Raw genomic sequence first — 461373 nt, forward strand, 5'->3', positions numbered from 1 at the left:
CCTGTTTATTAAAATGTTGTCTCTTGGCCCGTATAAATTTGTTCCAACAAGTTTAAAGTATAATAGAGAAAATCGTTGGAGCACAATTGAGTGTATTGAAAATATGCCACTATTACAAAATATCGGTCAAGGTATAGAAGATATAGATTTAGAAGGAACGATTTATCTACATAATCTCAATGGGCTAAATCAATTAAAGAATATGAAAGAAGCTGAAAAACCACATGTTTTAGTAGATAGTTTAGGTAATATTTTAGGACAGTTCGTAATTACCAGGTTAGAAGAAAAGCAGATGTATTTTTTACCTAGTGGACTACCAAGAAAAGTTGAATTTAGTTTGAGTTTGAAAAGCTATAGATGATTATATATTACTTAGCCAAAGAAGGAGAAATGCTAGATCTGATTTGCTGGAAACATTACGGATTTACGGATGGAGTAGTGGAATTAGTACTAGCAGAGAACTTAGGTTTGGCAGAATACGGAAGCTTTTTGCCTGCAGGATTAAAGATAAAGCTTCCTACTATTCAGAAACCAGTACAAAAGTCAAAATTAAAGGTCTGGGAATAAATGCAGCCAGATTTTATAATAGATAAATGTGAATCAATTAAAGATAGAGTCATATCATTGCGCCTTACCGATGAATCTGGGACAATAGACGATGTAGTTGAAGTACATGTTGATTATAGGGACGAAGACATAGATATTCCAAATGAATTAAACATTGCTCTAGGTTATAGAGAAACAGATGTGTTGCCAATGGGTGTATATACAGTTAATGAAATTACAGTGCAAAGTCCACCTAAAACCTTACTAATAAAGGCTCATGCAACAAATTTAAGACTCTCATTAAAAGAAAAAGTATCTAAAGAATGGCATCAAATTACTCTAGGTAACTTGGTTAAGGAAATAGCAGAAAAACACGGATATGGGTGCAAAGTTGCAGAAGAATTTGAAAATGTGTTGATTCTACATATTAACCAAATAGAAGAAAGTGATATAAGTTTACTAACAAAAATAGCAATAGAACGCGAAGCAATGGCAAAGCTAGCTGGAAGATACATACTCTTTATTCCAAAAGGCAAAGCAAAGTCGGCAACTGGAAAAGCTTTAGGAACAACAGCTATTAGACCTCAAGACACGATAAATTGGAAAGTGCATTTTACTGTGAGTAGGTACAACTCAGTGGTTGCAAAATGGCATAGCTATGAAAGGGGTGAAACTATATCAGAAACAGTTGGCTCTGGTAGTCCAAGTTATACTATACAAACACTTTACTCTAATGTAGAATCAGCACTAAGTGCAGCAAATACTAAGTTAAAACAACTAAAGCGAAATAATGCAGTGTTAGACATCACTATGCCTGGTAATCCAGAACTATTTGCAGAGGCGAAACTTAGCTTGTTAGGGTTTCATCAAGATATAGACGGTGAATGGGTAATTGACAGAGCAGAACATGTGTTAGATAGTTCAGGTTATCGCACTGTGTTATCAGCATCAACGTTAAGAAAAAATCAGTAAACCAAATGTTTAATGTTGAAAAAAGTATTGAATATGAACAGAGACTCAAGAAATAAGCTACATTTTTGGTGGTTTATAGTAACAGTAGTATGTGTTATTATTACCTGTTGCTATATGAAAGCAAAAGCTATAGACAATTATAAAACAATATTACAAATTGCTTCTAAGAACTGCAGTTTAGCAGTCACAGAATTTTCAGTAAAAAACCTATTAGATATTAACACACAAATTCCTATGATGAGAGCTTTGCATTATTCATCTGGTTCAGGGTGTCTGCAAGTTGTAAAGTTTCTTGTAGAGGAAGGAGCTGATATAAGTGTCACAGGTGGATATATGGGATGGACAGCCTTGCACCATGCTGCAGATAAAGGCCATTTAGAGGTTGTTAAGCTTTTATTAGACAAGGGTGCAGATCCCACTGCTACAGCTAAAGATGGAAGAAGACCTAGAAATATGGCTGTAGTAGAGTCACGACACGATAAAAATAACAAAGATTACGATAAAATCATAAAGCTACTTGCAAATGCTGAAGAACAGTATAAGTCAGAGAAGTAGTTTGCTACAAGCAATTATTCATAATAAATTTATATCCATGCAAAATCAAAAAATCCCAATTACAGTAATTGTAACGATGTTAATACAGACCGTAGCAACAATTTGGTGGCTTGCCAAGCTAGATTTACGGGTTCACATGCATGATAAATTTATAGAGCAGAACAACGGATTGACCGTTACGGTATATCGTCTGGAAGAGCGGGTAAAAAATCTTTCTGAGGAATTGGACGAATTTAAAGCTGATTTAAAGTAATTATTCTTCTACTTTTGGTGTGTAAGCATCAGATTGGGATTGACGATCTCTCTAATTTTCAACGTATTGCTCAACTAATGAAGGATCGCCTGTTATAATTAGTAGATTCTCAGCGTTTCTTTTCTGCGCAGCGTCAGAGAAATTGAAAGATCCTGTTATGATTTTTTGCTCATCAATAATCATAATTTTGCTGTGTGAAATTGCAGGTCTATAGTCTATGTATATCGGTATTTTTTGCCTAAATAATTCATTGATGACACTGTATTTTGAGCTGACCTGTGATTCATCTAGGATAACCCTAATATCAACACCACGTTTTTTTGCTCTAATTAAAGATTGTGCAATAGGCTTTGAAGTAAATTGATATGCCTGAACCAACACGGATTTTTTAGCATGACCCACAGAATCAATTATTAGATTGGTGCAATTTTCTCTAGGAGTGAAACATACAGTAGTACTTGAACAAGAAACACAACCTGATAAAAGCAAACAAGTTAAAAAAATCAATAAATATCTAAACATGGCCAAATATATTCTTTCAGTCGACGGTGGAGGTATAAGAGGTATTATACCTGCTATTGTTTTAGCTGAAATAGAGTATAGAACAAAAAAGCCAATCTCTCAAATGTTTGACTTAATGGTCGGAACTTCTACAGGTGGTATTATCGTTGCCGGATTATGTAATAAACAATACTCTGCTCTCGACTTAGTTGATCTATATCAGAAAGACGGGCCACATATCTTTAAGTCTTCATTTTTCAGAAGATCAATATTTTCCTGGCTAAATTGTGCACAGTATTCATGCAAAAATATTGAATGCGTTCTGAATAGATATTTTGGTGATTCTACTCTTGCAGATGCAACAAATAATTTAATGCTTACAAGCTATGATATTAAGAACAATTATCCCTTCTTCTTTAAAAGCTGGAAAGAAGATAGAAATTTTATCAAATTGAAAGATGCATTACGAGCTACAACTGCAGCACCTACTTACTTTATACCTAAATATCTTAAAATCAACCAAAAGGAAATGGTACTAGTGGATGGCGGGGTATTTGCCAATAATCCAGCGGCTTGTGCATATGCAAGTGGTAAGAGATTATTTCCTAATGATGATATTCTACTGTTATCGATAGGTACTGGCAGAACAGATAGAAGTATAGGGTATTCTAACTCAAGGAGATTTGGAAAGATAGGTTGGATAAAACCGCTGTTGAACGTAATGTTTGCCTCAAGTTTAGATGCAGTAAATTACCAACTTGATCAAGTTATAGCTGATAAATATATACGAATACAATCGCAATTAAAAGTAGCATCACCTGAGATGGATAATATAACACCTAAAAATATTAAATATCTGCAGCAAGAGGCGAATGCAATGATAAAGGACAATCAGGAATTAATAGATAAATTTTGTGATTTTAAAAGTGCCAAATAAAATAAAGAAGTTATACAAAAAAGCTAAAAAAGGCCTACAGAATATAGTCTCGCCAAAAAAACAACGCTCTGAAGTTCCGGTAAAAATTCAAAATCCTACAGCTAAAGTTGAAAAGCCCACTGAAGAAAAACAAAAGGATTTAGAAGGAAAAGGCTTAAAGAGAGGCATCAGCTTCAGAGGTAGCTTTCAAAAGGCAAAAGAGAAAATCAGAAGCTTAAGAACTGAACCTAAAGAAAAAACAATCAAAAAGGGCGGCATGTTCAAGAAGTTCAAGAAAAAAATCAAGAGCCTAAATCCAATCAAGGTTAAAAAAAATAAGATCATTGGAAGCAAAAAGTTAGCATTTTTACTGACATCTGGCACGATTGTAGCAATTTTACCAATGTTCAATTTGAACCCCTTTCCAGCATTAGCAGTAACTTCTGCATGTGTTTTCAGTATAAACTTTATCGCAGTCAAAACATTGAAGAAGTTTATCAAACAACGCAAATTAGCAGCAGAATCTAAAGAAGTAGCCGAACCAAACAAGCCGGAAGAGGAAATTCAAGATGTATCGGTTGAACCGGTAAAAGAAAAAGCCGCAAGCAAAACTTCAGAGAAATCTTAAATAGATTAACTATCTTCATCTATATCATAATATATTATGTAAATTATCATAGTTTTAATTCCGTTGGGAGCGTAAGTTGCGCAATTTCCTCAACAGTCAAGCTAGTTATTGAAGAAATAGCATCAGCAGAAACACCTAGTATAAGTAGATTATTTGCTACTTTGATTCCCTCTATTTTATCAATCTTTTCTTTGTAAATTCGCTTTCTTTGCAATAAAAATTCTACCCATATATCCAGTTCATCTTGTGATTCTTGATTGTTAATTTTTTTTAACTCTCTCGCCCAGCTTAATAGCTCTTTTTCTCCTTCACTATCTGTATCTTCGTCTTCACAACAGTTTTCTTCCGCTACCAGATCTTCAGCATTCACTGATAATTTTCTTGCTATTTCCCATAACCTCTCACCGAACATGGTGCTTCCTTGTTCATAGTAATGTATCTGTGGACCTCCTATACCAAGCTCCTTCGCTAATTCCTCTTGAGTATATCCCCGTATTATCCTCCACTTTTTCATTCCATCCCTCTTGTTGGAACGCTTAGAACTTTTTTCTTCTTTATTTTCATATTCATCAACTGATAAGCCTGTTGCTCGGTAGATAATATCAGCATCAAATTCTAACTTGAGCATATTTTTTGCCATTCTTATTCTTGCTGCTTTTATAGCACTTTCTTCCTCAGCTCGGATAGATTTGGTTAATGCGTAGATTGCCTTGCGTCCCCTTGTTTTTTCTATAAAATTGGACATCCATTGAGTCTTATCACAACAACGATTTTCTTTGAGTACTTTTTGTCTAGGAAGTAGATCACTAAAACTAACTGATAATGCGTCTGCTATTGTTTGTAACTCTTCATCTGGAATGCCACATACCCCTAGTTCATATCTTCGCAGCGTATGATAGTTTATACCTGTTTTGCTTGCTAAGTCTTTTACGGTATATTTTCTTTTTAACCTCCAGCTTCTTACTTTTTGCGCTATTTTGTATCTTATAGAGATATTTGCCATGCTGCAACGGTTTTACGGAAATAAACATGTATACCCTGTTAATAGGCTTTTTGCTATAACCTACTTTGTCAAAAGATTAAATTTAGCTTATGTTTATTGGAAGAGCTCGGCTTGGACTGCGATTTATATAAAGCTTTTACGCAGTCCAATTTGAGAAGGAAGTCCTTTGTTTAACGTTTCCTAAATGCTTCTTGGCTACCTCCACATGCCCTATTTACCCACAACAGTGTTTCACTTGAGTGATCCGCCCTTATCTCCTCTTTGGCCTGCTCTTTACTCCACATGCCACTTCTTGTGAAACTTCCTCTTTCTACAGCTTCTTTGACTGTCGTTCCCCCAAAGAGGCAACCTTTTCCTATTATTTCACCTCTTTTTTGTAGTTCAGACCACATTTCTGTATCTGCTACTCTTACCTGTACTTGGTCTGCTTTGTGGTACAGTATAACTCTTAGTCCACCAATGCTTGTTGGAAATGTTACCTCAAAAACGCTATTGTCCGATATATCAGTGTAATTTCTCTCACCTCCTTTCTCGTTTTTGACTTCAAATTCTCTATTGCCTATTTTTATGATGTTACATCTGTTTAGACCTAAGCCTTCTATTACTTTTGCAGGCTCTACTGTGCTACCCTCAGAAAATTCCGTATACGATGTTGTATTGTCTATTTCCACATCTATTACAGCTCCTTTTTGAACAGCACTTTCACCGACTTTCCTCAGTTCTTCAAGTTGCTTGTCTAGCTGTGGCTGCACCTCTTTTTGCAGTTCGTTATAAGTTTCACCTACCAGCTCATTCTGCAATAGCCTGTCATGAAACTCTGCACCCTTCAGCATTAATTCACGCATTATTTTTTTTAGTTCACCTTTTTTGACTTTGTGAAAATGTGTGCCTAATATCACATACTCGGAAAAACTCCATTCTCCTTCATGACATGCATTTATCCTTATTCCAGCAGATAGAGCTTGATCCACAACCTTATGCATCTCTTTTGGGCTGCCTGCTTTTACCACTGCACTTTTAAACCAGCTCAACTTTTTATTTTCCCTTGCACTTAGCTTTATTTTTTGCAGGCCTGAGGCAAATGGATTTAACCCCTCTGGATAATCTTCTTGATTACTTGCTGGTTTTGTGCCATAAATACGGTCAAGTCCTTCTTCGAAGTTTATTTGGTTTTCGCGACCATCTCTACTAGGGGAAGGCATTGTACCTCCAGGATTCTGGTTATTAATTTTGCTCACAAAGTTAGACGGTTGTATATCAATGCCCTCAAGAGCACTAAATATTTTACCCAATAACTTGCGGTTAATATTGAACTTGTGATTCTTTTTACTTGGGTCTTTTCGAACCATTGTAATTTTTTTACTAGCCATATAAGCCTCCTATATTAAGCATATTATCTAAGTCTATAGCGCAATTTATTGCTTTACTATTAACTTAATATACAAATATTAGAAAGATCTTGTATGGTTTGCAACTATTTATAACAAAAGAATAGAGCTTTTTGGGCTTTTATTCGTTTATTATAACTTAACATGCAAGTTATACAAAGATCTTGTATGTTTTACAACTTTTGTTATGTCTTTTTCCAAATCTCAGCTATAGAAATACGCTTTTCTTAAAGCACTTATATTCATATTTCGTATTGTTTCCACTAGCAGTGGTAGCCAAACTTCCCAAACCTGAAAAATTTGGCATCCATCTTTATAGCAGCTCTCTTTCCTTAAAGCTGCAATATCCTTTGTCCGTCACAATAATGTGATCCTCTAGCTCAATTCCCACCCCTTGACATGCTGACACTAATTCTCTAGTCATAACTTTATCATCTTCTGATGGTTCTAAACTCCCTCCTGGATGGTTGTGAGCTAATATTATCGATGCTGCCTCCATTGATAATGCCTTTTTTACCACTTTCCTTTCAGATAGGTGCACCTCATCTATTGTACCAAAATACACTTCATCTCTTATCAGACGGTGCTGTTTATCCAAGTATATTATCAGGACAGCTTCTTTTGCTGAAAAGCCTATGTTTACCCTTACATACTCTATCAGCTTCTCTTGGCTATCCATTACTGGGCCTCTCTTTAATCCTTCTCTGAGTGCTCTTTTATAAGCTTCTTTTACACATTCAATTGCTGCAGCTGCATGTTCGGTCATTCCTTCTATCATTTTCAGATCATCGATTTCTCGTCCCAAAATTTCTCCTATTCCTGGGCAGTTATCCATTAGAGTTTGAGTAACATCTTGTGCTTGCTTTCTGTCGTGAACTGCTCCTAGAAGCACTGACACTATCTCACGATCAAATAAAGCACTTCCTCCTCCGCTTTGTAGTACTCTCTCTATTTCTTCTGTAAGTTTTTCACTATTATTCATAAAATATACTCCTCGTTAATAACAAATTGTTTTTAATTATTTACTGCTGTTTTTTATCAGCATTGGCATAAAGCCATAGCTTTCGAGTGAAGTCAAATCAATTTTTCAATCTTTTTTACTTGTTTTTTCATCAAGAAGTAAAGATATTAATAGATATTTTAATCAGACTGATTTTTTATGTAAAAAGTTTTTACTATTTTGAAAAATAGAATTGTATCGAGAGAGCGTATCTCTATAGCATCTAGGCTTTTAAGGTGCTTTATAGAAGAGTTGGTAAAAAAAACGTTAAAGTACAAAATGCTATTCTATGGTTATCTATGAAGGCTGTTTTTTTACCAACATATTCAGAACTTAGAAAAACAAAAGAGTTGAATATTTCTTCAGGATTGTGTATAACTGTTAACGTCCTATAGGTTTACTTATTATGGCTCTTTCTAAGTTTCTCGATCCAAAAAATGATATATCGTTCAAGCGCATCTTTGGTACTGAAAAGAATAAAGACATCCTCATTCACTTCATTAATGATATTCTTGGCTTCACTGGCAAAAGTACAATAAAGGATATAGAGTTCTTAAGTACTATTCAAGACCCTGATATTGCTTCTAAAAAGCAGAGCATTGTTGATGTTCTTTGTAGAGATGAAAATGGGCTGCAGGTGATAGTTGAAATGCAGGTCGCTAAAACCAAAGGCTTCGAAAAACGTGCCCAATACTATGCTGCTAAAGCTTACTCAAGACAAGCTGATAAAGGTGATCAATACCAAGACCTTAAGGAAATTATCTTTATTGCTATAGCAGATTGTATACTGTTTCCGGATAAGGCTGAGTATAAATCAAAGCATACTATTCGGGATGAAGAGACTAATGAGCATGATCTAAAAGATTTTTATTTTATATTTATTGAATTGCCAAAATTTCCAAAAACCAAAGAGGATCAGCTTTCAAGTATAGTCGAGAAATGGGTTTACTTCTTCAAATATGCAGATGAGACTAGTGAAGAAGAGCTGGAAAAAATAATAGGTAGTGATCTAATAATTAAAAAGGCCTATGAAGAGCTAAATAGATTCAACTGGTCAGAAAAAGAATTTATTGCTTATGAACAAGAAATAAAGCGTATTCTTGATGAACAGGCTGTCCTTGCTCAAAAACTTGATGATGCTAAACAAGAAGGCATCCAAATCGGCCATGAAAAAGGCAGAGTGGAAGGTCGCAAAGAAAGGGATATTGAAGTAGCCAAAAACTCACTCAAGGCCAGTGTCCCTATAGATGTTATAGCTCAAATTACCGGTCTCTCTCATTCTGAAATTTTACAACTCAGGGAAAAAACATAAATACTACAACTTATTCACTTCAACATTTATGAAAATCTTTCCTCAGTTAAACATATCCTATAATTAAGAGTCTAATGAACTGTCTAAAACAGCTATAAAGATTGCACATAGAATTATATAAATTACTATCATAACGTTACCCAAACTTCTATATCAAAGCTATGTGCTATAAGTTCAATATGGAAAACACATTAACCACTTAGCATTTAATGTCTACTTCATCCATTTTAGTATTAGGACCATCAAACTTGGTCTGGTATCCCTAATTATTTTGGCTACCTTCACTTTAAATTTTCCACTACTTGGCATTTTATAGCTGCACCTCTTATATTATAACCTACCTATTGATATTACCTCCAAGCTTGGTTACTCCTATCTCAGAAAGACAAGTTGATACTTCTGAATGGCTGTGAACTGAAGCATTACTTAAATAACTTTGAGGCTCTAAACTTATCTGCTGTTTTTTTGTACCATCAACTTCTAATCTACCACCTCTGTTGTGTAATATCTGCTCTATTGATTGATTTAGCAGACCCTTATTAAATTGAGCTATAAACTTTTCAAATTTCTTCGGACTTAATTTACCAGATTCTTCACCAGGACATGCTTTCTCTATATACGATTTTGAAATCCCTGAAATTTCATTAAATTTACCACTCATGACTTTTTTAGTAATCTCTTTCTGCATTCCCATATAATCAATATTTAACCGATGCATTGATATGCCACTTTTTAATGCAGCTTGCTCTACTACTTTCTCAAATTTCTCTGTAATATTCAATGCATAGCCCTGCGCTTCCAGTAATGATACGTTCTGATCTGATGTAAAAATGTATTTTTGACCCGTAACCTTTCTAACAAGCACATCAAGTAACATTATCGTACCATTTACATCTATTGGCGCATCAACTTGTAAAATTGAACTTGTAGTACTTGATGTTTCCTCAGGTAAAACAGCTCTAAACCCACCTACAGAACTTTTCACCCAACTAAACAAATCATTTATCCATGAAGATGGTCTTGTACTACCACTTGCTGCTATCTCAGGTTGATTACTTGAACCTAGCAACTCATTCAGTAAATGACGGCGTTTACGTTGTACAGCTTCTCCTCTTTTCTGATTGAGTTTTTCTAAGCACTGCACAACATCACTACATTCTTCATTTTTACTATGTTCTCTAAGTTTTTCTTTAGCAACATCTAGTGGTGTTTTACCATCCCTTTCAGTATCGATATTAGCCCCTCGACTGATAAGCTCTCTAACTTTAGGGAGATTTTCTTCTCTTACAGCAGTAAATAACTTCCTGTTTAATTGTTCATGTTCTAAAATTCTCACTATACGACCTTGTTGGCCAAGCGATAATGCATTATTGAGAGATCCTTGATTCTCTTCAAGAGCGTTCTTTGTATTAATAGCAATATCTAGCGGCGTCTTACCATTCTTGTTTTTAGTATCAATATTAGCTCCTCGACTGATAAGCTTTTCAACTCTAGAAAAATCATATTCTCTTACAGCAGTAAACAACTCTTTGCCTAATTGTTCTTGTTCTAAAATCTTGACTATATCTGTATAACCTGCTCGAGTAGCTATGACCAAAGGTGTTTCACCGAAAATATCCTGAACTTCAATGTCAGCACCTACACCAAGAAGAAGTTTAACTGTACTTGGCTTATTTCCTTGTAAAGCTACATGTAAAGGTGTCCAACCATTATTAGTTCTATCGTTAATGTTATTAGCATCACTATCTAAAAAAGACTCAACTATTTCAGATTTATCATTATTTTGGGCAGCCAAATGTAAAGGTGTATCACCATATCTATCTTTAGCTCTAATGTTAATATTGCTATCAAGAAAAAATTTAACTACATCAAACTTACCGTAAGCAGAAGCAAAGTGTAAAGGGGTCCAACCATACATGTCTTCAGCCTTAGTGTTAGCACCTCTATTAAGAAAAAACTGGACCATGTCCAGATTACCTTCTTGAGCAGCAAAATGCAAAGGTATTTTACCTTCCTTATCTTTAGCATCTAAGCTAGCACCTCGGCTTACAAGGTCTTTAACTTTCTTAAAATCTCCACCTTGTACTGCAGCTAATAATTGTTCATTTAGGTCTAATTGTGTTCGCTGTAAATACTCTACAACATTATTATATTTCAGATCAATAGCAACATCTAGCGGTGTTTTACTATCATTGCATTCAGCATTAATGTTGGCCCCTTTATCTATAAAATACTTTACCAAATCTAAATGGCCGCTCCAAGAAGCCCAGTGTAGTGGTGTCCTGCTATCTTTGTCAGTATCATTAACACTCACTCCCTTGCTCAGAAAAAACTCTATAATATCCTTATTATTCTCCTCAGTGGCAACATGTATGGGTCTTTTACCAGCAATAGAAGCATCTGCAACATTGATATCAGCTCCTTTTTCTATCAGAAATTTTGCAACCTCTGGTTGGCCGAACCTAGCAGCATAGTGTAGTGGTGTCCAACCATTTTTATCAGCCTCATCAACGCTCACTCCCTTTTCAAGAAGAAACTCTATAACACTTTCACTATTATTTTCAGCAGCAACATGTATAGGTTTTTTACCAGCAGTAGAAGTGTCTGCAGCATTGATATCAGCTCCTTTTTCTATCAAGAACCTTGCAACCTCTAAACGGCCTCTCCATGCTGCATAGTGCAGTGGCGTATAACCTTGCTTGTCAGTATCATTAACACCTACTTCTTTGCTGAGAAGAAACTCTATAATATTTTTATTATTGTTCTCAATAGCAATATGTATAGGTCTGCTGCCATAAAGATTTTCACTTGCAGCATTAACATCAGCACCTTTCTTTACTAAAAACTCTGCAACTTCTAAATGACCTTTATACGCAGCCCAATGTAGTGGTGTCCAACTGTACTTATCTCTAGTATTAACATTAGCATTCCGACTAACAAGACCTTCAGCTTCATTGAGATTACCATCTTGTACTGCGGTCAACAATCCTTCATCTAAATCTGATTGTACTTCTTCTATCATTTCTACTATATTTGTGTAATCTTCTTGTTTGGCCAGATCTAGAGATGTTTTACCATTTTTATCTTTAACTGCAATATTTGCACCTTTTCTGAGAAGGAGTTGAACCGTATTTGGCTTATCTTCTCGTATAGCTAAATGTAAAGGCGTTTTACCGTTATTAGTTATATCATTAATACCACTAAGATCTCTGCTCAAAATAAACTCAATTACTTCAAGTGTGCCATCATGTTGGACAGCTACGTGTAAAGGTGCTTCACCATCTTTGTTTTTAGCCTTTAAGCTATCTCCCTCTTGGATAAGATATTCTACTACTTTTACATGACCATTATTACAAGCATTATGTAAAGGAGTATTATTACTGTTATCTTTCGCCTCTAAACTAGCACCTTGGCTAACAAGAGCTTTGACTCTATTAAGATCGTCACCTTTTACTGTAGCTAACAATTCTTCATCTAAATCTAATTGTGTTTTTTTCAAAAATTCTATTATACTTATATAATTCTTTTGAAGAGCCAAATCTAAAGGTGTTTTACCATCTTTATTTTTAGCTTTTAAGCTAGCTCCCTTTTTGATAAGATATTCTACTACTTCCAAATGATCATTCTGAGAAGCATAATGTAAAAGAGTGTTACCATTGCTATCTTTCACCTCTAAGCTAGTACCTTGGCTAATAAAATCCTCAACTTTATTAAGATCACCATTTTTTACTGCAGATAACAGTTTTTTATCCAACTCTAACTGCATCTGCTTTATCACTTTTGCTATATCTGTGTGACCCTTCTGCTCAGCTAAATCTAAAGGTGTTTTACCATCTCTGTCTTTAACCTTTAAGCTGACTCTCTTCCCGATAAAATATTCTACTACTTTATCAAGATTACCATCTTGTGCACTAATTAACAATCCTTGATCCAATTGTGCTCTCTTCAAAAGCTCTTTCACATCTTCTTTAGTGGCTAAGTCTAAAGGTGTTTTATTATTCTCATCTTTAGCATTGACACTAGCACCTCTATCAAGAAGAAGTTCTACTATGTTCAACCTGTCTGCTTCAACAGCAAGATGTAAAGGCTTTTTATTATCTTTGTCTTGAGATTCAGTGTCAGCACCTTCATCAAGAAGAAATCTAATTATATCCAAGTTACCCTCTTGCACAGCAAAATGTAAAGGCGTTCCTTGAATCGTTATTTCATTATTAAATTTAGCACCGTTACTAATAAGAAGTTTTACCACATTCCATTTACCTGACTGAGCAGCATAAAGTATTGGTGTCCAAGCAAGCTTGTCTTGAATTTCAATATTAGCGCCTCTGTCAAGAAGGAATTGAACCATATCTAAATTATTCCCTGACGCAGCAAAGTGTAAAAGTGTTTGACCTTTCTCATCTTGAGCATCAATATTAGCTCCTCTATCAAGGAGTAGTTTTACTATACTCCATTTACCTGACTGAGTAGCAAGAAATATTGGTGTGTACCCAAATTTATCTTGAACTTCAATATTAGCACCTCTATCAAGAAGAAGTTTCACCTTATCAAATTCACCAGCCTCGGAAGCAAGATGCAACAGTGTTCTGTCAAGTTTACCTTGAGCATTTATGTCTCCACTGTTTGAAACCTCTGAATGTATAAAACTCTCTTGTGAATTAACAATAGAACTCACATTATTTAATTTATCAATACTATCTGAATTATGTATTTTATCTATTTCATTACTTAATAATATTTCTTTGTCAATAAACCTTATAGATAATGTTTCCATTTTAGGTTCTTTATAGAAATCTCTAAAATATATAATACACAACTCGCTTGCTTCTATATTAGCATTAAAAGCATTGGTAACTATCAAGTCGTATTTATCATGAAGATAGGTATACTGTCCTGCTTTTTTAGATATTACTAATTTATTCTTTTCTTCTATGTCTTGAGGTGTTACTACAATAATTTTTTCATCAGAAATAAAGAACGAAGACTTTAAACCTAAACTATCATCGATTTCCATCGGTGCATTATCAAAAATAATTTGTAATTTTTTATACCACTTATTTACAAGTGCATCTTTCAGCCTGACTGTTATTACATCTTGCTGTAAGCCAGTAGCTGATATAGATAACTTAATTAATAAATCACTTTTGCCTTTAATAACTGTTGGTATCGGTTTTATACTCAAATCCCTATTTATCTGCTGCACCAAATGATGTAGGTCTAATGTACTTCTTAAACTTTTCTTCCCATCAGCATCATCATTAATCACTACTTCTTGAATATGGAAGTTTTCAACATCAAGTGTTTCATAACCTGAGGTAATTGAGCATACATCGTTTCCGCTTAGAACAATATTTCTTTTCCTACTTGCATTGAGTTCACTACATACATCTCTCTTCATAGAATCCGCAGCATTGCTTCTCCCTCTATTATTTAAATAACTATCTAAATCTAACTTATTTTTTGACTGATTTACAAAGGTGTGCCTTTCAATATCTTCAACTATAGCAGATATTCTACTTGCTATTTGCTGACTATTTTCTTCAGTCAATATTGACTGATAGTCTACTACAGTTTGATTATAACCATTTAATTCTTGTATGCTACGTCTCTTGCGAGTAGATCCACAATTTTCAATTTTCCACTTAAATTGACCACCCTCTTCATTTGAAGGCCAGGTAAACACATACCGCCTGTTATTGTCAACTTGGAAAGTAGAAGCACTATTAGGTGAATATAAGTACCTTCCATACTCAACATTCTTGAGATACACATTATCACCATTAGGCTCAACCTTCCACTTAAATTGATCACTATTGCTATTTGAAGGCCAGGTAAACGCATACCGCCTACCCCTGTCACAATCGTTTAAGTGGTATGTACAATCATCATTAGGCGAATACAAATACCTTCCATACTCAACATTCTTTAAATACACATTATCGCCATTGAGCTCAACCTTCCACTTAAATTGATCACTATTTCCATTTGAAGGCCAAGTGAACACATACCGCCTATCCCTGTCACAATTGTTTAAGTGGTACATGCAATCATTATTAGGTGAGTACAAGTACCTTCCATACTCAACATTTTTAATACATACCTCTGAAGAAAATACTGCATTGCTCACTGATTCTGGTAATTTGTTTTTTAGCTTTTCAAGATCAGATTTCTCTTCTGAATTGACCCTAGGCATTTTCATGGTCTCTCTAATAGAGTAAGCTAATTTAAACATTGCACCATCATCCTCTGGTATTTTGTCAAACACAGCTATGTAACCTGAAATAAACTGACCAATATAATTGTGACTGGCTATAAACTTTAATATTCCTTCTATACCTACACTTGAATATGTGTCATTTACAGCTTCCTTAATTGCTCTATCAAACAACTTTTCATCAAAATTATAAACCTCATCCAAAAGTTCAATAGTTGAAGCACTACGACCATTCAGCATACCGTCCTTTAGCACCCTTTTTGCTTCACTTTTTATCGAACCTCTTAAACTGCTTATACAAGACTCTACCAATCTTTTTGTATCGGATGGAATATTCGCTTGGTTAACAACTTCCTCCTTTAAAAATTTAATCTGCTCTATTTTAAATAAGTTGTTACTTTCAGCTTTAATCCTATCACAAAAAAATGTGATTATATCTAAATTACCATTGTAAGCAGCTAAGTACAGAGGTGTTCTACCATTGTACTTAATCTTGATATCCGCACCTCTATCAAGGAGAAGCTTAACTATATCCAACTGCTTGGCTTCCTCAATAGCCAAATATAGAGGCGTCTTACCCTTTTTACTTTGAATGTCAACCTTAGCACCTTTATCTATAAGAAAGCTAACCATATCAAGATTATCGTAGTGAACAGCATAATGTAAAAGCGCCCAATTATCATCGTTGCAACTAGTTAAGGCATTAATGTCACCTTTCTTTTTTAAAAATGGTTTAAGTATACTTTGGCTTAATTCCACATTACCGTTATAAACAGCATAATTCAAAGCCGTCCAGTTTTGTGAACACTGATTCTTATGTTCAACATTGACATTACTTCTGTTAGCAGTTCTATCAAGAAGAGTTTTAACTTCATCACTTTTACCTTCACCATCTGCTCTGCTTACCAATGGTTTTAATACTCCCAATCCAGAAGTTGTCATCCACTTATTACACCGATCTATTATGTTCCTATCATAACCATTCAGCAAAAGGTTGTTTTCTAACTTTTCAAGCAATGATAAAATCTGACTGCTACTTGGTATTTTACTTTTAAGTTCCTTAATTTGCTCTAAACTACAGGAATTTTCTGTAAACCCGACCCGTTCCTGGAGTGAAGAAAAACCAAGACATTGATGTGTTGGCTCTTTGTTTTCTCTTTCAAAATCATCAACTGACATCAAACATTTAAAGTCATTTTCTACTTTAGGAGTATATTTACTTCTATTTTGGTAATTTTCTGAAGCTTTATCAATTAAAGCTTGTATTTTTCTTACCTCAGATAAACTAAACCTATCTAATCTACGGAGCGTTATTGGTTCTAAACCTAGATCAAACTCCAACGTAGAAATTCTATGAAATTCATTATTATCCCAATCTTTTATATTGATCGTATGATTAGACATCTTATCGCGAAATATCAGATCTGCACCATTGCTGAAAATTTCAACTTGACCAGGAGTAATATTCTTTAATATCATTACTCCTATGCGTTCCTCATCTTGTCCTACAGAAGTAGAAATATTTTTTTCTAATTTTTGATTGTGTTGAGTGATACTAGTAGAGTTACTAAAGTCTTCAATATATTCTTTTACAACTCTTTCATAGTCACTTCTAAGTTTATCCTTATGCTCCATTACATTATCAACGTTCTCTAATAACTCAGGAGATGGAGAAAAATGATCATTATTCCATAGAGAATAAGAAATATTTTCCCATTTGCTTTGTTCAGTATAAAAACCTTCTATTCTAATCATAAAAGGAATTTCACTTTCTCTTATTAATAAGAGATCATCTTTATCTTTATACTTTTTAATATCTTTAAGACGAGAATCTATCACTACATGATCACCTTGAAAATCCTTAGATAACAAAAACATATTCTGAGTTTGTGTAGCCTGTAAAAAAGGAACTAATTTACCCTTTCCCGAAGAAGAGGGAGAACAGGACATTGATTGTATATTGGGGATAAAAGTTTCTCCTTTTTTGTTCATAATTATAAGATGCCTATAATTAGGATCTTGAAAGTAGTTTTTCACTCGAATGTTACTATTATTGTATTTTAAATACAGATCACATTGCTGGATTGAAAAATCTTTCTCAACTGCCGACATAAATAGTGTATCTAGTTTTTTATCACTTGAGTTATTATCAATTTTAACTTCTCCACTATTTATATCATTGCTAATAAAATACACATCACTTCCTCCTCCTCCCCTAGCAAAAATAGTTCCTTGATCGAAGTTTATTACATCATCTTCCAGAGAACCAAAAACCATATGTGGAACTGCACTATTACCCTGATTCTGTACTCTATCTCTGATAACACTAAAGACTTTGTAATCCTTGTTATTGTTTGGAATTTTCTTATAATGACTTGCAACATCGTCAAAATTATCTAAGGAATGTTCTGAATGTAATTCAAATGAAGTAATTTTTATAGTTGATAAGTCTGATCTTTCAATCTTAGGAACAATATTACTACCATTTTTGTCTATTAGTGCAAAGTGAGGTTTATTACTGCTTTGCTCGACATAATTTTTTACATCAAGAGTAAATTGATTGTTTTGACCAAAATTTATTTTTAAAGATAAAGTATTACTATTTGTAGAGTAAGTTATTTGATCACAATCACCTAATAAATCAATTTCCGGAAAAATTACAGTTCCTGTTCCATCTACATCAATTTCTGAATATAAACCATTACCTTTGTAGTCTGCAGCTTTTACGTAAAAAGTATAATTGCTCTTTCCACCCTTAACTGTAGTATACGGCGAAATAATTACTTTTTTACAATTTTCAACTACATCTTTCTCATTTTTATTAGAACCACCACTACTATCTATGATAACGTCACGATCATCGATTCCTGTAAAGTGTTCAGAGTAACCCATGCACGAAATCTCATCCACCTTGTTCTTTCTTCCAACATAGTAGTAACTAAAGATGCCATTATTATCAATTTGATCATTGATTAGCCAACGACCATTTACTCTTGCCTTTAATGATCCAGAGGCACTAGGCTTAAAACGATAATTAACATTCACTCCTATAACTTTATCTTTCAATTGGCTTAAATCAAGTATATTAACAGAATTACCTCCACCAATAATTTTACCTGAGAAGTCAATGCTGTTTACAATAAACCTATTTACTACCTTATTGCCACCAGTTATTTCTGCTGTACCTGAGTTAATTAAAAAATTATTGCTCCATTCGTTATTTCCAACGATGGCACCTTTGTTTACATTGCTTAAATCATAAACAATTGTTTTATCCTTTTGTTTCCCCTTTACCCTATTATCGTGACTAATAACCATTGAATTTTCACAATAATACGAAGCAAAGTCGAGTGAATTTGTTGTACCTTCTTTTTCATAATCTTGATCAGTAACCTGTGGTAAACAAATCCTGCTAGCATCTTCAATACGATGAGGTATAACACGTGAAAGACTTCTTGTATTAGCCCTTTCTTCTTTATTCATAAGAATCTTTGCATAATCTGGACGAAGCGTATTACCACTTACTTTTCCAAAACCAATACCATAAGCAACAGTACTATTAAGGCTATTATTTAAAGTTTGCCACGCTCCTTTAGTGAGACTATTAACCATTTCCTTTCTTGCTGCAAGATGTTGTACATCTTGTGGTATAGGTTGAAAAGCAAATGTATGCCAAAAAATACGCCAATTTTCATCATGGGTTGTATCATACTTTTTCTCGTATTCCACGATATTGCTAACACCGCTATAAACCCCAGAAGCTACCATCAATGCAACTCCAGCTGCAATACCAATTCCAGGCATACTAAGTGCTGTAAGCGCAACACCAGATACAAACGATATAGTGGAAAAAGATATAGTTGCTATATTATCTCTTATTTCTTTCTCTCCACATGGATTATCACTATTCTCCCTTTTTTTACAATCCACAAGATTACTTGCTGACATGCCTATATCAACAATATCAAAGACACCGGTTATAGCTCCTGCTGTACCTCTTGCTATCGTGCTTCCAAATTTTACTCCCATAACTCGAACAGCAAATTTTGTCTGTTTACCTAAAGTACTTGGTATAATTTTTCCCACAACCTTTTCAGCTGATGCTACAATTTTTGGAGTAATTTGAACCATTACATTCTCAATTGGTTGAGATGCAAAAGACCATGCTATCCCACCTAAATTTAATCCACAATCTATTGCTGTTCCATCTTTACAAGATACGATAGCTCCATGAATTCCTCTTATTAATTGTATTCCACCTGCAGCGTTCATTAACCTGCTTTTCAACTTTGAGCTTTTTGTTGTACTACCAGTTTGCTGTGAAATGTCACCGTGCAAATTCTTAATACGTTCATTTTCAATATAACGTCCGTACCCTTTATCTTCAACTACCTTATCAAATAAGTACTTATGATTACCTTCGATATTTTTATCTCCAACGAACTCTATTAGCTGAGCATTTTTCCCTTTATTTTGACTACTTTTAACATAAGTTAGGAACTTTTCACTATCAACTATAACCTTATCTATATTATTTTCATCTATCCTTCCCTTAATAAACTTTTTTACATCATCCAATGAAAATAAACAAGGATTAATACTTCTTCTTTTTCTACTACCTTGTTTTACACAATTATTTAGGTCAAATTTCTTTCTAGGTGCTTGTGTTTCAGCAAGTACAGCCTCTAAGTTAGCTATGCGTTGTGGATCTATACTTAACTCGTTTGAAATGCCTTCTCTCATGTGTATAAAATGATCTTCATTTCTTCCTTGAATCTGCAACCGGTTACGTATTTCATCAGGAATATTACGTAATCTATCTTCTTGCAACACAGTATTAATATCTTTAGCATTCTCCAACGCCCATAAGCCGCAATTATAACCATCTCTTTGTTGAGCAATAGAAACATCATTAACGGTAATTCGAGCCTGTTGTAAAACTTGACGAATGTTATCTGGAACATTATTACCCAACGAGTCTACATAGTATCCATTATACTGCCCATTTTGATGGGAAATGACTAACGTAACCCAGTGATTATTATCTAAATTAACAATCAAAGTTAATGGTCTTTTTTCACCTCTTGTTGCTACGCTATTCTGAAACTGTTGTAATTGATTAGCTATATGCTTCGGTGATCCCACTACTTCAAATAATGTGTCAGCTCCATCAATTCCATAACCATATTTTATTCTTGCAATATCAGCTATATCATGTTGCTGCAGCCAATAATGATAATCTTGTTCTGCTGTTGCAGATTCTAATGTACGTAGATTCTCCTCTTGTATACCAAGATTTTTCAACTTCTGGATTACTTCTTGTCCTCCTCTTAAATGTTCTCCCTTAGATATATCAATAGATTGTGCTACTTGATCAGTAGGAATCACATGTACAGAACTGTGCACTACTATAACAGGAGTGAACTCATCTTTGCTTCCCAGAATAAGAGAATTTGCACTATTTGCTCCTTTATCGAATACAACACCCATAAAATCCACTTCATTCCCATCTGTAAGCGTTTTATAAGTAACACCCTTCGTATACTCATCAGCGATTTGTCTATTTGCCTCATCTTTTAACGCATCAGCTGTCTTGCCTTCCCTTGGTCCTTTAAGCTCTAACCCTACAGGAGTATATTCCTTAGCATTGCTATCATCACCTGCGAACTTAATACCATGAACTAGCATATCAATACGTTTTCCCCTTCCAGTTTGAAACTCTGTTAATACTAACGCCCTGTTTTCTTGTGATCCTCCTAGATTTATATCACTATAGTGGCTAAATGCTCCATGAAACACAGCTTGAGTATGTGCTTCTTTTTTTATTAAATCTTTAAAAGGTAATATTGCCTCGCCTACTTTGCCAAATAACTTCTTGTACTTACCTATTGATGAAGATTGATCTTGTAAAGAAGCAAGCTGAGATACTAGTACTTCATCAAATGTTTTCTTAAAATCCTTAGGGTAAGGAACATTCTTAAAATCACCTTTAAACTTATCAGATTTTTTACCATTATACTCTCCTAGAGAAATAGGCTCATTAACTTCAACACTAAAATATTTTTTAAAATCTGATTTTTGTTCTTTTATATTAAAATTAAGATTTAATTCTACTACCTTTCTATTTCCTATCTTTTGTTCAAGTTTATTAAGAGGAATGCCTTTTTTTAATATTTCAGCTCTTCCATCTGATTCAACAATATTCATTACATAAACTAATCTCTCATCATTTTCCGGAACAAATACCATTGTTACAACTGCATGGCTTTCATCAAGCTTGTTCGACTCAGCTAATTTTTTACCGGCTTCCTTAGCTGCTTGACGTTGAGGAACACCCCTTCCACTACCTTCAGAACGAGTTTCGGTAGGTATATTTTCACCATAAATAAAAACATGCTTTTCGAAATCGCTTTCCAAAGCTTTAACTTCGTTTAACAGTAATGATTGGCCTAATAAAAACCTACTGAAATAATGATTATCTCCCTTCTCTCCCGTACCAGGAAATGTATGATAGATACGCTCTATATTTTCTTGAATTCGTGTTTCTAATTGTTCTTGTGTAATCTCACCATTATTTCGTCCATCAATAGATATCAATATTTGGTTAAAAAGAGGAATTATTTTTTGATTGCGTGACTTATCCAAAATATCTGAAATAGGAGATGGATGGTCAAGATTTACACCAACACACAGAATATCATTTGCAGTAGTTAAAACTCTCATTACATTCGGTTGAAAACCTTTTGTATAATCCTCAGCTTGCTTTAAAGCAGCAGTTGGTGTAGTTCTACTCTTTTCTCCTATTTTACCTTCTTTTAACTCTGCTTTAGTAGCAGCCTTCATCTCTATAATAATAGGAACGGCATTCAATGACCTATCCTTACCACGAGGCACTAGAACAATATCAGCGTAACCTCTTCCTGCAAATTGCTCTAAGTAAACCCTAAGATTGTGTCTATAGCGGAAATTCACAAGAGCTCCTGCTATAAACCCATGATGTGCTGCTTCTCTTGTTTCTTGAGCACAGGTAAGTGAATTCTTATATTCAGAGTGAATTTTACTAACTTTTTTTAGAATATTTTCAACAGGCTTTTTCACTTTTTCCACATCAGGATTAGTCAGCTTAGCTATATCACTTTCTGGATTATTCCATAACCCCTTTTTTATTTCCTTAAACTCATGTGTTGCAGAAGTATTCTTATCCAACTTGTCATCTTTTACTTCAACAGGTATTTCCCCTGTGGCTTTAACAATTTTTACTAATTTAACTTTAAGATCATCTTTAGCACTTCTCACATGTTCATTCTGTGCAGGTAAATTTGATTGACCCAGTATCTCTTCTAGCTCACCATAGGTAAATTTTTTACTCTTACTATCATTCTTACCAAACTCTGAAATCACAAAAAGATTTACCTTCTCAATCGCGCTTTTCTGATTTGTAATACCACCTTTTCTTATAACAGCCACTTTCAGAGTTTTCGAACCATCAAAACTAAAATATATTTTTTCAATATCTAGCTTTTTCGCAATCTCTGTATCTATCAAAGTAGAAAAGCTTCCTAAAAAGAAATGCGGAAAAAACCCTGCTTTACCTACTGAATGTAAATATGATGGAATTTGATCGATATATGACTGAAACCTTGCTTTGAAAGATTCAAAATCACTTCCTTGTTGAGTTGAAGTACTTGGGCTAGCTCCTGCATTTGAACCTGCTTCTCGAATCAACAACTCTATTAATTCAAAACCTTGTGGTTTCTCTTGATTTGGCACAAAATCCTCCAACAATATATAATGTTTTTTACTTGCCTAGTCTTACATTGGACTTACCATACGTTTTTCTAACTTCTACTTCAACTAAATCACCACTTGGACCAGGTTTGTTCTTTTTATCAAGCCCTTTATCAGCAGACTTACCATAGGCTAAAAACTTACTTAATGATTCATTATCTCCTTGCTCTAATATAGAACGTATATCATTTGCTTTTTCGGAAGACATGAACTCCTTGATTTGTCTAGAACTAGCCTTATCTAACATTGCCCATACTGGCTCCATAAAACCTTTTTCAACCAAATGCACTGAAAATTTTCCTTGAAAAGAAGAATCTTCCATCATTTCCTCGTCCAATGTGAAAGTACGATGATTATCAAATCCTTCTTTTTTCCACATATGCATAAAAACTTCCACACCAGCACCTAAATAATGCTCTGGACAGTCCTTTATCATGAATTTCAACCAAAGAGAGTAATCATCTTCTGAAATTTCACTTGATTTTAAACAATCAAACAATTCCTGAAATTTACCAAAATTGTGCATGTCTTTCATTTTATTCAAAGATCCATAATGATCATTTTTCTCTAAATCTCTTCTTAAAAGTTCTGGATATCTATTAGGACTTACCTGACTCAGGAAAAACTCAAATATATCAGGATAAATGCGAAAACTAGGTCTTGCCGTATAAGCTGCATTTTTCATCAAGATCTCATCCTTCTTTTGTGCACTTATTTCATCTTCAGGCAAAGATTTTATCTTATTCCAAAAGAATTCCACTGCTTCTACTCTTTGCCAATCTACTGCACAATCAAGCCCATACTCATATGGATGACGGTCCCTCAAATCCAGTTTATCAAGATACCCACTAATGAAATGTGACCAAAATTGAGCTAAAGGACCTTCTCCATAGCACTTAACTAAGCGGCGATACTCAAGCAAACTGCCACCACCTTTAGCAGACAATTTCTCTTTTCTTTCCTCAAATATAGCTCGTATTTCATCTTCCAAACAACACTCACATGCAATTTGGTATCTAACAGTACCAAAAGGATTTGGATTACTATCTGAACTGGGTGCAATTAATTTTCTGCCTACCACTTGTCTATTAAGCTTCACTCCATGCAAATTATTGACTTCTTCCCAGCAATCTTTACTAGATAACACTCGTGCAAGAAAATTATTTCTTATTTCACCATACCCCTCATGTATCATCCAATGTGCATAGCACCAACGCTCAATCTGAAGGAGCTTAGATGCCCTATAAGGATCATCTTCCTTAATAGATGAAAACAAAACTTCTGAAATATCCCGACGGTCCATAATTACCTCCTTTTGAACAATGAAAGAATGTTGTACTCTTCACGTACCATAATGAATAAGTCCAATATATTTTAGGTATATTATCCCACCTTTAAAACTTGTCAATTACTATTTTAGAAAAATTTTCTAACCTAAAGTGGTTTTTAGTAAAAGGCTCTTAATAGGCTTATATAAGGTCTTTTGTTCACTTTTAAATTCTGTTTTTTATAAGTCTACCTTAATTATTATTCTAAAATAAACTGGTATTAATTTAACAATATATGTCATTAATAACTTAAATAATATAACCATTTCCAGCACTCAAAACCAGCTAGTGAGAGAAGAGTTCGTTTTGGAATGGATTGGACTACCGCTTGTTCTGTGCGAACTTTTCTTTATAGTAATTTTATTATAACGCAAAACTAGCTATATTAGCCTACTTTCGCCACATTTAGGTACGAACTAATACACCTAGCTTTGGTACAACAATTTTACGTTTTTATTTTCACAACGCCGCTTTTATTTAAATTGTTCTCACAAAGGTAGGTACTTTTTTGCGATTTTGGAGGAAGTAAACAATTAAACCTTTTGTGATGCTAATCAACTTGTGTTTTTATAAAAATAATTTTTTTAATATTCTTTATGATAGGCAAACCATATAAAAACAATATCTATAAACCCAAGCTTCTCATAAACTTTAAGACTCTTATTTTTTCCAAGAAGATCCTGCAACTAGCTCATGACTTACACTACTAAATGTAGAATTTGGTGATTGCATTTGTAGTCGTTTTACTATCTCTTCTACCTCCGTTTTTCCTTTTTCTGCCGTTCTTTTTTCTCTCTCTGCTACGTCCCTTGCTTGTACTACCCTCGTTACTATACTGAGCTTTAGCCTATCAATGTTCTGTTCATTACATTCTGGTACATTCTCCCTTGATTCCTCTTCTTCTTTTTCTCCTTCAGTAAACCTGAAGCTCAGTCTCTCAAATTCATTTGCAAGTTCTGATAATCTTTCAAAGTCAGGCTCCTTTACTTCTCTTCTTAAGTTTTTGTACTCTCTACAGAGACTCTTAAATTTTGTTGTATAACCTTCGTTTAAAACCAGAAAAGTATACTGGCATTCTAAAAACTTTTGTATATCCTTATTTTGTTTTATTCTTTTTCTTGATATGTCTTGATCATCTGCTTCATCATATAGTAAATCGAGAGCTTTTTTCCCTGCTCTTTCCATTTCAACTTTTGCTTCTGCTTTTTCTCTAGCTCTTCTTTCTTCCTCTTTGGCTCTTCTTTCTTCTTCAGCTCTTGCTTCTGCTTCCTCTGCTTTTTTCTCTAATATTTCATTATTTGCTGCCATAGCATGAAGTTCTTCTTGATTACTTATGTCTTTTCCAGCAAGTTCCACATTGACTTGACGCTGTTCTGCAGTTGCTTTTCTTATCTTATACTCATCTTGTTGATCAGCTATGTGCTTTTTACAATTGCCAATAAAATTCTCCGCAAGTTCTCTAAATGATAGCATTCTCTTTTGCGAATCGTGTTTAGTTTTGTACACACTGTTAAACAATGCTCCATTTACCTGAAATATCCACATATACTTAGAGTTTTTCTTAATATCTTCTATTGCTTTATAGAACAACTCATCATCCCCTGTGGCAACACTTTTTTGTAAAGCTTTTTTACATATTTCAAAGCTTTTTACTTCTAGACTATCACGATAAAACCACGGATGAAATAACTTTTGCCAGAAGTTAAATTCTTCCAATGGTTCTTTCTCATTAATCACTTTACCAAACACTCTTTTTCCTACTTCCTTTTTCTTACTTATTACTTTTTTTTGATGATCCAATAAATAATCTGCAGCCACTTTAAACTCATCATTAACTAATGACGTCATCAGTTGTTTTAATTCTTCACACTTTGCTTTATCTAATTTGCACAGATATTCTTCAACTCTATCATGGAATGACTTATCTCGTTCACTTCCTATGCTTTTATGAATAAACTCTTTACACTTCACAAAATTTTCTATCCTTTTGTACTCTCTATAAAAAAGTGGATGTGCTACTACTTGTAAAAAGCTGAATTCTAGATCCCTCTCTAATTCACTTAATTTTTCCAAATCTGACCCTTCTTTCTGACTAAAGACTCCATCTACTATTTGCTTCTTCTTCTTTTTTATTGGTTCTAAATATTTGTCCAGACTTTTTTCCATTTCTTTTAAAATATCATCAGTAATAGAAGCAGGAAAGGTTTCTTTTATCTCTTCTAACTCTAACAATGGTAACCTCTCGTATAGTGTGTGTAATTCAAATTCCCCTTGTCCTCTGAACGCTATTGATAGCATGTCTTTATATAAACGCTCAATTTCTGAAAAACTCAGGTCCGTTGGTAAAGAAAGTCTATCTTGAAATTCCCCTCCGTTAGATATAGCTAGCAACTCTAAATCTTTCTTCTTACTGTCTCTTTCCCTATGATTTGCTGCTCTTTCTGCTATTTCATTCAACATTTCTTGCTCTACTTCAGCAAGAAGAGATACATGCATATTGTCCACTATGTACTGCAAACCTCTTTCTACATCATCACTCAGATTATTTTGTACAGCTGACTCCTTTATGATCACCTCATCGGCTCTACTAATAATCCTATGATTTACTGTCTCATAATTCATTCTTCCTCTATAATCATCAATATCAACACATTTCATGTAGGACAACAATGATTCTTTTACTCCAAAACTAGTAGGTAAAATTTTAAGATAATCTTCCACTAACTTATTTTTTACCCTTCTAACTGCTTCTTTGTTAAAGGAAGTACCTAGCTTGCTTGCTTCTTGCACTTCTGGTTTTCTCTTTCGTATAGGGAGAACTGCGATCTACTATTTCTTCATGTAGTATATGTTTCTTATCCCTTTCTGCTTCGCAAAGAACTTCATACAATAACTGTTCATACCAATTATCAAAAAAAGTCTTGTCCTTTATTTTGAGTAACAGAGGTTTATTATCTTTAACCGTATTACATGCCTTTGTTTTCTTACTATTATACTGTAAGTTTGTTTTTTGCGTTTCTAAGTATGAGTACTTATCTTCCACTTCTTTAGCTTTTAATAGTACGTCCTCTAAATTTTTTACTTCCTCACGAGAAATGTAGTTATGATAAATTTCAACTATTTTGCGTACGCTAAAAGTACATAAACTTGATATATCTGTTTCTTGAACATAACTCTCTAAGTCAGAACAGCTATGACTAGTCAGAGATTTTAAGTTACTGCTTGATGATGGTAAAAAGACATTTTGACGCAACCTATCCTCATTTCCGCTTATTTGTTCACCTATATCCTTTTTTATGCTGTCTACAAAAATCTCTTTTTCTGGTTTTTGATATTCGGTTAGAACGTTAAGCAAAGCACTATATGCTTGAAACTTTGCTTGCGCAATAACTGTCCTAGTAAGAAAAAAACTAGAACAGTATAATGATAACCCAATTGGTGCCCTTGTACCAATAAGTGCCTGCAGTAGTTTTAGATCCACCGTTTTCATCTTCATTATTTCTTCCACTTGTTCTTCAAACGGCTTATCAAAAAAACTTGGCATATTACTCCCATTATCAATTAAGCATACCTTAATTATCATTAAATTACAAGTCAACACTTTTTTTTTGCTTAGTTTTTTAATATTTTGAGTTAAAACTTGACCATTTGTTGAAGGCATTCACCATTGTGGTTCCGTATAGAAGAAATTATCTTGTTTATATTGCCTTCAAAGGAGGATGAGCAGTGATCGATTGTTCCTCTACTTTCTCGAGCTTGGTGTTGGGATTTATGATATTATACAGCGCAAGACCTATACAAGCTAATCCAACTATTCCCACAACCGCTGCTACTACAGGCATTTTCATGATATACAATGCAGCACTGCTTGCCAATAATATTGCACCAACAACACTACCAATTACGATTGCTTGCCTTTGTTGCGTTAACGGCTTGTCTTTTTCGTCTGTAGCATCAAAACATGGTTCAGTGGGAGATGGGCTGTCAGGAGTTTGCTCATTAGTTTCTCTATCAAAACACGGTTCGGAGGTTGGTTCTACAGTAGTTGAATCATTTTGCGCTTCTTCGTTGCTTTCACATATAGGTTGAAGATCTTCACTATTTATATTACATAATTTGGTGTCAGTTTCTGTAGCTTTATCAACTGTATTGGTTTGCTTTTTTATTTCAACTTTAACTTCCTCAACATCTGCCAGCGTATCAGAGGTTCTTGACTTCTCCATATCAGTTACTTTTGCGGTAGTGGTACCTTTTTTATTTCTAAGTTTTTCAGTAATACTTTCCCATATTTTTTTCAGTATTTTCATGATGTTCTCTCCTTTTTATTAAAATTTGTTGTATTTAATGTGCGTAATTTAAGACGCTAACTTGTAAAACTTTTCAAACTGCTCACTCCACAGCATCGGTATTTCCCTTAAATCAGCTAGCCTCAAACTACTTGGTTGTCTCCCATTTACTATGTCTTCTTTAATCTTTGGAGCTAAATAATTTAACCTTAAAATTTGTTGTATACGTCTTGTACCTATATTAATTTTAACGCTCAGCTCTTTCACACTTCTATATTTCCCTTCCTCTAGTTGACGTTTCCATAGGTAGGCTCTCACCACTGCTTTCAGTAGCGCATTATTTGTTTTCCCCTCTGGTTCTACTATAGTGCATTTATTTCCTTTCTTTTTTAAACTCATTGGTATAAATTTTTCCTCTGATTCAGAACAGACATCTATTCCATCCCCTCTCATCCATACTGTCTTTATTAATTTTTTCACCGCTTCTTTCTGTTTTCCAAAACTTAAATTTTTCCATTTTTCTTCCCCTCTTTCCCAATTTTCATATAGGCGTTCAGCTCTCTTCATTACTTCTTTTTCCACTTCTCCTGCTACTACTGTTCGGTTTTCTGATTCACAATTTTTTCCCCTTAAGTGATTATTACATATGTAGTATCGGTACCTTTTATTTTCTTTTTTTGAGTATGTCAGCGTCATATTTACACCACAACTCTTGCACTTTATTATCCCCTTTAGCAGCGCTTCCTCATATTTTACTTTTCGATATGGTTGATTCTTTATCAATTCTTGCGCTTTTTGCCATTTTTCTTCTTCTATTATTGCTTCATGTTTTCCCTCATATTGCTTCTCATAATGCCTGATTTTTCCCATGTATACTGGATTTGTTATTATTCTCCTTACTGTCGCTTTCTTAAATATCTCTCCTCCATACACTTTTCCCGATTTTGCTTCAAATCTCTTTGTTCTGTGCCCTTTTCTGTTTAACTCCCTTGCCAATTCTGCCATTGACTTCAGCTCCATATACCTCTCAAATATATGTTTCACCGTCTTTGCTTCTTTCTCATTTATTATTAATTCTTTATCTTTTACATCATACCCTAGCGGTAAAGTTCCACCCATCCACAATCCCTGCTCCTTTGATGTTGCTATTTTATTTTTTACTCTCTCTACTATCATTTCTCTTTCTAGCTGTGCCGCTCCTGATAACACTGTTTGTACAAATTTTCCCATTGGTGTGTTGTTATCAAATATTTGCGTCACTGCTACAAAACTTATCCGGTGCCTTCTAAAAAATGACGTTACTTCTATGCAGTCCTTTGTTTCTCTTGATAACCTATCTAGCGTATACACTACCACACAGTCCACTTCTCCGGCTTTTACATCTTCAAACAATCCCTTTATCGCTGGTCTTTCTAAATTTTTTCCTGAATAGCCTCCATCATCATACCTTTTGGCTAATGCTACCCACCCTTCTCGGCTTTTTATGTATTTTTCACATGCTACCCTTTGTGCGTCCAAGCTATTAAACTTTTGTTCTAGTCCATCCTCATTTGATTTTCTCGTATATATCGCACACCTTACCTCTTTTAGCATTTTCTCCCCCTCAACTTACCTTTTTATCACGCATCCCAAATAATAAAGGACCGTTGTAGCTCATTCCCATTATTTTTCCGGCTACCGCTGATAATGACGTAAAAAATTCTTCTCTGTAGATTAAACCCTTATCTGTTACCATCACTGCATGCGTTTCTTCACCTCTTTCTAATATCAACTCCGTTCCTACTGCTGGCAGTTTATCGCTACTTATCCTTTTTCCCTGTTCTAGCCGATCTGCCAGGTATTCTAGTCTTTTTGCTCCTTTTCTTGATATTTCTCCATACGCTTTCTCCTGCAACCTATACGCCAATCTTGGTATCAAATATTTCTTTGAGTTTCTAGGCGCTTCTTCCACAAAGACCTTCCTCCATATTTTTCTCAGCTCTTCCAACGCTTTTTTCTCTAAATTCAATACTTTCTTTTCTATTCCTTCCATCCTAGCTTCTGAATTTAAAAAAAAGTTGCGGCTCATAGCACTTTTTCATCCATAGTTTCTAGCTCTTTCACCTCTTCTTTTGCTACTATCACACCTGCTGCCGTACTTTCCGATACGGTTTTTATTTTTTCTATGAACTCTCTCTGTTTATTTGCCATTTTTACGTTCTCTAACACTTCTTTTATCTCTTTATTATTTCTCGCATAATCAATTGGGGTTTTGCCAAATTTATCCTTTTGCTCTACATTCCCTCCCGCTTTTACTAGCTCTTCTACTATTTTTATCTCTGCTACCATGCACGCAAGGTGTAACGCGGCAAATTTGCTACTTCGTTCCACTGCGTTTACATCGACTCCTGCCTTTATCAGCTCCTTTGTATTTTCTACACGTTGCCCCATCACTGCTAGGTGTAGTGGTCTATATTTCCCGGCATCTGCTGCATCTACATCTACTCCCTTTTTGATTAATAACCTCACTTTTTTCGGATCTGGCATTCCCACCGCGTAATGTAGTATCGTCCTTCCTTTTGTGTCTTTTTTATTAATATTTTCTATTGAGTTATCTAATACTTCTTTCCACGACTTATTAAATTCTTCTCTTTCTTTCTTACTAAATTTTACCATAAGTTCCTCAGCTATTAATACAATATAAAGTGGCTCCAATTTGGCTCACTTTAGTGCTTAGCAAACTTTGTTTGTTTACCAGCTACTTTTTCACTTAGGGCTGTTTTAGCATAAAAAGCAAGTTTTTTTTTACAAAATATACAAATTTTTTCCACATATTATATTAAGATATAAATCTATATACTTAATCTATTAAATCTACCTCCTGCTGTTGTCAGCTTTTCTCTATCATTTAGCTTCTTTCCACCATTTACCACCTGCTTTTCCGATACCTTACTTATTTTTTCCATTAACTCCCTCTGTTTATTCACTATTTTTCCTCCTTTTTTCTTTAACACCTTGCTTATCTCTTCATCACTTGCGTAATACATTGGGCTAAATCCTGATATACTTACCCGGTTTATTTCTGCCCCTGCTTTTATTAACTCTTCTACTATCTTTTTTCCACCTACCATACACGCTAGATGTAGTGCCGTATTTCCATCTTCTTCGGTTGCGTTTATCTCTGCTCTGGCTTCTATTAATTCTTTTACGTTTTCCAGACGCATTCCAAGCGCTGCTGAGTGCAGTGGTGTATAACCTTCGTTATCTCTTGCATCTACATCTGCTCCTTCCCATATCAGCCAGTTTACTTTTTTTCTCGTCGACATTTTTGCTGCTCGATGCAACATTGTTTCACCGTTTTCATTTTTTCTATTTATATGCTTTTTAGACAATTTGCCTGCAAGCAACTCTTGAAATAATTCATTAAAATCATCCCTTTCTTCTTGACTAATCCACATGATGTACCTCACTATAAAACTTCCTAACTTCTAGCGTTTGGTAAATCTTTATTTGTTTACCTACACCTACCTAATTTATAGCTGTTTTGGCATGGAAAAGCAACTTCTTTTTTTCAAAAAACACACATTTTTACCGAATGTTAATGTAATATATGAAGATATAAATATAAGTATTTAGCGTATTAAACATATGACCTGTTTTTCTTCCCAAGACCTGTTCAAATGACGATGTTCGTGCCATGTTAGTACACCTGGGTAAAACACTAAAATGTACCTTTCTAACTCATGTATTGAATCCTTTTGCTCTGAATCTAAATCGCTTTCAAAATGAACATTGTGTTCTGCTAAACCAAATCTTATAACTTTTTGATCGGTAGAGTTTTCTACTTTGTAATGATAGGTAACACTGAATCTTTCTAAAATTGGCTTGTATTTAAAATTCCACAGTTGTTCAGATAGTTTATCACTTCCTAGTAAAAACTTGCTCCCTTCCTCTTCTATACTAGTAACCGGAAAACACGCGTTTATTTCTCCTAAACTCCAACTGTCCGATAATACTATCTGCGCTTTAGCAAACTTAATTGCCGGTAATAAGCTCTGTGGTAGCGGATATAGCGCTTTGAAGTTATACCACACATGATTTCTTTCATAGATGCCTCTGTAATTCTTCATGTGGGGCTCGGTTTCTCCAAGTATTGCTACATCTAGGCGATATATATCATTGCTCAAAGCTCGTTCATAATGATCGCGTAGATAGTTTTCTACAATCCTAATAATTGGACCATTAGACCTGAAAAAATTTACTCTTCCAAATGATAATACTGGTCCATCTTTTTCTATTTTTACCCCTGAATAATCCGATAACAAACTGCCAAAAAAGCTTTCATCTAAAATAAATCTTCCAATATTATAGTGGTCATTGAAAAGCCTCATTAGCCTCGATCTTGCTGGCAATGATAGTTTTGCTAGTTCTACTACTGCATCCACGAAGAAGTCATTCGGTACATCTCTTATCCCTACCTGCAACTCAAAAAAGTGTTTACCGGGTGGCTCTTCAATGATCGTAATATCTTCTATATTTGCCCATTTTAATGCTATTTTAAGTGATTCTGGTGTGCCACGCAGTCTTTGAAATTTTATCCCTTCTTTTATCGCTTTTCTTTTGTCTGTTACCCAATGCAGGATTTCTCCCAGCCCGTACTCTTCAATTATCCATGGTAATACTTTTTCCCCTGGGCTAAATTTAAACCCTCTGATACAACCAGGATCTACTTTGTAATCTACTGCATCAACCAGCGCTTTTTCTTGTTTTGTTGCATTTGGTGGTAATAGCATTAATTCAACTCAACATTTAAACTTCTTAAGGCAGCACACTCATTCCCCAATACCACAACATCCTCTCTTGGCTCTATTAATTCCACGTTTTCCACTCCTTCTATAAATAGATTTGCTATAATCCACGCCCTTGTTACACTCCATCCCAATCTTTTCGTTGTTTCAAATTTTTCGATAAATTTCTTCTTCACTGTTTCAACAATATCTGGTCTGTTAATGCTAATTTTGCTGTGGATATCTATTTCAATAATATTGCAACCAACTACTGTTATCGTATCTGTCAATACCCTTATATCATCCCTGGTGACTCGCTTTCTTACAATATCAAGTAGTTCTTCAGATGCTATGCCATTTGTGGATAACTCCGTGGATAAAATCGAGATCTCTACACTCCCTGGCACTTTTGATTCAACCAGCGCATCCTTTACTCTTCTATCTGCTGAGAGTGCATGAAACCTATAATGCTCTTTACTTCCTCCAGTACTCCAGCCAACTATTTTTGCTTTAATTTTTTTTCTAAATCGTTCGTCATCTTCCCCTTTTTCCCTTTCTACACTATAAAACTCAGCTAAACGATCTAAGTCTTCTCCTCCTGCGAACTTAAGTAAATTACTTTTTACTGCCTCATTTATTCTTTCTCTGAGCAAAAGTTCTCGCCATGCTGCTACTTCTAATACCTTCATCGATGGGTCACTTTCTACCAATGCTGTAAAACTTGCATCACGCTTCACTAACTCTTCTTTCATCCGAGAAAAAATCTCTTCAAAGTTCAGTGGTTCGATAATGTTTGGCTGCTCCATCTTTATACTACAATTCCTTCAAAATGAATATTTTTCCCATTTGGTAGATAAATACCATCTAATGAAATATTGACCTTTCCTTCTTTCACTTCTGTTATTTTTACTTTTTCTAGCTTAAATCTTTTTTCCCATTTTTCTAATGCTCCTGCTACTGCTGCATAAATTTCTAGCGTAAAATCCCTATTGATTGGCTTGTCAACTAATTCAAATACTCTAGAACCATACTCCCGTTTCATAATCCTTGATCCTATAGGAGTGGTTAAAATATTAACTATTGATTGCTTTAAATGTTCTATTCCTTCAAGCTCTTTTCCAGTTTTATTGCTCATCCCACGCATTTTTAGCTCGCAAACACGTTTTCACTTCCACTTATTACCTTAAACCCACAAGATACTGAATCCCCAACTCTTCCTATACCATGACCATTAGCAAACACTGTTTTTGACCCTTGTGCCATTACCTTACCTTCTGTAAAACTATCTCCTTGCCGACAAACAGGTTTATCGTTTATAAATACATCTCTACTTCCTCCTATGCAAAAATGCGGCAATGCTTCTCCACAGTAATCACCCAAACGTACAACTGCTTTAGCCATATCAATTAAGATTAATCCTTTTTGCCTTAAGTTTTATTCCGTCTTTTGTCATCTCTATGCTTGATTCTCCTACTTTCAACATTAGTTTATCTACTACATCAATCTCAAGATGATGCTTCTCCTTGTCGTATGATAATTTTGTTCCATCTTGAAATACTAAATTACTTACTTCTTTTTTGCTTTCTGGAGTAGGGTATTTTTCCTGATATATTGCCGGTAACACCACCCCTAATGACAACTCTCCATATGGCGATAATACTATTACTTGCTCATCAATATTCGGCGCAAACCAACTTCTATCTTCTCCTGCTCTTGCCGTTACCCATGGAAGCCAATCTGTTAAAAATTCTCCTACTTTGACCCTTACTCTTGCTTTTTCATAGTCTACTTCTTTAACTAGACCTATACGAATAATATTCGCTAACTTCCTATTCAGCTCTGAAATTGCAAAATTATGCTCTAACATTTTCGCCAACACTTATTGTATGTGCCAGTTTCTGACCACACTGACTTCCCTACATGGATTTCATGCACCCATTCAACCATCCACACTAGATATGCATCCAACTCTGGCCTAAAATCATCTCCTCCTGCTGATAAAAACTCTCCAGGTGCAATATTTTTCACGTTCCAAGTATTTTTACTTACAACCCTTGCAACTTCCGCTGCCAGTAACCTTACAACTACCGAGGAATCCTCGACTGTTCCATCAACTACAATCCTCGCCTCAAATCTTGCTTTCAGGGCTAATTCTTCTGTTCCCGGATCTTTTCCTTGCTCTAAACTTGACAATTCTACAAATACCGCTGGTGCTACCAATTCTTTTCTTATTGCTGGGTAAACTTCGCACGTCTGTATCGCTGGTATTTCTTCCTTTAACGTAATACAAATTGCGTTGTGCAAATCCTTCCAATTCATACTTTTAGTTCTAATTCACGGTAAAAAAACTTTTCAAATACCTTTTCAACTTCATAATTAACAAGGTCTTTTATTATCCTCGATCCTTCTGGTTCTAGCGGTAATTTGATTTCTTGTATCGGCAATGCTGTTCTTCCTTCACGTTTAAAAACTCCTTTATAACCTCTTGGCATCGTTGCTATAAATGCTCCTGTAATTTGATATTTTCCAATTTCTGCCCCTTTTTTTCTTTCCTTCATTCTTCCAATTGACGACGCTCTTACATCATAGAGGTTCGCTTTTACTAAAGCTGTCAGTGTATTTCTACTAGCCTTAATAATCTTTAATCTTTTTCTTGTCAGCTTTAGTGCTTTCAATAACCTTTTAATATTTTCTTGCATTCTTCCTTTATACTTACTAAACTTCTAAAACTTGTGTAGGTGGAGTAATCCTTTTTCGTACCTCTTTTCTTGTAGTTGCTCTGCCTACAAAAACCATTTTACCTTTATGCAATAAACTTAAAAGGCACACAAAGTGGCTATATTGGTAGGGGGAAAGTCATTCTCTCCTTTTTGGCTCCTCTATGCTGCAACGATTTTTACTGATGTCTCCGGACGGTGGCACATCGGCAAAGGGTTTGATTGGGTATGAAGGTCAGTTCCTCTATCAAATCTTCTTGGCTTGTATCTTGTAAAAAGCATTTAATGTTTTAAGCTTAAGCATTAGATGGAGAAGGGAAAAACTCTGGCATTTGGCTTAGATATAAAATCTGTGCAAGAGATAAGAGTTCCCTTCTCAAAAGTATAGGCTGGACGGTATCGTAGAAAAACCTAAATGGTTCTAATTCTGTATTCACAAGGTAAGCCTTACTTTTCATTTTTAATGGTAACGTATGGGGTTATATATGATCAACAACTTTTTAGGAATAGACATATCAAAAGATCGCTTTGATGTTTTTCTTTCATTCATAAGCAAAAAAGGAAAACGTGAAACTAGGAAAAGGAATTTTAAAAACGAGGATTCTGGGTTTCAAGGTTTGCAGGACTTTCTACAAAAACATAATGTAGAAGAAGTAAAAGCCTGTATGGAAGCTACTGGTTGTTATGGTGAAGCTTTGGCTGAATTTCTTCACAATGCTGGATATTTTGTTAGTGTTGTAAATCCTTATTGCATAAAATCTTATGCAAGGAGTAAGCTTGTACGACAAAAGAATGATCAGACCGATGCGGAAATTATTGCTGATTACTGCCAAAGACAGGAACCAACTCGTTGCTTCTCCTGAGTTAAAAAAATTAAAACATCTTTATCGTTGCTCGGCTGCGTTAAAAGATGAATTGACATTAGTAAATAACCACTTAGAAAAAAAAGAGAGACTGCCTAAAGAAGTTGCAAATGCTTGGGAAGACCTTGCAATGAACATAGAACAAAAAATAGAAACAATAAAAAACTCCATACGTGAATTATTAAAGCAACACAAAGAGTTGTTGGAAAATTTTCAACTTCTACTGACTATTTCAGGTATAGGAGAAGAATCAGCAATAGCTATTTTAGCTGAGGTTCCTGACATAAAAGCTTTTAGAGATGCCAGGCAATTAGCAGCATATGCAGGAGTTATACCGAGAAATATAACATCAGGTTCCTCTGTATATGCCAAACCCAGATTAAGTAAATCAGGTTCACGAACACTACGTAAGGCAATGTATTTTCCTGCTATAGTAGCTAAAGATCACAATCCTATTATTATGACTTTTTGCAAGAGATTAAAAGAAAAAGGCAAGCATAATATGGCCATTGTGGGAGCTGCGATGCGTAAGTTACTCCATATTGTTTTTGGTGTTCTAAGTTCAAAGAAGGCTTTTGATCCAGACCATATCAAAAACTATAGGGCTAAAAGGTTGGCTGAAGGTTTAGTGCTTTAAAATCAAAAAATGCTTTCTATCACATCTTATGTGAAATAGTATCTTACACAAATTTATTGAATGTAGTTGGTTAGTGGATATGTTGATAAGTAAATTTCTGCTGTCTTATATGTAACTAATTTACTTATCAACATATCCACTAACTATAATCTGTGTACTGCTACACAGGATGTAAATTGAAAGTATTTTTTGATTTTATGATGTATAGCATTTCTCATAATAGTCCGAACAGGTCATAGGAAGGCAGAATCAACAGCACGACGAAAGGATTCGAATAGAGGAATGTTTTTCCTGGCTCTGTTTTTTATAGCAAACCAATAATGCTCAATTTTGTTGAAATCTGGAGAATATGGAGGCAGATACAAAATTTCTGCACCAACTCCTTTAGCAAGCTCGATAATCTTATCAGACTTATGAAAAGTAGCATTGTCAAGAATGACAGTTTGTCCAGGTTCCAAGATTGGTGTCAAAAATTGCTCAAACCATCCATTAAAAACATCCATATTACAGTGGCCTTCAAAGGTTAATGGAGCAACTATCTTTCTTCTACTTAAGGCTGCAACCATACTGATTCGTTGAGTTTTCTTTCCAGATTTTAGGGCATAAAACCGCTGTCCTTTCTGGCAATACCCATAGGGGTAGTCTTCAGTGTTATCAATGCCAGACTCATCTATATACACTAAGTTTTTAGGTTCTTTTGTCGCTATAACCCTTGCAAATTGAGCTCGCTTTTCCTCATTTCTTTCTTTATACCCGTAGGTCTTTTTTTTCTTGTGAATCCTATATTTTTAAGTGCTCGATGAATCGTTTGTCTACTAATATTGCCCCAAAGCTTAGCCATCTCTGACTGAGTTTTACCACCTTGCTCATTTGCAAATTCGGTAAATGCATTCCAGTCGGTAATTTTATGGTTATAGCCCACGCTTCCAGGCTTTTTTGACTGAAAATCTCCCGTTTTCTCACGTCTTTTCTTCCACTCATATAAAGTTGTTTTTCCAATCTTAAATCTCTTGGCAACAGTTTCTCCACTCTCTCCTTCATCCAATGCTTCCATTACCTTTTTCCTTAAGTCATAACTATATGCTGCTGGCATGCTTACCATCACTACTATAAATCCATATCTTACCTTTTTTGGACTATTATGAGAAGTGCTATAACTTGAGCAATTTTTATAATTTTTTTGTTGACTGGTGAGACGGTATCTCTTGCTGTAGACATTTAATATTTTTTGATGTAATATTATCCATCTCAGCCGACGCTATTGTCAGTTGTGATTGTATCCTGATGTATCTGTCGTCCATTACGTTACCTAGCTGGTAATTTACCACATCAAGGCTCGATGCAAACATCACATTTAATAGAGCAGGCTATCTTTCCTAATTTTCTGTACTTGATTCGATTAGATAGCCGACCTGTGCCAATTGATACCAGAACGATTTCTTCATTAGGGAAAAGTTTTTTGCTATTTGCATATGCACAAGCCGCTGGGTTATTGGCAAATACCCCTCCATCGACTAATACTCTTTTTTCTTGGCTAACTTCAAAATACTTAGGTGCAAAGTATGTTGGTGCTGCTGTTGTGGCTCTGAGTGCATCTTTTAACTTGATGAAATTCCCGTTTTCTCTCCAACCTTTAAGGAAAAATGGACAGTTGTTGTGTATATCATAACTGGTAAGCAGTAGATTACTTGAAACATCAGCAATAGTACTTTCGCCGAAGTATTTATCGAGCACGCATTTTAAATCAGGCTTTGGTTCTTATTTTACAATAATTAACATAATGATAATAAATTATTAAATGGTAAACTACTATATTTACTCTTCAACTTATTGTGCAATGGGTGCACTAGCACTAATAGCTGGAGATTCAACATTACTACCCTCAAGTAAATTTGAAGGCTTATTACAATAGTATATGATCGCAGCAGCAACTAGACAACAAGCTCCAACTGCTATTCCTACCATTAGCATTTCCAAGTAAACTGCAATAGCTATCCCTGTAGCAACTCCGGTTATTGCTAACATAGAAGCAGCTATCACAGGCAACTTACTTTTTGCATTTTGTAGAGCAGGGTTGTTTTTGCCTGGATAACTAGGTTGTTTGCTGTTACCTTGAACATTATTTACTCGGTTAGAGTCTTTACTAGCTACTAAAGGTACCCCTGTTGGTATTAGTTTTGGTTGTGTATCTTTTTTACCACTATTCTTATCTACACTTTTAGGTGCAGCTAGTTGAACAGATGGTGCAGTAACACCTCCATTGTTTGGATTAGTAGACTGCTTGCCGTTGGTTTTGGTATCACTTTTTTGTTCTAAAATTGGCATTTTAATATTCCCATTTGTAACAGCTATATTATTGGGATTGCCATTGAGTACTATAGGTAAAACTTCTGGTTGTAGATCTCGTTGATTACTTTCAAGCTTAGAATTACCCTCACTTAGAGGAGCTCGCTCATCATCCATTTGTGTTATATGTCCGGTAGATTGATTGGATATTTGATCACTGCCAGTTCGTGATTCACCTAACTGAATTTCACTTGAATTACTATGATTATCATCACTACTAACAGAAGTTGCTACATCATCATTTTTAGTAACATCACCTTCAACTGATGTACCTTGAGGAATTTCTGCAGCAAGCTCTCCTGATTCCTTTGGAACTAGGGAGGCTTGTTGAACAGGAGGTTGTTTATCCTCACCATTGCTACTGATAATAGAGGTTAATTGATCATTCGTAGTAGTGCTAACACTTTCATCGTTAGTATTAGCTGTAATATTAGAATGATGTTCGTTTCCGCCTTGAGTATTATTAACTTGTGTTCCCTCTGAGTTTGTACCTTGACTTTCTACTGCATCATAAAAATGTTCATCATCCTCTAAGTAATCCATAAGGGCAATACCATTACCTTCCTGAATTGGTTGATCGCTTTCGTCTACAAGTTGAACATTATTATCCCTAATATTTACTAAACTTTTCGGCTGTAATATTTGTATGGAATCCTCTTGTATTACATGTCCAGCAAATTGAATAGAAGCTTGTTCATTAATTAGATTTTCTTTATTAAATAGCACTTTTAGACTTTCTTCATTAATCAAATGCAAATCAAGTTCATAGGGATCACTACCAGGGAAAAAAAGCTCAATCTTTCTATCAGATTTTTTAAAAATTTGAGCAACACTCTGACCATTAAGGAGAAAAATTTTAATTGTTCTGTTGTTAGGCAAATTCTTTAATGCCTCAATAGTACTAACAGTCCCTCCACGAGGAACAACCTGTTGAGTACCCAAAGTTGCAACATGCAAATCTCTTGCATTTCCTGTTTTGGTAATGACATCTCCCATACCGTAACCTGTACTTGCTACAAGCTCTTTTTCATTACTTGGTACAAGTATTTGCTCAGGAATTCCTGGAGTGTTACTGCTACCAGCTTTTTCAGCATTCATTTGCTGATTCTCATCACTCTGCACTGCGATTTGTACATTATTATTGCTATGATCACCTAAAGATGAATTTGTTGAAGAAACTTCAGCTATTGTTAACGTTGAGATAGCTGCGGTAGAAGAAGAACCTCGATTAAGTTTATTACTCTTTTTCTTCATAAGTGCCAAGCTTCCTGGATAGTTATCAACTAAGGTTTTCAATAGCCTCAGACTAATAGTGTCTCCACTGAGATAATAATTATTGTTAACAAAAAAAGCAATATCAGGAAGGTTAACTTTTAACCCTTTACTTCTTCCATGTCTATGTAAAGATGGCATCACAAAGGTTATAAACCCGTCTTCACCAGGTTCAGAATCCTCATAAATTACTACTTCCTGTTCATTACTAAATTCAGAATATTTCATCATTTCAGAAAGTGAAGCATCTTTATGTTTGTTCTTTACTTGTTTAAAATATTGTTTATCACCATTTGAATGGGTATTTGGAATGAGGTAACTTGGTGAAGTGAATAAATTATACAATGCTGCAACAAAGTAAGAAGTATAATAGTATATAGATACGCTATTATCAGACTTAAATTTGTCAGGTTCAATATTTATAATAAGATTGCGATATATGTCTAATAAATGGGCACGCTGTAAAGAACAACGACTAGTTATTACTAATCGTTCACCCACATGTTTATAACCCATAGAACCAAGTGGTAATGAAGGTATGAAATCTGATTGATTAACTACTCTAATAGTTTTCTTTCCAAGGCGTTCTTTATAAACCTTAGCAGCATAAGGGTCAAAAGCCCTTGGAGAAGCAAGAGTTGCAACATGCAAATCTTCTGCACCCTCTTCTACACTCAAATGTAGAGCAGCTATGGTGGCAATAGCACCTCCCATACTATGACCTGTAAGGTTAATTTTAAAATCTTTAATTTCTAACTTTTGATCATTAGCATGTCCTTTTAATATCTCATAAACACTGTTCCAAGAATCCTTAAATAAAGAATAAAAACCTGAGTGGATTTTTCCACCTCCAGGTAAAAGCCCATCTGAACTAGTCAAAATCATTTCAAAATCTTTCATGTAGTCAAACACATTACGACTACCGCGGTAAACTATAGTTATTTCGTTATCTTTTATAAAATGTAACCAGCATGTCGATATTGTTTACCATCATTCACGTTATAAAACTGAACAATTTTATATCCTTCTTCCTTAAGTTTAGCTGGAACTTTATAAGATCTTTTCTCTAACTCAGAAAATTTTTTATTATTAAGGTTACAATCACTAACATAATAGCCTATCTTAACAAAATTGATGATTTCTAATAACTTCTCTTGGCTAAATCCTGCAATTTCAGTTTTATTTGGTCCTAAAATACCTGGCCTTTGCTCTTCTTGAATATCAGTTATTTCAAATTCATTTTGTTCTAGACTTGAATTATCTCCATTAGGTTCCTCATTAAACTGACCGGCAACATTATTATCTACACTTATAGAAGTATGACAAGCGTTTTGATATCTTTGTTGGATGGTTAAAAACTCCACCCCTGAATTTTCAGCGAGTTTCAATATAAAATTTGTATACACATTTTGAATAATTGAGGAATGTTTTTCACGTATAACATTATCTAAAATAGTAACTAGACTATTTTGCAAGAAGGTCCGCCTATCTGTATCGCCTAAAAATTTGGGATCATTTTTAATTAAATCTAGTACTTTTATTATAAAATCTGTACTGCCAGTACATGAGGCGGCTTGCAAAACTAGGTCATAAATCTTTTGTTTTTTTTCCTTACGTCCATTACCTGCACTATCAATATTTTTTAGAACCTGGTTTTTAATTTGTTCAATAATTTTCTCATCTGCAAATGCTTCTTTATAGATTTCTTGAATTATTGGATCTTTCTTTTCAATACGTTCTCTGCACAAGTACTCAACAATTGAAACATGCTCCTGACTTATTGCAGTTTCTAAAAAAGTAACAATACACTTTTTTAATAGATCTTTTTTAGCCTGATCATCAATATATCTTTCAAGTGAATCCAGTACTATCTTCATAAAGTCTTTATTTTTAGCGAGAGATGCTGTTTCAAGCACACCATATAAAGGGTCAAAGCTACTTGTTTGCAACACTTGTTCAAGATCTTTTAAGACATACTCAATAAGAACTGTATTTAGTAATTCTCGCTCTTGTCTTAGTGCTATAACTGAGAAAAATCCTATTTGACCATTTTCAAGTTGGATCGTCTGGTCTTTTAAGTTTACATAAAGTTCATAGGGTTTTTCCGTATCACAAAATTTCTCCATAAAAGCTTTAACATATCGTTCACCACCAACAAGTAGAGGCAAAAGGCTTAAGTTTTTTTTGTTGAAAAGTAGATCTTGACATATCCCTGTAAGCTTGTCATTAGCTGCAATTGCTAAAAGTACCAGCTCTTTTACTGGATAACTATAATTGCATTCTGCTTGATCAAAACTATATTGTGACAGTATATTTGAATATATATGTTGGTGATCGCTTCTGTTTTGTAAGCCTAAACCAAGTTGCTTTGAACAAAGATCTTTGAGGCTTTCGATATCTAGTGTAACAGATTGGCCTTCATAATCTTTTACGATTTTATCTAATTCTTTTTCACGATTATTATACTCTATGGCATTATTTAGAATATCTATTATTTCAGCAAAAGTTAAATTTTCAGGAATTACAACAAATGGATCTTCGACTTCAATACCCGAATCCCCAGAATTTTTCCTACTTTTAACTTTATTTTCTTCTGTAGCATCTGCTGGTGGCATGAGCCCACCAAATAAACTCCAAGCCATGTTTCCCTCCTACCAAAACAATTTAACTAAGTATAACACTAAACAGTAATTTTGCCAAGCAAACCTTTTAACCCCAATTTTGTATGGTCCCAGAGAGTGGTGAATTGTAAATAAATTAGGAGCACTGGTTACATATAAATTCATAAGGTTTTGAGAGTTTTAAGTCTTTTTGTATAGTCTTGGTTGCACTTTTATGCAGCTCAACATAAGTAAATTTGATCTATAGCAACAAACAAATGCTTATTTTAACTTATTTCTGTTGGCGTTTTATAGTAGTAATTGATATTAAACCGTTCTAAAATTGGTAGCTTGCTCTGAAGAAACACTATAGTTGTTTCTAAGGTGGGTTTGATATATTTAGAAAAATTATCTATAAGATTAATATTCAATTTATTTATATTGAAATATACGATTTTAAAAAATGACTATCTATGGAAGAACATGGTGGGGAGAGAAATGGCTTCAGTGCTTCAATAGAATTGATTATGATAACCGTCTTCCACGTGGCAGAACTTGTGCTAATACTGGTCGAGCTTTTGGTATTAAAATTAATGGTCACATAGTTACAGCTAAAGTTCATAGCTCAGGATCTTACCCATATCGTGGTTCAAAACCTCAACCATATAAAGTCAAAATTATACTCAATGAATTAAGCTCATCAGAACAACAGACCATTCGTCAAATTATTGAAACTTCACCAGCTATATTAGCTAAATTGATAAATAGACAATTATCAGCCAGCTTGTTTGATAAGCTTAATGATCTTGGGATTAAATTGTTTCCTTCAAATTGGGAAGAGATGAATGCAAATTGCAACTGTCCTGATTGGGCTATGCCTTGTAAACACATTGCTGCTGTAGTTTATCTTATTGCTGCAGAAATTGATAAAAACCCCTTCATGATTTTTAATATTCATAATTGTAATTTATTGTAATTTGTCAGCACTTATCGATGATTTTGGGAATGGAAAATTAGAAAATGCTCAAAACATCTTAAAGATAGATGATATATTTAAGGCATGTTCTAAAATTAGAATACATAACCAAGCAATTTTAAATGATATTGATTTATCAACTATTCCTAACCTTTTTGATTGTATCAGTAGTATTTTAACAGATAATCCACTTTTTTTTGAAAAAAACTTCCATAATATTTTACAGATAGCTTATAAGCACTGGCAAAAGTATCCTGCAGGAAAGTTAGTGTACTATCCAGCTTCTAAGAAGGAACTATCAGAAGAGGAGCTATTTATTAAAAGATGGGGAAATATTGAGAATTGGCAAACATTTCAACTATTCATTGATGATCAGCATTACCTTACTCAAGTGAGCAATGGTACAACCAATTTGTTTACGCTAAGTAGAAATGTATTGAAAGATATAGCGCGATTTTTAAACGACATTCCTAATTCGTTACTTCACAGGCTTAATCCTGAACTTCGCTTCATGCATATGATTTCACAGTTTGCACATATGCTGATGGAAAAGTCAGCGCTAATACCACAAGTATTACAAAACAAAAGAGGAGAAGTAATAATTAGGTGGATTCCGGCGTTGTTTAATGAGTCAGTTAAGGAAATTCATAGCAAGATATCATCTATTTGTCCGCCTCTATTGATTAAATATCAAGAAATCGCTATGGAACCAGAGGAACAAGTAAATGTTGCTATCTCTTTCATCCTTTTAGGGTATATAGAAGATAACTTTCCTGCATCTCTGGATAAGTATGGAGATAAAGACATCTTTGGATTATTCTTTACTGGAAGACCATACAAGTTTACTGAGTTTAGCAACAAGGAAATACCGCAAGCGATTAATCTCTGGCTTTCACGTCTTTATTTAGCAGATAAACCTTACAAACTCTATTTAATGATAAAAGATCACCATGAAAAATTTGAACTTGAGGTACAGTTATCACTAGATGATGAGAAGTCATTCATAAAGCTGGAAAAAGCACTTTCTAACCAAAACGTAAAGCTTAGTATTTTATCTGATCTTGCACTCTTATCTGAATACATACCTGAATTAGAAAGATCGATTGATAGCAAGTTATCATTTAATTTAGATGATTTTGCACCTTTATTCCTGGGTATTGTACCAGTACTAAGAGCAATAGGTATAACGGTTATCTTGCCGAAATCTTTGCAAAAAATCTTCAAACCACAATTAAGTCTTAGTTTGTCTGCCAAGGATAAAATAAAAGAAGATCGCGAAAGCTTTTTAACGCTGGAAAATTTATTGAAATTTGATTGGAAAGTAGCAATAGGAGATAAAAAATTAAGCGTTACAGAATTTAAAAAATTGCTAAAAGATTCCCGAGGGCTTGTGCGAATAGTCGATCAGTATGTGCTTTTGGATGATAAGGAGGTAGAAGCTTTATTAAAAAAACTTGATAAATTGCCTGATTATTTAAGTCAAGCAGAGCTTATGCAAGCTGCTCTAACAGGAGAAGTAAATGAAACTAAAGTAGTATTTGACCAGCAGCTTACAAGCTTATTTAATAAACTTAATACTTACACACCTGTTACTACACCAAATAATCTAATAGCACAACTACGCCTATATCAAGAACGCGGATTTAGTTGGCTTATACAGAACATAGAAAACGGGTTTGGTAGCATAATTGCTGATGATATGGGTCTTGGTAAGACTATACAGGTTATTGCAGCCATTCTATACTGTAAAAATGCAGGGTTTTTAGATCAAGGTAGAGTCTTGGTAGTAGCTCCCACAAGCATATTAAGTAATTGGCAACGAGAGATGGAACGTTTTGCACCAGAATTAAAGCTTTTCGTCTATCACGGACAAAATCGAGAATTGGCAAGTGATTATGATATAGCTCTAACATCCTATGGTCTTGCACGTCGTGATAAAAAAGAACTTAATAAAATTCGCTGGTTTTTGCTCGTGATTGATGAAGCACAAAATATAAAAAATCCTAATACCGAACAAACCAAGGCAATTAAAACTATTGCAGCAAAACATAAGATAGCTATGAGTGGTACGCCTGTTGAGAATAGGTTGCTTGAGTATTGGAGCATTTTTGACTTTATCAACAAATCTTATCTTGGTACTCCTAAGCAGTTTAAAAGCAGCTTTGCAACACCGATTGAAAAAGCAAGAGATAAAACTTGTCTAGAAAGGTTTATGAAAATCACTAGCCCTTTTATGTTACGTAGGCTTAAGAGTGATAAAAGCATTATTCAGGATTTACCAGATAAAATTGAGAACAATCGTTATTGTTCCCTCACTTCAGAGCAAACAGCGCTTTATCAAAAGGTTGTTGATACAACTATGGAGAAGATAGAAAAAAGTGAAGGGATTGAACGTAAGGGACTAATCTTTAAACTTATCAATGCTTTAAAGCAAATTTGTAACCATCCATCACAGTTTGGCAAGAAAAAGCGTGCGAGTATTGAACAATCCGGTAAAATGCAGATGCTTGAGGAAATATTGATTAGTATTGGTGAAGTTGCAGAAAAATCATTGATATTTACTCAATACACTGAAATGGGTGAGATTATAGCTAGGCTACTTGAAGAAAGGTTTGAATCAGAAGTGCCATTTTTACATGGAGGACTTTCTAGAAAAGCACGTGATACAATGATTAATGACTTTCAAAACTTATTCCAGTCCAACATTCTTATAGTGTCTTTAAAAGCTGGTGGAACAGGGCTTAATTTAACAGCGGCAAACCATGTAATACATTATGACTTATGGTGGAACCCAGCAGTGGAAGCACAAGCAACAGATCGGGCCTATCGTATCGGGCAAGAACGTAATGTCATGGTGTACAGGCTACTTTCAACAGGTACATTTGAAGAGCGTATTGATGAGATGATTCAAAGCAAGAAGGAATTAGCAAACCTAACTATAAGTAGTGGCGAGAGTTGGATTACAGAATTTAACAACGATCAATTAAGAGATTTAGTTAATATAAAAAATGCACTATAGAACTTATAAAGTTTATATGTTGCTGTATTCAAAAAAAAATCAAAAATTTTCTGTTTTTTCTACTTACAACAGGTTATACAAAACTTAAGTAGAGAAATTTTTTTATGATGTACGAGATGATTTTTTGACTGATTTCAATACTGTAAAACCATAGCAGTTAGATGTATACACCCTATTATTGCGGCCTGTTTGTATGAGCTTATACCATATGTTTATGCCTTTTCCTCTATCAAAGCGGTCTTGAATAGCAATGATTAGGATATTCTGTAGTATTAATTGACTCTTTATACTATTTGCATATAATTATACATAAATAATGTTGTCAATTATATAAAATCTATTATGAGTATTGAAAAGCAGAAGCTAGACATCGAAAATATTGTTAAAGCGGGAAAAAAAGTATATCTAGGATACCTTTTGCTAGATATAATTAATGATAAAAAAAACAGTTATTTTACTATAAATAACAAGAGGGGCTTATCATTAAATGAATACGTAACAGAGTCAATTAAGGAAGAAAAGGCAGATAAGTTTTCTAAGCAAGTAAAGATAGGAAAAAAGAATTGCAAAATTCATATAGAAAAAAACTCTGATGATAAATATGATGTAAAGATTACTGGTACTACAGTATCTGACTGTGAAGATTCAGGTTATGAAAGTGACAACAGTCAAGGAACTCAGACTCAAAACATTGAATTTAAACCGAAAAATAAGTATAATGACGATGATTTTCTTGATTTATGTAGTTCACATGAATTGACGTTTAGTTGTGATAATAACGATCATTATGCTTTTAGTACCAAAATAGATGAGCATATTATCGGTGGATTAGACAAAATTGATCTCTACCCAATACATATATCCAACCTTTATCAAATGATAAATTATGTAAATGGCGATACAAAAAATCCTAATGTATTAATTGCTATGGCAACAGGATCTGGAAAATCATTCACACAAGCACTGTGGACTTTTGTATTAGATTTAGCAGATTATCATGGAATCTGTGCAGTTCATCAGGATACTTTAGCAAGCCAACTAAAAGAAGATTTTTGTAGGCTATTACCAAAAAGTATCACTGATAAAGTCAAATTATGTGATAAAGGTGCAATTGGTAAGATAGATCCTAATTCACATATCATCACTACTCATGATATTCTATTCAAAGAAAAATCAAGTGAGTGTGAAACTATATTCGTTAAAAATAATAAATGGTGGATTAGTGTTGATGAAGCACATAAGGCAACTGAGGTAGAACTATATAAGAGAAATATTGAAAATTTAAAAAATCCTATTGCATTTTTAACTGCTACACCTTCAGAAGTCATTGCTAAACGAGTTGGTTGTATTATAAATCTTTCTCTTAAAGAAAAAGAAAAGCAGGGTGTTTCTAAATCACCTGCTGTAAAAACTAGAACAGCAAAAAGCCGTATCCAGGCAGCTAAGAAGAAATCCAAATTTAATTTTGGAGAAAGGATAGCACTATGGTTTGCTAGTATTATCGAGAAAGAAAGATTGAGCTCAGCACATGAATGCATTGGTAGCATTGAGGAATGTGTAATCTATAGAAAAACTACTGATCCTTTTTATGTATCAGATGGTAATGAAAGTGATATCAGAAAAAGCATAAGATGGAATGTTCATCTTTCAATAGGGGAAAAGTTTCTAGGTTTGGTCGGACGCGGTAGTCATGACTCAGTAGTAAATTTTCATCTTATGCTAAATGGTAATGAGGTTGGTAGTGCATACGAAAGCGGAAATAAAGTTTCTCGTGAAAATGTATATGATTTTTTCGGATTAAGTCTTTTATCTTCTCATGGAGCAGAGTTAGATGAAGCTATATTTAAAAAATATGAAGAATCAAAACAAGAATTGAGAAAAGCAGGCTTACGTAATTATTTGATTGATTATCATGGGTATGATTCAAATAAAGCAGAAAATTTTATAGAAAGTAACGTAGATTATTCCAGTAATGCTGCAAAATATCAAGAATTTCATGTTCTACATGGTATCATTGAAAATACTATCTCATATCTCACTGGTTATGATAGTATTACTTTAGATTACAAAAGACGCCACGATTTAGACTCATTAGTTAAAGAAGTTAAGGCAAAATTATCATCCAAAAATATCGGAGATACTGAAGAGCACATGGATCAAATATCAAAAGATCTGATTAGTGAAGGTATTCCACAAGATATAGCTGAGAGTATAGCAACTCAAGAAATAAGAGTTTTACAGGCTTTATTACAAACCAGGAATGATGACGATGAATTCTTTAAAATGATTGTTGATAATTGGGCACTTGATAAAAGAATTCATAACCAATATTTAGGGACAGATAACTGCTCCTATAGTCCTCTTTTAGCATTACAAGAATTTTGTCAAAAGCATAAAACTATCTTTTTAGTTAATGGTTTACAAAAGAGTGCTACAAAAGTTGAGGATAATAAGCCATTTTTTAACTTAAAAGAAAAAAGCTTTAAACTATCTGATGATAATCATGATAAAGAGAAGAATCTTACAAAACATAAATTAAGTACTATAGAGGCGTTAGATGATACAACGAAACAATATTATTATGAACCTAATTATTGTTCTGCAGAATACACTGAAAAAGTAGTTGATAAGCTATGTAAGAAGGGGCTTATAGGCTCTTATATTACTAGCGAAAAGACTACTGGATTTAATGATCTAAATTTATGTAGTGTTGGCCTTATCACAGACAAAACAGATGACAATATTAACGATCCTGCTGAAATTATACAGGCTTTTGGTAGAAATAGAGGGTTAAATTGGGCAAAACAGCCAATTTTTTATCTTGTTACAAAATCAGGAGTAAAAGTAAGTTTTGATGTTAATGAGCTAACAAGAAATGGCTACATTAAAGCTCTAAATAAAGCTGATAAGAAACATCATAAAGAATTAGTGAAAAGACTTGGATCTAAGATTGCAAAACAAATACAAGATTATATTGATATAAATACTGAGCCATCAGGAGAAATTCATTCTAATCATTTAGAAAATAAATTAATTGAAATTATCTGGAATGAGTATGAGGATTTATACAATCAAAATAATCACGATAATCAAAAGACAAAAAACGATTTTATTGATGTTCTAAATGATACATATAAGATACTTTATTCTTATAGAGATAATATAAAAAAGAATTATCATCTGCCTACTTCAGCTCACGTGATAACTTTCATTTTAGAATTTATCACAAAAATTGTCTACTGGTTCAAAACGCATTCTTCATACAAAGAGTTTAAACAAGAAGTAAAAAAACTAGAAAATAACGAAAAAAAAGATGAATTGATAAATGAAAGAACGTACGCACATATAATTCAAAATTATAAATATAAAGATATTATTAGCAATGGATTGGCATTGAAGAAAATCCTTTCTTTAACAGGAGATAAGGTTAAAAGTAGCACAGATTTTATAATGGAAAATCTACATGAATTCGTAAAAGAAGAAAGAAAAGAAGAATTGAACCAACTAAACCAGACTATAAAAACTTTATTAAATAAATTAGTTGTAACTACTGGTCTAAGTAAAGAGCAGAAAGAACAAATAACTCAGTACATTAATGAGAAAAATTCATGGGCTAAAGAAGTATATGATCACGCACAGTCATTATTTTCGAATGATCAAAAGATTGGTTCAAATGATATATCTAGTATAATATTTAATCTGATTTCAAGTGACTCTACAATTAAGCAGTATTTAGAGAAGGAAAAAATTACAAAAGAGAAATTTTATGTTAATGTTCTTAATGACCTATCTATTTTTACAGAATTGCAAAATTCTCCTCTAATAAAAGAGTTAACTAGTTGTAATTATGAAAATGTTATAGATAAAGATAAGGCAGAACAATACACTGTAAATAGTATAGCTCATTATTTTCAGTCTAAAGTTTACCAAAAATTACTTAATGATTTCATATCACCGCTTAAAGAAGAGCACTTACTTGCTATTTTAAATACAGTTTATCCAGAAGATAATGCTAATAAAACAGAACTAAATAGTGAAAAATTGAAAAAAATCTTGGAGTTTAAGAAAGGTATAGATGATGAAGAACGATTTAGAGAAGTAGTTAAAAAATGTGGAGATATAGAAAAAATACAGGATATTCAAGAGAGTATATATAAAGTATGCTTTGAAATTCTACACTGTTATTGTTACTATCAAAACATGTCTGAAAAGGGTGATCTGTATTGCAGTGATAAAAATGATATTATTCCTAGAGACAAGAATCTGGCAACACCGGAGTTATATAAAAGAACAAATAATAAGAAAAATTCAATATGGAGTTATAGCAGTAGAGGCTCTGATTTTGATATAGGCATGATGTGCAATAAGATTCAATTTATCAGTGGTAGTCTTAAGTCATTTGATGATACTAGTGAAATAGATCTTTTAGATCAAATACAGAAGGTTCAGCATGGACAAGAGGCTGCAGATAATCTTCAACTATTTAATAGAGCTCTTAAGTATCCTAAAAACAATACGACTAGTACAAATAGAGAAATAGAAAAAGTAGCATCAAAACTAGGTGATTTGAAGCCATTAACAAGTAAGGATTATGACAATGCTGTGCAACAGGTACGTTCAGCTTTTTCTCCCCCAGCTACTTAACTTGATCACGAAGAGTGTTCAATAAACCGTACGCGGCCAAGTTAAGGAAAAGTGTGACTTAAGGCTGAAAAACCAACCTTTGTACTCTTGCCGCGCTCTGCAATACCGGAAAAACTTTGTTTCTTATGATCTTTTTGGCTGGCAAACTGCAATAAAAGTTGAATCTATTGCATTTTTAGTATTCGAATAAACAGCATTAATTTTGATGAAGTAGATCTAATTTTAAAAATAAACGTTTTCGACCGGTAATTGCGTTTCTAAGACTATTCTGTGATTTTATGTACTCCCTTATTTAATGAACGGATGTGGCATACCTTAAACCCTAGCAAAAGGCGCTTCCAATTATAGCTCTTCTCATAATAATCCAAATAAGGTAAGATATGGATTTATGGTAGTGGGGTTTGTATGCCAGCAGCGTATAGTTATGACTTAAGGAAAAAAGCAATGGAAGCATTGGATGAGGGAGAAAGTAGAGCAACTGTTGCCAAGAGATTTAAAATTGGAAAAACGACTTTATATGAGTGGCAGAAAAGGCGTGAGGAAACAGGAGATTTTCAGTCAAAAAAGCCTGGAAGCGTAGGATATATAGCTCTTCTCATAATAGTCAGAACAAATCATAAAAAAGCAGAATCAACAGCTTGACGGAAAGACTGAAAAATAGGGATATTTTTTCTAGCTCTGTTCTTTATAGCAAACCAATGATGCTCAATTTCGTTAAAGTCTGGAGAATATGGAGGAAGATAAAGAATTTCAGCACCTACTCCTTTAGCAAGATCATCGATTTTTTTAGATTTATGGAAAGCAGCGTTATCAAGAATTACAGTTTGGCCAGACCTTAAAATTGGAGTCAAAAACTGCTCAAACCAAGCCTCAAAAACATCCTTGTTGCAGTATCCCTCAAAGGTCAATGGAGCAATGATTTTCTTTTTATTTAGAGCTGCAATCATACTGACACGCTGAGTTTTTTTACCTGATTTTAGTGAATGAAACCTCTCTCCTTTTCTGCAATATCCGTATGGGTAGTCTTCTGTATTGTCTATCCCAGATTCGTCAATATATACAAGATTTTCAGGATATTTTGTTGCTATAACCTTTGCAAATTGAGCTCGCTTTTCTTCATTTCTTTCTTTATATCCGTAGGTCTTTTTTTCTTGTAAAGCCAATATTTTTAAGTGCGCGGTGAATCGTTTGTCGACTGATATTGCCCCAGAGTTTAGCCATCTCTGACTGAGTTTTGCCGCCATGGTTTTTTGCAAATTCGGTGAAGACATTCCAGTCGGTAATTTTATGGTTATATCCTACGCTTCCAGGCTTTTTTGACTGAAAATCTCCTGTTTCCTCACGCCTTTTCTGCCACTCATATAAAGTCGTTTTTCCAATTTTAAATCTCTTGGCAACAGTTGCTCTACTTTCTCCCTCATCCAATGCTTCCATTGCTTTTTTCCTTAAGTCATAACTATACGCTGCTGGCATACAAACCCCACTACCATAAATCCATATCTTACCTTATTTGGATTATTATGAGAAGAGCTATAACCATAAAATTACCGACTGGAATGTCTTCACCGAATTTGCAAAAAACCATGGCGGCAAAACTCAGTCAGAGATGGCTAAACTCTGGGGCAATATCAGTCGACAAACGATTCACCGCGCACTTAAAAATATTGGCTTTACAAGAAAAAAAGACCTACGGATATAAAGAAAGAAATGAAGAAAAGCGAGCTCAATTTGCAAAGGTTATAGCAACAAAATATCCTGAAAATCTTGTATATATTGACGAATCTGGGATAGACAATACAGAAGACTACCCATACGGATATTGCAGAAAAGGAGAGAGGTTTCATTCACTAAAATCAGGTAAAAAAACTCAGCGTGTCAGTATGATTGCAGCTCTAAATAAAAAGAAAATCATTGCTCCATTGACCTTTGAGGGATACTGCAACAAGGATGTTTTTGAGGCTTGGTTTGAGCAGTTTTTGACTCCAATTTTAAGGTCTGGCCAAACTGTAATTCTTGATAACGCTGCTTTCCATAAATCTAAAAAAATCGATGATCTTGCTAAAGGAGTAGGTGCTGAAATTCTTTATCTTCCTCCATATTCTCCAGACTTTAACGAAATTGAGCATCATTGGTTTGCTATAAAGAACAGAGCTAGAAAAAATATCCCTATTTTTCAGTCTTTCCGTCAAGCTGTTGATTCTGCTTTTTTATGATTTGTTCTGACTATTATGAGAAGAGCTATACTTGTTAAGTACTTTTCCAACAACCCCTCTCCGAACCACGCATGATCGTTTCCGTATCACGGGGAGTGTTAAATAAACCATACGCGTCAAGTTAAGAGATTGTGAGCAAATTTAGAGAGGTTAAAGTGGATACTCTAGCCCTTCTACGTTTGTCTTTTAATGAAAATCGCGACCAAGTTATAGTGAGTTTTTTAAGAAATGCTTTTAAACTATTAATTTTGGTTAATACTAAAAATAACTCTCTAACCCGCCTTTTTAGCTCAATAAATGCCTTTGTTAAGCTAAGTTCTGTATTCTTTTTCACTTCTGTGCAACCAACTATGCCGTGAAATATAAGAATTGCGCACAATTTAGCATATAGTTCACATAATACTCTGCATGGCTTTCCTTTTAGCTTATCAAGCCTGATATGGCTTTTATACAATTTAAATAATAACTCAATTTGCCACCTTACTCTGTAAATCGTTAATACTTGCTCAGCACTAATTTTATTTTCTGGAACATTAGTTATAAATATTGACCAGTTCAACAATTTTTGATTTCTTTTAGAGGATGTATATCCCTGCGATCTTGCTAATCTATTAGCTTTCCTTCTTCTGGCCATAGACTGTTCTTCAGTTAGTTTCTGACATATAATTCTTACTCTAATTTTTGCTTCTTTTCCTAACAATACCTCGTTTTCTAAAAATCTCTAAACATTCTAATAATTCCATTTTTTGATTTGTTTCTACATCATATACGTTGGTATCGACGACTTATGAAATAAGCTCCTATTTCATTGATTTGTTTAAAAGAACTTGGCACAAAATAACCGAGATCAGATATTAGCAAATCATTGCTTGATATATTACTTAAATGTTTCCTATATCCCTGGTCTGATCTTATTCCCTCCGTTAAATTAAGTTGGTCTATTATCTGATTCATGTAATCGAAAACTAATTGTAACTTTATTCCAGACTTAGTATTGCTTTCATAGCCACTGTAGCTAGTACCATAACCTTTATACATCTCTTCCATACTGTTAGGTAGAGTAATATAGCTACTGTCCAATAATTTAACACTATTAAATTGCTGTAAGATTTTGCAATCAACTTGCAAGATATTTTTAAAGAGAATCACAGATTCATTATACATCCTTTTCATAAATTCCACTGCTTCTTCAGTAAATCTAAAATCCAAACCTTGTTTTGTTATATCTATCGAGTCCTCGTTTAGTAATTGACACATTGTTTCTACGCTACAATTATCAACTCCTATATTACCCAAGACCATGGCTTTTACGAATGATGAACCTTTTAGCTTTCTCTTTCTTTTTATAAACCTTGTTGTAATTGAGATTTTCTCTGCTTTTTCATTAAAAAATTCTTTGAGCTTTTTTGATAAGCAAGTTATTTTATTCATTGGTTCTCTCACTAAAAGTATATCTGGGAGAACTTATACCTTATTATTTTCCTTCACTCTATCAACTTTACTTACACTTTTCCTTAACTTGACGCGTATGCTTTTTTGAACATTCCCTGTTAAGATGCCTAATCTACTTTCAGCTCCTCAGTATGTAAACTGCGTGGTAAAGACTCTAATTCCTTTGCAGCACTTAAACTTTTATTTTTTGCATGTATACCAAGCTTATTGAATTCTCGAGCAGCAGGAAACACCCTTGCTTCAAGAGAGCCAGCAGTTTTATTATAATGATCAACAGCACTTTTTAAGCTCCTGCGCAAATTATCAAAGTTTTCACCCATTGTGCAAATGCGCTCATATAAAATATGACCTAGTTCACTGATTTTCTTTGCGTTTTCAGCTATCATCTCTTGCTTCCATCCATACGCTATTGCTCTCAGCAACGCAATTAGAGTGATCGGTGTTGCAATGATCACTTTTTTTTCCACTCCAATCTCTATCAAAGCAGGCTCATATTCCAGTGCTGCGCTAAAAACCCCCTCCCCTGTTAAGAAAAGCACCACAAGTTCTGGCGTATTTTCAAATTGATTCCAATACTCTTTTTTACCCAAGTCATTTATGTGTTTTTTTATTGCCAGGGAATGGTTCTTTAATTTCTCCTTTTGTATTTGCAAATCATTTTGTGATATAGCATCCATGTAAGAATCAAGCGGCACTTTAGCATCTATTATTATTTGCTTTCCAGATGGCATTTTGATTATTAAATCAGGACGCAATAAATTATCCTCGTTTTTATCAATCACTGACGGCTGAGTAAAAAAATCGCAATACTCAATCATTCCTGCCATTTCTACCACTCTTTTGAGTTGCATTTCACCCCATTTGCCCCTAATGTGAGGTTTCCTCAGGGCATTAGCAAGGTTGGAAGTTTGGTTCATCAGCGCTCCAATTTGCTCCTTTAAACCTTCATAGGCCCCTACCCTCTCCTTTTCTAGCTCACGTATTTCATTATCGAATTTTTCTAATTTTTCTTTTATTGGAGTTACAACTTCGTTGATCGTTGCTTGTCTTTTTTTGAAATCGCTTTCCGTTTCTTTTAATTTACTATCGATTACTTCCTTTGCTAAGTTCAGAAAATTATTGTTATTTGTTTGCAAAGCATCAAGAGAGAGCGCTTTAAAAGTGTTTGTTAATCTCTCCTCTGCTTTTGTTAGTAATTCTATTTCCTTTTTCTTTTCCTCACGTTCTTTTTGCAGAGTTACTTCAAGTTCTGCTCTTTTGACCCTTAAATCAACTATTTCTTCATTCTTCGTAAGCAAAGTTTGCTTTGTTTCTTGAAGTTCTTGCTCTAATTTACATAAATTACCCTCAAGGTTTGCTTTCTTTTCGCTCAGTTTTTTTACGATAATGTAGAAAAATAGTAATAGAGAGACAACCAGAGCTATAGAATTGAAAAGCATCAGAATAAAAAAGCTGTATTTACAATTCTATATGATTTTTGTGTGTATAAGAAAGAAAAAAGGAGCACCTAAAGAGGTGACCTTACCCAGAAAAAGCAGAGAGAAAGTTAAGACGTTTTTATCATGAGAATAAATTGTGCAGGAATGCAATAGTTAATAGTAGAATGTCTACGTTATTTGTTATAAAAGATTTCTATGTATTCAAATATGGCAGTTCTGGTTTGTTGAGCGAGAAGTATCAATAAGCAGCTCCCTTTTAAGTGAACTTTTCTGCAACAGAGTTATCGTAACAACAGCCCTTATGGCTCATGCTGGAAATGATGTTTTTTGTATTCAATAGAAATTGGTAATTTTGAGAGGTATACTGTGACCCTTGATCGCTATGTAACAGCAGATTTTTATCGGGTTTGCGTTTATCAACGGCCATCAATAAAGAATCTATAACTAATTATCATGTTACTCATTAACCACCATGCGTGAATATAGGTCAATTATTGCCGCCAACAACCTTCTTTAGTTTTTATGTAGGTAATCCCAAACTTTATTTGGCTGATCAGTAGTAAAATTTTGATCCAATGTGTTCGGAGCCACAACTCGGTTGCTTATTTGCTGTTTTTTATTTTTGAACCTTCGTCTAAGCTTGGTTTTAATGCCATTTTCTTGCATAACACTTTGTACTGTTTTAATTTTTGCCTAAAGCTTTTAATTCAGCGTGAATTTTAGGGGCTCCATATCTGCATTTAGAATGCTTGATGTATTTTTTGAATATCTGCTAGAAGCCCTTCTTTTGCTAATTCTTTACTGCTTTTTTCCTTAGCAACCCATACCACCAGTACAAAACCCTACATAGTTCCTGTGTTTTATAGCAATTTCTATATAAAAGAATACTTTACTCTTTTTCTTTGCCCAGGGCTTTTTTTAAGATGTCTCTTTCTCTTGTTAGTTCTTTTTTTAGATCAAATCTTTCTTTGTCATAAGGAGCCTTTGCCTGGAAATGCGTATGCTCCAGACATTTTTCCATCATATTTTCTTACTTAACATACTGCCATCTATACCTAGATCTTTTGCTATTTTTGTACTTGCTTGACCTGTTTCTTTAACCAGCTTAACAGCTTCTAATTTGAATTCTGCTGTATATTCTCTTCTATTTGTCATATTTTGAAAAAACGTTTTATTTTACTCCAAAAACGTCTTAACTTTCTCTCTACTTTTTCTGGGTAAGGTCAATTTACCGCCGCGGCGCTAACTAGTAGCGGGATTACGGGTTACCAAATTGTAGAAGTTGCTTTAGCTATAAATTCAAGTTTTATCAATGTCTTGTGTTGTTACCCAAATAATGGTTGTGCAAGCGCTTAATTTTTTGATCAAAAAGGAACAAGTTTAGTAAAAAATAATGATATTATTAGTGGAACATAAAACAGTCCCACTGCAGTACTGATTAGAAGCAACAGAGTAGCTTTATCTGGTTGATAATTCAAAATATTAGCAAGTATTATACTGGACCCAGAAACTGGAATAATAGCCAGCAACATCAGTGCTTTATATATGCTCTCATCGTATATACCTATAACATGCTTGTCTAAAAGGACAATTCCTAAAACAAACAGTGGCCAGAATACGTACTTTGCTGTAATAGTGATCAAAGCAAGCTTCCAATCTATTTTAAAGCTTGCAATATTCGCAATGCTCACTCCAAGTAGCACCATTCCTAATGTGACAAATGTACTTCTAATATTCATCATAACATCTGTTAAAAAAGTAGGTATTTGTATATCGTATATACTTAAAAAGAAGCCCAGAACCATCGCATAAAGCGAAGGAAGTTTGAACAACTTTAATATGCATTCTTTTGCGGTATAAATACCATTTGCAGCTATGTAAAATCCTAAGCTGTTTTCAAATAGCGCCATTCCTATATAACAAACAACATATACAGATACTGAATCTTCATCAAATAAAGCCATGGCAATCGGCAGGCCAAAATAACCCATACTTGTGCTGCCCGAGCTAAATGCTAATATGTTTCTTGTGTTATCCTTAAATAAAAAAGAAGAAAGATAATACACTGATAAGGACATAGTGCTACCTATAAACCATATCAAAATCGGCAGAGAAATTACTTTTAAGTTAACTTCTGTATGAGAGACTCCATATAAAATCACTATTGGATTAGCTATATAAAAAAGTATTTGAGATATAGTGTTTCTATCAATTTTAAGATATTTTCCTGCTAAGTAACCAATAAATATTGTAATATAAATAGGTAATATTTTGAGAAAAAGAGTAAGGAACATACTAGCCTATTGTAATATTTTTGATTGATAAAGTGACATTAGATCTTAAGGTGTTGTAAAAGTAAACAAAATTTATTTTCCAATTTATCCAGCTCATAGTTAATTAAATTAGTGCCAAAATTTGTTTTTACATAGGACTTAAGAATGACATTTGTATGATAAAATTATGTTAAGTTTCTGTAAAGCTTCTTGCATATTTTTGAATAATGACATATTTACTAAAAATTAAACTGCTTGTAGTAATTTAGACGGACTGTTGAAAAAGTAAGAGGAAATAAGTAAAGTTAGGACAGAGAGTAAGAGCTTTAACATAGTTGTCATATTTTTCTTTAATTAACCCTAGTGTCCAATTTATCCACCATTCCTTCACATGAGGTGTTTCTAACCATTTTAATAACAGTAAAAAATGTTTTCTTTCAACGCTTTAAATGTGATATTTTTATTCATTAATTAAAAATCTCAAATGTTACTACCATTTCTGTTAATCCTGTCTCTCATTGCCAAGTTCATTGAAATTGACATTTCCGTACCTAGTTTTCCTTATATGGTGCACTATTTTAACGTACCGGAAGGCATAATTCAATTAACTATTGCTTATAATTTCCTAGGCTTTTGCATAGGAGGGTTGTTTTTTGGTCCATTGTCTGAATGCTATGGCAGAAGGAGAATTATGATCATAGGTAACACTTTGTTATTAATCGGCGCTGTTGGTTGTGTTTTTGCACCGTCGATTTTTTGGCTTTTAATCTCTCGCTTTGTTCAGGGCATTGGTGTTAGCACATCTGTAGTTGTGTTTGCAATCGTTGCAGACAGCTACAAAGGCGACGAAGCGGTGAAATTTATTGGAATCATGAATTCTGTTCTTACAGTTGTCATGGCAATTGCGCCAGTGTTAGGCAGTTTCATCAATGAAATTGTAGGATGGCGTGGTAATTATGCAACTGTTGCAATACTTTGTTTAATCTCTTGGGTTTTGCTGCTTTTAGCGTTACCAGAAACAAAAAAGGACCGCGATATTTTCAGTTTGAAAAAAATGATGAAAGATTACAGAAAACTACTATCTAGTCCGAGGTTTGTTACGTTGTCTTTGATGTCAAGCCTCTTTTCTGCTGCGTATATGTCATTCATTACTTGTGGACCTTTTCTGTATATGAAGACTTTTGGTTTATCTAGCACTATTTATGCACTACATCAAGGTGCAATAGTTGGGTGCTTCTCACTCATCAGTCTATTTGCTGGCAAAATCTTGCAGAAACTTGGAGCAATAAAGTGTGTAATTTCTGGTACGAGCGTGGGTGCTATTGGGTCTCTATTGCTTGTAATATTCAGTATAATTGTACCCCACTCTTTCTACTTAGTAACACTGTCTATGATTATTTTTTCTATCGGTTGTGCAATTTTCCAGCCAGTGATTTTTAATGCATCAATAAATGTTTTCCCTGAAATTAAAGGCACAGCTTCTTCTGCAGTCTCGTTCATTAGAGCTTTTATCATGGCTATTTTTATCGGCTTAACAAGCTACATTTACAATGGTCAAACAATTAGTGTAGCTGTTCTTGTTTTATCCGCGATAGTACTAGAACTTGTTTTTACTGTCTATCTATTGCGTTTAAAAGATCCTATGTAATTAATAAAGATATTCCATTGTAGGCTGCTAACTTTCCCCTGCCAATCTTTCTGCTTCATTACGTGAGATTAATGCCTCAATAAATTCATCTAGTTCGCCTTCTTTTATAATCTGCTCTAGCCGATGTGAAGTTAGATTAATTCTGTGGTCTGTTATTCTTGATTGTGGGAAATTATATGTTCTTATGCGCTCGGAACGATCACCAGAGCCAATCTGACTTTTCCTCATTGTTGACCTTTCCATTTCTTTTTTTTGTCTTTCAATTTCGTATAGCCTTGCCCTCAATACTTTGAGCGCTTTAGCTTTATTTTTATGCTGCGATTTTTCATCTTGCTGTATCACAACTATCCCTGTTGGCAAGTGGGTGACCCTTACTGCGCTGTCAGTTGTATTCACTGATTGCCCTCCAGGACCACTGGATCTATAAACATCTATTCGTAAGTCTTTTTCTTCTATTTTAAAGTCAACTTCTTCTACTTCAGGTAATATCGCAACAGTAGCGGCAGAGGTATGCAACCTTCCTGAGGATTCAGTTTCTGGCACTCTCTGTACTCTGTGCACCCCTGATTCAAATTTCAACCTTGCAAAAACTTCTGTTCCATTAATGAGTGCAGAAGCTTCCTTATAGCCACCTATACCTGTATTAGAAATGCTTATTGGCTCGAACTTCCAATTTCTTCTTTCTGCATATTTTTGATACATACGAAATAACATTGCTGCAAATAATGCTGCTTCTTCTCCGCCTGTACCTGCTCTAATTTCTAATATTGCATTTCTTGAGTCATCTTCATCTTTGGGCAATAATGCTAACTTTAATTTTGCTTTTATTTTTGGTAATAATACCTTGTGCTTTTCGAAAAATTCTTCTTTTGCTAACTCTTTTATATCACCTTCGCTGTTTTCATCTTTCATTATTTCTTCTAAGTCTGAAATTTCCTCTTTCAGCGTGTTATATTCATCAATTATCTTGATTATTGGCCTGAGCTCAGAGTATTCCTTTGAAAGGGTAATGAATTCTTTTTGACTTAAATTGGTAGGATTTTCCAAATTCCTCTCTATATCATTAAATTTTTTCTTTAAGTCTTGTAAATTATTTTCCATATCCATATAGCACAGATCTAGCTAAGTAATATATACTGAAATAAAAAATTTCTTATATCAAGCAATAACACTATAATATACCTACTACCTTCTAGTTGAATATAATGGCAAAACAGATAACATCAAACTGCAATTTCATATTTGGAGCTTCGGACATAAAATCATTACCAAATGAGTCGGCTCCAGAGATTGCGTTTGCTGGTAGATCAAATGTAGGAAAATCCAGTCTGATCAACTTACTGATAAACAGCAAAAAAGCTGCCAGAGTTTCCTCTAAACCTGGATGCACTAGACAAATAAATTTTTACTCTATGTACAATGATAAGTTCAGACTTGTTGACCTACCAGGGTATGGCTACTCTCATGCAGGCAAGGAGGAAATTATACAATATTTAAACTTAATTGAGTATTATCTAATTCAAAGAAGAAATCTAAGAAGAGTGTTTGTGTTGATAGATAGCAAGGTAGGATTAAAAGAAATAGACAAAGACTTCATTTATTGGTTAATATATAATAACATTAACTTTAACATTGTGCTAACAAAAATAGATAAAGTAAGTCAAAAAAGCTTAGGTGCTGTTATAGAAGATATTCAAAAATGGATTAATAATGAGAATGTGTCAATTCATCAAATGAGCATCCGTGTTAAGCATAAAATAACCAAGGTAAGAGATGAGTTTTTCAAGTTTACAAGATAAAAAAATGAAGAGTAGTGAATTTTTAAAGGGTGAGGTATCATTTGAACAAAAAGCAGAAATATTACTTGAAGTGCTATCTAACATACCTAGCTTTGTAGGCGAGACTTTTGTCATTAAATGCGGTGGTACAATAATCTTAGATGAAACACTATTTAATACTTTTGTGCATAATGTTGTCTTGTTGAAGCAGCTTGGTATAAATCCGGTAATAATTCATGACGGAGAATATGAAATTAACTCAGTGTTAAAAATGCTGGATATGAACAGTAAGTTTGTGAATGGTATCAGACTTACAGACAAAGACACTATGAAAATCATTGAAATGGCACTGTGTGGTTCAGTTAATAAAAAAATTGTTCAGTATATAAATTCTGCTGGTGGTTCAGCTATTGGATTATGTGGAAAAGATGGTCACTTAATTAAAGCCGAAAAAATAACCGCTACGCTTAGAGAAGATAGATCAAATAATATCGAAAAGATATTAGACATGGGGTTCATCGGTAGACCCACTGAAATCAATCCTGATGTATTATTTTTTATTGAAGAATCAGATTTTATACCAGTTATTGCACCAATTGGTCATGGAAAAGATGGGGAAACGTATCATATTGATGCCGATAGCACTGCAAGCGCAATTGCAATTGCAGTTTCTGCATCTAAAATGATAATCTTGAGTGACACAGATGAAGAAATAGATAAAATTGGTGGCAGGAAGATATCTGTTAAAAATTTAAATGCATCGATTGATTGTGGGAAAATTAAAGGGGAAAAATTTATTGAAAGGCTTATGGCATACGTTAAAATGGCGGAGGAATGTGCTGGAGTTGTTCACATAGTTGATGGTAGAATACCTAACATTATGCTTGATTTATTTACTGAGAATAATTCAAGCATATCGATTGTGAGTGATTTATAGCTATACTGCTTACAACTACACGAATACCAAGAGGGTGTCATTCAAGTAGCTGACACTGGAATGACAGCAATCTACGTCATACCGCGATTCATTCGCGGTATCTCTAGATCCCGCTAACAAGTAGCGGGATGACGGTTGTCAGGGTGTCATCCCAGCGCCCTTATGATGTCATCCCAGTGCCCAGACACTGGGATCCAGAAGACTTAATTTCAACCAAGTGGCTGCATAATAAGGACTAGATTCCAGACTGGAATAACATCATAGGGGCACTGGGATGACAAAAAAAGGAGCACTGAACTTGTCAAGGAATTTTATGGCCTAGCGTCACGCGCTGGAATGACATCATTTACGATGTAACATTTATCACTTTTGCAGATACAATTTACATGCTATAATTGAGTCTTCATAGATGGTAAATTGGAGTGCAAAGAAGTAAAATTAAAGTAGAAATAAAAAGATTATCACACGGAGAAGACTTGTCTCTTCCATGTTATGCAACTACGCAGAGTGCTGGCATGGATCTTTATGCTGCATTGAATGATTCTGCTGTTTTAAATCCACTTGAAAGATTACTTGTTCCAACTGGAATTGTGATTGCAATACCAAACGGTTTTGAGGGGCAAATCCGCCCACGTTCTGGTCTTGCTGCAAAACATGGAATCACTGTCTTAAATTCTCCGGGCACTATAGACTCTGATTATCGAGGTGAAGTTAAAATTTGTCTAATTAATCTAAGTAATCAGCCATACGAAATAAAAAGAGGAGATAGAATCGCACAAATCCTTATTTCTCCTGTATCTCAGGTAATTTGGGATGACAGAGAAGAATTCTGCGCAGAAGAAACCGGTCGCAATGCAGGGGGCTTTGGCTCAAGCGGCAGGTAGCTTACGAAAAAGCTTGACTATGACAGTTCTTTTATACACAATTTAAGCATATTAATATTTTATTAAATGAAGTCGTTTATGCTAACTTTCAAAAATCATTGTGGCCAGCTCCACAAAGCAAACATTGTATTTGTTGCATTTACTGCTATATACGTTATAGGTGGATTAGCAATACTTTCAACACCGCTTTGGAGGCCTTCAACTTGCAAGCTAGCAGCTTTTGCAGCTACACCACTTGGAATGGGCGTTTTAGCATTTGTTGCTGCTGCGCTGACTTATTGAGCAATATATGCTATCAGCAAAAATAACGAAATATCTGAATTGAAAGCTCTGAAGGTTATTAAGGATGGGTTGCTAGTAACAAAAGACGCATTTAGGGAAATTGCAAGGAATAACCAAGTTAAAGATGAAGAAGGTAAGGTAGAAAAGGATAAATATTATATAGACTTCAGCTTAGAAGGCAAGAACTACCGTATTATTGTTGATATTGATCAGCTTACCAAGACGCTAGGCAATACTTTACTCTTCAAGATAGATTCACTAAAAGAGAAAAACGATGAAGGTAAGTTCGAGGCAGTAAATGAAACAAAGTGGAGTAAAACATTAGGTTTAGACAAAGATGGTGCTAAAGAGGTTAACACTTATTTAGGCCAACTTATTTCTGTTGAACAAGTTGCTTCTCAACAACAGACAGTATAGCCAAGTGAAATAAAAGAGGTAGATTAAGTCTGCCTCTTTGTTTTTTTAGTGTCGGTTACTCAAATTCATTATGGGAATGTATCCGTTCAGCCAATGGCGTCAACTTAAGGAAAAATATCAGCGATAGTGTATAAAATTTCTCTCTAAAACTTTTACCATTAAATTATCCAGAAGCCGCAGGAAACAGCACTTTTGTTTCTATTTTATTTCAACAAAGAAGTTTAAAATGTGTCCTTTTTAGGTGAAACATGCAAAAAGGAAAAAATTTTATTCTACAAATTAAAAATATAATATACTCGAAAGCTTTTCAGAGAATCCATTGTGTTGAGTTTTACACGAACAAGAAAACTTCCTTTTTCGACAGTATTTTCTATGATTTTAAAGTTAGTTAAAAAAAGTTTGGGAATAGAATGTGAACTTATGGAGCCATTGACATGTACCCTCAAAGCAAGCTTTTTCTAAAGCAAGGTATAAGATTTGCCATACAGGCTTTCAAGAATTTAAGCATCCAAACAGCCTATCAGGATGAACCTGAGTTGGAGAGGCTATAGACTTATTGCAGCAGATGGTTCTGGTATGAGATTACCCAGCTCTGAGGAAATTGTATCCGAGTTTGGCCGCTTTAAACCAAATGGAACAACAGGCACCATTGGCAATTTGTTTGTTGATTTGTGTACTTCGCTGATTTGTAGTGCTCGTCTTGCGGCTTGGAATATAGGTGAACAAACGTTGGCGGAAGAGCAATTACCCGAAGTTATAGCTCTTTTCATAAAAGTCCGGATGTGATAGGATAAGGGTAGATGATGATAAGGAGGTTGAATGCCAGCAGCATATAGTTATGATTTAAGAAAAAAAGCAATGGAAGCACTAGACGAAGGAGAAAGCAGAGAAACAGTGGCAGCAAGATTTAAGATTGGACGAACTACTTTATGGGAGTGGCAGCAAAGAAGAAAAGAAACAGGAGACTTTCAATCAAAAAAACTTGGAAATGGGGGTTACAATCACAAAATTACCGACTGGGATACCTTTGCCAAATTTGCCAGAGAACACGGAGGAAAGACTCTATCGGAAATGGCTAAACTTTGGAACAACGTTAGTATCCAAACGATCTATCGAGCCCTTAAAAAAATTGGATTTACGCGCAAAAAAAGACATATGGATACAAGGAAAGAAACGAAGAAAAACGTGCTGAATTTTTGAAAATTATAGCGACAAAAGAACCTAAAAACTTAGTGTATATAGATGAGTCTGGCATTGATAACACCGAAGACTACCCCTACGGATATTGCCAGAAAGGACAGCGGTTTTATGCCTTAAAATCTGGAAAGAAAACTCAACGAATCAGTATGGTTGCAGCCTTAAGTGGAAGAAAGATAGTTGTTCCGTTAACCTTTGAAGGCCACTGTAATATGGATGTTTTTAATGGATGGTTTGAGCAATTTTTGACACCGATCTTGGAACCTGGACAGACTGTCATTCTTGACAATGCTACTTTTCATAAGTCTGATAAGATTATCGAGCTTGCTAAAGGGGTTGGTGCAGAAATTTTGTATCTGCCGCCTTATTCTCCAGATTTCAACAAAATTGAGCATCATTGGTTTGCTATAAAAAACAGAGCCAGGAAAAACATTCCTCTATTCGAATCCTTTCGTCGTGCTGTTGATTCTGCCTTCCTATGACCTGTTTGGACTATTATGAGAAATGCTATATCACTCAAATGCGTTCATTAAATCAAAAGAAATTATTATTTATCTATGATCGTGGTTATCCTTCAGTAAAATTCATTCAGCAGCATTATGATTTGGAAGTAGATTTTATTTTTCGCTTGCAAAAAAGAAATTATAGCAAGCTATGGGAACGCTGGAGAATTAGATTTCGATTTTATATTAGAAAATGAAAAGCTAAAAAATAAAATGAAAGGACAGAAAGTAAGAGTTATAGTGCTGACATTAGCCAACGGAGAAACAGAGGTATTGATTACTTCACTTTTTGACCGAGTAAAATTTACTTTGGAAGATATCAGCAAAGCTTATGTGTTAAGGTGGCATATAGAGGAGTGCTATAAACGACTCAAAATAGGTGCAGAATTAGAGAATTTTTCTGGCGTAAATTTAGAGGCTGTATTACAAGAATTTTGGGCAAACTTAGTCATGTGTAATATATTGTCGCTTCATATGTGTGATGCACAAGGGCCTTGGAATCCAGATCAAATTGCTGAGTATCGTTTAAATTTTTCAGTTTTATTTGGTGTAATGAGGCAGAAACTCTATCAGGTACTTATTGCGCCAAAAAACTTTCAAGCCCTTTTTAAGTATACGCGCTAAAGTTAAAATCCGACCAGGACGATTGTATAGCCGCGATAAGGTAGATAAGCCCAAACGCCATCATGTCTTTAGGAGAGTTTGCTAATGGAGGCTCTTAAGTTGACGCCATTGTCCGTTTAGCAGAGTGGCAAAGTAGGTAGGCAAGATAAACTAAAAAATCAAGAAAAAGTGAGTGTACAACAAATGGTGTCATGCAAGTAGCTGACACTGGTTCACTTTATGATGGTGTCATCCCAGTGCTTGACACTGGGATGGCTTTGTTGCATCGCTAGCTATGATGGATTAAAGATAAAAAAAATAGGGAATATCAGTAGCTTATTATTCTGGTATTTATAACAAGAACGGTCAGTGAATACCTAAATTTGAGTAAAAGAAATTTCACTACCACTCACCAATCTGGCTAAAATTCAAGAATTTCAATGCTTTAGCTATTTTCAATAGAATTAAATTTATTAATATAAATAACAAATTACTATTCTTAAATTTGATCAGATTGATTGCAAAAAAACAAGATTTTCAATAGGTTGCTTATAATCCTAACTATAGTTAGCCTTTCATAAGTAGCGATGCAACAAAGCCCACTGGGATCCAGAAAAATTGACTGTGCACTATACAACATTTTCGATCAAAAGCTGGATCCCAGTGTCTGGGCACTGGGATGACACCCTCCTGGTAGACAACGTTCATACAGCAGCTACTCGGATGACACCTTGTGCTTGCTGGTTATAACTGCTAAGGATTTTTATTTAATTTAACTGCATCTTTTGCCTTATCCAATAACCCATTAATAAAGCCAATTTCGCTTGGTTTATCAAGTAAATCAGATGCAATGTTAGTATATTCATTAATGACAACTGGAACTGGCGTATCGCAATTAATCAACTCACATATTGCAACACGCAAAATAGATAAGCTTATAAGATTTAACCGTGAAAGGGACCAGCTTGGATGTAAGTAAGACTCTATTATTTTATCATATTCTTCACTGTTTTTTATAACCTTATATAACAAGTTTTCTAAGAACTGATGTTCAAATTCTTCACATTCAAATATATCTCTCAACTTACTTATGTAGTCCTTAAGCTCACAATTTTCCAGTTTAAAAGTGCTTTTGTTGTAACCTACGAAAATATTTGAATAAGCAATTTGTACAGCAAGAAATCTTGCCGTGCTTCTTTTTATGCGCCACTTTTTATCTACTGGTTTTTCCTCCATTATTTTAATTTATTGTGTAAATCTATCATACGCAAAACAGTTGAGGCTGCATGGCCACCAACGTTCTTTTTGTTTTTGTCAGCTCTAACTAGTGCTTTATCTTTGCTGTTAGCGGTAATTACACCCATACCAAGGGGCATTGCATAATGCATAATAACTTCATTTAAGCCTTCGATTACTCCTTTACAAACATATTGATAGTGATCGGTTTCACCGCGAATCACGCACCCAAGAGCTAAATAACCGTCATAATTAGCATTCTTGCTTTTGACTGCAAAAAGAATTGTAGCTGGTATCTCAAATGCACCAGGAACTTCAATTATCTCATAATCAACATTATTTCCTTTGAATTTATCAATTGCACCCTCAAGCAAAAGGTTCGCTATTTCAGTATAATAAATTGAATTAACTATTAGTATTTTCGACATTCACTACCACTTTTTTCGTTAAAAACAACTTTATTAATGATTGTTGAATTAGAGTTATAATATTACTAAATATCCAATATATTACCAAACCGGCAGGAAAAGAAGAAAAAATAAAGACAGAAATGTAAGGTAAAAACTTCATAACATTTACTTGAATATCATCTTTACTGGTTTGATCTTTCTCACTTAGCTTCTGCTGGATTATCATAGTAATACCAAAAACTATAGGCAAAATGCCTATAGAAATAGGGAAATTGTAATTAAACAATCCAAATAATGTAAAAATGTTCGTTGGATCAGGAGCTGAAAGATCTTTAATCCATAAATAAAAAGGGGCGTGTCTCATCTCTATAGTAACAAATAACACTTTATATAGAGCAAAAAATACCGGCATTTGTATTAGCGCAGGAAAGATGTTTGACATTAGACTTACATTATTTTTCTTGTATAATGCAGTTATTTCCTTACTCTGCTTTAAACTATCACTTTTATACAGCTCCTTTATACGAGCTGCTTCAGGATGCAGGCTTTTCATCTTAAGTGTCGAAATATAGAATCTAGTAGATAAGGAAAGCATCAAAAGTTTGATAACCAAAGTCAGCAATAATATTGCTAAGCCAAAATTCTTTAAAACGAAGTTAAAGTATTCAAGCAGTAAAAACACTGGTTTAGTTATAAAGTAAAGAACACCAAAATCTACAGCTTTATCAAATAAAGGTATATTGAGAGTATCCTTATAAGAATCCAGTAAATTCAACTTTTTTGCTCCAGCAAAAAAATAATTCACATTAGAAACGCTTGCACCAGGAAGTATGCTCTTGTAAGGTTTGACAAAATCTACTTGGAATTTATCAGTATTATTAACGTTTGTGTGTTTAATGCTTACATTTATTTTATCGGATTTCTCAGGTATGATGGCTGTAAGCCAGTATTTATCAGCAAAACCAAACCAATTTTTTTCACTCGTGCTTGCTTTTACTAAATGTTTTTTGGAAATATCCTTATATGTCCACTCCTCTAGTTTATTATCAAATGCACCCAGTACTCCTTCATGGGATATCCAATAAGATTCGTTGATATTGTCACGTTTACGGTTAATTTTACCATAAGGAACCAAAACTACATTATCTTTTGTGTTATTTTCAACAATCTGCTCAATTTTAAACATGTAGTTATCGTCAAGGCTAATTTTCATTTTAAACACAATGCCACTTTCATTATCCCAAAATAAATTAACTACTTTTTGATTGAGTTTATCTGCTTGCCAGACTGTCTTAGAATCTGGAACTTTAATCTTTTTATTCGGATCGAGCCACCCAAATTCTGCGAAATATACATCTTTTGATTCTGCAGGTGACAGTAACACCACTTGTGGAGAAGAAGAACTCGGTTCTAAGTGGTAATTAGTTAAAATTAAGTCATCAAACCTTGCACCTTTCAGAGAAATTGATCCTTTAATCATGTTATTGATTAAACTAACCCTCTGTTCTCGAGTAGAATTAATAATTTCAGAACGATTTTGGTGTATTATAGGAGCAAGGTCGTTAAAAGATTCGATATGTTCAATATTTTCAATCAATGGCTGATTTTGGTTTGCACTAAAAAAATTATCATAAATAATACGCCAAGATACCATGATCAACATGGAAAGGATAGCTGCTAAAATTAAACTTTTTGCTTCTGACATGAAATTAAATCAAACATATCTTCTTAAAGTGTATACTAAATATTGTACTAAAACAATGAAATTTACTTATTTTTAATAATAACTTTTAACGCTGATCTTTAAAATTTATTTTAATAGCTTCAAATTTTAACAATATGAACGCGGTGAAAAATCTAGTTATTTGGTTGCTAATAATAGCCACTACTGCAATGCTTATTGATTCACAAAGGGACAAACTAAGCGACAGATTTCTCAGTACTTTTTTACCATATAAAGGAAGAATTCAAAATAGCGGTCAGAATAGTGGAAGTATTGAATTTACGAAGTCATATGATGGACACTTTTATATTCAGGCTCAAGTCAATGATCGCAATATAACGTTTTTGCTTGATACTGGAGCAACCGATATTGTTCTATCACAAAAAGACGCATTACATGTTGGTATTAACTTACAAAATGTTCAGGATTTTAAAATATATGAAACTGCGAAAGGTCAAATAAAAGCTGGAGTGGTTCAAATACCTCAAGTTAAAATAGGAAATTTTTTGATTAATGATGTACAGGCAAGCGTTAACACTCATTCTATGTCTCATTCACTACTTGGAATGAGCTTTTTAAGGTATTTTCATTTCACTATAAGAGATAATAAGTTGATATTATACCGCGACTAAACACTTCTACAATCTACTTATCAAAGCTCTGTAGGTTAATATAGGAGCAGAAATAAATATTGCAGAACAAGTGCCAATCAAAATACCAAAAAAAATGATCAAGCTGAAGTCTTTCACTGCATCTGTGCAGATTAATGCCAAAGGAAGAGCAGCAAGAAGGGTTGTGCCCGAGGTTAATATAGTGCGAAATAATGTAGCGTTGATACTTGCATCTACTATCTCACTCATCCGCCCACTTTTACCACTCTTGCAATACTCTCGAATCCGATCGTATATAATTACTGAGTTATTGATTGAATAACCAATGACAGTGAGAAGAGCTGCAACTGATGAAATATTAAACTCAATGCCAGTTAGGCTAATAAAACCAACAGTTAAAATCACGTCATGAATCAGTGCTGTTATTCCACTGAATCCACATTGCCAATTAAATCTAAACCAAACGTAAAAAAATATTCCAACAATTGCGATCAACATGGATAACATTCCTTCAAATATTTGTGTTGAGCTTATTTGTGGGCCAACATAGTCTATTTTACGATAGCTTATTGAGCTCCCCAGCTTTTCTTCTAGTATGCTTTTTATCTTTTTGATTTTATCTTCATCTCCTTCATCTTTAAAACGCATGACTAAATTATCACCCGCTTTTGAACTCTGCACTGTAAAACCATTTTCTTTTAATGCATCGAGAATAGAGTGATTCTCATCTGAAGATTTTATCTCTATCAAAATTCCGCCTGCAAAGTCTATGCCTAAGTTCACTCCACGCAGCACAACAGTGAATATTGAAAAGATGATAAGAATAATGCTAATTAATGCAGTCAAATCCCTATATTTACTAAACTTGATATCGAGGTTGTCTGGAATGAGTCTAAGTGCCATGCTATTTACTTAAACTTGAATTTTATATACTTTTCAAAAAATTCACTAGTTTATTCTGTGATTGTTTGATTATGTCAATTTTTCCATCAGTTAATTCTTGTCTGTCAATTAAGTTCTATCTAGCTTGCATACTACCATTTTGAAGTACATTACAAAAGCGAAATACTGCCAATTTGGCCCATCATTTTATCTCTGCAAGCTTATCCCCCCCTTGCTATGTTAGCAACGCAACCTAAGCTAGGTTCCTTCATAGCAGTGTTAGGTACACTGCCATATCTTTCAAAACTTTCATGCTCTATAGCTTCCTCAACACTTTTTCCTCCTAAAAGACAGTTTTCCCCTAAACTTTTTCCCCTATTTTTTAACTCATTAAGCCTTGCTCTGTTTTCCCCATCAATCTCCACTTTTATTTTATTGCTGCCTTTCTCACTAGGACTTAGATAAATACTTATCTCTCCTACCTCAGTAGTAAAAGACATTTCAATACCACCTTTTGAGACATCCATGTAATTTCTTTTTCCCCCTATTTCTTCTACATTTTCAACTCTTACTATACTTTCTCCAATTTTGAGTATGCCAACTCTTAAATTTAAGTCTTTGGCTTTTTCATTGTTTAGGATTTCTGCAACTTCAACAATACTATCTTGCGAGTACTCTATACAAAAATATCTATTATCCTTGTCTACTCCTAATACATTTTGAGTCTGCTTGCTTTTGTTTACAATACTTTCATATGCTAAACCTTTTAGCTTGCTTTCAATTTCCTTACATTTCTCAGAAAGACCATCATCAAATCCATTACAAGTAACTATCTGCTCAAACTCATTCCCATCGAAAAAATTATGGCGTTTTACTTTCCCACCTTCTAACAATAAATTACTAACAATGCTTTTGATAATGTCCTCTTCGGACACTTCATTTTTTTTGTTACAGTTTTGATCTTCACTTTCTTTGTTACAGTTTTGACCTTTACTTTCTTTGTTACAGTTTTTATCTTTACTTTGATAGGGAAAGTTATCAAATACAAAAGTGTTACTTCTGTTACTTATATGACTACCACTAGTAAGATCTTTTATTTCTTCAAATACTGTATTTGTTACAGTTTTGTTACAACAACTACATTTTAAATTTAACATTACTTCTTTTTCTAAGTATTTAGCTACTATGCACTTAATACTTTCTGGAGTATTTTTTATATCTTTTTGTTCATTTTGTTCTGTTATACCTCTCACCTCCCCACAGCATTTATCAATCAGATCCTGTTTACTTTGAGTTAACGACATTTTTAGTTTCATAAAAAGTGAGTCTTTTAGAAAAGGATTATCATCTTCTAGGTCCCGATCATTTTCTGAATCCAAATCATCTGTTAACTCCATTGAATCAAGATTACCTGAACTATAGTACGAACCCTTTTTTGAGTCCGAACTATCTTCTGAGTTCCCATCACTATCTGACCAATTGTCAACTTTCGGAAATTCTGAGCTTTTCTGTTCACCTTCAAAAGTCTGATTACTACCACCAGCGCCCTTTGTCAAATTTTCTTTATTTTCACAAGAACCACCTAAAGAATAGCCTTGACCCTCTTCTTGATCTGAAGCACTTAATTTACTATAAGTTGCTTGACTATAACCATTGAAGTTATAACCTAAACCATTACTACCATGCTGTAAAGGATCGCTTTCAAAAGTTTGTGGATTATCACTTTCACCTAACAAACCACCATTTGTTGGATTACATACATTTTCTGTATATTTTTGATTATTTTGTGCTTCTATTTTCCTCTTCTTGTACAACGGTTCAAACTGATCAATTTCAATCGATCGTACTCGTTTCCTTGAAGGAAAGTCCTCTGGAATCTGATCCTCATCGTCAGAATTGTGACCTGAATCACAAATTACATGATCATTGCAGGTAGAATTATGCTCTTGACTAATCAAGGAAAGCTGAATTAGATTGCTAAAAACAATATTATCTAGCTGTACTGAATCAGTACTTTCAAAAATTTGTGGATTATTACTCACGTCTGGCAAATCACCTGATAAACCAGTCTGATGATTATTTTCACCTACCCAACCATCAGTTGGTGTTGGAATGCATATTCCTGTATATCTTTGGCTATCAAGAGAATCATTAGTTAATTGTACTGCTGTATAAGTTGTCCGGTCATCCTCATCATCGGAACTAATACCTGAATCATGGCCATCACCTTCTTCAATCTTTTGAGTTTCTATATCGTGTTCATTTATTTCGCTCGACGAATCATAGTTGGAAGGGTTATACTGTTGATTAGGACGTTTAAAAATTTGACGCCAATCGCTGTAAGGCTCCTTAAAATCGAAAGGAGTGCGTATAACTTTTTCCTTGCCTGATACCCCACCATTCATATTGTATAACCATTACTCACTAATCCCTTAGTGAATATCGTAATATATAGGTCTGTCAATAAAAAAATATAACTTTCTTTGGTTCTAACCTTTGCAAATCAGTATCTATAGCTCGGTAATTTCTCATACGTTGCACTCTGGACCTAGGAGCGTTGTTAATAAAATCCACGACAGCTAGACAATCCTTGCTCGTCCACTAAAAGGAAAAGCAGCAAGGAGCGAACCAAAAGCGATAAGAAAGGATCCAAGCCAGATTATAGACATTCCAGGTTTATAGTGCACTTTGGCTGCGATTTTGCTCTTACTCTTATCAATCTCTCCAATTACAACATAAATATCAGAAAGCAAATTGTGGTAGATACTGCTTTCAACATTTTTCTGACCTTCCGCAAGGTAAAATCTATATTCAGGAGTTACTTCACCTAATATCTTATTATTCAGCAAATTCCTGATATCCATTGTACCCCTCACTGCATGGAAATTTTTTTCTTTTATTAGCTCAATATTTCGTAAAGTAACTTTAAATTTATTGACTGTTATGCTATCCCCTATTTTTAAGTAATTTTCTTTTTTCTCCTGCCAACCAACTGAATAAGCTATACCAAGCACTAGAATTGCCACTCCAGCATGAGCAAGCATCATTGCATAGTAGGACTTAGAAACTCTTCTTGCTAATAAAATTGATTCACCAAATGCTACCTTAAATAAACGAATTCTTTTACTGTATGCTTCTAAAACAAAGATTAATAATGCTATGGAGATAGTAATTGATAGCACAATTATTAGCTCCATGTGAAAGATAAACGGCAAAATAGCTGCAGCACTGCAGAATGAAAATCTATATTCACGGAATATTGGCAATAGACTATTTCCCTGCCAACGGCAGTATTGCCCGATCATGGTGAGCACTAGAATAGTAAGTGCAATAGGGCTAAATAAAGAATTGTAATATGGTGCTCCAACTGAAATTAATTCACCGGTTAAATATTCGAGCATTGTAGGGTATAAAGTGCCAACGAACACAATGAAAAAGGCAGTGATAAATAATAGATTGTTCATTAACATCATTGTAAAGCGGGAGAAAACAGGGAAGTTTTGCTTTGGTGTGTAATTAGGTCCCTCTATATTTTTTTCCTGGATCCCAGTGTCAGCTACTTGGATGACAGGTGGTGGTGTAAGAGATCTATTCTTTTTTGCAAAGGCGATAAATACTACAAGGCTACTGACTGTAATTACACCAAGTAGAGCTAATATATACAGTCCATACCTTGGATCATCTGCAAACGTGTGCACTGAGGTAAGTATTCCTGAGCGGACTAGAAATGTTCCAGTCACACTCAATATAAAAGTTGTAAGCGTAAGTAAAATAGCAAAATTCCTTAAAGTATTGAAATTTCGTACAACGAGCAACAAATGTGTCAGCGCTACTGCAATTAGCCACGGCATCAAAGAAACGTTTTCCACTGGATCCCAAAACCAAAATCCACCCCACCCAAGTTCGCGATATGCCCACCAGCTACCCAAGCTGATGCCCAAAGTGAGCAGCGACCAAGAAATAAGTACCCAAGGCCTGACAATTTTAGCCCAAACATTTCCTTCAGTATTTAAAATTAATCCAGCTATAGAGAGCGAAAAAGGAACGCTAAATCCAAGGTACCCCAAATATAATATCGGTGGATGAATAGCAAGGCCTATATCCTGCAATATCGGATTAAAACCCAATCCATCTGTTTCAATGCCTGGCATTTTAGTGAAGGGGCTGGATTCAATTAAAGTGAACAGCAAAAAACAAAAGCAAATCAGCCCATGAGTGATAAGAGATATTTTTTTTAATTTACTACCATTAGTTCGTTCTGGTGTCATTCCAGTGCTTGACACTGGAATCCAGTTTTTATTACACTGCCATTTGATGTACTCATTTGCAATTAAATTGTCTGGATCCCAGTGTCTGGGCACTGGGATGACAGAAGAAGAGACTGGGATGACAGAGGGGGAAACTGGGATGACAGAAGGTATATAAATATCCATTAGTAATAAATACATGACAAGCACTAAGGTCCAAAGCAACATGGACCCTTCTTTGTTTCCCCAAACACCACAAATCTTGTAGATCAAAGGTTTTGTTGTGTGTGAGTGGTAGTATACGTTTTCAAGTGAAAAATCATTTGTAATGTGGCAGTAGATCAAAATAGCCATTGACGCTGATACACAAAAAAATATGGCAGTGGTAATAAACCGACAAGAACTAAGCGGTAAAAACAAATATGTCAAAGACAATAAGCAGGCTAGCAATAGCAATATATTCCCAAGTTCAGGCATAAAAAATTATAGTTTTTATATAAACAATATTACTGATGACAAGTTAGAAGTTAAAGTGTTAATTGATGCTAGCATAATGCTCCCGTAGTTAGCTGTGCTAGTATTAATTAAAAATTAAATATTAAATCTTTATACTTTTATAGATAGCGTTAATATTGAGGTAACATTGTGGGTACAACTAAGATTAGTAAATTTCCATTCAATATAAAAGGTAAAGTGGCAAAACAACATGCCGAACCAATAATCGAAAAAAATCTCTATACTATTTTAGGATTCAAAGATATAGAAGATTTTGAAAATAAGACAAGTAAACTTGTTAATAAAAAAGTTTGGCAATCATTTGTTGACTGCTTTGCAAAAGAAATAGATTATGCAGCAACCGAAGAAGTTGTAAAAAACATCGTTTGTAACATTGCAAAGAGTGATCAAGGTAATGCTTTTACCAAAACTGAACATCTCATATTAAATGAAAAGCAAGATAATAAAAAGAGAGAAAAAGCGATTAGAAAAGCTATTAGTATTTTGAGAAAAATCAATCCAGAAAAAGCCTTTAATGAACTTTCAGTAATAAAAAAACAAGCTGAAGATTTTTTACAAACCGATTTTTGTAAAGCACAGAGTAAATCACTTCAAGGATTTGCTCCCTCTGGTGGACAGCTCTTTGCGGAAACTCTGAAATATATAGAAACACTAGAAAGATTATCCGAAGTAAAAAAAGAAGGGCTAGTTAGAGATTTCTTGTTAAATCATGTTAGTTTATTGAATAAAAAGTATCCTAAATCACAAGGTAAAAGGGAAGATGCTATAACAATACTATCAAGTGATGAGTTGAAGAATTTTTACAATAAAGGTGTAAAAGAAGGAATGTTACAACCAATGGCATCTTACAAAGGATGCAGAAACCTGTATGACAAAATGAACCAGATAAAAAATGAATCCAAAAGTATAATTAAAAGAGAAGAACGGGAAGAAAATTTAAAGAAAATAGATAAGTCGATAATCAGCGCAATTAATGACATAAAAAAACATAGAGAAGCAATCCTTAACTGTAAAGACTTTCAAAATTCTTACATAAAAGAGAAAAAAGAACATCCATTTAGAGGCAACGCATGTCAAAAAATGATTGATATATATCAAGAGAGAATTGTTGGATATCAGGAGAAAATTCGTCAAAACTTAAACCAAATAAAAGCGATATTAAAAAGTGCGCCGCAAGAAATGGATGATGTGGAAGAATTCGAGGAAATAATTGATGATATACATGAAGCAAAGCAGTGTGATGAAATTTTTGATTCAGCTTTAATTTGTTTATCGAACATACAGAATGAGCTAGATATTCAGCTGGAAAATCCTTCAACAGAACTCAGAGTTTCACACATTAACGTTAAAACTGAGCTAACTAGGTTATAAGAACCAAATCTTTAGGGTAATGAAAGCACTTTAATTCAAGACAGCTCTTAGTCTGTGTTTTAATTTGGTTGTGTTTTATTAAAAAAACTTTAAATTTATTTTATAATCGATACTCAAATATAATGACTCAAACTTGGGATTTGTTGCAAACAGGGCAAAAGGAAGGCTATAAAATTGCGTATACTAATGCTCGTATTATCGACCCGGAAACTAAACTTGATATAAAAGGTTCATTATTGACTGAAGGGGATAAAATTGTTGACTTTGGTGAATCATTATTTTCAACAAGTGGAGTTGATAAAACAATAGACTGTAAAGGGCTTGTTCTAATGCCAGGCCTTATTGACATTCACGTACATTTTCGTGAACCAGGCCAGGAACATAAAGAAACTATATATACAGGCAGCAAATCTGCAGCTGCGGGGGGAGTTACAACTGTAGTTTGTCAGCCAAACACTGTTCCAGCAATTGATAGCGTTATTTTGGCTAAATATTTGAAATATAGAGCACTTGAAACTTCACATGTAAACGTTGAATTTTACGCTAAAATCACCACTTCGGAAGAACACCTGACTGAAATGGCACTTTTAAAGGAAGCAGGTGCGGTTGGGTTCACCGATGATGGCATGCCAGTTATGAACCCAATGATTATGAGACAGGCGCTGCTTTATTCAAGTATGCTGAATGTTCCTGTTGCTCAACATGCAGAAGATTTAAATTTATCTGCTGGTGGCGCAATCAACGAAGGTAAAATTTCTGAAGAATTGGGAGTAAAGGGGATCTTGAGTGCGTCAGAATCGGTTATGGTAAATCGTGATATACTGCTAATGAAGGATATGGAAAATGTGCACTACCATATTCTACATGTCTCTTCAAAAGATTCACTTGATGCTATTAAACGTGCAAAAGATTTGGGATTAAATGTTACGTGCGAAGTAACCCCTCATCACTTCACTTTGACTGAAGATATAGTAAAACAACATGGAGCAATTGCAAAAATGAATCCGCCGCTTCGCACTGAAGAAGATCGTTTAGCTATGGTTGAAGGTTTAAAGACAGGTGTGATTGATTGCATTGCAACTGATCACGCTCCGCATGATCGTAGTTCTAAAGATCTACCACTTGAAAATGCTGCATTTGGTATTGTTGGTCTTGAAACAATGCTGCCCCTTTCACTTGAACTCTATCACAGTGGGCAAATGGGTCTACTTGATGTGCTTGCAAAATTGACATATAAGCCTGCAGATATAATACACATACCACGTGGTCGTATACAAAAAAACCTTGCTGCAGACTTAATTTTAGTTGACCTCAATCATGAATGGGAAATTAAAACTGACAACTTTGCTAGTAAATCAAAGAATTCTCCTTTCGATGGTCGCAAAGTAAAAGGACACGTAGTACGTACTGTTGTGTCCGGCAAAACTATATACTCGCAGAAGAGTTAGTTATCATATCTTATCTATTCCAATTTGTTATCACCAGAATGGGCTAAGTGCACCTAAATTTAAATTAAGAAATCTTACACTGTCTCCGAATAAACACATCCTCTTATCTTTCCCTAATCTGTAAAGTTATTTTGTCTATCAATCTGATTCCAAAACAGCAAAATTATTGTATAATGTTACTTTGAAGTTTTATTTTCAATGCACAAGTTTGCAATACTTTTTTCTATACTGCTTGCAATAGTTGCTTACTACCTAAACAATGAAATCATATTTGAAATAGCAAAGCTATTTAGTGATATCTTTATCAGCTTGCTCAAATTAATAAGCTTACCTCTGGTTTTTTTATCCATAGTTTCCACAATTTCCGGGCTCAAAGACTCAATTGAAATCAAAGTCTTAGTTAAGAAAACACTATTTTATACTCTGCTTACAACTATTATAGCTGCGTTTGTTGCATTATCGTTTTATTTGTTAATAGATCCAGCAAGAAAAAATTTCATAAGTAATACAATGGGGAGTATTAACAGCAATAACCACAGTTATTTTTCATATTTAAAATCACTCATTCCTTCTAATTTTGTGCAAGTTTTTCTTGAAAATAATATGATTGGTAGCATATTAATCGCTTTTTTGATGGGTGGAGCTATTGTTTCACTTTCAAAAGAAAAGCAGGATATATTATATCAAGTATTCTCTGCACTTTTTGATACGCTACTTAAAATTGCTCAAGGGTTATTAAAATTTATTCCGCTTGCTGTTTGGTCTTTTATTACTTGTTTTTTGCATGAATTAAAAGGCGGTAGTGAGTTCTACAATCTTTTATGGTATTTTGTTTGCATAATGTCTGCAAATTTTGTGCAGGCATTTCTGATTTTACCGCTATTTATGTGGTATAAAGGCATATCACCAATTCAAACGCTGAAAGGGGTTATGCCAGCACTCACACTTGCGTTTTTTTCTAAATCATCCAGTGCAACATTGCCAACAACTATAGAATGTGTGCAGAACAAGCTAAAGGTGCCAAAGAAATTATCGTCTTTTATTTTACCAATATGCACAACAATTAACATGAATGCATGTGCTGCATTTATACTAATCACTGTAATATTTGTTGCAGAAATGAACGGATACGCATTTTCCTTGAGCGAAATGTTGATATGGATTTTTTTAGCTACAGGGGCTGCAATTGGTAACGCTGGAGTGCCTATGGGATGCTATTTTATGGCAACCAGTTATCTCGTATCGATGAATGTTCCTCTGCATATTATGGGACTGATTTTGCCTATTTACACGATCATTGATATGTTTGAAACTGCAATAAATGTGTGGTCTGATATTTGTATCACTCAGATAATTAATAAAGAATGTAATAGTGAAACTTAAAAAATGATATTAGACGAAAATAACCTAATAATAAAAGAATTTAAAGAAGCAGAGGCAATTTTGCATGGGCATTTTGTTTTATCATCCGGACTGCATAGTGACACATACATACAGTGTGCGAAGATTTTTGAAAATCCAAGCAGAGCCATGAAAGTTTGCGCATTATTAGCAGATAAAATAAAAAAAGAATTAAATAGCTCCATAGATTTAATATTATCTCCTGCAATTGGTGGAATAATCGTGGGTTATGAGATTGGTAGGCAGCTTGGAATAAAGACAATGTTTTGCGAGCGCGTTAATGGCAAGTTTGAATTACGCCGTGGATTTAAGATCAAAAAGGGTGAGAAAATATTACTTATCGAGGATGTAATAACCACAGGCAAATCTTCACTTGAAGCAGTGGAATGTGCAGAAGGGAAAGGAGGTAAAGTTGTTGCTGAAGCTTCTTTGATAAAGAGAAATAGTGAAACAAAACTGCCTTTTCCCGTCATATCTTTGATTGAACTGAACATCAAAAATTACAGCGAGGAAGAACTTCCAAGTGAATTAAAACAACTACCCATAACAAAACCTGGGAGTAGGGAATATTTAACAAAGTAATCCTATAATATCTTGGAAACACAGCATTTATACACAGCTTTAGTTATTTACTCCAAGTGTATTTTATGTATACTTATTACTAAATTAATTTTGAAATGATAGAAAATGAACGAATTTAAATCGATCCGAAATATAGCAATAATCGCACACGTTGACCACGGTAAAACTACTTTACTTGATAACATGTTAAAACAAAGTGGCACATTCCGCGAGAATCAAGAAGTTCAAGAACGAGTGATGGATAGTGGCGACCAAGAACGTGAGCGCGGGATTACAATACTTGCAAAATGCACATCAATAATGTGGGGTGATGAAAAAATCAATATTATTGATACGCCAGGGCACGCAGACTTTGGTGGAGAAGTAGAAAGGGTATTGTGCATGGCAGACGGCGTGTTGCTGCTGGTTGATGCTGCAGAAGGTCCCATGCCACAAACAAAATTTGTGCTCTCAAAAGCACTAAAAGCAAATTTGAAGCCAATTGTGATAATCAATAAGGTCGATCGACCAGACAGCAGAATTGATGAAGTATTAAATGAAATATATGAGTTATTTTTTAACCTTGATGCAACCAACGAGCAGCTAGATTTTCCAGTGTTGTATGCTTCAGGTAGAAATGGCTGGTGTGCTAAGGAGCTTTCTGATGAAAGAAAAGATTTAAGCCCATTATTTTCAACGGTTATAGATTATATAAAACCTTCTGTTTATAATCAAAATGCACCTTTTGCTATGTTGGTCACTCTACTTGAGTCTGATAAGTTTCTTGGCAGAATATTGACAGGAAAGGTTTATCAGGGCATTGCAAAAGTCAATTCAGATCTTAAGGTGCTTGACCTCGATGGCAAAGTAATTGAACGAGGAAGATTAACTAAGTTGCTCTCATTTTCTGGCTTGAAACGCATTCCAGTAGAACAAGCTGTGGCAGGAGACATAATTGCAATTGCAGGGCTTGAGGAAGCTTCAGTTTCAGACACTATAGCAGCACCAGAGGTTACAACTGCAGTAAGCTCAACTCCAGTTGATCCGCCGACAATGGCGATTACTCTGAGTGTTAATGATTCACCTTTTGCTGGGCAAGAAGGTACAAAGCTTACCTCAACTGCTATAAAGGATCGCTTATACGCGGAGGCAGAAACAAATGTTGCAATTACTGTGACTTTAGCACCAAGCGGTGAAGCGTTTGAAGTAGGTGGACGTGGTGAGCTACAGCTTGGGGTGTTAATTGAAAATATGAGGAGAGAAGGTTTTGAGCTTTCGGTATCACGCCCTCGAGTGCTATTTAAGGAAGAAGATGGCAAAAAACTTGAACCTATAGAGGAAGTAGTAATTGATGTAGATGATGAATATAGTGGAATCATCATGGAAAAACTCAGCTTCCGTAAAGGTGAAGTAACTGACATGAGACCTTCTGGTAATGGCAGGACAAGATTAACGTTTTTAGTGCCATCAAGAGGACTAATCGGTTATCAAGGAGAGTTTTTAACTGATTCTCGTGGCACAGGCATAATTAACCGTTTATTTCACAGTTATGCTCCACATAGAGGTCCAATTTCTGGAAGGCGCAATGGAGTTTTAATTTCTACAGATAAGGGTGAGGCTGTGGCATATGCAATTTTCAATTTGCAAGACAGGGGAATTATGTTTATTAAGCCACAGGATAAGGTATATTGTGGCATGGTTGTCGGCCAGCATAGCCGTGACAATGATTTGGAGATAAATGTGTTAAAGGGTAAGCAATTAACAAACGTAAGAGCTTCAGGTAGTGATGAAGCTATAAAGCTCACTCCACCAAAGATAATGACACTGGAGGATATGATAGCGTATATAGATGATGATGAATTGGTGGAAGTAACTCCAAAATCTATACGTTTACGCAAGAAATTCCTTGATCCAAATGAACGTAAGCGTGCAGGAAGGGCAAAGAATAAGGAGTAATCAGAGGTTGAACATTTGCGAAAAATAGTGTATAATTATTCGTCTCCTAATTGTATTTAATTATGGCCTTTTCGAAATTTCTCGATCCAAAAAACAATTTCGCGTTCAAGAGAATATTTGGCACTGAGAAAAATAAAGATATTCTCATTCACTTTCTCAATGATATATTGGGCTTCGCTGGCAAAGATGAAATAGAAGAAATAGAATTTCTCAGCACTATCATGGATGCTGAGATTGCCTCTAAAAAACAAAGTATTGTTGATGTTTTCTGTACTGATTCTGCTGGAACCCAGCTAATTATTGAAATGGTGCGACCTGAAAGTCTTCGGTCATATTGTTTAAAAGGAGAGGAATTCCTTCAAAAAGAAACTAAAAGAGTTCTAAAACTTATTAAACCAGATGTTTTGCCATCTGAGTCTACGCATCAGTGCGAATCGGGTAACCGGTTGGTGCCAAGCGATGCGGACAATGAACCTCCTCTTGAAAAAGAAGATGCTCAATCGTGAAAGGAGCATAAACTACAAGCATCATGTGGTTGGAGAGCTAGGCTTAGTGGTATGGTGAACGTAAGTGAAGCTTCATAAGTATCGTAACGATTAAAGAGCTAAAGATGCTGATAAGCTCCGACCAAAAGGTAATGTGACATTTTTCATTTCTGGATGTACGCAAATCACCGGTATAGAGAAGTCACCTAACCCACTGTTGTATGACAGAAGGAACAGGGTAAGACTGTATTTCCGCCTATATGGCAAGCAAACCGCAAGGAACGCTGATGAAAATGCAGGTAAAGGATAATGGAGAAAGCGAATGCCATTTTGTAACGAAATGTATAGAATTTGTAACATTAATTCGCGTGAAAACGAGCAGATTTCCATTTGGTCCCTCGTGACAAGAAACTTTGTTAACCACTTGAGGTAGAGAAGCAGATGACCTTACCCACAGAAATGATGAAGAAATTAGGAATATTTTTTACAAAAAGGACAATACTAACAAAAGAACTTTATTCTATTTAGAATATAAAGTTACAATAAATTTTCCTGTCATCTCCAAATAAATTACATTAACTTAGTATTGTATATTGTTAATAACTTAAATAATACAACCATTTTCAGCAACAAAAACCAAAGGTCTTGAGATACAAGATATTTGTATGGTTACTATGATAGTTCCTTTTTTAAGAAAGTTTTAAATTTCATACCTAACAATAAACAACTTTAGGTTTAAATTTATGAAATCAGTTGTTATATACATCAGCAAATACGAATTTAACTGGTGTTATGGACTTAAATAAATTTACCGAAAAAGCAAAAAGTCTAATTCAAAGTGCTCAAATGAAAGCGTTGGGAGCTGGGCATCAGATTTTTATGCCTGAGCATTTACTAAAAGTGATGCTTGAAGATGAATCAGGTTTAGTTCAGGATTTGATAAACGCTTGTGGTGGAAGTGTGCAAAGTATTTCTGATGCTGTGGATAGCGCAATAAAAAAGTTGCCAGTAATTGAAGGTCCAGGAAGTGGTGGCCTTCAACTTTCAAGAGAAATAGCAAAAGTTTTTGAAGATTCAATTGGTATTGCAAGAAGAAATAAAGATTCATTTGTTGCTGTTGAGCGTTTACTACAGGGCCTCACTGCACAAAAAGATGATACTGTAGGCAAAATTCTGGCAGAGAATGGTGTGACTCTACAAAAACTGAACTCAGTTATTGCAGAAATGAGAAAGGGCAGCAGTGCGGACTCGCCAAACAGTGAGGAAAAATTAAACGCGGCAAAGAAATATACAAAAGATGTTACAGAGCTTGCTATGCAAGGAAAGCTTGATCCTGTAATTGGTCGTGATGAAGAGATCAGAAGAACTATGCAGGTATCACTGAGGCGGACAAAAAATAATCCAGTGCTGATCGGTGAACCTGGTGTTGGAAAAACTGCAATAGTTGAGGGGCTTGCAAATAGAATTGTTGCAAACGATGTGCCACTTGGTTTGCATGATGCAAAGGTCTTAGCTTTGGATCTTGGAGCACTAATTGCTGGCACTAAGTTTAGAGGAGAGTTTGAGGAAAGGTTAAAAGCAGTGATTAATGAGATTTCGAGAGCGGAGGGAAAAATTATATTATTCATCGATGAATTGCACACTTTAGTTGGAGCAGGAGCAACAAGTGGTGCAATGGATGCCTCGAATCTGCTGAAGCCTGCTCTTGCGCGTGGAGAAATTCGCTGTATAGGAGCCACAACTTTAGATGAATATCGTCAGCATATAGAAAAAGATCCTGCACTTGCAAGGCGTTTTCAGCCTGTGTTTATCTCTCAACCAACTGAAACTGATACCATTTCAATACTCAGGGGTTTGAAGGAAAGATATGAGGTGCATCATGGTATAAGAATTACAGATGGTGCAATAATTGCTGCTGCAACGTTGTCCAATAGATATATAACAGATAGGTTTTTACCTGATAAAGCAATTGATTTGATTGATGAAGCAGCAAGCAGGGTGAGAATTGAAATGGATAGCAAGCCTGAAGTTATTGATGAACTTGAGAGAAAGGTTATACAGCTAAAGATTGAAGCAGAGGCTTTAAAAAAAGAAAGTGATGAAAATTCTAAACAGCGTTTAAAAAAGATAAATGAAGAGATCGAAAATCTAAACAGTAAATTTGCTGACTTGAACAGCAAATGGCAGATGGAAAAGAATAAAATAGCTAGAATACAAGAAACAGCCGAAAAATTAGATAACGCTAGAAAAGAGTTGGAATTAGTTCAGCGTAGTGGGAATTTGGGAAGAGCAGGAGAGCTGATGTATGGTGTGATTCCTCAGCTTGAGAATGAATTAAAAAATCAGGAAAAGGTTACTGATAGTTTCTTAAAGAAAGAAGTGACTGGAGATGATATTGCAAACATTGTTTCAAAGTGGACAGGAATTCCAGTTGATAACATGATGCACAGCGAAAAGGAAAAACTTCTCAACATGGAGAATGAAATAGGAAGAAGAGTAATAGGGCAGAAAGATGCAATAGAAGCGATAAGTAATGCAGTTAGGCGCTCTCGCTCTGGTGTGCAAGATACTAATCGACCTTTTGGTTCATTCTTATTCTTGGGTCCAACCGGAGTTGGAAAAACAGAATTGGCAAAAGCCCTTGCTGAATTTCTGTTTGACGATCAATCAGCGCTTTTGCGTTTTGATATGTCAGAATATATGGAAAAACATTCTGTTTCAAAGTTAATTGGCGCGCCTCCAGGGTATGTTGGCTATGAACAAGGTGGCAGATTAACTGAAGCAGTGAGGAGAAGACCATATCAGGTAATCTTATTTGATGAGATAGAAAAGGCAAATCCTGATATATTTAACCTATTGCTACAGATCTTGGATGAGGGTAGACTCACTGATAGTCATGGCAAATTAATTGATTTTCGCAATACCATACTGATTTTAACTTCTAACCTTGGTGCTGAGATAATGCTTAAAGGAGCAAAAGAAAATAGCCCTCTTGAAAAGCCCTCTGTCATCCAAGTAGCTGACACTGGGATCCAGGAAAAAAAGTGGATTCCAGCGTCACGCGCTGGAATGACATCGGAAGGAGGAGTTGCTAACTCTGTAAAAAGCGAAGTGATGCAAATAGTTAAATCAACATTTCGTCCAGAATTTTTAAACAGACTGGATGAAATTATTATATTTCACAGTTTAACCAGAAATGACATCTATAAAATTATAGATGTTCAATTTTCTTATTTACAAAAAACACTTGCTAAGCGTAAACTGAGTATAAGTTTGTCGCAGGAAGCTAAAGAACTAATAGCACAAACTGGCTATGACCCTGAATATGGAGCAAGGCCCCTAAAAAGGGTGATACAAGAGTGTATTCAAAATAATTTAGCTAAATTAGTTTTATCAGGGGAAGTAGTAGAAAATGATGAACTAATAGTGTACGCTCTTGATAATGAAATCTTAGTTAAAAAGGTTTAAGTTCACTGTGTATTTTTGTTAAAAAAAATGTGTATAGATCATAATGTTGACACTGAGTCTTTATTTAAGTTAGCTGATCAAGAAAATCAGCAAGATAAAGAAAAAATTAAAAAATTTATTAAGTATTTTTATAGTTTTGTTTATAAAAGCGACCTAAAAGCCAATGATAAGTTTTTGCTATATATTGTAAACGATGCTTACAATTTTGTTTCTCAAAAAGAGAAAGATGAAAGTAAGTTAGTAGTAAGTAATATAGATGATATACCAGGAATAGAAGGCGATTTTACCACGATTAAGATAACAAACGATGATATGCCATTTTTGGTTGACTCCGTTATTGCAACTATTAAGTCGCACGATTTAACCATATGCTATTACAGCAACAGCATAATTAACATTAAAAGAAAAGATGGCCTAATAGATGAGATTTACCCTTTGGAAGAAAGTAATGGAATAAAAGAGTCAGTTATATATGTAATTATCAAAGGTATAAGTGACAGTTTTGTTGATACATTAAAAGAATCTCTACAAAAAACGCTGAAAGCAGTTAATTGTGTTGTGAAAGATTGGCACTTAATGCTTAAGAAACTTGATGAGGCAAGTCTTTCTGTCATCCCAGTACTTGATACTGGGATCCAGGAAAAGGACACGTGGATTCCAGTGTCACGCACTGGAATGACACCAGACCGAAATCAAGAGCAAAAAGATTTTCTAGTTTGGTTAAAGAATAATAATTTTGTATTTCTAGGTTATCAAGAATATATTGCTGGTAAAGATGAAAAACTCGTCTGTGATGGCAAAAAGGACCTTGGCCTGATGAGAGTAGGTCAAAGTACGTTGATTCCTTCTGCAAACCTTGATTCCCTATACATATTGAGATCAGATCTAATCTCAATAGTCCATCGGCGTACATACATGAATTGTATAGGAGTAAAAGAATTTGATGACCAGGGTAATGTGGTAAAGGAACGGCGTTTTTTCGGGCTATTTACTTCTGTAGCGGAGGTCCAAGATATTCGAACTATTCCAATAATAAGAGATAAAGTTAAAGTTATAGAAAAAAGTGCAGGGTTTGTAACCGGGGGCCACAATAACAAAGCTCTAATTTATATTTTACAAGTATTCTCATGTGATGAATTGTTCCAGTCTAATGAGAAAGAATTATTTCAAATTTGTACTTCTATTATGTCCCTTGCAATAAGACCAAGAGTCAAGTTATGCTTAAGAAGTAAGGGAGCGTTTACTAGTTGTATAGTGCTGATACCGATGCGTTATGCTAGCTCCAGGCTAATGCTCAAGATAAGCAATATATTGAAGGATGAGATAAATGCAGAAAGTTCAGATATTTATAACCACCACATTATAAACGAATATGACTTAATGAAATTGCACGTGGTGCTAAAGGCTAAAAACGCTAGTGTTCCTGATGATGAAGTTTTGCGTATCGAAAACAAATTAAGGAACATTACGGAAAAATGGGAAGATCGTTTTATAGACAATTTATATAATACTTTTAGCACTGTTGAGGATATATTCATCCGTTATTGCAAGGCATTTCCAATAAGCTATCAAGAGAGTTTCGAACCTCATGACGCATATTACGATATGAAAAAATTGGAGATAGTGAGGAAAAAAAGAGTTAGCGAGGTCGATTTAAGACTTACTCGTGATAATCTTAATTATCAATTAAAGGTTTATACTCCAAGCAATGGAGGCCTTGAATTATCGAAGATATTAAGGATCACTAAGAATTTGGGAGCTAAGATTCTATCTCATAATGGCTATTACATAGAAATTAACGGCGGAATATGGATACACCATTTTGTGTTGTCAAGAGTCGATGAATTAATAGACAACATTACTCTAAAAGAGCAATTTGAAATAACGCTTGCAAAAGTATTTAGCAAGGAAATTAAAAATGACTATTTCAATAGTTTGATCATTATTGCTGGGCTCAAGTGGAAAGAAGTGCTTCTGGTTAGAGCGTTAAGTGCTTACCTAAAGCAGACGTCATTTAACTACAATCCAGAATATATCCAAAAGGTAGTCTCAGAGCATCCAAAAATAGTAAAGTATTTGATACAACTATTTCATGCAAGATTTGATCCTAACATAGACATTGATAGAGCAGAAACTACGGACATTGTCAGAGAAAAAATTGAGGAACTTCTAAAAGAGATCAGCAATGTTTCACATGATTACGTTTTGCGCTCGATATTTAACTTGATAATGGCTATTTTAAGGACCAGTTATTATCAAGACGATAAACCATATTTATCTACAAAATTTGACTCAAGTAAAATAAATGGTTTACCTGATCCTCGTCCGTATCGTGAATTGTATATTTATTCAAACCTTTTTGAGGGAATACATCTAAGAGGAGGGAAATTAGCCCGTGGTGGCTTAAGGTGGTCGGATAGGACGGAAGATTTTCGCACTGAAGTTTTGGGGCTCATGAAAGCTCAGATGACAAAAAATGCGGTTATTGTCCCTGTTGGTGCAAAGGGTGGATTTGTAATAAAGCAAGCTTATAAAGATAAGAATATTTTAAGAGAGAAAAGTGTTGAGTGCTATAAGAGTTTTATTAGAGGAATGCTTGATATTACTGATAACGTGGTTGATGGTGAAATAATTCCACCAGAGAATGTGATTAGGTATGATGAAGACGATCCATACTTGGTAGTTGCAGCAGATAAAGGCACTGCTTCATTTTCTGATTATGCCAACCAGATAGCCTCTGAATACAATTTTTGGCTTGGAGATGCATTTGCATCTGGTGGATCAGCAGGTTATGATCACAAAAAAATGGGTATTACAGCCAGAGGTGCATGGATTGCAGCACAGAGGCATTTTTGGAAAATGAATAAGGATATTTACCAGGATGCAACTGTTATTGGAATTGGGGATATGGCTGGCGACTTATTTGGAAATGGTATGCTGCTTTCAAAAAATATACATTTAATCGGCGCATTTAACCATATGCATATTTTTGTTGACCCAAACCCTGATGCAGAAAAGAGTTTCACAGAGCGTAAACGTCTCTTTGAGTTACCATTTTCAACTTGGATGGATTATAATAAAGATTTGATTTCTAAGGGTGGAGGAGTATTTGAGCGTAGCAGCAAGCAAGTAAACATTTCTCAAGAAATGAAAAAATGCTTTGATATAACGGAAGATACGTTATTTCCAAGTGATTTGATTAGATATCTACTCAAAGCAGAAGTGGACTTCATATGGAACGGAGGAATCGGCACGTTTGTTAAGGCAAAGAGTGAAAATCATAGCATGGTCGGTGACAAAGCAAACGATGAATTAAGAGTAAACGGTAAGGATATTAGAGCTTCTATGTTTATAGAAGGCGGAAATTTGGGATGCACACAGCTTGGAAGAATAGAATATGCTGAAAGAGGTGGATATATCAATGCAGATTTTGTTGATAATTCAGCCGGAGTGATATGTTCGGACCTTGAAGTTAACATTAAGATTGCATTTGTTTCAGCTATGAAAGCAGGGGGTATTTCTTTAGAAAAAAGGAATGAAATACTGGCAAGTATGGTGGATGAAGTTGCATCCAAGGTGCTTGAGAACCACAACAGAATTGAAACAAAAGCATTACTTCTTGAGTGTTTGCAAGCTAAAGAGAGATTGGAGCAGGACCACAGGTTACTGCTCAGTTTAGAAAAATCTGGGCTGTTAAACCGAAGCGTAGAATTTCTTCCAGCTGACGAAGAGGTAGCAAGGATGTTAACCGGTGCAGAAGGTTTCAGTTCTCCTCAGCTTTCTATTCTAATATCTTATGCTAGAACAGCAATAAAAAATAAAATTATACATTCCGATCTGCCTGAAAAAGATCTTATATCTAATGACTACTTGCTAGGTTATTTTCCTAAAAAGATGTTAACAGAGTTTAAGGATTTCATATTAAAACACCAACTTCGTAGAGAAATTATCTCCACTTGCATTGCAAATGATGTTGTAAATAGGATGGGCTGTATATTTATTAATAATTTAGTTGAGAATACTGGAATTAAGGTACACGAAGCAGTTAACATATATATCGTTGTTAACCACCTATATGATTTAAATAACCTGTGGCAGAAAATTGATGAATTGGATGGAAAAATTGATATTAACTCATACTTGCAAATAGTGAGAAATGTGCAGAAATTTATTGGCAGAGTATCGTTTTGGTTAGTAAAAAATCTTAGCTTTGTAGAATTGGATGATGTTACAAAATTTAAAGATGCAATTGAAACTTTAGGCCATGATGTTTTAGATGAACACCTGTTAAAGGTCTATAATCATGGATACACTTCTTTAGTGGAACTTAATATAGATAAAGATCTAGCAAAAAAAATTGCTGACCTGTGCGTTCTTACTTATGCACTGGATATTATATCTGTTGCTGAACAGACATCTTTGTCCATTCTTGATGCTGGTAAAATATACTTTGAGTTAAAGTCGCTGTTAAGATTCGATCTGATTAGAACAATTGCCATCAAGATGAAAAGCCGCTCTTCTTATTGGGATCGCAGCTTAGTTAATGATTTATTGGACGATTTAAGCAATTACCATCACAAGCTAGCTGTTAAAGTCATAAAAGCTACTGATAACCCCGAAGATAAGGTTCAAACCTGGGCTTGTAATGATAAGGACTACATAGAACGTTATAATAGTTTTTTAGATGAGATGGTTGCTTCTAAACTTGATTTAAGCAAATTAATATTTATAATCAGAAGGATTAAAGTACTTGCTTCATAGGAAAATGTTCAATATAGGTCTTTCAGAAATTTTAGTTGTAGCTTTAGTGAGCATAATTGTTCTTGATAAAAATAAGGTACCTGTATTTATTGATTTTATTAAGACTATATATAGGTATTTTACAATTGTAAAGTCAAAAGCCAAAAGGTTATTGAAGGATGCCGGAATTGAAGACTTATATAAAGAGTGTAATACTGAGAAAGTAAATTACATAGTTGGTAAAAATGGTAAGCTTTATCCTACTTATGATATAGATAATACATCTAAAGATAATGACAGCGAAGATTCTGGTAGTAGATGATGTACTATCTAATGTCAAGCTTTTAGAAGCTCGACTAAAAGCAGAGTACTATACGGTTATCGTAGCTCATGATGGTGAAGAAGCTATAGATTTAGTAGCAAAGCAACAGCCTGATATTATATTACTTGATATCATGATGCCAAAGATGAATGGCTTTCAAGTTTGTAAGGAGCTAAAGAGTGATCCCTTGACAACCCATATTCCAATAATTATGGTAACTGCACTGCATGACACTCATGATAGAGTGCAAGGTATTAATGCTGGCGCGGATGATTTTCTGACTAAACCAATAAACGAAACTGCTTTATCTGCACGAATTAAGTCTCTCACGCGCTTAAAAATGATTATAGATGAATTGCGTTTAAGAGGAGAAACCAACGCTGAGATTGGCGGAGTAGCAGGAAACAGTATTATGGATTATTCCAATCAGATTTTTGATGCTAACATACTTGTTGTAGATGAGGACGTCTTTCAGGCAGAGCAAATATATAATGTACTAAAGCAACGCTTTAGGTCAATTAAAATACTGAGTGATCCAATAGAGGCATTAAAGGTTGGTATTAAGGATAATTACGACTTGATCATTTCTGATATGCAGTTTTCCAAAACTGACGGCTTGCGTTTGTGTTCTGGGTTTCGTAGTAAGGTGGAAACACGTTATACACCAATTCTAATTCTTTCTGAGGATTATGATAAAAACAATTTAGTAAAAGCACTTGATGTAGGTGCTAATGATTATTTAACAGTACCTTTGGATGAGGGTGAGCTAATAGCAAGGGTTAATTCGCAAGTAAAACGCAAAAGATATCAAGATGCCTTGAGAATGAATTTATTTAATAATGCGGAAATGTCTATAAAGGACCCATTAACTAACTGTTATAATAGAAGATATTTTGATGCACACTTAAGAAACATTGTTAAGGACTCTGTGGAAAAGGATAGAAGGTTGTCTCTTATGATACTTGATATAGACTATTTTAAGATAGTGAATGACAGTTTTGGGCATAGTGCTGGAGATGAACTTTTAAAGCAAATACAGAAAAGAATTTCTGAAAATATCAGAGTGACAGATTTACTAGCTAGGTTTGGTGGTGAGGAGTTTGTTGTTGTAATGCCAGATACCAATGTATCAGATGCGTATACTATTGCGGAGAGAATACGAAAAATTATTGCTAAAGAACCTTTTGTACTTGCGGATAAAAATACAACCCATAATGTAACTGTGAGCATTGGAATTGCAGAAATGCAAGGATCTGACTTTGATGATATTAAAAAATTTATAGTACGTGCTGACAGATATTTATATAAAGCAAAAAACAGTGGTAGAAATAGAGTGGTTACTGGCTATAGCTAAAGTGGCTTAAGTTTACCGACAACCGTCATTCCACTACTCGTGAGCGGAATCTATGCTGAGATACCGCGAATGAATCGCGGTATGACGTGTTGCTTGGGTTAGCTATAGATTTCTGAAATGATTTCAAAAAAATGATAACTAAGATTAAAGCGACAACATGAGGTTTCTCAGCTCTGGAAATTTCACGTTTAACTGCAAAAATAGATACTTATTTAAAAAATATCCTGTGACTTTCAGTCCTAACTGAAATTCTTGGAATGAGTAGCTGTTTTGTAGGGTATTATTGTATACATCATGCAACATTTGTGGAAAAGGTAGGAGTTTATCTGCATAATAATCTCCTACTTTTTTTGACACTGCTCTACCAGTTTTTGGAGAAATAAATTGCAGATTTTCCTTAACACCTGTTACAGCGCATTTGGATAAGTCTAACTTGAATCCCAATTGCGTAAGAAGCAGAAGCTCTAAGTTAAGATAATGGCTTTGCCAAGACTGATTGTTGTGTTTAATTACATCGATGAAATATCGAAAATTGTCATACAGCATGGCACAGGGTTCACTTTCTGGAAGCACTTTTTCTAAAATAGAGGAGAAAGAAACAATAGTAATGCTTTTTAACCTATCTTGAAAGAAATGATGGAATGAAGATTCGATTAATTCGCACTTAAAAAAACCTAGATTTTCAGGTAACTTAGCACTCCATTCTGCATGTAATAGATTACTTATCTGAAACTTATAATTGCTATTGTTTGTTAGCTTAGTTAATCCCCTGCGCTTTCCATGACTTTTTGTAAACAGAGAAAGAATTAAGTTTTTATCGCCGTATTTTTTAGCAGCTATAATGATGCCTTCATCTTTCCATCTCATTTAGAGTGTATTGACCGTATGATATTATAGGATAGTACACCTAGAGCTTGTAATCCATAAAAATCACTTACTCCGTTACTATTCCAAAGTTTCAAGGCTATGAGAGAGTAAGTTATTGGCTGCCACTCTTCTTCCTGAGCCTCCATGCTGAGCTTTTGGTTTGCTAAATAATTGTTTGAATGATTTTAGTAACCATTACTTTTCCTTATCTGAAATTTTGGATAATTCAGCTTCTAATTCTTCTATCGTCGGTAAAGCTGTTTTTATGTTCTCTGGTAGATTTTCAGTTATTCGATATTCCGCTAATCCTATTGGTTTATTTATGTCTTTGAGTGTATATTTAGCAAGTACATCGTCTTTAGATTTACATAAGATTAACCCTATAGAAGGTTGATCTGTCGAGTGCTTCAGTAAATCATCAACTGCAGAAAGATAAAAATTCATTTTACCAGCATATTCCGGCTTAAAATCCTTATCTTTTAGTTCAATCACTACGAAGCAACGTAACTTTAAATGATAGAATAATAAATCAATATAAAAGTCTTTATTACCAACATCTAAATGAAATTGTCTACCAACAAATGCAAATCCTTCACCGAGTTCTAACAGAAATTTTTCCATATGCCCTACGAGTCCTTTTTCTACTTCTCTTTCATGAGCATCCTTACCTATACTTAAAAAATCAAAAATATACGGATCTTTTAATGTGTAATGTGCTAGATCGGATTGTGGAGATGGTAATTTTTCTTTAAAATTAGTTATTGCTTTTCCTTGACGTTTATGTAGTCCAAGTTCTATCTGCATCACCATAATGTTACGTGACCAGCCATGTTCAATAGCTTTTTTTACATAAAATAATCTTATTTCATGACTTTCTATTTTTTCCAAAAGAGTGATATTGTGATACCAAGTTAATTGTGCAAGAGGCTCCTGCACAAATTCAACATCAGGATATTCTTCGGCAAACTTACGCATATACTTCAGATTTCTCGTGCTAAAGCCTTTCATTTCTGGAAATGTACTTCTCAAATCCTTACTTAATTGATCAATTACCTTAGCTCCCCAGGTATGTTCTTTTTGGCGTTTTAGGATCTCTGTACCAATATGGTGGTAAAGCAAAATAAGCTTACTATTTACTGCAAGTGCTGCCTTATAACGGTTTGTTGCAATACGATCTTTCAACTGCTCTAAAAGTTCTGTATATTCTTTTCCTATAATTTTTGTCATACGGTCCCTTTTAATCCATTATACAATTCTTTGTCTGTCGAGAAGACAATCTTTCGCTTGCCTGCAACTTTGAAGGGATTCCTTATTGACTTCAAAGTTGTCCATCAACTAAAATATATTGACTTTATGTGCAATATTAGCTTTAAACCAGTAAAACAAGCTGCTTAACATATGCGTTTTTTCTATTCTAATTATATTCTTTTTTTGTCTTTATGTTGTTTTCTGCTTTTTTCGTTACCTTCAACAAAAGCCCAAACGAATGATACGTCAGTTGTTCCTATACCACAAAGGAAAAAAGAATTGGTTGAGCACACTGTTGTAGCACAACCGAGGCAAATTATCGAAATGCAAGAAGAAGTCATTATTAACGAGGGTAAAGAATTCATTCCAATTCCAAAAAGAAAAAAAAGTGTAGAGAAAAAACTAAGAAGGGATGTTAGAGGGGCAAAAAATGAAATAGGAAACGAAAAAAGCGTTGAGAGCAAAAAGGATGAATTAGTTGTAACAGAAATTATTAACTCTATAAGAGACAAGCTCACAAAATGCTGGAGCATTCCTGAAAGCATAGCTTACAAAGAAAATTTTAATATAAAAATTAACTTATTGTTATCCAGTCAAGGCGAGATAATTATGGCGGATGTAGCAGATAGTGATTCCTATCGAAATAATCCACTTTTCAGGTCGATAGCAGATAACGCAATGCGTGCAGTATATAAATGTAGCCCATTAACCGGCTTGCCTACTCAGCACCACCACATTTGGCGTGAAGTAACACTAGACTTTATTCTATAGCTAAAGTAATTCTATAATTTAATAAGCCCACTGTATCCGTTCAGGATAGCAGCAAGGTAGTATAACCATAGAGTAAAAGTGAGTTTACAACAAATGGTGTCATCCCAGTGCTTGACACTGGGATGACGTTATACGGTTCTTGGATGCAAAGAAGAGTGAGAAAAACTCTATAGTTAGCAAACTTTCAATCAGAAACAGCCAAAGATCTCTCTAAGATGTCAGTTTCTTTTGTATCTTCAACTTTACCGTCCTGGTCGAATGAAATTTGCAGAGACTTACTACTATACTTCCTTTTTCCTAAAAAATTGGCTTGTTTAATTTTATATGAGACATAGTACCAAACATTGTCATCGAACTTTGATACTAATGTTGGTGATCCTAAAGTGTGAACCACTTTTTCTTTATCGTCACCTACTTTTATCTTGCTCCACAATTCAACACTAATGCCAGGAGCTCCGTGATTGTGAATAGTGTGAGTGCAGCTCACTGTAAATAATAAAATAAAAGATATTAATACTCGCATTTCTGTTGATAAATTACTTGAAGCTATAATACACTAATAAATTATCTGCCGTCAAATTTCAAAAAAGTTAAATTGACTGATTCTCAATATCACTTAATATAATATTTACTTTAGAAAATAATAGGTGTCTTATGTCATTGTTAAAAGCAGATCCAATATACAAACCTTTTAATTACCCTTGGGCGTATGATGCGTGGCTGCAGCAACAAAGAATCCATTGGATACCTGAGGAAGTTCCGCTTGCTGATGACGTAAAGGATTGGAAAACTAAACTTTCAAACGTAGAGAAAAATCTACTAACTCAGATTTTTAGATTCTTTACTCAGGCAGACATTGAAGTAAATAACTGCTACATGAGGCATTATTCAAATATATTTAAGCCAACAGAAATATGCATGATGCTTGCAAGCTTTTCCAATATGGAAACTATACACATTGCAGCTTATTCTTATCTTTTAGACACAATTGGCATGCCAGAAAGCGAGTATCAAGCATTCTTAAAGTATGATGCTATGAGAAAGAAGTATGAATACATGTTAGAATTCGAGGAAAGCAAAAAACACGATAAAAAACATGTAGCTAAAACTCTAGCGGTGTTTGGTGCATTTACCGAGGGGTTGCAGTTATTCGCATCATTTGCAATTTTGCTCAATTTTCAACGCTTTGGAAAAATGAAAGGCATGGGACAAATAATTGCCTGGTCAGCCCGTGATGAAACTTTGCACACCAATTCAATTATTATGTTATTTAATACATTTATTAAAGAGAATAATGAAATTTGGAACGATGAGTTTAAAGAGGAATTATATTCTGCATGCCGCACTATTGTTGAGCTTGAGGATGAGTTTATAAAGCTTGCTTTTAATTTCGGAGACGTTGAAGGACTATCTGCAGAAGAAGTGCGCAATTACATACGCTACGTAGCAAACAGACGGTTAATGCAATTAGGTCTTGAGTCCATATATGATGTTAATGATAATCCTATTCCGTGGCTTGATGAAATACTAAATGGCGTGGAACATACGAATTTCTTTGAAAATAGAGTAACAGAGTATAGCCGTGCAGCAACTCAAGGCACATGGGAGGAGGCTTTTACTGAAAACGACACGAATAATAAGTGAGTGCTAATTTCACTCTTCTTTGTCATTCCAGTGTCAGCTACTTTCATTACACCATTTGCTGTGCAGTTTAGACAGTTTTGCTTTACTTAACAACTAACTTACCATATATATGTCCATAGGACATTGGTATATAAGAACGTGCTACAACTATTAATCTTACTCACGGTCATCACTTCAGTTGCATTCTTTGGTCATTTAGTTCCAATGGAAGCAAAAACCTTCTTGTACTCAACGAGCCTGAGTATAAAAGAGGTTTTGCTATTTATAATGCCTTTTATTATTTTTGCGTTAATCTTTAGCAGTGTTAACAATCTTAAGCAGTCAGCTATAAAGTTCATATTGTTACTTATTATAATGATCTTCTTGTCAAATCTGGCTTCAAGTTTAATAGCTTATTCTGTTGGGCATTTCATCATACAAAACACTCATTCAATACAAGATATAACGTATGAAGAAACAATTGTTCCCTTATGGTCGTTTAGGCTGCCTGCATTGCTTTCTAATTTTTATGCCCTTGCCTGTGGATTTGTGTCCAGCATAGTAGTGTCCACACTGCTACCCAAGAAAAGCAAAGAGCTTTCGAACAAAATGTTAGATTTAACTCTCTTTATTTTGAAGACGTTTTTGACGCCGATTATTCCAATATTTGTACTTGGGCTTGCTTTAAAAATGCAGCATGATCAAGTTTTATCTATAATATTTAAGGATTACTCAATAATTTTCATTATTATAGCATCTGCAACCTACCTTTATGTTTTCCTCTTATATGGAGCAGCAAATTCATTCAAGATCACAAGCTGGATAGCTAGTATAGGCAATATGATACCGGCATTTATTACTGCGATGAGCACAATGTCTAGTAATGCAACTATGACTCTTAGTCTTGAAGGAAGCAAAAAAAATGTAAAGCAACCTGACATAGCATCGTCTGTTGTGCCAATAACTGCTAGCTTTCATTTAGTAGGTGATTGCTTTTTTATCATAATATTATCAATGATAATTGCCTCCGGTTATTCATTGTGCACAACAGACTATGTAACTTTCCTTCTCTATTTTTTGTTATTTAAGTTTGCTATCGTTGCAGTGCCGGCAGGAGGAATTATGGTAATGCTACCTATTCTTGAGAAATACCTCAAATTTTCTCCAGAAATGCTTTCGTTAATCACAGCATTGTATATAGTGTTTGATCCAATAATCACTTCAGCAAATGTTATGGGTAATGGTGCCTTTACTATGATATTTTCAAAACTCTATGATAAGCTTAAGTAATGTCTATTTTAGCGATTGATACTGTAGGTATTGGTAGTTCAATAGCAATAGTTGATTATGATGGTAACTGTTTTGTAGAGCACAATTCCACCAGCAATAGTCATGCAGAATCATTTTTTCAAATACTAAGTACTTTATTTGATAAGCACAACTATAATTATGATAAAATAGATCATTTGGCGGTAGTAGTTGGACCAGGAAGTTTCACTGGAATTAGAGTTGGCATATCAGCTGCACAAGGTATAAATCTTGCTACAAATAAGCCGTTATACGGGGTTAGTGCGCTGGAAGTTCAAGCCTACGCAATATCTTTGCTTTGTGCAAATAGCAAAAAAAATATCAGAGCTATAATCAAAAATGCTCAAGGGTTTTATACACAGTTATTTGATTTCAATTTATTGCCGCTGTCTGGTCCAACTGCAGCATGTGACCCTGGTCACGCTACAAGCAGTACACATATGGATTGCAATTTAAATGCTAGCCATGCAGGGCTATTAGTTCATTATAGACTAAAGAACAAGCAAAAATTAAATGAAGTTGAAGCTCTATATTTAAATGAGCCTCAGTATATGAAATTGCTATAGACTATTTTTTTGCATACACGCAATTTGGCTAAGCTTGTGCATCTGGTTTACTATCTCTTGAGCTACTTCTTTTATACTCATATTTGAATTTTCTATCTCTATAGCACTCGGTGGTGTAAATAAATTGTTAATCCTACATTGCTCTATCATGCTATTTAGATTAATCACCTTCCTATTTTTTCTTTGCCTTTTTAATGCAATACGCTTTTGTAATGTCGGTAGATCACACCTAAGTACCACAGGAAGGATTTCTGTGTTCATTTTTTTACTAAGCCTTACTATTGAATCATACATCCTCATGTTCTGGTCATTATTTTCCATCAACTCATCAATAAATATGTAATTTTTTGAGTGAATCGGATAATTTTCTATTACCTGAAGCATAATTTGCATAATGCCATATATTCTATCTTGAACTTCTTTAGGTATTTGATCACGTTCAAAGACACCATCGTATATAGAGCAAGCTTGAACATTGTTATAGAACTTACTATTTACAATTAATGCGTTTATCATATTAGATAATTCTATTGCTGTGGAAAGTTTACCACTTCCCGAAAGACCAGAGAGATATATGAAAAATCCTGCTGGCTGTTTTTTTGTGTTAATATTTACCATATTATTTTCAATCTTGAAACTTACATTTATAATAACATAAAAATGAAGCTTTAAAACATATGAAATATTATATAGAAAATTATTTTTGTAGTTAAGATATTATGTAATTTAAAAACATAAATTCTGTATATAAACTCTATAATAACGATAACTATTTTTAAGCAAGCTACAACACAAAAGTGTTTGGTATTCAGAAAGCAAGACAGAGTGGCATAGACTTATTAGTTTACTACAAGTCTCTTTTCGCGTATAAACCTTCAGAAGATTCTAACAGAGGATTGTGTTGTTAACAAAGAGCAGAGTAAAAAGGGATCTAGTCTATGCCTATCAGATTTTGTCCTACCTTAAGTTCGATGATCATACATATACTCACCTTTCAGTGCGTTCTGAAGATCAAAAGTCGTTTTATATTTATCCGTTTGGTATGCGTTTTGATGAAGTAGATGAACGTTCGTTAATGAAAGTATCATTTGATGGAGATGTAATTGAAGGCAAAGAATATCAATATAATAGAACTGGCTATATAATTCATGGTTTTGTTTATCAAGCAAGGAAAGATATTCAAGCAATTTTTCACTTGCATACACCTTCTATTGTAGCGGTTTCTTCTCTCAAAGATGGGCTGCTTCCTATAAGTCAATGGGCACTGCACTTTTACAATAAAATCTCTTACCATAATTATAATTCCCTAGCACTTAGCGATACAGAAGGAAAGAGGTTAATAGCTGATCTGAAAGAAAATTTTGTCATGTTAATGCGTAATCATGGATCTATAACGTGTGGTCGGACTATACAAGAAGCAATGTTTTACACGTATCATTTAGAACAAGCGTGCAAAACTCAATGTTTAACGTTAGCAATGAATAAGGAGTTATCAATTCCAAGTGAAGAAATTTGCTCAAAAGCTGTAAAGGATCTCCTATCTTTTGAAAGCAATCTTGGTGAGAGGGATTGGCACGCATGGGTTAGACTAATTAAAAGTAAGTTGTAAGAGACTTTCGCACTACTATCTGTCATCCAAGTAGTGACCTTACCCAGAAAAAGTAGAGAGAAAGTTAAGACGTTTTTGGAGTAAAATAAAACGTTTTTTCAAAATATGACAAATAGAAGAGAATATACAGCAGAATTCAAATTAGAAGCTGTTAAGCTGGTTAAAGAAACAGGTCAAGCAAGTACAAAAATAGCAAAAGATCTAGGTATAGATGGCAGTATGTTAAGTAAGAAAATATGATGGAAAAATGTCTGGAGCATACGCATTTCCAGGCAAAGGCTCCTTATGACAAAGAAAGATTTGATCTAAAAAAAGAACTAACAAGAGAAAGAGACATTTTAAAAAAAGCCCTGGGCAAAGAAAAAGAGTAAAGTATTCTTTTATATAGAAATTGCTATAAAACACAGGAACTATGTAGGGTTTTGTACTGGTGGTATTGGTTGCTAAGGAAAAAAGCAGTAAAGAATTAGCAAAAGAAGGGCTTCTAGCAGATATTCAAAAAATACATCAAGCTTCTAAATGCAGATATGGAGCTCCTAAAATTCACGCTGAATTAAAAGCTTTAGGCAAAAATTAAAACAGTACAAAGTGTTATGCAAGAAAATGGCATTAAAGCCAAGCTTAGACGAAGGTTCAAAAATAAAAAACAGCAAATAAGCAACCGAGTTGTGGCTCCGAACACATTGGATCAAAATTTTACTACTGATCAGCCAAATAAAGTTTGGGATTACCTACATAAAAACTAAAGAAGGTTGTTGGCGGCAATAATTGACCTATATTCACGCATGGTGGTTAATGAGTAACATGATAATTAGTTATAGATTCTTTATTGATGGCCGTTGATAAACGCAAACCCGATAAAAATCTGCTGTTATAGCTCTTCTCATAATAGTCAGAACAAATCATAAAAAAGCAGAATCAACAGCTTGACGGAAAGACTGAAAAATAGGGATATTTTTTCTAGCTCTGTTCTTTATAGCAAACCAATGATGCTCAATTTCGTTAAAGTCTGGAGAATATGGAGGAAGATAAAGAATTTCAGCACCTACTCCTTTAGCAAGATCATCGATTTTTTTAGATTTATGGAAAGCAGCGTTATCAAGAATTACAGTTTGGCCAGACCTTAAAATTGGAGTCAAAAACTGCTCAAACCAAGCCTCAAAAACATCCTTGTTGCAGTATCCCTCAAAGGTCAATGGAGCAATGATTTTCTTTTTATTTAGAGCTGCAATCATACTGACACGCTGAGTTTTTTTACCTGATTTTAGTGAATGAAACCTCTCTCCTTTTCTGCAATATCCGTATGGGTAGTCTTCTGTATTGTCTATCCCAGATTCGTCAATATATACAAGATTTTCAGGATATTTTGTTGCTATAACCTTTGCAAATTGAGCTCGCTTTTCTTCATTTCTTTCTTTATATCCGTAGGTCTTTTTTTCTTGTAAAGCCAATATTTTTAAGTGCGCGGTGAATCGTTTGTCGACTGATATTGCCCCAGAGTTTAGCCATCTCTGACTGAGTTTTGCCGCCATGGTTTTTTGCAAATTCGGTGAAGACATTCCAGTCGGTAATTTTATGGTTATATCCTACGCTTCCAGGCTTTTTTGACTGAAAATCTCCTGTTTCCTCACGCCTTTTCTGCCACTCATATAAAGTCGTTTTTCCAATTTTAAATCTCTTGGCAACAGTTGCTCTACTTTCTCCCTCATCCAATGCTTCCATTGCTTTTTTCCTTAAGTCATAACTATACGCTGCTGGCATACAAACCCCACTACCATAAATCCATATCTTACCTTATTTGGATTATTATGAGAAGAGCTATACATAGCGATCAAGGGTCACAGTATACCTCTCAAAATTACCAATTTCTATTGAATACAAAAAACATCATTTCCAGCATGAGCCATAAGGGCTGTTGTTACGATAACTCTGTTGCAGAAAAGTTCACTTAAAAGGGAGCTGCTTATTGATACTTCTCGCTCAACAAACCAGAACTGCCATATTTGAATACATAGAAATCTTTTATAACAAATAACGTAGACATTCTACTATTAACTATTGCATTCCTGCACAATTTATTCTCATGATAAAAACGTCTTAACTTTCTCTCTACTTTTTCTGGGTAAGGTCAAACATGCAATACCAATAATGCTAATATATTTTATAATTTTTCTCATAAGATATTTTACAATGCTTCTAATAATATTAGATATCATCTATAAAATTAAAAAATCCATGAAAGGGGATGAAAATATGTAAAAAAGTATTATTGATTAATTAAAAACAGATTTTGATTTGATAATACTAATAAAATCGATTTATCTTAAATTTACGTTGATTTTTACCTGTTATTTTTTGTAGTTTATCCAACGTAAATTCCAGGTAAAACAAAGTCGTTATCTCCAACCGTTACAACCAACTCTCCTTCTTTAATTTTTATTTGATTAGGTGTATGGTCCCATACCATCACACTCTGGGATCATACACCTAAAGTACTCCGACACTGGGATGACACCCCGGGGTTTCTGGGATGACAAAAAAGAGCCCCCTGAGCAAAAATCTTATAGCCACTTGAATGATAATTGACTTTTTGCCTAAAATAACTAAGAAAGAAACTTCTCATCAAGATAACTTAAGTATATACTAATTCTCTTATTTTTAAACGATTTCTCATCATGAATTGCACGATCAAAAACCTGAATTTGACTTGTTATAATGCTACAATTATTACTTGCAACTTCTAATACGCCACTATCAATTACAACCTTCTTTTCTGTTTGGTTACTCATTTTAACAGTAATCATACCAGGCAATAAATAAATTAAGTAAGGAGCATGGTGAGCTAAAATCATAAGCTCCCCTTCGAGCCCAGTTACTGAAAGAGAAACCACTCCACTGAATGAAATTTGATCATCAGGAGAGAAAAATTGCACTTTAAAAGTATTCATAATCTTTAACTTTTATTTAGCTTCAGCTTGTATTAATTCAGCCTTTTTTATTGCTTCATCTATATTCCCCACCATATAAAAAGCAGCCTCTGGTAAGTGATCATATTTGCCTTCAACAATCCCTTTAAAACTGGAAACAGTATCAGAAAGTGAAACAAATTTACCAGGCATGCCAGTAAATACTTCTGCAACGTGAAAAGGTTGAGAAAGAAATTTCTGAATCTTACGAGCCCTATCAACAATAATTTTATCTTCATCAGATAGCTCATCCATACCAAGTATTGCGATAATATCTTGCAGTGATTTATAAGTTTGCAATATACGTTTCACCTCAGAAGCTACCTTATAATGTTCTTCACCAATGATTTCAGCAGATAAAGACTGAGAAGTTGAATCAAGTGGATCAACAGCAGGGTATATTCCCATTTCAGCTATTTGCCTTGACAACACTGTGGTGGCATCAAGGTGAGAGAACGTAGTTGCTGGAGCTGGATCAGTTAAATCGTCCGCAGGAACATATATAGCTTGCACAGAAGTAATAGAGCCAGAAGTTGTTGAAGCTATTCTTTCTTGCATTGCACCCATATCAGTTGCAAGGGTTGGCTGATAACCAACAGCTGACGGTATTCTTCCAAGTAAAGCAGAAATTTCAGAACCAGCTTGTGTAAATCTAAAGATATTATCCACAAAAAATAGAACATCTTGGTTTTCACGGTCACGAAAATACTCTGCCATAGTAAGTGCTGTTAAAGCAACTCTAGCCCTTGCTCCAGGAGGCTCATTCATCTGACCATAAACCAAAACAGCTTGAGATTTTTCATGCTCATTTATATTTATTACATTTGAAGTGATCATCTCGTGATAAAGATCGTTACCTTCACGCGTTCTCTCCCCTACCCCGGCAAACACAGAAAATCCTTTATGAGCTTTTGCTATATTATTAATTAATTCCATTATTAGGACTGTTTTACCAACACCGGCTCCACCAAATAAGCCAATTTTTCCTCCTTTAAGATAAGGTGCAAGAAGATCTATAACTTTTATTCCCGTAACTAAAACTTCTTCCTGTATTCTCTGTTCAGTAAAACTTGGAGGTGCTCTGTGTATAGGCTCTAAGTTATATTTTCCCTTCAGTGGACCACACTCATCTATAAGCTCTCCAACAACATTAAAAATCCTTCCTAAAGTTGAACGCCCAATTGGCACCGATATTGGTGCACCTGTATCAACAAATTCATCCCCCCTTGACATGCCATCTGTGCTATCCATAGCAATACAACGAACTATATTGTCACCTATATGCTGCGAAACTTCTAAAACCAGCTCCTTATCCTTATATTTTAGTTTGCTTTTTAAAGCATTAAATATTTTAGGCAATTCACCTTCAAATTTTATATCAACAACTGCTTGAGTTACCTTAATCGCTCTACCTATATTCATCTCTTTATTTTTATCACCTAACACTATAATTCCATAAAAGAACTTCTAAAGAAAATAAATTTTATATTATTAATAGAAATTTTGCAACATTAAAACGCTTACTAGTTACGCTTCATTACAAACAATGCAAACGCATTTAATAGCCAAGTAATAATAAACAATACTAAACTAAGCGCATAAGCAGCAAGAGTTTGTACACTATTGAAATCCTGATCTCCGGTAAGTAATGTAGCGATCTGCACGGTAATGGTAGTAACTGAATTAAGAGGGTTAAAAGTCAAATTTGCGTTGATTCCCACAGCCATTAGCACAATCATTGTTTCACCTATCACTCTTGAAATTGACAATAAAATTGCACTTAAAATTGTAGGCATTGCATAAGGTATTGTTATATGCCATATAGTTTCCGCTGGAGTTGCACCAAGTGCCATGAAGCCATAACGCAAGCTTTTTGGAACAGATCTTATGGCATCTTCGAGTAAAGAAATAATAAAAGGAAGAATCATTATCCCAATCGATAAACCGGCAACTAAGGCACTTTCTGAGTGTATACTTAAACCAAAAAAATTTGCTACCTGCTTTATAAAGAAAGACAAAAACACAACCGCGAAATATCCATATACAACCGTAGGAATAGCAGACAAAACTTGCAAAGTTGTATTAACAATATAACGCACTTTCTCACTCGCATATTCACTAATATATATTGCAGAAAATAAACCAAGCGGAACGACAACTAACATTGCTATAATAGTTATAAGTAATGTACCAACTAAAAGCGGCGCTATACCAAAACATCCTATCTTCTCTTCATTGATAGTGACTACATTGTGGCCCCATTTCAAGCAAAACAAGAATTCTGAAATAGCTACTTTATTAAAAAAACTAATGGATTGAATAAAAATAGACAGCATTATAAATAAAGTGATAAAAAATGATATGGCCAAAGCCACAAATAACGAAAGTTTTATTATCTTATTTCTTTTATTTTTAAAGATAAAAGCAAGCATGAAAAAAAGTAACGCTATAGAAATAAAAGTTACAAAACAATTATTATAGAATACTAACAACCAAGTTAGCATCCATACACAACTAAGATATAGATAAGATTTAACCTTATTTACTTCTTGAAACCTACTAAAACAAAATAAAAGGATTAGTAAGACAGGTATGACTATCACCGAATTCATTCTTCCATGCATCAAATTTTATTCTACGAAAATGTCATACAAGTTCACCATTATTTGACAATAAAGTAAAACAATTTAAAATAAATAATTATATTAATATAAAAACAATGAAGAGAACATTTCAACCAAAAAATTTGATAAGAAAGCGCAGACACGGATTTCGTTCACGTATGGCAACAAGAGCTGGAAGAAAAATCCTTAATAGGCGCCGTTCATTAGGGTGTAACAAATTATGCGCATAGTAAGTATAAAAAAAAAGATTTTTCTTCTGCTTTCAAAAATAAGTTAGCACTCAACAGTCTTTTTTATCGTGGGCTTTATATATCACTGTACGCTATAAAAGAAAGAGAACCTGAAAAGTACATTCATACTATTAGAGTAGGTCTGGCTATCAGTAAAAAAACCGGAAAAGCAGCAAAAAGAAATAAAATAAAAAGGCAACTACGAATGCTTGCTAAAATTAGCATTTTAAATATAAGTAATATAGGGCACTACTACATAATACTAACTCATAGAAACATTATGCAAGCAAGTTATAAAAATTTACAAAAAGATCTAACTATTTGCTTAAAAAAGATAAAATAAAAAAAAATCTCAATTAAGGTATTTACAACTATATTTTTTATGATAATATAGGTAAAATTTTTAAAAATAGTTAATGAGTGTGGTGAATGGTAGAGCATATAAAAGAGGTAAATAACACAGGCTTTGGTCAGATGTATCAATTCTTATTTCTTCCTAAAGGAACAGGAACAGATTGGAGGTCAGCATTTCGCCAACAAGAAGAATTATTTAAAAAAGTGGGAGGTAATGTAATATTACCAGAAATCAGTAATTCTCCTTCAAAAGGGAATCAATTAGGGAAAGTAGGAACAATGCTAAATAATGTAGAAAATGACCAAGAACATATAAGAAAAAAAAGATATCGTGGTTAAAGTAAAAACTTAAAGAATAGTAACAAAACAAGAAAGTTAAAATATAAGTATACCTACTGTCTAATTAACAAAGAAATTTTTATAAACTTGGCGGCGACCTACTCTCCCTTTTCAAGTACCATCAGCGCTAAAAAGTTTCACTTCCGAGTTCGAGATGAGATCGGGTGGTTCATTTTTGCTATAGCCACCAAGTCAATAAAAATTTCTAACTTAACAATTTTAACTTAATATTTAACACTGCATACACACATATAGAAAGCAAATAAATCAATCAGGCTATTAGTACTAGTTAGCTTCACATGTTACCATGCTTCCACACCTAGCCTATCAACGTGGTAGTCTTCCACGGCCTTAATTGGGAAATCTTTTTGAAGAGGGTTTCTTGCTTATATGCTTTCAGCAATTATCCCATCTATACATAGCCACCCAGCGATGCTATTGGCATAACAGCTGGTACACCAGAGGTATATCCATCTCGGTCCTCTCGTACTAGAGTCAGACCTTCTCAAATTTCCTTCACCCACGGCAGATAGAAACCGAACTGTCTCACGACGTTCTAAACCCAACTCACGTATCACTTTAATCGGCGAACAGCCGAACCCTTGGGACCTTCTTCAGCCCCAGGATGTGATGAGTCGACATCGAGGTGCCAAACGGTGTCGTCGCTATGAACGCTCGAACACCATCAGCCTGTTATCCCCGGCGTACCTTTTATCCGTTGAGCGATGACCCTTCCATACAGAATCACCGGATCACTATGACCGACTTTCGTCTCTGCTTGGCTTGTCAGCCTCGCAGTCAGGCAAGCTTATGCCATTATACTATCAAGCTGATTTCCGACCAGCTCTAGCTTACCTTCGCACGCCTCCGTTACTTTTTAGGAGGCGACCGCCCCAGTCAAACTACCCACCATACAATGTCCTAGTTCCAGATAATGAAACATAGTTAGATATCAAAAGTGTAAAGGGTGGTATCTCAAGGTTGACTCCATTATAGCTAGCGCCATAACTTCAAAGTCTCCCACCTATCCTGCACATCACACTTTTAATAGCAATGTAAAGCTATAGTAAAGGTGCACGGGGTCTCTTCGTCTAACCGCGGGTACCCCGCATCTGCACGGGGAATTCAATTTCGCTGAAGTGATGTTGGAGACAGTGGAGAAATCGTTACGCCATTCGTGCGGGTCGGAACTTACCCGACAAGGAATTTCGCTACCTTAGGACCGTCAGTGTTACGGCCGCCGTTTACTGGGGCTTCAATTCGGAGCTTGCACCCTTCCTATTAACCTTCCAGCACCGGGCAGGCGTCAGACCCTATACTTCCACTTACGTGTTTGCAGAGTCCTGTGTTTTTAGTAAACAGTCGCTACTCCCTATTTTGTGCCACCTACTCATAGTTGCCTAAAAGCAGGTTACCCTTCTTCCGAAGTTACAGGTATAATTTGCCGAGTTCCTTCAACATCATTCTTTCAACACCTTAGTATACTCTACTCATCCACCAGTGTCGGTTTGCGGTACGGCCTCATAAATATAAGTGCTATTTCCTGGAGCTTCTTTTAAGCATAGATCAATCCAATAAGATCTATACAAATACGAAACCCGTCACACTTAAGAGGTTTAGGAATATTAACCTAATTGCCATCGACTACTCCTTTACGGACTCGCCTTAGGAACCGACTAACCCTACGCAGATTAACTTAACGTAGGAACCCTTAGATTTTTGGTGAGAGTGTTTTTCACACTCTTTTACGCTACTTATGTCAGCATTCTCACTTCCGATATCTCCAGCAGTTTTCACAAACCACCTTCACAGACTTACGGAACGCTCCGCTACCGCGCCTATTGATCGAAATCAATAAGCACTCACATCTTCGGTATACAGCTTTAGCCCCGGTACATTTTCGGCGCAGAAAAACTTATTTAGACAAGTGAGCTGTTACGCTTTCTTTAAAGGATGGCTGCTTCCAAGCCAACCTCCTAGCTGTAATGGTTTTTCTACTTCCTTCCCCACTTAGCTGTAATTTTGGGACCTTAGATAGTGATCTGGGTTGTTTCCCTCTTCACCACGGACTTAGCACCCGTAGTGTGCCTGCTGTATAATTAATTGTTGGTATTCGGAGTTTAGTTAGATTTGGTAAGACGGTGAATCCCCCTAGTCTATCCAGTGCTCTACCCCCAACAACATACATACAACGCTCTACCTAAATAGATTTCGCGGAGAACCAGCTATTTCCAAGTTTGATTGGCCTTTCACCCCTAATCACAACTCATCCAATAATGTTGCAACATTAACTGGTTCGATCCTCCAGTGTGTTTTACCACACCTTCAATCTGGTCATGACTAGATCACTTGGTTTCGGGTCTAATCCATAAAACTAAAATGCCCTATTCAGACTTGCTTTCGCTACGCCTACACCTAACGGCTTAAGCTTGCTTCATAGATTAACTCGCTGACCCATTATGCAAAAGGTACGCTGTCACTCTAAATATCAATAAATTGATATAGAGCTCCAACTGTTTGTAAGCACTTGATTTCAGATTCTATTTCACTCCCCTCCCGGGGTTCTTTTCACCTTTCCCTCACGGTACTTGTTCACTATCGGTCGTTAAGGAGTATTTAGGCTTGGAGGATGGTCCCCCCATATTCAAACAGGATTTCACGTGCCCCGCTCTACTCAAGGATTTAAAAACTTTCTACTTATACAGGACTATCACCTTCTATGGTTACTATTTCCAGAGTATTCTAATTCTTATTCTTAAATCACTAGCCTTTTCCGCTTTCGCTCGTCACTACTAACAGAATCTCGGTTGATTTCTTTTCCTTTGGCTACTTAGATATTTCAGTTCACCAAGTTTGCTTTACATACTTAGTACGTAATAACTAGCTAAACTAGTTGGGTTTCCCCATTCGGAAATCTGCGGATCAAAATTTGTTGACAATTCCCCACAGCTTATCGCAGCCTGCCACGTCCTTCATCGCCTCTTAACGCCAAGGCATCCATCAAGTGCTCTTAATAATTTATTTATCCGACTATATGCAGAATATGCAGAGTTAAATATTATTAAAATTGAATTGAGATTAAATTAATCTCTACCATAAAACTTGTCAAACATCTAAAAACTAAATTAATCTTTTATATATTATAACCTAATAAATAATATGTCAACGCCTTTTTGCACAAAACATTTACTTATATTATCAACAACAATATACTAGCAATCCTAAACAGTATAATCTGAGAAATATGTGGTAAACTTATATATACAGTAAAAATTAATAAAAAAGATATTTTGTAAGATAAAATGTGTTAAAATCAATTGCCTAAAAATGATAATAAACATTCGGAGTATTTCTAACGTATGAAAAGTAATCTCTCTTTTATAAAAAACGTTGCTTTAAATTGTATGTCTAAGCTCATTGGCGTATTAAATATTAAGAAAGTAAAACACTTCATTGTGAATAAATATAATACTCTTCATAAAGAAATGACAGTGCTTCTTAAAAAATCTAAGAACCTGTTAAACACCAACATTGAAATCGGTTTATATCACTTTTATAAAGGTAGCATATCAGATGCAAAGTTACGATTTTGGTTAATTAGCATATTTTACCCCCATTTACCTATAGTCTGGTATAACATCGGAAGGTGTCATTTTGCGGTAGGGAATACTAACAAAGCTTATAATTATTTAACAAGGACACTAAAATTAGATAATGACCACGAGGAGGCGTCTTACTATATAAAAAAAATGACAAACTCAGCGCTTATTACAGAATTGCCAAAAAACCTCATAAGACAATATTTTGATTACACAGGTGAATATTTTGTTGAGCATTGGTTGATTGCCAAACAATATAGAGGGCATGAACTTGTACACATGATAATTACAAAAATCTTCAACAACTCCACTTCTGAGCTCAATATACTTGACCTTGGTTGTGGGACTGGAATATGTGGTCATTTCTTAAAAATAAATAATATTGGAAACCACATAACAGGAATTGACATTTCAAGTAGAATGCTAAATATCGCAAGAGGATGCTTTATAAAAGGTAAGCCTGTTTACAATGAATTAATACATATGGAAATGAAAGAGTTTCTTAAACAAGAGAAAAACCAGCAGTATGATGTAATTATCTTTGCTGAAGTGCTACATTATCTACATGACTTTCAAGAAGAATTGAAATTAGCAAAAAGATCTACGAGCAAAAAAGGAGTTATTGTATGTTTAATAAGAAGAAAGGAAGGTGAAGGTATTGACTTTGTAAATAAAGGAGACTATTTTCGTCACTCAGAAAGTTATGTTCAACATGTTGCAAAAGAAATAAATATGCAAATAAGTTATATGAGTTACTGTAAAATATATGGCAGTCAGGTTGACGGTATCTTGTTTGCATTACAGCATCAACAAGAAAATCCGAAAAACCTAACTTAAAAATTACTCAAAGTGGCTTTTAAGTATCTATATATAATAAAAGAATAAAAGGATAAAAGGAATTTTATGAATAACATTACTATTGATTACGCAAAGGACAGTAAATTAACCGACTTTGGAAAAGCAGTTCTATCAGACAGGTATTTAATAGAAAATGAAAGTTATCAAGACCTCTTTGCACGTATTGCTAATTACTATTCTGATAATAAAGAACATGCGCAGCGTCTTTATGACTACATGAGCAACTTGTGGTTCATGCCTTCAACACCAATACTCAGCAATGGTGGCACTAAGAGAGGGTTACCTATCTCTTGCTTTCTTAATGAAACCGAAGACAGCTTGCAGGGAATAGTTGATCTATGGAATGAAAATGTTTGGCTTGCTGCACGTGGTGGTGGAATAGGTAGTTATTGGGGAAATTTACGCTCAATAGGCGAAAGCGTAAAGGGTAGCGGCAAAACATCAGGAATTGTTCCATTTATTGTAGTGCAAAATGCTCTAACACTTGCAATTAGTCAGGGATCCTTAAGGCGAGGAAGTTCAGCAGTTTATCTTCCTGTATCTCATCCGGAGATAGAAGAGTTTCTGGATTTACGCAAGCCAACAGGCGGTGACCCAAATCGCAAAGCGTTAAATATACATCATGCTGTAATAGTAACAGATAAATTTATGCAGGCTGTTGAGAATGATCAAGAATGGAATTTAATAAGCCCTCACAACAATAAGGTTATTTCAACTGTAAAAGCGCGGGATATATGGATCAAAATATTAACAGCAAGAGTTGAAACTGGAGAACCTTACATTATTTTCCTTGATGCAACAAATAACAATAAGCCAGAATCTTACAAAAAGCTTAACTTAGACATCAAGATGTCAAATCTATGCAGTGAAATAATTTTAACCACAGGTTATGATCACCTGAATAAGTCACGCACTGCTGTGTGTTGTCTATCATCCGTAAACCTTGAGTACTACGAAGAATGGAAAGACAATAAACTCTTCATAGAAGATATAATGCGCTTTCTTGATAATGTATTGGAAGATTTCATAAATAAAGCACCGAATGAAATGCAGCGAGCAAAATATTCTGCAGCCAGAGAACGCAGTATTGGTCTTGGTGTGATGGGCTTTCATTCATTTTTACAAAGCAAAATGGTTCCTTTTGAATCAGTAACAGCACAACAATGGAATAAAAAAATATTTAAGTATTTACGCGAGCAAGCAGATATAGTTTCTAAAAAATTAGCAGAAGAAAAGGGAGCATGTTCTGATGCCAAAGAAGTTGATCTAATGGAAAGGTTTACACACAAACTCGCTATTGCTCCTACTGCCTCGATCTCCATTATTGCAGGTAATACCTCCCCTGGAATAGAACCATACGCAGCAAACGTATTCATACAAAAGACACTTACAGGTTCATTTGTAGTGCGAAATAAATTCTTGCAAAAACTATTAGCAGAAAAAAATCAAGACAATGATAAAATATGGTCTTCAATTTCAACAAACGAGGGTTCCGTTCAGCATTTAGATTTTCTTAGTGAGCATGAAAAATTGACATTTAAAACAGCGTACGAGCTTGACCAAAGATGGATTATAGAACATGCAAGTGATAGAACTTCGTATATTTGTCAATCTCAATCAGTAAATCTGTTCTTACCTGCCAACGTACATAAACGTTACTTGCACAAAATACACATGCTTGCTTGGAAAAAAGGATTGAAGAGCTTATATTACTGCAGATCACAATCAATGCAGAGAGCCGATAAGGTCTCGCATGACATATTCAAAAAAAGTGAAATATTGCAGCAAAAAACAGATATTGACTACGATGAATGTCTGTCATGCCAATAGCGGCCTTACTCAAAAAAAGTAGAGAGAAAGTTAAGCAAATGGGTAAATAGACTTCTTGCATAACCATATAACGCACTTTTATTGGGAATAGAAACGAAAAAACTTTCTTGACAAACTCCGCCAGCCCTCTTATCATAAAATTGAAGCTATTTATTTATCTTCTCTGTACAGATTAAATGACAAAAAAACTCACGTATCTGGCGTCTCATGTTTAATTTTTTGCACTATGTGCACCTTATGTCTTTATCAAACTTCTACCTACATAAGCTGAAACGCGCTTATAAAGCGTTTAAAACATAAAAAAACGCCAACTTAAAAAATGGATAGTGAATAACTAGCTACCCTAGGGTTTCTTTTGCCTTTTTTTCTGTTTAGTAAATTTCTTAAACATTTATAGCTAAGGTTAGTTGCATTTAAAAGCAGCTGAGTCGCGGTTATTAAGCGTTTAGAATAAAAAAACGCCATACTTGAAAGTATAATGTAAGTAATTAGCCAACTACGGGGCTTCTTTTGCCTTTTTTTTCATTTGGTAAATTTTTTAATATTTATACGGAAGGTGTCATTCCAGCGCGTGACGCTGGAATCCAGCCTTTCTGCAATCTCATCGAAAACGTTTTTCTATGCTAATTTGCTTGCTCACAAGCAAACTTTCCTGGATCCCAGTGGGCTTTGTTGCATCGCTACTTATGAAAGGCTAACTATAGTTAGGATTATAAGCAACCTATTGAAAATCTTGTTTTTTTGCAATCAATCTGATCAAATTTAAGAATAGTAATTTGTTATTTATATTAATAAATTTAATTCTATTGAAAATAGCTAAAGCATTGAAATTCTTGAATTTTAGCCGGATTGGTAAATGGTAGTGAAATTTCTTTTACTCAAATTTAGGTATTCATTGACCGTTCTTGTTATAAATACCAGAATAATAAGCTACTGATATTCCCTATCTTTTTTATCTTTAATCCATCATAGCTAGCGATGCAACAAAGCCATCCCAGTGTCAAGCACTGGGATGACAGCTAGCCTGACAACCGTCATCCCGCTACTTGTTAGCGGCTGAGATACTGCGGCGGTATGACGTAGATTGCTGTCATTCCGCTACTAGTTAGCGCCGCAGCGGTATGGTGTAGGAAAATTAGCTATATAGCTAACTTGCACCACACGTTAAAGCTTTTAAAGAGGTCTTGGTTTACTTACTCCATTATTTTCTTTATTATCAGATATCATTTTAAATAATATGGAGGAGCAAATTGTCAGCAATTGCCATTATTGATTTTGGTTCACAGTTTACACAGCTTATCGCAAGACAAGTAAGAGGAATGGGCGTTTATTGTGAGATATTTCCAAGCAACATCAGTTTTGAAACAATATCAAAATTCAATGGGTTTATTCTCTCTGGAGGACCACAATCTGTAAATGATGATTGTTCTGAAACAAGTAGAGTAGTACATGAAATTATAAAACTTAATGAGGCAACAAACGTTCCTATACTTGGAATATGCTATGGACAGCAACTCATTTGTCATTATTTTGGAGCAAAAGTAAAAGAGAGTTTCAAACAGGAGTTTGGTAGAACTAAAATCAAGATACTAAAAGAATCCCCCATTGTAAAGGATACCTGGGATGTTAATTCTGAAGTGGATGTATTAATGAACCATGCGGACAGTGTTGATACTATACCACATGGATTTACTGTTATCGCATCAGGTGTGATAAATCAAACAATTGCAATGATTGTCAACGAACAGCGGAAGATTTACTGTACTCAGTTCCATCCTGAGGTTAAGCCCACAACAAATGGCAGTAAATTGCTCTCTAACTTCTTGGATATTGCAAATTGCAAAAGAGACTGGACAATGAAGTCGTTTATTGAGGAGCAAAAGGAAAAAATCAAAAATGTAGTAGGAGAGAAAAAAGTAATCGCTGCAGTAAGTGGTGGGGTTGATTCAAGCGTTGCAGCGGCTCTCACATATAAAGCTATAGGAAAACAATTGAACTGTATTTTTATCGATACTGGGTTGTTACGCAAGAACCAAACCATCGCTATGTTGAAAGAGATTCCGATAAATTACGTTGATAAATCAAATTTATTTTTGAGTAGGTTGAAGGGAATAACTGATCCAGAAGAAAAGCGAAAAATTATCGGTAACACTTTTATTGAAGTGTTTGAAGAAGAAGCAAAAAAAATAGGTGATGTGGATTTTTTGATGCAAGGTACCATCTACTCTGATGTAGTTGAGTCAGGGCATGCCTCAAACAACACTAGTACAATTAAGTCTCACCATAATGTTGGTGGGTTGCCAGAAAAGATGAACCTGAAGCTAGTGGAGCCTTTACGCTACCTCTTTAAAGATGAGGTAAGGCTACTTGGAAAAGAAATTGGGCTTTCAGATGAGATAATATTTCAACATCCATTTCCTGGACCTGGACTTGCAGTGAGGATTATAAGTGAAGTCGATGAAGAAAAGGTGCGAATATTGCAAGAAGTAGATGAAATATATATTAATACGATGAAAAATTACGATCTATACGATAAGATATGGCAAGCTTTTGCTGTATTATTACCAATAAAAACTGTAGGCGTTATGGGAGATGGTCGTACGTATGGATATGTTTGTGCTTTAAGGGCTGTAACATCATCTGATGGTATGACAGCCGATGCATTTCCATTTGAAGATAAGGATCAACACTTGCTAGTATTTTGGGATTTTTTACGCAATGTCGGCAGTATAATTGTTAATAATGTTCCCGGAGTAAATAGAGTTGTTTATGATATCACTTCTAAACCACCCGCAACTATTGAGTGGGAGTAAATCAAAAAGATCCCGCTGCTTGTTAGCTGGATCTAGAGATACCGCGAATGAATCGCGGTATGACGGTTAATTTTCTTTATTTTGCTTATAATTTCCACAAGCAGTGCAAACATAAATGAAGAATACAAATATCCTTTTGGTAATTCTATATGAAATCCATGAAGTATGAGGTACACACCGACAAGTAAAATAAATAAAATGGCGATTATTTTTAACCCTGGGTTAGATTTGATTAACTGGGCGGTATAACTTGATAAAAACAGCATTGCTAGCATGGAAAATGTAAATGCTGTAGCAATTATTACCATGTTATAAGTTAGTGCTATAGCAGTTAATATCGAATCAACCGAAAAAACTAAATCTATTAATATAATTTGTAGCACAACTAAAAAAAATTTTGATTTAACGTTTGCTTTCTTTTTATTTTTCTTACATACAAAGATGTCATCCCGTAACTCCATAGAGCTCTTAACAATAAGGAATAATCCCCCTGCGATCATAAGTAAATCCCTTGCTGATGCAGTGTGAAATATAGGTTTTTGCATTGATAATATAGATGATGTAAAAAATAGTATTACAAAACGCATTAATAGTGCTAATCCAAGGCCCATAAGGCGCACTCTTTCTCTCAGCGCATTTGGTACCTTATCTATTGCTAGAGAAATAAAGATTAAATTGTCTACACTAAGTATAGTTTCAAGTAGTGTAAGTGTCAGTAAAGTCCAAGCATCAGTTAGCATTTTTGTTTCAAATTCGGTTCTTCTTACTCTACAATAGATGTGTAAAAATTAAGTGACTTCACTCAGAAGTTTTATAGCAGTTCTCCAGAAAAACAGGATATATAAAGTTCAGCAGCTTCTTCTATTTTCGTTTTTGAGCAAAATCAATAATAAGAGAGTTTCTTATTTTCATGCACGCAAATAAGATAAAGCCTTATTTTCATTTTTGACTTTATTTGAAAATAATATATACTATAAAAATAGTGTGCTAGGTTGAATGAATGTATATTAAAGGATCACCATCAGGCAAGGTATTCGCTGGTTATCAGGCATTTATACCAAGCCCCTTGCCACCAAAATTTGAATGGGACAATGATTTAGTTAATAGTCTTTAAACCCTTACTTTACTATAAGGAAAGTGGTTGAAAACTTAGGTGTCGTATTTACAACAGCCCAAAGAGCAATCGTAAAGCTTGAAGATTTAGGCATCGTTTCACAAACTTCTCAAGGAAAGAGAGATCGGGTTTATTGTGCAACTGATATTTTGAATATTCTAGAAGAACCAACTAAGATTACAGAGAACTTCGATAGCACATTGTAGCTATTGTGATGAATAAATTCAGCAAACAGCAAGCTTAAAGAGTCTGATCCAATGGACATGCTGAACAAAAAGTAAGGAGCTCCTTTTGGAGGATTATATTAACTTATTAATTAATTGCTTGACTTTTAGCAGGATTTATTATATTATTTATTAATGAGTAATGCAATCAAACCAAGGAGGATAGCATGATAAATAATTTGGATTCAATAATTCTTGGAATAAAAGATGGTGAAAAGGCGATTGAAGATTTAAGGGTTGTTCTTAAAAAAAGAAAAGAAGAAGAAATAACTATTAACAAAGACACATTTGCATGTGCTTTACGATGCCCACAAACTACAAAGGAAGCGATAGTACACGAAATTCTGCTTCATTTTATACAAAATACTGGCAATCAATCACTAGAACAAGTGATACAATGCTTAGATAGAGCAATACAATCTGGGATATATGCAAAAAACAACCCAATAAGAAATCTAGATGAAGAATTTCGTACTCATATAAACTTTAAAGATGAAAAGGGAAATACATTACTACATCATGCAGTTATAGGTAATAAAACTGAAGAAATAACTACCCTTCTTGTTACATATAGTGCAAATCCTTTGATACAAAACGCGGATAATAAAATTCCTTTAGATTTAGCTCAAGGAGAAACAAAAGAAGTGCTTATTAAAAGTATGAAAAAACAAGCTCATACGAAAAAAGAAAGCGCTATGATAGGCAGTTTGGTGCCTGGCGTAATAATTGGTGGTTTTCTTGGTGTTGTACTTGGAGCTGGTGTGTGTGTTGCAGTAAGTCTTTCTGGTGGTATGATACTAGGTGTAATGATAGCATCTTCTCTTGTTGCTAGTATAGCTATTGGACTGGCCATGTATTTTTTGAGTCAAGACTATGAACAGGCTAAAGCGATAGAAAAAACTATTAGCACTGTTAGCTCTGTTAGCTCTGAAATATCTGTTGGTGCTGCAAATGGTAAAAATGATAAAGAAGGGCAACAACTTACATAGAAAAAGCTATAGTATTTTTCAAACTAAATAATAAACCTTGTAATTAGGATATTCTGGATTCCAGCGTCACGCGCTGGAATGACAACTGCGTTTTTTGTTTTTTTGTCATCAAATACTCCTACTCTTTATGTCATCCAAGTGTCCTGACTACTTGGATCCAAGAAATTTAATTGTTTTAAATTTTCCCCTCTATACACCTATTTAAAATTTATGTTATTCACATGTGCAATATAATCTATAATAACGTTTATCAATACAATATATTAAAAAATATTATGAGCTTCGTAAAAGAAAAAAACACCCCTGTGATGGAGCAGTATTTGAACCTGAAAGCTCAATACAAGGATCATCTGCTATTTTATAGGCTAGGAGATTTTTATGAATTGTTTTTCGATGATGCTATTAAAGCTGCGAAATTGCTGAATATAGTGCTCACTAAGAGAGGTAATTCGTGTGGGCAAGAAATACCAATGTGTGGAGTGCCAGCACACAGTAGTGAGTCTTACCTGCACAAGCTAATAGATTTAGGATTCAAAGTAGCAATCTGTGATCAATTAGAAACTGCTGATGAAGCAAAAAAGAGGGGCTATAAATCCATAGTAAAACGTGATGTAGTGCGAGTTGTAACTCCAGGTACAATTATAGAAGATTCACTACTGGAGGATAAAAGCAATAATTATCTCGCATCCATAGTTGAACAAAATGACGAATATGCTATTAGTTGGCTTGAATTATCGACGGGAAAATTTTTTCACACTTTAACGAGTTTGAAAGCTCTAGATAGTGATTTATTGCGTATATCACCAAGAGAATTATTAATTTCTGAAAAATTCACTGAGGATGAAAAAATTAGATCGGTTTTAAAAAATTATAAAATATCAATTACGCAACACGCACAGAGTTTTTTTGAGTATAGTAAATCTCACAGAACGTTATGCGAGTTTTATAAAATCAGGGAACTTGGGAGTATAGGAAATTTCAGCAAAGTAGAAATCATGGCGTGCGGTGCACTGCTTGAATATGTCAGAGTAACACAAAGGGGCTCTATTCCAAGGCTTGAATTCCCAAAAACCTATAAGCAACAAAATTTCATGCTTATTGATGCTTCAGCAAGGAGAAATCTTGAGTTGTTTTCAACTCAATTTGGTGAAAAGAAAGGTTCACTAATTTCAGTTATTGATCACACAGTAACAGCCTCTGGTGGACGCCTGCTCAAACAAATGCTCGCTTCACCCCTTGCTTGCTCTAAGGCAATTAATTTGAGGCTCAGCACCGCTCAATTTTTTGTAAATAATCATGATTCACGCAGAAAAATACGAGAGATATTATCTAACATTCCGGATATTGAAAGGTCTTTATCGCGCTTAATACTAGGGCGTGGTTCACCAAAGGATATGAACCTATTGAAAATAGGCCTAGGAAAGACTTTAGAATTGTCTGAGTTTCTGTCTACCTTGCATAATTATTGTTTAAGTGAAAAATCAGAAATTAACTCTCAGATGTCATTCCAGTGCTTGACCAGAGAAAAGGAACCAGTGTCTACTACTCAGGTGATAAGTAGTGACGAAAGTGAACTAAGCACAATACATAAAAGCCTTGGCAATCATAAAGACCTATTTGAACTGTTAAATAGTGCTATACTTGATAATAACCTCAGTTCCGTGAAAGAAGGAGGATTTATTCACTCAAAATACAACTCAGAATTATCTGAGTTATCCTACATATTAAATAATAGTAATAAACTAATAACCAAACTCCGTGAATCTTATCGCGACCTAACTGGTATTGCCGCACTTAAAATATTACATAACAACATACTCGGTTATTACGTTGAAGTGTCGGCAAATCACAAAATAACTTCGGATATATTTATTCATAGACAAAGCTTAGCAAATAGCATGCGCTACACTACTAATGAATTGAAAGAACTAGAAAATAAAATTCTTACGGCACGTGATGCTGCAATCGGCTTAGAAATGAAAATTTTTAGTGAACTGTGTAGTGAAGTCGCTAAAGAATCTGAAAAAATTGCTCTTGCTGCAAATGCTTTGGCAAAACTTGATATTAGAACCGCATTTGCAGAGCTTGCAGTGCAAAATAATTACGTAAAACCCATTATTGATGACAGCAAAGAGTTCAATATCTGTAGCGGAAGACATCCAGTGGTTGAAGTTAACGATAAATTCATTGCAAATAGCATCAATTTAGCTGGTATACATCTAATTACTGGTCCTAATATGGCTGGAAAAAGCACTTTCTTGAGGCAAAACGCTCTCATTGCAATTTTAGCTCACATGGGGTCATTTGTGCCAGCAGAGAGTGCACATATTGGAGTGATTGACAAGATATTCAGCAGGGTTGGCGCAACGGATAATATAACAGCTGGTTATTCTACCTTCATGGTAGAGATGATCGAAACAGCAACGATAGTAAATCAGGCAACGGACCGTTCCTTGGTGATACTTGATGAAATTGGTAGGGGCACAGGGGTGTATGATGGATTATCTATTGCACAGGCGGTGATTGAACATATTCACAATGTAAATAAGTGCCGCGCCATTTTTGCAACTCATTATCATGAATTAACTAAAGTAAGCAAATACTTGAAGAACGTGAAATGTTTTTGTGTAAAAATAAGAGAGTGGAACGGAGAGGTTATCTTTCTACATGAAGTAATTGAAGGCATTGCAGATGAGTCATATGGAATACATGTAGCAAAACTTGCTGGTTTTCCTGATTCTGTTTTAAATAGAGCAAGTGAAGTGTTTGAGGAGCTGAAGGCTTGAATCATTATTATAAGTGAAGAATTACCTATACAATCGTGGTAGTAGCTATAGAAACGAAAAACTTACTTGACACCCTTCGCCAGCGCCCTTATCATGATAGTGAAGCTATTGTATTTGCTTTCGCCAATCTGCAGATTAAAAGGTAAGGATTACTTAATGTATCGGCGTCTTATGTTCAATTTTTTGCAGTATATAGATACTGTATGTCTTTACAAAACTTCATCTACATCTAGATTTTTATCTAAATAAGCTGAACGCGCTTATAAAGCGTTACAAGACATCAAAAAATGCCAATACTCGACAGAGATAGTAAAAGACTAGCTAACTCGGGGATTCTTTGTCTTTTTTTCTGCTTAGTAAACTTCTTAAACATTTGCAGCGTAAGTTAGTTGCAATTAAAAGCAGCTTAATCTTGCTTGTCAAGCGTTTAAAACATAAAAAACGCCAATATTTTAAAGCGGATAATAACCCCAGGGCTTCTTTTGCCTTTTTTTTTATTCGGTAAATTTCTTAATATTTATAGCTAAACGACAATCGTCATCCCGCAGCGGGATCTAGAGATACCGCGGCGTTATGACAGTTCGCGGCGGTATGACGTAGAGTGCTGTCATTCCAGTGCTTGGCACTGGAATCCAGCCTTTATTATGCAGCCACTTGGTTGAAATTAAGTCTTCTAGATCCCAGTGTCAGCTACTTGGATGACAGGAGAAGGAAGCACTGGGATTGGGATGGAAAAGGCTATTTGTGTTATGCCAATGAGTGATAGAAAGTTCTGCAAGAAGTCATTAATTGCAAAAATTTAATATAAGTGGTAAAGTAGAACCACTGAATAAAAAACATATGTTAATTAATACAACGTCGGAGCTGGAGGACATATGTGAGGGGTTGATAGCAAAAAAGCCAAAATTTATAGCAGTTGACACGGAGTTCATTAGAAATAATTTAATCTACTACCCAAAATTATCGTTAATTCAAATTTCTTACGGAGAGAAGAGTTTTATTGTAGACGCATTAGTGCCAGAAATTGATTTATCATTCATTAAGAAAATAATGCTAAATCAGGGGATAACCAAAGTGTTTCATAGCTGCCGGCAGGATATAGAATCCTTACTCACTGTATTTAAATGTATTCCCACTCCCATTTTTGATACCCAAGTTGCTGCTATGTTTTGTCATTATTATCATGACTTTATTGGTTACTCAAAAGTAGTGGAGCAATATCAAGGAATAGCACTGGATAAAATTAAAGCTAAAAATTCAGATTGGTTAAGGCGTCCGTTGTCCGAAGATCAGTTAGATTATGCAGTAAACGACGTGGTACACCTATATGACCTATACCAAATATTGTGCAATAAACTTGAAGAAAATAATAGGATGGGTTGGTTTCAAGAAGAGATGGAATCAATAGTTGATATAAATAAGTATTTACATAGCCCAAAAGATGCATGGAAGAGGATTAAATTTAATTATGAAGTAAATCCAAGATTGATACTAACTGTTAAAGCAGTTAGTGAGTGGCAAGAAACCTTAGCACAGCGCTATAATATGAACCGTAATAAAATAATCAATAATGCTGTAATAGCTGATTTTATTGAAAAAAATGTAGAGCATGTTGATGAGATTTTAGATGATCTCAAGAGGAATACAAAAAATATAAAAGATGCGGATTTACTAGAGTTTGTGAATATTTTTAATGAAAATGAGAGAAATTGGATGCAGCAAAACAACACCTTATCGAGTAATTATGATAAATCTGTACTTGATATACTCTCAATTATTTTAGATAGTAAATGTAAAGAAAGTAACATATCAAGGAAATTAGTTTCTTCAAAAGATGAGTTAACCGGGTCAATATCTGGACAGACAGATAAATTATTCAAGGGATGGAGATATGATTTTTTTGGCAGGTCAGTTGAATCATTTTTGAACACAAGCTCAAAATTTGAGATTTCAGCAGTGAAATCCGCAAATAATATAACCAAAATTCAGAGTAATTTAGTGGAGAATAACTGTTGCTAAAGTAACTTAGATTTATCGACAATCGTCATCCCGCTACGTGTTAGTGGCTAAGAGATACCGCGGCGGTATGACGGTTAAGTAGGGTGTCATCCCAGTGCCTTGACTACTTCGATCCAGGAAAATTGATTGTAAACGAGCAAACATTTTCGATAAAATTACCAAAAAGCTAGATCCCAGACTGGGATGACACCACCTACAAATTGCAATGTTCGTATAGTTATGTGCTTGACACTGGGATCTAGAAAATCTAGTTAATATATATAGAGAAACCTTAGCTATAGTTTCAAAAGAAGTCGAATGTATTTTGTTATATGATTATAAGTCTAACAGGCGGAATTGGGGTAGGAAAGAGCTTTGTAGCTAATTGCTTTCAAGAGTTTGGTGCTGTTGTATTTGATGCTGATTCTGTTGTACACCAACTTTATAAAGTGGATAAAAGCATAATAAGTTATGCAGAGAAAAATTTTCCTGGAGTGGTAGTAAATGGTGAAATAGATAGAACAGTACTGTCTAAATATTTCTTAGCCTACGATGAAAATTGGAAACAATTTCAATCTTTGGTTCACTCTGCTGTGCTGCGTGAATTAGAATTTTTTATTGCCAAGGAAAAAAAGATCGATAGAAAACTTTTAGTTTTAGATGTGCCACTTCTATTAGAAACAAAATTTTATTTATATTGCGACCTTATTGTTTTTGTTCATGCAGATAGCGTTGTGCAAGCTCAAAGACTTAACGAACGCAACATAGATAAAGAAAAGCTTAATCTAATCTCCGATGTTCAGTTATCTATTGAGGAGAAAAGGAAGATGAGTGACTTTATTATCGATACCAGTGTAAGCAAAGAGTATGTTTTTTCTCAAGTAAAAGATATAGTGGATTCATTAAACCTAAACACGTAGCTCTACGTCATACCGCCGCGGTATCTCTAGATCCCGCTAACAAGCAGCGGGATGACGGTTGTCAGGATCCCAGCAGCCTCCCTCCCCTGTCATCCAAGTAGCCCCCTATGGTGTCATCCAAGTAGCCCAGACTACTTGGATCCAGGAAAATTGATTGTGCACTATAGCAACATTTTTGATCAAAAACTGGATTCCAGTGTCAAGCACTGGAATGACACCCTTCCGATGGGAACTGCTCTCAAACTACAACAGCATGAGTAGCTATAGAAGCTTTAATGATACAAGAAAAAATAAACAGCTATCATTTTTTTAGTAATTAAGTAAAATAGAGTGAAAGATTGCGAGGAAGTTTTGAAAAATAAGATAAAAAAGATAGTAATTTCAGGAAAGGAAGTGTGGCCAATCATCGAGGGCGGCAAAGGCATTGCAGTTAGTGATGGAAGATCAAGCGGAGCATTTGCTGCAGCAGATGCTGTGGGTACATTTTCTGGTGCAAATGCTAAGCTTATTGATGATAATGGCGAGTTAGTGCCACTAATTTATAAAGGCAAAACAAGAAATGAAAAGCATAGTGAATTGATTGAGTATAGTATTGAAGCTGGAATTAGTCAGGCAAGAATAGCAAATGAAATATCAAAAGGTCATGGAAGAATACACATGAATGTACTTTGGGAGATGGGAGCAGCAGAACGCGTGCTTCATGGCATATTAGAAGGAGCGAAAGGTTTGATTCATGGTATTACCTGCGGTGCTGGTATGCCTTATAGGCTTGGAGAAATTGCAGCTAAATATCAGGTTTATTATTACCCTATTATCTCATCGGTGCGTGCTTTTAAAGCATTATGGAAGCGTGCTTACCAAAGAATATCTTCCTATTTGCTTGGTGGAGTAGTGTATGAAGATCCATGGCTTGCTGGAGGGCACAATGGACTGAGTAACAGTGAAGACCCAGAGCTACCACAGGCTCCATTTGAAAGAGTTGCAGAGCTTAGATCTTTCATGAACGAGATCGGTCTTTCAGAAACACCAATTGTTATGGCAGGAGGAGTGTGGCATTTGAAAGATTGGGAACATTGGTTTGACAATCTGCAAATTGGACCAATAGCTTTTCAGTTTGGCACTCGTCCACTTTTGACGAAAGAAAGCCCAATTTCTGCAGAGTGGAAAAAGAAGCTACTCACTTTAGAAGAAGGTGATGTATTTTTAAATAAATTCAGTCCAACAGGGTTTTACTCATCTGCAGTAAAAAATAACTTCATACGTGAGTTGCAGGAACGGAATTCACGTCAAATAAAGTTTTCAGAAAATGCTAGCGAAGAATTTAATAATGAATTTGCAATGGGTAGCAGAGGTAGAAAGATCTACCTTACTGCAAAAGACAAAGAACTGGCAAATACATGGACTAAAGCAGGGTATACAGAAGCAATGAAAACTCCAGATACAACTGTTATTTTTGTGACGCCAGGCAGGTTTGCAGAGATAAGACAAGATCAAATCAATTGTATGGGATGCTTAAGTCATTGTTTGTTTAGCAATTGGAAAGATCATGGTGACCATTCAACAGGACGAAAGCCAGATCCGCGTAGTTTTTGCATACAAAAAACACTGCAAAACATTATACAGGGTGGTGATATTGAGAACGAACTCATGTTTTCCGGGCACAATGTGTACAAATTTAAGCAAGATCCATTTTATGAGAATGGCTACGTACCGGCAGTAAAAGAACTGGTGGAAAGGATATTGACTGGGTATTGAGTCAGTGACCTTACCCAGAAAAAGTGGAGAGAAAGTTTGGAATGTTTTTCACAAAGAGAATGATGAATCAAAATGCTCAGGAATGCAATAGTTAATAGTGACGTTGTTTGTTATAAAAAATTTCTATGTATTCAAATATTGCAGTTCTAGTTTGTTGAGCAGAGTGTTGTGAAGTATCAATAAGTATTTCTCTTTTCAATGAGCTAAAGAAGCTTTCTGCAACAGAATTATCGTAACAACAGCCTTTATTACTCATCTATATTCTTTACAGCTAAGAGATATTGATACCCTTGCGCAGTATATTGTGAACCTTGGTCACTGTGCAGCAGTAGATTTTTAACAGGTTTACGCCTATTAATGGCCATTAATAAAGAGTTCATAACCAATTGTTTATTTATTGCACTACTCATTAACTACCATACGTGAGAATTATTGCTGCCAAATATAGCCATCCCTCCTTGGTTTTGATGTAAGTAATCCCATACTTTATTTGGTTGATCAACAATAAAGTTTTGATCTAGTATATTGGGAGCTACAGCTCTATTATCTGTTTGTTGTTTTTTAATTTTAAACTTTCTTCTCAGTATAGCCCTGATGTCATTTTTCTGCATAATACTTTGCACCGTTTTCAAATTGCAACTTTTACCCAAAGCCTTCAATTCAGCATGAATTTTAGGAGCTCCATATCTACATTTAGAAACTTGATATATTTTTTGAATAGCTTCGAGTAGCTCTTTATTTGCTGATTCTCTACTGCTTATTTTTCTTGTGGTCCACTTATAGTAGCCACTAGCAGAAAATCCTACATAATTCCTGTACTTTATAGCAGTTACTATATAAAAAAATATTTTACTCTTTTTGACTGGCCAGGGCTTTTTTTAAAATGTCTCTTTCTCTTGTTACTTTTGCTAACTCTTTCTGTAAATCAAATCTCTCTTTGTCATAAGGTGCTACATCTGGAAATGCATTTGCCGCTGACTTTTTTTCGTTATATTTCTTCATCCATTTTCCTAATACACTATCCCTTATTCCTAGATCTCTTGCTACTTTTGCAACTGGTTGACCTACCTTTCTTTGTTCATTTGCCAGTTTAACAGCTTCCAATTTGAATTCTGCTGTATATTCTCTTACCATTTCTAATCCTCCAAAATTTTATTTTACCCAAAAAAACTCTTTTCTTTCTCTCCACTTTTTCTTGGTAAGGTCAGTTTACTGGCCTCTCCATGAGTGAGATTGAAAAATTAAGTGGAAATCTGTGAACTGTTACCTTGGATGACAGAAAAGAGTGTTGGAAGGAGGCAATATTAAAAACTTAATTTCAGTCCAGCCAAGAACACATAACCAGAGTTGTTATTTTCTATTTTAGGCTCTTTTGTACTAAACTTTACAATATCGAAATAGTATGAAGTACCTAAAAAAAGAGAATTTTCAAGACTTAAAGCATATGATGTTAACTCGTTTGTACCTTCGCCTGCAATATCCCTACCACTACTAAAATATGTTAAGCTCGATTTGTAAGAATCAGAACGGTAAGCGATACCTGCATTCATATAATACGTATTATTTGTTTCAGGATTACGCTTCTCACCAGATTTACCACCATTACCATACGAAAAAATGCAATCAAGATCGAACAATTTTAGCTTCAAACCAAAATTCCAGTGTAGTAATTGATTGCGGCATTCATAATTTTTAGAAGTCCCATCTGAGCAATCAGTTAAATTTTCTCTTGCAAATTCACCAGTTAAGGCAGTAGTAAAACCTATATCATCTGACAAGCTGTTTTTATAGGAAAGGCCAGCAGCAATTAAATTGCTGTACTGTAAGTTATTTTTTCCTGGAACATAACTGAATCCGAGTTGAAAGTTATAGATTTCAGGGGAGATGTAGTTAATTGATGATTGTTTTAACCCTAGTTCGAGTTCATTATAATCGCTATAAATATTGGGCTTGACCCAGAACACCTTGTCTTGATCATATCCAGGGTCACCATCTTTTTTATGATCACCGCGCAAATTTGCATAGTTTGTCCAATGACCATTTACTCCTCCAGCAGCTGCATAAATTTTTGAAGTGTTAATTAACATGCTCTGACCAACTAAACTTCTTTTACCATATTCAATTGATCCAAGTTCCTGGTTTTTTATGATAAAATACCATTCCTCCATGTCTAACTTTTCTATGTCTAACGCTTTTAGGTTTGCAATACCAGAAACCCCTGCCTTAACATTAAACCCCATTTGAGTATTTGGATAAACTTGCTGTAAATAAAGAAAGCGCAAGTTTGAATAACTTGAAACCTTGTCCTTGGACTTAGTATCAAAAGAGTCTCTGTTGAAAGCGTAGCCGAATCTCAAATCTACTTCCCCATCTAGTTCTGCATAAAATATTTCCTTATCCAAAATTGTTTTAGAGCTAGCACTATTCTGCAAAAACAATGATGAAAGCAGTGCTACCAGGTAGTACTTTAACTTCATAAATAACCTTAAATCTTTATAAAAATTTAAGTTTAAACTCAATATAAATAAAAAACAACTTTTCAGAAGGCACCGCTGGTAGATTTTGCTGCCTGTTTTTGAGCTATATTCCCATAAATTATTGATACACTTGGTAATTTTCGCTTTAATAACTGCTTATTAATGGCAGAATGTATACGATTAATTATTTTAGATGTACTTTTTACATCGCAGTTAATCAAAACAAAAAGCACTTTATTCTCATCAATATACCCTAGAAAATCATCACTACGGCAATTTTTATAAAAATGTTCTATGATAACTTTCAGTGCATTATTTGTCTCACTACAGCTACTATTTAAGCCAATCACTCCTATAGCTGCATTAATTTGATGTTGAAAGGCAAAATTTAATATAACGTATAACTCCAGAATAGTGGACTCATTGCCCGGTATATCGAATAAGTCATGGTTTTTATATTTTTTACCCATTAGATATTTATCTCTAAAGATTCCTAGTTTATGGGACAAACTGATATCACGTATTAATAGCTCATAATTTATTTTATTACTGGCAAATTGTGCAGTGCGGAAAACTTTTACTTTTGTCCTGATATCTTCTCCTTTAGCATCAGTTAAGGAAAAATCTATCACTTTAGGTAATATATCAAGTAAATCGTGCCCATTTTCGGTATACTCTAAATAATTCTTCATGTCGTCAGCTGCTCTTGCACTTAAAATATTGATTAACGGCTTATTAAGTAAATTCCCTTCCTCGTATTTTAACAAATTCCTTGCGGCTTGATTGAGCCCTAAAATTAACACGTTTTTTTTCTTATTATCCTGACAAACAGATACCACAGCATCATCTTTTCTTCTTGCAGTTATGAAATCATCCATACTTTCATTCTATACAGCGTATTTATAAGTATAATAAGATTATATTAAGATTTACTTACTTATTGATATGCTTAATTAGGTATAGACAAAATGTCATACGGGATGGCTTTGTTGTAGAAGAATCAAGATTACTGTTTATAGACTTCAAGTTACTGCAAAAAATATTTTAAAACATAGTGATATCTTGACTTTACCTAGTTAATATTCCAAATTATAAAAAAACAGATAGTTCTATGACGACAAGTCTATTACAAGGCAAAAAGGGATTAATAACCGGAATAATAAATAAGAGATCAATAGCATACGGTATAGCAAAAACTCTCTCAGAGCACGGAGCAGAACTTGCAATCACCTACCAGAATGAAATAATAAAAGAAAAACTATCACCAATAGCAGATGAACTAAATGTGGAGCTAATATTACACTGTGACGTTTCAAATGAAAAAATCATAGATAACGCTTTCGAAATAATAGAGAAAAAATGGGGTACTCTTGACTTTTTGGTGCATGCAATAGCATTCTCCGATAAAAATGAGTTAGATGGTAAATATGTCAATACTTCACTGGATAACTTCCTCAATGCAATGCATATATCGTGCTATTCTTTTACTGCTTTAGCGCAAAGGGCTGAAAAAATGATGTCAAATGGTGGTAGTTTACTTACTTTATCTTATTATGGCGCTGAAAAAGTTATGCCAAATTATAACGTTATGGGTTTATGTAAAGCGGCACTTGAAGCAAGTGTAAAATATATAGCATGTGATCTCGGGCCACAAAATATCAGAGTAAATGCAATTTCCGCTGGTCCAATCAGAACTCTAGCATCTTCTGGAATAAGCGATTTTCACTCCATATCAGAATGGAATAGAAATAATTCTCCGCTCAGACGCAATGTTACAATAGAGGATGTTGGCAAGGCAGCGTTATACTTATTAAGCGACTTAAGTAGTGGCACTACTGGAGAAATTTTGCACGTTGATTCAGGATATAACGTTGTGGGAATGAAGGTAGTTGACTAACAAAGCACTAGTTCCTTCGGGTTCATACACAACTCTATCAGGAGTTTTGTGACTGTGATTGCAGAAAACATCGAACATAAAATTCCTATTGATAGAGTGACAGAAAAGCCTCTTATTGCTCCACTGCCAATAATGAACATTATTCCTGCAGCAATTAATGTAGTGATATTTGAATCCAGTATTGTCTTTATAGCGTTTTTAAACCCTTCTTCAATAGCACGTTCCACTCTCTTGCCAGATTTGATTTCCTCACGAATTCGCTCAAATATTAAAACATTTGCATCCACCGCCATACCAACAGTAAGTGCAATACCGGCAATTCCAGGTAAAGTTAGAGTTGCTTCAAGCAGAGTGAGAATTGATAATATAAGAACTACATTAGAAAAAAGTGCAACAGAGGCCAATACACCTAATTTGCCGTAAGTGATGATTATAAATAAAGCCACGGCTATAATAGAGATTGTTGCTGCCATTTCCCCTGCCTTTATTGATTCTTCTCCAAGACTTGGGCCAATGTTTTTTTCTTCAATTATTTTAAGTGGTGCTGGCAGTGCTCCAGATTTTAAAAGTATTGCAAGTTCGCTTGCTTGTTTTTCAGTGAAATTACCGCTAATTTCTCCCTCTCCATTTAAAATTGGCTCACGTATTGTAGGTACTGTTAAGACTGTGTTATCCAGAACAATTGCAAAAGGTTTTCCCACATTTTCTTTAGTGATTTTTGCGAATCTTTTACTCGCTATGCTGTCAAATTTAAAATGCACTGTTGGTTTACCTAAGTGACCAAATCTAACTGATGCGTTAACCAGCGAATCACCACCTATTTCAGTTTTGCGGAATATTGGATAAGAATTACCTAAAGAATCCTTGAGCATGACAGTAGTTTCGTGATCTATATCCTGCACCTTGGCTATGTTAGTGTTTGCCAAATGAAAAGCTAGCTTAGCAGTTTTGCCAAGCAAAGATTTTATCTGCTTGGTGTCTTCTACTCCAGGCACCTGCACTAATATTTTATTCTGCCCTTGTTTTTGAACGCTGACTTCCTTTGTGCCAAGTTTGTCCAAACGGCGCTGGACATTGTTTATTGATTCTGCAGCTACTTCACTGATCAAAGAATTTTTATAATGGGGTTTATACGAAATGAGAATCGAAGAATCTTTTCTATTTAGCTCTAAATTTGGATTTATCGCATTAATCAACACAGATGCTTTTTTATAATCATCAATATTATTTAAAGTTATAACGCTATTTTGTACGTTAGATTCAATATTTTTTGTTAGCAATGTCTCTTTTATTTCGTTAGCTAGCATGCTTAGCTTTTCCTTAAAATAGAAGTTTAAGTCTATGTTTAAAAGCAAAGATGCCCCTCCTTTCAGGTCAAGGCCTAAGTTTATTCTTTTTTTCGAAATAAAAAGCTTATTATCAAAGAAATTTGGCAGTGTTATGTATAAAGCAAATAAACAGATGCATAATACTGAAAAAGATTTGACTATAAGTCTGTTGTACATAAGTTGTAGGTTTAAAATTGTAATAATTGATTGTAAGTTAAAAATAGATTTTTGTAAAATTCTCTATTTGACCTTACCCAGAAAAAGTAGAGAGAAAGTTAAGACGTTTTTATCATGAGAATAAATTGTGCAGGAATGCAATAGTTAATAGTAGAATGTCTACGTTATTTGTTATAAAAGATTTCTATGTATTCAAATATGGCAGTTCTGGTTTGTTGAGCGAGAAGTATCAATAAGCAGCTCCCTTTTAAGTGAACTTTTCTGCAACAGAGTTATCGTAACAACAGCCCTTATGGCTCATGCTGGAAATGATGTTTTTTGTATTCAATAGAAATTGGTAATTTTGAGAGGTATACTGTGACCCTTGATCGCTATGTAACAGCAGATTTTTATCGGGTTTGCGTTTATCAACGGCCATCAATAAAGAATCTATAACTAATTATCATGTTACTCATTAACCACCATGCGTGAATATAGGTCAATTATTGCCGCCAACAACCTTCTTTAGTTTTTATGTAGGTAATCCCAAACTTTATTTGGCTGATCAGTAGTAAAATTTTGATCCAATGTGTTCGGAGCCACAACTCGGTTGCTTATTTGCTGTTTTTTATTTTTGAACCTTCGTCTAAGCTTGGCTTTAATGCCATTTTCTTGCATAACACTTTGTACTGTTTTAATTTTTGCCTAAAGCTTTTAATTCAGCGTGAATTTTAGGAGCTCCATATCTGCATTTAGAAGCTTGATGTATTTTTTGAATATCTGCTAGAAGCCCTTCTTTTGCTAATTCTTTACTGCTTTTTTCCTTAGCAACCAATACCACCAGTACAAAACCCTACATAGTTCCTGTGTTTTATAGCAATTTCTATATAAAAGAATACTTTACTCTTTTTCTTTGCCCAGGGCTTTTTTTAAAATGTCTCTTTCTCTTGTTAGTTCTTTTTTTAGATCAAATCTTTCTTTGTCATAAGGAGCCTTTGCCTGGAAATGCGTATGCTCCAGACATTTTTCCATCATATTTTCTTACTTAACATACTGCCATCTATACCTAGATCTTTTGCTATTTTTGTACTTGCTTGACCTGTTTCTTTAACCAGCTTAACAGCTTCTAATTTGAATTCTGCTGTATATTCTCTTCTATTTGTCATATTTTGAAAAAACGTTTTATTTTACTCCAAAAACGTCTTAACTTTCTCTCTACTTTTTCTGGACTACTCCGAATCGGTTGACAAATTGGACGCTTGATAAGCATAATTTGGAGCTTCTTGTGTAATGACTATATCATGAGCGTGACTCTCTCTTAATCCTGATGCAGTAATAGTAACAAATTTACAATTTTTTTTCATCTCTTCTATATTCCTATTACCAGTATACCCCATTGCAGCTTGCAATCCGCCAATCAATTGATGGATTACTCCTGAAGCTGGACCTTTGAATGGAACTCTTCCTTCCACTCCTTGTGGAACTAATTTTAGTTTTGAATCTTTATCTTGAAAATAACGGCTAGCTGAACCTCGTTTCATTGCACTAATAGATCCCATTCCTCGATAGCCTTTATATGCTCTGCCCTTATACATGATAATCTCACCTGGGCTTTCGTCAGTGCCAGCAAAAATCGAACCAATCATCACAGAGTCAGCACCAGCTGCAATAGCTTTTGCAACATCTCCTGAGTATTTTACCCCACCATCAGCAATTAGTCTGACGTTTCTTGCTCTACACGCCTCTGCAACATTCTTGATTGCAGAGAATTGTGGCACACCAACACCTGTAACTATTCTGGTTGTACAGATTGATCCTGGTCCTATTCCGACCTTCACTGCATCAACACCCGCATCAATCAACGCTTCAGCAGCCTCCTTTGTTGCAATGTTTCCGCCAATTAATTGCGTATTAGGATACATCTTTTTTATTTCCCTAATGGTATTGATAACGTTTTCGGAATGACCGTGAGCAGTATCCACAACAACTACATCAACTTCTTCTCCGATCAAAGCTTCACATCTGTCTATACCATCTTTTTTACCAGTGCCAATTGCAGCGGCAACTCTGAGACGCCCTTTACTGTCTTTACATGAATTTGGGTATCTATTGTATTTTTCAATGTCTTTAACCGTAATTAAACCTATACAACAAGAATTTTCATCTACGACCAAAAGCTTTTCTATTCTATTTTCATGCAACAATTTCATTGCTGAGGCACTATTCACTCCCTGCTCCCGCACTGTCACTAACTTATCTTTTGTCATCACTTCGGAAACTTTTACATTCATGTTCTGGTCTTCAATAAATCTCACATCTCGGTTAGTTAAAATTCCAACTAACTTGCGTTGATCGACTACAGGAATGCCAGAATAATTGTGCTCTCTCATTAATGAAATTGCTTCCGCAACTGTTTTATCCGGTGAAATCGTAATTGGGTTATACACGATCCAACTTTCATATTTTTTCACCCTTCTTACTTCTAAAACTTGTTCATCTATTGATAAATTCTTATGTATGCAACCTATCCCTCCATGTTGGGCAATAGCTATTGCAAAGCCCGATTCAGTAACAGTATCCATTGCAGAGGATATGAGAGGGATATTTAGTTCTATACTATTTGTTAAATAAGTTTTTGTATCTGCATCGCAAGGCAATATATTAGAATAGGCTGGCAAAAGAAGTATATCGTCAAACGAATAACAAGCTTCCATTTTTTTCATAGGCTTTATTTAAAGCTTATACGCCAATTAATTAAATTGCAATAGGCAAAATTAGCTAGGAGCCTTTAATTGTATAGCTCTAACTGTTTTTAGGAGATAGAAAAGCTATATGGTTGCTAATACATTTTATTGCAGAATAAGCATTCTATAGCTAACCCAAGAAAGGTTTCCCTACGTCATACCACGATTCATTCGCGGTATCTCTAGATCCCGCTAACAAGCAGCGGGATGACGGTTCTTCAAATCGTTAAGGTGTCATCCAAGCCTCCTATGATGTCATTCCAGTGTCCCTATGATGTCATCCCAGTGCCCAGACACTGGGATCCAAGAATTTTATTAAGTATAAAAGTAGCCGTTTTATGTTAAAATACAACGTTTTAATGATTATGAAAAAGCTGGATTCCAGACTGGAATGACATCGTTTACTATGTGCCATATTGCAATGTTCGTACAGTAAGCCATAGGATGACAGAAGCGGAGCTATAGAAGCCGGTGTGGCTCTGTCGTATAGCTCTCACTGTTTTTAGGGGATAGAAGAGATACCAGAATATATAGCTGCTAATATATTTTATTGCACAATAAGCATTCTACATTATTTGCCAGCAAACAGAACTGCTCAATAGTTAAGTTTTCTGGACGTTCATTTCCACTCAATTTAGCGTTTTCAAGGACAGTTTCAGCGTGGTTCGTTATATTTTGCAAGCTATTTCTCAGCATCTTTCTTCTTTGAGAAAAAACAGCACGTGTTAATCTTGTTAAGGTTTCCAAATTTACTGCAAATTTTGGGATAGGCAAAGGATTTACTGTAATTACTGAAGAATGTATTTTTGGTCTTGGAAAAAACTCTTTAGGTTCAATATCAAATCCCTTTTTTATATCACATAGTAACTGGCTTAGCACTGATAAGGAACCATAATCTTTAGAATTGGGTCTTGCCGTAATGCGATCTGCTACCTCTTTTTGAAACATTAATGTCAAGTTCGTAAAAAATTTTATATTATTTAACCACTTTAAAAATAACACTACCGAGATATTGTAAGGCAAGTTAGCAATAACTTTAACTGGGCGCTCTATCAGCTCTTCTTCTGTAACATGCAGTGCATCCGCTTCTATAATTCTATACTTTCCTTGATGCTCATTTAGCAGTTGGTCATGGTGTTTTACTAAATCTCTATCTTTTTCTATAGAAAGTAGAGACTTTGGATTATGCACCAATATTTCTCTTGTTAATGCACCATATCCAGGACCAATTTCAATGACATTAAAATTTTCCAGACTACCAGCTAAAGCGACGATTTTTTTTGTTATCTCACTCGATAAAATAAAATTTTGCCCTAGACTCTTTTTTGGCTTCAGTAAAAATTTTTTCATATTATTTTCATTATACAGTATTTTAAAAATTAGTTGACTAAAATTCATTGATAATTGTATATTATTAATGTGTTTAACGCCGGCTTAGCTCAATTGGTAGAGCAACTGACTTGTAATCAGTAGGTTGTCAGTTCAAGTCCGACAGCCGGCACTCTTGCCTATATAAGTAAAGTTGATGTCCTTTTTAATAGTAGCAAATTGGAAAATGAATGGAATGCGTTCTTCATTTGTTGACTTTATAGGCAAACTTAACAACAAGAGCAACGAAATTACCTCTAAATTAGTAATTTGCCCTCCTTTTACGTCATTTCCAAGCAGTATAGAGTTGAACAATAATATTAATATAGGAGCACAGAATTGCCATCATAAAAAGTTCGGTTCTTACACAGGTGAAATTAGCGCAGAAATGTTAAAAGAACTAGGGTGTACTTACGTAATACTTGGGCATTCTGAAAGGGCTAATGAAAAAGATAGTGAAATAAAACTTAAGTCGGAAATAGCAATAGAATCAGGCTTACACCCAATTATCTGTGTAGGTGAAAATTCAGAAGATTATAAGAATGAAAAAACAAAAGAAGTAATAGAATATCAATGTAAAAACCGCTTGCCAACACACGGTGAATATACCGTAGCATATGAGCCAATATGGGCAATAGGCACAGGTCATGTGCCAAATAATGATGCAATTACTGAGGTGATAGAGGTAATAAAATTGTGTACTGGTAAAAAACACATTATATATGGTGGTTCAGTCAGTTCAGAAAATATAGAAAATTTGCTCAGTATCTCAAATTTATCAGGAGTTTTAATTGGCAGTGCAAGCTTAGATTTCGATCACTTTTATAAAATTATACAACAAGTTGAAAAAAAGTTTTCTCTTATCAATTCTAAAATCAGCAACTAAGAATCCTATGATAAATGTCATCATTCCAGTGTCAAGCATATATCTGTACGAACATCTAGTATAGCTAAAGTAATCTAGAAAATTAACGATATTTTATTCCCCGGTGAACGCTCTATTTTGTTTTCCAACTCTAGTTCTAAAAGAGCCATTAGAGCTATGTTGGTAGAAAGTCCGCTTGCTAATATAAGTTCATCTATATCAACAGGTACAGAGTTAATATGATCAACTATAACAGATTTTGCCTGTTGTAATTTTTCTTGTTTTTGGTTAACAAAATGGTGCTCAACATCAAATAGGTTTTTTTGCTGCGGAGGTAAACTAAACCTAATACTCTCTATTATGTCATCAGCGGATTCGATAAGCTTAGCACCGTTTTTAATTAAATAATTACTACCACTACAGCGTGAATCTAAAGGGAAACCAGAAACTGCAAACACCTCTCTCCCTTGATTTAAAGCAAAATCTGCTGTTATTAGAGAGCCAGAACGTTTCGATGCTTCAATCACTGCAACACCTAGCGATAGGCCAGATATAATTCGATTCCTTTGAGGAAAATATTGAGGCTTTGGTTTAGTAGCAAATGGAAGCTCAGTAATTACTAACCCACCGTTCCCAGTGATTTTTTTGTATAGATCAAAATTCTCTTTTGGATACACCACATCAATTCCGCTTGCTGTAACAGCAATAGTGGGATGATTTTTGTATATTACACTGTTTGCTGCAGTATCGATTCCTTTTGCAAGTCCAGAAACGATAACAAAACCAGCTTCGCTTAAATCAAGTGCCAACTTATTGGCAAAATTTCTTCCATTCATTGAAGAGTTACGCCCACCGATTATTGCAATTATCTCACGGCTTAATAATGATATATCACCAAGCGCAGTTATTACAGGAGGACAACTAGAGATATTTCTTAAAAGATCAGGGTAATCTGGGTCACATGCGGGTATAATTTTAGCTCCAATTCTTTCTGCATTATTGATTTCTTCTCGTGCATCTTGAATGCCATACACCTTATTATTAGCCACCCTATTGAGATATTTCAACACCTCATCTAGCGATCCATGTGTTCTTAGTATACTAAAAAACTTTGTTGGTCCTATAGTTCTAGCCAAGCTTAACCATACTTCTAATTCTTTGTTGTTCAATTTATTTATCTTCATAAAAGGCTTGAATTTCTTATCAATTTAGTGTACCCAAGATAATGCAAATATACAGTGTTTTATGACGCATTTTGTTACAGATAAATGCATAAAATGTAAATATACGGACTGTGTGGAAGTATGTCCCGTTGACTGCTTCTATGAAGGTAAAAACATGCTCGTGATTAACCCAGATGAATGTATTGATTGCGGAGTGTGCATACCTGAGTGTCCAGTGGATGCAATTGTAACTGATGATTCCATAAAAGATATTTTAGAACTAGATGAAGAGTTACTGAACAGTGAACAAAAAATCTTCAAATCATTTTACAACATAAACGTAGAATACTCACAAAAATGGCCAAATATCACAGCTAAGAAGCAACCCCTCTATACCGCAGAAGAGTATAAGGAAAAAAAGGATAAAACAGCTTATTTTGATGAAAATTTAGAATAATGCTACTGAAGGAAAAGAAACTTTTTGTATTTCAGGGTTGTTGTTTTTGGTTGCTGAAAATAGTTGCGTTATCTAAGTTGTTATGCTGATAAATTAGTATCGATTAATTTAAGGATTAAGGAAAAAGGCTTATTGACTTTTGAAATATTTGATTATAAAACTAGCTGTTAGCATTAAATCTTGGGGGTAAGTTATGAGTATAAATAAAAGAGAAACCATTAAAAAGATTGAAGGGTTACTTTTTCAAGCGAACGGTAATCTTGAAAAAGCATGTGATCTATTATCAACAGTAGAGTTAACCGAAGATGATATTAAAATATTGCTGGAAGAGATGATAAAAGAGTATCATAGCTTGTTTGAAAAGATTTCTTGGAGTTGTGGAATTACTGCAGGCGGTGCACAAGATGCCAACGCAAGCAGCTTCAACGAAGTTTTTAAGCTAGGTTCAAAAGAGTTAGCATTGGCAATGATGTCAGATCTCAGAAAGTCTTATGATCAAGAATTATTTAAGAAATATAAAAAAGAAGAAATGTCTTATCCTGAAGGAGAAGGAGTACAATTTATTAGAGAATTAAGAGTTTTAAGTAGAATACTTACTATATCTTTAATAAGGAAACTTGATGAAGTTTACAAGTTTACTCCAGAAGAAATTGAGCGTTTGAAGGAATATATATTAGTTAGCAACTATGATACAAACAAAAGTCTTTCTGATATAGACAAATATATGCATGCACTATCTGCCTTAATTAGAAACCCCTCACTTGATACAAAAAAGATATTTGAGCTAAATAATCGAATGATAATACACACTACAGCCTTAATTGATTTAGTAACTAGTGGAGTAGTGAAAAAAGAAGAAGCAAAAGAACAATCTGCTGAGGATTTAGAAAAGCTTATCTGTGAACAGTATAAAGGTGCAGCAAACACGCCACTACCGTTGCCGAGCACGCTATTTGAAGTGGATAAAAAAAGTGCTTGAAGAAAGTAAGAAGGTCTTATAGTTAGCCAAAGTAGGTATTTAATAAGCTTAATGTAACCATTATATATGCTATATAGTAAAACATAGAATGCTTATGGTTCCAACTATAGCAATTTTAAGTGGTGGGTTTTCTTGTGAGAGAGAAATATCGCTTATGAGCGGAAAAGCAGTAAAGAAGGCGCTCGATAGCCTTTCATATAATGCAATAGAAATAGATGTTGACAGCAACATTGCTGAAAAGCTTAGAAAAATTAATTCGGGCCTTGCTTTTATCGCTCTGCATGGACCTTATGGTGAAGATGGCTGCATTCAAGGTTTATTGGAAATCTTAGGTATAAAATATACACACTCAGGAGTTATGGCTTCGGCTGTTGCTATGAACAAGGCAATGTCAAAGCATATATTCCGGTCCCTTAGTATTGATACTCCAAAAGGTTATGTAATTAGCCGAGAAGATGTACTAAAAAATAATATTAAAATCGATTATCCGTACGTCTTAAAACCAATTAATGAAGGTTCAAGTATTGGAGTGTACATAATTTTCTCGCACGAGGATTACTTAGAACTGAAAGATAATAGTTCTACTATAATGGAAAAGATGATCGTAGAAGAATACATACCGGGCATAGAGTTACATACTGCTGTATTGCTGGATGAAGCAATTGGCACTATAGAAGTACGACCAAAAAATAAATTCTATGATTATGAAGCAAAGTATACAGATGGATTTGCAGAACATATATTTCCTGCTGAAATTCCTAACAATATATATAAAATGACCTTGGAACACGCACTGAAAGTTCATCAATTTTTAGGATGCAAAACTATTTCCCGCTCAGATTTCCGTTATAATCCCAAAAATAACACTTTAAAAATGCTTGAGATTAATACACATCCTGGCTTTACTGAGTTATCGTTAGTGCCAGAAATTGCAAAATTGGCAAAAGGAATCAATTTTAATGAATTAGTTAAAATTATTATTGAAGATAGTTTGCAGCACAAAAATATTAGGGATTTAAGTCATGTTGAGCAGTATTACTAGAAGCCAAAGGAGTTTTTTGCGTAAGTGTGCCTTGGTTATTATCACAGCACTTTTTCTTACGCTAATACTTTACAGCTCACTTGATAAAATAATAAATCGATTTAATTACTACTTTACTTGGTATAATGACTGCCTATCTAGTTTATTACTCAGTAGTGGATTTTCAATCGACGAAGTAGTCGTGAGCGGCAATAAATTTACAAACAAAAAGGATATTCTAAGTTTGACAGATAGAACGCAACCTATCCTGTATATATCACTTTCAAAACTTGCCGGTAACATACAATCCGTAAGCAGATGGATAAAACACGTAAGAGTTCACAGAATTTTGCCCAATACTCTACACATTAATATAGATGAGCATAAACCGTTTGCTCTCTGGAAAGATAATAACAAAACTTCGGTAATTGATTTCGAAGGTAAAGTGATCGTAGATGACTATTTAATAGATGATCTTGTTGTAATTACAGGACAAAACTCATTATCAAACCTAGAATTTGTTAAAGATGTGTTAGAGAGTAAAACTCAATTAAGTGACCACATTTCTTCTTTTGCTTATATAGGGAATAGAAGATGGAATATCATACTTGATAACGATTCCACAGTAAAACTGCCTGAAGATAACCCTTATAGTGCATGGGACTATTTAAACCACTTACACAATACAACTGATTTTACTTTCAGCGATTGGAGTATTATTGATATGCGTATTACTGATAAAATCTTTGTGAAGAGGTGATCTGCTGTCATCCAAGTAGCCCCTTTTCCTGTCATCCCAGTGCCCAGACACTGGAATCCCGCCGCGAACCGTCATACCGCGATTCATTCGCGGTATCTCTTAACATAGATCCCTTATTTAACCGCCATACCTTAACATAGATCCCGCTAACACGTAGCGGGATGACGAGGTTATCGTCATGTCACCGCGAACCGTCATACCGTCACGAACCGTCATACCGCGATTCATTCGCGGTATCTCAGCCGCTAACAAGAGATCCCGCTAATACGTAGCGGGATGACGGTTGTCGTTTAGCTATAAATATTTAAGAAATTTACCAAACAAAAAAAAAGGCAAAAGAAGCCCCGTGGTTGGCTAATTACTTACATTATACTTTCAAGTATGGCGTTTTTTTATTCTAAACGCTTAATAACCGCAATTTAGCTGCTTTTTAATGCAACTAACCTTTAGTCATAAATGTTTAAGAAATTTACTAAACAGAAAAAAAGGCAAAAGAAACCCTAGGGTAGCTAGTTATTCACTATCCATTTTTTAAGTTGGCGTTTTTTTATGTTTTAAATGCTTTATAAGCGCATTTTAGCTTATATTAGGTAAAAACCTAGAAATTTTATAAAGACATAAGGTGCACATAGTGCAAAAAATTAAACATGAGACGCCAGATACGTGAGTTTTTTTGTCATTTAATCTGTACAGAGAAGATAAATAAATAGCTTCAGTTTCATGATAAGGGGGCTGGCGAGGTTTGTCAAGGAATTTTTATGCAAGAGATCTATTGAAATGCCCCTGTAAAATTATACTATTAATTAGTACACTATAAATTTAAAATTATAGATATGTTAAGCAGATTGGTAATTTTGCTATTAGTTTTTATACTTCCTTTTTCTTCATACTCATACCAGTTTAGAACCAAAGCAAAGCAAGCAGTAGCCTTAGATTTAGCTTCAGACTCATTCATTTTTGACCATAATTCTGATGAAAAAATGGCCCCATCTTCAATGAGCAAGCTAATGACTTTATATATAGCCTTCGATTATCTAAAAGCTGGAATAATACACATGGAGGATAAATTTCGAGTAAGTAGAAAAGCGTGGGAAAGGAGAGGCTCTTCTATGTTTTTGAAAGAAGGTCAATCCGTTACGGTGAGGGAATTACTTGAAGGAATTACAATAGTCTCAGGCAATGATGCCTGCATAACACTAGCCGAGGGCATTGCAGGATCAGAAGAGAATTTTGTGGCTGAAATGAATGAAGTTGCACAAAATTTGAATCTGAATGACAGTCATTTTGTCAACTCAAGCGGGTGGCCAGATGAAGATCATTTTATGAACGCAAAAGACTTGGTAATGCTGGCAAAAAGGATTTTCACTGATTTTCCTGAATATTATGATTTATTTTCCGAACAATATTTGACATATAATGAAATTGTACAAAAGAATAAAAATCTTCTACTTTTTCACGATATTGGGGTTGATGGCTTAAAAACCGGTTATACAAATGCTGGTGGTTACGGCATTGTAGCATCTGCAAAACGAAATGATAGGAGAATTTTTGCTGTCGTAAATGGTTTAAACACTGAGAAAGAGCGAATAGAAGAAGCAAAAAGATTGATACAATACTCCTTAAATCATTTTAACACTAAGAAAATACTCGTTAAAGACAGCGTAGTTGAGGAAGTAAATGTTCTCTATGGAAAAGATAGAAAAGTGCCTATTACAGTTGCAAACGATGTTACCATAACTTACAACTGCAAATTGCATGACCAAATTAAGGTGCGTATTGAATATAAAGATATGATACCTGCACCCATTAAAAAAGGTCAAGAAGTGGGCAAAGTTTTTGTAGAAATACCAGGTATTGAGCAACAAACTACACCACTTTATGCAGCAAATGACGTGCAGGAATTGAATTTCGTAGAAAAGTTTTTTAGGATGTTGTTTTAAGTTTGATATTAAAGCAATTTCGAAAGAGAGACCTATTGCACTTTAGTATAGCCTTAGCTAACAATTTCTGTTACAATACGAGTTTAAAATGTTACGAAAATGTGCTGGTTATATTTGTTGCTGTCTAGTATCCTGGAGATACTGTGGGCTGTAACGCTAAAGTTTAGTAACAGTTTTACTAAGGTTGTGCCTTCGATTGCAACATTGGTAATTATGATCATTAGCATTTATTTTTTATCTCTTGCAGCATGCTTTCTACCTATTAGAGTATGCTATGCAGTTTCCTCTGGAATATGCACAATTGGAATAACTATAATTGGTGCAACCACTTTCACAGAGAATATTAATTTATCTCAAGTTTTATGTATCGTTTTAATTGTAATAGGAACCATAGGGCTAAAGCTCTCTATTTAAACCTAAAGTTTATGCATGAATTGGATATATTTACTCTTATCGTCACTAATTGAAGTGTTCTGGGTCATAACACTTAAGCATAGTTGTGGATTTACTCATCTCGTACCATCAATAATTAGCATACTCTCCATGGCTCTTAGTACATATTTACTTTCGCTCGCTACACGTTCTATACCTATCGGAGTATGCTATGCAATTTGGACTGGAGTGGGCGCTATAGGAGCTTCGATACTTGGAGTTTACCTATTTGATGAACCAGTTAATTTATTCGAAGTAATATGCTTTATTTTAGTTACATTCGGGATTATAGGATTAAAATTGTTTGATACTGCAAAACAAACTGTTGATAAAATGGAATAAAAGATCCCACTGGGATGAAAGAAGCAGATACTCCATATTGTCATGCAAATTGGAATCCAGACTTTTTTCTATATAGCATGGTGAAGACGGGAAACCGTAACCGTTCACACAATGGCGTCAACTTAAGGAAAAATATCAGCGATAGTGTATAAAATTTCTCTCTAAATTTTTTATCATTAAATTATCCAAAGAGTGCAAGGGACAGCACTTTTGTTTCTATTTTATTGCAACAAAAAAGTTTAAAATGTGTCTTTTTTAGGTGAGGCATGCAAAAAGGAAAAGATCTTATCTTACAAATTAAAAATGCAATATACTCGAAAACTTTTCAGAAAATCCATTGTGTTGAGTTTTACACGAACAAGAAAACTTCCTTTTTCGACAGTATTTTCTATGATTTTAAAGTTAGTTAAAAAAAGTTTGGGAATAGAATGTGAACTTATGGAGCCATTGACATGTACCCTCAAAGCAAGCTTTTTCTAAAGCAAGATATAAGATTTGCCATACAGGCTTTCAAGAATTTAAGCATCCAAACAGCCTATCAGGATGAACCTGAGTTGGAGAGGCTATAGACTTATTGCAGCAGATGGTTCTGGTATGAGATTACCCAGCTCTGGGGAAATTGTATCCGAGTTTGAACCAAATGGAACAACAGGCACCATTGGCAATTTGTTTGTTGATTTGTGTACTTCGTTGATTTGCAGTGCTCGTCTTGCAGCTTGGAATATAGGTGAACAAACGTTGGCGGCAGAGCAATTACCCGAAGTTATCACTCAAATGCGTTTATTAAATCAAGAGAAATTATTATTTATCTATGATCGTCTTCAGTAAAATTCATTCAGCAGCATTATGATTTGGAAGTAGATTTTATTTTTCGCTTGCAAAAAAGAAATTATAGTAAGCTATGGGAACGCTGGCGCATTAGATTTTGATTTTATATTAGAAAATGAAAAGCTAAAAAATAAAATGAAAGGACAGAAAGTAAGAGTTATAGTGCTGACATTAGCCAACTGAGAAACAGAGTTTTTGACCGAGACTTTGGAGCAAAGCTTATGTGTTAAGGTGACACATAGAGGAGTGCTATAAACGACTCAAAGTAGGAGCAGAGTTAGAGAATTTTTCTGGAGAGGCTGTATTACAAGAATTTTGGGCAAACTTGGTCATGTGCAATATATTATCGCTTCATATGTGTGATGCACAAGGGCCTTGGAACCCAGATCAAATTACTGAGTATCGTTTAAATTTTTCAGTTTTATTTGGTGTAATGAGGCAGAAACTCTATCAGGTACTTATTGCGCCAAAAAACTTTCAAGCCCTTTTTAAGTATACGCGCTAAAGTTAAAATCCGACCGGGACAGCCGCAATAAAGTAGATAAGCCTAAACGCCATCATGTCTTTAGGAGAGTTTGCTAATGAAAGTTCTTAAGTTGACGCCATTGGCTGAACGGATACGATTTATTTCAGTGCATGAGCTGGTCCTTTTCGGATTTTAGCGCTGTGTACATAACTGCACGAACGTCTAGTTTAGGGGTAAGAAAAATTAGGGCCCGCAAATTAATCCAAACACATAAGTGTAGTGTTACCACCAAATGCTGTAGTGTTAACACTTACAACTTTTTCTGTAGAAAAACGCTGTAAATAATGAGGACCACCAGCTTTTGGCCCAGTGCCAGATAGTCCTCTACCACCAAATGGTTGTATCCCAACTGCTGCACCTATCTGGTTACGGTTGATGTAGACATTTCCAACTGATATTTTTTTACTTATAGTATCAATTTGACTTTGTATACGACTCTGCAAAGAAAACGTGAGTCCATATCCAGTACTATTTATATCACTTATAACTTCATTTAATTGTGACTTGTTAAAACGTATGATATGTAAAATAGGACCAAATACTTCTTGCTTTAATTGCGAAATTTTTTGTATTTCATAAATATATGGAGGAAAGAAATAACCATTATGAGAATTTGTATCCATGGGTACTTTAAATAACAGATTTGAATCTTCGTCCTCTGACATTTTTTGCGTATGTTGAGTTAGCATATCGATAGATGCTTTGTCAATTATTGGACCAATATCAGTACTAAGTTGTATTGGGTCACCAATCTTGAGTTCTTGCGCTGCACCGCATATCATTTTTATCTGCTTCTCTGCTATGTCCTCTTGAATAAACAGCACTCTAAGTGCAGAACAGCGTTGACCACTGCTACGAAACGCAGAAAGCAAAGCATCCATAGCCACTTGCTCTAAAAGAGCAGAGCTATCAACTATCATAGCATTGAGCCCTCCTGTTTCAGCAATAAGTGGCACAATAGGACCATCCCTATTTGCAAGCATTTTATTGATTATTTGAGCAGTTTGTGTTGAGCCAGTAAAAGCTACTCCGGCAATTCTATTGTCTGGAACTAATATTTTGCCTAAATATCCACCATCCCCAGGAATGAGGTGTAACACATTCTTTGGTATCCCAGCTTCATGTAGTATCTTAACAGCTTCGTAGGCAATAATCGGCGTTTGCTCTGCCGGTTTTGCCAGCACTGCATTACCTGCTGCAAGTGCAGCTGAGACCTGCCCAATGAAGATAGCGAGCGGAAAATTCCACGGTGATATGCATAAGAAAACTCCTCTGCCTTCAAAAAAGATGAAGTTATCTTCACCTGTTGGGCCCGGCAATTTTTTCCAGTCGCTCAGTTCATTTTTTGCTATCATTGCATAATAACGCAGAAAGTCGATTGCCTCTCTTACTTCTGCTATTGCATCGGATAAAATTTTTCCTGCTTCCACAATCAGAATGTAAATTAACTCTTTCATCCTTTCCTCAAGCAAATCTGCAGCTTTTTCAAGGCATTTAGCGCGCTCTTCTGCTGAAACATTCTGCCACTTAGCAAAAGCACTGTGTGCTATTTCAAGAGCGTTTAAAGCTTGATCGCTTGTTGCACTTGACACTTCTCCAATTACATTTTCCAAATGTGCAGGATTCACTACTTCGATAAATTCAGCATTATCAAATAGTGCTTTTCCATCAATTATTGGTCCAATTTGCCACTTTTTTTCACTAAAACCCTTTATATCATCTGCAAATTGTGAGACTATCACAGAATCACTAATATCCATCCCCAAGGAATTTTTTCTTTCTGGTCCCAAAATATCTTGTGGTAATGGAATGCCTGGATGAGGTTCATAATTAAAATTTATAGCTTTTTCCAGTGGATCTGAAATTAACTCATCGATTTTAACGTTAGGATCACTTATTTGATTAACAAACGAACTATTAGCTCCATTTTCAAGAAGGCGTCTTATAAGATAAGGCAACAAGTCACTATGTTCCCCAACGGGTGCGTAGACACGACAGCTAACATTTGTTGCAAGCTCTGACATTGCATAATCATATAAGTCTTTTGCCATTCCATGTAAGCGTTGAAATTCAAATCCAGGGTGGTTTTTATCAGCAAGTTCCATGATAGAAGCAAAAGTATAGACGTTATGAGTTCCAAAGCATGGGTAAAAGCTGTTTGGTTTACTCAAAAGTTTCTGTGCGCACACGAGGTAAGATACGTCAGTATAGCTTTTTCTTGTAAATACTGAGTAATCATTTAATCCCAATTCTTGCGTACGCTTGATTTCTGAATCCCAATATGCACCTTTTACAAGCCTCACCATAATTTTGTGCTTTGATCGGATAGCAACATCTTCAACAAAGTCAAGAACAGATAAAGCGCGCTTTTGATATGCTTGCACAGCCAAGCCAAGCCCTTCCCACTCAGAAAGTGATTCATCAAGCCGTAATTGTTCAAACAAGATTAAGGACATTTCAAGCCTTTCTGTTTCTTCTGCATCTATGCATAATGAAATGTTGTATTTTTTTGCTTCATGACAAAGCTCTAGCAGTTTAGCTCTCAACTCTTCAGCTATATTATCGAATTGACCAAATTCATAACGTGGATGTAACGCAGACAATTTGATTGAAACTCCATGCGATTTAAAACAATCATTTATTTCAGTGGATTCACCTATAGCTTTTATTGAGTGCATGTATGAATTAAAATACTCTTCTGCATCTTCAGCTGTGTGAGCAGTTTCGCCAAGCATATCAAAAGAGTATAAAAACTTACTATTGTCATCTAGTTTTGCATACCTTAAAGCTTCTTCTATGGTTTCTCCAACAACAAAATGATTACCAAGCATAGACATTGCTTGTTTTACTGCTTTGCGAATGATCGGTTCTCCTAAATTCTTAAGTAACTTAGAAATTGCGTAATAGAACTTCGAATCGCCTTCATTATCTCTCAATATACTGCTACCTATCATTAAACTCCACGTGGAAGCATTGACGAACAATGAAGAAGAATATCCTAAATATTTACTCCATTCTTGATTGGCAATTTTATCTTTGATTAGCTCGTCTATTGTATAATCATCTGGTATTCTAAGTAGCGATTCAGCAAGGCACATCAATGCTATTCCTTCATCATTGGAAAGCGAGTATTGCTGCATAAAGGAATCTACAATACTTAATTTATTGTGTTTGATTTTTTCAATAACTTGTTTTGCAATATTATAAATTCTATTTTTTGAATCAGCCGAAAGCTCTGCTTTTTCTACAAGATAACGTATATAACTCTTTTCATCAGTACGATAAAATCCTTGTAAACGTTTTCTGAGTTCATTAGGTTCTTGTATAGAGCTTATCATATATAATTACCTCCAAAAAATGCTCCGACACCATATGTATGGTGAAATTATATCATAACTTTGCGCAGAGCAAATTGCTATTTACAAAGGGATCAGGGCTGGCTAAAAGAAGTCCATGCAATAACTTCACTAAATCAAAAAGATTGTGCAAGTATGCAGCTCAACACTCCGCCACACATCAAGTATTTAATCTCAGTTGCGGTTTGCACACAGCATTTGAGTTGAATTGATTGCTTTGAATTATCCTTTCTTTTGATGATGCATTCTAGATTTCCACCTGGCACTATTTCACCTTTTATGCTTATTACCTCGCTACCATCAAATATCTTTCTGGTTATTCCATTTTGAAATACAAGTGGAAGAACACCCATACCAACTAAGTTGGACCTATGTATACGCTCAAAGCTTTCTGCAATTACAACTTTAATCCCCAACAATAAAGTACCCTTTGCTGCCCAATCCCTACTTGAACCTGTGCCATATTCTTTTCCTGCAACAATGATTAGAGGTACATTATTTTCCTTGTAACGCATTGCTGCATCAAAAATCGACATAGTTTCTTGAGAAGGAATATATTTTGTATAGCCGCCTTCGATGCTTACCATTTCATTTTTTATTCTAATGTTAGCAAAAGTCCCACGCATCATTACATTGTGGTTACCACGACAAGACCCATACGAATTAAAGTCCTGTGGCTCAATTCCAAGATTTTTTAAATATATACCTGCAGGACTACTTGAGGCAATATTTCCAGCAGGGGAAATGTGGTCAGTGGTTACGCTATCGCCAAACATTGCCAATATTTGTGCACCTTTTATATCGATTTTATTATTTTTAGGTGATAAATTATCAAAATAGGGCGGATTTTGTATGTAAGTGCTATTTGCATCCCAATTATAGATTTCACTTTTTTCACACTTTATCTTTCGCCAATGTTCATCACCAGAAAAAACATCCTTATACTTTTGTATAAACATCTCACGTGTTACCACATTTTTAACACAATCTTCGATTTCATTGTTTGTTGGCCATATATCCTTGAGATGGACATCATTTCCATTCTTATCTTTGCATATTGAATCTTTTGTCAAATCAGTTTGCACAGTACCAGCAAGTGCATATGCAACAACAAGTGGCGGAGATGCCAAGTAATTAGCTTTGACTAACGGATGAATTCTTCCTTCAAAGTTACGATTGCCAGATAAAACTGCAGCAACGGTTAAGTTTTTGTTTTTAATGCCATCTTCTATATCTTTATTAAGTGGACCAGAATTCCCAATGCAAGTTGTGCAACCATATCCAACTAGATTAAAACCCAAAGCATTTAGATCTACCTGCAATCCAGACTTTTCTAAATATTCTGTTACAACTTGTGACCCTGGAGCAAGAGAAGTTTTAACCCAAGGCTTTGATTTTAATCCAAGTTTAATTGCATTACGAGCTACAAGACCTGCAGCAATCATCACACTTGGATTAGAAGTATTAGTGCAGCTTGTTATTGCTGCAATAACTACACTTCCATCTTGGAGTTTATCGCTTTCCTTTGACTCATTAACTGAAAATGATTTAGAAAAAGACTCTGCCACTTGTGAAAGAAAAACCTTATCTTGTGGTCTTTTGGGACCAGCCATTACTGGCTTCACGCTTGATAAATCAAGCTCTAGTGTGTCAAAAAATGCTAATTCGTCATTGCTGCGCCACAATCCCTGCTCTTTTGAATAGACTTCAACTAATTTGATCAGCTCTTCTGGTCGCCCTGTTAAATGTAAATAATCGAGTGTTTTCTGATCAATTGGAAAAAATCCACAAGTTGCACCATACTCCGGGGCCATGTTTGCTATAGTGGCTCTATCTGCCAAAGATAAATAATCTAAACCATCACCATAAAATTCTACAAACTTACCAACAACGCCTTTTGTTCTTAGGATATTGGTAACCGTCAGCACTAAATCGGTCGCAGTTACTCCTTCCGACAATCTGCCAATTAATTTAAATCCAACTACTTCTGGAATCACCATACTAATTGGTTGACCAAGCATCACAGACTCAGCTTCTATGCCTCCAACACCCCAACCAAGAACTGATAATCCGTTAACCATTGTAGTATGGCTGTCAGTACCAACTAAAGTATCAGGATATATGACTCCATCATTATTACACACAACTTGCGCTAAATATTCAAGATTCACTTGGTGGCAAATCCCTGTGCCAGGCGGCACTACTCTAAAATTTGTGAAGGACGATTCTCCCCACTTTAAAAATTGATATCTCTCCAAATTTCTTTTTACTTCTAGCTCAACATTCTTACTGAATGCGGAAACACTTCCATAATTATCTACTTGAACAGAATGGTCAATCACAAGATCAACCGGTACAGAAGGATTTATGTTGCTCGGGTTTCCTCCATTTTTCTTAACATAGCTCCGCATTGAAGCTAGATCAACAACAGCAGGAACCCCTGTAAAATCTTGCATCAACACCCTTGCTGGTTTATAGCTAATTTCGTGATTAGTGTGTTTATTAACGCAGTCTGCTAGTACTCTTATGTCATCCAGCTTTACGTTTACTCCATCTTCATTACGCAATAAATTTTCAAGCAGCACCTTAAGTGAGCAGGGCAATTTAGTTACATCTGTCCCTAAAAATTCACTAGCACTACTTAGGCTAAAATAGTTGTATGACTTCCCGTCAATGTTTAAAGTCGTTTTTGCGTTTAAAGAATTGTTCATCCTATCACACTATATTAGTTAAAATTGGAATTACTACCGTTACTTTTTTGTTGTTGACCTTGCTGCTCATACATAGTTTCAAAATCTATAGGATCTAGCATCAGTGGGGGAAATCCACCACTACTTGTAACTCTTGCAATTATTTCTCTTGCAAAAGGAAAAAGAAAAGTAGGTCCACCAATAAACAAAGCTTGTCTTACTTCTTCCTCACTCAACTCTTTTAAATTTTCTATTGAAAAAATGCCACAATATTTCGTTTCACAAATGAAAGCTACGCCATCCTTTATGCCTTCATCTTTTACCGTTGCTTTGACTTCTATATGCAAAGTAATTTCATGGAAAGATTTTTCTTCATTCACTTCTTCTTTGTTTTTCGTCCCTTCTAATTTTGCTGAATTGATATTAACCATTACATTAATATCTGGAGCTTTACTAGAAGAAAGGAATGGCGAATTCGGATTCTCAAATGATAGATCTTTAACATATTGACCGTGAATTCTCATTTTTTGTTGTGGCATTTCTTACGTCTCCTTTAATTAAGTTGAGATATTTAATACTTTCTTATATAATATATTCATTTACAAACGAATAGCAAACCTGATTATAAGTTGATATGAAAAACATATTTTCATTAATAATTAATAATGTTCGGATACTTTATATGCCAAGGAGTTGAGTTACTATGATAGAGCTTGTAATATATGCTTTATTAGCGGCGTTCATTTTTTCACGTTTGTATAATTCTTTAGGAAGGTCAGCCAACCTCAACCTAAAAAAGCTAACTAATGTATTGGATGTAAGCCGAAGTAGAGAAGATGTAGTAGAAAACATTGAGGGTTACATTGATAGCAATGATGAAAATTCAATAAAAGTTACTTATAAACAAATATTAAAAAAAAACAAAGATTTTTCTATTTCCCACTTTATAGAAGGTTCAAGCATAGCTTTTGAATTAATAATAAAATGTTTCAATCAAGGAAATTTGTCTCAGTTAAAACCACTTCTCGATAAAGACTTATATGATAATTTTGCAGAGAAGATTAAACATCGTAAAGAGGTGCACGAGTCTATAATTGTTTCTATCGTTTCACAAAAGATTTTAGAAATAAAGCTAGTAAAAAACGCAGTGTTTATTGCAGTATATTTCCTTTCAGAGCAAATTAACTTCGTTAAGAACAATGAAGGAGATATAATATCAGGTAGTACATCCACTATTAATAAAGTTGAGGATGTATGGCAATTCAAAAAAAATGTTAATTCATCAGACCCAAGCTGGTTGCTTGTTTCTATTCACTATAAAAAGACAAGTAACGATAAGACAAATGATAAGTAAGATGAGTTTTATTTGAAATGGAAAGCAAGCTACGCGAAATAGTACTTGACACTGAAACGACAGGTCTTGACACTGAATCTGGTCATCGAATTATTGAAATAGGGTGTGTGGAATTAATTAACCGCATTCCAACAGGTAAGGTATTCCATCGGTACCTTAACCCAGAAAGAGATATACCTTATCACTCGTTTAAGATTCACGGTATTAGTGAAGAATTTTTAGAAGATAAACCATTATTTTCAGATGTTGCACTTGAATTTCTTGACTTTATATCTAATGATATTTTGGTAATTCACAACGCTGAATTCGATGTTAAGTTCCTTAACATGGAGTTAAGCAAGCTGAATGCTGGGTTAATTTCCTCAGACAGAGTGCTAGATACATTACCTCTTGCGAGGAAAAAATTCGCAGGATCACCTGCTTCTTTGAATGCATTATGTAAGCGTTTTGATATATCGCTAGAGAATAGAGAATTGCACGGAGCACTAGTTGATGCTCAATTGCTTGCAAAGGTATATGTTGAACTTACAGGAGGGTTACAAACCTTTCTGTTTGATAATGAATGCAATCAGGACAGTAACTCCACATTCGTTCAGCATAAAGTACGTAATCTAACTCCCAGAGAACATTTACCAAATAGTGAAGAAATTGATGAACATAAGAAACTGTTAGACAAAATTAACAATACACTTTGGAATAAATATATTGAATAGGTTAACCAATAAAGATACAATTCAATTTTACTGAGAGCATTCTAATGGTAAGGTTTATAAGATTATTATCTAATGTGCTAGCAGCATTAGCAGTTGTTTTTTTAGGTTATTGTTATTTCACTAAAAAAGGCATATTTGCCCCAGCAGCGATTCACAACGCAGAAGTTAAGATAGGCGGAGATTTTTCTTTAATTAATCAGGACGGACAGATCTTGCACAGTAGTGATTTTAAAGATAAATACATGATGATTTTCTTTGGGTTTTCCTCATGCAAAAGAATTTGCCCTATGAACCTTGGAATAATTTCAGAAACACTTGCAAAGTTAGATGAGAAAACTAACAACAAGCTACAAACATTCTTCATCACAGTCGATCCTGAGCGCGATAGCACGGAAAGACTTAAAGAATTTCAGCAGCAATTTGACCACAGAATACAAATGTTAACTGGTGAAAGAGAAAAAATAGACGAAGTAATTGCAAAGTATAAAGTATATGCTAGCAAAGTTGGTGGAGAAGAAGAAATCAACCATTCTTCAATAATGTACCTTATTGGCCCTGGAGGAAAATATGTTACACACTTTGCAGCTGATTTAAATTCAGACGAAAGTCAATCTGATAAGATTTTGGCTGAGATAAGAAAATACGTAAACTGAATTATAGATTTTTCTGTTAATTAGTCGAGCATGCAACTGCATGAGCATTATGATTTGAGAGCAATCTCCATGGGAAGACACACACAACTGTACGAACGTTGTAGTTTGGGAGCAATTTCCACCAGTGGGGTGTCATCCCAGTGCCCAGACACTGGGATCCAGCTTCTATGCAACTTAATTAAAAACGTTTGTTTTAGCGTAAGACAACTACCTTTAGCTCATCAGCTCAGTTATAAGCAAAATTTCTGGATTCCAGTGTCAAGCACTGGAATGACATCATCTGTTGTGCAATTTACCTTCAAAAATGAATGTTCGTACAGTTATGGAAGACACATTGGAATGACACTATTTGCTGTCTTCAAAAATAAACATTCGTAAAGTTGTGCTTTTAATATGGGTTATCAGTTTAAAAATGTTGCTAATCAGCATATATGAATGTAATATTAATTAACATTCATAAACGAAGCAATACCATGGAAAATAGTTATAATGCCGATGCAATAAAAATCTTAAGGGGTCTTGATGCTGTAAGGAAACGTCCAGGTATGTACATTGGTGACACTGACGATGGATCTGGCTTGCACCACATGGTATATGAGGTTGTTGATAACGCAATAGATGAATCTTTAGCTGGATATTGTGATCAAATTGAAGTTAGCATAAATAAAGATGGTTCAGTATCTGTAACTGATAATGGTCGTGGCATTCCAACTGACATTCATGAAGAAGAAGGAATATCAGCAGCAGAGGTAATAATGACTCAACTCCATGCTGGTGGTAAATTTGACAGCAATACCTATAAAGTTTCTGGGGGATTACATGGTGTTGGAATCTCAGTTGTGAATGCATTATCAAGCTGGTTGGAATTAATTATTTGGCGCAATAAGAAAGAACACTTTATGCGTTTTGAAGATGGTGAGTCTATTGAACCTTTAAAGGTAGTCAACGAAAATACAAACAAAAGAGGAACTAAAGTCACGTTCATGCCATCAACAGAGACTTTTAATGGCATTAATTTCAGTTACTCAACGCTTGAAAGTCGTATAAGAGAATTAGCATTTTTAAATTCAAATATCGACATTACTTTACGTGATCTGCGCAATGAACCATATACAGAATCTCATTTCAATCAGAGCAATCAATCTAAAGACAATTTTGGTACAGCAAATTTTGTGCAGTATTTAGATAAGAATAAGACACATGTAACTAAAATTGCCAGTATGAAAGGAGATGCAGAAGATCTTGGCATCAGCTTGGAAATATCGATGGAATGGAATGATTCCTACTATGAGAATATGTTGTGTTTCACTAATAATATACGGCAACGAGATGGTGGTACGCATTTGGCAGGATTTAGATCTGCACTAACTAGATGTATCAATACCTATGCAACTAATGAAGGGTTTTTAAAGAAAGCAAAAGTAAATTTAACTGGAGAGGACGTTAGAGAAGGTTTAACTTGTGTTTTATCTCTTAAGATGCCTGATCCTAAGTTTTCTTCACAAACAAAAGATAAACTAGTTAGTTCTGAAGCACGTGCAGTTGTAGAAAGTATAGTTTCTGATAAATTGAGCACAATCCTTGAAACTGATCCCAAATTGGCAGCAAGCATAGTAGAAAGAGCAATCAGGTCAGCAAAAGGAAGAGAAGCTGCAAGAAAAGCGCGCGAGCTAGTTAAAAGCAAAAACAATATTGATATTGCAACTCTGCCAGGAAAGCTTGCTGATTGTCAGGAAAAAGCTCCTGAGTTATCGGAATTATTTATAGTAGAGGGTAATTCAGCAGGTGGTACTGCAAAGCAGGGGCGTAATCGTAAAACACAAGCAGTGCTTGCCTTAAGAGGAAAAATTCTAAACGTAGAACGTGTAAGTTTAGATCGTATTTTTTCATCTGCAGAAATAGGCTCTTTAATTACTGCAATTGGTGCTGGAATAGGGAGTGAACACTTCGATATTGAAAAAGCTAGATATCATAAAATTATCATCATGACAGATGCAGATGTTGATGGTTCACATATAAGAACTTTGATTCTGACTTTCTTTTTTAGACACATGCGTGAAGTTATTGAAAAAGGCTACTTATACATAGCACAGCCACCCCTCTATAAAGTTACAAAGAATGCTAAAGACACTTATATTAAAGATGACGAAACTTTTGAAGAGTATATAATAAACTCAGCAGTTAAAAGATTAACACTAAGTGGTACAGCTACAGAATTTAACAACTTGCGCCTTATTTTGAATAAATGCGTTAGCACTTCTAATATTAGCAAAAATTATGATAGAGAAATACCACAAAATCTCTTAGAGTCATTGCTAATTTTAAGTAAAAAGAATGCTCTATCATCGGCTGATGAGATATTAAAGTATTTGAAGTTAATGTACAGCGAATACACTTGGGAAGTGGAAATAAAAGATGAAGAAAAAGAAATTCATATCTCTAAATTGTTTCAAGGATTGGCAGACAAATATATATTTGCACTTAGTATGCTTGAAGGCAAAGATATGCAAAACATATTAAGTTTGCTTGACGGTATAAGTAATTTATTTAATGGTGATTCATTTTTAAAGTCACAAGAAACTGAAATAAGAATCACTTCTCCAAGTACGCTTGCAAAAATAATAATGGACTATGGTAAAAAAGGTTTAACTCTGCAGAGATTTAAAGGTCTTGGTGAAATGAATGCTGATCAGCTATGGGATACTACGTTAAATCCTGAGGCTAGAACTTTATTAAAGGTTGAAATAAAAGATTGTGAAGAAGCTGATTCCATATTTTCAATATTAATGGGTGATATAGTTGAACCACGCCGTGATTTTATTAATAGCAATGCACTTAATGTGCATGATGTTGATATTTGAACTTTTAGCAAAATGTACGAACGTTACGGGTTTAAGCAAAGACTGTGTCATTCAAGTAGCTGACACTGGTTCCTTTATAACGGTGTCATTCCAGTGCTTGACACTGGAATGGCTTTGTTGCATCGCTACTTATAAAAGGCTAACTATAATTAGGATTATAAGCAACTTATTGAAAATCTTGTTTTTTTGCAATCAATCTGATCAAATTTAAGAATAGTAATTTGTTATTTATATTAATAAATTTAATTCTATTGAAAATAGCTAAAGCATTGAAATTCTTGAATTTTAGCCGGATTAGTGAGTGGTAGTGAAATTTCTTTTACTCAAATTTAGGTATTCACTGACCGTTCTTGTTGTAAATACCAGAATAATAAGCTACTGATATTCTCCACCTTTTTTATCTTTAATCCATCATAGCTAGCGATGCAACAAAGCCCACTGGAATCCAGGTTGCTCACAAGCAAACTAGCATAGAAAGTGGTTACAACGTTTTCGATGAGATTGCAGAAAGGCTGGATTCCAGTGTCAAGCACTGGAATGAAAGCAGCCCTACGTCATGCCGCGATTCATTCGCGGTATCTCTAGATCCCGCTAACAAGCAGCGGGATGACGGTTGTCAGGGTGTCATCCCACTACCTTCTCCTGTCATCCCAGTGCCTCCCTCCCCTGTCATCCAAGTAGCTTGACACTTGTATCTTTATGATGTGAGGCATTAGAGCTAAAATACCTCACAGGGAGGGTGAAGCTGATGCAACGCTAATGCCATTAAGGCCGAATCCCAGATTTTGCTTCCCTCCCATAGAGTTATAGCTCTTCTCATAATAATCCCAATAAGGTAAGAATGGATTTATGGTAGAGGGGTTTGTATGCCAGCAGCGTATAGTTACGACTTAAGGAAAAAAGCAATGGAAGCAATGGAAGCATTGGATGAAGGAGAAAGTAGAGCAACTGTTGCCAAGTGACCTTACCCAGAAAAAGTGGAGAGAAAGAAAGGAGTTTTTTCGGGTAAAATAAAATTTTGGAGGATTAGAAATGGCAAGAGAATATACGGCAGAATTCAAATTGGAAGCTGTTAAACTGGCAAATGAACAAAGAAAGGCAGGTCAAACAATTACAAAAATAGCAAAGGATTTAGGAATAAAGGGTGGTTTATTAGGAAAATGGATAAAGAAACACAACGAAAAAAAGTCGGCAGCAGATGCATTTCCAGGTAGAGGTAACATGGCTCCTTACGACAAAGAGAGGTTTGATTTACAAAGCAAGAGTAACAAGGGAAAGAGACATTTAAAAAAAAGCCCTGGCCAGTCAAAAAGAGTAAAATATTTTTTTATAAAAGAGCATAGTAACTGCTATAAAGTACAGGAATTATGTAGGATTTTCTGCTAGTGGCTACTATAAGTGGACCACAAGAAAAATAAGCAGTAGAGAATCAGCAAATAAAGAGCTACTCGCAGCTATTCAAAAAATATATCAAGTTTCTAAATGTAGATATGGAGCTCCTAAAATTCATGCTGAATTGAAGGCTTTGGGTAAAAGTTGCAACTTAAAAACAGTGCAAAGTATTATGCAGAAAAATGGTATTCAGGCTATATTGAGAAGAAAATTTAAAATTAAGAAACAACAAACGGACAGTAGAGTCGTAGCTCCCAATATATTAGACCAAAACTTTATTGTCGATCAACCAAATAAAGTATGGGTAACTGATATTACTTATATAAAAACCAAAGAAGGATGGCTATATTTGGCAACAATAATCGATCTATATTCACGCATGGTAGTTGGCTGGTCAATGAGCAGTTCAATAAATAAACAATTGGTTATGGACTCTTTATTAATGGCCGTTAACAAGCGTAAACCTGCCAAAAATCTACTATTACATAGTGATCAAGGTTCACAATATACTTCGCAAGGTTATCAATATCTCTTATCCATAAAAAACATAGATGAGTTATAAAGGTTGTTGTTACGACAATTCTGTTGTGGAAAGCTTCTTCAGTTCTCTAAAAAGGGAGTTACCAATAGACACCTCTCGGCACTCTAAACAGCATATCAAAACTGCTATATTTGAATATATAGAAATTTTTTATAACAAACAACGTCACTATTAACTATTGCATTCCTGAGCATTTTGATTCATCATTCTCTTTGTGAAAAACATTCCAAACTTTCTCTCCACTTTTTCTGGGTAAGGTCAGTCAAACCTCCATTTTTTTTATATCAATTTATTACTTTTTTTTCGGTTTGACACACTTTTTTGAACCATACGCGTCAAGTTAAGGAAATAAAGGTATGAAAGAGATAGAATAATAAGGTATAAGTTCTCCCAGATATACTTTTAGTGAGAGAACCAATGAATAAAATAACTTGCTTATCAAAAAAGCTCAAAGAATTTTTTAATGAAAAAGCAGAGAAAATCTCAATTACAACAAGGTTTATAAAAAGAAAGAGAAAGCTAAAAGGTTCATCATTCGTAAAAGCCATGGTCTTGGGTAATATAGGAGTTGATAATTGTAGCGTAGAAACAATGTGTCAATTACTAAACGAGGACTCGATAGATATAACAAAACAAGGTTTGGATTTTAGATTTACTGAAGAAGCAGTGGAATTTATGAAAAGGATGTATAATGAATCTGTGATTCTCTTTAAAAATATCTTGCAAGTTGATTGCAAAATCTTACAGCAATTTAATAGTGTTAAATTATTGGACAGTAGCTATATTACTCTACCTAACAGTATGGAAGAGATGTATAAAGGTTATGGTACTAGCTACAGTGGCTATGAAAGCAATACTAAGTCTGGAATAAAGTTACAATTAGTTTTCGATTACATGAATCAGATAATAGACCAACTTAATTTAACGGAGGGAATAAGATCAGACCAGGGATATAGGAAACATTTAAGTAATATATCAAGCAATGATTTGCTAATATCTGATCTCGGTTATTTTGTGCCAAGTTCTTTTAAACAAATCAATGAAATAGGAGCTTATTTCATAAGTCGTCGATACCAACGTATATGATGTAGAAACAAATCAAAAAATGGAATTATTAGAATGTTTAGAGATTTTTAGAAAACGAGGTATTGTTAGGAAAAGAAGCAAAAATTAGAGTAAGAATTATATGTCAGAAACTAACTGAAGAACAGTCTATGGCCAGAAGAAGGAAAGCTAATAGATTAGCAAGATCGCAGGGATATACATCCTCTAAAAGAAATCAAAAATTGTTGAACTGGTCAATATTTATAACTAATGTTCCAGAAAATAAAATTAGTGCTGAGCAAGTATTAACGATTTACAGAGTAAGGTGGCAAATTGAGTTATTATTTAAATTGTATAAAAGCCATATCAGGCTTGATAAGCTAAAAGGAAAGCCATGCAGAGTATTATGTGAACTATATGCTAAATTGTGCGCAATTCTTATATTTCACGGCATAGTTGGTTGCACAGAAGTGAAAAAGAATACAGAACTTAGCTTAACAAAGGCATTTATTGAGCTAAAAAGGCGGGTTAGAGAGTTATAGCTCTTCTCATAATAGTCAGAACAAATCATAAAAAAGCAGAATCAACAGCTTGACGGAAAGACTGAAAAATAGGGATATTTTTTCTAGCTCTGTTCTTTATAGCAAACCAATGATGCTCAATTTCGTTAAAGTCTGGAGAATATGGAGGAAGATAAAGAATTTCAGCACCTACTCCTTTAGCAAGATCATCGATTTTTTTAGATTTATGGAAAGCAGCGTTATCAAGAATTACAGTTTGGCCAGACCTTAAAATTGGAGTCAAAAACTGCTCAAACCAAGCCTCAAAAACATCCTTGTTGCAGTATCCCTCAAAGGTCAATGGAGCAATGATTTTCTTTTTATTTAGAGCTGCAATCATACTGACACGCTGAGTTTTTTTACCTGATTTTAGTGAATGAAACCTCTCTCCTTTTCTGCAATATCCGTATGGGTAGTCTTCTGTATTGTCTATCCCAGATTCGTCAATATATACAAGATTTTCAGGATATTTTGTTGCTATAACCTTTGCAAATTGAGCTCGCTTTTCTTCATTTCTTTCTTTATATCCGTAGGTCTTTTTTTCTTGTAAAGCCAATATTTTTAAGTGCGCGGTGAATCGTTTGTCGACTGATATTGCCCCAGAGTTTAGCCATCTCTGACTGAGTTTTGCCGCCATGGTTTTTTGCAAATTCGGTGAAGACATTCCAGTCGGTAATTTTATGGTTATATCCTACGCTTCCAGGCTTTTTTGACTGAAAATCTCCTGTTTCCTCACGCCTTTTCTGCCACTCATATAAAGTCGTTTTTCCAATTTTAAATCTCTTGGCAACAGTTGCTCTACTTTCTCCCTCATCCAATGCTTCCATTGCTTTTTTCCTTAAGTCATAACTATACGCTGCTGGCATACAAACCCCACTACCATAAATCCATATCTTACCTTATTTGGATTATTATGAGAAGAGCTATAAGTTTTCTGGATCCAAGTAGTCAGGGCACTGGGATGACATCATCCTTTTTTTGGGATTCCAGCGTCACGCGCTGGAATGACATCACAGGGGCATTGGAATGACACCTCTCTTGGGCTCTTTTAGCTACAAACATTAAGAAATTTACCAAACGAAAAAAAAGGCAAAAGAAGCCCTAGTCATTGTCTATTTTCAGTATTGGCGTTTTTAAGTCTTAAACGCTGCAATTTAGCTGCTTTTAAATGCAACTAACCTTAGCTTTAATATTTAAGAAATTTACCAGGCAGAAAAAAAAGGCATAGAAAACCCGCAGTAGCTAGTTATTCACTCTCTATTTTAAAATTTGACGTTGGGTGATGTCTTGAACGCTTTATAAGCGCGTTTCAGCTTATATAGGTAAAAACCTAGAAATTTGATAAAGACATAAGGTACACATAGTGCAAAAAATTAAGCATAGTACGCCAAATACAAGTTTTCTTGTCATTTTAATCTGCTGCAGAGATTGCGAAGTTAAATAAAATAGCTTCAGTTTCATGATAAGGGCGCTGGCGGAGTTTGTCAAGTAAGTTTTTTCGTTTCTATTCCTAATAAAAGTTTGTTATATGGTTATGCAAGAAGTCTAATATAATTACAGCAAATTACTTTATTTTCTTAATCACCTGCTTTTCTCTTGCTATTGCAAGGCTTTTTTCTGGTACATCCTCAACTATAACACTACCTGCTGCAATTACAGATTCATCATGAATATTAAGTGGCGCAATTAGTGAGCTATTGGCGCCAACAAAGCAATTGCTCCCTATATTCGTTTCATATTTATTTTTCCCATCATAATTACAAACAATAGTGCCTGCTCCTACATTACTCCCCTGCCCTACTTTAGCATTTCCTATATAACTTAAGTGTTTTATTCTAGTGTTTTGACCAACTTCACTTGTTTTCACTTCCACAAAATTTCCTATTTTTGCCTTATTATCAATTGTTGTATTTCCGCGTATTCTGGTAAATGGACCGATCTCAGCATTACTTTTAATTAAGCAGTTTTCTAAATGCGAAAATGGCAGTATTTCCGCACCAGACTCTATTCTTACTCCAGAACCAAAAAAAACGTATGGGTAAATCACTGAATCTCTGGCAATTTGCGTATCAAGAGAAAAGAAAACAGTTTCTGGCGCAATAAGCGTTACTCCGGAGTCGGTAAAAACTTTTCTTTTATTTTCTTGAAAGTAAAATTCAGCTTTTATAAGGTCATTTCTGTTATTTATTCCAGTTGCCTCTTCTCCACCGGTAATAACGTAACCGACATTTAAATTACTCTTCACTGCAATAGAAACTATATCAGTCAAATAATATTCATGAGTTGAGCTATTGCACTCTATTTTCTCCACCAATTCACGTAAATTCTTTGCACATGCCACCATTATTCCAGCATTGGCAAGAAATTCTTCATGATTATTTTTATCACTCTTTGTTTCTACGATTTCTCTTAAGGAACCATTCTCAATAATTAACCTACCGTATTCTTTATTGCTTGCCCTAAAACCTAGGCAAACTAGAGCCTTGCCTTCTAAATAACTAATCATTTTAGTTATTGTGCTGCTTTTTATGAGCGGAGTATCTCCATACTGCACAACAACTATGTTCGAATCTGGCAATTCTTTCAGGTTTCTCATCGCAGTTTTGACTGCATCCCCCGTGCCGAGTGTTGATTCTTGTGTAATTAACTGTATATCCTCAAAGCACTTTAGTCTTTCAATTAAAGGCTGATCAACTACAACAGCAATATTTTCAGGATTTAACTGTTTTGCATTGTAAATGACATGCTGAAGCATGGAAAAATTGCCTATTTCGTGCAGAACCTTAGGCAAATCTGAATTCATCCGCCTGCCATGCCCGGCAGCAAGTATGATAAAAGTATGAGCTTTATTTATCACTTATCTTAAAGATGAAAAATGAAAACCATAATGATCAAGCCAACTGATTTTGTTATCGTAAAAGCTTCTTAGGTCGCTGATTTGATATTTTAGCATCGCAAGCCTTTCTATACCAATGCCAAACGCAAAACCGTTGTATTTAGTATGGTCTATTCCAACATTTTGAAAGACATTTGGATGCACCATACCACATCCAAGCACTTCTATCCATTTACTACCTTTATAACTTATGTCCACTTCCGCAGAGGGTTCAGTAAAAGGAAAAAAACTATTACGAAAGCGTATCTTCAGCCCTTTATCGCTAAAGAACTTATTAAGGAAGTGATGGATAGTAAATTTTAACTGGCCCATATTGACACTTTCATCGACATATAACCCTTCTATCTGGTGAAACATAGGAGTGTGAGTTGCATCAAAGTCATTTCTGTATACTCTACCTGCAGCTACTATTTTAATTGGGAACTTTTTTGTTTTTTCCATGGTTCTAATCTGTACAGATGAGGTGTGAGTGCGCAGTACCATTCTTTTATCATCTATTTTGTTCTTTAAGTAGAAGGTATCTTGCTCCTCTCGCGCAGGATGATGACTTGGAGTATTCAGTGCATCAAATACATGAAATTCATCTTCAATATCAGGGCCATCAACTGCTTTAAAACCCATATGTGCAAAAATAAGCTTTACTTCATTTATAACCTTACTGAGTGGATGGACCTTGCCCATTTTTTCTGGTCTAACGGGCAACGTGATATCAACCGCCTCGTTCTGCAATTTAAAGCTAACTTCTTCGGCTTTTAGTATATTTTCCTTATTCATTATAAGCTGATCTAGCTTATTACGTAAAACGTTGATAACTTCGCCTAAATCACGCTTTTTCTCTGCATTTTCTATCTTTTTTAAGTTATCAAAATACGCTCTAACTACACCCTTTTTTCCCAAATATAATAGTCTAACTTTTTCTAAATCTTGCAAAAAAGAAGCATTCTCAATTTCGGAAACTGCTTTATCTTCAAGTGAAAGTATGTCATCTAATAACTCTTTATTCATCTTAAAAACGCTGGCTTAAACTTTCATTATAGTGAAATTTTAAATATCATCAACAATTCGAAAAATTGCCCTATTCTGATTATTAATTTATTGACTGATTAATCTTTTTTATTTACCTTTGCGTTGATGAATTCACTGTATCAACTATACACAACAGTAACACTGAAACTAAGAATAAGTATAAAATAGAGGATTTACCTAAGCTCTTTAAGGAAAAATCCAAAAACATAAGTAAAGCATTTTCTAGCGAAACAATTAAGATCAGTGCTATTCGCTCGAGAAGTATTGAAAGCAATATACAAAAATTTTCATTTGAGCTAACAGCAACAGATAAAGACACCTTTAATATAAGATTATTTCGAATAAACCCTTTAATTGATTTTTTCAAAATCTGTCTTCCTCAGGAAAAAAATTTTACAGTCAACATGAAAGTGCCGAAAGAAAGCAGTGAATTATATAATAACCACTGTAAAACTAACAGTTACAAAACTGTAGAAGAATTCATAAATAATGCTCCATCTCAAATTCTCTTACAAGGAGTAACAATAACACTACAAACAGATGTTAAAGACATTAACTTAGATAATTTGCACCAAATAGGGTCATTTTTAAATGAAAAGCTAAAACATGCAGAAAAAACTGAAAATGAGGAACGGAGTCAAGTTACACTACAAGTAAAAGAAGCAGAAAATAAAAACAGACAAGAACAGAGTGAAACTGAGCAAAAAAACGCACAAAATAGACAAATTGTACTATTTACAGGCTCGTTTGGCTTTAACATAGCAAGCAAAGTAAATTGTAAAGCTCCAGTGGTTACTGCTGCAATAAAAGCTAATATACCAAAATATAGAATCTTCCTTCCCTTATCTAATTTTTTTAATGATGTAATAAGGTTATCCCTTTTAAGAACACCAAAACTTTCTATACAGAGCAACAATATACCATTTGGTGTCATTCCAGCGCTTGACCAGAAAAAAAGAGACATGGATCCAAGTAGTATAGGAAATCTAATACCTCAAGAAGCAGAACAGAATGTAGGTCAAACTACTTCGCACACAGAGTATTTTAAAGCTAATAGAAAAAAATCGAAAAAGCAAGCTCAAGAACTACCAGAAGAAGAAAAACAACCTACCATAAAACAAGCACGAAATGATGCTAGAGTAGCTATGATAGATAACCAAATTGAGCACAGGGGAAAAAAACTCGATGAAATATTTATTGAAGTGATAAATGGATACAAAGATCAAGATCCAGAAACATTTCGCAATGTTTTTAACTCAATATTCAATATTATTTATTTTCAAGATAAACAATTACATGAAATCTTAGAGCCAGGCGAAATAACAGAAGTATTACAGATACTCGAAAGGCCACAACCTCTTAGTAACTCACTTTTAGGTAAAGAATATTTACAAAAACAAGTATATAGAAAAAAAGAGCAATTGCTTAAATTAGTTTCAGGTGTTTATATACAACAACCTTCTCCACAACATGAAAATACTCCTCATAAATCTACAAACCCTTTACCAATTAAAGATCCTTCACCAGCAACAAATGAAGCTAAAACTCTACCACCTACTAACATTGCACTCAAATCACCGTTAAAAACTGTATTTTCCTCAAAAAAGGCTTATTTTTGTCTATTTATAATAGTAGCATCTGCATCAACACTTTGCTTATGGCATTTTCCATCAGGAAAAGTGTCAATGTTAAAAGGATTAGTGCCACCAGAAAAAAGAGAAAGTATTGGGCTAGCATTGAACATAGGGTTACCAATATTAACTGCATTATGTGTTTTGAGTTTAGCTTACTTTATATATTCTGAGTATTCTATAGAATCTATTGAACAGAACAAATCTCCTTCTCGCATTTAAACTTATCCAAAATGTAAACAAGTTGTCCTAAGAGATCTTTCATGGTAAAATTATTTATTTTCACCATATGTTTAAAGGGATTATTACGGATATTGGAACTATAACTGATACTACCACTCACCCCAACTCTGATCAAATTTTCCATATCAAAACACAAAATTTATCCTCTATAAGTAAAGGAGATTCAATAGCTTGCTCTGGTGCGTGTTTAACTGTTGTTGATATAATGAGCGATATATTTACAGTCCAAGTGTCTCAAGAAACTATGAAGGTTGCTAACTTAAATACGTGGAAAATAGGGAAAAAAATAAACCTAGAACAAGCAATGAGATTAAGTGATAAGATCGATGGCCACCTGGTTCAGGGTCATGTTGATGGGATAGTAAAAATTTTAACAATTAATCAAAATTTAGATTCTCATGAAATCAAGCTATCGTGCTCACAAGAATTAATTAAATTTGTTGCAAAAAAAGGCTCCGTTACACTAAATGGGGTTTCCCTCACAGTGAACTCAGTTATCACCAGACCCCTTTCGAAATTTGTTTGTGGTGAGAAATTTTTAGGAGAAGCACAGGCGAGCACCGCAGAATACTTAAATGTATTTGAGGAGCACAGTCAAGCTTTGACAACAAAATTGCCATCAGAAATCGAATTTCAAAAGGGGTCTGCCGAATTTACAGTAAATATAATTCCCTACACATGGGAAAATACAACTTTTCAGTACAACAAAGTAAATGATTATTTGAATTTAGAAATTGACATGATCGCTAGGTATTTAGATCAATTGATGCAGCATAAATACAATTAATTTTACAACCTTGTTATTTACAACTATTATATCTTGAAAACCATATAGATATAAAACATGCTTTTCGATAGCCTAATTATCTTCATTGTTGTCCTATGCGTAATAATCTCGGTAACTAGAGGCTTTATAAAAGAGCTATGCGCACTAATGTTTCTATTTTTATCGGTCTTTCTGACAGCTAATCACTATGATTTTTTCACTCCAAATTATAGTAAATATTTTGATTCTAAAGTTACACTAAACATACTTTCTACAATCTCTGTATTTATTATACTTAATCTTATATTCATGATAATAAATAACTGGCTAATGTACATATTATTACCCATAAGGTTGGGGTTTATCGATAGAGTTACTGGAATCTTTCTCGGAGTGCTTAAAGGAATATTGCTCTCTTATGTATTATTTTTTGCTGTGCACTTATATTGCTACACAGTATATGACAAAAAAGAGGGAGAGTATAAAATAGAAGCAGAAGACATATTGCCTAATTGGATAATAAATTCACACTCTTATCAGGCTTTATTTGTGACAGCAGAAGAAGTAATTGACATGTATGTACCAGAGTCGTTGATACTAAAAATAAAAGAGATCGGTGGAGAAATGGTTGATCAAGAAAAACCTAAAAACAATAAAAAAGAAGAGTAAATATTTATTTATAAATATTTTCATTGGGAGTATTCAAAAAGCCATATGTGTCAGGTTAAGAGCACAGAATTTTTTACTGGAAATATTAATTTTGTTTTAGCAATAAATCAACTTAAGGTCATAATATCTTGACATTTATTTAATGTTGCTATATAATAGCTATGTACATTTTGTGTACTATAGCAATAAAATTACCTTGTAATAGGTGTATTGGACCCGAGGGCAGTACTTGGCGCCTCCACCATGTTTTTTAATTATACGGGGGCGATTAAGGATCGACATGCATAGTAAAGATGGTAGCTTTGCTCGGTTAGACACCACCGCTAAGAGTTCATAATTTAAATGCAAACGATAATTTTGCTGCTGAAGAATATCGTGTTGCTGCTTAATTTAGCACAACCGGTTTATTACTAAAGCACGGTTTAGGGAACGCCGGGTAACAGAAGTTCCCCCAAAATTTACGTATGTGAAAGTTATATGGAGCAAACAGATTACAAAAAACTGCTTAATTCTGCTAAGTTTCAAGTTATCAAAAAGACTTTAGATGTTATATCAGGTAATGGTTTTATCCCTCACTTAGAAATATTATTTTTCACATATTTTAATGGTGTGACCATGCCAGATCGTTTGAAAAAGTCATACCCTACTCAAATGCTTATTATATTACAGCATCAATTCTATGATTTAAAAGTTTCTGAGGATAAATTTAGCGTCAGTTTGAGTTTTCAAGGAAAACAAGAGCGAATTACTATACCGTTTTTTGCTATTAGTGAGTTTCGTGATAAAATTTCAGGAGATGTTTTAATATTTGACAAAATCAGTATCGACTCTGATAAAGAATACAAAAGTGAAAAATGTACTGAAAAACTATCAAACGGTAGTATTATATCCATAGATCAACTGTGTGATGAGTAACTGCTCATCTTTATAAACAAAAAATATTAATAGAAAAAAGTGGTCTAACTTAAGTAATAGAATAGAGGGTAGATAAATATGCTAAATCTTTAATTATTTATTAACGCAGGTGGCAAAATTTTTCTTACATATCATCAACTTCCTTTATTGAAAAATTCAGAAAAATGTTGTATAATTATTAGTAGACTTTGGTAAAACATATGACAGATTCAGGAATTAGTATAACTTTTGACCCAAAAACTTCACATAACCTTACTAAGTTAGCTGAAATCACCAAGGAATCCGTTCAAGAACTAGCAAAAAGGTTAGTCATCGAAGGAATCGAGTGCGAAGTAGAAGATATTGCGTTATATAAAACTATTAAGGAATGTGAGGATGTAGACTGGAATACAGTACTATCTGAAAGGGAGAGGACATAAACTGAAATACGATATTGTCTACTCAAAAAACTTTACTGAAAGAGATTTTCTAAATCTTCCAAAAACAATAAGATCAAGGATTACAAAAGCGATAAACGAGCGGCTTACAACTGATCCAATTAAATTTGGTAAACCATTACGTGGCAGGCTAAAAGGGTATAGAAGAATAAGGGTTAGTGATTATCGAATTATTTATACTGTAAATATTGCAAAACATAAGGTATTTGTTGCTACAGCAGGACATAGAGACACCATTTATGAGAAGGCTACTTGATAAACATTAAATATATTTTTATACAGCCCTCCTTCCTTCCTTTATTGAAAAATTAAAAAAAATGTTGTAAAATAGCTATAGTAGTAGACTTTGGTAAAACTTATGGTAAATTCAAAAGTTAGTGTAACTTTCAACCCAGAAACTTCGCAGCATCTTGTTGAACTAGCTAGAGCCACCAAGCAGTCTGTTCAAAAATTAACAGAAAAGCTAGTCAAGGAAGCAATCGAACTTGAAGCGGAAGATATTGCATTTTCCAAAATTATTAGGGAGTTAAATTCTGATGATGCAGAAGAAGTAGAGGATAGTGAAGACATCTGGAAATAAGCAATACACCATTAAATATCTAAAGCATGTTCTTAAAAGAAATTTGCCTTCCTTGCCGGAAGATGTAAAGCCAAGTATTAAAGATGCAATAAAAGAGTATCTTGAGACTGATCCTATTGGTAACGGTGTGTTGCTACGCAAGAGATTAAAGGAACATAGAAGAATAAAAGTTGCTGATGATTATCGTATTGTCTACCGTGTAAATATTGTAAAACGTATAGTAATTATTGTTTCAATAGGACACAGGGACAATATTTACAAGCAGGCAATATTGGACCTACTGAAACATTAAATATATTTTTATACACCACTCCTTTCTTTATTGAAAAATTAAAAAAAATATTGTATAATTATTAGTGGACTTTGGTAAAACATATGGCAAATTCAGGCATTAACATAGCTCTTAGCGAAGAAACTTTAAAGCATCTTGCTGAATTATCTGAATTTACTAAACAGCCCGTTCAAGAATTAGCAGGAAAACTATTTAGAGAAGCAGTTGAGCTTGAAATGGAGGATTTTTTAGTATCTAAAATTTCTGATGAGCGTGATGTTGAAGGTGCAGAAACAGTTGATTTTGAAGATATTAAGTGGGATTAGAGCGTTACAAGGTTAAGTCTCTAAAGAGTGTTGTTGAAAAAGATTTACCAAACCTTCCAAAGACAATAAGGCTAAAAGTTCAAAAGGCTATAAAAGAACGTCTTACAGTTGACCCAATAAATTTTGGTGAACCACTACATCATAACTTAAAAGGACGTAGAAGGCTAAGAGTTGGTGACTATCGTGTAATTTACAGAGTAAATCAATTAGATCATATAGTAACTATCACAGAGATAGGACATAGAGATGATATTTATAAGAAATAAATATCAACATTAATATATATTATACACCCCTCCTTCCTTGTCCATTCTCTACTTTAGGTGGCTTTGCGCAGCTCAAAAAATGAAGTTTTTTTTGGTTCAGCAAAAACAACATTTTGAGTTTGAAAAGGCTAAATACTTGTCTTTTATATAACTTTCGTGTAATAGATATGTATGCATCCAATCATATATCTACTCAATACGTTACTTGATCTTTATAGCTTCATTCTAATATGTTGGGTTGTCCTAAACTGGCTGGTTAAACTTAATATGGTGAACATATATAATGAAACTGTCAGTAGCATAATGCACATCTTGAACCAATTGACATATCCACCACTAAAGATTATTAGAAGATATATACCACCGTTCAACGGATTAGATTTATCTATAATGATATTGCTAATAACAATTCACTTTGTAAAAGATACAGTAGCTTACTACTTTAGGTAGATGTTAAAAAAATATCTAAAATCAGCAATATATCTATCCCTTTTAATATATATATATATATCAGTTTTTAGCTATAACTATAAAGATCCTTCCTTAAACACGGCTACAAATGAGGAAGTGACAAATTTAGGTGGAATAGTAGGTTCATATTTAGCTGATATATTGGTTCAATTTCTTGGATTAACTAGTGTTACAATAGCTACAACCATAGTTTACTTGTTGATCTTCAGGCCAGCAAAAATACTGCTGAAAATTCTCTATTTAATATTAATCAATTTAGGGGTATGTGCTATATTACCACAACTTTCGCTAGGCATCACAGCAAGGTACAGACACAGTGGAATAATAGGGAATGCACTCGTTAATAACTGCCCGTTTTATGTATTTGTGATAGTAACATTAATAGGTCTTGTAGGATCTGTTGGTTGGAAGAGAACAATTTACTCTCTATTCTTCTTATGTAAAAAAATAGCTTGCTTATTTGTAAATGTTCCATTCTTCAGATCACATAAAACTGCTGAATATTCAGTTGCACCATTAGTAGTAGAAGAAAAACATAAAACTAAAATCACTACTAAACAACAACCAAAAGAAAGACAGAAAAAAGCTACCGAAGAAATTTTCAGTGAGTTCGAATTTCCAAGCATTCATTTACTTTCCAAAGCAGAGGAGTCTTTGCAGAGAAAACAGCTGAATGAAATGGAGAGCAATAAAAATTTATCTCTGCTGGAACAAGTCCTGAGTGATTTTGGCGTGCAAGGAAAAATTATCAGTGTATGCTATGGGCCGGTTGTGACTTTATACAAACTTGAACCACAAGCTGGTACGAAATCTGCAAGAGTAATTGGCCTTGCAGATGACATTGCACGTTCGATGAGTGCACTCTCTGCACGTATTTCAATAATTCGTGGGCAAAATGCTATGGGAATAGAGTTGCCGAACAAGGAACGGGAAATTGTAATGCTGCGTGATTTGCTTGAATCACCAGAATACCAAAATGCAAACTTAAATCTTCCAATTGCGCTTGGCAAAGAAATAAGTGGAAAACCAGTTATTGCAGATCTAACTAAAATGCCTCACTTGCTCGTTGCTGGAACCACAGGGTCTGGTAAATCAGTTGCGATTAACACTATGATTCTTTCACTCGTTTATCGATTAAGTCCTGACGAATGCAAGATGATAATGATCGACCCCAAAATGCTTGAGCTTTCAATATATGATGCAATACCACATCTAATAACGCCAGTAGTAACAGAGCCAAAAAAGGCTGTAGTCGCTCTTAAGTGGATAGTGAAAGAAATGGAAAACCGCTATCGCATGATGTCGTATTTGAATGTACGCAATGTTATAAACTATAATCAAAAAATCACAGAAGCGATGAATAGTGGAATAGAATTGGAGCGCGTTGTGCAGATTGGCTTTAACTCAACAACAGGCAAACCTCTGTTTGAAAAAATACCAATCAAGATGGAAACATTTCCGTATATTGTAGTGATCGTGGATGAAATGGCAGATTTGATGCTTGTTGCCGGCAAAGAAATAGAGTGCTCTATTCAACGCTTAGCTCAGATGGCTCGTGCTGCAGGAATACACATCATAATGGCAACACAACGCCCATCTGTGGATGTGATCACAGGTGTGATAAAGGCGAACTTTCCAACGAGAATCAGTTTTGCTGTTACTTCTAAGATAGATAGCCGTACAATACTTGGCGAACAAGGGGCTGAACAATTGCTCGGCATGGGTGACATGCTCTATATGGCCTCTGGTGGTAAGATCATTCGAGTTCACGGCCCATTTGTAAGTGATAATGAGGTGCAAGATATAGTTGATCATCTGAAAATGCAAGGTGAGCCAAACTACATGGAGGAAATCACTAAAGAAGATGAAAATTCTTCTACAGAGTCACACGATGAAACGGAGGATGAAGAAAATGACCTCTATAACCAAGCAGTGGCCATCATTCAAAGAGATCAAAAAGTTTCAACCAGTTACATTCAAAGGCAGCTTAGAATAGGCTATAACAGAGCAGCAAACATCGTTGAAAGAATGGAAAAGGAAGGTATTGTCAGCGCTCCAAATTACTCAGGGAAAAGAGAGATATTGGTTGAATAACAATCTTGTAATACCTTAATTTAAGTTTCCGCACTTTCAAAAAGCAAGTCAAACAAAATTATTAAAAGGTCAATACATAATGACAGTTAATTTAATAATAATTTAAACATTGGGAATGTAAAATTATAATATATTAATTAGCTAGGAGGTTAAAAATGTCTTTGTGGGAACGTATTATGTATAATTTTAAGGGTCTTGATAAGTTAGCAATAGAAGAATTGCAAAAAAGAGTGGGAGAACTAGAGAAGGTATCAGGGAACTTCGCAGGTTTGGAACAAGAAGTAATCAAACTGTCGGGTGAATTCACGGGAAATTTTAAAGAGCTATTAGGTAAATTCGACGGTTTGAACGATAAATTCGATGGTTTGCAAGAAAAGCTTACAGGCTTGCAAGAAAACTTCACAGGTTTAGAAGAAAAAGTGAAAACACTTACAGAAGCAGTAGCAGATCAAGAAAAAATAATGGCAACTTGTATCATAGTCAGTGCTGTTGCCGCAATAGCAATAACTAGTTTTGTTGCATTCTGTATCTATCAGGGAGTTAAGTGTGAAAGGGAGAAAGAAAAGAACTTGTCTAAAGATACACCAGACGCAAAACTTAATAATGTAGATGCTACCGATGGTACTAAAAAACTACGGAATGACTTAAAAGTTGACAAACATATAGCTGCATAACACTTTTCTTGAAAAGGTGTTACGCAACTTGTAACACCTTCCTCTTCTCTTAGCCTATGTAGATTTTTTGATAGTAAACATATCACTTTTTAGAAAAATATTTGTATTGTAAAGTTAGTAAAGATTCTGGTTTACTTAAAGTTTGTTAATTGCTATCTTTTAAAACACGATATTTACTATAGCACCATATGCTTAGGATTTTTTCTAAAGTTTTGTTTATATTAATGTTTTTGGTTTCTAGCTTTTTTACTGTGCATAGTGCTGGAGCTAAATCTAAGCTCAGTAAGAGATACATACCTCCTGGTAACCCTGGTGGTGCAAACTTTCATACAGATGAGGATTTTGCTGAGTCATATAAACTGTATGAGAAGCGTAGGGAATTGCTCAAGAAAAAAAAGTCACAAGATCGAGCTATAAATAAAGAAGATCTAATCAAAAAATTAAAAGAGAAAAAAATTGCTAGTCTTGATAATGAGCCAAATGACATGGAAGCGTGCATAGTCGACGATGAAGAGAGCACTATGATAAATCAGCATGGTATTAATATCGCACGTTTAAGGGGTGCTGTATTTATAGATCAAGAGTCAGTTTTCCAGTATGAAAATAAGCAGCATGAAAGTGAACAACAAGAAGAGAAGAAAGTTACTTCAACACGAGAAAAGAAAGTTTCTCCTATAAATGTCACTATAAAAGAAACTCCATCAAGAAGAACGTGCTCACATGATTCTATTGCTAATTTGGATAACGTAGATGCTTATAGTTTGAATGGTTCAAGTTCATTTGGCAGTGTAGCTGACACAGTAAAATAGTATCACAATATTGGCCATTAATAATATGCTAGATAAAGACCTGATATTGAATGATAATACATATGAATTATCGCAGATTTCCAGGCACAAAACTCATGTTGTAGAAGTTGGAAAAGTAAAGATAGGCGGAAATAATCCTGTAGTTGTACAATCTATGGCGCTTGGCGTGCATATAGATGCTGATAATATAAAAAGTAGCGCAAAACATTATGCAAAAGAGATAACAGAACTAGCGCGTACAGGTTCAGAATTGGTGCGAATTGCCTTGAACTCAGAGGAGGTAGCAAGAGCAATACCTTATATAGTAGAAGAGATAAATAAAGAAGGTTTTGACGGTAAAATATTGGTAGGCTGCGGTCAATATGAGCTAGATAAATTAGTTCAAGATTATCCAGACAACATCAAAATGCTGGGTAAAATTAGAATCAATCCAGGCAATATAGGCTTTGGCGACAAACGTGATGAGAAGTTTGAAAGGGTGATAGAGTATGCAATAATGCACGATCTTCCGGTTAGAATTGGGGTAAATTGGGGTAGTCTTGATAAATACCTTTTGCAAAAATTGATGGATGAAAACTCTTCGCTTAGTAATTCAAGGCCTTCTGATGTTATACTGCGCAAAGCACTTGTAATGTCTGCTCTTGATAGTGCAAAAAAAGCTGAAGAAATTGGTCTAAATTCAAACAAAATAATCATTTCATGTAAAGTTAGCAAAGTACAAGATTTAATTTTAGTTTATATGGCACTTGCAAAATCTTCCAATTATGCGCTGCATTTGGGTTTAACTGAGGCTGGTATGGGCAATAAAGGTGTGGTAAATACCGCAGCAGGGCTTACTTATTTATTGCAAAATGGCATTGGAGATACAATACGGGCTTCTTTGACTCAACGTCCTGGTGAATCGCGTACTAATGAAGTGGTGGTGTGTCAGGAAATATTGCAGTCTATAGGCTTGCGACACTTTAACCCTCAGGTTAATTCATGTCCTGGTTGTGGGCGCACGAGTAGCGATCGTTTTCGTATATTAACTGAAGAGGTGAATGGCTATATAAAAACTCATATGCCGATGTGGAAGAAAAAAAATCCAGGTGTAGAGCATATGAACATTGCTGTTATGGGATGCATAGTAAATGGTCCTGGAGAAAGCAAACACGCAAATTTGGGAATCAGCTTACCTGGATATGGAGAAAAACCTGTTTCAGCAGTCTACAAAAACGGCAAATATTTCAAAACTTTACAAGGTGATAATGTCTCTGAAGAATTTAAGGCAATTATTGATAATTATGTGAAGAAGCATTACACGTAACCTTTCACGGTTAATTAATAGATAAATCGCAAATAAAAAAGAAAATTAAACCTTGTTTTTCTTTTTTCGTTGGGAATGTTCAAAAAAGCATACGCGTCAAGTTAAGAGATTGTGAGCAAATTTAGAGAGGTTAAAGTGGATACTCTAGCCCTTCTACGTTTGTCTTTTAATGAAAATCGCGACCAAGTTATAGTGAGTTTTTTAAGAAATGCTTTTAAACTATTAATTTTGGTTAATACTAAAAATATAGCTCTTCTCATAATAATCCAAATAAGGTAAGATATGGATTTATGGTAGTGGGGTTTGTATGCCAGCAGCGTATAGTTATGACTTAAGGAAAAAAGCAATGGAAGCATTGGATGAGGGAGAAAGTAGAGCAACTGTTGCCAAGAGATTTAAAATTGGAAAAACGACTTTATATGAGTGGCAGAAAAGGCGTGAGGAAACAGGAGATTTTCAGTCAAAAAAGCCTGGAAGCGTAGGATATAACCATAAAATTACCGACTGGAATGTCTTCACCGAATTTGCAAAAAACCATGGCGGCAAAACTCAGTCAGAGATGGCTAAACTCTGGGGCAATATCAGTCGACAAACGATTCACCGCGCACTTAAAAATATTGGCTTTACAAGAAAAAAAGACCTACGGATATAAAGAAAGAAATGAAGAAAAGCGAGCTCAATTTGCAAAGGTTATAGCAACAAAATATCCTGAAAATCTTGTATATATTGACGAATCTGGGATAGACAATACAGAAGACTACCCATACGGATATTGCAGAAAAGGAGAGAGGTTTCATTCACTAAAATCAGGTAAAAAAACTCAGCGTGTCAGTATGATTGCAGCTCTAAATAAAAAGAAAATCATTGCTCCATTGACCTTTGAGGGATACTGCAACAAGGATGTTTTTGAGGCTTGGTTTGAGCAGTTTTTGACTCCAATTTTAAGGTCTGGCCAAACTGTAATTCTTGATAACGCTGCTTTCCATAAATCTAAAAAAATCGATGATCTTGCTAAAGGAGTAGGTGCTGAAATTCTTTATCTTCCTCCATATTCTCCAGACTTTAACGAAATTGAGCATCATTGGTTTGCTATAAAGAACAGAGCTAGAAAAAATATCCCTATTTTTCAGTCTTTCCGTCAAGCTGTTGATTCTGCTTTTTTATGATTTGTTCTGACTATTATGAGAAGAGCTATAACTTTAAATAAGTGGCTGCATAATAAAGACTAGATTCCAGACTGGAATGACATCACAGGGGTACTGGGATAACATCATCATAAAGGAACCAGTGTCAAGCTACTCGGATGACAGGAGAAGGGGCTACTTGCATGACGGTGTCGGTAAACTTAGAGCTATAATAACTATTTGCCTTTTTTCTGCTTAGGTTATGCAAGAAGTCTACTGTCTGAGAAAAGGTAGATAAAAGATGAAAACAGATAGAAGTATTTAAGTAGCTCAAAAGGAACGTTAAGTCATGTTTTTTATTTATATTGACAGTATATATGACATCGTTTACGATTAAAGTTAATAACAATAATTTATATTTATCATGTTTGCAGTAATTGAGACTGGTGGAAAGCAATATTTAGTAAAAGAAGGCAGTATAATAAAGGTAGAGAAGTTAGAAGCTGAAGAAAAAAAAGAGGTGGAAATCAATAAGGTGATTTGTATTTCAAATAATGGCTTATCTTATTCATCTAATGCTACTGTTAAAGCTGAAGTGTTGGAGCAGTGCAGGAGGGAAAAAATTATAATCTTTAAGAAGAAAAGAAGAAAAAATTACCGTAGGAAAACTGGTCATAGGCAGTATATAACTGTTCTTCGTATCAATGAAATTAATCTTCAAAAGTAAGAGGTAAAATATGGCAACTAAAAAATCAGGTGGTAGTTCCTGTAATGGTAGAGATTCAGCAGGTCGTAGGTTAGGAATAAAGAAGAATGGGAAGGTTATTCCTGGTAACATAATTGTGCGCCAAAGAGGCACAAAATTCCATCCTGGAAAGAATGTTGGTATAGGTAAAGATCATACGATTTTTGCTAAAATAGAAGGCTGGGTCAGCTTTAGAAGGTCAGCAAATAAAAAGACTTTTATTGATATCTTGCCTACAGATAATATGAAAGCTTCAGCTTGAATAAATCATGGGTCTGTAGCTCAGGTGGTTAGAGCGCACGCCTGATAAGCGTGAGGTCGGAGGTTCAACTCTTCCCAGACCCACCATTTAATAATTACTAACTGTGTTTTTTATAGCGGTTTTGGTATTATATAAGCAGAAACCTAAAGCATGAGTTCATATAAAAATTTAGTAACCAGTGAATCAGTGGCGGCTGGTCATCCAGATAAAGTAGCAGATCAAATTTCAGATGCAATACTTGATGAATACCTTTTCACTGATCCTTTTGCGCGAGCTGCAATAGAGACTTTAGTCACCAAAGATAACGTTATTATAGCTGGGGAAGTATTCGGACCTAACATCAAAAATAGCAGGATTGAAAGTATTGTACGGAATACAATAAAAGATATTGGTTATGAGCATGATGGTTTCCACTGGAGAAAAGTGAAGGTAAATATACTGCTGCATGAGCAATCAAATGATATTGCAATAGGGTTGGATCAAGGTGCTGGGGATCAGGGCATAATGTATGGCTATGCAACAACAGAGACAGAAAACCTTATGCCAGCACCCATTTTTTATGCACACTCGATTCTGAAAAATATCATGAGCGCAGTTAAAGAAGCAAAACTTGGTCCGGATGCAAAATCACAAATCACTTTGGCATATGAGAATAACCTCCCGGTACGTGCTGAAAGTATTATTGTCTCAATACAGCACCCTGAGAATTTGGATCAATCAAAAGTAAAAGAAATAATTTATCCTTACATAGTTTCATCTTTACCTAAAGGGTGGATATGTCCTGAGGAAAATCTCTTAGTCAATCCAACTGGTAGATTTGTTATTGGTGGACCGGTTAGTGATTGTGGATTAACCGGACGAAAAATTATGGTTGATACCTATGGAGGTTATATTCCACACGGTGGAGGGGCATTTTCCGGAAAAGATGCAACCAAAGTTGATAGATCTGCAGCTTATATGGCAAGATACCTTGCTAAAAATATTGTCTTTGCCGGCTTGGCCAAACGTTGCCTTGTACAGCTCTCTTATGCAATTGGTATCTCAAAACCTACTTCATTCTACATCGATACACTTGGTACAAATACAGTAGATGAAAAGAGGATTAAAAAATTTATTGAAGGTAGCATAGATTTATCAACAAAAGGCATAATCAAGCATTTATCGCTTAATCGCCCTATATATAAACGTACAGCCTGTTATGGACATTTTGGTAAAGAGTCAGAAAGTGACGGTGGATTTTCTTGGGAAAGCATAAACTTGTCTGCTGATCTTCGTAGAGAATTCAATATAGAAGGTAATAGTAAAATTTCTTTAGATTGCTAAAATTTTTGATTTACAGCCCCATATTTATATACTAGCTTATTGTTAAAGCATAGCACGCTTTTTCATAATAATTATACTATATTAGTAATAATTTTTATATTCAATTTTTATTGTGAGGCTTATAAAGTGTATAACGAAATAGAAGGAGAACTGTACAACGTAATTGTAAAAGAGTTTTCTGATCTTATTGATAAAATAAAAGAACACCCTTTTAATGTTGAATTGATAAATAATACATTAGATTATGAAAAATTCAAATTCTACCTTCAGCAGGATTTTCTGTATTGTATAGATTGCGCTCGTGCTTTTTTAATTGTTGCAGCTAGAGTTGATGATATTGAAATGATGAGTAGTTTAATCAATTTGGCACAAGGAGCATTTTATGTTCGAGAACAGTATAAAAAATATTTTGAAGATTGTGATCTATCTGATGATCACAAAAAGTCAAGAGCTTGTTCTGCCTTTACTGACTTTTTCATGAGTGCCGCATATCACAATTCTGTTAATGAAGCTTTAGTAGCATCTTATTCTTGCTTTAACATATACCAAATCGTTATACGCCATATGGTAAATGAGATAACAACTAAAGGGGTTAAAAATAACAAATACAAAGAGTGGATCAACATTTATAGTAGCGAAACAGTAAATGCTGTAATTGATGAGGTTACTGATATTACAAATAAGCTATATAAAAAAGCTAGTGACTGTGAAAAAAAGAGGATGTATGAGTTTTTTAAGAAAGGGCTGGAATTAGAAATAATGTTTTGGGATGAGGCATATTACTCTAATATATCTAGCAAAGAATATTAGCAGCGGATTATTTACGTTAACTTGATCTTTTATCGGTAACTACAATGTTCAGTGGCATAATTAGGAGCTGTTACGGGTCAAATCTTTTAAAGGATATAATTGAGCACCCTTTTAATGTTGAGTTAGCGAATAACACCCTAAATATAGAGAACTTCAAATTCTATGCTCAACAAAAGACGTTGTTCTTAGGTGATTATATTCGTACCACCTTAATTACTGCATCCAAAATGGAAGATTATAGTAGTATTATCTCGCTTGCTGAAGTAGCCCAAAGAGTAGTGACTGTTAATAGAATGCTATATGACTACTACTTTACTATGTACGGTATAAGTCGCGAAAAGAAATCTCTTGAGTGTTTTAATTTCACTAATTTTCTTTTATCCATCTCGCATAGTAATACCTATGAGGCTATGACGGTTTTGTATTCTTGCATGTTTATATACGAGACTGTCGTTGATAGCATGAAAAATAGATTCAAGAAAAATAATAGATATAGGGATTGGTTTAATTTTTGTTACAGTGATTCAGTATAGCTCTTCTCATAATAGTCAGAACAAATCATAAAAAAGCAGAATCAACAGCTTGACGGAAAGACTGAAAAATAGGGATATTTTTTCTAGCTCTGTTCTTTATAGCAAACCAATGATGCTCAATTTCGTTAAAGTCTGGAGAATATGGAGGAAGATAAAGAATTTCAGCACCTACTCCTTTAGCAAGATCATCGATTTTTTTAGATTTATGGAAAGCAGCGTTATCAAGAATTACAGTTTGGCCAGACCTTAAAATTGGAGTCAAAAACTGCTCAAACCAAGCCTCAAAAACATCCTTGTTGCAGTATCCCTCAAAGGTCAATGGAGCAATGATTTTCTTTTTATTTAGAGCTGCAATCATACTGACACGCTGAGTTTTTTTACCTGATTTTAGTGAATGAAACCTCTCTCCTTTTCTGCAATATCCGTATGGGTAGTCTTCTGTATTGTCTATCCCAGATTCGTCAATATATACAAGATTTTCAGGATATTTTGTTGCTATAACCTTTGCAAATTGAGCTCGCTTTTCTTCATTTCTTTCTTTATATCCGTAGGTCTTTTTTTCTTGTAAAGCCAATATTTTTAAGTGCGCGGTGAATCGTTTGTCGACTGATATTGCCCCAGAGTTTAGCCATCTCTGACTGAGTTTTGCCGCCATGGTTTTTTGCAAATTCGGTGAAGACATTCCAGTCGGTAATTTTATGGTTATATCCTACGCTTCCAGGCTTTTTTGACTGAAAATCTCCTGTTTCCTCACGCCTTTTCTGCCACTCATATAAAGTCGTTTTTCCAATTTTAAATCTCTTGGCAACAGTTGCTCTACTTTCTCCCTCATCCAATGCTTCCATTGCTTTTTTCCTTAAGTCATAACTATACGCTGCTGGCATACAAACCCCACTACCATAAATCCATATCTTACCTTATTTGGATTATTATGAGAAGAGCTATAAAGTCTGGATGCATTATTTTGGAAAATATTGTTGATGGATATTGCAGCAGAGCAAGAGAAAACGAAAAGAGCAGAATGCTTGAGTTGTTTAGAATAACTGCACAATTTGTGTTAGATTTTTTGAACGGTGCATATAATTTTTCAAGATTCAATCAATTTCCTAAGGAACATTGACAATTTTAAGCTAATTTGTATCCTTAATAAGTATTTTTTAAAATGCTATGAAAAGTAAAGAACATGATTTTCATTTAGTGGATCCAAGCCCTTGGCCAATTGCTGTATCAGCAGCAATTCTTATTCTTGCACTTGGATTAGTTGGCGCGCTTCATAAACAAATTGTCGGAATGTTTTGTTTAGTTTTGGGAATCTCCGCAGTATCAGGGGTGCTGTTTTATTGGTGGAGAGATGTAATAAGGGAGGCCATTTATGACAAATGTCACACTGCCATTGTAAAACATGGACTCAAATTTGCAATGTACTTGTTTATTCTCTCGGAGGTCGTATTTTTTATAGTGTTCTTTTGTTCATTCTTTAAAGCCTGGCTTGATCCAGTTTTTTTATTTGAGGCGTTTTCTCCTGCAAAAAAAGTTGAATGGCCCCCTGAGGGAATTTTGCCACCTGATCCGTGGTCACTACCATTCATGAATACATTAATATTATTGCTTTCTGGTACAACAATTACTTGGGCAAATCACTCTTTACTTAAAAATGATAAAAAGAGCATGATTAAAATGCTGTCCATAACTATATTGCTTGGAGTTTTTTTTATAATAGTGCAAGCAATAGAGTATCATGAAGCGAGTTTTTCTCTACAAGAAACAGGAGAAAAGCTTATTTATACATCCAATTTTTATATGATTACCGGTTTTCACTGCGCACACGTTATAATAGGAATAATATTTTTATCAGTGTGTTTATTTAGAGCACGGAAAGGCCAATTTACACTTCAGGACCATTTGTGCTTTGAGTTTGCCTCCTGGTATTGGCACTTTGTAGATGTAGTCTGGATATTTTTATTTTTGTTTGTCTATTGGTTAAGCGTTTATTAAGTGGTTAAAATAATAGGTCTAGATCCAGGAATAAGCAAGACTGGGTGGGCCATTATCAGCCTGAACGAAAAAAATAATATTGAATTTTTGGGCGGCGGTACCATATCAACTGATGGTAAATTGGGTACAGGTGAACGCCTACATACAATTTTTGAACAATTAAAGAAAGTAATTTCCCTATACTCTCCGAATGAAGCTGCGGTAGAAAAAATTTTTGTTAATAAAAATCCTAAATCTTCACTAACTTTGGGATATGCAAGAGGGGTTGTAATTTTAGCGTTAAAAATAACAAAGCTAACTATGAATGAATATGATGCAAACTATGTAAAAAAAAGCATTACCGGAAATGGCCATGCTGATAAGGATCAGATTATATTTATGGTGAAGCAAATAGTTAAAAATTTGAGTATAAAATGCCACCATGCTGCTGACGCTCTTGCTGTAGCAATTTGTCATGCTTATACGAAAGGTTCTTGTTTTGTTGAGTAACTTTTATATGGGATTCAGTTTGAAGATTTCCAGATCTGGAAAAACTATTTGATTGTATTTATCTTGTCTAACGTTCGTTGCAAAATAATACATGCGGAGATTTTATCATCTATTTTTTTCGATTTTGTGATTGATATTCCAGTAATTTTTAGTGTATGAGTTGCGATAGATGTTGAGAAGCTTTCGTCTTGTAAGTATATATTTACTTTATATTTTTTTATTATTTTATTTGCGAATTGGATTATAGTTTTACACCATTTAGTTTCTTGCTCGTCCATTTTTAATGGTAGTCCTATTACCATTGATCCAGATTCATTTTCTTTGAATATTCTATGCAGATAACCTAAATCTTTGCTCATATTTTTTCTGTGATATATGCTATGAGCTGTGGCTATGAGCTGTGTTTTATCGCTAAATGCTATGCCTATTTGCTTTTCTCCCATGTCAAGGCACATTATGCGCTTATCTTTTGGAATAGACTTTAGAAACTCATCTGGATTTCTATGTAGCATCTATTAGACTTCCTTTAAAGTGACCTTACCAAAAAAGTGGAGAGAAAGTTAAGAAAATTTTTTACAAAAAGAATAATGAATCAAATTGCTCAGGAATGCAATAGACTTCTTGCATAACCCAAACTAAGTAGAAAAAAGGTATCATCTAAGTAGCTGACACTGGTTTCCATCCAAAAGGGCAGTGCCCCTATGATGTCATTCCAGTGCTTGACACTGGAATCCAGACTTTAATTGTTATACTTGTAAATAAGTCTGGTGAGAATAGACGTTCATCTCAAAATGCAGTATTTTTGTTGAAATAGCTCAACTGGATTCCAGCGTCACGCGCTGGAATGACACCTTTGTGTTTGCATAGCTGTACGAACATTGTGATTTGAGAGCAATCTCCACAAGGGAGGATGTCATTCCAGTGCCCAGACACTGGAATCCAGGAAAAAGAATGGTGTCATCCAAGTAGCTGACACTGGGATCCAGAAGACTTAATTTCAACCAAATAATAAAGGCTGGATCCCAGTGCTTGGCACTGGAATGACAGCAATCCTACGTCATACCGCGATTCATTCGCGGTATCTCGGCCGCTAACAAGTAGCGGGATGACGGTTATCGTTTAGCTACAAACATTAAGAAATTTACCAAACGAAAAAAAAGGCAAAAGAAGCCCCGTGGTTGGCTAATTACTTACATTATACTTTCAAGTATGGCGTTTTTTTATTCTAAACACTTAATAACCGCGATTCAGTTGCTTTTAAACCGCAACTAATCTAAATTATAAACGTTAAGAAATTTACTAAACAGAAAAAAAGGCAAAAGAAACCCTAGGGTAGCTAGTTATTCACTATCCATTTTTTAAGTTGGCGTTTTTTTATGTTTTAAACGCTTTATAAGCGCGTTTCAGCTTATGTAGGTAGAAGTTTTATAAAGACATAAGGTGCACATAGTGCAAAAAATTAAACATGAGACGCCAGATACGTGAGTTTTTTTGTCATTTAATCTGTACAGAGAAGATAAATAAATAGCTTCAATTTTATGATAAGAGGGCTGGCGAAGCTTGTCAAGTAATCTTTTGCATTTAACCCGTTTCTATGGGTAAAACAATCTGCATACCACTTAGCTAACATGAGTTTTGTTTTGACTTTTTGTGCTAATTTTGCAGAATATTAAGATTATCATTTAAATAAAATACATGACGAAAGAGGATTGGGAAGCGGTAATTGGGCTTGAGGTACACGCTCAAGTTTCTTCTAATACGAAGCTATTTTCTAGCTCATCAACGGAATTTGGTGCTGAGCATAACACTCAAGTTTCTCTAGTTGATGCGGCAATGCCAGGTACGCTGCCAATACTAAATTATTACTGCATAGAGCAAGCAATACGCACTGGTCTTGCACTTTCTGCAGAAATTAATAAGTATTCTTACTTTGATCGGAAAAATTATTTTTATCCTGATTTACCACAAGGTTACCAGATAACTCAGTTTTTTGAGCCAATAGTTAAAAACGGTAGAGTATTTATCAACGACAATGAAAAAGAAATAAGAATTGCGAGAATTCATTTAGAGCAAGATGCAGGAAAGAGCGTTCATGAGGAAAGCAAAACTTATGTAGATTTAAATCGTGCAGGGGTTGCTTTAATGGAAATTGTTTCAGAACCAGATCTCCGTTCATCTGCGGAAGCTGCAGAATGCATGAAAAAATTGAGGCAGATTTTGCGTTACATTGGTTCGTGTGATGGTGATATGGAAAAGGGATCACTTCGTTGTGATGCAAATGTTTCTGTCCGCCTAAAAGGCAGTAGCGCACTTGGCACTCGTTGTGAGATAAAAAATCTGAACTCGATACGTTATATTGTGCAAGCTATAGACTATGAAATACAAAGACAAATTGAAATTTTAGAAAGTGGGGAAGAAATAAGTCAAGATACCTTATTGTTTGATGTTGCTTCGGGAAAAACAAAAGTGATGAGAAGCAAAGAGGATGCAAGCGACTATAGATACTTCCCTGAGCCTGATTTATTACCTGTTGAGGTAAGCCAGGAGAAAATTGATTCTATTAAATCATCTTTGCCTGAGTTACCAGATCAAAAAAAGCTGCGATACATTGAGGAATTAGGTATCAATGAATACGATGCAAACGTCATTACTTCCGATAAGGCGATTGCTGATTACTTTGAGGAATTGATAAAAAAACATGATTCAAAGCTCGCGGTCACCTGGTTAACTGTAGAGCTTTTCGGTCGTTTAAATAAAGCAAATATTGATATTGTGAGCTCCCCAATCAAAGCAAATGCTTTGTCCGAACTCTTAGATTTTATCGTTGATGAAACAATCTCTGCTAAACTTGGCAAACAGGTATTCGATAGTATGTTTGAAACTGGCAAACCTGCATCTTTAATTATAGAAGAGCAAGACCTAAAACAAATAACCGATAAAGGTCAAATAGCGGAAGTTATCGACACAATCGTCAATAACAACCAAGATAGGGTTCAAGAATATAAAAGTGGTAAAACAAAGTTATACGGATTCTTTGTTGGTGAAGTTATGAAATCCACTAAAGGAAAAGCCAGCCCTGATATCGTGAATTCAATTTTGAGTGAAAGATTAAGTAATTAGTCACATTTTTTTATTTACATAACAGCACATCTCGTAGATATTCTCAGATTTACGCTACGATATCTTTAATCTCATGACATATAATTTTATTATTTTTTTACCATTTGTCGGCACCATCTTTAAAATTATGTGAGGTTGAGGATGCCTGTAAGATTATCCTGCTCGGCGGTTAAGCGCACCTTTCATGGTATTATGTATCAAGCAAGATGGCTAATGCTGTTTCCTAAACATGCAGTAGATAGAGAGTATTCTTTCCGCCTATTCACAGAGAAAAAATCAGCTAAGGATTTTGATGATATTGTTCTTCGGTATGAACAAGATGGGAAAATAGTACATAGATTCATACAAGTCAAGCACAGGCAGGGTAGGCACAAAAAGATCAGTATAGGTGACTTATTAACACCGGGAAAGAATGGTGCATTTGGCTTAATAAAATATCTCATTGCTTATTTAAAGATCAAAAGTAGTGGAGAGTTTGAGGGTGAAATAGAGGATTTTGTCATTATTACAAATGATGATTTTGATTCCGCGGATTCGACATCGCATCCAGTAAGAAAGCTGAGAATGATGCCGAGTGGGAAGAATAAAGGAAAGGAAATTTCAGTCATAAGAATAGACACACAAGATGAGTTTCTGGATGTAGGTGATGGTGTAAGATATAAATTTGATAATAGTATTATCTCATACTTGCAGGAAAATAAGGATTTTATAAAGGGTGAGGTAGGTGGACAAGTTAGCGATAAAGAAATAGAAGACTTTTTAAATAAATTAGTATTTGCAGTCAATTTGCCAAGCGGAACTGAACTTAGTGAAATTATTAAGAGTGAATTGGGCAAGGAATTCAGCAATACTGATGCAAGTCACTTCTACAGCCGTTACCAGGAAGAAGTGCTGATTTTGCTGGAAAAAGAAGAAGAGGAGTTTCTATCATATGAACAGGCGAAAGCCCTAATTGAAAAAATAAGAGAGGAAATTTTAGGAGCGGTTTGGTTTGATGTCAGAGGTCCAGTCAGACTATTTACAGGAAGAGATGAGGAATTGGGAATGCTACATGATTCGCTACGACGCAATCCCAAAGGTGCTGTAATTTCATACATAACGTCTATTAGTGGCCCTGGGGGGATGGGAAAAAGCCAGTTGGCTAGAAAATATGCTTGTAAATATAGAAGATATTATGACGGCAATGTTATATGGATAGACGCTGAAAACTTTGAAACTATGAAAGATTCTTTCTTGAGATTAGCTAGAGATAATAGACTAGGTATTTCTCCCAAAGATAAGTACAGAAACGACAAAACGATAGAAACTATTGTTAGAGAAGTATTTGCTTTCTTTGCAAGAAGGAGGAGCCTGTTCATTTTCGATAACGTTCAAGAGTACAAAAAGATAAGTAAATTTTTGCCATTTTCTTTATCTCCTGATCTTAACAAGCCTCATATTTTGATTACTTCACATGATCAAGAACTGGAGAAGGGGATAGATGTTATAGTATAGCTCTTTTCATAAAAGTCCGGATGTGATAGGATAAGGGTAGATGATGATAAGGAGGTTGAATGCCAGCAGCATATAGTTATGATTTAAGAAAAAAAGCAATGGAAGCACTAGACGAAGGAGAAAGCAGAGAAACAGTGGCAGCAAGATTTAAGATTGGACGAACTACTTTATGGGAGTGGCAGCAAAGAAGAAAAGAAACAGGAGACTTTCAATCAAAAAAACTTGGAAATGGGGGTTACAATCACAAAATTACCGACTGGGATACCTTTGCCAAATTTGCCAGAGAACACGGAGGAAAGACTCTATCGGAAATGGCTAAACTTTGGAACAACGTTAGTATCCAAACGATCTATCGAGCCCTTAAAAAAATTGGATTTACGCGCAAAAAAAGACATATGGATACAAGGAAAGAAACGAAGAAAAACGTGCTGAATTTTTGAAAATTATAGCGACAAAAGAACCTAAAAACTTAGTGTATATAGATGAGTCTGGCATTGATAACACCGAAGACTACCCCTACGGATATTGCCAGAAAGGACAGCGGTTTTATGCCTTAAAATCTGGAAAGAAAACTCAACGAATCAGTATGGTTGCAGCCTTAAGTGGAAGAAAGATAGTTGTTCCGTTAACCTTTGAAGGCCACTGTAATATGGATGTTTTTAATGGATGGTTTGAGCAATTTTTGACACCGATCTTGGAACCTGGACAGACTGTCATTCTTGACAATGCTACTTTTCATAAGTCTGATAAGATTATCGAGCTTGCTAAAGGGGTTGGTGCAGAAATTTTGTATCTGCCGCCTTATTCTCCAGATTTCAACAAAATTGAGCATCATTGGTTTGCTATAAAAAACAGAGCCAGGAAAAACATTCCTCTATTCGAATCCTTTCGTCGTGCTGTTGATTCTGCCTTCCTATGACCTGTTTGGACTATTATGAGAAATGCTATACTAGAGGGATTGGAACTAAAAGACGCTATAGAATTTGTTAAAAAAGGATTTAATATACCAAAAAAAGATAAATCGCAAGATCGGGAGATAGAAAATTTGGTAAGAAGGTTGCAATGCTTTCCTTTAGCTATACAACAAGCAGTATCATATATCGAAGACCAGAGAATAACAGAGAAGTTCGAAATTAGTGATTATCTAAAAGAGTATGAAAAGAAAGCTAAGAAGTTACTTAAGTCTAAAATATTTCAAGGAATTGATAATGACTATACTAAAACAACTTTTACAGCTTGGGAAGTTACGATGGATAAAGTAAGAAGTGATGAACAATATGGACCATTAGCTTCAGAGATTTTAGATGTTTTGGCTTATTTTGCACCTGATAAAATCGCTAGAGAAATATTCTTAAATTTGGTAAGTGATTATAAGAAAAAGCAGTTAAAGCTAGCCATCCGTTTACTTGTGAGATATTCCATGGTGGGCGATGAACAAAACCAAAGTGTATTAAATGTCCATAGGTTAGTACAGAAAGTAACAAGATTAAAATTACAAGAGAACCGACAAGAAGAGAAAACCCTCAGAAAAGCTCTAGAATTGATAAATAGTGGTAATGCGGCGCAAAACAGTGCAAGTCATGCTACATCTATTTGGAGATATGTAAGTAAACAAGGTAAGTTAATTGGTGACTTTTATTTTAATTCCACTTACGGCGAATACAGTAGTACACCATTACATTTACTTACGGGAAATGGTAATTATAAAGCAATTAAGGCCATATTAACGCATATGGAAGAAAAATATTCAGACAAATTTAGAGGGGTTGTTAATGCTAAATGTGAGTATAGCGTTACTCCATTACATTTAGCTGCTGGAAGTGGATGGTTGAACATAGTGGAATACCTGATCGATAAAGGTGCTAATGTTGATACTAGGGACTATTATTATCAGACACCATTATACTGGGCTGTTAGGTATGGAAAATTAGACATAGTAAAGTATTTTATAGGTAAGGGTGCTAATTTTGACACTGAAGATTGGTTTTGCTGGCCTCCGTTGTACTGGGCTGTTGAGAGCGAAAATTTTGATATAGCAAAATATATTATGAAAGAAAAAGGTATTGATGTTAGTACTAGGGACAGCAATGGCAAAACTATGTTTCATGAGATTGTTAGGTTTGCAAAACTAGAGGCGGTAAAGTACCTTGTTGGTAAAGGAATTGATATTAATATTAAAGACAGATATGGTGATACTCCACTACATTGGGTTGTTACCAGGGGAGAGATTGATGTGGTAAGGTATTTTGTAAGACGAGGTGCTGACGTTAATGCTAAAGGTAATAATGATCTAACACCATTGCACTGGGCAGTTCTGTACGCGAACTTGAAGGTAGTAAGATGTCTTGTTGAAGGTGGTAGTGATATTGATGCCAAAGGTAAACATGGCTGGACACCATTACACTTGATTGCCAAGAATAACCGTCTATTATGGGGAGATGATTTGAATGGAATGTTGGAAACAACAGAATACCTCATTCAAGAAAATGCTGGTGTTAATGCCAAGGATAAGTATAGCAACACTCCACTCCATTTTGCTGCTATGAAGGGAAAGGTTGATATGGTAAAAATACTGCTAAAATATAACGCTGATATTAATGTTAAGAACAGAGATAATGAAACTCCGTTGCACTATGCTGCTAGAAGTGGAAACTTAAAAGTAGTGGAATATCTTGTTAGAAAGGATACTTATTTTAGTATCAAGACTAAAATTGGTAATACTTTATTACACTTTGCTGTTAAAAGTGGAAAACTAAAAGTAGTAAAATATTTTATAGAAAGAGGTATTGATGTTGATGTTAAAAACAGGTGCAATGAAACTCCATTACATCATGCTGCAAGAAATCGAGACTTAGAAATAATGAAATATCTTATTGAAAAAGGTGCTCAAGTCAATGCTAAGGGTAAAAATGACGAAACACCGTTACACCTCGCTATCCATATGGCTACCTTTAGTGAGGACTTAAGTATAGTAAAATGTCTGATCAGTAAAGGTGCCGATGTTAATGTTAAAAACGGAAGTAATGAAACTCCATTACACACCGCTGTTGAAGATGAAAACTTAGAACTAACAAAGTACCTTATTGAAAAAGGTGCTAATGTCAACGCTAAGGATAAAGATGGCAAAACACCACTACATCATACTACTCTGATGAGAAAAGTTGATATAGCTATGGTATTACTAAAACACAACGCAGACGTTAACACTAAAAATAATGAAGGAAGAACAGCATTACATTATGCCACTGATTTCAATCATAGGGACCTTGTGGAATTGCTTTTAGCTCATGGTGCACCCCATGACTATTGAAATTTTGCATTTAATTTATAGCTCCAGGCTATAGGATGACAGAAGTGGGCTTTAATAGCTGTAGTACTATAGCTGTTATACTCCAAAAGTAAGTATTAGATATAACAAATAGAAGAAATTAGATAGAATGATTAAAGGGGCAAGGATATAAAGGTTTAACTTAAAATAACCTGATAAAATTTGAATCACACTTCCAAGTGCTGGCACCCACGAAAGTAATAAAGTTGCAAAAATTAGCAAATTTTTTGTAACTTTTGGCGTTGTATATTCGTTTTCTAATTTGTGGTATGATTTTCGTATAGAGATTGTTATTCTACCTAAGTACCAGTTAACTATTCCACCAAGGCTTGATCCTAGTACTCCAAAAAATAACATAAGTAGTGGAGTGTGATACGACCTGAAATAAAGCATGGTATTGAACACAAAACCTTGATGTATGGGTAAGACTAATGATGATACTAGACTATCTGTGAATAACAGGAAGTAGTTTTCCATATGAATTTACCAGGTTGTTGTACCATCTTCATTGTCAGAAATTGTAATCCCCATTTGTTTCAACTGATTTCTTATTTTGTCTGCAGTATCGTAATTTTTATTTTTTTTTGCAATTTTTCTTAAGTCTATCAACCTTTCTATTTCTTGATGATTTACATCCACAGCAAACCACTTTTCATAACTTAACTCAAGAAGACCAATAAATCTGGCACTTTTAACAAAACTCTCAGTTAATTTAAGCTTTTCACTTTCATTACTCATTTTGTTAATTTTTGCAGCCATTTCATGTAATATAGCTAGAGCTTCAGGGATGTTTAAGTCGTTTTTTAAAGCGTCTATAAAATCTTTAGAAATCTCTGCGTTACTTTCATCAATATTTATTGTATCTAAACCACGTGATAGCAGATAAAATTTATTTAAGGTTTCCTGTGCGTCAGAAATAACGTTTTCTGTCCAATCAAGTGGTTTTCTGTAGTGAGTTTTGAGCAGTGCATAGCGTATTACTTCACCCTTTATTCCACTATCTAGCAAATCTCTTACTTTGACTATATTAAATAAGGACTTGCTCATTTTTTCTTCATTTACTGTAAGAAAGCCGTTATGTATCCAGTATTTTGCAAACATTGATCCAGCAAATGCAGACTTACTCTGTGCAATTTCATTTTCATGGTGAGGAAATTGTAAATCTATGCCGCCACCATGAATATCAAAATCTTTGCCAAGGTAAGCATATGACATTGCTGAGCATTCTATATGCCATCCAGGCCTGCCCTCTCCCCATGGGCTATCCCAATAACTTGAAAGTTTGTAGTCAATATCACTTGCAGGCTTCCACAGCACAAAATCTCCCGGGTGCTTTTTATTTTCATTAACTTCAACTCTGCTACCTGGAACCAATTCATCAGTTTTTTTTCCTGATAAAGCACCATATTCATGGTAAGATTCTATATTAAAATACACGTGTTTGTCAGATTCATAAGCGTGGCCTGATTGCAGCAAATGTTCAATTAATTTTATAATATAATCTACGTTTTCCGTTGCTTTTGGTTCGTATGTTGGTTTTTTACAATTTATGCTTTCCATATCATCATGAAAAGCTTTAATGTAATATGTGGTTATACTTTCTATGTTGCTATTTTTTTCACTTGCTGCATTAATTATCTTATCATCAATGTCGGTTATGTTACGCACATAGGTAACTTTGCCATAACAAAACTTAAGTAGCTGAAATAACACATCATACACAACAACAGACCGTGCATTGCCTATATGTGCTGTGTCATATACTGTTGGTCCGCAAACATACATTTTCACATGATCTTTATCGATAGGTGTAAAAAGCTCCTTTTTTTTTGTTAAGGTGTTGTAAAGCCTAACCATATACGAAGCTTTTGAGAAAAGAAAATGCCCCAATGATAAGTTGTGGCCCTTTGACTACTACAACAAGAGTAAGCAATAGCCCACACAATGATATTAAAACTCCCAATATGGATAGAAACCCATCTTTACTCATAATGCCAAGCGAAATAAGAGTCGTACCAATTGCAGGAATGAAGTTAGTAAGAGGCAATGGAAGAGCTATCGATAATGCAGAAAGCAACATTACAAAAGCTAAAATCTTTTCACCGGGCCCATAGAAAATAAAAGACATTCTTGGTTTCATGAACTTTTCTATTTTTTTTAATGCTGGAGAAGTTTTCTCTACCACAAAAGCTAGTGTTGAACGCTGAAAAGATCTTCTTTCTAGCCAACTGGGCATCCAAGGAGAATCAAATCCAAATAAAAGCTGCAATGAGAATAAGATTAAAGGTATAGAAAGAATAGTTGTATAACCAGGTGGAACCGGTATAGGCACCGATAGCGGCAAGGAGAAGATGATTATTAAAATACCAAAACCACGCTCATGCAAAGCTGTTTTAATGTCAAACAAAGTTACTTTATCGCTATCATTGTTATTGGTATCTGCAACTTCTTTTAGAATATCAGAAGCTAATTTATCACTTTTAGTCAACTTATCATTTTTTGACACGAAAAACCTTTGATAAAAATAATTCTTAACACAATTATTGTTTTATTTCAATATGCATTATTCATTTTGCGCTAGTAATTCGTTCTTTTGTTAAAGTGTTGTAAAGCTTTTAAGAAGAGAAAGTGCTCCGGTTATAAGTTGTGGTCCTTTGACTATTACAACAAGAGTAAGCAACAACGCACACAATGACACTAAAACTCCCAATATGGATAGAAACCCGTCTTTACTCATAATGCTAAGTGAAATAAGAGTTGTGCCAATTGCAGGAAGGAAGTGAGTAAAAGGTAATGGAAGAGCTATTATTATTGCACAAAGCAACATCATAAAAGCCAGAATCTTCTCACCAGGCCCATAGAAAATGAAAGACAGTCTTGGCTTCATGAATTTTTCTATTTTTTCTAATACAGGGGAAGTTTTCTCTACCACAAGAGCTAGTGTTGAACGCTGAAAAGATCTTCTTTCTAGCCAACTGGGCATCCAAGGAGAATCAAATCCAAATAGAAGCTGCAGTGAGAATAAGATTAAAGGTATAGAAAGAATAGTTGTATAACCAGGTGGAACCGGTATAGGCACCGATAGCGGCAAGGAGAAGATGATTATTAAAATACCAAAACCGCGCTCATGCAAAGCTGTTTTAATGTCAAACAAAGTTACTTTATTTCTATCATTGTTATTGGTATCTGCAACCTCTTTTAGAATATCAGAAGCTAGTTTTTTATCTTTAGTTAGTTTCTCACTTTTTTGCACAATTATCCTTTAATAAAATATTCCTCTTAAGCTAACATAGTTGTTGCTGTATTTCAATATTTGTTATTTATTTCATACCAACACTTCATCTCTTTCATTCTTTAACCTGACTAAGTTTTTAAACAGATGACATGCACTAAGGTGCATGTCACGAAGTATGAGGACGCTAACGATCTGGTTCATTAGACGATAATTTTTCTGAGTCCTTAAGCTCCTGTTTAAGGTTTTTGATGCCTTTTCCTAAATCACCCATAACTTGCGGTAATCTGCCTGCACCAAACAGAACTAAAATTATTATTAAGACTAGAAACAATTGCCATGGTCCTAAACTCATTTTCACCTCCATTTAAAATATTGACCTTTAAATATTAAAACTTGACTGAAGTCAAGTAACACATAGATTATATCACCTTTATTTAATTATAAATCAAGGTTTTTTAATTATTTTATAACAATCCCAAACTAGATTATTTTCTTGCAGCGAATAAGTGGAAACTTTTCGCTTAACTGTAGAGTAGAAGAGAGCTCACTAAAAAACTTTGCTAGCGTATCATCTTTAGGCTTATGGTATATATCGCTAGAAACTCCTGATTGAATAATTTTACCATTTTTCATTACGTAGATAAAATCTGCAACTTTCAATGCTTCTTGCGGGTCATGAGTTACCATTAGCACAGGGATATTTTTACTTCTAAAAAGGGACAATATATGTTGTCTTATTCGGCACTTGAGCAGTATATCTAAATTAGAAAATGGTTCATCTAACAACACAACATCAGGGTTTTGTGCCATCACTCTTGCTATTGCAACTAATTGTTGCTGTCCTCCAGATAAGGCGTTAGGGTACATATTTTCATATTTTTCTATATTGAGTAACTTCAAGATTTCCAATGCAATTAGGTGCTTTTCTCTCTTGGAAGAGCTGCGGATAGCAAAGGTTATATTTTCTACTACTGTTTTATGAGGAAATAATGCAGAATGCTGAAAAATCAATCCGATATTTCTATGCTCTATAGCGACTGATGCCTTATTACTTGCAACTAACCTATCATTTATAAAAATAGTTCCAGATTTTGGATTTTCTATCCCCGCAATTAATTTCAAAATTGTTGACTTGCCACAGCCAGAATGCCCCAATAAACATGCAACATTTCCTTTCTTTACTTTAATGTTTATATTGCTTAAAGCAAAGTCGTTTTGATTGTTATAGAAATAACCAATATTGTTAACTAGCATTAATCTTACTTAAACCATGTTATTAAATATAATAGCATTATACTCAAGAAGTACAGAAATGTTTTTTGTCGTCATAAATTGGTTATGCAAGAAATCTAGAAAAGAAAGGATTTTTTGCTATAACTTTACATGAATGGTAGGAAACACGGGACTATAGCTCAGCAGGATAGAGCGTTGGACTCCTAATCCGAAGGTCGTGCGTTCGAATCGCACTAGTCCCACCACATTGCTTCACAAATTTTATGGAGATTTTTTTTCACAAATACGCACACCTTTTTTTGCGGTTTTAAGATATATAGCATTTCTCATAATAGTCCAAACAGGTCATAGGAAGGCAGAATCAACAGCACGACGAAAGGATTCGAATAGAGGAATGTTTTTCCTGGCTCTGTTTTTTATAGCAAACCAATGATGCTCAATTTTGTTGAAATCTGGAGAATAAGGCGGCAGATACAAAATTTCTGCACCAACCCCTTTAGCAAGCTCGATAATCTTATCAGACTTATGAAAAGTAGCATTGTCAAGAATGACAGTCTGTCCAGGTTCCAAGATCGGTGTCAAAAATTGCTCAAACCATCCATTAAAAACATCCATATTACAGTGGCCTTCAAAGGTTAACGGAACAACTATCTTTCTTCCACTTAAGGCTGCAACCATACTGATTCGTTGAGTTTTCTTTCCAGATTTTAAGGCATAAAACCGCTGTCCTTTCTGGCAATATCCGTAGGGGTAGTCTTCGGTGTTATCAATGCCAGACTCATCTATATACACTAAGTTTTTAGGTTCTTTTGTCGCTATAATTTTCAAAAATTCAGCACGTTTTTCTTCGTTTCTTTCCTTGTATCCATATGTCTTTTTTTGCGCGTAAATCCAATTTTTTTAAGGGCTCGATAGATCGTTTGGATACTAACGTTGTTCCAAAGTTTAGCCATTTCCGATAGAGTCTTTCCTCCGTGTTCTCTGGCAAATTTGGCAAAGGTATCCCAGTCGGTAATTTTGTGATTGTAACCCCCATTTCCAAGTTTTTTTGATTGAAAGTCTCCTGTTTCTTTTCTTCTTTGCTGCCACTCCCATAAAGTAGTTCGTCCAATCTTAAATCTTGCTGCCACTGTTTCTCTGCTTTCTCCTTCGTCTAGTGCTTCCATTGCTTTTTTTCTTAAATCATAACTATATGCTGCTGGCATTCAACCTCCTTATCATCATCTACCCTTATCCTATCACATCCGGACTTTTATGAAAAGAGCTATAAATTCCCTAATAATAAAACGGGTTTTGTGTCATTCCAGTACTCCTCTCTTATAATTCACGTATTTAAGAATGACTTCTGCTAAACCTTTACTAATTCCAGGTACGTTTTGAATTTCAGCCAGAGAAGCTTTGCTTATATTTTTCACTGAACCAAAATAAGACATCAACGCTTTTTTTCTTTTGTTGCCAATGCCGGGTATTTTGCTTAATTGTGAAACTATAAACTGTTTATCGCGTTTTTTTCTATGTGAAGTTATCGCAAAACGGTGGGCTTCATTACGCAGCGATTGTAAGTAAAGCATGACTTTGCTGTCATTTGCCAGACTGAATTCTTCCCTGCCCAGCATATAAAATCTTTCATTTCCTGCGTTACGATCAGGACCTTTTGCCATACAAGCAAAAGGAACGTTTATATTCAATACTTCCAGTACATTCTGTACTATGGAAACATGTCCTGGTCCACCATCAATCAGTAAAAAATCAGGTATTATGCCTTTTATATTGCCGGAGAAACGTCTGGTTAGCACTTCCCTCATCATTTTATAGTCATCGCCTGAAAATTTTTCCTTTATAGTAAATTTTCTGTACTCACTTTTTAAAAAACCCTCCTGCCCTGCAACAACCATTACACCAATTTGTTGGTTTCCAAATATATGGCTATTGTCATAAACCTCAATACGCTTTGGAATATTTGGTAACAAGAAGATTTTGCTAAGCTCCTCAAGCTTTTCTAGGTTATTTCTATAATCGATAAGCTTCTGCTCTAAGCTATGCTGAGAGTTATCATAAACAAATTTCAATAAATCACGCTCTTTTTTATTCTTTGCATGCAGAACTTTTACTGGCTTTTGAGCAACCTTATATAGTGCTTGTTCTATAATTTCCTTATCCACAATAGAATCTGGAACGTAAATTTGTATTGGAGGTATGTTAGCTGAATTATAAAAATTGACCAAAAAGGTGGATAAAATTTCATCATTTGAGTGATCACCACAGTTCTCGGCAAAGTAAGGAGTGCTGCCGTAGTTGTCTTTATTTCTGAACGATAACACACTAATACATGCTAGATCCTCTTCACGTACAATACTGAAGAAATCTGCATCTTTTTCAAAAGAAAAATCCGTGTGCTGTATTTGAATTTGCTCAAGAAACTTTACCCGATCTCTATATATAGCAGCAAGCTCATAGTTTTCTTCACTGCTGCACTTTCTCATTGTGAAAAGTAACTGTTCTTTCACTTCCTTATTTCTTCCAAGCAATGTATTTCGTGCCTGTTTTACTGATTGGCAGTAGTCGTCTTTTGTGATTTTGTTTATGCATGGTGCTGAGCAGCGCTTAATTTGATATTCAATACATGGTCTTTTTGTTGAGGAAAAGTATTGATCTGAACATACTCTTAGGAGAAAAGCTTTTTGCAATGACAATATAGTTTGCTTAACAGCAGCGGCAGATGTAAAGGGACCATAATAATGAAACTCATTTTTCTTAAATTTGCCTCTATATTTTGCTATTCTTGGATAATCGTGCTTGGAAATTGTTATATAAGGATAAAATTTTCCATCCTTGAGCACAATATTATAAAGTGGTTTCAATGATTTTATTAGCTGTGCTTCAAGAAGCAGTGCTTCGATTTCATTCTCAGTGATGAATATTTCAACCTTAATAACCTGTAAGAGCATAACTCTAATTCGTTCAGAAAGGTTTTCGAATTGAAGGTAGTCGGATAACCTTGACTTTAAGTTTTTTGCTTTTCCAACATATAAAACTTTATTCTTATCTCCAACCATCTTATACACGCCACAGGATTGTGGAGATGATTTGATTTGTTCTTTATATTGCCTGAGCATTTATCCATTGTTTAACCTGTATGAGGTTAAAATCTGCTACTAAATGAAAGATGGAAACTACATTTTCAAGCAAAGATAATCTGTTTCTTCTCAGCTTATCAGAATCACAGTTAATCTTTATACTGTCCATAAACTGATTGATAAACGGAGCAAAACCAGCAAGTTCATCAAGTGCTACATTAAAGTGGTTATTTTTTATCGCTTGTTTTATGTTTTTACAAGCAGTTATAGCACAATTTGATAGCGCAATTTCTTCACTTTCAATCAAAAACCTCTTACCGTAAGATGCACTATAAGTAGTGCCATCACTTTTCCTTACTTTGCTCATCATGTTACTGACTCTTTTGTAAGTGCTTAGAATTTGTTCACCTTCTGGAGTACTAAGATAACGATCCAATATAACAGTTTGCTTTTCTGCTGTCAGCAGATCATTAATATCGATTTTATATAGTATTGAATCTACAGCATCTTGCCTTATATCTCTATTTTTTAAAATAACCTTGAATCTTTCTAAGCAAAATCTAAATACTAGTTCTGAAATTTGTTTTCTATTCGGCTTATCAACTGACGCTGTATTTTTATTAAATAGAAGCCTTGAATATAAAGATACTGACTTGTCTATCATTAGCCTAATTGGAATATGCAAATTATTTTCAAGTATTGTCCTAATTATACCAATTGTCATTCTCCGCAAACCAAACTGATCATACGAACCAGAGATTTTCTCACCTGCTGCAATTAAACCAACTAAGCTATCCACTTTGTCTGCAATTGACACAGCAATTGCAGAAGGAGATTTAGGACACTCCTGCTCTGGCCCGATTGGCTTATAATGCTCAGTTATAGCTTCCACTATTTCTCTATCTTCTTGAAAATAAGAAGCATAATATCCACCCATTACTCCTTGTAATTCTGGAAACTCTCTTACTATCGATGTTGCCAAATCAGCTTTTGCCAAATATGCAGCACGTTCAACTTTTATCAGCGAAGCATGTGGAATAAATATAGCTATATACTTTGACAGAGCCGTAATACGCTTCACCTTTTCCCCCACGCTGCCAAGTGAAGCATGAAATAATATTGAACCTAATCTTTTGACATAATAATCTAGATTTTCCTTTTTATCTTGAGATATTAAAAATTGGGCATCAGCAAGACGTGCTTCTAATATTCTTTCGTGTCCTTTAACAACTTCACCATTGTTGACGTTGACAACAGTGACAAAGTGTGAAATTCTCTTTCCATTACTTAAAGCAAGGTATTTTTGTTGTGTATTAACTATACTAAGTATTACTTCCTTCGGTAATCCAAATGACTTTTCTTGATTCACTTCACCAAACAGTACGATTGGCCACTCTATAAGCCCTGTCAATTCATTTAGTAAATAATCATTTTTCTCAAGTTGTAAATTCTGCTCTTTTGTGAATTTATTAATCTGATCTAGTATAAATTGCTTTCTTTTGTCCATTTGGAGAATTACACTGTTTTTTTCTAGCAATTCAAAATAGTCTTTAGGTGCTTTAACAGTTAACGCTGTACCACTTGAGAGAAATCGATGGCCATATGTTGTGTTAGATGCTGTGATCCCTGCAAAAGACACAGGTATTATTTCGTCATTTAAAATGCATAAAATGTTTTTGATTGGCCTAACCCACCTTTCTTTTCCTTCGCCCCATCTTATGCTCTTCAACCAAGAAAAGTTTTTGAGCATTTCCTCCAGTTGATTTTTGAGGAATTCTCTGATGTTAAATGAGCAGCTTTCTCTTTTAATGAAGTAAAAATCCTCATTATTTACTTTTCGAACGAGCAAATCTTCTTCATTTTTCTGATATTTTCTTAAAAAACCTTCGATAGCACTTTTTGGTGCGTTAATGTTTGGTCCCTTAACTTCGTTATTGGAATCCTTTAGCTCCAAAGCATTTATGTTGTCGACAAATAGGGTAATGCGACGTGCCGTTATAAAAACCTCCATTGATGTAAATTTTACATTATTTTTGTTAAAAACATTGGCAATACAGCTTTTAACTTGAGTTGCAACTACATTCTGCATTCTCGGTGGTATTTCTTCTGAAAGGCACTCAAATAACAACTGCAACGACATACGCTATTTACTCATGTACAATTCACAACATTTTTTTGTCAGCTCTCTAACTCTACCAATATAAGCTGTACGTTCATTCACACCAAGCACACCTCTTGCATCAAGCAGATTAAGTAGGTGACTAGTTTTAATACATTGGTCATAAGCTGCCATTGGTAGCTCCTTTTCAATAAGGAACTTGCACAATTTTTCCGTATCTTCGAATTGCTGCTGTACCACTTTAGTATCATAATAATCTAATGCTAGATAAGAAAATTCATATTCTCTTTGTTTAAAAATATTTCCGTAAGTTACACCGTTATCGTTCCAAATTATATCGTAAACATTATCTACACCTTGTATGCACATTGCTAAACGTTCCAACCCATATGCCACCTCACCAGGAATCATCTTGCAGTCAATCCCTCCAACTTGCTGTATATAAGTAAGCTGTGTTACTTCCATTCCATTGCATGTAACTTCCCATCCAAGTCCTGATGCACCAACACTTGGGTTTTCCCAATCATCTTCAACAAACTTAATATCATATTTTTCTGTAGATATGCCAAGAGCTTTTAAGCTATCTAAATAGACGTCTTGTAAATTATTACCAGATGGCTTTATTATAACTTGATATTGGTGATGTTGATACAAACGATTAGGATTATCACTATAGCGCCCATCTGCTGGCCTAATTACTGGTTGTAGATATGCAATTTTTGTCGGTTTTGTATCAATTGCAGACATAATTGTTGCAGGATGTAATGTACCAGCACCAACTTCAGATGTGTATGGGTGAAGTATAACGCACCCTTCACTAGCCCAAAAATCTTGTAACTCTTTTATTATACTTTGTAAGTTCACACAAATTGCACACTTTTTATACTAAATATATAAATAAATAAGTACTATTCAATACCTATTTTTTTAACAGTATCATGTAAATAATCACCTAAGACTGCTGAACTTTCTCTCACATACTGAATTATGCTTTTATTTAGGACAATTGCATCATGCATAGTTAAATCGCAGAATATAAATGCTGTTAAATACAGTAAAATCACCGCATAAAATGTGTGAAAAATCCCCTCAAATGTAATTGACATTGCATTATTATAGCTGAGCTGTATTGAACTTATTGGCCATGGTTTTATCACTTCTACGACATTAAAAAATACGTAAGGTATCATAAGAAAAAAGAAAAAGTGCATAAAATCATTAAACCAAAATGGGCATTGAAACATCTGCTTACATATATTCCCATAGAGTTTACTTACAGCATAATAAATTGACATTATTGCTGGCATTGAAAGTGCTACAGTCAGTACTTGCCCTGACGCTATTTGTATTACTATTTCTTCACCACTGTTTGCTGAAGGGTCTTGAGCATGAAAAATAAATATTCCAATTAATTGCATTACTAACATAACTATTGCCAATTTTGTAAAAACAGCAGCTACAACTATTCCTGAGTCTGGCATTTTATATAGTAAGTATTCGCCTCCATATGTAAGAATTAATATAACATCGACAATAAATAATATTAAAAAAGAAGACCAATAGTTCTGCCAACTTGGTAAATATCCTATTCCTAAAAGAGAGCTTACTGTTTTAGCAGGAAAAACCTTGCCTAGCATCTTCCCCAAAAATTTAAAAAAAATCCCCATGTTCTAAGTAACACTTGGTTTATATTATTTATAATACTGTATTGTAATAGACTTATCAATAGCTTAAAACATGTATTGGAAGATTTTAGGTAATATGCAGCAACAGTAGAAGAACGTGCGCCAAAAATTTAATAATTTTATAGGGCTTATGCACTTAAATTTTTTGCAATATCAAGTGCAGCGTAAGTGAATATTGCACTTGCACCCGCACGTTTGAAACCAATCAAAGATTCATAAATCACCTTGTCATAATCTAGCCAGCCATTATTTGCAGCAGCTTTTATCATTGCGTACTCACCGCTTACTTGGTAAGCAAAAATCGGAAAATTAAACTTATCACTTGCTGTTTTGATAATATCCAAATATGGCATACCTGGTTTAATCATAATAAAATCTGCACCTTCATTTATATCCATTTCAATTTCGCACATTGCTTCGCGCGCATTTTTATAATCCATTTGATAACCACTTTTGTCTATAGAATGTGATAGCCCACATGAACCAACGACTTGCCTGAATGGAGCATAGAAGCTAGAGCAGTATTTCACTGCATAAGATAATATTAATACGTCTTGAAAGTTGTTATCATCTAATGATTTTCTGATTCTTCCTATTCTACCATCCATCATATCAGAAGGAGCAACTACATCACATCCTGATGCTGCTAAAGCAAGTGCTTGCTTACATAATATCGACACGGTTTCATCGTTTTCTACATCCATCTGATTATCTTTTAAAATGCCGTCATGGCCGTGAATAGTGTATGGATCCAATGCAATGTCTGCAATAATACCAATTTCAGGTACCTTTAATTTTACAGCACAAATTGCTCTGCAGATTAAGTTGTCAGAATTATATGCTTCCTCAGCGTTTTCAGATTTTAGTTTACTATCAACTACAGGAAAAATTGCAACAGCATTAATTCCTAAATCTTTAGCTTCCTTAACTATAGACACTAATCCATCTATTGAATAACACTTTACATCTGGTAAGCCAGAAATTGGTTCAGTTGTTTCTTCTCTGTCATGAACAAACAGAGGAAGAACCAGATCGTTTACTGATAAACTATTTTCACTTGTTAAATTGCGAACCCATTTGCTCGAGCGCCTGCGTCTTAATCTTGTATTTGGGAAATTAAACATTGGATCCAGGCAAATTCCCAGTAAAGAGCAACACCCCTGAAATGAGTATTACCCAAAGCACCGATATTGGTAGAAATACTTTCCAACCAAGGCGCATTAGCTGATCATATCGATAACGAGGTATTGTTGCTCTAATCCAAATAAATACGAATAAAAGTATAATTATCTTCAAAACGAACCAAATTAAACCTGGAATTTTATAAAGCAAACCAAGTTCTAACGGAGGATACCATCCTCCTAGAAAGAATATCGTCATCATAGCACTTGCTAGAATCATATTTGCATATTCTCCAAGAAAAAAGAGGGCAAAAGGCATGGATGAATATTCAACGTTATATCCAGAGACTAGCTCTGCTTCAGCTTCTGGTAAATCAAATGGGTGACGATTAGTTTCTGCAAGCAAAGAAATAAAAAATATTATTCCTATAGGCATTAGTAGTAAATCAACCCAAAATGGCATATTGTGTTTCGCTACCACCATCTCTCCAAGATTTAATGTTCCAGTGGTAATAACGACTGCAGCAACTATTAAGCCTATTGAAACTTCATATGAAATCATCTGAGCAGCCGACCGTATAGCACCAAGAAATGCATAATTAGAATTGCTTGACCAGCCTGCAATAATTACGCCGTATACTCCCAGCGACGATATAGCTAGCACGTAAAGCACTCCAACATTAATATTTGCTATAACCTTAGGAATAACTACTTGCTGGCCATTTTCTACAATTACTTCAGCACCAAACGGTATAACTGCCCAGGCAATTAATGCCAAGATAAAGGTAAGCATTGGAGCCATAATGAACAGTATGGTGCTCGCTCTAAATGGTATTATCGGCTCTTTAATCAGTAGCTTAATAGCATCTGCAAATGGCTGCAATAGCCCAAAAGGTCCAACTACACTCGGGCCGTGCCTCAGTTGAATTGCAGCAAGGACCTTACGCTCAAAGTATGTCAAATATGCAACTGAAAGTAGTAGCGGTACTAAAATAAATAAAATATTAACTAGCGTGTTCATAAAAAGCTTTAGTACAATCTGCCATTATTTTTGAAGCGCGACTTATTGAATCCGTCATATAAAAATTACACTCCTTTAAAGTAAAAGGTGTATTACTTAAGCTTATTTCACCACTGCTGATTGGTACCCATGTATTTTTTATCACTTGATCAGCATTTCTAAACTGTGGACCGATAGTATCTAATTTTTTTCTCACGTCAAATAAACTATCATATGGTAAGGAGAGATCCAAATATTGCGAGAGATTTTTAATAATTAACCAGTCCTCCTTTGCTTCACCTGGAGGAAATACAGCTAAATTTGTTCTTTGCACTCGACCTTCAGTGTTTACATAAGTTGCATATTTTTCTGTATATGCAGCACCAGGCAAGATAACATCTGCCACATGTGCACCCTTATCACCGTGATGACCTTGATAAATTACAAATGTGTTTTCTAACTTTGATGTGTCAATTTCATCTGCACCAAGAAGATAAACAACTTCTATTTCACCACTTTCTGCATGTTCCAATATTTGATTAATATCCCTTTCGCCTTTTTTAGGAACAAACCCAATATCTAGCCCACCAACTCTTGCTGCAGCTTTATGCAGCACATTAAAGCCATTCCAGTCATCTCTGACCATGTTAAATTCTTCTGCAATTTTGCCAGCTAGAATTAGAATTGATTCAGAATCGTCTCTTACTAATGCATCTTGACCGATAATCAGCATAGGGCTCTGAGCAGCACTCAGCAGCTTACAGAACTTATGATTTCCATTTGCTATTTCACTCAAAATATCAGGATTATCGCCCAATTTCTCAACATGATACAAATATTCAATGTTAGGACCAACACTTGCAACAGGAAAGTTGCCCTGTAAATATCTCTTTCTCAATCTTACGTTAATGATCGGTGCTTCTATCCTTGGGTTTGTATTTATAAGCAGACACAAATCCGCATTCTCTATACCTTCAATAGTGGTATTGAACACATACGATCCACGATTATTTGGTATAAGTTTTGCACCATCCTGCCTGCAATCTATATTTCCCGAGCCGAGCTTCTGCATCATTTCTTTAAGTAGAAGCATAGACTCACAATCTGCTAAATCACCTGCAATTGCAGCTATTTTATTTGATTTTGTATTCTTTAATTTCTTTGCAGCAACAGTTAATGCCTCATTCCAATCAACTGGGGCTAATTTACCATCTTTTTTTATATAAGGTCGATCAAGACGCTGAACTTTTAGTCCATCATAGGCAAAGCGGGTTTTATCTGATATCCATTCTTCATTTATTTCTTCGCTCAGCCTTGGCAATATTCGCATAACTTCCGGGCCACGATAATCAACTCTAATACTACTTCCCACAGCATCTAGTACATCTATAGTTTCGCAATGTGATAGCTCCCATGGACGCGCTGTAAAGGAGTAAGGCTTTGAAGTTAAAGCTCCTACCGGGCAGAGATCTATGATATTTCCGGATAATTCAGAACTAATATGCCTTTTTATGTAAGTGCTAATCTCTACATTTTCTCCCCTTCCGATTCCTCCAAGTTCATTTGTACCTGCAACATCAGACAAAAATCTAACACACCGAGTGCAATGAATGCATCGATTCATCGCGGTCTCAATCAGTGGTCCGAAGTGTTTTTTTGGCACAGCCCTCTTATGCTCATCAAGTCTGCTGGTTCCTTTCCCATAAGCCATCGTGATATCTTGCAAATCGCATTCACCACCCTGATCGCAAATTGGGCAATCAAGCGGGTGGTTAATTAGCAAAAACTCAAGCACACCTTCACGTGCTTTTTTAACCTTAGGGGTATCAGTGTGAATAACCATCCCTTCTGCAACTGGCATTGCACAAGAGGCTACTGGTTTTGGAGGTCCACCCTCCACTTCAACCAAACACATTCTGCAGTTACCAGCAATTGCTAAACGCTCATGATAACAAAAACGTGGAATTTCAACGCCCACGACTTCACAAGCTTGAATTATAGTGAGCCCATGCTCTACTTCACATTCCTTAGAATTAATAGTAACTTTAACCACAACTATTATACAGCTTCCCACTTTATAGGATTGCCGCTTACCTCATCTTCAACCAGATTGCCGTTGTCATATTGAGCAGACATATAATTCATGCGCGAATCACGATCTATATATCTAACAGGTTTTACCGGTTTATCTTTATACATTTTTTGCTCAGCTTTCTTACGCTGAGTAGGGTTATTTTTACTAGCTGTCTTTGCTTTCCCACCTGCTGCCATATAAACTCCTAAAAACTTTTCATTCTATTTTAACACTTAAGTATATAGCGTCAATATTTAATAACTTTAAAATTTCAATAGATCTCTTATTATAATCATTTTACAATCATTGTTTAAATAAAAAGTTACCCCTTGATGCCATTCCAGCGCATGACGCACAGCTGTACGAACATTGCAATTTGCAGGCAATTTGCGTGGCAGATTCAAGTAGCTGACACTGGTTTCCATCCAAAACAGCAGTAGCCCTTTTGGTGTCATTTCAGTGCTTGACACTGAAATCCAGGATTTTGATTGGATACTGAGTTGGTAAGCATAAAAGTATAGCTAACGCGAGCTCTACGTCATACCGCGATTTATTCGCGGTATCTCAAAGCATAGATCCCGCTGCGGGATGACGATTGTCGTTTAGCTATAAACATTAAGAAATTTACCAAACGAAAAAAAAGGCAAAAGAAGCCCTGGGGTTATTATCCGCTTTAAAATATTGGCGTTTTTTATGTTTTAAACGCTTGACAAGCAAGATTAAGCTGCTTTTAATTGCAACTAACTTACGCTGCAAATGTTTAAGAAATTTACTAAGCAGAAAAAAAGACAAAGAATCCCCGAGTTAGCTAGTCTTTTACTATCTCTGTCGAGTATTGGCATTTTTTGATGTCTTGTAACGCTTTATAAGCGCGTTCAGCTTATTTAGATAAAAATCTAGATGTAGATGAAGTTTTGTAAAGACATACAGTATCTATATACTGCAAAAAATTGAACATAAGACGCCGATACATTAAGTAATCCTTACCTTTTAATCTGCAGATTGGCGAAAGCAAATACAATAGCTTCAATTTTATGATAAGGGGGCTGGCGGAGTTTGTCAAGGAAGTTTTTTCGTTTCTAACGATTGTTAACATGCTGCAAAAAACTATGCAAGAGGTCTACCACTTTATTAGGTATTTGTGCAGTTATTGGTGTTATCAAGATACTCCCTAATCTTCTTCAAGTCCTCCCAGGCTAAACGTTTTTGTGCCGGTTGGCGAAGTAGGTAAGCTGGATGAAATATAGCGGCTGTGGTGATTGAATTGGACAAATATTGGTTAGTGTACGTATGAAATCTGCCACGCAAATTCGATATAGTTTTTGTGCTGTCAAGAAGGCTATAACATGCGATTCCCCCGACTAAAATTAGAATTTGCGGTGAAACCAGTGCAACATGCTTCTCAACAAATGGTCTGCACATATCAAGCTCTAGGTCGGTTGGCTTTCTATTGCCAGGTGGGCGCCAAAATACAGTATTGCTTATGTATACCTTAGTGCGATCAAGATTGATTGCATTTAACATTTTATCGAGCAACATTCCACTTGCACCACAAAATGGTATGCCTTGAAGGTCTTCATTTGCTCCTGGAGCTTCACCAACGAGCATAATTTTTGCATTTGGATTACCATCGGAAAAGACAGTATTAGTTGCAGTTTTTTTTATCTCACAACCTTCAAATGATTCAACTGCACTTCTTAATTCATCCACACTACCACATTTACCTGCAAGTTTCCTTGCTTCAATTATCCAATCACTTGGAAACATGTCTTTTCCATCTTTAGTGTCATTCCAGCGCATATCTGCATCTTTCTTCTTGGTCCCAGTTTGGATAACAGAGGGTTGTACACTCTCTTTGCTCTCCAATTTTTTTTCCTCTTCACCCTCCATTAGTGTGCAATCAACGCCCACTTCATGGTAAAATTTTAATAATTCTAGGTCTTTATTGCTCATAATGCTTTTTAACCTTTTGTGCTTTTTTCATGGCCATATCATACTTTAATTTAGATAAATGTCTAATATATAATATGCCGTTTAAGTGATCTAATTCATGCTGAATACACCTTGCAAGCCAACCACTAGCTTTTAGCGTCTGTTCTTCGTTATTTAAGTCTCTGTATTTCACAGTTAGATACTTTGGACGCTTAATTTCATGACTTTGCTCTGGAATTGAAAGGCATCCTTCCTTGAGAATTACTTGTTCATCGGATAATTCTGTAATCTCAGGATTAATCATGTAAAATTTGCCAGTTGAGCCATATCCTGCTGGCTCATTTTCAATCGTTTCTAGCTGAACATCCACAACAAAAATTCTCTTTAACACTCCAACTTGCACTGCAGCAAGGCCAAGACCTTCTGCATCATACATAGTTTCGAACATGTCGTTTACTAATTCTTTAATTTTATCGTTTATATCTGTTACTTCACTGGCACGTGTGATTAGTCTTTCATCAGGGGCAATTACAATTGGTAATATGGACATAAAAATTATAATTCTATGTTTTGCTTTTCCTTTTGTCCAGAATTTAGTGTATATTAAAATGTTGCTATATCTATAATAGAAATATAAATTATTAAAGAAAGCTACAATTTAAATGAAATTGCGTAATAAGGTTAACTAATGTACTCTGCAGTAATAGCAAAACCAAAGAGAAATGTTTTTGCTGTTTTAGACATAGGTACAACAAAAATTATCTGTCTAATCGTTAAGATAAATGGCAACTTCAGCTATAAAGTAACAGGAACGGGTTATAAGATTGCAGAAGGTGTAAACGGTGGATCAATAACTAATGTAAAACACGCAAATTACTCCATCTCATCAACTATAGGTTTAGCTGAACAAGTATCAGAAGAAACCATAGATCAGATATATGTGAACATTGCTGGATGTGGCATCTCATCTTTCAATGTACATAATGAAATTATTGCAGCTAACCATGAGATTTCTGAGCGTGATATAAGACGTGTAGTTTTTCAAACATTTGAGAAATATATTGAAGACAATGTTATCATTCACAATATACCACTAAAATATCACTTAGATGACATGACTGACATAAAAGAAGTTGGTGGATTGTACGGAAAAAGACTATCTGCTGATGTTAATGTTGTCACTGCTTCGCGTCCAGCGCTTACCAATATTGAAAACTGTATTACCAATAATGGTGGATTAAATATGGCAGGTTGTATTGCTTCTGCATATTCTGCAGGTCTTGCGTGTCTCAGTGGAGATGAAAAAGAGCTCGGGACTGCTATTGTTGATATAGGCGGTGGGTGCACTGCAATTGGAATTTTCAAAAGAGGGAAACTTGTGTATGCAAGCAGCGTTCCAATTGGTGGTGTTCATATCACTCGAGATATTGCTTACGGGCTATGCACAAGCATAGAACGTGCAGAGTATATAAAAATACTGTATGGCAGCACTATCGTAACTTCAATAGATGAGAATGAGTACATTACAATGCAAAACAACGAAAATGATGAACCTACTCAAGTATTCAAATCTGAGCTTATTAACATCATAAGACCAAGAGTTGAAGAAATACTTGAAATGGTAAGAGAGCAATTTCAAGAGCAGAAAGATCCAATTAATAAAGTAGTGATCACAGGTGGAACTAGTCAACTCACAAGCATGAAGGAAATTGCAGGCTATATATTCAATAAGCAAGTTCGAATTGGGTGCCCTGAGTCTTGTAGCGGTCTTGATGGCGAATATGATAAAAATCCTGTATTTTCTGCTGCTATAGGCTCTATAAAGCTAATAGTTGACACTTTTTATAAAAATAATTCTGGTATTTTAGGTCAGGATGGTAAAATGAGTAAATTGTATAATTGGGTTAAATCAAAAGTTACAGTCTAGATTTCTGTTTTACCACCTTTCATACAAATGACTTGACACTAGGATCCATAGGACTTATTTTTATAATATGTAAAATTATTATGTTTATGTACTTGCGAGTAAGCGTACCAATTACAATAAGACATGGAAAATATGAACATAACTATACACTCACAAGAAGATTTTGAATTTATGCGCAAGGCTGGCAGGCTTGCTGCTGAAACTCTTGATTTCATTGCACCGTACGTAAAGGTAGGGGTGACAACTAATGAGTTAAATGATCTATGTCATGATTTTATAATTAATGCAGGTGCAATTCCAGCACCACTAAACTATAGGGGGTATCCAAAATCGATTTGCACTTCAAAAAATGCAGTTGTGTGCCATGGTGTTCCCGATAATAAACCACTTAAAGATGGAGATATTTTAAATATTGATGTCACGGTGATTTTAAATGGCTGGCATGGTGATACAAGTCGCATGTTTTGGGTTGGCAAGCCATCAATAAAAGCAAAACGCTTGTGTGACGCTACTTATCATGCATTGATGGAAGCAATCAAACAAGTTAAGCCCGGCAATAAGTTAAATGAAATAGGGCTTGCTATAGAGAAATATATTAGAGATTTTGGATATTCTATCGTACGCAGCTACTGCGGACATGGTATAGGAAAAGTCTTTCATGCTCCACCAAATGTAGTGCATTTCTATGATCAAGATGAAAATCTCGTCTTGAAGGAAGGTATGTTCTTTACAATAGAGCCAATGATTAATGCTGGAAAACATGAGACTCTGCTCAGTAAACTCGATGATTGGACAGTGACAACACGCGATCTTTCACTTTCTGCTCAATTTGAACATACGCTCGGAGTAACAAAAGATGGTGCTGAAATATTCACATTATCACCTAAGAATTGGCATTTCCCACCTTATAATTAGATTTTTTTAAATTCTGCTATACTGCAACTATACTTGGTTTACTTTGGGTAATTTTGAAGAAAGCTCACCCTTAATTTGCGATATAGCAACTAGCCCAATTAATGCACAGAAAATCATGTAAAAACTAGCTGAAGTCTCTTGTCCTGTAACCTTGATAATTGTTGTGCATATAAATGGTGCAAGGCCGCCAAAAAATCCAGCAGCTATATTTCTTGATAAACCAAATCCACTGTACCGAACCTTTGTTGGAAATAATTCGCACATAAGTGCACTGACAGGACCAAGCGATGCAGCTATTGGAATTATAAAAAGAATGTGTGCCAGCAAGTAATTGCCACTACATAACATTGAAAAAACTGGATAACTTACTATTACAAAAGCTATAAATGCAAATTTCATAACTTTTTCTCTTCCTACCTTATCAGAAAGTATAGCAAATAATATTGTCAATCCTCCGAGCGCAATTTGACTCAGTATTTCCACTATATGATTAAAATGAGTATTTACTGTTAATATTTTATTCGTAAGCACATTGAAAAATACCAAATATATATAGAGAGACGCATTTTCAACCAAGTCAATACCTATTGATATTAGAACAGGCTTTTTGTAATTGTTTAATAACTCTTTTAGTGGCAATTTAGACGGATTTTTTTGTCTTTTATACTCTGGGCTTTCATCAAGTATATATCTCATATATATGCTAATTAATCCCATTGCTAAACTGAAAATGAAAGGTAATCTCCACCCCCAAGATTCAAAATCAGATACTTTTTTGCATATGAGTACCGCTATCAGGCTTAATATTGAACCAAGAATTGCACTTAATACCTCAATGCTGCCAAAAAATCCTTTTTTGTTTTTAGGAGCATGTTCTATTAAAAATGGTGCATTTCCTGCTTCTCCTCCAAGAGATATACCCTGCAATAATCTTAAACACACTACCAGCATTGACGCTAGTATTCCAATGCTTTGATAACCTGGAACAAAAGCAATTAATACGGTTGATAAAGTCATTAATATAATCGAGAGCAATAAGGCAACTCTTCTGCCATGTTTATCACCAATGTGACCAAATATAGCAGCACCGACTGGTCTCATTAAGAAACCCACTGCAAACACTCCAAAAGCCTTCAATACGCTGGTTAGTTGATCATCCGATGGAAAAAACACACCACCTATTATGTTTATTAAGTGGCCAAAAAGCATGTGGTCATACCACAATAAAGTGTTACAAATCAAACTTGAAAATATTACTTTTGTTATTTGCTGCATAATTTCCCTATAGCCTGTTTGATCTTATATATAAAAAAAAATGTGAACGTTATGTGAATATTATATTAACAATATTAAACCTTGATTTTAATATTATTGCTCATATATTCCGATAAGATACCATATTTTGGCAAGAAAATCTATGTACATAAATAAAATTGATGTGAAGAGTAGAGTAGAGTAGGATATCTACACCAACTGTACTTAAATTTTTTGATATGACACACACTCCAGTTTTGTTAAAAGAGATGCTATCACTACTATCACCGCAGGATGGTGGCATATACGTGGACGCCACATTTGGAGCTGGAGGGTATAGCAAAGCAATATTGGAGTCAGCTGATTGCAAAGTATATGCAATTGATAGAGATGAAACGGTAACTAAGTTTTATGATGATTTAAGCGTTAGATATCCAGATAGAATAAAACTATTCATTGAGAAGTTTAGTAATATTAAAAGTATACTAAGCAGCGTTGAGCCATCTCCTGTCATCCCAGTACTTGATACTGGAAAAAATAACTGGTCACGCGCTGGAATGACATCAAACGGGGTGGATGGAGTGGTCTTTGACATCGGAGTTTCATCTATGCAGCTTGATAACGGAGATAGAGGGTTCTCATTTTTACATGATGGTCCACTCGATATGAGCATGGATAACTCTTCTTATATAAACGCTTCAACGTTTGTTAACGCTTTACGCGAAGAAGAAATCGCAAATACTATATATAACTACGGAGGCGAACGTCATTCTCGCAAAATTGCAAGAGCAATAATAAATGCACGGAAGAAGAAAACTATCAAAACTACATTTGAGCTTGCGGATATTGTACGTTCCGTGGTATTTCGTGGAAAAAGCAAAATTGATCCTGCAACCAGAACATTTCAGGCAATCAGAATATGGGTAAACGATGAGCTGGGAGAACTTGAAAAGGGTATTAAAGCTGCATCTGAGATTTTAAGTGAGAATGGCAAATTAATTGTCGTCACCTTTCATTCCTTAGAAGATCGTATAGTCAAAACTTTTTTTAAAGATTTATGTGCTACTGATTGCAAGACATTCTCTCTGCTAAATAAAAAAGTGATCGAAGCAAGTATAGAAGAAGTAAGTGCAAATCCGCGTTCACGCTCAGCAAAACTAAGAGCTATACAGAGGTTGTCGTGAGAACTTTCTGCATCATCTCAATAGTTATGTTTTTTCTTAGCATTGTAGGACTATTTAAGGTAAAATTACATGTTCAGTCGTTAAATAGAGAGCTAATAAAAATAAAAAGTGAAATTAATTTAGTACAAAGTGATATAAAAGTTTTACAAGCAGAGTGGAGCTATTTGAATAATCCAAAAAGACTTGCAAGCCTTGTAAAGAAATACCTGAAAAATAACTCTTTAATACTGGCTAGCCAGGTTAAAAATCTTGACTCTTTAAATGGCCGCAGTGTGTTAGCACAACTTAAAACCCAGAGTTAAATTGGTTATACTAAGCTTTATCTTTTACAGATAAGCACACCACAATAAACCTTACTTTAGTATGAAATTGCTTGCGTAAGATTTTGGCAGCCTCTTAACATTTTTTGGCATTTCAATTACGTATTTAACGTTGCGTTTTTTTGCGTAGAATACTGCTTTTTCAAGAGAATCAAACTTTAATACAATCTGTTTTTTTGGATCTTTTGAGCCAACCCACCCCATTAAAGGTTCAATGTAGTAAGAGCCAGATTCAATTTTCAGGTGCCAGAAATTTGTATTACCTAAACCAGATTGTGTTGCAGTTCTTGTTGGTCTATAAATCCTAAAAACTACTTTATCGTCAATGCCCATAGTTCTTGTTAAATAAGCTTAAATATATATCTAAATAAATCCTTTCACAAACAATTAGTATGAAAGAATGAAGTTTGAAATAAATATTTTTATGTTATATTATTATTAAATTATATTAAAAGGATTAGCTGAATAGGAGTAACCGATGACGCAACAGGAAATAGTAACAATTAATGCAGAGTTACGTGATATAACAAAAACAAAAGCGATGCATTCTCTAAGGAAGAAAGGAAACATCCCTGGAATCATATATGGAAAGGGCCATGATAATGTAAATTTGACATTGTCTGCAAAGGAATTCACAAAGCAATATAAGTCAGGCTCTCTTTCTGCACATTTGATAGAGCTGAATATTTCGGGCAAAAAGGAATATGTTCTTGTTCGCGATATCCAATTGCATGTAGTAAAGGATACTGTGCAACATGTTGATTTTCAGTTTGTTGATAAAGGCAGTGAAATTAAAATAGACATACCTCTATCATTTGTGAATGAAAGTAAAGCTCCAGGAATCAAATTAGGTGGAGTGCTTAATGTTTTGTGTCGTTCTATTGCTGTTAAATGCTCTCCTGATAAAATACCTCAGGTTATTGAAGTTGATTTATCCGGTAAAATGATTGGCCAGTCTATACATATTAATGATGTAAAATTACCAGAAGGTGTTAAGTTTGTAGCTCATGAAGAAGAAAATTTTACCATTGTTACAATTTCTGCTGCCAATAGTGACGTTGAAGAACCTCAAGCAGAAACAGAGGAATAGTGCACCTGATAGTTGGGCTTGGTAATCCTGGCAGTCAATATGAGCTAACTCATCATAATATCGGCTTCATCACCGTTGATGCAATCTGCAAATATTGGGGTTTTCAGTTGTTCTCTAAAAAAGCCGATTATCTGATAACCTCTGGCATGATTAATGATAATAAAATCATGTTAATAAAGCCTTATTCATTTATGAATAATTCAGGCATCCCTGTTGCAAAAATACGAAACTTTTACAAATTATCGCTAGATAATATCGTTGTCATACATGATGACGCTGATTTGGAACTTGGAAGAATAAAAGTAAAGAAAGGTGGTAGTTCTGCTGGACATAATGGACTTAAATCCATAGATAGTTTTATTGGCAACGATTATTGGCGCTTGAGATTTGGAGTGGGTAGACCTGAAGATCAAAGAAGCTTAGCAGATTATGTGTTATCAAAATTTTCAAATTTTGATAATGTTACTCCCTTAGTGGAAAAAATAGCAAAAAATATACACTTAATGCTGCAAGGAGATAATACAGCTTTTATCAATTTGATTGTATAATATTACGAAACACAGGGAATGTATGGTCCCAGAGTGTGATGGTGTGGATTTAGTATGAACAATTCAGGAGATTTTGTCCACTGTAAAGATATAAACTCAAAAGGTGTAAGACCCTTAAGAGTTTTGAGTCTTTTAGCATAATTGTAGGCCATAACAAAGTCATAAAGATGCTCTTTGAGTTGCTGGTGAGACTGATAGTAATACTTCTTAACAGTGGCATTCTTTAAAGTTTTGTTCATACGCTCAACTTGCCCATTTGTCCAAGGATGGCTAACTTTTGTTAGACGGTGTTCAATGTCATTTTCTTCACAAGCTCTATCAAATATATGTTGAAAAGCGTATTTATGGCGTTTTTGGTTGGTAAATTGTATACTGTTATCTGTCAAAATAGTGTGGATTTTATATGGTAAAATTTTAATCAAATTACGTAGAAACTCAGCAGCTATAGGTTTTATAGCACTTTTATGCAACTCAACATACGTAAATTTGGATGTTCTATCTATTGCAACAAACAAATATAACTTTCCTTCTTCTGTTCTGACTTCTGCAATATCAATATGGAAATAGCCTATAGGATATTGTTTGAATTTCTTTTTTGGTTTAACTTCGCCATCAACATCTGGTAGTCTGCTAATGCTGTGCCTCTGTAAGCAACGATGTAGACTAGAGCGAGTCAAGTGTGGGATTGAGGTTTGCAAAGCGTAGAGACAATCATCTAATGGCAATAGAGTATGCTTACGAAATGCAACAATTACAGCCTCCTCTTCTAAAGTTAAAACAGTTGATCTTGCATGCTTCGGACCCATATCAGCGTCTTTGGCAAAAGACCGTTTTCTCCATTTAATGATAGTTTTTGGATTAAGGTTATAGTATAGCTCTTCTCATAATAATCCAAATAAGGTAAGATATGGATTTATGGTAGTGGGGTTTGTATGCCAGCAGCGTATAGTTATGACTTAAGGAAAAAAGCAATGGAAGCATTGGATGAGGGAGAAAGTAGAGCAACTGTTGCCAAGAGATTTAAAATTGGAAAAACGACTTTATATGAGTGGCAGAAAAGGCGTGAGGAAACAGGAGATTTTCAGTCAAAAAAGCCTGGAAGCGTAGGATATAACCATAAAATTACCGACTGGAATGTCTTCACCGAATTTGCAAAAAACCATGGCGGCAAAACTCAGTCAGAGATGGCTAAACTCTGGGGCAATATCAGTCGACAAACGATTCACCGCGCACTTAAAAATATTGGCTTTACAAGAAAAAAAGACCTACGGATATAAAGAAAGAAATGAAGAAAAGCGAGCTCAATTTGCAAAGGTTATAGCAACAAAATATCCTGAAAATCTTGTATATATTGACGAATCTGGGATAGACAATACAGAAGACTACCCATACGGATATTGCAGAAAAGGAGAGAGGTTTCATTCACTAAAATCAGGTAAAAAAACTCAGCGTGTCAGTATGATTGCAGCTCTAAATAAAAAGAAAATCATTGCTCCATTGACCTTTGAGGGATACTGCAACAAGGATGTTTTTGAGGCTTGGTTTGAGCAGTTTTTGACTCCAATTTTAAGGTCTGGCCAAACTGTAATTCTTGATAACGCTGCTTTCCATAAATCTAAAAAAATCGATGATCTTGCTAAAGGAGTAGGTGCTGAAATTCTTTATCTTCCTCCATATTCTCCAGACTTTAACGAAATTGAGCATCATTGGTTTGCTATAAAGAACAGAGCTAGAAAAAATATCCCTATTTTTCAGTCTTTCCGTCAAGCTGTTGATTCTGCTTTTTTATGATTTGTTCTGACTATTATAAGAAGAGCTATACCTGGAGAGTTTTGCTATGCTCTCTTTACTATTTTGTATTGCTCTACGAATTGTCTCTGTTGTTTTGGCGCACCCATGTAATATTTGTCCCATAATTCCTCCTTTGATGGTATTGTTTTCTCATATTTTATCATACCATCACACTCTGGGACCATACATCCCCCCCTCCCCCCCTAATTCCTATATCAAACCTTTCTTTACTAGATTATATAGTCAATATAAAAAGCCATATAAAATTGCTTCCACTGCTGCCATGAGGAAATTGCTTATTCTTGCTAACTCTTTAGTCAGAGATGACAGGGTTTTTACTGAGGAATATAACTCTCTGTCTGTTTCTATCTAAGAGCCAGCATAGCTGTGGATAAGCACGTTTATACAGATAAAAGTACTTATCCACAGCTACATCAATTTTTCTATTGACTTCTAAGAGCCTGTTCATAATCTTTTCAGAAGTAAGGCAGTGAAAGCCAGAACGACCATTTGTAGGCTAGTATTGAGTTTTCGCTCACAATTTTTCCACAATCTTCTACATTTTTCTAACCAAGCAAAAGATCGCTCCACAACCCATCTTTTGGGCAATACAACAAAGGAATGTAATTCATTTCTTTTTATCACTTCAACGGTTGCACCAATAATCGTTTTTATTTGAGTTGCAAAATTCTCTCCAGTATAGCCTGCATCAACCAGTACATTTTTAACTCCCGAGAGGTTTTCTTTTGCATTTTCTACCATTCTCACAGCACTGCTACGGTCAGTTATCTCTGCTGTTGTTATATAAATTGCATGGGGCAAACCTTGCGTATCTACTGCAATATGGCGTTTTATTCCTGAAATCTTTTTGCCTGCATCATAGCCTTTTTCTTCAGCAGTATCTGCATTTTTTACACTCTGTGCATCAATTATGCAGAAGCTGGTTTTTTCTTTCCGACCATTGTTTTGTCGGACCACGCCAACTATTTTTTTTTAACACCAGCTCCAGAACACTTTCTTTATCTGCATCTGGTTTTTCACTCCACTTCTTAAAATAGTCGTAACAATTGCGCCATTTTGGAAACTCTTTTGGTAGCATTCTCCACTGACAACCGCTTTTCAGAACGTATAACACTCCACAAAATACATCATACAAATCAAGTTTTCTTGGTTTTGTTTTTTTTCTACAGGACTCTAGATCTGGTAACATAATCTCAAATCTTTCCCGACTTATATCACTTGGGTATAAACTCCTCATATATCCTAACTTATATACATTATCTCTTAGTTTATTCCTTTCTTGAGATCATGTACAGGTTCTAAGAAACTCCCTCAACTAGTTCATCTTTTTTTACCAAAATATAACCAAGTTCTCTAGCCCTTTTTCCTAGGTTTTTCAATGCTTTTTCCTTGTATAGTTTGTTATAATAATCTATTCCTCTTTCCACATATTCTTGTCCAAACTTCAGCATACTATAAAAGATACATGCTATTTTCCTTGCTGTAGCAGTAATTGCTTTTGGTGCTCCTAGGTGCTTTTTTAATCTTCTGCAATATGCACCCATTCCACTGTTGCTTTTTGATACACAGTGAGCAGCCATTCTAAAAGCATCTGTAGCACGATTCATAACCTTGCGAGTTCTTGTGCTAAATACTTTTTCTCCTGTAATTTTGTTAGATGGGCTTAGCCCCAGCCATGAAGTAAAATGCTTTTCTGTTGGCCATTTATTAGGGTTTATGCCAGTCTCTGAGATTATTGTTTGTATGGTCACTACATCAAGTCCTGGAACTTTTGTAAAATCCATACCTGTTATTCTATGCAGTTCTTCATGTATAGCAAAATCTGGCCTGTGTTTTGTAGACCTGTTTTTTATTTTATTACATAACTCTTTTTCACCAGACTTTGTCTCAAATGTTTTATAATGTTCTTCGATGCTTCTATCACATTCTGCTATTTTTTCCTGATAAACATTGTATAGTTCAAATTCTTGCTTTAATGCAAATAAATGTTCTTCTCTATAGTCACCTTTTAATGCTTTTGCTATAGTAGCTCCATCATTCTTCATATTTGAACTTCTAAATTCAGCTAGCTTTTCAGGATCTCTTTCACCTTCTAGTATTGCCTTAATAATTTTCATTCCAGCAACACCTGTAATATTGCTTATAGCTTTATGTAATTGGACATTCATTTGTACTAATGCTTTTTGCATACGCAAAGTATGTGTTGAAGCATTTTCAATTAAGTTTTTACGTTGCCGAACATAACTACGTAATACGCACATCTGATCATCTGGCCTAAATGACCCTTGAAGTAATCCATAGCTGTGTAACTGTTGAAGCCACTGACAATCCTGAACGTCTGATTTCCTTCCAGGTACATTTCTTACATGTCTTGCGTTTACCAGTTTTACTTCAAATCCGTGTGATTCAAGTACTTGAAACAAAGGAATCCAGTACACTCCCGTTGACTCCATGGCTATTGTATTAACTTTACATTTTTTCAACCATTTTGCTATGTTGTAGAGATCTTCTGTGAAACACCCGAATTTTTGAACACTGTGCTTATCTCTTCCTTCAGGTACACATATATAATGTACAGATGAGCCAATGTCTATTCCTGCCGCATCAGGATTCATTATCTCTAATTTGCTTTTTACTTTTGCCATTTTGGAACCTCCACTCTATAATAATTTATAGTTGAGAAGCGCTTCAGCTTGGGACGGTTAGATTATACAATCTTCTACGCGGGGTAGTCATAATTAGACTCCACCAATGATTTGACCGTTCCACCCAAAACCATGCTTTTACACGGGCACTTAAGGCACCATTGTCAATCTCGGCTATAACTGCAGAAGCGCTTCCATGCGAAATTATATTCAAAAAATACAAAATAAAGAGTTTCTTTATCTTTTGACAGATTTTATCTGTCTGAGCTTTTAACACAACTGCTGAACAGATACATTCGTCATCCCGCTACGTGTTAGCGGCCAAGATACCGCGGCGGTATGACGTGGGAAACCTGACTTGCATTAGCTATAAAATAGTGATTTATATAAATCCCATAGCATGCCGAATGAAGCGTTTTTTGAGGAAATTTGAATTTTCAACTGCAATCAAGCCAAGATTTCTTAGTGCTTTAGCGCAGAATATTCTGTTGGAAAACATCCTATTTAATCCATCAGTTGCAAGCGCCATTGTAAAATTATCAAAGTATCTGTTACGTGAAATTTTCTTTAATAAATAACTACTGCCAACATCAGTACCAGCCGCTTTTGCAGCAACTACGTGCTTTATAACACTTTCTACATCTCTAATTCCAAGATTAAGCCCTTGACCTGCAACTGGATGAATTGAATGTGCTGCATCGCCGATAAGCAAAACTCTACCCTTATATAACTTTTTTGCAAAAGCAAAACTTAAAGGATAAAGTTTTCTTTCACCCTCTAATTTTATCTCTCCTAAATAAGAACCAAATCTTTTTTTAAGCTCTATAATAAATTCTTCTTCAGACAGATCCATTAGCATTTTTGAAATTTCAGATTTTTCTGTCCAAACTATCGAAGAAGTATAGCCACCCTTCATCGGTAGAATTGCAAATGGACCGCCAGGGAAAAAACGCTCCACAGCTAAGTTTTGGTGATGCAGTTCATGCTTTACATTAAATACTATGCTACTTTGTTTATAGTCAAATTTCACTGTCGGTATAGAAAATAACTCTGGTAATTTAGAGTTTTTGCCTTCAGCGCAGATAAGTAGCGATGATATTAATTCCTGGTTATTATCAAGAATCACTTCCACATATCCTGAATCACAAGCAATTGTTTTATAGGAATGTGGAGAGTATATATTCAGTTTATTTAGAAAATTATTGTTGATTGCATTCCATATAGTAGCATTGTTGATAACATAACCCATTGGCTCTTCGCTAACCATTTTATGATTGTAATGCACAGTAATTGGGCTATCTCCATCTAATACGCATATATCAAGTATAGGTTCAGCTTCACTCTCCACAAACTGCCAAATCCCTAACTTTTCCAATATTTTTTTCGAGCCTTGAGAAACAGCAAATGCTCGATTGTCATCAATTACACGTGGTAGACTATTTTTTTCAATCACAGCTACAGAGTCACAACTGAGGCCAATTGCAGTAATAAGACCAAGCAACCCACCACCTGAAATGATTACATCATAATTCATTTTATTTATCTAAAATTATATTCTATCTATTTTAAAAATAGTTTAAACAAACTTTATATATAAATTAAATTTTTTAGATCCCAGTGTCAGCTACTTGGATGACATCTAAAGACACTCCACCTTGTCATTTCAGCACGTATAGCTCTTCTCATAATAATCCAAATAAGGTAAGATATGGATTTATGGTAGTGGGGTTTGTATGCCAGCAGCGTATAGTTATGACTTAAGGAAAAAAGCAATGGAAGCATTGGATGAGGGAGAAAGTAGAGCAACTGTTGCCAAGAGATTTAAAATTGGAAAAACGACTTTATATGAGTGGCAGAAAAGGCGTGAGGAAACAGGAGATTTTCAGTCAAAAAAGCCTGGAAGCGTAGGATATAACCATAAAATTACCGACTGGAATGTCTTCACCGAATTTGCAAAAAACCATGGCGGCAAAACTCAGTCAGAGATGGCTAAACTCTGGGGCAATATCAGTCGACAAACGATTCACCGCGCACTTAAAAATATTGGCTTTACAAGAAAAAAAGACCTACGGATATAAAGAAAGAAATGAAGAAAAGCGAGCTCAATTTGCAAAGGTTATAGCAACAAAATATCCTGAAAATCTTGTATATATTGACGAATCTGGGATAGACAATACAGAAGACTACCCATACGGATATTGCAGAAAAGGAGAGAGGTTTCATTCACTAAAATCAGGTAAAAAAACTCAGCGTGTCAGTATGATTGCAGCTCTAAATAAAAAGAAAATCATTGCTCCATTGACCTTTGAGGGATACTGCAACAAGGATGTTTTTGAGGCTTGGTTTGAGCAGTTTTTGACTCCAATTTTAAGGTCTGGCCAAACTGTAATTCTTGATAACGCTGCTTTCCATAAATCTAAAAAAATCGATGATCTTGCTAAAGGAGTAGGTGCTGAAATTCTTTATCTTCCTCCATATTCTCCAGACTTTAACGAAATTGAGCATCATTGGTTTGCTATAAAGAACAGAGCTAGAAAAAATATCCCTATTTTTCAGTCTTTCCGTCAAGCTGTTGATTCTGCTTTTTTATGATTTGTTCTGACTATTATGAGAAGAGCTATAACGAACAACTGTACGAACATTTTGCGAAGGCAGTATGTTAAATGCTATGGCCGGTTTTGCCTCAAACATAAAGGTGTCATCCCAGTGCTTGACACTGGGATCCATTCTTCTTTTTTTCTGGATTCCAGCGTCACGCGCTGGAATGACAAAAGCTGCTAATTTTTCATGTAAATAATGGTTATGCAAGCAGTCTATTTTGTAACTAACAAAAGAGGACTTTGATTCGCATGTTTCTCACGCTTATTCTATTGTTTAACTATACTTTGAGCAATGTCTTCATAAATCTCTGCCAAATCCTCACTTAGCATTAAAGGATTTCCGCAATCAGAAGCATGGCATATTTGTGGATCTAGAGGAACTCTGCCTAGAAGTTTGATGCCCAGCTCCTCAGACATTTTTTTTGCACCGTCTTTTCCAAATATGTATATTTTTGAGCCGCTTTGAATGAAATAACTCATATTTTCTACAATGCCAATAACCGGTACGCTGAGCTTTGTAAACATATCATAAATTTTGCGAGCATCGATTAAAGAGAGCTCCTGTGGAGTTGAAACTATTATCGCCCCAGTTAAGTTAAAATTTTCCATAAGACTTAAATGCACATCGCCAGTTCCAGGTGGTGTATCAATTATCAAATACTCTATATCGGACCATTTTGTTCCCATTAGCAGACTATAAAGTGCTTTTGTAATCATAGGTCCGCGCCATATTGCTGCACGATCTTTATCGATAAAATAGCCAATTGAAATAGTATGCAGTCCATACTTTTCTATAGGCATTGCTTTACTATCCTGTATTTCTGGCTTTAATTTTTCAGCGCCAAGCATTTTAGGAATTGAAGGACCATATATATCTGCATCAACCAGCGCAACTTTATGTTTCAACTTTGCTAATGAGAGAGCAAGATTTAGCGCAACTGTGGACTTGCCCACACCGCCTTTACCAGAGGCTACAACGATTATATTTTTCACTCCTTCGATATGTAATTTAGCTTTTTGTTGCCCAGTTTGTTTTTGACCAGTAGCAACCACGGTCACTTTTGTCACCCCCGGTATAGCTTTAACAGCTTGCTCACAATTTTTTCTTAATTCTTCATTTGCTTGCGTGTTACCGGCAACTTCAAGCACAAAACCAACATCTTGACCTTTAATAATAATTGAGGATATTATGCCAAGAGCGATCACATCTTTACCGCTTTTTTGCTCTATGACTTTTTTTAAGTTCTCTCTTACAATTTCTTTGTTGATCATTAGACCTCTGTTGTTTGATACGCCAGGAAGGGTATCATTGCGACAATGTTACACGAAATAAATTCAAAAACCAACAAGCCTTTTAGGCAATTTCTTCCTGAAGTTGTTCAATTTTAGCTTGAGGAAGGCTGGTTGTCTGAGAGATAATATCAATAGAGATGCCAGCTTTAAGTAAGTTTTTTGCAACTTCAATTTTTCCTTCAATCTTTCCTTCAATTCTACTTTCCATGATGCAGGATAAATTATCATCCTCACGTTTCTTATCTTGATCATAAGTAAAACGCTCTTCTTCACTCCAATTATATTGATTCAACTCATTATAAGCCTTGCCAATAATTACATCACTTCCTACCACTTTTTTTAGATCCTCTTCACTAGTTTCACTTGCATACTGTTGTCTAAGTGAAGAAGGTCGCCCCTCCTCACTCGACTTCAAAACCGTACGTGAGACTTTGTGCCTCATACGGCTTCTCTCTAATTTGGTGCTTGTCATGCACACCTCCTGTGTAATTCATCGTGACAATGTCCATGTAACAAAGATAAGTTTTTGATCATATTGTTTCGTCTATTCCGGTTTTTGTGATGTATTTCTATTGTATCATCACTTTTAAACCATAGTCTACAATTATCACATTTACTTTGTTGTAACTTCAATAGTTTTATTACTCTTGATGGCTTATCTGGTATTTTTCTCAGACGTTTACCCCAATAAACCCAATCACCATCATATGGAGATCTGGTTTTTTGCACTTTGATATGTCGTTTAATAACATGATCGCTGTGTATAATAAGATGTATCTTGTTACTTGTAATAAAACGCCAGTTATCGTTATTATACTTTTTAAAGTATTTTCTTTTTATCCAGCATTTCCCTTTGTTTGGGTGCCTAAAGACTGACCTTACCAAGAAAAAGTGGAGAGAAAGAAAAGAGTTTTTTTGGGTAAAATAAAATTTTGGAGGATTAGAAATGGTAAGAGAATATACAGCAGAATTCAAATTGGAAGCTGTTAAACTGGCAAATGAACAAAGAAAGGTAGGTCAACCAGTTGCAAAAGTAGCAAGAGATCTAGGAATAAGGGATAGTGTATTAGGAAAATGGATGAAGAAATATAACGAAAAAAAGTCAGCAGCAAATGCATTTCCAGATGTAGCACCTTATGACAAAGAGAGATTTGATTTACAGAAAGAGTTAGCAAAAGTAACAAGAGAAAGAGACATTTAAAAAAAAGCCCTGGCCAGTCAAAAAGAGTAAAATATTTTTTTATAAAAGAGCATAGTAACTGCTATAAAGTACAGGAATTATATAGGATTTTCTGCTAGTGGCTACTATAAGTGGACCACAAGAAAAATAAGCAGTAGAGAATCAGCAAATAAAGAGCTACTCGAAGCTATTCAAAAAATATATCAAGTTTCTAAATGTAGATATGGAGCTCCTAAAATTCATGCTGAATTGAAGGCTTTGGGTAAAAGTTGCAATTTGAAAACGGTGCAAAGTATTATGCAGAAAAATGACATCAGGGCTATACTGAGAAGAAAGTTTAAAATTAAAAAACAACAAACAGATAATAGAGCTGTAGCTCCCAATATACTAGATCAAAACTTTATTGTTGATCAACCAAATAAAGTATGGGATTACTTACATCAAAACCAAGGAGGGATGGCTATATTTGGCAGCAATAATTCTCACGTATGGTAGTTAATGAGTAATGCAATAAATAAACAATTGGTTATGAACTCTTTATTAATGGCCATTAATAGGCGTAAACCTGTTAAAAATCTACTGCTGCACAGTGACCAAGGTTCACAATATACTTTGCAAGGTTATCAATATCTCTTAGCTGTAAAGAATATAGATGAGTAATAAAGGCTATTGTTACGACAATTCTGTTGCAGAAAGCTTCTTTAGCTCATTGAAAAGAGAAATACTTATTGATACTTCACAACACTCTGCTCAACAAACTAGAACTGCAATATTTGAATACATAGAAATTTTTTATAACAAACAACGTCACTATTAACTATTGCATTCCAGAACAATTTGATGCATCATTCTTTTTGTAAAAAACATTCCAAACTTTCTCTCCACTTTTTCTGGGTAAGGTCAGTTGGATTTTCACCAACTGTATTCTAAACGCTTACTTGGCGCACCCATAACAAAAATGCCTGAAAAACGTTAATAATTATATACTATTATTAATAATTATTCAACCATATTTTAAGCTTACAATTTTGAGCTTAACTGACGCTTATGGATAGGGGCAACTCTATCACCCTGTGTTATGTTTATTTTCTAACGGACGCTGATTTTTGTATCGTAATTTCTTGCTATAAATTGGTTATATAAGAGCTGGCTTCTAAAATTTTATAACCCTAATTTGAATTAACAGACAGTAGAATCGAAAGATTATTACAAGGAGAAATCTACACAGATCGACCCTTTTGTGAATCTGCGTTTCTGCTTTCTTCAACTTGTTTTGCAAAAGATGTTTCCGGTTTCTGAAGTGGCTTAGCAATTTCACGCACAACGGCAATAACTGCTGTTAAAAACGTTTTTAACAATGCACCTAAAGCTCCACCAACTGCTTCCCTGCCATATATATGAGCTTGCTTTTCGTTACCGTCAGCAGTTTCCCCTGCCCTCCTTCTTGGATCCATCCTATGAGCAATCACCGAAAACAACACTCCCCTGATTGAAGACTTCACTTTTTCCTTTGCTTCGTGGACATCCCCATCTTTTGCTGTTTCATGTCCATGACTTAAGTGTTTAGCGTTCATTAGCTCCTTTTGTTGCTGGACAAACATGCTACTTAATACTTCTTCTATCACTTGCTTTCTTCTCTTCTCTCTAACTCTTTTCATAGATTCTGATTTATCGCGAGTGTGTTTGGTAGTTTCAAATTCTGCATCAATATCTTCGGACGCAGCCTGACTATATAAAGTCTCTATGAGCCTGTCTATGCTTCGCTTTATTTGCATAGTCCTTTCGTAACTATCCGAATTATCAATTCCTTCGTCGATCTGATTTAGAATATCCTCAAAAACTTTCAAATAGTCTTGAATATACTGTATTATGTATTGCTTATCTTCCTCTTTGTGTTGTTCTTCTTGATTTTGCTGATTTTCATTTTCTAAACTTTTCTCTCTTTTATCATCGTTATTTTCTTCAATATCATCACCGTCTTCCTCGAAAAGGTCTTTGTCGTTCATGATTTTTTTTAATTTAGTTAAAATTCTCACCAGTTACTATTGTATATGAAAAAATTAAATTAACATTAATGAAAAGCGTTTACAACTTCAGCGCTAGCTAAAACGACAGTAAAGCTGTCAAAAGTAACAGGATCATAATACCTCTCATACAGTTCAATTGAACATCGTAATCTGATCTTTTCTTTAGCATTAAAACTAATTTCATAATCATTATTAGAGTTTAGCATAGCAGAATTACGTAATAATTCATCAGCTAATACAGAGTCTAAAATTCCATTAATTTTTATCGTAATGTGTCTGCTTCCAGCACAATCGAGCACTTTCCTCCAGCCAAAAGAAGAAATATCTTTCACCTCTTCTCTGTTATTACGCAAAGTAAATCTTAGGTTTCTTATATTATTTAACACAATAAAATTATTGTCATGATCTTTAATTTTTAGCTGTAATTTGCTCATTATCACCTCCTTTTATTAAAATATCAAAATTAATTGTTGAATGTAAAATTTCATCGTGCTGATCCATAGCACAATTACTTTCTAAAATGGCCTTATTATTAAAACCTTCAATGCTCTTAAGTATCAAGTTAACATGCTTTGTAATGGCAAACATACTGTCTATATGATAAGTATATATGTCGCATGAAAATCTTGCCTTTGTAGCAAAATTGGACAGCATGTGCAGATTATTATAATTCACTACATGCAATCTCAGGTAAGGAATGGTGACCTGTTTAGGTAAGTAGTCATAAATGTTAGTAACATATTTCCTTAAATCAGAGTTTGCTTTTAGTGCTTCATAAATGCTACTGTACAACTCGTTTATAGCTTGAATTTTTTTCATAATTAACCCTCGAAAGATATATAGAAACTCGTCATCCCGCTGCTTGTTAGCGGGATCTATGTTAAGAGATACCGCGAATGAATCGCGGTATGACGTTGGCAAGTCTTATTTACTTTAGCTATATTTCATCCTTATCTACAAAACAACCTTTGGTTCGCGAAATGGAGAATATACCTTCTTCACTTCAGATAAATGGCTACTTACCTCCGATTCACGATCTTTGTAAATAGCAGAAACATGCCGCATAATACCTAGTTTTATCTGCTCAGGAACATTGTCATAGCCAGCCTCGTATACAACATCTGCTCTTATTACATTCAAATAATTGAAAAACTCAACGTAGCCCCCTACATCACTAAAATAATACTTAAGTGTTCTCTTCTCTTGACCTTTAGACATCATTGCAGTAGCCAATACTATCTTACTCACAGGGCCATAGCTTAAATAGATCCTACGAGGTACATAATCTTCATATGAAACTTGCCATGTTTGCTTTACTAGTGACTTTTCCATATGCCATTCAGCGTAATCAGTTGCCATAAAAATTAAACTTGAAATCAACTTATCATCCTGGTCGTTCTCAATGCGTAAAAAAGATTTAACCTCTTCTAAAGTAACTGGAAAAGATTCAGGCTTAGATTTACGTTGCACAGATATTCTTGGTGAAGTAGATCTTATTGACATAATAACCCTCCTTTTTGATATAGCTAGAATAAGTAAGGTTTACCTCGTGACAGCGTGGGGCAAATCTTACTTACTTTAGCTATGCAGCTTGCATGCAACATTAAGTTAAATTGGCGCAGCAACAACTCTGAGTGCTTTATCGTATGAATATATTAAGAAGAGAACGTATTAAAGCTGTTTCTCCTTTTTTGTTGATAAAATTTGAACTTATAGCATATTCAACTAGGCTAGATTTTAGTAGATTGACATTTTGAGAATGAATATTATTGAAGATGGAGTTTAACTCTTTAGCAAGCAGACTGCGAAATTTTTGCACACTGTCATATGCGATGTTCTCAAGTTCATGTGCAAATTTATCTTGAGCTATAGTTGTTATATCTTCAATTTCCTTATCAAACTCCTCCAGCTTTTTTCCCTTACTCTTAGAGCTTTTCGTAAAAGTTTTCATATTAATTAAACTCAACTACTTTTATGATTATAACTGTAATAAAAAAACTACCAAAGTAAAAAATTCGCACTACTGTGTAACTCATAACTGTACGAACATTGCAATTTGGGCCTACCAGGAGGGCAATGACTCTTATCCAAGTACCCTCTTCTTGTCATCCGAGTAGCTGACACTGGGATCCAGGAATTTTATTAAGTTGGTAAGCATAAAAGTAGCCGTTTTATGTTAAAACACAACGTTCTTGATGAGATTACGGCAAGGCTGGATTCCAGTGTCAAGCACTGGAATGACATCATCCTTTTTTGGGATTCCAGTGCAGCTACTTGCATCTGCCACCTGCAAACTGCAATGTTCGTACAGATGTAGGTGCTAAGTTTTACAAACACCGTTGTGCTGAACCTTGAATATCCACTTCTTTCAATTCAGTGGTAGGTTTTGGTTCAGCGATGGGTTTTGATATTGCGTATGTAACGCAACTAGCTAGCAATGCAGCAGATGTTACAAAAACTACAATTATTGGTAGAACAGACAAGTCGAAAGCAATACTGAGAGTAGCACCTACTGTTAACATAGTTACAAGATTCACAGAAGCAACTTTTAAGAAACTCATTTGTCTTTTTCCTGCTTTTTCTAGCGACACTTCATTTGTTTTAGTTTTTGTTTTGCCTAGTTCACCCTTAAGTGTTGTGTTTTCATTCTCCAGACTTTTTATTTTTTGTGTTAGTGATTCATTCTCTTTATTGAATTGTTTCAACTTAGTCTCATGTCCAACTATGCAACTTTTTGATTCTGCTAGTTCCTTTTGCGCTTTTTCTAACAACACTTTTGTTTTAGAATGCTTATTTTCGTTTTCTTCTAATTCGCTATTAAGTGTTGTATTTTTACTTTCTAGATCTTGTATTTTTTGTTCTAGTGGTTCATTCTCTTCATTGAGTTTCTCCAGTGCTTCCAATTTAGTCTCGTGTCCAGTGATATAACTTCTCAATTCTGTTAGTTCCTTTTGCGCTTTTTCTAATGGTACTTCGTTTTTTTTAGTTTTTTCTAATTCACCCTTAAGCGTTGCGTTTTTACTTTCTAGATCTTGTATTTGTTGTTTTAGTGATTGATTCTCTTCCTTTTGAGATCGCAGTGCGTTTTCTAGAGTCTGATTATCAACATTTTCCTCAACATGATTTGCCCCATCATGATTTATTTCGGAACGGGAAGAGGTATTAGATGCAGTCTCAAGTCCTAATTCTAGACCGCTGTCCTCACTATCACTTTCATCAGTAAGAATCCGTTTATCACTATATGTAGCATTTGTTTTTTTCGATGACTCAATTTTTTCTACCATATTCTTAACACTAACACGTAGGCATTGCTCATCTGCTGTACTGTCACTACTTTCACCCGTAACAGAAGTCTGTTTATCATTACGTGTAGCATCGTGTTGTTTCAAATAAGGACTTATAACATTTGCTGGTGCAGCAGCTGCATTATTCCCGTTCACAACTAAACCTTCTGGAGTTTTATTCGTTTTTATTATGATATCTCTTGGAGTTTTGTCTTTATTTTTTTCTAATTTAGAATTTGCTTTAGCATCTAGTAAATGCACTATCTCTTGATCACTATTCGAAGTAGCAATGTCCAAAGGAGTCAGTCCAGAGTGATCTTTCATAGTAACACTTACTTTGTTTTCCAGTAGGAGCTTCACCATTAATGCATCACCGCATTGTACAGCAAAATGTAATAATGTACCTCGTGCTGTAGTGCCATCTGGCATTTGCAGCTTAAATTCGTGATTTTTATAAAAATCGTTAGATTTAAATATGTTATATACTATTGTATATGGAGAATCTATTCCGTTCTCATCACTCTTTTCTTTTAATTTATCTTGTACTTTTTTTAATACATTATCACTGCTTAAGTCTCTGCTTTCACTTACTTCTTGTATTATTTCAAAAAACTTTTCCCTTTTCATTTCCATAACTTTTACACCTAATTTATTTATTATTGCTAAACAGTCTCACAAAAAAGTTAAATTTGTCGAAATTCCATGTTTGATCTAAAAATTAGTCATAAACATTTTCTATGCAAGTAGCTGACACTGGTTCATTCTATAATGGTGTCACAGCAGTCCTACATCATGCCACCGCGAACCGTCATACCGCGATTCATTCGCGGTATCTCATCCGCTAACTGTTCTCCCTCATCATACCGTCACGGTATCTCCAGATCCCGCTAACAAGTAGCGGGATGACGAGTTATAGCACTTCTCATAATAGTCCAAAAAAGGTAAGATATGGATTTATAGTAGTGATGGTAAGCATGCCAGCAGCATATAGTTATGACTTAAGGAAAAAGGTAATGGAAGCATTGGATGAAGGAGAGAGTGGAGAAACTGTTGCCAAGAGATTTAAGATTGGAAAAACAACTTTATATGAGTGGAAGAAAAGACGTGAGAAAACGGGAGATTTTCAGTCAAAAAAGCCTGGAAGCGTGGGCTATAACCATAAAATTACCGACTGGAATGCATTTACCGAATTTGCAAATGAGCAAGGTGGTAAAACTCAGTCAGAGATGGCTAAGCTTTGGGGCAATATTAGTAGACAAACGATTCATCGAGCACTTAAAAATATAGGATTCACAAGAAAAAAAAGACCTACGGGTATAAAGAAAGAAATGAGGAAAAGCGAGCTCAATTTGCAAGGGTTATAGCGACAAAAGAACCTAAAAACTTAGTGTATATAGATGAGTCTGGCATTGATAACACTGAAGACTACCCCTATGGGTATTGCCAGAAAGGACAGCGGTTTTATGCCCTAAAATCTGGAAAGAAAACTCAACGAATCAGTATGGTTGCAGCCTTAAGTAGAAGAAAGATAGTTGCTCCATTAACCTTTGAAGGCCACTGTAATATGGATGTTTTTAATGGATGGTTTGAGCAATTTTTGACACCAATCTTGGAACCTGGACAAACTGTCATTCTTGACAATGCTACTTTTCATAAGTCTGATAAGATTATCGAGCTTGCTAAAGGAGTTGGTGCAGAAATTTTGTATCTGCCTCCATATTCTCCAGATTTCAACAAAATTGAGCATTATTGGTTTGCTATAAAAAACAGAGCCAGGAAAAACATTCCTCTATTCGAATCCTTTCGTCGTGCTGTTGATTCTGCCTTCCTATGACCTGTTCGGACTATTATGAGAAATGCTATACTATACCACCGCGAACCGTTATACCGCGATTCATTCGCGGTATCTCATCCGCTAACTGTTCTCCCTCATCATACCGTCACGGTATCTCCAGATCCCGCTAACAAGTAGCGGGATGACGATTGTCAGGGTGTCATCCCAGCGCCCCTATGATGTCATCCGAGTAGCCGACACTGGTTCCTCTATGATGGCAGTGCCCCTATGGTGTCATTCCAGTGCTTGACACTGGAATCCAGCCTTTCCATAATCATCAAAACATTGTATTTTAACGTAAAACAGCTATTTTTATGCTCACCAACTTAATAAAATTCCTGGATCCCAGTGTCAAGCACTGGGATGACAAGATATAAACCTTATCGTCATACCGCCACAAACCGTCATACCGCCGCGGTATCTCTAGATCCTGCTAACAAGTAGCGGGATGACGATTGTCGTTTAGCCATAAACATTAAGAAATTTACCAAATAAAAAAAAAGGCAAAAGAAGCCCTGGGGTTATTATCTGCTTTAAAATATTGGCGTTTTTTATGCTTTAAACGCTTGACAAGCAAGATTTAGCTGCTTTTAATTGCAACTAACCTACGCTGCAAATGTTTAAGAAATTTACTAAGCAGAAAAAAAGACAAAGAATCCCCGAGTTAGCTAGTCTTTTACTATCTCTGTCGAGTATTGGCATTTTTTGATGTCTTGTAACGCTTTATAAGCGCGTTCAGCTTATTTAGATAAAAATCTAGATGTAGATGAAGTTTTGTAAAGACATACAGTATCTATATACTGCAAAAAATTGAACATAAGACGCCGATACATTAAGTAATCCTTACCTTTTAATCTGCAGATTGGCGAAAGCAAATACAATAGCTCCAGTTTCATGATAAGGGGGCTGGCGGAGTTTGTCAAGGAAGTTTTTTCGTTTCTGCGGACTACCTGGATTAATATTATATAGAAGGTTTGCTGCCAATAAAGCCTAAACTTACCAAATACATTTCTGTAGATTCAGATCTACTTGACTTTGGTTTAAAGTATTTTACTGTTTTAAACATTTTTTTTAGCTCGTTACAAAAATCTTTATCAGATTCTCCTTGGAAAATTTTTACTACAAACGTGCCACCATGGCTCAAGAAATGCTTTGCAAAATTGAGCGCTGCTTCGCATAAAAGCATAATTCTGATATGATCCAACGATTTTAAACCACAAGATTCGGGGGCCATGTCAGATAAAATTACATCAAATTTTTGATCCTTGAATTTTTCTCTTAAAATTTCAAACTCATTGATAATATCACATTGTATAAACTCTACTCCATTAATTGCGTTCATTGGTTTTATGTCAAGAGCAACCACATTTGCACCTTTCTGAGATGCAACTTGTGACCATCCACCAGGAGAAGCACCAAGATCAATAATTTTTTGCCCTTCTTGGAATAATTTAAATTTGTTATCCATTTCTACCAGCTTATATGCTGAGCGTGACCTATAACCATCCTTGCTAGTTTTTTGCACATACTGATCATTCAAATGACGATGTAGCCACCTTGTTGAAGATAGTTTTCTGCCTCTAGCCGTCTTTACTCTAGTTTTTATTGCTAATACCCTACTTATTATTGATTATATCTTTAAGCTCTTTTTCAACTACTTCTTTTACCAGTGCATGTAGATATTTATTCAGCCATTCTGAGAGCTGAGGTTTTAAAAGAGATGTAACTAATTCTTCAACAGTAAGGTTCGCTTTTTTTTGTTGTTTATGCTGTAATTCGTTTTGCATTTTTCCAAGCAACGCTTTGATCTCTTCCATATTCTCTTTTAAAATTAGATGATCGTTATTTTGCGCTTGTAAGCCGCTATTACTCGCTTTGTTATTACTCATTTGGATATTATCGTACAAATAAATATCTTTTTTTTCTTCTGAATTGTAGCTATGGCCATTAAATTGGTTATTGTTGCAAGCCATTTCCTCACTTTGGTCATCATTATCAATGTCCTCTTTTTCATTATTTTCTTTTTTGCCATCTTCTTCTATTTCTTCTGGATACTCTTCCTCAAGGTATAGCACATCATCATTTTCATCCTTTATTTCTGCTTTATCGTTACTCGCGTTTTTACCCGATATAGCTTTTTTTATATCTTCTAGGATATCTTTTACAGATTGATTGCCTTGTTCATCATGCATAGTGCTAATACCATTAAATTTAGAGGTCTATACTATTTATCATAAAAAGCAAGTTGTAAACACTAATCACATAATTGCTTTTTGCTTCAACTAAGTCTGAACGTGCTTTAAATAATGCATCTTCAGTGTCTAAAAGGTCAGATGTACTCTTTAAATTTAAGTTTACTTCTTGCTCAACTCCTTCCAATGCTAGAGCTGCTGCTTTTTCCGCTTCTTGACTTGCTTTGATAATGGCCTTTGCTGTCAACACATTATTCCAAGCATTTACAACTGCTTGTTCTATATTTTTTACCGTTTCATAATAATCGTAGGTAGATTTTTTTGCATCCATTTTAGCTTTACTGACACCAAAAGCATTAACTCCTCTCTTAAAGATCGGAACATCAAGAGTAAAAACTACATGAACATTTTCTAATAGTTTGTCTACCTTCATACCATCCTCCCCAAAATTTTTGCTTGCACTTAGATTTAAAGAAGGAAGCCACTTGGAGCTTTCAGCAATCACTTCCATTCCGGCTGCTCTTTTTTGATAAACTGCTGCTTTTAGAGATAAATTATTGGTTTTTGCTAACTGTAAACATTCATTTAGCTCTGGAACAGAAGGTAGTTTATCATTAGCTTCAGAAAGGTCATCAGCATCTTCGCCAATCAAATGATAATAAGCAATATTTACCAACTTTAATTTACCTTCAGCATCAACTCTTTCGGATATAGAAGACGAAAATTTTGCTTTTGCTAACAAAACTTCAGCATTGGTTACCTCTCCAAGGGAAAAGCGTTTTTTCATAGCTGACAAATGTTCCAAAGAAACGCGTTCTTTATGTTCTCTGAGCTTTAATATTTCTGTCTTTTGTAAAACATTAACATATGCTTTCACAGCATTAAGTGCAAGCTCTTGTTTTAATTGCTGAAATCGCATCTTTTCTGCTTTGAGAAGATGGCTTGATCGACTGAATGTGGCAAAGGTACCACCGCCATCGATTAATTTCTGGCGCAATGTAAGTTTTTTTTCAGATGTATCAAGATTAAAGTTACTATCGAAATTGTATTGCAAATTAATGTCAGGTAAAAATCCAGCTAACCCAGAAGATTTATAGTGTTTTTCTGCGCTTTTATATTGGTAAAATTGAGACTTTATTTTTGAGCTATTTTTGATGGCTTTGCTTATCACTTCTCCCACATCGGTTGCATAGCAACTTATAGTATTAAAAATGATCGCAAGTGTGATAATCAATCGAAACATTCTAATTCCTATGCATATTGGTTGCGCAGCTCAATTACTAACATAAATTACTTTAATAATCAATAACTAATATTGTTGACACTATTGAGAAATTAAGTATATCATAGCTTACTATTGTTGGATCAAATAATGAAGACTTTTTTCTTAAAGGAGAAACAAATCAATAAAAAGTGGTTTGTCATAGATGCAGAAGGATTAGTGGTAGGGAGGCTTGCAGCATTTGTAGCGACACTATTACGTGGAAAGCATAAACCTGAGTATACGCCTCATATGGATTGTGGCGATAATGTAATTATTATCAACGCAGAAAAGGTGCATTTCACCGGAAAGAAGCTTAAAGATAAAATTTACTATAAGCATACAGGTTATTCTGGTGGTTTGAAGAAAACTACTCCAGATAATATTTTAAATGGCAAATTTCCTGAGCGTGTAATAGAAATGGCAGTGAAAAGGATGCTTGATGATGGGCCTATGGCACGTAGACGCTTTGAAAATTTGTATGTTTATTCTGGTTCAGAGCATAAGCATCAAGGACAGCAACCTGAAAAGATAGATTTTGCCTCTTTGAATCGTAAAAATAAAAAGTAATGGAGTAAAAATGAAGAGTTCTACAATAAATAACAATGATTGGTCAGAAAAGACAATTAAATCAGCAGTTGATTCGCTTGGTCGTTTATATGCTACAGGCCGAAGAAAAGAATCTGTAGCAAGAGTATGGATAAAGCCGGGGAGTGGAAAATTTAGTGTTAACAAAAAAGGCGATCTAATTTCTTATTTTAAAAGAGAGTCAGTGTGCCAAATAGTAAAAATGCCATTTGTTGCAACTTCCACATTGGATAAATACGATGTATTTGCAACTGTAAAAGGTGGAGGGCTATCTGGTCAAGCAGGTGCTCTAGCTCATGGAATAAGCAGAGCTTTAAGTAGTGTAAGCCAAGATTTGCATTCTATACTACGTAATGGTGAGTTCTTAACTAGAGATTCACGTGTTGTTGAACGTAAGAAATATGGTCAACATAAAGCTCGGAAAAAGTGTCAATTTTCTAAGAGATAGTTATTTTATAGGGGTGTTTTTTTGTAAGTATTATACAAATATTTGCAAAAATGTATGATATCCTCTATTTTTGTGATGAATTTAGTTGACTATCGGTGTCAACATAATATGCTATTTATGTGATTTTTTCAATATTAAGGTAATTTATGAGTAAAGAAGATATAATAAAACAATTAAAGGAAGATTGTTCTAGTCAGAATATAGATATAACAAAATCTGATTTGAGCAAGATTCATGATGCGTTTATTAAAATAATAAAGAATGAGCTGCATGGGAAAGGTGAAATACGTTTGCATGGAATAGGAACATTTTCTACTGCTATCAGTCAGGAAAAACAATGTCGTAACCCCCAAAGTGGTCAGATCATGACTGTTCCTAAAAAGACAAGGGTAAAATTTAAAGCAAGCCAAACTCTTTTAAGTATTTTAAATGAGAAGGAAAAAGCAGCAGTTAGTTAGACATTGTCATTTTCATTGTTTTTACTACGCTGTGTAAGCCGTAAAATACAGCTTCGCTAATTAAATAGTGGCCTATGTTAAGAGCTGAGATGTGAGGTATTCTTGTCATCTTCTTAGCGTGTTTATAAGTTATGCCATGTCCTGCGTGGCATTCTATTCCTAATTTATTGACGTACTCTGCAGCATTAGTAATTAACTGTAACTTTTTTTCTGATGGATTATCACAGTAATCCCCTGTGTGAATTTCTATTATGTCAGGTTTTGTCCCTAGCTTTTCAAGATATTTTAGTTGATCAATATTTGGATCGATAAACAGTGAGACTTTTATGCTAGAGCTATGCATTTCCTCTATTATACTAGAAAGTTTACTGTGCATATTCACGATATCCAGGCCACCTTCGGTTGTTAATTCTTCTCTTTTTTCTGGTACTATACTAATCGAATAGGGTTTTACCTTTTTTGCTATTTCAAGCATTTCTTCCGTGGCTGCAATTTCAAGATTTAGCTCAGTGCTAATGCTTTTTTTTAGGTTAAATACGTCTTCATCTCTAATATGCCTTCTATCTTCTCGTAAGTGTACAGTAATAAAGTCTGCTCCAGCGTCAATGGCTATTTCTGCTGCTTTCAATGGATCTGGATAAGAAGTTCCGCGTGCGTTGCGGAGGGTTGCAACGTGATCGATATTAACACCTAGTTTCACAATCTACCTCAGAAATTATTTATAGATTATACATGTTATTAGGTTTTTTGCATAGTCATTGTTTGACCTTATCCAGAAAAAGTGGAGAGAAAGAAAAGAGTTTTTTTGGGTAAAATAAAATTTTGGAGGATTAGAAATGGTAAGAGAATATACAGCAGAATTCAAATTGGAAGCTGTTAAGCTGGCAAATGAACAAAGAAAGGTAGGTCAACCAGTTGCAAAAGTAGCAAGAGATCTAGGAATAAGGGATAGTGTATTAGGAAAATGGATGAAGAAATATAACGAAAAAAAGTCAGCAGCAGATGCATTTCCAGGTAGAGGTAACATGGCTCCTTACGACAAAGAGAGGTTTGATTTACAAAGCAAGAGTAACAAGGGAAAGAGACATTTAAAAAAAAGCCCTGGCCAGTCAAAAAGAGTAAAATATTTTTTTATATAGTAACTGCTATAAAGTACAGGAATTATGTAGGATTTTCTGCTAGTGGCTACTATAAGTGGACCACAAGGAAAATAAGCAGTAGAGAATCAGCAAATAAAGAGTTATTAGCAGATATTCAAAAAATATATCAAGCTTCTAAATGTAGATATGGAGCTCCTAAAATTCATGCTGAATTAAAGGCTTTGGGTAAAAGTTGCAATTTGAAAACGGTGCAAAGTATTATGCAGAAAAATGACATCAGGGCTATACTGAGAAGAAAGTTTAAAATTAAAAAACAACAAACAGATAATAGAGCTGTAGCTCCCAATATACTAGATCAAAACTTTATTGTTGATCAACCAAATAAAGTATGGGATTACTTACATCAAAACCAAGGAGGGATGGCTATATTTGGCAGCAATAATCGATCTATATTCACGCATGGTAGTTGGCTGGTCAATGAGCAGTTCAATAAATAAACAATTGGTTATGGACTCTTTATTAATGGCCGTTAACAAGCGTAAACCTGCCAAAAATCTACTATTACATAGTGATCAAGGTTCACAATATACTTCGCAAGGTTATCAATATCTCTTATCCATAAAAAACATAGATGAGTCATAAAGGTTGTTGTTACGACAATTCTGTTGTGGAAAGCTTCTTCAGTTCTCTAAAAAGGGAGTTACCAATGGACACCTCTCGGCACTCTAAACAGCATATCAAAACTGCTATATTTGAATACGTAGAAATTTTTTATAACAAACAACGTCACTATTAGAGGTTGTCCACAAACCAAGGAATACGTAGTATATAAAGAAAGAATATTGAGGTAAGAGATGAGGAAAAAATATCCAACAGATTTAAGTAAAAGGGAATGGGCAAGAATAGAAAAACACTTCAGAGTATCGTACAAGAAAGGAGGAAGGCCACCAAAATACAGTAAGTGTGAGATAGTAGATGCAATTCTTTATATACTGCGCACAGGATGTCAATGGCGCTATTTACCACACGATTTTCCGCCGTGGAAGGCTGTGCATGAACAGTTTAGAAGATGGAAAAAGCAGGGAATTTTTGAGAAAATGAACTATGATATCACTAAATATAGTAGGTCAAAAATGGGAAGCCGAGCGCATGCATAGTGGACAGTCAATCGGTAAAAACCACGGAAAAAGGTGGGTCAAAGGTTATGATGGTGCGAAAAAGGTAAAGGGGAGAAAAAGACATATAATCACAGATACTCAAGGATTTGTGCTTGGTTGCTATGTAGGAGCTGCAAGCGAAAATGACAGAGATGGGGTGAAGATGGCATTGGACAATATGAAGGAAAAATACAGCAATATTAAGAAAATGTGGGCTGATATGGGATACCAAGGAAAAGATTTAAAGGATTACGTAAAGAGAGAATATGGGATAGATATTGAAATTGTCAAAAGGCCTCCATGTAGGTTTTGGGTGCATAAAGATACACCACTAGAACTATTGCCACAACGGGATGGCTTTGTTGCATCGCTACTTATGAAAGGCTAACTATAGTTAGGATTATAAGTAACCTATTGAAAATCTTGTTTTTTTGCAATCAATCTGATCAAATTTAAGAATAGTAATTTATTATTTACATTAATAAATTTAATTCTATTGAAAATAGCTAAAGCATTGAAATTCTTGAATTTTAGCCGGATTAGTGAGTGGTAGTGAAATTTCTTTTACTCAAATTTAGGTATTCACTGACCGTTCTTGTTATAAATACCAGAATAATAAGCTACTGATATTCTCCATCTTTTTTATCTTTAATCCATCATAGCTAGCGATGCAACAAAGCCCAACGGGATCCTGGATTTTCAGTACAGCCGAGAAGGTGGGTGGTAGAGAGGACTTTTGCTTGGATCAATAGAAATAGAAGGCTATCAAAGGAGTACGATTTACTTACAACATCTACTGAAAGTTTCATATATCTGGCTATGAGTAAAGTTATGTTAAGTAGGGAATATGCTTGATTTACTGGTTTGTGGACAACCTCTAACTATTGCATTCCAGAACAATTTGATGCATCATTCTTTTTGTAAAAAACATTCCAAACTTTCTCTCCACTTTTTCTGGGTAAGGTCAATTGACAACTGTCCACTTTCTATTCCCATGGATTCATATTTTTTGCCTTGACCAAGAAAAAATTCAGCTATTGCCTTACTTTCTCTTGCAACAACTTCTTCCTTAACAATTTTTCCTTTCTCATCAACGATACTTATAAAAGTTTCTTTTAGTGAGATCGCTATAATATTCCATGAGACTGCTCCTACTAATAAAAGTTTAAATTATTTTTGAAGAACTTATTCTACTGAATTCGTTACTTCGTGCTAAAATAATGGACTCCATCATTCAACAGCAATTACAGTATGTTTACCCTTTTTCTTGTTATTTTTCTAATCTATAGCTAGCGTTCAAAACCATATTCGAAAATACGTTTTCGGATTTTTTTTAATGCTGTTTATTTCATCCTCAACATCGTCTCTACCTTTATGAACTAAGTAGCAGCATTAAAAATTATAACGTACCCCTATCTCTAGAGTTGCATCTGGTATTTGTTTTGCTTTTATACCACTTAGTTGCCCACCCATGGTCATACCAACTGCACCAATTATCTGCGGAGTAATTTCATAATCAACACCTAACTTTAGTTTATAGGAAATAGAACTCAGTATTTTATCTACTACAGATGAACCAGCAGCTTCACCACCTGATTCTGGAGCACCTTGTGTTTCTTCTTCCTTTTCTTTTTCTTCTTGTGAACTATTGTCATCACCATCAACTGTATCACTAACACCAAAGCCAAAAGGTGTTATTTGGAGATATCCTCCTAAACCTCCGCTGACATATAGTTTAACGGGATCAATATCAAGGTCAGGATAGAAGCGGTAGTTTGCCAATAAGCTAGCTCCTATGCTCTTTAATGACTTAATATTACTGAGAACCTCAAGTTCAAATTTAGAGTTTTGGTCATAATGGTAACCAAGAACAACACCAGGTTTCATTTTAAAGCCACCACCCCAACCAGCACCAAAGTTTAAACCTGCATAGTACTTATCTTCTGACTTACTTGCACTATTACTAGCTGCACCTGCTAGAGATGAAGTAAGCAACACAGCCAAAACGCACAATCTCTTTATTTTCATATAACTCCTCATACAAAAAAATATATAATGCATAAGTATATATCCTTTATATTAAAAAAGATATAACTACATGTCAAAAAAAGTATAGCCATAAAATCAGATTATATAAAACGTACTACTCAGGTCTTTTATATAACTATATTTACTATCTTATTTGGTACAGCATATACAGTGCGAACTTTGCTTTGATCGATCTTACTGGACACAGAGTCTATCGCTATTTTCTTCAATTCTTCTTGAGGTAAGTTAATTGCCACCTTGATTGTTGTACGTAATTTTCCATTGATTTGCACTGCTATAGTTACCGTATCGTCAACTAATAATGATTCATCAGCTTTTGGCCAAGGTTGACCTCCTATTTCTTGCCATAGGCTTTCAGCTAGATGTGGTATGAATGGTTCGATTACTCTGATTAATATACATATACCTTCATCAATAAGAGATTTTCCAGTTTTTACGTCTATTTCAGCTATTAAATTCGTCATTTCACGAAATTTTGCCACTACACAGTTTAATCTGCAGTTTTCCAAGTCATCTGTAAGTCCATGTAAGAGTTTATGAATTTTTTTTCTGTACTCTAGAAGTCCACCCGTAACACTTTTGTTATCATAGTGCATATTCACAGGCTTAAGCTGCATGACCATACGCCACAATTTATTTACATAACGAGAACAACCTTCCACGCCATCATCGGACCATTCCATATCTTTCTCTGGAGGAGTGTCAGACAACACAAACAAGCGGGCAGTATCAGCACCATACTTTTCTATGATAAAATTTGGATCAACTGTGTTCTTTTTCGATTTGCTCATTTTCTCGACTTTTCCAACTTGAACCTTAGCTCCTTGTGCAATCAACTCTTTTGCTTCTGCGGGAAATAGCCACTTACCATTTTCGTCTTTATAAGTTGCATGGCAGACCATTCCTTGAGTGATTAAAGTAGAGAAAGGCTCTTTAATATCAAAATAGCCACATTTGGTTAAAGCACGGCAGAAAAATCGTGAGTAAAGCAAATGCAGAATTGCATGCTCTATTCCACCTATATAATAATCAACAGGCATAAAACGATTACACGCATCTTTGTCTATTGATTTATCTTCGCTACAGAATGCAGCAAAATACCAAGAGGATTCAAAAAAGGTGTCAAACGTATCAGTTTCACGCTCTGCTTGCTTTCCACATTTTGGGCAATCAACAAATTTCCAAGTAGGATGTTTATCAAGTGGATTGCCACCACTTGTGAATTCCACATCCGCGGGCAGTATTACAGGCAGGTCTTTTTCTGGCACTGGAACAGTACCACAGTCTTTGCAATATATAATAGGTATAGGGCATCCCCAATAACGTTGTCTCGAAATTCCCCAATCATGTAAACGATAGTTTGTTGTTTTCTCACCTATCCCTTTTTCTTTGAGCTTTTTAATGATTACTTCCTTTGCTTCACTAACCGTCAATCCATTTAAGAATTCAGAGTTGCACATTATTTCGCCGCCAGTGTAGGCTTCTTCTAGAGTCACTATGGCTTGTGCACCCTTTTCACAAATAACAGGAATAACCGGCAAATCGTATTTCTGTGCAAATTCAAAGTCACGCTGATCATGTGCAGGGCAACCAAAAATCGCGCCTTCCCCATATTCCATCAACACAAAATTCGCTATGTAAAGCGGCAATTCCTTATCAAGAAATGGATGTTTGACGTTTAATCCGGTGTAAACTCCTATTTTTTCATCGTTCTCTCTTTTCGATTTTATTTCTTGGATCCCAGTGTCAAGCACTGGGATGACAACAGAAGAACCATTCTTTAAATCCTGCACAATAGGATGCTCTGCTGCCACTGCACAAAAAGAAGCCCCAAACAAAGTATGAGGATAAGTTGTAAAAACTTTTAATTTCTTATTCAGGCCAACTACTTCAAACTCTATAGTTGCTCCTTCAGATTTTCCTATCCAACGCTCCTGCATTGTTTTGACTTTTTCTGGCCAATTTTTCAAACTTTGCAGGCACTTGAGTAAATCTTCAGCGAAATCAGTAATCTTTAAAAACCATTGGGACAACTTACGTTTTTCAACAACTGCACCTGATCGCCATCCTTTTCCATCAACCACCTGTTCATTTGCAAGCACTGTTTGGTCCACTGGATCCCAGTTAACCCATGATTCTTTTCGATAGGCAAGCCCATGCTTTAAAAAATCCAGGAAAAATTTTTGTTCGTGTTTGTAATAATCAGGCTCACATGTGGAGAGTTCACGCTCCCAATTATAAGAAAGACCTATAGATTTCAACTGTGTACGCATATTATCTATATTCTCTTTTGTCCATGTTTCGGGGCTAATATTGTTATCCCTTGCTGCATTCTCAGCTGGTAATCCAAACGCATCCCAGCCAATTGGATGCAAAACCTCAAATCCATTAGCTCTCTTGTAACGCGCTATCACATCCCCTATTGCATAGTTACGTAAGTGTCCCATATGAATTTTACCAGATGGATATGGAAACATTTCCAACACGTAACACTTTTCTTGTTTACCACTCTTGCTTACAGAAAAATCCCATTTATCTTGATAAAATTTTTCAACACTTTTAAAATCATATTTCATATAAATCCAAATTCAATTACAGTTCATATGCATCAAAGGATCAACCGCTTGGCCATTATGTCGTATTGTGAAACATATCTGTGGATCTTTATCTTGTGTGCTTGATTTACCTGCAGATCCAATTACTTGACCTTGCTTTACTTTATCACCAATTTCAACATGTATGTTTTTTAAATAGGAGTACACAGTCATGTAATTATCTTTGTGTTCCACTATAATTAAATTCCCATACCATCTCAGCCCTTTGCCTACATATATCACTTTGCCTGGTGCAGAAGCAACTACGTTCGTTCCATTTTGAGCAGCAATTTTTATGCCATCCTTACACATTTCATCAGAAGAGGTAGCTGAACCTTTAACTGGCATTACAAATTTACAATTTACCTCCACGTTTTGTGCATTATTGTTATCTTTGTATATCCTATTTATGATGGCTTTTCTACTTTCTTTTTGCACTGAAGGCTCCCTAATTAAATGGTACTCTCTTGTATATTCCAGATCTCTTTTTCCGTAAAATTCTTCGCCTTTAAGCAGCACAGGTGCAGGTTTTTGCAGGCCACAGCCTATTAATATTGCTAATAACATAAGAAATGAGGCTATATGCCACATTTTAAACTCTCACAAAACTCCAAAATTTTAGCGAGACGTAGTGTTTCACGCCTGCTTGTTACTTTCCTCGTTATTTATTTTACTAGTTAAATAGTCCCTCAAATCGGTGAGTTCTTGCAACAAATTCTTTGTGACTTTTATATCATTACCAAATTCTTTTTGCACTCCTTTTATTGTATATCCTTTATCATATAGCATGTATTTTACTTTCTTTATGGCCTCTATACACTTGCGATCATATAGCCTTCTTCCTTTACGCTTTGTAGGCTTAATTTGATGAAATTGACCTTCCCAAAATCTCAAAACATGCTGTTCCAAATGTAGCTCTTCAGCTACTTCCCCAATCGTATAAAATAATTTTTCCTTGTTCATTAATTATTGATTGATTTTTTTATAATTTTTGAAGGCCTAAAAGAAACTGAATTTCTTGCCTGAATCATCACTTTCTCCGATGTATTTGGTATATTTCCTGGTCTTTCCTTCTTTTTCTTAACCAAGAATGTTCCAAATGACGATATTTTTACTATTCCATCCTTTACCAAGCTTGTCTTTATTTCGTCCAATATATCATCTATTATCGAAACAGAGTCTTCCTTTGATAATCCTATTTCTTGGTTTATATCTCCAGCTATCGTTGCCTTAGTTACTGTTGTGTCTTTTGTTGTAACGTGATCCATTATTGATAAATATTACAATACGTAAATATAATATAGCAATCGACTCGAGATTCAGCTACTTTATTTTTTAGAGTATGTCTCTTTTGTTGCATAATTTAAAATACCGGCAACTATCAATATCGCAAATATTGCAAAAAGTGCCATTTTATGATCTGTAAAAAGTGCTAACATTGACACTATAACTCCACTGCCAATAAACATAAATCCATTGATAATGGATGATGATGTGCTGATGTATTTTCGTTTCACAATCTCGCTGCCGACAGTAAAATTAAGCATATGTCCTCCCGCAAAAAACCCGAACATTAACATACAAAAGTACACAACGTGGACTGTTAAATGGCTGTATAGTAAAATAATAATTGAGACGCCTTGCAATAAAGCAAAAGCAGAAATTACATGTTTCCTATTTTTAAATAAGTTTGAGATTCGATCTGCAATTGGAGCACCAACTGCAAGACCAAGCCATAGTATTGCAGTTGCTATACCTGACTCCATTGCATTGAGTTCTGAGTTGCCCAGTAACCTTGGAGCCCACAAGGTATTAAGTGCTAAAAATGTTCCAAAAGTAATAGCACCCACCACTGAAGTTATCCAGATATCTCTTAATTTTAGCACTGTTAATATAGAGCACATTACTGTCTTCATAGAGCTTTTTATTGTGCGCTTTTCTGAGCTGCTTTCTGGAAGTGTGTTTGGACAAAAAAGCGTAAGTACAAATATCAACACACCAAATAGTATTATGCATACAATCAGATTTTTCCAATATGCATCTTCGGCAAGCAAGTTAGAGAACAGTATTTGAATTACCAAAGCAGAAAGGCTTGAAATTGTCTGCACTAGTGAAAACATTAGTCCAAATTGGGCAGCGGAAAAACATATGCTACTTGTGTGAGCAGCACCAATAAAACCAAATGATGCTCCAGTTGCAATCAACACTTGAGACAAAATCAAATGGGAGAAATTGTCACTATTAATAAGGACAAAAAACCCCAAGATCATAGTTGATAACGAGAAAAAATAAATTTTTTTACTGGAAAAAACATTAAACGTTGCTCCACTAAAAAATTGTAAGATGGCGAAAGTCCAAGTATATACTGAATTAGCCAGTGCAACTTGCGCGATTGTAAGTCCAAGTTCCTTTTCGAGATTTACACTTATAAAGGTATAAATTATCTGCATGTTGCTGAATATAACAACCAAGTTACTGATTAGCCAAATGAACCAAGCTTTAGCTCTGCTTTCCATAAGATTTATTTTTATAAGTAATCTATTAGAAATTTAACACTAAGTCTCTTTTTAGGCTATTGTTTCCTGACTACTGTTATAGCTAACCCAAAAAACGGGTTCCCTACGTCATGCCGCCGCGGTATCTCTTAGCCGCTAACAAGCAGCGGGATGACGATTGTCAGGGTGTCATCCCAGCGCCCCATAAGTGTTGAAAGTATCAAAAATAACGTGATATGAGATGATCAACGGCATGTAAATTACCTCCCGACAGTAAAACAATCGAACGTATAAAAGAGTCATTTAGATCCAATGTGAATTGCAGTAATGCTATTTTGAACCCATGTAGATTATTTTTGATTTTATAAACAAGAAATAACAAAGCCGATCATGTAAATATACACCTTCATGCCATTCATAGTATGGCTTAAAAAGTGCTTATATCCAAGATTTTGCTTTATAAATTTAAAGAACACTTCTATATCCCATCTGCGCCTATATAGCTCTGTTACTTCATAAGCTGGCATTTCAAACAAGTTTGTCAAAAACCATATTTCATCTCCAATTTTATTTCTGATTTTTATTAGCCGTAGATCATGCTTTTCTGCCACTTTACCTCGTGCACGATAAAGATTAACTATTATATCTTCTAAAATCTCTGATCCATCCGATTTTTGTTCTCTTATAACTTTGTTCCTGCTTATAACATCATGTTTTCTTCCTACTTTAACTCTTGTGATAAATTTGTACTCCTTTTCATCAAATTCGGCAAAAGTTCCAACTTTTCTGATTCCTCTATCAAATAATAAAATATCCTCTTTTTCAACTTTAGCTTCATTAATTGCTCTCACTAATGCTATATCTTCACTACTTTCTTCTTGTCCTTTACAAAATCTTATACTTGTCGGCAATTGATCCTTTAATCCTACACTCACTTTAACTTGACTGTCGTTACTTTTACCGCCTATTTTTAGCCCATCTTTTATGAGATATCCCGATAAATTTATGATCGTCGAATCAAACTTATGTAAGTTATTTGATGTTTTTTGGGGTAATAGCTTTTTAATCTTGCTCATCAAATCAATATATACTCCCTTAAAATATTCTGGATTTATAACTTTTAACCTTTTTGACAAACCACTGTATGTTACTGTACTTTTATCGCTATTCTTATCCATTATACACCTGTTTATTACCATTTCTAGCGCTCTTAGGCTTGTTTTTTGCCCCATTAATATTAACTTCATTAGACCTTTAAATATAATCTTGCCCAACAATTTAGTATTACATTTATCTACTTCACTTAATTTTCCTAGCCTTTCTAAATCCTCATCTTTTATTAAATTTAGTACTCTTTCTATTTGATCCATTATTGCCTCCATTTTCTTGCAATAATAGTTCTTTATGTCTTTTTTGTGTTACTTTCAACACTTATGCCAGCGCCCCTATGATGTCATCCGAGTAGCCAACACTGGTTTCCATCCAAGACGGTGTCATTCCAGTGCTTGACACTGGAATCCAGACTTTATAGCTCTTCTCATAATAATCCAAATAAGGTAAGATATGGATTTATGGTAGTGGGGTTTGTATGCCAGCAGCGTATAGTTATGACTTAAGGAAAAAAGCAATGGAAGCATTGGATGAGGGAGAAAGTAGAGCAACTGTTGCCAAGAGATTTAAAATTGGAAAAACGACTTTATATGAGTGGCAGAAAAGGCGTGAGGAAACAGGAGATTTTCAGTCAAAAAAGCCTGGAAGCGTAGGATATAACCATAAAATTACCGACTGGAATGTCTTCACCGAATTTGCAAAAAACCATGGCGGCAAAACTCAGTCAGAGATGGCTAAACTCTGGGGCAATATCAGTCGACAAACGATTCACCGCGCACTTAAAAATATTGGCTTTACAAGAAAAAAAGACCTACGGATATAAAGAAAGAAATGAAGAAAAGCGAGCTCAATTTGCAAAGGTTATAGCAACAAAATATCCTGAAAATCTTGTATATATTGACGAATCTGGGATAGACAATACAGAAGACTACCCATACGGATATTGCAGAAAAGGAGAGAGGTTTCATTCACTAAAATCAGGTAAAAAAACTCAGCGTGTCAGTATGATTGCAGCTCTAAATAAAAAGAAAATCATTGCTCCATTGACCTTTGAGGGATACTGCAACAAGGATGTTTTTGAGGCTTGGTTTGAGCAGTTTTTGACTCCAATTTTAAGGTCTGGCCAAACTGTAATTCTTGATAACGCTGCTTTCCATAAATCTAAAAAAATCGATGATCTTGCTAAAGGAGTAGGTGCTGAAATTCTTTATCTTCCTCCATATTCTCCAGACTTTAACGAAATTGAGCATCATTGGTTTGCTATAAAGAACAGAGCTAGAAAAAATATCCCTATTTTTCAGTCTTTCCGTCAAGCTGTTGATTCTGCTTTTTTATGATTTGTTCTGACTATTATGAGAAGAGCTATAATTGTTATACTTGTAAATAATCTGGTGAAAATAAACGTTCATCTCAAAATGCAGTATTTTTGTTGAAATAGCTCAACTGGATCCCAGTGTCTGGGCACTGGGATGACACCATAGGAGGCTACTTGGATGACAAAAAAAGGAGCACTGGGATGACAGCAGTCCTACGTCATACCGCCGCGGTATCTCTAGATCCCGCTAACAAGTAGCGGGATGACGGTTGTCAGGGTGTCATGAAAGTAGCTGACACTGGAATGGCTTTGTTGCATCGCTACTTATGAAAGGCTAACTATAATTAGGATTATAAGCAACTTATTGAAAATCTTGTTTTTTTTGCAATCAATCTGATCAAATTTAAGAATAGTAACTTGTTATTTATATTAATAAATTTAATTCTATTGAAAATAGCTAAAGCATTGAAATTCTTGAATTTTAGCCGGATTAGTGAGTGGTAGTGAAATTTCTTTTACTCAAATTTAGGTATCCACTGACCGTTCTTGTTATAAATACCAGAATAATAAGCTACTGATATTCTCCACCTTTTTTATCTTTAATCCATCATAGCTAGCGATGCAACAAAGCCCACTGGAATCCAGAAAAAAAGAAATATGTATCAGCTACTTTCATTTGCTGCGCCTCAAAAATAAACGTTCATGTAGCTAAGCCATAAATCCAGATAAAGATCTTTAATCATTGGCTTCGTAGTACTTCTCAACCAACTTATTAAGTAACCTTACACCAAAACCTACTGCTCCTCTTGGACAAATGTCAGTACCTTTCTCGTGCCAAGCAGTGCCTGCGATATCTAAATGTGCCCAGCAAGTTTCATTCACAAAACGCTGTAAAAACTGTGCAGCCATTATGCTATCTCCACCAGAGCCTGCAGGAGCGATGTTTTGAACATCAGCAATCGGTGAATCAATAATTTTGTCATAAGTTTCATTCATAGGAAAACGCCATAACTTCTCATTTACTTCATTTCCTGCATCAATCAGACGGTTTGCTAATTCATCATTATTTGAAAAAAGACCAGCATATTCGTTATTTCCAAGTGCAACCACTATAGCACCAGTTAAAGTTGCAAGATCAATCATAAATTTTGGTGAGAATCTGTCTTGCGTATACCATAAAGCATCTGCAAGTATGAGCCTTCCCTCTGCATCGGTATTCAACACTTCTATCGTCTGTCCAGACATTGAAGTTACTACATCACTCGGTCTTTGAGCATTACCATCCACTGCATTTTCTGCAAGTGCAACCACGCCAATCGCATTTACCTTTGCTTTTCGTCCTGCTAAAGCATGCATCACTCCAACCACAGCAGCAGAGCCTGCCATGTCATATTTCATCGACTCCATACCACGTGAAGGTTTGAGTGATACTCCACCAGTGTCAAACGTTATACCTTTACCAACAAAAGCTATAGGCTTTTGTTCTTTAGAAGCCCCATTCCATTTTATCACTACTAATTTTGGTTCTTTACTACTTCCTTGTGCAACTCCAAGCAAGGCTCCCATTTTTTTCTCTTCCATCTGCTTTTTATCAAGCACTTCGATTTCAAGGCCAAGCTTAGTAAGTTCTTTTTTTATATGATCAGCATAGGATTCTGGATATAGAATGTTAGGAGGCTCTGTTATAAAAGAGCGCGCCAGGAATATACTCTCACCTTCTTGCCTTAAGTGCTCAAATGATCTTTCAGCATTACTTAATTGTTCATCTTTTACTAATACGGTAATCTCCTCTACCTCTGTAATTTTCTCATCCTTTTTAGTTTTATACTTATCAAACTTAAAACTACGCAGAAACGCACCATATGCAACATTTGCTGCACTACCTTCGATTAAAACCGCTGCTTTTTTAATTTTTAATCTGCTTAGCTCACAATATATTTTACCACCAATATTTAATTCTTTATTTTCATTCCATTCATCCTTCTTACCCAGTCCAACAACTATAACATTTTTTTCTTCTGGCAAAGCAGTAGAGAAAAATTCACCAAAACTTCCATTGAAATCGCTAAATTGCTTTATATTATCTATGATCTGTTTTCCTTGCAAAACTCCGCCATCATTTACGGTTTCGTTGTCCTCAAACAAACCCATTACTATTGTTTTAAAATCGGGTGAAATTTTAGAAATTGTTATTTTCATTGCTGGTATCTCCGTTGCAAATAATTGTAAACTGTACATAAAACATAGCAAAAACATCAGTAAGATATTTTTCATATACATCCTAAGTACAATAACACTTAAGTTTACTATGGACTCCCTTACATGCAAGGTTTTTTATCTTTTATTAGAGAACTTATTATATCCGCCCAAGGTAATGTTAAACGTATAGGTTTTTATGACCTGATCACTGTAAGTAAATGGTGTTATGAGAAGGCTTGCAAGCCCATTACTAACAAAATCTCCAAGAACAGGATCAGCACAATTATCGCAATTATGGTCAACAAAAAACATTTGCGTTGTGAATTCCGGAAAATCCGGATGTTGAACTAGAAAGTTGATATGTGGAGCTCTATCACCAATTTTACCAGGTGCTATCGTAATAAAATTATAATAGCCAAGATTATTCACTACAAACCTTCCTGATCCAGCAAAATTCGGATCATCCTCTATATTCTTATCGTAATGGTTCACGCCGCGTGAATTCGCGTGCCATATAGAAACTACAGCATTTTGTATTGGTAAACAGTTTATATCAGTAATTCTACCCACTATGTGTATTAATTCTCCTGTTGCACTATTTGGAGAACCAGGTTTCCTTCTTAAATTGTTTGAAGAGCTAAAATTTTTTGGCCTTGCATCAAGGTCATATATTTCTGGAGTTTCAATGCAGTTGAGCAAAACAGGATCAGCTGCAAATAGCGGCAAACTGAATACCATTTGTACTAAAAACGCTAATAAGATATTTTTCACATTCATTTCATTTATAATAGACTTCTTGCATAACCATATAACAAACTTTTATTGGAAATAGAAACGAAAAAACTTGCTTGACACCCTTCGCCAGCCCCCTTATCATAAAACTGAAGGTATTCAGTTATCTTCATCTGTGCAGATTAAACAGCAAGAGAACAACGTAGTTGGCGTCTTATTTTTAATTTTTTGCACTATGTGCACCTTATGTCTTCACAATATTTCTAGGTTTTTACCTACACAAGCTGAAACGCGCTATTTAAAACATTAAAAAACGCCAACTTAAAAAATGGATAGTGAATAACTAGCTACCCTAGGGTTTCTTTTGCCTTTTTTTCTGTTTAGTAAATTGTATCCGTTCAGCCAATGGCGTCAACTTAAGGAAAAATATCAGCGATAGTGTATAAAATTTCTCTCTAAAACTTTTACCATTAAATTATCCAGAAGCCGCAGGAAACAGCACTTTTGTTTCTATTTTATTTCAACAAAGAAGTTTAAAATGTGTCCTTTTTAGGTGAAACATGCAAAAAGGAAAAAATTTTATTCTACAAATTAAAAATATAATATACTCGAAAGCTTTTCAGAGAATCCATTGTGTTGAGTTTTACACGAACAAGAAAACTTCCTTTTTCGACAGTATTTTCTATGATTTTAAAGTTAGTTAAAAAAAGTTTGGGAATAGAATGTGAACTTATGGAGCCATTGACATGTACCCTCAAAGCAAGCTTTTTCTAAAGCAAGGTATAAGATTTGCCATACAGGCTTTCAAGAATTTAAGCATCCAAACAGCCTATCAGGATGAACCTGAGTTGGAGAGGCTATAGACTTATTGCAGCAGATGGTTCTGGTATGAGATTACCCAGCTCTGAGGAAATTGTATCCGAGTTTGGCCGCTTTAAACCAAATGGAACAACAGGCACCATTGGCAATTTGTTTGTTGATTTGTGTACTTCGCTGATTTGTAGTGCTCGTCTTGCGGCTTGGAATATAGGTGAACAAACGTTGGCGGAAGAGCAATTACCCGAAGTTATCACTCAAATGCGTTCATTAAATCAAAAGAAATTATTATTTATCTATGATCGTGGTTATCCTTCAGTAAAATTCATTCAGCAGCATTATGATTTGGAAGTAGATTTTATTTTTCGCTTGCAAAAAAGAAATTATAGCAAGCTATGGGAACGCTGGAGAATTAGATTTCGATTTTATATTAGAAAATGAAAAGCTAAAAAATAAAATGAAAGGACAGAAAGTAAGAGTTATAGTGCTGACATTAGCCAACGGAGAAACAGAGGTATTGATTACTTCACTTTTTGACCGAGTAAAATTTACTTTGGAAGATATCAGCAAAGCTTATGTGTTAAGGTGGCATATAGAGGAGTGCTATAAACGACTCAAAATAGGTGCAGAATTAGAGAATTTTTCTGGCGTAAATTTAGAGGCTGTATTACAAGAATTTTGGGCAAACTTAGTCATGTGTAATATATTGTCGCTTCATATGTGTGATGCACAAGGGCCTTGGAATCCAGATCAAATTGCTGAGTATCGTTTAAATTTTTCAGTTTTATTTGGTGTAATGAGGCAGAAACTCTATCAGGTACTTATTGCGCCAAAAAACTTTCAAGCCCTTTTTAAGTATACGCGCTAAAGTTAAAATCCGACCAGGACGATTGTATAGCCGCGATAAGGTAGATAAGCCCAAACGCCATCATGTCTTTAGGAGAGTTTGCTAATGGAGGCTCTTAAGTTGACGCCATTGTCCGTTCAGCGGAGTGGTAGAATAAGGTAGACAAAGCAAGATAATAAAGATAATCATAGAGCAAAAGTGAGGTAATGTGGTAAACCTTTGAGAACTCTGCAAAAATTTACAGCAAAAAATAGAAAAGTTGGAAGGGAGGATAGAAGAGTTAGAGGCAGAAAATAAGGCCTTGAGGATTGAGAACACTGAGTTGAAAGAGAGGCTTGGTTTAAACTCGAAAAATTCATCTCTACCGAGCTCTAAAGAATTGTACAAAACAAAAAAGGACAAGCCAAAAAGCGAAAGGAATGTTGGCGATCAGGTTGGGCATAAAGGAAATTTTCATGCCACAATGGAAGCGGATAAAGTAGTAAAAATAGAGTTGCCTAATATTTGCGAATGCGGAGGAGAGCTTGTAATATGCGAAAAACCTTATGTTCACCAAAAAGTTGATCTTCCGGAAATTAGGCCTGATGTAGTAATTGGAACATGGTCGTTGTCGGAGATGCAGAAAAAGAAAAAGTAGCAAGTTACCAGAAGGTGTTACGCCAGATACATTTGGTCCAAGGGTTAAGTCTATAATTGCAGCACTCAGCGGATTTTACAAAAACTCAAAGCGTGAAGTGGCTAGTATCATAAATGACATTTTTAATTTGAACATAAGTGTTGGCAGCATATCAAATCTTACTATTACCCACAAATATAAATGGACTAAAAAGTAAAATATTACAATATTAGAGTTTGCAAATATTGAGGGTATAGAAATGGCAAACGAGAGTAATGAATGGGCTAAAAATGAATTTGGAGATGCTGTACTTGGAGATAAAAGATTAACTGACCGATTAGTAAAGATTGCTGATAGTTTGATAAGTTTACCTGAAAGCTCAATTAATGAGGCATGCGGAAGTTGGTCAGAAGCAAAAGCAGCATATCGTTTTTTTCAAAATGAGAACGTAAAAGAAGTCGATATTCTAGCTTCACACATTGATAAAACAGTTGAAAGAACAAAAGCTCATAAAAGAATTCTTGTGATTCAAGATACAACTTATATTTCATACTCAAGCCATAAGCGGATTGGGAACTATTGCTGGAAAAGGAGCAGTAATGCATACAGCCCTTGCTGTTAGTACGGAAGCTGGGAATACTGGATCAAAAGATTTACTCGAGGCAACTCATTTCTGAAGAAGAAAAAAGACTAAAGAGCCATCGTAACAACGTTCATATTGAGGATAAAGAAAGTATGAAATGGCTAGAAAGTTTAAAGAAAACAAATAATATTATAGATCTGGCCCAAACCGAAGCTATAACTGTATGTGACAGAGAAGCAGATATGCATGATTTTTTTGAACTTGCACATAATCTTAACTCAGCAATTTTAGTAAGAGCTCGCCACAACAGAAATGTAAATAAAAAATTCATGCATACCAGGAACAAGCAAAAATTATGGTCATTTATCCAAGGCCTCCCTTGCGCTGGAAAAGTAGAAGTTGAAATCCCTGCTAGAGATAACAAGCAAAAAAGGACAGCGTTTTTAGAAATTAGATTCGGAAAATTTATCACATGAAGGCCATATAAAATGTAAAGAAGGTCACATAAAATATAAACCGACAGCATTATTCAGTCTACAACTTCACGCAATTCATGTTGTTGAAAAAAACTCTCCTCCCGAAGCAAGTCCTCTAGAGTGGATGCTTTTTTCCGGTCAGTACTTTTGAAGAAGCTGTTGAAAAAGTTAGTTGGTATTGTTTGAGATGGAAAATAGAGATATTGCATAAGATTTTAAAATCTGGTCTCAAAGTTGAGGAATGTAGACTTGGAACAGCAGAAAGATTAATGAGGTATTTATAGCTCTTCTCATAATAGTCAGAACAAATCATAAAAAAGCAGAATCAACAGCTTGACGGAAAGACTGAAAAATAGGGATATTTTTTCTAGCTCTGTTCTTTATAGCAAACCAATGATGCTCAATTTCGTTAAAGTCTGGAGAATATGGAGGAAGATAAAGAATTTCAGCACCTACTCCTTTAGCAAGATCATCGATTTTTTTAGATTTATGGAAAGCAGCGTTATCAAGAATTACAGTTTGGCCAGACCTTAAAATTGGAGTCAAAAACTGCTCAAACCAAGCCTCAAAAACATCCTTGTTGCAGTATCCCTCAAAGGTCAATGGAGCAATGATTTTCTTTTTATTTAGAGCTGCAATCATACTGACACGCTGAGTTTTTTTACCTGATTTTAGTGAATGAAACCTCTCTCCTTTTCTGCAATATCCGTATGGGTAGTCTTCTGTATTGTCTATCCCAGATTCGTCAATATATACAAGATTTTCAGGATATTTTGTTGCTATAACCTTTGCAAATTGAGCTCGCTTTTCTTCATTTCTTTCTTTATATCCGTAGGTCTTTTTTTCTTGTAAAGCCAATATTTTTAAGTGCGCGGTGAATCGTTTGTCGACTGATATTGCCCCAGAGTTTAGCCATCTCTGACTGAGTTTTGCCGCCATGGTTTTTTGCAAATTCGGTGAAGACATTCCAGTCGGTAATTTTATGGTTATATCCTACGCTTCCAGGCTTTTTTGACTGAAAATCTCCTGTTTCCTCACGCCTTTTCTGCCACTCATATAAAGTCGTTTTTCCAATTTTAAATCTCTTGGCAACAGTTGCTCTACTTTCTCCCTCATCCAATGCTTCCATTGCTTTTTTCCTTAAGTCATAACTATACGCTGCTGGCATACAAACCCCACTACCATAAATCCATATCTTACCTTATTTGGATTATTATGAGAAGAGCTATAACAGTCATGAGCATTATTGCTTGGAGAATTTTCTTTATTACATCAATTGCAAGAACTAACCCAACATTACCATGTACTGCCTTATTAGCTGAGGAAGAATGGAAAGTTTTATATGTTAAAATACACAGGAAACCATGTCCAAATATAGCCCCTACTATAAAAGAAGCCGTTTCGTGAACTTGGAGGTCATTTAGCAAGAAAAAGCGACCCAAAACCAGGACCAATTACTCTTTGGAAAGGGTGGAGACGTCTCTTTGATCTAGCAGAAGGATGGAGACTTGCTCATGAACCTCATATTTGTGGGTAATAGTAAGGTTTCTAAGGGAGGGAGTAGTAGTAATACTGCTTCCTTACCTGACCAGTTTGCTCGTGATAAAGGTTTTGAGAAACGAGCTCAACTATATGCTGCTAAGGCTTACTCAAGGCAAGCTGATAAATCTGGTAAGTACATTGATTTAAAGAAGGTTTTCTTTATTGCTATCTCTAATTGTAATTTATTTCCTGATAAGCTTGATTATATATCCAGCCACACTATAAGAGATGAGAAAACCAATGAGCATGACTTAAAAGATTTTCAATTTGTATTTATTGAACTACCTAAATTTCCTAAGAATAAGGAAGAACAGCTAGAAAGCATAGTGGATCGTTGGTTATTTTTCTTCAGTGCGACCCGGAAAGCCGTGGTTTTGTGATGGTTAAATTCCATCTTCCCTAGACATCGGGGATAATGTATGTCTCACATTTCAAAGGATGGCAACCTTTGGGATGCAAGCATGAGATAAAAGCAGGTAACACTAAACCTCATGGTGAATCCCTGCAAACAGAGTTAGATATGATTACGAGAGGAACCTATGTTTGAATTGTCGTCAAAGCATAGTATGCGAAAAGAGGTTGAACTACGCATAGACAAAAATGGTACGAAGCAAAAGGGGAACTAAAGATTGAAGACTTTAGTTATTGATGTTCCCAGCTTCCGGCAAATAGTAGGAATCTAAGTTTAACGTGAAACGAAGCTATGGAACGGAGTAACCACATAAAAGCTCTTATATTCATTAAATATAAGTAGGTAGCCAACCACAAGCTGCTATGTGGAAGGATTGTTTAAGAAGCTAATGCACAAAGTAATATCTGGGATATGCAGACGTAAACACTTTAATTTGGAAGGTAAAGTGGTGAATAGTAGTGAATATGTTATGGACCAGCAAAAAGCTAGGTATGAATGGAATGGAATTCCTTGGCGAAAGCTGAAGAAATCTTCATTTAAGCTACAAAAACGAATTTACCAAGCCTCTAAATGTAATGATATCAAAAAGATGCATAATCTTCAAAAATTATTGCTCAAATCAACAAGTGCAAAAACACTCGCTGTTAGGAAAGTAACACAGGACAATAGGGGGAAGAAGACTGCAGGTATTGATGGAAAGGCTAATCTTAATCAAAAAGAAAGATTACAACTATCATATTCTTTAGATATAAAAGAAAAAGCAAAGCCATCAAGACGCGTCTGAATCCCAAAACCTGGTAAGCCATCGGAGCATCGCCCGCTTGGTATACCTACTATATCACAAACACTTGTAAAAATGGCTTTAGAACCAGAATGGGAGGCAAAACTTGAGCCAAACACTTATGGTTTTAGACCTGGTAGATCATGTCATGATGCAATTGAAGCCATATTTGATGTGCTAAAACAGAAAACAGCATATGTATTAGATGCTGATATTTCTGGATGTTTTGACAATATTAACCATAATAAACTGCTTGAAAACCACACCAACGTTAAAGAAAATCATAAGAAGATGGTTAAGGGCAGGCGTTATGGAAGATGGAAAGTTTCAATCCACAAAACGTGGTACAATTCAAGGAGGCACCGTTGCTAGCTTGTGTTGCATTACACGGATTAGAGCAACATGTCAAAAAAGCATTAACAAACGAACTCTTTCAATGCATGAAAAGAAAATATGGTAGGATATCGCATAAAAACGCGCAAAAGTCTATTAGTGTAATTTTCTACTGTGATGATTTTGTCATCATACATGAAAACGAAGAGATTATTCTTAAAGCAAAAATTTTAGTTGAAGAATGGTTAGAAACCATTGGACTAAAATTAAAGCCCTCTAAAACAAGAATTTCTCATACATTAAGAACCATTGACGAAACAAAACCAGGATTTGATTTTCTTGGATTTTCAATAAGACAATATCCAACAAAAGAAAGTAAAAAAGGTTACACATTATTAATAAAACCAAGTCGTAATTCTATAAAGCAGCATACATTTGCTATTAAACATAAACTTAGAGAAATGCGTGGGGCGCCACAGGAAGTAATAATAAGGAATCTCAATCCAATAAACAGAGGATGGAGTCAATATTACTCTTCGGTAGTTTCATGTAAAATCTTTAGCTCATTGGATAATACTATACATAGAAAGCTCTGGAAGTGGGCAGTCTTTAGGCACCCAAACAAAGGGAAATGCTGGATAAAAAGAAAATACTTTAAAAAGTATAATAACGATAACTGGCGTTTTATGACAAGTAACAAGATACATCTTATTATACACAGCGATCATGTTATTAAACGACATATCAAAGTGCAAAAAACCAGATCTCCATATGATGGTGATTGGGTATATTGGGGTAATCGTCTTAGAGAAATACCAGATAAGCCATCGAGAGTAATAAAACTATTGAAGTTACAACAAAGTAAATGCGGTAATTGTAGACTATGGTTTGAAAGTGATGATATAATAGAAATACATCATAAAGACCGGAATAGACGAAACAATATGATCAAAAATTTATCTTTGTTACATGGGCATTGTCACGATGAATTACACAGGAGGTGTGCATGACAAGCACCAAATTAGAGAGAAGCCGTATGAGGCGCAAAGTCTCACGTACGGTTTTGAAGTCGAGTGAGGAGGGGCGACCTTCTTCACTTAGACAACAGTATGCAGATGAAACTACAGATGAAGACCTAAGGAATATAGCAGAAAAATCACCAATAATAAAGTTAGCCTACGATGAATTAGACAGGTTTAGCTGGAATGAAAAAGATTTAGTAGCATATGAAGAAAGAATAATGGATCTGCGGAAAGAAGAAGCCATTCTTGAATACAAACTTGAGGAAGGTATAGAGAAAGGAAAAATCGAAGTTGCAAAAAATTTACTTAAAGCTGGTGTATCTGTTAATTTAATAGCTGAATCCACTGGCCTTTCTCAAGCTGAAATTGTACAGCTTAAGCAAGAAGTGGCCTAAGTATCACGTTTTTCAGGGCTTTTTTAGCTCGGCAGTGGTCTGAAAAGTCCATTTTTCACTTTATAAAATGTTTATATTTTACCACCTACTTTATTTGAATAAGTTCTTCTGCCACACTCTGAACGGATACTTGAATCAGGCTCAAGTTGACAAGTAGATGTTATCTTGTTATAATAAATATTTATTAATTTAATCTTAACTTAAGAGGGTATTTATGGTAGCAAGTGATAGTGTTTTAAAAAGGTATGCGTTAGCCTATATAAAGAAATTAGGTAATAATAATAATATTGAAGGGTTTCTACAGTATTGTAATAATACACCGAATTTAACTTGGAGCAAGGAGAATTTTAAAAATGTGTATGAAGAATTTACACATCCAAATTCAAGCAATAGGCACGATACAGGAAGCAGAAATGATCAATATAACGCAGGGAATAACGCACAACCTACAGGCTCTCAGATTACACATATACATGTACACAATAGAGGTTTAGACTTTTGGGATTATTTGCTATTACAATGCTGGATGGATTCTTTATTCGGTGGACGTGGTCACACTACGGTTAATAATATAACGAATATTAACAATGGTAATACCACTCATCAAGGGAGAGAAGAGAATAAAAAAGAATCAGAAGACAGTAGAAAGCTATTAGCTTTGGGTATAGTAGCTGCAGTTGTGTGTGTTGCTTTCCATGCTGGTATGTGTTTTTGGTATAACAGCAGCAGAAAAGTGGCTAGAAAAGAAGAAAAAATAGATTACCTGGATAGTAAATTTAAAACGTTCAGAAATATAGAATTTGCGGTTGGCGTTGTTTCTTTGGCAGCTTTGGTAGCTTGTGCTGTTTACCCAGTCTTACCAGTGTGGGGTTTAGCTATCCTTGGCGTTAATTCTCTCGTATGTTTTGCTGGTGGTTTAGCTTTTCATATGAAGCATGAGGAAGAATCAGAAAATATCGAGAAAGCTAAAGGAGTGGTAGATAGCTGTCTTAGACAAGGGCATGGTTATGGAGATTCTTCTCGTTATGATGCACCACCTCCTTACTTTTCTCAAGATCCTAATACTACTCCAACTGCTCCTCCTCAAAATGCATTTGATAATCCTTATTTGCAACAGAAGTTTGGGAATTGTAAGGGGTTCACGCGTGATAAAAATTAACAGTTTTATTTTTAGCCAAATTAATTGAATCAAGCTACAAAACCTGCTAAAGTTAACTTTGTGAAAGCACCCTTAGCTCAGTTGGATTAGAGCATTTGACTACGGATCAAAAGGTCGGGCGTTCAAGTCGCTCAGGGTGCACCACATTTTATAGGAAATAGAAGTCACACTTGAAATTAATATATGTAATACCTATCTTTAAAGGTTAAGCACTAAACTATTATATATGAGCAAAAAAGACTACTATGATCTGCTGGAAGTAGGCAGAAATGCCAGTATTGATGAGATAAAAAAAGCGTATAAAAAATTAGCGTTAAAATATCATCCTGATAGAAATCCTGGCAATCAAGAAGCAGAGGAAAAATTTAAAGAAGTAACAGCTGCATATGAAGTTCTGTCTGACTCTGAGAAAAGAGCAGGCTATGACCGTTATGGCCACGAAGGTGCTTCTGGTGGATTTCAAGGCTTTAGCTCTGCAGGAGATTTTAGCGACATATTCAATGACTTCTTTGGTGGAGGATTCGGTGGTGGTGCAAGTAGATCGAGAGCAAAAAGAAGTACAACAGGAGTATCTGGAGCAGACCTACGTTATGATCTTGAAATTACCTTAGAAGATGCATTTAAAGGAATACAAGCGCCTATACATTATGTGACAAATGTAAAATGTGATACATGCCAAGGCACAGGTGGCGAAGGAGCAATTAAACCAGTTCAGTGCCACACATGCCAGGGAAGCGGTAGGATTAGAACTCAACAAGGCTTTTTTACCATCGAAAGAACATGTACTACATGCTATGGGGAAGGAGAAATAATACAAAACAAATGTAAGAAATGTGGTGGAAGTGGACGTAGAAGAGATGAAGTAAATATATCCGTTTCAATTCCAAAAGGCATAGAAGAAGGAGCTAAGGTAAGGATAAGTGGTAAAGGAGAAGCTGGAACAAAAGGTGGAAAAAGTGGAGATTTATACGTATACGTGAAAATAATTTTCCATAAAATCTTTGCTAGAAATAAAGCAGATTTACACTGTAAAGTGCCTATAAGAATGACACTAGCAGTGCTTGGTGGTGAAATCGATATTCAATCAATTGATGGAGCTAAAATAAAAGTAAAGGTCCCTGAAGGCACTCAAACTGGTACCAAACTACGTTGTAGGGAAAAGGGTATGCCATATATGAACTCACATGCTCGTGGTAATTTATATGTACAGGTAATAGTTGAGACTTTAAATCCAAAAAATTTAACTAAAAAGCAAATTGAACTATTAAAAGCGCTTGAAGAAGAGGAAAATGCAAGTGTACAACAGCAATCTGAAGGGTTTTTTAGTAAAGTAAAAAAAAAATAAGAAATCTGCTAAATGACATAAAGGGGTAACTGTTTACGGGTTTTCATTTAATCCTGCAATTCTTTGACCTTATTAATGGAAAACTTAACAATAGTGTTATTATTAGCCAACAGAAACTTCTTAGTTCCTTAAAACTATGTAAAAGCAATAAATTTCTTTATTTAAGGTCGAAGTTTTGCTATTCTCAGGTTTTAATAATTTAAATTTAATGAATATAAACAAAAATGAGTTTTTATTTCTTCCGCTTGGGGGAGTAGGAAGAATCGGGATGAATGTTAGCCTATATCATTACCAAGGTAAGTGGATTATGATCGACCTTGGTGTTGGTTTTGCAGATGAAACTATGCCAGGTGTTGAGCTGCTCATTGCTGATATAGATTTTATTGCTCAAAGAAAAAAAGATTTACTTGGAATAATAATTACACATGCACATGAGGACCACTGCGGTGCAGTGCCCCACTTGTGGGAAGAGTTGCAGTGCTCCATATATACAACAAAGTTTACGGTTAATTTTCTTAAAGAGAAACTAAAAGAATTTCGATTGGAAGGTATAGTGCCTGTGAAAGAGGTAGACATAAATGGCAGCATAAATTTGGGTCCTTTTACCGTCGAGTTTATAAATGTAACTCATTCAATTCCTGAGGCAAATTCAATATTAATTAGCACTGAAATGGGTAGTGCACTCCATACCGGAGACTGGAAATTTGATCCAAAACCTGTTGTTGGATTAACTTCTAATATGGAGCGTCTAAAAGAAATTGGCGATAAAGGTGACCTGCTTGCAGCAATTTGCGATTCAACCAATATATTAAGCAAGCATCACCCTGAGTCAGAAGGTGAAATTTATAATAATATTTATAACATAATAAAGCGGTCTAAAAAATTAGTTGCTGTTTCGCTATTCGCTTCAAATGTGGCACGAATTGAAACGATAAGCCAAGCTGCAAAAGCACTAAATAGAAAAGTAGTTTTACTTGGTAGATCTTTATGGAGAATAGTGAAAGTTGCGCAAGATAGTGGTTATTTAACTGATTCTCCTCAGTTTCTTGAAGCAAAGGAAGCAGTAAATTTTCCAAGGGAAGAACTGGTGCTACTTTGCACAGGTTGTCAAGGTGAGCCACTGGCAGCTACCGCAAGACTTGCTGCTAAGAGTCATCAAGCATTTAAAATGCAGCAAGGTGATACCATGATCTTTTCGTCAAAAATCATTCCTGGAAATGAAACTCGTGCGCACAACATGCTCAATGCCTTTATTGAGATGGGGGTAGAAGTTATTACTGAAAAAACAGAGCATGTTCATGCTTCTGGGCATCCAACAAGAGAAGAGCTAAAGGAAATGTATTCTTTAATAAAACCGAAGATGTCTATTCCAGTTCACGGCGAATATATTCACACGCATGCACATGTAAAATTTGCTAAAGAGTGCGGTGTGGCAAAAGCAATAATGATTGCACCAGGTGATATTGTTAATTTGGAGAACGGAGAAAAGGTTGATTCAATTGATGTTGACTACTTTGGTATTGATGGTATGTTGCTACGTCATCCGGAGAGCAGTGTTATAAAAATGCGTAAAAGAATGAGAGATGCCGGAGTTATTGTGGTAACAGCAGTTGTAAACAAGAAAAATAAATTGCTTGCTAAACCAAAAGTATTTGTACCTGGTGTTTTTGAAGTGCTAGAAGATGCAGCTACCATACAGAAAATTGTCAAGAAAGTTGAGTCGTTGTTTAGTTTGCAGCCAACAAAAAAAATTAAAAATAAGATTGAAAGTTCAATATTGAGTATCTTAAAGGAATATTTACTAAAAAGACCTATAATTGAGGTTCAGATAGAACAGGTATGAAATGAATGAAGCTATTCGTTCATCTGGTGTTATTTATTTCGTTATTTATTCCTTATTTTACAAAAGCTGCTTTATATGTTGATATAAAAAAAAGCAGTGTTGGTAACATTGGTCTTGTTGTATCTAAATGTACATGTAAAACAGCGTTGGAAAGCGAATTAAGCGAAAATATTGCAAAGGTAATAGGAACAAATTTATCTAATTGTGGCTTATTTAATGTAAAACGTGGCGCGGAAGCTGAATCTAAATCTTGGAAAAGCGATACTGTAGTCACAGTAAGTTTAAGCGAAATATCTGGTAGTGCATTAGAGCTATCATTTCGTTTATTTGACACTTTTACAAAAAGAGAATTACTTACTCAGTCAGTTGTTTTTCCAGCAAAAGACTGGAGAAAAATTGGTCACCTCGTTTCGGATGTGATACATGATAGATTAATTGGTGAGAAAGGGCACTTCAACACAAAAATCACGTATATCGCTGAAGAAAAAGATAGCAACTACAAATCTGTGCGTAAAATTGCTGTGATGAATCAAGATGGAAGTAATATAAAATACTTAACAAATGGCGATAGATTTGTGTCAACACCGAGATTCTCACCAAATGGAAAGGGCATTGTTTATATCTCGTACGCAAATGGTAAAAGTTATATAATATTAAAAAATTTAAAAGATAACACTGAATCAATAATCAGCGCATTTGAAGGAGTTGTTTCTGCACCAAGATTTTCTCCCGATGGTAAATCTCTTTTAATTTCCCACTCATTGGGTGGTGAAACGAATATATTATCTTTGGATTTAAGTAGTAAACGAACAAAAAAAATTACTAAAGGTTCAGCTATAAGCACTTCTCCCTCTTTTTCTCCAGATCAAAAGTATATGGCTTTTAGTTCTGATATAAGTGGGAGTCAGCAACTGTACGTTATCGATTTTACTAACAAAAGTAAAAAACCTAAAAGAATTAGTTTTGGAAGTGGAAGATATGCTACGCCTGTTTGGTCGCCAAAAGGAGATCTGATAGCTTTTACAAAGATTCAGTCAGGAAAATTTTACATAGGAGTTATGAAGCCAGATGGCAAAGAAGAACGTCTGCTTTCAGAGGGGCATAAAATTGAATCCCCGGCATGGCTACCAAATGGTAGAGAAATCATTTTTACAAGAACAGAATCACCAAGCAACTCTAAACTATATTTAGTAGACTTAGTAAAGAAAAATCAAAAAATGGTTTCCACTCCCACAAATGCTTCTTTACCGGATTGGTCTTATTTTTGAAAGTAGATCTATTATAGATTTGATATGAGCCTTATTTTACTTTAATCGCTTATAACCTTTGGCACTACGAAATACCCATGCTCAGGTTTTGTATTGGACAATATCTCTTTTTTAATGTTTTGAGAATTTATAACATCATCGCGTACATGAATGTCCTTGTCTATGCTGCCATAACGCATAGGAGAAACACCTTCAGTATTAACTTGCAATAAAGTATCATGTATCCAATCCAGCATTGTCAGTTCTTTGGAGTAGTGATCAATCTCGTCATTTGATAACTTAATCCTTACAAGCTGTGCAATTTTAAGCATTTCTTCTTTGGTAATTGTTATTTTTCTCTTATTTGCAAATTCTATTAGTGAAGTAATAACGTCTTCTGTTGACTTAGCTGGCATCTTTACCTCCTTGGATAAAGTGAGTTAAAATATCTACGACCGAAACAACTTCTATTTTACCAGTTTTTTCAAATTTGTGAAGTATGGTATCCGTAATCACTAATTTATCTAAAGAAGAGGAAGAAATTTTCTCAACTGCACTTCCTGAAAGCACGCCATGTGTGATGCATGAAATTACGGACTTTGCTCCGTGGCCTTTTAAAGCAAGAGCTGCATTACACAATGTTCCACCAGAGTCAACTATATCATCAACAATGACACAATTTTTATTTGCAACTTCTCCTATTATGTTCATTACTTGAGATGTGCCTGCTTTCTCCCTATATTTATCTACTACAATAATCTTATCATTTAACCCTATCTTGTACTTTTCCTCTAAAGTCTTTGCAAAAGCACGTGCTCTGCCAATTGCTCCAACATCAGGTGCAACAATTGCCAAATTTTCTGTGTGTATAGAGTCAACAAATGCTTCAAAGCAGTTCAAATTAGTTATCGGTACATCAAAGAATCCTTCAATTTGACTTGAGTGCAAATCAATAACTGCAACACTACTTGCACCTGCAGTTTGAATAAGATTTGCAACTAATTTAGCACTTAAAGCAGATTGCATATTATTGTTCTTGATAATTCTATCTTGTCTGCTATATCCATAATAAGGAATAATTACTACTATCCTTTTGGCTCCTAATCTATTTACTGCATCAATTATAAGCAGAAGCTCCATAAGGTTATCATTCACAGGGGGAGAAAGAGATTGTATTATATATACTTCTTGATTATATAGATCATTTGCTACTTCTACATTTACCTCACCATCGGTAAACTTTGATATCCAAGCAGAGGATGGTTGAACATCTAGCCGGTTAACTACTGATTCCCCTAATTCCTTACTAGCATTACCTATTATTATCTTCATAACGCACTAATTGAGTTTTTAAGATTATACAGAAATTGTGAAATAATTGAAATGTAAGTGTCTTTATCTAGCATTCTTGTCGGTGAATTAGGTACCTCTTGTACAATGACCTGTCATTTTCACGCGTTGTTTCAATATACAGACCCAAATTGAAACAACTATACAAAATCCTGCTTATGTTTCAAGATAAATGACTTTAATGAAATATAATTTATCTAGTCATTTGTATCTGCTAACATACTACACTTCCCATTGTAGAGCCTCTGCAACTTACTGAAATTTATAATCGCTTTATAAAACGCTTTATACTCTTTGCTTAATTGGAGGCGCTACCTCTGCACTTTCTGCTCTGTCTAGGGTACTACTTGGTTTTTCTGCAGTAATTTTTTGAATGCTACCATCTACCTTATTCTTGATATCTGCTCCATATGATCTTAATACTTCAATAGCTTTCTCGTTTCCACTATTCAGCGCAATATCCAAAGCATCCATTCCATCATTATTTTTGTGGTTGATAAAATTCTCTAACTCAAAGATTTTTATATATTGCTCAATGATGAATTCTACCACTTTTCCAGGGCAATTATTAGCGGCAGAAAAGAGTACTGCATTGTTATTATTGTCTTTCTTTGTTACATCTGCTTTGAGCTTGTCTATCAAATACTTGATAATTTCTATTCTGCTATCATCTTCTGCTTCAGTGCACTGCCTAGCAGCTAAAAACAGAGCTGTTCGCCCATTATTGTCCACATCTTCAATATCTTGTCCCTTATCAATTAAGGCTTGTATTATATTTTTATTCCCATACAAAGCAGCAAAGTGAAGAGGAGTATACCCTTCGGTACTTTCTCTTTCATTAATCAATGCACCATGGCTAGCTAGTAATTCTATAAATTCTGGCGTATTTGCAAAAACTGCAAAGTGCATTGGTGTTAGATCATCTTTACCATGATTTTGAGTTTTTGCATTAACGTTTGCTCCATTTTTTATCAGCAATTTTGCTATTTCTAATTGTTTGCGTCCGATGGCAATATGCAGTGGCGTACGATTGCGTTCATAATGATCATTGACGTTTGTACCACACTTTATTAGTAGTTCTGCAGCTTCAATATTACCTTCCTGAATTGCAACGTATAAGGAAGCATATCCATCTTTTGTTTCCTCTGTCATACGAAATTGCGAACATGTTAGTTCATATATTATTAAGGATTATTATTAAGTTTTTATTAATACAATATTAATGTAGCGGGATGACGAGCTTATCGTCATCCCGCCGCGAACCGTCATACCACTGCGAACCGTCATACCGCCGCGGTATCTCTAGATCCCGCTAACAAGCAGCGGGATGACGGTTTTTCAAATTATCGTAAGTCAGTTTAGCTATAGCTACAAGTTTCATTCTTCCCTTACAAATAACTTTACTGCGTCCTTTTTTCGGATTCAGAATTAGCAAGAAACGTTCTTGTAAGGTGGTCTACTAAAATTTTGCTTTATAAAACAATGTCTGAGCTATGCAATTAATACATTGTCAACACAACTGACTTATAAAAGCAAATCTATAACCTTAAAAAGAAGAGAGGAAATATTATGTTTAGTTTAAGAAAGATCTTGGGAAGAAAAATAACTTATCAGGTAAATGATTCGAAATTGAAAGAGAAAGATGAAAAAAGTATTTTAAAATTAGCATCAAAAATAGAAGGCAAAAAAAGTAGCATTGCTGAAGAACTAGAAAAAATATCTAAAGAGAAAAAACAAAGGATTCTTACTACGGAAGTAAGCAAACATCGGGATAAAGAACCAACTGTTACACCACTTGCTTATGCTATACTACGTAAAGATAGTATAGCTGTTGAGAAAATGTTAAAAGTAGCTAAAGAAACCGATACTCTGAAAGACATTCTTGACGCAACAACAATTATAAAATGTCCAGATGGTCAGGAAGAAACTTACACACCACTTACTTATGCCATATTATGTAAAAATAGCAAAGCTATTGAAGAAATTTTAAAAGTCTCTAAGGAGAGCGGTATTCTGAAAGATATTCTTGACGCAACAACAACTATAAAATATCTAGATGGTCAGGAAGAAAATTGCACACCACTTACTTATGCCATATTATATAAAAATAGCAAAGCTATTGAAGAAATTTTAAAAGTCTCTAAAGAAAACGATATTCTGAAAGATATTCTTGACGCAACAACAACTATAAAATATCCAGATAGTCAGAAAGTGACTTACACACTACTTGCTTATGCTATACTACGTGAAAATAGTATAGCTATCGAAGAAATTTTAAAAGTCTCTAAAGAAAACGATATTCTGAAAGATATTCTTGACGCAACAACAACTATAAAATGTCCAGATGATCGGAGAGTAATTGTTACACCACTTGCTTATGCTATATTTTACGAGAATAGTCAAGCTGCAAAGGATATTTTGCAACAAGCCGAATTGAGCAACCTTTTAAAGAGTGTTCTTAGTGTAAAAATAATTAATGATGATTCATTAATTTACACACCACTTATAGCTCTTCTCATAATAGTCAGAACAAATCATAAAAAAGCAGAATCAACAGCTTGACGGAAAGACTGAAAAATAGGGATATTTTTTCTAGCTCTGTTCTTTATAGCAAACCAATGATGCTCAATTTCGTTAAAGTCTGGAGAATATGGAGGAAGATAAAGAATTTCAGCACCTACTCCTTTAGCAAGATCATCGATTTTTTTAGATTTATGGAAAGCAGCGTTATCAAGAATTACAGTTTGGCCAGACCTTAAAATTGGAGTCAAAAACTGCTCAAACCAAGCCTCAAAAACATCCTTGTTGCAGTATCCCTCAAAGGTCAATGGAGCAATGATTTTCTTTTTATTTAGAGCTGCAATCATACTGACACGCTGAGTTTTTTTACCTGATTTTAGTGAATGAAACCTCTCTCCTTTTCTGCAATATCCGTATGGGTAGTCTTCTGTATTGTCTATCCCAGATTCGTCAATATATACAAGATTTTCAGGATATTTTGTTGCTATAACCTTTGCAAATTGAGCTCGCTTTTCTTCATTTCTTTCTTTATATCCGTAGGTCTTTTTTTCTTGTAAAGCCAATATTTTTAAGTGCGCGGTGAATCGTTTGTCGACTGATATTGCCCCAGAGTTTAGCCATCTCTGACTGAGTTTTGCCGCCATGGTTTTTTGCAAATTCGGTGAAGACATTCCAGTCGGTAATTTTATGGTTATATCCTACGCTTCCAGGCTTTTTTGACTGAAAATCTCCTGTTTCCTCACGCCTTTTCTGCCACTCATATAAAGTCGTTTTTCCAATTTTAAATCTCTTGGCAACAGTTGCTCTACTTTCTCCCTCATCCAATGCTTCCATTGCTTTTTTCCTTAAGTCATAACTATACGCTGCTGGCATACAAACCCCACTACCATAAATCCATATCTTACCTTATTTGGATTATTATGAGAAGAGCTATACTTATGCTATACTACGTAAAGATAATATAGTTGTTAAGAAAATATTAAGAGTAGCTAAAGAAAACGGTATTCTGAAAGACATTCTTGACACAACAACAACTATAAAATATCCAGGTGGTCGGAGAGTAACTGTTACACCACTTGCTTATGCTATATTTTGCGAGAATAGTCAAGCTGCAAAGGATATTTTGCAACAAGCCGAACTGAACAACCTTTTAAAGAGTGTTCTTAGTGCAAAAATAATTAGTGATGATTCATTAATTTACACACCACTTACTTATGCCATATTATGTAAAAATAGCAAAGCTATTGAAGAAATTTTAAAAGTCTCTAAGGAGAACGGTATTCTGAAAGATATTCTTGACGCAACAACAACTATAGAATATCCAAATGGTTGGAGAGTAACTGTTACACCACTTGCTTATGCTATACTACGTAAAGATAGTATAGCTGTTGAGAAAATGTTAAGAGTAGCTAAAGAAACCGATACTCTGAAAGACATCCTTGACGCAACAACAATTATAAAATGTCCAGATGGTCAGGAAGAAATTTATACACCACTTACTTATGCCATATTATGTAAAAATAGCAAAACTGTTGAAGAAATTTTAAAAGTCTCTAAGGAGAACGGTATTCTGAAAGATATTCTTGACGCAACAATAACTATAAAATATCCAAATGGTCGGAGAGCCGCTGTTACACCACTTGCTTATGCTATATTTTACGAGAATAGTCAAGCTGCAAAGGATATTTTGCAACAAGCCGAATTGAGCAACCTTTTAAAGAGTGTTCTTAGTGTAAAAATAATTAATGATGATTCATTAATTTACACACCACTTACTTATGCTATACTACGTAAAGATAATATAGTTGTTAAGAAAATATTAAGAGTAGCTAAAGAAAATGGTATTCTGAAAGACATTCTTGACACAACAACAACTATAAAATATCCAGGTGGTCGGGAGGTGACTTACACACTACTTGCTTATGCTATACTACGTAAAGATAGTATAGCTGTTGAGAAATTGCTAAGAGTAGCTAAAGAAAACAATATTCTGAAAGATATTCTTGACGCAACAACAACTATAAAATATCCAGGTGGTCGGGAGGTGACTTACACACTACTTGCTTATGCTATACTACGTGAAAATAGTATAGCTATTGAAGAAATTTTAAAAGTCTCTAAAGAAAACGATATTCTGAAAGACATTCTTAGTGCAACAATAACCATAAAACATCAAAATAATCAAAAAGTAACTGATAAGTTACTTGCCGCATTACATGATCGCAAAGTTATTCAAAAAATTTTAGACATAGCTAGAGAAAACGATATTCTGAAAGACATTCTTAACGCAACAACAACCATAAAATATCAAGATGGTGAAGAAAAAATCTGCGCACCACTTACTTATACAATATCATGTCAAAGCAACGAAGTTTTCAATATAACAAGAGCTATAAATCAAGATGGTCAGGAAAAAACTCACATCCCATTTCCTACCGTTTCCGTACTTGATGAAAGAGAAACTGAATTAAAATTAAAAGAAAAAAGACAAAGTAGAAGAGATGAGGGATTAAATTTTAACAATGGTAGTAGTGACAAAAATGTTGAAATAAAAGTTAATGGGGATATCTTGTTGCAGCATAGTAGTGGAACTAAAAATGAAATAAATCATACTGCTGTACGTAATGATGTAGGGGGGATAAAGCCTCTAATAGAAAGTAGAGTAAATGTTAAAGTACAGAATATAAATGCAGTGATTGCAACTTCTGTGACATTTAAAATGATTGCAACTTCTGTGACACTTGAGTTGGTAGCTAGTAAAATAACATGTGTACTGTCAAAACCCACCACTAAATTGGAAGAAGTAGCTATAACATATTTTCAAGGTTTAGCACTATATTTGTGAAACTTAATTTATATGTGCTAAACAAGATGCTGATTAGTTTTATAGCTAACCCAAGAAAGGTTTCCCTACGTCATACCGCCGCGGTATCTCTAGATCCCGCTAACAAGTAGCGGGATGACGATTGTCGTTTAGCCATAAATATTTAAGAAATTTACCAAATAAAAAAAAAGGCAAAAGAAGCCCTGGGGTTATTATCTGCTTTAAAATATTGGCGTTTTTTATGTTTTAAACGCTTGACAAGCAAGATTTAGCTGCTTTTAATTGCAACTAACCTATGCTGCAAATGTTTAAGAAATTTACCAAGCAGAAAAAAAGACAAAGAATCCCCGAGTTAGCTAGTCTTTTACTATCTCTGTCGAGTATTGGCATTTTTTGATGTCTTGTAACGCTTTATAAGCGCGTTCAGCTTATTTAGATAAAAATCTAGATGTAGATGAAGTTTTGTAAAGACATACAGTATCTATATACTGCAAAAAATTGAACATAAGACGCCGATACATTAAGTAATCCTTACCTTTTAATCTGCAGATTGGCGAAAGCAAATACAATAGCTTCAGTTTCATGATAAGGGGGCTGGCGGAGTTTGTCAAGGAAGTTTTTCGTTTCTGTGAACCACCTGCTAACCGACAGCTAACATTAACTACCGATATCGTATCTGAAGAAGCCCCCTGGCCATTCTAAAAAATTTAATGCTGAGTACACCTTACTTTTGGCTTCCTCTATAGTGCTCCCTTCTGCTACTATATTTAGCACTCTTCCGCCATCGGAAACTAAGTTACCACTTTCATCGAATTTAGTACCAGCATGAAACACCAACACACCAGGAATGCTTTCAATCTTATCTAATCCTTTAATTACTTCTCCCTTTTGATAATCACCCGGATAGCCTTTACTTGCAACAACTACACAAACTGTAGATTTGTTGTTAAGTTCCACCATTTTGACATTTAACTTTCCTTCTGCAACTGACAACATCAATTTTAACAAATCGCAATTTGAATCAAATCTAGGTAATATAGATTGCGTTTCTGGATCACCGAATCTAACGTTATACTCGAGAAGTTTTGGGCTATCTTTGCAAATCATTAAACCAGCAAAGAGTACTCCTTTATAAGACGTACCCATGTTAACCAATGCTTGAGCTGTAGGGTATATTATTTTTTGGATAATTTTTTGCTCCATGTCCTTACTTATAATTGAAGGTGATGAGTACGACCCCATACCTCCAGTATTTTGGCTTTCATTACTTTCATCAACTCTCTTATAATCTTTTGCACACCCAAGAGTTACTACTTTCAACCCATCAATAAGAGCAAAAAAACTTACTTCTTCTCCAACTAAAAACTCTTCTATGATTATTTCTTCACCTGATTCACCAAATTTTTTCTCCACTAGCATTGAATTTATTGCTGAAAAAGCTTCGCTTTCTGTATTACATATCACCACCCCTTTTCCTGCTGCAATTCCATTTGCTTTCACTACAAGTGGAAACTTTATTTTATTGCTACGTACAAAATCTTTAGCTAACCCTTCATCAACAAAACACTCGTACTTGGCAGTTGGTATACCATATCGTTTACATAGTCCCTTGGTGAAAGACTTCGATCCCTCAAGTTTTGCAGTTGCTTGACTTGGAGCAAAAACATTTATTCCCTCTGCAACTAAATCATCAGCAAGCCCATCAATTATTGGTTGTTCTGGACCAATAACAACCAACTCTATATTTTCTCTCTTGCAAAATTGTGTAACATCCATTGAATTTTGAATATTTACATCCACAAGAGCCCCAAGATCTTTCATAGCTTGGCGACCAGGAGTTACATATAACTCAGTCAAGATAGGAGATTTTTTTAGAGCCCAAAGTAGAGCGTGCTCACGCCCACCAGAACCTATAACCAGAACCTTCATCTTTATTTCCTCGCTTTTCTATATGTCAAAATTATTATTTGCTTATAACAGTATCATTACTCATGTATTTTTGCAACACGTTTGGTATTGCAATCGACCCGTCAGAATTTTGATAATTCTCCATTATGGCAATAATCGTTCTTCCTATAGCTAAAGCTGAGCCGTTTAAAGTGTGAATATATTTTTTCATCTTTTTATCAGTTTCTGAAGAGTATTTAGTGTTCATCCTTCTTGCTTGAAATGCACCACAATTTGAGCAGCTTGATATTTCTCTATATTTATCTTGCTCAGGTAACCATACCTCTATGTCATAAGTCCTTTGTGCAGCAAAACCCATATCACCACTGCAAAGCAGCATTACTCTGTATGGCAATTCTAATTTTTTTAATATCTCTTCAGCAACACTCGTCATACGCTCAAGCTCATCATTTGATTGGTCTTCAGTTGTGATGCTTACCAACTCCACTTTACCAAATTGGTGTTGCCTTATCATGCCCCTGGTATCGCGACCTGCACTACCTGCTTCTTTACGAAAGCACTCCGAATATGCAGTAAAGCGAATAGGCAGTTCTTTTTCTTCCATTATTTTGTCAGCAACTAAATTTGTTAAAAACACTTCACTTGTGGGAATCAACCTCAATTCGTCGGTAGTTAAATACGAATCGTCAGAAAATTTCGGTAGCTGACCAACATTATACATAGCCTCGTTTTTCACCAAAGTCGGGTGGTACAGCTCAGTATAGCCAAATTCATTAACATGCATTTCAAGCATAAAATTTATTAGCGCTCGTCCAAGCTTAGCTAACTGTCCTTTTAATATCGTAAATCTTGATCCGGAAATTCTCGCCGCTTGTTCGAAGTCCATTAAACCTAATTTTTCTCCGAGTTCATAATGAGATTCTGGTACAAAATCAAACTGTCTTTTTCCTCCATATCTTCTCACCTCTAAATTAGAGTTCTCATCTGCGCCTATTGGCACATCTTGCGCAGGAATATTCGGCAAGTTAGATAAAACATTCACTAACTTATCCTTTTCTGCTTGTTCTTTTAAGCTGATTGCCTCTATCTCATTTGTGATGCTTTTTGACAACTCTATTTGCTCTTCACAGGGGCTCTTGCTCATTTTAAGCTTTTTTATTTCCTCTGTGATTTCATTGCGCTGCCTATTCAAATCCTGCAGTTTAGTGGTTAATGATCTTTTCTCGTGATCGATTTCTAATATCTCTTCCGCAGTAGATTCTCTAATTCCCCTGCTTTTCATTGCCTTTTCAAATCCTTCAGGGTTTTTGCGTATATATTCTATATCGTGCATATATTGTGCTATTACTAACATTGTTACTGTACTCCAAAAGCTCTTAATATTCAATATTTTCTCATACTACTAAAATTATTATGGTTGATTTTTTTGTTAGAATTTGTTAAAATTTAATTAACTTAGCGTTCATAGGGTGTAGTATGTTGGGCATTACAAAAAATAATCAGAAAGAGAGCACTTACTTTGCTGGTGAGGAATTCGTTATCTACGCTACTTGTGTATGCCTAGCAGCCACATTCGCTGCTGGCTGTTTAGGGGCGGTAATAGGATCCCCTCTATTGACCTTTCCACTTGCTATGCTAATTTCTCATCCTGTGATTTGGATTATAATGGGAGTAGTTCTTACAACAGCATACAAATTAGCGAAGAACTATATTAATGGAAAAAGAGCAAGTCAAGGTGAGCAAAAAACTCAAGATGGAGATAGTGGTATTGTACCAGGAAGTGAACCCAATTCAAGGAACAGTAGTCGTAGAAGCTCTTTGGATAGTGGTTTGGGTGGTAAAGAGTTTCACGAAGATTTGGACACTCTTGTGCATCAGACAAACAGAAAAAACTATAGTTACTGGTTAGATGATAATGACATTACACATATTGCAAGAGTTGTATATGGGTACTCACAAAGTGAATATAGTAATAATAATGTCTATTTTCTTGCCCCTAGCTATTCTAATGGTTGGGACGAACTCACAAAAGAATTTCTTCAGAATTATAGAGGTGAATTCAAACAAAATTCTAAATTGATATTTACTTCGGTTCTTCATATTAACAATAATCATTGGGTAACTTTGGTTATTAAACCTGATGCAGGTGATAAAAAATTTAGAGCTTATTACTGTGACTCATTTGGTAATCAATTGCCAGATAATGTGCTAAATATTGTTAAAAGAGAACTGCAAAAAGAGGAATGGGTATTAGACATAAGAATTTCCCCAACTAAGCAGCAAAGTGACGGGTATAACTGTGGAATATTTGCGTTAGAAAATGCTCATAAAATTACACAAATGCTTAACGAAGACAAATCATTTGACGAAATTGACAAAAAGTTATCAGAATATAAATTTGATTTGAATGAGAAAAGAGAAGAATTTACAAGAGCGCTTATGGAAGATGAGAAATGTAAGGAAGATCTAAGAAATCGTAAGCGTCCGCCAAGGACGAAAACATCTCAGTCTTCTATTTCAAGGGAGAATGCAAGTTTGTGTTGCATTATGTAATCAATGAAAAATTACCATTGACCTTATGCCCCTCCAAATAGGAAATTTGACAATTGATTCTCCAGTTATTTTAGCTCCAATGTCTGGAGTGACTGATTATCCGTTTAGAAGTATTGTGAAGAAACTTGGTGCAAGTTTGTTAGTTTCAGAGATGATTGCAAGCAGAGCTATGATTATGCAAACTCGCCAGAGTTTGCAAAAAGCAAAAGTCGATGCATTAACTGCTGTGCAGCTTGCTGGGTGTGAGCCAGATGTTATGGCGGAGGCTGCAAAATTAAACGAGGACATGGGAGCAAAAATTATAGACATAAACTTTGGTTGCCCTGTTAAAAAAGTTGTAAACGGTTATGCAGGATCAGCGCTAATGCGTGATGAGAAAAAAGCCGCTGAGATAATTGAAGCTGTGGTCAAAGCAGTGAATATGCCAGTTACGGTGAAAATGCGCACTGGATGGAACGATGAAAATCGCAATGCCCCGAGACTTGCGAAAATTGCCGAAGACTTAGGAGCAAAAATGATCACTGTGCATGGAAGAACAAGAGCGCAGCTTTATAATGGTCAAGCAGATTGGAAATTCGTTAGAAATGTTAAAGAGCAAGTGAAAATTCCAGTTATAGTAAATGGTGATATTAAAAATTTAAATGATATTCAGAATGCTCTCAAAGAATCTGGAGCAGACGGAGTGATGATAGGTCGTGGTGCCTACGGTAAACCTTGGCTGATTAATCAAGCAATGAACTTTCTCAGTGGAAGTGAAACTTCTGAGCCAACAGCTTCAGAGAGATTAAGCATCATACTCGAGCATTACGACAATATTCTTGAGTACTATGGAAATGACACAGGAATAAAGATGGCCCGCAAACACATAGGTTGGTACAGTAGCGGGCTTCAAGGCTCATCTGAATTTCGTGTGAGAGTAAATAACATGACAGATAGCACAGAAGTGAAAGAAAATATTATTGGCTTTTTTGGTCAAGAGACACACTAGCTGTACTCAATTCGACTGATCGTATGCCACTACGCTCTCTTCCTCACCAGAGTGTAAATGACAACCATTATCCACCAACCATTCCTCGTCATAAGTTTCAATATCAAAATATTTTTCATATTTATCCACATTATCACAAAGTGAAAGTGCTCTGATCTTATTCATAATCAAACCTGTACCAGCAGGAATTAATCTTCCTACTATAACATTTTCTTTTAATCCACTTAAAGGATCACTCTTCCCGCAGAATGCTGCTTCTGTAAGTACTTTTGTTGTCTCTTGGAAAGAGGCAGCAGAAATAAAGGAGCTAGTTTCAAGACTTGCCCTAGTAATCCCCTGCAGAATAGGAAGATAATGAGTAGGCCGTTTGCCAGAGTTACTCATAGCATCATTTTCCCTATCAACTTCCAGCTTGTCAATGCTTTCGCCAACCAAGTACATAGTATCACCAGGATCAGTAATTTCCACTTTTTGTAGCATTTGTTTTAAGATCACCTCTAAATGCTTATTGTCTATACGAACACCCTGCAATCTATAAACTTGCTGTATTTCAGAAATCATATAGTGCGCTAAAGCTTCTAACCCAAGCACACGTAAAATATCATGGAGATCAGGGTCACCATCCATCAATAGATCACCTTTACGTACAAAATCACCTTCATTGACTATTACATGCTTACTTCTTGATACCAAATATTCAACTGGAGAAATTTGTTCATCTACAGGTTTAATTAATATACTGCGTTTTCCTCTACGGTCTTTTTCAGAAAACGCTACATAGCCATCTATCTCACTAACAATAGCATGCTCTTTAGGACGACGTGCTTCAAATAACTCTATAACCCTCGGTAAACCACCAGTAATATCACGAGTTTTAACTGACTCTCTTGGTGTTCTTGTAATAACATCACCTGCATGAACCTTCTGGCCATCTTGTACATTGAGCACTGCACCGATTGGTATAAAATAACATGCTTCAACGCCACTTGCGAGTGTCATTACTTTACCATTATCGTCAAGCAGCACAATACGAGGACGTAAATTAGCTCCACCAGAATGCAATTTCCAGTCTTTTACTACTTTGCTTGATATTCCTGTAGATTCATCCATCACTTCAGTGATCGAAATTCCATCTTTTAAGTCCTGATAAGACACTGTACCAGTCTTCTCCGTGATAATAGGCAATGTATAAGGATCCCATTCCGCAACTTTATCGCCAATTTTTACTGACCCACTCTCATCTACATAAAGCTTAGCGCCGTAAGGTACACTGTGCTTCAACTTCTCACTACCAAGGCTATCAATCAACACGACTTCACAGGAACGGCTTATCACAATTTTATTTCCGTTTCTATCTATAATTATATTACTATTGTTTAACTTTATTTTAGCATTAATAGAAGCTATAATATTCGAGGATTCAACGCCTCTAGTCATTACTCCACCTATATGAAAAGTACGCATCGTTAACTGAGTACCTGGCTCTCCAACAGATTGAGCAGCTATAACACCAACTGCTTCACCTATTGAAACAATTTTACCAGTTGCAAGGTCTCTTCCATAACATAAAGAACATACACCAGGACTTATTTCACAAGTTAAAGGCGATCTAATTTTTACAACATCAAGACCTGCAATGCTGATTTGCTTTACTTTATCCTCATCAATTAATTCCCCTGCTTTTACTAATAATTCTTTTGTCACTGGGTTATATATATCATTTGCAGCTGTTCTACCCAGCACAACACTCTCTAGAGATGCAACTATAGTACTTCCTTCAACTGTAGCTCTCACAACAAGACCATTTTTTGTTTTACAGTCATGCTTTGTAACTATGCAATTTTGAGATACATCAACTAAACGACGAGTTAAGTATCCAGAGTTTGCAGTTTTAAGTGCAGTGTCAGCTAAACCTTTACGCGCACCGTGAGTAGAATTAAAGTATTCAAATACGTTCAATCCTTCACGGAAATTAGAAATTATAGGTGTTTCTATAATCTCACCAGAAGGTTTGGTCATGAGCCCTCGCATTCCTGCTAGCTGTTTCATCTGTGAAGTAGAACCCCTTGCACCAGAGTTAACCATCATATACACTGAGTTGTACTTACTATTTCCATCATATATAGATATTGCTTTTAACATATCATTAGCTATCATATCCGTACACTTAGACCATTCATCTATAACCTTGTTATACCTCTCACTTCTAGTTATTAGCCCATCTTGATATTGCATAGAGAATTTCTTAATTTCACCCCTCGCGTGATCAACATGTGTAGCTTTAGTTTCAGGTATAACCATATCACAACGACCAAAAGAGACACCAGAAAATGTGGCATACTCAAAGCCAAGTACCATTAATTTATCAGAAAATGCCACTGTAGCACTTTGACCACAGTTACGATATACCAAATCAACTATACCAGTTATTTCCTTGACTGTTAATATCTGATTTATTAGATCGAAGCCTAGATTCTCATGCTTAGGAAAAATTTGCCATAATATTAAACGGCCAGGAGTTGTACAAACAGTTTTATAGTGAGTTTCACCGCTGCTATTAATATACTCCATCCTATACTTTATACTAGAATGAATATGTAAAGTACCATCACTCAAGGAATGCTCAACTTCACAAAAAGCACCAAAAGATGGTAAATTATCTTCCTTAGGTTCTTGTAAAGTCAGATAATATATACCAAGTACTATATCTTTACTAGGAACTATAATCGGTCTGCCATTAGAAGGACTTAAAACGTTATTAGTGGACATCATCAACACCCTAGCTTCAAGCTGAGCTTCCAATGAAATTGGCACATGCACTGCCATTTGATCACCATCAAAATCAGCATTAAACGCCGTACAGACAAGCGGATGAAGCTGTATTGCTTTGCCTTCAATAAGGATTGGCTCAAAAGCCTGAATACCAAGTCTATGTAGCGTAGGCGCTCTATTCAACAAAACAGGATGCTCTTTTATTACCTCTTCAAGCATATCCCAAACTTCTGGTTTTTCTGCTTTTATCAACTTACTAGCAAACTTAATAGTTGGAGCCATACCATACATCTTAAGCTTTGAGTAAACAAAAGGTTTGAATAGTTCAAGAGCCATTCTTTTTGGTAATCCACACTGATTTAGTTTCAAAGTTGGACCAACAACTATTACAGAACGTCCAGAGTAGTCTACCCTTTTTCCTAAGAGGTTCTGGCGAAAACGACCCTGTTTTCCTTTTAACATATCACTAATGGACTTTTTATATCCAACAGCACCAGCTTTATTTACCAAAGTATTACGACGACTATTATCAAAAAGAGAATCAACTGCTTCTTGTAACATCCTTTTTTCATTACGAATCATAATCTCAGGAGGATTTAAGCTCAACAATTTCCTCAACCTGTTATTTCTATTAATAATAGTCCTATAATGATGATTCAGATCAGAAACTGCAGGACGACCACTCTCAAGCGATACCAAAGGACGCAAATCAGGTGGTAAAATAGGTATAGTTGTAAGTATCATCCACTCAGGCCTATTTCCAGATTTAATGAAGTTTTCAACAATACGCAATCTCTTTATAATTTTCTTTCTTCTTATCTCAGAAGCAACAGATTCTAATTCTAGTCTTAAATCCTTCCTAATTTCATGTAAATCAAGGCGCGTTAGCAACTCTCTTATAGCTTCAACACCTTGCATAGCTACAAAACTATCGATCCCATAGCTATCTTTAGCTTCATTATAAGCTTTTTCACTAATAATCTCACCTTTTTCAAAAGGCGAAACAAGAGGATCTATTACGATATAATTATCGCTATATAAAATATTCTCAATATCTCTGAGAGACATATCCAATAATGCTCCAATTCTTGAAGGAAGCGATTTCAAAAACCATATATGAGCAACAGGAGATGCAAGCTCTATATGACCCATCCTTTCTCTTCTTACTTTAGAAGATGTAACTTCTACTCCGCATTTTTCGCATATGCGACCTCTGTGTCTTCTTTTTTTGTATTTTCCACATAAACATTCATCGTCATTGACAGGGCCAAAAACCTTAGGGCAAAATAATCCACCTTTCTCAACTTTGAACGTACGATAATTTGCAGTTGAAACATCTTCTATCTCACCACAAGATATACGCTTAATACTTTCAGGGCTAGCAATCGATATGCTAACCTCATTAAAAGGTTGTGCAATGTTAGTGTGAGATATATCTTCAATCACTACATCATTTTGCTTTAAATCTACATTTAAACATAAAGAACGTAGTTCTTTTATCATCACATTAAAGGATTCAGGAATTCCACATTCAAAATTACTGTCACCTTTTATTATCGATTCATAAATCTTAACTCTACCATTAATATCATCAGACTTCACAGTTAACATTTCCTGCAAAGTATAAGCAGCACCATAGGCTTGTAATGCCCAACATTCCATTTCACCAAAACGCTGACCACCAAAATGAGATTTTCCTCCAAGAGGTTGTTGAGTAACCAAACTATAAGGCCCTACTGAACGCGCATGAATTTTACCATCAACCAAGTGGTGCAACTTAAGCATGTACATGTAACCAACTGTAACCTTGCGGTCGAATTTTTCACCACTGCAACCGTCATATAATACAGCTTGTCCAGAGTTATCTAAACCAGCAAGTTCAAATAATTTTGCTATTTGTTCATCTTTTGGACCCTCAAATACAGGTGCAGCAACAGGAACGCCATCACGTAATTTGCGTGCAAATTCAATGAGATTATTATCACTAATATTACGAATATCATTACAGATAGATACGTTACTGCCATAGCTATAAACCTCAATCAGGAAGTTACGTAAATTGCTGTATGAACTTTTACAAGAGTTCAAATAGTTCTCTACTAACTCATTCAACTCGTCATTTAGTGCATTCTTATTAGGTGTATTTAAAACAGAAGCCGTTATTTCATCATCATCAATATTTTCAATTTTTTTATTATCAAGGTATGCTACTGCAAATTGTGTAAAATTATCATCGTTAAGGGACCTAATTCCCTTGCAAAAAGCACTTTTGATCTTATTGATCTCATCGAGAATATTACTTACCTTTTCCCCTAATTTTCTACAAGCCCAACCTACATGCGTTTCCAGTATTTGCCCTACATTCATTCGTGAAGGAACACCAAGAGGGTTAAGAATAATATCAACAGGAGTACCATCTTCCAAATAAGGCATATCTTCCACTGGCACAACTCGAGAAATCACACCTTTATTTCCATGTCTACCAGCCATTTTATCCCCTGGTTGCAGACTATGTTTCACAGCAATGAAAACTTTTACTGACATCGACACACCTTGAGGCAGGTCATAACCTTCATGTAATTTTTCTACTTTTCGCTTAAACTGTGCTATTGCATGTGATACTTTTTCATCAAAATCTTTTTTTAAGCTCTTAACTTGCTCAGAAATGGATTGGTTTTTTAATCCTATACCCCACCATTGCTCACGTTCAATAGAGTCAAATTTTTCTCGATCTTGAGAACCAGAATTAATAAGAAGTTTCTTCAGTTCATCATAGAAATATTCACTAGTAACATTGATTATATAATCTCGCTCTTCCTCAAAGTCATTTATCTCTTTTTGTTTGATGAGTAATGCCCTTTCATTTTCTTCAACCCCCCTGCGTGTAAAGACTTGTACATCAATTACTGTCCCTTCAACATCTGGAGATGTATATAAAGAGGAATCCGCACAATCGAATGACTTTTCACCAAAAATTGTCATTAATAACTTCGTTTCAGGAGGCAATGAAAGAGAAGGTTTAGGTGTAACTTTACCTACCAAAATATAGCCTGGACCAACTCTTGTACCAATTTTCACTATACCACTATCATCCAAGTGATATAGATTTTCTTCATTAACACCAGGTATAGCACGAGTTATTTTTTCTGATCCTAAAGGGGTATCATGTACAACACAGTCAAATTCTTCTATATGAATAGAAGTAAAGAGATCTTTTTTAACAACTTCACTAGAAATAATAATAGAGTCTTCAAAATTATAACCTTGCCAAGACATAAAAGCGACTAGCAAATTTTTACCAAGCGCCAACTCACCACTGTTAATTGCAGGACCATCAGCTATTACATCACCCTTTTTAACATAATCACCTACGCACACTAGCGGTCTTTGATTAATACAAGTATTATGGTTAGAACGCTGAAATTTCCTTAGATGATAAATATCTACGTCCAAGTAGTTAACCCTTTCTTTATCAAAAGCACGTATAACTATAGAGTTACTATCAGAACTATCAACTATGCCATCGCGTTTTGCTAAAACTACAGCACCAGAGCCAGAAGCTACAAAAGACTCCATACCAGTAGCAACCAGAGGAGCGGTAGGCTTCAATAAAGGTACGGCCTGACGTTGCATATTTGAGCCCATTAATGCTCTATTAGCATCATCATTTTCTAAAAATGGAATCAAGGAAGCTGCAACTGATATTACCTGCTTAGGAGATACGTCAATGTAACTAACTTGGTCGCTACTTACCATGACAAAGCTACCAGCATATCTACAGTATAGCATGTCATCAACAAAGCAATTATTTTCATCAAGCTTTACGCTAGTGTCAGCTATATGATGTGAGCCTTCGTCTATAGCAGAAAGATACTCAATTTGATCAGTAACAACCCTATTGACTACTTTTCTATAAGGGCTTTCAATGAAACCATATTTATTAATACGCGCGTATATAGCTAAGCTGTTGATTAACCCTATATTTTGCCCTTCAGGAGTCTCAATAGGGCAAATTCTTCCATAATGAGTTGGATGAACATCACGCACCTCAAATCCTGCCCGTTCTCTTGTTAAACCGCCAGGACCTAACGCGGATAACCTTCTTTTATGTGTTATTTCAGATAACGGATTAGTCTGATCCATAAATTGAGATAATTGAGAAGAATTGAAGAAATCTCTTAAAACATTAGTTAACACTTTTGGATTAATAAAATCAGATGGAGAAACTTTATCTAAACTAGAAGTGGACATAGAATCAACTATTGCGCGTTCCAATTTCAACAACCCAGTTCTAAATTGATTTTCTATAAACTCTCCAACTGATCTTACTCTTCTGTTTCCTAAATGATCAATATCATCTACAGATCCTTGACCGTCACGTAACAATACTATTTTTTTCACAATTTCAATAATATCTTCATGCGTTAAAACAGTTAAATCCTCATCATAATTTAATCCAAGGTAAGAGTTAAGCTTCAACCTACCAATGTTAGACAAATCATAATATTCCGGACTGAAGAAAAGATTACGGAAAAACTCTTCTACTATCTCTAAAACAGGAACTTCACCAGGACGCAAAACTCTATATATTTCATATAGTGCATCCTGATAAGACATGTTTTCATCTAAGAAAAGCGTATTTAATATATAAGGTCCAACAAACAAATTATCTATGTTCAACACTGATATTTCATCTACAGATAATAACTCAAGCTTCTTTATGTCTTCCAGCTTTATAGATTCACCAGCAGATAAAATTTTCGTAGAGCTAGCACTATCCATTAAATCTTCTGCGAGGAATAAACCACATATAGAATTAAAAGGAACCAGATACTCTTTCAATTCATTATCATATAGCTTTTTAGCTAGTCTTGAGGTAATACGAACGTTAGCTTTAAGCAGCACATTACCTTCAATATCCATTAAGTCGAAAGGCAGCCTCACTCCTTTAAATTTATCAGGAACAAAAGGCACTTTCCAACCATCTTTATGTTTTACATACTTTATTTTCTCATAAAATCTATCGAGTATATCATTATTTGATAGACCCAACGCCTTTAATAAAACTGAAATTGGCAATTTTCTTTTTCTATCAACACGAAAATACAAATGGTCTTTAACATCAAATTCAATATCAAGCCAAGAACCCCTATAAGGAATAATTCTAGCAGAATAGATCAATTTACCAGAATTGTAAGTTTTTCCCTTATCGCTATCAAAAAATACACCAGGAGACCTATGCATTTGTGAGACGATAACTTTTTCCACACCATTAATGATGAAAGTGCCCTTATCAGTCATCATAGGCAACCCACAAAAGTGGACTTTCTGCTCTTCTATAGATTTTACAACGGTTGCAAGTTTAGAATGATCTCCACTCTCTTTAATCGATTTATATTCATCAAGAGAAATACCATCCTGCATAACAACAAGACGTATAGAAGCAATAACCTGAGCAGAAAAAGTTACACCACGCTTTATACACTCAGATTCATCATACTTAGGATCATCTACCCTACAACTTATAAACTCAATAGTAGCCCTACGCAAAGGATCATTTATTGGAAAGATTGTATGAAAGATAACTTCAAGTCTTTCATTACCCTTATTCTTAGGAGTAAAAGAATCATATGATTCTTTTTGAACCTTAACCAAATCCAATAAAGAATCTTTTAAATCAATCGACCTAGAATAAGAAACTCTAGGAACAAAAGCACCAGAAGCGTACATATAAGAAGAATCAACCATTAAAATACCCCAAACTAATTAAAAGAGCTATATCAATATAAAATTAATACATTAAATATTATTCAAGCTCCACTTTAGTTGCTCCTGCTTCAATAAGTTTTTGCTTGATTTTTTCTGCTTCGTCTTTAGGAACATTAGCAGTCAAATCTTTAGGTAAAGATTCAACCAACTCTTTTGCTTCTTTTAAACCCAATGTAGAATTAACCTCTCTCACAGCTTTAATAACTCCTATTTTTTTACTCGCATCAATTTCTTTAATCACAACTTTATACTCAGCTTTTTCTTGAGCAGCAGGAGCAGCAGCATTATCACCAATAGGCGCCCCAGCACCAACAGCTCCACCAAGAAAAGAACCAGCAGGCAACCCTATTTTCTCTTCTAAAACTTTTACAAGTTCAGAAGCCTCTAATAGGTTTAAAGATAATATTTTATCAACCAAATCACTTGTTACATTACTCATAATTACCACCTTACTTAACAACAAATTTATTTTTTAGAACTATAATAATCCAAAACTCTCATAAGCCTCATAGAAGATGAATTAATAGACAACGCTAACCGAGCAGGAATATCATAAGATATTAAACGCATAATTTTAACACGCAATTCACCCAGAGAAGGCAACTTAGCCAGTTTATTAACATCTTCCACTGTTAACAATTCATTTAAATGAGCTGCGCAAATCACAGACATTTTTTCTTTGTTAGCATTAGTAAAATCAACTATTAATTTTGCAGCTTCTACTATGCCACTAGAGTATATAATAGCAACAGGACCGGAAAATTTGCCTGATAAATAAGAGAATTTACCAATCCTTTCCAAAGCCAAGCGCGCTAGAGTGTTTTTAACTACTAATACCCCACCTGCTATAGACTTCAGACTATTCCTCAGAGTTAATGAATCATTAGCATTTATAGATTTAAAATTTACTAATATCAAGAAATCATTATTTACAAATACGTTTATTGTGCTCTGTATAAATTCATCCTTATCTTTACGCTTCACGGTATCACTCCCTTAAATTATATCTTCCACTTTGCCTATCTTATAAGCTTTACCCATAGTTGAATTTAAAAAAACACCCTTAAAGTAAATTCCTTTCGCAGAAATAGGTTTATTATCTTTAATTACTTTAAGAAAGGCTTTTAAATTTTCTAGCAAGTCATCAATATCAAATTTAATATTTCCTAATTTACCATGAATAACACCATTTTTATCTGTTCTAAATTTTACCTGACCAGACTTAATGGTTTTAATAGCTTCTGCAATGTTAGAAGTCACAGTACCAAATTTAGGGTTAGGCATCAGCCCTTTAGCACCCAATACTTTTGCAATAGGAGTGATTTTTGCCATAAAATCAGGAGTAGTAATGCACCAATCAACATCTAACTTTCTACCTTTTTTTATTTCTTCAACTAAATCCTCTCCTCCTGCAATATCAGCACCAGCTTTTTCAGCTTCTAATAAATGTTTATCTTGAGCGAAAACAGCTACTTTAATATTCTTCCCGATACCTTTAGGCAAAACTACTGTACCACGCACCTGCTCTTCAGATTTACGTGAATCTACGCCTAAATTGACCGCAATATCAACTGATTCATTAAATTTTGCTGAAGCAGACTCAACAATCTTCCTCAAACACTGCTTAGGATTATCATTATATGTATTCATTTACCTAACCTTCCACAACTTCTATACCCATAGATTTTGCAGTGCCTACAACCATTTTCACTGCTGAATCTTCATTATCCACTTTCATATCAACCATCTTGCACTTTGCTACTTTAATTATAGCAGACATAGGTAATTTAGCCACTAATTCTTTACCAGGATTACCAGAACTTTTACTTAATTTAGCCTCCTGCTTAAGTAAATAAGCCACAGGCGGACCGCTGACAGTAAAATCATGAGAGCGATCATCCTTTATGGAAATTCGCACTGTTACTAAATCGCCTACTTTATAATTAGCGTTAGCAGCACTAGTAACTTTATTAAAAGCTTCACAAAACTTAGGAACAGGTATACCACGTGGACCAAGTACTGAAGCAATTTTCGGTCCTGGAACTGCTTTCCCAGCTTCCATAAGTAAGTTAATCTTAGCAACTATAACACTCATAATTAATCCTCTATTTTCTCTACTTGAGCCAGATCAAGCTCTATTATTGTCGGCTTACCTAAAATCGATACTTCCACATTAATAATTTTTTTCTCATCGTTTACCATATTTACCTTACCAGTAAAATTTTGAAAAAGACCATCATTAATTTTCACTTTTTCACCTTTTTCATAACCATAACCTAACTTCTTTGTCTCTTGAGCATTATAAAGTGCATTACACATTGAGTGAATCTCATCATCCAAAATCACCTTTGGAATATTACCGTTTTTCAAAAATCCATAAACCTTAAGAGATTTTGGTATATTATTGATAAAATTCAATACTTCATCGCATAAATTCACGTATAAAAAGACATAACCAGGAAAGCATTTCCTTCGTGTAGCAATTTTCTTAGATTTCAACTCTACTTCACTTAGCTCTTCATATGGAATAAAAACTTCCTTAAAGTAACCATTAACACCCAATCTCATAGAATTTTCCAATATATGTTGGCGCACTTTCTCTTCACAATTGGAAGCAACTCTCAAGATATACCATTTATATCTATTAAATTCTTTGCACTTTAAACTTATCTCATCATCTGAAATCATCTCAAAATCACCAGATTCGCCACTGCAGAATCCAGGCGTTTGATTCAAAATATTTTTGCTTTCATCACATAGATGCATATATACATACACTTCACATAACTCTTTTATATCAGACTTTGAATTACATAACGTTTGATAAGGAATAAACACTTCCTTAAAATAAACAGCATTACTTACCAATTCGCGTATATTTTGCTCATATCCATAATCAACTCTAATGATATACCATTTATATTCACATTCCATAAATAATTCCAAATAAAGCCTTAATTACGTAAAGAGACATAAAATCCACAAAACAGAAGAAAATCGAAAAGCATAATATAACAGTCATCACAACAAATAGAGATGACAACACCTCCTGTTTCTTTACCCAAGCAATTCTTCGTATTTCTTGCTTTATATCATAGAAAAAAACACACAAACTTTTTAACATTTTCACCACAACATTAATGCAGGAGCGATAGGAATTGAACCTACAACCTCTGGTTTTGGAGACCAGCGCTCTACCAATTGAGCTACACTCCTATAACTCAAACTCTCACTCCAAAATTTCAGAAACAACACCAGAACCAACAGTTCTACCGCCTTCTCTTATCGCAAAACGCAATCCCTTATCCATTGCTATCGGTACTTGCAATTCTACTTCTACACTCACATTATCTCCTGGCATTACCATCTCCTTCCCATCTAGTAATTTTATGCTCCCAGTTACATCCGTTGTCCTTAAATAAAACTGTGGCTGGTAATTCGCAAAAAATGGTGTATGCCTTCCTCCTTCCTCTTTCTTTAATATATAAACCTCCGCCCTAAACTTTCTATGCGGCGTTATCGTCCCCGGTTTTGCTAATACTTGCCCTCTCTCCACTTCTTCTCTTTTTGTTCCTCTGAGCAATATTCCTACATTGAGTCCTGCACTCCCCTTATCCAGCAACTTCTTAAACATTTCTACACCTGTGCATATCGTCTTTTGCGTCGCTTTCAGACCTATTATCTCTATCTCTTCTCCCGTCTTTATCTCTCCCTTTTCTATTCTTCCTGTTACCACTGTTCCTCGCCCCGATATCGAAAATACATCTTCGATTGGCAATAAAAATGGTAAATCCACAGGCCTTGGTGGAACCGCCACATATTCATCTAACTTTTCCATCAATTTATCTATTGATTTCTTTCCATATTCGCTGCTGTCATCCTCCAGCGCCTTGAGTGCTGAACCAACCACCACAGGCACTTCATCCCCTGGAAATCCGTATTTACTCAGTAATTCCCTCACTTCCATTTCTACTAAATCTATCATATCAGCATCAGCAACATCAGCTTTATTTATATACACCACGATATATCCAACACCCACCTGCTTCGCCAGCAATATATGCTCTCTCGTTTGTGGCATTGGCCCATCAACCCCTGACACTACCAATATCGCCGCATCCATCTGTGCTGCACCTACTATCATGTTCTTTACATAGTCAGCGTGTCCAGGACAATCAACGTGTGCATAATGCCTTTTTTCCGTCTGATACTCAACATGCGCTGTTGCTATCGTTATCCCCCTCTTCCTTTCTTCTGGCGCTTTATCTATCTGATCGTACGCTACAAAATTTCCATAATGCTTTGTTATTGCCGCTGTTAACGTTGTCTTCCCATGATCCACATGTCCTATTGTTCCCACATTTACATGCGGCTTTCCAAATGCTTCCACTATTGCTGTCATAATTATTACCCTTAATTATACTTTAACTTTAACTCATCAACCACATATTGTGGTACTTGTTCATAATAAGAAAAATGCATACTATACTGAGCTCTTCCCTGCGATATAGAACGCAAAACATTTATATAACCAAACATATTCGCAAGAGGTACGAAAGCAAGAATTATAGTGCTACTATTATGTGTTTCCATACTTGAAACTTGCCCCCTTCTGCTATTTACATCGCCCATGATATCACCCATATACTCTTCAGGCGTAATGATTTCAACTTTCATCACAGGTTCTAACATTTTTGGACCAGCTTTATTTGCCATCTCTTTAAAAGCACCTTTAGCAGCAAGTTCAAAAGCTAAAGGACTAGAATCAACCTCATGAAAAGCACCATCAAGAAGGGTAGCCTTAAAATCAATCAACGGAAATCCCGAAATTATACCACCTTCTTTTATCAACTCCAAGCCATTTTCTACCCCAGGAATATACTCTTTTGGAATAGCACCACCTACAATTTTACTTTCAAATTGAAACCCAGAACCAGGCTCAAGAGGTTCAAATTTTATCTTAACCTTAGCAAACTGACCAGCTCCACCAGATTGTTTTTTATGAGTGTAATCAATTTCAACAGATTTAGTGATAGTTTCACGATATGCAACCTGAGGAGCACCGACGTTAGCCTCAACGTTAAATTCGCGCTTCATTCTATCAACAATAATCTCAAGATGGAGCTCACCCATGCCTTTCAATATAGTCTGGCCACTTTCCGCATTTACTGACATTCTCAAAGAAGGATCTTCTGCAACCAACCTATTTAGAGCAATACCTAATTTTTCCTGATCTGAAGTGGTTTTAGGTTCCACAGCAATTTCAATAACAGGCTCAGGAAATTCCATACGCTCCAATAATATAGGAAAATCAACAGAACATAAAGTATCTCCGGTGGTTGTTTTCTTTAGCCCAACTAAAGCAACTATATCTCCAGCCCTAGCCTCAGTTATATCTTCTCGGTTATTTGCATGCATAAGTAACATTCTGCCAATCCCTTCAGTTTCGTTTTTTAACGCATTTGAAACGGTAGATTTAGACTTTAATTTACCAGAATAAATACGGATAAACGTCAAGCTGCCTACAAATTTATCCGTCATCACTTTAAATGCAAGAGCAACAAATTTCTCTTTTTCTGAAGGTTTGACCTCAATTTTCTTTTCTGAATCTTTAGGATCAATTCCAACAATTACATCAACATCAATAGGAGAAGGTAAAAAGTCAACCACACCATCTAAAAGTGGTTGTACGCCTTTATTTTTAAAAGCTGATCCACATAACACAGGAACAAATTTTCCTTTAATGGTCCCATTTCTCACGCATTTTTTCAGTAAATCCACTGGCAGATCATTAGACTCAAAGTAAGTATTCATCGCTTCATCATCCATCTCAGCTGCAGCATCTAATAAAAGATTTCGATATTCTTGAGCCTTATCAAGCAAATCAGAAGGAATATCTTCATAAGAAAATTTAGCGCCCAACGTTTCTTCTTGCCATATAATGGCTTTCATAGAAATAAGGTCAATTATACCTTTGAAATCTTTCTCACTCCCTATTGGTAAATGAATAACTAAAGGTGCTGCACCAAGCTTCGTCTTTATCATATCAACACATCGATAAAAATTTGCCCCTATTCTATCCATCTTATTAACAAAGCAGATACGAGGAACGCTATATTTATCAGCTTGACGCCACACTGTCTCAGATTGAGGTTCAACTCCAGCAACTCCATCAAATACAGCAACTGCACCATCCAAAACCCTTAAAGATCTCTCAACTTCAATAGTGAAATCAACGTGACCAGGAGTGTCTATTATATTGACCCTATGATCATTCCAAAAACATGTTGTTGCAGCAGATGTGATTGTAATACCACGCTCTTTTTCCTGCTCCATCCAATCCATAGAAGCTGCACCATCGTGCACTTCACCAATTCTATTTTGCTTACCAGTATAAAATAAAATACGCTCTGTTGTGGTAGTCTTACCAGCATCTATGTGAGCCATTATCCCTATATTTCTGTATTTAGATATCCCAATTTCCATATCACAATTAATTAGCTAACATTAAAAACGAAGATGAGAAAATGCCTTATTAGCCTCAGCCATTTTATATTTTTCTTCGCACATCTTAAACGCACCACCGCGTTTATTATAAGCATCCAGTATTTCAGATTGCAAACAATCAACAGTTGTTTTTCCACTCTTTTTTCGAGCAGCAGAAGTTGCTTTAGCAATCCACCTTAACGCTAAAGAAACCGCTCTATCTTGTCGAACTTCAACAGGCACTTGATAAGTTGCACCACCAATACGTCGAGAACGCACTTCTATAGAAGGAGTAACATTTCCTACTGCTGTTTCAAAAATTGATAACCCACCTTCACCTATTTTCTTTTCAGCTAAAGACAAAGCGTCATAGATAATCTTTTCTGCAGTAGATTTTTTACCACATTTCATGATTGTATTAATGAAACGCATCAGCAAAACACTGCCATAACGCGAATCAGGACTTATTTCTCTTTTTTTTGCTTTATTCCGACGAGCCATAAACTTTAACCAGATTTCTTTACACCATATTTTGAACGAGCTTTCTTTCGATTTTGCACACCACGCAGATCAAGGGCACCTCTTATTATGTGATAACGCACACCTGGCAAATCTTTAACCCGCCCACCACGTATCAAAACAACAGAGTGTTCTTGTAAATTATGACCTTCACCAGGTATATAAGCTGTCACTTCACCATATCCACCAATTTTTACTCTGGCTACCTTACGGAGTGCTGAGTTAGGTTTCCTAGGAGTTGTAGTATACACTTTAGTGCAAACACCTCTCCTTTGAGGGTTGCTTTCTCCCAAAGCTGGTACCTTTTTCTTATGGGTCAATCCTAATCTACCTTTACGTATTAATTGATTTATCGTAGGCATATGTTATAAACTCAAGCTCATTAAAATAACTAAGTTTTTAGTTATAAAATAATAAACCTCAATAGTCAATATAAAAATAAACATTACTACTCTAATAATTAAGCTCAACTGCTTTGAAAGCCATCAGTAGACTTCTTGCATCACCTCCCAAGCCACAACTGTCATTCAGTAGAAACGAAAAAACTTACTTGACACCCTTCGCCAGCCCCATTATCATGGTACTGAAGGTATTTATTTATCTTCAATCTGTGCAGATTAAATGACAACAGTATTACGTAATTGGCGTCTTATTTTTAATTTTTTGCACTATGCACACTTTACGTCTTCACAACATTTCTGGGTTTTTACCTATATAAGCTGAAACGCGCTTATAAAGCGTTTAAGACAGTATAGTACGCCAATTTGCAGGATTAGAGAGTGACAACTAGCTAATACGGGATATCTTTTGCCTTTTTTTCTGCTTAGTAAATTTCTTAAACATTTAAACTAAGGTGAGTTGCATTTAAAAGCAGCTAAATTGCAGTGTTTAAGACTTAAAAAACGCCAATACTGAAAATAGACAATGACTAGGGCTTCTTTTGCCTTTTTTTTGCTTGGTAAATTTCTTAATATTTATGGCAACATGAACTGAGCAGGAAGGTGTCATTCCAGTGCTTGACACTGGAATCCAGTTTTCCATATAATCTCATCGAAAATGTTGTAACCACTTTCTGTGCTAGTTTGCTTGCTTACAAGCAAACTTTTCTGGATCTCAGTGTCTGGGCACTGGGATGACAGGGGAGGGAGGCTACTTGGATGACACCATTCTTTTTCCTGGATCCAAGTAGTCAGGGCACTGGGATGACAGGAGAAGGTACTAGGATGACACCCTGACCTCGTCGTCCCGCTACGTGTTAGCGGAATCTAGAGATACCGTGACGGTATGACGTAAAGCTCGCGTTAGCTATACTTTTATGCTCACCAACTTAGCTGGATCCAAGTAGTCAAGCTACTTGGATCTGCAAATTGCAATGTTCGTACAGCTGCGTGCTTGACACTGGGATTTAGTGCAGCTACCCTAAACTGGAAGCTCATCTTGCTATTTTTGGCTGAAAGAAACATATTTTTAGAATAATGAAAACAATCAGCACTTTAATTCAAGAAGGATCGGAGTTATTATCGTCACATAAAGTTGAATCACCACATTTAGATTGTGAAATCATCATGCAGCACGTACTTGGAGTGGAAAGATCATTTATAATTGTGAACCATGCTGATCAAGTGCCGATGGAGAAAGAACTTTTATTTTGGAAATTAACAAAAAAAAGAGCGGAAAGATATCCAATATCGCAAATAATAGGTAATCGTGAATTCTGGAGTAAAAATTTTATAGTTAACCAGCATGTTTTAGATCCAAGGCCAGATAGTGAAACAATAATCCTAGCAGTGTTAAAATATTACCCAAACAAAAAACAGAAACTAAAAATTGCAGATTTTGGTACAGGCACAGGTTGTTTATTGATATCCGTACTTAGTGAGTATGAATATGCTGTTGGCGTCGGTTTTGAAAAAAGCTTGGAAGCATATAAAGTTGCCTATCAGAACACAAAAAAACATGATCTTCTCAGCAGAGCCAAAATATTTCCAAGTTCGTGGACAGAGTGCAGAGGTTCATTCGATCTTATAATCAGTAATCCTCCATATATTAAAAGAAGCAAATTGAAAGACTTGCAAGCTGAAGTGCAAAAGGAACCAAGAATTGCCCTTGATGGTGGTATTGATGGTTTGAGCTGTTATTTGAGCATTTTTCCAATATTGAGAAAGTGCCTTAAAAAAAATGGGTTTGCGATATTGGAGATAGGTGAAGATCAAAGCAATATTGACAAAATAATCCCCTCATACGAATTAGCTTTTCAGGAATATGTATATGACTTAGCGGGAATGAAGAGATGCATTGTTGTGAAAAGAACATAGCTAATGTTTTTTTGCCTTCATCCCATATTATCCTATATCATCCCAGTACCCTCTACCTAGTCATCCAAGTAGCGTGACTACTTGGATCTATATTTATAGCTCTTCTCATAATAATCCAAATAAGGTAAGATATGGATTTATGGTAGTGGGGTTTGTATGCCAGCAGCGTATAGTTATGACTTAAGGAAAAAAGCAATGGAAGCATTGGATGAGGGAGAAAGTAGAGCAACTGTTGCCAAGAGATTTAAAATTGGAAAAACGACTTTATATGAGTGGCAGAAAAGGCGTGAGGAAACAGGAGATTTTCAGTCAAAAAAGCCTGGAAGCGTAGGATATAACCATAAAATTACCGACTGGAATGTCTTCACCGAATTTGCAAAAAACCATGGCGGCAAAACTCAGTCAGAGATGGCTAAACTCTGGGGCAATATCAGTCGACAAACGATTCACCGCGCACTTAAAAATATTGGCTTTACAAGAAAAAAAGACCTACGGATATAAAGAAAGAAATGAAGAAAAGCGAGCTCAATTTGCAAAGGTTATAGCAACAAAATATCCTGAAAATCTTGTATATATTGACGAATCTGGGATAGACAATACAGAAGACTACCCATACGGATATTGCAGAAAAGGAGAGAGGTTTCATTCACTAAAATCAGGTAAAAAAACTCAGCGTGTCAGTATGATTGCAGCTCTAAATAAAAAGAAAATCATTGCTCCATTGACCTTTGAGGGATACTGCAACAAGGATGTTTTTGAGGCTTGGTTTGAGCAGTTTTTGACTCCAATTTTAAGGTCTGGCCAAACTGTAATTCTTGATAACGCTGCTTTCCATAAATCTAAAAAAATCGATGATCTTGCTAAAGGAGTAGGTGCTGAAATTCTTTATCTTCCTCCATATTCTCCAGACTTTAACGAAATTGAGCATCATTGGTTTGCTATAAAGAACAGAGCTAGAAAAAATATCCCTATTTTTCAGTCTTTCCGTCAAGCTGTTGATTCTGCTTTTTTATGATTTGTTCTGACTATTATGAGAAGAGCTATAACTAGATCCTATGGTCAAGCCATAGGACGACAGGAACGGTTTTATGCATTTTTTAAAGGGCAACATGTTTAAGCTTTGCTGGCAAAATGGAAAGTAAGACCAGCCTCTATACCGTGTGTGTGAAATAGTTGATTACCTATATTTATTTCCTCAGTTACTTTGCTACCTGAGCTAGGATCAAGCTTCTTTTTTTTATCATTATTAGGGTCGTCTACCACTTGTCCTAACTTTTCTGCTGTAAGCTTAATATCGCCACCAATAGCACCAAAACCTCTATATCCGATATGCATATTTACATCTTCGTTTATGCGATAGTCAAAGCCAGCTTTTACTTGACCTGCGGGTCTTATTGACGGTTTTTCAAACATCGTCATTCTTGTTGCACCGACTCCAATACCAACGTAAGGAGAAAAAGAGAAACGGTCACTTTTCCAATGATGATAAACATTTGCCATTACAGATATGTTCTCAATTTGGTCATGACTAACTGCAGCACTATAGAGATAAGTTTCTTTATTAGCATCCTGACCAATGTCCTTTAGATATGAAACAGTTATTTGGCTACTTGTTAAACCAATATTATCCACTTTTACAGAAGAATACATCCCTTCCAATTCAGCCCTATAGCTGTTGTTACCCAATTCCCCTGTATAACCAAGTGCCACATTTGCAGCAAAAGGTGGATTATAATCTCCTTTATACTCACTTAGTGACTGACCTTTTGTGTTCTGAGCATCCCTGTCATTTATAGACAAATTTTTGATATCTGTAGTGCTTGTTTTTAGTTCACCCATGCCATTAAAAAATTGACCATAATACCCACTACCAAAGTAAAACCCTTCTGTTTCACTCGCAAAAGATTGTTGTGACAACAATAAAGCAAGTGCTGTAACCGCTAATGTTTTTTTACTAATCATTACTACTCCCCTAGTTAAAATAGCTAATCTAATACTAATTAATTAAAAATGGCTTAATATGAAAAACCTAATTATTTGCATAACTTGCACTTTTCTGAGCTAAAAATAGGCAAAGTTAACCTTACTTCTCGTCATTTTTTAATTTATCCTCATCTTCAAATTCATCCTCCTCTTCTTCGTCATCAAACCCATCATCGCTCCTATCCTCATCTTCCTCGTCATCATCTTCAAACTTATCGTCGATATCTTCATCATCAATATCTTCGTCTGCAAATTCATCTGATTCATCATATACTGCATCTTCGGTTTTAGTTTCAGCAGGATAATCAACTGAATTAGGTCCCTCAAGAACATTATTCCCCTCGTTATTAACCTTATCTTTGCTCGCAGCGGCAGAAAGAACTTTGTTTGGGTCATATGGTTCTTGTGTAGGCACACGAGTTTGTTTGAGCAGCCTTCTTGTGAAGGTGGTATCACTGTAGTACAAAATTTTCTTTGATTTAATTGGGTAAGTCGACTCTATTAAAATTATCTGATCGTCACGTGGCAACATAATAACTTCTTGAGGCAATAGCAATGCTCTCTGTATTTCAGAGATATGTAATGACCTTGAAGCAGGATTTAAATCTAAAAATTTAGGCTTATTCAACGATTCTTGTTGTACAGTTTTGTTTCCTATAAGTTGCGATATTAAATTAGCTGTTTCAATATTATTGGCTGCAAAAGTTATTCTGTAAGTCGAGTTTGACAAAAAGGAGTTCATCCCTGCTTCTTCGTATATTCCTTTGAGCTGCTCAGTATCTTGAACAATTAAGAATAACCTAACTCGATAACCACGAAAATATGCAATACCTGTTTGAAATTGCTCCATTTTTCCAAGTGTAGGAAACTCATCCATTAAAAACAATACGCCATAAGGCTCGTCATCCGATGGCAATTTTCTACATAAAAACTCAGTTGCCTGTTGGTAAAAAACCTGCATTAAAGGCCTGAGCCTAGTCAAGTTGTCAGGAGTTAAACCAACATAAACTGTAATTTTCTTCTTTTTAAAATCTAGAATATTAAAATCACTTGACGCAGTTGCAGTATCAATCAATGGGTTTGCCCACAATTCAAGTGATGAGTTCATGGTTGATACAACACCTGACCTTTCTTTATCAGCTTTTTGTAAAAAAGCTGCAATATTCATATATGCTACAGGGTGTAGTATTTTACCCATTGTATCAAGAGCAACAGCAAGATTATAAACCACGTCATCACTACGCATCGTACGCACAACTTCACCAAAAGATTTAACTTTCTCTGGTGCAGCAAGTAAGTATAATACCACTCCAACAAATAAGCTTCTTGCTTCATTCTGCCAAAAGTCTTGTTCAGGCATGATTAGGTTAGCTATTTTCTGCACATCGTCAACCATCTGCCCAGGTTTTTCACTAATCCATTGTAATGGATTGTAACAGTGACTTATTCCATCTGGCTGCGCTGGATTCCATACGTATACTTTTTGTCCTTGTCGTTCTCGCCAACCACTTGTTATTTCATAGTTTTCTAATTTTATGTCGTGTACAATTACCGAGTCAGTCCAAAATAATAAATTAGGAATTACAAAGCCAACACCCTTACCAGAACCTGTAGGTGCAAATAACAATGCATGCTGAAACCCATCAGAAATGAAGTATCCTCTTTTATCTTTACCAAGCAATAATCCCTTTTTGCTTCTTAATCCTGCTTTTCGTATGTCTTTCTCTGATGCCCACTGCGAATCTCCATGAAGTGATTCCTTCTTTTTAAATGGTCGCCACTCAATTATCCTTTCTCTTAAATTCCATAAGATAATCATTAAAACAATGATAGGCAGTGCAGAAGATATAATTAATGTGATTTTGAGCTCAAGGCTATATAACTCTGGATGATGCCAACAATATTGTATATGATCAAAAATCGTTGGCCAAAGAGCTTGAGGGAAAGGCGTCAAACTAGGATTAATTGCCTTAAAATCCACAGCATCCGGACCATCAGCAAACAGAACAAACAATATACCAGATAGATAGAAGCAAAACTCAAGTACGCTAAAAGCTACTACACCTCCTATGAGAATATTACGTAGGTGATTTCCATTACTCATAAACTACTCTTCCTTAACTTATGTATAAATTTAAGCATTTTCGCTCGCAGATCTAGTAAATAATATCTCAGAAATGCTTCTTTTGCCCCCACCGGTTCTTTTTAGCTGAATAACAATATCAATCACATTTCTAATGTATGGTATAATTTGGTCTGGAGGAATGCCAAGGTTTGCTTGCATAACCATCAGTTTTATTTGCTCAAGGGCCATTGTTGGACTATCCGCATGAAGGGTTGATATTGATCCAGGGTGACCAGTATTTATCGCCCTGAGAAAACTAAAAGCTTCCGCTCCACGGAGCTCACCAACTATTATTCTGTCTGGCCTTAAACGTAAGCACGCTTCTATCAAATCTTGAGTGGTTACTTTTGCTCTGCCCTGCCCTCCTTTAGAGGCAATTAGATGGACTTTATTGGGATGATCGTTCAAAACGATTTCCCTTGCATCCTCAACAGTAATAATTCTTTCCTCATCTGGAATAGCACGCAAAGTAGCATTAGTAAAAGTAGTCTTACCAGTGGAAGTTCCACCACTAATTATAATATTTTTCTTACTTATTACAGCGTATTCTAAAAACTCTTTTATTTTTTTTTGCCTTAACAGTAAATCCAAATGACGGTCAACTGGATTACCAGTTGCTTCTGTAACAGTTTCAGAAAAAGCCCCCATTTTTTCGTAATCATCGAGTGCTAATTGCATGCTAGAAGGCTTACGAATCGACATGACTACTTTATCAGGCTCACATGCTGGCGGAAATACTATCTGTATACGATAACCATTTGGTAATGTTGCCGAAAGTAACGGCGCTTCTTCGCTAAGTTTTTGTTCTGTAGCTTGAGCAATCAGTCTGCCAAGAGATTTCAAATGGTTAAGATCGAATACTTCTAATTTTTCACACCTTATTTCACCGCGATTTTCAATCCATACTTCCTTTGGCTTATTTATTGATATTTCATTTACGCCTTCTTCTTGAAATATGCCTTGTAATGGCTCCAAATATGTATCAAGTGCAGCATAGTTCATTTCATTGATTTAATATTGCCTGTGGAGGAAATACTATATCTTGGTTAACAAATACTTTCAATGCAGTGCCTTGATCAACATAAATAGTTGGTTTTTTATCTGTATATCTGCCCACTACATCCCGCATATCTTTAGAAAAATCCTCGATTGATTTCCCGATTGCTTCATCATAAACAGACTTGCTTTTTCTTTGAATTTGTTCTAACAGTTGATTTACAATTTCCAGGCTTATATTTACCTCGTCTTCTTCAATTCCTAGTGCTTTTGCTATTTCCTCTTTCATTATTTTTAGTAAATCTTGTCTGCTTTTGGCACTCCGAATTCTTCCGATAGCCCCAAGGCCTAATTTCCATTTGTCACTAGATATCTTCTTTTCTGGGTCAATAATGAGTTGGAGAGAAGAAAAATCTATTTCGGTTGCAGTGATAGACTTTACTGCATCTCTGACAGTTAGCGTATCAACAAGATTAGAAGCCTTTTGCCCTATAACAGCAGAACCAATCGAAACACCAGCAAGTGTCACTGAAGAGAATAACGCACTTACTATTTTGTTATCAACTATTCCTGCTATTCCTGCTCTACCAAGCTCGTCAGTACTAAGTGATGAGATTGCAATATCTATTCCATGTGGCAGAATCACTCTATTCCAGTTTATATTTACACGAGATTTAGCAACATTCGAGTCAAATGAATAACTGCCTATCAATCTTGAGCCTTTAGGTATTAAAACTGTATCACCAGTTTCCGCATAAACATCTCTACTCACCATAGCACGCAGCATTCCTTGCAGATCAGAGTTTATTGCAGTTTCAAGAACAGCATCAATAATTTTACCTTGAGTAATCATTAAACCAAGCTTTCCTACCCTGGTAGCTTTGCTCGATTGTGCTGAAGTGTCGGATAAAATAGCATCAGCAGCCTTGTTCTCTCCACTACCACCTGAAATTGTTAACATTTGTGCACTACGTCTGTCTCTAGGATAACCGCCACCCCCTATTGTAGGAAATGAGGTAGGTAAATTGCCCATAACATTACTAGAAGGAAAATTTTGCTTTGGCAAAATAGGTATATTTGACGCAGAAGTTTCTTTTGGTTTCTCTTCTTCTTTTTTAATTTGTTTTATTTCTGGTACGATTTGTGGCGTAGGAAGAGGAGGTAAGGGTGGTAAGGAATCGGTTATTATTCTTTCAGGAACCATTACATTATCTGGAACTTGTTCCAACTTTCCTTTCAATTCTTGAACGTTTTGCTTTGTTTCCTCTTTTTTAATAACTTCTGAACCCTCTTTATGAGAAGGACTAAAATAGAGATAATACACTCCACCAACCAGAAGTACTAAAATAATGACCATCAATGCCCTATGACCTTGATTAGAGCCAACTGTTACTACCTTATTCTCTATTTCTGATTCATCTTCTGAATTGTTACGCCTTTCTTTATTCATATTGCATGTACCACAGCTAAAGTGACCTATTTATAATTTCAACTTCACCATCTTCATAACGCATAAATAGCTTTTTATGTACTCCTTTTATTATAACATAATCATCAAATAACAGCCTTTTACAAGGTTTATCCTCCCCTTCTACAAAAACCTGAGGTATTTTATTATTATTTCTAAATTTTAAATAGGTTAAATAACCATCATCAAATAACTCGATCGGAACTATATCCGCATTACCACCTTCATCAATATATGTATAATTGTACTTCGTATCATTTTCTTGTATTATTTTTTCTAGCTTGTCTGTAGTATATTGCATTTGAGTAGGTAAAGAAACCTCATCTAAATCAACATCAAATTCACCTTCTTCTTGAGGATAATAAAAACGTACTACGTAAGATATATCCTTTTCAGCAGAATAATCGTGATCCACTTTCTTAGCATCAGTATCCGGGTATTTATCGTAGTTTGGCCTTGAGATTAAATCAAAAATGTAATTTCTTTTTTTAGTTGTCGTAATAATCATGTTAGTGCGACTACTAACTTCAAATGGCATGATAAGCAATTTATTGTCATAAGGATTAATTTTCCAACTTGATGCATCACCAACAGCGATATTTTTAACTTTTTCTCCTTCCGCAAATTCAATATAAGAATAGTAACCCTGACTAAAAACCACCGTAAATACTTCATTAGGGCTATACACAAAAGTCTTTATTCTACTATCTACAGAAATAGGCTCATTATAATTAATGGATGCGTTTAAATTGCCACTGACAAGTAAAGCTAAAACTAATAATATCCTATACATATTCATCATCTACTCTATATGAAATAACTTGAAATCCTAATGGGTTAATATATCTTTGCTGATCATCCATTTCAAGCGATGCATATCTATATGACATAATAACTATCTTATTTTTTCTCGTAGAACTTCCATCTTTCCGTGTAAATTCCACAAAAAATCTCACCTGAAGAGCATCGTTACCCAACTTTTGAATTGAGCGAATTTTAAATTCACTTTTGGTATCTGAATATAAATTAAAAAGATCATCCATATTCTGCGATCCTACATAATTTCTAAATTCATTATACACATTAGGTGAGGAAAACAACCTCACCTTTGTATAATAGTTATAATTATAATGATATGGATCAAAAACCTCCCTTGCTTTTATATACTCTGAAATAAAATAATCGTTTAGCGCTTCATCTGCAGAATACTGTTTTACTGTGACAGGATCAACCAATTGCACTATTCCTGATTTCTTGTCAATTTCTATAACAAATGGCTCAATAGTGCTACTTGTGCTAATTTTAAATATGACTAATATGCTGATAGAGATCGTTGCTAATAATATTAATGCAAATAAAAGTAGAATATTCCTTTGAGCAATAACTGTGCTGTAGCGGTTTGAATTCCAATTTATATCCTTATCTAAGGATTCAGTATTTTTTTCTCGCTTAAAAAATCTTAGCATTTTAGTATTCCTAAAAACCTTAACTTATGTTAATAAACATAGCAAATTAACAAAGTAGTTACAGCAAAAAAGCTAAAAAACTCTTAATCTATGGCCTAATTTACCAAACTTTGTCTCCATATATGAATCGTTATATTTATTACGTTCCACAATCAGTGGTAGACACTTTGTAACTCCTATACCACTACTTTCCAATTCTGACAATTTCCTATCATTGTTTGTAAGTAATTGGATTTTGTTAATGTTCAATTTCTTAAGCATTTTAGCTGCAACAGCAAAACTCCTTTCATCATCTTCAAAACCCAATGTTCTATTTGCATCAACAGTATCAAGATTATGTCCTCTTTGCATACTGTACGCTCTTAACTTATTAGTTAAACCAATGCCCCTTCCATCTTGCATCAAATACAATATAATACCACTTCCAGAGTCAGCTATCATTTGAATTGCTTGATGTAACTGACTTCTGCAATCGCATGACAAGCTATCTAACAAGTCACCCGTATAACACGAAGAATGAATTCTTACTAATGGTTCGCCATCTTTATCTGGATTGCCAATGATAATTGCATGATGTTCTCTTCCACCACTTTCGGTTCTATAAGATATGATATTTACTTCTTGAGTCTGTTTTAAAAATAATGATGTTTTGCACACTTCATATACATCCTGATTTTCTTGAAAATTATTTATGAATGACGTGTCCAGTGCAATAACGTCATTTTTCTCGCACCAATTTCGCATTTCATGATTATTCTCAAAAGTCATATCAGCCACTAACGCGTATGGCAATAATTCTGAGAACTTAAGCAAGGCAATAGCACATTCATCTATTGTCTTTGAGCATTGCAACTCTTTTATGCAATCTTCCTTTGAACAGTTTATTAAATGGAGCAGTTCATCAAAATTATTCACCAACAGACGTTTGCTGTTATGTTCTTTATTCTGAGATATGTATTTTACCTTACTTGAAGTTAAAGTAACATATACATTGCTTGATATAAGCTTGTATTGATTAAATAAATCTCTTTCTAAAGCCTCAGCAGCAGCAAACAATAGGTAATTACCTTCATCATATATTACAATTGGCCGACCGCGCCTGATTTCGCTGATAGCTCTTTCTACCTTATTGCTACTCTGATTTCCTATAAACATTTTTACCCATATTAAACAGCGATAAAAACTGGTGCGGCCGAGAAGACTTGAACTTCCAAGGCCTTATGAGCCACAGCGACCTCAACGCTGCGTGTCTACCAATTCCACCACGGCCGCACTATATTCTAGTTTTTATATAATTATTTTAAATTACTTAATCATTTTAGAATTTTTCATCTAGAGTGTCAATCTGATACTAGAATAATTTAGAAATTGTTTGTATAATTTGATTATGAATTTTGTGATTATAAATTTTAATCATTTAAGATAACCTTACTACTAATTTTTAACTTAGGTTTTTATACAAATGAATATAGCTAATATCTTTATTTTTTTAGCTCTCTCTCTTATAACTAGCTTTCATTTCGTCCATGCACAAATATTATACACATGGTCTCAAGTTATCCCAGAAAATAAACTAAGCATACGCGCAATTACGGACAATGACATGTGTCCCATTGTTTATGTTGATGGCAAGGAAACAGAAATGCTGAATCGCAGCTCAATTAACAATGGTGATCATAACGAAACAGTTTGTGAACTGACAGTACAAACAAGTGCCAAAGACGTTAGTATTGAGGATCTACGGGTTCCTATATTACCAAAAAAGGTTAATAAAATTGCTTTCATTGGTGACACGGGCTGTAGAATAAATATGTTATTTCAGCAGGAATGTAATTCGGTAGATAGCTGGCCTTTAAAAAAAAATTTAGACTCAATTGCCCTTCATAAACCAGATTTAATTATCCATGTTGGTGATTATCATTATAGGCAAACAAGATGTAGAAATACAAAAAAGTGTGGCGATATTTATGGATATAATAAAGAAGCTTGGTACGCTGATTGGTTTGAGCCTGCAAAGGATATTTTATCACAATCCCCTTTCCTTTTTGTTCGTGGAAACCATGAGAGTTGTGATAGAGCTTATGAAGGATGGTTCAGGTATTTAGATTCATACCCCTTTTCGTCTGAAAAATGTGGAAACTTCGTTTCTAGTTGGTCCTTAGATGCTGGACCGATGAAATTTTTTATCTTCGACTCTTCATCCGGTGAGGATATTTTTACAACCCAAAGCACAATTGATGCTTTTGAAAGGCAATTTGATAAATTGATACAAGATAAGCCCACGTGGTTTTTAACTCATAAACCACTTTGGAGATCTCCAAAAAAAGAATTTTTGACATTAAAAAGCCATGGCAATCTTACACAAATTGAAGCTTTTGGGGATAGATTTCCAAGCAATGTTACTACCATAGTTTCCGGCCATATTCATATAGCCCAGATTTTATTAATGGATAATGTTCCAGACCAGATTATAGTTGGAAATGGCGGTTCATTACTACACGCTCAAGATCAAGAACCTGTTTATCAAAATGTAGAATTTGACTATTCAAATGGTAGAAACTACTTAGCACACGAAGTTAGAAACTTTTTCGGCTTTGGCTTTGCAATACTAAACTTAGATGATCACAAATTTACCTTCTATAACCAAGATAATAAGGAAATGTATTCTGCGAAGCTAACAGAAGATTTTAAACTTAAACGGATTAAAACTATAGTCGATTCATTTTAGGATTTGTTATTAGCTATTTTAAAAACGCTACTTAAACATTTTTTTTAATCGATTGATTTCATCAGCAAATTTTGAGTCGGTCTTTATAAAATTTTTTACTTGTTTTACTGCATGTATAACAGTAGCATGGTCTCTGCCACCAAAGTTTCTCCCAATATCTGGTAGGCTTTTTTGCGTAAATTTTTTGGCAAAATACATAGCTATTTGTCTTGGCCTTGCAAGACTGCGAAGCCTTCTATTGGATTGCATATCTGCAACCTTTATATTGAAAAATTCAGCTACTTTCTTTTGTATTTCTTCTATTGTGACTGACCTATGATTTGACCTAAGAAGATCGATTAGGGTTTCACTAGCTGATTCTACCGTCATACTTCTTCCAATTAATGAGGTATGGGTAACCTTATTTAATGCTCCTTCTAATTCTCTTATATTAGATTTTATGTTCCTTGCTAAAAACTCTAGGACATCTTTCGGAACATACATATTCATCTGCTCCACTTTTGCCTGCAATATACCAAGCCTCAATTCAAAAGTTGTTTCATTAATATCTGCCACCAACCCCCAACCGAGTCGTGATTTTATTCTTTCTTCCACTCCATCAAGATCACTAGGAGACCTATCAGCTGATATAACCAATTGTTTATTTTGGTCTATCAATGCATTGAAAGTGTGAAAAAATTCTTCTTGTGTACTATCTTTACCACTGATAAATTGCACATCATCTACCATCAATACATCTACTGATCTAAATTGCTCTTTAAATAACATAATATCTTTGCTTCGCAGCGCTGTAATATATTGGTACATGAATTTCTCTGCTGATAAATACACCACTTTTCTTTTTGCTGATGGGGAATTGACTATGTGCCAAGCTATAGCATGCATTAGATGTGTTTTACCAAGTCCCACTCCACCATATAGAAACAAAGGATTGCTGCCTAATATTGGATCTATAGATTCTGCCACACGCTTTGCCGCCGTAAATGCTAATTCATTTGGCTTTCCCACTACAAAATTATCAAAGGTGAACCTTGGATCCAGCGGCGAACCAAGATTATGATTACTTTCCTCTCTGTTTTTTAGTATAACATTAAAATTTGAATTCCTCTCCTCAATTACTTGAATATCAATAGAACGTATACTTTTATCTTCGCTTTGCCATAATGATAATATTTTTTTCATGTAATGAACTGTAATCCACTCTTTTATAAACCTTGTTGACACGGATAAAAGAACTTCCCCATTTCTGCTACTGACAAATTTTAGTGAACTCAGCCAGCTATTATATGTTGCTTCTCCATAAAGATTATAAAGACAATTTTGGATTTTTTCCCAAGTAACATTGTGATCCGTTACTGTAATAATCTGATCAAAAAACATAGTAGAAACCTTAGGGCTAGTTAAGTTCATATACCACACCAAGAAAAAAGGAATAATTAGAAAAATACAAGATAATCAATAGCTTACTGCAAAATGAAAAGTTAATACTACTTAATACATACTAAAAATTATGGTGATTTTTTGATGGGTTGTAAAGGGTATAAAAACATTAAAATTGATCATTTTTATTTCAAAAAAATGAAAAATTTGTAAATGTCGCTTGTATCGAGGATTAGAAGCATGCTATTAAAAACAGTAATACATTATGTATAAATAAGATGTTAAATTTACTGGCAAATAAGTAAAGTATTCATATAAATATAGCTAACCTAATATAGATTTACTGAAGCAAATTTATGATTATATTAAGTAATTTGAGTTGTTATGCTGTATTCGGTATTGAACTAGAGTTTTACATTGAAGGAATAGAAAAAGAATACTTATTTCTGAATAGCATCAAAAATAAAATAGCATCTCTTGAATTTTCTTGCGAGAAGGAGAATTCTACACATCAGTATGAGATAAAAAGTGGTTGTTATACGAACTCCGACAATTTAATTAAGCATTTTGAGTTAGCAAAACAATCACTTACTGAAACAGCACAAAAACTAGGTGGGAATATTTCTTTTAAAGCAAAGCCCTATTTGGATAGAGCAGGCAGTGCATTAAATGTGCATGTTAATCTCGTGAATTCAAATAACGATAACTTATTTTATATCAATGAGCAAAAGTACAGTGACTATCTGATTCATAGTATTGGTGGATTATGTGCAATGATGAAAAAACATATGTTGTTTTTTGCTCCAAATGATGATTCATATTTAAGATTTCAGTACCCGGATATTCACACTCCAACTACGATTAGTTGGGGAATAAATAACAGAACTGCTGCAATAAGAATTCCCTATTTTGGCAACGATTCCAAAAGATGCCGCCTAGAGCACCGTGTTCCTGGAGCAGATTGCAACCTTGAAAAAGTACTCACAGCAATAATTGAAGGTATAGTTTTTGGTATAGAGAACAAAATTGCTCCGCCAAATAGAGTGTATGGCATTGCATCTGATCCTCAATATAAGATGGAGAGTTTGATATAGCAACTACATCTAAAACCCTAACCCGTTAAATGGCTGTTGGATAATTGGCTGTTTTAGCACTTCCCTCACATCATTATTTACATTCCCGAACTGTAATAGCCACTCTGCAGGAGATAGTTTTCTCTCAGGTTTAGATTCTATACTAATATTTGCACTTGGTCTTTCAGGAAGTGGATTACCAAGCGCATCCATGTGTTTAGGTAAAGGTTCCATAACAATATTTGTAGCACTAGAAACGGAATGACTATCTTTAGTATCAGCGCTTTTAGAAAGTGAATTACCTTTGAAATCCATATGTTTAGGTAGTCCATTTTTCATTTCTTCTTCTGCTCTTTTATTTTTTAATTCTTCTTCTAGCTCAGTTTCAGTTCTTTTTGGTTCTTTTACGGTATCTTTTTCTTCACCTTCATCTTCTGAAACTTTATCTCCTGAAACACGAGTAATTTCAGCTTTAGTTCTTATTTTATGAATCAGCGAAAGTAATAAGTAAGTAACTGCAGCAGCAGAAACGATAATGGCTATCTTTGCGGCAATGTGGATTGCTGTTAAAAATATTAAAGCTGATAAAGCTCCAGCTAATCCAGACACAATAACTTTATTTTTGCCTTTTGTTATATTTAGAATTGCCACCATAATAACCTCTCAAATACTGTTCTAGAATTATTATACAGGAATTTTCTTATACTTGCAATTTTGCGAAAATTTTAATTATTTGCATAAAGTTTTAAAGCTACACAAGGATTAATTAATATGCAATGTATCTCGACTATAATATTGTACAAACACACATATTCAGCTAACATTCAACATGCAGAGCTTACTCATAGAGCGAAACAGGGCGGTGGTATTATTACTTATAGTAATTTTTATCTTCGGTTCATACGTTTATGTAAAAATGCCAAGGGAAAGCAATCCTGATATACAGATTCCTATAATCAGCGTGTTTGTTGGACTTCCTGGGATTTCTGCTCAAGATAGTGAAAAGCTATTAGTGCTTCCTATAGAAAATGAACTAAGATCCATCGAAGGTGTAAGAGAATTGAGAGCTTTTGCAACTAATGATGGTGCTCACATGATACTCGAATTTGGAACAGAGTATGATAATAAAGAAGTGCTCGATAATGTCCGTTCAAAGCTTTCAAACATAAAATCGAAGTTACCTGTTGAAGCGGAATCTCCAATAATAAATGAAATAAACTTGAGTCTATTTCCCATATTAAATGTTGGCTTAATTGGTAATCTGCCAGAAAGAGCCTTAACTGAAATAGCACGCAAGTTAAAGAAAGAAATAGAATCTCTGCCAAATGTTCTCAAAGTTGAAGTGGCAGGTATTCGTAAAGAAACAGTGGAAGTTATAATTGAGCCCACAGTTCTAACAAAATATAACATTCAATCAAACGAAATATTCCAAGCTATATCAAGCAATAATAGACTAGTGGGAGCTGGGTCACTGGCCGGTAAATATTCGATTAAAATATCAGGGTTATTAAAAGATATAGAAGATATTATGAATATTCCTATTAGATCTCAAGGCGATGCAGTTTTGAGAATCAAAGATATAGCAAAAGTATACCCTAGGTTTGAGGATCACCAAGGATTTGCTCGCATTAATGGATTACCTAGTGTCATGCTAGAAATTTCAAAACGTAACGGAAAAAACATAATAGACACAGTAAATCAAGTAAAATACTTAATGGATAAGGCAAAAGATCAATTACCTGAAAATTTAAAAGTGGTGTACTTAAACGACCAGTCAAAAAACGTCCGCGATGTGCTTGATGACTTGGAAAACGGCATAATATTTGCTGTGTTGTTAATATTGATCATAATGATGCTTTCTATGGGAACAAGGATTGCTATTCTTGTGGCACTCTCGATACCCGGTTCCTTTCTCATTGGGATAATAGCTCTTTACTTTATGGGTATAACCTTAAATATCGTTGTGCTCTTCAGTTTAATTATGGCTGTTGGCATGCTGGTTGATGATGCAATTGTGATCAGCGAATATGCCGATAGAAAGATGATCTGCGGAATGGATAAAGTAGAAGCTTTTTACACTTCAGTTCGTGATATGTTTTATCCGGTTCTATCATCAACGTTAACTAAATTAGCAGTGTTTTTTCCTCTATTATTCTGGCCTGATACTGTTGGTAAATTCATGCAGTACATACCAATTACAATAATTCTAACTTTGACTGGATCGCTCATTATGGCTTTGGTTTTTATACCAACACTTGGTGCAATATTTGGTAAGCCTTCGATAACTTCAAAAAAAGAAATAAAAAAAATGAGTGCTATAGAAAGTGGTGAAATAAAAAATGCTGGGCCTATAATAAGAGCTTACGTACGCATGCTAGAGAAGGTTTTGGATCATCCTAAAAAATTCGTATGTGCTACTGTATTCGTTTTGTTTTCATTTAGTGTGCTGTACTTTACTTTTGGTCCTGGAGTAAAGTTTTTTCCGAAAGTGGATTCAGATAATATTTTAATCAGTGTTAAAGCAAAAGAAAGCTTATCAGCCAAAGAACGAGATCTGATACTCAAAGAAGTGGAAGAACGCATTTTGAGCATTGAAAAAGAAATTCATGTTTCTTATGCTAGATCAGGAGCATTTTCAGACAACGTTATCGCCAGAATACAACTAGAACTTATGGATTGGCGCTTCAGGCGCAAAGCTAAGCACATACTAAATGATATAAGGAGCAGTGTGCAAGACATGAAAGGAATAATAATTAATGTTCAAGAGGAAAAGCCAGGACCGTCGGCTGACAAGCCAATACAAATTAACCTCAGCGGGAGTGTATCCAGTTTGAATTTAGCAGCAGAGAAAATTCTAGAAATTATGAACCAACCTTCATCCGGGTTTATAAATATTCAAGATAGCAGATCAGCACCTGAAATAGAGTGGAATATGAGTGTTGATAAGAGTAAGGCTACAAGCTCTGAAGTAAGTGTTGCAACCATTGGCGATTTTATAAAGATGGTTACAAATGGAGTGTTGATTGGAAAATATAGACCAAATAACACGGATGAAGAAATCGATATTGTACTCCGTTTCCCTGGAAAGGATCGCAACATGAAGACTATAGACAATCTTTTTATCAATACAGTTAATGGCCCGTATCCTATGAGCAATATAGTAAAATATGCTCCCGAAAAAAAGGTAAACAAACTAAACAGGATTGATGGATTACGCATAGTGACAATCTCTGCTGACGTTGATACTGGCTATCTTGTTGATGAAAGAGTAAAGTTCATTCAGAATTCTATTGCCCAGGATTGGGACAAGGGAGTAAAAATTGATTTTAAAGGCGACAAAGAAGATCAACAAAAATCAGGAGCATTTTTGTTAAAGGCTTTTATATTAGCGATTACACTAATGATATTGGTATTAGTGACACAGTTTAATAATGTATACCATACATTTATCGTAATGACAGCAGTGTTTTTATCCACAACATGTGTGTTTTTTGTTTTCTTTCTTATCCAACAAGTTTTCGTAGTTGTTATGTGTGGAGTGGGGATAATTGCTTTGGCGGGAATTATAGTGAATAATAACATACTATTACTTGATGCCTTTCATCACCAAATTAAGGTACACAAAAATGACATCAAGCGATGTGTAATAAACGCTGCAATTTCTCGCGTTAGGCCAATATTGCTTACCGTTGCAACCACAGTTCTTGGTTTAATACCGATGATTACCAGGTTAAATATCAATTTTTTTACGCTACAAATCACATATGATGCTCCATCAAGCCAGTGGTGGGTTGACATTTCAACAACCATAGCAAGTGGAATATTGGTTGCAACGGTTTTAACTTTATTCTTTACTCCTGCGTTGCTTGTTATACAAAGACATGAAAAAACTTGACTTAAATTAGCAATCATTTAACATTTAAGATAGTGTTCTTTGCCCGTTGGAGCTATAATTATAACTAATTACATTGGATTTATTTATTATGATTGCTAATCGTAAAAGCAGTGTTAAGCAGAAAAGTAACAAGAATAACATAGTTGGAAGCCTTGATGTAATAAAAACAGCAGGAGAGCTTTCACTTCAAAAAGGTTTAGATTTTGATGTTGTAATAAAGGCACTAGAAAGTGCTATAGAAGCAGTGGCTTATCAAAAATATGGTAGCAAAAGTAAAATTGTAGTTAATATAGATAGAAACACAGGCAAAGTTACTTCATACAGAAAACTAAAAGTTATTGATGACGAATCAAATAGAGAAGAGAATACTGAGTATGAATCAATTACGCTGACACAAGCTAAATTAATAAAAGAAGATGCAAAAATTGGAGATACTGTTAGTGAATTACTCTCTCTTAACACTGATCTTGCTTCAGCAAGAATTGCCCAGCAAAAAATTGCTCAAATAATTAAAGATGAAGAGTCAAAAAAGCAATATGAGGAATTTAAAGATAAGGTGGGAGAAATAAGGTATGGTATTGTTAAACAAGTAGAATATTCAGATCTTATTATAGACATAAATGGCACTAAGGCATATCTTCCATTACGAAATTTAACCGGTGGTGAATCATTTCGTGAAGGCGATAAGGTTAAAACTTATATACAGACTGTTAAGCGCTCTGATGATGGACGTCAAATTATTCTTTCTAGGACTCATGAAGGCTTTTTAGAGGCATTATTAAATCAAGAAATACCAGAAATTGCTGATGGGTTAGTAACAATTAAAGGTATAGCTAGAGACGCCGGCTCAAGGTCTAAGGTTGCTGTTTTCTCTCCTGACAAGAACATTGATCCAGTAGGTGCTTGTGTTGGAGTTAAGGGAGATAGAATAAAAACCATTATACACGAATTAAATGGTGAAAAAATTGACGTTATAAATTACTCCTCAGATTTGGGTCAATTTGTTATTAAAGCCATTACTCCTGCAGAAGTATCGAAGGTTATTATTGATGAAAATGAAAATTGCATAGAATTAATAGTTGCTGAAGATCAATTGAGTTTAGCTATAGGAAAAAAGGGCCAGAATGTAAGATTAGCTTCAGAGCTTGTTGGATGGAAAATTGAGATATTAAGCACTCAGCAAGAATCAGAAAGGCGAAGTAAAGAACTTAGTCAATGTTCAGCTTTATTTGCTGAAGCTTTAAACTTAGAAGAGATTATGGGTCAGCTATTGGTGACAGAAGGTTTTTCAAGCGTAGAAGATATATCCAGCGCTTCAATTAAAGAGCTTGCTTCAATAGAGGGCTTTAATGAGGATATTGCAAACGAACTTCACAATAGAGCAAACAAGTATCTGAAAGCAGAAAATGATAGAAAAATAGAAGAGCTAAAAAGTCTAGGTATGGAAGATGATGTAATCAATTTAACTTTATCAATAGACAATAAAATTGCTCTTAGTAAACATGATATTAAGACTTTAGAGGACATAGCAGATTTATCAAGTTATGAGTTTTGCAGCATACTCTCTTCCTCAGCTGATAATAAGATGAATTCAGAAAATCTAAAAGATACAGTAGACTCAATAATCATAGAAGCACGTAAAAAGCTTGGGTTAATATAATAAAATAATATGAATAATGAAGATATCAGTAATAAAAAATTAACGCTCCAAGGCTTAAGCAAGCTTAAATTAGACCTCAATTTAAACTCTTCAACTAGCCCAAGTACTGGAGCTACAATAGTAAAAAAAAGAAGAAAAAAATCTCATGATGCAGAAGAACATAATTTATTTGACGAGAGTAAATTAGGTTCTTTAACAGAGAAAGAACAAATTTTCCGCATTAATGCTGTGCAGAATGCTGCTTTGCTGAAAGAAAAAAATCAGAGAGAAGAAAAAGAGAAAACAGCAAAAGAAGACAGCAATAAAGAGATTGACGAGAAAAATGAAGCGGACACTTTATCTAAAGAAATAAATAAGCAAGTTTTAAGTGATACTCACTTAGTTGAACTAAAAGAAGATAATATTGACTATGAGGGCGACGATAAAAAGTCTTCTAAAGTCAACAAAGATATATATTCTAAGCATTCTAAACTGGTAATTGCACAGGCAATAGATGAAAAAACTGAACAACCCCCTGTATTTAAGCAAAGATTTGGTATAAGAAGTAGAAAGTCAAAGTTTACCAAGGGTAAAAATATATCAAGAGAAGTTATTATACCAGACAAAATAACTATCAGGGAGTTATCTATTCGCATGGCAGAAGATAGCAAGAGTGTGCTAAAAATGTTCAAAGAAGAAGTCGGTGAGAGTTATAGAGTAGATGATCTGGTGGATCCAGATATAGCATGTGAAATAGTGGAAAAATTTAATCATATGGCTAAACGAGTGAGCGATACCAACAGAGAAAAAGATTTATTTTTTATAGAAGGCAGAGAAAACCTGCCTAAAAAACCTAAGCCACCAATCGTCACTTTTATGGGACACGTCGATCATGGTAAAACCTCATTGCTCGATGCATTTCGTGAATCTAATGTTGCAGAAAGAGAGTCAGGTGGCATAACTCAACACATAGGTGCTTATCAAATAACGACAAAAGATAAGCAAAAAATTACCTTTATTGATACACCAGGACATGAAGCGTTCACTGCGATGCGTGCACGTGGTGCCAATATTACTAATATAGTTGTAATAGTAGTTGCAGCTGACGATGGAATCATGAAACAAACAGTTGAAGCAATAAATCATGCAAAAGCAGCAAATGTTTCCATTATAGTTGCTATTAATAAAATTGATAAATCTGAGCCTGGTGATGTAGAAAAAATAATTAATAGTTTGCCTCAATATGATCTCATCCCTGAAGGGCTTGGTGGTGATGTTATGATTATGCCAGTATCAGCAAAAAAGAAAACTAATTTAGATAAACTAGAAGAGGCGATTTTGTTAATCGCTGAATTAATGAAGCTAGAAGCAATAGAAGATTGTCGAGCACTTGGATGGGTAATAGAATCCAAAATAGATAAAGCGAAAGGAATATCAGCCACATTGATAGTTGAGGAAGGAACGTTAAAGGTTGGTGATATATTGGTAGTTGGTACAACATACAGTAAAGTACGTAGTATGGTTAATCACCTTGGTCAAAGAGAAAAAGCAGCACTACCCTCTGCTCCAATTGAAATTACTGGTCTAAATGGTGTACCAAATGCTGGAGATAAATTTGTTGTTGTAAATTCTGAAAAGCAGGCGCGTGAAATTGTTGAATACAGGCTAGAGTTAATCAAGAAAAAGAAAGAAGATTTGGGCGACAATAATTTAGATATATTCAGTCGTAATAACAGCGAAACAGAAGAACTATCTGTAGTTTTAAAGTGCGATGTAACTGGTTCTATTGAAGCAATATCAAGTTCAATTGATAAACTCGGTAAAGACCAAGTGAAATTAAATATCCTACACAAAGCAGTAGGAGGGATAACAGATTCAGATGTGCTGCTTGCAGAAGCATCAAGTGCAGTAATTTTAGCTTTTAATGTAAAAGTGGACTCAAAAATAAGGGACTTGGCAAAACAAAAAGGTATAGAAATACATACTTATAACATAATATACGAGCTCATTGACGACATGAGAATGTATTTAACTAAAATGTTAAAGCCTGTTACACGAGAGGTTCGTGTTGGTTCTGCATCTGTAAGGCAAATATTTAATGTATCTAAAGCTGGTAATATCATTGGATGTTATGTAAGTGATGGAGTCATAAAAAAAGATTCTTTAATTAAGGTAATGCGTGGTGGCAAATTGGTGCATGAAGGAAAGTTAAAAGCACTACGTAGATTTAAAGATGATGTTAAAGAAGTAGGTGTAAACTTTGAATGCGGAGTATCACTAGAGGGTAATGTCGATATTAAAGTTGGAGATATTTTGGAAGCTTATCAATTAGTGCAAGAAGAAAGGGTGTTATAGTAGCTGGATATGAAAAAGGAAATTAGAAACCTAAAGATAGCATCGGTATTGCATAGAGCAATATCAAGAGTTCTAATGGAAGGTAAGGTGTTCAATAAAAATGTAGCGGTATCTGACGTAAAATTAAGTAAAGATTTGAAAAAAGCAGATGTATATATTGTGTTATCTTCATTGAATATTCAAGTAGCTGACTACTTAGATCCAGAAAAAAGACGCACTGGAGATCCTTCTGAGAATAATTGTGATCTTAACACCGTTGTTAATGAAATGAACCAATCTGCATGGTCAATACGTAAATCTATACTGTGTTATGTTGATTTGCGATTTATACCTGAACTAGTTTTCAAGCCTGACTTAGCGTTCGATAATTTTGTTAATGTAAGCAAAATATTACATAATCACACTTAATTAATGCATTTCAATCGTTACTTTTCATTAATGAGGTTGCACAGTTTAACGGGTTTGTGGCTTGTGCTATTTCCCAGTTTGAGCGGTATTCTTTTAGCCTCAACTTCTCTATCGTATCAGGTTCTTTTTCTCCTTGTTTTGTTTACTATAGGTGCATTTTTAATGAGACCTGCAGGGTGCATAATCAATGATATCTTCGATAGAAAAATAGATGCGCACGTTGAACGAACAAAATATAGGCCACTTGCAAGTGGTGCATTAAACATAAAGCAGGCTTTAGCTTTACTTTCACTGCTACTGTCTATTGCCCTGGTAATCTTATTATTAACTAATAAAACTACACTCATACTTGGAATAATCTCAATGTGTATGATAGCTACTTACCCTTTATTAAAGCGGTATGTTTGGTGGCCACAATTGTTCTTAGGGTTTACCTTCAATATGGGATCGCTCATGGGCTCAGCAGCAATAACAAACCAGATCAGTATAGAATCCTTGCTGTTTTATATAGGATGCGTCTTTTGGACACTTAGCTATGACACCATATACGCCCATCAAGATAAAAAAGATGATGAAAAACTCGGGATGAAATCTACCGCATTATATTTTGGTGATACAACAAAATCTTGGTTGAAAAGATTTTATTTAATATCTCTTATGACGTGGCTATATGCTGGTATCTTATCATCATTAAATAACATTTTTTATATTGCTCTACTTGCTGTAGGGTTCATATTTCACCGCCAATACAAAAATTTCAATCCTGACGATCCCAGTCAATGCATGTCCATATTTAAAAATAATTCCTACGTAGGGTTGCTTCTCTTTTTTGGCATCCTTTTAGATAGAATTATCACCTAGGTCTCAAGAGTTTTGGCTCTAATGAAGTCAATAAACTCAGGTACTCGCAGAAACGAAAATTGCTTGACACCCTTCGCCAGCCCTCTTATCATGAAACTGAAGCTATTGTATTTGCTTTCGCCAATCTGCAGATTAAAAGGTAAGGATTACTTAATGTATCGGCGTCTTATGTTCAATTTTTTGCAGTATATAGATACTGTATGTCTTTACAAAACTTCATCTACATCTAGATTTTTATCTAAATAAGCTGAACGCGCTTATAAAGCGTTACAAGACATCAAAAAATGCCAATACTCGACAGAGATAGTAAAAGACTAGCTAACTCGGGGATTCTTTGTCTTTTTTTCTGCTTAGTAAATTTCTTAAACATTTGCAGCGTAAGTTAGTTGCAATTAAAAGCGGCTGAATCTCGCTTGTCAAGCGTTTAAAACATAAAAAACGCCAATATTTTAAAGCGGATAATAACCCCAGGGCTTCTTTTGCCTTTTTTTTCATTTGGTAAATTTCTTAATATTTACAGCTAAACAACAACCGTCATCCCTAAGTATCCCGCTGCTTGTTAGCGGCTGAGATACCGCGAATGAATCGCGGTATGACGGTTCGCGGCAGGATGACGATAAGCTCGTCATCCCACTACTTGTTAGCGGCTAAGAGATACCGCGGCGGTATAGCTATAGGATGACAAAAAAAGGGCACTGTGACGGACTTAAATCACAATTATCAGTTAATGCGGCATTATAAAAAACGCCAAACTTTTTTCTGCTTTTATGCAAGAAGTCTAGTCCATATATTCCTCCCACTTCTCCGCGACTTTCCTTACTATTTCCTCACTCATCTCAATTTTCTTTCCCCACTCTCGTTTGGTTTCAGGCGGGATTTTATTTGTCGCATCAAATCCCATTTTACCTCCAAGTCCACTTTCAGGGGAAGCAAAGTCTAAATAATCAATAGGTACACTTTCTATCATGATTGTATCACGCACAGGGTCCATCCTCGTTGACATTGCCCACATTACTTCCTTCCAATCACGTACATTTATATCATTATCAACAACGATAATAAACTTCGTGTATAAAAACTGCTTTAGAAAAGAAAGTATGCCCATAACAATTCTTTTTGCCTGCCCTGGATAGGATTTTTTTATCGACACTATCGCTATTCTATATGAGCAACCTTCCGGTGGCAGATAAAAGTCCACTATCTCTGGAAATTGATTGATAAGAATGGGCACAAAAATTTCATTGAGTGCTTCACCAAGAATCGATGGTTCATCAGGTGGCTTGCCAGTGAAAGTGCTAAGATATATCGGGTTTTTACGCATAGTAATTGCAGTAATATTAAATTCTGGAAATTGCTCAACAGAATTATAGTAGCCAGTGTGGTCTCCATATGGTCCCTCATCTTGATATCTATCCAAACTCACATAGCCTTCCAGAACGATTTCCGCGTGAGCTGGCACTTGAAGTGGAATAGTCTTACAATTTACAAGTTCAAGCGGCTTCTTTCGCAGCAGTCCAGCAAATTGGTATTCTGACAATGTTTCTGGCACTGGAGTTACCGCAGCAATAATCGTTGCAGGATCACTACCGATCACAGCAGCAGCAGGAAATTTCATATTTCTGCCTTCTTCCTTCCAACGCTTATGGTGAGTTGCGCCACCCCTGTGTGCAAGCCAACGCATTAGTGTTGTTTTTTTATCTATAACCTGCATACGATATATTCCAAGATTAAAATTATCTTGCTTTTCTTTCGTGGGTCCTTTCGTTACCACAATTGGCCAGGTGATAAGTGGTGCAGGTTCATTTGGCCAGCATGTTTGAATGGGCAGTAGACTTAGGTCCACTTCATCTCCGGTTAGCACTACCTCTTGACATGGAGCCTTGCTCACGACTTTACTTCGCATCGATAACACGACTTTCAACAAAGGAAACATTTTTATAGCATCCTTAAAGTTTTTTGGCGGCTCAGGTGATTGCAAAAATGCTAAAAGTTTACCAAGATCTCTTAGTTCATCAGGGTTTATGTTCAACCCCAATGCAATCCTCTTAATAGTACCAAATAAATTCACTAAAACTGGAATCGAATTTTTGCCGTTTTCTGTGACAACATTTTCAAAGATGATAGCTGGTCCTTTGTTTGACAAAACTCTGCGGTGAATTTCTGTCATTTCAAGAACTGTTGAAACCTCCTCCTTAATCCTAATCAGATCTTTTTTTTCTTCTAAGGCTTTGATGAAGTCACGTAAGTTGTTGTACATATTCCAGTTTTTAAAATTTTAAGTTTACATTTAGTTTTCAAGCACTTTATTGAAATTTGACCTATGCACTACTTTCCTGCCTAGCGAGCTTTCAGTTAATTTGAGATCAAATCCTCATATTGCTTACTAAGTTTGTATTTCCTTCCTCTATTGGAAAAATCTACAATCTTGATAAACCCCATTTCCACCCACTTTTTACAAAGTTGCGCACTGGTACGAGGCTTAAAATTAAATAGTTCGCCAACCTGACTAGCTGTAATAGCGGAAAACTCCTGGAAGAGCTCAAGAGCTTTGCGTTGTTTAGGATCAAGCTTACGTATAAGATCAGTCTGATCAGCGTGGTATTCTTCTTTATTTATACGTTGTAAAACGTTCTCAAATGAATTTGCCATACCTTCTACGAAATACTCCACCCACTTAGTAATATCTGCTTCAGCTCGTCCCATGTAATAGTTGTGCGATGGACCTATACTGATTGCTTCATAATACGCTCCTAGATTCTTAGCATAATATTCTTCCAATGAATAAAGTCCTTTTAGGTCATACCCACCAAGGTGTAAAATTAATGTAGTCAACAATCTTGCAGTACGACCATTACCGTCATAGTAAGGGTGAATTGTTACAAATTGATAATGCGCAATACCTGCAATAATTGGGCAAGGCACTTGCTCACTGTTACGAATCCAATCAATCATACTGCTCATGAGCTTTGGTACATCCTTTGCTTCAGGTGGCATATAAATTATTGCACGTGTAAGACTATCGCGGATAACATTTTGACCATCACGATAAGGTGTTGATTTTATTTTAGATTTTCCACTTGCTATTACTAGAGCATGTAGTGTTTGAACAGCTTTCTCAGTAATGGGTATTCTCCTTGCTGCCCATTGTTCAACTTGAGTTAAAGCTGCATAATATCCTTTAACCTCATTTTCATCTCTCCTATATTTTGGAAAGTGGCTTTTACCACTTAAAACCTCTTCAATCTGTTTAGGTTCAAGTCGATTTCCTTCAATCATAGTAGAATAGTGTGTGGTATAAAGCCGTGCAGTTTCACGAAGGGACGAGAGCATCGATACAGTGAGTGGCAAATGTAACACTTTTTCTTTTGCTGCTTCAATCTTCATAAGGCAATTAGCAATTTTAGAAGTAATCGTATAATTTGGCATCGGCATAATATCTGCATTACATTACTTCTATATTATGCTGATAAAATGCAGATAATACAACATTTACACGACGCCGACCATAAACAGCAATAAATTCGGCTGATTGAGAAAGAAGTTTGTCTTGTAGAATAGCTATTTCTTTTTCTCTGCCAATTATTGGTTCACTCATATGTTTATTCCGCGGAAAATTATACACAGCGGAATAAAATTATCAACTTTGTTTTACCGCCATGTTTACAGCGCGGCGGTAAAAGATAGAGCATCTCATAATTGGCTATTCTGGGGGTAGTTTGGTCACCTACATTATCAAGTCTTCTGATGAACTTTGTGACAATATACCTAATCATTGTACGTAAAGTTTGTATTCGAGGCAAAACTGACTATAAAATACACTTGATATAAATGTTTTTATATATTAACATTAGATGCTTCTTTTAATATACAGATAAATGTGTACTAAAAGTTTTATGTTGTAGGTTTTTAAATAAATTGTATGTCTAGAATATCGTTTTTATTAATTTTAATAATAGCAATAGCAAGCTTGCCGATAATAAACAATTGGCTTTCAAATCGCAGCCAAATGCTAAGCGATGATTATATAGGTGAGAAATTAGATAATTATATAAGCAGAAATTTCGATAAGATCGTAAAAACTCTCAAAGAGGAGTCGATTAAAAGTAGTTACGCTGCTCGAGATAATGTAACCAAAAGTAAAATTTCACAATACAAGGATCAAATATTTGACCTTACTTATCCTTACTCCGGAAATGAAAATAGTAGTGTTATAGCTGTAGGCTTCCTTGACTATTCTTGTGGACATTGCAAAGCTATAAAGAATGATATAAAGCAGTTAATTAACGACGGCAAAATTAAGTATATCTTTAGGGATGCTCCAATACTTGGTAACGCTTCTTTAAAGGCAGCAAAAAGTGCTTTAGCTGTCTATTTTCTCGATAAAGAAAAATATTTCGATTTTCACCATGCTGCTTTAAGTCACAAAGGAGAATTTTCAGACGAAAGCATATTGGATATAGTGAAAAACATAGGGATTGATGAGGACGATTTTAATGATTCCATAAAAGATAACGCGGACAAAATTGAGCAAATGATAAACAACAGTAGGCTTCTAGTAAGAGATTTGGGAGTAGGTGGTACACCTTTTTTAATAATTGGAGATAGCCTGTTTGTAGGAGCAACTGATTTGAATGTATTACGCAAAAAAGTAGATGAATTAAGTCACAAGCAAGGCTAGTTACAGTTTGCCATAAAATTTTATTTTTTTTGCTTGACAACTCAAATGAACCTGAGTATACTAATTATAAATGTGATAAGTAACGGCACGTAGAAGCTACGCAGTAGCTCAAGAAAAGCAGGTGATGCCTACAGATCGAGCATACCCTTAGCCTGCAAAGGTTGACTAATCCATTAAAAAGTGTTAAACTCAATATATAATTACCATTCTGGAGTTACAATATGAAAGAACCTAATTATACAAGAGAACCAATTGCTCTTTTTCGACAAGTCAAAGAAAATAAAAAACCAAGTAATCTATTGGATAATTTAAAGAGTGCTTATCCTAAAAAACTAAAGATAGGGGCTGCTCTAAAGACAGGGGATTGCTTTTTTGACTCCGTGGCTCAAGGGTTGAATGAGTTAAAACCTGGTCATCGTTTTACCGCAAAATCATTAAGAGAAGGTTGTGCAGATTATGCTGAAAACAAAAAGGACTCACGATGGGTTTTTGATGAAATAACAAAAAATATTGCTGAAGGATATGCTGTACCTATGATAGGTTCAAACGGAAATGTAATGAAGGATAACCAGAACAATATTATACCAGACAATATTGCATCTTTTGATAGATATTTAAAAGATATTAGAAGTATGGCTACAGAAGCTAGCCTACCTATATGGGGTCGCCCAGGGATTGAAGGGAGAATGATATGTGATAAGTATGAAGTGGAGCTTTATATTTATTCAATAGAGGAAGATAGTCAAAAAGTTACAGTAACTAAAATTACAGCACATGATGATGATCTAGAAGTTTTTATACAAGATGTGAATCTTGATCAATTAAAGATAGATAATAGTAAAAAAACTGTAGGAGTAGTGAATTACATGCAACATTTTGTACCACTCCTTAGTGGAATTTCTGAAGATATAAAAGAAGATCAACAAGTTTCTAGTGAAGCAATTCTTGGCACAGATAAAGGAATTCCTGCTTCTGATCAATCAGAGAAAGAAGTACAACAAGAAATAATTAATATCAGTACTAGTGCGACTGTTTATACGGATAAAGAAATCCCTTTTTCTCATCAACTAGAGCAAAAAACACGACAAGAAGGAATTAATGCCAGCGCTAGTGCGACTGTTTATACGGATAGAGAAATTCCTACTTCTAATCAATCAGAGCAAAAAGTACAACAAGAAATAATTAATACCAACACTAGTGCACCGGTTTTACAAATTTACACAGATAAAAAAATCCCTTCCTCTCATCAGCAAGAACAAAAAACACAACAAAAAGGAGTACAAAAAAAATTAATCAATAGTTACAGGAAAGAGGCTATTTATGGCACAGTTGCTGTGATAGCAGCTATAGCATTCACAGCATCTGCTATAGCTGCTATCATTACTCAAGCAATTCCTTTTGCATGTCTTGCTGGAACTGCTTTAGTCGCTGCATGTGTTTGTGTATATCAATTAACGCAGAGTCATAAGAACATTAACGAACTGAAAAGCGAGTTAGGAAAAGGTCAAGAAGATAATGCCCACACTTTCTTAGAGAAGGTGGGATTAAAAATGCACGATCTTATTAATAAAGCAATTTCAAAAGTTTAAGATTTTTCCTACTTTATCTACATCAACTCAACTTTATTTCTACAGGAGGGTATATGTCATTCACAGAAATTAGATTTCCAGAAAATATATCTTATGGTTCCACTGGAGGACCGGAATTTTCCACTGACGTTGTAACAACTCACAATGGTTGTGAACAGCGCAACATCAATTGGTCTCATGCACGCACTAGATACAACATAGCTTACGGGGTCAGATCAAACGAGCAGCTACTAGAACTAATAACATTTTTTCATGCACGAAAAGGTAAAGCAATAGGGTTTCGTTTTAAGGATTGGTCGGATTTTATAGCCATCAACCAAGAGATTGGTATAGGAGATAACAAAAAAACGACTTTTCAGCTAATCAAAACTTATGTAAGTGGGGAAGATAAGCATATACGTATGATCAAAAAGCCAGTACATGGGACAGTAAAGATTTATTTAAATGGTAAAGAAGAGAGTGAATATTCAGTAAATTATTCAACGGAAGAAATAACATTCATGAAACCGCCAGTAAAAGATGCGATAATCACTGCGAGCTTCGAATTTGATGTGCCCGTGCGCTTTGATACAGATTACTTAAACGCTTCTATTGATGACTATGGAAGCAATAGCTGGAATAACATTCCACTAATAGAGGTAAAATTTTAGTTATAAGCGAGCATAGATCTACATCATAGTAGGGCTACTAGTCACCATCAATTGAAAAAATTAAGCACCACTGAGGCTCTATATTTAAATGAGCCTCAGTATATGCAATTATTTTAAACTTTATCACCAGCTATATACTACAATGTTGCTGAGCTTTGCTAACATTTACACTTGAAGCTTGGGGAGATTCTAACTCAGTGCTTTTTTCTTCCTGCAAAATAGAAAGCTTCAACAATTCCTTTAGAGTTGATTTTGCAAGTGTTGTATCATCTTTGTTTAAGATGTAGTCTAGCATGCCGTTTTTCTGTAAGCGATTAACAAAATATCTATCTTCCTCATTAAGAACCTCTATCTTGTTAATACAAGATAATACTAAATCCGAATTCTTTGTTGCTAAAATTCCATTCAAAAAGATATCTAATTTTGTTTTGTCTTCAGTCAAGTCTCTAGCTAACCTATTTCTGATATTCTCATTGTCAAACACAATGTACTCGAGGTACGAGGAAGGCTCAATAAGTATAAAGTCCTCTAAAGGTACTAGTTCTAAACAGTTGTCAGCATAAGCAAATATTCCACACTCAGTAATACGCCCTCTTCTTCTCACAACACAGCACTTGGGAAGACTATGATACATTGATAACAAAGAAAAAAGACGTATTATACTTGTACCTCTATCTTTCATTTCCTCGAAAAGCTTCCTATCATTTATTAATTTGTGCAAAATGTAATCCATAGCAGGACCTGATTTGCGGAAACGAAACATATTATTCTCTTCAAAAATGGCCTCAGCTAATTCGATAGATTCTTTATCCTCATCTACAAAAGCTTTTTCATTTCTATTTAACTGTATGATCTCAGCTTTGCTATCTCTGCGTAGACCAGTTCTCCTTATTAACATCTCAAATATTTTTGTATTCATATATATCCTATATTAATTAAAGTAAATATTAATAATGTTTACTTTTTAAATAAAAATAAATGAAAATTTTAATAAAAATTAAATTTTTTTTAATAGAATAAAAATCTTTTATATTTGCTTGAGTACCAAAAGGGCTTTATTGGTGTAATGCGTTTTCTATTGCGCCTGGCTGCAGTGCCCAGCGTCAAGATCTGATGAACAATGTTCGCTTGCCAGCTTTCGCTTCAATATTTGCACAATTGTGCTAGATCCCCTGCATAACCTGCTTTAAAATCTCCTCCTGCTGCTGAGTGTGAACACTAACATAACCACATGCAGGAGATGCAGCAGCAGGTCTTGCGATACACTTAGGTCTTTTTGCTTGGATATCGAGATTAGATAACACTTCTTCTATCAATGGGTTGACAAAAAACCATCCTCCCATATTTTTTGGTTCTTCTTGACACCATATAATTTCAGCGTTTTTGTACTTTTCAAGTTCATTACTTAGTTTATCTGCAGGAAAAGGATAGAATTGCTCCAAACGTATTACTGCTATATCGTTTATTTTTTGTGCTTCACATATGTCGTAATAAACTTTACCACTGCATATTACAACTTTACGTATTTTATCATTCGAAACTAAACCTGTTCTACATTCTGGAATTACTGTGAGGAATTTTCCTTCAAAATCAGATAGGTTAGATACTGCTCTTTTGTGGCGCAGTAGCGATTTAGGTGTAAACACTACCAGAGGCTTACGAAAGTCTCTATGCATTTGTCTGCGTAAGACATGGAAGTAATTCGCCGGAGTGGAACAATTAACTACCTGCATATTATCCTCTGCGCAGAGTTGCAAAAATCTCTCTATACGTGCGGAGCTATGCTCAGGTCCCTGTCCTTCATAACCATGAGGCAGCAATAAAACTAGACCGCTTGATCGCAACCACTTTGTTTCTGCAGATGCGATAAACTGGTCGATCATAATTTGCGCACCGTTTGCAAAATCACCAAATTGTCCTTCCCAGAGCACCAGTGAATACGGAGAATCAAGACTATATCCATATTCAAAGCCCATTACAGCATACTCAGATAGTGCGCTATCTATGACCTCAAAGTGAGCTTGCTTTTCATTTATATTGTTTAGCGGAATAAATGCTTCTTCTGTTACCTGATCAACAAGCCTTGAATGACGGTGCGAGAAAGTTCCACGACCAGAGTCTTGTCCTGATAAACGCACTCCTATTCTTTCTGTGAGCAGTGATGCAAACGCAAGACTTTCGGCAGTTGCCCAGTCTATATTACTACCAAAATTTATGCTGTCTATTCTGCCATCGAGTATTTTTCTAACCTTATTGTTAATGTTAAAGTTACTTGGGATATTGCTATTTATACGCACACCTAATTTTTTCAGCTCATCTGGCGGAACACCAGAATCCGTGTAGTATTCGCTCAAATCGTTCAGCTTTGCTCTTCTTAATTTTGACCACACTCCACAAAACCAGTCAGCTTTTTTTGGAGTGTAAGCCGCTGATTCAGCAAGACTTTTATCTAATTTTGCCCTGAATTCACTGCGCAATTTATTTACTTCATCGCCATCTAATACTTTCTCTGCAGTCAATTTTTCTTCATACAATGTTCCAGGAGTTTTATGCTTTGATATCGCCTTATACATAAGTGGCTGAGTGAAATTCGGTTCATCACCTTCATTATGGCCATATTTGCGGTAGCACATTATGTCAATTACTACGTCCTTTTTAAATTTCTGCCTATATTCCATCGCCAGACTTGTAGCAAAACTCACAGCTTCCGGGTTATCTCCATTGACGTGAAACACTGGAGCTTCTATTGATTTTGCTATATCAGTGCAATAAAAAGAGGATCGTGCGCAACATGGGTTAGCAGTAAAACCAACTTGGTTATTAATGACAATGTGCACAATGCCATCCACTTTATAGCCTTCAATATTGCTTAAGGTTAAAGTTTCAGCAACCACTCCTTGACCGATGAAAGCCGCATCACCATGAATTGATATGCCAAGCACAGATCTTATATTCTGTTTTGCTCTTATTCTTCCAGCCAAAACCGGATTTACCGCTTCAAGGTGAGATGGATTAGGGCATAAACTTAAATGTATTTTTTTGCCACCTGAAAGTGCTCGATCAGAAGAGTAACCAAGGTGATATTTAACATCACCGGACACCTCAAGACCACTTGGGTATGCAAGATTGCCTTGAAATTCAGACAGCATTGCCGCATATTCTTTCCCCATCACTTTGGTTAGAACATTGAGTCGTCCGCGGTGAGCCATGCCAAGGACTATTTCTTCAATACCAAAAACCGTAGAATCACTAATGATTTTTTCAATTGCAACGATAGCTGATTCTCCACCTTCAATAGAAAAGCGTTTATATCCAGGAAATTTCATATGGAGAAATTGCTCGAACATTTCGGATTCGACCAAGTGCCTCAGTATTTCCTTTTTATCTTGTGAACTCAGCGTATAGGTTTGATTTTCGATCTTTTCCTGCAGCCACATCCTCTCCTCATAAGAGGAGATATGCATAAATTCAAAACCGATGTTCTTGCAGTAAATATCTCTATAGATTCCAGCGTCACTTGCCGGATATAGATTCGAATATTTCTGATAATCTACTTCCTTATTCACATTGGGTGATAACGGATTAAGATCCGCAAAAAAATGACCGTAAGATCTGAAAAAATTTGCTACTGAATCATCCACCTTAGTTACATGTTGTGCACCGCAGGTCTCCGCTTTATTAACTTCTAAATTGCTTGAAAAAATTCTATACCAATCCTCCCCGATTGATTTATCACCCTGCAAATAACGGCTATACATTTCTTCCACAAATTCTGCATTATCACCATAAAGGCAGCTTAAACTCGACATAATTACTATATAAGATATCAAACACTTATAAGTATAACTTAAGTTTTTTAAAAAAGAACTCCTTTCGTTTCTAATTATTAAGTTGCACTTACAACTATTGTAATATGGCACAAATTACATAGCAAATAGTGTCATCCCAGTGCGTGAAGGTGGAATCCAGTTTTTATTTGCAGCCTACTTGACTTGAAGCTAAGTTTTCTGGATCCAAATAGTCAAGGCACTGGGATGACAAAAAAAGGAGCACTGGAATGACAAAGCTATAGGTTGCAAGCGAGACGTCATACCGCCGCGGCGCTAACAAGAGATCCCGCTAACACGTAGCGGGATGACGGTTGTCGTTTAGCTATAAACATTAAGAAATTTACTAAGCGAAAAAAAAGGCAAAAGAAGCCCCGTGGTTGGCTAATTACTTACATTATACTTTCAAGTATGGCGTTTTTTTATTCTAAACGCTTAATAACCGCGATTTAGCTGCTTTTTAATGCAACTAACCTTTAGTCATAAATGTTTAAGAAATTTACTAAACAGAAAAAAAGACAAAAGAAACCCTAGGGTAGCTAATTATTCACTATCCATTTTTTAAGTTGGCGTTTTTTTATGTTTTAAATGCTTTATAAGCGCATTTTAGCTTATATTAGGTAAAAACCTAGAATTTTATAAAGACATAAGGTGCACATAGTGCAAAAAATTAAACATGAGACGCCAGATTCGTGAGTTTTTTTGTCATTTAATCTGTACAGAGAAGATAAATAAATAGCTTCACTTTCATGATAAGGGGGCTGACGGAGTTTGTCAAGGAAGTTTTTTCGTTTAATCCGTTTCTATGAGCTACTTGGATGACGAGGAAAGAGCACTTACATATTTATGGCAACCTCATTACCTACGCTCAAAAAGTTTTTCAATATCACTGAGTTTCATTTCTATATAAGTTGGTCTTCCGTGGTTGCATTGCCCGGAATATGGGGTTTTTTCCATTTGTCTCAGCAGCTCATTCATTTCATCTAACCTCATTTTTCTACCCGCTCTAATTGATCCATGACAAGCGATAGTGGCCAATATTTTGTTCACTTTATCTTCTACTGGCAATGTATCTTCTATTTCCGTTAATCTATCGACTATATTAATTAGCATCTCTTTCACATCTATTGCTCCCAAAATTGCAGGGATTTCTTTTACTATCACTTTATTTTCTGATTTGATCTCAATATCAAAACCCATTTCAAATAACTTATCTTTATAAACTTCAATCATCTCCATTCCGGCTTGATTTTTGATTTCAACCGTTTCAGGAAGAAGTAGTTTTTGTCTTTTTACACTTGATTTTTGTTTTAAGCATTCATATACTAGCCTTTCGTGGGCTGCATGCTGGTCGACTATAATCAATTTGTCTCTTACCTCGGCAATAATGTAAGTATTATAGACCTGACAGCGTGCAAACCCGAGCGGGTGGCTCTCTATCAAATCAACTTGCTCTAACACCTTTTTTTCTAGAACCATAGTCTCCGCTTGTGATGGTAATTTCTGTATGCCGGTATAATCAAACGATTTTGACTGTTCTGATAAGCTTTTTACTCTTTCATTTGGAGAAGCAAATTCTTTTATTAGTTGATTTTCAAAAGGACTTGGCCTTCTTTCATTTTGAACATTAGGTTTATCAAAAGGATCTGGCAATGTTGAATCCATTTTCTGGTCATGCGCTAGAAAGGTGCCTATCCTTCTTGACAATGCTTTAATTAATCCTCTTGTCACTATCTCATATATGAGCTTCTTATTCTGAAACCTTACTTCTGACTTATTTGGATGCACATTTACATCTACTTGATCATAAGGTATCTCTAAATGTAACGCTGCGAAAGGATACCTATCGCTTGGAATAAAATCATGATATGCATACCTAACTGCGCCAATAAGTAGATTATCTTTGATTGGCCTTCCATTAACAAACGTATAGATCTGAGTTGACTTACCACGATTGACGGTCGGTTTACAGATGTGTCCCGTAAGTTTAATGCCGTCTTCTTCTTCATTAATCTCCAGAGAACTGCCCTGAAATTCTTCTTCTACTTCACACAATCTATGAAATAACGAAGTCTGCTTAGCGTATTTTAAGAGCTTTTTATTACCTGAAGTGAGAGTAAACCCTATATGATAGTTAATCATTGCTAGGTTGTTTACAATATCAACAATGCTTTGAGTTTCTGCTCTTTCAGTTTTTAGAAATTTTAGTCTATTTGGAGTGGCAAAAAATAAATCTCGTACTTCAATATGTGTGCCTTGTGATAAAGAGTAAGGAGTTTGCTCCCCTATTTTCTCTCCACCCTCATAACTTATAGACCATGCTTCATTTGCTTCTCTTGCCTTAGACGATAATTTTATCCTACTTACTGCTGCTATTGAAGGCAGAGCTTCTCCTCTAAAGCCAAGATGCTTGATTTCTATCAACTCATTGTCGCTCAATTTTGAAGTAGCATGGCGCATAAACGCAAGTTCTAAATCGTTTTTTTCTACTCCGTTACCATCATCTGTCACAATAATAAGGTTACGCCCACCACTTTCTATTTTAATCTCTATTTCTAAACTTCCAGCATCTATTGCATTTTCCACTAATTCCTTTACTACACTTGCTGGCCTTTCTATCACCTCCCCCGCTGCTATACGGTTTATGGTTTTTGTGTCTAAAAGAATTATTGCCATAGATTTATTATGAAACTGGTTTTTCTTTTACTTCTTTGGTCTGTTTCTCTCTCCACTTTTTTAACCTACCTGCAATTTCACTGTTGGAAATTGACAATATAGATACGGCAGTAATGGCAGCATTATATGCTCCATTTTCTCCTATAGACATGGTTGCAACTGGAACACCCTTTGGCATTTGAACTATAGAGAGTAGACTGTCCAGCCCATTTAATTGTTTACTATGCACAGGAACGCCGATAACTGGTAAACAAGTTAGTGACGCAACCATACCAGGTAAATGAGCTGCACCTCCTGCACCAGCTATAATAACCTTAAAACCTTCTTCTTGTGCAGATTTAGCAAAATTGAAGAGCCTTTCTGGTGTTCTATGTGCAGATATTATGAATATATCATGTGAAACTTCTAATGCTTTTAACATATCAACAGTATGGACCATAGTGGTGTAATCTGACTCACTTCCCATAATAACAGCAACATCTTTTTTTATTTTTGTCATATTCAACACAATTTTACTTACTAACTAAATAATGTTCCAGCTAAAAAGCAACAAATATTTAAATTATATTATAAATATAATATATAGAATTCTCGTTAAAATAGAAATTTTAAAAATTTAAATAAATATTTATATTAAGATATAGAGATATAAACTTCTTATGTAAGATAAATTTATAAAATAATTATTTTTGTATTTCAAGCTTTATAATCTTAGCTTGTTCTTTCTATAAATGGTTTTTTCAGATAGACTGATGGTAAAATGGTAATTTAAAATTACTAGAAATTTGATAAAAATATTAATATATAATCAACTTAAAGTTTTAAATATTGATATCATATAATTATTGACAAGTTACATGATATTAATATCTTGGTATATTAAATATTATGTTATAATATTTAATAAAGTTAATTGATATGTGAGTGTAAGAATTATGGAAATAATATCGTTAAATAACTTAGACAGTGCAGGAATAAAAACAAAGTTGCTTTATATAATAAATAAAATTATAGAAAAAAATGCTTGGACTCAGGCTTTTGCAGCTGAGAAACTTGGTATTGATCAGCCAAAGGTATCGCAAATTAAAAATGGTAAAATAGATGGTTTTTCTTTAGAGCGATTGTTAGGATTTCTAAAAAAACTTGATCATGAGATAACAATCACGATGACAGAAAGCCAAGAAATAAAATCTTAGGCAGAAAAAGTAAAACATGAAGTTGAATCGCAATAGATACAAAGTTGACAACTTGTTTTTTGTGATATAGTATAAAATTTATTAAGGTAGTATCTTATGGCTGAGTCTATTGTAGAAAAGTGTATAGAACGGGTAAGTAACCGTTTCAAATTGGTTCTGTTGGCAAGTCAAAGAACACATGATTTAAATACAGGGGCAAGTAATCCAATTCAAGCAGCTAAGTTTAAAGGTCATAAAAATACCATAGTTTCCTTACATGAAATAGCAGGAAAACAGGTGGATACTCATGAGCTGTTTAGCCTTTTGGTAGGTAGATGCAAGGAATACATGAAAGGAAATATGAATAATGTTTACAGCAGTAATACAAGTAAGCTAGCGAATTTATTAAATTTTTCTGATAACACAGATCTTGATGCAAGTCAAGAAAGCCAAGATTATGAAGTGGATGGTGAAATAGATGATGAAATAAATGATCAAGATGGCGATGAAGAAGTATCCGTTTAGAAATCTACTGAAGTTACATAGTCTTTAAATGATTTGCATTGCTATCTATACACTGTTGTTCTGTATGAGTGTAATGTTGTGTTGCATAGTGTCTAAGTCAAATGATGTGTACAATAAGGTTTTAGCGTTCAATAATTTCTCAACGCAAGTAGTTGTACTTATAACAGCAATATCAATCATTCTGAATAATTTTTTTTTAATTGATATAGCATTGTTGTATGCTAGCGTTAGCTTTATATCAACTATAGCACTAATGAGATTAATGTTGTTTTGATAATTTATGATAGGATCCATTTTCATATTTTTAGGTATTTGTTTGATAATTATTTCAAATATAGGGGTGATCAGATTTCCTGATTTCTATACTAGGTTACATGCAGCAGGTATTACAGATTCTAGCGGTGCAACGTTATTGTTAATTGGTTTTGCTTTGCAGAATGGATTTTCAATCAATACTGTTAAAATAGTATTATTAATTTTTATAATATGGGTAGCTAACTCAACTAATAGCTATATTTTAGCGCGCACTCATTATAAAGTTAAGAAAAAAACTGTTAAAGAAGGCTAAGGTGTTAGAAATATTAAATGTAGTGTTACTTTTGTTGTTACTAACAGTTACGGTTTTTATAGTTTTCTCGCGACATTTAGTCGTAAGTGCTGTTCTAATGTGTGTATTTAGTTCACTGATTGCGCTTATATACTTAATTATGAATGCACCTGATGTTGCAATTACTGAAGCTTCTGTTGGTGCGGGGCTCAGTACAGTTTTTACGTTTGCAGCACTCTCCTTGATAAAGAATCATAAAGTAAATCTATCTCATAACCCTATAACGCTTTTTTTTATGTTATTTCTGGCTGTATGTTTGTCATATTTTATGATTCAATTGCCAGATTTTGGCAGCCACAATGCTCCGATCCACTTGCATGTTGCTCCTTATTATGTGGAAAATACCGAAAAAGCTACCGGTATTCCTAATATAGTGACAGCTATTTTGGCAAGCTTTCGTGGTTATGATACGTTTGGAGAAACTATAGTAGTTTTTACTGCTGCGCTTTGTATAACGTTGATATTAAAAGAAGAAAAAGAAAATGATTAAAGATCCGATATTAAATGCAGTAACATTTTTGATGATACCTTTTATCATTTTATTTGGTTTATACATACAATTTCACGGTGATTACACTCCGGGTGGAGGTTTTCAAGCAGGAATAATTATTGCCTCCGGGATAATATTATATTCAATGCTATTTGGTGTATCTACAACTCTAAAAGCAATACCTTATTCTGTGATTAGATTGACTAACGTGTTAGGTATTTTAATTTATGGAGGAACGGGCGTTGCAACAACTTTACTTGGCCAAAATTTTTTATCTTATGATATCTTGTTAACCAATAATAGAACCGGTCAAAAATTAGGTATTTTTTTGGTGGAATTAGGTGTAGCATTTACTGTCTGCTCCTCTATGTTAATTATATATATAAATTTTGCTCGTAGGAAAAAACAATGACTTTATATAATTATACGATTATTATTGTATTAATGGTGCTAGGTTTATATATTATTATAAACGATAAAAATTTAATCAAGAAAATGATAGGGGTAAGCGTCTTCCAAGCATCTGTTTTGTTATTTTACATATCTCTAGGATATATAAAAAGTTCCTTGCCTCCTATATTGGTTTCAAATTTTTATTCATATAGCAATCCTATACCCCATGTTTTAATGCTTACTGCTATAGTGGTTGGAATTGCAACATTTTCAGTTGGATTATCCATAGCAGTAAAAATGGAAGAAAAGTATGGAACAATTGATTAAGACAAGTGTACATAAATTAACAGTATCTTAAACTATATGAAGTAACAAATAGCCACAAGTTAAAAGTAAAATTATAGACTTGCTCGTTGTAAGTTTGTTTGTTAATAAGAAATAAAATTATAAACTATAAAGGTAATGATGTCAACTATTAATGATGCAGAAGATAAGAAAAAAATTATCAAAGATCTGGTAACTAAGAGTATAAAAAAGGGTGGTTTTATCACCTTTGATGATATAAATGATAAATTATCAGATGAAAATTTTTCGTCTGACTTTATAGATGATGCTATATCTTTATTGCAGGATTCCGGAATTAATGTGCTTGAAAGTAGCGAAGATGAAGAAGATATTCCTTCCAACAGTGATGATAGTAAACTTGATGATGATGACACATCGCCAAATGTTACTGCAACTTTAGTACAAAATGATGATCCAGTGAGGATTTATTTACAAGACATGAGCTCCGTAAAGCTTTTATCAAGGGCAGATGAAATCGAGATAGCAAAAAAAATTGAATCTGAAAAGCATAACATGTTACGCGCAATAATTGAAACATCAGTAACATTAAAGGTGATAAAAGTATGGCGTGATGATTTAAGTAATGGAGCTCTCTTACTGAGAGAAATTATAGATCTGGATGCAATTTATAACTCTGATTTTAATGTGGTACCCAAAGAAGAAAGTGAAGAGAGTGAAGAAAGTGCTGAAGATGTTGAGGATTCTGAGGATGTTTCTGAAGATGCTGAGTACTGTAGTGATGATGAGAAAGACGGTAATAATGAAGATATAAGTTCAGTCAATTTAAATGTTTCTATTCTTGAAATGGAAAGTGACTTATTGCCAAAGGTCATAGTTGCATTGGATGAGATAATTACTTTAACAAATGAAGCGTTGATATTAAGAAAAAATTCTAAAAATTTCTCTAATGAGCTAGAAAATTTGTATAATCAAATATGGTCTATAGCATTACAAATTAAGTTAAGTGATGCTGCTGTTGCCAGAATTACACAAGAACTTTATAAGATAAATAGATCCATTACGCTTGAAGAGGCTAATCTTATTGCTGAGGCTAGAAAATACGATATCGATAGAGAAAGTTTCTATAAAGTTTATGATGACGTGCTTTTAAAGCACGAATTGAAAAAGATAAGTCTTTTAAAGATCAATGAAAATCAGTCCTCTTTTACAGGTGAATTAAAAAACAAATTTTTAAGGTTTATAGACGATAACTCTGAACATATAGCTAGTACCTTGAACGGTATTAAGCAGCATATACAGGAAGATAACGTACAAGAATTTAAGGAGCTAATCAAGAGAATACAAAAACACGAACGAGAAGTCTCTGAAGCAAAGCAAGAAATGATTAAGGCTAACTTAAGGCTAGTAGTTTCCATTGCTAAGAAGTATTCAAAAAGAGGCCTTGATCTGCTTGATTTGATACAAGAAGGCAATATTGGTCTTATGAAGGCCGTGGATAAGTTTGATTACAAACGTGGATATAAATTTTCAACTTATGGCACTTGGTGGGTAAGACAATCAATCACTAGAGCAATACCTGAGCAGTCTAAAGTAGTTAGAATACCAGTTCATATGGTGGAAATTATCAGTAAAATCAACAGAGCATTAAGAAAGATGACTCATGAGATGGGAAGAGAGCCGACGTTAGAGGAATTGAGTGTAGAACTGACAATGCCACTGGAAAGAATACGCAAAGTTATGAAAATAGCAAGGGATCCAGTAAGTCTTGAAGCTCCAACAGGAAAAGATGATAGTAGTACCTTTGGTGATTGTATAGAAGACAAGCGAGTCTCCAGGCCAGAGGATGCTGCAATACTTGCTGACTTGCGTGGCATTACAACCAATGTTCTTGCAACTTTAACACCAAAGGAAGAAAGAATTTTAAGAATGCGTTTTGGCCTTGGTAAAGATGGGAAGGAACATACCTTAGAAGAAGTAGGAAAAATTTTTAATGTAACACGTGAGAGAATTAGGCAAATAGAGGCAAAAGCACTGCGCAAGTTGAAACATCCAAGCCGTGCTAGAAAACTTAGAGGGTTCTTTTAAGTATACGTGTCAAGTTAAGAAGAAGCTGATTTTGCCCGGAAAAAGTGGAGAGCAAGTTAGGCCAAAGTTGTATAATTTCACCGCTATTTTTCTTTTTCTATGAATCTAATGAAACAACATGCTAATCTACGGTAAATATTATGACAAACAAAAATGACAATTCTAATTCAAAGTATAGAAATTTTTATGTTCTGGGTGATAGCTTATCCGATAATGGCGCAATCATTGGAATTTTAAATAATTTATCCTTTGCAAAAAGCGTAAAATTTGATGATCCTTTTTATCAAGGAAGATCTTTTAGCAATGGCCCTACTGCTGTTGAATATATAGCAAAATATTTAGATTTAGATGAATTTAAACCTGGGTGGAGTTATTCATTTTTTGGGAGATGCCACGAACAGCAAGGTCAGAATTACGCAGTTTCATATGCAACAGCATCTGAAATTTTTGACCCTATTTTTTCTTATTTCTTCAATAAATTTCGTTTAGCTAACCAGCTAGATGCGGTAATTAAACATCATCCAGATATAGGTAAAGAAGATTTATTTTGCATCATAATCGGCGGAAATGATGTTATGGTTGCCACTGCTTATGACGATACTAAAGCGGAAGAAGTGTTGGAACAAGCAGTGAGTGAAATATGTAATGCACTTAAGGTTCTAAATGAACATGGTGTTAAGCATGTAGTTGTTGCAAACGCACCTGAAGTTGGCTTAATACCAGCTTTTAATAGAGATGAAGAAGCAAGGGAACTAGCTACAAAGCTCACGGAGAGTTTCAATGCAAAACTGGCTAAAGGCTTAGATTATATGAAGAAAAGTACAAATCTTGAAATAAAAGCATTTGATCTTAACTCTAAAATGAGAAGTATGTTTAGCGAATACAAGAGCAAAGGTTTAAATTGTCAAGATGCATGCACATCGAACATTGCAGACCAAGTTGGGAGATTTAAAGAAAATATAAAAATACTCTTAAAGTTGATATTTAAAGGGGAACTTGACGTTCACTATAACCCTGGGTGTAGCAAAGAAACACTAAAGGATTATTTCCATCCAACTGCGGAACTTCATCATGAAGTTGGTAATGAAGTGTATGAGTTGATTTGACACAGTTTTTTTGAACATATCCTTTTAAATAGTAACCAGACTGCATTCTGTGATTTTTAGCAAAACACGATCTTTCATTTGAGCTTTCTTCAATTTAAAATAAATACAGAAAATTGCTGCCTATAGCTAAACTGACTTAGATTTACCGACAATTTGAAAAACCGTCATCCCGCTACTATATATAGCTCTTTTCATAAAAGTCCGGATGTGATAGGATAAGGGTAGATGATGATAAGGAGGTTGAATGCCAGCAGCATATAGTTATGATTTAAGAAAAAAAGCAATGGAAGCACTAGACGAAGGAGAAAGCAGAGAAACAGTGGCAGCAAGATTTAAGATTGGACGAACTACTTTATGGGAGTGGCAGCAAAGAAGAAAAGAAACAGGAGACTTTCAATCAAAAAAACTTGGAAATGGGGGTTACAATCACAAAATTACCGACTGGGATACCTTTGCCAAATTTGCCAGAGAACACGGAGGAAAGACTCTATCGGAAATGGCTAAACTTTGGAACAACGTTAGTATCCAAACGATCTATCGAGCCCTTAAAAAAATTGGATTTACGCGCAAAAAAAGACATATGGATACAAGGAAAGAAACGAAGAAAAACGTGCTGAATTTTTGAAAATTATAGCGACAAAAGAACCTAAAAACTTAGTGTATATAGATGAGTCTGGCATTGATAACACCGAAGACTACCCCTACGGATATTGCCAGAAAGGACAGCGGTTTTATGCCTTAAAATCTGGAAAGAAAACTCAACGAATCAGTATGGTTGCAGCCTTAAGTGGAAGAAAGATAGTTGTTCCGTTAACCTTTGAAGGCCACTGTAATATGGATGTTTTTAATGGATGGTTTGAGCAATTTTTGACACCGATCTTGGAACCTGGACAGACTGTCATTCTTGACAATGCTACTTTTCATAAGTCTGATAAGATTATCGAGCTTGCTAAAGGGGTTGGTGCAGAAATTTTGTATCTGCCGCCTTATTCTCCAGATTTCAACAAAATTGAGCATCATTGGTTTGCTATAAAAAACAGAGCCAGGAAAAACATTCCTCTATTCGAATCCTTTCGTCGTGCTGTTGATTCTGCCTTCCTATGACCTGTTTGGACTATTATGAGAAATGCTATATATAGTTATTGATATATATTTTCTTTTAAGCTCTTGGTTTTGATCGATAAATGTAATCATTTCATCTTCTAAAGTTTTAATTTGATTACGTAAAATTGCAAGAAGTTCCTCTATTTGTTTGATTATAGATGTATCAGTTACCTGTTGGATTTGGGTTTTTTGTATTTTTGCTATTTCTACAAGTTGGTTTCTACGAGATAATTTTTGTTTCAAGCAATCAATATTACCATTACTAACTGTTAAAGGAGTAACACGCATATCTGTATTATTAATATAACGTGAGATGATACTGCAGTCTATTTTATCAGTTTTTGTAGTAATACCAAGGCTTTTAGCATAGTCTCTCCCACCTTGGTTGAATGACGTACACCTCAAAACCATTGCTTAGTAAAGTATAGGCACATAATTTTTCGTATCCACCAGTTGCCTCAAGACCAATTTTGGTTACATTATGCAAACGTAAAAAGTCCAGCATTTCACCAATGGATTGTACATTGTTTTCAAATATTTTATAATGCTCAAGTGGGTGAATGTGGAGATCTAATTTACTTTTGCTAACATCAATGCCAGCAATAATGTTTGATGAATTCATAATTCCTCCGTAATAATAACATATACTGCATTTTCCAGCCTTATATACGAGCCTAAAAGCTCAATCAGTTGTTCGGAACTTTCAGTATAATAAACCAGAGAAGAGAACCTTGCTGAACAACGATTCTTATAATCAAGGGGCGTGACGATTCCTCTTCTCTGTGTGTCTTTAATCTCACTACTTTGATATTTATAAAGACTTGTTCTTAACATATAAGGGAAGTGTCCTCTAGGTGAGATTGTGGAGCATTCGTTGCAGCATTTGGCTGTTCAATTACGCTAGTTGATTCTTTAGGTATACTATTTCCTTCAAAATTTCCATCTTTTTATTATGTTCTCTTTAGCATTTTGAGAGTGAATTATTCTAGTTTTGATATTTAAACGTTTTGTATCTGCTGTAATGATTTCACTTCCAGTTTGCTATTCTTTACATATTGAATTGCAAGCACTAACGCTTTACTTCCGGAAGCTGTGGTGCTGTAAGCTATATTTTGCAAAATAGCAGTTCTCCTGATATCTTTGCTGTCTGAGACTGACTTTACACCTTTTGAAGTATTAATCACTAGATTTATTTTTCCATCTTTGAGCATATCAACTATGTGGGGTCTGCCTTCTCTTACTTTATTTACAGCTTGTGCAGCAATGCCGTTATTGTTCAGATACGAAGCTGTGCCTTTGGTGGCATATATTTCAAAACTCAGTTCTTTCAACATTCGTGCAACTGGCAATATATACTTTTTATCATCATCTTTTACTGAAACCAGAGCTGTTCCTTCTGTTGGTAACTTGTATCCTGCAGCCATGTGCGTTTTTGCAAGTGCAGCTTCAAATGATGAGTCAATTCCCATCACTTCTCCTGTTGATTTCATTTCAGGACCAAGTAAAGTATCAACTCCTGCAAAGCGGGTAAATGGAAAAACAGCAGCTTTAACTGCAAAATGATTGAAAGGCTTGTTTTCCTGATTCAATTTTTTACCCAAAACAACCTGAGTGGCAAGCTTTGCAATAGGAATATTGATTACCTTGGAAATAAAAGGAACGGTTCGACTAGCCCTTAAATTCACTTCAAGTATGTATACATCACTAGACCTCTTGCATAACTCGATTTCTGAAGGCAATTTTGTCGTCAAAGCTTGTCTGCGCTCCTCAAATACATTCGAGTATTCTGTGGTGCTCATCTGCACTTTTCCTAAAGATTTCTCATCACAAACAGGTTCTGCAAGAGGTCTATTCTCTTGAACAGCAAACTGAATGTTTATCAGACCTTTCACTTTTAATGCTAATGCTATTCTCTCAGTTTGGAGCTCGATCTCTTTTATTACTTCGTCACTCAATGTATTTGTCGGTATTGAGCATGTTGAATCGCCAGAATGAATACCAGCTTCTTCAATGTGCTCCATGACCGCTGCAATGAAAACTTTTTCCCCATCACATACAGCATCAACGTCAACCTCAACTGCATTGACTAAAAATTTATCAAGAAGCAGCGAACCATGCTCAAAGATTTTAGTTTGATCTAAGACGTACTCTTTAAAGCTCTGAGTATCGTGTCTAATCGACATGGATTGACCACCGAGGACATATGATGGCCTGACTACTAGTGGAAACCCCACCTTTTCTGCATTGGTTAACGCTTCTTCTACTGAATGGCAGATAGAACTTTCAGGTTGTTTTAAATTAAGTTGCAAAGCAAGATTTTTAAACCTCATGCGATCTTCTGCAAGGTCAATAGAATCAAACGAAGTTCCCAGAATTTTGAAAGCTCTCTCGTTAAGCACTTTGGCTAACTTTAAAGGTGTTTGACCACCTATTTGAACTATTACACCAACCAGTGTGCCATTTTCTTGCTCTTTGCTTAGTATTTCAAGCACATCCTCTGCAATCAGTGGGGCAAAATATAAACGATCAGCGGTATCGTAGTCAGTTGAAACAGTTTCTGGATTACAGTTGATCATTATTGTTTCATACCCCATTTCTTTGGCGGCAGAAGCTGCATGTACGCATGCATAATCAAATTCAATACCTTGACCAATGCGGTTTGGACCACTTCCTAAAATGACAACCTTTTTTCGGTCAGAAATGTCCGCTTCGCATTCTGTCCTATTTGTAATGTTTCCCTCATAACAGCCATACATATAAGCAGTGCTCGATTCAAATTCAGCTGCACAGGTGTCTACACGCTTATAAACTTGTTTGATGCCAAATTTTTTTCTTGTTTCTTCGATTTGCTCTACTTTCTTATTGCTTAATTTCGCCAATCTTGCATCTGAAAATCCCATTTTTTTCAGCTCTAACATTTCATATGCAGTTCCAGGGAGGCCGTTTTCCTTGATTTTTTGTTCAGCCAAGATGATTTGCTGTATATTCTGCAAAAACCATAAGTCATAACCTGTAATTGAATTTATTTCTTCTATGCTAATTCCATGACGCATTGCATCAGCAGCAATCAGCAATCTGTTTGGTAGCAATTTTGCTAATTGAGATCTGATGTGATCAATATCAGTATTTTCAGAAAACACTTCATCAAGTCCCGTGAGCCCAGTTTCAAGCGAGCGAAAAGCTTTCTGCAGCGACTCATTAAAAGTGCGGCCTATAGACATTACTTCTCCCACCGATTTCATGGAGGTTGATAATTCACAATTCGTCCCCTTAAATTTCTCAAATTCAAAACGAGGAATTTTAGTGACGATATAATCAATCACTGGTTCAAATGCAGCAGGTATAACTGGAGCGCAGTCATTACGTATTTCATCGAGCGAATAGCCAATAGCAAGTTTAGTTACAACTTTTGCAATAGGATAGCCTGTTGCTTTCGAAGCAAGTGCAGAGGAGCGAGAAACCCTTGGATTCATTTCAATTACAACGAGGCTTCCATCTTCTTTAGGGTTCACTGCAAACTGAACATTTGCACCACCGGCACTAACGTCAATTTCCCTCAGCACTGCTATAGATGCATTTCTCATTTGTTGATATTCAGCATCACGCAGAGTCAAAGCAGGAGCAACCGTAATACTATCTCCGGTGTGCACTCCCATTGGATCAACATTTTCTATCGAACAGACTATTATGCAGTTATCTTTACAATCGCGGATAACTTCCATTTCATACTCTTTCCAGCCGATAATTGATTCATCTATCTGAACTTCATTTATTGGCGAAATTTTGAGAGCACTTTCTGCGATATTGAAAAACTCCTCTTTATTATATGCTATGCCACTACCTGCGCCACCAAGAGTGAATGATGAACGAATGATTGCTGGTAATCCAACGTAATCCAAAGCCTTTTTTATTTGTTCTTGATTTTTTATAATGATACTTTTGGGGTATTTCAGTCCTATTTTATCCATGGACTGGCGGAATAACTCTCTATCCTCTGCTTTTTTTATTGCTTCTCTATTTACCCCTATTAATTCTACGTTGTATTTGTCTAACACTCCATCATCTGCAAGTTTTATTGCACAATTGAGCGCTGTTTGCCCGCCCATTGTTGGCAATATTGCGTCTGGCCTCTCCTTAATTATAATTTTCTCTATGATTTCAGGCAGTACCGGCTCAATATACGTCGCATCAGAAAACTCAGGATCTGTCATTATAGTTGCGGGGTTGGAGTTAACCAAAATGACTTTATAACCTTCGCTTTTTAATACTTTACAGCTTTGCGTTCCAGAATAATCAAACTCGCATGCCTGACCTATAACTATTGGGCCTGCTCCTATTACTAATATAGATTCTATATCTGTGCGTTTCGGCATAATTACAATAACGGTCTCTATTCAAGTAATGTTACCAATCTTTCCTGTATATGTGAATTTTTATTAAACCTATTAGCTAATTACTTTTAGGCTTGACGCATAACTGTACGAACATTGCAATTTGCGTGGCAGATTCCAGTGCTTGACACACAGCTGTACAAACATTCATTTTTGAAGGTAAATTGCACAGCAAATGATGTCATTCAAGTAGCTGACACTGGTTCCTTTATGACGGCAGTGCCCAGAGGTGTCATCCCAGTGCCCAGACACTGGGATGGCTTTGTTGCATCGCTAGCTATGATGGATTAAAGATAAAAAAGATAGGGAATATCAGTAGCTTATTATTCTGGTATTTATAACAAGAACGGTCAGTGAATACCTAAATTTGAGTAAAAGAAATTTCACTACCACTCACCAATCTGGCTAAAATTCAAGAATTTCAATGCTTTAGCTATTTTCAATAGAATTAAATTTATTAATATAAATAACAAATTACTATTCTTAAATTTGATCAGATTGATTGCAAAAAAACAAGATTTTCAATAGGTTGCTTATAATCCTAACTATAGTTAGCCTTTCATAAGTAGCGATGCAACAAAGCCCACTGGGATCCAGAAAACTTAACTTTAAATAAGTGGCTGCATAATAAAGACTAGATTCCAGTGTCACGCACTGGCATGACACCATAGAGGCACTGGGATGACATCCTTCCTAGTGGAGATTACTCTCAAATCACAATGTTCATACAGTTGTGGGCTTAATGGTATCTTTGCAGATACTATGGTAATTTATTCAAAAGACTTACTGAGTGGCAAGATTTCTCCTGATATGCTACAATCTTCAGAAGCAAGTTCCACAAATTTATCTGTTAGTTTATCAGGTGGCACCAATTCAGATCCAGGAAATGCCTGCTCACTACCCACAGGTCCTTCCGTGTATACAGCATTTACACATAATTTTGTATGTTTTGTCTCAGATGCATATATCTGCACCATTATTTCTAGTGCAACTTTACTTGCAGCATACGGCATCCAATATGGATAAGAGGAAGGAGAAAGTGTCACTTCTGAGGTCATGAATATCGCTCTTCCAGCATTAGACTTTTTTAGCATTGGATCTAAGTTTTTTAGTAAGTACCAATTGGCAGTAAAATTTGTATTCATTACGTTCTGTAGCTCTTCAATCTCACAGTCATGAATGGGGTTCAGTTTGCCTAAAATTCCAGCACACGCAACTAATATATCAAGTGCTCCAGATTCTGATAATTTCAGGCTTTCTATCATGTTTGTCAGTATCTTTACATTCTCAAAGTCTAAAAGATCAAGCTGAATTAGTTTCACAGAGCCTTCTTTAAATTCTTCAAGCTCTTCAATTTCATTATATAGTGGCTTGAGATTATCAAGAGATCTTGAAATCAGAATCACACATGCACCTTCTCTTATAAACCTTTTTGCAACAGCAGAGCCTACTCCACCTGAAGCTCCGGTGATTAAAGCTACTTTACCTTCTAACTTACCCATTTCTTTCTCCTTAGCGAGATCCATTGAAATATTTTAGCTGAAAATTGAATTTTGCTCCATATATAAAAATCAAACTTAGCATATAAAAAAATAGTAATGACACTACCACACCACCTAAACTTCCATATATCAAATCCAGTTGGTCAAAGGAAGCTTTTAAGTATTGCTTAAAAGCTGAAGCAGAAATCGTCCAAAGAATAACAGCTACACAAGATCCAGGAAATACGTCTGATAAATTTTGTTTTATGTTTGGTAACATAAAATATAGCCAAGAGACTACTGTGAAAAGTACAAATTCAATAAGTAAATACCTAGTATAACTTAGCCCCTGATAGGAAAAATCAATTAGCATTGGTACTAGTGTAGAAAACACTATAGTTAGAGTTATAATAAGCGTGATTACTAAAAATTGTAATATACTTAGTACTCTTCTTAATATATAAGGCGGCGAAACCGGAACTTTATAGGCCTTATTGAGTATTGTTCTAAGCCCTTCAATTGTCGATGAAGCGGTCCAAACAGCACCTACAATTGCTAAAGTTAGTAAGCTTTGCGGCGGGCCTGATATTATCTCCCTAATACGCGGCATCAAAGATGATAAAATATCCTGTGGCATGTTATCAATGATAAATACCCAGCCAATGTTGTACTGGTCTAAAAAATTTGCGAATGTTGACGCCACAGCCATTAAAACGATGAGAAAAGGAAATATTGATAACAGAATTAAAAATGATAAATACCCTGCATGCTCCACTCCATCATTATAAATTGTGTCAATCAAAGCACGATAAAGACAATAAACGATGCTGTAAAATTTCTGTAGCACTGTAATATAAACGAACCAAGAAAAGTATTCTAAATGAAATAAAGGATACTTTTAAGCAAAAAAATCCTCACCATTTACTTAAATTTAATCAAAATGGTAGATAATCCAGCATTAAATAGAAATTATCGGAGGCATAATGAAAAATTTTCTTCTACTTGTGGCATTAATTCTCTCCTTTGCATTTGATGCAAATGCTCCTCCTACTACTTTTGTTGATACAAATGATACAACATCATCGGTGATATGCAAGATAATAGGCTATACTCACGGCATAGGTGGCCCAATGATCACAATAGTGATAATTGGTGCAGCGTTGCTTGCAATATTCGGCAGAATGCCGTGGCCAGCGCTTTTTGCACTCGGTGCATTTACTGCTGTGTTTTTTGGCGCTCCTGTAGTCGTTTCAAAAATAACACCAGGAGGTGTGATTTGTAAAGACGGTGCAGTAGCGAAGAATCCATAGAAATTATAGGAGGCATAATGAAAAATTTTCTTCTACTAGTGGCGTTAATTCTCTTCTTTGCATTTGATAATGCTTTTGCTAGCAGTGTTACTGATGACGCAACGTCAAATACAATATGCAAAATAGTAGGCTATACTCACGGCATAGGTGGCCCAATGATCACAATAGTGATAATAGGTGCAGCGTTGCTTGCAATATTTGGCAGAATGCCGTGGCCAGCACTTTTTGCACTCGGTGCATTTACTGCTGTATTTTTTGGTGCACCTGTAGTTGTTTCAAAAATAGTACCAGGCGGTGTGATTTGTAAAAATGGTGCGACTGCTTGCCCTGATGGTACCAACTGGGATACAAGTACAGGAGCGTGTAAAAAATAGGCGCTGCAGATTTAGAAAAGCATTAGCTAAACGGTGCTTCTTAAAGGAGCACCATTATTCCACAATTGTATAAATGTTGTCCAAGTGAATAACACTGAGATCCGGGAATTTTTATAAACTGATAGGATGACAAATTTACTAGAACCCTCACCATTTACTTAAATTTAATCAAAGCGATAGATAATCAAACATGAAACAGAAATTATAGGAGGCGTAATGAAAAATTTTCTTCTACTTGTGGCGTTAATTCTCTCCTTTGCGTTTGATGCAAATGCTAATACTAGTGGTGGCACCACCAACACCGTTTTTGTTGATGAAAGTGATACAACATCATCAGTGATATGCAAGATAATAGGCTATACTCACGGCATAGGTGGGCCGATGATCACAATAGTGATAATAGGTGCAGCTTTGCTTGCGATATTTGGCAGAATGCCATGGCCAGCGCTTTTTGCACTCGGTGCATTTACTGCTGTGTTTTTTGGCGCTCCTGTAGTCGTTTCAAAAATAACACCAGGAGGTGTGATTTGTAAAGACGGTGCAGTAAAGAATCATCCATAGAAATTATTGGAGGCATAAACGTAGTTTTCTTTACTTGAAAGTGGTCAAGCTGACCACTTTCAGTGTCTATGAATACCTAATAAATTCTCTTTCTGTAATCATATCAGTTAAAGTCTGGATTCCAGCGCCACGCGCTAGAATGACAAGGCTTATCGTCATGTCACCGCGAACCGTCATACCGCGATTCATTCGCGGTATCTCAGCCGCTAACAAGTAGCGGGATGACGGTTGTCGTTTAGCCATAAATATTTAAGAAATTTACCAAACGAAAAAAAGGCAAAAGAAGCCCTGGTCATTGTCTATTTTCAGTATTGGCGTTTTTTAAGTCTTAAACACTGTAATTTAGCTGCTTTTGAATGCAACTCACCTTAGTTTGAATGTTTAAGAAATTTACTAAGCAGAAAAAAAGGCAAAAGAAACCCCGTGTTAGCTAGTTGTCACTCTCTAATCCTGCAAAATTGGCGTACTATACTGTCTTAAACGACTTATAAGCGCGTTTCAGCTTATATAGGTAAAAACCCAGAAATGTTGTGAAGACATAAGGTGCACATAGTGTAAAAAATTAAAAATAAGACGCCAACTACGTTGTTTTCTTGCTGTTTAATCTGCACAGATGAAGATAACTGAATACCTTCAGTATCATGATAAGGGGGCTGGCGAGGTTTGTCAAGGAAGTTTTGCATTTAATTCATTTGATAATTCAAAAAACTTGAAAGAATAAAGATAGCTATTGAAATTATCTTGATTTACATCAGTTATCCAAGTTTGACATTGAATACTTAACACTTCCTCCATTAACGCCTTTCTGTAATGTTTATCCAGATGAGACATTATATCATCAAGTAGAAGAAGTGGTGCCTTATTGTAATGAATACACCTTGCTTTTACACTGGATAAAATAATAGAAAGCAGTAATAACTTTTGTTCTCCAGTGGAGCACAGATTTATTGGTACGTTTCTTTTTTGACAAAAAACCCGAAAATTATCGTTATGCACACCAAAGGTTACTCTACCAGTCAATGAGTCTTTTTCTCTGTTTTCCTTTAGACGATTCTGAAAATATTCTGCAGTATCGTCCAAAGTTAGCTGGCTGCTGAATTTCAAACTTGCCTTCGGAAAAAGCTCACCGGAATGGTTATCAATTGTGTCTTGTAGTGTCTTTAAAACAGACGATCGCATACGTAAAATACTAACTGCATTAACGGCCATTATGTTTTCAAGACTAGAGAGCCAATTTTCGTCCAAGGTGTTCTCTCTCAACAGTTTACTTCGCTCACGTTTAGCTTTTCTGTGTTTCATGTAGCAGCAAGTGTAATTTTCCTCAAACAGTGAGACTATACGGTCTAAAAATTTTAATCTGTCACTTGGAGAATTAAGAAGAACATAGTCCATTTGTGGAATCAGCCATATTACATTGGATATCTTATACAAAGATGAATAACTCGATTGCGTTTTTCCATCAATTTGTATTAGTTTCTTATCAAAACTCTTTGCGATACCAATTGAATTAAAATCCATTCCATTAAAAAAATCATAGTGCACTACCCAATCTTCATTACTGAATCTATTTTGTATCTCACTGGCTTTTGCTTTTTTCATTCCATTGCTTTTAGCAAGCAACGAGATTGCTTCAAGTATATTAGTTTTACCAATACCGTTTTTGCCAGTTATTACAACTGAGCTATCATCTGAATCCAGTTCAAAGTTTGAGTGGCTACGAAAATTATGTAATTTCAGCTTTTTTATGTAGCAATGGGTAGCCATTAACCTATTCTTTAGTTTATATTCTCTTTACTTCTTCCAGAACCTCATCAACATGTCCACTAACTTTTACATTTTTCCAGATCTTCACTATTTTACCTTTTTTATCTATTAAAAAAGTAGTGCGTTCTATTCCCATATACTTTTTGCCAAACATACTTTTCTCTACCCAAACACCATATTTTCCCAACATTTCAGCATTCTCATCAGAAACTAAAGAAAACGGCAGAGAATATTTTGCTTTGAAGTTAGTGTGACATCTAACACTATCTTTTGATATACCAATTATCACTGTGTCAAGGAAAGAAAAATCATCTATTTTATCTCTAAAGCCTTTTGCCTCCATTGTACAACCCGGAGTATCGTCTTTAGGATAAAAATAAAGAACTACATTTTTTTTATCAAAAAATTCACTCAGTGATAAATTTTCACCAGAATCTGCTGGCAAGCTAAAATCGGGTGCATTATTTCCTACTGCTAATTCCATACCTTGCTCCATTAATAACACTTCCATCTATAGTAGTATATTGTAGTCAGAGTATCAAATTTTATATATAGCTAACAGATAAGATTCTTGATGGGGGCTTATTGATGAATTTCTGCCTACCTTCTCGGCTTGCCGCTTTTGATAAAGTGTGGTTTTCGTCTGATGTAAGGCCATATCAAATAGATCCTATTAAAAATCAATCGAATCTTCACATGTTTGTTCTTCATAAAAGAAGTTCAATGTTATCGTAGTACCAAGTTTTGCTTCACTTTTAATGTCAAAAGTTCCACCCATTAACTCTACTAATTTCTTGCTTAGCGGCAATCCGATGCCCGTACCTTCGTTTCTATACCCCGAATCTGCTTGGCCAAAAACAGACATAACTTTATATATGTCCTGCTGCATTATTCCTATTCCATTGTCATGAAACTCAATAGTTAATAAGTTTTTTTCTATATTTTCTTTTATCACCATTCTTATTAAACCATCTTTGGGAGTAAACTTGATTGAGTTTGATAATAAATTTATTATAACTTGTTTCATTCTCTTGGGATCTGCAATGACTAATAATTGTTTATTAGTCATCTCTTTTTTTAAATTAATCCCGGCTTCTTTTAATTTAGGTAATAGCATATTTACGCATGAATCCATTATTTTGTTCAGGTTAAACTTCACTTTTTCTACTGTTAAACTACTTGATTCAGCTTTAGAAAAATCGAGCACATCATTAATTAAGGTAAGTAAGTGTGTTCCTGCATTATATATATCGTCTGCATACTCCTTGTATTGAGAATTATCCATTGAACCTAAAGTTTTATTTTTGATCAACTCCGCAAATCCAATAATAGCATTAAGAGGTGTGCGTAATTCATGTGTAACGCTTGCAAAAAACTTTAGCTTGTTTGCATTTTCTTGCTCTAATGTCTCTTTTATCTGCTGTAATTCAATGTTAGTTTTATGTTGCTTGGCTAGCATTTGGGTATTAGAAAAGTGCAAATAGAACATTATTAATATTAAGATTATTAATAATAGGCCCAAAAATGTTAAAAACAGGCCATATGCTATAACATAAGAATTATTGTAGTTTCGAAGAATCTTCAAAAAAAACGACGGTTTAACGCTATTTTCATGGAATATAGGGAAAATAGAAGTTAATGTATTTCCTGTAGTATAAAATATTTCTTGGTTACTTAATAGTTTATCAATTTCATCGTTTGTAAGTAACTGTTCATAATCATAATCTTGAGTGTTAAAATTACTGAATATTATTCTGCCGTTTTGATCATACAGTATTAAGCTGAAATCCTTTACTTTGCTCACTGATTGTAATAATTCAGCACGTAGTTTTACTAGTTGGTTTATGTAGTCAAAATTTTTGTATTTAATGTGATGCTTTTCTATTAGTAAATAATGGTATTTTTTTATTATGCCATTTTCCAGTACGCTTTTTAAGTTTACACTTGAATCACGGTAAGAAGAAAGGAAATTACTTCTTAGTAAATGATTACAATATATCACACTGAATAAAATCATAAAGATCGATGAGAGTAATACAATAACTTTTGTGTATTTGTTTTTCTTCAACGCAGAAAACATCAATTTACCTAGCTTATACATATCCTTCTTATTGTGAAACAACGGTTTTTATGTTATTAATAATAAAATTTAGCATATAATATTTTATGACAATTTCTCCTATTTTGCCAGTTTATTCTCCTGTTAATATAAATTTTTCTCATGGCAAAGGTATCTACCTATATGATGTTGATGGTGAGCGCTACGTAGATTTTCACTCCGGAATAGCCGTTAGTAGCTTAGGTCACACTAATTCGCGATTAATTAGTGCTCTTAAATTGCAAGGAGAAAAATTATGGCATATATCAAATACCTATAATATACCTGCTGCCAATAATTTTGCAGAAAAATTAATAAACAACAGTTTCGCTGACACTGTATTTTTCTCAAATTCTGGATCAGAGGCAGTAGAATGTGGGCTTAAGATTGCTAGGATCTATCAAAATGGAAAAGGCAATAAAAATCGTCACAGAATTTTAACATTCCATGGTGCATTTCATGGAAGAACCTTTTTAACTTGTGCTACAAACGATAAACAGAAATTTTCTGAATTACTAAATCCCTACATTGATTGGTGTGATAACATCGAGCCCAATATTGAGAGCGTAAAGAAAGCAATTTCAAGTGGTATAGGCGTTATATTAATAGAACCAATACAAGGGCAAGGTGGTATCAAAGTAATGAATGAAGTCTTTATGAAAGAACTAAGAAAGCTGTGTGATGAAAATGACATATTGTTATTTTTTGATTGCGTGCAATGCGGTGCTGGCAGGACAGGAAAATTATTTGCATACGAACATATAGGAGTGGAACCTGATATATGTGCTCTTGCAAAGGGAATAGGCGGCGGGTTTCCGCTAGGGGCTTGTCTTGCGACTGAAAATGCTGCTAAATATATGGCGGTCGGTATGCACGGTTCCACTTTTGGTGGCAATCCGCTTGCAACCTCAGTAGGTAATGCTGTGCTCGAAGAATTGCTCAGCCCCGGCTTTTTGAAAAATGTTGAAATTAGAGGTAAATACTTAAAAAATAAACTAGAAGACTTAGCAAGTAAATTTCCAATAATAGAGGAAGTAAGAGGGAAAGGGTTAATGCTTGGAATAAAAGTGAAAGCAGACAATCAAAAGTTTGCAGAAGAGTTAAGTCATCGCGGCTTGCTTACTGTTGGGGTAACATCAGATAACGTTGTGAGAATTTTACCTCCACTCATTATCACTGAAAAAGAGATTGATGAAGGCATCGAGATTTTGACTCAATATTTATCTGAGAAATCTTCTGATTAGATACTTGCATTAATATGAACGACAATCTGGTATGCTTAGGAATTATTACCTCTCCTCACGGAATTAAAGGAGCTGTTAAAGTAAAAACCTTTACTGAAAAGCCTGAAAATATCTTCTTATATGGTAAGCTAATAAGTGGTGATGAGAATTATAAAATAGACTCAGTATCCGTCATAGGTGATAATTTAGTAATAGCTACAATAAGCGGAGTAAATTCCCGTAATGAAGCAGAGCTTTTAAGGAATAAGAAGCTATATATAGAAAGAAGCAAGTTACCAGAGCTAAATGATGAGGATGAATTTTACCAAAGTGACCTTGTAGATATGGAAGTAAGGCTGAAAAGTAATGAATTATATGGCTATGTAAAATCTGTGTATAATTTCGGCTCAGGGGATATATTAGAAATTTTAGTTATCAGCACAAAAAAACGTATTATGCTGTCTTTCACTAAAGAGATATTTCCACATATAAATATAAAGGGGAGGTATATAGTATTAAATATACCAGAATTTATTGACTAATAAAGACTTTGATATTTATATAAAGCTATTTATAATTGTAAGATCAAACTGAAAATGTAATTATGGCAGAAAGAGCTAACGATATTAGACCAGGTCAGGTGTTGGAACATAACGGCGGATTATTTTTGGTTGTAGGTATTATGCATACTCAACCTGGTAAAGGTGGTGCATACATACAAGCTGAAATGAAAAATATCAAGACCGGAGCAAAACACTATGAAAGATTTCGTTCTGATGCAACAATCAGAAGGGCAATTTTAGATGAAGAGGAATATGTTTACCTTTTCACTGAAGGAAACATTGTAAATCTTATGCATCCAAGTAATTACGAGCAAATCACTATAAATTTGGACTTATTGGGAGAAAAAAAAATTTATTTACAGGATAACATGAAAATTAAAGTTGTAGCTTATCAAGACAAAATAATTTCTGCGCATGTGCCTGATTATGTTACACTTGCTGTGAAAGAAACAGAGTCTGTTATTAAAGGACAAACTGCTACTGCTTCTTATAAGCCTGCAATTTTGGAAAACGGAATGCGCGTTAACGTGCCTCAATTTATAAAAGAAGAGGATAAAATTGTAGTATATACTCCAGGTGACAGCTATTATGAAAGAGTGAAAGAGTAAAAGGAAGAATGTCCATCTCATCACCACGAATTAATGTGATGCTTGATTCTGTGCGTAGTGCTTCCAGGCAGCTTATGCGCGATTTTAATGAATTGCAAATTTCTAATGTTAAATCAGCAGACTTCATTAATAAAACTTATTCAAAATCCAAGCAAACCATATACGATTGCTTGCACGACTACAAACGAGACTATGGGTTTATTTCCGAAGATGATACTGACCAAGAAATAAAAGATAACGGTTATACTTGGTTTATTATGCCTATAGAGGGCAGGGAGAACTTTTCTAGTTGCATGGTTTATTTTGCAGTATCAGTCTGTCTCATTCATAAAAATAAAGTTGTGGCAGCTGTAATTGATGCTCCGGCTCTTAGAGAAACTTTTTGGGCAGAAGAAAAGAAAGGTGCTTTTCTTGAGGATTTTAGATCTCGTCATATAAAAATGCGGGTGAAAAGCCGTGAAGGGGGTCTAATAGATGTAAGTGGTAATTTATTAAATAAATTGCTGCCTGGCAATAGTAATGTACGCTCCATCGGTTCAACAATTTTAGGCTTTGCGTACCTTGCAGCAGGAAGGCACAGAGGAGCAGTTTACTCTGGAGTTAACAAATATAAAGCCTTGCTCGGTAGACTTTTTCTGCAAGAAAGCGGTGGAAGGCTAACGGAAGACAACGGATTGATTATTGCTGGCGATATTAAATTAGGATAAACAGGCTACAGAGATAGACAACTTTTCGAAAACTTTTACAAGAGATTCTGTTAAATGTTCTATCATTTCATCAGTATGATAAGGTGTAGGGGTAATACGGAAACGCTCAGTTCCTCTTGGCACTGTTGGATAATTTATATGTTGAACGTATATTCCATGCTCATCAAATAATAATTTTGATGCTTTTTTGGATAACTCTGAGTTGCCAATTATTATTGGAATTATATGAGTTTCTGTTGGAATGAAGTTAATTCCTGCATTTCTCAGTGAGTTTTTTACTTTTTCAACGACTTGCTTTTGCTTTTCCCTTTCAATGTTGCTCGATTTTAGGTGCTCAACGCTTGCCTTTGCTGCCGCTGCTAAAACAGGCGACATAGCAGTGGTAAAAATAAATCCTGGAGCGGAACTTCTTATTACATCTACCAAGCTCTTTGAAGACGCTATATACCCACCCATCACTCCAAAAGCCTTTGATAGTGTACCTTGAATAACGGTTATTCTATCCATCAGACCTTCTCTTTCTGCAATTCCGCCACCATGTGAACCATACATGCCAACTGCGTGCACCTCATCCAAATAGGTAATTGCATTATGTTGATCTGCAAGATCACATATCGCTTCAAGCGGCGCTATATCGCCATCCATTGAATATACGGATTCAAGTGCTATTATTTTTGGTGTCTTTTTGTCTATAGACTTGAGTAACTGCTCTAGATGATTAACATCATTGTGTTTAAATATATGTTTTGGCCTTTTTCCTGATTTTATGCCTTCTATCATCGAAGAATGGTTCTTCTCGTCTGAAAAAATTACTACGCCCGGAATAACAGACGATAAAGTGCTAAGTGTTGTCTGGTTAGCGAGGTAGCCACAAGCAAAAGTTAAAGCAGCCTCTTTTTTATGCAAACAAGCTAAGGATTTTTCAAGTTCGACAACCTCTTTTGTTGTACCAGATATATTTCTCGTTCCTCCTGCTCCAACTGATGAATTTTGAATGGCGGCAATAACTTTCTCGTTTTGTGACATTCCCAAATAGTTATTACTGCACCAGACTATTACTTCCCTATTTCTTTCATAGTCCATAATGTGGGGGAGCCTACCTGGCAATGACGCAAAGTGCGTAAATTCACGGTAACGTCCCTCATCTTTTATATCTTTTATTTTATTCAAGAATATTTCTTCGTAGTTTACCAAGTCCTTATTTACCGATAATTAACATAATTATAATAAATTATTAAATGGTAAACTACTATATTTATTATACATGTACGGTAGTAGATGCTTCCTTCGTGTTGAAAGGTTTGTCAACCTTGTTGTTTTCAACTTGGCTTTTAGGTGTACAGCAGTATATAACTGCAGCAGCAACCAGACAACAAGCTCCAACTGCTATTCCTACCGCTAACATTTCCAAGTAAACTGCAACAGCCACCCCTGAAATAATACCAGCTATTGCAAGTGCAGAAGCAGCTATAACAGGCAGCTTACTACTTTTTGTATTTTGTGGAATAGCATTATTTTTGCCTGAATTATTAGGCAACCCGCCATTGGTTTGAGTATCATTCACCTGCTCAGATTTGTTGTTAGCTACTGAAGGCACTGGTTCTGGTGTTGGCACTGGATTCGGTGTTGGTGTTAGATTCGGTGTTGGCACCAGCGTAGGTGTTAGAATTGGATCTTGTGTTAGATCCGGTGTCAGTCCTGGCGTTGGCGCCGGCGTAGGTGTTGGAATTGGATTCGGTGTTGGTGTTAGGTTCGGCGTTGGCACCGGTGTAGGTGTTGGAATTGGATTCGGTTCTTGCTGCCTGGTGGTAGTTTGAGTACCATCTTCTTGTCCAGGGATTTCGTTAGTTGATGTAGGTACTGGATCTCCTAGAGGACTATTGCCATCATCACTTGAAAAATCTATTAAATCTTTTTCTAGTGCATCATCTTGGTGCTCTTTAGACACGATTTTATCATGCTCACCATCACTCACAAGACTACGTGCTTCTTCAGGCGTAGTTACTGCTGCATTAGCAGAGGCTTCTGTACCTTCAACATCACCACTCGCAGAACTCTGTGGTGAAAGTGGTGGTGAACCTTGTTGATCACCTTTACTTTCAGACTCTACCGGTTGAACAGGAGTTTGTTTATCCTCACCATCAATTGATAACACGGTAGCACTTTTACTTTAAAGAACAAGAGCGTCCTGTGTACTTAAACTTTCAATATCATCCGTTTGTTCTGGAACTGGAGTCTCAGAAACTTCTTGTTGCTCTTGAGTATTAGAAGGCTGTGCCTTAAGTTTTGCACTTTCTTCTGGTACATGTTCAGCAGGTTGAGCATGAGCTTGTTTTTTCTCATCATCAATATTAACAGGAGCTTCGTGACTACTTGTAGTAGCGCTAACATCAGTTACTGATGATACAGCAGCCTTAGCATTCATTTCAATGTTGCTGATCTTTTCTGTAAGCAATTCTCTAACTTTTAAGAGTTTTCCTTTCTGAGTATCTTTTTTTTTCTTCTTAGTAGAAGCTAGACCGTCAGTGTTCCCCTTCTCTTGAAGTTTAACATTTACTTGGCTTAGGACTCTGCTCAAAACAAGCTTATTATTATTGCTTTTTAGAAAATCATTCATCCGCTCAACATCGTAGATAACATTATCATCAACACTAAACGATTTCTGCTTTATACTTTTTTTATTTTTAGACATTTCACCCCTCCTATAATTATTACCTATAGCTTCTTCTATTGAAGCCTTTTTATTATCCATAATATTTTCTCCTTTGTCAACATTTTCTTGTGGCTGCTTACTGCCAGCACTTTCAAGTCCTGGATTTTCTGATAGAATGTCACTTGTTATAACTGGAATTGCTAATTCATCTGCAACGTTATTACTTCTTTTTCGTATTATAAAAGTTCCAGGAGTTTGGTACATTTCGTCCCACAAATCTTGACGTCTATGACAGGAATATTTTTGTACATCAATAGAAAATTGCAGAATATTTCTAATTTGCATTAAACTGAATATTAGATCAATATTCTTTTGACGTTTATTGTCTTTTGGATCTTTAGTGTATTCATCATACACTATGCAAGCAGTCTGAACTAATCCATTTACAATACCTGGAAGACGGCTGTTATATTCACGTAAAGCTTCAGATTGCAATAATTTGTTTTCCTTTTCCAGATCTTCTATGCGCTTTTCTATGCTAGATTTAAAAATCTTACACTCCTCTTGAAAAATTACGTTAATTGCACCCTCTTCTGTGTATAAGTAACATACTTCCTTGACTAAGGAGTAATCTTCTTGGCCTATTGAGTAGTGTGTTGCATTTTTCAGTATATTCTGTATGACCGGCCTAATCACTTGCTCATTATGTGATACGTTTTGATGGATTTCTTTAGTGTAAAAAAGCACCTCGACTATAACGTCTGTGTTTGTGTATTCAACATTAGACAATGCAATGAGGATTGATTCGTGTATGTTATCAAATTCGTTATTTTTAAATTTTTGATTGAGATAGCCGATAACATCATTGCTGCATTTAGCACATTTTTCACACAAGTGCTCGATAAATGCAATATTACCAGCATCCAATGCAGTTTTCAGAATTAAATCATAAATTTCTTTTCTGCCACGAGCTCCTATGTTTTTCAGGATTTGTTGCCTTAGTATTGTAATAACTTTATCATCTGCAAATGCTTGTTCATATACATCGTAAATGGCACGATCTGCACTATTAGTGTATCGTTTGCACAGGTATTCAATGACAGATGTGTGTTCCTGGCTTATCGCAGTTTCTAACAAGGTAGCAAAGCTCTTTAATTTCTTTTCTGCCACGAGCTCCTATGTTTTTCAGGATTTGTTGCCTTAGTATTGTAATAACTTTATCATCTGCAAATGCTTGTTCATATACATCGTAAATGGCACGATCTGCACTATTAGTGTATCGTTTGCACAGGTATTCAATGACAGATGTGTGTTCCTGGCTTATCGCAGTTTCTAACAAGGTAGCAAAGCTCTTTTTTAATAACTCTTCTGTTGAGGCTTTTTTAGTTAGCTCATTAATATATCTTTCAAATGCATCTAGCACTATCGTGATGAATTCTTCATTTTTGATCAGAGACGCTGTTTCAAGCACACCATACAAAGGATCAGGTTTACTTGTTTTTAACACCTGTCCAAAATCTCTTAAAACGTATTCGACAAAAACTGCATTTAATAATTCTTGCTCTTTTCTTAATGCTATAACTGAGAAAAAACTAATCTTATTAGGTTCGACAAGTTGTATAGTTTGATCTTTTAATCTTCCATAAACTCCATCGGTACCATGGAATTTTTCTATAAAAGCTTCAATATATTTTTGACCACCAACAAGGAGAGGTAAAAGACTTAAATTTCCTTCAGCAAAAAGAAAATCCTGATATTGCTCTACTAGCTTGTCATTAGCTGCAATTGCCAATAGTACCAATTCTTTTACTGAATAATCATACTTGAAACCCTCTTGATCAAATTTATATTGTGATAGTACATTTGAATATATATGTTGATGGTTGCTTCCGTTTTGTAACTCCAAATTAAGTTGATTTGAACAGAAATCTTTGAGATTTTCATTATCCAGCGTAATAGACCTGCCTTCATAATCTTCAATATTTTGTACAACCTTGTCTAATTCTTCACAATTATCTTCTTGTATAGCTTGATTTAAGATATTTATAATCTCAGCAAAAGTTAAGTTTTTAGGAATGATACCATATGAATCTTCATCTTTTAACTCTACAGTAAACGACCTATCACAACCATCAGGAAAGTTTGCAAGTATTGCATTCTCTAAACTTAGATCTTCAGGGGGTGTGCTACATGGAGTAGCTGGTATCTCTTGACTTTCGCTATCTAAAACTTCAAACTCTTCTTCAATACCTGAATCTTCAGAATCTGGTTTTTCAAAACCATGCCAACTTTTGATTAATCTTTCAGAATTTGATTGGCCCTGTGAAGTTGTATCTTGTGATACAAAGTCTCTAAAATTGGAACCAAACATGTTTTACCTCCTAACTAGCAGCTAAGCTAAGTATAGCATTAAACAGAAATCTTGCCAAGCAAATTATTCAGTCTCTTAGCAAAGCTGCTCGCGTCATCCATCTCTTCGCCTTCCACGATGCAAGCTTGGTAAAACAATAAGTGAACCATGTCCTCCAATGTTGGGTTTTCACCACTTTCAGCATAAGATTTCATTATACTCTTTATTACAGGATGCTTAGTGTTAATTTCAAGCACCTTTGGCGTGCGGTAATTTAGCTGCTTTTGTTCACGCAAAAAACGCTCCATGCGAAGATCCATAGCACCTTCATCAACCGCTAGGCATACGGGACTATCAGTCAATTTTTTGGAAATTTTTACGCTTTTTACTGAATCTCCAAGCACTGTGGTAAAATATTGCAATATAGTTTCCTCAGTTTTTTCTTCATTCGATTTGTTTTCTTCATCTGTCTTATCTTCTTCTGAAGAGAATTTTTCCAAATCAACATCTGCGCGGGTTACAGACTTGATTTTCTGATCTTTATATTCATGAATCACGCTAGTCCAGAAATCATCAACTGGATCAACAAATAGGAGCACTTCTAGTCCTTTACTGACGAATCCCTCAAGTTGCGGACTGTTTTTCACTGAATCGAGGCTATTTCCGGTGAGATAATAGATATGTTCCTGCTCAGGCTTCATTCTGCTTATGTAGTCATCAATGCTGACTAATTTCTCATCACCAGTACTATGAAATCTGCAAATCGAGAGCAGCGCTTCCCTCTCATCAGTTGGCATAGCTTCACAAAGACCCTCTTTTAATACTGCACCAAAATTGGTCCAGAATTTTGTATATTCCTCTAAATTCTCTTTTGCCTTTTTACCGAGCTCTGATATCGCGCGTTTAGTGAGGGATTTCCTGATTTGCTCAACAACACGATTATTCTGCAGCGTTTCTCTGCTGATATTAAGAGGCAAGTCCGGTGAATCAACCACGCCTTTCAGAAAACGCAAGTATTGTGGTATAATCTGTACGTTATCTTCAGTGATAAATACTTTATTTACATATAACTTCACAGAGCAACGTCTATCTGGATGAAATAAATCAAAAGGTTTTATAGAAGGAACATAAAGCAAATTCGTATATTCTATTGCACCTTCATTTTTATTATGCAATATCATCCAGGGCTCCCCGCCAACGTGGGCAACACTGCGGAAAAAATCGTTGTGCTCCTCTTGAGTAACGTCATTTTTTGGCTTAGTCCAAATTGCAGCCTTACTGTTTAACTTTTCACTTTTTCCTTCTTCGTCTATAAATTCAACAGGAAAATTTATGTGATCAGAGTAAGTAGTGACAATATTTTCAACACGAAATTTATCTAAAAACTCGTTTTCTTCAGGATGCATAATGAGCGTAATTTTGGTTCCGCGAGGGACTTGATTATCTGACTTGCTGATTGAATATTCCCCATCTCCTTTGGATTTCCAGACCCAAGACTCCTCTTCTCCAGCTTTTCTTGATTCTACTATTACTTCTGATGCAACCATAAAGCTTGAGTAAAAACCAACACCAAACTTCCCAATCAGCTCCACAGTTTGGCTTGAATCCTTGCTATTCTTAATCGCATCCAAGAACTTTTGCGTACCAGAGCTTGCAATTGTACCAAGATTGTCTATTAAATCCTGTCTATTCATTCCAATGCCATTATCAGTGATATATAGCTCGTTCTTATCTTTATTGGAGCTGATAGTGATTTTTAATTCGTCACTCAAATCTAGCAAATTAGGGTTTAGTTGAGATTCATAGCGCAACTTATCACATGCATCTGATGCATTTGATATTAATTCACGCAGAAAAATGTCTTTATTGGTGTAAAGTGAATGAATCACTATATTCAGTACTTTCCCTACCTCAGCGTCAAATTTTAAATTTTCAGTTTCTTGTACATTATGCATTTTGAGCTCCATTATTTGCCTACTACCCTAATAATTTAAGTATTGAATCACGATCTTTCAAGGTCACGTACACCAAAATTAATGTGGGTGTAGTTATTATGACACCCAATTTATGGGATCTCTTGCATAACAAACTTTTGGCAGCGCATTGGATGAAACGAAAAACTTCCTTGACACCCTTCGCCAGCCCCCTTATCATGAAACTGAAGCTATTTATTTATCTTCGCAATCTCTGCAGTGGATTAATGACAAAAAAACTTAATGTATTTGGCGTAAATCATGCTTAATTTTTTGCACTATGTGCACCTCATGTCTTTATCAAATTTCTAGCTACACAAGCTGAAATACGCTATTTAAAACATCAAAAAACGCCAACTTAAAAAATGGATAGTGAATAATTAGCTACCCTAGGGTTTCTTTGCGTTTTTTTAAGTCTTAAACGCTGCAATTTAGCTGCTTTTAAGTGCAACTAACCTTAGCTTAAATGTTTAAGAAATTTACTAAGCAGAAAAAAAGGCAAAAGAAACCCCGTGGTAATTAGTGTTCACTCTCTAATCCTGCAAATTGGCGTACTATACTGTCTTAAACGACTTATAAGCGCGTTTCAGCTTATATAGGTAAAAACCCAGAAATGTTGTGAAGACATAAGGTGCACATAGTGCAAAAAATTAAAAATAAGACGCCAACTACGTTGTTTTCTTGCTGTTTAATCTGCACAGATGAAGATAACTGAATACCTTCAGTACAATGATAAGGGGGCTGGCGAAGCTTGTAAAGTAATTTTTTCGTTTCTATTCCCAATAAAAGTTTGTTATATAGTTATGCAAGAGGTCTAATAAATCGCGGTGTGACGTCTTAGCTATAGATGCTGGTTTGTGTGATTTCAAGAGAAGCTTAGTAGATAAGTTGTGTTTTAAACCAGATTCGGTATTTTAAACTGAACATTTTCAATAATACCACCTGGCATAACTGAAATTTTTACACTCAGGTTTACTTTTAGGTAGTCCATTAATTCATCAACCAATATGTCAGGAGCGGAAGCACCTGCAGTGATTCCTATCTTTTCTACGCCCTGAAACCAGCTTTTATTCACACAGCTGTAATTATCAATCAAGTAGGCTCTTTTTCCTCTGGCAGTGCACAGATCTAATAAGCGGTTTGAATTTGAGCTATTTTTACTTCCTACAACTAATACCATGTCTACAATTTCAGCTAGCTTTTTAACAGCATTTTGTCTGTTTTGCGTTGCATAGCATATGTCCTTTAAATCTGGACCTGTTATGCCTGGAAACCTTAATTTCAAGGCAGCAATAATGTCACGGGTATCGTCGATGCTTAACGTAGTTTGTGTAACATAAGACAAATTATCTGGATCTTTAACCTTTAAATCATATACATCCTGCAAAGTTTGCACTAAAGTGATAGGATTGTTTACTCTTCCCCTAATTCCCTTAACTTCTGGATGGTTTTCATGCCCAATGAGAATTAATTCTTTACCACTGTTTTCATACCTTTTTGCCTCTTTATGTACTTTGCTAACTAAAGGACATGTTGCATCAATCACTTGAATACCCTTTCTTTTTGCCTCATCTTCTATATTTTTTGATACTCCGTGTGCGCTGAAGATCAGTATTCCTCCATTATCTTCAACTTCCTCGATACTGTTCACAAAAACCACTCCTTGTCTCTTAAAGTCCTCTACTATATATTTATTGTGAACAATTTCGTGTAGCACATAAACTTGGCGCTCGTTTTTATATTTTTCTAAAGTAATAGCTAATATGTCCACAGCTCTTTTTACCCCGGCACAAAAACCTCGTGGTTCAGCTAAGATGATTTCCATTTTTGTCAAATCAAGTAAATATGCAAGCATTACTTAAAAATAAGCTCCGCTCACTGTGTTTTATAGTACCATTATTTATATTTTATATAATAATTATTTTTCGCATATTCTCTTTAACATTTGATCAACCTACTACTTCAGAAAATTTTAGAAAAGATAATATAGTACATAAACAACCTGATATTTTAGATAGAAATGGAGTGGTAATAGCAACAAATGTGCCCACAACATCACTATATATAGATGCAACCAAAGTAAAGAATCCGGAAAGTATAGCAGCACAACTGTGTTCTACTTTGCATGACCTCGAATACAAGAACTTATATAGAGTACTTACTTCAGAAAAGAAATTTGCTTGGATAAAGCGGCACTTGACTCCAAAAGAATTACTAGCGATCAAAAACGCTGGTGTACCAGGAGTAAATTTTTATGACGACATAAAGCGTATATATCCTCACAGTAATTTATTTTCACACGTGCTTGGTTATACTGACATAGATGGCAACGGTATTGCAGGAGTTGAGGCATATATAAGTAAAAACAAACAACATTCTGTTATCCAAGTACCTGATATACAGTTGTATGAATGTTGCAACTTGAAAGCAATTCCTGCACAACAATTCCCCACACAACAGATGGTGTCATCCCAGTGCGTGACACTGGGATCCAGATATAAAAATACTGACAAATTACGTGATGAACAACGGATTCCAGAAACATATGTCAAAAACAATGTTTGTGATGAAATTGCGCATAAAACTGGATTCCAGTGTCAGTGCACTGGAATGACACCAGACCAAGCTTCTGCACAATCTTCTGTCATCCGACAGGGATGGTCACGCTCTGCTGATCAATATGTTCAACTATCCTTAGATACACGAGTGCAAAGCATAGTGCATGAAGAGCTAACTAAAGCTGTAAGCAGATATCAGGCACTTGGCGGAGTAGGAATTGTTTTAAATGTGAGAAATAGTGAAGTCATCTCGATGGTCAGCCTACCTGATTTTAATCCCAACTTACAGAATAAGGCAGAAGACGTACAAAAGTTTAATCGCGCCAGTCTTGGGGTATATGAGATGGGGTCGGTATTAAAATACTTTACAATAGCCGCAGCGCTTGATGCGAACGCTACAAAAACTAGCGATTTATATGACGTATCAACACCAATCACCATTGGAAAGTATAAAATTCAGGATTTTCATAAATCTAAAATTCCAAAAATTACTGTGCAAGATATATTTGTAAAATCATCCAACATTGGTGCAGCAAAAATTGCAGTCAAACTAGGTATTGAAAAACAGGTAGAATACTTTAAAGCTATGAAGCTATTTTCTCCTTTGAAAATAGAAATACCAGAAAAATCCACACCGATAATCCCGGATAAATGGAGTGAAAACACTTTAATAACAGCATCTTATGGTTATGGCATAGCTGTAACTCCTATACATCTTGCACAAGCTGCAGCAGCATTAATCAACAATGGAATATTTCATAACGCAACCTTGATGTTGAATAAAAGAAGCATAGGAGAGCAAATTATCTCAAGAAGAACTTCCAGGGAAATGAGAAAATTATTACGCGCAGCAGTAACAGATGGCACTGGCAGAAAAGCAAAAATAAAGGCATATTCAATAGGAGGAAAAACTGGATCGGCGGAAAAAGTTGTAGATGGTAAATATAGCAAAGATGCAAACATAGCATCATTTATAGGAGTGCTAACTATGCTTGACCCAAGGTACATAGTGCTAATTACTATTGATGAGCCTCAAGGGATGCATCATACCGGGGGAATAATTGCTGCGCCTATAGTAAAGAACATTGTAAATAGAATAGCACCTATACTAAATGTTACACCTGAGATGTAAAATCATGATTGCTTTACTATAACTTCAAATCTATCATTACCAAAATTCTTATTAATATACCAAGAACCATCATCTTTAGTTACAAATTCAAGACCTTTAAGGTCTCTTTTTATTGTTTTTCCATTTTGACCATCAATAGCGATATTAATATCGAATGTAATAACGTCTAGATTTATCATAGCTTCTTTCCCGCTGCACGAATTTAGACTGAACTTGCCTAACATGACATCATTAAAACTCACTTCCCCTGTATAGACATCACACTGACCGTCCACACAACACGTAGTTTCAATATAGAAAAGGTCTGACATATAAAACACTTTGCATTTATAAAAAAAGAACTGAAATATATAGCGAGTACAGCCCTACGTCATACCGCTAACAAGTAATAGCCAGTAAACCTAGAGCACTTTAGCTATATAACCATAATACAGCTAGGAATGTAAAATTCAACAGTTAATTGTGTAAGGAAGTCTAAATTACTACATCTTAGAGGAATGGCTGTTTAGTTTTTTTGTTAATCTTTTTTACCATGCTGTCAATCATATGCTTTATCCCTTGATATACAGAGTATGTACTTTCGTCGCTACGCATATAAGCAGAACAGGAAAATACATTATGTTCTTCGTCTTCTATTGATAACCCTGTATCACACTTTATGTGTTCACCACCAAGCTTCTCTATCAACTGTTCTCTGTCATCTCCTATAGTTACCTTAACCTTACTTTCTTCTTTACCTATCTTGCTACTTAAAATTGAAACAATGATGGCTGGAGATATGCATATCGCTCCTATCGGCTTTTTTATAACAAAAAATTCTGAAACTAATCTTTCAAATTCAGGCATTACTGTCACCATGTCTTTATTTTCAGCTAAGTCAGACAAATTTTTTGCAACCCCGTATCCACCAGGTACAACTAGCATGTCAAAATTTTCAGCTTTGGCTTCTTTTAAGTCATATATTTCGCCTCTTGCGATTCTTGCTGCTTCCACAAGTACATTCCTTTTTTCTTTCACTGCTTCCTTTGTTTTATGATTCACAACTTGTGTGGCATTGATGTCAGGTGCAAAGCATTTAACATCCACTTCCTGCTGATCAAGCACAAGCAGACTTAAAACCGCTTCTCTTACCTCTGCACCGTCAAGGTGACCACACCCTGATAAGACCACAGCAGCTTTTAATTTTTTTTCACCCATAAAGTACCTTAATTTCATGTAATCTAGATATTTTAATACAAATTCTATATTTGGAAAGGGGTATGTTATATCAATTATAATATAATTAATGATTAGTATGTATAATTAGGCATATTTATAATCAACGAAGCTGAATATGGAATCTAGCAATAGTATGTTTTTTGACACTGACTATCCAGAACTAAGAAAAGCTATTTCAGATATAATAGAAAGTATTGCACAATCCTCACAAGAGGGGAAAAAAGAGTTATTTACAACCCTATCAGAACAAGTTAAAGGGATGAACCTCAAAGATTTAGGTTTAGCGATTAATGACCAAGGCTTGCAAAAGGAGGTTAACAAAGAATTATTTATAAAATTCATTGAAAAAGCACTTGAAAATTCAAAGTCTGAAGATATCGAGCCAAAGATAATAGAAGAAGCACTACAATCTGTTAATCAGCAAGCAATAAGTAATGTTATAAATAATAATAAAGGTCCGCTGGATAATCTAGTCAATTATTTTAAATCAGCATCTGCAAATGAAAAAATAGGAATAGCTTCTGCTGGAATGGTATTAGGAGTAGCATTTTCTCCGCTTATTGTGCTTGCTACATTAATAGCGCTTGTAGCTATTGGAACACGTTATGTAGGAATAGGTATAGGAAAGGCAGGGGAAAAAATAAAAGAAGGTGCGATTGATGCAGGAAAAGCAGTGAAAAGTTTATCTAAAAATTTAGGGGATAAATTGCCTGAGGTTGGGCCAAAAAAAGATAACTTTAGTAAATTATACAACAGTTTGGCTCTAGAGATTATAGGCTATAATATGTCCGAAGAAGGTGAAAAAATAAAAAACGCCCAGAGTAAAGCAAAGGTCATAGGCATGCTTCAAAATGAAGGGCAGCGATCTGCTATACAAGAGTTAGTAAAGAATGGAACTATTCAAAATTTTTCAGAAGATGATATGAAAAAGCTTAGAGAAAAAGGTACTAGTACTTATGAAAGTGATAAGAAAGCACTTGAGGAACTTATGGAGAAATTTCAATCTAAAATTATGGCCATTGGTGAGGGTAAAATAGAGGAGGTAGAAAAAATGGTTAATGATAAAGTTAACCAAATGAAGTCACCAGTTCCTCAATTAGATAGTCCAAGTTCTGAACAAGCGAGTACAGGAGAAACCAAAACCCTCTGATGGCTTGGAGAGGGAGGGAATGGAAAAGGTAGAGATCTATTCTTTTTTATCCACTTTTTTGAGCAATCCACTTCCACATCTAACACACATCTCAGTGATTATAATATCCAATTTTTGATCATGTTTTTCTACAGGTAAATCTTTACAATATTGTTTCTCATAGGCTACACCTATAAATATTTTTCCAAGTGGCCGCAGTTTTTCTATCATTGTATCATACCAACCACCGCCAAAACCCAATCTATTAAAATGATCATCAAAAGCAATAACAGGAGTAATGATTGTGTCGGGAATTACGTCTTCATTTGTTTTGTTCCATTCCTCAAATTTTAGTAACTTATTTTTATTAGGAATTGCTACTTTATAATCTAAATCGAGTAAACTATGCATCAAAGGCACAACATCTATTTCCTCATCCATTGGAATGTAAGCTGCTATTGTTTTGCCTTTAACGTAGCTTAAGTTCTGATTAAAGAGATTAATAAGGGAATTTGCCGCATAACTGGAATAACTTTCATCAATATCTTTTCTTATAGCTCTATATTGCTCTCTTATTTCCTTTTTGTGCTGTTTAATATCTTTGAACATGATCTATCCATTTTGCAGTAAGTTTTTCTTGTAAACTATTTTGCTTCAAGCGCTCACTTAAAAAGTCAAAGTCAACACACCCCATATCCTGGTCTTGATTACTGCAACTATAAACAAAACTCCTTTCTCCTGTTTTCGCATTTATATGTTGCTGCACACACTGAGCGCAGATTTCTTTCATCATACACTGCATAGGAGAATTAACTGATGATATCGCTATGTGGCCTGATTTCAGATATGGCTTTAAAATTGTTTTTCTAGCTTCATTCACAGCTTTCATCATTTTGTCAGAACCAATAGTGATAATTTTATCTATAACGTTCAAATTAATACCTAATCTTCCTTGTTGATAAGAGACTATTGCATCAACTATATTACCATGAAAGGATTTATCTTGATCTCTGCTTGTTTCTATCAATCCTTCTTCACATGCCCAAACTACTGCATTTGATGCACGCTCTATCAGTGCTCGTTTAAATACATCACTTAACTTCTTATAGCCAGCAAAGTACAAAACCTTGTTATTATTTTCAAGACATGCCTTCCCTATCGAAAATAACACTGCATTTCCAACTCCACCACCAATTAGCATTATATTCTTCATGTGCTATTTTAACTGCATTTGTTCAAATTTTTTGAAATTTTATAGAACAAAGTAATTTATATAGTTCTATACACAAAGACAAGGACACTCTCTGACTTCAACTATACCGATAACTGATAGCTGCATTTTTACGCATATCATCTAATAACAAGTTGCTTTGTATCATAATCTTTTGTTGGTACATTTTCTGTTTGATTGCTTCTATACCCGCTACATTACTCTTGATATCACACAACATCATCAACTTTGCAGTGCCATTTTCTCTCAATTCTACTATTTCATTCACACTTGTTTTACTAAATAAAATCTGTAAATCAGGATTTAAATCTCGCATTTTTATTTCAAATTCTTTTGCGTTTGGCAGCTTAAAATTATCTGCCAATTTATCAAAATTTAAACAACTGACCTTTTGCTCTTTAAAATTATTCAATAAACTTTCTGAACCTTCAACCACAATCTGTTTTAATTTTAAAGTGCTTTCCAGCAGTGCATGATTAAGTTGTACTTTATCTATTACTTTTATAACGGAGTAACCTTCACTGAAACTGAATGGACCTGCTATGTCGCTGGTTTCTAATCCTTCTAAAACGCTCTTGAGTTTTCCTTTTAGCTGACTTAAATTAACTGTTGCTTTACGCATCTTTATTGGAGATTCTGGGTTATTACTGTTGCGTAATTTTTTTACTAAATCTTCAGCTATACCATAAACGTCCTTGTCTTTTTGATCAGGAATTATAAACTCTTGGAACGTGATAAGATAATCCGGCTTTTCTGTTTGCCTTTTTACATCATCTACTTCTTTATCGCTTATATTAATAAATGGCACAATTCTTACTTCAATAATTTTGCTCCACAGTAACTGACATTTTATTTGTTTTCTTAAAATACCAAGATCTATATTATGCTTCTCTATGTATTGATCAACTTCATTAGCATTAAGTTTAAAACTTTGGGTTAAAAATAACATGACAGCATTATCTAACTCCTCGTTGCTCAATTTTATATTCAGCCTCTGTGCTTCATTGATAATGATAATTTCGTCTATTAGCTCCCTAAGAATTTGAGGTTTTGCTTCTTTTTGATTAACACTTTGAGTGCCAAACAATGAATTTATAAAGTTGATGCGTTTTTCGATATCTAAATTTGAAATTGGCTCGCCATTTACATCTGCAATAATTTCAATCTCGGTTGCAAGCAACCTAAGTGGCAACACTATCAACAGTAAAATTAGTATTTTATACATACAAGTAAAGTTAATAACCAATTCTATAATAAATACTGAGTCAATGCTAGCCAACTTTTTAATAGTGATCTCAGTGACAATGGAAATAAAAACCATTGCAACAAAATCAGGTACGCTGGTAAATAGGCTAAAAACATGCTAATATAGCGAATTTAGACCGTGCTCAAAACAGTATACGGAAGGAGAGGGATTCGAACCCTCGATACGACTTTTGGGTCGTATAACGGTTTAGCAAACCGCCGCCTTCAGCCGCTCGGCCACCCTTCCAAATTTAGAACCTAAAGATTATATAATACCAAGACCTCTACCACCTGTCTAATGCTTTTAATTGCAATATTTGTATCTGTTCAGATGCATGGCTAATGCTGAAACAAAAATTCCAGTGCTCCCTTTCTTGTCATCCCAGTGCCCAGACACTGGGATCCAGGATTTTGATTAGCACTAAGTTGGTGAGCATATAAGTGTTATGTTAAAATATAACGTTTTTACGGAAAGTCTGGATCCCAGTGTCACGCACTGGAATGACATCGTTTACTATGTGCCATATTGCAATGTTCGTACAGTTGTGCGCGGTATAGATTCCGCTAACAAGTAGCGGAATGACGAATTTGTTGTTTTTCAAATTGTGGGCAAACCTAAGCCACTTTAGCTATAAATCAATAAAAACTAATTTCTGCTTTTTTCAATGATTTTCTTTGCTTCTTCCACACCAACCCATTCTCCAACTGCTACCGTTTTTCCCTTTTCCAGATCTTTATAATGAGAAAAGAAATGAGTAATTTTATCTAGTAGGCTTTTAGATAAGTCAGAATAGTCCTTTATATTGTCATAATAGCTATCAACACTGGAAACAGGCACAGCTAATATTTTCTCATCTTCTCCTTTTTCATCTTTAGTGAGTAATGCGCCTATCGGACGCACCGATATTAAAACACTAGATGCTAAGGGAAACTGAGTTAGCACCAAAACATCCACAGGATCACCATCACCTGCGCAGGTATTTGGTACAAACCCATAATTGCAAGGATAAGTCATTGAGGTAGATAAAAATCTGTCAACTTGTAACAACCTAAACTCTTTATTAAATTCATACTTTACAGGCTCAGCATTCGCACTTATTTCAATTACCACATTCACCGCATTTGGTCCTGCTGTTATTTTACTTAAATCCATAAATTACCTCTTAACTTAAGAATAAGCATTATACAATATATGCTTTTAAGTTGCTACATTTATGTAATTCTAAACTTATTTTGCACGGGCTGTCCTAAATTTTCATTCGTCATCTTATTGACTGTTGAAAGTGGTGGTTCCTGTGATAATTGAAATAAAGCATATACTATTACGATAGTAAGCACTGCAGCAATTACTAGATTAGCAAAATTATCCTGTGGTAGGACACCTTTTATTGGATTAAATAATTTTTGCTCCATAAAGAAATAATCAGCAACATATAACCCAACAGATAATACAAACATACCTAAAATAAGTTTACAGACTGTGTTTTTATGGTCTTTTTCTTTTTTCTTGCTGGTGATAGGATTTGGCCTACATTCATTCTCTTCTTGCAGCACTGAGTAGTATATATTATCAGGGCTCGTTATTAATTGTTCAAATTCATCACTATTTTGGTTTTTTAACAGTTGCTCTAGGGTGTTTTTTGTATTTATAGGATATATTAATCCATCCATTTTCAATGCTTTCTCTTGCCGATCCACATTCTCATGGTCGATTGTATATTTATCTCTACTTGATAATCCGATCATGTGTAGTTTGCCAGCTAAGAACATTATATAGCTCTCTATTAACTGATTCTCACATATCTCTAATACTTCTCTTTTTACTGTTTTGTTAGATGACGAAAGTTCTTTATAGTGACCACCCAAAGAAAAGAACAATGCTATATCTTTATCTGCTTTTATGTCATGAATGGAATAATAGCTGCTGATAACGCACTTATTTAATACAAATTCTCTGTCATATTTGTTTAATGTATTTCCTTCACTTAGTAACTTTCTAAGACCAATGAGTACTTTATTTTCAAAATCTTCTTCTGTTTTAAATATTGGTTCTCTCTTTGGATTTGCTAAGATGTTAAGTAAATCTAATTTTCTTCCATCTACTACTTCATTTATATATTCATTTAACTCAGATCCTTTAATAACTTCATATATTTTATCTATGACATCTTTAGTATTCAGGTTATTGTTTTCACTTAGAATTTGATAAGCTTGAGCATAAATTAAAAACAGCCCTTGTAGACTAAATTTTAAGTTAAAATATTTATCTAATGGTTCCTCTTTTTTTCTAATGAATTCAGACAAACCAAAATGATTTCTGTGATCCATAAAACGACCTAAGTCAGCATGTTGAAAGCTACCTAAAAAAATAAATAACGTCTCTAATAAATTACCCTTACCAACAATTTTTATTAGTTCTTCAATTTCTTTTATCATTGCTGAAACCTATAATGTTCTACTTTATAGTATAAGGGATACATGGCAAAATAGCAATAAATGTTATTAGACTTCTTGCATAACCCAAACTAAGTAGAAAAAGGTATAGCTATACCGCCGCGGCACTAACAAGAGATCCCGCTAACACGCAGCGGGATGACGAGACTTATCTTTATGCCGCCGCGAACCGTCATACCGCGATTCATTCGCGGTATCTCTCAACATAGATCCCGCTAACACGTAGCGGGATGACGAGACTTATCTTTATGCTGCCACGAACCGTCATACCGCCGCGGTATCTCTTAGCCGCTAACAAGTAGCGAAATGACAACAATCCTACGTCATACCGCCGCGGCGCTAACAAGAGATCCCGCTAGCGGGATGACGAGCTTATCTTCATGCTGCCACGAACTGTCATACCGCCGCGGTATCTCCAGATCCCGCTAACAAGCAGTGGGATGACGAGACTTATCTTTATGCCGCCGCGAACCGTCATACCGCCGCGGTATCTCCAGATCCCGCTAACAAGCAGTGGGATGACGAGACTTATCTTTATGCCGCCGCGAACCGTCATACCGCGATTCATTCGCGGTATCTCTAGATCCCGCTGGGATGACGGTTGTCGTTTAGCTACAAACATTAAGAAATTTACCAAACAAAAAAAGGCAAAAGAAGCCCCGTGGTTGGCTAATTACTTACATTATACTTTCAAGTATGGCGTTTTTTTATTCTAAACACTTAATAACCGCGATTTAGCTGCTTTTAAGCCGCAACTAATCTAAATTATAAACGTTAAGAAATTTACTAAACAGAAAAAAAGGCAAAAGAAACCCTAGGGTAGCTAGTTATTCACTATCCATTTTTTAAGTTGGCGTTTTTTAATGTTTTAAATGCTTTATAAGCGTATTTCAGCTTGTGTAGGTAAAAACCCAGAAATTTGATAAAGACATAGAGTGCACATAGTGCAAAAAATTAAACATGAGACGCCAGATACGTGAGTTTTTTTGTCATTTAATCTGTACAGAGAAGATAAATAAATAGCTTCAGTTTCATGATAAGGGGGCTGGCGAGGTTTGTCAAGGAAGTTTTTTCGTTTCTGTTATATGGTTATGCAAGAAGTCTATTGTATGTTTACACTCTGCATTAAAGCTTTTAGTTAAGAGCATATCCATCCACCGCCGATAACTTGCTCATCTTTATACGCTACACAGGCTTGACCTGGACTGATGCCAAAGTAATCGTCGTTTAAAATGACACAGGCTTTATTTTTTTCGTCAGTTGAATGTATTGTTGCTAAACTTCCCGCATGTGATGATCTCAGCTTCACAGTTACTTCCATACCTTCCTTTGGTTGTTCTAACCAATTTAACTCCTTGATCAATATTTTTTTTTGCATTAATACGTTGATCGGACCTACTATAACCTCATTATTTTCTGTATTAATTTTTATCACATAAAGAGGTTCATTGTGTGCGATACCCAAGCCCTTTCTTTGCCCCACTGTAAAATTTACTATGCCACTGTGCTCGCCTAGCACTTTTCCATTAACATCCACTATTTTACCTTTCTGTACAGATTGTGGAGCTAATTTAGCTATTGTTTTACTATAGCTTTCGGAAACAAAGCATATATCTTGACTGTCCGGCTTTTCAGAAATTTGTAAGCTGAAATACTTTGCTAATTTTCTTATATCACTTTTATAGAACCCACCTAGTGGAAATCGCAAAAGCTTCAATTGCTCTTGAGTTGTAGCAAACAAAAAATAACTTTGATCTTTACTTTTATCAATGCTTCTGCACAACTTTACCTCACCATTTTTTTCTAACCTTCTCACGTAATGTCCTGTTACGAGCACATCCGCACCAAGATTTTTTGTAACTTGCAATAGATCACGAAATTTTACCGTTTGGTTACATCTCACGCATGGTATGGGAGTTTCCCCACGCATATAGGTACTCGCAAAATCCTCTATTACTTCCTTTTTGAATATTTCCTCATAGTTTAAAATATAGTGAGGAAAGCCAACACTTTCAGCTACACGCTTAGCGTCATAAATATCCTGTCCAGCGCAGCATGCGCCCTTTCTTGCGTTAGCATTACCGTCGGTGCCATAGAGTTGAAGAGTCACACCTACCACTTTGTACCCAAGGTTATGTAGCAGTGCTGCAGCAACGGAGCTATCAACTCCCCCGGACATTGCAACAACAGCCTTGGTCTGGTGCGGAGCTTTATCTTTTAGCAGAGGTTCTATTTCAAATTCTTTTAGCATAATCGCCTTAATTTATAAACACAAACTTGGTGTCATGCAAGTAGCTGACACTGGAATCTAGTTTCTATTACACAATTTCATCGAAACAGCATACTTGTTTATAGTCAATTTTTCTGGATCCCAGTGTTGGCTACTTGGATGACATCTTTATGCTTGAGGTAAAATTTGCTATAAAATTCGATGAACTACCTTTAAAAATAATTTAATCCTGCTTAAATAAAACATGGCCAAAATAATCCATGTTTTCAAGCACTTTTCCGCTACCCAGAGCAACACAACAAAGTGGGTCATCTGCAACACGAACTGGTAGTTTTGTTGTTTCACTGATAACTTTGCCCAAGTTACGCAATAATCCGCCGCCACCGGATAAAATTATTCCTTTATCGACTATATCAGAAGAAAGTTCAGGTGGAGTGCTCTCCAGTGCAGTCCTAATAGCAGAAATTATCTGATGTACAGGCTCTATTAAACTCTCTGCAACTTGGTATTCTGATAAAAGCATTTCTTTTGGCATGCCACTCACTAAATCCCTGCCTTTAATTATCATTCCCTCTTTGTTATTTTCACCTGGCAGACTGGCTGAACCTATGCTTTTCTTAATTTTCTCAGCGGTTGTTTCACCGATTAATAACTTATGATTTTCACGAATATATGATTTTATTGCTTCATCCATAATATCGCCACCTACTCTGGCAGAACGTGAATAAACAATTCCGCCTAAAGAAATAATTGCAACTTCAGTTGTACCGCCTCCTATATCAACAATCATAGAACCCTCAGGTTCAGTAACCGGGAGCCCAGCTCCGATTGCTGCAGCCATTGGTTCTTCAATTAAAAATACTTCATTTGCACCAGCACTTTCTGCTGCATCTTGTATAGCACGCCTTTCAACTGGCGTGGATCCAGATGGAACGCATATGATAATATTAGGTTTATTAACAGTGAATTTTGTGTTTGCACTGCGTATGAAATATTTTAGCATTTCTTCCGCACTTTTAAAATCAGCAATAACTCCATCCTTTAAGGGCCTTATCGCCTCTATTTCTCCAGGCGTTTTCCCAAGCATCATTTTAGCTTTTTTACCAAAAGCATAAGGAACGTAACTTCCTTTTTCTTTTATTCTTGCTACAACTGAAGGCTCATCAAGCACTATTCCCTGATTTTTCTGATAAACTAAAGTGTTTGCAGTACCAAGGTCTATAGCAATATCGCTAGCAAACAAACCTTTGAAAGTAAAAAGGCTATAAAACTTTCCGGTTAATTTTCGAACAAAATTCATACATAACTCAAGAAAACCATTTATTAAGACAAATTATACTTTTCAGATAAGTAGTAAGTAACACACTCAACGTCTAAACCCTTACCTGTTACTTTTTTTAGCAGTTCCAGGCCACACTTTGCACTGTATATATTTTGAGATAACCAACTGATAAGTAAACTAAAATCTCCTTTTATTATAGCACTTAATGATTCGTAATGATTCTTTTTAACGCAAGAGAAAATCTGCACAGCAGCAATTAAAGCAATAATTTTTATAGGAAAGTAGCCCATAACACCGCTTGCCCAATATTCATCTTGAAAATAAGTGTTTAGCTCATTTTCAGCTTTTACTGGAATTTTATAGTGCTTCATACCTTCCAGCCACGCATCATGCAGGTCTTTGACTTCCAATGTACCATTTATTATATCTTGTTCTAACCTAGTTCTCAACATAATATGAGCTAACAGACTAAATTCATCTGCATTTTTTAAAAAAGAAGAAAGGTTTATTTCATTGAAAATCAAGTACAAATTTTCAACACTGCTAACTTTCTCGTTAGTTTTGCCTTTTATAGCAAATTTCTCTTTTATGTGTGGTTGAATAAACTCAATAAATTCTCTGGATGTTCCAATCATCCTTTCCATGAATAACCCTTGAGTTTCATACATAACATGTCTCGTAATTGGACTACTTATAGAATTTTGCGCTAAACATTTTTGATAAATTGCATAACCACTATGCCGTAAAAGTGAAAATAAACCATAACAAAAATCAGATTCATCATAATCTATAGGGTAGTAATAAGAAGTACGAATCTCATTTAGTGCAATACCCATTTGCTGTAAACATAATGAGCCAAGTTCAATCTGTTTCTGAGTAGCAACTTTTTGTATATTAGTAACCTTATCCTTATCCTTTTTCTGCTTTTCAATTATTTTATCTACATTTTCGCTAAAAAATTTGCCTACCTTGGGGAATACTTCCCTTATATTCTTTTCTGTGATATCAGAGTCATAGTCAGCAAGCAGTGAGTCGTATTTTGAGCATTTTAATTGCTGCGATTTTATAGAAGCTACTTCGCGAATGAGTGTGATTAAATCAGTAAAACGTTCTTTTAGTTTTTCTAAGTTACTGGTTTCAGAATGAGATAGCTTCCATAAATTTTGGCATTCAACCTTAGCTTTGGATAAAGACTTTACTAAATCAATAGGAACAGCACTGTTGCTTTTATGTATTCTCTCTATTAACTTTAGCTGCTGAGTATTTGCACTTTTTTTGTTACCAAGAGCATCTGCTAATGATTCCTTTATTGCGTCATGAGAGATAATTTCATGTCTGATTTCTTCTAGAAGACTCATTTGTTCAACTTTGTCCTCTATATTCAATTGGCTTTGGTTTAGTACTTTTAGCGTATTTTCGATATTCTTTACCCTATATAATACTTCCTCTAAAAACTTATAAGATTGCATATTTGTTCATTATTTTAGAAAACATCTGTTTAATACCGTAATAGATTAATAATAAAGTTAAAAGTATATTTGCTTAAAGTACAATAAAAAATTGTACTTTTTATTCTTTTATTGGATTTTTCTATTCAGAGTCCAGCATATTATAGGAAAATTAATTGTAAGGTTGTAGAAAAAGTATTTAGTATTTTATTTCTCTTGACTATATTACAATATGGAGAGATATTAGCTACTGAAATTAAAGTTACGCACTATTTAAAATTTATGGAGGTTTAGTAATGTGGAGTAGACTGGTTATAATGTGCTGTTTTTGTTTATTACTTACTGGTGTAAGTTCTTGCCCAAAAAAAGGAGCAAATACAACAAATAAAATAAATTCTGTTGTTAAGCAGATAGGTGATAAAAGAGTTTTCTTTGGTTATGATGAATCTAGTATTGCTGAAGTAAGTGCAGATGCATTACTTGACGTAATGGAGGTGTTACAAGATAACCCTGACGCGAAGGTTACTTTAACTGGTCACACTGACAACCGTGGTTCTCATGAATATAATCTTGCGCTAGGAGCTAGAAGGGCTGATGCAGCTAAAAAATTTATGGTTAGTTGTACACCCTACATAGAAAACAGAATAAAAACTGCTTCTAAAGGTGAAACTGAGCCTTTGGTTAATGTAAAAGATGATTCTAGAAATTCTAAATATGAAAAAGAGCATGCTAAAAATCGTAGAGTGGAATTTTCATTTTCTGGAATAAAGAAATAGTTTCTTGCATTAAAACCTGGATCCCAGTGTCAAGCACTGGGATGACATAAAGAAAGGGCACTGGGGTAGACAAAAAAGGACAAACTTGTCATATTTCGTTGCTTGAGCGGGATCTATATATACCACAAATAAGTCGCGGTATGACGTAAGAGATCTGACCTATCTGGCCATCAAGAGACATAATGGAATTAGAGTTATTATTTCAAAATGTGGTTAATAGTTTTGCTTTCTATAACAATCAAGTTGCAGTTGCAGTATCAGGTGGTGTAGATAGTATAGTCTTACTGCACTTAATGACTAACTGGGCAAAAAAAAACAAGCTTTCACTTCCTATAGCATTAACAGTAAATCATGGATTACGTTCAGAGTCTCAAAAAGAAGCTGATTTTGTTGTAAGTTATGCAAAGGAACTTGGAGCAAAGGAATCGTTCATATTAAATTGGGAAAAGCAAAATATTAAAGGCAATATTCAGTTACAGGCACGAAAAGCACGGTATAAGTTACTAGCAGAGTGGTGTAAAAACAATAATGTTAAATGTTTGCTCGTCGCTCATCACAAAGATGATCAAGCAGAAACGTTCTTGTTAAGATTAGAGCGAGGTAGTGGCGTAGATGGATTATCATCAATGGACTACAAGTCTTTCCTAAATGGTATTTATATATTTAGGCCACTGTTAAATTTTAGTCGTAGTGAAATAGAAAAGTACGCTAAGTTTCACCAGTTAAAATGGATCGAAGATAGAAGCAACTATGACTTAAAATACAGGCGAACTTTATACCGTAACTTACTTAAAGCAAGTGACAATCAAGAGATTTTAACAGAGCGAATATGTCTCACAGCCCTTCATATGAAAAGAGCTGCAAAAGCGTTGATGCACTACACACGCCTTGCGTTTAATGACTGCGTTAATGTGCATGATCTTGGTTATATTGAAATTAAACTAAGTGAGTTTTATCAATTGCCAGAGGAAATAGCCTTGAGGCTTCTTCTTTACTCCATAATGGCAATTGCCAGTAAACATTATAAACCAAGGTACAACAGCCTTATCGTAATATTTAATAAAATATTGCAAAAGGATAGTAATGTTAACTGTACACTTTCTGGGTGTAAAATAAGAAAACATGGAGAAAATATCTTGATAATTAGAGAATCGTCAAAGATACAAGAAATTACCTTAAACCTACCTTTAAATGAACCTACTCAATGGGATAACAGATTTAGCTGCACAATACTCGGAAATCAAGAGTGTTCAGTTATCATCGCTCCATTAAAAAAAACACAAAAAGTTCCTGAATTTCTGAAGGATTACAACTGCTGCCCTGAAGTTTTCTATTCTTTGCCTGTAGTGCTAAAAGATGGAAAGGTGCTTGCTTATCCTGATGTAAATTATAACGGAAAAAATACCAATGACGATAAGGTTCAATGCATTATTAATAGCACGATAAAACAAAATTTGGTAAGCTTGATTAGTATTTAGTTAGAAATAGAAATGAAAAAATTTTTAGAAGGCTTATTGATCTGGTTAGTAATTATTGTTCTTATTTCAGTTGCTTATATTCAGTTCAGCGGAAATGTAGGTAAAAGTAAAACAATTATACCTTTTTCGGAATTTTTAACTAGACTAGAAGACAATGATGTAGAAAATATTGTCATAAAAAACCAGAGCATTGAAGGCAAGTTCAGGGACGGTTCAAGTTTCAATTCAAGCGGTGTCATATATAGCGACCTAATAAAAAATTTACATGATAGAAAAGTGAGATTCTCCTTTTCAACTGGAGATTCTGCCATGAACGTAATTGGTGGATTACTTATCTCATGGGTCCCAACATTTATCTTTATTGGCTTCTTGCTATTCTTTCTTAAACAAACACAAGCGGGGGGCAACAGAACTATAAGCTTTGGCAAGTCAAGGGCTAGACTCATGACTAGTGGAAAAAAAGTAACATTTGATGATGTTGCCGGAATTGATGAAGCAAAAGAAGAGCTAGTAGAGATCGTTGATTTTCTTAAACAAAGGCAAAAATTTCAAATATTAGGTGGAAAAATACCAAAAGGGTGCCTTTTGATTGGCTCTCCTGGAACTGGTAAAACTTTACTTGCTCGTGCAATTGCAGGAGAAGCTAATGTGCCATTCTTTAGTATTTCTGGATCTGATTTTGTTGAAATGTTTGTGGGTGTTGGTGCAAGTCGTGTTCGTGATATGTTTGATCAAGGCAAGAAAAATGCTCCTTGTATAATTTTTATAGATGAAATAGATGCGGTGGGTAGACATCGTGGCATTGGTCTTGGTGGCAGCAATGATGAAAGAGAACAAACATTAAATCAGTTATTAGTTGAGATGGATGGCTTTGAGTCTAATGAAGGTGTAATAATAATTGCTGCGACTAACCGTCCGGATGTCTTAGATCCAGCACTGCTTAGACCTGGTCGTTTTGACCGACAGATTACTATTTCTTTACCCGATATAAATGGGCGTGAAAAGATATTAAATACTTATATAAAGAAAATATCAATAGCACCAGATGTAAACGTGAAAACAGTTGCAAGAGGAACACCAGGCTTTTCTGGAGCTGATTTAGCAAATTTAGTGAACGAATCTGCACTTATCGCTGCAAGAAGAAACAAGAAGATTGTTACCATGGATGATTTCGAATATGCACGTGATAAAGTGATGATGGGCGTAGAAAGGCGATCTCTCATTATGACAGAAGAGGAAAAGAGACTGACTGCATACCATGAAGCTGGTCATGCGATGATTGCTGTTAATATGCCTGCTTCTGATCCTATACACAAGGCAACAATTATTCCACGCGGTAGGGCACTCGGTTTAGTTATGAGACTACCAGAAACAGATAGAGTGTCCCTCACAAGAGAAAAGATGCTAGCAGATATAACTGTTGCAATGGGTGGAAGAGTGGCAGAAGAGCTAATTTTTGGCTACGATAAAGTCACAAGCGGTGCATCTTCGGATATAAAACAAGCATCTGATTTATCACGCGCTATGGTAACAAAATGGGGAATGAGTGACAAAATAGGCCCGATCTATCACAATCGCGAACAAACCATACATGGTTCTGAGATAATTTCTGAAGATACGTTAAAACTTATAGATGAAGAAGTGAAGAAAGTTGTATCTTCTTGCTATGAAAAAGCAAAAGACATTTTGACCAAGCATAAGAAAGGCTTAGATCTCATTGCCGAAAATCTACTGGAGTTTGAAACTTTAACAGGAGATGAAATAAAGGACATATTAAATGGAAAAAAAATTGTTAGAGAGGAAAATGAGAAGAATGAGAAAATAAAAAAATCCTCTCTCTATGAGAGTTGACCTCATCTTAAAAATGCTAATCAGCTAACGCTGCAATAAAACATTCAGAATTGTAACTGTCAATATAAATTGTATTAAAATATTCATAATATTGCATTTTCATCACAATAATGCTATCATTCAGTTAGTATTAATGTTTAATGAGGTGTGAGTAATGATTGATATAGCTTCTATTGGTGTAAGTACAGTTATTGATCAGAATTATAGAAGAAAAGCACAATTATGTTTATCAGGATTATTTGTAACTGTATCAATAGCAACTGTTACCTGGTTTATTTTCCCTGCATCACAAAATGTATTAGCTCCGTTTTTACTTCCGGCTATGTTCTTGCTCTTCACTTTATCGATGGGTTATTACATGTTCATATTTAGTTGTGAAGAAAAATCTTTGGTAAAGAATGTTCTTGGTATGGTTGAACCGGCTGAATCGGTAAAGAGAGTGCATTGCCAAGAAAATATTAAGTCCTTATTAGCAGAAGTGAGAAGTACTACGAAAGATAGGTTTCGTAACGTGCTTGTTAATCTTTGTTTTGAAGATCGTAGTAAAGCACACACACTTGCATTATATGTGAAAGAAATTGACGATATTGTGTCTTCAATAAAAAATAAAGACCTCTTAGACCATTTTGATCAATTTTTTACTATTACTGAAGTAAGCAATAAAAAAAATAGAAGTGAATTAATGAACCTCGCAAGGGCATATAAGATGATAAGTGAAGAAGATCCAGACAAAATACAGGATTTTTTAGCTACTCAAACAAAAAGTTATTCATATGAAATAATGTTACCTGAAATTGATAATTTTCTATCACAAGCTAGGTGATTTTATCAATAATTTCATTGTGTACGTGATTATCATTTTTTGTTTCAATTCCAGTGATAACACTGCACCTAACGGGCTCTTTTATGGCTATTTCCTGAAATCCTTTTCTGACCTTATTGTAAAAATTAACATCCATTTCTTCATATTTATTCTTGTCTTTTGCTCTATTTAACCCAACTTTAACATCAATATCTAGAATGAATGTAATATCTGGATATTTAATTTCCACTAGCTTATGTAAGTCCCTTATTAGCCCTAAGTCAACTCCAAACCCATATCCTTGATATGCAATAGTTGAATCAATAAACCGATCACAAATCACTATTTTTCCTTCTGCAAGAGCTGGTAATATTAATTTTTTCATATGTTCGCGCCTCATCGAAATAAGTAGCAAGAGTTCAGAAATAGGATCAATATTATTCGTTAACAACACTCCTCTTATCTTTTCTGCAAAGTTAGTGCCACCTGGTTCTCGAGTCAATACCACATTATTTTCGCCGTGAATTTGCTTAAAATGATTTGCAAGTAGCTTAGATTGTGTTGTTTTACCAGAGCCGTCTATTCCTTCGAAAGTTATGAACATAAGTTTTATAATTATAATAATAAAAAAGAATATGCAAACAGTATACATAGAAACCGTTTGACATTTAAATAATAAGACCGTAAATTACATATGGTATAATGATAGTCTATGGTTGCTCTGAATACTCCTAAAGTCGATTTTAGTTTTACTGCAAAAGATTTTAATCTTTTGGGAGTAGACAATAAATATTATGCATTAAGTGACTGTTGTGGAAAAAATAGTCTTATTATAATGTTTATATGCAATCACTGTCCTTACGTTCAGTCAATTATTAGCAATCTGGTAAGCGATGTTGATCAATTGAAAAAAGATTATCAGGTAAACACCGTTGCAATAATGCCAAATGATGTAAATGAATATCCAGAAGATTCCTTTGAAAATATGATTAATTTTGCCAAGGAAAATAAGTTTACATTTCCATATTTAATTGATAGTACACAGAAAATAGCTAAAGAATACGGGGCTGTTTGCACTCCTGACTTTTTTGGCTTTAATTCCAATTTAAACCTTTGCTATCGTGGACGTTTTAATAACACAAAAAAAGAAAAGGTTCAAAGCTATGAAGTAGGAAGTAGTGACTTATTTCAAGCTATGAAATTTATTGCAGAAACTGGTAATTCTCCAATTGACCAAAAATCAAGTATTGGCTGCTCAATTAAATGGTCTAATTCTACAGGTTAAATATCATGCACAGTGGCTCTCAGCATTTGTTTGATATTATAATTTTGCTTTCTGCTGCTGTGTTTATAGTCATAGCGTTTTGGAAAATGAATATTAGTCCAGTGCTCGGTTACTTCGTTGCAGGTGCAGTTATTGGTTCTCATGGGTTTAATCTGATACACTCAGCTGAAGCAATGGATAATCTTGCAGAATTTGGTGTAGTTTTCCTATTATTCATTATAGGCCTTGAATTGACATTTGAACGCCTGATCGCTATGCGTATTCATGTATTTGGGTTCGGTTCTCTTCAAGTTATAGTTACCATGGTAGCAATATGGTGCATCGCTCTTGCTTTCGGAGTGAATACGAATATAGCAACAGTTATTGGTGGTGGGCTTGCGCTATCCTCAACAGCAATAGTGTTGCAGGTTCTGCAAGAAAAAGGTTCTCAAGCAAGTCAGGTTGGTAGGTTGTCAATAGCAGTACTATTAATGCAAGATTTTGCAGTAGTACCATTAATAGTATTGGTACCTTTACTTGCTGGCAATTCTGAGCACAGCCTGATAAGCTCATTGGCAGGTTCATTGGTGCAAGCAGCTATTGCATTAGTGCTGATATTTATAACTGGTAGATTATTGCTTAGACCTTTATTTTCGGTTATTGCTAAAATGGAAAGTAATGAGGTCTTTATATCAACAACGCTTTTAATAGTATTAGGAGCAGCATTTATTACTGAGCAATTCCATTTATCGTTGGCATTAGGTGCATTTGTCGCTGGATTGTTAGTTGCAGAAACAGAATACAGACACTCAGTGGAACACGCGGTATTACCATTTAAAGATTTGTTTCTTGGCTTATTTTTCATGACTGTTGGTATGTCCATCAATACCGAACTTTTACTCAATAAGTTACCACTAATTACTTTATTATCGATTATCCTTATCGTTTTAAAAACATCTATCATATATATATTGTGTAGATTTTTTGGATTTAAGAGTGCACCTGCTATACAAGCTGGGTTACTGCTTTCACAAGGCGGTGAATTTGCGTTTATTTTATTTCGCTTAGCAGATGAGCTAAATGTGCTACCAAGTGAAATCGCTCAAGTACTTATGATGGTAACTACAGTAACCATGGCTTTCACTCCTCTTTTATCGGGGCTTGGAGATTGGATAGCAAACTCATTTAGCACTGAGAAAACAATATTAGATGATGAAGCTGTTGAAACAGATACACAAGATCTTTATAACCATGTGATAGTTGCTGGATTTGGTAGAGTGGGATATATGGTAACAAAAATGCTTACGGCAGAGCATTTAAGTTACGTTGTTGTAGATATTCAATCGAAAATAGTCAAAGAAGGAAAAAGTGATAGTTTTCCTATATATCTTGGAGATGTTACAAGATGTGAAATTTTAAAATCGGTAGGAATAGAAAGAGCTCAAGCTCTCGTTATTTCAATAAAGAATGAAGTTACTATAAAAAAAGTTGTTTCTTTAGTTGCAGCAAATTTTCCGCATGTAAATATTGTAATACGCTTACCAGATCTGAGTAATGTGGAGGTTTATAGAGATCTAGGAGCTAGTAAAATTATTCCTGAAACATCTGAGATAGGATTGCAGCTAGGTGGAGCTGCACTGAGCCTTAGTGGTATTAGCGAAAGTGGAGTTACGTCTTTAAAAAGTAGATTCAGAAAAGGCAATTACAGTATGTTAAAAGACCTTGGTAGTGATAAAGATGAATAACTACTTTTCTAATTTTATGTACAGAAAGCTTCAAGCTTTATTGAGGTTTTGCCTATAGTAAATTACGCACATAATCAACCAAGTTAAGGAAAGTGCAAACCAAGTGATTGCATATTCCAAATGCTTCATTGGCTGTATAGCTACTTTGCTGCCAAAATTGTTCGGCCACAATACACACTTCTCTAGCTTAATACCTAACTCATTGGAAATTTCTTCTGTACTCAGGGTAAACCATGTATTCGAAGCAGTATCGTTCTTGATAAACCAATTTTTACTTTTATTGCTATCGCAATATAAAATTCCATCTGCAACTACTTTTTCAATTTTTACTTTTTTCTCCTTTTTTTCTCTGACTATTCCTTTATTCACCAACATGTAACGTCCAGTGGTGAGCAACATAGGAGACAGCACGTGATAGCCGTGTTGCCCTGCAAAAACATATAGTTCTATGTCACTTAGAATCCCATCAATCTTGACATGCCTATAGTTAAATTTTTCAAGGTCGTTATTGGGCAATAGATGAACCACTGGAAGACTCATACTTTTAATAATATTATTCTTCCAGTTCAATCTGAATATTTGCCATAACCCTAATAAAAAAAGAAGTGAGCAAGGTATAATTAAAATAAATACTATCTTTTTTAACACTCTATATTTGTGTTCTTAAATAGTTTTCAACACCCATTAGTTCAATAAGATCGATCTGTTTCTCAATCCAATGAAAGTGCTCTTCTTCATTTTTTAACATCTCTTCTAATAACATTACACTAACAAAATCCTTTTCTTTCTCAGCGATAGAAATCGTTTCTTTGATATCCTTAATACCTTTTCCCTCTAATTTCAAATTAGCTTCTAAGATTTTCCGTATTGTGTCTTTTGTAAACTTTCCATCATACTTTGATATTTCGTTTGTATCCTGAAAATTTGGGACTCCTTTAAATAACAAAATTCTTTCTGCCAACTTGTTTGCATGTTCAAGTTCTTCGTTAAGCTCATTTTTTACCTTTTCTGCAAATCTATTAATTCCATTGTTTTTGAGAATCGCAAAATGCAAAAGATACTGGCGTACAGAAGTCAGCTCATTGGTCAATAATTTGTTCAAATGTTTTACTATCTCTTCATTCATAATCTTCCCTTAGTTCAATTCATCAGCATAATTTATATGATAACGATAGTTATAGCAACTCATTTAATAGTTCCTTTGATAACAACCGTATTAAATAGCATGTCGTGGTATGTCTGTTTTTTCTTAGAGAAGCAAGCAACTAGATACCAGCAGAGAGTGAGTAGCACTATAATTACTTTCAATGCACTCAAGACATTCACTAATACTTCCTGATCTCGCAAAAATTCAGTAAGGACAACTACTACACTGTTTAACAAAGGAAGAAAAAACTGGGAAGAGCTTCTGTCAAACGCTAAATTCAAGTCTATTTTAGAATTATCTAAATTGATAGTATACATATTCATTAACTGTTGACCGGGAGTTGCTTGGGCCTTTGAAGATATAAAATATGTGAAGTAACTACAATTTACACACATGTATGATAGATGTAAAATCAACGGAGAATCCTCTAATAGCAGTATAATTAATAAAGTTGGAATTAATAAAATTGCTACATCTATTAAATACGCGCAAAAGCGTCTTGTTATACTGGCAATCTCTGTAACAGCGGTCATTACCTATCTTCTAAATACTTTATTACAAAATCTGTAAGTTTATCAAAATGTTGAAAACATAACAAATCTTCATAACCGCTTATTGATTGACCGTATATAATAGGTAAACAATTGGCATTTTGTGCACACAGAACATCTGTGATGCTATCACCAACGAAAAACACATTTTCTCTATTTATAGGCAACGTACTCTCTTCTAATGCAAATAGCAGTGGGGTTGCAGATGGTTTATCTTCTGCAGTATCGGATGACCCAACCACTCTTTCAAAGTAAGAATCTAGTTTAAAATAGGTAACTTCTTCACGTAAATTAGTATTTTTCTTATTACTTACTATTGCTAGATAAACATTGTGGCTTTTCAGTGTCTGCAACATTTCCTCTACTCCTTGATTCAGAGCAATGTTTTGTAATAGCGCATTATCTAAGTATTGTTGATATATGTGATTTGCTTTTTTCCACTGATCGCCAAACAAATTGACCATATAGCTCTTTCTCGACTCATGGGAATTTCTATCAGCAGCTTTATTACTATACCCCATTGAGTTTATGGTATGCTTAATAGCATTAAAAATGTTATCTTGAGTGTCAACTAAGGTATTATCCCAATCGAATACTACTGCTAATGGGCTATCTTTCATTTCTTACATAATTATACATTTTAACTTAATAAGTAAATAGCATTTTAATGAAAAAGATATAAATAGGACGCCCTTGATAAACACTTTTTACCACAAGTTATGTTAACTGTTTTTTATATAATTAGCTAATATACTGGTTATATGATATGTTTTAATAGGTAACAGGTATGGCCCAGACATCTAAAGAAAGTGTTGAAAAAAAGTTTAAAGATGTTTTTGAACGTTCTCCAGGTGCTTTTCCAGAAGGTACCTCATTAGAAGAGAAGGTTAATTATATCGCAAAAGGAACAGAGGCTCTAAAAGCTGTGAAAAGTAAGGAGCTTGAGAACAAAATGAAAAACGTTGCAGAATTGAGTCAGAAATTTGAAAGTCAAAAAGGACGTGCAGATGAAAAAGTACGTCAAGATTTTGAAAGAATTGCTGAGCTTGACCAACAATATAAAGGGAAGGGCATCTTCACAAGTGAAAAAGTTGCAGAGCCAAAAAGTGACAAAAAACTCCAAGACACTCCGAGAAAAACTACAACAGCAGTTAAAGACCTTGAACATAATACACAAAAAAAGACTACTGAAGCTTCTGTGCAAACAGCATCAGAGCACGATTCACAAACCGTTAATCCCTCAGTGAGCAAGAGTTCTATAAAAGAGAAGCTCAACACTGAGCCGGACAAAAAAGATACCACGCCTCAACCACAAGAAAATCAAAAAGAAGAAGGGTTTTTGAGTCTTCTGAAGCGCTTTGTTAAGAAAATATTAGAAAAATTTTTAGGTGAAGGTGAAAAGGATGTAGAGAATGCTCGTGGCATGAAAGAAGATGCTCAAAGAGATACGTCAAATAACGAAGAGCAACAAAAGAGTAAGCAGCTTGATGAAATTTTAAAGGACAAAAGTGTAAGCGAGGGTTTGAAGCAGGCAACAAAGCTTGAGAACCCGGCAATAACGCCTGTTAATACTCCTAAAGTGAATGAAGTAAACACGGGTCGTGAAAGGTGATCCGCTTTCAAGCTTCATTATACCGCCACGAACCGTCATACCGCCGCGGTATCTCATCCGCTAACAAGTAGCGGGATGACGATTGTCAGGGTGTCATCCCAGTGTCCCTATGATGTCATCCCAGTGCCCTGACTACTTGGATCTAGCAAGCTTTGCTTGCAAATAAGTCTAATACGCGTCGCGTTTTATGCCAAAACACAATTGGAGTTACATGCAAAATAGATCCCAGTGTCAGCTACTCGGATGACAAAAAAAGGAGCACTGGGATGACACCATTTGTTGTATTTAACAAAGTTCGTACTTAGCTTCATGTTAGCTATAAACATTAAGAAATTTACCAAGCGAAAAAAAAGGCAAAAGAAGCCCCAGCTAATATCTATTTTAGAACATTGGCGTTTTTTAAGTCTTAAACACTGCAATTTAGCTGCTTTTAAATGCAACTCACCTTAGTTTAAATGTTTAAGAAATTTACTAAGCAGAAAAAAAGGCAAAAGAAACCCCGTGTTAGCTAGTTGTCACTCCCTAATCCTGCAAATTGGCGTACTATACTGTCTTAAACGACTTATAAGCGCGTTTCAGCTTGTGTAGGTAAAAACCTAGAAATATTGTGAAGACATAAGGTGCACATAGTGCAAAAAATTAAAAATAAGACGCCAACTACGTTGTTTTCTTGCTGTTTAATCTGCACAGATGAAGATAACTGAATACCTTCAGTTTCATGATAAGGGGGCTGGCGGAGTTTGTCAAGTAAGTTTTTTCGTTTCTAACGGTTGTTGCCAAAAACTATGCAAGAAGTCTATTGACAGGTGATTAAATTATAATGTAGCCTATCGCCGTATATCCGGGGGTGGGTTGTTGTGAGGCTTTTTCACTTTTTATTCTTGTTAATGTGTTTTTCTCTGTATTACTATGCGGGTTTTATATTTTCGCCCTGCCCAAAAGCTACGGTTTGCTTTTCACCTGGAGAAGATTGTGCTGTACCGATAATCAACGTAATAGATCAGTCTAAAAAATCTATCTTAGTTCAAGAATATACATTTACTCTTGGAACAGTTGCAAAATCTTTGATTAATGCTAAAGAACGCGGTGTTGATGTTAAAGTCATCTTAGATAAATCGCAACTCTACTCAAAATATAGTGTTATAAATGAATTATTTTCAGGTGGAGTACCAATTTGGATCGATGATAAGCCAAAGATTGCTCATAATAAGATAATGATTGTTGACAATCAAAAAGTCATCACAGGGTCATTTAACCTTAGTAAGACAGCTAAAAAAGGAAATGCTAAAAATTTATTAATTATTACAGATTATCCTGAATTGATTCAGCAGTATGTGAAAAACTGGGAGGCACGAATGTCACAATCTTACAAATACGCTCCCAACTAATCGAGAGCGCTTGCTCAAAATCAGTTTTAAAAACAGCAAGGGAGAGCTTTTTTGATTGATTGGCATAATGATTATGATATAATGAACTAAAAATTTAAGGAATAAAGTAATGGATTATATAAATGATGCTGCCGGTAGCTACACTGCTATTCATGATTTTTTTCAAAACAACGGTGTTGGAGATTACAAAGTTCAATGCAATTATGGTGGGGTGCCGTATGCTACTGATGAGTACGTGCATTCTGGCGATAAATTTTGGAGTAATAATTTCATAGACTCACATTTTGGCAGGGAAATAAAAATGTATCCTCAAAGTGAACTTTTAGCTAAAGAATATGCTGGAAATACGTTGCCAGTTTCAATATCACTAGATAAGGATTTAATAAAAATGAAGGAATGTCAGAAAAAAACGAAATTTGTGGAACTAGAAAGGGAATCAGGTGATTTAGTGCATGATAAGCAAAAGTATGTAAAGTGTTACACAACAAAGCTATCATATGATGATGTACATATTTACAATAACGATAAAGTTTCAACATTTAGCATAAAATACGACGTGCCAAATGATCCGAAATACAGTTTAAATATAACATTTACAAAGGTTAATGATAATAAACCAGGATTTTGGCAGAAATTTAAAAATATGTTTTAACGTGACCATTCACTGGTTTTTACTCAATCAACCAACAACAGTTAATATCAAATTTTTATAATTAAAAAATATGCTATTTTTTAAAACTTTCATTCTCCTTGACTCTGTCAACTTCACAAAACAACTCTTGGACCAAATGTATCTGGCATAACACCTTTTGGTAACTTGCTACTTCTTTTTTTCCGCATCTCCGACAACAGCCATTGATATTCCACTACATAAGGCTTGATTTTTGGTAGATCAACTTTTTTATGAATAATACTATGCTTCTCCTTAAATTGACCATTTACCCTAAACGCTATTAGCTTCCTTAAAATTTACATTAATGCCTATTTTGCCTAAACTGAAGCGTCTTTTCCAATTTTTTCTAGCATCAACTCAGCAGCTTTTTGTTCAGCAATCTTTTTACTAGAAGCGCATGCAGAAACTTTACCATAATCTTCTATGCAAACTGATATAGTAAATTCAGGATTGTGCGCTGGTCCAGTTTGTTTTACAAGCTCATACTCTGGTAAAGGCAATTTGTTTTTCTGAGTCCACTCTTGCAGTGAGGTTTTAGGATCTTGAGGGGGGTCAAGCATGCCTTTAGCTAGCTTTTCCCAATATTGGATAATAAATTTTTCAACATTTTCAAGTCCGCCATCAACATAAATTGCACCTATTAGTGCTTCAAGCGAGTTTTCTAAATTTTTTAAGTTACATCTTCCTCCATTGCAGCGTTCACTATTATTCATGATAATGAAGTTGCCTAATTTTATTTCTTTAGCAACATTAGCAATGGTGTTGCCACAAACTAAATCCGTCTTTCTTTTTGCCAATGCTCCTTCTTTTTCTTCAGGAAATAGTTTAAACAGTATGGCAGATACGACCATATTCAAAACACTGTCGCCCAAAAACTCTAGTCTTTCGTAGCTTACGATCTGGTTTTTGCTATTCCTTTTATTTACGCTTGGGTGAGTTAGTGCCTCTTCTAATATTGCATAATTTGTAAATTTATAATCAATGATCTTAGATATTGCATCATTCAAACTCTTCATACCCATTATTTAAAAGAAAAGCACTTTCTACCACCTTTATACCAGAGAATTAGTTTTATTTTATTAAAATAATACCACCAACTTCCAAAATTAATGTATACAACCCACCACCTCACTAATGTTACTAAATCCATCTCTCCTTATTAGTTCTGCAAGTTCTAGATTAATTTTGTTTACAACTTGAGGTCCGTGGTATATGAGAGCAGTGTACAACTGCACCAAAGAAGCTCCCGCCTTTATTTTTTTATATGCATCAGCACCACTTGAGATTCCTCCGCACCCTATCAATAATATTTTGCCCTTAGTAAATTTGTACATATCGCCCAATAACTCGGTTGAAAGTTTAAACAGCGGTTTGCCACTCAACCCACCACTCTCATTATGGTGAGAATGCAGATTATCTCTACTTACCGTAGTGTTGCTTACTGTTAATCCGTCAATCTTATATTCCAACGCAAGCTCAGCGATATTTTCTTTCGTTTGCTGATCTACATCTGGTGAGATTTTTAATATTATTGGTATGGATTTAGAATTATCAATTGATTTTCGGGTTAGAGTTACGGATTTCAACAATTCCGATAATTCTTGCTTATTGTGCAGATTGCGTAAATTAGGCGTGTTTGGGGATGAGATGTTCAGCACTATATAATTGCTCTTTCCATATACTATCTTTATTAAGTCAACATAATTGCTGATTTGGTCCTTTGATGTACTGTTTTTTCCTATGTTGATGCCAAAAATGCAGTCATCAAGCTTGGTTTCATCTATTTGTTTAAGAAAATAGTCTATTCCTTTATTGTTAAATCCCAATCTGTTAATTACCCCTTGATCTTTAATTAACCGAAAAATTCTTGGCTTTTTGTTTCCATATTGTGGATTACGAGTTACAGTACCAGTTTCAATAAACCCAAAACCAAATGAGAGCATAGGCCTTATAACTTCTGCATTCTTGTCAAAACCTGCAGCCAGACCTACGGGGCTTCTGAGCTTATTACCAAAAAAATTCACACTCAAAGATTCTGGTAGCTCTATAGGATTCTTATAAGGTATTTTCTTTAATGCCATAATTGCCAAAGAGTGAGCAACTTCGGGCGGTAGTAAAAATAGTAAATTACGTTTGTAAAACACTTTGCTTATTTTTAGTTTATTTTTTACCATGAAACGCTATAAGAGTATAACCATAACTTGAAAAGAAATTGATTTTACTATGGATAAGCTTTCTCTATAGGTTACACACTTAAAGCTACTGTTGAATTGAGCAACTTTTACAAGATATAGAGAATGAAAGAGGCCGGGACCGGAATTGAACCGGTATAAAAGGATTTGCAGTCCTCCGCATAAGCCATTCTGCCACCCAGCCGTTTTTTATGTGTAGATATCCATTATATCTTTTAGCATAGATAAAGCCTCCTCCCTTTTGCGTTGAAAAGTGTTACGTCCAATGATTGAACCATTACCGCCACCCTGCTTAATTTCTTTCGCTTCATTGTATATGTTATCTACTTCCTTCGATTCACCACCAGAAAAAACTACTATTCTTTTCCCTGCAAAACAAGACCTTTTAACATATTCAATTCTTTTAGATAATGATTCAATATTTTCTGTTTCTATTTTCTCCCTTTCCAAATATTTAGTTGGAAGTTTTACTTTTATTATATTAGCGCCAAGCAAAGCTGCCATGTGCGCAGCATAGGCAATAACATCAACTGCTGTTTCACCTTCTTTGGAAATCCCTTCACCGCGTGGATAAGACCATAGCACTACTGCAAGCCCATAAGATTTGGCTTCAGCTATGATTCCACGGGCTTCCTCCATCATATCGAAACACTTAGCAGAACCAGGATATATAGTAAATCCGACAGCTAAGCATCCCAAACGCAGCGCATCTTTCACAGAAGAGGTTATTGCCTGATCAGAGGTTAGATCCTTTGAATGTAAAGAGTTGGAACTATTAAGTTTCAAAATAAGTGGGAGCATTCCAGCATAAGTTGCAGCACCAGCTTCAATCATACCAAGTGGAGCAGCATATGCACTTACTCCCGAATCAACCGCAAGCTGAAAATGATAATGTGGGTCATAAGCATCAGGGTTAACTTCAAAACTTTTAATTGGACCATGCTCAAATCCTTGATCTACTGGCAGAATCACTAACTTGCCAGTGCCGCCAAGCTTTCCATGCATGAGAATACGAGTAAGATTTGCTTTTACCCCAGGGTTTTCACTTTCGTAGTAGCTTAGGACTTGTTTTACTTTATCACTTATCACTATAATTCAAATTGAATTTAAGTTATAGATTGTAACAAAGATGAAGTTCAATACAAGGATTTTAAACTATATCAAAAGCAATTTTATTTTCTACTTTATTCATATAGATTCTTAATTTCTTTCCTTTTATTAATTTACGATTCAGTATTTCTTCCGCTAAGTAACTTTTTATCTCTTTTTCAATAAGTCTCTCTATCGGACGTGCTCCCATTTCCTTACTATAACCCATTTGTACAAGATAAGATTTCACTTCATCCTCTACTAAGCAGTTTATGCCTTTTTGTGTCAGTTGCTTTTTCAGTTCTAGGACAAATTTATCCACAATATGCAAAATCACATCCGTACTTAAGTCGGAAAAAGAAATAATCGCATCAAGACGATTACGAAATTCAGGGCTAAAAACCTGTTCTATCGCTTTTTCACTATCACCAATGTTAAAATTTTTATGCCCAAAGCCAACAAAACTTTTGCTGCGTTCAACTGCTCCTGCATTAGTTGTCATAATTAAAATTATATTGGAAAAGTTAACTTTACGTCCGTAAGTGTCTGTAACGCAGCCATAATCCATAATTTGTAGCAATATATTATAGATATCGCTATGAGCCTTTTCAATTTCATCAAGCAGCACAACACTATATTGATTGTTAGATACAGACTCTGTGAGTAATCCACCTTGATCATAACCTACATATCCAGGAGGAGAACCAATCATCCTTGATATCGTATGAGATTCAATATATTCGGACATATCAAAGCGTATAAGATTCATGCCCATGCTTTCTGCTAATTGTTTTGCTAGCTCGGTTTTACCAACACCGGTTGGTCCTGCAAAAAGATAATTTGCTAAAGGCTTATTGTAATTTCTCAACCCAGATTTAGCAATTTTAATAGAACTAACAAGAGATTCTATTGCCTGCTCTTGGCCAAAAATCACCTTCTCTAGATTAGCTTTTAAAGACTTTACTTTCTGCAAATCATCAGATTCAGATCCGCAAGGCACATTTGTAATTCTAGTAATGGTATTCTTAATATCTCTACTATTTACAATTTTACCCCTGTTTCTTAGCAATTTACAATATGCCCCTGCCTCATCAATAACATCAACCGCTTTATCAGGTAATATTCGCCCAGTAATATACTTATGCGAAAGTTCAGCCGCAGACCTAATGGCATTCTTTGTATAATATACTCCATGATACCCTTCATAGTAGTGCTTTATACCATCTAGTATCTTTATCGTTTCATTAACAGAAGATTCTTTAACATTAATTTTTTGAAACCTTCTCGCTAGTGCTTTATCTTTTTCAAAACTAGCGCTGTATTCTCTATATGTGGTTGCACCTATACAACGCAGTGTACCTCTTGCAAGCGCAGGTTTGAGTAGGTTACCTGCATCAAGAAAGCTACCACTTGTAGAACCTGCTCCAATGATAGTGTGTATTTCGTCAATAAAAAGGATAGCACCTGGTTTTGCCTCAATCGCTTTTATTATAGATTTTATTCTCTCTTCAAAATCACCTCTATAGCGTGTCCCTGCAAGGAGTGACCCTAAATCCAAAGCATAAATTATACTGGACCTGAGCGCACTTGGAACACTGTTTTCAATGATTTTGAGTACCAAACCCTCAACTATTGTGGTTTTGCCAACACCTGGATCTCCAACATATAAAGGGTTGTTTTTTCTACGCCTCAATAATATTTCTATAGTGCGATTTAATTCATAATCACGACCAATAACATAATCTATTTTTTTGCTTCTTGCATAGTCATTTAAATTTTTACAATAACTTTGTAGAATTTCCTCATCTTTTAGTAGCTCACCTTTATTTACTGTAGTAGGAGCATCATTATTTTTATCAAGTTTTACTTTATGATTAGTGGTGTATTCATCTATATCGTTAGAGTATTTCATGTTAGATATGTGGTAAATCAAATTGGAATCTTTCGCACTTTGTTTCTGCAATAGATCTTCAACGTATAAATCTTGCCCAGACAAAATTTCTACTAGAACACTTGCTCCATTTATTTCTTTTTTCCCCAAGCTATGAGCCCGTATTATTGCTCTGTGTATTATGCATTGAAACATTGAGCTAGGTTTAACTCCACTGATAATCAATTCAGAACTGCTTTGTAAAAACCCTTTTATATTATTATTATAATCATTAGCCTTAATATTGCATCTTGATAGAATGTTATCCATACTGATGATTTCATCGGCTCTGATATTACATCTTGATAAAACGTAATTTACATCCACGTCTTTAGTTAACGCCAGCAATAAATGTTCTACTTTCGCATATTTAAGATTAAAATTAGAAGCAATGAATAGTGCTCTATTCAAACTTGCCTCTAAGTTTTTGGAAATCATCTCCTATTCTCTTTAAAAGTGGGAACTCATATATAATGAATAGCACACAATTATTAAAAAAATTGAAATCCAGCAGTTCGCTGTAGCCAATTTGAATCCCACTCTGGATCTACGTCATAGCACCGCAATATCTCAGCATAGATTCCGCTAATGAGTAGCGGAATGACGAGTTTTACGCTTATCAAATTGTAGGTAAATCCTATTTAATACGCTTTTTCTAGTACTCTGCTTTTCTTCTTAAATGCATTGATCTTTTTTCTACCGTATTTAGTCTTTAACGTACTTGGCCTTTTAAAGACCTTTTTGCTGTTACGTTTTTTAAATTGCACACTACAATCAAAATTTAGCTCTCCTTCTTTGTCTGCCAGTGCAGGCAGTCTTCTCTTATCTTGAGGTGTAACAAAAGACAGCGCATACCCTTCAGCTCCAGCGCGTGCAGTTCTACCTATACGATGAATATAGTCAGCTTGCGATTGTGGTGCATCATAATTGATAACATGTTGAATGTGGGGAATATCAAGGCCGCGAGAAGCAACATCTGTTGCAACCATGATTTGATTACGGCCACGACGAAAAGAATTAATGACCCTTTCGCGCTTGTGCTGCCTTAAATCACCATGAATTGCTAAAGCGCTATAGTCATCTTTGTGCAATCTGTTAGCTAGCTGATCCGCTCCTCGCTTTGTTTTGACAAAGATAATGATTGATCCTTCGCGCTGACATAGTTGTGTAACAAGCTTTTCATATTTTTCTGATTCTGATGCATAAACAATTTCTTGCTTAATTTTTACAGAAGTTGTAGCCTCACAATCAACAGAAATACGTTCTGGTCGATTAAGGTACTTCTCAGCAAGTTTTACTATATCTCCAGGAAGAGTTGCAGAAAACATAAGAGTTTGCCTTATTTTAGGCAAATGCTTCATAATTTCTTCAATCTGAACTCCAAAGCCCATATCAAACATACGATCCGTTTCATCAAGCACAAGAACGCTAACATTGCGAGTAATCAAAGTTTTACGCTCAATATGGTCTATAATACGACCAGGAGTACCTATTACAATTTGTGGTTTTTTCTGAAGCTGATTTAGCTGCCTAAAAATAGGCTCACCACCAATCAACAAAGCGACCCTTAGTGCAGAATTTTGAGATAAGAGTTTTCTTATCTCATTTGTTACCTGATGCGCAAGCTCTCTGGTTGGCACGATGACTAAAGCTGAACCAGTGTTAGGCTCATTCAGCAACTTAGCAACCAACGGAATAGCAAATGCTAAAGTTTTTCCAGTCCCCGTTTGAGCAGATCCGAGAATATCTTTACCTTGTAGCGCTAAGGGAATCGCTTGTATTTGAATCGGAGTTGGGACGAAAAGATTATTTTTATCTAGAGCTTGTCTAAGCGAAGCTGGGAGACCCATCTCATGAAAATTATTCACAATACGTTAATCCTGTTAAAAGACTTCATAATAGATTAATCTTCCAATCTTAAATTTATTGCAGATTTTTTATCTTCTCCGTTTCTACCGCGCTCCTCTTTAACCTCATAACTCACCCTTTCTCCTTTTATTCCCTTCTCTTTATTCTCTCCTTTAAGTGCCTCAGGTCTTATTCCCGAACGTTCCAATGTGCTAATATGTACAAAAACGTCACCCCCTTTACCTTCTGGCTTGATGAAACCATAGCCTTTTTCGGCATTAAACCATTTTACATTACCAAATTCCATTTAAACAACTCCTAAATTATTAACTAACATTACTAATGTGATGAAAAACTTTGAAATTACGATTGAGAATGCTTTAAGCTTAGCTATTGAAACTAAACCTTTATACTCCATAGTCTATTCTTAACATTACATGACAATAATACACAATTGTTGTACTTGATGCAAATAAATTTTTTAATCGTTAAGCGAACCTGCAACCGTCATTTCGCTAACTTTAATCGTTGGTGAATTAAATTGCCCACAAAAAGTTAGATCATCTGCAACGACTAAATTGCTAAACATATCCTTCAAATTGCTAGCAATGGTAATCTCATGTATTGGATACGTTATTTTTCCATTTTCTATAAAAAATCCGGAAGCGCCTTGGCTGTAATCGCCATTGATTAAATTGACACCAAAACCAAATAAATCAGTTACATATATTCCCTCTTTCACTTCCTGAATTAATTCTTCAAACGATACATCACCATTCTCAATGTAGAGGTTACTAGCTGCAGGAATAACTGCAGCATTACTTGCACGAGTTGCACTTCCGGTTGTTTCTGAGTCTAATTTTCTAGCCGAGTATAAGTCTAAAATCCAATTTTGTAATATTCCGTTTTTTACAAATATATTTTTCTTGCTAGTTATCCCTTCTCCATCAAATGGTCTCAATGCTATGCCTCTTGGCAACAATGGATCATCGATAATATTAATTCTATCGTTAAAAATCTGAGCGTTTAAACTACCCCTCAAGAAAGAACTGTTGCTTATAATACTGCTCCCATTTATAGCAGAAGCAAAACTTTTTACTAGCCCTTTTGCTGCTCTTTTTTCAAAAATAACTGGAAATTTACCAGTTTTCATTGTACGTGAATTCAATTGATCAACTGCTCTTTTTGCTGCTTCTTTTCCCATTAACTCTGGCAACTTTAAATCACTAAAATTACATGCTATATCATAATCGTAACCAACCTTCATTTCACTTTCTCTTCCAGCAACAACAGAGACCTGATTAGCAAAGGTTGATTTACTAAACGAGCCAATAAAACCAGAAACAGTCGATAATACTGTATTCACTAAAGCGTATGAAGAAGAGGCTCCTTCAGAATTAGTGATACTCTTATGTGCAAGGGCTGAATTTTCTGCAGCTTCAGCAATTTCTTTTAGGTTATCAACGGTTACAACATTATTATCTGAGATACTTAAATCTGCAGAAGAGATATAATTACTACCATTTACAGCAAAATTAATGCAAGGATCTTCTGGCGCATTCTTTGCCATTTCTACCACTTGGCTTACTGTATCACTCAGATTATTCAAATCGTTTGTAGAAATATACGCAGCTTTGTTTTTACCTGCTATAGCTCTGATTCCTACAGTGCAATTTTTAGATTGTGATATTTGCTCAATTTTTGATAGACGCTGAGAAACTGAAGTCTTATTAGTTTCATATATTATAACTTCCGCATCTTGATTTTGCTTTTTTATTAGTTTAGTAATATCTGCTGCAATATTTAATATATTCATTTTCTATTCCTTAGATTTCTATAAAGATTCTGCACCACCTATAACTTCAATTAAATCAGTCGTAATCGCTGCTTGACGAGAACGATTATAAAGCAATGCTAATTTGTTCAGTATCTCTTTAGTGTTTCTGTTTGCTGATTCCATAGCAACCATTCTAGCACTATTCTCACTCGTTGCACTTTCAAGTAAAGCAGAGTAAAGAGCAATTACAACGTAATCTTGAACCAAAGATTTTAAAATAAATTCAATATTTTGTGGTTCATACTCATAGCCGTAATCTATTGTTGGACCAGCCAGAGAGCTATCAATCAAGGATGAGTCTTTACTCCATGGTTTTATTGTTTCCAACATTGGTTTTTGCGTGAAGGTATTATAGAATTTACTATAAAAAACTTTAACTTTATCGTATTTACTTAAATCTATACCATCAACCAAAGCTTCTACGTGCTTTAACGTGATTCCCTTACTATTTTCAATTTTTAAGATACTTTTAGAGTCAAATCTATTTTTACCTACATCAAAAGCTTTTTTACCAAGAAATACAATATCTACTTTTTTGCCATTTGCGATTGACTTATTTACACGCTCTTGACTAAATTTGACAATAGAAGAGTTAAAGTTGCCGCACAAGCCACGATCAGACGCAACAATGAATACTAGGTAAGAACCGTCGTTACTGACATTTAGAATTTTTGCCAGTAATTCTTGATCAACTGATAGCATTAATGAAGAAATAATGTTATGCAGCTTAGATACATATAATTTTGAATTTAATAACTTCTTTTGGCTTTGTAACAACTTTGCTGCAGAAACCATTTGCATTATTTTCGTGGTTTTCTGTACAGATTTAATATTCTTAATTCTTAAGGATAATTCCTTTAAGCTCTTCATTTTGTATACAACCCTGATTTATTAAAATATATAACTGTTAGTGTCTAAAAGCAAGTTTTTTTGACATTAAGACCAAGTCTAGCTAAGAAACTTGCAGGTTTATTGTTTGGAGATAAGGATTATATTAAGAAAGTGCTCTAACTTCAGCAATATCAATGTGAAAGTAGCCTAAGAGGTTGTCCACAAACCAGTAAATCAAGCATATTCCCTACTTAACATAACTTTACTCATAGCCAGATATATGAAACTTTCAGTAGATGTTGTAAGTAAATCGTACTCCTTTGATAGCCTTCTATTTCTATTGATCCAAGCAAAAGTCCTCTCTACCACCCACCTTCTCGGCTGTACTGAAAATCCAGGATCCCGTTGGGCTTTGTTGCATCGCTAGCTATGATGGATTAAAGATAAAAAAGATGGAGAATATCAGTAGCTTATTATTCTGGTATTTATAACAAGAACGGTCAGTGAATACCTAAATTTGAGTAAAAGAAATTTCACTACCACTCACTAATCCGGCTAAAATTCAAGAATTTCAATGCTTTAGCTATTTTCAATAGAATTAAATTTATTAATGTAAATAATAAATTACTATTCTTAAATTTGATCAGATTGATTGCAAAAAAACAAGATTTTCAATAGGTTACTTATAATCCTAACTATAGTTAGCCTTTCATAAGTAGCGATGCAACAAAGCCATCCCGTTGTGGCAATAGTTCTAGTGGTGTATCTTTATGCACCCAAAACCTACATGGAGGCCTTTTGACAATTTCAATATCTATCCCATATTCTCTCTTTACGTAATCCTTTAAATCTTTTCCTTGGTATCCCATATCAGCCCACATTTTCTTAATATTGCTGTATTTTTCCTTCATATTGTCCAATGCCATCTTCACCCCATCTCTGTCATTTTCGCTTGCAGCTCCTACATAGCAACCAAGCACAAATCCTTGAGTATCTGTGATTATATGTCTTTTTCTCCCCTTTACCTTTTTCGCACCATCATAACCTTTGACCCACCTTTTTCCGTGGTTTTTACCGATTGACTGTCCACTATGCATGCGCTCGGCTTCCCATTTTTGACCTACTATATTTAGTGATATCATAGTTCATTTTCTCAAAAATTCCCTGCTTTTTCCATCTTCTAAACTGTTCATGCACAGCCTTCCACGGCGGAAAATCGTGTGGTAAATAGCGCCATTGACATCCTGTGCGCAGTATATAAAGAATTGCATCTACTATCTCACACTTACTGTATTTTGGTGGCCTTCCTCCTTTCTTGTACGATACTCTGAAGTGTTTTTCTATTCTTGCCCATTCCCTTTTACTTAAATCTGTTGGATATTTTTTCCTCATCTCTTACCTCAATATTCTTTCTTTATATACTACGTATTCCTTGGTTTGTGGACAACCTCTAATGGTAATTTCTACACTTTGTGGAATTTTATAATATATAATAAACACAATTAAAACTATTACAACTTGAACACTTATGATCCCATTGTTCTAGTTCCCTGTTACAATTTTTACACTTCCAGCCTGGATCAGGCAAAGCTTCTGAGCCCATCTTGTTTAGCCAATAAATTACCTTGTCGTGTTCTTGCAATGTAACCTTGAGTTGTATTACAATAAAGTAGATTGACATGTAATTAGCTTTTTTCATAGCAGTGTCTAAATATTGACTTGCAAGATCATATTTACCTGAACTCATTGAGGACAAAGCAAGTAAACAGTAACTAAAATAATAATCAGGGCGTAAGTTGTATAGTCTTTCAGCACCTTTACTATTTAAATTGATGTACATTTTAGCTGACTGAGGAGTAGGATTTACTGTATACTCTGCCTCTAGCACTGCAGAAGCTTTTCTGATTTTTCCAAGTTTAATATATAATTCTGCCTTTAAATAATTGATGGGCTGAAAAATTGCACTATAACGTTGTGCTCTAAATAAAGACTTTATAGCCTCCTTAAAATTTCCTTTACTTTCATATTGCTTTGCTAAAGCGCAATAAAACACTGCAAACATTTCTTTATGATCAAAGGGGAGAAAAATATTGGACTTAACTGCTTCCTTCAACCTCAAAATTGCATTAATCCAATCTTCTTTCAATATGCCATGCTCTATTTGAAAGGGAATAGATAGCATTTTATCGTTAATTGAACTAGAGCAATATTCTATAAATTTTTGAAAGACTACTTTTTCTTGTTTGAGGTGGACAATCAGCTTATTGGCTAGAAGTAGAGCTAAGTTACGATTTTTATTTGCAATATTTGTTAAACCGTTACTGAAAAAGCTGTAATTTCCCGTCTTACCTGAGTTAAAGAGCTTTATTAAAGACAACCTATCGCTCTCCTCACTCAGACTTTTAACTAGCTTTTGGGCATTCTCTATATTGTCTAAGTCTATGCTAAAGAAAGCTTCAAAGAGAAGCAATTCTTCCCTATCCCTTCTTCTATTTCTTATGTTGGCAAATGTTGATGAAATGGAGGAAAAAAAGCGTACAAGTGTAATTAATAAAAATAATAAAACTACACAAGTAAAAATAATGAAATATAGATCAATACTTATAGTGTAATTGCCTAATTCCAATTTTATTACTTCACCACTTACCTTGACCCATATACCAAATAAAAACGAAAAAGCGAAAATTATAAAATAAATCATGAGATATATTGTAATAAGTGATGATATATTGTTGAAATATTCTTAGAAGCTACAATAAAACCATTCAATTTATTCAGCCATGGCTTGAATTCTGAATGCGTTAAATTGCTTACTGTAACAGTTATATTTTGCCAATCATTATCATTTATTGACTCCTCAATTTCTGCGAATTTTACTCTTAATGGATCATTTCGGTCGTCTACCTTTATCCAGTTTGAAATGATTTTTTTAGACAATGTACTTTTGTTGTAATCGATAGTATCAATAGTTTTTTCAAAAGATAACTTCAATTCGTGTAAGGTATTTATCTCTTTCAAATTTTCTAATTCATCTACTGCATTTTCTATCTCTGGATCGTCAAGCTCTGATATCAAAGGCTTTATTGAATTTATATGGTTATCAAATTTTGCTTCTCGCAATAACGAATTCTTCATTTTAACCACAAGTAATAGCAATTTTGCAAGGTTCTTACATCTTGAGTTATTATCACCTTGCTCACATTGAGTATGCTGACTTCTCTTGAGGTCAAATATCTTTTTTTCTATTCTAGATTGATTAACTTCAAGCAACATTCTAAATTCATCCATGTTTTCCGTTAAAGCTTTCACATTGTTTTCACTCTCTTGCTGATTTATTTTTAAAAAGATTATGTTATTTATTGTGATGTAACCGGTAAATAACAATACAATTAAGAACCAACCTATGTACTTTTGCTGAGTATCATTCATAACGTAGTATCTCCGCAGGATCTTGTGCAGCTGCCTGCAATGCAGGAGCAATTGTCGCTAAAAATGATAAGAATAATGCAAGTGCAGAAATGTTCACTACATCTTGAGGAACTAATATCATTGGCAAACTTGAAAAAAAGTATATCATAGGATCAAACAGCTTGACGTTAGTAATGTTTTCTAAAAACACTCTAATGCTTTCGATATTGAGAGAAAAAACGACACCTATAATACAGCCAAGACAAGTTCCCGTAAAACCGATTAATAGACCACAAGCGCAAAATATACGCATAATGCTTCCACTTGTTGCACCAAATGTACGCATAATTGCAATCGCGGATTTCTTTTCTTGCACTATCATCATTAAATTTGAGATAATATTAAACGCTGCTACAACTATAATCAAAGTGAGAATTAAAAACATCACATTTCTTTCAGTTTTTAAAGCACTAAAATAATGGCTTTGCTGTGATTGCCAACTTTCAGCTTCCATTCCTATTTCTTTTTCTATAGCATCTGCCAGCTTATCAGCTCTAGTAACGTCGTCTACAAGTACTTCTATATTTTTTATGCTATTTTTATAATTAAAAAAGGCTTGTGCTGATTTTAGAGGCATATATATCAAGGTATTATCATACTCAAACATACCCATATCAAATATTGCTATAACTTTATATTTTTTCATTCGCGGCATTTCACCAAGTAATGCATCAAATTCTTCAGATGATATAAACGTAATTTCGTCGCCATAGTCAATGTTCAAAACTTCTGCTAAGCGTGCTCCTATTATTATCCCTTCATCAAATTTTTTTACATCACCTATAATTACATTATTTGTAACGGCAGTACTATCAAGCAAATCTTTAGTTGACACACCTCGCACTACGCTACCTGCAATTTTACCATTTGCTACAATAATAACTTGATCATTGGTCATAGGAGTAGCTTTTAATATACCAGGAATTCTCTCAATAGATTTTGAAACTGCGTAGTAATCTGAATTTATGTTCCTATCAAAATAAACGTTAATATGGCCATCAATGCCAAGTATTGAGTCAAGCAACTTTGCTCTGAATCCGTTCATCACAGACATCACCACTATTAGTGTTGCAACTCCAAGGGCAATGCCGATAATAGAGAACAAAGTCATTATAGAGCAAAATCTGGCATTTCTTGCTCGCAAATAGCAAGCAGCCATAGTAATTTCAAAGGCAATGGACATTACAAAATATTTTGAGGTTAGACATTATATTTTTGAAACTTCGTATAATTGTAGACTTTTCTTTATTTAAAAACTAGAGATTTTTGCTTCCTTAAATTTAGCAGACTTATAGAGTATCTTTAACATTAGAATTTCAAAATCTTCCATATACATCATCCAACCTCACTATATTATTATCAGATAAATGCTCTCCTATCTGAAATTCAACTATTTCAAGTGGAGAGCTTGTGCTTTTATAACATAGAAAAAATCAAGAATATTATTGGGTTTATTCAATAAGTTATAATTCTTTCCTTCCATAATTTTCAAATTGTACAACTAGTTGCTTTACATTTACATCTGTGAGAAGAGCATTTTTGCTAACATGAGGTCTCGGATCAGATTTTGCTGATAAGGGATTCATCTGAGATATTTCATCCCTCATTGGAAATAAGCGAGATTGGGAAGCAACTTTTGGTGATGGCCTAGTTTTTTTCTCCACATCTATATTCACTTGTGCAACAGGAGGGGTCCTGCTTTCAATAGTTTGCGCATTAGGACTTTCTTTTGCTTGATTTTGTTTGAATTTTTTTCTTATCTCTTGTACTTTAATATCGATATTATAATTAATTTCTTTTTCCATAGAAGATACTACCATTTCTAGCTTTGTGCTTGATTTTTGATCAGTATGACCTAACTTTTTAAGTTTTAGTGGTAATTCAGGTTTATCTTTAGTTGATTTAGGAACAGTTCCTACTACTTTTGGTTTTTGTCTAACTTCTTGACCAGCAGTAAACATTTTTTTTGGCAATGGGGGTGCTATTGATGGTTTTGGCAATATTGGAGGTTTAGATTGTTGTTTTTGTTTAAGTTCTCTTTTTGCTTCCATATGTTCTTTAGGAACTGTTACATAAATTAGCTCTTCTCTAGGCGATTTTGAACTTTGTGAATTTTCTGTTAAAATTTTACTCTTCTTCTCTTGATAATTTGATATCTCTTTGTATCCAGGCTTTTCATCTAATGAATTTCCATGGCCTGAATCATTATAATTAACTTCTACTTGTCTATCTTCTTTTAGAAAACTGCGTTCTGGCTTTTCTGGAGCTATTGCAATATTTCCTCTTTCAACTTGCTCCAAACCTGAAATTTTACGATAAGCCTCTAGATATTCAAAGATTGTCATTGAAGTAGGAGGAGGTAATTTATCAATAAAACTACTTATATTCTTAACTGGAACATTTCTTCCCGAGATTCTATTCAATATTTCCTTTAATATCTTAAGACCTGATGGCTTTCCATTCATCGATTTTACATAATCAATTGAGTCACTACGTATAACAAACTTAGCTACATCTTCTGCCTTATCTGTAAAACGCTTTAATGCCTGAGATAAATCCCTTACCGTTTTATTATAATGTCTAATAGTTACTAACTCATCTCTTGCTTTTATAGCTTCTTTAAGGAAACCGAGATTTTCTCTATAATTGTCACTTTTAAATGGATCCTTCATATTAATTACAACTCATTATTTATTAAAATATGGGTATAGGTTTAAAATATTAAGATTTAGTAAATATTATTTTTTACATAAAGCAGCTATACCCATATTATAAATTGCCAACAAATGCATTTATGGCGTTACCATATTCTTCCATATACATCATCCAATCTCACTATATCATTATCAGATAAATGCTCTCCTATCTGAAATTCAACTATTTCAAGTGGAAAGCTTGTGCTTCTATTTTCAATCCTATGGGAAACTTCCCTTGGGATTTCTATCATATGGTCCTTTGCTATAGCATATTCTTTGTCTTCTAAACTAACATATCCAACTCCTGATAGCACTATATGGTATTCATCTCTATAGTGATGGAATTGCTTAGAAGTGCAGCTTAATGGATTGATAAAAAGATATTTTATAAGAAAATTTTCGCTCATTAAAATTATACTACAAAATCCCCATGGTTTAACTTCTTTCCTTATCACCTTTACTTTCTTAACTTTATGAATAAATGAAATTAGACTTTTGTTTGGTTGCTTACAAGCTCCACTCAATAAATTTTTATTACTTTCTGTCGTTGAAACTGGTTCTTTTTCTCTAATCACATGCTGAAATGATGCCGGTTCTTTACTAAACTTCTCACTCAATTCTAAAACTGAATTCCAAGTTCCAACATCCAACCAATCGAAATTAGCTTCTATCATTGCAACGTTTTTTGCTTTCTCCATCACCAAGTAATCAATGGATATGCCTTCAATTCCTGCAAAATCTCGTTGTTTTAAATACAGAAATCTCTCTTGCGGTGTGAAATATTTAAAACATAAATTGTAAAGATTCGGGGCAGATTTTTTAATCTCATCTATGTAGCGTTTTGCTCTAAACACAAATATTCCAGAGTTCCAATAATGATCGTTACTTAACTTACGCTCGGGCTTTTCTGTAAAATCTTTCACTATATGACATTTTTCTTTCTGATCATATACTGCATTTATATAGCCGTATTCAGAATTGAATTCATGAGGCTTAACCCCAAAAGTGACTATAGAGTTAGTTTCAGAGGCTAACTTAGACGCTTTTTGAGTAGAAGCATAAAAACTATTCAAATCACCTATAAAATGGTCTGAAGGCAGAATTAACATTGTCTCGTTTTCATTGCAGAGAAGTGCAGCAATTAATATTGCCGCTGCTGTTCCAATTTTCACTGGTTCGAAAATCACTTTATATTCTTGCAGTGCATGCAATTCCTCCATCACTAATGACTCGTACTGTATATTTGTAGCAATTATGGGCGGCATATAATCGCTTTTTAGCCTCAACAAAGTGTTGTGAAACATAGTGTTCTGACTAGATATTTTCTGAAATTGCTTTGGCTTAGATAAAGGCCAAAGTCTGCTACCACTACCACCACACAATATTACAGGGCGCATTTAGTTAAGATATTAATTAAATAATTAATATCTTATACTGAGGGCAAAATACATGCAAGTTTTTGTTGTGGAATAGTTAATAAAGAAAGTAAATGTTGATTTAAAGTAATTGCTAATGAGAGTGATCATGTGTAGCGCCTTGCCCTTGCTGTGAATTTCTTCTATTTTGTAATTCCTCAACATGACCTTTTCTTTTATCACTTAATATTTCATTACCCTTATTTTGTTCTTCCTCAGGACTCTTTAGTATTTCATTACTCTTGCTAACTTCTTTATCATCCCCTTGTTTCTTTGGCCTTCTAGCGTTAAGCTCATCCCATGTGCCCACTAGTGAATCACGATTCCCATGATCCGGCTTTAGCCTTTCTTCACCTTTAATAACATTAAAGTCACTTTTTGCTTCTTCCCAACATCCTTTCAATTGGTGTTTCCACATAGTGAAGTAAGCATCACCATACTTTTTCTTATCCGCTACAAATAATAAAACTGGAGCCTTAAGTATGGTAGCTACCATATTTACTGAATTCTTCACTGCCATCGCAGGGGTGAACAAAAGATAGCCAAAAGACTTTGCAATTGGGTTTTGTTTGCTTATTAAATGCTCCCCTAACTTTATAGGAAGAAAAGTCAACAATTTAGTACAAACTTTAGCCAAGCTTGTAGCAAAAACGATAGGAACAGATATAAGACTTTTATCTAGCTCTAGATTACCATTCTGATCTCTAATTTCTGAAAAATGGGTGCTTAGCTTCTTGTAATCACTAGTGTATAATAATTCTCCATTTCTTCCTTTTTCATCAACAACTTCCTGAACTTTACCTTCTTTATTTTTTACCTCTTTAGTTAGCACAGAAGAATTAGTTAATTCAAATGGATATTGAGGATCCTTAGTTTTTTCAGCTTCAAAAATTGGCACGTGTTTTTTCAAATCCATTCTCGAAAAGCCTAATGGCTCAAAATATGACTTATGCAACTCATTTATCGGAATTTGCTTACCCTGATTGTCTATATAATTGATAGTAAAATAAGATCTATCATTATCTTTATCTTTGGTAACTAAAGATAATCTGAAACTTGGTTGTTCTCCATTCTCATCTTTTTGACCATACAAAAGTTTATAGGTTGGATTTTTATCTTTATCTAGTATAGCATTTCCATGCATATCCCTGTTTTCTATGATTTTAGCAGACTGTACAATTTGATCATAATTTTTTGGATACTGGCATTTCCTTCCATCATACATCATTACCTTTCTAAGGTCTTCGACGCAAACTTGAGATTCAGGTGAAGTAAGCAGACCTTTTGCTTTAAGTGTAAGATCTATTGCTCCCTTTTTTAATGCTTCAAACATATTGTCAAACCAAAATCGCTATAATGCTATAGTTCAATAATAAAACTAGTACACTAATAATATATTAACACAGCACCGGTGATTTTACAAGAAAATATGCCTGTAGAAGATAAAGATTGTAAAAGCGAGGGTTATATAAGTAATGCTTGATAAGTACTTTATGCATGTAATTGTAAAAATCCTCAAAGGTACGCTGTGTATATAATCTTCGCATACTACCTGCATTCCAAGAACTGCGTGCCAAAAAATGCAAAACAACAATACAACAAAAAATAAAAGCTCTAGAGGGTGATTAATAAATTTTTCACTAAAAGACAAAGAGCTATCAGTATAAAATGTGCAAGAAAATGAATAGATAAACCAAGGAAACAGGAACAGTAAAATTACCGCAGAAATACGCTGAACCCACCAATGATGTACTGAATTTCCAGACTGACTCATATAAACATAAATAAAAAAGCCATAGTAGAAAGAAGTAGCGTTACTGTCAGCAGTATAGCACTCCTTGAAACGCCAGTAATTTCTAAATTAAGCCCAACATCCCACAATAAATGACGAATACCATTAAGAAAATGATATACAAAACTTATAAAACATAAGACATAAGCTAATTTAGCAACAGGAGTGAATAATAATGCATTTAAGTACCTTACTATAAGTAACTCAGGAAAGTAAACATGTAATATGAAATACCAAGAAAGTATCATTAATAAAAGGAATAGCAAGATACCAGTCAATCTATGCATAATAGAGAAAAAACTAGTAACTTGTACTTTATATATTTGTAAATGTGGAGAAAGAGGTCTATCACTCATAAAATTCCGTTATCGGGAAATTAAAATAAAGTAGAAGTAAAGACAGCAGTATAGCACATAACAACACCATCATTAAAAATGGTAAATTATGTGCAAAGCCTAAGGAGGTAATCCAGCTGCAGATTCCCCTACTGCTACCTTGTTACGACTTCACCCCAGTCACCGATCCCACTTTAAATAACTCCCTCCTTGCGGTTAGGTCGTTAGCTTCGAGTGAAACCAATTCCCATGGCGTGACGGGCAGTGTGTACAAGACCCGAGAACGTATTCACCGTGGCGTGCTGATCCACGATTACTAGCGATTCCAACTTCATGCACTCGAGTTGCAGAGTACAATCCGAACTGAGATGGCTTTTAAGGGATTAGCTTAGCCTCGCGACTTTGCAGCCCATTGTAGCCACCATTGTAGCACGTGTGTAGCCCACTCCATAAGGGCCATGATGACTTGACATCATCCCCACCTTCCTCCAGTTTATCACTGGCAGTTTCCTTAAAGTCCCCAGCATTACCTGATGGTAACTAAGGATGAGGGTTGCGCTCGTTGCGGGACTTAACCCAACATCTCACGACACGAGCTGACGACAGCCATGCAACACCTGTGTGAAACCCGGCCGAACCGACCCTATCCCTTCGAATAGGTATAATTTCCATGTCAAGGAGTGGTAAGGTTTTTCGCGTTGCATCGAATTAAACCACATGCTCCACCGCTTGTGCGGGTCCCCGTCAATTCCTTTGAGTTTTAATCTTGCGACCGTAGTCCCCAGGCGGAATGTTTAACGCGTTAGCTGTAATACAGAAAGTAAAACTTCCCATATTTAACATTCATCGTTTACAGCGTGGACTACCAGGGTATCTAATCCTGTTTGCTCCCCACGCCTTCGCGCCTCAGCGTCAGATTTGAACCAGATAGACGCCTTCGCCACTGGTGTTCCTCCTAATATTTACGAATTTCACCTCTACACTAGGAATTCCTCTATCCTCTTTCAATCTCTAGATTAGCAGTTTTAAAAGCAATTCCAAGGTTGAGCCTTGGGATTTCACTTTTAACTTACTAATCCGCCTACGCGCCCTTTACGCCCAATAATTCCGAATAACGCTAGCCCTCTCCGTATTACCGCGGCTGCTGGCACGGAGTTAGCCAGGACTTCTTCTGTGAGTACCGTCATTATCTTCCTCACTAAAAGAGCTTTACAACCCAAAGGCCTTCTTCACTCATGCGGCATGGCTGGATCAGGCTTTCGCCCATTGTCCAATATTCCCCACTGCTGCCTCCCGTAGGAGTCTGGACCGTATCTCAGTTCCAGTGTGGCTGATCATCCTCTCAGATCAGCTATAGATCATTGCCTTGGTAGGCTATTACTCCACCAACTAGCTAATCTAATATAGGCTCATCTAATAGCAATAAATTTTTCCCCCGTAGGGCGTATACGGTATTAGTTGCCGTTTCCAACAATTATTCCGTACTATTAGGTAGATTCCTATACATTACTCACCCGTCTGCCACTAAGTTATACCATAGCAAGCTACAATATAACTCCGTTCGACTTGCATGTGTTAGGCCTGCCGCCAGCGTTCATTCTGAGCCAGGATCAAACTCTCAAATTTAGACTTCAACCTATAAAAGGTTGAGGGTACATCGGATAAATCCGACAAAAAATAATTTAGCTTAATACTGCTGTCTTTATTTCTACTTTAGAAATATTTTAATCTCCAACTATTCAAACAACTTTGAGAATATTATTATGTGATATAATCACTATGTCAATATGTTTTTGCAAATCAAAAGCATTAATGTATAAATATATAACTATTTGGAATATTACCATGAAAAAATACATCTTTCTGCTTGCACTCGCGCCAATGTTAGTTGGCATCACATTATACTTATTGCGCAACATTGATAACACAAAACAATCTATAACTGCAGGTGACAAGTTTTACGAAGTATTATTCTTAAAAAAAGATAATAAGCCGCTGCTAGAAGAAATAGATTCAAATTGGGAGTATTTAGCAAATTTTGAACGCGCATTCAATCATATCTCAGATTCAATGCCAACAGACACAGCATCTATTTATAATGATTTGGCAGATGATAAAGATGCTCCTGATGTTTTTCGTGAGTTAGCACAATATTTAGAAGTAATGAGCTTACTTCACTCCAACGGTGAAAAAATAAATAAAGACAAAATTGATAATTTAGAATCAAGCACAGTATACCCTTATTCAAGCCAAGAAGCCATCGCTATAGTAAAGATACACAATAACGACGTTAAGGGTGCAACTGAAATATTGCGTTCCCTATTAAATGATAGAAAATGCCCTATCCTAATCAAAGCTAATGCACAAGAATTACTCAGGATATATGGGAGTTAACTCATTAGACTTTTTACATAGCTTTTGGCAGCGCATTGGATGAAACGAAAAACTTCCTTGACAAGCCTCGCCAGCTCCCTTATCATGATAGTGAAGCTATTGTATTTGCTTTCGCCAATCTGCAGATTAAAAGGTAAGGATTACTTAATGTATCGGCGTCTTATGTTCAATTTTTTGCAGTATATAGATACTGTATGTCTTTACAAAACTTCATCTACATCTAGATTTTTATCTAAATAAGCTGAACGCGCTTATAAAGCGTTACAAGACATCAAAAAATGCCAATACTCGACAGAGATAGTAAAAGACTAGCTAACTCGGGGATTCTTTGTCTTTTTTTCTGCTTAGTAAATTTCTTAAACATTTGCAGCGTAAGTTAGTTGCAATTAAAAGCAGCTTAATCTTGCTTGTCAAGCGTTTAAAACATAAAAAACGCCAATATTTTAAAGCGGATAATAACCCCAGGGCTTCTTTTGCCTTTTTTTTCATTTGGTAAATTTCTTAATATTTATGACTAAACGACAATCGTCATCCCGCTACTTGTTAGCGGGATCTAGAGATACCGCGGATGAATCGCGGTATGACGTGTTGAAACAATCCGATAAGCGTAAACCTCGTCATCCCGCTGCTTGTTAGCGGGATCTAGAGATACCGCGAATGAATCGCGGTATGAGGGACTGCTGTTATTCCAGTGCTCCTTTTTTTGTCATCCGAGTAGCTGACACTGGGATCTATTTTGCATGTAACTCCAATTGTGTTTTGGCATAAAACGCGACGCGTATTAGACTTATTTGCAAGCAAAGCTTGCTAGATCCCAGTGTCAAGCACTGGGATGACAGGAGAAGGCACTGGGATGACAGGGGAGGGAGGCTACTTGCATGACACCGAAGGGGCTACTGCCCTCTTGGATGGAAACCAGTGTCAGCTACTTTCATGACACCAACAGTTGATATTGGTTTGTTGCTTTACTGGCAGCTACTAGCTATGCCTCAAGTTTCCTATTCAAAACTTTCAATATTAGATCCAATTCATTTGAATTATTATACCGTATCATAACTTTACCCTTAGAATTGTTGTCATTAATTTTGATCTTTAAACCAAGTTGAGAAGATATAGCGCCTTCTATTACCGTCATATCTTGATTTCTAGTATATTTCTGCTCTTTTTGGTTGTTGCCTTGATGCAAATCTTTTATCAATTTTTCAGTTTGTCTAACGCTTAAGCCTTGAGAAACTATTCTTTCTGCAATACCTTCAGCATTTTCAACATTAATCAACGCTCTTGCATGACCCATAGATAGTTTTTTTTCGTTGATCATTGTTTTCACCCTACAGGGAAGTGACAACATCCGAATCATATTGGTTATGTGGCTGCGGCTTTTGCCTATAGCTGAAGCTAATTCCTCATGTGTATAGAAAAACTCATCTATCAGTTTCTTATACGCTTCACCTTCTTCTATTGGATTAATATCTTGTCTTTGTATGTTTTCAATTATGGATACTTCCAAGCATTCCTTGTCGCTCAGATCTTTTATGATAACCGGTGCACTATTAAGATTTGCAATCTTGCTTGCTCGCCAACGACGTTCCCCGGCTATTATTTCATAACCGTCATCATTTGAATCTTTGCGTACCACGATAGGCTGTATAATGCCACTTTTCTTTATCGAATTTGCAAGTTCTCTTAATGACTCCTCGTCAAAATGTTTCCTCGGTTGAAATTTGCTTGGGTGCAGTAATGAAATAGGCAAATGCTCTTGTCGATCTTCTTTATTATCATAATTATCGCCTATGAGGCCGGCAAGACCTCTGCCGAGGCGTCTATCATCCTTCATACTACGCCCTCGCTTACTAGTTTCTTCTCCTTACAACTGCTCGCGTGCTTTTTTAAAATTTCCCTTGCCAAACTTATATATGCTTGTGCACCAGGACACTTAAGATCATACACAATAGCAGGTTTTCCATGAGAAGGCGCTTCTGATAACCGTACGTTACGTGGAATAACAGTCTCATACAATGGGATGATAGTTTTGTATACTTTATCATTTAAATACTGGCAAATATCGTTTTTAATCTGTTCACTGAGTTTGTTACGCCTGTCATACATTGTTAACACTATCCCTTCTATTGCCAAAAAAGGGTTTAGGTTATTCCTTTTTATCAGCTCTACAGTTTTAACTAAATGGCTTAATCCTTCCAGAGCAAAAAATTCACACTGAAGAGGGACAATAATAGAATTAGCAGCAGTCAAAGCATTTATGGTTAGAAGCCCAAGTGATGGAGGGCAATCGATGATTATATACTCATAATTATCGCGTATCTTCTCTAATGCGCTTTTTAGCACAAATTTTCCTCGCTCAAGTTGCGATAATTCAATTTCTGCAGCTGATAAATCAACTACTGACGAAATTAGTGATAAATTTGGAATTTCCTTTATATTGAAAATTGCCGATTCTATCAATTTATTTTCGCTGCTTAGTAGTATTTTGTATATATTTTTTTCTTCCCTACTACGATAAGAAATCCCGAGCCCGGTGCTAGCATTTCCTTGAGGATCAAGATCTACCAATAAAGTGCTTTTTCCCACAGCAGCAAAGGCTGTCGATAAATTTATACTAGTTGTGGTTTTGCCAACTCCACCCTTTTGATTTACTATTGCAATAATCTTGCTCACGCCTTTTATCTTATGTATAAAATAATTCTATTGTATATATGCAAGAAACTTTTGCATTAGAAAATTTTTTTGTTGTTAACCACACTAAAATTAGACTGTCTTTTTTGCTTTGTGTAACACACTTTGAACCTTGTTTCCTAATTCATTCAGAGTGAATGGTTTTGGCAAAAAGTGAAAATCTTCTATATTGATGTCATCACTCTTTAAAAAAGCATCTTCTGCATACCCAGAAATAAAAATAACGTTGATATTTGGCCTATGGATCAATGCTTCTTTAACTATTTCTGGGCCGCTCACCTCTGGCATGATTACATCAGTGATTATAAGATCTATGTGTTGACTTTTTTTACTGATTATTTCTAGCGCCTCGCTGCCTATGCTTGCTTCTATTACATCAAATCCTTTCCTTTTTAGTGCTTTAGCAATGAATTCCCTTACTGAATCTTCATCTTCAATCAATAAAATTATACCATTACCTTTAATTTCACTTACTACCGGTCTTTCTATTTCTTCACTATCTTCCTCTCTCAGATTTTCATCTGATATGTAAACCATGGGCAAAAATATGCTAAATTTAGTTCCATGATTTACTTTGCTAGCAACATAGATGTATCCTTCAGTTTGTTTAATAATGCCATATACAGTAGAGAGGCCAAGACCTGTACCAGAGGTAATATCTTTGGTAGAAAAAAATGGGTCAAATACCTTTCCAATTGTATCACTTGTCATTCCACATCCAGTATCAATTACTTCAATCACAACATAATTTCCATGTTCGATCGTTTCCTTGTCTGGAGAAAACATATCCTGAGATGTAGAATTTAATGAGTCAATCTTTTGATTAAAGGTTCGTATAGTTAATTCCCCGCCCTTTTCCATAGCAGCACTAGCATTGACTGCTAAGTTAAGTATAACTTGCTCTAATTGCCCTTGATCAGCCCTAACAGCACCCAAGTCTCTACCATAATAAATGTTAAATTTTATATTTTCACCTATTAATCTTTTTATCATTTCATAAAGATTAGCTATAGTTCTATTTACATCAATAATTTTTGGCTGCAAGGTCTGTCTTCTTGAAAAAGCAAGCAATTGTCTTACTAAATTTGATCCACGCTTTGCATTTTGCTGTATCTGTATTATATCTCCAAAAGATGGGTCACCAGCTGAGTGTTGGAGTAAAAGCAAATCGCAAAATCCTATTATCCCAGTCAATATATTGTTGAAATCATGCGCAATACCACCTGCTAACTGCCCTATAGCTTGCATCTTTTGATAATGCTCAAGCTTTATCTCTAGGTTTTTGTGTTCAGTATTGTCAATAAAATAACAAAGTATGAAGATCATTTTATTATGAAGAAACTTATTGAAATATATTTTTATGTTATTACCGCCGTTGAGCTGTACATCAAAAGACGCATTATTTATTCTATTACTCGAAAAATATTCACGTATTTTCACATGATAACTATCCAATATCAACGTAAAGATTGAATTATTATCTGACCCTGCAAGCTTTATTAGTGCCGTATTTTTCTTTACAAAGTTGCCGTTTATGTCACATTGTGCAATAGCAATTGATGAATTTGCAAAACAAGGGTGTAATTGATAATCAACAATATTTGATTCGGTTGGTGTTATAAAGCCATATATATAGCTATGGTTGTATTTATCACAAAATATAGCAGTGCTCATATAAGCCTTGAATGGAATACCACTTATAGTAAAAAACAAAATTTCATTATCGGTTGTTGTATTGTTATATTTAGATTGAGATATAAAATCACTGATTGAGCTACCTTTTTCCAGTTTTTTCAGTTCAAATATGTCTAAAAATCTTTTATTTACAGATAAAATCACCCCTTTGGCATTTGCAATGTAAGTTCCTATGCTGTGTTTTTCTATTAACTCTTCATATATCTGCTCCTTGTTTATCTGTGTTGCTTTTAATACAAAATACCCATCTGGCCTTGCTATTGGCACTAATGATAAATTTAAAATCTTATTACTATTTATAGCAATTTGGGGATTATCTGGTATCGGCTCAAAGAGCAAAAGAAAGTTAGATACTCTATTCTTCTTGTTTAAGGAAATGCATACCTGTACAGAAGAGTTATTTTTTAGTGCATGATAGAGTACTTTTTTGTCTGCTTCTGAAACATCTCCTATTTCAAGAATCTTGTCTAACGTAATGTCATCATCTATATGATCTTTAAACCTTTCGTAGAACCTTGCATCAGCATAAATAATACCTTCATCTTTATGTAAAATAAGGCAAAATTCTGTATTATGATTTAGTGCATTTGCAAATATTGCATTTTGAAATTCTATAGTATTAAGTAGGTATCTGTAGCGTTTTACATTATACATCATAAAGAGAGTTGTTAGAATGCTAACTAATAAATTAATCTCTATATTAATATGCTGACTATATATATCAAAAAAGTAGAGTATCGATATTGCTACTGGAGGTAAGAGCATAATAACTGCCATCACAACAATTGACATTCCATAATTTCTTAGTATGAAGTCAACCCTGTTCTCTTTTTTGTTATCTATGTATCTTTTATTCATTATTGTTACTTGGCATTGTTGTACATACGAAAATGTTCTATTATATTGATTTAATTATTATAGATTTATTAACGTCTTTGATAGATAATTATCATCCAAATCTAATTAAGTTCCTTAAATATCAGATATAACAATGTTAATAAGCTAGCAAGAGGATATTATGGAAAAACAAAAAACACAAGCATTTAAATGGTTCTGTGCACTAAGAGATAAGATCATAGAATCTTTCTTATTAATTGAAAAACAATCATCCGCAGAGCCAAAGATCGAAAAGAGAAAGTGGGATCGCCCAGGTGGTGGAGGTGGTGAATCTACAATTATTTTTGGTAATGTTTTTGAAAAAGTTGGAGTAAACGTTTCAAAAGTACACGGAAAATTTGCAGATTCAGCCATTAATGAAATTCCTGGTGCAAGTGAAAGTAACGGAGAGTTTTGGGCAAGCGGTATATCTTTAGTGTCTCATATGCAATCGCCCCTTATCCCTGCAGCACATATGAACACAAGGCTGATATATACTTCAAAACAATGGTTTGGTGGAGGAATGGATTTTACGCCAATATATAAAAATGAAGAAGATTGCAAGTATATCCATGAATCAATCAAAATGACATGTGATAGATTTGACACCGGATATTATCCAAAATTTAAAGAGCAATGTGACAATTATTTTTTCTTACAACACAGAAAAGAGCCACGTGGCATTGGTGGTATTTTCTATGATAATCTGAGTTCTGGCAACTGGGAAAATGATTTTGAGTTCACAAAAGCAGTAGGTGAAGTCTTTTTGGAAATTTATTTGCACATCATACGTAAACATATACAAAAATCTTGGACAAAAGAACAACGAGAAAATCAATTAATAAAACGTGGCAGATATGTAGAATTCAATCTGTTATACGATCGTGGCACAAGGTTTGGTTTAATGACGGACGGCAATCCAGATGCAATTATGATGTCAATGCCACCACTTGTTAAGTGGTTATAGAGAGCTGCTATTAGTAGAAAATAAATCATCATAGTTTAAAATTGCACCATGATAGTGAGCTTTTATATAGGGGGTATAATCATGGGCATAATAGATAATTTTTTAATTAAATCTGTCAAAAACAATGACATAAAAGGTGTTAAACTGACTCTAATTCTCTATGATGCATTAAATAGTTTTAGAAAATTCTTTTCAAAGACTATGTCTCTCAAGAATACAGGATCATTTGATATAAATAATAATCAAGCTTTAAATCAGGCTTTAGGACATGCTACAGATCACAAAATAATGGAATTGCTGATTAATCGTGGAGCTGATATCCACTCAATAGATGAGAATGGAAAGAATGTTATAATTCGTGTTATTGAGAGTTTAGCAGAATCAAAAAATCTAAAATTGGATAGTGAGAAAAACTTACCAGCAGAGATAATTCTTCACCCCACAGTTTCCTTTTTACTAGGAAAAGGCGCAGAGTATTATTCTACAGATGATTTGAATGTTGAAGCTATACAACAAAAACCTCCTAGAACCTCTGAATATGAGCCAATAACTATGTACGCTGAGGTGAACAACAATGTAATACCACCTCAAAAACCTCCTAGAACTTTTGAGTATAAGCCAAAGAGCACTAATTATGATGCTTTGCCTTCAAAAGAGCCAATTTACGCTGAGGTGTATGATGCTAAGGTTAGTAACTCATTAGGGGAGAATGGTTATTTGAGTGTATCAGAAGAATCTATTTATGCTGAAATATATGATTCACATAAAAAATCCACTGAAAATTTATCATTGGAAGATAGTGGTTATTTGAGTATATCAGAAGAACCTATTTATTGCACTATAGATGATCTTTCAGAACAAAAAAGCCTACTAGCCTAAAACAGAAAGAGCCAGAACAGTCGTCAGAACCTATTTATGCTAGGGTAGATTTGTCCAAGAAAAGAGCAGAAAGAAAAGCAAAAGACATAAAAGCTAATTCTGGAACTTGCCATGGGTTAGTGCAAGATAAAGTGAATGATTGGCAAGTGAAGCTAAATGAGCTAAGTGCTAATAAGTCGATAAGTCAGCAACAGACTAATGATCAAAAAATTAAGACCAAGGCTGGCTTTAGTGTAGAAGAAATAAGGCAGAAATATGAGCGTAGAGATTCTGGCTACGATTCTGGCTATGATTCCGATACAAAAGTTGAACAACAATTAGAATTAGCTCCTAAATCTGAGATAGGTTCAGTGAGTATTGAGCATGGAGTAATAGGAGGCTGTCGATATAAGATTACTGATATATCCCTCTAACTATGTGATTCAAAATAATTGAATTGACTTTATATATGTAATCGATATAACCTAGTTAGATTCAAGTTGACTCTTTCGTCTAGTGGTTAGGACACCACCCTTTCACGGTGGTAACACGGGTTCAAATCCCGTAAGAGTCACTCAAGTAGAATATAATTAAAGTTTTGAATGGGAAAAATTAGGCTCTATGTTGAAGAAGCTTTATCACAAGGCGTGAGTTTAGCACTTAATCCACAACAAAGTCACTATATTTGCAATGTAATGCGGCTTAAGAAGTATGATAATCTCTCTCTTTTTAATGGAAAAGATGGAGAATGGTTAGGAGAAGTAGTTAATATATCGCGTAAATTGACAGAAGTTACACCCAAAGAATGCACTAAACAACAGCAATATGAGGAAAATTTATACCTGTATTGTGCCATGGTAAAAAGTGCTGCTTTGAACAACATAGTAAGACAGGCAACTGAAATGGGAGTAATCTGCATTCAATTTATTTCAACGGAACGTACAGTGGTAAAAAATATTAACCTAAGTAGAGCAAAATTACAAGCAATCGAAGCAGCGGAACAATCAGGTAGGATAAGTATACCAGAGATTTTGCCTCCTATTAACTTTTGTGAGTTACCTGATTCCCAAAGTAAAAATTTTGTTTTGTGTGATGAAACAGGTAAAGCTGACAAAGTGCTGAAAGGCAAAAAAAATGTTGCTATTATTGTTGGTCCTGAAGGTGGTTTTTCATCTTATGAACTTGATCTTGCCGATAAGTTTTATCAAAAATTGAGTCTAGGAAAAAGAATTTTAAGGGTCGATACTGCTGTAGTTGCTGCACTCACTTTCACCAATTGGTGTAGCTAGATTTTTAAATATGGCTAAGGTTTGGGTCATAAAGAAATCTGGTTCAGTGTTGCGCGCACAAAAACCCTGTAGACTTTCTACGAAGCAGTCTGTTGTTAAAGAGGAGCTAATAAAAAACATATTCTAAGATAATATTAAATCTCATATTATATTTTTTCTAAAGTAAACAAATGAATCTTGCATTTTGCCTGAGTTATTGATACTCTGAGTAAAGAAGTCGGGGCGTAGCGCAGCCTGGTAGCGCATTTGGTTTGGGACCAAAGGGTCGGGAGTTCAAATCTCTCCGCCCCGATGTTAGTATAATTGTAAGAACGCTGTAACATAAGAGCAATCTCCATCAGTAAGCAAGTAGCTGACACTGGAATGACATTATTTACCATGTAAATTATGGCATATTACATTTTAACGCTCAAGTTTATAAAATAATTGACAATGTTAATTTTCTAATTTATAAATAGATTTTGAAATGATTACCGAAGGAGGTATAGAGTTTGATAGAAGTATCAGTCCATTATGGTGATGTAGACAGAGCTCTTCCAGTATTGAAAAAAACAATTCAAAAGGAAGGAAGAGGGTTGAAAATGAAAAAACAATATCATGAAAAAAAATCAGAAAAAAGAGCTAAAAAGAAAGCTGAAGCTAAAAAAAAGAGGTACCAACAAGAGTGCAGAAGGCAACGTTATGGTTGGTAGTTTGTACTCAAGTTAATAGTTTATCATTGGTTATTTTATGAATATTCACGAATATCAAGCGAAAGAAGTTTTGCATAAATTTAATGTCCCAGTGCCAAAAGGTTTTGTTGCTACATCTGCAGAAGAAGTAAAGACTCAAGTAAGTCAATTAAAATCTGACGTGTTTGTAGTTAAAGCTCAAATTCATGCAGGTGGTAGGGGTAAAGCCGGTGGCGTAAAGCTAGCAAAGTCAGTTGAAGAAGCTCAACAGTTTGTAAAGGACATGATTGGTATGACTTTAGTTACTCATCAAACAGGGCCAAGCGGGCAGCAAGTAAGAAAAGTGTACGTTGAAGAAGGCTCAAGCATTAAGAAAGAGTATTATTTAAGCCTGGTAATCGACCCGAAGCTCAGTAGGCCAATATTCATATTTTCCTCAGAAGGTGGAATGGACATCGAAGAAGTGGCAAAAAATTCTCCTGCAAAAATTGTGAAATTTGATATTGATCCTGCTACAAGTTTTGATAGCAGCAAGTTAAGCAGCAGTTTTCATTTGAGTCCAGAACAAATAGAAAAGATATCGAACATTGCAAAAAAAATATATGATGCGTTTATTGCAACTGATGCGAGCCAAATTGAAATTAATCCACTGGTTGAAACAAATTCTGGAGATTTTATTGCGCTCGATGCAAAAATTAATTTCGATGATAATGCTTTATATCGTCACCCAGAAATTATGGAACTTCGTGATTATGATGAGGAAGTGAAAGAAGAGATAGAGGCTTCAAAGTATGGGCTCAGTTACATCAAAATGGATGGCAGTATTGGTTGCATGGTAAATGGTGCAGGTCTTGCTATGGCAACAATGGATATAATAAAATACTACGGAGCAGAGCCTGCTAACTTTTTGGATGTTGGTGGTGGAGCGAGTAAAGAAACTGTAACTGAAGCATTTAAAATCATATTGTCTGATAGCAACGTAAAAGGAATTCTGGTTAACATATTTGGTGGTATAATGCGTTGCGATATTATCGCAAGTGGAATTGTTGCGGCTGCAAAAGAAATGAGCATTAAAGTTCCTCTAGTGGTTAGATTATCAGGTACTAATTTTGAAGAAGGAAAAAAAATTTTAGAAGAGTCAGGATTAAATATTATTGCTGCAGATGAGCTAGATGAAGCTGCGCAAAAGATAGTAAAAGAGGTAAAATAAAGCATGTCCGTTTTAGTAAACAAAGATACAAGATTAATATGCCAGGGTTTTACTGGTGCACAAGGCACATTTCATTCAGAGCAAGCAATTGATTACGGAACGAAAATGGTGGGAGGTGTAACTCCTGGAAAGGGTGGTAGCACTCACCTTAATTTACCGGTTTTTAATACTGTAGCAGAAGCCAAAGAAAAAACCGGTGCAAATGCTACAGTTATATATGTACCTGCTAAATTTGCTGCTGCTGCAATACTTGAAGCAATAGATGCAAAAATAGAATTGATAATTTGTATTACAGAGGGCATTCCTATACTTGATATGGTGAAAGTTAAGCGTGCGCTTATCGGCTCAAAAAGTCGATTGATTGGTCCCAACTGCCCGGGAATTATTACACCTGAAGAATGCAAAATAGGAATTATGCCTGGCCATATCCATAAGCGTGGACACATAGGAATTATGTCTCGCTCCGGAACTTTAACTTACGAGGCAGTAGCACAAACAACCGCTGTTGGTCTTGGTCAATCCACATGTATCGGAATTGGGGGAGATCCAGTTCATGGTATGACATTTGTTGACTGTATGGAGCTCTTTTTAAAAGATGACGATACTCATGGTATTGTAGTTATTGGTGAAATAGGTGGAAACGAAGAAGAAGATGTATCACATTTTGTGAAAACAGAAAAAACTAAAAAGCCAATCGTTGGTTTTGTAGCAGGCCAAACGGCACCTCCAGGAAGACGTATGGGACACGCTGGAGCAATCATCTCTTCCAGCGGTGGAAGTGCTGGTGCAAAACTAGAAGTTATGCGGAGCGCTGGAATTGCAATTGCTGAAACCCCTGCAGTAATTGGTAAGAAGGTATTGGAAGTAATGCATCACTAGAATTAGGGTCACAAAAACCCTATATCACCGGTCATGAATACGTTATTTGCCCATTCGATTAATAACTTGCCTCCTGGTAAATTTACTGAAGTCTGTTGGGCAACCAGATATCCACGTAGTGTGGATGCAACAAGTGCTGCACAGGCTGCACTACCGCATGATGCAGTAATGCCTGTACCTCTTTCCCAAACTCTTAAAGCTATTTCTCCAGACTTTTCAACTTGTGCAATACTAACATTAATTTTCTGAGGAAATAATGCGTGATTTTCTAGCTTTGGTCCTAAACTTTGCAATGGTATTTCATTTACGTTATCAACAAAAAAAACTATGTGAGGATTACCAATATTTACTGCAACAGGATCTTTTAGCATTTCAAGCTCTATAGGTAAGTGAAGAGTGTCACACTCAGTAGACAAGGGAATTTTATGCCATTTTAGCAAAGGTTTACCCATGTTAACCTTTATGGATTTATCACCCACTTTAAAACACTCTAAAATGCGTTTGTTTACCAGCTCAATAGTGATATACTCAGCACCTTTTTCTGACATTAGCAAATATCCAACGCAACGTGCTGCATTTCCGCACATTTCAGCTTTGCTACCATCAGCATTATAGATATGCATAAAGCAATCGGCTAAACTGGAGTTTGTTATCACTATGACTTGATCGCAACCGTTTTGGTTAGCAATTTTTTTATAGTTCCAATTTAAATCATTTGCTGAACGTGAGTCTATGATAACAAAATTATTGCCAGTACCGTGCATTTTGATAAAATTTTCAGAATTTTGGCCACTCATCGTAGAAAAATATTTCTTCTACTGACCTTCTTTTTTTCTCTTTGATTTCAGCACCCTCTTCTTCGTAACCAACCGCTATCACTGACATTACGTTAAAGTCATTGGGTATATTGAACTCTTTCACTATTTTATCTCTATCAAATCCACCCATTTGATGGGCCATTAAGTTCATAGCTGCAGCTTGTAACATAAGTCCATAATTCGCTGCACCAGTGTCGTGATTAGCCCAAAGATTTTCTCCTTTACCAGATTTGCGGAAATTTTTAGCACTGAAAGATATGATTAACACTTGTGCATCTTTTGCCCATTTTTGATTAGATTCATCAAGACAATTTAGCAGCTTTTCCCATGCGCTTTGATTGTTCTGTTTGTTGCATATTACGTATCTCCAGGGTTCATCACCAAAACATGAGGGAGTCAGCCTTACAGCTTCCATTAAAATATCCATGTCTTCCTGAGATATTGCTCTTGTAGGATCGTATGAACGTCCGCTGTGTCTTGCTTTCATCAACGATAATAGATCTTGTTTACTCATCATTTTTAATTTAATAGTGCATAAATAATTCATTGTAGCACAATATAAGCAAAATTTAAATTGCAAAACCTCTCATACACATATATTACATTTAATAAGTTATTTTTATTGGGAAGGTATGTTTATAACACAATCTAGCAGTAGATCAACACTGGCTGAAATATTGTCTTGCATTTTACTTTTATTCTTGATGGCTCAAATAAGCATACCATTGCAGCCTGTGCCTATCACATTGCAAACTTTAGGAGTAATGCTTATTGGGCTTAAATTTAACTGCAGAACAGCATTTTATTCTGTGCTTACATATCTATCACTTGGTGCAGCAGGATTGCCTGTTCTTGCAAATTTTTCTGGTGGTTATCACGCTCTCCTTGGACCAACAGGTGGATATTTAATTGGCTGTTTAGCTGCCGTTATGGTAATGAGCAAAGTAAATGAATTACTGAACTCTAAATATAAATCATTTGTGTGTAATTCTTTAAGTTGTCTGGCTGGTACAGTTGTAATCTTTATTTGTGGTGTTAGTTGGCTTGCTGTTTACTTGGGTCTGGAACAAGCAATAATGGTGGGTGTTTTACCATTTATCCTTCCTGGTTTGGTAAAAATTTTTCTACTTGTAGCGGCTTTGCAATATTTAAAAAAATGATAAAGTTTCGCCCTCATCATTTCATGTGCACCCTCGCGTTTCGGGGATATGGGTATTCTCAGGGTTTTGTAGAAAATTATAGGAAGATAGCAAGTGAAGTGGTTAGTACTCAAATCGAAGTAGTTGGCAATCTTGATAGTATTTGTAGTGCTTGCCCAAACCAGACTAAACAAGGTAAATGCACCACACAAGCTAAAGTTTTGGAGCTAGATAGAAGGCATATGGAAATTTTAGGAATTAAAATTGGCGAGACTTTGACCTGGAGTGAAGCGGTAGAAAAGATTAGGGAGAAAATGTCTTTAGAGAAATTCGAGTACGCATGTGAGGGGTGCAACTGGCAGCCATATGGAATATGTAAAAATGCCCTTTTAAATCTACAAAGGTAGTTGACAAAATGTTAAGATAAATCGAAGCATTTTTGTGAAAATGAAGCGAAATATGGAAGACAAAAGATAAGTGCATTCTACGCAGCATCGCTAATTAATAATATCTTTATTATTGTATGAGATAGGTAATTTAGCATTTATGAATTTATAATGTGTTACGCATAGCTCAAAGAAATAAGGTTTACTGGTTACACGCTGCAGCCAATGCCACAACACTAGGATCTATGTTTGTCTACATGTTAATTTGCGTTGTGATTTTATGGAGGTCTTCTGTTACCTATGCTAGTGAAAATTTGGAGATACAGAAGGCCTTTGATAGTGTTGTCAAGCATATAAAAGCTGATAAAAAATATAAAGATCTTGATGTTATTGAGAGAAAAAGTGACAAATTTAATATCAAAATTTCGCAGAATTCTGGCAAGAGTTTTGACATATACTCTACTTTAAAAAAAGCAAAAGATTCCTTTGAGTTAGGAGATAATGAAACAGCTATTTCTCTCCTTAATCAGATTACCGCAAAGTTTCCTTATCATAAAAATGCTTTGATTGGACTAGGGAATATTTATTACGCTAATAAAGAATACAAAAAAGCTGTAGAGATTTACACAAGACTGTTAAAAGAATACCCTAGTAACCCTTACATATTAAAAAATTTTCTGACAATAATCTCACAATATGATCCTGATCTGGCGTTGAGTGAAATGTTAAAATTGTATGATATACATAAAAATTATGCTCCTTTATTAGCAAATTTAGGTCTGATTTATATGAAAAAGGAGGATTATGAAAAAGGTAAAGAGTATATGACAACTGCTATTTCTCTTGATGAAAACAATATTTTTTATACCTATAATCTAGCTGTTATTCTAGATAAACTTTCAGATTTTAAAAATGCTACAATATTCTACTTAAAGTTGTTGAACATGGCTACAACTTCGAAAGATGTGAGTGAAAAAATACCTTTATACAAAGTGACAGCAAGACTAAAATTTATAAAACTTCACAGCACGCACCCAAAGATTTCATAAAAGCTTATAGCTTACCTAAAGCTAATTTATTGCTATTTTTGTTTACAATAATAATATTGAGCTATAGAATTAGATCTAAAGGGGCAATTAGCTCAGCTGGTAGAGCATCTCGTTTACACCGAGGAGGTCGGCAGTTCAAGTCTGTCATTGCCCATTTGCTTAACTGAATGTTAGTATTATTAATTACTTCAATTAAAGTATAGAAAATGCAGGATAATATAGTACCAATCTCAATAGTAAAAGAGCTGGAAGATTCTTATCTTTCCTACGCAATGAGCGTTATCATAAGCAGGGCTATACCTGACGTGCGGGATGGATTTAAACCTGTTCATAGGCGTATATTATATGCAATGTCGAGAGCTGGATTCGATGCCGGTAAGCCATATAAAAAAGCGGCTCGTATAGTTGGGGACGTAATGGGGAAATATCACCCACATGGTGATGCAGCTATTTACGATTCCTTGGTTAGGATGGCTCAAGATTTCTCTCTTCTTTTACCGCTTATTGATGGGCAAGGTAACTTTGGTTCGATAGATGGAGATCCACCAGCTTCAATGCGATACACAGAAGCAAGACTTCAAAAAGTGTCACACTTTTTACTGAATGATATTGATGAAGATACAGTTAATTTTAGGCCAAACTACGATGGAAATGAAACAGAACCAGTTGTGCTGCCTGCAGAGTTTCCGAATCTATTGGTAAACGGTGCAAGTGGTGTTGCAGTTGGCATGGCAACCAATATTCCTTCTCATAATCTTGGAGAAATAATAGATGCTTGTATATTATATGTAGATAATTCTGAAGTTACTTTGGATGAGTTACTTGAAGTGATGCCAGGGCCGGATTTCCCAACTGGGGGAACGATTCTTGGAAGGTCTGGAATAAAATCAGCATTTGCAACTGGTCGTGGATCAATTGTTGTGCAAGGCAAGACTCATATAGAAGATCTGCCACAAGATAGGCAAGCAATAGTGATTGATGAAATACCTTACCAGGTAAATAAAGTAAAATTAATTGAGAAGATAGGTGAGCTTGTAAAAGAAAAAAGAATTGATGGTATAACAGAAATTAGGGATGAGTCCGATAAGTCTGGTATTAGAGTAGTAATTGACCTCAGAAGAAATGCTGAAGCAAGTTTTATACTTAATCAAATATTGGGACTAACTCCACTAAGAAGTAGTTTTAGTGTTAACACTTTAGTCCTCAATAACAACAGACCTGCTTTGATGTCGTTAAAAGAAATCATAGCTGCTTTTGTTGATTTTAGAAAAGAGGTACTAATTCGAAGAACAGAATTTCGTCTAAGAAAAACGAGAGAAAAAGCTCATATATATATAGGGCTCTACATTGCGGTCCTCAGCATAGATGAAGTGATAAAAATCATCCGCGGTGCAAAAGATCCTGCGGAAGCAAGTAGAGAACTTTTAAATAAAGAGTGGAAAACTTCGAATGAAATCAACACTATTATCGAGTTGATTTCAGATAGCGCAAGCTTTTTGAAAGATGGAGTGTATAGATTAACTGAGCTACAAATTAAGGCTATTCTTGACATGAAATTGCAACGTTTAACAGGCCTTGAAAAAGACAAATTAGAAGCTGAGCTAAGTTCAATGATCAACCTGATAAAAGAATATATCGCTTTCCTTGGCTCAGGAGAGAAGTTGATGAAGGAAATAAAAAACAATTTACAAGAAATAAAGAACAGGTTTGCTGTGCCGCGAAAAACTTCAATAGAGGAGTCAGATACGGACATTGAAGCTGAAGATCTAATTCCACAAGAGGATATGGTGATAACCGTAACTATGAATGGTTATATCAAGCGTGTGAAACTTTCTCACTACAGAACTCAGCGTCGTGGTGGAAAAGGAAAGCTAGGACAGGGATTAAAAGAAGAAGACGTAATTACAGAATTATTTGTGACAAATACTCACACTAGTGTTTTGTTCTTCTCTAACATTGGTCGAGTTTATAGATTAAAAGTTTATAAGTTACCTCTTGCAGAGCCAACTGCACGTGGAAGAGCGCTTGTTAACATATTTCCGCTTAGCGATGGTGAAACTATAACTAATATCATGCCATTGCCAAGTGAAAATGACGAAAATCAAAACATAGTTTTTGCTACTGCCTATGGAAACATAAGGCGTAACTCTTTAGCGGATTTTCACTATATTCCAAGCAATGGAAAAATAGCAATAAAGCTCGATGAAGGAGACAAATTAGTATCGGTTAAGGTATGTAATGAAATTGACCATGTTTTACTTTCAACAACGCTTGGAAAAAGTATCAGATTTGTTGTAAGTGATGTGCGTCAATTTAAGAGTCGCAATTCAGATGGCGTAAGAGGTATCAAACTTGTAAAGAATGACAGCGTGATATCCATGACCATATTAAATGGGATAGGTGTAGCAACAGAAACAAAAGAACTTTACTTAAAAGTTCCACTTGCAAAAAGACTGGGGACTGCAATTAATAACTCCATTGATTCTCAATTGGAAAAGACTTTGAATGATTTAGGAATAGATAACGAATTATTCTTAAAACTTGCAGTGAATGAGGAGTTTATATTAACTATTACTGAAAATGGCTTTGGTAAAAGAACTTCTGCGTATGAGTATAGAGTAACTAACAGGGGTGGTGTTGGTATCACCAATATTCTTACTACTAGCAGAAACGGTAATGTTGTTGCTAGTTTTCCAGTTGAGCAGGGTGATAATATAATGCTTATTACAGATAAAGGAAAGTTAATTCGCATTTCGGTCAATGAGATTAGAATTGCAGGACGCAGCACTCAAGGAGTCACTCTGTTTAAAACAGAAAGTAGAGAAAAAGTGGTGTCAGTAGCGAAAATTGAAGATCCTGATTCCACTGAAGATAGTATTTTTGAAGTTGAAAACTCTATCGCTTCTTAACCGTAGTATAGGTTAAACAAAAAGCGCAAGTTTTTGTTGATTAATATGCAGTATTTAAATTAAAATATATACTTATGGCTAAGTAAAGATCAATGGACAAAAAATTAACTAAAAATAAAAAACCACTGGCAGACAAAGAGGATAAAAAAACACCTCCTGTTAAAGATCTTACTAAAAATAAGAGTAGGAGAGATTTTATAACATTAACTACATGCGCTATGGCAGGTATAGGAGCTGCAAGCGGACTTTGGCCACTGGTTAAATCTATGAATCCTTCTGCTGAAGTTCTAGCAACTTCCACAGTGGAGGTGAATTTGTCTGGAATTCAGGAAGGACACGGAGTAAAAGTAAAGTGGCAAGGTAAACCAGTATTCATTCGTAGACGCACAAAGCAAGAAATTGAGGCTGCAAGAGCTGTGAATGTGAAGAGCTTGAGGGATCCTCAATTAGATGAGCAGAGAGTATACGAAGGAAAAGACGAATGGTTAATTATGCTTGGAATATGTACACATCTTGGGTGTGTACCGGTTGACCACGCTACAAGAGATGGTAATGGTTGGTTTTGTCCTTGCCACGGTTCATATTATGATACATCAGGTCGAGTAATTGGGGGTCCTGCACCGAAAAATATGGCTGTACCTGATTATTTTTTTCCCAGTGAGAATGTTGTGGTAATTGGCAAGAAGGCTTAACGGAACTCGTTAAAAAAAACTCACAGGATCAACATCTATTATCACTGCAATACTCGAATTCAAGTTACAATTTTTAATCCAATATTTCAGCTTTTTTTGTATAGATAAACTGTGTTTATTGTGTATTTTTAATAATACCCTATACCGATACTTATTATTTAAAAAATTTATCGCTGCTGGTGATGGGCCAAGAATTTCAAATTCCTTTTTGTCTACACCTACATTTTTTTCCTGGATACAAGTAGTTAAGCTACTTGGATGACAAAGAAGAGATTTTACTATTTCATTCGCTGCTTTTTGTGTTGCAATCTGATTCTTACCACAAATGATAAGCGCTATTAATCTGCTAAATGGTGGCATTTTGGCTTCACGTCTTGACTTAAGTTCAATTTCATAAAATGAGTCCCTTTTTTGATGCAGCAATGCTTTTATTATTGAACTTTCAGGGTTATTGGTTTGCACTATTACCATTCCTTTTTCATTAAACCTTCCTGATCTGCCTGCAACTTGGTGCAATAATTGATACGTCTTTTCCGCTGCTCTCAAATCAGAATTTTCGAGGCTCAAATCTGCATTTATTACTCCAACCAAAGTTAATTTAGGAAAATTGTGCCCCTTAGCAATTATCTGTGTGCCGATTATAATGTTCACCTCTTCCTTTAACACTAAATCAATGATGTTACTAACCGACTTCTGATCGCTGCTTATCATCGCAGTTTTTGCGTTTGGTATTAATTTCACCATTTCTTCAAGCAACCTTTCAATTCCTATGCCGTAGAGGGACAATGGCTGTTCACTTTGGCAATTAGAGCATTTCTCTGGAAGTTTTAATTGATAAGAGCAATGATGGCACAAAAGAGCATTCTTTTTCTTGTGATATGTAAGCCAAACAGCACAATTTAAGCAGGAAATTTTATATCCACACTTTTTACAAACTGCCAGTTGTGCATACCCTCTGCGGTTTAGAAAAAGCATAACCTGCTGTTTTTTCTCTATGGTTTGTTTAATGCTTTCAAAAAGCTCATCGGAGATCCATTGCTTGTTGCTTCTCATATCCACTACTTTAATGAGTGGCAATTCTGCGCCACCGAATCGTTTAGTTAGCTTTACATGATTGTAATTCCCGTTTTTAACATGATGAATCGTTTCAAGCAGTGGAGTAGCTGATGATAAAATAATCGGAATATTTTCAAATTTGGCTAAGATTATCGCCATATCTCGAGCATTATATATAATTCCCTGTTCTTGCTTAAAAGATGAGTCGTGCTCTTCATCAACGATAATCAATTTTAGGTTTTTATAAGGCAAAAAAAGCGCTGATCGTGCACCAATAATTATCTGCGCATTTCCATTCGCTATGCTGAGCCAATTATTCCGGCGAGTTTTTGGAGTGAGCTCTGAGTGCCATTCAACTAAGTTTTTTGATATCTGACCATGAATACGGTTTACCAATTGTGAAGTTAAAACAATTTCAGGCAAGAGGATTAGCACTTGCGCATTACCTTCTCCTGATGTCATTTCAACATATTCTGGTGTCATACTAGTACGTGGCAAAGACGGTATGCTAAATGTTACAGTGGGTTTTGCCTTGAGTATAAAGGTGTCATTCCAGTGCTTGACACTGGAATCCAGGAATTTTGATTGTAAATTAGGTATTGGTTTTAAGTTACAATAAACATTTGTAATGAGGTTATATGAAAAACTGGATCCCAGTGTCAGGCTACTCGGATAACACCCTCTTGGTAGACCCAAATCACAATGTTCGTACAGTTGTGTCTCTGGGCACTGGGATGGTAAAGTCTGAGCAGCATTTGGAACGGCAGTGTAATTCTTAATCAATTGTGCAATCACAGAGAGATAAACTTCGGTTTTTCCAGACCCGGTCTCACCGTCAAGCAAAGTCACTGAATATTCGTTCAAATTGCTGATTATTTTATCACTAGCTACCTGCTGTTCAGGACTCAATTTGCAGCTTATTTCACTTGTTTCCTGCTTTTGTTCAACACAAACCAATTTATCTATGTGATTTACTTTTAACACTCCTCCCATTATCACTTTGGCAAGCATACCAATAGGTATTAAGTTGTATTGCGCAACCCACTCTGCAAATGCAATCAATTTTGGTCTAATATTTGGTAAATCGATTTTTTGCTCAATAAATTTTAATTCTCGGTTACTTTTATCACTGTATTTCCAAACTATTCCGATTAAGCGTTTTTTGCCAAATGGCACTACTACGTAATCTCCAAGTAAAATCTCAGTATTTTCCTCAATTGCATATGAAAATAACTGATCAATTGGAAGTGGTAGTAATACGTCAACTGTTTTTGCCATAGTGATTGAGTTTAACATTGTTTTAAAGAGCTTGTAACTTTATTAAGCTTGGCAATATAGATGAATCGGTACAGAGAAAATCTTAACGTTTAACACATTTTTCATAGTACAGACCGTATGATTGATAAATAAAATGATTTATAGAATTTGTGGAGGCTACCAATGGTCAACGACAAGATTACTTTGAACTTTGAAATAGAAAAAGGCGAACCTATAGATCGATACTACTTTTCTGCACATATAAAGCTTACAGATGAAAGCAAAAATCTTTTGCGGGAGAAGCTTGGCAGTACAATTCAATTCGATAATCTAGATGATCACTTCAATCTTAACCATGAGAATTTTTATATCTACTACAACAAATATAGTGAGCACAATGGTAGAAGTGAGCTACACGTTAGGGATGATAACGGTAAATATTTAACCTCCAATCTTCCACTTAATTACTATGGATTCTCAATGGAACTATCACCTGACGGAGCGTCAATTGCAGATTATGGTTTTTATCCTCTGTATGCAATCTATAACCCAAATCACTATGATAAAGCAAAGGAAAAAGTATTTGATGATCACGGTGAATTGTCACCAATTGCATCAAATGTGTTAGATAATTTTTTAAGCAACACAAATAGCTTAACCACACAAGATATATTACAAAATGTATTCTCACAACTGCAGAAGAAAGCTGATGAAGAAGCAGAAAGATTGGCAAGAGAGAGAGAAGCAGAAAGACAAAGGGAGGAAGAGTTAAATGAAAAGAACGAGGAGTTAAAAGAACTTGTAGAAAAGGATGAGATTAAAATATTCAAAGTGGTAAAAGGTAATGATTTAGGTAATGGGCATTCAGCAGTAGTTTTACAACTTGATGGGGAAGAAGGTGACAAGATACCTCTCGACTCTAGTAAATACTACATAGCAGAGTATAGACACCACCCAGAATGGGAAGGCGATGAATATTTAAATTTTGTTAGCCCTGATAGTGATATGCTGGTTAATTATGAAAACTTATTTTTTGTGCTCAATCAAAGCTCCTACTCAGACTTTGAAAGTGGGTTTTATTCAGAAAACAGAACCGATCCCCATAATTATGCTAAATATTCAAAGGAACCATATTTGAGTGGTGACCAGCTATCTGAAAAATTATCTAATGAATTGGAGGAAGATAGCAATCAGATAGGTACTGAATTTACAATTGATGATGAGCAAGTAGACGAAGAAGTTGTGGTAGAGAGTGAAGCCAAGTCTGGAGAGAAAGGAACGGTTGGTGAGGATAACGCAAAAAATACTATACAGGAAGAAGAATCTAACTATATAGATCAAATGCAAGCGGATGATAGCAGCAGTTATAAACCAGCTTTGCAAAGCAATCGTGATGATTATGCTGATACGAAAAAAGCTCTGCAGGAAAAATTGCATGGAGATGAAATACACAAGCAAAGTAATGAGAAAGCTCAAAAAGATATAGAAGTAAAAAAAGTAACTGTGGAAACTGACAGTAGCAGTAATAAGACTGAAAAACAAACAAAACCAACAGAAGATGAACAAGAAACTGTTATGGCAAGTGTGATAGAAAATATGGATAAAAATTCTGATATTGAAGCAGAAACTTCTAACAGTGTTGCAAATTCACAACATCCCTTAAAAATAAAGACAGGAAGTCCTCTTGAAGTGGGAAAGTATAAGGTGGAGCTGCAAGTGACATATGATTATGTAAAGAATTTTTATGATACCGTACGTGGTAAATATCATGCTGGCGATGGATATAACTACGAACAAGTAATGGTTTTATATAATGAAATTGTTAGGCCCGCTCACAATCATCATTACGAGCTGTTTACTCTTGATGAAGCACATGTTGCTAATGATCACCTGTTTATCAAGGGTCAGGATTTTGGAACTCTAAATGATTTTAATGAGATGTTCTATAAAAGTGATGAGTTAATGTGATGTAAAAAGCAAGATTCAATCTGGTGAACGAGAGTTATAGCTCTTCTCATAATAATCCAAATAAGGTAAGATATGGATTTATGGTAGTGGGGTTTGTATGCCAGCAGCGTATAGTTATGACTTAAGGAAAAAAGCAATGGAAGCATTGGATGAGGGAGAAAGTAGAGCAACTGTTGCCAAGAGATTTAAAATTGGAAAAACGACTTTATATGAGTGGCAGAAAAGGCGTGAGGAAACAGGAGATTTTCAGTCAAAAAAGCCTGGAAGCGTAGGATATAACCATAAAATTACCGACTGGAATGTCTTCACCGAATTTGCAAAAAACCATGGCGGCAAAACTCAGTCAGAGATGGCTAAACTCTGGGGCAATATCAGTCGACAAACGATTCACCGCGCACTTAAAAATATTGGCTTTACAAGAAAAAAAGACCTACGGATATAAAGAAAGAAATGAAGAAAAGCGAGCTCAATTTGCAAAGGTTATAGCAACAAAATATCCTGAAAATCTTGTATATATTGACGAATCTGGGATAGACAATACAGAAGACTACCCATACGGATATTGCAGAAAAGGAGAGAGGTTTCATTCACTAAAATCAGGTAAAAAAACTCAGCGTGTCAGTATGATTGCAGCTCTAAATAAAAAGAAAATCATTGCTCCATTGACCTTTGAGGGATACTGCAACAAGGATGTTTTTGAGGCTTGGTTTGAGCAGTTTTTGACTCCAATTTTAAGGTCTGGCCAAACTGTAATTCTTGATAACGCTGCTTTCCATAAATCTAAAAAAATCGATGATCTTGCTAAAGGAGTAGGTGCTGAAATTCTTTATCTTCCTCCATATTCTCCAGACTTTAACGAAATTGAGCATCATTGGTTTGCTATAAAGAACAGAGCTAGAAAAAATATCCCTATTTTTCAGTCTTTCCGTCAAGCTGTTGATTCTGCTTTTTTATGATTTGTTCTGACTATTATGAGAAGAGCTATAACTGACAGAGGAGATTGACACGTATGCCTTTATCTTTAAGATTGTTTATCAAGTATAGACATCAGCTCGCCCCATTCTCTTTCACCAATATTACTTTCTTCTCTAGTAACGTTTTCCCCTTTAATTAATTTGCGAATTATTTCTAGACCAGTTCTTGAAATACAGGCTGATTCTAGGCAATATTCAACAAAGGCATTGTAGGCCAGTGGAACCCATTTTTTTATTATATCCAGCATAACTTCTGCATAAACTCTGATTTCATATTGGGCATGCTTATCAGCTCTAAGCTTCAAAAAATGAAGGAGATTATGCAGATCTATTTTCCAATAAAATTGCGTGTAGTAATTAAGCATTAGGTTAGTTCTGGCAATTTCTCTTGCAAGCCCCTGCTCAATAAATTTTTCATAATGAGAATATACTAAATTAGAGTCATTTGTTAGAGAATCTATTATTTCCTTTGAGGTATCTGGATCAAAAGCTTCCCCGCTACCTTGTTTATTATTGTCAGATTGTTTTGCAACTTGTTCTGGTTTAGGTGTATAAAATTCATTATCAAGTATTGAATACCTTGCTGAATATTCATTCACATTTGCAGTTCTATGCCTTATCCATTGCCTTGCAACAAAAATTGGAAGTTTCACGTGAAACTTAATTTCACACATTTCAAATGGAGTTGTATGATGATGTCTCATTAAATACTTTATAAGTGCTTCATCCTGACTTATCTGTTTTGTTCCCTTGCCATAAGAAACACGAGCAGCTTGAACTATAGCGCTATCAGAGCCCATATAATCCACTACTCGAATAAATCCATGGTCTAATACCTTATGTTCTTCATATAAGATTGCATCTATTTCTTTTACTATAGTTCGTTTGGTTGCTTCATTCATAAAATATCCTCAAGACGAAATGGAGATATCAGCTCCACATGAATTGAGTTTTTCATGCATTGCTTCATATCCTCTCCATAAATGATGTGAATTGTTTATTATAGTTTCTCCACCGGCTACCAAAGAAGCAAGCACCAAAGCTGCTGTTGATCTTAAGTCAGTAGCATATAGATTAGCTCCAGATAAGCTTTTTATTCCACTTATAGTAGCTTTGCTTTTCTCGATGCTGATATTAGCACCTAACTTTCTCAATTCATCTGCATGTGTAAATCTGTTTTCAAAAATGTTCTCTTCAATTACTGATATCCCATCAGCGATGCACATTGCAGACATCAGTTGTGGTTGCATATCACTGGGAAAATTGGGGTATGGATCTGTCGCAACGTTAGCAGACTTAATAGAGCCATTTTTTCTGGAAATAACAATGCCTCCATCATACAGTTCAACCATAGCTCCTATAGTCTCCAACTCATTTGTAATACACCTTATATCAGATAGATTTATTCCTTCCAACTCCAACTTACCACCGGTTATTATAGCAGCTAGTGCATAGGTGCCTGCTTCTATGCGATCTGGTATTATTTTATGAACACATCCATTTAGTGCTTCAACTCCTGTTATTATGACCTTTGTATTATCAATTTCAATATCAGCACCCATTTTCTTCAGAAAATCTATTAAATCAAGAACTTCCGGCTCAGTTGCAGCATTGTTTATTGTTGTCACTCCTTCTGCAAATGTTGCTGCCATTATTACATTTTCTGTTGCACCAACACTTATTTTCTCAAATGTGATTTCTTTTCCTTGTAGCTTTCCTTTCACTGTTGCAATTATATTATAGCCGTCAATTTCAATTTTAGCTCCCATTTCTTCTAATGCTTTAATATGCATATCAACGGGACGCTTTCCAATGTTGCATCCACCAGGAAATGCTGTTCTCGCTTTGCCAAATCTGCTAAGCATTGGACCCAATATTAGAAAAGAAGTTCTTAGCTTACTTGCGGTTTTATATGGCATCACGTGATTGTTGATATTGCTGCAGTCAATTTTCAAAGTATGGTTCGCTTTATAATTTTTATTGTGCATAAAGTTCACTTCTGCTCCAAGACTTTCAAGCAACTTAGACATTAGATGCACATCAATTAAATCAGGTACATTATGCAAAATTACCGGGGAGCTACTTAATAGACTTGCTGCCATTATTGGTAAAACAGCATTTTTTGAGCCATTAATCTTGATTTTTCCGACCAAAGGTTTGTAGTTATTTCTTATTAATATCTTGTGCATTTAATTAGATATAAAGTATAATTCATTAGTTTATTGAAGTCTTACTAAGTATAATAGATTGACCGTAAAAGGCAAAATTTGCTTTTTCTTCCTCATCATCCCAGTGTCATGCTACCTGCATGACACCTGATGCGAATTGCCCCCGAAATTTTATACTATGAATTACTCAAATGACGCTCTCGAGCTTTATCAAACCAAATAACACCAATTGCAACAATGAAATAACCAGCTGCTCCTAATGTAAGGGGAATTACTGCATCGAAAGTTGACAGAGGAGGAGACGGCATTAGAATGCTCAAAACACTATACACAAGATTATTTGTTGCATGAGCAATAGTTACTGGCCAAATCGAGTTGTCTTTTTCAAACAACCAGGTAAACATTATAGACATTGCACAAATATAAAGGGTATAAGCACAAATAGTCGGGAATGTAAAGCCATCCTTCCACAAAGCTGAGCCAGCAACCACATAAGTTGGTATGTGCCATACTGACCAAATAATACCGACAATAATTGCTCTGATATAAAAATTTGATATTTTGCTTTTAAGATTTTTCAAAAGATAGCCACGCCAACCGATCTCTTCACCAAGAGACATAATGATCCACATCACAAAGGTTGATAATAAAACAAATAACATCACTAATGGACTCAAAACTGCACTCAAATCCTTTACACGGTCTAACGTAAAAGACTCTCGGAAAAATGAAAAACCGCAGTAAATTGACAAAAGACCATTGGAAATTAGCATACTTACCAGAATAAGTATAAACCCTAATAGACAGTTTTTTGGCGAACTAAGTTTAAAAAGATCCCTTACCTTCTGTTTATTATAAATGGTTAGCAAAATTGCAACTGAAGCCGGAACAAATGTTGTTAATAATGTTATGTCTTTGAAAGGTAAGCACCAAGCTATAATGCACGTCAAAAAATATGTAATTACAACAAATAATGTACAATTAATAGTGGTTAAATTCATGCATACGCCTATCAATTCCTTTTCTGCATTATTGATCTTTATTCATAAATTGTCAATAAAATACTTCTTCAGGGATGAATAGAATATTTTTTCTTTTTGAATTGCTATTGATAGTTTAATTTTTATATGTATTCCCTTTCACAACCGTTTGTCATCCCAGTGTCACGTGCTGGGATGACAGTAGGAGAGCTGCTTGCATGACAAGAGGAAGACACTGGGGTGACATCAACTAAACTTGTCCAAATATGAGCGATGCATTAGTGCCACCAAAACCAAACGAATTAGAAAGTGCATATTGAATTTTATGCTCCTGAGCTTTAAACGGTACAAAATTTAAATCACATCCTTCTGAAGGCTTGTGTAAATTTAAGGTTGGCGGAATAATTCCATTATTTAACGCAAGAATACTGAATATTGCTTCAACGCTCCCTGCAGCACCAAGTAAATGTCCTATAGAAGATTTAGTTGAAGAAACAGGTATTTTATAAACGTAGTCACCGAATAACTGTTTCATTGCTATTACTTCAATTTTATCTCCAAGTGGCGTTGAAGTTCCATGTGCATTGATATACCCTACTTGATTGGGATTAATTTGCGCGCTCTTTAAAGCAAGCTGCATTGCCTTAAATGCGCCTCTTCCTTCTGGATGTGGTGCTGTAATGTGGTGCGCATCTCCTGTGAGTCCGTACCCAACCAGTTCAGCATGTATTTTTGCCCCCCTTTTTTTTGCATGTTCGTATTCTTCCAACACCAATATACCTGCTCCTTCACCCATAACAAAACCATCGCGTTCTGCATCCCATGGTCTTGAAGCTTCTTTGGGTTTATCATTGAATTTAGTTGATAACGCTTTCATAGATGCAAAACCTGCAATTCCAACTCTACACAGTGCACTTTCTGCTCCACCTGCAATCATAACATCTGCTTCACCAAGTTTTATAGTTCTTGCTGAGTTTATGATTGCATGCGCACCTGTTGCACATGCGGTTACTGCTGAATCGTTTGGACCTGTAAATTCGTATTTAATAGAAATATGGCCAGATATCAAATTTATTAGACTTGCAGGGACAAAAAATGGACTGACACGTCTGGGCCCTTTTTCCTGCATGGTAATAACATTTTCCTGAATTGACGGAAGACCACCTATACCAGAGCCAATAGTCACACCAACACGTTCCCGATTGATATTTTGGCTTTCCAAAATTAATGAATCATCTACTGCCTGAATAGCTGCTGCAATACCGTAATGGATAAAACGATCTGTCCTTTTTGAGTCTTTCTCAGAAATATAATCTAGTGGATTGAAATGGTGCTCAATGTTGTCTGATTGCAACGGCACCTGCCCTGCAATTTTGCAAGCAAGATCAGAAGAGTCAAATCTATCCGTATTGATTGCTTTTATGCCAGACTCACTTTTTATTAGCCTTGACCAAGTGTTGTCAACATCTGCCGCTAGTGGAGTGATTAAACCAACACCAGTGACTACTACTCTTCTGCTCATTTAACACTAACTATTAGCCTTTTTTATTATTAATGTACTCAACTATTTGCTCCATAGTTTCCATTTTTTGTGCGTCTTCATCTGGAATTTCTATTCCAAACTCTTCTTCTGCTGCCATGATGATTTCAACTGCATCTAAGCTGTCTGTACCATGCTCCGAAAGCTTTGAAGAGCTGTTGAATTTCTCTACATCCTTACTAATATGCTCTAGTATAATCTTTTTCACTTTTTCTTCTATGTCTTCTCTAGTGCTCTTTGCTAGTTCGCTATTCACATTTCTTACCAAAAAAATAACCTATTCTTTGATGTTATAAAAAATTTTTATGTTTGCAATATCTTTTATAACTGGTAAACTACAGTAAAGTTTTCTACTGCCCTAGCTGGCTAGCGTTACGTGCTAAACAATTAACAATTCAAAAATGCTAGACGAAACAACAAAAAATTTGCTTATTGTAGAAGTAAATAAACTCTTACCCGAAAATAGCGAGAATAAGCTTATATCAGCTATGCGTTATATACTCCTTGCTCCTGCAAAACATATACGCTCCTTTTTAGTCGTAGCTTCATCGCGAGTGTTTAACGCGGAAGCTAAAAAAGTAATATCAGTTGCTGCAGCAATTGAATTTGTTCATGCTTACTCTCTAATTCACGATGATTTACCGTGCATGGACAACAGTGATACTCGCAGAAGCCAGCTAAGCTGCCATAAAAAATTTGATGAAGCAACAGCAGTGCTTGCCGGAGATGCACTACTTACTCTGGCTTTTGAGGTATTATCTTCGTTAAATGAGAAACGCTGTGAGATCATAAAAGTTCTTTCTCAGGCAATAGGAATTAGGGGAATGGTGGGAGGACAGGCTTTAGATATTAACAGTGAGCATATAGATTTTAGCCCCCAACCCTCTGTCATTCAAGTAGCGGACACTGGGATCAAGAAGGCTTTGCCTACAAGCATTTCGTGCAAAAAGCCATGCGATAGTGGAGCTGAACATGAAATGGATTCCAGTGTCCGCTACTTGCATGACACCCTTTCTACCTTAAAACTACAACATTCGTACGGCTGTATGTATGACGCTGGAATGACGTCGGGCCAAGCTGATAAAATAAAAGAAATTCATTTGATGAAAACCGCAAAACTATTTGCAGCTTCATGTGAAATAGGTGCTATAATAGGGGATGCTACAGACAAGCAACGTAAAGCGTTATATAACTATGGAATAAATCTAGGGCTTATCTTTCAAGCTAAGGATGATATTGAAGACTACGAACAAGATAAAACAAATAACCTAATGTCTGTGCTTGGTAAAAGTGAAGTAGAGGACTATATAGACGGCCTCTTTAAACAAGGCTTGGATAATTTGAGTGCGCTTTCAGGGGATACTAATTATTTATATGATTTATTGAATCAAGTAAAGAAAGATGGTTAGAAAAATTATATTACAAATGCTTATTTCCGTAGTAACGATTCTCACTTTAACTTCCACTTTTGTGTTTACTATTGTCTATATAAACAAAGGTAAACCGGAAAAAAAGGACAAGCTTTATGAGATAAATGCCACGCATGGTGGTTTGATACAGACGATAGCATATTACCTAGTGAAGCCAATACTTGAATCAGCACTTGACCGCTATATTGAAAAGCATGGGCTGACAGAATATTTAGAAGAAATGACGCAGCAAAAAGAAGAAGATTCAATAAATTTTTATGAAATTACTGAAGGCAGTGGCAGCAAGGCTTTTTGTGGCCTGGAAGTCCTATTGCAAATATATAAAATTTCTAATAATAACTTAGCAACACTCCCTAGCAAAGTTTCTGATGTTACTTTGAAAATAGGTCAAGATAACCTAAAAGAAGTGAGTTTAGGGGTAATAGGTATGAAAGAAGGCGGAGAGCGTGTAGTTACTATTGCCAATGATAACAAAATGAATTTTAATTCTTATTACGTCAAACTGATCGAAATAAAGGATAAATATCCCGACTCAGTAAATAATCTGATGGTTTTTAATGACTTAATTAACAAGACTGGAAAACAAGTAAGGTGCGGTGATGAGATATCGGTTAAATATAGCGTAAAGGAGCATAATGGAGAATATATAGCCAAAGATCAAACAGTGCAATTTAGGGTTGGCGATAAAAAAATACCACTTGCTATAGAGCTTGGAGTTGTGGGAATGAGAGCTGGTAATAAAAGAACTATTCTTTCTCCGCCTGACCTTTTGACTATTACTGACGATATGTTAATAAAAGACATAGATTATGATGAAGAAAATATCTCAATAATTGACTTAAGCTTAGATGTTAAGCAAGAGGTCGCAGCACACCATTCTACTGTTGAAAAACAGCCTAAAGAATATAGCTGAAATTTTAGGTCTACTGGCTGACCTTCTGAACACTCAATGGCGTCAACTTAAGGAAAAATATCAGCGATAGTGTATAAAATTTCTCTCTAAAACTTTTACCATTAAATTATCCAAAGAGTGCAATAAACAGCACTTTTGTTTCTGTTTTATTTCAACAAAGAAGTCTAAAATGTGTCCTTTTTAGGTGAAACATGCAAAAAGGAAAAAATCTTATTCTACAAATTAAAAATATAATATACTCGAAAGCTTTTCAGAGAATCCATTGTGTTGGAAAAAACAGTTTTACACGAACAAGAAAACTTCCTTTTACGACAGTATTTTCTATGATTTTAAAGTTATAGCTCTTCTCATAATAATCCAAATAAGGTAAGATATGGATTTATGGTAGTGGGGTTTGTATGCCAGCAGCGTATAGTTATGACTTAAGGAAAAAAGCAATGGAAGCATTGGATGAGGGAGAAAGTAGAGCAACTGTTGCCAAGAGATTTAAAATTGGAAAAACGACTTTATATGAGTGGCAGAAAAGGCGTGAGGAAACAGGAGATTTTCAGTCAAAAAAGCCTGGAAGCGTAGGATATAACCATAAAATTACCGACTGGAATGTCTTCACCGAATTTGCAAAAAACCATGGCGGCAAAACTCAGTCAGAGATGGCTAAACTCTGGGGCAATATCAGTCGACAAACGATTCACCGCGCACTTAAAAATATTGGCTTTACAAGAAAAAAAGACCTACGGATATAAAGAAAGAAATGAAGAAAAGCGAGCTCAATTTGCAAAGGTTATAGCAACAAAATATCCTGAAAATCTTGTATATATTGACGAATCTGGGATAGACAATACAGAAGACTACCCATACGGATATTGCAGAAAAGGAGAGAGGTTTCATTCACTAAAATCAGGTAAAAAAACTCAGCGTGTCAGTATGATTGCAGCTCTAAATAAAAAGAAAATCATTGCTCCATTGACCTTTGAGGGATACTGCAACAAGGATGTTTTTGAGGCTTGGTTTGAGCAGTTTTTGACTCCAATTTTAAGGTCTGGCCAAACTGTAATTCTTGATAACGCTGCTTTCCATAAATCTAAAAAAATCGATGATCTTGCTAAAGGAGTAGGTGCTGAAATTCTTTATCTTCCTCCATATTCTCCAGACTTTAACGAAATTGAGCATCATTGGTTTGCTATAAAGAACAGAGCTAGAAAAAATATCCCTATTTTTCAGTCTTTCCGTCAAGCTGTTGATTCTGCTTTTTTATGATTTGTTCTGACTATTATGAGAAGAGCTATAACTCAAAGCTGGGACACTGCAGTTTCAACAAACGATTCCAGCGACTTTAGCGTCTGCACCACCTGGGCAAAAATAGATAATAAATTCTATCTACTTGATGTATATCGAGCAAAGCTTGAGTATCCAAAGCTTAAAGAGCAAGTTCTGTCACTAGCTGCAAGATGGACACCACACGCAATTTTGATCGAAGCAAAAACGAGTGGTCAACAATTAACACAAGAGCTAAAAGCAAACAGTGATCTACCGATTATCGAAATAATTCCACACAATGACAAACTCACTCGATTTTATCAAATTGCTCCGATAATAGAGTCTGGCAGGGTTTTTCTGCCGCATCAAGCAGTATGGCTCAGCGATTTCGAATATGAAATTTTAATGTTCCCAGAAGCTCGCCATGATGATCAAGTGGATAGTACCGCGCAATATTTACAATGGACAAGAAAAACTAACACCAGTGCTTTCAGGGTCAGGGGCTTTGGCCCTAACCTTAATAAAACGCTTAGGTGGCTGAGAGCAGTGGATTAGATCAATTGCTTCTAAATTTTTTTATGGGAGAGTGCTGCTCGGCCTTAGTGGCATACAGGTCTGTGGATATTGTCAATTCTTCCATTCCCACACTCAATTCTAGAGTACGTTTTGGCGATCTTTCTCCAGTATTCTCACAACCTATAGACTCATAACCACTTGTTGTTGCCTCAGCTTTAGAGCTTACGTTTTCAGCATCAGTCGCCTCCGCTGAAGAGATACCGCTGTCTTTATTATCTTCGGACTTCATCTTTTCAGCTTTTGATTTACCTTCAACAGGCCATCGCTCTTCCCTAAACGACTTTACTTCCGAAGCATCATAAGTACGGTTAATCCAGTATCCACCTTTGTCTTTTGTAATTGAAATATATTCTAATACGCTTTCATCGGGATAACAGGTTTTAATTGCTGCTTTAGGGAATAACCTATGTTCTCGCACCTGAAAACTTACCCATTTGTCCTTTTCAGATTTCACTGCCTTTTCGACGATGTTAATGTCGATATCTTTTATTTCTACTTTTCCCTCATGCTCCCGACTAAAAAGTTCTTTTAAGTTAAGTAAGGCACCACGACTTATATTAGCAACAACTGTTGTTTTTTGGTTTTTCTCACAATGAGAAAGAAATTGAAATGGAAACTCATTGAAATCATAGGCTTCTTCCTTATTGACACGATACTCTTCTTTCGTTTTATCTATTATCTCCTGTAAATATTCTTTTACATCAACACCATCATCAATTAAACTAGCAATCTTCCCATTTTTTACAATAAAGTTAGTATGAGGAGGATCCAAAGCATAATTATTTAAGTTAAACCAATAAAGCAATGCTTTAAACAACTTTTCTTCTTCCTTTTCCTTAGTAACTTGCTGTTTTTCAGGTTCCTCATTATAAATGTTCTCCGTATCTTTTAGAGAATCTTCAGAAACCCCAGAATTTAAGGACATTGAATTCTTCCATGCTCTAGGAGAAGGAATCGATGATGATCTTTTCTGATCCGGAATATTATCCTCTGTTAGCATACCTTCACCAGCACCTAAAGATAGCTGTGATTGACCACAAGTGGATTGACTTGAATCTATTTCCCCCAGCATCCCCCGAAAAGGCTCTGTTTCTTCCTCTTTTTTTGATCTTCGCCTGGGATGCTTCTCTAACCCTTTACCACGACTTCGCTTGGGAAACTCCTGTGTCGGTGATGACAATTCAGTTAAGCCAGAACTTGGACCACCACTTGAAGAATGTGCAACAGAATCCTTAGGTTTCGGAGGTGAATTACTATCATAACCACTGTCTGTATCTTTTTTCCTTTGGTTGGGCGGTGTTCTTGGTGGCTCAGGCGATAATAACCCATGCCGACTTCTAAAATTCTCAAGATTAACTGCAAATTCAAAATGTCCGTTTATTTGATTATATGCAATTGGAGACTCCATAATTTTAGGGAGTAAAAGAGCAATCTGCTTATTAGAGAAAGCATAAACAGGCCCTTGAGAACTGCTAATTTGTCCAAGCTCGTCTTTAGTTTCACCTTTAATATTGCTAAAAACAACGTCACCTAAAATCTCGTAAAATTTTTTCTTAATCTTATATGCATCTTCCTCACTCAAAGGAACCACCTGACCATTTACTTCTACTAAAGGTATAAGAGCAAAACTATGACCACTCTTTATTTTGTCTTTATTTGTAAACACATCATATTCGTAACCTTCAATAAACTTTCCTGTTATTTTAAAAATTAAATCATTAATAGCATCTTTGCAATTTTCAACTTTGGAATCTATGTTGCCTGGAGTTTTAAAATCAAACGCTATTCGCTCTTTAACATATCTTACTATATCCTTGATGACATTAATGTCGGTAATATCTTTAATATATAACTTATTATCTCTTTGTTCATAAAAAATTGAACTATTATTAAAACCACATTCCTCCAATCTTGAGTTAAATGCTTTAACATATATATCCTTAAATATCCCAAGAAGTTTTGAAGGATTTTGATTCCCTTTCTCCTTAAAATACCTGTCGCCAAAAGATATACAGTATAGATAAGGAGAAGATCTATCTGTTCTTTCTAGCTGCACAGACCTTCTCACACATTTTAAAGCTTCTTCCTCTGTCATTCTTGCCATTTCTTCTAGATACCCAGTAGCTCTTGCTTCCACGCGCTCCTGAAACTCATTAACAAAATGAAGCTTCAAGTTACGGATTACTTCACCATCCATAAGATTTGCTAGCTCTACTACTTTCACATTTTTATTTATAAACTTCCCTTTTTTATTAAAACCGACATCAAAAACAAATGGAAAACAGTTTAAGTTATAGAACCCATCTGCTGCCTCTTCAGTACCATAGTGCCGATTTATTATCTCCTCTCTCACCTCCTTCAAATATTTCTTTATATTTCCATCACATCCAAATGAACTGACAATCTTATCATTTTTTCCTTTCGTTCCACCCTGCACAGTAAAATTAGTATAAATATTATCAGAAAAATAATTATTTAAATTAAACGCATTAACTAGTTCTGTTACAAAAATTTTTGTTGGCATAACCACTCCTATTAAAATTACTGTAAAATGATATTATTTATTATTACCTTTACTGTTACCGGCACCAGTAGAGCTACACTTATCCATTTGCGTATCAGGTTTATTACTTTCACGTTCCCGCATCTCTTTCTTATACTGCTCACGTATTTCCTTATTAGGACCGTTATATTTTTCATACCTGCTGCTTGTAATCCACCCTTTTGAACTACCGCTATCTTTTTTATCATTACCACTATGCATATTAACCCCCAAGTAAAAATATTGTGTAACTAATATACTAAAAATAAATTGTAGTGCAAGCACTTTTTTTATGTTTTTTAGTATAAATTTTATTCACTCTTTAATTTTCATAAAATTCAGTTTTCTAGATTCCGCTAACACGTGGCGGAATGACGAGCTGTCGACATCTATCTATATGCCCCTGGATTCCAGCGTCACACGCTGGAATGACAAGTCATTGGCAACCCTAAGTTCCCTACGTCATACCGCGATTCATTCGCGGTATCTCAAGCATAGATTCCGCTAACACGTAGCGGAATGACGAACTGTCGACACCTATCTATATGCCCCTGGATTCCAGTGTCACGCAGTGGAATGATAAAGAAAGGACATTGGGATCTAGCCTCTCGATAGTGTGCTGACATTTTTTCCTACTAACTGACCTTCTATACATTTCTCAACTTTTACATCATTAGTCAATCCTTTTGGTGGTTGAGCACCATTCACAGAACCTTCATTCTCAGCACCATTCCAAACACCCATTCTAAAATTGGCAAGTTCTTTTGCAAATTCAGTGCAAAGGTTATTCGTTTCTTGTTCATTAGCAGACTTGTTTATTGGTGCTTCTTCTCTTTTAACCTTGTCAAGGTCAGCCACTTTAGGCCTGGTTGCATCAGTAGATTTAGGTCCTGGTATAATATCGCTAATATTACCACTCCTTTCCCTTTTGTTCTTACTAGAATGTTCTAAAGTTTTTTGAACAACTCTTGGCCCCATCCCCATCGTATTCGTTGCAGGTTTCGGTGGACACACCTCTTTCTTCGGTTCCTCCGGCTTCGTTTTTTTCTCTTCATTCACTTTTTCTGGTTTTTGTGAATTTTCATGATATTTTCTTTCAAGCTCAGCAAGACGCAATAGATGTTTCAAAGGATCTGACACAGCTTCAAGCTCTGGTTTGCTCAGAGGAATTGGCCTTACAAATCCTGGTGAAATTTCAAAAAGGAAAACTGGCACTTTAGGTTTTTCTCTTTCATCTACCTTGATTTCTACGTCTTTATGAACTTCTTTAATTGCTTCTAATGATGTTTTTTCTGCTTTTTTATCTTCTTTTTCTGTAGATGCCTCTACCGCAGCCGCCAACTCAACTCCAAACATCTCTGCGAACATTGTAACAATCCATCCGACAACAGCCATTTGTAACCTGAGTTTCAGATCTTGCAATGCAGTTAATCTTTCTAACGCCCTTGTAAACTCTTCTTCTGATAACTCACCACTGCCTAATTTTTCCTGCAATTCTTTTATCTCTTTGTCCAACCTCTGATCGAAACTTAAATCGCGTGCAAAAATCTTCTTGATTAACTCCTTAAGCTTATTACGCAAAAAGTTAATTATCGCAGCAAGCCAGTTTTTTTCTTTCTTCTCCTTGAGCATTTGGTAGATTTTCGGATCATCTACATCTACTTCAAAAAGGTTAAAGAGAGATTCAAAGAAATTCCAGAAATCTCCCAGCGGTTTTTCACAATTGAAGTAACCATCATCATCACCTTCTCCGATATGTAGCTCTTCTTGAGATGATATTTCATCGATACAACTAGAAGCCTGACGCTCACACTCGAGCCTCCTGAGCAAATCTTGTCTGGTAAGCTCCTCTACGCACTGCCTCTATTGCTCTGATGTAGCTAAAGTGACTTACGATAATTTGAAAAACAAAAATTCGTCATTCCGCTACTTGTTAGCGGAATCTATACCGCGAATGAATCGCGGTATGACGTAGGACTGCTGTCATCCCAGTGCGTGACACTGGGATCTCGTTCCTTAACTTTATAGGTAAATTATTTCAAATTGTGTCTAGCTGCAAGTATAATAATTTCCATTTATAGATAAAGTATGTTGCAAATGTTATGCCAAAGAGTATAATAAAATCTATATCAAATACTTTACAAGAAAAAGTGGGATAGAGGCAAAAGCAAATATTAATAAGGATAATTTAAGAAAAGCGCATGCTAGAGTTTGAAGAAGCAGTAAAAATAAAAAATATTATTGAAAGGTTAAATAGCACATGATATAATATATATATATAGTGTAAAAATGTAAATAATTTTATTGACATCTTTACATTAATAGTTCTTAAATATTTAGTACTGTAGAATTAAATTATTAAGTTTTATGAAGGAAGTAAAAATGGTGGAAAGCTTTTCAGGTAATAATAAAGATAGTAATTTTATTGAGGGGGCAAAAATAATGGAAAATTTTTCAGATAATAACGGAAACGGTAGCTCAATCTTCCAAGGAAAAATCAGGGAGCAAGATTTCTCTGCAGAGCAGAAGTTAAATGAACTAAAAGCAGCCATAGAGGAGCCCACCAGACAAGATTTGCTCAGGAGGCTCGAGTGTGAGCGTCAGGCTTCTAGTTGTATCGATGAAATATCATCTCAAGAAGAGCTACATATCGGAGAAGGTGATGATGATGGTTACTTCAATTGTGAAAAACCGCTGGGAGATTTCTGGAATTTCTTTGAATCTCTCTTTAACCTTTTTGAAGTAGATGTAGATGATCCGAAAATCTACCAAATGCTCAAGGAGAAGAAAGAAAAAAACTGGCTTGCTGCGATAATTAACTTTTTGCGTAATAAGCTTAAGGAGTTAATCAAGAAGATTTTTGCACGCGATTTAAGTTTCGATCAGAGGTTGGACAAAGAGATAAAAGAATTGCAGGAAAAATTAGGCAGTGGTGAGTTATCAGAAGAAGAGTTTACAAGGGCGTTAGAAAGATTAACTGCATTGCAAGATCTGAAACTCAGGTTACAAATGGCTGTTGTCGGATGGATTGTTACAATGTTCGCAGAGATGTTTGGAGTTGAGTTGGCGGCTGCGGTAGAGGCATCTACAGAAAAAGAAGATAAAAAAGCAGAAAAAACATCATTAGAAGCAATTAAAGAAGTTCATAAAGACGTAGAAATCAAGGTAGATGAAAGAGAAAAACCTAAAGTGCCAGTTTTCCTTTTTGAAATTTCACCAGGATTTGTAAGGCCAATTCCTCTGAGCAAACCAGAGCTTGAAGCTGTGTCAGATCCTTTGAAACATCTATTGCGTCTTGCTGAGCTTGAAAGAAAATATCATGAAAATTCACAAAAACCAGAAAAAGTGAATGAAGAGAAAAAAACGAAGCCGGAGGAACCGAAGAAAGAGGTGTGTCCACCGAAACCTGCAACGAATACGATGGGGATGGGGCCAAGAGTTGTTCAAAAAACTTTAGAACATTCTAGTAAGAACAAAAGGGAAAGGAGTGGTAATATTAGCGATATTATACCAGGACCTAAATCTACTGATGCAACCAGGCCTAAAGTGGCTGACCTTGACAAGGTTAAAAGAGAAGAAGCACCAATAAACAAGTCTGCTAATGAACAAGAAACGAATAACCTTTGCACTGAATTTGCAAAAGAACTTGCCAATTTTAGAATGGGTGTTTGGAATGGTGCTGAGAATGAAGGTTCTGTGAATGGTGCTCAACCACCAAAAGGATTGACTAATGATGTAAAAGTTGAGAAATGTATAGAAGGTCAGTTAGTAGGAAAAAATGTCAGCACACTATCGAGAGGCTAGATCCCAATGTCCTTTCTTTATCATTCCACTGCGTGACACTGGAATCCAGGGGCATATAGATAGGTGTCGACAGTTCGTCATTCCGCTACGTGTTAGCGGAATCTATGCTTGAGATACCGCGAATGAATCGCGGTATGACGTAGGGAACTTAGGGTTGCCAATGACTTGTCATTCCAGCGTGTGACGCTGGAATCCAGGGGCATATAGATAGATGTCGACAGCTCGTCATTCCGCCACGTGTTAGCGGAATCTAGAAAACTGAATTTTATGAAAATTAAAGAGTGAATAAAATTTATACTAAAAAACATAAAAAAAGTGCTTGCACTACAATTTATTTTTAGTATATTAGTTACACAATATTTTTACTTGGGGGTTAATATGCATAGTGGTAATGATAAAAAAGATAGCGGTAGTTCAAAAGGGTGGATTACAAGCAGCAGGTATGAAAAATATAACGGTCCTAATAAGGAAATACGTGAGCAGTATAAGAAAGAGATGCGGGAACGTGAAAGTAATAAACCTGATACGCAAATGGATAAGTGTAGCTCTACTGGTGCCGGTAACAGTAAAGGTAATAATAAATAATATCATTTTACAGTAATTTTAATAGGAGTGGTTATGCCAACAAAAATTTTTGTAACAGAACTAGTTAATGCGTTTAATTTAAATAATTATTTTTCTGATAATATTTATACTAATTTTACTGTGCAGGGTGGAACGAAAGGAAAAAATGATAAGATTGTCAGTTCATTTGGATGTGATGGAAATATAAAGAAATATTTGAAGGAGGTGAGAGAGGAGATAATAAATCGGCACTATGGTACTGAAGAGGCAGCAGATGGGTTCTATAACTTAAACTGTTTTCCATTTGTTTTTGATGTCGGTTTTAATAAAAAAGGGAAGTTTATAAATAAAAATGTGAAAGTAGTAGAGCTAGCAAATCTTATGGATGGTGAAGTAATCCGTAACTTGAAGCTTCATTTTGTTAATGAGTTTCAGGAGCGCGTGGAAGCAAGAGCTACTGGGTATCTAGAAGAAATGGCAAGAATGACAGAGGAAGAAGCTTTAAAATGTGTGAGAAGGTCTGTGCAGCTAGAAAGAACAGATAGATCTTCTCCTTATCTATACTGTATATCTTTTGGCGACAGGTATTTTAAGGAGAAAGGGAATCAAAATCCTTCAAAACTTCTTGGGATATTTAAGGATATATATGTTAAAGCATTTAACTCAAGATTGGAGGAATGTGGTTTTAATAATAGTTCAATTTTTTATGAACAAAGAGATAATAAGTTATATATTAAAGATATTACCGACATTAATGTCATCAAGGATATAGTAAGATATGTTAAAGAGCGAATAGCGTTTGATTTTAAAACTCCAGGCAACATAGATTCCAAAGTTGAAAATTGCAAAGATGCTATTAATGATTTAATTTTTAAAATAACAGGAAAGTTTATTGAAGGTTACGAATATGATGTGTTTACAAATAAAGACAAAATAAAGAGTGGTCATAGTTTTGCTCTTATACCTTTAGTAGAAGTAAATGGTCAGGTGGTTCCTTTGAGTGAGGAAGATGCATATAAGATTAAGAAAAAATTTTACGAGATTTTAGGTGACGTTGTTTTTAGCAATATTAAAGGTGAAACTAAAGACGAGCTTGGACAAATTAGCAGTTCTCAAGGGCCTGTTTATGCTTTCTCTAATAAGCAGATTGCTCTTTTACTCCCTAAAATTATGGAGTCTCCAATTGCATATAATCAAATAAACGGACATTTTGAATTTGCAGTTAATCTTGAGAATTTTAGAAGTCGGCATGGGTTATTATCGCCTGAGCCACCAAGAACACCGCCCAACCAAAGGAAAAAAGATACAGACAGTGGTTATGATAGTAATTCACCTCCGAAACCTAAGGATTCTGTTGCACATTCTTCAAGTGGTGGTCCAAGTTCTGGCTTAACTGAATTGTCATCACCGACACAGGAGTTTCCCAAGCGAAGTCGTGGTAAAGGGTTAGAGAAGCATCCCAGGCGAAGATCAAAAAAAGAGGAAGAAACAGAGCCTTTTCGGGGGATGCTGGGGGAAATAGATTCAAGTCAATCCACTTGTGGTCAATCACAGCTATCTTTAGGTGCTGGTGAAGGTATGCTAACAGAGGATAATATTCCGGATCAGAAAAGATCATCATCGATTCCTTCTCCTAGAGCATGGAAGAATTCAATGTCCTTAAATTCTGGGGTTTCTGAAGATTCTCTAAAAGATACGGAGAACATTTATAATGAGGAACCTGAAAAACAGCAAGTTACTAAGGAAAAGGAAGAAGAAAAGTTGTTTAAAGCATTGCTTTATTGGTTTAACTTAAATAATTATGCTTTGGATCCTCCTCATACTAACTTTATTGTAAAAAATGGGAAGATTGCTAGTTTAATTGATGATGGTGTTGATGTAAAAGAATATTTACAGGAGATAATAGATAAAACGAAAGAAGAGTATCGTGTCAATAAGGAAGAAGCCTATGATTTCAATGAGTTTCCATTTCAATTTCTTTCTCATTGTGAGAAAAACCAAAAAACAACAGTTGTTGCTAATATAAGTCGTGGTGCCTTACTTAACTTAAAAGAACTTTTTAGTCGGGAGCATGAGGGAAAAGTAGAAATAAAAGATATCGACATTAACATCGTCGAAAAGGCAGTGAAATCTGAAAAGGACAAATGGGTAAGTTTTCAGGTGCGAGAACATAGGTTATTCCCTAAAGCAGCAATTAAAACCTGTTATCCCGATGAAAGCGTATTAGAATATATTTCAATTACAAAAGACAAAGGTGGATACTGGATTAACCGTACTTATGATGCTTCGGAAGTAAAGTCGTTTAGGGAAGAGCGATGGCCTGTTGAAGGTAAATCAAAAGCTGAAAAGATGAAGTCCGAAGATAATAAAGACAGCGGTATCTCTTCAGCGGAGGCGACTGATGCTGAAAACGTAAGCTCTAAAGCTGAGGCAACAACAAGTGGTTATGAGTCTATAGGTTGTGAGAATACTGGAGAAAGATCGCCAAAACGTACTCTAGAATTGAGTGTGGGAATGGAAGAATTGACAATATCCACAGACCTGTATGCCACTAAGGCCGAGCAGCACTCTCCCATAAAAAAATTTAGAAGCAATTGATCTAATCCACTGCTCTCAGCCACCTAAGCGTTTTATTAAGGTTAGGGCCAAAGTTCCTGACCCTGGGGATGCTGTCGGTGGTTTTTCTTGTCCATTGTAAATATTGTACCGTACTAAATGTTTAAAAAGTATTAATATAAAGATATCAATAAAATTATTTACATTTTTATACTATGCACATTACATCATGTGTTATTTAACCTTACAATAATTTTTTTATTCTTGCTGCTTCTTCAAATTCTAAATTTTCAGCATGCTTTATCATTTGCTTTCTCAAATCATCCTTATTAGTATTTACTTTCGGTTCTGCTATTGCCCTCTCCTGTAAGGTGTTTGATATAGGTTTTATTATAGTCTTTGGGACAATATTGTGCAATATATTATGTTCTTCTTGTTTTTTTCTTCTTCTTTCGGTCTCTCTTAATGCACGGTCCAGAGAACCAGTGATTTTATCTGCATACAAAATTACTCTACCTTCAGCATTACGCGCAGCACGACCGATCGTTTGAATTAATGAAGTTTCTGATCGTAAAAATCCTTCTTTATCAGCATCCAAAATTGCAACCAACCCACACTCTGGAATATCAAGACCTTCCCTCAGCAAGTTAACACCTACTAAAACATCGATTTCTTTAGATCTCAATTTGTATATAATTTCTATTCTCTCCAGCGCAGCAATATCAGAATGCAAATAACTCACTCTCATATTCAATTCACTCATATATTCAGCTAAATTTTCAGCCATTTTTTTCGTCAATGTAGTGATTAAAACACAAAATCCCTTCCCTATTGTCACTTGTGCCTCATGAATTACATCATCAATTTGACTCTCTATTGGTTTTACAATGCAGATTGGGTCCGTAAGCCCTGTTGGACGGATAACTTGCTCTATAAATACATTATTGGTCTTTGCCAACTCATACTTTCCTGGAGTGGCTGAAATGTAAACAGTCTGCGGCCTAACTCCCTCCCACTCTTCAAATTTTAATGGACGATTATCAAAAGCGGAAGGGAGCCTGAAGCCATAGTCGATCAATTTCTTTTTACGCGCCTCATTACCACTGTACATCGCACCAACCTGAGGAACGGTGACATGACTCTCATCAACAAATAAAATTACGTCTTTGGGTAAATATTCAAACAAAGTAGGCGGTGGATCCCCAGCTTCCATTCCATAGAGATAACGCGAATAATTTTCAATACCTTTACATATTCCTGTTGTTCTCATCATTTCGATATCAAAATTAGTGCGTTGCTCGAGGCGCTTTGCTTCAACAATCTTGTTTTGCGAGTAGTAATAATCCAAGCGTTCATGCAGCTCTTTTTTGACTAGTTCAATTGCCTGCAACAAAGCCTCACGCGGGGTTATGTAATAGCTATTTGGAAAAATGGTGATTTTATTTACGCCTTTGGTAACATTGCCCGTTATAGCATCAACTTCAGAAATTTCTTCTATTTCATCGCCAAATAACGATAAACGCCAAGCTTTATTTTCATAATGGGAAGGAAATATATCAACAATATCGCCGCGCACTCTGAAATATCCTCTCTCAAACCTGGCATCAGAGCGCTTGTATTGAAGATCAGTTAAGTTGCTCAGGAAATCATTAATACGAATTTTATTTCCAACACTAAGCGGTATGATCATGCTGCGGTAGCTCTCAGGCGAACCAAGACCGTATATGCAGGAAACACTGGCAACTACGATCGTATCCCTGCGCTCCAAAAGGGAGCAGACGGTGGAATAACGCAGCATCTCAATTCTTTCGTTAATTGCAGAATCTTTTTCGATATAAGTATCAGTTTGTGGTAAATAGGCTTCAGGTTGATAATAATCATAATAAGAAATGAAGTATTCAACAGCATTATGGGGAAACAATCCTTTCATTTCCTCATAAAGCTGTGCTGCTAAAGTTTTATTGTGTGCCATAATTAATGCAGGCCTGTTTGTCCTTGCAATAACATTTGCCATAGTAAAAGTTTTCCCAGAACCAGTAACTCCAAGCAAAACCTGATCTCTTTTATTGCTATTTAGCCCTGCAATTAAGCTATCGATTGCCTGTGGTTGATCCCCAGCCGGTTGAAAATGTGTAGCGATTTGAAATTCCATAGACTTTACTTACTATCTTTGATTCATTGTATAGTAAACACTATATTGCTTTTAAGATAAGTTGTATAGCTATCGTAAAGCCATAAAACATTAACCAACAATGTCATGCAAGTAGCTGACACTGGAATCTTGTTTCAATGTTAAACAAAATACCATAGAATTCAAGAAGACAATTCCTAAAAAATCCCTACATCCAAAAAAAGGCAAAATGCTGCTTGAATAAGCTAAATTTTTTTAGATGCAAAAACAATAAAACATAGTTGATACTAAAGTTATAGTACTCCTATGACAACGTTACAAAAATTAAGGAAATGGATAGCTCTGATCAATTGGAATAGTATTTTCAGGTACCGGTGGTCAATATGACATTTTTAAAATAAAGATTTAGAACCTGTTTAAAATCTTCTCAATAGAAGAGAAATGAAGGAAAGAACGACCATTTGTAGGCTAGTGTTAAGTTTTCGCTCGCAATTTTTCCACAATCGTCTGCATTTTTCTAACCAAGCGAAAGATCGCTCTACAACCCATCTTTGTGGCAATACAGCAAAGGAATGTAATTCACTTCGTTTTATTACTTCTACAGTTGCTCCAATAATCGTTTTTATTTTAGTTGCAAAATTTTCTCCTGTATAACCTGCATCGACCAGTATATTTTTAACTTCCGAGAGGTTTTCTTTTGCGCTTTCAACCATTCTCACAGCACTGCTAACCCCAGTTGTAAATTAGAAAAAATAGAAAAGGTAAGGAAATAGGGTAAACTCCGAGGTATTTGATATTCATTCCTAAAATAGGAGGTTACCAATGAAAGAAAAAGTAACAGAAATCTTTTGTATAGTCGATGATTTTTGCAATACAGTCGATGAAAATTTTGCAGAAAAACTTCTACCAAGTGGCAAAAAACCAACCAGGACGCCAGAGATTACGCATTCAGAGATTTTTACCATAATATTGCTATATCAAGTGCGACAATTTTAAAATTTTCTATGTGCATTATTTGAAATTATTATACGAATCAGCGTTTCCAAAATTGCCATCCTATAGTAGGTTTATCAGGTTAAAATCGCGGGTTTTATGGTATTTAGCGCTCTTAATGCAATGGTTTTGCGAACAGTCAAAAGTGACAGGGATTTCGTACATAGATGCAACATCTATCGCTGTTTGCCATCCAAAAAGGACCTCGAGAAACAAAGTTTTCAAAGGGTTGGCAAAGATTGGAAAGACTACTTATGGGTGGTTTTTCGGTACATCTAGTAATCAATGAAACTGGCGAAATTCAAGGGGTTACGGTGATAAAAGGCAACGTTGATACCTGTGCCAAATTTAACTAAGAAATTGACTGGATTATTGTTTGGAGATAAAGGATATATCAAAAAAGATCTTTTTCACGAATTATTCGATAGAGGGTTAAAGCTTGTAACCAGTATAAAAAAGGGTATGAAAAACTCATTAATGGCGCTAAATGAGAAGATTTTGTTAAGAAAAAGATCGATTATTGAGACAGTTTTTGGCTCTCTGAAAAACAAATTTGAGATTGAGCATACTCGCCATAGATCACCGATAAATTTTTTGGTACACATTTTTTCTACGCTTGTTTCATATTCCATGCAGCCGCTGCATTTCTAAGCTTTACTTCGTTGGCTAATCCGCAACTGGGGTATATAGGGTTGACACCAAGGCAATATTCTTCTGGAGAAGTTGATCGGCATGGCAGCATATCAAAGATGGGACCAGCGGAATGTAGAAGTATGTTATATGAAGCTGCACAAACAATGCTTACAGTTACCAAGAGGACATTTAAATTAAAAAACTGGGGTTGCGAAGAAAAAAGGAATGAAAAAAGCAATTGTAGCAGTAGCAAGAAAATTAGCTGTAATTATGCATAGGATGTTGGTTGATAAAACAGAATTTTATTATCAATAAACATCAAAAGAGCATAGGACAATAATTTTATTGAAAATAAAGATAGCAATGCCGATGGAAGGGACAAGCAAGAACTTAGTTAGACTTCGTGGTAAACATGTTGCCGTCCACTTCCGCCTAACAAGTATAATGCGGCTTGACAAATTTATTGTCATCTCAGACCGCGGAGAGAACCATATGCTACTTTTAACTTATGTAAAATTACCAAGGATTATGGAGAAGATATGCTGTTTTGATTTGTGTGAAAATTATTGTTGACTTATGTGCAATTAGAGAACCTAAGTCACTTTAGCTATATATAAAAGGTTTAAGTGGTTGTATTGATGTATCTTTGTATTAAAAAACACCCAATAAGCAGAGTTGTAAGTGGAATAAACCACAAAATGTAAGTGCTAGATTTTATAGGCGGTACGATTATAATTGAATTGCCGTAAGAATTTTTTAACTCTGAGATTATCTCTTCATCTGTGTATCCATCATTGATTTTTTTACGAATTGCTTCTCGCATATCATACGCGATCTGAGATCCAGATTCAGACAATGATTCGCCAGAACATATTGGACACCTTATTATTTCAAATAAACTGGTTGCTCGTTTTTCCATGCTTTTATCTCTGAGTTTATTATCCAGAGTAAAAGCGTTTACGCCTGAGTGGAATATCAATATGAAAAGTAAGCTAATTACTATTCTCATTCTTGGTTAATTGGATTATTTTACTGAGTTGGTTCATAAAATCAGTGATGGATAACTTTCCAATAAAGCTTGACCCTACATCATCATCGTACTTTATTGAAAATTGAATGCCATCATCAGTTGTTTTTTCTGATAAGGAAGACATTAATTTTTCAAACACATCTGAAGTTTTTGAGTCACCAATCATAAACGAGATTAATTCTTTATAATTTGATATAGCCACGTTGATTTTGTCTTTAAATGAAGACGTAACCAAATTATAATTTTGCACTCCACCATCTGCAGCAAGAGAAAAATTATTACTTTGAATTAAAAATTTCTCTATGTTGAAATTAACTCTGGAAGCTGAGATGTGGTTTACAAATTCGTAAT

General features: G+C 35.1%; 381 protein-coding genes, 11 tRNA genes, 3 rRNA genes, 1 other RNA gene and 37 pseudogenes (2 of these 433 only partly in view). 215 read left to right on the forward strand and 218 right to left on the reverse strand.

Annotated features, from left to right (window positions below; genetic code table 11):
- From OPR28_RS01635 to OPR28_RS01660, 6 genes are all read left to right on the forward strand, one after another.
- Positions 1-12: the final stretch of a phage tail tape measure protein gene (locus OPR28_RS01635; protein ID WP_265023365.1), read on the forward strand. 2307 nt of this gene lie to the left of the window's left edge; the window shows 12 of its 2319 coding nt (coding positions 2308-2319); its start codon lies beyond the left edge, outside the window; the stop codon is at positions 10-12.
- A gap of 1 nt (position 13) precedes the next feature.
- Entirely contained in the window at positions 14-361 is a 348-nt protein-coding gene (locus tag OPR28_RS01640) for a phage tail protein (protein WP_265023366.1), read from the forward strand.
- The gene (locus OPR28_RS01645; protein WP_208571687.1) at positions 358-567 is read left to right on the forward strand and encodes a tail protein X; all 210 of its coding nucleotides are present in this window, start codon (positions 358-360) and stop codon (positions 565-567) included. The genes OPR28_RS01640 and OPR28_RS01645 overlap by 4 nt, the downstream gene beginning before the upstream one ends.
- The gene (locus tag OPR28_RS01650) at positions 568-1518 is read left to right on the forward strand and encodes a contractile injection system protein, VgrG/Pvc8 family (protein ID WP_265023367.1); all 951 of its coding nucleotides are present in this window, start codon (positions 568-570) and stop codon (positions 1516-1518) included.
- 114 nt (positions 1519-1632) lie between these two features.
- On the forward strand, positions 1633-2073 hold the full coding sequence (locus tag OPR28_RS01655; RefSeq protein WP_320157038.1) for an ankyrin repeat domain-containing protein: 441 nt from the start codon (positions 1633-1635) through the stop codon (positions 2071-2073).
- A 37-nt stretch (positions 2074-2110) separates the two neighbouring features.
- Positions 2111-2326 carry a hypothetical protein gene (locus OPR28_RS01660; RefSeq protein WP_265023753.1) on the forward strand — a complete coding sequence of 72 codons (216 nt, stop codon included), beginning with the start codon at positions 2111-2113 and terminating at the stop codon, positions 2324-2326.
- A 51-nt stretch (positions 2327-2377) separates the two neighbouring features.
- Here OPR28_RS01660 and OPR28_RS01665 read toward each other — a convergent pair whose 3' ends face one another.
- Complete coding sequence (locus OPR28_RS01665) at positions 2378-2848, reverse strand: phospholipase D family nuclease (RefSeq protein ID WP_265023369.1); 471 nt, start codon at positions 2846-2848, stop codon at positions 2378-2380.
- On the opposite strand from OPR28_RS01665, the gene OPR28_RS01670 reads away from it, so the two are divergent.
- On the forward strand, positions 2847-3764 hold the full coding sequence (locus tag OPR28_RS01670; protein ID WP_265023370.1) for a patatin-like phospholipase family protein: 918 nt from the start codon (positions 2847-2849) through the stop codon (positions 3762-3764). The genes OPR28_RS01665 and OPR28_RS01670 overlap by 2 nt on opposite strands.
- Entirely contained in the window at positions 3754-4371 is a 618-nt protein-coding gene (locus OPR28_RS01675; RefSeq protein ID WP_265023371.1) for a hypothetical protein, read from the forward strand. Before OPR28_RS01670 ends, OPR28_RS01675 begins: the two co-directional genes overlap by 11 nt.
- 46 nt (positions 4372-4417) lie before the next feature.
- Here the strand turns inward: OPR28_RS01675 and wmk are convergent, their stop codons facing one another.
- The 3 genes from wmk to OPR28_RS01690 form a co-directional block, all read right to left on the reverse strand.
- Positions 4418-5374 (reverse strand): WO male-killing family protein Wmk, encoded by a 957-nt coding sequence (wmk, locus tag OPR28_RS01680; protein WP_265023372.1) that lies wholly within the window; start codon positions 5372-5374, stop codon positions 4418-4420.
- 170 nt (positions 5375-5544) lie between these two features.
- Positions 5545-6744, reverse strand: coding sequence for a hypothetical protein (locus tag OPR28_RS01685; RefSeq protein ID WP_265023373.1), 1200 nt, complete (start codon positions 6742-6744; stop codon positions 5545-5547).
- Between the two features lie 331 nt (positions 6745-7075).
- Positions 7076-7744, reverse strand: a complete 669-nt coding sequence (locus tag OPR28_RS01690) for a JAB domain-containing protein (RefSeq protein ID WP_265023374.1) — start codon at positions 7742-7744, stop codon at positions 7076-7078.
- A 424-nt stretch (positions 7745-8168) separates the two neighbouring features.
- On the opposite strand from OPR28_RS01690, the gene OPR28_RS01695 reads away from it, so the two are divergent.
- Entirely contained in the window at positions 8169-9074 is a 906-nt protein-coding gene (locus tag OPR28_RS01695; RefSeq protein WP_265023375.1) for an Rpn family recombination-promoting nuclease/putative transposase, read from the forward strand.
- Positions 9075-9411: 337 nt separating this feature from the next.
- On the opposite strand, the gene OPR28_RS01700 is transcribed toward OPR28_RS01695, so the two are convergent.
- The 17 genes and pseudogenes from OPR28_RS01700 to OPR28_RS01780 form a co-directional block, all read right to left on the reverse strand.
- Positions 9412-23058, reverse strand: a complete 13647-nt coding sequence (locus OPR28_RS01700) for an ankyrin repeat domain-containing protein (protein WP_265023376.1) — start codon at positions 23056-23058, stop codon at positions 9412-9414.
- Between the two features lie 28 nt (positions 23059-23086).
- The gene (locus OPR28_RS01705) at positions 23087-24379 is read right to left on the reverse strand and encodes a hypothetical protein (RefSeq protein WP_265023377.1); all 1293 of its coding nucleotides are present in this window, start codon (positions 24377-24379) and stop codon (positions 23087-23089) included.
- A gap of 685 nt (positions 24380-25064) precedes the next feature.
- Positions 25065-27194 carry a hypothetical protein gene (locus OPR28_RS01710; RefSeq protein ID WP_265023378.1) on the reverse strand — a complete coding sequence of 710 codons (2130 nt, stop codon included), beginning with the start codon at positions 27192-27194 and terminating at the stop codon, positions 25065-25067.
- On the reverse strand, positions 27160-27948 hold the full coding sequence (locus OPR28_RS01715) for a hypothetical protein (RefSeq protein ID WP_265023379.1): 789 nt from the start codon (positions 27946-27948) through the stop codon (positions 27160-27162). The genes OPR28_RS01710 and OPR28_RS01715 overlap by 35 nt, the downstream gene beginning before the upstream one ends.
- A 154-nt stretch (positions 27949-28102) precedes the next feature.
- Positions 28103-28711, reverse strand: coding sequence for a hypothetical protein (locus OPR28_RS01720; protein WP_265023380.1), 609 nt, complete (start codon positions 28709-28711; stop codon positions 28103-28105).
- 48 nt (positions 28712-28759) lie between these two features.
- Complete coding sequence (locus OPR28_RS01725; protein WP_265023381.1) at positions 28760-30283, reverse strand: recombinase family protein; 1524 nt, start codon at positions 30281-30283, stop codon at positions 28760-28762.
- Positions 30284-30293: 10 nt separating this feature from the next.
- Positions 30294-30722, reverse strand: coding sequence for a DUF2924 domain-containing protein (locus tag OPR28_RS01730; protein WP_265023754.1), 429 nt, complete (start codon positions 30720-30722; stop codon positions 30294-30296).
- A gap of 32 nt (positions 30723-30754) precedes the next feature.
- Positions 30755-31345, reverse strand: coding sequence for an ankyrin repeat domain-containing protein (locus OPR28_RS01735; protein ID WP_320157039.1), 591 nt, complete (start codon positions 31343-31345; stop codon positions 30755-30757).
- A gap of 176 nt (positions 31346-31521) precedes the next feature.
- Positions 31522-32127, reverse strand: coding sequence for an ankyrin repeat domain-containing protein (locus OPR28_RS01740; RefSeq protein ID WP_265023382.1), 606 nt, complete (start codon positions 32125-32127; stop codon positions 31522-31524).
- 174 nt (positions 32128-32301) lie between these two features.
- Entirely contained in the window at positions 32302-33462 is a 1161-nt protein-coding gene (locus OPR28_RS01745; RefSeq protein WP_265023383.1) for a phage tail protein, read from the reverse strand.
- Positions 33462-34262, reverse strand: a complete 801-nt coding sequence (locus tag OPR28_RS01750; protein ID WP_265023384.1) for a baseplate assembly protein — start codon at positions 34260-34262, stop codon at positions 33462-33464. The genes OPR28_RS01745 and OPR28_RS01750 overlap by 1 nt, the downstream gene beginning before the upstream one ends.
- Before the next feature lie 2 nt (positions 34263-34264).
- A complete protein-coding gene (locus OPR28_RS01755) occupies positions 34265-34600 on the reverse strand; it encodes a GPW/gp25 family protein (RefSeq protein WP_265023385.1) in 336 nt (111 codons plus the stop codon).
- A 2-nt stretch (positions 34601-34602) separates the two neighbouring features.
- Positions 34603-34857: a PAAR domain-containing protein gene (locus OPR28_RS01760; RefSeq protein WP_265023386.1), complete on the reverse strand. Its 255-nt coding sequence runs from the start codon at positions 34855-34857 to the stop codon at positions 34603-34605.
- 1 nt (position 34858) lies between these two features.
- A complete protein-coding gene (locus OPR28_RS01765; protein WP_265023387.1) occupies positions 34859-35323 on the reverse strand; it encodes a phage baseplate assembly protein V in 465 nt (154 codons plus the stop codon).
- Positions 35317-35775, reverse strand: coding sequence for a hypothetical protein (locus OPR28_RS01770; RefSeq protein WP_406829237.1), 459 nt, complete (start codon positions 35773-35775; stop codon positions 35317-35319). The genes OPR28_RS01765 and OPR28_RS01770 overlap by 7 nt, the downstream gene beginning before the upstream one ends.
- On the reverse strand, positions 35772-36155 hold the full coding sequence (locus OPR28_RS01775) for a phage tail protein (protein WP_265023389.1): 384 nt from the start codon (positions 36153-36155) through the stop codon (positions 35772-35774). The genes OPR28_RS01770 and OPR28_RS01775 overlap by 4 nt, the downstream gene beginning before the upstream one ends.
- A gap of 180 nt (positions 36156-36335) precedes the next feature.
- Positions 36336-36437, reverse strand: a pseudogene (locus tag OPR28_RS01780) (major capsid protein); the annotation flags it as partial.
- 221 nt (positions 36438-36658) lie between these two features.
- Between OPR28_RS01780 and OPR28_RS01785 the strand changes: the two are divergent.
- Positions 36659-37673: pseudogene (locus tag OPR28_RS01785) on the forward strand (IS110 family RNA-guided transposase).
- Between the two features lie 233 nt (positions 37674-37906).
- Here OPR28_RS01785 and OPR28_RS01790 read toward each other — a convergent pair.
- The 4 genes and pseudogenes from OPR28_RS01790 to OPR28_RS01805 all read right to left on the reverse strand — a co-directional run bounded on the left by OPR28_RS01790 (position 37907) and on the right by OPR28_RS01805 (position 43933).
- Positions 37907-38766 (reverse strand): IS630 family transposase gene (locus tag OPR28_RS01790; RefSeq protein WP_265023390.1). Its coding sequence is split into 2 segments (ribosomal slippage): positions 37907-38445 and positions 38445-38766, totalling 861 coding nucleotides; the frame shifts between segments, so codons are not numbered across the junction.
- A gap of 76 nt (positions 38767-38842) precedes the next feature.
- A pseudogene (locus OPR28_RS01795) lies at positions 38843-39410 on the reverse strand (patatin-like phospholipase family protein); the annotation flags it as partial.
- 90 nt (positions 39411-39500) lie between these two features.
- Positions 39501-42272, reverse strand: coding sequence for a lipase family protein (locus OPR28_RS01800; RefSeq protein WP_320157049.1), 2772 nt, complete (start codon positions 42270-42272; stop codon positions 39501-39503).
- Entirely contained in the window at positions 42245-43933 is a 1689-nt protein-coding gene (locus OPR28_RS01805) for a host RNA manipulator TomO (RefSeq protein ID WP_265023391.1), read from the reverse strand. The genes OPR28_RS01800 and OPR28_RS01805 overlap by 28 nt, the downstream gene beginning before the upstream one ends.
- 421 nt (positions 43934-44354) lie before the next feature.
- On the opposite strand from OPR28_RS01805, the gene OPR28_RS01810 reads away from it, so the two are divergent.
- The 4 genes and pseudogenes from OPR28_RS01810 to OPR28_RS01825 form a co-directional block, all read left to right on the forward strand.
- Positions 44355-44867, forward strand: coding sequence for an SWIM zinc finger family protein (locus OPR28_RS01810; RefSeq protein WP_265023392.1), 513 nt, complete (start codon positions 44355-44357; stop codon positions 44865-44867).
- Between the two features lies 1 nt (position 44868).
- Complete coding sequence (locus tag OPR28_RS01815) at positions 44869-47886, forward strand: DEAD/DEAH box helicase (RefSeq protein WP_265023393.1); 3018 nt, start codon at positions 44869-44871, stop codon at positions 47884-47886.
- 342 nt (positions 47887-48228) lie between these two features.
- Positions 48229-52530 (forward strand): DEAD/DEAH box helicase family protein, encoded by a 4302-nt coding sequence (locus OPR28_RS01820; protein WP_265023394.1) that lies wholly within the window; start codon positions 48229-48231, stop codon positions 52528-52530.
- Between the two features lie 405 nt (positions 52531-52935).
- Positions 52936-53115: pseudogene (locus OPR28_RS01825) on the forward strand (IS630 transposase-related protein); the annotation flags it as partial.
- A gap of 29 nt (positions 53116-53144) precedes the next feature.
- Here the strand turns inward: OPR28_RS01825 and OPR28_RS01830 are convergent.
- Positions 53145-54003 (reverse strand): IS630 family transposase gene (locus OPR28_RS01830; RefSeq protein ID WP_265023237.1). Its coding sequence is split into 2 segments (ribosomal slippage): positions 53145-53679 and positions 53678-54003, totalling 861 coding nucleotides; the frame shifts between segments, so codons are not numbered across the junction.
- A gap of 58 nt (positions 54004-54061) precedes the next feature.
- Between OPR28_RS01830 and OPR28_RS01835 the strand changes: the two are divergent.
- A pseudogene (locus OPR28_RS01835) lies at positions 54062-54743 on the forward strand (IS630 family transposase); the annotation flags it as partial.
- 121 nt (positions 54744-54864) lie between these two features.
- Here the strand turns inward: OPR28_RS01835 and OPR28_RS01840 are convergent.
- The 5 genes and pseudogenes from OPR28_RS01840 to OPR28_RS07095 form a co-directional block, all read right to left on the reverse strand.
- Positions 54865-56174 (reverse strand): annotated as a pseudogene (locus tag OPR28_RS01840) (IS4 family transposase).
- A 128-nt stretch (positions 56175-56302) separates the two neighbouring features.
- A complete protein-coding gene (locus tag OPR28_RS01845; RefSeq protein ID WP_077188164.1) occupies positions 56303-57634 on the reverse strand; it encodes a DNA recombination protein RmuC in 1332 nt (443 codons plus the stop codon).
- Between the two features lie 173 nt (positions 57635-57807).
- Positions 57808-58789 (reverse strand): annotated as a pseudogene (locus OPR28_RS07090) (IS3 family transposase).
- Between the two features lie 209 nt (positions 58790-58998).
- Positions 58999-59928 (reverse strand): AEC family transporter, encoded by a 930-nt coding sequence (locus OPR28_RS01860; RefSeq protein ID WP_006279391.1) that lies wholly within the window; start codon positions 59926-59928, stop codon positions 58999-59001.
- A 304-nt stretch (positions 59929-60232) separates the two neighbouring features.
- Positions 60233-60375, reverse strand: a pseudogene (locus OPR28_RS07095) (N-acetyltransferase); the annotation flags it as partial.
- Positions 60376-60391: 16 nt separating this feature from the next.
- On the opposite strand from OPR28_RS07095, the gene OPR28_RS01865 reads away from it, so the two are divergent.
- Complete coding sequence (locus tag OPR28_RS01865) at positions 60392-61555, forward strand: multidrug effflux MFS transporter (protein WP_265023395.1); 1164 nt, start codon at positions 60392-60394, stop codon at positions 61553-61555.
- Positions 61556-61582: 27 nt separating this feature from the next.
- On the opposite strand, the gene prfA is transcribed toward OPR28_RS01865, so the two are convergent.
- Positions 61583-62662 (reverse strand): peptide chain release factor 1, encoded by a 1080-nt coding sequence (gene prfA, locus OPR28_RS01870; protein WP_007548640.1) that lies wholly within the window; start codon positions 62660-62662, stop codon positions 61583-61585.
- A gap of 98 nt (positions 62663-62760) precedes the next feature.
- Between prfA and yihA the strand changes: the two genes are divergently transcribed.
- The 8 genes and pseudogenes from yihA to OPR28_RS01910 all read left to right on the forward strand — a co-directional run.
- Positions 62761-63354 carry a ribosome biogenesis GTP-binding protein YihA/YsxC gene (yihA, locus tag OPR28_RS01875; protein WP_182320107.1) on the forward strand — a complete coding sequence of 198 codons (594 nt, stop codon included), beginning with the start codon at positions 62761-62763 and terminating at the stop codon, positions 63352-63354.
- 4 nt (positions 63355-63358) lie between these two features.
- Positions 63359-64270, forward strand: coding sequence for an acetylglutamate kinase (gene argB / locus OPR28_RS01880; protein WP_320157050.1), 912 nt, complete (start codon positions 63359-63361; stop codon positions 64268-64270).
- 422 nt (positions 64271-64692) lie between these two features.
- The gene (gene dut / locus OPR28_RS01885; RefSeq protein WP_006279458.1) at positions 64693-65154 is read left to right on the forward strand and encodes a dUTP diphosphatase; all 462 of its coding nucleotides are present in this window, start codon (positions 64693-64695) and stop codon (positions 65152-65154) included.
- A 78-nt stretch (positions 65155-65232) separates the two neighbouring features.
- Entirely contained in the window at positions 65233-65436 is a 204-nt protein-coding gene (locus OPR28_RS01890; RefSeq protein WP_265023397.1) for a hypothetical protein, read from the forward strand.
- Between the two features lie 39 nt (positions 65437-65475).
- The gene (locus tag OPR28_RS01895; RefSeq protein WP_265023398.1) at positions 65476-65853 is read left to right on the forward strand and encodes a hypothetical protein; all 378 of its coding nucleotides are present in this window, start codon (positions 65476-65478) and stop codon (positions 65851-65853) included.
- A gap of 248 nt (positions 65854-66101) precedes the next feature.
- A pseudogene (locus OPR28_RS01900) lies at positions 66102-66612 on the forward strand (transposase); the annotation flags it as partial.
- 60 nt (positions 66613-66672) lie between these two features.
- A protein-coding gene (locus OPR28_RS01905) for an IS630 family transposase (RefSeq protein ID WP_264705388.1) occupies positions 66673-67532 on the forward strand; the annotation gives its coding sequence in 2 pieces (ribosomal slippage) (positions 66673-66997 and positions 66997-67532; 861 coding nt in all).
- Between the two features lie 29 nt (positions 67533-67561).
- Positions 67562-68262 (forward strand): annotated as a pseudogene (locus tag OPR28_RS01910) (transposase); the annotation flags it as partial.
- 461 nt (positions 68263-68723) lie between these two features.
- Here the strand turns inward: OPR28_RS01910 and OPR28_RS07025 are convergent.
- From OPR28_RS07025 to yidC, 4 genes are read right to left on the reverse strand one after another with little or no spacing between them, the layout of a single operon-like run.
- Complete coding sequence (locus tag OPR28_RS07025; RefSeq protein WP_265023399.1) at positions 68724-68864, reverse strand: hypothetical protein; 141 nt, start codon at positions 68862-68864, stop codon at positions 68724-68726.
- 45 nt (positions 68865-68909) lie between these two features.
- A complete protein-coding gene (gene nusB / locus OPR28_RS01920; protein WP_182366495.1) occupies positions 68910-69392 on the reverse strand; it encodes a transcription antitermination factor NusB in 483 nt (160 codons plus the stop codon).
- The gene (locus OPR28_RS01925; protein ID WP_182366498.1) at positions 69392-69820 is read right to left on the reverse strand and encodes a 6,7-dimethyl-8-ribityllumazine synthase; all 429 of its coding nucleotides are present in this window, start codon (positions 69818-69820) and stop codon (positions 69392-69394) included. Before OPR28_RS01925 ends, nusB begins: the two co-directional genes overlap by 1 nt.
- On the reverse strand, positions 69798-71507 hold the full coding sequence (yidC, locus tag OPR28_RS01930; protein WP_265023400.1) for a membrane protein insertase YidC: 1710 nt from the start codon (positions 71505-71507) through the stop codon (positions 69798-69800). Before yidC ends, OPR28_RS01925 begins: the two co-directional genes overlap by 23 nt.
- Positions 71508-71641: 134 nt before the next feature.
- On the opposite strand from yidC, the gene OPR28_RS01935 reads away from it, so the two are divergent.
- Entirely contained in the window at positions 71642-72157 is a 516-nt protein-coding gene (locus OPR28_RS01935; protein WP_006279648.1) for a TIGR02281 family clan AA aspartic protease, read from the forward strand.
- Positions 72158-72163: 6 nt separating this feature from the next.
- Here OPR28_RS01935 and secF read toward each other — a convergent pair whose 3' ends face one another.
- From secF to OPR28_RS01950, 3 genes are all read right to left on the reverse strand, one after another.
- A complete protein-coding gene (gene secF / locus OPR28_RS01940) occupies positions 72164-73039 on the reverse strand; it encodes a protein translocase subunit SecF (protein WP_253303453.1) in 876 nt (291 codons plus the stop codon).
- 200 nt (positions 73040-73239) lie between these two features.
- Complete coding sequence (locus OPR28_RS01945; protein WP_264723352.1) at positions 73240-75423, reverse strand: hypothetical protein; 2184 nt, start codon at positions 75421-75423, stop codon at positions 73240-73242.
- Between the two features lie 174 nt (positions 75424-75597).
- Positions 75598-77742 carry a heme lyase CcmF/NrfE family subunit gene (locus tag OPR28_RS01950; protein ID WP_265023401.1) on the reverse strand — a complete coding sequence of 715 codons (2145 nt, stop codon included), beginning with the start codon at positions 77740-77742 and terminating at the stop codon, positions 75598-75600.
- Positions 77743-77910: 168 nt separating this feature from the next.
- Here OPR28_RS01950 and OPR28_RS01955 point away from each other — a divergent pair, with 168 nt between their 5' ends.
- The 10 genes and pseudogenes from OPR28_RS01955 to OPR28_RS02000 all read left to right on the forward strand — a co-directional run bounded on the left by OPR28_RS01955 (position 77911) and on the right by OPR28_RS02000 (position 94887).
- Positions 77911-79152 (forward strand): hypothetical protein, encoded by a 1242-nt coding sequence (locus tag OPR28_RS01955; protein WP_265023402.1) that lies wholly within the window; start codon positions 77911-77913, stop codon positions 79150-79152.
- Between the two features lie 122 nt (positions 79153-79274).
- Positions 79275-80600, forward strand: coding sequence for a dihydroorotase (locus tag OPR28_RS01960; protein ID WP_265023403.1), 1326 nt, complete (start codon positions 79275-79277; stop codon positions 80598-80600).
- Between the two features lie 198 nt (positions 80601-80798).
- Positions 80799-81983, forward strand: a complete 1185-nt coding sequence (locus OPR28_RS01965; RefSeq protein WP_265023404.1) for a dicarboxylate/amino acid:cation symporter — start codon at positions 80799-80801, stop codon at positions 81981-81983.
- Positions 81984-81986: 3 nt separating this feature from the next.
- Entirely contained in the window at positions 81987-82583 is a 597-nt protein-coding gene (pyrE, locus tag OPR28_RS01970; protein ID WP_265023405.1) for an orotate phosphoribosyltransferase, read from the forward strand.
- 105 nt (positions 82584-82688) lie between these two features.
- Positions 82689-84518: a translational GTPase TypA gene (gene typA / locus OPR28_RS01975; protein ID WP_065094924.1), complete on the forward strand. Its 1830-nt coding sequence runs from the start codon at positions 82689-82691 to the stop codon at positions 84516-84518.
- A 62-nt stretch (positions 84519-84580) separates the two neighbouring features.
- Positions 84581-84826: pseudogene (locus OPR28_RS06880) on the forward strand (PD-(D/E)XK nuclease family transposase); the annotation flags it as partial.
- A 969-nt stretch (positions 84827-85795) separates the two neighbouring features.
- A complete protein-coding gene (locus tag OPR28_RS01985) occupies positions 85796-88471 on the forward strand; it encodes an ATP-dependent Clp protease ATP-binding subunit (RefSeq protein ID WP_082246123.1) in 2676 nt (891 codons plus the stop codon).
- 27 nt (positions 88472-88498) lie between these two features.
- Positions 88499-93232: an NAD-glutamate dehydrogenase gene (locus OPR28_RS01990; protein WP_265023406.1), complete on the forward strand. Its 4734-nt coding sequence runs from the start codon at positions 88499-88501 to the stop codon at positions 93230-93232.
- Positions 93233-93236: 4 nt separating this feature from the next.
- Positions 93237-93533: a Sec-independent protein translocase subunit TatB gene (tatB, locus tag OPR28_RS01995; protein WP_012673088.1), complete on the forward strand. Its 297-nt coding sequence runs from the start codon at positions 93237-93239 to the stop codon at positions 93531-93533.
- Positions 93505-94887 (forward strand): PleD family two-component system response regulator, encoded by a 1383-nt coding sequence (locus OPR28_RS02000; protein WP_265023407.1) that lies wholly within the window; start codon positions 93505-93507, stop codon positions 94885-94887. Before tatB ends, OPR28_RS02000 begins: the two co-directional genes overlap by 29 nt.
- Positions 94888-95031: 144 nt before the next feature.
- Here the strand turns inward: OPR28_RS02000 and recO are convergent, their stop codons facing one another.
- Together recO and OPR28_RS02010 are read right to left on the reverse strand one after the other, a co-directional pair.
- On the reverse strand, positions 95032-95754 hold the full coding sequence (recO, locus tag OPR28_RS02005; protein ID WP_265023408.1) for a DNA repair protein RecO: 723 nt from the start codon (positions 95752-95754) through the stop codon (positions 95032-95034).
- A gap of 195 nt (positions 95755-95949) precedes the next feature.
- On the reverse strand, positions 95950-96981 hold the full coding sequence (locus OPR28_RS02010; RefSeq protein WP_077188564.1) for a PDDEXK nuclease domain-containing protein: 1032 nt from the start codon (positions 96979-96981) through the stop codon (positions 95950-95952).
- Between the two features lie 171 nt (positions 96982-97152).
- Between OPR28_RS02010 and OPR28_RS02015 the strand changes: the two genes are divergently transcribed.
- On the forward strand, positions 97153-97773 hold the full coding sequence (locus OPR28_RS02015; protein WP_006279909.1) for a hypothetical protein: 621 nt from the start codon (positions 97153-97155) through the stop codon (positions 97771-97773).
- 184 nt (positions 97774-97957) lie between these two features.
- On the opposite strand, the gene OPR28_RS02020 is transcribed toward OPR28_RS02015, so the two are convergent.
- Positions 97958-98296 (reverse strand): outer membrane protein assembly factor BamE, encoded by a 339-nt coding sequence (locus tag OPR28_RS02020; protein ID WP_006279908.1) that lies wholly within the window; start codon positions 98294-98296, stop codon positions 97958-97960.
- Positions 98297-98427: 131 nt separating this feature from the next.
- On the opposite strand from OPR28_RS02020, the gene OPR28_RS02025 reads away from it, so the two are divergent.
- The 3 genes from OPR28_RS02025 to tsaB all read left to right on the forward strand — a co-directional run bounded on the left by OPR28_RS02025 (position 98428) and on the right by tsaB (position 101270).
- Positions 98428-99417 carry a ribonucleotide-diphosphate reductase subunit beta gene (locus OPR28_RS02025; protein WP_182320796.1) on the forward strand — a complete coding sequence of 330 codons (990 nt, stop codon included), beginning with the start codon at positions 98428-98430 and terminating at the stop codon, positions 99415-99417.
- Positions 99418-99555: 138 nt separating this feature from the next.
- Positions 99556-100686, forward strand: coding sequence for a dicarboxylate/amino acid:cation symporter (locus OPR28_RS02030; RefSeq protein ID WP_265023756.1), 1131 nt, complete (start codon positions 99556-99558; stop codon positions 100684-100686).
- Positions 100686-101270, forward strand: coding sequence for a tRNA (adenosine(37)-N6)-threonylcarbamoyltransferase complex dimerization subunit type 1 TsaB (tsaB, locus tag OPR28_RS02035; protein WP_077188562.1), 585 nt, complete (start codon positions 100686-100688; stop codon positions 101268-101270). Before OPR28_RS02030 ends, tsaB begins: the two co-directional genes overlap by 1 nt.
- On the opposite strand, the gene OPR28_RS02040 is transcribed toward tsaB, so the two are convergent.
- On the reverse strand, positions 101265-101888 hold the full coding sequence (locus OPR28_RS02040) for a DEAD/DEAH box helicase family protein (RefSeq protein WP_077188561.1): 624 nt from the start codon (positions 101886-101888) through the stop codon (positions 101265-101267). The two genes, tsaB and OPR28_RS02040, sit on opposite strands and share 6 nt — an antisense overlap.
- Before the next feature lie 280 nt (positions 101889-102168).
- Here OPR28_RS02040 and OPR28_RS02045 point away from each other — a divergent pair, with 280 nt between their 5' ends.
- Entirely contained in the window at positions 102169-102879 is a 711-nt protein-coding gene (locus OPR28_RS02045) for a class II aldolase/adducin family protein (protein WP_182320803.1), read from the forward strand.
- A 105-nt stretch (positions 102880-102984) separates the two neighbouring features.
- Positions 102985-103750: pseudogene (locus OPR28_RS07100) on the forward strand (IS3 family transposase); the annotation flags it as partial.
- Between the two features lie 31 nt (positions 103751-103781).
- Here the strand turns inward: OPR28_RS07100 and OPR28_RS02065 are convergent.
- Positions 103782-104640 (reverse strand): IS630 family transposase gene (locus OPR28_RS02065; protein WP_265023237.1). Its coding sequence is split into 2 segments (ribosomal slippage): positions 103782-104316 and positions 104315-104640, totalling 861 coding nucleotides; the frame shifts between segments, so codons are not numbered across the junction.
- A 62-nt stretch (positions 104641-104702) separates the two neighbouring features.
- Here OPR28_RS02065 and OPR28_RS07105 point away from each other — a divergent pair.
- A pseudogene (locus OPR28_RS07105) lies at positions 104703-104914 on the forward strand (IS3 family transposase); the annotation flags it as partial.
- 568 nt (positions 104915-105482) lie between these two features.
- On the opposite strand, the gene OPR28_RS02075 reads toward OPR28_RS07105, so the two are convergent.
- The 3 genes from OPR28_RS02075 to pstC all read right to left on the reverse strand — a co-directional run bounded on the left by OPR28_RS02075 (position 105483) and on the right by pstC (position 108457).
- Positions 105483-105827: a F0F1 ATP synthase subunit epsilon gene (locus OPR28_RS02075; RefSeq protein WP_065095371.1), complete on the reverse strand. Its 345-nt coding sequence runs from the start codon at positions 105825-105827 to the stop codon at positions 105483-105485.
- A gap of 12 nt (positions 105828-105839) precedes the next feature.
- Positions 105840-107267, reverse strand: a complete 1428-nt coding sequence (gene atpD / locus OPR28_RS02080; RefSeq protein WP_265023757.1) for a F0F1 ATP synthase subunit beta — start codon at positions 107265-107267, stop codon at positions 105840-105842.
- A gap of 101 nt (positions 107268-107368) precedes the next feature.
- The gene (pstC, locus tag OPR28_RS02085) at positions 107369-108457 is read right to left on the reverse strand and encodes a phosphate ABC transporter permease subunit PstC (RefSeq protein ID WP_038199744.1); all 1089 of its coding nucleotides are present in this window, start codon (positions 108455-108457) and stop codon (positions 107369-107371) included.
- A 107-nt stretch (positions 108458-108564) separates the two neighbouring features.
- Here pstC and rpmH point away from each other — a divergent pair, with 107 nt between their 5' ends.
- From rpmH to OPR28_RS02100, 3 genes and pseudogenes are all read left to right on the forward strand, one after another.
- Positions 108565-108699 (forward strand): 50S ribosomal protein L34, encoded by a 135-nt coding sequence (rpmH, locus tag OPR28_RS02090; protein ID WP_006279898.1) that lies wholly within the window; start codon positions 108565-108567, stop codon positions 108697-108699.
- Positions 108700-108766: 67 nt separating this feature from the next.
- Positions 108767-109042: pseudogene (gene rnpA, locus OPR28_RS02095) on the forward strand (ribonuclease P protein component); the annotation flags it as partial.
- An 86-nt stretch (positions 109043-109128) separates the two neighbouring features.
- Positions 109129-109392: a hypothetical protein gene (locus OPR28_RS02100; RefSeq protein WP_265023410.1), complete on the forward strand. Its 264-nt coding sequence runs from the start codon at positions 109129-109131 to the stop codon at positions 109390-109392.
- An 85-nt stretch (positions 109393-109477) separates the two neighbouring features.
- On the opposite strand, the gene rrf is transcribed toward OPR28_RS02100, so the two are convergent.
- Positions 109478-109584 (reverse strand): 5S ribosomal RNA (gene rrf, locus OPR28_RS02105).
- Between the two features lie 66 nt (positions 109585-109650).
- Positions 109651-112416 (reverse strand): 23S ribosomal RNA (locus OPR28_RS02110).
- Positions 112417-112751: 335 nt separating this feature from the next.
- Here OPR28_RS02110 and OPR28_RS02115 point away from each other — a divergent pair.
- The 3 genes from OPR28_RS02115 to guaA all read left to right on the forward strand — a co-directional run bounded on the left by OPR28_RS02115 (position 112752) and on the right by guaA (position 118492).
- Positions 112752-113828, forward strand: coding sequence for a methyltransferase domain-containing protein (locus OPR28_RS02115; protein ID WP_265023411.1), 1077 nt, complete (start codon positions 112752-112754; stop codon positions 113826-113828).
- Between the two features lie 66 nt (positions 113829-113894).
- A complete protein-coding gene (locus tag OPR28_RS02120) occupies positions 113895-115679 on the forward strand; it encodes a ribonucleoside-diphosphate reductase subunit alpha (RefSeq protein WP_265023412.1) in 1785 nt (594 codons plus the stop codon).
- 1250 nt (positions 115680-116929) lie between these two features.
- On the forward strand, positions 116930-118492 hold the full coding sequence (guaA, locus tag OPR28_RS02125; protein WP_265023413.1) for a glutamine-hydrolyzing GMP synthase: 1563 nt from the start codon (positions 116930-116932) through the stop codon (positions 118490-118492).
- 32 nt (positions 118493-118524) lie between these two features.
- Here guaA and OPR28_RS02130 read toward each other — a convergent pair whose 3' ends face one another.
- Complete coding sequence (locus OPR28_RS02130; protein WP_038199715.1) at positions 118525-119232, reverse strand: TerC family protein; 708 nt, start codon at positions 119230-119232, stop codon at positions 118525-118527.
- 397 nt (positions 119233-119629) lie between these two features.
- Between OPR28_RS02130 and OPR28_RS02135 the strand changes: the two genes are divergently transcribed.
- From OPR28_RS02135 to OPR28_RS02165, 7 genes are all read left to right on the forward strand, one after another.
- Entirely contained in the window at positions 119630-119812 is a 183-nt protein-coding gene (locus OPR28_RS02135) for a hypothetical protein (RefSeq protein WP_006279522.1), read from the forward strand.
- A gap of 185 nt (positions 119813-119997) precedes the next feature.
- Positions 119998-120819 carry an ankyrin repeat domain-containing protein gene (locus OPR28_RS02140; protein ID WP_265023414.1) on the forward strand — a complete coding sequence of 274 codons (822 nt, stop codon included), beginning with the start codon at positions 119998-120000 and terminating at the stop codon, positions 120817-120819.
- Between the two features lie 275 nt (positions 120820-121094).
- Positions 121095-123605, forward strand: a complete 2511-nt coding sequence (mutS, locus tag OPR28_RS02145) for a DNA mismatch repair protein MutS (protein WP_265023758.1) — start codon at positions 121095-121097, stop codon at positions 123603-123605.
- A gap of 840 nt (positions 123606-124445) precedes the next feature.
- Entirely contained in the window at positions 124446-125624 is a 1179-nt protein-coding gene (locus tag OPR28_RS02150; protein ID WP_006279667.1) for a ribonuclease D, read from the forward strand.
- A 311-nt stretch (positions 125625-125935) separates the two neighbouring features.
- Entirely contained in the window at positions 125936-126523 is a 588-nt protein-coding gene (coaE, locus tag OPR28_RS02155; RefSeq protein ID WP_006280338.1) for a dephospho-CoA kinase, read from the forward strand.
- A 51-nt stretch (positions 126524-126574) separates the two neighbouring features.
- The gene (locus OPR28_RS02160) at positions 126575-126784 is read left to right on the forward strand and encodes a hypothetical protein (RefSeq protein ID WP_167480072.1); all 210 of its coding nucleotides are present in this window, start codon (positions 126575-126577) and stop codon (positions 126782-126784) included.
- A gap of 90 nt (positions 126785-126874) precedes the next feature.
- Positions 126875-128278 carry an NAD(P)H-dependent flavin oxidoreductase gene (locus OPR28_RS02165; RefSeq protein WP_253303224.1) on the forward strand — a complete coding sequence of 468 codons (1404 nt, stop codon included), beginning with the start codon at positions 126875-126877 and terminating at the stop codon, positions 128276-128278.
- A 48-nt stretch (positions 128279-128326) separates the two neighbouring features.
- Here the strand turns inward: OPR28_RS02165 and OPR28_RS07110 are convergent.
- From OPR28_RS07110 to OPR28_RS02195, 3 genes and pseudogenes are all read right to left on the reverse strand, one after another.
- A pseudogene (locus tag OPR28_RS07110) lies at positions 128327-129412 on the reverse strand (IS3 family transposase).
- Between the two features lie 170 nt (positions 129413-129582).
- Positions 129583-130755 (reverse strand): porin, encoded by a 1173-nt coding sequence (locus tag OPR28_RS02190; protein WP_265023415.1) that lies wholly within the window; start codon positions 130753-130755, stop codon positions 129583-129585.
- 62 nt (positions 130756-130817) lie between these two features.
- Positions 130818-131633 (reverse strand): hypothetical protein, encoded by an 816-nt coding sequence (locus OPR28_RS02195; protein WP_213863080.1) that lies wholly within the window; start codon positions 131631-131633, stop codon positions 130818-130820.
- A gap of 233 nt (positions 131634-131866) precedes the next feature.
- On the opposite strand from OPR28_RS02195, the gene OPR28_RS02200 reads away from it, so the two are divergent.
- On the forward strand, positions 131867-132652 hold the full coding sequence (locus tag OPR28_RS02200) for an enoyl-ACP reductase FabI (protein WP_006280349.1): 786 nt from the start codon (positions 131867-131869) through the stop codon (positions 132650-132652).
- Here the strand turns inward: OPR28_RS02200 and secD are convergent.
- Positions 132649-134094, reverse strand: coding sequence for a protein translocase subunit SecD (secD, locus tag OPR28_RS02205; RefSeq protein WP_458694392.1), 1446 nt, complete (start codon positions 134092-134094; stop codon positions 132649-132651). The genes OPR28_RS02200 and secD overlap by 4 nt on opposite strands.
- Between secD and OPR28_RS02210 the strand changes: the two genes are divergently transcribed.
- On the forward strand, positions 133994-134275 hold the full coding sequence (locus OPR28_RS02210) for a hypothetical protein (RefSeq protein WP_039964338.1): 282 nt from the start codon (positions 133994-133996) through the stop codon (positions 134273-134275). The genes secD and OPR28_RS02210 overlap by 101 nt on opposite strands.
- 46 nt (positions 134276-134321) lie before the next feature.
- On the opposite strand, the pseudogene OPR28_RS07115 reads toward OPR28_RS02210, so the two are convergent.
- Both OPR28_RS07115 and guaB read right to left on the reverse strand, forming a co-directional pair.
- Positions 134322-135302, reverse strand: a pseudogene (locus OPR28_RS07115) (IS3 family transposase).
- Positions 135303-135365: 63 nt separating this feature from the next.
- Positions 135366-136859 (reverse strand): IMP dehydrogenase, encoded by a 1494-nt coding sequence (gene guaB / locus OPR28_RS02230; protein WP_006279746.1) that lies wholly within the window; start codon positions 136857-136859, stop codon positions 135366-135368.
- Positions 136860-137087: 228 nt separating this feature from the next.
- Between guaB and OPR28_RS02235 the strand changes: the two genes are divergently transcribed.
- Positions 137088-137225 carry a hypothetical protein gene (locus OPR28_RS02235; RefSeq protein ID WP_265023417.1) on the forward strand — a complete coding sequence of 46 codons (138 nt, stop codon included), beginning with the start codon at positions 137088-137090 and terminating at the stop codon, positions 137223-137225.
- A 192-nt stretch (positions 137226-137417) separates the two neighbouring features.
- Here OPR28_RS02235 and rsmA read toward each other — a convergent pair whose 3' ends face one another.
- Complete coding sequence (rsmA, locus tag OPR28_RS02240; protein WP_265023418.1) at positions 137418-138230, reverse strand: 16S rRNA (adenine(1518)-N(6)/adenine(1519)-N(6))-dimethyltransferase RsmA; 813 nt, start codon at positions 138228-138230, stop codon at positions 137418-137420.
- Positions 138231-138308: 78 nt separating this feature from the next.
- On the opposite strand from rsmA, the gene OPR28_RS02245 reads away from it, so the two are divergent.
- Both OPR28_RS02245 and OPR28_RS02250 read left to right on the forward strand, forming a co-directional pair.
- Positions 138309-138381: transfer RNA gene (locus tag OPR28_RS02245), tRNA-Thr, on the forward strand.
- 24 nt (positions 138382-138405) lie between these two features.
- Complete coding sequence (locus OPR28_RS02250) at positions 138406-139134, forward strand: triosephosphate isomerase (protein WP_265023419.1); 729 nt, start codon at positions 138406-138408, stop codon at positions 139132-139134.
- A 74-nt stretch (positions 139135-139208) separates the two neighbouring features.
- On the opposite strand, the gene dprA is transcribed toward OPR28_RS02250, so the two are convergent.
- Positions 139209-140297, reverse strand: a complete 1089-nt coding sequence (gene dprA / locus OPR28_RS02255) for a DNA-processing protein DprA (protein WP_265023420.1) — start codon at positions 140295-140297, stop codon at positions 139209-139211.
- Between the two features lie 61 nt (positions 140298-140358).
- Between dprA and OPR28_RS02260 the strand changes: the two genes are divergently transcribed.
- The 9 genes and pseudogenes from OPR28_RS02260 (at position 140359) to OPR28_RS02300 (ending at position 147617) form a co-directional block, all read left to right on the forward strand.
- Complete coding sequence (locus OPR28_RS02260; protein WP_077188509.1) at positions 140359-140733, forward strand: ferredoxin family protein; 375 nt, start codon at positions 140359-140361, stop codon at positions 140731-140733.
- A 193-nt stretch (positions 140734-140926) separates the two neighbouring features.
- Entirely contained in the window at positions 140927-141712 is a 786-nt protein-coding gene (locus OPR28_RS02265) for a hypothetical protein (protein ID WP_265023421.1), read from the forward strand.
- Positions 141713-141800: 88 nt separating this feature from the next.
- Positions 141801-142754, forward strand: a complete 954-nt coding sequence (locus OPR28_RS02270) for a D-alanine--D-alanine ligase (RefSeq protein WP_265023422.1) — start codon at positions 141801-141803, stop codon at positions 142752-142754.
- Positions 142735-143493, forward strand: a complete 759-nt coding sequence (locus tag OPR28_RS02275) for a cell division protein FtsQ/DivIB (RefSeq protein ID WP_265023423.1) — start codon at positions 142735-142737, stop codon at positions 143491-143493. The genes OPR28_RS02270 and OPR28_RS02275 overlap by 20 nt, the downstream gene beginning before the upstream one ends.
- Before the next feature lie 833 nt (positions 143494-144326).
- The gene (locus OPR28_RS02280) at positions 144327-145433 is read left to right on the forward strand and encodes a D-alanyl-D-alanine carboxypeptidase family protein (protein ID WP_265023424.1); all 1107 of its coding nucleotides are present in this window, start codon (positions 144327-144329) and stop codon (positions 145431-145433) included.
- 99 nt (positions 145434-145532) lie between these two features.
- Positions 145533-145847 carry a DMT family transporter gene (locus OPR28_RS02285; protein ID WP_007548371.1) on the forward strand — a complete coding sequence of 105 codons (315 nt, stop codon included), beginning with the start codon at positions 145533-145535 and terminating at the stop codon, positions 145845-145847.
- A gap of 15 nt (positions 145848-145862) precedes the next feature.
- Positions 145863-146207, forward strand: a complete 345-nt coding sequence (locus tag OPR28_RS02290; RefSeq protein WP_265023425.1) for a DMT family transporter — start codon at positions 145863-145865, stop codon at positions 146205-146207.
- Positions 146208-146221: 14 nt separating this feature from the next.
- Complete coding sequence (locus OPR28_RS02295) at positions 146222-146359, forward strand: hypothetical protein (RefSeq protein ID WP_265023426.1); 138 nt, start codon at positions 146222-146224, stop codon at positions 146357-146359.
- A gap of 114 nt (positions 146360-146473) precedes the next feature.
- Positions 146474-147617, forward strand: a pseudogene (locus tag OPR28_RS02300) (transposase).
- Between the two features lie 141 nt (positions 147618-147758).
- On the opposite strand, the gene putA reads toward OPR28_RS02300, so the two are convergent.
- From putA to secB, 3 genes are all read right to left on the reverse strand, one after another.
- Complete coding sequence (gene putA, locus OPR28_RS02305) at positions 147759-150899, reverse strand: bifunctional proline dehydrogenase/L-glutamate gamma-semialdehyde dehydrogenase PutA (protein ID WP_265023427.1); 3141 nt, start codon at positions 150897-150899, stop codon at positions 147759-147761.
- A 134-nt stretch (positions 150900-151033) separates the two neighbouring features.
- Complete coding sequence (gene acnA / locus OPR28_RS02310; protein ID WP_265023428.1) at positions 151034-153628, reverse strand: aconitate hydratase AcnA; 2595 nt, start codon at positions 153626-153628, stop codon at positions 151034-151036.
- 14 nt (positions 153629-153642) lie between these two features.
- On the reverse strand, positions 153643-154146 hold the full coding sequence (gene secB / locus OPR28_RS02315) for a protein-export chaperone SecB (protein ID WP_006279761.1): 504 nt from the start codon (positions 154144-154146) through the stop codon (positions 153643-153645).
- A gap of 164 nt (positions 154147-154310) precedes the next feature.
- On the opposite strand from secB, the gene OPR28_RS02320 reads away from it, so the two are divergent.
- From OPR28_RS02320 to OPR28_RS02360, 7 genes and pseudogenes are all read left to right on the forward strand, one after another.
- Positions 154311-154961, forward strand: a complete 651-nt coding sequence (locus OPR28_RS02320; protein WP_010962367.1) for a Tim44/TimA family putative adaptor protein — start codon at positions 154311-154313, stop codon at positions 154959-154961.
- Between the two features lie 17 nt (positions 154962-154978).
- Positions 154979-155674 carry a DNA polymerase III subunit epsilon gene (gene dnaQ / locus OPR28_RS02325; protein ID WP_065094937.1) on the forward strand — a complete coding sequence of 232 codons (696 nt, stop codon included), beginning with the start codon at positions 154979-154981 and terminating at the stop codon, positions 155672-155674.
- 44 nt (positions 155675-155718) lie between these two features.
- Positions 155719-156327: an SCO family protein gene (locus tag OPR28_RS02330; RefSeq protein WP_265023429.1), complete on the forward strand. Its 609-nt coding sequence runs from the start codon at positions 155719-155721 to the stop codon at positions 156325-156327.
- A gap of 69 nt (positions 156328-156396) precedes the next feature.
- A complete protein-coding gene (locus OPR28_RS02335; RefSeq protein WP_265023430.1) occupies positions 156397-156705 on the forward strand; it encodes a hypothetical protein in 309 nt (102 codons plus the stop codon).
- 95 nt (positions 156706-156800) lie between these two features.
- On the forward strand, positions 156801-159188 hold the full coding sequence (gene gyrB / locus OPR28_RS02340) for a DNA topoisomerase (ATP-hydrolyzing) subunit B (protein ID WP_264329768.1): 2388 nt from the start codon (positions 156801-156803) through the stop codon (positions 159186-159188).
- A 1032-nt stretch (positions 159189-160220) separates the two neighbouring features.
- A pseudogene (locus OPR28_RS07120) lies at positions 160221-161339 on the forward strand (IS3 family transposase).
- 199 nt (positions 161340-161538) lie between these two features.
- Positions 161539-162704: pseudogene (locus tag OPR28_RS02360) on the forward strand (IS4 family transposase); the annotation flags it as partial.
- A gap of 28 nt (positions 162705-162732) precedes the next feature.
- On the opposite strand, the gene OPR28_RS02365 reads toward OPR28_RS02360, so the two are convergent.
- The 3 genes from OPR28_RS02365 to pheS form a co-directional block, all read right to left on the reverse strand.
- Positions 162733-163591 (reverse strand): IS630 family transposase gene (locus OPR28_RS02365; protein ID WP_265023237.1). Its coding sequence is split into 2 segments (ribosomal slippage): positions 162733-163267 and positions 163266-163591, totalling 861 coding nucleotides; the frame shifts between segments, so codons are not numbered across the junction.
- A gap of 698 nt (positions 163592-164289) precedes the next feature.
- Positions 164290-165582: a bifunctional UDP-N-acetylglucosamine diphosphorylase/glucosamine-1-phosphate N-acetyltransferase GlmU gene (gene glmU, locus OPR28_RS02370; protein ID WP_265023431.1), complete on the reverse strand. Its 1293-nt coding sequence runs from the start codon at positions 165580-165582 to the stop codon at positions 164290-164292.
- Positions 165583-166626, reverse strand: a complete 1044-nt coding sequence (gene pheS / locus OPR28_RS02375; protein WP_264723232.1) for a phenylalanine--tRNA ligase subunit alpha — start codon at positions 166624-166626, stop codon at positions 165583-165585. It lies immediately after the preceding gene.
- Between the two features lie 146 nt (positions 166627-166772).
- Here pheS and OPR28_RS02380 point away from each other — a divergent pair, with 146 nt between their 5' ends.
- From OPR28_RS02380 to ispG, 16 genes are all read left to right on the forward strand, one after another.
- Complete coding sequence (locus OPR28_RS02380) at positions 166773-168500, forward strand: hypothetical protein (RefSeq protein ID WP_264707594.1); 1728 nt, start codon at positions 166773-166775, stop codon at positions 168498-168500.
- Positions 168501-168567: 67 nt separating this feature from the next.
- Positions 168568-169308 carry a riboflavin synthase gene (locus OPR28_RS02385; RefSeq protein ID WP_264705558.1) on the forward strand — a complete coding sequence of 247 codons (741 nt, stop codon included), beginning with the start codon at positions 168568-168570 and terminating at the stop codon, positions 169306-169308.
- Positions 169309-169365: 57 nt separating this feature from the next.
- The gene (locus tag OPR28_RS02390) at positions 169366-169956 is read left to right on the forward strand and encodes a CvpA family protein (RefSeq protein ID WP_015588828.1); all 591 of its coding nucleotides are present in this window, start codon (positions 169366-169368) and stop codon (positions 169954-169956) included.
- 124 nt (positions 169957-170080) lie between these two features.
- Positions 170081-170410, forward strand: a transfer-messenger RNA (tmRNA) gene (gene ssrA, locus OPR28_RS02395).
- Between the two features lie 23 nt (positions 170411-170433).
- Positions 170434-170871: a ClpXP protease specificity-enhancing factor SspB gene (locus tag OPR28_RS02400; protein ID WP_265023432.1), complete on the forward strand. Its 438-nt coding sequence runs from the start codon at positions 170434-170436 to the stop codon at positions 170869-170871.
- 200 nt (positions 170872-171071) lie between these two features.
- Positions 171072-171290 (forward strand): hypothetical protein, encoded by a 219-nt coding sequence (locus OPR28_RS02405; protein ID WP_006279413.1) that lies wholly within the window; start codon positions 171072-171074, stop codon positions 171288-171290.
- A gap of 13 nt (positions 171291-171303) precedes the next feature.
- Positions 171304-171564 carry a type II toxin-antitoxin system RelE family toxin gene (locus OPR28_RS02410; RefSeq protein ID WP_255324035.1) on the forward strand — a complete coding sequence of 87 codons (261 nt, stop codon included), beginning with the start codon at positions 171304-171306 and terminating at the stop codon, positions 171562-171564.
- 102 nt (positions 171565-171666) lie between these two features.
- Positions 171667-171888, forward strand: a complete 222-nt coding sequence (locus OPR28_RS02415; RefSeq protein WP_095742622.1) for a hypothetical protein — start codon at positions 171667-171669, stop codon at positions 171886-171888.
- The gene (locus tag OPR28_RS02420) at positions 171869-172180 is read left to right on the forward strand and encodes a type II toxin-antitoxin system RelE family toxin (protein WP_253303024.1); all 312 of its coding nucleotides are present in this window, start codon (positions 171869-171871) and stop codon (positions 172178-172180) included. The genes OPR28_RS02415 and OPR28_RS02420 overlap by 20 nt, the downstream gene beginning before the upstream one ends.
- A gap of 83 nt (positions 172181-172263) precedes the next feature.
- Positions 172264-172485 carry a hypothetical protein gene (locus OPR28_RS02425; protein WP_006279415.1) on the forward strand — a complete coding sequence of 74 codons (222 nt, stop codon included), beginning with the start codon at positions 172264-172266 and terminating at the stop codon, positions 172483-172485.
- Positions 172476-172751, forward strand: coding sequence for a type II toxin-antitoxin system RelE family toxin (locus OPR28_RS02430; RefSeq protein ID WP_264723710.1), 276 nt, complete (start codon positions 172476-172478; stop codon positions 172749-172751). Before OPR28_RS02425 ends, OPR28_RS02430 begins: the two co-directional genes overlap by 10 nt.
- A gap of 171 nt (positions 172752-172922) precedes the next feature.
- Positions 172923-173201: a YggT family protein gene (locus tag OPR28_RS02435; RefSeq protein ID WP_265023433.1), complete on the forward strand. Its 279-nt coding sequence runs from the start codon at positions 172923-172925 to the stop codon at positions 173199-173201.
- On the forward strand, positions 173202-175316 hold the full coding sequence (locus tag OPR28_RS02440) for an FtsK/SpoIIIE family DNA translocase (RefSeq protein WP_265023434.1): 2115 nt from the start codon (positions 173202-173204) through the stop codon (positions 175314-175316). It begins immediately after the preceding gene.
- A gap of 155 nt (positions 175317-175471) precedes the next feature.
- A complete protein-coding gene (locus tag OPR28_RS02445; RefSeq protein WP_265023435.1) occupies positions 175472-175990 on the forward strand; it encodes a hypothetical protein in 519 nt (172 codons plus the stop codon).
- 188 nt (positions 175991-176178) lie between these two features.
- Positions 176179-176799 carry a TRP75-related protein gene (locus OPR28_RS02450; RefSeq protein WP_265023436.1) on the forward strand — a complete coding sequence of 207 codons (621 nt, stop codon included), beginning with the start codon at positions 176179-176181 and terminating at the stop codon, positions 176797-176799.
- 25 nt (positions 176800-176824) lie between these two features.
- A complete protein-coding gene (gene ispG / locus OPR28_RS02455; protein ID WP_070356735.1) occupies positions 176825-178105 on the forward strand; it encodes a flavodoxin-dependent (E)-4-hydroxy-3-methylbut-2-enyl-diphosphate synthase in 1281 nt (426 codons plus the stop codon).
- 101 nt (positions 178106-178206) lie between these two features.
- On the opposite strand, the pseudogene OPR28_RS02460 reads toward ispG, so the two are convergent.
- Positions 178207-178359 (reverse strand): annotated as a pseudogene (locus tag OPR28_RS02460) (IS4 family transposase); the annotation flags it as partial.
- 53 nt (positions 178360-178412) lie between these two features.
- Here OPR28_RS02460 and OPR28_RS02465 point away from each other — a divergent pair.
- The 7 genes from OPR28_RS02465 (at position 178413) to OPR28_RS02495 (ending at position 182902) form a co-directional block, all read left to right on the forward strand.
- Positions 178413-179271 (forward strand): IS630 family transposase gene (locus tag OPR28_RS02465; RefSeq protein WP_265023237.1). Its coding sequence is split into 2 segments (ribosomal slippage): positions 178413-178738 and positions 178737-179271, totalling 861 coding nucleotides; the frame shifts between segments, so codons are not numbered across the junction.
- 382 nt (positions 179272-179653) lie between these two features.
- Positions 179654-179956: a 50S ribosomal protein L21 gene (gene rplU, locus OPR28_RS02470; protein ID WP_265023437.1), complete on the forward strand. Its 303-nt coding sequence runs from the start codon at positions 179654-179656 to the stop codon at positions 179954-179956.
- 10 nt (positions 179957-179966) lie between these two features.
- Positions 179967-180236 (forward strand): 50S ribosomal protein L27, encoded by a 270-nt coding sequence (gene rpmA / locus OPR28_RS02475; RefSeq protein WP_010082252.1) that lies wholly within the window; start codon positions 179967-179969, stop codon positions 180234-180236.
- Positions 180237-180245: 9 nt separating this feature from the next.
- A tRNA-Ile gene (locus OPR28_RS02480) sits at positions 180246-180322 on the forward strand.
- Positions 180323-180386: 64 nt separating this feature from the next.
- Entirely contained in the window at positions 180387-181559 is a 1173-nt protein-coding gene (gene metK / locus OPR28_RS02485; protein ID WP_265023438.1) for a methionine adenosyltransferase, read from the forward strand.
- Positions 181560-181685: 126 nt separating this feature from the next.
- Complete coding sequence (locus OPR28_RS02490) at positions 181686-182369, forward strand: TenA family protein (RefSeq protein WP_038249063.1); 684 nt, start codon at positions 181686-181688, stop codon at positions 182367-182369.
- Between the two features lie 44 nt (positions 182370-182413).
- The gene (locus tag OPR28_RS02495; RefSeq protein WP_265023439.1) at positions 182414-182902 is read left to right on the forward strand and encodes a thiaminase II/PqqC family protein; all 489 of its coding nucleotides are present in this window, start codon (positions 182414-182416) and stop codon (positions 182900-182902) included.
- Positions 182903-182927: 25 nt separating this feature from the next.
- Here the strand turns inward: OPR28_RS02495 and OPR28_RS02500 are convergent.
- A protein-coding gene (locus tag OPR28_RS02500; protein ID WP_265023237.1) for an IS630 family transposase occupies positions 182928-183786 on the reverse strand; the annotation gives its coding sequence in 2 pieces (ribosomal slippage) (positions 182928-183462 and positions 183461-183786; 861 coding nt in all).
- Between the two features lie 47 nt (positions 183787-183833).
- Here OPR28_RS02500 and OPR28_RS02505 point away from each other — a divergent pair.
- The 3 genes from OPR28_RS02505 to ruvC are packed head-to-tail and all read left to right on the forward strand — an operon-like array spanning position 183834 to position 185386.
- A complete protein-coding gene (locus OPR28_RS02505; protein WP_265023440.1) occupies positions 183834-184022 on the forward strand; it encodes a hypothetical protein in 189 nt (62 codons plus the stop codon).
- A gap of 47 nt (positions 184023-184069) precedes the next feature.
- Positions 184070-184897 carry a cytochrome c oxidase subunit 3 gene (locus tag OPR28_RS02510; RefSeq protein ID WP_006279354.1) on the forward strand — a complete coding sequence of 276 codons (828 nt, stop codon included), beginning with the start codon at positions 184070-184072 and terminating at the stop codon, positions 184895-184897.
- Positions 184898-185386, forward strand: a complete 489-nt coding sequence (gene ruvC / locus OPR28_RS02515; protein WP_209473140.1) for a crossover junction endodeoxyribonuclease RuvC — start codon at positions 184898-184900, stop codon at positions 185384-185386.
- A 44-nt stretch (positions 185387-185430) separates the two neighbouring features.
- Here the strand turns inward: ruvC and ruvX are convergent, their stop codons facing one another.
- Together ruvX and OPR28_RS02525 are read right to left on the reverse strand one after the other, a co-directional pair.
- Positions 185431-185898: a Holliday junction resolvase RuvX gene (gene ruvX, locus OPR28_RS02520; protein WP_010082183.1), complete on the reverse strand. Its 468-nt coding sequence runs from the start codon at positions 185896-185898 to the stop codon at positions 185431-185433.
- 303 nt (positions 185899-186201) lie between these two features.
- Positions 186202-186351: a hypothetical protein gene (locus OPR28_RS02525; protein WP_162000089.1), complete on the reverse strand. Its 150-nt coding sequence runs from the start codon at positions 186349-186351 to the stop codon at positions 186202-186204.
- Positions 186352-187081: 730 nt separating this feature from the next.
- Here OPR28_RS02525 and gatB point away from each other — a divergent pair.
- From gatB to OPR28_RS02545, 4 genes are all read left to right on the forward strand, one after another.
- A complete protein-coding gene (gatB, locus tag OPR28_RS02530; RefSeq protein ID WP_265023441.1) occupies positions 187082-188506 on the forward strand; it encodes an Asp-tRNA(Asn)/Glu-tRNA(Gln) amidotransferase subunit GatB in 1425 nt (474 codons plus the stop codon).
- A gap of 192 nt (positions 188507-188698) precedes the next feature.
- The gene (locus OPR28_RS02535) at positions 188699-190000 is read left to right on the forward strand and encodes an NB-ARC domain-containing protein (RefSeq protein ID WP_265023442.1); all 1302 of its coding nucleotides are present in this window, start codon (positions 188699-188701) and stop codon (positions 189998-190000) included.
- Positions 190001-190059: 59 nt separating this feature from the next.
- Positions 190060-190919 (forward strand): IS630 family transposase gene (locus OPR28_RS02540; RefSeq protein ID WP_264705388.1). Its coding sequence is split into 2 segments (ribosomal slippage): positions 190060-190384 and positions 190384-190919, totalling 861 coding nucleotides; the frame shifts between segments, so codons are not numbered across the junction.
- A gap of 15 nt (positions 190920-190934) precedes the next feature.
- Entirely contained in the window at positions 190935-193310 is a 2376-nt protein-coding gene (locus OPR28_RS02545; RefSeq protein WP_265023443.1) for an ankyrin repeat domain-containing protein, read from the forward strand.
- Positions 193311-193385: 75 nt separating this feature from the next.
- Here OPR28_RS02545 and OPR28_RS06890 read toward each other — a convergent pair whose 3' ends face one another.
- The 6 genes from OPR28_RS06890 to OPR28_RS02570 form a co-directional block, all read right to left on the reverse strand.
- Positions 193386-193805, reverse strand: coding sequence for a YqaA family protein (locus OPR28_RS06890; RefSeq protein WP_155968794.1), 420 nt, complete (start codon positions 193803-193805; stop codon positions 193386-193388).
- Between the two features lie 6 nt (positions 193806-193811).
- Entirely contained in the window at positions 193812-195185 is a 1374-nt protein-coding gene (gene cysS / locus OPR28_RS02550) for a cysteine--tRNA ligase (RefSeq protein WP_265023444.1), read from the reverse strand.
- The gene (locus tag OPR28_RS02555) at positions 195178-195834 is read right to left on the reverse strand and encodes an exopolysaccharide biosynthesis protein (RefSeq protein ID WP_265023445.1); all 657 of its coding nucleotides are present in this window, start codon (positions 195832-195834) and stop codon (positions 195178-195180) included. The genes cysS and OPR28_RS02555 overlap by 8 nt, the downstream gene beginning before the upstream one ends.
- A 90-nt stretch (positions 195835-195924) precedes the next feature.
- Positions 195925-196581, reverse strand: coding sequence for an exopolysaccharide biosynthesis protein (locus OPR28_RS02560; RefSeq protein ID WP_265023446.1), 657 nt, complete (start codon positions 196579-196581; stop codon positions 195925-195927).
- 166 nt (positions 196582-196747) lie between these two features.
- Positions 196748-196915: a twin-arginine translocase TatA gene (tatA, locus tag OPR28_RS02565; protein ID WP_006013840.1), complete on the reverse strand. Its 168-nt coding sequence runs from the start codon at positions 196913-196915 to the stop codon at positions 196748-196750.
- A gap of 128 nt (positions 196916-197043) precedes the next feature.
- Positions 197044-197817: an ABC transporter ATP-binding protein gene (locus tag OPR28_RS02570; protein ID WP_006280146.1), complete on the reverse strand. Its 774-nt coding sequence runs from the start codon at positions 197815-197817 to the stop codon at positions 197044-197046.
- Positions 197818-197964: 147 nt separating this feature from the next.
- Here OPR28_RS02570 and OPR28_RS02575 point away from each other — a divergent pair.
- A tRNA-Arg gene (locus OPR28_RS02575) sits at positions 197965-198041 on the forward strand.
- 100 nt (positions 198042-198141) lie between these two features.
- On the opposite strand, the gene OPR28_RS02580 is transcribed toward OPR28_RS02575, so the two are convergent.
- The 12 genes from OPR28_RS02580 to def form a co-directional block, all read right to left on the reverse strand.
- Positions 198142-199001, reverse strand: a protein-coding gene (locus tag OPR28_RS02580; protein ID WP_264705388.1) for an IS630 family transposase whose coding sequence is annotated in 2 segments (ribosomal slippage) — positions 198142-198677 and positions 198677-199001 — 861 coding nt in all. Because the reading frame shifts where the segments join, the coding sequence is not laid out codon by codon here.
- 93 nt (positions 199002-199094) lie between these two features.
- Positions 199095-200912, reverse strand: a complete 1818-nt coding sequence (uvrC, locus tag OPR28_RS02585; protein ID WP_182318997.1) for an excinuclease ABC subunit UvrC — start codon at positions 200910-200912, stop codon at positions 199095-199097.
- On the reverse strand, positions 200896-203013 hold the full coding sequence (gene glyS, locus OPR28_RS02590) for a glycine--tRNA ligase subunit beta (protein WP_265023447.1): 2118 nt from the start codon (positions 203011-203013) through the stop codon (positions 200896-200898). Before glyS ends, uvrC begins: the two co-directional genes overlap by 17 nt.
- A gap of 3 nt (positions 203014-203016) precedes the next feature.
- Positions 203017-203856 (reverse strand): glycine--tRNA ligase subunit alpha, encoded by an 840-nt coding sequence (locus OPR28_RS02595; RefSeq protein ID WP_265023448.1) that lies wholly within the window; start codon positions 203854-203856, stop codon positions 203017-203019.
- Positions 203857-203900: 44 nt separating this feature from the next.
- A complete protein-coding gene (locus OPR28_RS02600; RefSeq protein WP_182364786.1) occupies positions 203901-204659 on the reverse strand; it encodes a phosphatidylglycerophosphatase in 759 nt (252 codons plus the stop codon).
- A 146-nt stretch (positions 204660-204805) separates the two neighbouring features.
- Positions 204806-205801: a porphobilinogen synthase gene (hemB, locus tag OPR28_RS02605; RefSeq protein WP_015588802.1), complete on the reverse strand. Its 996-nt coding sequence runs from the start codon at positions 205799-205801 to the stop codon at positions 204806-204808.
- The gene (nuoH, locus tag OPR28_RS02610; RefSeq protein WP_015588803.1) at positions 205794-206819 is read right to left on the reverse strand and encodes an NADH-quinone oxidoreductase subunit NuoH; all 1026 of its coding nucleotides are present in this window, start codon (positions 206817-206819) and stop codon (positions 205794-205796) included. The genes hemB and nuoH overlap by 8 nt, the downstream gene beginning before the upstream one ends.
- Positions 206803-208851: an NADH-quinone oxidoreductase subunit NuoG gene (gene nuoG, locus OPR28_RS02615; protein ID WP_458694393.1), complete on the reverse strand. Its 2049-nt coding sequence runs from the start codon at positions 208849-208851 to the stop codon at positions 206803-206805. Before nuoG ends, nuoH begins: the two co-directional genes overlap by 17 nt.
- Positions 208852-208856: 5 nt before the next feature.
- On the reverse strand, positions 208857-209069 hold the full coding sequence (locus tag OPR28_RS02620) for a hypothetical protein (protein WP_006279675.1): 213 nt from the start codon (positions 209067-209069) through the stop codon (positions 208857-208859).
- A gap of 66 nt (positions 209070-209135) precedes the next feature.
- Positions 209136-209342, reverse strand: coding sequence for a hypothetical protein (locus OPR28_RS02625; RefSeq protein ID WP_038250894.1), 207 nt, complete (start codon positions 209340-209342; stop codon positions 209136-209138).
- 661 nt (positions 209343-210003) lie between these two features.
- Positions 210004-210825 (reverse strand): uracil-DNA glycosylase, encoded by an 822-nt coding sequence (locus OPR28_RS02630; RefSeq protein ID WP_209473207.1) that lies wholly within the window; start codon positions 210823-210825, stop codon positions 210004-210006.
- Positions 210815-211354: a peptide deformylase gene (def, locus tag OPR28_RS02635; RefSeq protein WP_265023450.1), complete on the reverse strand. Its 540-nt coding sequence runs from the start codon at positions 211352-211354 to the stop codon at positions 210815-210817. The genes OPR28_RS02630 and def overlap by 11 nt, the downstream gene beginning before the upstream one ends.
- A 138-nt stretch (positions 211355-211492) precedes the next feature.
- Between def and ftsA the strand changes: the two genes are divergently transcribed.
- Entirely contained in the window at positions 211493-212731 is a 1239-nt protein-coding gene (ftsA, locus tag OPR28_RS02640; protein WP_010962406.1) for a cell division protein FtsA, read from the forward strand.
- A gap of 132 nt (positions 212732-212863) precedes the next feature.
- Positions 212864-213646 (forward strand): type I methionyl aminopeptidase, encoded by a 783-nt coding sequence (gene map / locus OPR28_RS02645; RefSeq protein WP_006279681.1) that lies wholly within the window; start codon positions 212864-212866, stop codon positions 213644-213646.
- Between the two features lie 27 nt (positions 213647-213673).
- Here map and OPR28_RS02650 read toward each other — a convergent pair whose 3' ends face one another.
- Entirely contained in the window at positions 213674-214921 is a 1248-nt protein-coding gene (locus OPR28_RS02650; RefSeq protein ID WP_264705539.1) for an MFS transporter, read from the reverse strand.
- A gap of 218 nt (positions 214922-215139) precedes the next feature.
- On the opposite strand from OPR28_RS02650, the gene rsmH reads away from it, so the two are divergent.
- Both rsmH and ftsL read left to right on the forward strand, forming a co-directional pair.
- Positions 215140-216084: a 16S rRNA (cytosine(1402)-N(4))-methyltransferase RsmH gene (rsmH, locus tag OPR28_RS02655; protein ID WP_006279684.1), complete on the forward strand. Its 945-nt coding sequence runs from the start codon at positions 215140-215142 to the stop codon at positions 216082-216084.
- Entirely contained in the window at positions 216081-216386 is a 306-nt protein-coding gene (gene ftsL / locus OPR28_RS02660; RefSeq protein WP_265023451.1) for a cell division protein FtsL, read from the forward strand. The genes rsmH and ftsL overlap by 4 nt, the downstream gene beginning before the upstream one ends.
- A 51-nt stretch (positions 216387-216437) precedes the next feature.
- On the opposite strand, the gene OPR28_RS02665 is transcribed toward ftsL, so the two are convergent.
- A complete protein-coding gene (locus OPR28_RS02665) occupies positions 216438-216737 on the reverse strand; it encodes an NADH dehydrogenase ubiquinone Fe-S protein 4 (protein WP_155968823.1) in 300 nt (99 codons plus the stop codon).
- A 145-nt stretch (positions 216738-216882) separates the two neighbouring features.
- Between OPR28_RS02665 and OPR28_RS02670 the strand changes: the two genes are divergently transcribed.
- Together OPR28_RS02670 and pth are read left to right on the forward strand one after the other, a co-directional pair.
- A complete protein-coding gene (locus OPR28_RS02670) occupies positions 216883-217494 on the forward strand; it encodes a 50S ribosomal protein L25/general stress protein Ctc (protein WP_265023452.1) in 612 nt (203 codons plus the stop codon).
- Complete coding sequence (gene pth / locus OPR28_RS02675) at positions 217494-218042, forward strand: aminoacyl-tRNA hydrolase (RefSeq protein WP_006280288.1); 549 nt, start codon at positions 217494-217496, stop codon at positions 218040-218042. The genes OPR28_RS02670 and pth overlap by 1 nt, the downstream gene beginning before the upstream one ends.
- A 2-nt stretch (positions 218043-218044) precedes the next feature.
- Here the strand turns inward: pth and OPR28_RS02680 are convergent.
- Positions 218045-218911, reverse strand: a pseudogene (locus tag OPR28_RS02680) (IS481-like element ISWpi4 family transposase); the annotation flags it as partial.
- A gap of 63 nt (positions 218912-218974) precedes the next feature.
- On the opposite strand from OPR28_RS02680, the gene OPR28_RS02685 reads away from it, so the two are divergent.
- Positions 218975-219833, forward strand: a protein-coding gene (locus OPR28_RS02685) for an IS630 family transposase (protein ID WP_265023237.1) whose coding sequence is annotated in 2 segments (ribosomal slippage) — positions 218975-219300 and positions 219299-219833 — 861 coding nt in all. Because the reading frame shifts where the segments join, the coding sequence is not laid out codon by codon here.
- A gap of 44 nt (positions 219834-219877) precedes the next feature.
- Here the strand turns inward: OPR28_RS02685 and OPR28_RS06945 are convergent.
- The 4 genes from OPR28_RS06945 to ubiH all read right to left on the reverse strand — a co-directional run bounded on the left by OPR28_RS06945 (position 219878) and on the right by ubiH (position 224033).
- Positions 219878-220018 (reverse strand): hypothetical protein, encoded by a 141-nt coding sequence (locus OPR28_RS06945; RefSeq protein ID WP_007548293.1) that lies wholly within the window; start codon positions 220016-220018, stop codon positions 219878-219880.
- Positions 220019-220298: 280 nt separating this feature from the next.
- Positions 220299-221091 (reverse strand): IS5 family transposase gene (locus OPR28_RS02695; RefSeq protein ID WP_265023453.1). Its coding sequence is split into 2 segments (ribosomal slippage): positions 220299-220826 and positions 220828-221091, totalling 792 coding nucleotides; the frame shifts between segments, so codons are not numbered across the junction.
- Between the two features lie 61 nt (positions 221092-221152).
- A complete protein-coding gene (locus OPR28_RS02700; RefSeq protein ID WP_265023454.1) occupies positions 221153-222499 on the reverse strand; it encodes an IS110 family RNA-guided transposase in 1347 nt (448 codons plus the stop codon).
- Positions 222500-222881: 382 nt separating this feature from the next.
- Positions 222882-224033 carry a 2-octaprenyl-6-methoxyphenyl hydroxylase gene (gene ubiH / locus OPR28_RS02705; protein ID WP_265023455.1) on the reverse strand — a complete coding sequence of 384 codons (1152 nt, stop codon included), beginning with the start codon at positions 224031-224033 and terminating at the stop codon, positions 222882-222884.
- Between the two features lie 199 nt (positions 224034-224232).
- On the opposite strand from ubiH, the gene OPR28_RS02710 reads away from it, so the two are divergent.
- A protein-coding gene (locus tag OPR28_RS02710) for an IS630 family transposase (protein WP_265023237.1) occupies positions 224233-225091 on the forward strand; the annotation gives its coding sequence in 2 pieces (ribosomal slippage) (positions 224233-224558 and positions 224557-225091; 861 coding nt in all).
- Between the two features lie 64 nt (positions 225092-225155).
- Positions 225156-225296, forward strand: a complete 141-nt coding sequence (locus OPR28_RS02715) for a hypothetical protein (protein ID WP_265023456.1) — start codon at positions 225156-225158, stop codon at positions 225294-225296.
- A gap of 70 nt (positions 225297-225366) precedes the next feature.
- Here OPR28_RS02715 and OPR28_RS02720 read toward each other — a convergent pair whose 3' ends face one another.
- Positions 225367-226371 (reverse strand): Mrp/NBP35 family ATP-binding protein, encoded by a 1005-nt coding sequence (locus OPR28_RS02720; protein WP_265023457.1) that lies wholly within the window; start codon positions 226369-226371, stop codon positions 225367-225369.
- Between the two features lie 82 nt (positions 226372-226453).
- Positions 226454-226864 (reverse strand): hypothetical protein, encoded by a 411-nt coding sequence (locus tag OPR28_RS02725; protein ID WP_265023458.1) that lies wholly within the window; start codon positions 226862-226864, stop codon positions 226454-226456.
- Between the two features lie 474 nt (positions 226865-227338).
- Here OPR28_RS02725 and OPR28_RS07125 point away from each other — a divergent pair.
- Positions 227339-228432: pseudogene (locus OPR28_RS07125) on the forward strand (IS3 family transposase).
- Positions 228433-228792: 360 nt separating this feature from the next.
- On the opposite strand, the gene OPR28_RS02750 reads toward OPR28_RS07125, so the two are convergent.
- The 5 genes from OPR28_RS02750 to OPR28_RS02770 form a co-directional block, all read right to left on the reverse strand.
- Positions 228793-229578, reverse strand: coding sequence for a hypothetical protein (locus OPR28_RS02750; RefSeq protein ID WP_265023461.1), 786 nt, complete (start codon positions 229576-229578; stop codon positions 228793-228795).
- A 65-nt stretch (positions 229579-229643) separates the two neighbouring features.
- The gene (locus OPR28_RS02755) at positions 229644-230033 is read right to left on the reverse strand and encodes a phage tail protein (RefSeq protein WP_265023462.1); all 390 of its coding nucleotides are present in this window, start codon (positions 230031-230033) and stop codon (positions 229644-229646) included.
- The gene (locus OPR28_RS02760; RefSeq protein ID WP_265023463.1) at positions 230008-230418 is read right to left on the reverse strand and encodes a DUF3168 domain-containing protein; all 411 of its coding nucleotides are present in this window, start codon (positions 230416-230418) and stop codon (positions 230008-230010) included. The genes OPR28_RS02755 and OPR28_RS02760 overlap by 26 nt, the downstream gene beginning before the upstream one ends.
- Before the next feature lie 135 nt (positions 230419-230553).
- A complete protein-coding gene (locus OPR28_RS02765; protein WP_265023464.1) occupies positions 230554-231102 on the reverse strand; it encodes a head-tail connector protein in 549 nt (182 codons plus the stop codon).
- 136 nt (positions 231103-231238) lie between these two features.
- The gene (locus OPR28_RS02770) at positions 231239-231550 is read right to left on the reverse strand and encodes an ECH_0659 family protein (protein ID WP_182319877.1); all 312 of its coding nucleotides are present in this window, start codon (positions 231548-231550) and stop codon (positions 231239-231241) included.
- A 222-nt stretch (positions 231551-231772) separates the two neighbouring features.
- Here OPR28_RS02770 and OPR28_RS02775 point away from each other — a divergent pair, with 222 nt between their 5' ends.
- Positions 231773-231916, forward strand: a complete 144-nt coding sequence (locus OPR28_RS02775; RefSeq protein ID WP_265023465.1) for a hypothetical protein — start codon at positions 231773-231775, stop codon at positions 231914-231916.
- Between the two features lie 10 nt (positions 231917-231926).
- On the opposite strand, the gene OPR28_RS02780 is transcribed toward OPR28_RS02775, so the two are convergent.
- Complete coding sequence (locus OPR28_RS02780; protein ID WP_265023466.1) at positions 231927-233516, reverse strand: ankyrin repeat domain-containing protein; 1590 nt, start codon at positions 233514-233516, stop codon at positions 231927-231929.
- 341 nt (positions 233517-233857) lie between these two features.
- Between OPR28_RS02780 and OPR28_RS02785 the strand changes: the two genes are divergently transcribed.
- Positions 233858-234717 (forward strand): IS630 family transposase gene (locus OPR28_RS02785; RefSeq protein ID WP_265023390.1). Its coding sequence is split into 2 segments (ribosomal slippage): positions 233858-234179 and positions 234179-234717, totalling 861 coding nucleotides; the frame shifts between segments, so codons are not numbered across the junction.
- Positions 234718-235678: 961 nt separating this feature from the next.
- Here OPR28_RS02785 and OPR28_RS02790 read toward each other — a convergent pair.
- From OPR28_RS02790 to OPR28_RS02800, 3 genes are all read right to left on the reverse strand, one after another.
- Complete coding sequence (locus OPR28_RS02790) at positions 235679-236257, reverse strand: RlmE family RNA methyltransferase (protein WP_010962344.1); 579 nt, start codon at positions 236255-236257, stop codon at positions 235679-235681.
- A 76-nt stretch (positions 236258-236333) separates the two neighbouring features.
- Positions 236334-236909: a PopZ family protein gene (locus OPR28_RS02795; RefSeq protein ID WP_010082598.1), complete on the reverse strand. Its 576-nt coding sequence runs from the start codon at positions 236907-236909 to the stop codon at positions 236334-236336.
- Positions 236910-236928: 19 nt separating this feature from the next.
- Positions 236929-238152 (reverse strand): TolC family protein, encoded by a 1224-nt coding sequence (locus OPR28_RS02800; RefSeq protein ID WP_006279873.1) that lies wholly within the window; start codon positions 238150-238152, stop codon positions 236929-236931.
- A gap of 129 nt (positions 238153-238281) precedes the next feature.
- Between OPR28_RS02800 and rplM the strand changes: the two genes are divergently transcribed.
- The 3 genes from rplM to OPR28_RS02815 all read left to right on the forward strand — a co-directional run bounded on the left by rplM (position 238282) and on the right by OPR28_RS02815 (position 239664).
- The gene (gene rplM, locus OPR28_RS02805; protein ID WP_010082596.1) at positions 238282-238740 is read left to right on the forward strand and encodes a 50S ribosomal protein L13; all 459 of its coding nucleotides are present in this window, start codon (positions 238282-238284) and stop codon (positions 238738-238740) included.
- A 10-nt stretch (positions 238741-238750) separates the two neighbouring features.
- The gene (gene rpsI, locus OPR28_RS02810; RefSeq protein ID WP_006279875.1) at positions 238751-239206 is read left to right on the forward strand and encodes a 30S ribosomal protein S9; all 456 of its coding nucleotides are present in this window, start codon (positions 238751-238753) and stop codon (positions 239204-239206) included.
- A gap of 146 nt (positions 239207-239352) precedes the next feature.
- The gene (locus OPR28_RS02815; protein WP_010082594.1) at positions 239353-239664 is read left to right on the forward strand and encodes an HU family DNA-binding protein; all 312 of its coding nucleotides are present in this window, start codon (positions 239353-239355) and stop codon (positions 239662-239664) included.
- On the opposite strand, the gene OPR28_RS02820 is transcribed toward OPR28_RS02815, so the two are convergent.
- A complete protein-coding gene (locus tag OPR28_RS02820; RefSeq protein ID WP_006279877.1) occupies positions 239657-240364 on the reverse strand; it encodes a pyridoxine 5'-phosphate synthase in 708 nt (235 codons plus the stop codon). The genes OPR28_RS02815 and OPR28_RS02820 overlap by 8 nt on opposite strands.
- A 136-nt stretch (positions 240365-240500) precedes the next feature.
- Here OPR28_RS02820 and OPR28_RS07130 point away from each other — a divergent pair.
- From OPR28_RS07130 to OPR28_RS02850, 3 pseudogenes are all read left to right on the forward strand, one after another.
- Positions 240501-241560, forward strand: a pseudogene (locus OPR28_RS07130) (IS3 family transposase).
- 58 nt (positions 241561-241618) lie between these two features.
- A pseudogene (locus OPR28_RS02845) lies at positions 241619-242276 on the forward strand (IS5 family transposase); the annotation flags it as partial.
- Positions 242277-242614: 338 nt separating this feature from the next.
- Positions 242615-242776 (forward strand): annotated as a pseudogene (locus tag OPR28_RS02850) (transposase); the annotation flags it as partial.
- Between the two features lie 537 nt (positions 242777-243313).
- On the opposite strand, the gene OPR28_RS02855 reads toward OPR28_RS02850, so the two are convergent.
- From OPR28_RS02855 to OPR28_RS02885, 7 genes are all read right to left on the reverse strand, one after another.
- Positions 243314-243949, reverse strand: a complete 636-nt coding sequence (locus OPR28_RS02855; RefSeq protein ID WP_077188484.1) for a hypothetical protein — start codon at positions 243947-243949, stop codon at positions 243314-243316.
- Positions 243950-244077: 128 nt separating this feature from the next.
- Positions 244078-246546, reverse strand: coding sequence for a leucine--tRNA ligase (leuS, locus tag OPR28_RS02860; RefSeq protein ID WP_265023469.1), 2469 nt, complete (start codon positions 246544-246546; stop codon positions 244078-244080).
- 12 nt (positions 246547-246558) lie between these two features.
- Positions 246559-247155 carry a murein hydrolase activator EnvC family protein gene (locus OPR28_RS02865; protein WP_253302994.1) on the reverse strand — a complete coding sequence of 199 codons (597 nt, stop codon included), beginning with the start codon at positions 247153-247155 and terminating at the stop codon, positions 246559-246561.
- Between the two features lie 45 nt (positions 247156-247200).
- On the reverse strand, positions 247201-247527 hold the full coding sequence (locus OPR28_RS02870; protein ID WP_006279880.1) for a MerR family transcriptional regulator: 327 nt from the start codon (positions 247525-247527) through the stop codon (positions 247201-247203).
- The gene (locus tag OPR28_RS02875; protein ID WP_006279881.1) at positions 247527-247832 is read right to left on the reverse strand and encodes an integration host factor subunit alpha; all 306 of its coding nucleotides are present in this window, start codon (positions 247830-247832) and stop codon (positions 247527-247529) included. The genes OPR28_RS02870 and OPR28_RS02875 overlap by 1 nt, the downstream gene beginning before the upstream one ends.
- 60 nt (positions 247833-247892) lie before the next feature.
- Positions 247893-249080: an MFS transporter gene (locus tag OPR28_RS02880; RefSeq protein ID WP_006279883.1), complete on the reverse strand. Its 1188-nt coding sequence runs from the start codon at positions 249078-249080 to the stop codon at positions 247893-247895.
- Positions 249081-249421: 341 nt separating this feature from the next.
- Positions 249422-250429, reverse strand: coding sequence for an IS4 family transposase (locus tag OPR28_RS02885; protein WP_265023318.1), 1008 nt, complete (start codon positions 250427-250429; stop codon positions 249422-249424).
- A gap of 218 nt (positions 250430-250647) precedes the next feature.
- On the opposite strand from OPR28_RS02885, the gene OPR28_RS02890 reads away from it, so the two are divergent.
- A protein-coding gene (locus tag OPR28_RS02890) for an IS630 family transposase (RefSeq protein ID WP_265023237.1) occupies positions 250648-251506 on the forward strand; the annotation gives its coding sequence in 2 pieces (ribosomal slippage) (positions 250648-250973 and positions 250972-251506; 861 coding nt in all).
- Between the two features lie 713 nt (positions 251507-252219).
- Here OPR28_RS02890 and OPR28_RS02895 read toward each other — a convergent pair.
- Positions 252220-253722: a leucyl aminopeptidase gene (locus OPR28_RS02895; protein WP_265023762.1), complete on the reverse strand. Its 1503-nt coding sequence runs from the start codon at positions 253720-253722 to the stop codon at positions 252220-252222.
- A 96-nt stretch (positions 253723-253818) separates the two neighbouring features.
- Entirely contained in the window at positions 253819-254460 is a 642-nt protein-coding gene (locus tag OPR28_RS02900; protein WP_253303174.1) for a protocatechuate 3,4-dioxygenase, read from the reverse strand.
- A gap of 515 nt (positions 254461-254975) precedes the next feature.
- On the opposite strand from OPR28_RS02900, the pseudogene OPR28_RS02905 reads away from it, so the two are divergent.
- The 3 pseudogenes from OPR28_RS02905 to OPR28_RS02915 all read left to right on the forward strand — a co-directional run.
- Positions 254976-256184, forward strand: a pseudogene (locus OPR28_RS02905) (IS4 family transposase).
- A 144-nt stretch (positions 256185-256328) separates the two neighbouring features.
- Positions 256329-256872: pseudogene (locus OPR28_RS02910) on the forward strand (DUF6444 domain-containing protein); the annotation flags it as partial.
- Positions 256873-256953: 81 nt separating this feature from the next.
- Positions 256954-258034 (forward strand): annotated as a pseudogene (locus OPR28_RS02915) (IS4 family transposase); the annotation flags it as partial.
- Positions 258035-258062: 28 nt separating this feature from the next.
- Here the strand turns inward: OPR28_RS02915 and OPR28_RS02920 are convergent.
- Positions 258063-258921 (reverse strand): IS630 family transposase gene (locus tag OPR28_RS02920; RefSeq protein WP_265023237.1). Its coding sequence is split into 2 segments (ribosomal slippage): positions 258063-258597 and positions 258596-258921, totalling 861 coding nucleotides; the frame shifts between segments, so codons are not numbered across the junction.
- Between the two features lie 47 nt (positions 258922-258968).
- Between OPR28_RS02920 and OPR28_RS02925 the strand changes: the two are divergent.
- The 11 genes and pseudogenes from OPR28_RS02925 to OPR28_RS02975 all read left to right on the forward strand — a co-directional run.
- Positions 258969-259290: pseudogene (locus OPR28_RS02925) on the forward strand (IS4 family transposase); the annotation flags it as partial.
- A 52-nt stretch (positions 259291-259342) separates the two neighbouring features.
- Positions 259343-259675 (forward strand): annotated as a pseudogene (locus OPR28_RS02930) (PD-(D/E)XK nuclease family transposase); the annotation flags it as partial.
- A 480-nt stretch (positions 259676-260155) separates the two neighbouring features.
- Positions 260156-260491, forward strand: a complete 336-nt coding sequence (locus tag OPR28_RS02935; protein WP_209473178.1) for a reverse transcriptase N-terminal domain-containing protein — start codon at positions 260156-260158, stop codon at positions 260489-260491.
- On the forward strand, positions 260492-260860 hold the full coding sequence (locus OPR28_RS02940; protein WP_209473350.1) for a reverse transcriptase/maturase family protein: 369 nt from the start codon (positions 260492-260494) through the stop codon (positions 260858-260860).
- Positions 260854-261831 (forward strand): group II intron maturase-specific domain-containing protein, encoded by a 978-nt coding sequence (locus OPR28_RS02945; RefSeq protein WP_264711499.1) that lies wholly within the window; start codon positions 260854-260856, stop codon positions 261829-261831. The genes OPR28_RS02940 and OPR28_RS02945 overlap by 7 nt, the downstream gene beginning before the upstream one ends.
- A 95-nt stretch (positions 261832-261926) precedes the next feature.
- A pseudogene (locus OPR28_RS02950) lies at positions 261927-262238 on the forward strand (Rpn family recombination-promoting nuclease/putative transposase); the annotation flags it as partial.
- 214 nt (positions 262239-262452) lie between these two features.
- Entirely contained in the window at positions 262453-263397 is a 945-nt protein-coding gene (locus tag OPR28_RS02955) for a hypothetical protein (protein WP_265023470.1), read from the forward strand.
- A 66-nt stretch (positions 263398-263463) separates the two neighbouring features.
- Positions 263464-263541, forward strand: a tRNA-Arg gene (locus OPR28_RS02960).
- 82 nt (positions 263542-263623) lie between these two features.
- Positions 263624-264742 carry a molecular chaperone DnaJ gene (gene dnaJ / locus OPR28_RS02965; protein ID WP_265023471.1) on the forward strand — a complete coding sequence of 373 codons (1119 nt, stop codon included), beginning with the start codon at positions 263624-263626 and terminating at the stop codon, positions 264740-264742.
- A gap of 208 nt (positions 264743-264950) precedes the next feature.
- Complete coding sequence (locus OPR28_RS02970; protein WP_012673044.1) at positions 264951-266585, forward strand: ribonuclease J; 1635 nt, start codon at positions 264951-264953, stop codon at positions 266583-266585.
- A 5-nt stretch (positions 266586-266590) separates the two neighbouring features.
- The gene (locus OPR28_RS02975; protein WP_015588777.1) at positions 266591-267853 is read left to right on the forward strand and encodes a Tol-Pal system protein TolB; all 1263 of its coding nucleotides are present in this window, start codon (positions 266591-266593) and stop codon (positions 267851-267853) included.
- Between the two features lie 41 nt (positions 267854-267894).
- Here the strand turns inward: OPR28_RS02975 and gatC are convergent, their stop codons facing one another.
- From gatC to OPR28_RS02990, 3 genes are all read right to left on the reverse strand, one after another.
- Positions 267895-268248, reverse strand: coding sequence for an Asp-tRNA(Asn)/Glu-tRNA(Gln) amidotransferase subunit GatC (gene gatC / locus OPR28_RS02980; protein WP_015588776.1), 354 nt, complete (start codon positions 268246-268248; stop codon positions 267895-267897).
- Positions 268238-269164 carry a ribose-phosphate diphosphokinase gene (locus OPR28_RS02985; RefSeq protein WP_264707096.1) on the reverse strand — a complete coding sequence of 309 codons (927 nt, stop codon included), beginning with the start codon at positions 269162-269164 and terminating at the stop codon, positions 268238-268240. Before OPR28_RS02985 ends, gatC begins: the two co-directional genes overlap by 11 nt.
- A 303-nt stretch (positions 269165-269467) precedes the next feature.
- Positions 269468-270334, reverse strand: coding sequence for an ankyrin repeat domain-containing protein (locus tag OPR28_RS02990; protein WP_265023472.1), 867 nt, complete (start codon positions 270332-270334; stop codon positions 269468-269470).
- 417 nt (positions 270335-270751) lie between these two features.
- Here OPR28_RS02990 and OPR28_RS02995 point away from each other — a divergent pair, with 417 nt between their 5' ends.
- Positions 270752-271744, forward strand: coding sequence for a WD_0033/WD_0034 family tandem repeat-containing protein (locus OPR28_RS02995; protein ID WP_265023473.1), 993 nt, complete (start codon positions 270752-270754; stop codon positions 271742-271744).
- Here OPR28_RS02995 and OPR28_RS03000 read toward each other — a convergent pair.
- A protein-coding gene (locus OPR28_RS03000; protein WP_265023237.1) for an IS630 family transposase occupies positions 271717-272575 on the reverse strand; the annotation gives its coding sequence in 2 pieces (ribosomal slippage) (positions 271717-272251 and positions 272250-272575; 861 coding nt in all). The two genes, OPR28_RS02995 and OPR28_RS03000, sit on opposite strands and share 28 nt — an antisense overlap.
- Before the next feature lie 37 nt (positions 272576-272612).
- Between OPR28_RS03000 and OPR28_RS03005 the strand changes: the two genes are divergently transcribed.
- On the forward strand, positions 272613-274547 hold the full coding sequence (locus tag OPR28_RS03005) for a WD_0033/WD_0034 family tandem repeat-containing protein (RefSeq protein WP_265023474.1): 1935 nt from the start codon (positions 272613-272615) through the stop codon (positions 274545-274547).
- Between the two features lie 636 nt (positions 274548-275183).
- On the opposite strand, the gene purD is transcribed toward OPR28_RS03005, so the two are convergent.
- Both purD and serS read right to left on the reverse strand, forming a co-directional pair.
- Positions 275184-276455: a phosphoribosylamine--glycine ligase gene (gene purD / locus OPR28_RS03010; protein ID WP_265023475.1), complete on the reverse strand. Its 1272-nt coding sequence runs from the start codon at positions 276453-276455 to the stop codon at positions 275184-275186.
- 34 nt (positions 276456-276489) lie between these two features.
- Positions 276490-277767 (reverse strand): serine--tRNA ligase, encoded by a 1278-nt coding sequence (gene serS / locus OPR28_RS03015; protein ID WP_265023763.1) that lies wholly within the window; start codon positions 277765-277767, stop codon positions 276490-276492.
- Positions 277768-277910: 143 nt separating this feature from the next.
- On the opposite strand from serS, the gene OPR28_RS03020 reads away from it, so the two are divergent.
- Both OPR28_RS03020 and dusB read left to right on the forward strand, forming a co-directional pair.
- Entirely contained in the window at positions 277911-278987 is a 1077-nt protein-coding gene (locus OPR28_RS03020) for a C48 family peptidase (RefSeq protein WP_265023476.1), read from the forward strand.
- A gap of 25 nt (positions 278988-279012) precedes the next feature.
- On the forward strand, positions 279013-279975 hold the full coding sequence (dusB, locus tag OPR28_RS03025; RefSeq protein ID WP_010962313.1) for a tRNA dihydrouridine synthase DusB: 963 nt from the start codon (positions 279013-279015) through the stop codon (positions 279973-279975).
- Positions 279976-279981: 6 nt separating this feature from the next.
- Here the strand turns inward: dusB and OPR28_RS03030 are convergent, their stop codons facing one another.
- The 12 genes from OPR28_RS03030 to rpsL all read right to left on the reverse strand — a co-directional run bounded on the left by OPR28_RS03030 (position 279982) and on the right by rpsL (position 295883).
- Positions 279982-288495 (reverse strand): DNA-directed RNA polymerase subunit beta/beta', encoded by an 8514-nt coding sequence (locus OPR28_RS03030; RefSeq protein WP_265023477.1) that lies wholly within the window; start codon positions 288493-288495, stop codon positions 279982-279984.
- A 58-nt stretch (positions 288496-288553) separates the two neighbouring features.
- Positions 288554-288955 (reverse strand): 50S ribosomal protein L7/L12, encoded by a 402-nt coding sequence (gene rplL, locus OPR28_RS03035; RefSeq protein ID WP_007551887.1) that lies wholly within the window; start codon positions 288953-288955, stop codon positions 288554-288556.
- Between the two features lie 26 nt (positions 288956-288981).
- The gene (gene rplJ, locus OPR28_RS03040; RefSeq protein WP_265023478.1) at positions 288982-289500 is read right to left on the reverse strand and encodes a 50S ribosomal protein L10; all 519 of its coding nucleotides are present in this window, start codon (positions 289498-289500) and stop codon (positions 288982-288984) included.
- 12 nt (positions 289501-289512) lie between these two features.
- Positions 289513-290166 carry a 50S ribosomal protein L1 gene (rplA, locus tag OPR28_RS03045; RefSeq protein WP_077188473.1) on the reverse strand — a complete coding sequence of 218 codons (654 nt, stop codon included), beginning with the start codon at positions 290164-290166 and terminating at the stop codon, positions 289513-289515.
- A gap of 4 nt (positions 290167-290170) precedes the next feature.
- On the reverse strand, positions 290171-290611 hold the full coding sequence (locus tag OPR28_RS03050) for a 50S ribosomal protein L11 (RefSeq protein ID WP_006279541.1): 441 nt from the start codon (positions 290609-290611) through the stop codon (positions 290171-290173).
- 2 nt (positions 290612-290613) lie between these two features.
- Positions 290614-291450, reverse strand: coding sequence for a transcription termination/antitermination protein NusG (gene nusG / locus OPR28_RS03055; protein WP_265023479.1), 837 nt, complete (start codon positions 291448-291450; stop codon positions 290614-290616).
- Positions 291440-291640 (reverse strand): preprotein translocase subunit SecE, encoded by a 201-nt coding sequence (gene secE / locus OPR28_RS03060; RefSeq protein ID WP_253302494.1) that lies wholly within the window; start codon positions 291638-291640, stop codon positions 291440-291442. The genes nusG and secE overlap by 11 nt, the downstream gene beginning before the upstream one ends.
- A gap of 19 nt (positions 291641-291659) precedes the next feature.
- Positions 291660-291732 (reverse strand) — tRNA-Trp (locus tag OPR28_RS03065).
- Between the two features lie 13 nt (positions 291733-291745).
- Positions 291746-292918, reverse strand: a complete 1173-nt coding sequence (tuf, locus tag OPR28_RS03070; RefSeq protein WP_265016035.1) for an elongation factor Tu — start codon at positions 292916-292918, stop codon at positions 291746-291748.
- A gap of 11 nt (positions 292919-292929) precedes the next feature.
- Positions 292930-295002, reverse strand: a complete 2073-nt coding sequence (gene fusA, locus OPR28_RS03075; protein ID WP_265023480.1) for an elongation factor G — start codon at positions 295000-295002, stop codon at positions 292930-292932.
- A 21-nt stretch (positions 295003-295023) separates the two neighbouring features.
- Positions 295024-295503, reverse strand: a complete 480-nt coding sequence (gene rpsG / locus OPR28_RS03080) for a 30S ribosomal protein S7 (protein WP_007549313.1) — start codon at positions 295501-295503, stop codon at positions 295024-295026.
- A 5-nt stretch (positions 295504-295508) separates the two neighbouring features.
- Positions 295509-295883: a 30S ribosomal protein S12 gene (gene rpsL, locus OPR28_RS03085; RefSeq protein ID WP_265016038.1), complete on the reverse strand. Its 375-nt coding sequence runs from the start codon at positions 295881-295883 to the stop codon at positions 295509-295511.
- A gap of 1113 nt (positions 295884-296996) precedes the next feature.
- Between rpsL and prmC the strand changes: the two genes are divergently transcribed.
- Together prmC and OPR28_RS03095 are read left to right on the forward strand one after the other, a co-directional pair.
- Positions 296997-297836: a peptide chain release factor N(5)-glutamine methyltransferase gene (prmC, locus tag OPR28_RS03090; protein ID WP_010962305.1), complete on the forward strand. Its 840-nt coding sequence runs from the start codon at positions 296997-296999 to the stop codon at positions 297834-297836.
- 156 nt (positions 297837-297992) lie between these two features.
- A protein-coding gene (locus tag OPR28_RS03095) for an IS630 family transposase (RefSeq protein WP_265023237.1) occupies positions 297993-298851 on the forward strand; the annotation gives its coding sequence in 2 pieces (ribosomal slippage) (positions 297993-298318 and positions 298317-298851; 861 coding nt in all).
- Between the two features lie 98 nt (positions 298852-298949).
- Here OPR28_RS03095 and OPR28_RS03100 read toward each other — a convergent pair.
- The 8 genes from OPR28_RS03100 to OPR28_RS03135 all read right to left on the reverse strand — a co-directional run bounded on the left by OPR28_RS03100 (position 298950) and on the right by OPR28_RS03135 (position 307146).
- Entirely contained in the window at positions 298950-299798 is an 849-nt protein-coding gene (locus OPR28_RS03100) for a P44/Msp2 family outer membrane protein (protein WP_265023481.1), read from the reverse strand.
- A gap of 121 nt (positions 299799-299919) precedes the next feature.
- Positions 299920-301923 (reverse strand): type IV secretory system conjugative DNA transfer family protein, encoded by a 2004-nt coding sequence (locus tag OPR28_RS03105; RefSeq protein WP_077188467.1) that lies wholly within the window; start codon positions 301921-301923, stop codon positions 299920-299922.
- A gap of 30 nt (positions 301924-301953) precedes the next feature.
- Complete coding sequence (virB11, locus tag OPR28_RS03110; protein ID WP_265023482.1) at positions 301954-302946, reverse strand: P-type DNA transfer ATPase VirB11; 993 nt, start codon at positions 302944-302946, stop codon at positions 301954-301956.
- A gap of 1 nt (position 302947) precedes the next feature.
- The gene (locus tag OPR28_RS03115) at positions 302948-304390 is read right to left on the reverse strand and encodes a TrbI/VirB10 family protein (RefSeq protein WP_265023483.1); all 1443 of its coding nucleotides are present in this window, start codon (positions 304388-304390) and stop codon (positions 302948-302950) included.
- Between the two features lie 16 nt (positions 304391-304406).
- On the reverse strand, positions 304407-305207 hold the full coding sequence (gene virB9 / locus OPR28_RS03120) for a P-type conjugative transfer protein VirB9 (RefSeq protein WP_174525402.1): 801 nt from the start codon (positions 305205-305207) through the stop codon (positions 304407-304409).
- Entirely contained in the window at positions 305194-305874 is a 681-nt protein-coding gene (locus OPR28_RS03125) for a VirB8 family type IV secretion system protein (protein ID WP_151807683.1), read from the reverse strand. The genes virB9 and OPR28_RS03125 overlap by 14 nt, the downstream gene beginning before the upstream one ends.
- A 72-nt stretch (positions 305875-305946) precedes the next feature.
- Positions 305947-307029, reverse strand: coding sequence for a GTP cyclohydrolase II (locus OPR28_RS03130; protein ID WP_265023484.1), 1083 nt, complete (start codon positions 307027-307029; stop codon positions 305947-305949).
- 29 nt (positions 307030-307058) lie between these two features.
- Positions 307059-307146: transfer RNA gene (locus tag OPR28_RS03135), tRNA-Leu, on the reverse strand.
- Positions 307147-307336: 190 nt separating this feature from the next.
- Here OPR28_RS03135 and OPR28_RS03140 point away from each other — a divergent pair.
- Positions 307337-308602, forward strand: a complete 1266-nt coding sequence (locus OPR28_RS03140) for a metallophosphoesterase family protein (RefSeq protein ID WP_253303624.1) — start codon at positions 307337-307339, stop codon at positions 308600-308602.
- Between the two features lie 27 nt (positions 308603-308629).
- On the opposite strand, the gene dnaA is transcribed toward OPR28_RS03140, so the two are convergent.
- Positions 308630-310012 carry a chromosomal replication initiator protein DnaA gene (dnaA, locus tag OPR28_RS03145; RefSeq protein ID WP_265023485.1) on the reverse strand — a complete coding sequence of 461 codons (1383 nt, stop codon included), beginning with the start codon at positions 310010-310012 and terminating at the stop codon, positions 308630-308632.
- A 326-nt stretch (positions 310013-310338) separates the two neighbouring features.
- Here dnaA and OPR28_RS03150 point away from each other — a divergent pair, with 326 nt between their 5' ends.
- Positions 310339-311076, forward strand: coding sequence for a type I glutamate--ammonia ligase (locus tag OPR28_RS03150; protein ID WP_006279775.1), 738 nt, complete (start codon positions 310339-310341; stop codon positions 311074-311076).
- 9 nt (positions 311077-311085) lie between these two features.
- Here the strand turns inward: OPR28_RS03150 and OPR28_RS03155 are convergent, their stop codons facing one another.
- Entirely contained in the window at positions 311086-311709 is a 624-nt protein-coding gene (locus tag OPR28_RS03155) for a hypothetical protein (RefSeq protein ID WP_265023486.1), read from the reverse strand.
- 175 nt (positions 311710-311884) lie between these two features.
- On the opposite strand from OPR28_RS03155, the gene OPR28_RS03160 reads away from it, so the two are divergent.
- The 5 genes from OPR28_RS03160 to ubiA all read left to right on the forward strand — a co-directional run bounded on the left by OPR28_RS03160 (position 311885) and on the right by ubiA (position 320213).
- Positions 311885-314950, forward strand: a complete 3066-nt coding sequence (locus OPR28_RS03160) for an efflux RND transporter permease subunit (RefSeq protein WP_265023487.1) — start codon at positions 311885-311887, stop codon at positions 314948-314950.
- An 88-nt stretch (positions 314951-315038) separates the two neighbouring features.
- Positions 315039-316610, forward strand: coding sequence for a transcription termination factor NusA (nusA, locus tag OPR28_RS03165; protein ID WP_006279771.1), 1572 nt, complete (start codon positions 315039-315041; stop codon positions 316608-316610).
- Positions 316611-316619: 9 nt separating this feature from the next.
- The gene (gene infB / locus OPR28_RS03170) at positions 316620-318944 is read left to right on the forward strand and encodes a translation initiation factor IF-2 (protein WP_265023488.1); all 2325 of its coding nucleotides are present in this window, start codon (positions 316620-316622) and stop codon (positions 318942-318944) included.
- 9 nt (positions 318945-318953) lie between these two features.
- Positions 318954-319352: a ribosome-binding factor A gene (locus OPR28_RS03175; protein WP_209472402.1), complete on the forward strand. Its 399-nt coding sequence runs from the start codon at positions 318954-318956 to the stop codon at positions 319350-319352.
- Between the two features lie 3 nt (positions 319353-319355).
- Positions 319356-320213, forward strand: coding sequence for a 4-hydroxybenzoate octaprenyltransferase (gene ubiA / locus OPR28_RS03180; protein ID WP_182319897.1), 858 nt, complete (start codon positions 319356-319358; stop codon positions 320211-320213).
- A gap of 778 nt (positions 320214-320991) precedes the next feature.
- Here ubiA and OPR28_RS03185 read toward each other — a convergent pair.
- The 3 genes from OPR28_RS03185 to OPR28_RS03195 form a co-directional block, all read right to left on the reverse strand.
- Positions 320992-322470 (reverse strand): UbiD family decarboxylase, encoded by a 1479-nt coding sequence (locus tag OPR28_RS03185; RefSeq protein WP_265023489.1) that lies wholly within the window; start codon positions 322468-322470, stop codon positions 320992-320994.
- A 95-nt stretch (positions 322471-322565) separates the two neighbouring features.
- Complete coding sequence (locus tag OPR28_RS03190) at positions 322566-323639, reverse strand: Fic family protein (RefSeq protein ID WP_264373652.1); 1074 nt, start codon at positions 323637-323639, stop codon at positions 322566-322568.
- A gap of 16 nt (positions 323640-323655) precedes the next feature.
- Positions 323656-323808: a hypothetical protein gene (locus tag OPR28_RS03195; RefSeq protein WP_007548541.1), complete on the reverse strand. Its 153-nt coding sequence runs from the start codon at positions 323806-323808 to the stop codon at positions 323656-323658.
- A gap of 324 nt (positions 323809-324132) precedes the next feature.
- Here OPR28_RS03195 and OPR28_RS03200 point away from each other — a divergent pair, with 324 nt between their 5' ends.
- The 3 genes from OPR28_RS03200 (at position 324133) to OPR28_RS03210 (ending at position 327130) form a co-directional block, all read left to right on the forward strand.
- Positions 324133-324891, forward strand: coding sequence for a DsbA family protein (locus tag OPR28_RS03200; RefSeq protein ID WP_174515720.1), 759 nt, complete (start codon positions 324133-324135; stop codon positions 324889-324891).
- A gap of 221 nt (positions 324892-325112) precedes the next feature.
- Positions 325113-326480 (forward strand): OTU domain-containing protein, encoded by a 1368-nt coding sequence (locus tag OPR28_RS03205; protein ID WP_265023490.1) that lies wholly within the window; start codon positions 325113-325115, stop codon positions 326478-326480.
- A gap of 53 nt (positions 326481-326533) precedes the next feature.
- Positions 326534-327130: a TIGR02217 family protein gene (locus OPR28_RS03210; protein WP_265023491.1), complete on the forward strand. Its 597-nt coding sequence runs from the start codon at positions 326534-326536 to the stop codon at positions 327128-327130.
- A 130-nt stretch (positions 327131-327260) separates the two neighbouring features.
- Here the strand turns inward: OPR28_RS03210 and OPR28_RS03215 are convergent, their stop codons facing one another.
- The 4 genes from OPR28_RS03215 to purE all read right to left on the reverse strand — a co-directional run bounded on the left by OPR28_RS03215 (position 327261) and on the right by purE (position 334132).
- Entirely contained in the window at positions 327261-328049 is a 789-nt protein-coding gene (locus tag OPR28_RS03215) for a hypothetical protein (protein ID WP_265023492.1), read from the reverse strand.
- 244 nt (positions 328050-328293) lie between these two features.
- Complete coding sequence (locus OPR28_RS03220; protein ID WP_265023493.1) at positions 328294-330939, reverse strand: 2-oxoglutarate dehydrogenase E1 component; 2646 nt, start codon at positions 330937-330939, stop codon at positions 328294-328296.
- Between the two features lie 876 nt (positions 330940-331815).
- Positions 331816-333633, reverse strand: a complete 1818-nt coding sequence (mutL, locus tag OPR28_RS03225; protein ID WP_065094468.1) for a DNA mismatch repair endonuclease MutL — start codon at positions 333631-333633, stop codon at positions 331816-331818.
- A gap of 7 nt (positions 333634-333640) precedes the next feature.
- Positions 333641-334132 carry a 5-(carboxyamino)imidazole ribonucleotide mutase gene (gene purE / locus OPR28_RS03230; RefSeq protein WP_006280351.1) on the reverse strand — a complete coding sequence of 164 codons (492 nt, stop codon included), beginning with the start codon at positions 334130-334132 and terminating at the stop codon, positions 333641-333643.
- 436 nt (positions 334133-334568) lie between these two features.
- On the opposite strand from purE, the gene OPR28_RS03235 reads away from it, so the two are divergent.
- The 10 genes from OPR28_RS03235 (at position 334569) to OPR28_RS03280 (ending at position 341424) form a co-directional block, all read left to right on the forward strand.
- Positions 334569-334829 carry a helix-turn-helix domain-containing protein gene (locus tag OPR28_RS03235; protein WP_265023764.1) on the forward strand — a complete coding sequence of 87 codons (261 nt, stop codon included), beginning with the start codon at positions 334569-334571 and terminating at the stop codon, positions 334827-334829.
- A 96-nt stretch (positions 334830-334925) separates the two neighbouring features.
- On the forward strand, positions 334926-335333 hold the full coding sequence (gene rpoZ, locus OPR28_RS03240) for a DNA-directed RNA polymerase subunit omega (RefSeq protein ID WP_007548528.1): 408 nt from the start codon (positions 334926-334928) through the stop codon (positions 335331-335333).
- Between the two features lie 28 nt (positions 335334-335361).
- A complete protein-coding gene (locus OPR28_RS03245) occupies positions 335362-335607 on the forward strand; it encodes a monovalent cation/H+ antiporter complex subunit F (protein ID WP_007548527.1) in 246 nt (81 codons plus the stop codon).
- 6 nt (positions 335608-335613) lie between these two features.
- A complete protein-coding gene (gene mnhG, locus OPR28_RS03250) occupies positions 335614-335901 on the forward strand; it encodes a monovalent cation/H(+) antiporter subunit G (protein ID WP_006279703.1) in 288 nt (95 codons plus the stop codon).
- Position 335902: 1 nt separating this feature from the next.
- Positions 335903-336430 carry a DUF4040 domain-containing protein gene (locus tag OPR28_RS03255; RefSeq protein ID WP_015589497.1) on the forward strand — a complete coding sequence of 176 codons (528 nt, stop codon included), beginning with the start codon at positions 335903-335905 and terminating at the stop codon, positions 336428-336430.
- Positions 336423-336842 carry a Na(+)/H(+) antiporter subunit B gene (locus OPR28_RS03260; RefSeq protein ID WP_006279705.1) on the forward strand — a complete coding sequence of 140 codons (420 nt, stop codon included), beginning with the start codon at positions 336423-336425 and terminating at the stop codon, positions 336840-336842. The genes OPR28_RS03255 and OPR28_RS03260 overlap by 8 nt, the downstream gene beginning before the upstream one ends.
- Entirely contained in the window at positions 336839-337150 is a 312-nt protein-coding gene (locus tag OPR28_RS03265) for a cation:proton antiporter subunit C (protein ID WP_006279706.1), read from the forward strand. Before OPR28_RS03260 ends, OPR28_RS03265 begins: the two co-directional genes overlap by 4 nt.
- Before the next feature lie 138 nt (positions 337151-337288).
- The gene (rpoD, locus tag OPR28_RS03270) at positions 337289-339214 is read left to right on the forward strand and encodes an RNA polymerase sigma factor RpoD (RefSeq protein ID WP_138265032.1); all 1926 of its coding nucleotides are present in this window, start codon (positions 337289-337291) and stop codon (positions 339212-339214) included.
- Between the two features lie 140 nt (positions 339215-339354).
- Positions 339355-340320, forward strand: a complete 966-nt coding sequence (locus OPR28_RS03275) for an SGNH/GDSL hydrolase family protein (RefSeq protein ID WP_265023494.1) — start codon at positions 339355-339357, stop codon at positions 340318-340320.
- Positions 340321-340564: 244 nt separating this feature from the next.
- Positions 340565-341424 (forward strand): IS630 family transposase gene (locus OPR28_RS03280; RefSeq protein ID WP_264705388.1). Its coding sequence is split into 2 segments (ribosomal slippage): positions 340565-340889 and positions 340889-341424, totalling 861 coding nucleotides; the frame shifts between segments, so codons are not numbered across the junction.
- Here the strand turns inward: OPR28_RS03280 and OPR28_RS03285 are convergent.
- The 3 genes from OPR28_RS03285 to carB form a co-directional block, all read right to left on the reverse strand.
- Positions 341419-341835, reverse strand: coding sequence for a hypothetical protein (locus tag OPR28_RS03285; protein ID WP_265023495.1), 417 nt, complete (start codon positions 341833-341835; stop codon positions 341419-341421). The two genes, OPR28_RS03280 and OPR28_RS03285, sit on opposite strands and share 6 nt — an antisense overlap.
- Positions 341786-342046, reverse strand: coding sequence for an IS110 family transposase (locus OPR28_RS03290; protein ID WP_259348577.1), 261 nt, complete (start codon positions 342044-342046; stop codon positions 341786-341788). The genes OPR28_RS03285 and OPR28_RS03290 overlap by 50 nt, the downstream gene beginning before the upstream one ends.
- A 376-nt stretch (positions 342047-342422) precedes the next feature.
- The gene (gene carB, locus OPR28_RS03295) at positions 342423-345797 is read right to left on the reverse strand and encodes a carbamoyl-phosphate synthase large subunit (protein WP_265023496.1); all 3375 of its coding nucleotides are present in this window, start codon (positions 345795-345797) and stop codon (positions 342423-342425) included.
- Between the two features lie 138 nt (positions 345798-345935).
- Between carB and OPR28_RS03300 the strand changes: the two genes are divergently transcribed.
- Positions 345936-346106 carry a hypothetical protein gene (locus OPR28_RS03300; protein ID WP_265023497.1) on the forward strand — a complete coding sequence of 57 codons (171 nt, stop codon included), beginning with the start codon at positions 345936-345938 and terminating at the stop codon, positions 346104-346106.
- A 479-nt stretch (positions 346107-346585) separates the two neighbouring features.
- On the opposite strand, the gene OPR28_RS03305 is transcribed toward OPR28_RS03300, so the two are convergent.
- Both OPR28_RS03305 and OPR28_RS03310 read right to left on the reverse strand, forming a co-directional pair.
- Positions 346586-347341 (reverse strand): SDR family oxidoreductase, encoded by a 756-nt coding sequence (locus tag OPR28_RS03305; protein WP_265023498.1) that lies wholly within the window; start codon positions 347339-347341, stop codon positions 346586-346588.
- On the reverse strand, positions 347328-348143 hold the full coding sequence (locus OPR28_RS03310; protein WP_155969484.1) for a YihY/virulence factor BrkB family protein: 816 nt from the start codon (positions 348141-348143) through the stop codon (positions 347328-347330). Before OPR28_RS03310 ends, OPR28_RS03305 begins: the two co-directional genes overlap by 14 nt.
- Before the next feature lie 136 nt (positions 348144-348279).
- On the opposite strand from OPR28_RS03310, the gene OPR28_RS03315 reads away from it, so the two are divergent.
- The 3 genes from OPR28_RS03315 to OPR28_RS03325 all read left to right on the forward strand — a co-directional run bounded on the left by OPR28_RS03315 (position 348280) and on the right by OPR28_RS03325 (position 349541).
- Positions 348280-348606 (forward strand): TrbC/VirB2 family protein, encoded by a 327-nt coding sequence (locus OPR28_RS03315; protein WP_264339217.1) that lies wholly within the window; start codon positions 348280-348282, stop codon positions 348604-348606.
- A gap of 17 nt (positions 348607-348623) precedes the next feature.
- Complete coding sequence (locus OPR28_RS03320) at positions 348624-348980, forward strand: TrbC/VirB2 family protein (RefSeq protein WP_007548675.1); 357 nt, start codon at positions 348624-348626, stop codon at positions 348978-348980.
- A 216-nt stretch (positions 348981-349196) separates the two neighbouring features.
- Entirely contained in the window at positions 349197-349541 is a 345-nt protein-coding gene (locus OPR28_RS03325) for a TrbC/VirB2 family protein (protein ID WP_265023499.1), read from the forward strand.
- Positions 349542-350207: 666 nt separating this feature from the next.
- Here the strand turns inward: OPR28_RS03325 and recF are convergent.
- From recF to OPR28_RS03340, 3 genes are all read right to left on the reverse strand, one after another.
- Positions 350208-351305 carry a DNA replication/repair protein RecF gene (gene recF, locus OPR28_RS03330; protein ID WP_265023500.1) on the reverse strand — a complete coding sequence of 366 codons (1098 nt, stop codon included), beginning with the start codon at positions 351303-351305 and terminating at the stop codon, positions 350208-350210.
- Positions 351306-351321: 16 nt separating this feature from the next.
- Entirely contained in the window at positions 351322-351789 is a 468-nt protein-coding gene (gene bcp / locus OPR28_RS03335; protein ID WP_213863331.1) for a thioredoxin-dependent thiol peroxidase, read from the reverse strand.
- 189 nt (positions 351790-351978) lie between these two features.
- Positions 351979-353406, reverse strand: a complete 1428-nt coding sequence (locus tag OPR28_RS03340; protein ID WP_209473279.1) for a sensor histidine kinase — start codon at positions 353404-353406, stop codon at positions 351979-351981.
- A gap of 65 nt (positions 353407-353471) precedes the next feature.
- On the opposite strand from OPR28_RS03340, the gene OPR28_RS03345 reads away from it, so the two are divergent.
- The 4 genes from OPR28_RS03345 to OPR28_RS03360 all read left to right on the forward strand — a co-directional run bounded on the left by OPR28_RS03345 (position 353472) and on the right by OPR28_RS03360 (position 356504).
- Positions 353472-354647, forward strand: coding sequence for an aspartate aminotransferase family protein (locus OPR28_RS03345; protein WP_155969393.1), 1176 nt, complete (start codon positions 353472-353474; stop codon positions 354645-354647).
- A gap of 14 nt (positions 354648-354661) precedes the next feature.
- A complete protein-coding gene (gene rimM / locus OPR28_RS03350; protein WP_038250708.1) occupies positions 354662-355168 on the forward strand; it encodes a ribosome maturation factor RimM in 507 nt (168 codons plus the stop codon).
- A 62-nt stretch (positions 355169-355230) separates the two neighbouring features.
- The gene (gene efp, locus OPR28_RS03355; protein ID WP_006279719.1) at positions 355231-355797 is read left to right on the forward strand and encodes an elongation factor P; all 567 of its coding nucleotides are present in this window, start codon (positions 355231-355233) and stop codon (positions 355795-355797) included.
- A gap of 8 nt (positions 355798-355805) precedes the next feature.
- The gene (locus tag OPR28_RS03360) at positions 355806-356504 is read left to right on the forward strand and encodes an inositol monophosphatase family protein (RefSeq protein WP_182321100.1); all 699 of its coding nucleotides are present in this window, start codon (positions 355806-355808) and stop codon (positions 356502-356504) included.
- Here the strand turns inward: OPR28_RS03360 and hemA are convergent.
- From hemA to ispH, 6 genes are all read right to left on the reverse strand, one after another.
- The gene (gene hemA / locus OPR28_RS03365) at positions 356496-357698 is read right to left on the reverse strand and encodes a 5-aminolevulinate synthase (protein WP_265023501.1); all 1203 of its coding nucleotides are present in this window, start codon (positions 357696-357698) and stop codon (positions 356496-356498) included. The two genes, OPR28_RS03360 and hemA, sit on opposite strands and share 9 nt — an antisense overlap.
- A 64-nt stretch (positions 357699-357762) precedes the next feature.
- Entirely contained in the window at positions 357763-358659 is an 897-nt protein-coding gene (locus OPR28_RS03370) for a TomO hydrophobic C-terminal domain-containing protein (RefSeq protein ID WP_265023502.1), read from the reverse strand.
- Between the two features lie 15 nt (positions 358660-358674).
- Positions 358675-360327 (reverse strand): host RNA manipulator TomO, encoded by a 1653-nt coding sequence (locus OPR28_RS03375; RefSeq protein ID WP_265023503.1) that lies wholly within the window; start codon positions 360325-360327, stop codon positions 358675-358677.
- Positions 360251-361528: a host RNA manipulator TomO gene (locus OPR28_RS03380; protein WP_265023504.1), complete on the reverse strand. Its 1278-nt coding sequence runs from the start codon at positions 361526-361528 to the stop codon at positions 360251-360253. The genes OPR28_RS03375 and OPR28_RS03380 overlap by 77 nt, the downstream gene beginning before the upstream one ends.
- Positions 361529-361566: 38 nt before the next feature.
- Positions 361567-363462, reverse strand: a complete 1896-nt coding sequence (gene htpG, locus OPR28_RS03385) for a molecular chaperone HtpG (protein ID WP_265023505.1) — start codon at positions 363460-363462, stop codon at positions 361567-361569.
- A gap of 913 nt (positions 363463-364375) precedes the next feature.
- Positions 364376-365305 (reverse strand): 4-hydroxy-3-methylbut-2-enyl diphosphate reductase, encoded by a 930-nt coding sequence (gene ispH / locus OPR28_RS03390; RefSeq protein WP_265023765.1) that lies wholly within the window; start codon positions 365303-365305, stop codon positions 364376-364378.
- Between the two features lie 20 nt (positions 365306-365325).
- On the opposite strand from ispH, the gene OPR28_RS03395 reads away from it, so the two are divergent.
- Positions 365326-367170: a peptidoglycan D,D-transpeptidase FtsI family protein gene (locus OPR28_RS03395; RefSeq protein ID WP_265023506.1), complete on the forward strand. Its 1845-nt coding sequence runs from the start codon at positions 365326-365328 to the stop codon at positions 367168-367170.
- 2 nt (positions 367171-367172) lie between these two features.
- On the opposite strand, the gene OPR28_RS06895 is transcribed toward OPR28_RS03395, so the two are convergent.
- Together OPR28_RS06895 and elbB are read right to left on the reverse strand one after the other, a co-directional pair.
- A complete protein-coding gene (locus OPR28_RS06895) occupies positions 367173-367481 on the reverse strand; it encodes a hypothetical protein (protein ID WP_320157040.1) in 309 nt (102 codons plus the stop codon).
- Between the two features lie 178 nt (positions 367482-367659).
- The gene (elbB, locus tag OPR28_RS03405; RefSeq protein ID WP_265023508.1) at positions 367660-368367 is read right to left on the reverse strand and encodes an isoprenoid biosynthesis glyoxalase ElbB; all 708 of its coding nucleotides are present in this window, start codon (positions 368365-368367) and stop codon (positions 367660-367662) included.
- Between the two features lie 136 nt (positions 368368-368503).
- Between elbB and OPR28_RS03410 the strand changes: the two genes are divergently transcribed.
- Complete coding sequence (locus OPR28_RS03410; protein WP_265023509.1) at positions 368504-369538, forward strand: hypothetical protein; 1035 nt, start codon at positions 368504-368506, stop codon at positions 369536-369538.
- A 36-nt stretch (positions 369539-369574) separates the two neighbouring features.
- Here OPR28_RS03410 and OPR28_RS03415 read toward each other — a convergent pair whose 3' ends face one another.
- From OPR28_RS03415 to OPR28_RS03430, 4 genes are all read right to left on the reverse strand, one after another.
- Positions 369575-370126 (reverse strand): 5-formyltetrahydrofolate cyclo-ligase, encoded by a 552-nt coding sequence (locus OPR28_RS03415; RefSeq protein WP_010963143.1) that lies wholly within the window; start codon positions 370124-370126, stop codon positions 369575-369577.
- A complete protein-coding gene (locus OPR28_RS03420) occupies positions 370110-370730 on the reverse strand; it encodes a ferredoxin reductase domain-containing protein (RefSeq protein ID WP_006279429.1) in 621 nt (206 codons plus the stop codon). Before OPR28_RS03420 ends, OPR28_RS03415 begins: the two co-directional genes overlap by 17 nt.
- A gap of 97 nt (positions 370731-370827) precedes the next feature.
- Entirely contained in the window at positions 370828-371973 is a 1146-nt protein-coding gene (locus OPR28_RS03425) for a SurA N-terminal domain-containing protein (RefSeq protein WP_264329597.1), read from the reverse strand.
- Between the two features lie 176 nt (positions 371974-372149).
- Positions 372150-372240 (reverse strand) — tRNA-Ser (locus OPR28_RS03430).
- A 199-nt stretch (positions 372241-372439) separates the two neighbouring features.
- On the opposite strand from OPR28_RS03430, the gene OPR28_RS03435 reads away from it, so the two are divergent.
- Complete coding sequence (locus OPR28_RS03435; protein ID WP_256437680.1) at positions 372440-372568, forward strand: hypothetical protein; 129 nt, start codon at positions 372440-372442, stop codon at positions 372566-372568.
- 71 nt (positions 372569-372639) lie between these two features.
- Here the strand turns inward: OPR28_RS03435 and ppa are convergent, their stop codons facing one another.
- The 5 genes from ppa to OPR28_RS03460 all read right to left on the reverse strand — a co-directional run bounded on the left by ppa (position 372640) and on the right by OPR28_RS03460 (position 379428).
- Positions 372640-373146, reverse strand: coding sequence for an inorganic diphosphatase (gene ppa, locus OPR28_RS03440; RefSeq protein WP_010082061.1), 507 nt, complete (start codon positions 373144-373146; stop codon positions 372640-372642).
- A gap of 59 nt (positions 373147-373205) precedes the next feature.
- Entirely contained in the window at positions 373206-374429 is a 1224-nt protein-coding gene (locus tag OPR28_RS03445; protein WP_265023510.1) for a WD1261 family protein, read from the reverse strand.
- A 1156-nt stretch (positions 374430-375585) separates the two neighbouring features.
- Positions 375586-376698 carry a tRNA 2-thiouridine(34) synthase MnmA gene (gene mnmA, locus OPR28_RS03450; RefSeq protein ID WP_209473297.1) on the reverse strand — a complete coding sequence of 371 codons (1113 nt, stop codon included), beginning with the start codon at positions 376696-376698 and terminating at the stop codon, positions 375586-375588.
- Between the two features lie 202 nt (positions 376699-376900).
- A complete protein-coding gene (locus OPR28_RS03455; RefSeq protein WP_209473299.1) occupies positions 376901-377977 on the reverse strand; it encodes a rod shape-determining protein in 1077 nt (358 codons plus the stop codon).
- Positions 377978-378000: 23 nt separating this feature from the next.
- The gene (locus tag OPR28_RS03460) at positions 378001-379428 is read right to left on the reverse strand and encodes a gluzincin family metallopeptidase (RefSeq protein ID WP_264339690.1); all 1428 of its coding nucleotides are present in this window, start codon (positions 379426-379428) and stop codon (positions 378001-378003) included.
- Positions 379429-379703: 275 nt separating this feature from the next.
- On the opposite strand from OPR28_RS03460, the gene OPR28_RS03465 reads away from it, so the two are divergent.
- The 4 genes from OPR28_RS03465 (at position 379704) to OPR28_RS03480 (ending at position 384335) form a co-directional block, all read left to right on the forward strand.
- Entirely contained in the window at positions 379704-380183 is a 480-nt protein-coding gene (locus OPR28_RS03465) for an OmpA family protein (RefSeq protein ID WP_010081889.1), read from the forward strand.
- A gap of 182 nt (positions 380184-380365) precedes the next feature.
- A complete protein-coding gene (tilS, locus tag OPR28_RS03470; RefSeq protein WP_265023511.1) occupies positions 380366-381661 on the forward strand; it encodes a tRNA lysidine(34) synthetase TilS in 1296 nt (431 codons plus the stop codon).
- A gap of 12 nt (positions 381662-381673) precedes the next feature.
- Positions 381674-383512 (forward strand): ATP-dependent zinc metalloprotease FtsH, encoded by a 1839-nt coding sequence (gene ftsH / locus OPR28_RS03475; protein ID WP_265023512.1) that lies wholly within the window; start codon positions 381674-381676, stop codon positions 383510-383512.
- A 154-nt stretch (positions 383513-383666) separates the two neighbouring features.
- Complete coding sequence (locus OPR28_RS03480; RefSeq protein WP_265023513.1) at positions 383667-384335, forward strand: hypothetical protein; 669 nt, start codon at positions 383667-383669, stop codon at positions 384333-384335.
- On the opposite strand, the gene tmk is transcribed toward OPR28_RS03480, so the two are convergent.
- A complete protein-coding gene (tmk, locus tag OPR28_RS03485) occupies positions 384328-384918 on the reverse strand; it encodes a dTMP kinase (protein WP_265023514.1) in 591 nt (196 codons plus the stop codon). The two genes, OPR28_RS03480 and tmk, sit on opposite strands and share 8 nt — an antisense overlap.
- Before the next feature lie 108 nt (positions 384919-385026).
- On the opposite strand from tmk, the gene OPR28_RS03490 reads away from it, so the two are divergent.
- Both OPR28_RS03490 and OPR28_RS03495 read left to right on the forward strand, forming a co-directional pair.
- Entirely contained in the window at positions 385027-385599 is a 573-nt protein-coding gene (locus OPR28_RS03490) for a thioredoxin family protein (protein ID WP_038248302.1), read from the forward strand.
- A 5-nt stretch (positions 385600-385604) separates the two neighbouring features.
- Complete coding sequence (locus OPR28_RS03495; protein ID WP_182319809.1) at positions 385605-387323, forward strand: monovalent cation:proton antiporter-2 (CPA2) family protein; 1719 nt, start codon at positions 385605-385607, stop codon at positions 387321-387323.
- Positions 387324-387353: 30 nt separating this feature from the next.
- Here OPR28_RS03495 and OPR28_RS03500 read toward each other — a convergent pair whose 3' ends face one another.
- Genes OPR28_RS03500 through OPR28_RS03515 form a run of 4 tightly spaced genes read right to left on the reverse strand, consistent with a single transcriptional unit; the run spans position 387354 to position 389641 of the window.
- Positions 387354-387971 (reverse strand): SURF1 family protein, encoded by a 618-nt coding sequence (locus OPR28_RS03500; RefSeq protein WP_182321165.1) that lies wholly within the window; start codon positions 387969-387971, stop codon positions 387354-387356.
- A gap of 1 nt (position 387972) precedes the next feature.
- Entirely contained in the window at positions 387973-388449 is a 477-nt protein-coding gene (gene bfr, locus OPR28_RS03505; protein ID WP_265023515.1) for a bacterioferritin, read from the reverse strand.
- A gap of 59 nt (positions 388450-388508) precedes the next feature.
- Positions 388509-389003: an RDD family protein gene (locus OPR28_RS03510; protein ID WP_077188432.1), complete on the reverse strand. Its 495-nt coding sequence runs from the start codon at positions 389001-389003 to the stop codon at positions 388509-388511.
- On the reverse strand, positions 389003-389641 hold the full coding sequence (locus tag OPR28_RS03515) for an HAD family hydrolase (RefSeq protein ID WP_253303003.1): 639 nt from the start codon (positions 389639-389641) through the stop codon (positions 389003-389005). The genes OPR28_RS03510 and OPR28_RS03515 overlap by 1 nt, the downstream gene beginning before the upstream one ends.
- Positions 389642-389808: 167 nt before the next feature.
- On the opposite strand from OPR28_RS03515, the gene OPR28_RS03520 reads away from it, so the two are divergent.
- From OPR28_RS03520 to OPR28_RS03530, 3 genes are all read left to right on the forward strand, one after another.
- A complete protein-coding gene (locus OPR28_RS03520; protein ID WP_265023516.1) occupies positions 389809-390633 on the forward strand; it encodes a hypothetical protein in 825 nt (274 codons plus the stop codon).
- An 857-nt stretch (positions 390634-391490) separates the two neighbouring features.
- Positions 391491-392021: a phospholipase D family nuclease gene (locus OPR28_RS03525; RefSeq protein ID WP_265023517.1), complete on the forward strand. Its 531-nt coding sequence runs from the start codon at positions 391491-391493 to the stop codon at positions 392019-392021.
- A 109-nt stretch (positions 392022-392130) separates the two neighbouring features.
- Positions 392131-392673, forward strand: coding sequence for a hypothetical protein (locus OPR28_RS03530; RefSeq protein WP_006279913.1), 543 nt, complete (start codon positions 392131-392133; stop codon positions 392671-392673).
- Between the two features lie 338 nt (positions 392674-393011).
- Here OPR28_RS03530 and rnc read toward each other — a convergent pair whose 3' ends face one another.
- From rnc to OPR28_RS03635, 20 genes and pseudogenes are all read right to left on the reverse strand, one after another.
- Positions 393012-393710, reverse strand: coding sequence for a ribonuclease III (gene rnc / locus OPR28_RS03540; RefSeq protein WP_253303709.1), 699 nt, complete (start codon positions 393708-393710; stop codon positions 393012-393014).
- A 90-nt stretch (positions 393711-393800) separates the two neighbouring features.
- Positions 393801-394868, reverse strand: a complete 1068-nt coding sequence (locus OPR28_RS03545) for a quinone-dependent dihydroorotate dehydrogenase (protein ID WP_265023518.1) — start codon at positions 394866-394868, stop codon at positions 393801-393803.
- 130 nt (positions 394869-394998) lie between these two features.
- Positions 394999-395070: transfer RNA gene (locus OPR28_RS03550), tRNA-Cys, on the reverse strand.
- Positions 395071-395075: 5 nt separating this feature from the next.
- Entirely contained in the window at positions 395076-395972 is an 897-nt protein-coding gene (locus OPR28_RS03555; RefSeq protein WP_038228077.1) for a class I fructose-bisphosphate aldolase, read from the reverse strand.
- A gap of 64 nt (positions 395973-396036) precedes the next feature.
- Complete coding sequence (locus tag OPR28_RS03560; RefSeq protein ID WP_265023519.1) at positions 396037-398343, reverse strand: AAA family ATPase; 2307 nt, start codon at positions 398341-398343, stop codon at positions 396037-396039.
- Positions 398344-398546: 203 nt separating this feature from the next.
- Entirely contained in the window at positions 398547-399773 is a 1227-nt protein-coding gene (locus tag OPR28_RS03565) for a DEAD/DEAH box helicase (RefSeq protein ID WP_010963123.1), read from the reverse strand.
- A 35-nt stretch (positions 399774-399808) separates the two neighbouring features.
- Positions 399809-400060, reverse strand: a complete 252-nt coding sequence (locus OPR28_RS03570) for a cold-shock protein (RefSeq protein WP_006279919.1) — start codon at positions 400058-400060, stop codon at positions 399809-399811.
- 174 nt (positions 400061-400234) lie between these two features.
- A complete protein-coding gene (locus OPR28_RS03575; protein WP_265023520.1) occupies positions 400235-401569 on the reverse strand; it encodes a TldD/PmbA family protein in 1335 nt (444 codons plus the stop codon).
- 18 nt (positions 401570-401587) lie between these two features.
- Positions 401588-402460 carry an ATP synthase F1 subunit gamma gene (atpG, locus tag OPR28_RS03580; RefSeq protein ID WP_265023521.1) on the reverse strand — a complete coding sequence of 291 codons (873 nt, stop codon included), beginning with the start codon at positions 402458-402460 and terminating at the stop codon, positions 401588-401590.
- 195 nt (positions 402461-402655) lie between these two features.
- Positions 402656-402805, reverse strand: a pseudogene (locus OPR28_RS03585) (transposase); the annotation flags it as partial.
- A 350-nt stretch (positions 402806-403155) separates the two neighbouring features.
- Positions 403156-403813 (reverse strand): annotated as a pseudogene (locus OPR28_RS03590) (IS5 family transposase); the annotation flags it as partial.
- An 88-nt stretch (positions 403814-403901) separates the two neighbouring features.
- Entirely contained in the window at positions 403902-405122 is a 1221-nt protein-coding gene (locus OPR28_RS03595; protein ID WP_006279922.1) for a hypothetical protein, read from the reverse strand.
- Positions 405119-405850 carry a hypothetical protein gene (locus OPR28_RS03600; protein ID WP_038250643.1) on the reverse strand — a complete coding sequence of 244 codons (732 nt, stop codon included), beginning with the start codon at positions 405848-405850 and terminating at the stop codon, positions 405119-405121. Before OPR28_RS03600 ends, OPR28_RS03595 begins: the two co-directional genes overlap by 4 nt.
- Entirely contained in the window at positions 405843-407072 is a 1230-nt protein-coding gene (locus tag OPR28_RS03605) for a lipoprotein-releasing ABC transporter permease subunit (RefSeq protein WP_006279924.1), read from the reverse strand. The genes OPR28_RS03600 and OPR28_RS03605 overlap by 8 nt, the downstream gene beginning before the upstream one ends.
- A gap of 280 nt (positions 407073-407352) precedes the next feature.
- Entirely contained in the window at positions 407353-408561 is a 1209-nt protein-coding gene (locus tag OPR28_RS03610; protein WP_070357004.1) for a hypothetical protein, read from the reverse strand.
- Positions 408562-408689: 128 nt separating this feature from the next.
- Positions 408690-409982, reverse strand: coding sequence for a sugar phosphate nucleotidyltransferase (locus OPR28_RS03615; RefSeq protein ID WP_265023522.1), 1293 nt, complete (start codon positions 409980-409982; stop codon positions 408690-408692).
- 112 nt (positions 409983-410094) lie between these two features.
- Positions 410095-411333: a hypothetical protein gene (locus OPR28_RS03620; protein ID WP_265023523.1), complete on the reverse strand. Its 1239-nt coding sequence runs from the start codon at positions 411331-411333 to the stop codon at positions 410095-410097.
- A gap of 84 nt (positions 411334-411417) precedes the next feature.
- Positions 411418-411774 (reverse strand): succinate dehydrogenase, hydrophobic membrane anchor protein, encoded by a 357-nt coding sequence (gene sdhD / locus OPR28_RS03625; RefSeq protein WP_265023524.1) that lies wholly within the window; start codon positions 411772-411774, stop codon positions 411418-411420.
- Positions 411771-412148, reverse strand: coding sequence for a succinate dehydrogenase, cytochrome b556 subunit (gene sdhC, locus OPR28_RS03630; protein WP_010963112.1), 378 nt, complete (start codon positions 412146-412148; stop codon positions 411771-411773). Before sdhC ends, sdhD begins: the two co-directional genes overlap by 4 nt.
- A gap of 100 nt (positions 412149-412248) precedes the next feature.
- Positions 412249-413753, reverse strand: a 16S ribosomal RNA gene (locus OPR28_RS03635).
- A 153-nt stretch (positions 413754-413906) separates the two neighbouring features.
- Between OPR28_RS03635 and OPR28_RS03640 the strand changes: the two genes are divergently transcribed.
- The gene (locus tag OPR28_RS03640) at positions 413907-414521 is read left to right on the forward strand and encodes a hypothetical protein (protein WP_264707467.1); all 615 of its coding nucleotides are present in this window, start codon (positions 413907-413909) and stop codon (positions 414519-414521) included.
- Positions 414522-415503: 982 nt separating this feature from the next.
- Here the strand turns inward: OPR28_RS03640 and OPR28_RS03645 are convergent.
- The 3 genes from OPR28_RS03645 to OPR28_RS03655 form a co-directional block, all read right to left on the reverse strand.
- Positions 415504-416355 (reverse strand): ParB/RepB/Spo0J family partition protein, encoded by an 852-nt coding sequence (locus tag OPR28_RS03645; RefSeq protein ID WP_182321205.1) that lies wholly within the window; start codon positions 416353-416355, stop codon positions 415504-415506.
- Positions 416352-417194: a ParA family protein gene (locus tag OPR28_RS03650; protein ID WP_006280226.1), complete on the reverse strand. Its 843-nt coding sequence runs from the start codon at positions 417192-417194 to the stop codon at positions 416352-416354. Before OPR28_RS03650 ends, OPR28_RS03645 begins: the two co-directional genes overlap by 4 nt.
- Before the next feature lie 90 nt (positions 417195-417284).
- Positions 417285-419765: a response regulator gene (locus OPR28_RS03655; RefSeq protein ID WP_265023525.1), complete on the reverse strand. Its 2481-nt coding sequence runs from the start codon at positions 419763-419765 to the stop codon at positions 417285-417287.
- Between the two features lie 160 nt (positions 419766-419925).
- Between OPR28_RS03655 and hemF the strand changes: the two genes are divergently transcribed.
- From hemF to sucD, 9 genes are all read left to right on the forward strand, one after another.
- The gene (gene hemF, locus OPR28_RS03660; protein WP_264723038.1) at positions 419926-420750 is read left to right on the forward strand and encodes an oxygen-dependent coproporphyrinogen oxidase; all 825 of its coding nucleotides are present in this window, start codon (positions 419926-419928) and stop codon (positions 420748-420750) included.
- 81 nt (positions 420751-420831) lie between these two features.
- Positions 420832-421629 carry a hypothetical protein gene (locus OPR28_RS03665; RefSeq protein ID WP_259348826.1) on the forward strand — a complete coding sequence of 266 codons (798 nt, stop codon included), beginning with the start codon at positions 420832-420834 and terminating at the stop codon, positions 421627-421629.
- Between the two features lie 50 nt (positions 421630-421679).
- Positions 421680-422042 (forward strand): hypothetical protein, encoded by a 363-nt coding sequence (locus tag OPR28_RS03670; protein ID WP_223823129.1) that lies wholly within the window; start codon positions 421680-421682, stop codon positions 422040-422042.
- A gap of 68 nt (positions 422043-422110) precedes the next feature.
- Positions 422111-422182: transfer RNA gene (locus OPR28_RS03675), tRNA-Glu, on the forward strand.
- 28 nt (positions 422183-422210) lie between these two features.
- Positions 422211-422897: a 16S rRNA (uracil(1498)-N(3))-methyltransferase gene (locus OPR28_RS03680; protein WP_265023526.1), complete on the forward strand. Its 687-nt coding sequence runs from the start codon at positions 422211-422213 to the stop codon at positions 422895-422897.
- Positions 422898-423115: 218 nt separating this feature from the next.
- Positions 423116-423189, forward strand: a tRNA-Pro gene (locus tag OPR28_RS03685).
- Positions 423190-423388: 199 nt separating this feature from the next.
- Positions 423389-423589, forward strand: coding sequence for a 30S ribosomal protein S21 (gene rpsU, locus OPR28_RS03690; RefSeq protein ID WP_006279819.1), 201 nt, complete (start codon positions 423389-423391; stop codon positions 423587-423589).
- 37 nt (positions 423590-423626) lie between these two features.
- Entirely contained in the window at positions 423627-424778 is a 1152-nt protein-coding gene (gene sucC / locus OPR28_RS03695; protein ID WP_006279820.1) for an ADP-forming succinate--CoA ligase subunit beta, read from the forward strand.
- Between the two features lie 3 nt (positions 424779-424781).
- Positions 424782-425657 carry a succinate--CoA ligase subunit alpha gene (gene sucD / locus OPR28_RS03700; protein WP_006279821.1) on the forward strand — a complete coding sequence of 292 codons (876 nt, stop codon included), beginning with the start codon at positions 424782-424784 and terminating at the stop codon, positions 425655-425657.
- Between the two features lie 8 nt (positions 425658-425665).
- Here sucD and dapF read toward each other — a convergent pair whose 3' ends face one another.
- The gene (gene dapF / locus OPR28_RS03705; protein ID WP_265023527.1) at positions 425666-426454 is read right to left on the reverse strand and encodes a diaminopimelate epimerase; all 789 of its coding nucleotides are present in this window, start codon (positions 426452-426454) and stop codon (positions 425666-425668) included.
- A complete protein-coding gene (locus OPR28_RS03710; protein WP_265023528.1) occupies positions 426435-427022 on the reverse strand; it encodes a nitroreductase family protein in 588 nt (195 codons plus the stop codon). Before OPR28_RS03710 ends, dapF begins: the two co-directional genes overlap by 20 nt.
- A gap of 85 nt (positions 427023-427107) precedes the next feature.
- Between OPR28_RS03710 and OPR28_RS03715 the strand changes: the two genes are divergently transcribed.
- The 6 genes from OPR28_RS03715 to petA all read left to right on the forward strand — a co-directional run bounded on the left by OPR28_RS03715 (position 427108) and on the right by petA (position 432650).
- Entirely contained in the window at positions 427108-427635 is a 528-nt protein-coding gene (locus OPR28_RS03715) for a biotin transporter BioY (RefSeq protein ID WP_213863297.1), read from the forward strand.
- Positions 427632-428021: a DUF1284 domain-containing protein gene (locus OPR28_RS03720; protein ID WP_320157041.1), complete on the forward strand. Its 390-nt coding sequence runs from the start codon at positions 427632-427634 to the stop codon at positions 428019-428021. Before OPR28_RS03715 ends, OPR28_RS03720 begins: the two co-directional genes overlap by 4 nt.
- A gap of 152 nt (positions 428022-428173) precedes the next feature.
- Positions 428174-429049 carry a tetratricopeptide repeat protein gene (locus OPR28_RS03725; protein ID WP_265023530.1) on the forward strand — a complete coding sequence of 292 codons (876 nt, stop codon included), beginning with the start codon at positions 428174-428176 and terminating at the stop codon, positions 429047-429049.
- Between the two features lie 81 nt (positions 429050-429130).
- Positions 429131-429203: transfer RNA gene (locus OPR28_RS03730), tRNA-Val, on the forward strand.
- 52 nt (positions 429204-429255) lie between these two features.
- On the forward strand, positions 429256-431958 hold the full coding sequence (gene gyrA / locus OPR28_RS03735) for a DNA topoisomerase (ATP-hydrolyzing) subunit A (RefSeq protein WP_265023531.1): 2703 nt from the start codon (positions 429256-429258) through the stop codon (positions 431956-431958).
- 92 nt (positions 431959-432050) lie between these two features.
- Positions 432051-432650, forward strand: a complete 600-nt coding sequence (gene petA, locus OPR28_RS03740; RefSeq protein ID WP_010963095.1) for a ubiquinol-cytochrome c reductase iron-sulfur subunit — start codon at positions 432051-432053, stop codon at positions 432648-432650.
- Positions 432651-432659: 9 nt separating this feature from the next.
- On the opposite strand, the gene priA is transcribed toward petA, so the two are convergent.
- Entirely contained in the window at positions 432660-435002 is a 2343-nt protein-coding gene (gene priA, locus OPR28_RS03745; RefSeq protein WP_265023532.1) for a replication restart helicase PriA, read from the reverse strand.
- Positions 435003-435146: 144 nt separating this feature from the next.
- Here priA and OPR28_RS03750 point away from each other — a divergent pair, with 144 nt between their 5' ends.
- Together OPR28_RS03750 and OPR28_RS03755 are read left to right on the forward strand one after the other, a co-directional pair.
- The gene (locus tag OPR28_RS03750; RefSeq protein WP_265023533.1) at positions 435147-436931 is read left to right on the forward strand and encodes a hypothetical protein; all 1785 of its coding nucleotides are present in this window, start codon (positions 435147-435149) and stop codon (positions 436929-436931) included.
- Between the two features lie 97 nt (positions 436932-437028).
- Positions 437029-437887 (forward strand): IS630 family transposase gene (locus tag OPR28_RS03755; RefSeq protein ID WP_265023237.1). Its coding sequence is split into 2 segments (ribosomal slippage): positions 437029-437354 and positions 437353-437887, totalling 861 coding nucleotides; the frame shifts between segments, so codons are not numbered across the junction.
- 65 nt (positions 437888-437952) lie between these two features.
- Here the strand turns inward: OPR28_RS03755 and thyX are convergent.
- The 3 genes from thyX to OPR28_RS03770 all read right to left on the reverse strand — a co-directional run bounded on the left by thyX (position 437953) and on the right by OPR28_RS03770 (position 441023).
- On the reverse strand, positions 437953-438807 hold the full coding sequence (thyX, locus tag OPR28_RS03760) for an FAD-dependent thymidylate synthase (RefSeq protein WP_265023534.1): 855 nt from the start codon (positions 438805-438807) through the stop codon (positions 437953-437955).
- A gap of 9 nt (positions 438808-438816) precedes the next feature.
- Positions 438817-440094 (reverse strand): UDP-N-acetylglucosamine 1-carboxyvinyltransferase, encoded by a 1278-nt coding sequence (gene murA, locus OPR28_RS03765; RefSeq protein ID WP_006279833.1) that lies wholly within the window; start codon positions 440092-440094, stop codon positions 438817-438819.
- A 155-nt stretch (positions 440095-440249) separates the two neighbouring features.
- Entirely contained in the window at positions 440250-441023 is a 774-nt protein-coding gene (locus OPR28_RS03770; protein ID WP_458694394.1) for a lysostaphin resistance A-like protein, read from the reverse strand.
- Between OPR28_RS03770 and OPR28_RS03775 the strand changes: the two genes are divergently transcribed.
- Positions 440932-441156 (forward strand): hypothetical protein, encoded by a 225-nt coding sequence (locus tag OPR28_RS03775; protein ID WP_010082031.1) that lies wholly within the window; start codon positions 440932-440934, stop codon positions 441154-441156. The genes OPR28_RS03770 and OPR28_RS03775 overlap by 92 nt on opposite strands.
- 147 nt (positions 441157-441303) lie before the next feature.
- Here the strand turns inward: OPR28_RS03775 and fabF are convergent, their stop codons facing one another.
- The gene (gene fabF, locus OPR28_RS03780; protein WP_077188419.1) at positions 441304-442575 is read right to left on the reverse strand and encodes a beta-ketoacyl-ACP synthase II; all 1272 of its coding nucleotides are present in this window, start codon (positions 442573-442575) and stop codon (positions 441304-441306) included.
- 13 nt (positions 442576-442588) lie between these two features.
- Positions 442589-442849, reverse strand: coding sequence for an acyl carrier protein (acpP, locus tag OPR28_RS03785; RefSeq protein ID WP_006279836.1), 261 nt, complete (start codon positions 442847-442849; stop codon positions 442589-442591).
- A 145-nt stretch (positions 442850-442994) separates the two neighbouring features.
- Here acpP and OPR28_RS07030 point away from each other — a divergent pair, with 145 nt between their 5' ends.
- The 5 genes and pseudogenes from OPR28_RS07030 to terL all read left to right on the forward strand — a co-directional run.
- Positions 442995-444002 carry a polyprenyl synthetase family protein gene (locus OPR28_RS07030; RefSeq protein ID WP_265023535.1) on the forward strand — a complete coding sequence of 336 codons (1008 nt, stop codon included), beginning with the start codon at positions 442995-442997 and terminating at the stop codon, positions 444000-444002.
- Positions 443995-444936, forward strand: a complete 942-nt coding sequence (locus OPR28_RS03795) for an FKBP-type peptidyl-prolyl cis-trans isomerase (RefSeq protein WP_253303555.1) — start codon at positions 443995-443997, stop codon at positions 444934-444936. Before OPR28_RS07030 ends, OPR28_RS03795 begins: the two co-directional genes overlap by 8 nt.
- A 191-nt stretch (positions 444937-445127) precedes the next feature.
- Positions 445128-445274 (forward strand): annotated as a pseudogene (locus OPR28_RS03800) (IS4-like element ISWosp8 family transposase); the annotation flags it as partial.
- 60 nt (positions 445275-445334) lie between these two features.
- Positions 445335-446193, forward strand: a protein-coding gene (locus tag OPR28_RS03805; RefSeq protein WP_265023237.1) for an IS630 family transposase whose coding sequence is annotated in 2 segments (ribosomal slippage) — positions 445335-445660 and positions 445659-446193 — 861 coding nt in all. Because the reading frame shifts where the segments join, the coding sequence is not laid out codon by codon here.
- A 27-nt stretch (positions 446194-446220) separates the two neighbouring features.
- Positions 446221-446748, forward strand: a pseudogene (terL, locus tag OPR28_RS03810) (phage terminase large subunit); the annotation flags it as partial.
- A gap of 1 nt (position 446749) precedes the next feature.
- On the opposite strand, the gene OPR28_RS03815 reads toward terL, so the two are convergent.
- From OPR28_RS03815 to OPR28_RS03825, 3 genes are all read right to left on the reverse strand, one after another.
- Positions 446750-449293 carry a hypothetical protein gene (locus tag OPR28_RS03815; RefSeq protein ID WP_265023537.1) on the reverse strand — a complete coding sequence of 848 codons (2544 nt, stop codon included), beginning with the start codon at positions 449291-449293 and terminating at the stop codon, positions 446750-446752.
- Positions 449294-449326: 33 nt separating this feature from the next.
- Complete coding sequence (locus OPR28_RS03820) at positions 449327-449533, reverse strand: hypothetical protein (RefSeq protein WP_265023538.1); 207 nt, start codon at positions 449531-449533, stop codon at positions 449327-449329.
- 378 nt (positions 449534-449911) lie between these two features.
- Positions 449912-451141: a hypothetical protein gene (locus OPR28_RS03825; protein ID WP_265023539.1), complete on the reverse strand. Its 1230-nt coding sequence runs from the start codon at positions 451139-451141 to the stop codon at positions 449912-449914.
- 552 nt (positions 451142-451693) lie between these two features.
- On the opposite strand from OPR28_RS03825, the gene OPR28_RS03830 reads away from it, so the two are divergent.
- The 3 genes from OPR28_RS03830 (at position 451694) to OPR28_RS03840 (ending at position 456277) form a co-directional block, all read left to right on the forward strand.
- Positions 451694-453115: a hypothetical protein gene (locus tag OPR28_RS03830; protein ID WP_265023540.1), complete on the forward strand. Its 1422-nt coding sequence runs from the start codon at positions 451694-451696 to the stop codon at positions 453113-453115.
- A 378-nt stretch (positions 453116-453493) separates the two neighbouring features.
- Positions 453494-453700, forward strand: coding sequence for a hypothetical protein (locus tag OPR28_RS03835; protein WP_265023538.1), 207 nt, complete (start codon positions 453494-453496; stop codon positions 453698-453700).
- 33 nt (positions 453701-453733) lie between these two features.
- Positions 453734-456277 (forward strand): hypothetical protein, encoded by a 2544-nt coding sequence (locus tag OPR28_RS03840; protein ID WP_265023537.1) that lies wholly within the window; start codon positions 453734-453736, stop codon positions 456275-456277.
- Positions 456278-456479: 202 nt separating this feature from the next.
- Here the strand turns inward: OPR28_RS03840 and uvrB are convergent, their stop codons facing one another.
- Together uvrB and OPR28_RS03850 are read right to left on the reverse strand one after the other, a co-directional pair.
- Positions 456480-458387 carry an excinuclease ABC subunit UvrB gene (gene uvrB, locus OPR28_RS03845; RefSeq protein WP_265023541.1) on the reverse strand — a complete coding sequence of 636 codons (1908 nt, stop codon included), beginning with the start codon at positions 458385-458387 and terminating at the stop codon, positions 456480-456482.
- 395 nt (positions 458388-458782) lie between these two features.
- Positions 458783-459103: pseudogene (locus OPR28_RS03850) on the reverse strand (transposase); the annotation flags it as partial.
- Positions 459104-459188: 85 nt separating this feature from the next.
- On the opposite strand from OPR28_RS03850, the pseudogene OPR28_RS03855 reads away from it, so the two are divergent.
- A pseudogene (locus OPR28_RS03855) lies at positions 459189-460029 on the forward strand (IS982 family transposase).
- 22 nt (positions 460030-460051) lie between these two features.
- The gene (locus OPR28_RS03860) at positions 460052-460270 is read left to right on the forward strand and encodes a transposase (RefSeq protein WP_065095234.1); all 219 of its coding nucleotides are present in this window, start codon (positions 460052-460054) and stop codon (positions 460268-460270) included.
- A gap of 344 nt (positions 460271-460614) precedes the next feature.
- Here the strand turns inward: OPR28_RS03860 and OPR28_RS03865 are convergent, their stop codons facing one another.
- Together OPR28_RS03865 and OPR28_RS03870 are read right to left on the reverse strand one after the other, a co-directional pair.
- Positions 460615-461001 (reverse strand): cytochrome c-type biogenesis protein, encoded by a 387-nt coding sequence (locus tag OPR28_RS03865; RefSeq protein ID WP_182309927.1) that lies wholly within the window; start codon positions 460999-461001, stop codon positions 460615-460617.
- Positions 460985-461373 carry the final stretch of a hypothetical protein gene (locus tag OPR28_RS03870; protein ID WP_265023542.1) on the reverse strand. The gene runs 652 nt beyond the window's last position, so 389 of the gene's 1041 nt are visible here — the last part of the coding sequence; its start codon lies beyond the right edge, outside the window; it ends in the stop codon at positions 460985-460987. The genes OPR28_RS03865 and OPR28_RS03870 overlap by 17 nt, the downstream gene beginning before the upstream one ends.

Source organism: Wolbachia endosymbiont (group A) of Epistrophe grossularia, from assembly GCF_947251435.1.
GTDB lineage: Bacteria > Pseudomonadota > Alphaproteobacteria > Rickettsiales > Anaplasmataceae > Wolbachia > Wolbachia pipientis.

Excerpts from the sequence above, each read along its gene's own strand:
- typA (WP_065094924.1), top strand. The coding sequence starts at position 82,689 with ATGAACGAATTTAAATCGATCCGAAATATAGCAATAATCGCACACGTT.
- OPR28_RS03050 (WP_006279541.1), bottom strand. The coding sequence starts at position 290,611 with ATGAGTGTTATAGTTGCTAAGATTAACTTACTTATGGAAGCTGGGAAA.
- OPR28_RS01655 (WP_320157038.1), top strand. The coding sequence starts at position 1,633 with ATGAAAGCAAAAGCTATAGACAATTATAAAACAATATTACAAATTGCT.
- rpoD (WP_138265032.1), top strand. The coding sequence starts at position 337,289 with ATGTCAACTATTAATGATGCAGAAGATAAGAAAAAAATTATCAAAGAT.
- OPR28_RS03115 (WP_265023483.1), bottom strand. The coding sequence starts at position 304,390 with ATGAATAAAGAAAGGCGTAACAATTCAGAAGATGAATCAGAAATAGAG.
- OPR28_RS02725 (WP_265023458.1), bottom strand. The coding sequence starts at position 226,864 with ATGACAAGCACCAAATTAGAGAGAAGCCGTATGAGGCACAAAGTCTCA.
- prmC (WP_010962305.1), top strand. The coding sequence starts at position 296,997 with ATGAAAACAATCAGCACTTTAATTCAAGAAGGATCGGAGTTATTATCG.
- OPR28_RS03415 (WP_010963143.1), bottom strand. The coding sequence starts at position 370,126 with ATGTTCAAAGATATTAAACAGCACAAAAAGGAAATAAGAGAGCAATAT.
- dnaA (WP_265023485.1), bottom strand. The coding sequence starts at position 310,012 with ATGAACTTAACTAGCCCTAAGGTTTCTACTATGTTTTTTGATCAGATT.
- OPR28_RS03815 (WP_265023537.1), bottom strand. The coding sequence starts at position 449,293 with ATGCCAACAAAAATTTTTGTAACAGAACTAGTTAATGCGTTTAATTTA.
- yidC (WP_265023400.1), bottom strand. The coding sequence starts at position 71,507 with ATGTCAGAAGCAAAAAGTTTAATTTTAGCAGCTATCCTTTCCATGTTG.
- OPR28_RS01725 (WP_265023381.1), bottom strand. The coding sequence starts at position 30,283 with ATGCTAAAAGAGGTAAGGTGTGCGATATATACGAGAAAATCAAATGAG.
- recF (WP_265023500.1), bottom strand. The coding sequence starts at position 351,305 with ATGGCTACCCATTGCTACATAAAAAAGCTGAAATTACATAATTTTCGT.
- mnhG (WP_006279703.1), top strand. The coding sequence starts at position 335,614 with ATGATAGGATCCATTTTCATATTTTTAGGTATTTGTTTGATAATTATT.
- OPR28_RS02290 (WP_265023425.1), top strand. The coding sequence starts at position 145,863 with ATGAATTGGATATATTTACTCTTATCGTCACTAATTGAAGTGTTCTGG.
- def (WP_265023450.1), bottom strand. The coding sequence starts at position 211,354 with ATGTCCATATTACCAATTGTAATTGCCCCTGATGAAAGACTAATCACA.
- OPR28_RS03460 (WP_264339690.1), bottom strand. The coding sequence starts at position 379,428 with ATGCAATCTTATAAGTTTTTAGAGGAAGTATTATATAGGGTAAAGAAT.
- OPR28_RS03265 (WP_006279706.1), top strand. The coding sequence starts at position 336,839 with ATGACTTTATATAATTATACGATTATTATTGTATTAATGGTGCTAGGT.
- OPR28_RS02630 (WP_209473207.1), bottom strand. The coding sequence starts at position 210,825 with ATGAGCAATAAAGACCTAGAATTATTAAAATTTTACCATGAAGTGGGC.
- OPR28_RS03260 (WP_006279705.1), top strand. The coding sequence starts at position 336,423 with ATGATTAAAGATCCGATATTAAATGCAGTAACATTTTTGATGATACCT.
- OPR28_RS02870 (WP_006279880.1), bottom strand. The coding sequence starts at position 247,527 with ATGAACAAGGAAAAATTATTTTATACGATTGGGGAAGTAGCTGAAGAG.
- nusB (WP_182366495.1), bottom strand. The coding sequence starts at position 69,392 with ATGGAGGAAAAACCAGTAGATAAAAAGTGGCGCATAAAAAGAAGCACG.
- OPR28_RS03320 (WP_007548675.1), top strand. The coding sequence starts at position 348,624 with ATGAAAAATTTTCTTCTACTAGTGGCGTTAATTCTCTTCTTTGCATTT.
- OPR28_RS02760 (WP_265023463.1), bottom strand. The coding sequence starts at position 230,418 with ATGAAAAAAATTCAAGCTATAAACGAGTTGTACAGTAGCATTTATGAA.
- OPR28_RS03840 (WP_265023537.1), top strand. The coding sequence starts at position 453,734 with ATGCCAACAAAAATTTTTGTAACAGAACTAGTTAATGCGTTTAATTTA.
- OPR28_RS01730 (WP_265023754.1), bottom strand. The coding sequence starts at position 30,722 with ATGGAAGGAATAGAAAAGAAAGTATTGAATTTAGAGAAAAAAGCGTTG.
- OPR28_RS02320 (WP_010962367.1), top strand. The coding sequence starts at position 154,311 with ATGATAGAGCTTGTAATATATGCTTTATTAGCGGCGTTCATTTTTTCA.
- uvrC (WP_182318997.1), bottom strand. The coding sequence starts at position 200,912 with ATGCTCAGGCAATATAAAGAACAAATCAAATCATCTCCACAATCCTGT.
- map (WP_006279681.1), top strand. The coding sequence starts at position 212,864 with ATGAACATAACTATACACTCACAAGAAGATTTTGAATTTATGCGCAAG.
- OPR28_RS02435 (WP_265023433.1), top strand. The coding sequence starts at position 172,923 with ATGCATCCAATCATATATCTACTCAATACGTTACTTGATCTTTATAGC.
- OPR28_RS03570 (WP_006279919.1), bottom strand. The coding sequence starts at position 400,060 with ATGGAATTTGGTAATGTAAAATGGTTTAATGCCGAAAAAGGCTATGGT.
- yihA (WP_182320107.1), top strand. The coding sequence starts at position 62,761 with ATGGCAAAACAGATAACATCAAACTGCAATTTCATATTTGGAGCTTCG.
- OPR28_RS03595 (WP_006279922.1), bottom strand. The coding sequence starts at position 405,122 with ATGATTTATTTTATAATTTTCGCTTTTTCGTTTTTATTTGGTATATGG.
- OPR28_RS02970 (WP_012673044.1), top strand. The coding sequence starts at position 264,951 with ATGAATATAAACAAAAATGAGTTTTTATTTCTTCCGCTTGGGGGAGTA.
- guaB (WP_006279746.1), bottom strand. The coding sequence starts at position 136,859 with ATGAAAAAAATGGAAGCTTGTTATTCGTTTGACGATATACTTCTTTTG.
- OPR28_RS02505 (WP_265023440.1), top strand. The coding sequence starts at position 183,834 with ATGAGAAGAGCTATAAAGTCTGGATGCATTATTTTGGAAAATATTGTT.
- wmk (WP_265023372.1), bottom strand. The coding sequence starts at position 5,374 with ATGGCAAATATCTCTATAAGATACAAAATAGCGCAAAAAGTAAGAAGC.
- OPR28_RS01775 (WP_265023389.1), bottom strand. The coding sequence starts at position 36,155 with ATGCAAGAAAATATTAAAAGGTTATTGAAAGCACTAAAGCTGACAAGA.
- OPR28_RS03775 (WP_010082031.1), top strand. The coding sequence starts at position 440,932 with ATGGTTAGCAAAATTGCAACTGAAGCCGGAACAAATGTTGTTAATAAT.
- OPR28_RS03480 (WP_265023513.1), top strand. The coding sequence starts at position 383,667 with ATGATTGATATAGCTTCTATTGGTGTAAGTACAGTTATTGATCAGAAT.
- OPR28_RS03210 (WP_265023491.1), top strand. The coding sequence starts at position 326,534 with ATGTCATTCACAGAAATTAGATTTCCAGAAAATATATCTTATGGTTCC.
- OPR28_RS01645 (WP_208571687.1), top strand. The coding sequence starts at position 358 with ATGATTATATATTACTTAGCCAAAGAAGGAGAAATGCTAGATCTGATT.
- OPR28_RS03830 (WP_265023540.1), top strand. The coding sequence starts at position 451,694 with ATGGTGGAAAGCTTTTCAGGTAATAATAAAGATAGTAATTTTATTGAG.
- OPR28_RS03100 (WP_265023481.1), bottom strand. The coding sequence starts at position 299,798 with ATGATTAGTAAAAAAACATTAGCGGTTACAGCACTTGCTTTATTGTTG.
- OPR28_RS02650 (WP_264705539.1), bottom strand. The coding sequence starts at position 214,921 with ATGCAGCAAATAACAAAAGTAATATTTTCAAGTTTGATTTGTAACACT.
- OPR28_RS01670 (WP_265023370.1), top strand. The coding sequence starts at position 2,847 with ATGGCCAAATATATTCTTTCAGTCGACGGTGGAGGTATAAGAGGTATT.
- OPR28_RS02425 (WP_006279415.1), top strand. The coding sequence starts at position 172,264 with ATGGCAAATTCAGGCATTAACATAGCTCTTAGCGAAGAAACTTTAAAG.
- rpsL (WP_265016038.1), bottom strand. The coding sequence starts at position 295,883 with ATGCCTACGATAAATCAATTAATACGTAAAGGTAGATTAGGATTGACC.
- OPR28_RS03445 (WP_265023510.1), bottom strand. The coding sequence starts at position 374,429 with ATGATAAAAGAAATTGAAGAACTAATAAAAATTGTTGGTAAGGGTAAT.
- thyX (WP_265023534.1), bottom strand. The coding sequence starts at position 438,807 with ATGAATGAAGCAACCAAACGAACTATAGTAAAAGAAATAGATGCAATC.
- rplU (WP_265023437.1), top strand. The coding sequence starts at position 179,654 with ATGTTTGCAGTAATTGAGACTGGTGGAAAGCAATATTTAGTAAAAGAA.
- OPR28_RS02285 (WP_007548371.1), top strand. The coding sequence starts at position 145,533 with ATGTGCTGGTTATATTTGTTGCTGTCTAGTATCCTGGAGATACTGTGG.
- nusG (WP_265023479.1), bottom strand. The coding sequence starts at position 291,450 with ATGGAATGTGAATATAAATGGTATATCATTAGAGTTGATTATGGATAT.
- OPR28_RS01770 (WP_406829237.1), bottom strand. The coding sequence starts at position 35,775 with ATGAATTGGAAGGATTTGCACAACGCAATTTGTATTACGTTAAAGGAA.
- OPR28_RS01660 (WP_265023753.1), top strand. The coding sequence starts at position 2,111 with ATGCAAAATCAAAAAATCCCAATTACAGTAATTGTAACGATGTTAATA.
- petA (WP_010963095.1), top strand. The coding sequence starts at position 432,051 with ATGGACAAAAAATTAACTAAAAATAAAAAACCACTGGCAGACAAAGAG.
- OPR28_RS02265 (WP_265023421.1), top strand. The coding sequence starts at position 140,927 with ATGAGTATAAATAAAAGAGAAACCATTAAAAAGATTGAAGGGTTACTT.
- OPR28_RS03835 (WP_265023538.1), top strand. The coding sequence starts at position 453,494 with ATGCATAGTGGTAATGATAAAAAAGATAGCGGTAGTTCAAAAGGGTGG.
- OPR28_RS02815 (WP_010082594.1), top strand. The coding sequence starts at position 239,353 with ATGAGTAAAGAAGATATAATAAAACAATTAAAGGAAGATTGTTCTAGT.
- OPR28_RS02780 (WP_265023466.1), bottom strand. The coding sequence starts at position 233,516 with ATGGAAATGAAAAGGGAAAAGTTTTTTGAAATAATACAAGAAGTAAGT.
- OPR28_RS03865 (WP_182309927.1), bottom strand. The coding sequence starts at position 461,001 with ATGAGAATAGTAATTAGCTTACTTTTCATATTGATATTCCACTCAGGC.
- OPR28_RS03155 (WP_265023486.1), bottom strand. The coding sequence starts at position 311,709 with ATGGTGGCAATTCTAAATATAACAAAAGGCAAAAATAAAGTTATTGTG.
- efp (WP_006279719.1), top strand. The coding sequence starts at position 355,231 with ATGGCAGAAAGAGCTAACGATATTAGACCAGGTCAGGTGTTGGAACAT.
- OPR28_RS03490 (WP_038248302.1), top strand. The coding sequence starts at position 385,027 with ATGGTTGCTCTGAATACTCCTAAAGTCGATTTTAGTTTTACTGCAAAA.
- gatC (WP_015588776.1), bottom strand. The coding sequence starts at position 268,248 with ATGCCAGCTAAGTCAACAGAAGACGTTATTACTTCACTAATAGAATTT.
- OPR28_RS03410 (WP_265023509.1), top strand. The coding sequence starts at position 368,504 with ATGGAATCTAGCAATAGTATGTTTTTTGACACTGACTATCCAGAACTA.
- OPR28_RS01760 (WP_265023386.1), bottom strand. The coding sequence starts at position 34,857 with ATGGCTAAAGCAGTTGTACGTTTGGGTGATTACTGTGGAGAAGCATTG.
- purE (WP_006280351.1), bottom strand. The coding sequence starts at position 334,132 with ATGACAAAAATAAAAAAAGATGTTGCTGTTATTATGGGAAGTGAGTCA.
- OPR28_RS02855 (WP_077188484.1), bottom strand. The coding sequence starts at position 243,949 with ATGAAAATAAAGAGATTGTGCGTTTTGGCTGTGTTGCTTACTTCATCT.
- OPR28_RS02280 (WP_265023424.1), top strand. The coding sequence starts at position 144,327 with ATGTTAAGCAGATTGGTAATTTTGCTATTAGTTTTTATACTTCCTTTT.
- OPR28_RS03305 (WP_265023498.1), bottom strand. The coding sequence starts at position 347,341 with ATGGATCTCGCTAAGGAGAAAGAAATGGGTAAGTTAGAAGGTAAAGTA.
- dprA (WP_265023420.1), bottom strand. The coding sequence starts at position 140,297 with ATGAAGATAAATAAATTGAACAACAAAGAATTAGAAGTATGGTTAAGC.
- OPR28_RS02985 (WP_264707096.1), bottom strand. The coding sequence starts at position 269,164 with ATGAAGATAATAATAGGTAATGCTAGTAAGGAATTAGGGGAATCAGTA.
- bfr (WP_265023515.1), bottom strand. The coding sequence starts at position 388,449 with ATGAATGAAGAGATAGTAAAACATTTGAACAAATTATTGACCAATGAG.
- OPR28_RS03455 (WP_209473299.1), bottom strand. The coding sequence starts at position 377,977 with ATGAATTTTGTTCGAAAATTAACCGGAAAGTTTTATAGCCTTTTTACT.
- putA (WP_265023427.1), bottom strand. The coding sequence starts at position 150,899 with ATGATAAGCTCTATACAAGAACCTAATGAACTCAGAAAACGTTTACAA.
- OPR28_RS02335 (WP_265023430.1), top strand. The coding sequence starts at position 156,397 with ATGGGAAGACACACACAACTGTACGAACGTTGTAGTTTGGGAGCAATT.
- OPR28_RS03510 (WP_077188432.1), bottom strand. The coding sequence starts at position 389,003 with ATGACCGCTGTTACAGAGATTGCCAGTATAACAAGACGCTTTTGCGCG.
- OPR28_RS02875 (WP_006279881.1), bottom strand. The coding sequence starts at position 247,832 with ATGGATCACGTTACAACAAAAGACACAACAGTAACTAAGGCAACGATA.
- OPR28_RS03435 (WP_256437680.1), top strand. The coding sequence starts at position 372,440 with ATGTTAAAATATAACGTTTTTACGGAAAGTCTGGATCCCAGTGTCACG.
- OPR28_RS03545 (WP_265023518.1), bottom strand. The coding sequence starts at position 394,868 with ATGGTAAAAAATAAACTAAAAATAAGCAAAGTGTTTTACAAACGTAAT.
- OPR28_RS03160 (WP_265023487.1), top strand. The coding sequence starts at position 311,885 with ATGCAGAGCTTACTCATAGAGCGAAACAGGGCGGTGGTATTATTACTT.
- tuf (WP_265016035.1), bottom strand. The coding sequence starts at position 292,918 with ATGACAGCAATAGTGGAAGCATTTGGAAAGCCGCATGTAAATGTGGGA.
- OPR28_RS03820 (WP_265023538.1), bottom strand. The coding sequence starts at position 449,533 with ATGCATAGTGGTAATGATAAAAAAGATAGCGGTAGTTCAAAAGGGTGG.
- pyrE (WP_265023405.1), top strand. The coding sequence starts at position 81,987 with ATGATATTAGACGAAAATAACCTAATAATAAAAGAATTTAAAGAAGCA.
- OPR28_RS02195 (WP_213863080.1), bottom strand. The coding sequence starts at position 131,633 with ATGGATGATTTCATAACTGCAAGAAGAAAAGATGATGCTGTGGTATCT.
- OPR28_RS03125 (WP_151807683.1), bottom strand. The coding sequence starts at position 305,874 with ATGCTAAGATTTTTTAAGCGAGAAAAAAATACTGAATCCTTAGATAAG.
- rplM (WP_010082596.1), top strand. The coding sequence starts at position 238,282 with ATGAAGACTTTTTTCTTAAAGGAGAAACAAATCAATAAAAAGTGGTTT.
- tatB (WP_012673088.1), top strand. The coding sequence starts at position 93,237 with ATGTTCAATATAGGTCTTTCAGAAATTTTAGTTGTAGCTTTAGTGAGC.
- OPR28_RS02385 (WP_264705558.1), top strand. The coding sequence starts at position 168,568 with ATGTTTAAAGGGATTATTACGGATATTGGAACTATAACTGATACTACC.
- OPR28_RS02140 (WP_265023414.1), top strand. The coding sequence starts at position 119,998 with ATGATAAATAATTTGGATTCAATAATTCTTGGAATAAAAGATGGTGAA.
- OPR28_RS02495 (WP_265023439.1), top strand. The coding sequence starts at position 182,414 with ATGTTCAGTGGCATAATTAGGAGCTGTTACGGGTCAAATCTTTTAAAG.
- OPR28_RS03205 (WP_265023490.1), top strand. The coding sequence starts at position 325,113 with ATGAAAGAACCTAATTATACAAGAGAACCAATTGCTCTTTTTCGACAA.
- OPR28_RS02235 (WP_265023417.1), top strand. The coding sequence starts at position 137,088 with ATGACGGTTCTTCAAATCGTTAAGGTGTCATCCAAGCCTCCTATGATG.
- OPR28_RS01820 (WP_265023394.1), top strand. The coding sequence starts at position 48,229 with ATGAGTATTGAAAAGCAGAAGCTAGACATCGAAAATATTGTTAAAGCG.
- OPR28_RS02295 (WP_265023426.1), top strand. The coding sequence starts at position 146,222 with ATGAAAGAAGCAGATACTCCATATTGTCATGCAAATTGGAATCCAGAC.
- OPR28_RS01950 (WP_265023401.1), bottom strand. The coding sequence starts at position 77,742 with ATGCCTGAACTTGGGAATATATTGCTATTGCTAGCCTGCTTATTGTCT.
- OPR28_RS01665 (WP_265023369.1), bottom strand. The coding sequence starts at position 2,848 with ATGTTTAGATATTTATTGATTTTTTTAACTTGTTTGCTTTTATCAGGT.
- OPR28_RS03495 (WP_182319809.1), top strand. The coding sequence starts at position 385,605 with ATGCACAGTGGCTCTCAGCATTTGTTTGATATTATAATTTTGCTTTCT.
- OPR28_RS03610 (WP_070357004.1), bottom strand. The coding sequence starts at position 408,561 with ATGAAGGATCCATTTAAAAGTGACAATTATAGAGAAAATCTCGGTTTC.
- OPR28_RS02975 (WP_015588777.1), top strand. The coding sequence starts at position 266,591 with ATGAAGCTATTCGTTCATCTGGTGTTATTTATTTCGTTATTTATTCCT.
- OPR28_RS02895 (WP_265023762.1), bottom strand. The coding sequence starts at position 253,722 with ATGTACAGTTTACAATTATTTGCAACGGAGATACCAGCAATGAAAATA.
- OPR28_RS01925 (WP_182366498.1), bottom strand. The coding sequence starts at position 69,820 with ATGTCGAAAATACTAATAGTTAATTCAATTTATTATACTGAAATAGCG.
- purD (WP_265023475.1), bottom strand. The coding sequence starts at position 276,455 with ATGAAGGTTCTGGTTATAGGTTCTGGTGGGCGTGAGCACGCTCTACTT.
- rplL (WP_007551887.1), bottom strand. The coding sequence starts at position 288,955 with ATGAGTAATGTAACAAGTGATTTGGTTGATAAAATATTATCTTTAAAC.
- elbB (WP_265023508.1), bottom strand. The coding sequence starts at position 368,367 with ATGGGTGAAAAAAAATTAAAAGCTGCTGTGGTCTTATCAGGGTGTGGT.
- sucC (WP_006279820.1), top strand. The coding sequence starts at position 423,627 with ATGAATATTCACGAATATCAAGCGAAAGAAGTTTTGCATAAATTTAAT.
- virB9 (WP_174525402.1), bottom strand. The coding sequence starts at position 305,207 with ATGAATATGTATAGGATATTATTAGTTTTAGCTTTACTTGTCAGTGGC.
- rpsG (WP_007549313.1), bottom strand. The coding sequence starts at position 295,503 with ATGGCTCGTCGGAATAAAGCAAAAAAAAGAGAAATAAGTCCTGATTCG.
- OPR28_RS02040 (WP_077188561.1), bottom strand. The coding sequence starts at position 101,888 with ATGGTAAATATTAACACAAAAAAACAGCCAGCAGGATTTTTCATATAT.
- OPR28_RS02510 (WP_006279354.1), top strand. The coding sequence starts at position 184,070 with ATGAAAAGTAAAGAACATGATTTTCATTTAGTGGATCCAAGCCCTTGG.
- mutL (WP_065094468.1), bottom strand. The coding sequence starts at position 333,633 with ATGGCAATAATTCTTTTAGACACAAAAACCATAAACCGTATAGCAGCG.
- mutS (WP_265023758.1), top strand. The coding sequence starts at position 121,095 with ATGAGCTTCGTAAAAGAAAAAAACACCCCTGTGATGGAGCAGTATTTG.
- OPR28_RS03325 (WP_265023499.1), top strand. The coding sequence starts at position 349,197 with ATGAAAAATTTTCTTCTACTTGTGGCGTTAATTCTCTCCTTTGCGTTT.
- ubiH (WP_265023455.1), bottom strand. The coding sequence starts at position 224,033 with ATGAATTATGATGTAATCATTTCAGGTGGTGGGTTGCTTGGTCTTATT.
- OPR28_RS02700 (WP_265023454.1), bottom strand. The coding sequence starts at position 222,499 with ATGGCAAAAGTAAAAAGCAAATTAGAGATAATGAATCCTGATGCGGCA.
- OPR28_RS07030 (WP_265023535.1), top strand. The coding sequence starts at position 442,995 with ATGCTAGACGAAACAACAAAAAATTTGCTTATTGTAGAAGTAAATAAA.
- OPR28_RS02670 (WP_265023452.1), top strand. The coding sequence starts at position 216,883 with ATGACGCAACAGGAAATAGTAACAATTAATGCAGAGTTACGTGATATA.
- OPR28_RS03285 (WP_265023495.1), bottom strand. The coding sequence starts at position 341,835 with ATGGTTTTGAGGTGTACGTCATTCAACCAAGGTGGGAGAGACTATGCT.
- OPR28_RS02390 (WP_015588828.1), top strand. The coding sequence starts at position 169,366 with ATGCTTTTCGATAGCCTAATTATCTTCATTGTTGTCCTATGCGTAATA.
- atpG (WP_265023521.1), bottom strand. The coding sequence starts at position 402,460 with ATGAAGAGCTTAAAGGAATTATCCTTAAGAATTAAGAATATTAAATCT.
- OPR28_RS03290 (WP_259348577.1), bottom strand. The coding sequence starts at position 342,046 with ATGAATTCATCAAACATTATTGCTGGCATTGATGTTAGCAAAAGTAAA.
- acnA (WP_265023428.1), bottom strand. The coding sequence starts at position 153,628 with ATGAACAATTCTTTAAACGCAAAAACGACTTTAAACATTGACGGGAAG.
- nuoH (WP_015588803.1), bottom strand. The coding sequence starts at position 206,819 with ATGAACACGCTAGTTAATATTTTATTTATTTTAGTACCGCTACTACTT.
- OPR28_RS03615 (WP_265023522.1), bottom strand. The coding sequence starts at position 409,982 with ATGCGCCCTGTAATATTGTGTGGTGGTAGTGGTAGCAGACTTTGGCCT.
- OPR28_RS03680 (WP_265023526.1), top strand. The coding sequence starts at position 422,211 with ATGGGAAAAATTAGGCTCTATGTTGAAGAAGCTTTATCACAAGGCGTG.
- OPR28_RS03195 (WP_007548541.1), bottom strand. The coding sequence starts at position 323,808 with ATGAGTGAACCAATAATTGGCAGAGAAAAAGAAATAGCTATTCTACAA.
- OPR28_RS01990 (WP_265023406.1), top strand. The coding sequence starts at position 88,499 with ATGTGTATAGATCATAATGTTGACACTGAGTCTTTATTTAAGTTAGCT.
- OPR28_RS02260 (WP_077188509.1), top strand. The coding sequence starts at position 140,359 with ATGACGCATTTTGTTACAGATAAATGCATAAAATGTAAATATACGGAC.
- OPR28_RS03340 (WP_209473279.1), bottom strand. The coding sequence starts at position 353,406 with ATGTATAAGCTAGGTAAATTGATGTTTTCTGCGTTGAAGAAAAACAAA.
- OPR28_RS02160 (WP_167480072.1), top strand. The coding sequence starts at position 126,575 with ATGACGGTTGTCAGGATCCCAGCAGCCTCCCTCCCCTGTCATCCAAGT.
- OPR28_RS01640 (WP_265023366.1), top strand. The coding sequence starts at position 14 with ATGTTGTCTCTTGGCCCGTATAAATTTGTTCCAACAAGTTTAAAGTAT.
- gyrA (WP_265023531.1), top strand. The coding sequence starts at position 429,256 with ATGCAGGATAATATAGTACCAATCTCAATAGTAAAAGAGCTGGAAGAT.
- carB (WP_265023496.1), bottom strand. The coding sequence starts at position 345,797 with ATGCCGAAACGCACAGATATAGAATCTATATTAGTAATAGGAGCAGGC.
- OPR28_RS02330 (WP_265023429.1), top strand. The coding sequence starts at position 155,719 with ATGGTAAGGTTTATAAGATTATTATCTAATGTGCTAGCAGCATTAGCA.
- rsmA (WP_265023418.1), bottom strand. The coding sequence starts at position 138,230 with ATGAAAAAATTTTTACTGAAGCCAAAAAAGAGTCTAGGGCAAAATTTT.
- OPR28_RS03420 (WP_006279429.1), bottom strand. The coding sequence starts at position 370,730 with ATGAAGAATATAATGCTAATTGGTGGTGGAGTTGGAAATGCAGTGTTA.
- OPR28_RS01745 (WP_265023383.1), bottom strand. The coding sequence starts at position 33,462 with ATGCTATTACCACCAAATGCAACAAAACAAGAAAAAGCGCTGGTTGAT.
- OPR28_RS03215 (WP_265023492.1), bottom strand. The coding sequence starts at position 328,049 with ATGAATACAAAAATATTTGAGATGTTAATAAGGAGAACTGGTCTACGC.
- OPR28_RS01690 (WP_265023374.1), bottom strand. The coding sequence starts at position 7,744 with ATGAATAATAGTGAAAAACTTACAGAAGAAATAGAGAGAGTACTACAA.
- OPR28_RS03315 (WP_264339217.1), top strand. The coding sequence starts at position 348,280 with ATGAAAAATTTTCTTCTACTTGTGGCATTAATTCTCTCCTTTGCATTT.
- OPR28_RS02415 (WP_095742622.1), top strand. The coding sequence starts at position 171,667 with ATGGTAAATTCAAAAGTTAGTGTAACTTTCAACCCAGAAACTTCGCAG.
- leuS (WP_265023469.1), bottom strand. The coding sequence starts at position 246,546 with ATGAAATATGATTTTAAAAGTGTTGAAAAATTTTATCAAGATAAATGG.
- OPR28_RS03530 (WP_006279913.1), top strand. The coding sequence starts at position 392,131 with ATGGATTATATAAATGATGCTGCCGGTAGCTACACTGCTATTCATGAT.
- ftsH (WP_265023512.1), top strand. The coding sequence starts at position 381,674 with ATGAAAAAATTTTTAGAAGGCTTATTGATCTGGTTAGTAATTATTGTT.
- mnmA (WP_209473297.1), bottom strand. The coding sequence starts at position 376,698 with ATGCTAAAAGAATTTGAAATAGAACCTCTGCTAAAAGATAAAGCTCCG.
- OPR28_RS02720 (WP_265023457.1), bottom strand. The coding sequence starts at position 226,371 with ATGATCAACAAAGAAATTGTAAGAGAGAACTTAAAAAAAGTCATAGAG.
- OPR28_RS02200 (WP_006280349.1), top strand. The coding sequence starts at position 131,867 with ATGACGACAAGTCTATTACAAGGCAAAAAGGGATTAATAACCGGAATA.
- OPR28_RS01965 (WP_265023404.1), top strand. The coding sequence starts at position 80,799 with ATGCACAAGTTTGCAATACTTTTTTCTATACTGCTTGCAATAGTTGCT.
- OPR28_RS03020 (WP_265023476.1), top strand. The coding sequence starts at position 277,911 with ATGTTGGGCATTACAAAAAATAATCAGAAAGAGAGCACTTACTTTGCT.
- rpsI (WP_006279875.1), top strand. The coding sequence starts at position 238,751 with ATGAAGAGTTCTACAATAAATAACAATGATTGGTCAGAAAAGACAATT.
- virB11 (WP_265023482.1), bottom strand. The coding sequence starts at position 302,946 with ATGAACTATGCTGCACTTGATACATATTTGGAGCCATTACAAGGCATA.
- OPR28_RS03150 (WP_006279775.1), top strand. The coding sequence starts at position 310,339 with ATGATTATATTAAGTAATTTGAGTTGTTATGCTGTATTCGGTATTGAA.
- OPR28_RS02775 (WP_265023465.1), top strand. The coding sequence starts at position 231,773 with ATGTTAAAACACAACGTTCTTGATGAGATTACGGCAAGGCTGGATTCC.
- fabF (WP_077188419.1), bottom strand. The coding sequence starts at position 442,575 with ATGAGCAGAAGAGTAGTAGTCACTGGTGTTGGTTTAATCACTCCACTA.
- OPR28_RS01715 (WP_265023379.1), bottom strand. The coding sequence starts at position 27,948 with ATGCCAAGTTTTTTTGATAAGCCGTTTGAAGAACAAGTGGAAGAAATA.
- OPR28_RS01720 (WP_265023380.1), bottom strand. The coding sequence starts at position 28,711 with ATGAAAATACTGAAAAAAATATGGGAAAGTATTACTGAAAAACTTAGA.
- OPR28_RS01650 (WP_265023367.1), top strand. The coding sequence starts at position 568 with ATGCAGCCAGATTTTATAATAGATAAATGTGAATCAATTAAAGATAGA.
- OPR28_RS02010 (WP_077188564.1), bottom strand. The coding sequence starts at position 96,981 with ATGACAAAAATTATAGGAAAAGAATATACAGAACTTTTAGAGCAGTTG.
- rpmH (WP_006279898.1), top strand. The coding sequence starts at position 108,565 with ATGAAGAGAACATTTCAACCAAAAAATTTGATAAGAAAGCGCAGACAC.
- rsmH (WP_006279684.1), top strand. The coding sequence starts at position 215,140 with ATGACACACACTCCAGTTTTGTTAAAAGAGATGCTATCACTACTATCA.
- OPR28_RS03030 (WP_265023477.1), bottom strand. The coding sequence starts at position 288,495 with ATGGTTGATTCTTCTTATATGTACGCTTCTGGTGCTTTTGTTCCTAGA.
- rnc (WP_253303709.1), bottom strand. The coding sequence starts at position 393,710 with ATGAAGAGTTTGAATGATGCAATATCTAAGATCATTGATTATAAATTT.
- gyrB (WP_264329768.1), top strand. The coding sequence starts at position 156,801 with ATGGAAAATAGTTATAATGCCGATGCAATAAAAATCTTAAGGGGTCTT.
- OPR28_RS03395 (WP_265023506.1), top strand. The coding sequence starts at position 365,326 with ATGCAAGCATTACTTAAAAATAAGCTCCGCTCACTGTGTTTTATAGTA.
- OPR28_RS02765 (WP_265023464.1), bottom strand. The coding sequence starts at position 231,102 with ATGTCAATAAGATCTACTTCACCAAGAATATCTGTGCAACGTAAATCT.
- dnaJ (WP_265023471.1), top strand. The coding sequence starts at position 263,624 with ATGAGCAAAAAAGACTACTATGATCTGCTGGAAGTAGGCAGAAATGCC.
- OPR28_RS02665 (WP_155968823.1), bottom strand. The coding sequence starts at position 216,737 with ATGGGCATTGACGATAAAGTAGTTTTTAGGATTTATAGACCAACAAGA.
- ispH (WP_265023765.1), bottom strand. The coding sequence starts at position 365,305 with ATGGAAATCATCTTAGCTGAACCACGAGGTTTTTGTGCCGGGGTAAAA.
- gatB (WP_265023441.1), top strand. The coding sequence starts at position 187,082 with ATGACGAAAGAGGATTGGGAAGCGGTAATTGGGCTTGAGGTACACGCT.
- OPR28_RS02405 (WP_006279413.1), top strand. The coding sequence starts at position 171,072 with ATGACAGATTCAGGAATTAGTATAACTTTTGACCCAAAAACTTCACAT.
- OPR28_RS02130 (WP_038199715.1), bottom strand. The coding sequence starts at position 119,232 with ATGCTAACTGATGCTTGGACTTTACTGACACTTACACTACTTGAAACT.
- argB (WP_320157050.1), top strand. The coding sequence starts at position 63,359 with ATGAAGAGTAGTGAATTTTTAAAGGGTGAGGTATCATTTGAACAAAAA.
- OPR28_RS01740 (WP_265023382.1), bottom strand. The coding sequence starts at position 32,127 with ATGTGGATTAGTCAAGAAGAAAGGGATGATTTTAATGAATTATTTCAA.
- OPR28_RS03425 (WP_264329597.1), bottom strand. The coding sequence starts at position 371,973 with ATGTATAAAATACTAATTTTACTGTTGATAGTGTTGCCACTTAGGTTG.
- glyS (WP_265023447.1), bottom strand. The coding sequence starts at position 203,013 with ATGTCGTTGCAGTTGTTATTTGAGTGCCTTTCAGAAGAAATACCACCG.
- OPR28_RS02880 (WP_006279883.1), bottom strand. The coding sequence starts at position 249,080 with ATGGAAAGCAGAGCTAAAGCTTGGTTCATTTGGCTAATCAGTAACTTG.
- OPR28_RS02755 (WP_265023462.1), bottom strand. The coding sequence starts at position 230,033 with ATGAGCAAATTACAGCTAAAAATTAAAGATCATGACAATAATTTTATT.
- ispG (WP_070356735.1), top strand. The coding sequence starts at position 176,825 with ATGCTAGATAAAGACCTGATATTGAATGATAATACATATGAATTATCG.
- OPR28_RS03380 (WP_265023504.1), bottom strand. The coding sequence starts at position 361,528 with ATGTTTGGTTCCAATTTTAGAGACTTTGTATCACAAGATACAACTTCA.
- OPR28_RS07025 (WP_265023399.1), bottom strand. The coding sequence starts at position 68,864 with ATGAACGTTGTCTACCAGGAGGGTGTCATCCCAGTGCCCAGACACTGG.
- OPR28_RS02075 (WP_065095371.1), bottom strand. The coding sequence starts at position 105,827 with ATGAATACTTTTAAAGTGCAATTTTTCTCTCCTGATGATCAAATTTCA.
- OPR28_RS03645 (WP_182321205.1), bottom strand. The coding sequence starts at position 416,355 with ATGAAGGATGATAGACGCCTCGGCAGAGGTCTTGCCGGCCTCATAGGC.
- OPR28_RS01935 (WP_006279648.1), top strand. The coding sequence starts at position 71,642 with ATGAACGCGGTGAAAAATCTAGTTATTTGGTTGCTAATAATAGCCACT.
- OPR28_RS02955 (WP_265023470.1), top strand. The coding sequence starts at position 262,453 with ATGGTAGCAAGTGATAGTGTTTTAAAAAGGTATGCGTTAGCCTATATA.
- OPR28_RS06895 (WP_320157040.1), bottom strand. The coding sequence starts at position 367,481 with ATGTCAGACCTTTTCTATATTGAAACTACGTGTTGTGTGGACGGTCAG.
- OPR28_RS02535 (WP_265023442.1), top strand. The coding sequence starts at position 188,699 with ATGTATCAAGCAAGATGGCTAATGCTGTTTCCTAAACATGCAGTAGAT.
- OPR28_RS02445 (WP_265023435.1), top strand. The coding sequence starts at position 175,472 with ATGTCTTTGTGGGAACGTATTATGTATAATTTTAAGGGTCTTGATAAG.
- cysS (WP_265023444.1), bottom strand. The coding sequence starts at position 195,185 with ATGGTTAGGCTTTACAACACCTTAACAAAAAAAAAGGAGCTTTTTACA.
- OPR28_RS01695 (WP_265023375.1), top strand. The coding sequence starts at position 8,169 with ATGGCTCTTTCTAAGTTTCTCGATCCAAAAAATGATATATCGTTCAAG.
- OPR28_RS02000 (WP_265023407.1), top strand. The coding sequence starts at position 93,505 with ATGACAGCGAAGATTCTGGTAGTAGATGATGTACTATCTAATGTCAAG.
- sdhC (WP_010963112.1), bottom strand. The coding sequence starts at position 412,148 with ATGAGTGATAGACCTCTTTCTCCACATTTACAAATATATAAAGTACAA.
- OPR28_RS03720 (WP_320157041.1), top strand. The coding sequence starts at position 427,632 with ATGATAAAGTTTCGCCCTCATCATTTCATGTGCACCCTCGCGTTTCGG.
- OPR28_RS01890 (WP_265023397.1), top strand. The coding sequence starts at position 65,233 with ATGCTAACTTTCAAAAATCATTGTGGCCAGCTCCACAAAGCAAACATT.
- OPR28_RS03235 (WP_265023764.1), top strand. The coding sequence starts at position 334,569 with ATGGAAATAATATCGTTAAATAACTTAGACAGTGCAGGAATAAAAACA.
- OPR28_RS02440 (WP_265023434.1), top strand. The coding sequence starts at position 173,202 with ATGTTAAAAAAATATCTAAAATCAGCAATATATCTATCCCTTTTAATA.
- OPR28_RS02990 (WP_265023472.1), bottom strand. The coding sequence starts at position 270,334 with ATGACAGAGGAAACAAAAGATGGATATGCTTCCTTATACGTTGCAATT.
- OPR28_RS03605 (WP_006279924.1), bottom strand. The coding sequence starts at position 407,072 with ATGTCCATTGCCTTTGAAATTACTATGGCTGCTTGCTATTTGCGAGCA.
- OPR28_RS01985 (WP_082246123.1), top strand. The coding sequence starts at position 85,796 with ATGGACTTAAATAAATTTACCGAAAAAGCAAAAAGTCTAATTCAAAGT.
- OPR28_RS03465 (WP_010081889.1), top strand. The coding sequence starts at position 379,704 with ATGTGGAGTAGACTGGTTATAATGTGCTGTTTTTGTTTATTACTTACT.
- OPR28_RS03245 (WP_007548527.1), top strand. The coding sequence starts at position 335,362 with ATGATTTGCATTGCTATCTATACACTGTTGTTCTGTATGAGTGTAATG.
- OPR28_RS02995 (WP_265023473.1), top strand. The coding sequence starts at position 270,752 with ATGTTTAGTTTAAGAAAGATCTTGGGAAGAAAAATAACTTATCAGGTA.
- OPR28_RS02750 (WP_265023461.1), bottom strand. The coding sequence starts at position 229,578 with ATGAACGACAAAGACCTTTTCGAGGAAGACGGTGATGATATTGAAGAA.
- sucD (WP_006279821.1), top strand. The coding sequence starts at position 424,782 with ATGTCCGTTTTAGTAAACAAAGATACAAGATTAATATGCCAGGGTTTT.
- OPR28_RS03515 (WP_253303003.1), bottom strand. The coding sequence starts at position 389,641 with ATGAAAGATAGCCCATTAGCAGTAGTATTCGATTGGGATAATACCTTA.
- recO (WP_265023408.1), bottom strand. The coding sequence starts at position 95,754 with ATGAGATGGAAAGATGAAGGCATCATTATAGCTGCTAAAAAATACGGC.
- OPR28_RS03710 (WP_265023528.1), bottom strand. The coding sequence starts at position 427,022 with ATGAATTATTTATGCACTATTAAATTAAAAATGATGAGTAAACAAGAT.
- OPR28_RS02210 (WP_039964338.1), top strand. The coding sequence starts at position 133,994 with ATGTTTAAAAGCAAAGATGCCCCTCCTTTCAGGTCAAGGCCTAAGTTT.
- OPR28_RS03345 (WP_155969393.1), top strand. The coding sequence starts at position 353,472 with ATGACAATTTCTCCTATTTTGCCAGTTTATTCTCCTGTTAATATAAAT.
- secF (WP_253303453.1), bottom strand. The coding sequence starts at position 73,039 with ATGGCACTTAGACTCATTCCAGACAACCTCGATATCAAGTTTAGTAAA.
- OPR28_RS06945 (WP_007548293.1), bottom strand. The coding sequence starts at position 220,018 with ATGGTCCCAGAGTGTGATGGTATGATAAAATATGAGAAAACAATACCA.
- metK (WP_265023438.1), top strand. The coding sequence starts at position 180,387 with ATGAGTTCATATAAAAATTTAGTAACCAGTGAATCAGTGGCGGCTGGT.
- OPR28_RS03130 (WP_265023484.1), bottom strand. The coding sequence starts at position 307,029 with ATGTTTATAGGAAATCAGAGTAGCAATAAGGTAGAAAGAGCTATCAGC.
- OPR28_RS02900 (WP_253303174.1), bottom strand. The coding sequence starts at position 254,460 with ATGAATGTGAAAAATATCTTATTAGCGTTTTTAGTACAAATGGTATTC.
- OPR28_RS02270 (WP_265023422.1), top strand. The coding sequence starts at position 141,801 with ATGCTTATGGTTCCAACTATAGCAATTTTAAGTGGTGGGTTTTCTTGT.
- OPR28_RS01860 (WP_006279391.1), bottom strand. The coding sequence starts at position 59,928 with ATGTTCCTTACTCTTTTTCTCAAAATATTACCTATTTATATTACAATA.
- bcp (WP_213863331.1), bottom strand. The coding sequence starts at position 351,789 with ATGGAATTAGCAGTAGGAAATAATGCACCCGATTTTAGCTTGCCAGCA.
- OPR28_RS03275 (WP_265023494.1), top strand. The coding sequence starts at position 339,355 with ATGACAAACAAAAATGACAATTCTAATTCAAAGTATAGAAATTTTTAT.
- fusA (WP_265023480.1), bottom strand. The coding sequence starts at position 295,002 with ATGGAAATTGGGATATCTAAATACAGAAATATAGGGATAATGGCTCAC.
- tmk (WP_265023514.1), bottom strand. The coding sequence starts at position 384,918 with ATGTTCATAACTTTCGAAGGAATAGACGGCTCTGGTAAAACAACACAA.
- OPR28_RS03575 (WP_265023520.1), bottom strand. The coding sequence starts at position 401,569 with ATGAATATATTAAATATTGCAGCAGATATTACTAAACTAATAAAAAAG.
- OPR28_RS03220 (WP_265023493.1), bottom strand. The coding sequence starts at position 330,939 with ATGTCGAGTTTAAGCTGCCTTTATGGTGATAATGCAGAATTTGTGGAA.
- htpG (WP_265023505.1), bottom strand. The coding sequence starts at position 363,462 with ATGCATAATGTACAAGAAACTGAAAATTTAAAATTTGACGCTGAGGTA.
- ruvX (WP_010082183.1), bottom strand. The coding sequence starts at position 185,898 with ATGCTACATAGAAATCCAGATGAGTTTCTAAAGTCTATTCCAAAAGAT.
- OPR28_RS02150 (WP_006279667.1), top strand. The coding sequence starts at position 124,446 with ATGTTAATTAATACAACGTCGGAGCTGGAGGACATATGTGAGGGGTTG.
- OPR28_RS01810 (WP_265023392.1), top strand. The coding sequence starts at position 44,355 with ATGACTATCTATGGAAGAACATGGTGGGGAGAGAAATGGCTTCAGTGC.
- OPR28_RS02865 (WP_253302994.1), bottom strand. The coding sequence starts at position 247,155 with ATGTGGCATATAGCCTCATTTCTTATGTTATTAGCAATATTAATAGGC.
- OPR28_RS02620 (WP_006279675.1), bottom strand. The coding sequence starts at position 209,069 with ATGGCAGCAGGTGGGAAAGCAAAGACAGCTAGTAAAAATAACCCTACT.
- sdhD (WP_265023524.1), bottom strand. The coding sequence starts at position 411,774 with ATGAGTCAGTCTGGAAATTCAGTACATCATTGGTGGGTTCAGCGTATT.
- OPR28_RS01750 (WP_265023384.1), bottom strand. The coding sequence starts at position 34,262 with ATGGAGCAGCCAAACATTATCGAACCACTGAACTTTGAAGAGATTTTT.
- OPR28_RS02020 (WP_006279908.1), bottom strand. The coding sequence starts at position 98,296 with ATGCGAGTATTAATATCTTTTATTTTATTATTTACAGTGAGCTGCACT.
- OPR28_RS02600 (WP_182364786.1), bottom strand. The coding sequence starts at position 204,659 with ATGGGGATTTTTTTTAAATTTTTGGGGAAGATGCTAGGCAAGGTTTTT.
- tatA (WP_006013840.1), bottom strand. The coding sequence starts at position 196,915 with ATGAGTTTAGGACCATGGCAATTGTTTCTAGTCTTAATAATAATTTTA.
- OPR28_RS03175 (WP_209472402.1), top strand. The coding sequence starts at position 318,954 with ATGAAAAAGGAAATTAGAAACCTAAAGATAGCATCGGTATTGCATAGA.
- OPR28_RS02795 (WP_010082598.1), bottom strand. The coding sequence starts at position 236,909 with ATGCATGATGAACAAGGCAATCAATCTGTAAAAGATATCCTAGAAGAT.
- OPR28_RS02570 (WP_006280146.1), bottom strand. The coding sequence starts at position 197,817 with ATGCTAGTTAACAATATTGGTTATTTCTATAACAATCAAAACGACTTT.
- tilS (WP_265023511.1), top strand. The coding sequence starts at position 380,366 with ATGGAATTAGAGTTATTATTTCAAAATGTGGTTAATAGTTTTGCTTTC.
- OPR28_RS02120 (WP_265023412.1), top strand. The coding sequence starts at position 113,895 with ATGAATAACATTACTATTGATTACGCAAAGGACAGTAAATTAACCGAC.
- tsaB (WP_077188562.1), top strand. The coding sequence starts at position 100,686 with ATGTCTATTTTAGCGATTGATACTGTAGGTATTGGTAGTTCAATAGCA.
- rimM (WP_038250708.1), top strand. The coding sequence starts at position 354,662 with ATGAACGACAATCTGGTATGCTTAGGAATTATTACCTCTCCTCACGGA.
- OPR28_RS01755 (WP_265023385.1), bottom strand. The coding sequence starts at position 34,600 with ATGCGTGGGATGAGCAATAAAACTGGAAAAGAGCTTGAAGGAATAGAA.
- OPR28_RS03140 (WP_253303624.1), top strand. The coding sequence starts at position 307,337 with ATGAATATAGCTAATATCTTTATTTTTTTAGCTCTCTCTCTTATAACT.
- OPR28_RS03655 (WP_265023525.1), bottom strand. The coding sequence starts at position 419,765 with ATGAATAAAAGATACATAGATAACAAAAAAGAGAACAGGGTTGACTTC.
- OPR28_RS03795 (WP_253303555.1), top strand. The coding sequence starts at position 443,995 with ATGGTTAGAAAAATTATATTACAAATGCTTATTTCCGTAGTAACGATT.
- prfA (WP_007548640.1), bottom strand. The coding sequence starts at position 62,662 with ATGGATATGGAAAATAATTTACAAGACTTAAAGAAAAAATTTAATGAT.
- rplA (WP_077188473.1), bottom strand. The coding sequence starts at position 290,166 with ATGAATACATATAATGATAATCCTAAGCAGTGTTTGAGGAAGATTGTT.
- OPR28_RS01960 (WP_265023403.1), top strand. The coding sequence starts at position 79,275 with ATGACTCAAACTTGGGATTTGTTGCAAACAGGGCAAAAGGAAGGCTAT.
- OPR28_RS03715 (WP_213863297.1), top strand. The coding sequence starts at position 427,108 with ATGTTTATAACACAATCTAGCAGTAGATCAACACTGGCTGAAATATTG.
- nusA (WP_006279771.1), top strand. The coding sequence starts at position 315,039 with ATGATTGCTAATCGTAAAAGCAGTGTTAAGCAGAAAAGTAACAAGAAT.
- OPR28_RS01865 (WP_265023395.1), top strand. The coding sequence starts at position 60,392 with ATGTTACTACCATTTCTGTTAATCCTGTCTCTCATTGCCAAGTTCATT.
- OPR28_RS01845 (WP_077188164.1), bottom strand. The coding sequence starts at position 57,634 with ATGCTTTTCAATTCTATAGCTCTGGTTGTCTCTCTATTACTATTTTTC.
- OPR28_RS01705 (WP_265023377.1), bottom strand. The coding sequence starts at position 24,379 with ATGGACCGTCGGGATATTTCAGAAGTTTTGTTTTCATCTATTAAGGAA.
- OPR28_RS01735 (WP_320157039.1), bottom strand. The coding sequence starts at position 31,345 with ATGGTAAAATTTAGTAAGAAAGAAAGAGAAGAATTTAATAAGTCGTGG.
- OPR28_RS03360 (WP_182321100.1), top strand. The coding sequence starts at position 355,806 with ATGTCCATCTCATCACCACGAATTAATGTGATGCTTGATTCTGTGCGT.
- OPR28_RS03640 (WP_264707467.1), top strand. The coding sequence starts at position 413,907 with ATGTCAATATGTTTTTGCAAATCAAAAGCATTAATGTATAAATATATA.
- OPR28_RS03600 (WP_038250643.1), bottom strand. The coding sequence starts at position 405,850 with ATGAATGATACTCAGCAAAAGTACATAGGTTGGTTCTTAATTGTATTG.
- atpD (WP_265023757.1), bottom strand. The coding sequence starts at position 107,267 with ATGAATATAGGTAGAGCGATTAAGGTAACTCAAGCAGTTGTTGATATA.
- OPR28_RS02885 (WP_265023318.1), bottom strand. The coding sequence starts at position 250,429 with ATGGATCAAATAGAAAGAGTACTAAATTTAATAAAAGATGAGGATTTA.
- serS (WP_265023763.1), bottom strand. The coding sequence starts at position 277,767 with ATGCACGATATAGAATATATACGCAAAAACCCTGAAGGATTTGAAAAG.
- OPR28_RS02800 (WP_006279873.1), bottom strand. The coding sequence starts at position 238,152 with ATGTTTCGATTGATTATCACACTTGCGATCATTTTTAATACTATAAGT.
- pheS (WP_264723232.1), bottom strand. The coding sequence starts at position 166,626 with ATGAATAAAGAGTTATTAGATGACATACTTTCACTTGAAGATAAAGCA.
- OPR28_RS02025 (WP_182320796.1), top strand. The coding sequence starts at position 98,428 with ATGTCATTGTTAAAAGCAGATCCAATATACAAACCTTTTAATTACCCT.
- OPR28_RS02190 (WP_265023415.1), bottom strand. The coding sequence starts at position 130,755 with ATGAAGTTAAAGTACTACCTGGTAGCACTGCTTTCATCATTGTTTTTG.
- OPR28_RS01805 (WP_265023391.1), bottom strand. The coding sequence starts at position 43,933 with ATGGCTTGGAGTTTATTTGGTGGGCTCATGCCACCAGCAGATGCTACA.
- OPR28_RS03185 (WP_265023489.1), bottom strand. The coding sequence starts at position 322,470 with ATGTACAACAACTTACGTGACTTCATCAAAGCCTTAGAAGAAAAAAAA.
- OPR28_RS02015 (WP_006279909.1), top strand. The coding sequence starts at position 97,153 with ATGCGTTTTTTCTATTCTAATTATATTCTTTTTTTGTCTTTATGTTGT.
- OPR28_RS02250 (WP_265023419.1), top strand. The coding sequence starts at position 138,406 with ATGTCCTTTTTAATAGTAGCAAATTGGAAAATGAATGGAATGCGTTCT.
- OPR28_RS03620 (WP_265023523.1), bottom strand. The coding sequence starts at position 411,333 with ATGTTTGAAGCATTAAAAAAGGGAGCAATAGATCTTACACTTAAAGCA.
- secE (WP_253302494.1), bottom strand. The coding sequence starts at position 291,640 with ATGTTAAAAAGTTTGTGTGTTTTTTTCTATGATATAAAGCAAGAAATA.
- OPR28_RS03190 (WP_264373652.1), bottom strand. The coding sequence starts at position 323,639 with ATGCCAAATTATACGATTACTTCTAAAATTGCTAATTGCCTTATGAAG.
- secB (WP_006279761.1), bottom strand. The coding sequence starts at position 154,146 with ATGCCACAACAAAAAATGAGAATTCACGGTCAATATGTTAAAGATCTA.
- ppa (WP_010082061.1), bottom strand. The coding sequence starts at position 373,146 with ATGGATTTAAGTAAAATAACAGCAGGACCAAATGCGGTGAATGTGGTA.
- infB (WP_265023488.1), top strand. The coding sequence starts at position 316,620 with ATGAATAATGAAGATATCAGTAATAAAAAATTAACGCTCCAAGGCTTA.
- hemF (WP_264723038.1), top strand. The coding sequence starts at position 419,926 with ATGGAAAAACAAAAAACACAAGCATTTAAATGGTTCTGTGCACTAAGA.
- OPR28_RS03665 (WP_259348826.1), top strand. The coding sequence starts at position 420,832 with ATGGGCATAATAGATAATTTTTTAATTAAATCTGTCAAAAACAATGAC.
- OPR28_RS01685 (WP_265023373.1), bottom strand. The coding sequence starts at position 6,744 with ATGGCTAGTAAAAAAATTACAATGGTTCGAAAAGACCCAAGTAAAAAG.
- OPR28_RS06890 (WP_155968794.1), bottom strand. The coding sequence starts at position 193,805 with ATGGAAAACTACTTCCTGTTATTCACAGATAGTCTAGTATCATCATTA.
- rpoZ (WP_007548528.1), top strand. The coding sequence starts at position 334,926 with ATGGCTGAGTCTATTGTAGAAAAGTGTATAGAACGGGTAAGTAACCGT.
- OPR28_RS02275 (WP_265023423.1), top strand. The coding sequence starts at position 142,735 with ATGTTGAGCAGTATTACTAGAAGCCAAAGGAGTTTTTTGCGTAAGTGT.
- OPR28_RS02450 (WP_265023436.1), top strand. The coding sequence starts at position 176,179 with ATGCTTAGGATTTTTTCTAAAGTTTTGTTTATATTAATGTTTTTGGTT.
- murA (WP_006279833.1), bottom strand. The coding sequence starts at position 440,094 with ATGCACAAGATATTAATAAGAAATAACTACAAACCTTTGGTCGGAAAA.
- OPR28_RS03200 (WP_174515720.1), top strand. The coding sequence starts at position 324,133 with ATGTCTAGAATATCGTTTTTATTAATTTTAATAATAGCAATAGCAAGC.
- uvrB (WP_265023541.1), bottom strand. The coding sequence starts at position 458,387 with ATGGAATTTCAAATCGCTACACATTTTCAACCGGCTGGGGATCAACCA.
- rpmA (WP_010082252.1), top strand. The coding sequence starts at position 179,967 with ATGGCAACTAAAAAATCAGGTGGTAGTTCCTGTAATGGTAGAGATTCA.
- OPR28_RS02115 (WP_265023411.1), top strand. The coding sequence starts at position 112,752 with ATGAAAAGTAATCTCTCTTTTATAAAAAACGTTGCTTTAAATTGTATG.
- dapF (WP_265023527.1), bottom strand. The coding sequence starts at position 426,454 with ATGAGTGGCCAAAATTCTGAAAATTTTATCAAAATGCACGGTACTGGC.
- dnaQ (WP_065094937.1), top strand. The coding sequence starts at position 154,979 with ATGGAAAGCAAGCTACGCGAAATAGTACTTGACACTGAAACGACAGGT.
- OPR28_RS03750 (WP_265023533.1), top strand. The coding sequence starts at position 435,147 with ATGGTCAACGACAAGATTACTTTGAACTTTGAAATAGAAAAAGGCGAA.
- OPR28_RS03520 (WP_265023516.1), top strand. The coding sequence starts at position 389,809 with ATGGCCCAGACATCTAAAGAAAGTGTTGAAAAAAAGTTTAAAGATGTT.
- OPR28_RS01765 (WP_265023387.1), bottom strand. The coding sequence starts at position 35,323 with ATGTTAGAGCATAATTTTGCAATTTCAGAGCTGAATAGGAAGTTAGCG.
- dusB (WP_010962313.1), top strand. The coding sequence starts at position 279,013 with ATGCCCCTCCAAATAGGAAATTTGACAATTGATTCTCCAGTTATTTTA.
- OPR28_RS03560 (WP_265023519.1), bottom strand. The coding sequence starts at position 398,343 with ATGATTTCCAAAAACTTAGAGGCAAGTTTGAATAGAGCACTATTCATT.
- OPR28_RS03105 (WP_077188467.1), bottom strand. The coding sequence starts at position 301,923 with ATGAGTAATGGAAATCACCTACGTAATATTCTCATAGGAGGTGTAGTA.
- OPR28_RS02545 (WP_265023443.1), top strand. The coding sequence starts at position 190,935 with ATGAGAAATGCTATACTAGAGGGATTGGAACTAAAAGACGCTATAGAA.
- OPR28_RS02715 (WP_265023456.1), top strand. The coding sequence starts at position 225,156 with ATGTTAAATGCTATGGCCGGTTTTGCCTCAAACATAAAGGTGTCATCC.
- OPR28_RS02100 (WP_265023410.1), top strand. The coding sequence starts at position 109,129 with ATGGTAGAGCATATAAAAGAGGTAAATAACACAGGCTTTGGTCAGATG.
- pstC (WP_038199744.1), bottom strand. The coding sequence starts at position 108,457 with ATGAATTCGGTGATAGTCATACCTGTCTTACTAATCCTTTTATTTTGT.
- OPR28_RS01945 (WP_264723352.1), bottom strand. The coding sequence starts at position 75,423 with ATGAATGGTGGGGTATCAGGCAAGGAAAAAGTTATACGCACTCCTTTC.
- ubiA (WP_182319897.1), top strand. The coding sequence starts at position 319,356 with ATGCATTTCAATCGTTACTTTTCATTAATGAGGTTGCACAGTTTAACG.
- OPR28_RS02770 (WP_182319877.1), bottom strand. The coding sequence starts at position 231,550 with ATGAAAACTTTTACGAAAAGCTCTAAGAGTAAGGGAAAAAAGCTGGAG.
- ftsA (WP_010962406.1), top strand. The coding sequence starts at position 211,493 with ATGTACTCTGCAGTAATAGCAAAACCAAAGAGAAATGTTTTTGCTGTT.
- OPR28_RS02400 (WP_265023432.1), top strand. The coding sequence starts at position 170,434 with ATGGAGCAAACAGATTACAAAAAACTGCTTAATTCTGCTAAGTTTCAA.
- priA (WP_265023532.1), bottom strand. The coding sequence starts at position 435,002 with ATGTTAAACTCAATCACTATGGCAAAAACAGTTGACGTATTACTACCA.
- hemB (WP_015588802.1), bottom strand. The coding sequence starts at position 205,801 with ATGTTTAATTTCCCAAATACAAGATTAAGACGCAGGCGCTCGAGCAAA.
- coaE (WP_006280338.1), top strand. The coding sequence starts at position 125,936 with ATGATTATAAGTCTAACAGGCGGAATTGGGGTAGGAAAGAGCTTTGTA.